The organism is Micromonospora sp. NBRC 110038 (assembly GCF_020884815.1).
Classification (GTDB): domain Bacteria; phylum Actinomycetota; class Actinomycetes; order Mycobacteriales; family Micromonosporaceae; genus Micromonospora; species Micromonospora haikouensis.
Genome location: NZ_BBOL01000004.1, coordinates 135,288 through 596,660, shown reverse-complemented (window position 1 = coordinate 596,660; position 461,373 = coordinate 135,288). Strand labels below are relative to the sequence as shown.

Genomic DNA, 461,373 nt, shown 5'->3' with positions numbered 1-461,373 from the left:
CGCCCGGGGTGGTTCCCTGGGCCTGCCCCGTGTCGGCGGCGGCGCGGGCCGGGTGCCCGGCGGCGGCGCGGGCCTCGCGTTCGGCGATGCCGACCAGGTCGTCCGGCGGCGCGTCGGGCACCTCGTCGTCGAACCGGGCCAGCACCGGCGTGGCCAGCGCGACGAGGGCGGTCAGCGCGATGCACACCCCGAAGACGACGTACAGCAGGCCGTGGCCCCGGCCGGGGCCGACGCCGATGACCGCGCCGACCGTGCCGGCGAGCGCGCCGCCGGGCAGCAGCAGCGGCTCGGCGACCCGCGCCGCGAACGGGGCGATGAGCCCCCATCCCAGCGGCATCGTCGACCAGGCGATCATCTGGTTGAGCGCGAACACCCGGCCGTGGAAGCGCGGCGGCACCTTCGTCTGGATGATCGTGTTGTAGACGCCGTTGACGACGCCGAGCGCCAGGTACATGCCGAACGCGCCCGCGCCGACCACCAGCGGGTCCGGCCGCAGCCCGGTCAGCACGGCGGCCGCCGCGATGCCGAGGGTGCCCAGCAGCACGGCCCGCATCCGGCGGTGGCTCGGGCCGCCCCAGAGGAGCATCACCAGGCCGCCGACGGCCGCGCCGACGCCGCCGGTCAGCGCGATCCGCGCCACCTGGTCCAGGTCGGCGAAGCCGAGCACCAGCGGGGAGAGCAGGTACAGCGCCGGGAACAGGAACAGGTTCAGGGCGGCGAAGAACGTCAGCATGGCCCGGAACTCGCGGCGGCGCAGCGCGTACCGCAGGCCGGCGACCATCTCCTCGCCGATGCTCTCGCGGCGTTGCAGGGCCAGGGTGCGGGGGAACCTGACGAGCCCCAGCACCCCGACCGCGAACACGTACGACGCCACGTCGATGAGCAGGATGCCGCGCAGCCCGACGGCGTCGAGCAGGGCCACCGCGACCAGCGGGACGGTGAACTGGGTCAGCCCCATCGCCGTCTGGGTGACGCCGTTGGCGTGACCGAGGAAGCGCTTGGGCACCAGCTGCGGCACCGCCGAGACGAACGCGAGGCGTTGGAACGCCAGCGCCACCGACAGCCAGGCGACCAGCGGGTAGAAGTGCCACACCTGCGCCCGGTCGGCCAGCACCAGGGCGGCCAGCACCGCGTTCGCGCCCCCGGCGGCGAGGCCGGCGGCCAGCAGCACCCGCCGCCGGCTGGTCCGGTCGATCACGGCCCCGGCCAGCGGCGCGACCAGCAGCCCCGGCAGCAGGCCGAGCACGGCGAACAGGGCGAACCGGGCCAGCGACCCGGTCTCCAGGTAGATCCACAGGGGGATCGCGAAGTTGGTCAGCGCGGTGCCCATGCCGGAGACCACCTGGCCGGCGGCGACCAGGCCGAACCGGCGCATGCTCGGCTCCGGGGCGCGGTCCGCGCCGGCCGCCGGCCCCGACGGCTGCGGTGCCCCGGGCGGGCCGGCGGGCTGGCGGGAGATCCCGGCCAACTGCCACGCGGGCCCGCTCTCGACCTCGACCACGGGGGTGGCCGGGGGCGCTGGCGGGGCCGGCGCGTCGAGCCGCCGGTGCACGGTCGTGACGATCTCCGCCAGCTCGGCGGCCCGGTACTTCAGGAAGTAGTGCCCGGCCTCGTCGACCACGGCGAGGGCGGTGCGGTCGCTGAGGAAGTGCCACTCCCGGAACCGCTCGGCGTGGTAGTCGGTGCTGCGGTCCCGCTCGCCGACCACCGAGATCAGCGGGGCGCGCAGCGGGGTGACCCGCCGATGCATCAGCTCGGTGAAGTACTCCTCGGAGACCCGGGCGTCGTGGCGCATCGCCCGGATCAGGAACGCCACCTCGTCGGGGGCGAGCGAGCCGACCGAGGTGCCCTGCGCCTGCAACCAGGTGCGGTAGATCCGGTCGCTGCGGATCCGCTCGGCCAGCCGCAGCCGCAGCAGCGGACCGAGCAGCCCCCCGGCGGGACGGCCGAACGGGAACACCGCGCCGAGGTACACGGCGTCGAGGTCGCGCCCCCGCGCCTCCAGCAGCCGGGCCACCTCCACGGCGAGGGCGCCGCCGGGGCCGCAGTGCCCGTACAGGATCACCGGACCCGACACCCGGGCCAGGATCTCCTCGGCGACCCCGGCGGCGACCTGGTCGATCGGCGCGGGGTCGTCGGCGAGGCCGATGTCGTGGCCCGGCATGGCCACCGACAGCAGCCGGTACCCGGCGGGCAGCGCGTCGGCCAGCGGCTGGTAGACCACGGCGCTGCCGCCGCCGTACGGGACGCAGACGAGCGTGGCCACGCGGTCGGCAACGGCCATCGGCGGGGTCAGCTCGTGCAGCAGCCCCGCCGGCCCGGTGTCGCCCCCGGCGGCCAGGGCGGCCAGCTCGCGGACGGTCCGGTGCCGGAACAGGTCCATCACGCTGACCGTGCCCGTCGCGCCGCCGGCCACGGCGGGCAGCTCCCGGCGCAGCCGGGCCACCACCTGCGTGGCCAGCAGCGAGTGCCCGCCGAGGTCGAAGAAGTCGTCGGTCGCGCCGACCTCGGCCACCCCCAGCACGGCCTGCCAGATCGCGGCGACCAGCGTCTCCACCGGCCCGGCCGGCGGCACCCGCTCACCGGCGGGGACCTCGTCGGTCGGCGCGGGCAGCGCCCGCCGGTCAGCCTTGCCGTGCTCCTGCAACGGCAGCCGGTCCAGCACCACCCACCGGGAGGGCACCATGTGCTCGGGCAGCCGGTCGGCCAGGGCGCGGCGCAGCCGCGCCGGCTCCAGGGCCTGCGCGTCGGGCGTCGGCTCCAGGTAGGCGACGAGGCGGTCGTCGCGCAGCAGCACCGCCGCCTGGTGCACGCCGGGGCAGTCGCGCAGCGCGGCCTCGACCTCGCCGAGTTCCACCCGGTAGCCGCGGATCTTCACCTGGTGGTCGCGGCGGCCCAGGAACATCAGCTGCCCGTCGGCGCGCCACCGGCCCAGGTCACCGGTGCGGTACAGGCGGGCCCCCGGCGGCCCGTACGGGTCGGGCACGAACCGCTCGGCGGTCAGGCCGGGCCGGTGGAGGTAGCCGCGCGCCAGCCGGTCCCCGCCCAGGTACAGCTCGCCGGGCACCCCCACCGGCACCGGCCGCATCCGCTCGTCGAGCAGGTACACCCGGGCGTGGGGCAGCGGCCGGCCGGTCGGCACCGGGCCGGTGGCGGGCCCGTCGGCGGTCACCTCGTAGGTGGCGACGCCGACCGTGGCCTCGGTGGGGCCGTAGTGGTTGAACACCCGGGCCGCCCCGGCGGCGGCGAGCGGCGCGATCCGCTCCAGGTCGGACGCCTCGCCGCCGAGGATCAGCGCGCGGGCGGGCAGCAGGTCGCCCGGCCCGGCGTCGGCGGCCAGCGCCGCCAGGTGCGACGGGGTGATCTTCAGGTAGTCGATGCGGTGCGTGCGCAGCTGCTCGGCCAGCTCGGCGCCGGTGCAGCGGCGCGGCACCAGGTGCACCGTCCCGCCGGTGGCCAGCGCCAGGTAGAAGACGGTGACGGCGAAGTCGAACGACATCGACTGCAGCAGCGCGTACCGGGCGGCCGGGGCGACGGCGAACCGGTCGGCCACCCCGTCGAGGTAGCGCAGCACCTGCCGGTGTGCGACGGCCACCCCCTTCGGGACGCCGGTGGACCCGGAGGTGTAGATGACGTACGCCAGGTCGTCGCCGCTCCCGTTCTCGGGCGGCGTGTCGGGCCGGGCGGTGACCTCGGCGGCGATCTCGGCCAGGCAGGCCACCGCGACGCCCGGGGCGTCCGGGTGGGCCCCGGGCGGCGCGGTCGGCTCCACCGGCAGCCGGTCGCGCAGGTCGGCGCTGGTCAGCACCACGGCGGGCCGGGCGTCGGCGAGCATCAGGCCCAGCCGGGCCGGCGGCTGCTCCGGGTCCAGCGGCAGGTACGCCCCGCCGGCCCGCAGCACCCCCAGCAGCGTCACGGCCAGCTCCACCGACTGCTCCAGCAGCACCCCGACCAGGACGTCGGGGCCGACCCCGCGCCCGCGCAGCCAGTGCGCCAGCCGGTTGGCGCGCCGGTCCAGCTCCCGGTAGGTGATCGCGTCGGCGCCGCACACCACGGCCGGCGCGTCGGGGGTCGCGGCGGCGTGCGGGGCGACCAGGTCGGCCAGGGTGGCCGCCGCGCCGGTGACCCCGGGCCCGCCGCCGGCCGTCGGGTCGCCGCCGGCCGTCGGGTCGCCGCCCCCGGGCCGGGCCAGCGCCAGCACCCGGTCGCGCCCGGCGTCGCCGAGCAGGTCAAGGTCGACCACCGGCAGGTCCGGCCGGGCGACCGCCGCGCGCAGCAGGGCGTCGAGGCTCGCGGCAAGCCGGGCGACCGTCTCGGCGTCGAACAGGTCGCTGTTGTAGACGAACATGCCGCGCAGCCCGTCGGCGGTCTCGCTGACGTACAGCGACAGGTCGAACCGGGCCGTGGCGGCGTCCGCGCCGAGGCTCTCGCTGCTCAGCCCCTGCGGCCACCGGCCGCCGCTGCGGGCGTAGTTCTGCAGCGTGAACAGCACCTGGAACACCGGGGAGCGGCTGACGTCGCGGGGCACGTTCAGCTCCCGGACCAGCCGCTCGAAGGGGATCTCCTGGTGGGCCAGGGCGCGCACGACGGTGCCCCGGGTGCGCCGCAGCAGGGCGGCGAAGCTCGGCTCGGCGGGAGCGTCGCCGGCCGGGGAGCCCGCGCCCGCGTCGGCGGCGCGCGGGCCCGCCGCCGGGGAGAGGTCGGCGCGCAGCGCCAGGGTGTTGACGAACAGGCCGATCAGGTTCTCCAGCTCCGGCACCACCCGCCCGGCCACCGGGGACCCGATGGCGAAGTCCCGCTGGCCGCTGTAGCGGAACAGCACCGCCTGCAGGCCGGCGAGCAGCGTCATGTAGAGGGTGGCCCGGTGCGCGCGGCTGAGCCGGCGCAGCGCGTCGGTCAGGTCGGCGTCGACGGTGAACCGGTGCGTGCCGCCCGCGTACGACTGGACGGCCGGGCGGGGCCGGTCGGTGGGCAGCTCCAGCGGGGGCACCCCGGCCAGCGCGCCGGTCCAGTACGCGAACCCGTCCCCGCTCGCCGGCCCGTCGAGGCGGTCGCGCTGCCAGGCGGCGTAGTCGACGTACCCCGTGGTGGGGGCCGCCGGCGGCGGAGCGCCGTCGCGCAGCGCGGCGTAGCCGGCCGCCACCTCGCCCAGCAGCAGGTCCAGCGACCAGCCGTCGCTGACGATGTGGTGCATGGCCAGGTGCAGGACGTGGTCGTCGTCGGCGAGGCGGATCACCAGCGCCCGCAGCAGGGGAGCGGCGCCGAGGTCGAACGGGGTCCGCAGGGAGGCGGTCACCTGCTCGCGGGCGTCGGCCAGCGACGGCGCGTCGGTGACGGTGACCGGCACCCGCACCTCGGGCAGCACCTCCACGACGGGTTCGCCGTCGGCGTTCTCGGTGAACCGCATGCGCAGGCTGTCGTGCCGGGCGGCGGCGCCGTCGAGGGCCGCGCGCAGCAGCTCGACCGCCAGGGGGCCGCGCAGCCGGGTCGTCGACCACACGAGGTACGCGGCGGTGCCGGGGGTCAGCTGTTCGGTGAACCAGATCCGCTCCTGGCCGAATGACAGCGACGGTTTCTCCGCAGAACGGTGGAACGTCGTTTTCGGCGGGGTGTATGTGGCCCGCGTCGGTACGTCAACATTGGTCACGCGGAAGCCTTCTCACACGCCAGGGTCGGTCAGGAGCACGTAGTCTGCATGCTGCAAACAGAGCATCGCGTCGTCTGATCGGTCCACTGTGGAAAATCCGATCGACCGACCCGGCGCGCCCTACCGCCCGTCGTACGGTCGGGAATGCGATTCGCCGATGTCGTCGTGCCCGCCGAGTGGGCGTCCGAGACCCTGCTGCACGCGCCGTTCCGTGGCGTCGGCTCCCCGCCCGCCCCGCTGACCTGGGCGCAGCAGGTGACGTGGCGGGCGGACGCCCGGTACGGCTCCAACCACCGGTTCCTCAGCCTACGCCGCGTCGTGCCGGTCTCGGCGCGGGCCGGTGCGGATCCCGACCGCGCCGTCCGGGCGCTCGGCGCGCTGGTGGGCCGGCACGCCTCGCTGCGCACCCGGGTCCGCGTGGTCGACGGCGAGCCGCGCCAGCAGGAGGCCGCGACCGGCCACCTGCCGGTGCTGGTCGTCCCCGGCGTGGACGACGGCGCGGCCGCCGCCCGCGCCGCTGCCGACCGGCTCGCCGACGTCGCGTTCGACCACGCCGCCGAGTGGCCGGTGCGGGCCGCCGTGGTCACCGTGGACGACCGGGTACGCCAGGTCGTGCTGGTGTTCAGCCACTCGACGGTGGACGCCCACGCCGCCGAGGTGGTGCTGCGGGACCTGCGGCTGCTCCTGCTGCGCGGTCGCCTCGACACCCCGCCCGGCCCCCAGTCGGCGGACGTGGCCCGGCTCCAGCACACCGCCGACGTGCGGCGCTCCGCGCGGACGGTGGCGTACTGGCTGCGGGAGTTCGACCGGCTGCCGGCCGCACCGCTGCCCGACGGCGGCCCCGGCCTGACCCCCCGGCTGCGCCGGGGCGTGCTGGTCTCCTCGGCCGTCGACGTGGCGTCCCGGATGATCGCCGCCCGGCACCGGGTCAGCACCTCGGCGGTGCTGCTGGCCGGGGTGGGCGCCCTGGCCGCGGCCCGGTCCGGCCGGGAGGTCTGCGGCGCTTTCCCGATGGCGCACAATCGGTTCCCGGCCGGTTACGCGAATGCCGTGGCCAACCTCGGCCAGATCGGATTCTGCGTGCTCGACCTGACCGGCCGGCCGGCATTCCCGGAGGTGCTCTCCCGCGTGTGGCAGGCGTCGCTGAACGGCCTGCGGCACGCCTATTACGATCCGGCCGCGCTGCGCGCGGCTTTCGCCGCGAGCGGCCGCGACTACGACTCGGCATTCCTGCCCCACTACTATTTCAACGACGTCCGGCTGCCCGTCGGCGGCCCGGCCGCCGCGCCGGAGGCGACCCGGGGCGAGCTGCGGGCCGCCGCGGCGCGCAGCGCCTTCTCCTGGACGGCCGGGCTGAGCCGGTCCTCCTGGCACCTGTTGACCCACGTGGTCGACACCCCGGGCGGGGTGGGGCTCACCCTGAGCGCCGACACCCGGCACGTCGCCCTCGACGCGGTCGAGGTGTTCCTGCGCGAGTTGGAGGAGTTGCTGGTGGAGGCCGCGTTCGCCGAGGTGCCCTGGCCGTCGCCCGCCCCGGCGGCACCCCCGCCGGTGCCGCCGCCTGCCGTGCTCCCGGCCGCCGCCGACGAGGAGCTGGCGTACGCGGAGTTCACCGGCGGCCGGGACGCGACCGGCCCGCTCACCTGGGGCCAACGGGCGATGTGGCGGGCCGTCGAGGTGTTCGAGTCACCGCGCCACAGCGTGCTCAACCTGCGCCGCATCCTGGCCGTGTCCCGGCGCGCCGACGTCGACGTGGCGCGGGCCGTGCGGGCCGTCGCGGCGCTGGTGCGGCGGCACGAGTCGCTGCGCACCCGGGTCCGTTCGGTCGACGGCGAGCTGTACCAGTCGGCCACCGGCGCGGGCCGGCTGCCCGTGCTGGTGCACCCGGTGGCGTCGGCCGCGGCGGATCCGGACGGCCGGGCCGCCGCCTCGGCGCTGGCCGCGCGGCTGGGCGACCCCCGCTTCGACCACGCCGCCGAGTGGCCGATGCGGGCCGCGGTGGTCACCGTCGACGACCGGGTACGCCAGGTCGTGCTGGTCTTCAGCCACTCCACGGTGGACTTCCATGCCGCCGAGACGGTGCTGCGCGACCTGCGGATGCTCGTGTTGCGGGGATCCGTGCCCACCCCGGCGGGCCCCCAGTCGCTCGACATCGCCGAACGGGAGGGCGACGGCGAACGCCGCCGGGGCGACCGGGCGGTGGCGTACTGGACGCGGCACTTCCCCGACCTCACCGTGGGCCTGTTCGACCCGGTCGGCCCCGGCCTGACCCCCCGCTACCGCCGGGGATCGCTGGTCTCGCCGGCCGTGCACCACGCGGCCCGGCTCGTCGCCGCCCGGCACGGGGTCAGCAACGCCACGGTCCTGCTCGCGGCCACGGCCGCCGTGCTCGCCGCCGACGGCGGCGGCGACGTCTGCGGCGTGTTCACGATGGTCAACAACCGCTTCCAGCCCGAGTACGACGGGGCGATCAGCAAGCTCAACCAGATCGGGCTCTGCCGGATCGACCTGGCCGACCGGCCCGCCTTCGCCGAGCTGCTCACCCGGGCCCGCACGGCGTCGCTGGACGCCTACCGGCACGCCTACTACGACCCGAGGGAGCTGGAACGCGCATTCGCCGCGCGGGGCCTCGACTACCACACCGCCCTGGCCCCGTTCTGCTACCTCAACGACATCCGGCTGCCGCACGACGCCGGTGCCGACCCCGCCGGCTGGGACGAGGCGACGCTGCGGGCGGCGGCGGAGCGCAGCGCGTTCCGCTGGGTGGAGGAGCTGGAGGCGTTCAGCTGGCGCTGCCGCCTCCAGGTGCTCGACGCCCCCGGCGCGGTCGAGCTGTCCGTGACCGTGGACACCCGCTACCTGCCGCCGCAGCGGGCCGAGGCGTTCCTGCGCGCCGTGGAGGCCCTGCTCGTCGAGGCGGCCTTCCGGGACGTCCCGTGGCCGTGGTCGCCGCCGGCGGGACCGCCCGGCGAGTGCCCTGGTTAGGCGTGTGCGGCCAACGGTCTTTGGTGGTTTCCTACAACGTCGGCCGCGCAGCCTGCGCTGTCTGCGACATGGCGCAGCCGCCCCGTAGACGGAAGGGTGAACACTGCCGGGGTCGCAGTGTCGCGTGCGCCCGTCGTCGGTCTACAGGAGGGCTGGGTCGGTGTTCAGTCGTGTCGCCATCGTCAACCGTGGAGAGGCCGCGATGCGGCTCATCCACGCCGTCCGGGACCTGGCCGCCGAGACCGGGACACGGATCGAGACCGTCGCCCTGCACACCGACGTCGACCGCGCGGCCACCTTCGTCCGCGAGGCCGACCTGTCGTACGACCTGGGCCCCGCCTCGGCGCGGCCGTACCTCGACCTGAAGACCCTGGAGCGGGCCCTGGTGGAGACCGGGGCCGACGCCGCGTGGGTCGGCTGGGGCTTCGTCGCGGAGGACCCGGCGTTCGCCGAGCTGTGCGAGCGGGTCGGCGTCACCTTCGTCGGGCCGAGCGCGGACGCCATGCGCAAGCTCGGCGACAAGATCGGCGCGAAGCTGATCGCCGAGGAGGTCGGCGTGCCGGTCGCGCCGTGGAGCCGGGGCGCGGTCGAGACCCTCGACGACGCCCTGGCCGCCGCGGAGCGGATCGGCTACCCGCTGATGCTCAAGGCCACGGCGGGCGGCGGCGGGCGCGGCATCCGGGTGGTCACCAGCTCCGCCGAGCTGGCCGACGCCTACGAGCGCACCAGCCAGGAGGCGGCGCGCGCGTTCGGCAGCGGCGTCGTGTTCCTGGAGCGCCTCGTCACCGGCGCCCGGCACGTCGAGGTGCAGGTGATCGCCGACGGCGCCACCGCGTGGGCGCTGGGTGTGCGCGACTGTTCCGTGCAGCGGCGCAACCAGAAGGTCATCGAGGAGTCGGCCTCGCCGGTGCTCAGCCCCGAGCAGGCCGCCGAGCTCAAGGCGTCGGCCGAGCGCCTCGCCGTCGCGGTCGGCTACCGGGGCGCCGCCACCGTCGAGTTCCTCTACCACCCCGGCGACCGGCTCTTCGCGTTCCTGGAGGTCAACACCCGGCTGCAGGTCGAGCACCCGATCACCGAGGTGACCTGCGGGTTCGACCTGGTCAAGGCGCAGCTGCACGTGGCCTCCGGCGGCCGGCTCGACGGCGCGCCGCCGGTCGAGCGCGGGCACGCCATCGAGGCCCGGCTCAACGCCGAGGACCCGGACCGCGACTTCGCCCCCTCCCCGGGCCGCATCGCCCGGCTCGACCTGCCCGCCGGGCCCGGCATCCGGGTCGACACCGGCGTCAGCGCGGGCGACACCATCCCCGCCGACTTCGACTCCATGATCGCCAAGATCATCGCGTACGGCCGCGACCGCCACGAGGCGCTCGGCCGGCTGCGCCGCGCCATGGCGGAGACCACCGTGATCATCGAGGGCGGCGCGACGAACAAGAGCTTCGTGCTCGACCTGCTCGACCAGCCCGAGGTGATCGACGCCAGCGCCGACACCGGCTGGATCGACCGTGTCCGGGGCGAGGGCCGGCTCGTGACGCACCGGCACTCCGCCGTCGCGCTGGCCGCCGCCGCCATCGAGGCGTACGAGGAGGAGGAGCGCGCCGAGCGGCAGCGGCTCCTGTCGACGGCGTTCGGCGGGCGCCCGCAGGTGCAGCACGCCAGCGGCCGGCCGCTGGACCTGAAGCTGCGCGGCGTCGGCTACCGGGTCCGGGTGGCGCGCGTCGGCGCGCACCGGTTCCGCGTCGGCATCGAGGCCGGCGACGGCGTGCGCACCGCCGACGTCGAGCTCGACCGCTTCGACCGGCACACCGGGCAGATCGCCGTCAACGGCACGCGCTACCGCCTGCTCACCGGCACCCACGGGCCGGTGCACCTGGTCGAGGTCGACGGGGTGACCCACCGGGTCAGCCGCGACGAGGGCGGCGTCGTCCGCTCGCCCGCCCCCGCGCTGGTCGTCGCCACGCCGCTGGAGGTCGGCGCGGAGGTCGAGGCGGGCGCGCCGGTGCTCGTGCTGGAGAGCATGAAGATGGAGACGGTGCTGCGCGCGCCGTTCCGGGCGCGGCTCAAGGAGTGCGCCGTCTCCGTCGGCAGCCAGGTGGAGACCGGCGCGCCGCTGCTGCGGCTGGAACCCCTCGCCGACGACGACGCCGCCGAGGACACCTCGTCCGGTCCGGCCGTCGAGCTGGACCTGCCCGCCGCCGCCGCGACGATCCCGGCGCGCGAGCGCGCCACGCGCGGCCAGGAGGACCTGCGCAGCCTGCTGCTGGGCTTCGACGTCGACCCGCACGACGACCGCCGGGTGCTCGACGACTACCTGGTCGCGCGCCGGGCCGCCGCCGAGGAGGGCTACCGGCCGCTGGCCGAGGAGTTCGGGCTCGTCGACGTGTTCGCCGACCTCGCCGAGCTCAGCCGCAACCGGCCGGCCGGCGAGGACGGCGACGGCCACGTCTTCAGCGCCCGCGAATACTTCCACACCTACCTGCAGTGCCTCGACGTCGAGCGCGCCGGCCTGCCGGAGACGTTCCAGGCCAAGCTCGCCAAGGCCCTCGGGCACTACGGCGTCACCGAGCTGGAGCGCACGCCCGCGCTCGAGGCCGCCGTGTTCCGGATCTTCCTCGCCCAGCAGCGCGCCGCCGCCGACGCCACGGTCGTCGCGACGCTGCTGCGCGAGTGGCTGCGCGAGCCCCCGCCGGACGACGTGCTGCGCGAGCCCGCCGGCCTCGCGCTGGAACGGCTGGTGGCCGCCACGCAGGTCCGCTTCCCCGTCGTCGCCGACCTCGCGCGCGGCGTGGTGTTCGCCTGGCTGGGCCAGCCGCTGCTGCGCCGCAACCGCGCCCGCGTCTACGCCGCCGTGCGCCGGCACCTGCGCCACCTCGACGCCCACCCCGACGCGCCGGACCGCGCCGAGCGCGTCGCCGAGATGGTCCGCAGCACCGAGCCGCTGGTGCGGCTGCTCGGCCAGCGGCTGGTCCGCGACCACCTCGACAACGCGGTGATGCTGGAGGTGCTGACCCGCCGCTACTACGGCAACAAGGGCCTCACCGGCGTACGCACCAGCTCCGTCGCCGGCTGCACGTTCGTCGTCGCCGACCGGGCCGACTCGCGGGTGGTCTCCGCGGCGGTGCGGTTCGAGGCGCTGGGGGACGCGCTGCGCGGGCTGGCGGAGCTGGCCGGCGGCGAGGAGGCCGTCGACGCCGACGTCTACCTCGCCTGGGAGCGGCAGCCGGAGGACTCCGACGCGATGGCGGCGGCGCTGCACGAGGTCATCGGGGCCTACCCGCTGCCCGCCCAGGTCCGCCGGATCACCGCCACCGTCGCCGGCCGCAGCGGCGCGGTGATGCACCACCACTTCACGTTCCGCCCGTCGACCACCGGGATGGCCGAGGAGCGGCTGGTCCGCTTCCTGCACCCGTACATCGCCCAGCGGATGCAGCTGGAGCGGCTGCGCAAGTTCGATCTCACCCGGCTGCCGTCCTCCGACGAGGAGGTCTACCTCTTCCGGTGCGTGGCGCGGGAGAACCCGTCCGACGAGCGTCTCGTCGCGTTCGCGCAGGTGCGTGACCTGACCGAGCTGCGCGAGCACGACGGTCGGCTGGTGTCGCTGCCGACGGCCGAGGACACCGTCGCCACCTGCCTGGACTCGATCCGGCGCGCGCAGTCGCGGCGGCCGTCGAACAAGCGGGTCAACACCAACCGGATCGTGGTCTACGTCTGGCCGCCGAGCGACATCACCCGCGCCGAGCTGGAGATGATCGCCGGGCGGGTGCTGCCGACGACCGCCGGCGCCGGGCTGGAGGAGATCCTGTTCATCGCGCGGCAGCGCGACCGGGACACCGGCGAGCTGACCAAGATCGCCGTGCGGGTCTCCTTCGACGCCACCGGCGCCGCCGAGCTGACCGTCGGCGAGCCGTCGGACGAGCCGGTCGAGCCGCTCGACGACTACCGGCAGAAGGTGCTGCGGGCGGCCAGCCGCAACACGGTCTACCCGTACGAGCTGACCGGTCTGCTCGGCGAGTTCGTCGAGCACGACCTCGACGAGCGGCACGCGCTGGTGCCGGTGGACCGGCCCCGGGGCCGCAACCGCGCGGCGCTCGTCGCGGGCGTGGTCACCACCCGCACGACGCGCTACCCGGAGGGCGTCACCCGGGTCGTGCTGCTCGGCGACCCGACGAAGTCGCTCGGCGCGCTGTCGGAGCCGGAGTGCCGGCGGGTGATCGCCGCGCTGGACCTGGCCGAGTCGATGCGGGTCCCGCTGGAGTGGTACGCGCTGTCCTCCGGCGCGCGGATCTCCATGGAGTCCGGCACGGAGAACATGGACTGGGTGGCCGCGGCGCTCAAGCGGATCGTCGAGTTCACCCAGGACGGCGGCGAGATCAACATCGTGGTCGCGGGCATCAACGTCGGCGCGCAGCCGTACTGGAACGCCGAGGCGACGATGCTCATGCACACCAAGGGCGTCCTGGTGATGACGCCGGACTCGGCGATGGTGCTCACCGGCAAGCAGTCGCTCGACTTCTCCGGCGGCGTCTCGGCGGAGGATAACTTCGGCATCGGCGGCTACGACCGGGTGATGGGCCCGAACGGGCAGGCGCAGTACTGGGCGCCGAACCTGACCGCCGCGCGGGACGTGCTGATGGCGCACTACGACCACACGTACGTCGCCCCCGGCGAGTCCGGGCCGCGCCGGGCGACCACGACCGACCCGGTCGACCGTGACGTCTCGGGCTTCCCGCACGTCATGGCGGGCAGCGACTTCACCACGGTCGGCGAGATCTTCTCCGCCGAGGCCAACCCCGACCGCAAGAAGCCGTTCGACATCCGCAGCGTCATGCGGGCCCTGTCCGACCAGGACCACCCGGTGCTGGAGCGCTGGGCGGGGATGGCCGACGCGGAGACCGCGGTGGTGCAGGACGTGCACCTGGGCGGCATGCCGGTGTGCCTGCTCGGCATCGAGTCGCGGTCGGTGCCCCGGCGCGGCTTCCCGCCCACCGACGGCCCGGACACCTACACGGCGGGCACGCTGTTCCCGCGCTCGTCGAAGAAGGCCGCGCGGGCGATCAACGCGGCCAGCGGCAACCGGCCCCTCGTGGTGCTGGCGAACCTGTCCGGCTTCGACGGCTCGCCGGAGTCGATGCGCAAGCTCCAGCTGGAGTACGGCGCGGAGATCGGCCGGGCGATCGTCAACTTCCGCGGGCCGATCGTGTTCTGCGTGATCTCCCGCTACCACGGCGGCGCGTTCGTCGTCTTCTCCAAGGCGCTGAACCCGAACATGACCGTGCTGGCGCTGGAGGGCTCGTTCGCGTCGGTGCTCGGCGGCGCGCCCGCCGCGGCCGTGGTCTTCTCCGGCGACGTCAACGCCCGCACCGCCGCCGACCCGCGGGTGCGGGACCTGGAGGCCCGCGTCGCGGCGGCCTCCGGCACCGAGCGGGCCGCCCTGACCGCCGAGCTGGACGAGCTGCGCTCGTCGGTGCGGGCGGAGAAGCTGGGCGAGGTCGCCGCCGAGTTCGACCGGGTGCACAACATCCAGCGCGCGGTCGAGGTCGGCTCCGTCGACGCCGTCATCCGCGCGGCCGAGCTGCGGCCCCGGATCATCGAGGCCATCGAGTCCGGCCTGCGCTGAGCCGAGCTCCGGCCGGCCGGTGCCCTCGGGCGTCGGCCGGCCGGAGCCCACCAGCCGGTGGCTCCCCTTCTCGACGCATAGGGAGCTGAGTCGGTCACGACATCAAGCGGGCCGCCGTGATTCCGGCCGGGTTGATGTCGTGACCGACTCAGCTCCCCATGCGCTGATTCGCGGCCTCGGTGGGCCGTGCTCCCCGCTGCGTCACGGGCGTCAGCCCAGGCTGACCCAGTCGGTGGCGACGGCGTAGCCGTCGGCGCGGGCCGACAGCCGGACCGGGCCCGTCGGGGGAGCGCCCAGCGAGAAGAAGCCCACCTCGTCGACCGGCGACTCGTCGTAGGGGCCGGTGGCCGTGCGGGCGGTGACCCGGCCGCCCCGGGGCGGGGAGAGCTGGCCGACGATGCCGGCCTCGGTCACCTCGATCTCCAGCACCACCTGCCCGCTGCGGAACGACAACGTGCGCGCGGAGCCGCCCGAGCGGGTCAGCCCGGCCGGTTCGGCGTCGCACGCCGAGTCGAACATCAGCTCGGCGACCGCCAGCTCGGCGTCGACCGTCCGCCAGGCGAACGCCGCCCGCGCCGCGGTCAGGAACTCCTCCGGGACCGGCCCGGTGTCCCACAGCGCGGCGCCCAGCTCCACGGTCAGGGCGTCGTCATCGGCCGGCGGCCACGGCGCCATCGCGTTCACCCCCGCTCGTCTCCAGGCCACGGCGCACCCCGACGAACGGGGCGAGCGCCGGGCAGGCGCGCAGCTTGCGCAGGCAGCGCGCCTGGGTCGGGCCGATGCTACCCACCGGCATGCCCAGCCGTTCGCCGATCTCCCGGTAGCTGACCGGCGGGTCGGCCGTCAGCAGCGCCAGCAGGTGCTGGCAGCGGGGCGGGAGCTGCGCGAAGCCCTCCCGCAGCGCCTGCCGCCGTTCGGCCCGCAGCAGCTCCTCGTCGGGCGTCACCGCGTCCACCAGCGACCCGTGCCGGGCGTCGAGCGCGTCGTCGTACGGGTCGACGGGCCGCATGCGGCGGTCGAGGCGGGACAGCCGGTAGCACTCGCGCCGGGTCGTGGTCGCCAACCAGGCCGCCAGCGCCTCCGGGTCGCGCAGCTGGTCGAGCCGCTCCACCAGGCGCAGCCACACGGTCTGGTTGACGTCGGCGGCGTCGGCGCGGCTCATCCCGTGGGCCCGGATCACCGCCACCACCAGCGGCGTGTAGCGGCGCACCAGTTCCGCCCAGGCCGCCTCGTCCCCACCGGAGGCCGCCGCCACCAGGCGCGTCGCCGTCACGTCGGTCACCGCGCCTCCCCGTGGCCCGTCGCGCGGCTCATGCGACGAGCACCCCGTAGTCGGGATGCCAGCGGGGGTTGGCCAGCAGCGCGAGGCGCGCCGCGTCGGCGCTCAGGCCACCGGCGGTCATCATCGCGGCGAGCCTACCGGACACGTGGCCAGTGGCGAAGGAGCTGCCGGCCCACGTCGCGAAGCCGTGGAACACCTGGGTCGGCCGCCCCGGCAGCGGCAGCTGGCCCTCGACGTACGTGCTGTCGCGCTCGCCGAGGGCGCAGGCGTCGACCCACGGGCCGAAGCCGCTGTAGGACGCCGGCACGAGGACCCCGCCGTCGCGGGACACCGCGGCCACGGCGAGCACCCGTTCCAGGGCGGCCGGCCAGGCGGGGCGGCTGCTGCCGGCGTTGCCGGCGGCGGCCACCACGGCGGTCTGCGCCGGCAGCGCGGCCACGGCGTTGACCAGCGGTAGCGGGGGCACGTCGTCCTGGGTGAAGCCGCCGAGGGACAGGTTGACCACGGACACCTGCGACCCGAGGCGGGACATGGCGGCCACCAGCATCGCCTCGTCGCCGACGCCGGTGGGGTTCAACGCCTGCTCGGGGTCCACCCGCACCCCTGGCGCGGCCTGCCGGACGACCCCGGCGACGAAGGTGCCGTGCCCGCCCTGCGGGGCGAGCGTGGTGCCGGAGACGTACAGCGCGTCCAGGTCGTCGGCCTCCGGCAGGTAGCTGCCGCCGAGCCACTGGGGATGCCAGGCGCCGGCCTGCTGCCAGATCCCGGTGTCGCAGACCCCGACGGTGACGCCGGCGCCCTCGCCGAGGCGGGCCGGGTCCGGCGGCGGCAGCGCCGCCGCGGCCCGGGGCGGGCTGCCGGGGTTGCCCATGATGTTGCCCAGGCCAAGCAGCACGTGGTGCGGCTGCACCCTGGGGACCTGCTGGCCGGGCCACTGCTTCGGGTCGCGCAGCGCCGTCACCACCGCCGGCACGTCGGTCTCCTTGGCGAACAGCAGGCGGGTGACGCCGGCGAAGCCGGCCCCGACGCTCACCTGGTGCCCGCGCGAGCGCAGCCAGGACAGGACCCGTTGGACGTCGCTGTTGGCGGCGAGCAGCTGCCGGGGACGGTAGAGGAACTCCCGGCCCTGCGTGGTGAAGCGCCGCACGTCGGGGTCGGCGGCCAGCGCGGCGGAGAACGCCTTCTGGTACGCGTCGTCGTCGGTGCCCTCGGCCGTGGCGGCGGCCGGTCGCAGCACGTCGCCGAGCGGCACCGCCGCGGCGCACGCGGCCAGGGTGAGCAGCCCGCGCCGGGACAGTCGACCGGCGGGCGGTGGCGTGCGGGGGCGGTCAGGAAGCACCGGTCCTCCAGGCGGTCGCGACGTGCGCGGTCGGCGGTGTCCCGGTGCGACAGCACGTCGGGGCGCTGTCGATTCTTCCAAAGCATAGTTGAAAGTCAATTGGAGGAATGGGCGGTCCAATGCCGGCAATTTCCACTGTCGGACCCCGGATTGACGGTGGCCGGGTCCATCGGGAACGCTGTCTGTCATGGCCGACAGCGCCGGTTCCGCCGGCGCGGCCCAGTCCGCGCTCGACGCCGTGCAGCGCTATCCCCGCGAGGCGATCGCGATCGCGCAGCGGGTGCTCGCCGCCGGTCGCGCCGTCGCCGGTGACGAGCGGTCCACCGCCGAACGGGCGATCGGCCTGGCCCTGCGGGAGCTCAACGACCTGCCCGGGGCGCTGCGGCACCTGCGCCGGGCGGAACGGGCCGCCACGACGCCCCGGGTGCGGGCCCTGGCCCGGATGAGCCTCGGCTACGTGCTGGCCAACGCCGGCCGCACCGCCGCGGCGCTGCGGGCGGTGACCGCCGCCCTGCCGCAGCTCACCGGCGCCGACGCCGGGCGGGCCCGGATGCAGCGGGGCGTGGTGCTGCACTACCGGGGCCGCTACGACGAGGCGGTGCGCGACTACTCGCTCGCCGTCGACATCGCCCAGCGCGAGGGCGACCGGCTGCTGGAGGCCCGGGCCCGCAACAACCGGGGCCTGCTCAACGCCCACCGGGGCGCGCGGGGCCGCGACGACGACCTCGCCCGGTCGGCGGCCATCTTCGAGGGGCTGGGGCTGGACCTCGCGGCCGCCGACGCCCGCTGGAACCTGGGCATCGCGGCCGGCCAGCGCGGCGACACGGTGGGGGCGCTGCGCTGCTTCGCCGAGGTCGAACGGGAATACCGGCGTCTCGCCGTGCCCCGGCCGGCGCTGCTGCTGGACCGCTTCGAGCTGCTGCTGTCGGTGCCCCTGCTCGACGAGGCGGTCGAGGTCGCCGCCGTGGCCGTGCGGGAGCTGAACCGCCGGGGCATGGCCTCCGACCTCGCCGAGGCGCTGCTGGCCCGGGCCAGGGCGGCGCTGCTCGCCGGCGACCTGGACACCGCCACCGGCACGGCAGCCCAGGCGCGGGCCCGGTTCCGCCGCCAGGGCCGCCGCACCTGGGCCGCCTTCGCCCGGCACGTGGAGTTGCGCGCCGAGTTCCGCCGGGGCACCCGCTCGGCGGCCCTGTTGACGGCGTTGGTGCGTACCGCCGGTCAGCTCGACGCGACCGGGTGGCCCGGCCCCGCGCTGACCACGCGGATCGACGCCGGCCGGCTGGCCGCCGCGCTGGGCCGCACCGACCGTGCGGCGGACCTGCTGGACGCGGCGGCCCGCGCCCGCCGGTGGGGCACCGCGCCCGGCCGCGCCCAGGGGTGGTACGCCCTGGCGCTGTCGCACCGGCTCGCCGGGGACGACCGGGCTGCGGCGCGGGCGCTGCGCCGTGGGCTGGCCGTGCTGGACAGCCACCGGGCCTCGCTCGGCGCCACCGAGCTGCGGGCGCACAGCGGGGCGTACGGGCAGGAGTTGGCCGCCGAGGGCCTCGACATCGCGGTCCGCTCGGGCGCCCCGGCTCGGGTGCTGGCCTGGGCGGAGCGGTGGCGGGCCAGCGCGGTGCGCACCCGGGCGGCGCTGCCGCCGGCCGACCCGGACCTGTTCGCCGCGCTCACCGAGCTGCGGCTGGTCAGCAGCCTGCTGGAGGACACCCTGCTCGCCGGCCGGCCGGCGCACGCGCTGCGGGGCCGGCAGGCCCGGCTGGAGCAGCACATCCGCGACCTGTCCCGGCGGGTGCCGGGCGGCGGGGCCGTGGCGTCCCCGCCCGGCGTGTCGACGCTGGCCGGGCGGCTCGGCCCGCGCGTGCTGGTCGAGCTGGTGGCGCACGGGGAGCGGCTGCGGGCGGTGCTGGTCCGCGACGGTCGGGCGACCCTGCACGACCTCGGCCCGCTCGCCGAGGCGGCGAACCGGGCCCGGCTGCTCCGGTTCGGCCTGCGTCGGCTGGTCACCACCGGCGACTCGGCCGGCGTGCGGGCCGGCGTGGCGCACGCGGCGGCGGCGCTGGACCGGCAGCTGTTCGACCCGTTGCGCCGGCACCTGGGCGACCGCCCCCTGGTCGTCGTCCCGATCGGGGCCCTGCACGCCGTGCCGTGGTCGGGCCTGCCCAGCTGCGCCGGCCGGCCGGTCACCGTCGCCCCCTCGGCCACGGCCTGGCTGGTCGCGGACCGCCGGGACGCGCCGGACGGGCCGCCGGTGCTGGCGGCGGGCCCGCGCCTGCCGGCGGCGCAGACCGAGGTACGCCAGCTCGCCGGCGTGCTGCCGGGCGCGCGGGTGTTCACCGGGGCGGACGCCACCGCCGGCGCGCTGACCGCCGCGTTGGACGGTGCGGCGCTGGCCCACATCGCCGCGCACGGCACGTTCCGGGCCGACAACCCGCTCTTCTCCCGCCTGGAGCTGGCCGACGGGCCGCTGCTGGCGTACGAGCTGGAGCGGCTGCCCCGGCCACCCGGCTGCGTCGTGCTGTCCGCGTGCGACTCGGGGCTGTCCGGGGTACGCCCCGGCGACGAGGTCATGGGCTTCACGGCGGTGCTGCTGGCCCGGGGCGCCCGCTGCCTGGTGGCCACCGTGCTGCCGGTGCCGGCCGAGCCCACCACCGCGCTGATGCTCGACCTGCACCGCAGGATGCGCCAGGGTGCGCGGCCGGCGCGCGCCCTGGCCGACGCCCAGGCCGCGTTCGTGGCGACGGGCGACGGCGCCGGCCTGGCCACGGCGGCGGCCTTCGTCTGCTTCGGTGCCGGCTGAGCGCCGCGATAGCACCGTCGTATGACCAGGTGAGGATGATTAGTAATCGACGTTGCTAAATATGATTCGCGTCATCCGAAGGCGGCGCGTCACCCCCGGGGCGCCGCAGATGATGCGGAGGAACACATGGTTCGCTGGCGCACCCTCACCGGCCTGTTGGCCACCGCGCTCGCCGCGGTGACCGCGGGCAGCCTCACCCTCGCCGCACCCGCCGCCGCCGCGGGCGACGCCACGGTCACCCCGAACGTCGTCGGCGGCACGCCCGCCGCACAGGGCGAGTTCCCCTTCATGGTGCGGCTCTCCATGGGCTGCGGCGGCTCGCTCTACAGCCCCACCCTGGTCCTCACCGCCGCGCACTGCGTCGGCCGCACCGGCGCCAACACCAGCATCACCGCCACGCTCGGCGTGGTCGACCTCCAGTCGGCCAGCCGGATCACCGTCCGGTCCAACTACGTCTACCGCGCGCCCGGCTACACCGGCAACGGCAAGGACTGGGCGCTGATCCGCCTGGCCACCCCGGTCACCGGCCTGGCCACCCTGCCCATCGCCACCACCGGCGCGTACGACAGCGGCACCTTCACCGTCGCCGGCTGGGGCGCGGCGCGCGAGGGCGGCGCGCAGCAGCGCTACCTGCTCAAGGCCACCGTGCCGTTCGTCAGCGACTCCGTCTGCAGCACCAACTACGGCGGCGACATCATCCCGGCCGAGGAGATCTGCGCCGGCTACGCCTCCGGCGGCACGGACACCTGCCAGGGCGACTCGGGCGGCCCGATGTTCCGCCGCGACGCCACCAACGCCTGGATCCAGGTCGGCATCGTCAGCTGGGGTGAGGGCTGCGCCCGCCCCAACTACCCGGGCGTCTACACGCAGGTGAGCTACTTCGCCTCCGCGATCGCCTCGGCCGCCACCAGCCTCGGCGGCTGACCACGGGCAGACGGCTGCGGCCCGGCCGGATCACCGGCCGGGCCGCAGCCGCGCGGGGGACTACCGGGCGGCCGGCGGGGTCCAGCCGGCGGGGAGGTGCCCGATCCGCACCCGCTGCGGGTGGTCGCCGACGGGCACGCTGACCACCTTCTGGCCCGTGGCGAAGCTGATCGCGGTGACCTGGTCGGCGCCCGACTCCGAGATGACGCAGTCGCGGCCGTCGCCGCTCACCGTCGCCCAGTACGGCTTGCTGGCCGTGACCAGCGGACCCGGGGTGAGGGTGGACCGGTCGACGATCGTGGTGTAGTCGTCCATCGTCCCGGCGACGCAGAGCTTCGCCCCGTCCGGGCTGATCGACATGCCGTGGTGCCGCGAGTCGTTGACCCACTTCGTGCGGTCCTCGGTGGTGTTCGGGTTCTTCGGCAGCGTGGCGACCCGGGTGACCCGGTCGCCGGCCACGTCGTACTCGACGAAGCCGTTGAAGAACGACACCTGGAAGTAGAGCTTGCTCTCGTCGGGGGTGAAGACCGCCGGCCGGACGGCGTCGGAGAGGTCGCTGCGGCCGTACGCGTCGAGCCGGGGCCGCATGTCGATCTCCTTGACCTTCGCGAAGGTGGTCGCGTCGGCGATGGTGATCTTCCGGTCGCCCTTGGTCCAGTCCTGCGACGGGGCGTCGAGCGAGCTGTTGACGTCCCCGATGGACATGTTCCAGATGTGCCGGCCGCCGTCGGTGAAGATGTTCTCGTGCGGGGTGTCGCCGGTGCCGAACGAGCCCACCTGCTTGCCCGTGTTGATGTCGAGCACGTGCACGGTGTCCGAGGTGGACGCCGAGACCGCGACGCGGGTGCCGTCGGGGGAGACGGCCATGTGGTCGGAGCGGAACCCGGAGACGGGGAACCGCCAGCGCACCGCGCCGGTGCGCAGGTCGATCGAGACGACGTCGGCGAAGCTGGGCCGGGACGCCACCAGCGCCGTCCCGTCCGGCGTGGTGTACATGTCATCGACGAGCTGGTCGTGCCCCTCGCCGGGGCCCTGCTGGATGCCCAGGTAGAAGGCGAGCTTGATCGGGTTGAGGTAGATCTCCCAGAGCCGCTGCTGCTTGTCGGGCACGACGTTGACCCGGCCGAGGCGGGCGTAGTCGCCCCGGGAGCGGATGACGTCGACGGTGCCCTCCCAGTTGTTGCCGACGAACATCACCTCCTCCAGGGCGGCGGCGCCCACCGGCGCGGCGGGGGCGGCGACGGCCGGGGCCGGCGCGGTGGTGGCCACGACGGCGAGGGCGGCGGCGAGGGCGCCGTACCTGCGGGCGCGGCGGACGGGCGGGGAGGACGGTGCTGCTGCGGGCATGGGCTGCTCCTGCCGGTGGGGGCGACCGATGGTGGCGTTCCGCGGTGCGCTGGTGCGGTGTTACTTTGCGGTAACAGAAGGAAACCAACCGAAGCCGGACTCCCGGTAGGGCACGGGGGCCAAAACCCGGCCGGGTCGTTGTGGACGGCCCACAGTGGCCGGGGCGGAGGGAAGCGGGCCGATGAGGATGCCGGAGCGGGCCGGGGCCCTCGGCGCGCTGCTGCGCGAGCTGGCGACCGACCGGCGGGTCGTGGACGAGATGGTCGAGGCGGCCCGGGAACACTCGCCCGAGGTGGCCCGGCTGCCGACGGCCGAGAACCGTCGGCACGTGGCGGCCCTGCTGACCGCCGGGCTGGCGTCGTTCGAACGGCTGGTGGAGCCGAGCGAGCGGGACTTCGCCGAGGCCCGACGCCTCGGGGCCGACCGGGCCGCGCAGGGCGTCTCCGTCGCCGGCCTGCTGCGCGGGGTGCAGGCCGGCCGGCAGCGCGTGGTCGAGATCGCGCTCGACCGGGGCCGGGCCGCCGGGATACCCGACACCGCGCTGCTGGACGCCCTGCTGGAGCTCGGCCGGTACGCAAGCGCGCTGGAGCGCGCCCTGGTCGACGGCCATCACACGGCGGAGCTGGAGCTGGCCCGCACCCGCCGCGACGCCCGCAACCGGCTGCTGCGTCGGCTGCTGCTCGACGAGGCGGGCGACGGGCACCCCGGGGACGATCTCGGGCTGCGCCCCGACGACCTGGCCGCCTTCGGGCTGCGCCCCGACGGCCGCTACCACTGCGTGGTCACCGAGCTGACCGACCCGGCCCGGATCGCGGCGGTGGAGCGGCAGCTCTGCGGCGGCGGCGCGCTGTTCGGCACCGTCGACGACCGGCTCGCCGGCCTGTGCGTACGGCTGCCGCCCGCCGACCTCGCCGACGCGGCCGGGCTCGTGGTGGCCGCCCCGGCGCGGCCCCTGGCACAGGCCCCGGCCCTGCACCGGCTCTGCGTGGCCGCCCTGCGCGCCGCGTCCCGGGCCGGGCTGCGTGGCCTGCACCGGGTGGTCGACCTCGCCGGGGAGACCGCGTTGGCCGCCCAGCCGGCCCTGGCCGACCTGGTCAGCGGGGAGCTGCTGGCGGCCCTCGACCCGGCCGACGAGTTCCACCGGCAGCTCGCCTCGACCGTGCTGACCTACCTCGACCACGGCCAGCGGCTGGACCGCACGGCCGAGGCCCTGCACCTGCACCCGAACACCGTGCGCTACCGGCTGCGCCGGGTGCAGGAGCTGACCGCGATGCCGCCGACCCTCGCCGAGCCGGGCGGCCGGTGGCCGGTGCCGCAGACGGTGCGCTGGTGGTGGGCGCTGCGCACCTGGCTCGACGGCGACCCGCTGCGCGATCCGGCCGCCGGCCGTCCCGGGCTCGCCCAGCCGCACCGCCCGGCGAGGTGACTCCACCCCGGCGCATAGGGAGCTGAGTCGAAGACGACATCACCGCGCCCCGCCCCGGCTGGCCCGCCCCGGCTGCCCCGCCCCGGCTTGGCCCGCGTCGGCACCGGGCCGGCCCGGACGGGGAGCGGCGGGTGATGTCGTGGATGACTCAGCTCCCTATGCGCCGGCTCTGCGGCATCGCCCGCCGCCCGCCGCCCGCCGCCCGCCGCCGCCCGCCGCCCGCCGCCCGCCGCCGCCCGGCCCGCAGGTCGTCAGCCGGGCAGCGGGGCGGGGAAGAGCGCCTCGAAGCGGTCCCGGGTCAGGAACGCCAGCCGGGCCCGCTTGTCCGGCATGTCGATCTCGTCGTCGAACGTGAAGCCGGAGCGCTCCAGCCGGCGCAGCGCCAGCTCGTTGCGCACGTCCGGCTCGACCACGACCCGCTGCCGGGCCGGGTCGCGGAACAGGAACCGCACCAGCGCCGGACCTACCGCGCCGGTGAAGTCGCGCCCCGCGCGCCGACCGGGGGCCAACAGCAGGTGCATGCCGACGTCGCCGGGCCGCACCGGGTAGCGCTCGCCGACCGGGTCGGCCTCGGGCTGGTAGGTCTGGAACAGACCGACCGGCGCGCCGTCGAGCAGGATCAGGTACGCGTGGTGCGTCGCCAGCCCGTCGACGAAGGCGTAGACCTCGCGGACCTCGTCGACGGTGTAGCCGCCCATGCCCCAGTAGACGGCCCGGGGCTGGGTGACCCAGCCGTGCAGCAGCTCGGCGTGGGCCTGCGGGTCGACCGTGGCGAGGGACAGCTCGCCGAGGCCGGGCAGGTTCTCCAGGGGTGTCACGTGTTCCTCTTCTCGGGCTCGGGGCGCGGCTCGTCGGGCTCGGGGGTGAGCAGTCGCCAGTCGGTGACGACCGGGATCAGCTCGCCGCTGGCCCACCGCGGCAACTGGTCGGCGAAGTGCGGGTCGCCGGGGCGGCCGGACGCGCCGAACGGCACCACCCACCGGCTCTCCGCCCGGTCGGTCAGGTCCCACACGTACCGGGCGACCGGGCCGCGCCAGCAGGCGTCGGACAGGCCGGGGACGCTGCTGGTGGCGAGCACGCAGTCGCTGTCGCCGCCCAGCGCGACGCGGGCGCGCATCGCGTCCACCGCCGCGTCGACCTCGGGGCTGACCGGCAGGTGCACGGGGTGCAGGGTGTGCCGTTGCCCCCAGGTGCCGGGCGGGTCGCCGTGGGCCACCTCCTCCAGCGCGGCGGCGGCCACGGGGTCGACGTCGACGCCGAGGCGGGGCAGCCCGGCCACGACGGCGTCGAGGGCGTACCCGATCCGGCCGAGGGGGTTCGTCCACGGCCCGAACAACTCGTCGTACGCGCCGGGGGAGCGCAGCGGGCGCAGCGCCCGGTGCTCGTGTAGCCCCCGGGCCAGGGCCGCCCGCCAGGCGGCGTACGCGGCGGCGTCGACGCTGTCGGCGGCCATCCGCCCGTCCCAGGTGGCCAGCCGGTCCCGCAGGTCGCGGGCCGGACCGGTGAGCGCGGCGGGGCCGAGCCGGCCGAGGACGCCGCGCAGCACGCCCGCGTCGAGCCGGGTGTCCATGTGCACGGCCGCCGGTTCGGCGCCCTCGGCGAGCAGGGCGCGGATGCGGCGGGCCCGGTGCGGCGGGGCGAAGTCGCGGCCCAGCGCCGCCACGTCGGGCCGGCGGTCGTTGGCGCAGGCCGTGGGCCCGGTGACCGCCGTGCGGGGCAGCGGCGCGTACTCGCCGCTCCAGCGGTAGCGCGGCTCCCAGGCGGGCACCGGTTCCTGGCGGCACCGGTCGTCGCGCACCGGCACCAGGCCGGCGACGAGCTGGGTGACCGCGCCCGACCGGTCGGCGACGAGCACGCTGTTGACCGGCTCTACCCAGGCCTGCAGCGCGGTGGCGACGTCGTCGACGGTCCGCGACCGCAGCAGTGGCAGCAGCGCGTCGAAGCCGAGCCGCTGCGCGACGCGGCTGGGCGTGCGCAGGCTGAGCGCCTCGCCGGTGTGCCGGTCGTGGTCGACCACCGGCCCCCGGGCCGTCTCGATCACCTCGACGGGCTCCGGCTCGCCGCCGCGTACCCCGATGGTCTCGACCCGGCGGCGGGCCGGCGCCCAGCCGTCGGCCTCGCGGACCCAGACCAGGTCGCCCTCGCGGCGCAGCCGCTCGCGGTAGAGGTCCTGGTAGTCGGCCATCGCGTTGGTCACGGCCCAGGCCACGTCGCCGGCGTGGCCGAAGTGGGGCAGGCCCGGCACGCCGGGGAACGCGAAGCCGAGCACGTCGAACTCGGGGCAGGCGAGGCGCACCTGGTGGTAGATGCCGGGCAGTTCGAGGATGCGGTGCGGGTCTCCGGCGACGACCGGGGCGCGGCCGGTGACCGGGTCGGCGGGCGTCACCCAGGCGTTGCTGCCCGAACCGGCGGGGGGCTCGGCGTCGAACAGGGTGGCGGCGGTCGGGCCGAGGGTGGCGGTGACGTGGGCGCGCCACAGCTTGTTGGGGAAGGTCGAGAACAGCACGTGCTGCACCAGGAAGACCCCCAGCGGTGACCAGGGCCGCCACCGGCCGGGGGCGCAGCCGGCCGCCGCGAACTCCGGTGCCGCGGCGGCCCCCTCGGCCAGCCCGTCGTTGACCCCCTGGGCGTACGCGGCGACCCAGCGCCGGGTGGCCGGGTCGAGCCGCGCGTAGCAACTGCGGGCGGTGTCGTCGAGGCGGGCGCGGCGGGCGAAGCGGTCCCAGCCGACCTCGGCCGGTCCGAGGTGCTCGGCGAGCCGCCCCTCGGAGCGCCACCGCTCCACCTCGACCTGCCAGGCCCGGTCCAGCGCGGCGGCCCGCCCCTGCAGGCGGGCGAGGTCGTCCACGGTCTCGGCCCACAGGTGCGGCACGCCCCAGGCGTCGCGGTGGATGCCGGCGGCCCGCGTCGGCGGTGCGGCCGACTCCCGTAACAGCGTCATTTAGGTTACCCTCCCCTAACTTAGGCTGACCTTACTGGAGGGGTGCGTGAAACGGAACTGGGAAGCCCTGGTGCTCCGCGCGATGGGCGGCCGGACCTTCCGGCTCACGGTGCGGGGGACCGAGTCGGTGGGCGGGCGGTACCAGCGCCTGCACCTCGACGACGGCGGCCTGCTCGCCGAGTGCGGCGTCCACCCCACCATGTGGATCCGGCTGTGGTTCGACGACGACGGCCGACCCCACCAGCGCGCCTACACCCTCGTCGACCCCGACCCGGCGGCCGGGCGGTTCAGCCTGGAGTTCGCCCTGCACGACGGGTGCGCGGCCCGCTGGGCGAGCGCCGCCCGCGTCGGGGACACCATCGACGCCACCGTGCAGGGCAGCGCGTTCCGGCTGCCCGACCCCGCCCCGCGCCACCTCTACCTGGTCGGCGACGCCGCGTCGCTGCCGGCGGTCAACAGCCTGCTCGACGCCGCCCCCGACCTGCCCGCGACGGTCTGGGTCGAGTACGCCCACGACGACGAGAAGGCGCTGCCGTCCCGGGCCCGCCCCTGCCACGAGGTGGTCTGGGTGCCGCGCCGCGACGGGGGGCGGCACCTGGTCGACACCGTCCGGACGGCCCTGCCCGGCGCCGCCGACGCCCACTACTGGGTGGCCTGCGAGGCCGCCAGCACCCGCGACATCACCCGGCACCTGCGCCGCACCCTGGGAGTCGGCCGGCACCAGCTCACCGCGCTGGCCTACTGGAGCGCCCGGTGACGGCGACGCTGGGCACCCTCGCCCGCCCGCTGCGCACCCGGTGGCTGATCCTCGCGGTGCTCTGCCTCGCCCAGGTCACCGTGGTGCTCGACAACACCGTGCTCACCGTGGCGGTGCCCGTGCTCACCGCCGAACTGGGGGCCAGCACCGCCGATGTGCAGTGGACCATCAACGCGTACGCGTTGGTGCAGTCCGGGCTGCTGATCACCGCCGGTGGGGCCGTCGACCGGTACGGCCGCCGCCGCATGCTGCTCGCCGGCCTCGTCCTGTTCGGACTGGGTTCGCTGCTGGCCGCGCTCGCCGGGTCCACCGGCCAGCTCGTCGCCGCCCGGGCCGGGATGGGCGTCGGCGGGGCCCTGCTGGTCACCTCCACCCTGGCGGTGGCGATGCAGGTCTTCGACGCCACCGAGCGCCCCCGGGCCATCGGCGTGTGGGCCGCGGCGAGCGCGCTGGGCTTCGCGGCCGGGCCGCCCGTCGGCGGCGCCATCCTCGCGCACTTCCCGTGGGAGGCGATCTTCCTGGTCAACATCCCGATCGTGCTGCTCTGCCTGGCGGCGGGCGCGGCCCTGGTGCCGGAGTCCCGGGACCCGGCCGGCGGGCGGTTCGACCTGGGCGGGGTGGCGCTGTCCACCGCCGGCCTCACCGCGGTGGTGTACGCGATCATCGCCGGCCCGGAGCAGGGCTGGCTCTCCGTGCCGGTGTTCGGCGCGGCCGTGGGTGGCGCGCTGCTGCTCGTCGGCTTCGTCCGGTGGGAGCTGCGGGTCGCCCACCCCATGCTGGACATGGTCCTGTTCCGCAACCGGCGCTTCGTCGGCGCGATCTCCGGCGTCGTCCTGATCACCTTCGGCGCGACCGGGGCGCTGTTCCTGCTCACCCAGCACCTCCAGTTCGTCCGGGGCTACCCCGCCTGGGAGGCCGGGCTGCGGATGGTGCCGTTCGCGCTGTCCATCGTCGTGCTCAACCTCGCCGGGGTGGCCGCGCGGCTGATCCACCGGCTGGGCACGGCCGCCGCCATCGCCGTCGGCATGGCGCTGCTCGCCGGGGGCCTGCTGCTGGTCACCCACGCCCCGTCCGACGGCTACGCCGTGCTGCTGGCCGGGCTGCTCACGATGGGCACCGGCTGCGCCCTGGCCAACCCGGCGATCGTGGAGGCGGTGATGAGCGCGATCCCGCCGGAGAAGGCCGGGGCGGGCGCCGGGGTGGACGGCACGATGACGGAGGTCGGCAGCAGCCTCGGTGTCGCCGTGCTGGGGGCGGTGCTCAACGCCCGGTTCGCCGCGTTGCTGCCCGCCGCGCTGGCCGGCGCCGGCTCGTTCCCCGCCGCGCTCGCCGCCGCCGCGACGGACGCCGAGCGCGGTCAGGTCACCGACGCCTTCCGGGCCGCGTCGGAGGCCGGGCAGACCGTCGGGGCCGTTGCCGTCCTCGCCGGTGGGCTGCTCGCCGCGTGGCTGCTGCGCCGGGCGCAGCGGGCCGGCTGAGGGGGACGTCGCGGCAACGGCGAACTGAAAGCAGCTGGAAACTCTTGCGGAGAAAGCTACGTCGGGCCGGGCGGCGCGTCAATGGCGTCCCGGTTTTCGAAGCGCGCTGGGTGCTCACGCGGTGACCCGCCGCAGTGGAGTGTCCGGGGCTGGCCTGCGACTTTCCGGGGGAGTGTGACCGTTCACGTGGCGGCGGTGTTGCCGGTGGGTTTCAAGAATCTTGCCGCAAGGTCTTGCAATCCCTTTCAGGTATGCCGCATCGTTTCGCTACCCGGACGGCCGTCCACACGCGTCAGTGCCTCTTCGACCCCGGAAGAAGGTTCCCCCTGTCATGGAATCCGTAGGGCCACACCCCCGTGGCCGCGCCAGTCGCCTGCTGCTCGCCGCCGCGATCGTCGCGGCCGGCGCGACACCGGCGATCGTCGCTGCCGCCACCACCACCGCCACCTCCGCCCGTGCCGCCGTCGCCCTCAACGACAGCGAGGTGACGGCGAACCTGTGGGAGTGGAACTGGAACTCCGTCTCCGCCGCCTGCACCAACCACCTCGGCCCCGCCGGCTACGGCGCGGTCCAGGTCGCGCCGCCCCAGGAGTCGGTCAGCCTGCCCAACAGCGCCGACGGCGTGCACCCCTGGTACGAGGTGTACCAGCCGGTGTCGTACAAGCTGGAGAGCCGCTTCGGCAACCGCGCGCAGTTCGCGGCCATGGTCACCGCCTGCCACAACGCCGGCGTACGCGTGTACGTCGACGCGGTCGTCAACCACATGGCTGGCGCGAACAACCCGGAGTCCGTCGTCGGCTACGCCGGCACCGACTTCTCCGGCCCCGGCTACAGCTTCCCCGCGGTGCCCTACGGCACCGGCGACTTCCACCGGCCGGGCGACAACTGCCCGACCAACGGCACCATCAACGACTGGAACAACGAGGCCCAGGTCACCAGCTGCGAGCTGCTGTCCCTGACGGACCTGTACACCGAGAAGGACAGCGTCCGCACCAAGATCGCCGCCTTCCTCAACGACATGATCGGCCTCGGCGTCGACGGGTTCCGGGTGGACGCCGTCAAGCACGTCAAGAAGGAGGACTTCGCGGCGATCCTCGGCAAGCTGAACAACACCGTCGCCGAGAACAAGCGCCCGTACGTCGCCCAGGAGATCTTCGACGGCGCGAGCAACGACGCCCTCAAGGCGCGGGCCTTCATCGGCAACGGCGACGTGCTCGACTTCGCGTACGCCAAGGGTCTGAAGTCCGCCTTCCAGGGCTCGATCTCCACGCTCGCCAACGTCGGCAGCTGGAACCTCGACGCGCCCAGCGCCAACGTCTTCGCCATGGTCACCAACCACGACCTGGAGCGCGACGGGGTCGTGCTGTCCTACAAGAACGGCAGCGACTACACCCTGGCCAACTACTTCGCCCTGGCCTACCCGCACGGCAAGCCGTCGGTCTACGACAGCTTCTCCTGGTCCAACCGCAACCAGTCCCCGCCGGCCGACGGCAACGGCTACGTCACCGACACCGTCTGCGGCGGCTCCTGGAACTGCCTGACCCAGTCCATCGGCATCAAGGGCATGGTCGGCTGGGCCAACGCCGCGCGGTCGGTCAAGACCGTCTCGGACTTCACGGCGGTGAACAGCAACGTCATCGGCTTCCACCGCGGCGACCGCGCCTGGATCGGCATCAACGACTCCGGCAGCGCCGCCACCGCCACGTTCACCACCGGCCTCGCCGACGGCCAGTACTGCGACGTCGTCTCCGGCCCCGCCACCGCGTCCGGCTGCGCCGGCGCCACGGTGACCGTCTCCGGCGGCCGGGCGTCGGTGACGATCCCGGCCAACAACGCGGTCGCGATCCACGTGGGCGCCCGCCCCGGCGCGACCCCGTCGCCGACGGCCAGCCCCACGGTGTCCCCGACCGCGTCGCCGACGGCCACCCCGACCACCAACCCGACCGACAAGGTCGCTACGACCTTCACCGTCGGCGCGACCCCGGCCGCCGGCCAGGACGTCTACGTGGTCGGCAGCGTCGCCGAGCTGGGCTCGTGGGCCCCGGCCAGTGCCGTCAAGCTGACCGCGCAGGGCGGCGGCACCTACCGGGCCGTGGTCGACCTGCCCCGGTCCACGGCAGTGGAGTACAAGTTCATCAAGAAGACCGCCGCCGGCGCGGTCACCTGGGAGTCCGGGGCGAACCGGACGTTCACCACCCCCGCCAGCGGCACCTACGCGGTCACCGAGACGTTCCGCGGCGACACCGTCACGAGCGGGCAGATCGCCACCTCGTTCAACGCCACCGTCACGACCAGCTACGGCCAGAACGTCTACGTCGTCGGCAACGTCGCGGCCCTCGGCGGGTGGAACCCGGCCAACGCCGTGGCGCTCTCCTCGGCCACCTACCCGGTCTGGCGGGCGACGGTCGACCTGCCCCCGAACACCGCCGTCGAGTACAAGTACGTGAAGAAGAACCCCGACGGCACCGTGACCTGGGAGTCCGGCGGCAACCGCACCTTCACCACCCCGGCCAGCGGCACCCGGACCAACACCGACACTTGGAGGTAGCCGCCGCGCACGCGGCGACGCGGGTGGCCGGCCCCGACACCGACGGGGGCCGGCCACCCGTCCGCGTACGTGTCGCGGGTGGACGGGCGACGTGCGCGGCCGTCGATGGTGTGGCTAAGCTGCCCTGACCTGACTGTCCGTCACGGTGTCGTCCACCGAGGAGTCACATGACGACCGCATCGACCACCTGCCGGCGACACGTCGAGGGGTTCGGCGAGGTGCTCATCCGCCCCGTCGAGCCGGCCCGCGACGTCGACGTGCTCCACGACTGGGTCACCCGGGAGCGGTCGCGGTTCTGGGGCATGCGCGAGGCCAGCCGCGAGCGGGTGCGCGAGATCTACGAGTACCTCGACTCGCTCGCCACCCACCACGCCTACCTCGTGCACCGCGACGGCCGGCCGGCGGCGCTGTTCCAGACGTACGAGCCGGCGGCCGACCCGGTCGGCGAGTGCTACGACGTGCGCCCGGGCGACTTCGGCGTCCACCTGCTGATCGGCCCGCCGGACGGCGGCGTCGAGCCCGGCTTCACCGGAGCCGTCCTCGACGCGTTTCTCGCCTTCGTGCTGGCCGACCCGGGCCGGCTGCGCATCGTCGCCGAGCCGGACGCGCGCAACGACAAGGCGGTCGCCCGGCTGGTCCGCGCCGGGTTCGTGCCCGGGCCGCAGATCGACCTGCCGGAGAAGCGGGCCCAGCTGCTCTTCCTGGACCGGTCTGTCTTCCTCGACCGGGTGGCCGCCCGGGGCTGAGCCGGCGGTCGGTCGCCCGGTGGAGGGACGGCCGCCCACCCCCGTGCGCGCGCGTGTAAGGGTAGGCTAACCTGACCGGTGTCCGATGATCGACGCCGGGTGCCGTGGGACGGGACCCCGCCGGAGTCCGAGAGGCGCCATGACCCAGACCCTGCCCATCGCGCCGTGGCGGCTGTTCGACGTCGAGGTCCGCGCCGTGCGGCGGCTCAGCCCGTCGTTCGTCCGCGTCACCTTCACCGGCGCCGACCTCGACCGGTTCGCCGACAACGGCTACGACCAGCGGATCAAGCTGGCGCTGCCGCTGCCCGGGCAGGCCGGGGTGAACCTCCCCGAGGGCCCCGACTGGTACGCCCGCTACCGGGCCCTGCCCGAGCACCTGCGTAACCCGGTCCGCACGTACACCGTCCGGGCCGCCCGCCCGCACCTGGCCGAGGTGGACGTCGACCTCGTCCTGCACGGCGACGGCGGCCCCGCCACCCGGTGGGCCCGCCGGGTGTGCCCCGGCGACCGGGCGGCCCTGCTCGGCCCCGACGCCGGCTTCGACGGCGAGCACGGCGGCATCGAGTTCCGGCCGCCACCGGCGGGCCGGCTGCTGCTGGCCGGCGACGAGACCGCCGTGCCGGCGATCACCGCCATCCTGGAGCGGCTCCCGGCCGACGCCCGGGGACAGGCGCTGCTGGAGGTGCCCGAGCCCGCCGACGCGCTCCGCGTCGCCGCGCCGCCCGGCATGCGGGTCACCTGGCTGCCCCGCGCCGGCGGGCGGCACGGCAGCCGCCTCGTGCCCGCCGTCGCGGCGGCCGACCTGCTCTGCGGCCCCCCGCCGGGCGCCGGCCCGGTCGCCGACGTCGACGTCGACCGGGAACTGCTCTGGGAGGTGCCGACCCCGGCGACGCCGGTGCCGCTGTACGCGTGGCTGGCGGGGGAGGCCGGCGTCATCCGTACGCTGCGCCGGCACCTGGTGGCGGAGCGGGGGCTGGACCGGCGGGCGGTGGCCTTCATGGGGTACTGGCGGCTGGGCCGGGCCGACCCCGCCTGAGCCGCCGCCGGTGCGTCTGCACCCGGCGGCGGCCCGGTGCGGCCACCGGTCAGCAGCGGCTGATCGACGAGTTGTTCAACGTGACGTTGCTGATGGTCAGGTTGTCCACGCAGGGGCTCTCCACGATCCGGCTGTTGACCAGCGTGAAGTTGCGCAGCGTGACGTCGCGGGTGCCGGGGAACTCGGTGCGCTCGGCGAGCCGCACCTCACCGCCGCCGCTGATCGTGCCGCCGCCGGAGGCGATGTTCACGCCGTAGCAGTTCTCGATCAGGATGGCGTTGTTGCCGGTGTTGGCGATGTCGACCCGGTCGATCGTCGCCCCGCCGGACTCGGAGACGCAGAAGATCCCCCGGCCGCCGCCGCGGGCGCGCACCGTCCCCACCCGGACGTTGGTCGGGTAGCTGTCGCCGACGCGGCCGTTGCGGTTGGCCATCCGGAACGCCGCGTACCCGGTGCCGGTGCCGGCGTTCTCCGCGTCGACGGTGGTGACGGTGGCGTTGATGGTCTGGTTGAGCAGCAGCCCCGACTCGCCGACGTTGCGGGCGGTGACGGTGCCGACGGTCAGGCCGTCGACGCCGTAGGTCTCGACGGCGTGCGAGCTGGCCCCGGAGACGTAGACGTTGTCGATGCGCACGTTGCGCGTCCACTGGCTGGTGTCGCCGCGGTTGTCGATGCGCACGCCCAGGCCGGCGGTCAGCCGCATGTCGATCTGCCCGAGGACCACGTTGGTGACGTTTCGCAGGAAGATCCCGTACAGCGGGCTGCCCGTGACGGTGAGGTGCTGCACCTCCACCTGTGTGGTCCCCCGGGAGTAGATGGGCGCCTGGTCGCCGGAGCCGGTGCCGGTCACGTTGATCGTGCCGCACACGTCGATGGTGGTGTAGCTGGGCAGCGAGATCCGGGAGCCGGCGCTGATCGAGCCGGATCCGCGCACCACCACCCGCTGCTTGCTGGTGCGCCCGGCGGTCAGGCTGTTCACGGCGGCCTGCACGGCGGCGCGCATGTCGGTGCCGGTGTGGACCGTGCTGCCGCCGTTGCGGACCGTCCAAGTGCTGCCGCCGAGCACCGCCTCGGCCTGGAACGAGCCCGACCCGCAGTCGGCGGCGGCACCGGCCCGGACGAGCTGCCACTGCTGGTTGGCCCCGCCCAGGTCCTGGTACTGCGAGATCATGCCCCCGTCGGCGGTGGACCAGCCCCACACGTCGAGGGCCTTGCCGGAGTGCCGGTTGACGAACACGTACGGGGTGCCGGTGTCGACGGTGGCGGCGGAGGCTGCCTGCGGGCCGACCGCCACGGCCGCGCCGACCAGGGCGAGCGCGGTGGCGACCGGCAGGCCGAACCGCCGGGCGCGGGGGCGTCGGCGGGGGACGGGGAGTCTCATCGGTGCTCCTTTGGGTGCGGTGGCGTCGGACCGGCCGCGCCCGGAAGCCGGTGGGCCGGCGGGACGGATCGGCAAGCGCTTTCCGGACAGCGACCAGCATCGATGCTTTCGTTCGCCTTCCGCCGTGTCAAGGCGTCGCCCCGTCGCGTCGCGTCGCCCACCGGCTCCCGCCGCCGTGGTCAGTCGTCCGCGACGGCCACCGGCTCGCCGCCCACGCACCGCACCTTCAGCTCGTGCTCCCCGCCCGGCCCGACGAAGGTGACCTCGACGTCGTCGTCCGGCCCCCGGTCGACGTCGGCGACCCGGTGGTCCTGCGCGGGGGCCCAGGAGACCAGGCGTACCCCGCCCGGTCCGCACTCGGCCACGGCCGTGCCGCCGGCGGTCGCGAAGGCCCGCCGGGCACCGGGGCCGGCCGGCCCCGCGGGCTCGCCGGTGCCGGGGGAGGAGGCGCCGGAAGCCGTGGGCGCCGGCGTGGCCAGCGCCCGCTCGACCTCCTCCTGGCTGCGCACCCCGCCCGGGGTGCCGGTGATGCTCTCCCCGACCAGCCGGATGGCGGCCATCCCGACCAGCGTGGCGAGCACGGCGGTGGCCAGCCACCCCGCGACCGCGAGTAACGAACGACGACGCATTCCCCGACTATCCCCGATCGAGGGTTGACCGTGGCACGGGACGACGCTAAGGGAGGGTTAAGAGCCGGGCCGGCGCCGGCCGGTGCGGCTAGCCTCGTCGTGTGCCCCGCCTGCTGCTGATCGAGGACGACCTGACCATCCGCACGCCGCTGGTGCGGGCGTTGCGGGACCGGGGCCACGCCGTGGCCGCCGCGTCGACCGCGATGGACGGGCTGCGCGACGCCCTGGACAACCGGCCGGACCTGGTCGTGCTCGACCTGGGCCTGCCCGACCTGGACGGGCGGGAGCTGCTGCGGATGCTGCGGGCGGTCAGCGCGGTGCCCGTCATCGTGGCCACCGCCCGTGACGACGAGACCGAGATCGTCCGGGTCCTCGACGCGGGCGCCGACGACTACGTCGTGAAGCCGTTCACCGCCGCCCAGCTCGACGCGCGGGTCCGCGCGGTGCTGCGGCGCGGCGCGGGCACCGGGGCGGACGATCCCACGCTCGTGGTGGGCGGCCTGCGCGTCGACCCGCGCGCCCGCCAGGTGACCCTCGACGGCGTCGCGGTCGAGCTGACCCCGCGCGAGTTCGACCTGCTGCACCACCTCGCCGCCCGCCCCGGCGAGGTGGTCACCAAGCGGGAGCTGCTCACCGAGGTCTGGCAGATCCCCTACGGCGGCGCGGACAAGACCGTCGACGTGCACCTGTCGTGGCTGCGCCGCAAGCTGGGCGAGAACGCCCAGCAGCCCCGCTACCTGCACACCGTGCGGGGCGTGGGCGTGCGGCTGGAGCCGCCGGGCGGCGCGGCGTGAGGGCCCGCCTGGCGCTGCTGGCCGCCGCCGTCAGCGTGCTCACCCTCGTGGCGTTCCTCGTGCCGCTGGCGCTGCTGGTGCGCGCCGTCGCCGAGGACCGGGCCACCGTCCGGGCCACCGCCGACGCGCAGAGCCTGGTGCCCGTGGTGGGCACCGCCGACGCCGAGACCATCCGGCTGACCGTCGAGCAGCTCGCCGCCGAGTCCGGCCGCCCGGTCAGCGTCTACCTGCCCGGCGACACCGTGCTCGGCACGCCCGTCCCGCGTACCCCCGCGGTGGCCCTGGCCGAACGCGGGCAGAGCCTCACCGCGGAGTCCGACGCGGGACGCGAGGTGGTGATCGCCGTGCAGGGCCGGCCGGACGGCACCGGGGTGATCCGCACGGTCGTGCCCCGCGCCGAGCTGACGGCCGGGGTGACCCGGGCCTGGCTCGTGCTGGCCCTGCTCGGCGTGCTGCTGGTGCTGGTGGGGCTGGCCGTGGCCGACCGGCTGGCCCGCACCCTGGTCCGGCCGATCACCGAGCTGTCGGCGGTGTCGCACCGGCTCGCCAACGCCGAGCTGGACGCGCGGGTCACCCCCGCCGGCCCGGCCGAGCTGCGCGAGGTGGCCGGCGCGCTCAACCACCTGGCCGGCCGCATCCAGGTGCTCCTGGCACAGGAACGCGAGCAGGTGGCTGACCTGTCCCACCGGCTGCGTACCCCGCTCACCGCCCTGCGGTTGGAGGCCGAGTCGCTGCCCGACCCGCAGGACGCGGCCCGGATCGCCGCCGCGGCGGACGCGCTGGAGCGGGCCGTGACCGGCCTGATCCGCCAGGCCCGCCGCGACCGGTCACCGGCCACCGCCCCGAGCGCCTGCGACGCGGCCGCCGTGGTCGCCGACCGGGTGGCGTTCTGGTCGGTGCTGGCCGAGGACACCGGACGGGAGGTCCACCGTGACCTGGCCGGCGGGCCGCTGCCGGTCGGGGTGCCCGCCGACGAGCTGGCCGCCGCGGTCGACGCGCTGCTCGGCAACGTCTTCGCGCACACCCCCGACGGCACCGCGTTCACCGTCCGGCTCGCCCGGCGGGACGGGCGGGTGCTGCTCGCCGTGGCCGACTCCGGCCCCGGCATGCCCGCCGCCACCGTGGCCCGGGGCGCGAGCCCGGCCGGGTCCACCGGCCTCGGCCTGGACATCGCCCGCCGGGCGGCGGAGGCCGCCGGGGGCCGGCTGGAGCTGCGCACCGCCCACGGCGGCGGGGCGGAGGTGCGGCTCTGGCTCGGCCCGCCGACGTCCCGGTCGGCCTTAACCGGGCCTTAGCGTCGGTGCAGCGCGCCGCTATCCCGCCGGGACCGATCCTTCTAGGCAGGAACACGAGGAAAGGTGCCCGAGATGAAGCGTAACTCCCTGATCATGGCGTCCCTGGGCGGCGCGGCGATGCTGGCGGCGGCCGGGGTGGCCGTCGGCGTCACCGCCGCCGACGACCGGGTGGCTCGCACCACCCTGACCGCCGCCACCGCCGCCCCGGCGGCCACCACCCCGGACGACGGCGCGAGCGGCACCCCGACCGGCGCTCCCACGGCCACCGGCGTGCCGTCGGCCACCGGTGCCCCGGCGGACACCGGTGCCCCGGCCGGCAAGGTCGACCAGCAGCGGGCCGGCGAGATCGCCCTCGCGCGGGCCGGCGGCGGGCGGATCGTCGAGATCGAGGCCGACGACGAGAACGGCCGGGCGGTGTGGAGCATCGAGATCGTCGATGGGCAGACCGAGCACGAGATCGACGTCGACCGCAACGACGGCACCGTGGTCGAGGCCGAGAAGGAGCCGGTCGACGGCGACGATCACCACGACGCGGACGACCGCGACGACGATGACGACCGCGACGACGACTGAGTCGGGCGGCGGGCCGAGCGCCCGTACGTCACCGTGAGACACGAGCGGGCCGCCCCCGATGGGTGCGGCCCGCTCGTCCGCGTCGACGACCCCGGAACTGGCGTGGGGCGAAGCCCTCCGGCCGCCCGGGCATCCCTGGCCCCAGCTCCGTGATCAAGAGGTTTGCGTCATCGTCGAGATCAACCCTGACGCTTTTCTCTTGATCACCGGGGCGGGCGGGCGGGTGGGGTGGGGTGGGTGGGTGGGGGTGGGAACTTTTTGGGGGTGGGGGCCGACAAACCGGGGTGCGGCGCTTCCGGGCGGCGTATCGAGATCGGCCCTTCGCCCCGGCGGAGGGTGCCAACCGCCGGAGCTGGGCCGGGAGACAGACCACGTGAACCGAGCAGCGTCGCGGACCGTACCGGTCCAGGTGAGCGCCCGACGGCACCGCCCGTCGCGGCCGACGATCGGCACCGGCGCGGACGGCCGCCGGTGAGCGGCCCCGGTGGCGGAGCGGGGTGGGCAGTCGGCGCGGGGGCCGACGACGAGCAGGTGACCCGCTGGGCCCGACTGGCCGGCGCGGGCGACCAGCCGGCGGCCGCCGCGTTCGTGCGGGCCCTGCAGGGTCCGGTGTGGCGGTTCCTGGCCCACCTCGCCGGGCCCGGGGAGGCCGACGACCTCACCCAGGAGACGTTCCTGCGCGCGCTGCGCAGCCTGCCCGGCTTCGCCGGCCGGTCCTCGGCCCGCACCTGGGTGTTCAGCATCGCCCGCCGCGTCGCCGTCGACCACGTCCGCACGGCGGTCACCCGCCCGCGCACGGCGGCGTTGCCGGACTGGCAGGCGGCGGCGGAGGGCGCGGGCATGGCCGAGCCGGGCACGGACGACGGGGTCGTCCTGCGCCAGCTGATCGCCGGTCTGGCCCCGGAGCGCCGGGAGGCGTTCGTCGCCACCCAGGTCGCCGGCCTGTCGTACGCCGAGGCAGCGCAGGTGTGCGGCTGCCCCGTCGGCACGATCCGCTCCCGGGTGGCGCGGGCGCGGGAGGACCTCGTGGCGGCCTGGCACGCCGACAGCCGGCCGACCCGGTCGACGCGGGCCGGCTGAGCCCACCCGCCGCCCGCCCCGCGGGTCGGTGGGCCGCCCCCGCGTCCGATCCAGGGTGCCCTCGGGCCGCGGGGATCTGCGCCCGGTCAGGCGGCCTGCCGGTCGTCCCGCCCGCCGGCCGCCGCGGCGGGGCGGGCGTGGGCCCGCGCCGAGTACGGGTGCGGGGGCAGCAGCCGCAGCGTCGGCGCCGACGGTTCGGGCGCGTCCAGCTCGACGCGCCAGCGGGATCCCGACGACCGGCCCTGTCGGGGCGCGGGTCCACCCGGCCGCAGGCCGGGGCGCGACAGCAGCGCGGTGAGCACCCAGCCGAACACCAGGATCGCGTGGCTGACCAGCCGCGACACGGCGACCTGGCCGGTCACCAGGTCGTTCACCGACAGCAGCACCAGGGTCGCGACGAAGGCGCTGAGCATCGGCAGCACGCCGGCCGGCGGGAACCGCCGTACCGCCACGAACAGGAATCCGGCGCCGACGGCGACGTTCCAGGCCGCCGACTCGTGCCACAGGTGCTGCCCGGTGGCGTGCGCGTGGGCGACGGTGGTGCCCCGGCCCACCTGCACCAGCCCCAACACCACCTGCACCGCCCCCACCAGCCCCAGCGTGGCCCGCAGCCCGGCGACCAGGCGCTCCCGCCACCGTCGCGCCGACCACCGCCGCCGCGCCGGCGGCGCGGCGGCGACGGCGGCGAGCACCGTGTCGGCCAGGTCGGGCGTCGCCGTCACCACCCGGGTACGCGCCCGGCGGGTCACCGCCGCAGCCGTCTCGAACCACGCCCGGCAGTCACCGCACGTGACCAGGTGCCCCTCGGCCGCGACCCGCTCGGTCGGGGTCTCCTCCCCGTCCAACTGGGCCGACAGCATCTCCCGCCACCGCTCGCACCGCATGTACCGATAGTCGCTCGGCGGCGCGGCGTGGTTCCCGCGCGATCCGGCGGGCGTCGGGACGAGCTCCGACGGCGAGGCGTCCTGCAATGGATCCCGGCGACCCGGCCGAGCGCTCGGTGACCGGGCGGCGTCATCGGCTACGGTGAGCGCATGGGTTGCTTCGCCGCGATGGACGTCCGCGCCGCCGCATAGCGGCGGTATCGCGGTTGCCCGTGACCGCGGCCTCGTCGCCCGCCCCGTCGGGGTCAGGGCCGGGCGTACCGCCGGATCGGTGTCCCGCCGGCAGCCCGCGCGTCTCGGCGGGCTGCCGGATCGTCCCGCGTGATCCGGGGAGCAGACCCATGTCGCAGCAGTCTCGTCCACCGCACCCGGCCACCTTCGCCGGCCCGCCCGGGGCATCCCTCACCGGAACCGACAGGCTCGCCGCACCCGCACCCGCACCCGCACCCGCAGCGACGCCGAAGCGTGACGTGCCGCCCGAACCCGCCACGATGTTCCTGATGGTCGGGCTCCCCGGGGCCGGGAAGACCACCCGGGCCGAGGAACTCGCCGCGGCGCACCGCGCGCTGCGGCTGACCCCGGACGAGTGGATGATCCCCCTGTTCGACGGGTCGCAGCCCGACGGCAAGCGCGACCTGCTGGAGGGACGGCTCATCGCACTGGCCCTGCAGGCGCTGCGCCTGGGCGTGGACGTCGTACTCGACTTCGGGCTCTGGAGCCGCGACGAACGGTCGGCCCTGCGCTGGCTGGCCGCCTCGGCCGGGGCGGCCAGCCACGTCGTCTACCTGCCGGTCGACCGGGACGCCCAGCTCGCCCGGATCACCCACCGCTGGGCGACGGCGTCGCACACGACCTTCCCGATGAGCGTGGCGGACATCGACACCTGGCGGGGGCAGTTCCAGGCACCGGATGCCGCCGAACTCGGCGGCGGCGACGTTCCCGGCCCGCCGCCGGGGTGGCGTGGCTGGTGGGAGTGGGCCGTGGACCGGTGGCCCTCGCTCGCGCATGGCCGTGCCGTCAGGGGGCGGGGGCGAGACCGGCCGACGGCCGGGTAGCCGGATCCCCCCGGGGTGTCTACTGTGGATTGACCGAGGGCTGTGATCTCATGCTTTCATGATCAATCCCTCTCCTCTCATGCGCCTCGTGGCCGGCGTCTGGGGGTTCAAGACCCTCGCCGTCGGCGTCGAGTTCGGGCTGTTCACCCGCCTCGCGGGCGGCCGGACGATCACCGTCGCCGAGGCCGCCGCCGAGTTCGGGCTCGACGAGCGCCCCGCCGACCTCCTGCTGGCCGCGAGCGCGTCCCTCGGCCTGCTGGAGCGGGCCGGCGACGGCTACCGCAACACCGAGCTCGCCGAGCAGTTCCTGGTGGAGGGGCGGCCCTACTACTTCGGCGCGCAGGTGCGCTACTCCGACCTGCGCACCTACCTGCCGTGGCACCGCATCGCCGACGCGCTGCGCACCAACCGGCCGCTGACCTGGGACCCGCAGTCCCAGCAGTCGCTGTTCGACACCGTCGACCCGGAGATGGTGGCGCAGTTCTGGGACGCCATGTTCTCCACCTCCAGCTTCACCGCCCGGGCGCTGGCCGACACGTACGACTTCGGGGCGCACACCCGGCTGCTCGACGTCGGCGGCGGGGCCGGGGCGTTCCCGATCGAGCTCTGCCGCCGGCTGCCGCAGCTGCGGGCGACGATCCTCGACCTGCCCCACGTGTGCGCGAAGGCGCAGGAGCGGATCGCGGCGGAGGGCCTGGCCGACCGGATCGGCACGGTCGCGGGCGACTTCCTCGCCGACCCGGCGCTGCCGGGCGGGCACGACGTCGTCCTGCTCAGCATGATCCTGCACGACTGGGACGAGCCGACCAACCGGGCGCTGCTGGCCAAGTGCCACGCCGCGCTGCCGCCCGGCGGTGCGGTCGTCATCTGCGAGCTGCTGCTCGACGACGACCGCACCGGCCCGCCGGAGGCGGCCCTGATGGGCATGAACATGCTGGTCGAGACCGAGGGCGGCAAGAACTACTCCGGCGCCGAGTACGCGGCGTGGCTCGCCGACGCCGGCTTCGTCGACATCGAGCGGCTGACGTTCGACGCGCCGGGCGCCAACGGCGCCGTGGTGGCCCGCCGGGCCTGACGCGCGCCCCGGGTCGGGCGGGCACAGGCCCGCCCGACCCGGTCAGCCCGCCGGCTTGTACGCGGTGACCAGCTCCCAGCCACCGGGCAGCACCGCCACCCGCTCGAAGCCGACCTCCTTGAGCAGCCCCGTGTAGAACTCGACCTCCCGCAGCCGGCTGACGCAGGTGTCGACGCCGATCAGGAAGTAGCTCCAGAAGAACTGCATCGCCAGCCGGTCCGGGGTGCGGAACTCCTCGCCGATGAGCAGCAGCCCGCCCGGTTCAAGGGCCCGGTACGCCGCCTCGACCAGCCGGCGGGCGACGTCGTTGGGCCAGTCGTGCAGCACCCGGACGAACGCCAGCGCGTCGTAGCCGGTCGGCAGCGGCTCGGCGAAGAAGTCCCCGCCGACGAAGCCCAGCCGCTCGGGGTGGCCGCAGCGCTGCCGGGTGTCGGCCACCAGGGGCGCCACCGCCGGCAGGTTGAACACGTCGGCCCGCAGGTGCGGGGCGTCGTCGAGCACGCGGGCGGCGAGGGTGCCGTCGCCGCCGCCGACGTCGAGCAGGCGGCGCCGGTCCGCCCAGAGCCGGTCGGCGTGCCGGTGCAGCGTCTCCAGCACCGGGCCGAGCCCGACGGCCATGCTCCGCTCGAACGCGGCGGTCTGCTCGTCGGTGCGCGGCGGCCACGCGAAGTCCTCGTCGGTCATGCCGACCTCGCCGCGCAGGCTCTCGGCCAGCCGGCCGTGCAGCACCCGCCACGGGTAGCGGTTCCGGTCGCGCTCGACGGCGTCCGGCCCGACGACCGCGGCCACGGCGTCGCGCAGCCCCGGCTCGGCCCGGTAGCGGGCGGCGGCGATGTCGTCGTCGGGTTCCTCGCGGGTGACGACGCCGAGGCTCTCCAGGCAGTCCAGGAACTTGTACAGCCGCAGCGGCCGGAACCCGAACCGTTCGGCGAGGTCACCCAGCCGGGCGGGGCCGGGCTCCAGCGCGTCGAGCAGGCCCAGGGTGAGGGCGGTCTCCAGCACGTCCATCGCCTTCGGGCCGTTGGCGAGCAGGCTCATCAGTGCCCTCGGCGACAGGGTGACGTTCACCGGCGAATCTCCTCTTCCAGCGCGTCCATGAACACGTCGACCTCCTCCAGGGTGTTGTAGACGTGCGGGCCGACCCGCAGCCAGCCGCGCCAGCTGCAGATCACGTCGCGCGCGGCGAGCCGCCGCTTGACCGCCTCCCCGTCGGGCACGTCGAGGCAGACGACGCCGCCGCGGCGGTGCGGCTCGGTCGGGCTGACCACCGCGATCCCGGCGGCGGCGGCCCGCTCGATGATCCGCCCGGTGCAGGCCAGGGAGTGCCGCCGGATCGCGGGCACGCCGACGCCGGCCAGCAGGTCCAGGCCCACCTGGGAGACCAGGGAGGTGAGCGGGAACGGCGTGCCGCCGGCGAACCGTTGCGCGCCGGCCGCCCAGCCGGTCGACGGCCGGAAGGTCAGCGCGACGTCCCCGGCCTGCCAGCCGGTCGCCGCCGGCTCCAGCCGGGGCGTCAGGTCCGGCCGGACGTAGCAGAAGGCGGTGCCGACGCCGCACAGCCACTTGTGCGCGCCGCCGAGGACGACGTCCACGCCCAGCGCGGTCACGTCCAGCGGCAGCACCCCGACCGTCTGGAAGGCGTCGACGACCACCAGGGCGCCGGCGTCGTGGGCGTGGGCGACGAGCCGGGGCAGGTCGATGGTGTCGCCGGAGGCGAAGCTGGCGTGCGGCACGCACACCAGCAGCGTCCGCTCGTCGATGCGCGCCTCGAGGGCGTCCTGGTCGAACCGGACGCCGCCGGTGGCGACGACGTCGGCGCGCGCCCCGTAGCGGCCGAACGCGTTCCAGACGAACGGCACGGTCGGGAACTCCAGGTCGGTGGTGACGACCCGGTCGCGGGGCGGGCGGTAGTCGAAGCAGGAGGCGATCCGGGCCAGCAGGGTGCTCAGGTTCGCGTCGGTGACCAGGCTGCCCGCCGGCGCGCCGATGAGCGCGGCCACCGAGTCGGCGTACCGGTCGAGGCCGACGTGCCAGTCCTGCCACACGTCGTCGCGCCAGCCGCGCAGGGTCTCCCAGTAGTCGGCCAGGACCCGCTGCGCGCCCTGCGGGACCGCGCCGGTGGAGTTGTTGTTCAGGTAGACGCAGGTGCCCAGCAGCGGGAACTCGGCGCGCAGGGCGGCGTGCGCGTCCGCGTCGAGGCAGCGCGCCTCGTCGGCGGCCGGGGCCGGGTCGGGTGTGCTCACTCGGGACAGCCTCCGGTGTTCGTCGGCGGGGCCGCCGGGCACGGGTCGTGGCCGACGGCGGTGAAGACGGGGGTGGAGCGGACGGCGGCCAGGTAGGGGGTGCCCTCCGTGTAGCCGGTGCCGGGGCGCGCGCCGAGCATCCGGACCGCCAGCCGGTGGTGGGTGCGCCGCCACCCGAGCACCGCGTCGGCGAAGGCCCGCATCTCCCGCTCGACCCGGTCGCGGTCGGCCCCGGCGAGCCGGCCGGCGCGCACCGCCGCCCGGTGGGCCGCGTCGACCGACGGGTGCCCGGCGAGCACCCACTCGCGCACCTCGGGCACCGAGCGGTAGGCCGCCGAGTCCAACCGCGACCCCTCGGGGGTACGGCAGAGCGACTCCACCAGCTTGTAGGAGCGGGACTGGATGGCGCTGGCCCCCTCGGTGTACTCCCGGAAGGTCCGGAAGGACTCCGGCTGCATGGTGGCCAGCAGCGAGAACAGCGGCCCGGCGGCGGCGAGCCGGTCGCGGGCGTACGCCAGCCGGTCGGCCGCCGCCGCCGGGTCCCCGGTGGTCAGGGCGGCGACGGTGCCGCGCAGCTCGTCGGCGAGCCCGGCGAAGACGCACTCGTACGCCTGGAGCACCCGGACGAACAGGTACTCGTCGTGCGACCGGTACACCGGCAGCATGCTCAGCCGCAGCCGGCGCTCCTCGTCGTCGGTGACGTCGGCGGCGGCGAGGGCGTGCAGGGCCGCCGCCGCGTCGGCCGGCTCCTGGTCGTCGACCGTCCGCGTCGGGTCCAGCCGGGACACCGCGGGCAGCGCGGCCCGGACGCCGAGCCGCAGGCGCTTCGCGACCGTCTCCGGGCCGGGGCGCTGCTCGGGCAGCAGGCTGGTGGCCCCGGCCGCGGCGGTCAGCTCGAAGGCGAGGGCGTCGGCGACCAGCCGCAGCAGGAGCCGGTCGGAGTCGCGGCGGGCGCCCGCCGGGTCGGTCTGCGGGGTGTTCCCCGGGCCGGCGACGGGGTCGTCCGCCGTGCAGGGCAGCCGCAGCAGGGGCAGCGCCAGGTAGCTGCGGTAGTCGTACCGGCCGTCCCACTTGTCGAGCGCGGCGTCGAGGAAGTCGCACAGCAGGCGGGTCGGCCCCGTGGCCCCGGGCACGGCGCGTCCCGCCGCCGCGACGACGCGCGTCCGAATCTCGTCGAGAAGTGCGAGCAGTTCTTTTTCGACAAAGTGTTTACCGACGCGCTGGAACTCGCCGAGCACCGCAGAGTAGGGAAAGTCACCGGGATCGGATAGGCCGGACCGCCAGGACGTCAGCTCACGCACGAACGGCACCTCAACATTACGATCGTGTTAAATACGGACGGTGAGGAACCGACGATTTCGGCGGCGGCCGGGTCAGGCCCGTGGGGCGGCCGGCGTGGGGCCGGCGGCACCCACCCGCAGCTGCCACAGCTCGGGGAAGAACCGGTGGTCGATCAGCCGGGCGAGCATGGTCGCCGGGCTGCCCGGAGTGCCGGCCGGGCCGTGGCCGCCGATGCGCAGGGCCACCTGGTAGTGCCGCACCCGCCAGGACGCCACCCGCTCGTCCCACTCGACCATGGCCTCGGCCAGCCGGTGCAGCGGATCGGCGGCGTCGGTGCCCGGCAGCGCGGACACGTCGACGCCGAGGGCGGCGAGATGGTCGGCGAAGGCCCGCCCGAGCCGCCGGCTGGCGGCCTGCACCTGCCGCCAACCTGGCGATTCGGCGCCGGAGCCGTTGCCGAGCGCCGGCTGCATCGCCTGGAAGTCGGCGGGGGACAGGTGGCGGAACATCTCCAGCTGGTCGGTGACCAGCCGCACGCCGAGCGTCGCCCGGGTCAGCAGCAGCTCGGCCGCGCCGGGCTCGCCGGCGTCGAGCCGCGCGGCGGCCTCGCGCAGCTCCGACGCCGCGAGCTTGAGCCACAGCTCGGTCGACTGGTGGACCACCTGGAAGAGCAGCTCGTCGCGACAGATCACCTGATCCGGGCCGCGCTGCAGGTCGAGCAGTTCATCGACGCGCATGTAACGCGCGTAGTCGGTGTCGCCGTCGCCCGGCAGCACGGGTGAGTGGTCCCGCTTCACGGAATTGTCCCCTTCGGTTGGCGTCGGGGCACCTGGACGCGACCCGCGACGACTCATCGCGGCGGACATTATCCAACGACGTCGAGCAATATGTCACGCCCCCCGCCCACGACCGCCCGCCGACGGGGGTAAATGCATCCTTCTCGGCCGTTTCTATCGAGAAGAATGCGACTCGTCGGCGTGCCGCCGAATGGGAGACGAGTCCCGCCGGACGAAACCGGAATGTGGGATCAGCCGGGCAGGGCCAGGTCGAGCACGGAGCCCAGCCCGTTGGGTCGGCCCGGCTCCGCCTCGGGCAGGACCAGCACCGCGCAGCCGGCCCGCACCGCCCCGGCGTCCGCCGCCGTGTCGCCCACCATCAGCGCCCGCTCCGCGTCCACCCCGAGCATCCCGCAGGCTCGCCAGAAGATCGCCGGATCCGGCTTGCAGCGCCCCACCTCGTACGACAGGACAAACGCGTCCACCAGGGCGTCGAGGCCCCACGCGGCGAAGAACGGCCGGATGTCGAAGCCGATGTTGCTCACCACCGCCACCTTCACCCCCGCCGACCGCAGCGCCGCGAGGGTCGGTGCGGTGTCCGGGTAGGGCACCCAGCCCTCGGCCACCAGCACGCGCTCGTAGAGCGCGTCGGCGAGGCCGTCGATCCCGGCGTCCACGGTCTCCGCCAGCCCCGTGTACGCGCCCCGGTGGGCGTGCGGGTAGAGGTCCCGCTCGGACCACAGCTCGGCAAGCGCCGGCGGCACCCGCGCCGGCAGCGGGCCACCGGGGCGGCCCGCGGTGAGCAGCCGGTCGGCCAGCGCCGTGGCCCGCATGCGCTCCAGGCTCACCCCGCACGCCCGCGCGGCGGCGAGCACCCAGTCGTGGGGGTCCTCCACCTGGGCGAGGGTGCCGTGGAAGTCGAACAGGACCGCCTCGACGGGCCGACGGGACGCCCGGGCGCCTGCGGCGGCGTCGGCGCTGGGTGGGGTCGACTGGGTCGGTTCGGCATGATCCGGCACGCCGTGCACCCTACCGACCGCCCCCGACCCCCCTGTCGGACGGCCTTGAGGCGGTGGTCGTCGGAGGCACGCACTAATCTTGGGGACATGTCGAGCCCCGCCGAGCGGTACGCCGCGGCGCGCCGCCGGGCCGCGCAGGCCTCACAGTTCCCGGCGCTGGACGAGTTCACCCTTGACCTGGGGTTCGATCTCGACGACTTCCAGCGGGAGGCGTGCCAGGCCCTGGAACGGGGCAGCGGCGTGCTGGTCTGCGCCCCCACCGGCGCCGGAAAGACCGTGGTCGGCGAGTTCGCCGTACACCTGGCCCTGCGCGGCGCCCCCGCGCGGCCGGCGGCGGCCGACGGCGACGGCCCCCCGCCCACCCGGCGCAAGTGCTTCTACACCACGCCGATCAAGGCGCTGTCCAACCAGAAGTACCACGACCTGGTGGACCGCTACGGCGTCGAGCACGTCGGCCTGCTCACCGGCGACAACGCGATCAACGGCGACGCCCCGGTGGTCGTGATGACCACCGAGGTGCTGCGCAACATGCTCTACGCCGGCTCGGCCACCCTGGAGGGCCTGGCCTACGTGGTCATGGACGAGGTGCACTACCTCGCCGACCGGTTCCGCGGCGGGGTCTGGGAAGAGGTGATCATCCACCTGCCCGCCTCGGTGACCCTGGTCTCGCTGTCGGCGACCGTCTCCAACGCCGAGGAGTTCGCCGACTGGCTGGTCACCGTGCGCGGCGAGACCGCCGTGGTGGTCAGCGAGCACCGCCCGGTGCCGCTGTGGCAGCACATGCTCGTCGGCAAGCGGATGTTCGACCTGTTCCACGACGCCGACGCCGCCCGCAAGCACGACGTGCACCCGGAGCTGCTGCGCTACACCCGGGAGACGATGCGCCGCCTGGAGCTGGGGGAGGGGCGCAGCGCCGGGCCGGGCGGCGGCCGGCGCGGGCCGCGCTGGCGGGGCCCGCTGCGCCCGGACATCGTGGACCGGCTCGACCGGGAGGGGCTGCTGCCGGCGATCCTGTTCATCTTCAGCCGCGCCGGCTGCGCCGCCGCCGTGCAGCAGTGCCTCGCCGCCGGCCTGCGGCTGACCAACCCGGAGGAACGCGCCGAGATCCGCCGGGTCGTCGAGTCCCGGGTCACCGCCATCCCCGGCGAGGACCTGACGGTGCTCGGCTACTGGGAGTGGCTCGACGGCCTGGAGCGCGGCCTGGCCGCCCACCACGCCGGCATGCTGCCGGTGTTCAAGGAGGTCGTCGAGGAGCTGTTCGTCCGGGGCCTGGTCAAGGCGGTCTTCGCCACCGAGACCCTGGCGCTGGGCATCAACATGCCGGCCCGCTGCGTCGTCCTCGAACGTCTCGTGAAGTTCAACGGCGAGGCCCACGTCGACCTCACCCCGGGCGAATACACCCAGCTCACCGGGCGCGCCGGCCGCCGGGGCATCGACGTCGAGGGGCACGCCGTCGTGGTCTGGTCGCCCGAGACCGACCCCCGGCACGTGGCGGGCCTGGCCTCCACCCGCACCTACCCGCTGCGGTCCAGCTTCCGCCCGTCCTACAACATGGCCGTCAACCTGGTCGGCACGGTCGGCGCGGAGCCGGCCCGCGCGCTGCTGGAGAGCTCGTTCGCGCAGTTCCAGGCCGACCGGTCGGTGGTCGGCCTGGCCCGGCAGGTGCAGCGCAACACCGAGACCATCGACGCGTACGGCGCGGAGGCCGCCTGCCACCACGGCGACTTCGACGAGTACTTCGCCCTGCGGGTGGCCATCGCCGACCGGGAGCGCGCCATCGCCCGGCAGGGCCAGCACCAGCGCAAGGCCGCCGCGGTGGCGTCGCTGGAGCGGCTGCGCGTCGGTGACGTGATCCGGGTGCCGTCCGGGCGGCGCGCCGGCCTCGCGGTGGTGCTCGACCCGGCCACCGGCGGGTTCGGCGAGCCCCGTCCACTCGTGCTCACGCAGGACCGGTGGGCCGGGCGGGTCAGCCCCGGCGACTTCACCACCCCGGCGGAGGTGCTCGCCCGCATCCGGGTGCCCAAGCACTTCAACCACCGTTCCCCGGCGGCCCGTCGTGACCTCGCCGCCGAGGTCAGCGGCACTGGCCTGGACCGGCACGGCGGTCGGCGCGGCGGCCGGTCCCGGCAGGGCGCGGGCGAGGACCACGCGCTCAGCCAGCTCCGCACCGAGCTGCGCCGGCACCCCTGCCACGCCTGCCCCGACCGGGAGGAACACGCCCGCTGGGCCGAGCGCCGCCGCCGCCTCGAACGCGACACCGAGGAGCTGCGCCAGCGGGTCGCCGGCCGCACCGGTTCCCTGGCCCGCACGTTCGACCGGATCGTCGCGCTGCTCACCGCGCGCGGCTACCTGTCGGCCGACGGTGCCGTCACCGACGCCGGCCGGATGCTCGGCCGGATCTGGACCGAGGCCGACCTGCTGGTCGCCGAGTGCCTGCGCCGGGGCGTCTGGGACGGGCTCTCCCCGGCGGAGCTGGCCGCCGCCGTGTCGGTGGTGGTGTTCGAGGCCCGCCGGGACGCCGACGAGCGGGCGTCGCTGCCGCGCGGCCCCGTCGCGGACGCGGTGGACGAGACGCTGCACCTGTGGAGCGGCATCGAGGCCGACGAGGCCGCCCGGGGTCTCGCCGTCACCCGCGAGCCCGACCTCGGCTTCGCCTGGCCGATCTACCGTTGGGCGCGCGGCGAGGCCCTGGCCAAGGTGCTCGCCAGCGGGCACCAGCTCGACGGCGAGATGCCGGCCGGCGACTTCGTCCGCTGGGCCCGGCAGGTCGTCGACCTGCTCGGTCAGGTCGCCGACTCCGGCGGCGCCTCCACCGAGCTGCGCGCCACCGCCCGGCAGGCCATCGCCGCCGTCAACCGGGGCGTCCTCGCCTACCACGCCACCGCCTGACGGTCACCCTGCGTCATCTCGGCGCGGGTCCCATGCATCGGACTGTCACTGCAACAGCACCCCCCGAAGTGGCCGGGGGGTGCTGTTGCGGCAGCTCAACGCGTCCCCGATCATGTCTCCGGCACGTCGTTGACGCGTCGGTAACCGGGTGGGGGGACAACCGCCGTGGCGGAGATCAATCACTTTGAGTACGGCTGGATCACACCGGCGCTCAGCTACGCGTTGTCGGTGCTGGGTTCGTTCCTCGGTCTGGTCTGCGCGGCCCGCATCCGGGTCGCCGCCACCACCGGCCAGCGCGTGTGGTGGGGCATCCTCGCCGCCTGGGCGATCGGCGGCACCGCGATCTGGAGCATGCACTTCATGGCGATGCTCGGCTTCGCCGTCGAGGGCACCCGGATCCGCTACGACGTGCCGATCACCGTGGTCAGCGCCCTCATCGCCGTGGTCGCGGTCGGCATCGGCCTGGCGATCGTCGGCACCGGCCGGGTCTCCGCGTTGCGCATCGGCGTCGGTGGCGTGTTCACCGGGGCCGGGGTCGCCGCCATGCACTACACCGGGATGGCGGCGATGCGGCTCGGCGGCTCCCTCGGCTACGACGGCGTCCGGGTCGCCCTGTCGGTGGCGATCGCCGTGGTCGCGGCGACCGTGGCGCTGTGGCTCGCCGTCACCGTGCGCCGGGCCCTGGCCGTCGCCGCGTCCGCGCTGGTGATGGGCGTCGCCGTCAACGGCATGCACTTCACCGGCATGAGCGCCCTGTCGGTGCACCTGCACGAGCAGCAGGGCGAGATCACCGGTGCCGGTTTCAGCACCCTGCTGGTGCCCATCGTCCTCGCGGTGATCTTCGTGGTCGTGGGGCTGGTCTACGCCCTGCTCGCGGCGCCCACCGAGGAGGACCGGGCCGGCGCCGCCTACCTCGACGCGCGCCGGGTCGACCCGGCCGGGGCGAGCGTGCCGGATCCGCAGCCGGCCCCGGACCCGGTCGGGCTGCGCGCCCGCGGCACCCTGGCCCGGCCCGGCAGCACGTTCCCGACCCGCCGCGTCGACCCGCCGCGCTGACCCCGCGTGCCGGGCCGAATGCCGTCCTCGCCGGACCCGGCCGGCACGTTCACCGGGCCCGGGGCTCGGCCCGGTCCGCGGTCGCTGGCGGCGAGGCCGGGCGCGGCGGGTCAGTCGCGGGTGGCGAGGGCGTCGACGAGGCGGCGGCAGGAACCGGCCAGGTTCCAGCGCTCGGCCAGCTCCAGCAGCCGGTCCGGGTCGGCCGGGGCCTGCGGCAGCGCCGTGGGCAGCTCCGACAGCGGCACGTCCAGCGCCACCCGCACCACCGTCGGCGCGACGGCCAGGTAGTCGCGCGCGGCGTCCAGCCGGGCCCGCAGGCCGGGGGCGAACCCGGAGCCCGGGTCGTCGAGCGCGGCGAGGATGCCGGCGACGCCGCCGTACCGGTCGACCAGCCGGGCCGCCGTCTTCTCGCCGACGCCCGGCACCCCGGGCAGCCCGTCGCTCGGGTCGCCGCGCAGGGCCGCGAAGTCGGCGTACCGGTCGGCGGGCACCCCGTAGCGGGCGCGCACCGCCGCGTCGTCGCAGTCCTCCAGCTTCGCCACGCCCCGCCCGACGTAGAGCAGCCGCACCCCGCGCGCGTCGTCGACGAGCTGGAACAGGTCCCGGTCGCCGGAGACCACCTCCGCCGGCGCGGGCTGGGTCACCGACAGCGTGCCCAGCACGTCGTCGGCCTCGTAACCGGTGGCGCCGACCGCCGTGATGCCGATCGCGGCCAGCACGTCCAGGATCACCGGCACCTGCGGGCCGAGGGTGTCGGGCACCTCCTCGCCCCCCTCCGGGGCCACCCGGTGCGCCTTGTACGACGGCAGGAGCGCCACCCGCCAGTCGGGACGCCAGTCGTGGTCCAGGGCGCAGACCATCCGGTCGGGGCGGCGGGTGCGCACGAGCGTGGTGAGCATGTCGAGGAAGCCGCGCACCGCGTTGACGGGGCTGCCGTCGGTGGCCCGCGCGGCGGACTCGGGGACGCCGAAGTAGGCCCGGAAGTAGAGGCTGGGAGCGTCGATCAGCAGGATCGGGGGTCGGTGTGCCACGCCGGACAGCCTGGCACAGCCGTCCGACGATCCGGGCGCGGCGCGGCGGTCAGCGCGGCCCGGCGTGCCGGTAGAGCGTCTCCCGGCGGGCGAGGCGCTGCACGGCGTAGCTCGCCACCAGCAGGACGAGGGCGACGGCCGCCTCCAGCCACGCGAGGGCCCCGTTGGCGACGGTGAGGCCCACCGCCAGCAGTACCAGCCCGGCGACGGCGAGGATGCCGGCCCACAGCAGCCCGCGCCGGCGCCGGGCCCCGCGTTCCCGCTCGCCGCCCATCGCGCCGCCTTCCCCTCCGTCGGCCGGCGGACCGGTGCCGGCGTGGGTCCAGGCTATCGACGTCGCCGCCCGGGTCGGGCGGGTTCGACGCGACACGGCCGCCGCGAGCGCCTCCCGCAGGTGACCAAACGACCGTTAAGCTCACAGGATGGGAACCGACGGCAGAACCGGCCACCGGAACCCGACGCCGTCCGCACGACGGGCGGCGAGACCGGCTCAACACCACCCCCACGGAGCTCAGCGCGCTATGACCGTCGACCGGATCCTGCCCACCGACGAGGCCCACGACCTGCTCGACCTCGCCACCGAACTCGCCGACCGGGAACTCGCCCCCCGCGCCGCCGGGTTCGAGTCCCGCGCCGAGTTCCCCCGGGAGGTGCTGCGCACCCTCGGCCGCGCCGGCCTGCTCGGCCTGCCCTACGCCGAGGAGCACGGCGGGGCCGCCCAGCCGTACGAGGTGTACCTGCAGGTGCTGGAGGTCCTCGCCAGCCGCTGGCTCGCCGTCGCCGAGGCGGTCAGCGTGCACACCCTGTCCTGCTACCCCCTGGCGCAGTTCGGCACGGACGCCCAGCGCAAGCTGCTGCCCGACATGATCGGCGGCGAGCTGCTCGGCGCGTACTGCCTGTCGGAGCCGCAGGGTGGCTCGGACGCGGCGGCGCTGACCACGAGGGCCGTGCGCGACGGCGAGGCGTACGTGGTCACCGGCACCAAGGCGTGGATCACCCACGCGCAGGTGGCCGACTTCTACAACATCTTCTGCCGCACCGGCGGGCCCGGCCCGAAGGGCATCTCCTGCCTGCTCGCCGACCGCGACACCCCCGGCATCGTGCCGCAGGCCGCCGAGCGGACCATGGGCCTGCACGCCTCCCCGGTGGCGCAGGTCGCCTTCGACGACGCCCGCGTGCCCGCCGACCGCCTCATCGGCGGGGAGGGCGCCGGCTTCACCATCGCCATGTCCGCCCTGGACTCCGGCCGCCTCGGCATCGCCGCCTGCGCCGTCGGCCTGGCCCAGGCCGCCCTCGACTACGCAGTCGGCTACGCCCGTGAGCGTCGGCAGTTCGGGCGGACGATCGTCGACTTCCAGGGCCTCGGGTTCATCCTGGCCGACCACGCCACCCAGATCTCCGCCGCCCGCGCGCTCATGCTGGCCGCCGCGCGGCTGCGCGACGCCGGCCGGCCGTACTCGATCGAGGCGGCGAAGGCGAAGCTGTTCGCCACGGACGTGGCGATGCGGGTGACCATCGACGCGGTGCAGGTGCTCGGCGGGGCCGGCTACGTCGCCGACCATCCCGTCGAGCGCTACCTGCGGGAGGCGAAGGTGCTCCAGATCGTCGAGGGCACCAACCAGATCCAGCGCCTGGTGATCTCCCGCGCCCTGGCCAGGGGCTGAGCGCGCGCCCGCGGTGCGGGCCCGGCCCCCGCACCGCCGGCCCCCGGTGTCAACGATTGATGTCCGGCTATCTGGTGGCTAGCCTCTGCTTGCCATGGTCAGTCGACGACCGCACGGAGGCCCGCGCATGGATCACGAGAACCCGTCCGGCTGCTGCGGCGGCCCGTCCGCGCCGCCGCAGGCCGGGCTCAGCCGCCGTACGCTGCTGCGGGGCGCGGCGCTGACCACCGGCGCCCTCACTGTCGGCGGCGTCGTCGGCCTGCCGGGGATGGCCCACGCGGCGCCCGCCATCTACAACCCGTTCGCCGGCTACCCGATCACCGGCACCTGGGAGGAGCACATCAGAAGCGGCTCGCTGGGCGGCATCGACTTCGGGATGGGCGTCGGCACGAACCTGCCGGCCTGCGGTGCCGGGACGATCCAGAACATCCCGAACAACGGCACGGGCGGGCACACCGTGACCATCCACCACGCCGACGGCTACCGCAGCCAGTACATGCACCTGTCGCAGTTTTTGCTGTCCGACGGCACCGCCGTCGCCGCCGGGACGGTCGTGGGGCGCTCCGGGGGCGCCGTCGGTGCCCCCGGCTCCGGCAGCTCCACCGGCCCGCACCTGCACTGGCACATGATCAACCCGAGCGGGGTGCGGATCGACCCGCTGGTCTACGTCGGCCAGAACCCGGGTGGCGGCGGCCTGCCCAAGACGACCACCGAGCAGGACGGCATCCCGGGCCCCATCTGCTACAAGCGGATGCAGAACTGGCTGCGGATCACGTCGGGCTACACGGGCCCGATCGACGGCGTGCCCGGGGTGAACACCTACGCCGCCCTGCAGCGGGCCATGCGCGGCTACGGCTACACCGGCCCGATCGACGGCGTGCCCGGGGTCAACACCTGGAAGGCCGTCCAGCGGCTCGCCTCCGGCTGGGGCTACACCGGCCCGGTCGACGGGGTGATGGGCCCGAACTCCTGGCGCGGCTTCGCCCGCTTCCTCAACCAGGACCAGTGGAACTGAGGCCCGCTGCGGAGGGTCACCTGAGGTGCGCCGAGCGTCACGTGGGGCGGGGGCGTCGTCGCGTGGGAGCGCTTTTACCGGTAGGTTGCACGCCGTGGAGGAGATCGACCGGGCCATCGTCGCGGCGCTGACCGCCGACGGGCGGCTGTCGTACACGGATCTGGCGGAGAAGGTGGGCCTGTCGGTGTCCGCCGTGCACCAGCGGGTCCGCCGGCTGGAGCAGCGCGGGGTGATCCGGGGGTACGCCGCCCGGGTCTCCTTCGAGGCGGTGGACCTGCCGCTGAGCGCGTTCGTGGCGATCCGGCCGTTCGATCCGTCGCAGCCCGACGACGCCCCGGAGCGGCTGGCCCACCTGCCCGAGATCGACTCCTGCTACTCGGTGGCGGGGGAGGACTTCTACCTGCTGCTGGTGCGGGTGGCCTCCCCTGCCGACCTGGAGCGGCTGCTCCAGGAGATCCGCACGGCCGCGAACGTCACGACCCGCACCACCGTGGTCCTGTCCACCCCGTACGAGAACCGGCCGCCGAAGATCAGCGGGGAGGCGTCGGCCCGGGCGCGGTCCCGGGCGGCGGGGGAGGCGGCTGGTTCCACCGCAGGATGACCGGCCGGCCGTGCTCGTGGCCGAGGGCGCTGACCGTGGCGGTGTCCAGCCGCAGCAGCCCGCCGCCCGACGGCGGCAGGCCGATCCACCGGGCGCCCAGCACCCGCAGGCTGTGCGCGTGGCCGACCAGGGCGACGTCGCCGTCGGCGAGCGCGGCGGAGGCGCGGGCCAGCACCCGGTCGAGCCGCGCGCCCACCTCGGCGGGTGACTCCCCGGCGGGGCAGCCGTCGGTCCAGATGTTCCACCCCGGGCGCTCGGTGTGGATGTCGGCGGTGGTGACGCCCTCGTACCGGCCGTAGTTCCACTCGGCCAGGTCCTCGTCGACCGCCGCGACGGCCAGCCCGGCCAGTTCGGCGGTGCGCAGCGCCCGGCGGCGCGGGCTGGCCAGCACCAGGGCGAACCGCCGGCCGGCCAGGAGCGCGGCGAGGCCGCGGGCCTCCCGCTCGCCGTCGTCAGTGAGCTCCAGGTCGGTGTACGAGGTGTGCCGGCGGCTGGCGCTCCACTCGGTCTCGCCGTGGCGGACGAGGACGATCTCTCCCATCCGCCCAGTCAACCAGGCCCTCGCCGTCCGATCACACCTAGCCTCCTAGGATGCTCTACGCCACGTGACCCGCGTCCCGCCGCCCGAGGTTTCCGCTGCCCGCGCCCCGGGCATGCCTACGGTCAGGGGCAGTGAGGCCCCGGAACGCCGGAGCAGAGGGAGTCGAGATGAGCTTCACCGACAAGGCGAAGAACAAGGCCCAGGAGCTGGCCGGCGCTGCCAAGGAGCGCGTCGGCGACATGACCGACAACGAGCGTCTGCGGGCCGAGGGTGCCACCGAGCAGAGCGACGCGCGGGCCCGGCAGGCGGGCGAGCACGTCAAGGACGCCGGCCGGGACGTGCGCGACGCGTTCACCAAGTGACCCGACCGCGCGGCGGCCCCGGAGGATCCTCCTCCGGGGCCGCCGTCGTCGGTGCCGTCCCCGCCGCCGGGGGAGGAGCGTGGGCTAGGAAACCCGGGTGACGCGGATCGCGTCGGCGATGACGAGGCCGGTGCCGGTGGTCCACCGGCTCACGCCGACCCGGTTGGCGTCGCCGGCGGGGAGGGCGAACGTGCCGAGGGCGCGCCACTGCCCGCCGGTGGCGCGCTGGTCGGCGTACACGGTCTTGTTGCCGGTGGTGGTGGCGACGAGGTAAGGGGTGGCGTTGTTGTATCCGGCGTTGGCCGGCCACCAGGCGTCGACCCGGTAGGTGCCGGTGGCGGGGACGTTGACCCGGTACCAGGCGACGTCGCTGGAGGCGACGGGGTCGGCGTAGCGGTAGTCGGCACCGTAGCGCTGGCCGGAGTAGGTGGAGACGCGCCAGTTGGCGCTGGCGGTGAAGCGGCCCGAGGTGGCGTTGTCGACGATCGTGCTCCAGGCGGTGCCGCCGCTCATCCGGGCGGCGACGTCGGCGCGCATCACGTCCAGGTCGATGAAGGACGGGTCGATCTTGCCGGTGGTGCTGGTCTCGCGGTGACCGCGGGCGTGGCTCGCGTCGCGGCCGAGGCGGGTGAGCACGGCGGCGGTGGCGCGCAGCGACGCCTCGTACTGGGCGGGGGTCATCTCCTGGCTGACGCCGTTGTAGTCGATCTCCCAGCCGATCATGAGGGTGTTGCCGTCGCCGGCGGGGATGGGTCCGCTGCCGCCGCTGGTGCCGGCGTGGTTGGCGCGGCCGGCGGAGATGAGGTGGAACACGCCGTGATAGTCGACGAGAGCCTGGCAGAGGGGCCCGGGCAGGTCGGAGCGGCCGTTGATGCAGATGCCCAGGGCGGGGTGGGGGTTGGTGGTGCTGGAGGTGGAGGCGGTGTGGTGCCACAGCACGCCGATGGGGTCGAAGTCGCCGGGGCGCATCCGGTTGCGCCAGTCACCCTCCTCGACGACCTGTACGCCGGCGGCGCGCAGGACGTCGGCGAGCCAGCCGACGGTGGCCATCAGGACTGCTCGGTCAGGTCGGCGAGGCACTCGGCGCGTGCCTCGGCCCGGGCGGGCGCGGGGCGCAGGGCGACGGTGAGCGCGGCGGCGACGAGGGCGGGGAAGCCGAGGAGCCCTCGGCGGCGCAGGCGGGCGACGGGTGACGTGGCCACGGCACTCCTCACGGCGGCGGACGGTGGTCCGCCCGGTCGGTGGGCAGGGATGACGGCACGCTATCCGGTTGCACCCGTCGATGTCGATACCCTTCAATCGGACTTCCGGGGTTGAAGGTTTCCCGCAACGAGGGCCTGGCCGGAGGCGTTCGTGTCCAGGTTGGACACGGGCTGTCGGCCAATCTGTCGCGGTCTTCCGGCCCTGTCCGGGGGCGGCCGGCCGCTGCTGTACTCGGGGCATGGTCGTCAAGCTGCGTGAGTTGGTGCGGCGGTGGCCGGTGGCGTCGTTCTTCGCCCTGGCGTACCTGCTGTCGTGGGGTTGGTGGGTGCCGATCGCGGTCGCCGGGGGCGTGGTGCGGGGCGGCGATCCGTGGCCCACGCACATGCCCGGCCTGCTCGGGCCGCTGCTGGCGGCGGTGACCGTCACCGCGCTGACCGGTGGTCGCGCGGCGGTGGCAGGGTACGTCGGCCGGCTGTGGCGCTGGCGCGGCGGCTGGCGCACGGCGGCGTTGGCGGCCAGCCCGCTGGCGATGCTGGCCATCGGGCTGATCGTCGCCGCCCTGGCCGGTCAGCCGGTCCCACCCTGGCGGGACCTGTTCGTGATCAGCGGGTTGCCGTCGGCGGCGCTGCCGATGCTCCTGGGCCTGGTCGTGCTCAACGGTCTGGGGGAGGAGGGCGGGTGGCGTGGCTTCGCCCAGGAGCGGCTCCAGGACCGCCACGGGCCGGTCCGGGCGGCGCTGCTCACCGCCGTCGGGTGGGCGGTCTGGCACGCGCCGCTGTTCGTCATCCTGGCCACCTTCCGCGGCTTCCGCCCCGCCGTGCTGCCCGGCTTCTTTCTCGGCATGCTCGCCGGCGCGGTGGTGCTGGCGTACGTGTACAACGCCGCGGGCGGCGGCATCGCCGCCGCTGCCTGCTGGCACGTGGTCTACAACCTGTCCTCGGCGTCGGCCGCCGCGTCGGGAACCGTCGCCGCCGTCTCCACCACCGTCGTCATGCTCTGGGCGGCGCTGCTGTTGATCGCGGCCTGGCGCGCGGCCCACCGTGGCGCACCCTCGCCGCTGCTCGCCGGCCGGCGTCACGTCGAAGCCGAGGCACCAACCCTAGCGTCCTAGGACGCCTTAGGGGGCGTGGCACGCCACGCCGAACCCAAAAAGCATGGGCCCCGGCGTACGCCGGGGCCCATGGGTCGAGCGGATGTCGATCAGTCGTCGCGGTGCTCGTGCCACCACTGCTGGCCGGCGGCGGGCAGGGTGTCGATCGGGTCGTAGTAGGCGTAGCGCTTGTTGAGCGCCTCCAGGTCGGCCGACTCGATCGAGGTGCGGTAGTTCTTCGTCCAGTAGGAGATGCCGCGCTCGCGGTCGTAGTCGGTGAGCATGTGCACCCACCGCTTGCCGACGAACGGCACGTCGCAGACGATCCGCGGGGTGGCGTAGCCGGGCAGGTAGCCCATGATGTCGTGCTGGAGCTGCTGGGCGTGCCAGACGGGGACCCGCCAGTGCTCGGCGTTGGGGATCATGTCGCACATGTAGAAGTAGTAGGGCAGGATGCCCGCCTCGCCCTGGAGTGCGAAGCAGAGGTCGAGCAGGTCGGGGGCGGTGGCGTTGACGCCGCGCATGAGCACGCCCTGGTTGCGCACGTCGCGTACGCCGACGTCGAGGGCGGTCTGGGCGGCCTTCGCGACCAGCGGGGTGAGCGACTGGGCGTGGTTGACGTGGGTGTGGATGGCCAGGTTGACGCCCCGGCGGGCGGCGGTGCGGGCGACCCGCTCCAGGCCCTCGACGACGTCGGGCTGCAGCCAGTGCTGGGGCAGGCCCATGAGGGCCTTGGTGGCGAGCCGGACGTCGCGGATGGTTTCGATCTCCAGCAGCCGCATCAGGTACGACTCGAGGTTGCGCCACGGGACGTTGGCCACGTCGCCGCCGGAGACGACCACGTCGCGTACGCCGGGGTGGGCCTTGAGGTAGGTGATGTGGGCGTCGTACCGGTCGACGGGCTTGAGGGTGAGCTTGAGCTTGTCGACGGCGGGGGTGGAGTTGCCGACGAGGTCCATCCGGGTGCAGTGCCCGCAGTACTGGGGGCAGGTGGAGAGCAGTTCGGCGAGGACCTTCGTCGGGTAGCGGTGGGTGAGGCCCTCGGCGACCCACATGTCGTGCTCGTGGAGGGAGTCGCGGCTGGCGTACGGGTGGGAGGGCCAGTCGGTGCGCCGGTCGGAGGCGACGGGGATCATGTAGCGCCGGATGGGGTCGGCGAGGAGCGCGGTGGTGGTCAGGGGCGCGTGCGGCACCATGGTGTTGATCATTTGGGGTGGCACGAGCATGGACATGGTGGCCAGGGCCTGCTGGTCGGCCTCCAGGTCGGCGTAGAAGGACTCGTCGACGGTGTCGCCGAGGACGGCGTGCAGCTGCTTGATGTTCTTGACGCAGTTGACGCGCTGCCACTGGGCGCTTTCCCACTGGTCTCGGGTGACGTGGCGCCAGCCGGGGAAGCGGGTCCAGTCGGGTTCGACCAGGGGGCTGCGGCGGTATTCGTAGGGCTGCCCGGCGGTCGGTGCGGCGACCGGGGCGTGACGGGGCTGAGGGATGGTCTCAGCCGGTTGGGTCTGGGTCACGGCCCCTCCTCGGTGCGTGGTGCGGATGATCGGCGGCCCGTAGGCTACTGGAAAATATCCGGCGAAGAAATTAGTCTGCCGTAAGTTTTCCCGCGATGCGAGTCCCGGGCGGGGCTTCGGGCGGTTGGACAGGGGAGGTCGGCGTGACGTCACCGGTGGGTCTGCACCGCGTTGTCGAACCGGCGGGGGTGCTGCCGCAGGCGGCGTGGCGGTTGGACGCCAGCGCGCGGATCGCGCCGAACGAGGTGCGGATCCGGGTGGAGCGGTTGAACCTGGACGCGGCGAGTTTCCGGCAGTTGTGGCAGAAGCACGGCGGGGACGGGGAGAAGGTCCGCGCCGAGGTGCTGGAGATCGTCGCGACGCGGGGGAAGATGCAGAACCCGGTGACGGGGTCGGGCGGGATGCTGATCGGCACCGTGGAGGAGGCGGGTCGGCGGTCGCCGCTGGGGCTGCGGGTGGGTGATCGGGTGGCGACGTTGGTGTCGCTGACGCTGACCCCGTTGGCGATCACCGACGGGTTGGCGCGCTGGGACGGGCGCAGCGAGCAGGTGCCGTGTGACGGGTACGCGATCCTGTTCGCGCGGTCGATCGCGGCGGTGTTGCCGGCGGATCTGCATCCGGAGTTGTCGCTCGCGGTGCTGGACGTGTGCGGGGCGCCGGCGTTGACGGCGCGGGTGGTGGCCGATCAGGTGGCGCGGCGGGAGCGGGCGGGTGATTCCCGGCCGGTGTGTGTGGCGGTGATCGGTGGGGCGGGCAAGAGCGGGTCGTTGTCGTTGGCTGCGGCGCGGCGGGCGGGTGCGGCTCGTACGGTCGGGGTGGTGCCGGTGGTGGCGGAGCGGGACGCGTTGGTGGCGGCGGGTCTGGCGTCGGAGGTGGTGTTGGCCGATGCGCGGGATCCGGTGGGGTTGTCGACTGCGGTGACGTCGGCGTTGGGGGTGCCGGCGGACGTGACGGTGGTGTGTGTGGATGTGCCGGGTTGTGAGCATGGGGCGGTGTTGGCGACGGCGGACGGCGGGACGGTGATCTTTTTCTCGATGGCGACGAGTTTCGCGGCGGCGGCGTTGGGGGCGGAGGGGTTGGCGGCGGACGTGACGATGCTGGTGGGCAACGGGTACGTGCCGGGGCATGCGGAGTTGGCGTTGGGGCTGTTGCGGTCGGAGCCTGGGGTGCGTGGCCTGTTCGAGGCCCGGTTGGCGGCAGACTGACGTCATGACTAGTCCCTCGATCTTGTACCGCGGTGGAGTGCTGCATTGTCCGGCGGATCCGCGTGCGACGGCGTTGTTGGTGCGTGACGGGCGGATCGCCTGGTTGGGGGTGGACGCGGAGGCGCCGTCGGCGGACCGGGTGGTGGATCTGGCGGGGGCGTTGGTGACGCCGGCGTTCGTGGATGCGCATGTGCATGCGACGGATACGGGGTTGGCGTTGTCGGGGCTGGACCTGTCGGGGGTGCGGTCGGCGGGGCAGTTGTTGGACGCGGTGTCGGTGTTCGCGGCGGGGTTGCCGGGTGACGCGGTGGTGTTGGGGCACGGGTGGGACGAGTCGGGTTGGGACGACGTGGTGTTGCCGGATGCGGCGGCGGTGGGTCGGGCGGCGGGTGGGCGGCGGGTGTATCTGTCGCAGGCGTCGATTCATTCGGCGTTGGTGTCGGAGGCGTTGCTGGCGGCGTGTCCGGAGGTGGTGTCGGCGGCCGGGTTCGACGCGTCGGGGTGGTTGCGGCGGGACGCGCACCATGTGGTGCGGGCGGCGGCGTTCGGGTCGGTGACGCGGGCGCAGCGGGTCGCGGCGCAGCGGCGGGCTCTGGAGCATGCGGCGTCGTTGGGTATCGCCGCGGTGCACGAGTGCGGTGGTCCGGAGATCTCCGACGAGGAGGACTTCACGGGGTTGCTGGGGATTTCCGGGCGGGGTGTGCCGGAGGTGTACGGGTACTGGGGTGAGCTGTTGGGTGCGGCGCGGGCGCGGGAGTTGGGTGCGGTCGGTGCGGGTGGGGATCTGTTCGCCGATGGTGCGTTGGGGTCGCGGACGGCGCACGTGTCGGCGGCGTACCTGGATGGGGAGCCGGGGGCGTGCGGGCACGGGTACGTGTCGGCGGAGCAGGTGCGTGATCACGTGTTGGATTGTGTGGCGCACGGGGTGCAGGGCGGGTTCCACGCGATCGGTGATGCGGCGATCGGGACGGTGTTGGCGGGGTTCGCGGGGGCGGCGGAGCGGGTGGGGGTGGAGCGGTTGCGGGTGGGGCGGCATCGGGTGGAGCACGCGGAGTTGATGAGCCGGCGGTTGATCGCGGGTTTTGTGGAGTTCGGGATCGTGGCGTCGATGCAGCCGGCGTTCGACCGGTTGTGGGGTGGTGCGGGTCGGATGTATGAGGCGCGGTTGGGGTTGTCGCGGTCGTTGGAGTCGAATCCGATGGGTGCGATGCATTCGGTGGGGGTGGCGTTGGCTTTCGGGTCTGATTCGCCGGTGACGCCGTTGGATCCGTGGGGTTCGGTGCGGGCGGCGGCGGCGCATCACAATCCGGTGCAGCGGATGAGTGTGCGGGCGGCGTTCGCGGCGCACACCCGGGGTGGGTGGCGGGCGGTGCATCTGGACAACGAGGGTGTGTTGGCGTTGGGGGCGCCGGCGACGTTCGCGGTGTGGGACTCCCCGGCGGGGGTGGAGCGGGGGTTGCCGGTGTTGCAGGCCGAGGATCCGGAGTTGCGGGGTGCGGGTGATCCGACGCCGTTGCCGGTGTGTCGGGCGACGGTGTTGCGGGGTGACGTGATCTACGAGGAAGGCGTGTCGTGACGGGCAAGCTTGGGTTGGATCCGGCGCTGGTGGGGCGGGCGCGGGAGTTGGCGCGTCGGGCCGGGCAGCCGGTGGTGGATCTGGCGCGTAGCCACACGACGGTGTCGGTGGAGCGGGCGGTGTTGCGGCTTGCGGGGGTGTCCGGCGCTGATCCGGACGGGATTCCGTGGGTGAACCGGCTGGTCGACGCGGTGGTCGCCGATGTGGGGTTGGGGCATGGGGTGGCGGTGCCGGTGTTCGACGCGCTGGCGCGGGAGGGCCTTTCGGATGTGACGTTGCTGGCGCAGAAGGCGGCGGCCGGGTCGGTGCGGTTCGCTGTGCCGTCGGGGCGGGCGGCGACGGCGGCGCGTCGGGCGTCGCGTCGGGCGGTGGCGGCGGGGATCCGGCGGATCGATCGGCGGCGGGCGGAGCGGGATCGCCTGGTGAGGCGGTTCGGGGATCCGGCGCAGCGGCCGTGGATCTATCTGATCGTGGCGACGGGTGACATCTACGAGGACATTCCGCAGGCGCAGGCGGCGGCGCGGGCGGGTGCGGACGTGATCGCGGTGATCCGGTCGACGGGGCAGTCGCTGTTGGACTATGTGCCGGAGGGGGCGACGCGGGAGGGGTTCGCGGGGACGTATGCGACGCAGGAGAACTTCCGGTTGATGCGGGCGGCGTTGGATTCCTCGTCGCGGGAGTTGGGCCGGTATGTGCGGTTGACGAACTACGCGTCGGGTCTGTGCATGCCGGAGATGGCGACGCTCGCGGGCCTGGAGCGGCTGGACATGATGCTCAACGATTCGATGTACGGGATTCTGTTCCGGGACATCAATCCGATCCGGACGTTCGTGGATCAGCGGTTCTCGCGGCAGGTGCACGCGCGGGCGGGGATCATCATCAACACGGGTGAGGACAACTATCTGACCACTGCGGATGCGGTGGACGAGGCGCATACGGTGACGGTGTCGCAGTTGTTGAACGAGTTCTTCGCGCACGAGGCGGGGCTGGCGGACTGGCAGTTGGGGTTGGGGCACGCGTTCGAGATCAACCCGGATGTGCCGGAGTCGTTGCGCCTGGAGTTGGCGCACGCGTTGTTGGCGCGGGAGTTGTTTCCGGATGCGCCGTTGAAGTGGATGCCGCCGACGAAGCACATGACGGGGGACGTGTTCCGGGGGAATCTGCTCGACGGGTTCTTCAACCTGGTGGGTGCGATGACGGGGCAGGGGATTCTGCTGGTCGGGATGATGACGGAGGCGGTGGTGACGCCGTGGTTGTCGGACCGGGACATCGCGTTGCAGAACGTGCGGTACGTGCTGGGTGCGGCGGGCGGGTTGCACGAGGATTTCGTGCCGGCGTCGGGTGGGTTCATCCAGCAGCGTGCGCGCCGGGTGTTGGGTGAGGCGGTGGACCTGTTGGAGCGGATCGGGGACCAGTCGTTGTTGACGGCGATCGCGGAGGGCACGTTCGGGATCATGAAGCGGCCGGCGGATCGGGGGAAGGGTCTCGACGGGGTGGCGCGGCATGAGGGCGACTACTACAACCCGGCCACGGAGATCCTGGAGCAGCCGGCATGAGCGAGCCCACCGAGCGGAGCGAGGGCCGCGGGAGCATGCCCGGTCAGCGCGGCATGAGCGGGAAGACGGTGGTGCGTCCGTACGGGGACACGACGGGTGACGGCATGGTGCAGGTGTCGTTCACGTTGCCGGTGCCGCACGACAAGCGGGCCGAGGGCGCGGCGGTGCAGCTGGCGAACAAGATGGGCCTGGATCCGGCGATGCTGGTGCATGCCCGGCAGATGGGTGACGGGTTCACGTTCTTCGTGGTGTACGGGCGGGTGAACCACCTGGTGGACCTGGCGAAGGTGCAGGTGGTGGAGCGTGACTATCCGCTGTTGTCGGCCAAGGAGGTCAACGCGGTGGTGAAGCGGCGGCTGCGCCGCAAGCTGTCGGTGGTGGGGGCGTGCATCGGCACGGACGCGCACACGGTGGGCATCGACGCGATCCTCAACGTGAAGGGCATCGCCGGGGAGAAGGGTCTGGAGTACTACCGGGAGTTGAAGGTGACGAACCTGGGTGCGCAGGTGAGTGTGCCGGAGCTGGTGGAGGCGGCGCGGCGGGAACGCGCCGACGCGGTGCTGGTGTCGCAGGTGGTGACGCAGCGGGATGCGCACCTGCACAACACGCGGGAGATGTCGGCGGCGTTCCGGGAGGCGATGCCGGCCGGGAAGCGGCCGTTGTTGATCGTCGGTGGGCCGCGGTTCGACGAGTCGATGACCGGCGAGTTGGGTGTGGATCGGATCTTCGGCCGGGGCACGACTCCGGGTGAGGTGGCCAGTTATCTCGTTCATGCTCTGATCACGTCGAGGAAGGCGAGTGTCGCATGAGTGATCCCCGGGTCGGTTTGACTGTGGTGCACCGTCGGTATGTGCCGTATTCGCATGCGCATTATGCGGGGAACCTGGTCGACGGGGCGTACGCGTTGGGGTTGTTCGGGGATGTGGCGACGGAGGTGTGTATCCGTACCGACGGGGATGAGGGGTTGTTCGCGTCGTATTCGGAGGTGCAGTTCCGGGCGCCGTTGCGGGCGGGCGACGTGGTGGAGGTGGTGGCGACGGTGACGCGGGTGGGCACGCGGAGCCGCACGATCGACTTCGAGGCGCGGGTGGTGTGTCGGGGCCGCCCGGATCGGGGTGAGTCGGCGGCGGAGGTGTTGGCGGAGCCGATCGTGGCGGTGACGGCGACGGGCACGGTGGTCGTGCCGTCGGTGGCGTGAGCACTGCGGTCTGCGTCGACGTGGGTTCGACGTACACGAAGGCGGTGGTGGTCGACCTGGATGCTGGTCGGCTGGTGGGTGCGGGGGCGTCGCCGACGACGGTGGGTTCGGACGTGTTGCGGGGGTTGGACGCGGCGGTGGGTGCGGCGACGGCGGCGGCCGGTGTGAGTGACGTGCCGTGGTATGTGTGTTCGTCGGCCGGGGGTGGGTTGCGCCTTGCGGTGGTGGGCTACGAGGCGTTGGTGACGGCGCAGGCGGGTCGGCGGGTGGGCCTGTCGGCGGGGGCGGACGTGGTGCATGTGGCCGCCGGCCGGTTGGGTGCGGCGCAGGTGTCGGCGTTGCGGGCGGCGCGTCCGGACGTGGTGTTGCTGGTGGGTGGCACCGACGGTGGTGACGCGGAGGTGTTGACGCTCAACGCGACGCGGTTGGCGCGGGCGCGGTGGCGGGTGCCGGTGGTGTTGGCGGGCAACGTCGACGTGCGCGAGGAGTTGCGGGCGGTGTTGGCCGGGGCGGGGGTGCCGGTGACGGTGGCCGACAACGTGCTGCCGCGCATCGGGGTGTTGGAGCCGGGGTCGGCGCGGGCGGCGATCCGGGAGGTGTTCCTGCGGCATGTGATCGGTGGGAAGCGCCTGTCGCGGGGGCCCCGGTTCGGGCGGTTGGTGCGGGCGGCGACGCCGGACGCGGTGTTGACGGGGGTGGAGGTCCTCGCGGACGCCGTGGGTGGTGATCTGGTGGTGGTGGACGTGGGTGGGGCGACGACGGATGTGTATTCGGTGTTGACGCCGGACGAGCGGGCGGCGGGGCCGGGGCGGGAGGTCGCCGGGTCGTTGTGGCGGGCCCGCACGGTGGAGGGGGATCTGGGGGTGCGGTGGAGCGCGCCGGGGGTGGTGCGGGCGGCGGTGCAGGAGCGGCTGGTCGACGCGGTGGAGGCGGGGGCGTTGGCGGTGGCGGCGGGGGTGCGGGCGGCGGATCCGGGGTTCGTGGCGGCGGACGAGGCGGGGTGGGTGGTGGACGCGCGGATCGCGGCGTTGGCGGCGACGGTGGCGGTGCGTCGGCATGCGCGGGGCGGGGCGACGGGGGAGCGTGGGGGGCGGGATCTGCGGGACGTGCGGTTGCTGGTCGGGTCGGGGGGTGTGTTGCGTCACGTGCCGGCGGGGGCGGGTGCGGGGGTGTTGGGGGCGGTGTTGTCGGATCACGCGGGTGGGTGGGCGGTGCCGCGGGCGGCGCGGGCGGTGGTGGACGTCGAGTACGTGCTGGCGGCGGCGGGGTTGTTGGCGGCGGATCATCCGCAGGCGGCGGGGGCGTTGGTGCGTCGGCATCTCGCCGTGGATTGAGACTCGCCGACGCGACACGCCGTGGTGGGTGGGGCGACTGGCCGGGGCGGGTTGACAGGGGCCGGGGGGCAGCACGTACCGTCTTTGAGTCCTACTACGGGAAGCGGCTGTTGTTCGCTTCGTCCCTTCGTCCGCTGGCCGAGTGACCTTCGGGTTACGGCGGCCAGGTCCAGCGGGCGGGGGTCGGCGGGGCGGCGCGAACCGGCCGCGGTTACCGGTGTACGGGCAGGGTGAGGTGCGCGGCCAGTAGACAACGGCCAGGCGGGGGCAGCCAGTTTCCCGTCGGGTCGGTCCGAAGGTCGTTGTGCCTGATCCTCGCCCCACCGGCCGGGAAGGGCCTGGGAGCATCGGGGTGCGGCGTATGCCGCGCCCCGATTTCCGTTTCGCAGGTGGCGTCTGTCGCCGGCTTGTCGGGGTGGGGCGGGTAGCCTTCGGCGGTGTGATCGCAGGTGAGATGCCGGTGACGGCTGTCGCGCAGGACCCGTCGTCTGCGCCCGTAATGTGCCCGGGGGCGGGGTCGCTGCCGTTGCGGGTGGCCGTGCCGGTGGCGGTGGCCGCCGGGTTGGTGCTGTTGGTGGCGTTCCCCCCGTACGACTGGTGGGTGGGTGCCCCGGTGGGGGTGGCGTTGCTGGCGGCGGCGACGCACCGGCGTCGGGTGCGGGCCGGGGCGGGGTTGGGTTTCCTGGCGGGGTTGGCGTTGTTCGCGCCGCTGCTGGAGTGGACGAACCTGCACACGGGGATGCTGCCGTGGGTGTTGTTGTCGCTGTCGCAGGCGGCGGTGGTGGCGCTGCTGGGTGCCGCGTCGGCGTGGGTGTCGCCGGTGGTGGACCGGTGGCGGTGGGCGTGGCCGCTGGTGTGCGGGGTGTTGTGGGTGGGGCAGGAGGCGCTGCGGTCGCGGGCCCCGTTCGGGGGGTTCCCGTGGGGCCGGTTGGCGTTCAGCCAGGGGGATGCGCCGACGTTGCGGTTGGCGGCGTGGGGTGGGGCGCCGCTGGTGACGTTCGCGGTGGCCGCGGCGGGTGGTCTGCTGGTGGCGGCGCTGTGGCGGCCGTGGCGGTCCGGGGGTGCGCGGGGGCGGTGGTCGGCGGTGGGGCCGGCGGTCGCGGCGGTGGCGGTGCTGTCGGTGGGGTGGCTGGTGCCGGTGGGTGTGGCCGGCGGTGGGGCCGCGGTGTCGGTGGCGGTGGTGCAGGGCAACGTGCCGCGGCTGGGGTTGGACTTCAACGCCCAGCGGCAGGCGGTGCTGAACAATCATGTGCAGGCGACGTTGGACCTGGCGGCGCAGGTGGCGGCCGGGCAGCGCCGGCAGCCGGACCTGGTGGTGTGGCCGGAGAACGCCAGCGACATCGACCCGTTGCGCAGCGCGGCGGCCGGTGAGCGTATCGGCGTCGCGGCGGCGGCGGTGCGGGCGCCGATCCTGGTGGGTGCGGTGCTGGTGGGGCCGGGGCCGGGGCAGAGCCAGAACGCGGGGATCCTGTGGCGGCCGGGGGCCGGGCCTGATCTGGAGCAGATGTACACGAAGCGGCATCCGGTGCCGTTCGCCGAGTACGTGCCGTTGCGGGACGTGGCGCGGATGATCAGCAAGGAGGTCGACCGGGTCCGCAGCGACATGGTGGCCGGTGACCGGCCGGGGGTCGTGGACGCGGGTGCGGTGACGGTGGGTGACGTGATCTGTTTCGAGGTGGCCTACGACGGGCTGGTGCGGGACACGGTCACCGGCGGGGCGCAGGTGCTGGTGGTGCAGACGAACAACGCGACGTTCGACGTGGCGGAGGCGCGCCAGCAGTTGGCGATGGTGCGGTTGCGGGCGGTGGAGCACGGCCGTGCGTCGTTGATGGCGTCGACGGTGGGGGTGTCCGGGTTCGTCGGCGCCGACGGGCGGGTATCCGACGCCACCGGGTTCAACACCCGGGCCGTGGTGTCGCGGCAGTTGCGCCTCGGTGACGGGCGCACCCTGGCCACCCGGGTCGGGGTGTGGCCGGAGGCGGCGTTGGTCGCGGTGGCGGTGGCCGTGATGGCCGGTGCGGCGGTGCTGCGCCGGCGGCGTTCGGGCGCCGGACGGTCCCGGGTGACGGCGGGGTGACGGACGCGCGCCGGCGGTGCCGGCGCGCGGGGCGGGGGGAACGGTGGGTGCAGCGGTGGGCGTGCGAGCACGGGCGGGCCGGGCGCCGCTGCGGCGGGTGCTGGTGGTCATCCCCACCTACAACGAGGCCGACAACGTGACGTCGATCGTGGCGCGGGTGCGGGCCGCCGCGCCCGAGGTGGACGTGTTGGTCGCCGACGACGCCAGCCCCGACGGCACGGGGGTCCTCGCGGATGCCCTGGCGGCCTGCGACGGGCGGGTGCACGTGCTGCACCGGGCCGGTAAGGAGGGGCTCGGCGCGGCGTATCTGGCGGGGTTCGCGTGGGCGCGGGAACGCGGCTACGACGCGGTGGTGGAGATGGACGCCGACGGTTCCCACGCGCCGGAGGACCTGCCGAGGTTGTTGGCCGCGGCCGCCGACGCGGACGTGGTGATCGGGTCGCGGTGGTGCCGGGGGGCGCGGGTGGTGGGGTGGCCGCTGCGGCGGTTGCTGCTGTCGCGGTGCGGGAACCTGTACGCGCGGATGGCGTTGGGGATGCCGGTGACGGACGCGACGGGCGGGTACCGGGTGTACCGGTTGGCGGTGTTGGACGCGGTGGACCTGGGGTCGGTGTGTTCGCAGGGGTATTCGTTCCAGGTGGAGTTGTCGCGGCTGGCGCATCGGGCGGGGGCGCGGATCGTGGAGGTGCCGATCACGTTCGCGGAGCGTCAGCGGGGGGCGAGCAAGATGAGCGGGTTGATCGTGGCGGAGGCGTTGTGGCGGGTCAGTGTGTGGGCGGTGCAGGATCGGCGGACGGCGTGGCGGCGGGGTCTGCACGGCACCGGTGACGGTCAGGTGCGGTGGCCGTGAGCGGCGGCGTGTCATGCTTGCTGCAGCAGGTGGTGGGACGCGACGGGGCGATGGGGTGAGATGCGCCGAGGACTGAGGTTCGTGCCGGTGGCCGCGCTGGCGGCCGTGGTGGCGGAGCTGGCGGTGTTCGTGGGTGTCGGCCGGGCTGTCGGGTTCGGTTCGGCGGTGCTGCTGGTGTTCGCGGCGTCGCTGCTGGGGTTGGTGTTGTTGCGCCGGGAGGGCATGCGGGCGTGGCGGGGGTTCCGGGCTGCCGCGCAGGCGGGCGCGCCGCCGGGCCCGCAGGTCACCGACGGGCTGGTGGGGTTGCTGGGGGCGTTGCTGCTGGCGGTGCCGGGCCTGGTTTCCGGTGTGGTGGGGCTGCTGCTGCTGGTGCCGCCGGTGCGGCGGCTGGCAGGCGCGGGGGTGCGGCGGGCCACGGAGCGGCGGGTGTCGTCGATGGTGGCCGGTGACCTGTTCGGGCCGCGGCGGGTGCGGGTGCGCCGCGGCGACGCGGCGCCGTCCGCGCAGCCGGAGCCGCAGGAGCCGGCGCCGACGGTTGTCGACGGTGGCCGGGCCATCGAGGGCGAGATCGTCGAACGGTAGAGCGGCCACGCGAAACGCCCCCGCAAGGGTGATCCCTGCGGGGGCGTCGTCGTGGGTGTGGGGTCAGGCGCGGCCCCGGCGGGTGCGGACCTCCTGGAGCCGTTCGGCGAGGATGTCCTCCAGCTCGGCGATGGAGCGGCGCTCCAGCAGCATGTCCCAGTGGGTGCGCGGCGGCTTGGCCTTCTTCTGCTCCGGCTCGGTGCCGTCGACCAGGCGGGCGACGCTGCCGTCGAACTTGCATTCCCAGGTCGTGGGGACCTCGGCGTCGACGGCGAACGGCACCTCGAACTGGTGGCCCTTGGCGCAGAGGTACTCGCGGGTCTGACGCGGCGCGAGCTCCGTGTTGCGGTCGGATTCGTAGCTGACCGCGCCCAGACGGCTTCCGCGCAGCATACGCTCGCCCATGATCGACTTCCCCTCGTTCGTGGTGCTGGTCTTCAGGTCCAACGGTGTGTGTCGGCCGGGTCATTCCCGCCCCGCCGGGCCGCACCCCGCCGGCCGGGCGGGACGCGGCGAGCCCCGCCGCCCCTGCAAGGGTAGCCGGCCACGCCAGGTGCCCGGCGGGGTCGTCCCGGCCGGGCGAATCGGTGGAGGTGTTCGGCGGCTCACCGGGCATGCTACCCACTCCCGCGCCGGCGCGGGCGGCGACGCCCGGTGACGCGCCGGCCACGCCGCCGGGATGCCGCTGACCGCCGCCGCCACCGCGCTGCGCTGACCCGCCACCGGCGGCCCGCCGCAGGGCGCCGTCAGCGCGGCGGGGCGCCCAGCCGGGCCAGCGCGGTGGCGAGGTCGCTGACCTGGTCGACCAGTTGCGCCGAACGGCGCTGCGCGGCGTCGCGTTCGGCCTCGGCCGCGCGTAGCCGTACCTCCAGCTCACCGAGGCGGCCCTCGACGGCGGCGGCGGCCTCCCGCGCGGCCGCCGCCTGGGCGGCGGCCGTGTCGTGGGCGGCGGTGGCCTCGGCCAGCCGCGCCGCCAGCGCCGCCGCCTCCTGGCGGGCGGCCTGCGCCTGCGCCTGGGCGGCTTCGGCGTCGCGGCGGGCGTCGGCGGTGTCGGCGCGCAGCCGGTCGGCCTGCTCGCGGGCCCGCTGCGCGTCGGCGCGGGCGGCGTCGGCGCCCGCCACTGCGGTGCGGGCGTCGGCGAGGGCCTGCTGCGCCTGCGCGTCGGCCTGCTCGGCCCGCTGGCGGGCCTGCGCCGCGGCCTCGGCGTCGCGGCGCGCGGCCTGCAGGGCGGCGTCGCGTTCGGTGGTCAGGTCGGCGGCGCGTTGCCGCTGCGCGTCGCGTTCGCCGCGCATCGTGCGCAGCTCGTGGCGGGCCGCGTCGCGGTCCCGCTCGGCCTGCACCCGCAGCGCCTGCGCCGCGCCCGCGTCGCGGCGGGCGTCGTCGCGGGCCGCCTCGGCCGCTTCGGCCCGCTGCCTGTCGGCGGCCGCGTCGGCCTGCGCCGCGTCGGCGCGGGCGACGGCGGCGTCGCGTTCGGCGGCGGCCGTGCGGGCCTGCTGGCCGGCGCGGGCCGCGACCGCCGCCGCGTCCTGGGCGTCGCGGCGGGCGTCGTCGCGTTCGGTGTGGGCCTGGGCGAGTTCCGCGGCGGTCTCCGCGCGCAGCTGCGCCAGCTGCCGCTGCACCCCCGCCGGGGACAGTTCGGCGTGCAGCGCCTCGGTGAGGGTCTGCACGATCTGGTCGAGGCGGTCCACCGCCTCCCACGTGCGGGCCACCTGACCGGGCAGGCCGGGGGCGTTGCGGTGCCGCATCCGGCTGTTGCGCGAGGCCCGCTGGCAGGCGCCGTCGTTGTCGCGGCAGTAGCGGAACGGCCGGCCCGCGCCGGCCCGTTGCGGCACGTCGCGCCCACAGTGGGCGCAGGGGCGGGTGTCGGCGGTGGGGGAGGGCTGGTCGTCCATCGAGGCGGAAGTCTAGCGACGGGCGTCGGCCACGTCCGGTGACCGCCTGCGGTGGGGCGTCGACAAGGGGCCCCTGCTCCACCGGACGCGTCAAGAGGGGTGTCCCGTCAGCCGGCGGCGCGGGCGGCGCCGTCGAGGGTGTAGCGGCGTTGCAGCAGCACCGCGGCGAGCATCAGCGCCGCCGGCAGCAACCCGAAGCCGTAGCGGATCGCCGCCCCCGCCGCGTCCGGCTGGTCGATCACCTGACCGCCAGTCGAGGCGACGAACCCGCCCGCGGTCAGGCACACCGCGTACGCGTAGGGGCCCAGCGCCGCGCCGGTGGCCTCGGTGGCCGTCCACACCCCGGTGTAGGTGCCCGCGCCGGTGGTGCCGGCGGCGCGGACGACGTCGGGCATCATCGCGAACGGCAGCAGCTGCATGCCGGCGAACGCGACCCCGAGCACCGTCACCGCCGCGACCAGGACGGGCAGGCCGGCGGGGGCGCCCACGGCGAGGACCAGCGACCCGGCCGCGAACGCGCCCTGCGCGACGAGCAGGGCCCGCTGCTTGCCGGCGCGGCGGGCCACGGCCAGCCAGCCCGGGGTGACCAGCAGCGCCGGCGCCACGAACGCGGCGACCAGCACCGTGGTCAGCGCGGGCCGGCCCAGCTCGTACTCGGCGTAGTACGGCACCCCGGCCAGCACCAGGTGCGTCGTGGTCGACATGGCCAGGTAGGCCGCGACCAGCCAGCGGAACTGCCCGTCGCGCAGCGCCGCCGCGAGCGCCCGCCAGCCGCCCGGCGCGTGGCGCTGCGCGGTGGTGCCGGCGGCCCGGCGCAGCCGGCCGATGCCGGCGACCCCGACCAGCATGGCGGCCAGGGCGCCGCCGCCCAGCAGCAGGCCCATCCGCTGGTAGCCGCCGCGAGTCGCGGCGTCGCCGCCGGTCAGCAGCGGCGCGAGCAGCCCGGAGGCCAGGATCCCGGCGGTGAGCACCACCATCCGGAACGCCATCAGCCGGGTCCGCTCGTGGTAGCCGATCCGCAGGTCCGCCGGGGTCGCCAGGTAGGGCACCTGGTATGCGGCGAACAGCAGGTTCCCGGCGACGAACCAGGCCGCGACCCACGCCGCCGCGCCCACGCCGGTGAGGCCGCCGGGCACCGCGAACAGCGCGGCGAACGCCGCGGGCAGCGCGCAGCCGGCCAGCAGCAGCCGCCGCCGGTCGCCGCGGCGGGCCGACTCGGCGTCGCTGCGGTGGCCGACCCACGGGTGGACCAGCACGTCGACCACCTTCGGGGCGAGCAGCGCCAGACCGGCCAGCCACGGCGCCACGGCGAGTACGTCGGTGAGGAAGTACAGCAGCAGCAGCCCGGGTACGGTGACCCACACGCCCATGCCGAGGGAGCCGGCGGCGAAGCCGAGCAGGGGGCCGCGCGGCAGGTCCGCCCGGGGCGCGGGGGCCGGTTGGGTCATCGTGGGCGTCCTTTCGGCGGCACGCCGCCGTCAAATCCAACGGTTGCTGGATTGTAGGGGGACAATGGCGCCCATGACCATGCCCCGACGACGTCCCGGCCGACCCCGGCGTTCCGAGAGCCGGGACACCCGCGAGGTGGTGCTGACCGCCGCCACCGCGCTGTTCGCCGCCCGGGGCTTCGACGCCGTCGGGCTGCGGCAGGTCGCCGCCGCCGCCGGCGTCGACGTCGCCACGGTCTCCCACCACACGGGTACGAAGGCGCAGCTCTACGACGCCTGCTTCGCCCGGGTGTTCGTCGCCGAACGCGACGCCCTGCAGGCCGCGACGCGGGCGGCCCACGACGCCCTCGACACCGGGCCCGCCGCCGCCCGGGGGGCGCTGCACGACCTGGTCGACGTGTTCGTCGACTTCCTGCAGGAGCACCCGCAGACCACCGCCCTGTGGCTGCGCCGCTGGCTGGAGCCGCACCGGCACGCCGACCTCGACGAGCGGTACTCCGCGCCGCTGTATGAACTGGTGGAGCAACTGCTGCGGGCGGCGGCCGCCGCCGGGGCGCTGGTCGAACCCACCCCGCACATCACGGTGCGCAGCCTGGTCTGGGCCGTGCACGCGCACGTGGTGGCGCTGGCCGCCGACGCGGCCGCGGCGCAGCGGGAACGCCAGGAGTTCCGCGCCTTCGTGCACCGGTTCCTCGACGGCCTCTACTGGGCCGGCGGGCAGCCGGGCACCCCGTAGCGGGCGCCGCCTGACGCGCACCGGCCGGCGGGCGTCAGCGCCGCATCAGCGCGAACACCCCCCACCCCAGGTGGGGGCGCTGGTAGCGGACGTAGCGCAGCGGCGCGGTGTCGAGTTCGGCGCGTAGCTCGCCGGCCAGTTCGTCGTCGGGGTGGGCGTCGAGCCAGCGGCGCACCGACAACCACTGTGCGGCGACGTAACGGTCCCAGCTGTCCTCGTCGGCCAGGACCATCTCCACCAGGTCGAAGCCGAGCCGGCCGAACAGGGCGACCAGGCCCGGCAGGTCGTGGAAGTCTTCCCGGGCCGTGGCGTGGCAGGCCGTCACCGTCGCCTCATCGGGCGGGTCGACCCGCCAGAACGGCTCGCCGATCAGCAGCAGGCCGCCGGGGCGCAGGGCGCGTTCGAGCAGCCCGATGGTGCCCGCGACGCCGCCGCCGATCCAGGTCGCCCCGACGCACGCGGCGACGTCGACCTCGACCTCGGCGGTGTACGTGGCGGCGTCGCCGTGCACGAACGCCACCCGCCCGGCTACGCCCAGCTCGACCGCGCGGGCCCGGGCGGCGTCGACGAAGACGGTGCTGATGTCGACCCCGGTGCCGGTCACGCCGTGCGCGTGGCTCCACTGGCAGAGCATCTCGCCGCTGCCGCAGGCCAGGTCGAGCAGGGTCGTGCCCGGCCGCAGGCGCAGGGCCCGGCCGAGGGTGGCGAGTTTCGCGGCGGTGAAGGGGTTGTGGATGCGGTGGTCGCGTTCGCGGATGACAAAGCTGCGTGGCAGGTCCACCGAAACACCTTCCCGGGACGTGAGGTCCGTAAGGTAACCGCGGCGCGCGGCGCCGTCGACCGCATTACGGGCCCGGACGCCTTGACGCAGGGCCACCACCCCCCGCATTATCCATCGAGTGTTGGATTAACGCGGGGGAGGACGACGACATGGGGCAACCCCCACGGGTCGCGGTGATCGGTGCCGGCGCCGCCGGCCTGGCCACCCTCAAGGCCCTCGCCGACGCCGGCGTGCCAGCCGTGGCCTTCGAGGCCACCGACACCATCGGCGGCCTGTGGGTGTACGGGGCACCCGACTCGCCCGCCTACCGCACCCTGCACCTGAACACCAGCCGGACCCGCACCCAGTTCGCCGACCACCCCATGCCCGCCCACTGGCCCGACTACCCCGACCACACCCGCGTCGCCGGCTACCTGCGCGACTACGCCCACCGCTTCGGCCTCCTCGACACCGTCCGGCTGCGGCATACCGTCGTCGGGGTCACCCGCGGCCCCGACGACCGGTGGACCGTGCGGACCACCGGCCCTCACGGCACCAGCGACGTCACCGTCGCCGCCGTCGTCGTCGCCAACGGCCACAACCGGGTGCCCCGCCCACCCGCGCCCCTGCCCGCCGGTGACTGCACCGCCGAACAGCTCCACAGCCACGCCTACCGCGGCCCCGAGCAGCTCGCCGGCCGGCGGGTCCTCGTCGTCGGCGGCGGCAACTCCGCCATGGACATCGCCGTGGACGCCTCCCACAGCGCCCGGCGTACGCTGCTGTCGCTGCGCCGCGGCGTGTGGGTGGTGCCCAAGCACCTGCTCGGCCGCCCCTCGGACACCCTCAACGGGGCGCTCGCGCGGCGGCTGCCCTGGCGGCTGCGGCAGCGCATCAGCCAGACCCTGCTCACCGCCACCGTCGGGCCGCCCACCCGCTACGGGCTGCCCGCACCCACCCACGGCTTCCTCCAGGACCATCCCACCCTCTCCGACGGGCTGCTGTCGCGGCTCACCCACGGCGAGATCGAGGCCCGCCCCGGCGTCGCGGCGTTCCACGGCGACCAGGTCGAGTTCACCGACGGCCGCGTCGACACCGTCGACCTGGTCGTCTGGTGCACCGGCTACCGCGTCGAGGTGCCGTTCCTCGACCCCGGGCTGCTCGGCACCGGCCCCGACACCCTGCCGCTGTACCGGCACGTGTTCCACCTCGACGCCCCCGGGCTGGCCTTCGTCGGGCTGATGCAGTCCACCGGAGCGGCGTTCCCCCTGCTGGAGGCGCAGGCCCGCCTCGTCGCCGCCCGCCTCGCCGGCCGGTACGCCCCGCCGGCCCCGGCGGCCCAACGCGCCGCCTGCCGTGCCGAACTGCGCGCCGCCACCGCCCGCTGGGGAGACCGCCGCCCGGCGATGCGCGTCGACTTCGACACGTACCTGGCGCAGCTGGGCCGTGAACTCGCCGCCGGCACCCGCCGCGCCGCCCGGGACGCGACGTGAGCGCCCTGACCGGCCGCCGGGCCCTCGTCACCGGCGCGCGCGGCACCTTCGGCCGGCACCTGTGCGCGGCCCTGCACGCCGCCGGCGCCCGCGTCGTCGGCCTCGACCTGCACGCCCACGACGACCCCGCCGCCCCCGTGCTCGGCGTCGACCTGACCGACCCGGCCGCCACCGCCACCGCCGTGACCGCCGCCGTCGACCGGCTCGGCGGCCTCGACCTGCTGGTCAACAACGCCGGAGTCGGCGGCCCCGCCCCCGCCGAGCTGCCCCCCGACGACACCGTGCGCCAGCAGATCGAGGTGAACCTGCTCGCCGCGTGGCGCACCACCGCCGCCGCCCTGCCCGCCCTCGTCGCCGACCACGGCCGGGTGATCTTCGTGGCCAGCCGGATGGCGGTGCTGCCGCTGCCCCTGGCCGCCGCGTACGGAGTCAGCAAACGCGCCCTCGTCGCGTACGCCGACGCGTTGCGACTGGAGGTCGGCACCCACGTCGGCGTCACCGTCGTCTACCCCAGCATGGTCGCCTCACCCATCCACGACAGCACCGCCCGCGCCGGGCTGTCCCTGAACGGGGTGTCCCGACCCGAACCCGTCGAGGGCGTCGTCGCGGCGATCCTGCGCGCCGCCGCCGCCCGCCGCGCCCCACGCGACGTGGCCACCACCACCCGGGGCCGCCTCGAACTGGCCGTCGCCCGGCACGCGCCCGCCCTGGCCGACCGCCTCGTACGGCGTGCCGTCGCCGGGCGGATCGCCGCCGGTGACCTCGACGCCGCGCCCCTGGCCGCCGGCCTCGTGCGCCGCCACCGCCACCCCGGGACCCCCTGAACGCGGGCCCCGCGCCGCTGCGGGGCGGCACCGACGGCGGCGATGGGCAACACTACGGGGATGTCGGTGCTCCTGCGGGCCCCCGCGACCCCCCACCATCCCGAGCTGGAGCTGCGCCCCTGGCACGACGGCGACATCCCCGAGCTGATCGAGGTCTACCGCGACCCGGTGCTGCGCCACTGGACCCGGCATCCGGTCGACGACGCCCGCGACGCCCACCGGTGGATGGTCCGCAGCCGGCAGGGCTGGGCCGCCGGCCGCCGCTTCGCCTTCGCCGTACGCGAGCCCCGCCGCGACGGCGGCGACCGCCTCGTCGCCACGGTCGTGCTCAAGGACGTCCTGCCCAGCCGCCCGCACGCCGAGATCGGCTACTGGACGGCCGCCTGGGCCCGCGGGCGCGGCGTCGCACCGCGCGCCGTGCAGGCGGTCACCGACTGGGCGTTCACCCGGTTCGCCGCGACCGGCCTGACCCGCCTGGACCTGCTGCACCAGGTCGACAACACCGCCTCCTGCCGGGTCGCCGAGAAGGCCGGCTACCCGTTCCAGGAGACACTTCCCGCCCGGGCGCCGTTCCCCCGCGACGGGCACCGCCACGCCCGCCACGCCGCCCCGCACCCCGGCGGCGACCTAGGGTGAGCCGCAGCGGGCGGCGTCAGGTCGCGCAGCCCCGCAACGCCCGCCGGTAGGCACCCGGAGTCGTGCCCACCCGAACGCGGAAGCGACGGCGCAGATTCGCCGCCGAGGTGAGGCCGACGCGGACCGCGACGGCCTCCACCGGCAGATCCGTCTCCTCCAGCAGGGTGCGTGCCCGCGCCACCCGGCGAGACAGCAGCCACGCGCCCGGGCTCGTGCCGAGCTGCTCGGCGAACCGTCGGGCCAGCGTCCGGGGCGAGACGTGCAGATGCGCCGCCAGGTCACCCACCGACAACGCCGTTCCCAGGCGCGCCTCGGCCCACTCCAGGAGCCCGTCCAGGCTGTCCGTGGCCGGCGCGGCCAGCACGGGCTGTGTCTGGCCGCCGTCACGGTGCGGTGGCATCACCATGTACCGCGCGACGAGCGCCGCGTGCCCGACACCGTGATCCTTCCCGACGAGGTGCAGGCACAGGTCGATGCCGGCGCCGGCGCCGGCGCTCGTGGCCACGTCCCCGTGATCGACGTAGAGCACGTCCGCCTCCACGCGCACCCGGGGGAACTCCTGCCGCAGCTGCTCGGCGCGCGCCCAGTGCGTCGTGGCCGAGCGGCCGTCCAGCAGGCCGGTGCGGGCCAGCGCGAACACGCCGCCGCAGATCGTGACGAGTCGCGCCCCCCGGGCGTGGGCCCGCAGCAGCGCACCGCGCACCCGCGCCGACAGCGGCGCCTCCACCGGCGCCCAGCCCGGGATCACCACGGTGTCCGCGGAATCGAGAGCCGAGAGGTCCCGCGACACCGACAGCGCGTACCCGGCTGACGTGGGCACCTGCCCGGGCCGCTCCGTGCACACCCCGAACTCGTAGTGGCGGGGCGTGCCAGGGGGCACCGTGCCGAAGACCTCAGCGGCGCAGCCCAGCTCGAACGTCGACTGCACCGGTCGTACCAGGGCGACCACGCGGTGCATGGCGAGAAAGTACCCCACGGTGTCCTCGTCGCCGCTGTCGTGCGGGGCGCGCCGGCGGCACCGTGGAGGGCATGCATCCAGAGATCCTGACCCAGGAGGGCTACACCGCCGTACGCGTCGAGGCGGCCCCTGTCCGCGAACTCTTCCCCGGCATCCGGCTGCGTCCGCTGTGGCGGGGACCACACGGCGCGCAGGCCGCCGTGCTCGAGATGGACCCCGGCTCGTCGTGGCCGCGCCGTGACGTCCACACGCCCGGCCCCGAAGAGGTGTACGTGCTCGACGGCACGTTCCACGACGGCGCGCGCGACTACCCGGCGGGGACGTTCCTGCACGCCCCGGCCGGATCGTGGCACGTGCCCGCGACCGTCACCGGCTGCAGACTGTTCCTCTTCTACCCGGCGGGCTAGGGACCGGGTGGTGGGGTCACCACGCCCGGTCGCCGACACGACCGGGCGGGTACCGTGGATCCGGGGAGGTGCCGGGGTGAGCGACAGGTGGGAGGCCGCGGCCGAGGCGCAGATCCGCACCGCCCAGGAACGCGGCGAGTTCGACAACCTGCCCGGGGCGGGCAAACCACTGCCGGGCCGGGGCACGCCCTACGACGAGTCGTGGTGGATCAAGAGTTTCCTGGAGCGCGAGAAGCTGCCCAGCGACCTGCTGCTGCCGACGCCGCTGCTGCTGCGCCGCAGGATCGAACGAGTGCCCGACGAGGTGCGGGACCTGCCCACCGAGGCGGCCGTGCGGGCGTACGTCGCCGATCTCAACCGGGAGGTCGTCGCCTGGCTGCGCAACCCGACCGGCCCGCAGGTCGTCGTGCGTCCCGCCAACGCCGACGAGGTGGTGGCCGGGTGGCGTGCCGCCCGGGAACGGGCCCGCGCGGAGGCGGTGGCGGCGGCGCGGCCGGCACCGCCGCAGCACGGTCCCCGCCGCCGGTGGCAGTGGCCGTGGCGGGGACCGCGGCGGCCCTGACGCCTACAGCTAGCCGGGGGCACCCAGATCGACGGCCTCTCTGACGAAGACGATGCCGTCGATCGTGTCGAGCTGGGTCGGGTCCAGCGGGAAGTAGGCGAAGTCCCGGGAGACCCGCGGGGCGGCTGCGGCGGCCGCCCGGGCCAGGCGGCGGCCGTCGACCACGCAAGCGTGCCACGGGAGGGTGGCCAGGATGCCCTCGGTGGTGTCCGCAGCCGGGGCGTCGCCACCGATCGCGCCGAGGGCCGAGGCGAGGAAGGCGTACCGGTCGCCGAGGCGGGCCGCGGTGATGGCTCCCGCGCTCCACATCCGCACGTCCTGGTCGCCCAGCGACATGCGGCTGGGGTGGCGCTGCAGGTGCAGGTTGTGGGCGAAGACCAGCGCCGGGCCGTGCGCGGCGACGGCACGCAGGTTCGCGGCCATCATCGCGTCCCGCAGCCCCGACAGCCGGGAGATCCGGTCCGCGGTGCCGTCGGCCATCGCGTGGTGGTAGCGGAGCAGGCCGACGGCGGTACGCCCGTACAGTTCCGCCCGCTCCCGGTCGCGCGCACTCAGCTGCGGCAACTGCGTGTCGAGCAGCGCCAGCAGGTCGTCGGCGATCACCCGCAGCCGCTGGGCGTCGGCGGACCGGCCGATCGACTGGGACGGGTCCATGACGGTGGCCTCGTTCGACCACCGCCCGTCGGGGCCGAGCAGCGCATCGAGGGTCTCCCGGGTGCAGGGCAGCGGGCCGTCGAGGAGGCCGTGCAGGGCGGTGAGCGCCTGACGCGGGCTGGCCGCCCAGTATTCCAGGGGGCCGTCGATCCCGAAGAACCGCAGCTTCTCATCGTGGGCCTCGTTGTAGGTGCGCATCCAGCGCACGAGGTCCCGGTTGGCCGCCGACGCGCCGAAGCCGTGGCTGAAGCCGCGCGCCATGACGTCGTCGAGGTCACCGGCACCGGTCGCGATGTGGTCGTCCACCACCAGGCCCATCAGGCAGTCGCTCTCGATGGCGAACGACCGGTAGCCCTCGTGTTCGACGAGGTGCCGGAAGACCTCGTTGCGCAACGCGCCCAACTCCCCCACGAAGTGCCGGGCTTCGCCCAGGCCGAGCAGCGCAGGCCGGGCGGGAAGGGAACGCAGGAAGGCCGAGATGGCGGCCCCGTCGAGTTTCCGTGCGATGTTCCGGACAGTCATTCCCTCAACGGTATCGTTGAACGAACGGTGTGAACTTTTCCCGGCATCGTCGGCTCCTCGTCGGGGCCAACCCTCAATCAGCGGGACGCGGGCAGGGGCGACCCGGCCGACCGCTGCCGGCACCGGCAGCGGTCACCGGTGATCTCCCGCGGTCGGACTGGTCGTCGCCGTCGCCCGGCCAGCGAACGCCTGGAGGTAGTCGTCGATCTCGGCCAGCACGGCGGTCTTGCCCGCAGCGTCGAGGAACGAGTACCGCACGGCCTGGCGGGCCAGCTCCGCGACGCCGTGCTCGTCGAGGTCGAGCAGGTCTGCGGCCACCTGGTATTCCCTGTTCAGGGTGGTGGAGAACATGGGCGGGTCGTCGGAGTTGACGGTGACCGGCACGCCGGCGGCCACCAACTGCGGCAGCGGATGCTCGGCCAGCGACGGCACCGAGCGGGTGCAGGCGTTGGAGGTCGGGCACACCTCCAGGGCGATGTCGTGCTCGCGCAGGTGCGCCATCAACTCGGGGTCGCGGGCGGCGGCGATGCCGTGGCCGATGCGTTCCGCGCCGAGATGGCGTACCGCGTCCCACACGGTCTGCGGGCCGGTCGACTCACCGGCGTGCGGGACGCTGCGCAGCCCGGCTGCCCGCGCGGCGGCGAAGTGCCCGGCGTAGCGGGCGCGGGGGATTCCGGACTCCGGCCCGCCCAGCCCGAAACTGACGAGCCCGTCCGGGCGCTGCTTGAGCGCCACCTCCAGGGTGACGTCGGCGCCGGTCATCGTGGGCTCGCCCGGGATGTCGAAGCACCAGCGCAGCTGGATGCCGTGGTCACGGGCGGCCCGCAGCCGGGCGTCCTCCACCGCCTCGCAGTACGCCTCGGCCGGGACACCACGCACGATCGACGAGTACGGGGTCAGCGTCAGCTCGGCGTACCGCACCGACTGGGCGGCCAGGCCGGCGCCGATGTCGTAGGTGAGCGTGGCCAGGTCCTCGGCGTCGCGGATCAGGTCCACCACCGACAGGTACACCTCGACGAAGTGCGCGAAGTCGGTGAACGTGAAGTACTCGGCCAGCAGCGCCGGGTCGGCCGGCACCCCGGTGGTCCCGGCGTGCCGTTCGGCCAGCCGCGCCACGGTGTGCGGTGTCGCCGACCCGACGTGGTGGACGTGCAGTTCCACCTTGGGCAAGCCGGCGATGAAGTCAGTCAGGTCCGTTGCCATTGCACAACCCTCACCGTGCGAGTGATCCGCCGGAGGGACGGCAGCCTCCCAGCGGGAGGCGCCCTTGGACCAAGGAACAGGCCGAGCGTGGCGGATGGTCATCCGTCGCAGCGCCTCTCGACCCGCAACGGCACGCTAACAAGAGCGCTCGGTGACGACAACCCTCCGCGACGGGCCGGGGCTGACCGAGGTGCAGGCGGGCGGTTGATAACCTGCGGCAATGCCGATCATGCGCCTCGTCGCCGCTTCCGACACGGCATGACGCCGCACCTGCGTCCCTCCGTCCGCGCGATCGTCCTCGACGAGAACGACCGCATCCTGCTCTGCCGGTTCGTCTTTCCCCACCCGGTCGTGCCGGAGCAGTCGAAGGCCGTCTGGGCGGCCCCGGGCGGCGGCGTCGAACCCGGCGAGGACCGGCTGACGGCTCTGCGCCGTGAACTGCGGGAGGAGACCGGTCTGGCGATCGTCGCCGAACCGCCGCACGTCTGGCACCAGGAAGTCGTGGCCGCCGACGTCGCGCCGGGTTTCGACGGCGTCATCAACGACTACTTCCTCGTCCGCACGAACCATTTCCAGCCCCGCGGTGAGCTGACAGACGACCAACTCGCTGCGGAGAACCTGGCCGCGTTCCGGTGGTGGCAGCTCTCGGAGGTCGCCGCCCACCGGGGACCTGAGCTGTTCTCGCCCCGCGACCTCACCACACCCCTGACAGCGCTTCTCACCGCGGGAACGCCGGACCAGCCGGTCCAGCTCGGCCTCTAGTCCGGACCGTGTTCGCCGGTTCTGAGCAGGTGGTCCGCTGGCTCCGGGGCCGTCACGGTGGGCAGGTGCCGACCCTGGCGAATGCAGGAACCGGCGTCGGTTCCTGCGCGAGGATCGTGCTCGTCAGGCCCGATGCCTGATCGGCCGATGCGGTCAGGGCAGCGCGGCCTGCCACGTCCACGAGGTGCGGCGGGGCCGACCGTCGAACTCGGCCCGCCCCGTCATCCACAGCAGCACCTCGGCCGGCGGGCCGGGCGGAGCGTCCGGGAACAGCCGGGTCAGCACGGCGGCGGCGGGCGCGGCGGGCGGCTGCCAGTCGACGTGTAGGCCCCGGGTGATGTCGTGGGTGTGCAGCAGGGTCTCCGCCACGCCCATGGCGGCGAACCCGGCCGGGTCGCAGGGGCCGAAGTGCCAGGCCCGCACGCCCGGGTCGGCCGCGTCGACGGCGGTGGCGAGCAGGTCACCGCAGGCCGCGACGACGGTCAGCACCTGGGCGGGCGTCGCGGTGGGGGAGACGCGCAGGTCGAACGGCAGGTAGCCGTCGGCGGGCCGGCCGGCCAGCTGCCCCGCGTACGCGAGCAGGTCGTGCGCCACGTGCGCCGCGGTTGTCCAGCAGCTCCACTCCAGCGTCCCTGCCGGCACCGTCCAGTCGGCGTCGGTGTGTGGCCCGAGGACCCGGCCCATCTCGCCGATCGCGGCGCGCACGCCCGCCCCACCCGTGTCCGTCATGCCCCGACCGTGCCATCCGTCGTCCCCGCCGACAACTTCGCTTTATTAGCGCATTACCGGTAACACTAATCCGATAATTTGATGCGGCAAAAGGGGCGAATCACCTGCGCACCATAATGACAGTTATGTGCGCGTCGGCGTCATGCATCCCGCGGGCCGACGGATGCGGTGGTCAACGAGCCGCCGGGTGTGCCGGCGCTGCCGGATGAGCGCGAACTCGGCACTAGCGCCAATAGGTTTGCTGTGGAAACCTATTGGCATGACTACTGAGCCGGTTGCTGCCGGTGGCGATCCCCGCCGACTGCTGTCTGACATTCGCTCTCTGGCGCACCAGGTGCGCCTCGACCAACGGATGACCTGGGTCGCGCTGCTGGTGCTGGGCGCGGTGACGCTCGCCGGAATCCCGTTCGACTGGCTCGCCATGACGGTGCGCTGCCTCCCCGACACTAGCTGCGAGTTCGCGCGGCGGGGCGTGCTGTTCTACTGGCCCTCGGCGCTCCTGCTGGCCTACACGGCGATCGCCGTCTGCTATTCGCGGGCCGCCCGGTCCCGGGGCCTGGGTGCCCGGACGTTGCCGTACGCGATCGTCGGCGCCGCGACGACTGTCGTGTTCACCGCCGCGTGGGTAGCCGCAGCCCTGTACTTTCCGCATCACCCGCTGCCGTACCAGCCGCTGCCGTACTGGTGGTTGGTCCTGGACCGGTTGGTCTCGCCCTGGGGCATGATCGGGATCGCGCTGGTGGTGCTGGCCCGGATCGAGCGCAACATCGGGCTGCTGCTGTTCACCCTCGCCTACCTGGCCCTGGTGCTGCTGGTGCTGCCGACGAACGAGGGCTGGGGACTGGCCGGCTGGGGAATTCAGGCCCGATTCGCGGCACCGCAAGTCGTCATCGGCGCGCTGTTGCTGCTCGGCGCGGCCGGGTTCTTCAGCGCAGCCCGCAGGCGGCAGCGGTGACGGCGACGATCGGCACCCCGGGCCCAGGGCACCCGGTCACCGGGCTGGACGAGGTGGTGCACCAGCGGGCACGGCTGGGCATCCTGACCATCGCGCACGAGGCCCACCGGGTCGAGTTCGGCTACCTGCGCACCCACCTCGAGCTGACCGCCGGCAACCTCTCCAAGCACCTCAGCGTGCTGGAAACGGCCGGCCTGATCGAGATCCAGAAAGGCTACGAGGGGCGGCGCGGCCGGACCTGGATCACCCTCACCGCCGCCGGAGCCACCGCGCTCGCCGACGAGATCGCGCGACTCAAGCAGCTCATCGCGCGCGTCGAGACGACCAACTGACCGTAGCGTCAGCTGACAGACCCGAACAGGACCGGGTCTGCCAGCTGACGCGATCGGGCGGTTGCGCACCTCTGCTGTGGCCACCGCTATGCAGGAGGGCCGGCGGCCCGTACGGCCTTCTACTGTTCTGGCGGCGGCTAGCGCAGGTGCCGGGCGAAGAACCCGGCCGCGTCCTCCCCGGCGAACTGCGGGACACCGGTGTGCCCGCCCATGTTGGCGTGCAGCGTCTTCTCCGTGGAGCCGAAGGCGTCGAACAGGTCCAGGGCCGCTTGGCGGTCGTTGCCCTCGTCGTCCCACTGCAGCAGGACATGCAGCGGAATGGTGACCTGTCGGGCCTCCTCGAACATGGCGCGAGGCACGAAACTCCCGGCGAAGAGGCCGGCGGCCACGATGCGGGGCTCGACCACCGCAAGCCGGATGCCGACGGAGATCACGCCACCCGAGTACCCGACCGGGCCGCCGATCTCGGGCAGCGACAGGAGGGCATCCAGGGCGGCCTGCGTTTCCGGGACCGCCCTGTCGACGAGCGGGAGGACGAGGGCATCGACGATCTCGTCGCTGACCGGCTCGCCGGCCTCCAGCGCCCGGCGCAGGTCGGCGCGGGCCTGCTCGACGGCGGCCCACCGGGGTCGGTCACCGCTGCCGGGAAGCTCGATGGCCGCCGCGGCGAAGCCGTCCGCCGCGGCGCGCCGGGCCCGGGCCACCAGACGGGGGTACATCTTGCGCAGTCCGAGCGGAGGGTGGCCGAGCAGGGTCAGCGGGACCGGCGCGGATGCGGATGCGGGTGTCCACAGGATGCCGGGGATCTCGCCGAGGGCGATCTCGCGTTCGAGGACGCCGTCGTCGAGGCGCTGTTCAGTAGTGAATCGCATGGTCGTGCCTTTCGGGATCGCTCGTAACGGCGCTCCCGGACGACCTACCGCCCGACCGTGGCCCCGGAGGGGAGCACCCATGTCGAAACGTTCACGGGTACCACCTCCTCGGTCTCTCGCACGGCCTCCCGAAAGCTAGCAGCGGTCGCTGTGACCCGCCAACGTGTTTCTGCCGTGCTCCCGAAGGACGAAATAAGGATCCCGGCGGGGGATGAGCTCCCACCCCGACCGAAACCGCCCCGTGGCCCCCGACGCCGGGAGCCACGTCAATCCCCCAGGGTGAAGGTGTGGGTGAACGTGATCGGCGGGACCGTGATGGTGAGGTCCCGCAGTTCGCTGCGGCCGAATGCCATCGTCCATCGCTGCCATCGGCGGGCTGCGGCTGCCCCGTACGAGGGGTGGACCAACTCGCCGGCGTCGCTGGAGGCAGTGACGCTGACGGTGTCGATTCCCGACAGTTTCCAGGCCCCTTGCTGGAGTACGCCAGGTCCGTCCACGTCGACGATTTCGACCACCGTCGACAGCCCGTGCAGGCCGTCGACCAACCCCCAGTGCGTCACGGCGATGGTGCCGACACGACCGAGGATGGCCGGTGGACGGATGAGACGAGGCGCGGAAATCGTCATGGATCACACGATAACGACCCGCCGAACCGGGTCAGGGGCGCCACGGCGCGCACGCCCGGTATCGGAACGATCCCACTACGCTCACGTCCATGACCGAAGCCCTGATCGAGGCGGATGACGGCACGCGGCTACGGACCTGGACCGCAGGCCCGACGAACCCGCAGACGCTGCCTCTGGTGATGCTGCACGGCGGCCCCGGGATCCGCGACTATCTGGCCCCGGTCGCCGGCATCGTCGACGACCGGTATCTGGTGCACCGCTACGACCAGCGTGGCACCGGTGGGTCCTCCTGGGCCGGGCAACACACGATCGCCCGCCATGTGCGCGACCTGGCGTCGTTGCTCGACGCGTGGGGGCACGACCGGGTGGTGCTGGTCGGGCACTCGTTCGGCGCCCACCTGGCCAGCTACTTCCTGCTGGCGCAGCCCGATCGGGTGGCCGGGCTGGTGCAGCTCGCCGGGCCCTTCCTGGAGCCGTGGCGGGAGGCCGACCGGGCAGCCCAGCGGGCCCGACGCACCGACGCGCAGCAGACCAGGCTCGACGCGCTCGAGGCGGTGGAGTCCCGCACCGACGCCGAGGAGATCGAGTACCTGACGCTGTCGTGGTGCACCGACCACGCCGACCGGGACCGGGCATGGGAGTGGGCGTCGGCGGCGGCGCGGACGCTGCGGCCCGTCAACTACGCGATGAACCACCAGCTCAACGCGGCGGCGAAGACCGACCCGCTCGAATCGCGCGTGGACGAACTCCGTGAGCGGCTACCGCCCGACGCGATGATCATCGGCGGTGCCGGGGACAGCCGCCCCGCCGATGCGCTGCGCCGTCTGGGGGCACGCCTCGGCTGCGAGGTGACCGTCGTGCCGGACGCGGGTCACCATCCCTGGCTGGAGGCACCGGAGCGGTTCGCCGCGGTGTTCCGCGCCGCAGTGGGCAGGCAGGCCCGTCGGGGCGGTTGATCAGGCCGCCCGCCCCGGACCGGCGGCCGGTCCGGGGCGGGCGGCGACCGTCGGTCAGTGCGGCGGGGGCGTGAGGTGCCGGGTGAAGAACCGGACCGCGCTGTCCAGTTCGTGTTCGGGCAGCCGGTCGCCGTGCCGGCCCGGGTTGGCGTGCAGGGTCTTCTCGGTGGAGCCGAACGCGTCGAACAGGGCGAGGCTCTGCGCGCGGGGGACCCGCTCGTCGTCCCACTGGACCAGGAACTCGACGGGCACGGTGATCCGCGCGGCGGCCTCGGCGGCGGCGCGGGCCGAGGCTCCGCCCAGGCCGAGGACCGCCGCGCGGACCCGGGGTTCGGCGGCCACGAACGGCACGCCGAGCCCGCAGCCCAGCGAGACGCCCCAATAGCCGACCGGCCCGGGATCGAGGTGGTCCAGGACGGCCCGCCATTCCGGTACGGTCTGTGCGGCGACGAGCGCCTGGAAGTCGGCGAGCAGGGGTGCCGGGTCGTCGCCGATGTCGGCGCGGGCCCGGATCTCGGTGGCGATGCGCTGGTAGCGGTCGTCGCTCGGGCGGTCGCCGTGGTTCGGTGCGTCCACCGCGACGGCCGCGAAACCGCTGGCCGCGAACCGGTGGGCGCGGTGCACGACGGCGGGGGCGGTCTTGTGTTGGCCGCCGCCGTGGCCGATGAGGATCAGCGGGCGAGGGCCGGTAGTGGTGCTGTCGGGCGGGGTCCACCGGACAGCGGGCACACCGTCGACAGTGAAGTGTTCTTCGTGGATGCGCATGCCGAATACGCGCCTTTCAGGGATGCCTTGTGCGGGCGCTCCCTAGGCCATGCGGGGGAGGGAGCCCCGACCGGTCGCAGCGTTGATCGGACTCACCTCCTCGGACAGTGCTCGTGCACGGCGGGGTGACCGTATCACCCGCCCGTGCGCGAGGATGGGACCGTGGGTGAGGAACAGCGATTGGCCGGCGGCAACACCGGCGGCGCGGTCCGCATCGGCGACACGGTGCGGCGTACGCCGGGGGCGTGGACGTCGTCGGTGCACGCGCTGCTGCGGCACCTGGAGACGGTCGGCTTCGACGGGGCGCCCCGGGCGCGGGGCTTCGACGAGCACGGGCGGGAGGTCCTGTCGTTCCTGCCCGGGGAGACGGTCGGCTTTCACCCGGCCGTGGCCGGCCTGGGCGCACAGCGACGACGCGCTGCGCCAGGTCGCGCGGTGGCTGCGGGACCTGCACGCCGCGGTGGCGGGCTTCGTGCCGCCCGCAGGGGCGCGGTGGCGCGAGGGCGGCGTCTGGCGGCCGGGCCTGATCGTCGGGCACAACGACGCGGCCCCGTACAACGCGGCCTGGGCCGACGGGCGGCTCGTCGGGTTCTTCGACTGGGACCTCGCGGCCCCGGTCACCCGTGAGTGGGACCTGGCGTTCACCGCGTTCGCGTGGGTGCCGTTGCACGCCCGGCACGTGGTGGCCGCCGAGGGGTTCACGGCGTTCGCGGACCGGCCCCGGCGGCTGCGGCTGTTCCTCGACGCCTACGGTCACGCCGGGCCGGTGGGGTCGTTCGTCGAGGTGGTCCGCCAGCGGGTGGCCGCCTCGGCCGAGGGCATCCGCCGCACGGCGGCGGCGGGCGACCCCGCGTACCGGACGATGGTCGACCACGGCGTCGACGCCGCGCTGGAGACGGCGGTGCGGGAGCTGGCCGACTTCCCGACCGGGTGAGGCGGCACCGGGGTTGACACGGTCGGCTCGCCGAGCAGTTGCTCGGCACCAACTCCGTCCCGCGGTGATCCACATGGACGCCCCACCTCGACGGCGACGACTTCTACGCCGCGTTCGACGTGCCCGGGGTGGACCCGGACAGCATCGACTGCACCGTCGAGCGCAACGTGCTGACCGTCCGACCACCTCGAGGCGGGTGACCGGGGTGAGGGCCCGCGCTGGGAGGGCCGTCAGGCCCGAGCAGTGCCTTGACCTGGCTGGTTCTGCTGCTCGATGTACTGCTTCACGATGCTCAGCGGTGCGCTGCTGACGGACCCTGCGTAGTACGAGCCGGACCAGAGTTTGTTGGCCTGGTAGTAGTGGGGCACGAGGTCGGCGAACTCCTGCCGCAGCCGCCGTGAGGACACGCCCTTGGGTGGGTTGACCAGCCGGGCCACGGCTACCTTGGGCGGGTAGTTCACCAGCAGATGCACGTGGTTGCTCTCGCCGTTGAACTCGACCAGTTCCGCCTCGCAGGCGTCCCGCATGATCTGCCTTATCCGGGTCAGGTGCCGGTCGTTGAACACCTTGTGCCGGAACTTCGTCACGAGGACCAAGTGAACGTGCATCATGAAAGTGCAGTGTTTACCCGTGCGAATGTCTGCGGGATCGACCATTAACCAGAATGGTAAATTAGCGATCGTGCAGCTCCGTTACCAGTTTCGCGTCTACCCGACGCCTGACCAGCAGATCGAGTTGGCGAAGGCGTTCGGGTGCGCGCGGGTGGTGTTCAACGATGGGTTGCGGTTGCGTCAGCAGGCGCGCGAGCAAGGGCTTGCGTACGTCTCCGACGGGGAGTTGTCGCGTCGTGTGATCACCGAGGCGAAGCTGACGCTGCAGCGGTCCTGGCTTGCCGAGGTGTCGGCGGTGGTGTTGCAGCAGGCCCTCGCGGACCTGAACACCGCGTACCGCAACTTCTTCCACTCGCTGTCCGGCAAGCGCAAGGGCCGCAAGGTCGCTCCGCCGAGGTTCCGGTCGCGCAAGGACAACCGGCAGGCGATCCGCTTTACCAAGAATGCCCGGTTCAAAATCCTCGACAACGGCCGCCTGCGGTTGCCGAAGATCGGCGACCTGGAGGTGCGCTGGTCGCGGACCCTGCCGTCCGACCCTTCGTCCGTCACGATCATCAAGGACGCCGCGGGGCGGTACTTCGCCTCGTTCGTTCTCCAGGCGACCGACGAGGCGTTGCCGCCGGTCGAGTCCGAGGTCGGTATCGATCTGGGGCTGACCCACTTCGCCGTGCTCTGCGACGGCACGAAGGTCGCCGCCCCGAAGTTCCTGCGTCGCGCCGCCCGCAAGCTCAAACGACTGCAACAGGCCCTCTCGCGCAAGCAGCGCGGCAGCCAGAACCGCAGGAAGGCCGTGATCAAGGTTGCCAGGGCCCACGCCCGGGTGGCCGACACCCGGCGGGACTGGCAGCACAAGCTGTCCACGGCGATCATCCGCGACAACCAAGCGGTGTACGTCGAGGACCTTGCCGTTGCTGGACTCGGCCGGACCAGGCTCGCCAGATCCGTGCACGACGCTGGTTGGGCCGGCTTCACCAGCATGCTGGAGTACAAGGCCGCGAGGTACGGGCGCACCTTCGCCCGGGTCGACCGGTTCTTCCCGTCCACCCGGATGTGCTCCGACTGCGGACGGATCAACGAGAAGATGGCGCTCGACGTGCGAGCGTGGGACTGCTCGTGCGGCAGCCACCACGACCGGGACGTCAACGCCGCCAAGAACATCAGGGCCGCTGGACAGGCGGACCTCAACGACCGTGGAGCGCACGTAAGACCGGGACCCGTCCCGGCGGTGCGCAGAGAAGCGGTAACCCACCCGAACGCCGCGTGTTCCACACGCAGCGTGGAGGGAATCTCCGTCCTTCAGGACGGAGAGGATGTCAAGACAACGGGGTGCTGACCCTGCGCATCCCCGTGGCCGAGCGGGCCAAGCCCCGCCGGGTGGCCATCGCCACCGGCAGCAACGGCCACCGGCAGATCGACGCCTGACGGCACCCGTCGCGATCAGGGCACCCCGCGTCGGGTGCCCTGATCGCGACGACACGTAAACCGGTCGCGGACGGCGGCGGGGGATGCCAGACTCGACGACGTCCCCGCAGCCGAGACACCGGAGCCGACCAGCACATGTGATCCCGCAGGCCGCGGCCGGGCCGACCGCCCCGCCGCCACGCGCACCGACCGGCCGCCCGTCGTGGGCGTCCCGGCCCGCCTGCCGTCCCGCGGAGGATCACCGTGTTGAAGGTCGTGTCCGTCAGCTTGCAGTACGACGCCGAGCCGCTGTTCACCGGCGTCGACCTCGTCGTCAACGCCGGTGACCGGGTCGGCCTGGTCGGCCCCAACGGGGTCGGCAAGTCCAGCCTCCTGCGGGTGCTCACCGGGGCCGAGCCGCCGTCGACCGGGCACGTCAGCCTCGCCCCCGGTACCCGGATCGGCTACTTCGCCCAGCAGCCGCCCGACCCGACGGTCACCGTCGGGCAGTTCCTCGCCGCCGGCCTCGGGGAGCTGGGCCGGCTCGACCGGCGGCTGCGGACCCTGGAGCGGCGGCTGGCCGGCGGGGACACCACCGCCCTGGACGCCTACGGCGAGGCCCAGGACCGCTTCGCCGCCCTGGACGGGTGGCGGGCGCAGGCACGGCTGGCCGAGGTCCGCCAGCGACTCGACGTGGCCGGCCTGCCCGACGACGCGCCGCTGCACCGCGTCAGCGGCGGCGAGCAGGCCCGGCTGACCCTGGCCCGGGTGCTGCTGGACACCCCGGACCTGCTGATCCTCGACGAGCCGACCAACCACCTCGACGCCGACGGCATCGCCTGGCTCGGCGGCTGGCTGGCCGCGTTCGGCGGCGGCGTGCTGGTGGTCAGCCACGACCGGGCGTTCCTGGACCGCACCGTCACCCGCGTCGTGGAACTCGACGGCATCCACGACACACCGCAGACGTACACCGGCGGGTACACCGACTACCGGGCGGAGAAGACCCGCCGCTGGCAGCGGCTGCTGCTGGACTACGAGGCGCAGGAGAAGACCCACCAGCGGCTGCTGGCCGACATCGCGCGCACCAAGGAACACGCGCGCGGGGTGGAGTCGACGGTGCGCCGCGGCCTCGGCGCCGACCAGGCGCGCCGCTACGCGAAGAAGGTCGCGCGTAAGGCCACGGCGCGGCAGCGGCGGCTACGCCGGCAGATGGACTCGCTGCGGTGGCTGGCGCAGCCGCAGACCCGCCCGGCGCTGACCCTGGCGTTTCCCGACCCGGCCGGCGACGACGGCCGGGACGTGCTCGCCGCGCGGGGCCTGGCCGCCCGCGCCGGCGACCGGCCCCTGTTCGCGGGCGTGGACCTGCGGGTGCGCGACGGCGACCGGGTGCTACTCACCGGCGACAACGGCGCCGGCAAGACCACGCTGCTGCGTATCCTCGCCGGCCTGCGCGAACCCGACGCGGGGGAGGTCACCTGCGGTGCGCCGGTGGCGCTGCTGCCGCAGACCCACGACGCGCTGCGCACCGACGTCCCGGTGCTGACGTGGTTCCGCTCCCAGGTGCCCGTGTACGTCGACGAGGCCGAGCGGCTGCTCGACGCGCACCTGTTCGGCCCGGAGCAGTGGGACCAGCCGCTGCGGCTGCTGTCGGCCGGGGAGCTGCGCCGGCTGCTGCTGGCGGTCATGGTGAACGGTCCGGCGCGGGTGCTGCTGCTCGACGAGCCGACGAACTTCCTCGACTTCGACTCCCTGGACGTGGTGGAGGAGGCGCTGCGCGCGTACCGGGGCACGGTGGTGCTGGTGACCCACGACGTGTGGTTCGCCGACGCCGTCGGCTACGACCGGTGCTGGCGGGTCACCGGCGGCGGGGTTCACGAGGAGCCGGCCGGCGGCGGGCGGCCGGGACGGGAAAGCCCTCGGGCGCGCCTCACCGCCGACGCGCGCGGAGACTGAGAACCTTTCACCCATGCTTCGTCCCGAGTTTCCGGTGCTGCCGCGTGGCGCGGCCCGGCCGGCCCTGCGCGGGGCCGGTCCGGGCGACTTCACCGAGGCGTGGCTGCGTAACCGCCGGTTGTCCGAGCACACCCGCGACGCCTACCGGCGGGACGTGGCCGGCTGGTTGGCGTGGTGCCGGGCCCGGGAGCTGGACCCGCTGCGGGCGAACTTCCTCGACGTCAACGCCTACGGCCGGGAGTTGGAGGCCACCCCGGCGGCGCGCAGCGGCCGGCCGTTGACCCCGGCGACGGTGGCCCGCAAGCTGTCGGCGCTGTCGAGCTGGTACGACTTCCTGGTCAAGCTGCGGGCGGTGGAGGCGAACCCGGTGGCCGCGGCGGACCGGCCCCGCGTCGACCGGGACCACTCCTCGACGATCGGGTTGACGCCGCAGGAGGTGGATGCGCTGCTGGCCGCGGCGCAGGCCGAGACCGGGCCGACGGCGGCCCGGAACCGGGCGGCGGTGGCGTTGCTGGCCGACCTCGGGTTGCGGGTGGGGGAGCTGGTGTCGTTGGACGTGGCGGACCTGGGCGCGGAGCGGGGGCACCGCAGTGTCCGGTTCGTCGGCAAGGGCGGCAAGCCGCGGCGGCGGGCGCTGACCCCGTCCACGGCGTACGAGGTGGACGCCTACCTCGCGCAGCGGGCGGCGGCGCAGGGGGTGGGCGCGCACGAGGTGACCGGGCCGCTGCTGGTCACCGCGACCGGCGCGCGGCTGGACCGGCACTCGGTGTTCCGGCTGGTGCGTCGGCTGGCCCGCGTGGCGGGCATCCCGGCGTGGGAGAAGTTGTCGCCGCACTCGCTGCGGCACGCGTTCGCCACGACGGCCCGCGCGGAGGGGGTGCCGCTGGAGGACGTGCAGGACGCGATGGGGCACGCGGACCCGCGGACGACCCGCCGCTACGACCGCGACCGGCACAACCTGGACCGCGACCCGGCGTACGCGATCTGGGCGGCGCGGGCCCGCCGGCGCGCCTGACCCGTCAGCAGAGCAGGTCGAGGTGGCGGTGGGCGTCGGCGGAGATGTCGTCGTGGCGCAGCCGCCGCCGCGCCCACAGCTCGGCGGCGACGCGGGCCTGCTCGTCGCCCCACGCGGCGTGCTCGACGAGCAGGGCGCAGGTCAGCGCCGCCGCCAGGCGTAACGCCAGCGCGCGGGCGCCGGCGACGACGTCGGTGGCGCGCGGGTCGGCGGTGACGTCGGCGAGGGCGGCGGTCAACTGGCCGGTGACGTCGGCGAGGGTGTCGGCCAGGGCCGGCGACAGCGGCCGGGCCAGGTCGACGGCGGCGGCGAGGCGGCGCAGCAGGGGCGCGTCGGCGTTCTCGCGGGCGACGGCGCGCAGCACGTCCAGGGCGAGCACGTTGGTGGTGCCCTCCCAGATCGGCAGGACCTGCGCGTCGCGCAGCAGCCGGGGCACGCCGGTGTCCTCGACGTACCCGGCGCCGCCGAACGCCTCCACGTATTCGCTGGCGCAGGCCACGGCGAGGCGGCCGGTGGCGAGTTTCGCCAGGGGCGCGACGACCCGCAGCTCGGCGGCGGCGTCCGCGTCGGCGTCGGTCTCGACGCGGCCGAGCAGCGCGAACGCGTGCCCGGCCAGGGCGAACGCGGCGGCGGCGTCGACGGCGAGCGCGCCGAGGGTGGCCCGGTGCAGCGGGCTGTCGGCCAGGCGTCCCCCGGCGACGGCGCGGGCGGTGGCGTAGGCGCGGGCGTAGTCGAGGCCGCGGCGGATCCCGCCGGCCGCGGCGGCGGCGTTGTGCACCCGGGTCACCACCACCAGGGTCATAGCCCGGGCCAGGCCGGGCACCGCCGGGTCGCCCAGCGGCAGCGCGTACGCGTCGGTGAGGCCGATCTCGGCGGTCGGCAGCGCCCACGTGCCCAGCTTGTCCTTGAGCCGGTGCACGGTGACGCCGGGGGCGGGCGCGTCGGCGGCGGCGGTGACCCCGGCCAGGGGCGAGTCGGCGGCGTAGCGGGGCACCAGGAACGGGGCGAGCACGCGGCTGCCCCGCCCGGCGCCCTCGGGGCGGGCCAGGGCCACCGCCATCGGCGCGTCGGCGGCGGAGCAGAACCACTTCTGGCCGGTGAGCCGCCACGACCCGTCGGCGGCGGGCCGGCCGACGGTGGCGGACCCGGACAGGTCGGAGCCGCCCTGCGACTCGGTCATCCACTGCCCGGACACGATCGCCGTGTCGGGGTCGGTGGAGGTCAGCCGGGGCAGCCACGCGTCGCGCACGGTCGCGTCGACGTCGGGCAGGCTCAGCAGCGCCGCCGCGCCGTCGGCCATGGCCACCGGGCAGGAGAACGTGGCCGACTCCGGCCCGTACAGGTGCAGCAGGGCGTGTTGGACGACCCGCGCGCCGGCTCCCCACCGCTGCCGCGCGGACGCCTGGTAGGGCAGGGCGACCACGGCGTGGCGGGCGGCGGCGGCGCGTTGGGCCTGCCAGCCGGCGGACGTGTCGATGCGGTCGACACGCGCGCCCCACCCGTCGTAGCGGACCAGGACCGGCGGGTGGGCCTCGGCGTCGGCGTGCGCGGCGCGCAGCGACCCGGCCACGTCGGCGGCCAGGTCGACCAGCCGGGGCTGCGCGGCGTCGTGCCCGGCGGGGCCGAGCAGGCGGCGCAGCCAGGACCGCAGCAGCCGGTCACCGGTGTACGGGTCGTCGGGGGTGGGCACCGGCTGCACGTAACGGGTCATCGTCGCCTCGCCTCCGCGGGTTGCCATCCGTGTGCCGCCGACCGTAGACGATGCGGCCGGGCGGGGCGACCCGGGGCGAGTGCCTGCGCGGCGGCGGCGGGTGGGCCTACGGTCGACGTGATGGGCAGTGAGCAGCCGTGGACGCGGCCGGCGCGGCGGGGCCGGCCGGCACGCACCGGTCTGCTGGCCGCCGGCGCGGGGTTGGGGCTGTGCCTGGTGGGGGTGGCCGGGCTGGGCGCGTGGAACGTGCAGATGCTGGCCGGTGCCGGCGACCAGGTCCGCGACGGCGCCGACGGGTTCCTGCGGGAGGTCGCCGCGGGCGACGTGGAGCGGGCCTACGAGCGGCTGTGCGCGCAGTCGCGCAGCCGGTGGAGCGCGGTCGGTTTCGCCGGCTGGGTGCGCACGCCGCCGGTGGTCACCGGCTACGAGATCGTCGACGTGTCGGTGCGCACCAAGGGGGGCCGGCCGACCGGGACGGTGCGGGCACGGCTGACCCGCGACGGCGGCGCGGGCGAGGACCGCACGGTGACGATGGTGAAGGAGGACGGCCGGTGGCGGGTCTGCGGTGACCCGTTCTGAGGCGCTGCCGCCGGCGGGTCAGTCGCGGGGGCCCAGCTCACCGGCGCGGTAGTGCCGCCGGCACAGCACCTGGTAGCGCACGTCGGCGGTGTCCACGGTGTCGCCGATGACGACCTGTTCGCCTTCGCGGACGACCCGGCCGCCGATGACGCGGGCGTTGAGCAGCCCTTCGCGGCCGCACCAGCACAGCACCTCGACCTGGATGCGGGCGACGGAGTCGGCGAGTTCGAACAGCCGCCGGGCGGCGGGGAACAGGCTGGACCGGAAGTCGGTGGCCAGGCCGAACGCGTACACGTCGACGTCGTCGTTGTCGACGAGGTCGGCCATTTGCTCGATGTGTTCCAGGTTGTAGAAGGACGCCTCGTCGCAGATGAGGTAGTCCACGCGTACCCCGTCGGCCCAGGCGTCGCGGACCAGGTCGCGCAGGTCGAGGCCGTCGGTGACCTCGATCGCGGCGTGGGCCAGGCCGATGCGGGTGGTGACCTGCGGGCCCAGGGACCGGTCGATGCGGGTGGTGACCAGGCCGCGGCGGCCCTGCCGGGCGTGGTTGTGGTTCATCTGCAGGGCCATCGTGGACTTGCCGCAGTCCATCGGCCCCCAGAAGAACCGCAGGGCGGCGGCGTGCAGCGGCCGGCCGTCGGCGCCCCGGGTCGCGGCGCAGCCGCGGCGGGGGTCGTCGTCCGGGCCCGGTAGGGGCCGGGCCAGGCAGATCGGGGTGGCAGCGGCGTCGTCGGTCACGTCGGGGCAGCCTAGCCGATCGAGCACCGCCGATCAGTCGGGTGCGTGTCGGCCTACAGCACCCTCGGCGGGGTGTTGCCGGCGGCGACGATCGCGCGGCGGATCGGCACGGCGGCCAGCAACGCGAACCCGACCACGAAGAAGATCAGCAGGGAGACCAGGCCCACCCGGTAGGAGGCGGTGAGCTGGAACACCAGCCCGAAGGCGAGGGGCCCGAGCCAGCTGGTGCCCTTGTCGCTGATCTCGTAGAAGCCGTAGTACTCGCCCTCCTTGCCGGCGGGGATGAGCTGGCTGAACAGCGACCGGCTCAGCGCCTGGCTGCCGCCGAGGACCAGCCCGATGCAGCCACCGAGGATCATGAACGGCAGCGGCGCCTCGGCGGGCAGCCGGAACGCGGCGATGATCACGCCGGTCCACAGCACGAGGCTGAGCAGCACCGTCTTCCACGCCCCGATGCGCCGGGCCAGCGCGCCCAGGGCCAGGGCGCCGCCGAAGGCGAGGAACTGCACCAGCAGGATGGTGGTGATCAGGGTGCTCTGCCCCAGCTTCAGCTCCTCGGTGCCGTACTGGCTGGCGAGGGTGATCACGGTCTGGATGCCGTCGTTGTAGACCAGGAACGCCAGCAGGAAGAACAACGTCAACGGGTACGCCTTGACCTCGCGCAGGGTGCGGCCGAGCTGCCGGAACCCGTCGGTGAGCACGTTGCCGCCGCCGGCCGGCGCGGCGACCGGCGGGCGCTCACGCAGCCAGCGCAGCGGCACCAGGGTGAACGCCGCCCACCACACGCCGGCCGACACGATCGACCAGCGGGCCAGGTCCAGGGTGCGCTGCGGGTTGCCCTCCTCGGCGAGCATGGTCACCGCGACGAGGTTCGCGGCCAGCAGCAGCCCGCCGCCGAGGTAGCCGATGGCCCAGCCGCGGCTGGAGATGCCGTCGCGTTCGTCGGGGCCGCCCAGCTGCGGCAGGAACGAGTTGTAGACCACCACGGCCGCGCCGAAGGCGATGTTGGCCACCAGGAACAGCGCCCCGCCGAGCAGGTACCGCTCGCCGGTGACGAACGCGAACGCGATCGTCGCGCCCGCGCCGGTGAACGCCGCCGCGCCCAGCAGCCGCTTCTTGTGCGCCGACCGGTCGGCCACCGCGCCGACCACCGGCAGCACGAACACGGTCAGGAACACCGACAGGGAGATCAGGTACGGGTAGTAGGAGCCGGCGGCGACCCGGATGCCCAGCGGGTGCACGTACCCGTCGCAGCGCTCGGCGCCCAGCGCGCAGCCGGCGGCCAGCTCGGTGACGGTGGTCAGGAACGGGCCGAGGAACACCGTGATGACGGTCGTCTGGAACGCCGAGTTCGCCCAGTCGTAGAGGTACCAGCCGCGCCGCTCGCGGGCGGTGCTGGCAGGCGGCGGGGTCGCCACGTCGGGGGTGACCGTCTCGGCCATCGGTTTCCTCCGCCGATCTCAGGCGGCCCAGTGGCCGCGGCTGCGGTAGACGTCGCGCAGCACGCCGACGTGATCGGTCATGATGCCATCCACACCAAGATCAAGTAACTCGTGCATCTCGGCAGGTTCGTCGATCGTCCAGACGTGCACGTGCAACCCCAGCCCGTGCGCGTACGCCAGGAACCGGCGGTCGACCACGGGCAGCCGGCCGTAGCGCGGCGGCACCTGCACCGCCACCACCGACGGGTGCAGCCGCACCGGCCGCCCGTGCAGCGACGCCACCCGCAGCCGGGCCACCCCGCGCGCCCCCAGACCCGTGGCGACCCGCCCGCGCGTGGCCGCCCGCAGCCGGGCCAGCCGGGCGTCGCTGAACGAGGCCAGCAGCACCCGGTCGCCGGCGGCGACCCGCTCGAGCGCGGCGACGGTCGGCGCGACCGCCCCGTCGGCCTTCACGTCGACGTTGAACCGCACCTGCGGCCACGCGCCGAGGACGTCGTCGAGGCGCGGCACCACGGCGGCCCCGCCGACGCGCACCGACGCCAGGTCCGCCCAGCGCAGATCCGCGATGCGCCCCGGCTGCCCGGTGACCCGCCGCAGGGTCGCATCGTGGAACACCACGGCGACCCCGTCGACGGTGCCGTGCACGTCGGTCTCGACGTACCGGTAGCCCAGGCCGACCGCGCGGGCGAACGCCTCGACGGTGTTCTCGTCGCCGTGGGCCGCGCCGCCGCGGTGGGCGAACGCCAGCGGCGCGGGCGCGTCGAGGTAGGCGGAGGGGGAGGGCACGCCCGGCAGTATGCCCCGCCGGGGCCGACGCCGGATGGCCGGCAGGTGAGCGGCCCGCCACGCCGACGCATCAGGCGCGTCAGGGCAGCCGGCGGCGGTGCGCCCGGGAGGTGTCGACGGGACGGCCCGGGTCCACGTGGCGCGGCACGTCGGGCTCGTCGGGGCGCAGCGGCACCAGGGCGTCGGTGATCGCGTCGATGATCCGGTCGGTGACCCGCCGGGCCGCGCCCGGCGCGTCGGCGGCGACGTCGCCCAGCGCGACCGGGTCGCCGAAGTGCACCCGCACCACCGGCCGCCGCCACACCGCCCGGGCCACCGCGCGCAGCATGCCCTTCGGCGCCCGGTACGGCAGCACCTCGTGCGAGCCCCACTGGGCCACCGGCACCACGGTCGCGCCGCTGGCCAGGGCGAGCCGGGCGGTGCCCGTCTTGCCGCGCTCGGGCCACAGGCCCGGGTCCAGCCCGATGCGGCCCTCCGGATACACCAGGATCACCGACCCGGCGGCCACGGCGCACGCCGCGTCGTCCAGGGCCCGGTGCACGGCGGCGGTGCCCCGGTCGACGCGCAGGTGCCCGGCGCGGCGCATCGCCGCCCCCAGCAGCGGGGCGCGGAACAGCCCGCCGGTGGCCATGAACCGGGGGGAGACGCCGCGGGCGCGGCAGGCGGCGGCCAGCACGAGCGGGTCGAAGGGGCTCAGGTGGTTGGCCGCCAGGATCAGCGGCCCCCGGCGTCTCCCGTCGGGCACGTCGCCGGTGACCTCGAGGCGGGCCAGGGCGCCGACGACGGCGCGGGCGAGCAGCTGGGCGCCGCGCCAGATCAGGGGCGGGCGCCAGCGGGCGGTGGGCGTGTCCATCAGCGGTCGATGGTCGCACGCCCACGCCAGGCCCGGGGGACAGGGGAGTGCGCCGGCGGGGGCCGCCCGGCCGAGGTGATCAAGGTCATTGGTCCCGGGCCCGGTCGGGACCTCCGCCCCTGCCGAACCGTCTACGACGACGAGTAGTATCTACTACGTCTCGTAGTATGAAAGGCTGGGGGTTCCAGGTGGACGCGTTGGACGTCGCCCGCTGGCAGTTCGGTGTCACCACCGTCTACCACTTCCTGTTCGTGCCGCTGACCATCGGCCTGTCCGTACTCGTCGCCATCCTCCAGACCATGTGGCACCGCACCGGCAACGAGCGCTACCTCAAACTCACCAAATTCTACGGAAAACTCTTCCTCATCAACTTCGCCATGGGCGTCGTCACCGGCATCGTCCAGGAATTCCAGTTCGGCATGAACTGGAGCGACTACTCCCGCTTCGTCGGCGACATCTTCGGCGCACCCCTGGCCATCGAAGCCCTCGTCGCCTTCTTCCTCGAATCCACCTTCATCGGCCTGTGGATCTTCGGCTGGGACCGACTGCCCAAACGACTGCACCTCGCCGCGATCTGGGCCGCCGCCATCGGCACCAACCTGTCGGCCTACTTCATCCTCGCCGCCAACTCGTTCATGCAGAACCCCGTCGGCTTCCGGATCAACCCCGACAGCGGCCGCGCCGAACTCACCGACTTCGTCGCCGTCCTCACCAACAAGGTCGCCCTCGTCACCTTCCCGCACACCCTCGCCGGATCGTTCCTGGTCGCCGGCTCCCTCGTGACCACCGTCGGCCTCTGGCACGTCATGCGCAACCGCGGCAGCGCCGACACCGACGCCTACCGCTTCGCCACCAGGTTCGGCTCCTGGGCCGTCCTGATCTCCTCGACCCTCGTCCTGCTCACCGGCGACATCCAAGGCAAGATCATGACCGAGGTGCAGCCCATGAAGATGGCCGCCGCCGAAGGCCTCTACACCACCGAGAGCCCCGCCTCCTTCTCCGTGCTCACCGTCGGCAGCCTCGACGGCAGCCGCGAGGTCTTCGCCCTCAAGATCCCCTACCTGCTGTCGTTCCTCGGCACCGGCGACCCCAACGGCACCGTCCAGGGCATCAACGACCTCCAAGCCCAATACGCCACCCAGTACGGCCCCGGCAACTACGCCCCGATCATCCCCGTCACCTACTGGAGCTTCCGCTTCATGATCGGCTTCGGGCTCGCCGCCGCCGCGATCGCCCTCCTGGTCCTCTGGAGCCAACGCAAGGGCCGCACCCCCACCAGCCGCTGGCTGCTCCGCGCCGGCCTGGCCATGCCCGTACTGCCACTGCTGGCCAACTCCTTCGGCTGGATCTTCACCGAAATGGGCCGCCAACCCTGGATCGTCTTCGGCGAGATGCTCACCCGCAACGGCGTCTCCCGCACCGTCTCCCTCACCGAAGTCCTCACCTCCTTCACCGCCTTCACCCTCATCTACGCCACCCTCGCCGTCATCGAATTCAAACTCCTCCTCCGCTACGCCAAAGCCGGCGTACCCGACCTCACCCCCGAACCCGAACCCACCGACGACGACACCGAGCGCCCGCTCGCCTTCGCCTACTGACCCGGAGCCCCACCGTGGAACTCACCACCATCTGGTTTCTCCTCGTCGCCGTGCTCTTCACCGGCTACTTCATCCTCGAAGGCTTCGACTTCGGCGTCGGCATGCTCCTGCCCGTCCTCGGCCGCGACGACCGCGAACGCCGCGTCCTCATCAACACCATCGGCCCCGTCTGGGACGGCAACGAGGTCTGGCTCATCACCGCCGGCGGCGCCATGTTCGCCGCCTTCCCCGAGTGGTACGCCACCCTCTTCTCCGGCTTCTACCTGCCCCTGCTGCTCATCCTGCTCGCCCTCATCGCCCGCGGCGTCGCCTTCGAATACCGCCACAAGCGCCCCGAAGCCACCTGGAAACGCCGCTGGGACCAGGCCATCTTCTGGGGCTCCGCCATCCCCGCCGTCCTGTGGGGCGTCGCCTTCGCCAACATCTTCCGCGGCGTACCCCTGGACGCCGACCACGAATACGTCGGCGGCCTCACCGACCTGCTCCACCCCTACGCCCTCCTCGGCGGCCTCACCACCCTCGGCCTCTTCCTCACCCACGGCGCCGTCTTCCTCGCCCTCAAGACCACCGGCGACATCCGCCACCGCGCCCGCGCCCTCGCCCTCAAACTCGGCACCGGCACCGCCGTCGCCGCCGTCGCCTTCCTCGGCTGGACGCTCACCATCCGCTCCAGCACCGCCGCCATCGCCCTCGCCGCCGGCGCCGCCATCGCCCTCCTCGCCGGCCTCGCCGCCGCCCGCGCCCGCCGCGAAGGCTGGGCCTTCACCGGCACCGCCCTCGCCATCGCCCTCGCCGTCGCCACCCTCTTCGCCGCACTCTTCCCCAACGTCATGCCCTCCACACTGGACCCCGCCGGCACCCTCACCGCCACCAACGCCGCCTCCACCCCCTACACCCTCAAGATCATGACCTGGGTGGCGGTCATCTTCACCCCCATCGTCCTGGCCTACCAAGGCTGGACCTACTGGGTCTTCCGCAAGCGCATCGGCATCGCCCACATCCCCACCCACTGACCACCCACCCCGGGGCCGGCGCGACTCCCCACGCGCCGGCCCTCGCACACAAAACCGCCCCCGCCGCACACAGCGACGGGGGCGGGGGAGACACACCAATCAACCCGCCTCGCGCAACTCCGCCAACCGCGCCTCGATCTCCGCCAACTCCGCCCGCAACTTCTCCGCCTGCTGCTCCGCCTCCGCCCGCTCCGCCGCCAGAATCTGCTCCACCGCCTCCTGCACCCCCGGAACATCCACCAACGCCACCATCCGCAACGCCTCCGCCGGCTTCACCACATACGGCTTCGCCAACGCCTTCGCACCCTGCTGCGCCGCCACCGTCCACTCACCATCCGCATACGCCAACGTCACCGTCAACCCCGCCGGCCCCTTCGGCTTCACCACCTTCGCCGCCTTCACCGGCCTACGCGCCGGCTTCGCCTCCGCCAGCTCCTGCTCCTGCTCCACCCTCGGCTCCTCCCGCCGCTGCGCCGGCACCCGCGGCGTGTCCAACACGAACTCCGGCTCCACCACCGGCTCAGGCTCCGGCTGCGCCTCCACCGACACCGCAGCCGCCTTCCGACCCGCCCCCCGCGGCGCCACCGCCACATCAGCGGGGGAGAACGGCAACTCGTCACGCCCGAACCGCACCACCACGAACTCGTCCGACACCGCCGGATCCGTCAACTCCACCACCTGACCCACCTGACCAGCGATCTGACCAGCCGACGAGGTGAACACCACCCTCGGCTTCCGGCCCGCCGCCAACGCCTCCCGGATGCTCTGCACCTCGTCAGTGGACAAACCCTGGCCCGCGGCAACCATCACAACCCTCTTCCGTACACCTGTTTGATCCTGCCTTGATACCAGCCCACACCGACACCCCGAAGATCAACCCCCCAACGCCCGCAACGCCCGATCCGCATGCTCGTTCATCCCCAACTCGCTGTGCACCACCTCCACCACCCGCCGATCCACACCGATCACGAACGTCATCCGCCGCGTACTCAACGGCCCCAACGGCAACCGCCGCAACACCCCGAACCGCCGCGCCACCACACCGTCGACATCCGACAACAACGGATAGTCGAACCCGTGCAACCGCGAAAACTCCGCCTGCCGCTCCACCGCATCCCGACTGATCCCCACCCGCTGGGCACCCACCGCCGCGAACTCCGCCGCCAGATCCCGGAAATGACAACTCTCCGCCGTACACCCCCGCGTCATCGCCGCCGGATAGAAGAACAACACCACCGGCCCCGACGCCAGGAACTCCGACAACCGCCGCGGCGCACCCGTCTCGTCCGGCAACTCGAAATCCTCGACCAGGTCACCGACCCGCACACCCGCCACCACAACCCCCTCGCCACGAACCGACGCCGGCAGCGTAAGCGATCACACCCGCCAACGCCCCCCACCCCACCGGTAACGTCACCACCACACCCGGGGGAGGAGCACCCGATGCAACCCGTCACCATCGTCACCGGCGGCAGCCGCGGCATCGGCGCCGCCACCGCCCGCCGCCTCGCCCACGCAGGCCACCACATCGCCATCGCCTACCGCCGCGACCACACCGCCGCCACCGATGTCGTCGCCGACATCCAGGCCGCCGGCCGAAACGCCATCGCCGTCCAGGCCGACACCACCGACCCCGACGCCGTCGGCCACCTCTTCGACACCGCCGCCACCCTCGGCCCCCTCACCGGCCTGGTCAACAACGCCGGCGTCACCAGCCCCATCGGCCCCATCACCGACCTGCGCGCCGAAGACCTACGCCACGTCGTCGACGTCAACCTCATCGGGTACGTCCTCTGCGCCCAACAAGCCGCCCGCCGCCTCACCCGAGGCGGCGCCATCGTCAACGTCTCCTCCGCCGCCGCCACCCTCGGCAGCCCGGGGGAGTACGTCCACTACGCCGCCGCCAAAGCCGCCACCGACACCCTCACCGTCGGCCTCGCCAAGGAACTCGCCCCCCACGGCATCCGCGTCAACGGCGTCGCCCCCGGCATCATCCGCACCGACCTGCACGCCCTCTCCGGCGCACCCGACCGCGCCGACACCGCCGCCGGCCGCATCCCACTCGGCCGCGCCGGCGAACCCGACGAGATCGCCACCGCCATCGCCTGGCTGCTCAGCCCCGAAGCCAGCTACGCCACCGGCACCGTCCTACGCGTCTCCGGCGGCCTCTGACCAGCACACCCCGCCCACCGACACGGCGTGGGCCGCCACCCCAGACCGAGGTGGCGGCCCACGACACCCACGTCAGCCGGCCGACTTCTCCTGGCACGGCACGCAGAAGCGGGCGTACGGCACCACCTCCAGCCGCTGCACCGGAATCGCCCGCTCGCACCTCTCACACACGCCGTACCCGCCCTCGTCGATGCGCCGCAACGCGTCGGCGACCTGCTCGACGCCGCGCCGGGCGGCCACGACCAGCGCCGCCCGGGTGTGCGCCTCGCCCGGGTCGCCCGTGTCGGCGTTGAGCTCGGTCAGTTCCCTGAGCCGAGCCGTCTGCGTGGCGAACTCGTCCGCCAGCGACACGCGTAGCTCGGCCAGCCACTGCTGGTCGACGGTGCGATGATCCAGACTCATGGTCGATCCTTCCGATCAGAAACCCGGGAACGCTGAGAAGCCCGGGAAAAGAAAAAGGGCCGAAGCTCTACGGCTTCGCCCTGGCGGTCGTTTCGGGGAGGGGACCGCCGCCGGAGGGCCACGGCCGGTCGGGCTCGGCAGCCCGTACGTCACCACCGCGCTCGCCTGGCAGACGACGACCGACGCGGCCGGGACGACCGCACCGCGCGCGACGCGCGCCCGCGTCACCGACGTGACGGCGGGCGGACAGGTCGACAGCGGGTACATCGGACCAGCATAGGGTGATCATGAAGGGGAAGCCAACGGTAAACGAGACGGCCCCGTGGTGATTCGATAATGCACATTATGTCAAGTTGACCGGTCGGGGGCTCCTCCGAGAGGGGTCGAGCCCTGCGCCGGGCGGGCCGCCGGCAGCCGCCGGCCGGCACCCCGCCGGTCGCCCCGTCCCGCGCCCGGTCGCCGTCGGCTCACCCGTTCGGGCCCGGTGATCATCCTCGCCGGGTCCCATGCAGGACCGGCCGCTGCGTCCCGGCCCGCCGTCCAGGCCCGGCGGAGACGTCTTCGTGGCTCTCGCGCGCCGGGACCGACCGACGCCTCCGATAGCGCCAATGCCGGTTCCCGTGTCGACCAGGCCGGGCAGGTCGTCCCGTCTCCCCTCTCGCAGCGGGTCGCCGCGAACCCGAGAATCATGCATAATATCCCTTATGCATGACAAACAGGACGAATCAGTCACGAGCCTCGTCGAGGAGTTCCTGACCGCCCTGGCGACGCGCAAGCCGTCCCCGCACACCCTCGCGGCGTACCGGCGGGACCTGCGGGCGGTGGCGGCGCTGGCGGCGGAGGTCGTCACCCCGGTCCTGCCACCCGAGGCGCTGCCCGTCGCCGCCCTCTCCCCCAGGGTCATGCGGGCCGCGTTCGCCCGGTTCGCCGCGCCCCGCGCCGTGGCGTCGGTGCACCGTGCCTGGTCGACGTGGAACAGCTTCTTCTCGTTCCTGGTGGCGGAGGGCGTGGTGGCGGGCAACCCGATGCCGGCGGTGGGCCGTCCCCGCGCCCCGCTCCCCCAGCCCAAGCCGCTGCGTGGTGAGGACACCCCGGAGCAGCTGCTCGCGGCGGTGTCCCGGGAGGACGGTCGGCAGCGTGATCCGTGGCCGGAGCGGGACGTGGCGGTGTTGGCGTTGGCGCTGTGTGCGGGGCTGCGCCTGTCGGAGTTGTTGGCGCTGCGGGTGGCGTCGCTGGCGGGGCGGCCGGGTGAGCGTCGGGTGGAGGTGGCGGGCAAGGGGGGTCGGCCGCGGGTGGTGCCGGTCGAGCCGGAGCTGGACGGGGTGCTGGTGGCGTATCTGGAGAGTCGGGCGCGGCGGTTCGGGTCGCGGTCGGTGCGGCCGGAGTCGCCGTTGCTGGTGGATCGGCAGGGTGAGCCGTTGCGGCGGGGTGGGTTGCAGTATCTGGTGGAGTCCTGTTATCGGCGGGCGGGGGTGGCCGATCGGGTGCCGCGGGGGGCGCGGTTGCACGCGTTGCGGCACACGTTCGCGACGCGGTTGGCGGAGGACGGGGCGAGCGCGGCGGAGATCATGCGGTTGTTGGGGCATGCGTCGTTGGCGTCGTCGCAGACGTATATCGAGGTGACGGCGGGTCAGCAGCGGGCGGCGGTGCGGTCGAATCGCACGAATCGGGTGTTGGGGGGGTTGGTGGCGGTGCGGGGGGACGTGGGGTGAGGGGTGGGTGGGGCAGGATGGGGTGGTACGCGACTGGCGGCACCGGGGATGGGTTTGACCATCGGGGAGCTCGTCGTGGGGGTCGTCCGCCTGGGCCCCTGCGGGCGGGGTGGTGTCATGTCCTCTTCGATGGATTCCGTGGGTGTGGCTCGGTTGTTGCCGGGTGGGCCGGTGGCGGATCGGGTGTTGGGTGAGGTGGCGGCGGAGGTCGTCGCGTTGCGGGCGGCGGGGGTGACGCCGTCGTTGGCGACGGTGCTGGTCGGTGACGACGACGCGAGTGCCGGGTACATCCGGATCAAGCAGTGGCAGGCGGCGGAGCTGGGGTTCGTGTCGCCGCATGTGCGGTTGCCGGCGTCGGCGTCGCAGGTGGATCTGCATCGGGTGATCGAGGATTTCAATGCCGACCGTGGGGTGCACGGGGTGTTGGTGCAGCATCCGGTTCCGGGCGGGCTGGATTACGGGCGGGCGTTGCAGGTGCTGGATCCGGACAAGGATGTGGATGGGATGCATCCGGTGAATCTGGGTCGGTTGGCGTTGGGGTTGCCGGGGCCGGTGCCGTGTACACCGGCGGGGATCGAGGCGTTGTTGGCGTTTCACGGGGTGTCGGTGGCGGGTCGGGAGGTGGTGGTGCTGGGTCGGGGTGCGACGTTGGGGCGGCCGTTGGCGATGTTGTTGGCGCAGAAGCGGGCGACGGCGAATGCGGCGGTGACGGTGGTGCACACGGGGGTGGCGGATTGGCCGCGGTTTGCGCGTCGGGCGGAGGTGTTGGTGGCGGCTGCGGGGGTGCCGGGGATCGTGCGGCCGGAGCATGTGCGGCCGGGTGCGGTGGTGGTGGGTGGTGGGGTGCGGTATGCGGGGCGGCGGTTGTTGCCGGATGTGGATCCGTCGTGTGCGCGGGTGGCGGGGGCGATCACGCCGCGGGTGGGTGGGGTGGGTCCGACGACGGTGGCGATGTTGTTCCGTAATGCGGTGGGTGCGGTGCGGCGGGCGGTGGGTGGTTAGCCGAGGTCGACGAGGAGGGGGCGGTGGTCGGAGATGGTGGAGAGGGGGGTGGCGGTGGCGGTGACGGGTGGTAGTCGGTGGCGGAGGTGGCGGTCGGCGAGGATGTGGTCGAGTTGGATGCGGGGGTGGGTGGCGGGGTAGGTGGGGCGGCGGGCGAGGGGGGTCCAGCCGGAGATGAGGCGGGCGGGGGTGGCGGGGAGGTTGAGGTCGCCGAGGAGGATGCGGGGGGCGGGTAGGGCGCGGAGTGCGCGGACGGTTTGGCGGAGTTGGTGGGCGTTCCAGCCGGGGACGAAGGAGAGGTGGGTGGCGGCGACGGTGATGTCGCCGTGGGGGGTGTCGAGGACGGCGGCGAGGACGACGCGGGGTTCGTCTTGTAGGAGGAGGAGGCCGCCGTCGGGTCCGGGGATGTAGACGGGTGAGCGGACGGGGGCGGGTTTGAGGCGGGTGACCTGCCAGGTGCGTACGGGGTGGCGGGTGATGAGGCCGATGCCGTAGCGGGGTTCGCCGTGTCCGTCGTCGTCGTGGCGGAGGGGGCGGAAGTGTTCGCCGGGGGTGCCGACGAGGGCGGCGGCGAAGCGGTGTTGGGGTGCGTGGAGGGCGTGGGCGGCGATGGCGGTGAGGTCGTGGTTGCCGCTGCGGCTTTGGTCGCGGTCGACTTCTTGGAGGGCGAGGACGTCGGCGTCGAGGGCGGCGACGGCGGTGGTGAGTCGGTGGGGGTCGACGAGTCCGTCGGTGAGGGATCGGCCGTGGAGCAGGTTGAAGGTGGCCAGGCGCACTCTGTGCAGCTTACGTGGGTGAGGGGAGGGTGGTGGGGTGGTGAGGGTGTTGGTGTGTTCGATGGTGGTGTTCGTGGCGGTGGGTTGGGTGGGTGTGTGGTTGCGGCGGCGTCGGGGTCTGTGAGGGGTGGGGCCGGGTCGGCGCGCGGGGTGCGCGCCGACCCGGGGTGGGTCAGGCGTGGCGGACGACGTCGTCGTAGTCGAGGCGGGGCAGGCGGGGGAACCAGGCGTCGGGGCCGGGCTTGCCGATGTTGACGACGAGCAGGGAGCGCCAGCTGCTGTCGGCGAAGAATTCGCGGTCGACGCCGGCGGCGTCGAAGCCGGCCATGGGTCCGGCGGCGAGGCCGGCGGCGCGGACGGCGAGGAGCCAGTAGGCGATCTGGAGGGTGGCGTTGAAGCGGGCCATGGTGTCGCGGGCGGCGGGGTCGGCGGCGAGGCCGTCGCGGAGTTCGGGGCGGATGGGGAAGATGCGGGGGATGTGGTCGTGGAAGTCGGTGTCGGCGGCGAGGACGGCGACGACGGGGGCGGTGGCGGTCTTGGTGCGGTTGCCTTCGGCCATGTGGGTGAGGAGGCGGTTGCGGGCGTCGCCGGGGCGGATGTAGAGGACGCGTAGGGGTTGGGTGTTGGCGGCGGTGGGTGGGTACTTGGCGAGGTCGAAGATGGCGTGCAGGTGTTCGTCGGTGACGGGTTCGTCGGTGAAGGTGTTGGCGGTGCGGGCGTCGGTGAAGAGTTGGGCTTGGGCGTCGGGGTGGAGGGTGATCAGGGGTGTGGTGGTGTCGGTCATGGTGTCCTCCAGCAGGGGTGTGGGGTTGTTGCTGCGCCTACGGTAGCAGCTAGCTTTTTCGAAGCTGCTGTGGTCGTGGTGGGTGCCACGTATCCTGGGGTCATGACGCTGCGCTCCCCCGCCGACGAGGCTCCCCGTGTGTGTGACCGGGGTCTGACGCGGGCGTTCGCGTTTCTGGGCAAGCGGTGGAACGGGGTGTTGCTGGGGACGCTGGGGCTGGGGCCGGCGGGGTTCGCGGAGTTGGCGCGGGCGTTGCCGGGGATCAGCGAGTCGGTGTTGTCGGACCGGTTGGGTGAGTTGGTGCGGGTGGGGCTGGTCAGTCGCACGGTGCGGGAGGGTCCGCCGGTGGGGGTCAGTTACGGGCTGACGGAGCGGGGTGCGGCGGTGTTGCCGGCGTTGGACGCGTTGGCGCGGTGGGCGCACGAGAATCTGCCGGCCGAGGGGTGCCGCTGAACGGGTTGGTGCGTGCCGAGCGCGACCGGGGGTTGTTGGGTCGGCTGCTGGGTCGGGATCCGGCGTTGCACGCGTACGAGTTGGGTGATCTCGACGACTTCTTCTGGCCGTACACGTCGTGGTTTCGTCGTGGTGGGCAGGTGGCGTTGCTGTATCACGGTGCGGTGCCGCCGACGCTGTTGGCGTTGGCCGGGCCGGGTGGGCGGGCGGAGTTGGCGGGGTTGCTGACGGATCTGACGCCGGTGTTGCCGGCGCGGCTGCACGCGCATCTGTCGCCGGGCCTGGTGGCGGCGTTGGGTGGCGGGTTCGACGTCGGTGGTGGGGTGGGGCACGTGAAGATGGCGTTGACGGATCGGGCCCGGTTGGCGGGGGTGGTGGCCGAGGGGCGGCCGTTGACGGTGGCGGACCTGCCGGAGTTGCGGGGTCTGTACGCGGCGGCGTATCCGGGGAACTGGTTCGACGCGCGGATGCTCGACACGGGCCGGTACGTGGGGGTGCGTCGGGGTGGTGCGCTGGTCGCGGTGGCGGGGGTGCACGTGTATTCGCCGACGTGGCAGGTGGCGGCGTTGGGGAACGTGACGACGCATCCGGGGTTTCGGAGGCGGGGGTTGGGTGCGGCGGTGGTGGCGGCGTTGTGTGGGCGGTTGGTCGGTGAGGTGGAGCATGTGACGTTGAACGTGCGGGGTGACAACGTGGCGGCGTTGCGCCTGTACCGGGGGTTGGGGTTCACGGCGGTGGCGGAGTACGGGGAGTACACGTTGACGGCCCGGTTGGGCTGAGGGCGCTGCGGTCGGCCAGCGACAACACCGCGATGACGCCCCGCCCGGTCGCCGCCCGCGGGTGGCGCCGGTGTGTCGACCGGGCGGTGGCCGTCAGCGGCGGGGTGCGTCGAAGCGGCCGGCGCGGATTTCGCGCAGGGCCTTGCGTCGGGTGTCGCCGCGCAGGGTGTCGACGTAGAGGCGGCCGTGGAGGTGGTCGGTCTCGTGTTGCAGGGCGCGGGCGAGGAATCCGCTGCCGGAGATGGTGAGTGGTTCGCCGTGCTGGTCGAAGCCGTGTGCGGTGGCGTGCAGGGCGCGGGGGGTCGGGAAGTAGAGGCCGGGGATGGACAGGCAGCCCTCGTCGTCGTCCTGGGTTTCGTCGGACAGTTCCAGGGTGGGGTTGATCATGTGGCCGCGGTGGCCGTCGGCGTCGTAGACGAAGACCTGGGCGGGTACGCCGATCTGGTTGGCGGCGACGCCGGCGCGGCCGGGGGCGCCGAGGAGGGTGTCCATGAGGTCGGTGACCAGGGCGCGGAGGTCGGCGTCGAAGGTGGTGACCGGCTCGCAGGCGGCGCGTAGCACCGGGTCGCCGATGATCCGGATGGGCCGCATCGTCATGTGATCAGGTTATCGGTTGGTGAGGGCGGCGCGGACGGGGTGGGCCTTGGCGGCGGCTTCGGCGACTTCGGCGTCGGGGTCGCTGTCCCAGGTGATGCCGCCGCCGGCCCAGGTGTGCAGGTGGTGGGCGTCGGCGGCGGCGGTGCGGATGGTGAGGCCGAGGTCGAGGTGGCCGGGGGCGATCCAGCCGAGGGCGCCCATGGCGGCGCCGCGGCCGACGGGTTCGCAGGCGGCGATGACGTCGCAGGCGGCGAGTTTGGGTGCGCCGGTGACGGAGCCGCCGGGGCAGATGGCGTGGAGCAGGTCGGCGAGGCCGAGGCCGTCGGCGGGGGCGGCGGAGACGGTGGATTCGGCCTGCCACAGGTCGCACCAGCGGCGTACGGCGAACAGTTCGTCGACGGTGACGGTGCCGGTGGCGGCGACGCGGGCGAGGTCGTTGCGTTCCAGGTCGACGATCATGATGTGTTCGGCGCGTTCCTTGGCGGAGGTGAGCAGTTCGGTGCGGCCGGCGGGGGTGGCGGGGCGGGTGCCTTTGATGGGGCGGGTGACGAGGCGGCCGGCTTCGACGGCGATGAGGGTTTCCGGGGAGGCGCAGCCGATGGCCCAGCCGGGGCCGTGCAGGGTGCCGCCGTAGCGGGCTCCGGGTAGGCGGGCGAGTCGGGCGAGGGCGGGGTGGGGGTTGCCGGTGTAGGGGGCGGCGGCGTGGCCGACGAGGTTGGTCTGGTAGACGTCGCCGCGGCCGATGGCGGCGCGGACGGCGGTGACGGCGGCGGCGTGTTGGTGGGGGGTCCAGCTGGGGGTCCAGTCGCCGACCCACCAGGTGCTCTCGGGTGGTGGTGGTCCGGTGGGGCCGGTGGCGGTGTGGTCGTAGACGACGACAGCGAGGTCGGGCAGGGCGGGGGCGGGGGTGGGTGCGCCGGGTGCGGCGGCGGTCATGGTGGCGGCTGCGGCGGCGGAGAGGTAGAGGGCGGCGCCGCAGGGGCCGTCGGGGCGGTGGTGGGTGGCGGGGCGGGTGAGGTCGTCGGCGCCGAGGCCGTGGGCGGTGAGGAAGTCCTGGGCGAGGGCGGCGGGGTCACCGCCGTCGGTGAGGCGCCATTCGAGGCGGTCGCGTTCGGCGAGGCGGTCGCGGCAGTGCGCGGGGGCGGCGGGGGCGTCAACCCGCCTCAGTGGGAGCGCTTCCACGCCGTCCGGCCCATTCCGCCTCGTCCGTTCAGTGGATTTCCCGGCAACATGGCGTGAACCTGCTCGATGCGGCTCACTGTCGCTTGGTACTGTGCGTCACTGGTCATGTGAACCATGACACAGTGCCCCCACAGTCCGGAGAACCCGATGTGCCAGCACCAACCCACCTGCCCCTCCGCCGAAGCGACCGACCGGGAAGCCGCCCGGATCATCGCCTGCTTCCCTGAGCAGGGCTGGAGCCTGCTCTGCAACGGTGTCATCGTCTTCGAGGACACCGGCGAGCTCCTTCCCGACGGCAGCACCATCGCCCCCCACCGCGGCCCCGCCCGACACGCCCTCGTGGCCTGACCGTTCACCCAGCGTCAACCTGACGCACACGTCGACCTCAGGCTAGTCCCCGCTGCCGGGGCCGCCCTCCCCAGGTCGACGCACCGGCCGGGGCGGCCACGTGCACCGCCCCGGCGTCGCGCGCAGGCATTCGAACCGCGCCACATCCCCCGCGCGCCCGCGGCGCTCAGTCCTCGAACGCCTCCGGCGCGGGACACGAGCAGACCAGGTTCCGGTCGCCGTACGCGCCGTCGACGCGCCGCACCGGCGGCCAGTACTTCCCGGCCCGGTCCACGCCCACTGGGTAGCCACCCACCGACCGCGGATACGGGTGCGGCCACTCGTCGGCCGACACCATCGCCGCCGTGTGCGGCGCGTTGGCCAGGGGGTTGTCGCCGGCCGGCCACCGCCCCGACGCCACCGCGTCGATCTCCGCGCGGATGGCGATCATGGCGTCGCAGAACCGGTCCAGCTCGGCCAGGTCCTCGCTCTCGGTCGGCTCCACCATCAGCGTCCCCGCCACCGGGAACGACATCGTCGGCGCGTGGAACCCGTAGTCGATGAGCCGCTTGGCCACGTCGTCGACGCTGATCCCCGCGGCCTTCGTCACCGGCCGCAGGTCCAGGATGCACTCGTGCGCCACCAGGCCCTTGTTGCCCGCGTACAGCACCGGGAAGTGCTCCCGCAGCCGCGCCGCCACGTAGTTCGCGGCGAGCACCGCCACCCCCGTGGCCCGGGTCAGGCCCGCCGCGCCCATCATCCGCAGGTACGCCCACGGGATCGGCAGGATCCCCGCCGACCCGTACCGGGCGGCCGAGATCACCGGCCGGCCGTCGCCGCCGTCGCCGCACGGGTCGCCGGGAAGGAACGGGGCCAGGTGCTGCCGCACCGCCACCGGACCCACCCCCGGCCCGCCGCCGCCGTGCGGAATGCAGAACGTCTTGTGCAGGTTGAGGTGCGACACGTCCGCGCCGAACCGGCCCGGCTTGGCGAACCCGACGAGGGCGTTGAGGTTCGCCCCGTCGACATACACCTGGCCGCCGGCGTCGTGGACCTTCGCGCACAACTGCGCGATGCCCGTCTCGTACACCCCGTGCGTCGACGGGTACGTCACCATGATCGCCGCGAGCGCGTCCCGGTGCTTGTCGATCTTCGCGTCGAGGTCGACCAGGTCGACGTTGCCGTCGTCGTCGCAGCCCACCACGACCACCCGCATCCCCGCCATCACCGCCGACGCGGCGTTCGTGCCGTGCGCCGACGACGGGATCAGGCACACGTCGCGGTGCCCCTGCCCCCGGTCGGCGTGGTAGGCGCGGATCGCCAGCAGCCCCGCCAGCTCCCCCTGCGACCCGGCGTTGGGCTGCACGCTGACCGCGTCGTAGCCGGTCACCTCCGCCAGCCACCCCTCCAACTGGGCGATCAGCTCGCGGTAGCCGGCCGTCTGCGACGGCGGCGCGAACGGGTGCACGTGGGCGAACTCCGCCCAGCTCACCGGCTCCATCTCCGTGGTCGCGTTCAGCTTCATCGTGCACGAGCCCAGCGGGATCATGCCCCGGTCCAGGGCGTAGTCGAAGTCCGCCAGCCGCCGCAGGTAGCGCAGCATCGCCGTCTCGGAACGGTGCGCGCCGAACACCGGGTGGGTCAGGAACGCCGACGTGCGCGCCAACCCCGCCGGCCACGCCGCGTCGACGGCGCCGTCGAACGCGGGCACCCCGAACGCCGCCCACACCGCCGCCAGGTGCGCCGCGGTGGTCGTCTCGTCGCACGAGACCCCCACCCGGTCGGCGTCGACCAGCCGCAGGTTCACCCCCCGCCGCTGCGCGTCGGCGACCACCTGCGCGGCGCGGCCCGGCACGGTCGCCACGACCGTGTCGAAGAACGCGACGTCCGCGACGCCCACCCCGCCCGCGCGCAACCCGGCCGCGAGCCGCGCCGCCATGGCGTGGGTACGCCGCGCGATCGCCCGCAGCCCGTCGGGGCCGTGGTAGACGGCGTACATGCCGGCCATCACCGCCAGGAGCACCTGCGCGGTGCAGATGTTGCTGGTCGCCCTCTCCCGCCGGATGTGCTGCTCGCGGGTCTGCAACGCCAGCCGGTACGCCGGGTTGCCGGCGGCGTCGCGGGACACCCCGACGAGCCGGCCGGGCAGCATCCGCTCCAGGCCGGCGCGCACCGCCAGGTAGCCGGCGTGCGGGCCACCGAAGCCCATCGGCACCCCGAACCGTTGGGTGGTGCCGGCGGCGATGTCCGCGCCGATCTCCCCCGGCGCGCGCAGCAGCGTCAACGCCAGCAGGTCCGCCGCCACCGTCACCAGCGCCCCGGCCGCGTGGGCCGCCTCGACCAGCGGCGTGTGGTCGCGTACGGCCCCCGACGCCCCCGGGTACTGCAGGTGCAGGCCGAAGAACTCCCCCGGCAGCTCGTCGGCGTCCAGGTCCACCACCCGCACCTCGATGCCCAACGGCTGCGCCCGGCTGGTGATCACGGCGACGGTCTGCGGCAACGCGTCGGCGTCGACCACGTACACACTGCTGCGGGACTTCGACGCCCGCCGGGCCAGGGTCATCGCCTCCGCCGCGGCCGTGGCCTCGTCGAGCATCGACGCGTTCGCCGTGGCCAGCCCCGTCAGGTCCGTCACCATCGTCTGGAAGTTCAGCAGCGCCTCCAGCCGGCCCTGGCTGATCTCCGGCTGGTACGGCGTGTACGCCGTGTACCAGGCCGGGTTCTCCAGCACGTTGCGGCGGATCACCGCCGGGGTGTGCGTGCCGTGGTAGCCCAAGCCGATCATGGACACGGCGACGGTGTTGCGGCCGGCGATCTCGCGCAGCTGCGCGAGGGCGTCGTGTTCGCTGGCCGGCTCCGGCAGGTCCAGGGTGCCGTGCCAGCGGATCACCTCGGGGATGGCCGCATCCATCAGCTCGTCGATCGAGTCGTAGCCGACGACGTCGAGCATGCGGCGCTCGTCGTCGCCGTCGGGGCCGATGTGGCGGGCGGCGAACTGCTCTGCGGTCATGGGCGGCGCTCCCCGGGGGTGAGGTCGACAGGTCGGCCTCCCCCTGAGTCGCACCCCGGGCAGGGCGCTCCACAGTGCCTGCCCACGTGGTCCTTCTGCCTGAGAGGTTCCGGGGAGGAAGCTGCCCCTTCGGCGCCGCCCCGAACAACTCGGGCGGTCTCTCCCACGCGGGGTACCGGCACCGACCACGCTACCAGCGCCACCGTTTCCGGCGGATGTCGTCCCCGGCGGGGATCACCCGCGCGTAACCCCGGCGTCGGCGCCCGACGCGGCCAGGGGCGCGCGGGGGGTGAGGCGGTCGGCGAGTTCCGGCAGCACCACGCCCAGCGGGGCGTCCACACGCACGGTGGCGTACCCGTCGCCCCGGGTGGGCCCCTGGTTGACGATCGCCACCGGAATGCCCCGTTTCGCCGCCCGGATCACGAACCGGCGCCCCGACATCACCGTCAACGACGAGCCGAGCACCAGCACCGCCCGGGCCCGCTGCACCAGGTCGAAACACGCGGCGACCCGCGCCGGCGGCACCGTCTCCCCGAAGAACACCACGTCCGGTTTCAGCATGCCGGTGCGACACCACTCACAGTCCACCGGCCGGAACCGGGCCACCTGCGCGTCGGGCAGGTCCACGTCACCGTCCGGGTTGACCGCCGCCACCGCCGCCGAGAACCCCGGGTTCGCCTCCCGCAGCCGCCGGTCCAGCTCCTCGCGGGCGGTGCGGTCGCCGCAGTCGAGGCACACCACCGCGTCGAGACTCCCGTGCAGCTCCACCACCGGCGTCGACCCGGCGGCCGTGTGCAGACCGTCGACGTTCTGCGTGATCACCGCGTCGACGAGGCCGGCGTGCTGCAACCGGGCCACCGCGGCGTGCCCGTCGTTGGGCGCCGCCCGGGCGATCGTGCGCCACCCCAGGTGACTGCGCGCCCAGTAGCGGCGCCGCGCCGCCGGGTCCTGCGTGAACGCCTGGAACGTCATCGGGGTGTGCCGGCGGGCCACGCCGCTGGGCCCCCGGTAGTCGGGGATGCCCGAGTCCGTCGACAGGCCGGCGCCACTGAGCACCACGACACCACCGCCGGTGAGCAGGCCCGCCACCGCGTCGATCGTCTGCGTCACGTCGTCCATGCTGCCTCGGCGTGCGTCGCGTCGGCGACCGCCGGCCGCGTGACGCTGCTCGCCCGCGGCCCCGGCGGGCTACCCGCCGAGGACCTGACGCAACTGCCGGTCGGCTTCGGCGGTCTGCTCCGCCTGCGCCCGCACCTGCTCCGCCTGCCCCGCCAGGTAGGCCTGCCACCGGCCCAGTTGCTGCTGCGCCGCCGCCGCCAGAGCCGCCTGCCGGCTCTCCAACTCGCGCACCCGCCCCAGCAGCCGCAGCTCCTCGGCGCGGGCATCCGCCGCGTCCGGGCGCGTACCGAGCAGCGCGCCGGCCCGCCGGTGCGCCTCGGCGACGATCTCCTCGGCCTGCCGCCGCGCGTCCGCGATGATCTCCGCGCCTTCCGCGCCGGCGTCCTCGATCGTCCGGTTCGCCTCCTCCTGCGCCCGCACCGCCAACTCGATCACCATCGAGTCCGGGCCCTGCGGGGCCGCGCTCGGCAGAGCCCCGTGCCGCAGCATCTCCACCTGCCGCACCAGCGTCTCGTTCTCCCGCCGCAGCCGCTCCAGCTCACCGTGCAGCAACCCGATCCGCTCGTCGGCCGACCGGGCCACGTCGGCGACCTGGTCGACCGGCAGCCAGTCACCCCCACGGAACCGGCGGGCCGTCAACGTGCCCACCACCCTGGCCGTACCGCCATGGTCACCCGCGTCGATGCTCATCGCACCCCCGTCGCGCTGAAGTCCCGCACCGCCACCGCGGCGGCTGAACCGGCCAGCGGCGGATACTGGCAGTGGTCGTAGGCCTCGGCCAGGATCCGGTGCGGGGCCACCCCCGACCCGAGCAGCGCCCCGATCGTCTCGCGCGTCATCTCCGGGCTGCCGCACACCAGCACGTCGGCCTCCTCCCACGGCCCCAGCCGCACCGCCGTGTCGCCTGCCGTGCCCACGGCCCCCGACCATCCCCAGCCGGTCTGCACCGTCGGCACGTACCGCAGCCAACCCGTCGCGTCCGCCAACTTTCGCACGGTCGCGTCGTCGTAGAGGTCCTCCGGGGCCCGGCCGCCCACCACCAACGTCGTGGGCCGCCCCGGGCCTGCCCGCAACGCCTCCACCACCGCCCGCAACGGCGCCAGCCCCGTCCCCCCGGCCACCAGCAGCAACGGCAGTTGCGGCGAACGGTCGTACGCCGCCAGCGCGGTGCCCGTCGGCGAGCCGAGCAGCACCAGATCCCCCACCCGCAGGCGGCGCACCAGATGCGTCGAGAAGCGACCCACCGCGCGCACGTGGAACTCGATCGTGCCGTCGGGGCGCGGCGCGTTGGCCGGTGACAGGTATCGCCAGAGCCGCAACTGCGGCACCTGCACCGGCAGCGACTGCCCCGGGAGGTACTCGCACAGATAGTTGGGGCGCACCGTGAACACGCACAGGTCCGCGCGGCGTCGCTGCACCGCGAGGACCTGCGCCTCCCACAGCGGCGGCGACGACCGTTCCGCGTCCGCCGCGCCGGCCAGCATCAGGCCCGACACCACCTCGTACGCCGTCGCCCAGTCCGCCCGCAGCCCCGGCGTCCACCGCGGCCCGAGGAACCGTTCCAACGTCGCCAGCAACGCCTGGCCCACCCAGCGGTAGTGCCCCTGGCCCAGCGGCACCACCCGGCCCTGCCGGTCCTCGCCCCGGAACCGACGGTGATCGGCGCCCAGCCGCCGCGTGAAGCCCGCCAGCTCCCGCTCGTCGTCGACGTGGCTCACGATGTGCCCCAACGCCGCCAGCAGCTTGTCCTCCTGGTAACGCATGTTCGTCGGGAACATCGACCGCACCTCCGGTGCGATCGTGAACAGCGTCGCGTAGAAGTACTTCGCCGCCTCCGGACCCGCCACCCGCAACTGCGCCCAACTCTGCCGCAACGCCGCGACGTCCATCCTCAGTCCTCCCGCCGGCGGGCCGCGTCGTGACGCCCCCGCAGGGTCGCCTCCGGCACGCCGGCCGATCCGTACGCCCGCGGTGCCGGCCACAGGTTCGGGTTCGGCACCCCCGGGTCGTAGTAGCGGTGGTGCACCGCGTGTAGAGCCGCCCATCCGACGCTGCCGTTGAGCCACGACCAGTCGCCGTGCACCGGCCGTCCCGCCCGCTCCTCCTGCGCGCAGAACCGCATGAACAACTCCGATTCGGTGTGCGGATCAGACACCCGCACCCCCGCCAGGCGGAACGAGTGCAACACCGCCTGGTTGATCACCAACGCGGCGTGTTCCCGCCACAGCGTGTCCTCCCGCGACGTGTCCAGTCCCAGCCCCCGGGCCACCGTCAGCAGCTGGTCGTACCGGTCCCGGTCGCCCATGTTGCGGGTGCCGATCTCGTCGCTGAGGTAGTGGCCGTTGAACGGCGCGCAGCTGTAGTCGACCCCGCCGACGCGCAACCGCATGTTGCTGATCACCGGCAACGCGTGCCACCGCAGCCGCAACCCCGCGAACCACGGATACGCCGGATGCGTCAGCGCAACCTCCCGCACCAGTTCCCGGGGCACCCGCACCAGCGTCGGATCCTCGTACGCCGTCTCGATCACCCACGGCAACAGGTCGAACCGGCCCGGCGCCGGCGGAGGCCGCCACCCCAGGGCCAGCGCCGCCTCCGTCATGGGCACCTGGGCGGGATCGCCCAGCACCGACCCGTCGGCGCCCCGGTGACCGCAGTAGCGGATCAACTGGTCGTTCCAGATCCGCGCCCGCGGCCCCACCCCTGGCCGGTCCGGTGCGAACACCGTCATCACCGACTGGATCCGGCCACCGTTGTCCGCCGCCGCCAGGTGCCGCGCCAGCTCCTCCGCGATCCCCGCCACCGTCGTCACGTCCCGGCGGTCACGCACCCGCAGACCGGCCCACCGCACCCGGCCCACACACCGCACCGACTGCCGCCACGCCACCTTCGCGCCGTGCGCCAGCTCCTCCCGGGTGTGCCGGTACGTGCCCGTCACGGCGATTTCCTCCCGCACCTGCGCGATCCGCGCGGCCACCCCCGGCAGCCGCCGCTCCGCGTGGAACAGATGCAGGAACTCGGTTGCTTCCGCCAGCACGTCACCTGCCGGCGCGGGCGGCGGCAACGGCGCGTGTGCCACCGGGCAGCCGGACCCACCCACGGCACGCCCGCCGACGTCCACCAGGGTCACGCCAGCCTGACTGTCAGTCTGCACTTCGGTTCAAATCCGATCGTCGGGCGGCGCCGTCGCCACACCGTGGGTCGTCCCGTCCACCGGCCGGCGGCTCGCCACCGCACTCACCGACGGTGACGCGAACGCAGCGAGCCGCGAATGCCGCCCCATAGGATTCCTGGCAACGCAAAAGCTGTCAACCGGCCCGACACGTCCCGTGAACGCACACACACGATCGTCCTACATCAAAGCGGACCACCCGGGACAGTTCCCGACCGCCCGACCAGCGCCGCCGGCCGCCGTCGGCCCGGGGTCAGCCCGCGCGGCGGCGCGCCCGGCGGGCCGCCAGCTCGTCCTGCACGGCGTCGTCGCCCGCCGCCCCCGGCGCCGGCTCGGCCGGCTCCGCCGGCAGGTGCGACAACGACCCCTCGATCTCCTTGAACGCGCCGCCGATGGCGATGCCGAACACGCCCTGGCCGCCCTGCAACAGGTCGACCACCTCCTCCGGCGAGCGGCACTCGTACACCGTCGTGCCGTCCGAGATCAGCGTGATCCCCGCCAGGTCGGCCACCCCGCGCGAGCGCAGCGCCTCGATCGCCTTACGGATGTTCTGCAACGACACCCCGGCGTCCAGCAGGCGCTTCACGACCTTCAACACCACCAGGTCGCGGAACGAGTACAACCGGGACGTCCCCGACCCCGAGGCGTCCCGCACGCTCGGCACCACCAGCGTCGTGCGCGCCCAGTAGTCCAGCTGCCGGTAGGTGATGCCCACCGCGTGGCATGCGGTCACACCCCGGTAGCCCACCGCACCGTCACCCTCAGTCGCCGGCCCCGCCGGCACCACACCCGTCTCCTGCGCTTGCGTGCCAGGCTCGGGATCTCGCGGCTCGTGCATCCGGACCAACCTCCCCGCCAGTGCGGTGACACGTCGCATCCGGGACGTGCACCCCTCGACACGGCAACCCTATAGCGCCCTTGAAGAGTTACCGCGCAGGAACGGTCGCGACACGCCGCGCAGCCACGGCAAAGATCACCGACACGCCGGCAGGTCACCCACAGTGACCACCATCCGGTGGGTCGGGAAACGCGGTCAGCCCGCGAAGTCCTCCGGACGCACCTGCTCCAGGAACTCGCGGAACTTCTCCACCTCGTCCTCCTGCTCGTCCGGGATCACGATCCCCGCCTCGGAGAGGACCTGCTCGGCACAACGAATCGGCGCACCGACCCGCAACGCCAACGCGATCGAATCACTCGGCCGCGCCGACACCCGCACCCCGTCGTCACCGATCAACAGGTCGGCGTAGAAGACGTTCTCCTTCAGCTCGGTGATCTCCACCGCCCGCAGCGGCGCCTGCAGCGCCGCCAGCACGTCCCGCAACAGATCGTGCGTCAACGGCCGGGCCGGCTTGACCCCCTGCTGCTCGTACGCGATCGCCGTCGCCTCCACCGCACCGATCCAGATCGGCAGGTAGCGATCCCCCTCGACCTCCCGCAGCAGGACGATCGGCTGGTTGCTGGGCAGCTCCACCCGAACCCCGACCACGCTCAGCTCGCGCACCGCCGCCTCCGTGTCGTTGTCACCTACGCCCGTACCGCGACCTTCCCTGCACGGTACACGGACCGCGACACGCACATCCCATGCGCTACCCGCACGCCCCACGCCAGAGAAGGGTTACCCCGGCAAGCCTACGACACGCCCCCGGAAGCCGACCCCGCCCACCGCGCCCGCCAAACGCCGCGCGGCCCGGGCCAACGCCCGGGCCGCGCGCACCACCCTAGGGTCACCGACCCAACGTCGAGCGCAGCCCCACGCGCACCAACGCCGCGTGCAACTGCTGGGACAACGCCACCAACTCCCGCGCCGTCTCCGCCGCCCGCGCCCGCGCCGCCGGGTCGCTCTGCCGCACCAACGGCGCCACCAACTGCGCGAACAAACCCACCTCCCGGTCCGCCGCCGTCCGGTAACCCCGCAGGTGCCGAGGCTCCAGCCCGTACGCCGCCAGACCCGCCACCGCCCGCGCGATGATCAACGCGTCCCCGTCGTACCAACCCGGCGGATCGGACACCAACACCCCGAGCCGCTCCAACTCGCCCAACGTCGACTCGTCGATCCCGCTGCGCGCGACCAGGTCGGACCGGCCCAACCGCACCTGGGCCGAATCCACCGGCTGATCCGCCGGCGCGGAACGACCGGGCACCTCACCGCCCGGGCCCACCGCCACCAGCGTCGGCCGCGACGGCGCTGGCCCGTCCTCCGCGTCCCACTGCGCCAACTGCTCACGGATCACCCGCAACGGCAGGTACTGGTCACGCTGCGCGGTCAGCACGAACCGCAACCGCGCCACGTCGTCCCAGCTGTACTTCCGGTAGCCCGCAGCGGTGCGCTGCGGCTCGACGAGGCCCTCGGCCTCCAGGAACCGCAACTTCGAAATCGTGACGTCGGGAAACTCCACCCGCAACTGCCCCAGCACCTCGCCGATGCTCATCAGCGGTTGCGCGCGGGCCGCACCGGGCGGCGTCGAAGCCGCAGGCTCGTTCACCCCCGGCCGGCCTCCTCCTCCGGGCGCGGACCGGCGATGAACACCACTCGGAACTTGCCGATCTGCACCTCGTCACCGTTGCTCAACGTGGCCGCCTCGACCCGCTCCCGGTTGACGTAGGTGCCGTTCAGACTGCCCACGTCCCGCACCGTGAACGTCCCGCCGTCCCGGTGGAACTCCGCGTGCCGACGCGACACGGTCACATCGTCCAGGAAGATGTCACTGTCCGGATGCCGGCCACTCGTCGTCACGTCGTGATCCAGCAGGAACCGGGCGCCCGCGTTCGGGCCCCGACGAACCACCAGCAGCGCCATACCCGGCGGCAACGAACCGGACATCCGGCTCGGCACCACATCGGTGTCCGGCCCCTCCAGCACTTCGTCGAGCGAACCGAGATTGAGCGTCGAAGTGACGTCGAGCGGGGGGAACTCGTCGTCTGGCCGCGTCATGGGACCACCTCACGGATCTGTTTCGCGTCGGCGTCGGGTGATTCGGGTCTGGCCGCCGGGCAGCACACCCGGCGGCTGGCTCCCCGTGCCCGGAAAGGCAATTCCGCAACGCTCAACTTATGGGTTCTCGGTCGACTGGGCGAGCCTAGCCAGCGCCGAAATGCAGGGCAACCGGACGCGCGGCACGAACACCACACGCCCAACGGGCACTCAGCTCTCGGTGAGCTCGCGGTAAGCCCCGGCGGTCAGCAGCCCGTCCACCGCCGCCGGATCACCCGGCGTGATCTCCACCAGCCAACCCGCACCGTACGGATCAGAGTTGATCACCTCCGGAGTGTCCACCAACGCCTCGTTCCGCGCCGCCACGACCCCGCTCACCGGGGCGTAGATCTCGGACACGCTCTTGGTCGACTCGATCTCACCCAACGAGTCGCCCGCGGCCACCTCCGCGCCCTCCTCGGGCAACTGGACGAAGACGATGTCACCCAGCGCGTCCTGTGCGAAGTGCGTGATGCCGACCCGGACCGCGCCCGAACCGTCACCCGCCACCCACTCGTGCTCAGCGGTATACCGCAGATCCTCGGGAATCACCAGACGCGTCCTTCATCGTCGTGCCGACCAGTGGTGCGCCGGCGGACCGGCGCGGGCCGCACCGGTCAGGAGACCGGACGGGCGTGCTCCAACTTCACGGGCGCGTGCAGCGCCGACACGTCGGCCACCTCACGATCCTCGACGATCACGTTACCGCCGTCACCGGCGACCGACGCGGCCACCCCGCCCGGAATCTTCAACGCCGTCGCCATCGTCGTCGGATCACCGATCACCGTGATCGTGAACGGCCCCGACAACCGGCGTCCGTCGACCACCAGATCCCCGCCCGAGCCGTCCAGGAAGTACGTCGAGGCGATGATCCGCACCGCCGCGCCGTCGCCGCCCGAGATCTGCATCGCCTCCGCGCCCGCACCCCGCAGCTCCTGCACCGCATCCAGCACCCGGTACGCCGAGATCGGCTTCGACCCGGCCTCGAAGCGCACGCTCAACCCCGGCCCCCGCGCCGGCAGCGTCCCCGCCAGGATGCCCAGCTCGTCGGCCCGCCGCGTCGCCTCCTGCAGCGCCGCCTGCCGCCCCTGCTCACCCGAGCGCAACTGCCGCTGGCTCTCCTCCAACGCCTCGATGTCCTGGCGCAGCCGCTTCTCCCGCGAATCCAGATCCGAGAAGATCCGCACCAGGTCCTCCTGGCGGGTCGCCGCCGACGTCGGATCCGTCGACGTCGTGCGCAACTGCACCACCAGGGTGAACCCCAACAGGCCCAGCAACAACGCGATCATCGCCCCGGCCGACGTGAAGCGCCGCGCCACCGCGGCCGGCCCCGTCGGCGGGGTCTGCTCCGCGCCCGCCGGCGCGGTCACCGACGACAGGTCCACCGTCACCGCGTCGCCGGCGTCCGGCTCGTCCGGCGGCGACTGGCGGCCCGGCGGCTCACCCTGCGGCGAAAGCGGCGACATCTCGTCGGAATCCGGTGCCCCCGGCCGCGGGTCCGGCCCGGTGGGCCGGCCCGGAACCGCCGGCTGCGGCCACCCCGTGCCCGTCTCGGACTGCTCCTCGCTCATCGCCTCGAGCCTACGCCCGGAACAGGTGGCGACGGATCGCCGCCACGTTGCCGAAGATCCGCACCCCGAGCACCACCACCACGCCGGTGGACAACTGCCCACCCACGCCCAACTGGTCACCCAGATACACGATCAGACCCGCCACCAGCACGTTCGAGATGAACGACACCACGAACTGCTTGTCGTCGAAGATCCGGTCCAGCTTCGCCCGCACCCCGCCGAACACGGCGTCCAACGCCGCCACCACCGCGATCGGCAGATACGGCTGCAACGCCGCGGGAACCGTGGGATCGAGGTACACCCCGAGCACCACCCCGGCGAGCAACGCCAGCACCGCGATCATCGGCCACCTCCGGAAGGACTGGGAGACGAACCAGAGCCGGACGGCTCAGGACCGGACGAACCCTCGACGCCCGAACCCGACACGGACGGGCTCGGACTGACCGAAGGCTCGGCGTAGCGTAGCCGTGGCTCCGGCGCCGCCGGCAGGGTGAGGTCCTCCACCTCCCGGACCTGGAACGACAGCCCCACCGAGTTCACCAGCTCCCGCATCAGGAACGCGGCCCGGCTGTCGTCGAACCGGTCCCGCAGCGAGCCCGGCCCGATCGCCGACACCTCGTACGGCCCCGTCACCGGCCGGAAGTCCACCAGGATCGCCGCGCCCGCCGACCGGATCGTCGACGTCGCCGTCAACCGTTGGCCGTTGATCGCCACCGCCTCCGCGCCCGCCGCCCACAGGTCGTTGGCCACCTTCTGCAGATCCGTGTACAGCACCCGCGGCGGCCCGCCCTCGGAGCCGGTCACCGCCCCGTCGTCCTTCGGCGGCGCGTCCGCCAACCGCACCACCACGCCGTCGCCGCGCACCCGCCCCAGGCCGGTGCCCGCCTCCAGCCGCCGCAACCGCGACGCCTGCGAGCCGCTGAGCGCCGCGTCCCGCTGCCGGCCGACCTCCTCCCGCAGCCGGTCGGCCCGGGCCGCCATCTCGTCGGTCTCCGCCTCGCGCTCCTTGATCTGCGCCACCAGGTCCGCCCGCGCCTTGCTGCGCCCCGGCTCCTCCGCCATCGTCTGCCGGTACGCCACGGCGAACAGGAACCCCAACGCCACGAGCACCACCAGGCTGACCGACCGCGCCGACCGGCCGCGCCACCCCGACGGCGGCGCGTCCCGGCGCCGGGCCGCCGCGTCGGCGTACCCCGGGTCCAGCGGGTTGCGGAACAGCTCGGTCAGGAAGTCCGGCGCGTACACCCGGGCCGCCGGGCCGTCGCCCTGCGGGGCGTCGGGCCGCCGCTGCGGGGCGCTCACGCCGCCGCCCCCGCCGCCGGGGACCGCACCGCCCGCACCAGCCGCGCCGCCTGCAGCACGTAGAGCGCGCCGGCCGCCCAGTACAGCACCAGACCCCACCAGGCCAGCCCCCAGCCGACCGCCCCGGCCACCGTCGCCGTAACCGCCGACGTGGCGTGCGCCAGCAACAGGATCGGGAAGGCGGCCAGCAGCAGGAACGTGGCGGTCTTGCCGACGTAGTGCACCGGCGGCGGGCCGTACCCGTGCCGGCGCAGCACCCCCAGCGAGCCCAGCAGCAGCAACTCCCGGGCCAGCAGCGCCACGGTGAACTGCCAGGGCACCACCTCGCGGGCGGTGAACGCCAGCAGGGTCGCCAGGATGTAGAGCCGGTCGGCCAGCGGGTCCAGCAGCTCGCCCAGCCGGCTGACCTGCCGCAGGCGGCGGGCGATCCAGCCGTCGACCCAGTCCGTGGTGCCCCCGAGCGCCAGGACCACCACCGCGGCGACGTCGGCGTGGGCGACCAGCAGCAGATAGAGGAAGAGCGGCACGCCGAGCAGCCGGACGAAGCTGATCAGATTGGGCAGGGTGAGGACGCGGTCCCCGGTCGGCGCGGCGTGCGGGCCGTGGGTCTCATCCGGGGGTGGGCCCCCCGCCGGCCGACGCGACACCGAACCTCCCTCCGCAGCACGGTCCGGCGCCCGGGACGGGCGCTGCGGAGGGACGTGCGCGTTGCCGGGCCGGCCGCCGCCGGCGCCCTCGGATCCCGGGCTGGGACCTCCCCTGGTGCGGCCCCCGATCGCAGGATCAGGGGCCGGTGAGTTGCGCTGCCACTATATCGGGCCTGGTTCCGGCTCCCGGCGGCCCGCGTTCGCCTCGCCGGGGCGGTCGCGTCAATGTGGCTCAGCTCACGTCGCGCCGGTCGTCGCGGCGCAACCACCCCGCGGTCGATCACGCCGGCGAGGGCCGGGGGCGCGGTCAGGCCGTCCGGGCGCCCGGCTCGGGTTGGGCCACCGCCGGCGCCGGGGCCGCCGCCTGGCCGAACGCCAGCAGCGCCAACAGCAGCTCGTGCTGCGTACGCGACGGCATCCGCTCCAGCACCGCGCGGACCGCCCGGTGCCGGCGCTCGGTGAGCTCCCGCAGCAGCGCCTCGGCCGCCGCCGTCGGCACCAGCCGCACCTCCCGCCGGTCCCGTGGGTCGGCGACCCGGCGCAGCAGCCCGATCGCCTCCAACCGGTCACACAGCCGGCTCGCCGACGACGGCACCACGTCGAGCAGCTCGGCGAGGCGGTTCACGTTGGTGCGGGGGCGGGCGCTGATCAGCGACAGCACCCGCAGCTGCGTGGGTGAGACCGTCATCTGGTGGCGGGAGCCCGTGGGGTCGAGCACGCGCACGAGCGCCTCGGCTGCGGCGTCGATCGCCGCGGCGAGATCCGGTTGCTCCACCCGACGTCCCCTGCGATGTCCGTGTCCCGCTACCGCCCCGTCACCGCGCCCCGCCGCCCGGACCGCCGGCCCGGCCGCGCCAGTCGAGGCAGACGACCACCGCGTCGTCGCGCAGATCGGCGTCGGCGTGGTAGGACTGCAGCCCGCGCATCACCGTACCAACTGCCTCGGTCGCCGGCTGCAAGCGCGTCGCGCGCATCGAGCGCGCCATGGCCCGCTCGCCGTACGGTTCGCCGCCGTCCGGCGCCGCCGCGTACACGCCGTCGCTGACCACGAAGAGCCGGTCGCCCGGTTCGACGGTGAACTCCTGCACCTCGTAGCGGGTCTCGGCGAACATGCCCAGCGGCAGCTGCTGCTCCAGCGGCACCCGCTGCACCGAGCCGCCCCGCAGCCGCAGCACGTGGGGCGAGCCCGCGTCCACCGCGCGGACCCGGCCGTCGGTGGCGTCCAACTCCAGCAGCAGCGTCGCCACGTGCCGCTCGCCGCGGTGCTGGAAGAAGACGGTGTCCGAGGCCAGTTCGGCCTGCTCGACCAGCCCGCCGCCGGAGCGGCGGGCGTTGCGCATCGCGTTGACCGCCACCGCCGTCAGCAGCGACGCCGACAGGCCGGTGCCCGCGCCGTTGAGCACGGTCAGCGCGAGCCGGTCGCCGTCGACGGACCAGTCGAAGTGGTCGCCGCCCACGGTGTAGGCCGGCTCCAGCTGCCCGGCCAGCAGGAACGCGCCGTGCGTGACGCTACGGCCTGGCAGCAGGTCCCACTGCATCTCGGCGGCCATGCTCAGCCGCTCGCGGCGGCGGGCCCGGCGGTACCGGTCGGTCCCCCGGTCGGCGGCGCGCAGCGCCAGCGCCAGCTCACCGGCGATGTCCCGGGCCGCCTCCACGGTCGACGCGGCCGGGGTGGCCGGCAGCTCGACCAGGAGCACGCCGAGGCGCTCGCCCCACACGGTCAGCGGCAGGTAGACCCGGCAGCGGCCGTCGTCCCCGCCGTCGAGGACCGGCTGCTGGCTGCTGAAGCAGCGCTGCGCCACGCCGTGGCAGGCGAGGAAGCCGGCGTCGGGCAGGTCCGGGTCCAGCACCGGCCACAGGCCGCTGATGCGGTAGTCGGCGACGAACACGTCGGTCCGGGACGCGCCGAGAGCAGCGCGGATGGCCCGGTCGGCGGCCTCCGCCAACCGGTCGGGCGGCGCCTCGCGCAGCGCGCGGGACACCGTTCCGGACGCCTCCGGCATGATCACCCTCCGACAACTCTTGCTGTAGGGCAAGCATCATACGGAGGGCTCCGGCCAGCCGGCGGGCACGGTCACCCCGAACCCCGTCGGGCGCGTCACCGGGCGCTGTGGGAGCCGCCGTCTCAGTCGGCGTGCCGGACGGCGAGCCCGCCGTGGAAGGCGTCGGGCAGGTCCGCCGGCGGGCCGTCGGGACGCCACCGGGTCACCGGGACGATGCCCTCCGGCGTCGGGGTCCACCGGCCGAGAAGCGGACCGAACGCCTTGGGCGGCCGCATCCGGAACGTCGGGCCCATCATCGCCAGGGCCTGCGGATACGCCGCCAACTCCTCGCTGTCGAAGTCCACGGCGAGGAGGCTGCCGGGGGCGGTGGCCGCGTACAGATCGTCGAGGGTGCGCCGCAGCGTCGCGTCGTCGAGGAACGCCGCGAGGCCGAGGAAGACCACGCCGACCGGGCGGCTGCCCCACCCCGGCACGAACCGGTGCAGCAGCGCCGGGTCGATCGTGGTGAGGTCGGTGGCGTCGCCGAAGCCGTAGCCGGCCCGGTCGCTGCCGGCCAGGATCCGCTGCCCGATGCCGACGGTGACCGGGTCCACGTCGGTGTAGAGCACCGTGGCCTCCGGCGCCGCCTCGTGCACGTTGCCGCGGGTGGGCACGCCCGCACCGAAGACCAGGAAGGCGTCCACCCCGGCGGCGGAGATCGCCCGCACGGCCCGGCCGAGGAACGCCCGCAGGTCGCGAAACAGCGGGGCGCACGGCCCGTACGCCCCCTCGAAGGCCCGGGCCGCCGCCACGTCGACCGGGAGGTGGTGCTTCCCGCCGAGCCAGAAGTCGATCATGCGGGCGGTGCTCGGCTGCGCGGCGTCGTCCATCGGCGTCCTTTCCCTGCGGAGAGTCCGGTCACCGTATCGGCCCCCGGGGCGTGGGCGGTATCGCCTCGGCGACGGCCGGCGGGCCGCGATACTGACCGCGGGCGCACGGCGAAGGAGGTACGACGGTGAACGCGGCCAACGGCGCGGCGGTGGTGGTCGGCGTGGACGGCTCGCCGTCGTCCCTGCGGGCCGTGGGGCTCGCCGCCGCGGAGGCGGCCCGCAGGGACCGGCCGCTGCGGGTGGTGCACGGTTTCATCTGGCCGCTGCTGCGGGTGCCCCTCGGCCCGGCGGCCGGCGCCCCGCCCGGCGCCGGGCTGCGCCAGCAGGCCGAACAGCTCGTGGCCGACGCCGTCGCCGAGGCCGAGAAGGCCGCGCCGGACGTCCGGGTCACCGGGGAGATCATCGACGGGGAGGCGGCCGCCGTGCTGGTCGGCGAGTCCCCCACCGCCGCGCTGGTCGTCGTCGGTGACCGAGGGCTGGGCGGGTTCGCGACGCTGGTGCTCGGCTCGGTGGCGGTGCAGGTCGCCGCGTACGCCGACTGTCCCGTGCTCGTGGCGCGCGGCGCGACGCGCCCCGGCGGGCCGGTCGCGGTCGGGGTGGACGGCTCCGCGCTGTCGCGGGCGGCCGTGGAGTTCGCCGCCGAGGCCGCGGCGGCGCGCGGCGTCGCGCTGCGCGCCGTGCACGCCTACCGGCACCCCGCCTCCGCCGGGCCCGGCGACATGCAGCCCCTCGTGTACGACGAGGACCGCCTGCGCGGCGAGGAACAGCGGGTGCTGGCCGACTCCCTGGCCGGTCTCGGCGAACGCTGGCCGCAGGTGCCCGTCGAGGCGCAGGTGGTGCGCAGGCGGCCCGTCGCGGCGCTCACCGACGCCTCTCGCGACGCCCAACTGCTGGTGGTCGGCGGGCGCGGCCACGGCGAGTTCACCGGCCTGCTCCTCGGCTCGGTCAGCCACGCCGTGCTGCACCGCGCCGACTGCCCCGTCGCCGTGGTGCGCGCACCGGCCTGAGCGGCGGCCGGGGGACGGTTGGCCGCGGCACAGGCGGGTAGACGACCTGCGCCAACGGCCCCACCACCGCGAGGAGGCGGCGATGCCAGGACCACGACCGGGCAGCAACGCGTACGACAAGGAGCGGGCGCGGCTGCGCGACCTGATCGAGAACTCCGGACGGGCGGCCGACTCCGAGGCCAACCAGGTCGCCAACCGGATCCTGCAGGACGACCGGGGACAACGCGGCATCGTGCGGGGCGAACGGACGTACGGCCCGAAGGGCGAACGCGAACCGGGCGACCCGAAGTGAACCGGACGCCACTGGTCGACGGGGCCGTCGCCGGCGCGGTCGGCAGCGTCGCGCTCAACGCGGTCAGCTACGTCGACATGGTGCTGCGCGCCCGACCGGCGAGCAGCACCCCCGAGGAGAGCGCCCGGCGCGTGGCCGGGCTGGCGCACGTGGACCTGGGACCCGAGGACCGGGCGGCCAACCGCCGCGCGGGCCTCGGGCCCCTGCTCGGGTACGGGCTGGGCATCGCCGCCGGCGCGGCGTTCGCCGTGCTGGTCGCGCGGCGGCGCACCCCGCCCCTGCCGGTGGCGGTCCTGCTGCTCGGCGGGGGCGTGATGGCCGCCTCCGACGCGTCGATGACGGCGCTGGGGGTGACCGACCCGCGTCGGTGGAGCCGCACCGACTGGCTGTCGGACGTCGTGCCGCACCTGGCGTACGGGATGGCGGCCGCAGCCACCTGGAACCGGCTGCGGCCGCCCTCGTCGCGGCGGGGCTAGTCGTCGCTGTCGTCGTCGGCGACCTGTGCCCCGGCCGGCCCGTACGGCGACACCTGACCGCGCGGCACGGTGCGGCCCCGGTCGCCCTGCGACGCGCCGCCGTGGCGGGGACCTCCGGACACGCCGGGGCCCTTGGAGTCCTGCACCGCGTCGTTGCGCGCGTTGCGGCGCAGCTCCGGCTGCTGCGGGTTCGTCACGGGATTCTCCCTTCCGGGTGGACGGCGCGGCGTGGGCCGCGCCACGTCGCGTCTACCCGCCACGGCACCCGGCATGCGGCGCAAGGAAGGGCCCCTTGTTAACGCATGCTGTTGTATAAGGGGCCCTTCCTAACCACGTGCACACCCCACGTGTCCGCACGGGTGGGCGGCTGCGGCGTGGGTATCCCGCAGGCGTGGCAGACGATCGCAGGACCGCCCAGGCACTGCTGGAGCAGCAGGGCCGCACGTACGCGCAGGAGGCCGGCATCCGGCTCGCCGACCGGCCCGGCCCGCTCTACCAGCTGCTGGTGCTGGCCACGCTGTTGAGCACCCGGATCCGGGCGGGCGTGGCGGTGGCGGCGGCCCGGGAGCTGTTCGCCTGCGGCTACCGCACGCCGCAGGCGATGGAGGCGGCGAGCTGGCAGGCCCGCGTCGACGCGCTGGGCCGCGGGCACTACCGCCGCTACGACGAGCGGACCGCCACCATGCTCGGCACCGGCGCGCGGCTGTGCCTGGACCGCTGGCACGGCGACCTGCGCCGCCTGCACCGGGAGGCCGGCGGGTCACCGGCGGCACTGCGGCGGCTGCTCACCGAGTTCCCCGGGATCGGGCCGACCGGTGCGGACATCTTCCTGCGCGAGGCGCAGTCGGTCTGGCCGGACGTGCGCCCGTACGCCGACCGGCGGGCCCTGGCCGGTGCCGGGCTGCTGGGGTTGCCGGCCGACCCGCGTGGGCTCGGCGGGCTGGTCGACGGGGCGGACTTCGGGCGGCTCGCCTCGGCGCTGGTCCGGGTGGCCCTCGACGAGGACTCCGCGCGGGAGGTCAAGCGGGCAGCCGCCCGCTGAGGCCGCAGCGGGGCGCGGGGTCACTTGGCCGCGGTGTCGCTCGGCTTGGTCAGGTGCCAGGCCAGGGCGGCGGCCAGCACGGCGAGGATCACCACCCCGCCGGACACGCCGCCGCCGTCGTCGGCACTGCGGCCTTTGCTGCCGAAGTAGATGACCGCGAGGCCGGCGAGCACCGCCACGACCGTCCGCATTCCCCGGTCCTTCATCCCCCGCACGGTACGGAGCACCATTCGCGCATAAGTGGGCGAAAGCCTCTTTTCACCCGACCGGGGCGGTGCCGGTCAGTCGGTCTCCAGGTCGTCGAGGGAGATCGCGTGGGTCATCAGCCAGCGGGCCAGGGCGGCCATCCCGAACAGCCACAGCGGGGCCGACTCGGTGGGGCCGTTCGTGGCGAAGATGGCGAAGCGCAGGTCCGGTGCCCGGTACGCCTCGATCCGCCACCGGTGGCTCTTGTCCCGCCAGACCGCCGAAGGGTCCATGACCGCCACGCTAGGCCACCCGTTGCCCGCCGGGGCCGCGCCTGCGAAACCCGCCCGGTCAGCCGGGGACGAGCGCGCCGCCGAGCAGCCCGCGCAGGGCGACCACCGCGAGGGACAGCCCCACCGTGGCCAGCAGGCTCCACCCCAGGCCGGCCCACCCGGACCGGCGGGCCGCAGCCGGCGGAGTGGACCCCTGCCGGCGCGACGGGCGCCAGCGTTCCCGGTGCAGCCAGGCGAGCACGCCCAGCCCGAACGGCAGCGAGCCCAGCCAGAACCAGAACCAGCGGGTGCCGACGACCGGGTCGGGGCCGACGACGAGCATCGCCAGCCAGCCCAGCGCCACGGCGGCGGCGAGCACCTCCGCGGCGGCGGTGATCCGGTGCGCGGGCGCGGAGGTGCTCGGCCAGGGCTCCGCGACGCGGGTCAGGCGGCCGTCCGTCCCGTCCGGCGTGGGTTCCGGGTCGCCCAGCGGCACCCCCACGTCGGCGTAGCGGATCCGGCCGTCGGGCAGGCTCCAGGCGAGCGTCGGGCCCCGCGGGCCGGGCCGCAGGTTCGGCGTCGTGCCCCAGAAGGCACCCGGGCGCTGCCAGCCGTCGCCGCGCTGGACGGTGACGACCCGGCCGGCGGCCACGTCCCGCCCCAGTTGCCCGACGTCGGACTCGCGGGGCGCAGCCCACCAGGCCAGCACCGCCCAGGCCGACCAGCCCAGCACCATCGTCAGGAGGAACACCCGGCCCCACCGGCCCCCGGCGGCGGAGGCGGGAGCCGAATCGGTCACCACGCCACGATCGCAGCACCGCGCAACAAAGCACACCGCCGGCCGGGCGGGCCGGCCGGTCAGGGCGGCGGGGACACGACGCTGCGGGCGTCGTCGGGCAGGCGACGGGTGACGCCCCGGCGGTCCAGCAGCTCCAGCAGCGGCACCGCCACCCGGCGGGTGGTGTCCAGGGCCTGCCGGGCGGCGCTGAGCGTGAACGGCTGCGGCAGCCCGGCGAGAACCCGGGCGGCGGCGTCCACGGCGCCGGGCAGCAGCACCACCGTGTCGGCCAGCCGCAGCAGCGCCCCGGCCCGCACCGCCGCCCCGAGCTCCCGGGGCCCGAGTCCCCACTCGGCGAGGCGGTGCGCCTCCGGGGCCTGGAACGGCCGGTCGGCGTACTCGGCGCGGACGCGGGCCACCGCGCGGGCCACCGGCTCGGGCAGCGCGTCGCCGGTCGACGCGGTGACCCGCCCGCCGGCCACCCGCAGCGGCGGGCGCACGAGGGCCTCGACCAGGGCCCGGTCGGGCAGGCCGAGGCGGTGGCGCAGCACGTCGACGGGGACACCCGCCTCCAGGGGGTGCGCGGCGGCGTACCGGGTGGTCTCGGCGGCCAGCCGGGCGGCCAGGGCCGCCCAGTGCTCGGGGTCGGCCAGCCAGTCCCCGGCGACGGGGGCGGTGGTGACGGGCACCCCCATCCGGGTCAGCTCCCCGACCCGGGCCAGGGCGCGGCGGCGCAGCTCCCCCGCCAGGTCGGGGCGGCCGTCGAGGTCGGCGAGGACCCGGGCGCGGGCGGCGGCGGCCCCGCGCCGGGTCAGTGGCGGCGGGGCCACGTCCAGCACGGTGACCCCGCCGGCGATCAGGTGCCGGCCGGGGTCGCGCAGCAGCGCCCGGTCGCCGACGAGCAGCGGCAGCGGCCGGGCCAGCCGCAGCCGGACGGTGTCGACGCCGAGCGGGCGCACCCGGGCGGCCACGGCGGCGGAGCCGACGTGCAGGGTGAGGGTGGCCGGCAGGTCGGCCGCCGGTTCCCCGGTGACGCGCACGTCGAGCAGGTCGGTGCGGCCGAACCGGCCGGGGGTGAGCAGCGCCTCGCCGCGGCCCAGCCGGTCGCGGGGCACGTTGCGCAGGTTCACCGCGACCCGGGCCACCGCGTCGACCCGGTCGCGGGCGACGCCGAGGCGGTGCAGGCCCCGCACCCGCACCTGCTCGCCGGTGCCCGCCAGCTCCAGGTGGTCGCCGACGGCCAGCCGGCCGCCGCCGAGGGTGCCGGTGACCACGGTGCCGGAGCCGGTGATCGTGAACGACCGGTCCACCCACAGCCGCACCGGCGCGTCGGCCGGCGGGTCGGGCAGCCGGGCCGCCAGGCGGTCCAGGGCCGCCCGCAGATCGGGCAGGCCAGCCCCGGTGACGGCGCTGACCGCGACGGCCTCCACGTGGCCCAGCGACGTGGCGGCGATCTCCGCGCGGGCCCGGGCCAGCGTCGGCCCCGGGTCGGCCAGGTCCGCGCGGGTCACCACCAGCAGCCCGTACGCCACGCCGAGCGCGTGCAGCGCGGCCAGGTGCTCGGCGGATTGGGGCATCCAGCCCTCGTCGGCGGCGACGACGAACAGCGCGGCGGGCGCGGGGCCGACCCCGGCGAGCATGTTCGGCACGAACCGCTCGTGGCCGGGCACGTCGACGAACGCGACCGTGCCGCCGGAGGGCAGCGTGGTCCAGGCGAAGCCGAGGTCGATGGTCATGCCCCGGCGGCGCTCCTCGGCCCACCGGTCCGGTTCCATCCCGGTCAGCGCCCGCACGAGGGTGGACTTGCCGTGGTCGACGTGCCCGGCGGTGGCCACCACCCGCACGTCAGCCCACCGCCCGCAGGTCGGCGTCCGCCGGCACGTCAGTCCTCCGCCGGCACGGCCAGCACGGCGGCGCGCAGCGCGTCGTCGGCGGCGGCGGGCACGCAGCGCAGGTCCAGCAGCAGCCGGCCCCGGGCGACCCGGCCGAGCACCGGCGGGTCGCCGACGCGCAGCAGCCCGGCGTACCGCTCGGGCAGGGCCAGGGCCCACGAGTCCAGCTCGACGCCGGGCGCGCCGCCGCCGCCGACCACGGCGGCCGTGGGCACCACCTCGGCCTTGCAGCCGTCGGCGGCCAACCGGTCGCGCAGGTGCTCGGTGCGCCGCCGCAGGGCGGCCGGGTCGGCGTGCAGGGCCGCCCGGGTGGGGGTGTCGGGGCCGTGCAGGGTGGCCGCCAGCGCGGCGAGGGTCAGCTTGTCGACCCGCAGGGCGCGGGCCAGGGGGTGGCGGCGCAGCCGGTCGACCAGGTCGGCGTCGCCGAGCAGCAGCCCGGCCTGCGGGCCGCCGAGGAGCTTGTCGCCGCTGGCGGTGACCAGGTGCGCGCCCGCACGCAGCGTGCTCGCCGCGTCGGGCTCGGCGGGCAGCAGCGGGTCGGGCGCGAGCAGCCCGGAGCCGATGTCGGCGACGACCGGCACGCCCAGGGTCGCCAGCCGGTCGACGCCGACGGCGCTGGTGAAGCCGGTGACCACGAAGTTCGACGGGTGCACCTTCAACACGAACCCGGTGTCGGGGCCGACCGCGTCGGCGTAGTCGGCGAGGCTGGTGCGGTTGGTGGTGCCGACCTCCCGCAGCCGCGCGCCGGTGCTGGCCAGCAGGTCGGGCAGGCGGAACCCGTCGCCGATCTCCACCAGCTCGCCCCGGCTGACCACGATCTCCCGACCCGCCGCGAGGGCGGTGGCGGCCAGGACGAGGGCCGCCGCGCCGTTGTTGACCACGTGCACGCCGCCCGCGTCGGGCACGGCGGCGGCGAGCGCGGCGAGGGCGTCGCGGCCCCGCCGGGCCCGCCGGCCGGTGGCCAGGTCCAGCTCCACGTCGGTGTGCCCGGCGGCGGCGGCCACGGCGGCCACGGCGGCGGCCGACAGCGGGGCCCGACCCAGGTTGGTGTGCAGGACGACGCCGGTGGCGTTGAGCACCGCCGCCGGCGTCGCGGCGGGCAGCGCGGCGACCGCGGCGTCGCGTACCCGATCGGGGGTGATCTCACCGGCGCGGGCGCGGGCCTGCGCGGCGACGATCGCGGCCTTGACCCGGTCGCGGCCCAGCCGGTCGGCGGCGGCGGCCAGCCGGGGGTCGGCCAGCAGGACGTCGGTGCGCGGGACCCGCCGTCGGGGATCGGCGTCGCGCATCGCGTCCTTCCCACGGGTTGCCTGGCGGAGACGGACGGGAATCGAACCCGCCTGGCCCGGGTCCCGGACCACACCGGTTTTGAAGACCGGGAGGGGCACCAGCCGCCTGAACGCCTCCACCGGCCATTTGACCACAGCGCCCTGCCCGGCGTGCGGGGAGGGCGTCAGCCCTGCGCGGCGCGACGGTCGACGCGTGCGCGCTGCGGCACCACCGTGTACTTCGGGTCGCGGGCGGAGGCGACGCCGCCGTGGAAGATGCCGAACCGGGTGGCGACCGACGCGGCGAGCAGCGCCGCGCCGGACAGGCCGGACAGCAGCCGGCTGCGGCGGCCGACCAGCGCGCCGAGGACCCCGGCGGCGGTCAGCGCCCGGCCGGCACGCAACAGCCGGCCGGGCACGCCGGTGCGGTAGGGCTCGCTGAGCAGGCCGAGGCGGGTCTCCACCCGGTGCGCGCCCCACAGCTCCAGGGCCGCGCCGGCCACGGCCAACCGCCGGGCCGGGCCGGCCTGGGCGCAGGGCGCGGCGAGCAGGCCCACGCCGGCGCCGCTGGCCAGGGCGCTGCCCGCGAAGATCGTCGGCAGTTCCGGGTACGCCTCGTGCCACGACGGCACGGCCGTGTCGGCGAGCAGCACCCCCGTGTACGTGGCCAGGGCCGGCGCGGTGGCGGCGGCGACCAGTCCGGCGGCCCGCCCGGCAGCGGGCAGCAGCCGCCGCCCCACGCCGAGCACGCCCCGCTCGGGCAGCCACGGCGCGGCCTCGGCGACGGCGGCGACCCCGGCGGCCGGGCCGAAGACGGTGAGGATCCAGGTGCCCACCGACATCGGGGAGGTCGGCTTCGCCACCCGCAGCATGTGGTGGAAGCGGGCCGGCCGGCCCAGGTCGTTGACGAGGAAGTACGCGCTGGCGGTGACCGCCGCCAGCGAGGTGACCCGGCCGGCGCGACGCAACGCCGGCCGGCCGGTGAGCTGCCCACCGGCGGCCAGCAGCGACGACCCGGCGGCCAACCCGCCGGTGAACAGGTACGCCGCGATGTCCCACTTCCACACCGGCGGCTTCAGGATCGGGCGGCCGTAGTAGGAGGTGAACTCGGCCGGCGGGACGGTCACCTGTTCCCCGCCGCCGCGTCCGCTGCGGTAGCGGCGGAACCGGTCACCGACCGGCCGGTGCGGTGCGCTCACGAGGAACCTCCGACGAACGCGGCGACGGCCGCCGCCGCCATGGCCAGGGCGGCCAGCCCGGCACGCTTCCACATCCGGGGCAGGTCCCGGGTGGTGACCACCGGGTCGGGCGGCAGCCCGTACACCTCGGGGTCGTCGAGCAGCAGGAAGAACGCGCCGTCGCCGCCGACGCCGTCGGTCGGGTCGTGGCCGTAGAGCCGGGCCTGCGGCACGCCGCGCTCGTGCAGGGTGGCGACCCGCTGCGCGGCCCGCTCCCGCAGCTCGTCGAGGGGGCCGTACTGGATGGACTCGGTGGGGCACGCCTGCGCGCAGGCGGGGGTCAGGCCCGCGCCGAGCCGGTCGTAGCACAGGGTGCACTTCCAGGCCCGGCCGTCGTCCTTACGCTGGTCGATCACCCCGTACGGGCAAGCGGGGATGCAGTAGCCGCAGCCGTTGCAGATGTCCTCCTGCACCACGACCGTGCCGAACTCGGTGCGGAACAGCGACCCGGTGGGGCACACGTCGAGGCAGGCGGCGTGCGTGCAGTGCTTGCACACGTCCGACATCATCAGCCAGCGGAAGTCGGAGCGGGTCTGGGCGCCGGTGCCGCGGCCGGGCGGCTGCGCGCCGGGCATGCCGAGGAACTGCGGGCCGGCGGCGCTGCTGCCCGGCTCGTCGGCGGCCGGGGCGGCGGGGCGGGGCTGCTCCACGAACGCCACGTGCCGCCACGAGTTCGCCGTCAGCGCGCCGGTGTTGTCGTAGGACATGCCGAGCAGGTCCAGCCCGGAGCCCGGCACGTCGTTCCACTCCTTGCAGGCGACCTCGCATGCCTTGCAGCCGATGCAGACGCTGGTGTCGGTGAAGAAGCCCATCCGGGGCTGGGCGTCGGTCCAGCCGGCGTCCGGGGCCGGGTCCAGCGGCCCGTAGAGGCTGTTGGCGTCAGGCATCCCCGCCCCTGTTCTGCTCGTCGGCCGACGCCTCCGGCGAGCGTTCGTCGGTGCTGCCGGCCGCGTCGCCGCCGCCGGCCGCGTCGGTGGTGACGATCGGGACGCGGCGCTGCGGGGTCATCCCGGCCCGCCGCCGGTAGTCGGCGACCAGGTCGAGCAGGGCCGGCCCGGTGGGCCGCCGGCCGGGCCGCACGTCGCAGGTGCCGACCTTGCTCTCCTGGATCAGCACGTTCGGGTCCAGGGTGATGCCGAACAGGTCGTTGGCCGAGTCGCCGGTGACCAGCCCCTCCGTGCCGAAATGGTACGGCAGCCACAACTGGTGGATGATCCGGCCGTCGACCCGCAGCGGGGTGAGCCGGTCGGTGACCAGCACCTTCGCCTCGATCACCGCCCGGCCGCTGACCAGGTGCGCCCAGCCCAGGTGCGCCAGGCCCGCCTCCGCGGCCAGCTCCGGGGACACCTCCACGAACATCTCCGGCTGCAACTCGGCCAGCGGACGCACGGTGCGGCTCATCCCGCCGGCCGTGTGGTGCTCGGTGAGCCGGCTGACCGTGAACACGTACGGGAAGACGGCGCTGTGCGCCTCCGGCGGGCTCGGGTTGACCGAGTTGACCGGATGCTCGTAGACCTTGCGGGTCGGGTTGGCCTGCTGCCCGTACAGGGGGTTGCGCATCGGGGACTCGGCCGGCTCGTAGTGCGCCGGCAGCGGGCCGTCGAGCACGCCGCTGGGCGCGTACAGCCACGCTTTCCCGTCACCCTGCATGATGAACGGATCGTCGCCGGCGATGGCCGCCACCCCGGAGGCGCCCTCCGGCGGCCGGTACGTCGGCGGCTTCGTCTTCTCGAAGTCCGGCACGTCGTAGCCGGTCCACTCCCCCGCGTCCGGGTCCCACCACACGTACTTCTTGCGTTCGCTCCACGGGCGGCCCTGCGGGTCGGCGGAGGCCCGGTTGTAGAGGGTGCGCCGGTTCGCCGGCCACGCCCAGCCCCACTGCGCGGCCACCCAGTCCTGCTCGTGGCGGGAGCGGCGGCGGGCGGCCTGGTTGACGCCGTCGGCGTAGACGCCGGTGTAGATCCAGCAGCCGATCGCGGTGGACCCGTCGTCGCGGGCCTGCGTGAACGCCGACAGCGGGCGGCCGGTGGCCACCTCGTAGCCGTTGATCTCCCGCAGCACCGCCTCGGCGCTCGGCTCCGCGTGCGGGCCGTGCGTCGGGTAGTCCCAGGTCAGGTCGAGCAGCGCCCGGTCGCGCGGGTGCGGCGACCCGGCCAGCCTCTCCCGCAGCCGCCGGCCGAGGTGGTAGAAGAACCACAGCTCCGAGCGGGCGTCGCCCGGCGGGTCGACGGCCTTCTCCCGCCACTGCAACAGCCGCTGGGTCTGGGTGAACGTGCCCTCCTTCTCCACGTGGGAGGCCGCCGGCAGGAAGAACACCTCGGTGCGGCACTGCTCCGGCACGATCTCCCCGGTGGCCACCTCGGGGCTGTTCTTCCAGAACGTGGCGCTCTCGATGAGGAACAGGTCGCGCACGACCAGCCAGTCGAGGTTGGCCATGCCGAGGCGCTGGGCGCGGCCGTGCGCGGAGCCGACCGCCGGGTTCTGGCCGAGCAGGAAGTAGCCCCGGATCTTCCCGTCGATCATGTTGAGGACCTGCTGGTAGGTGCCGTGGTCGCCGGTCATCCGGGGCAGGTGGTCGTAGCAGAAGTCGTTCTCCGGCGTCGCCGCGTCCCCCCAGTACGCCTTGAGCAGGCTCGCCGCGTACGCCCGGGAGTTGCTCCAGAAGCCCTTCTGGCCGGGGTGGCGGATGCTGTCGACCCAGTCGTCGAACGTCTCGTGGTCGGCGTGGTGCGGCATCGGCAGGTAGCCGGGCAGCAGGTTGTAGAGCGTGGGGATGTCGGTGGAGCCCTGGATGCTGGCGTGCCCGCGCAGCGCCAGGATGCCCCCGCCGGGGCGGCCCATGTTGCCCAGCAGGGTCTGGATGATCGCGCCGGTGCGGATGTACTGCACGCCGACGCTGTGCTGCGTCCAGCCCACCGAGTAGACCAGCGCGCCGGTGCGTTCCCGGCCCGAGTTGGCCGCCCACGCGTCGGCCAGCTCCAGGAACTTCTCCTGCGGGATGCCGCAGACCCGCTCCACCATCTCCGGGGTGTAGCGGGCGAAGTGCCGCCGCAGGATCTGGTAGACGCAGCGCGGGTGCTGCAGCGTCTCGTCCCGCTGCGCCGGCGTGGGCACCGGCATGCCGTGCGACTCGTGGCGCAGCCCGGCCGCGCTGTCGCGTTCCTTGCCGGTGCCGGTGATCTCGGCGTGGCCCTCGTGGCCGGCGTACTGCCAGCTCGACGTGTCGTACGAGCCGGTGTCGGGGCGGTAGCCGGAGAACAGCCCGTCGAGGTCCTCGGTGTCGGCGAACTGGTCGCTGACGATCGTCGCCGCGTTGGTGTACGCCAGCACGTACTCCCGGAAGTCCAGCTCGTTCTCCAGGATGTGGCGCACCACGCCGCCGAGCAGCGCGATGTCGGTGCCCGCCCGGATCGGCAGGTACGTGTCGGCGACCGCGCTGGTGCGGGTGAACCGGGGGTCGACGTGGAAGACCTTCGCGCCGCGCCGCTTGGCCTCCATCACCCACTGGAAACCCACCGGGTGGGCCTCGGCCATGTTGGAGCCCTGGATGACGATGACGTCAGCGTTGACCAGGTCCTGTTGGAAGTCCGTCGCGCCGCCGCGACCGAAGCTGGTCCCCAGACCGGGGACGGTGGCGGAGTGTCAAATGCGGGCCTGGTTCTCGATCTGGAGCGCCCCCATCGCCGTGAACAGCTTCTTGATGAGGTAGTTCTCCTCGTTGTCCAGCGTCGCCCCGCCGAGGCTGGAGATGCCCAGCGTGCGGTGCAACGGCCGGCCCGCGTCGTCGACGTCCTCCCAGGTGTCCTCGCGGGCGGCGAGGATCCGGTCGGCGATCATGTCGAGCGCGGTGTCGAGGTCCAGGTCCTCCCACTCGGTCGCGTACGGCCGGCGGTAGCGCACCGTCGTCTGCCGCAGCGGACTGGTGACCAGGCTCTTGCTGGCCGAGCCCTTCGGGCACAGCCGCCCACGGGAGATCGGGCTGTCCGGGTCGCCCTCGATCTGGGTGACCCGGCCGTCGGTGACGAAGACCCGCTGCCCGCAGCCGACGGCGCAGTAGGGGCAGACCGAGCGGGCCACGCTGTCGGCGGTCTCGGTGCGGGCCGTCAGCGCCGCCGAGCGGGCCGACTGGGCCGCCGCGCCCCGGCCGAGCGGGTCGGTGCCGGTGAGCTGCCGGTAGGCGGGCCAGCCCGCGAGGAACGTCCGCAGACCCATCGGCGCGCACCCCCTCCCCGGCGACAGAAGCTGACGTTCTGAACATAGGCCAGCGCCCGCCGCGCCGCGACCCTCAGCGGATCTTTTTCCGCCGCCGGGGGCGGTGCTCACCGCTGCCGGGCGCGGACCTTCTCGGCGCACGCCAGCAGCGCGGCCCGCGCGTCGCCGCCGAGGCTCTCGATCGCCACCAGCGCCGTGAACGCCACGTCGGCCAGCTCGGCGGCCACGTCGTCGCGGGTGTGGGTGACCCCCTTGCGGGGGTTCTGCCCGAGCACGCCGATCCACGCCCCGGCGGCCTCACCCGCCTCCTCGGTCAGCTTGAGGATCCGGCAGGTCAACTCCGCGTCCCCGGCGCCGTTGGCGGCGTCGAGCCACCCGCGCGCCGCCCGCACCGCATCCCAGATCGACTCGTCCATGGGGGAAGTGAACCCCGACGGCGGTGCGGGGCCGCACCCGGGGAGGCGAACGCCCCGTGCCGGCGGCACGGGGCGTTCGGATGTCGTCACCTCACCACAGCTGCGCGACGATGTCGGCGGCCTGCTCCTCCCACTGGGCGTACGCGTACGGGTACGCCGACACCTGCACCGTCTGCGCCGCGGCGGTCAGCGGCAGCTCCCGCCAGCCGCCGACGTTCTTCAGCGCCCCGAAGAACGCCTTCGACGCGTACTCGGGGTCGGTGATCTGGTCGGGCGAGCCCCAACCGGACGACGGGCGCTGTTGGAACAGGCCCTGCGAGTCGTGGTCGTTGTACGCGCCGAGGTGGCCGAGGTTGTACAGCTTCGACTCCTGCAGCGAGGTGGCCACGCCGATCACGGCGCCGCGTTCGCCGACGCCGCTCTCCTTGGCGGCCTCGACGATGGCCCTGGCGTTGGCCACCTGCGCGTCGTCGAGCGGGATGCGCGACTGCGCGCCCTCGACGCCGTGCGGGATCAGCTCGTCGCGGCTCGGCTTGCCCGTCGACGGGGTGGACGTGCCGGCACCCGCGCCGGTGGTCAGCGCGGACTCGGCGGTGGCACCCTCCCGGGTCTTGCCGGTGGCCAGGTCAATGGCGGCGACGGCGCCCGCGTGCGGGCCGGTGGTGACGGGGGCGGCGACGGCCGTGGGGCCGAACGCCAGGCCGCCGAGGACGGCGACGCCGCTGATGGTCAGGACGGTCCTGCGGTTCGTGGTCTTCGCGATGGCCGGGAGCCATCGAGTGAAGTTGGCCTTCACGATGGTTGCCCTTTCGGTCGACACGACGCGCTCCGGAGTGAGCGCCCCTCGGGACCCGCCCCGGCCGGTGGGGTTTACCGGCGGGCGGTACGGGGGACACAACCAGCTTCACGTGTCCGTCATTCCGGATACGGGTGGCAGCGGCCGGGGTGCGGTCCCGGTCACGCCCGCAACCGGACACGACGGTCGACACCGGTCAGCGGGCGCGGGGCGCCCCGAACCGGACGAGAACGTGCCAGAGCATCTTGAGGTCCTGCAGCGTGGCCGCCAGCGGGCCGCGGTCGGCCCACCGGTCGGGCTCGGTGACCGCCGAGGCGGCGGCCCGGCCGATCAGCGCGGCGTCGACCGGTTCGCCGGGGCGGGCGAAATCGGCGTGGATCCGGGCGGCCAGCGGCGGGATGCCGGACCCCCGGAACTCGGCGTCGACCCCGTCGACCGGCAGCTCGAAGCCCGCGTGCCAGTGCAGCGCCGCCCCGTGGCGCGCCGCCAGGTCGGCCAGCACCCGGCCCACCCGGGTGCCCGCGAACGACGGGTCGAGCACGAACGCCTCGACGTCGCGGCCGAGGACGACCGCACCGTGGATCTGCGCCTCGACGTAGTCGTCCAGCGCGCGGACGGCCGGGCCGGCGCGCCAGGCGTCCCGGTCGCGGCGGCGCAACAGGGCCCCGAGCAGGGTGGCCGGGTCCGTCCCGGCGACGCCGAGGCTGACGCCCGTGCCGGCGGTGGCGTCGAGCAGCTCCGCCAGCACCGGCTCGGGCACGTCGACGGTGCCGAGGTGGGGCGGCTCCAGGTGGCTGTCGCCGAAGCAGAACGTGGCGCGGGCCAGCACCTGCGGCCGCAGCCGCAGGTGGCAGGAGCCGAACCGGGGACACGCGCCGTCGGGGTGGTCGAGCAGGTTGAGCCCGCCGTACGTCGGGCGGTCGGCCGGAAGTACGCCTGTCGCCTGGTAGGCGCCGCCGAACATCGCCTCCTCCCAGCGGTCCCGGTCGCCGCCGGGGAACGCGGTCAGGCCGCCGTTGGAGATGCCCGTGGCGAACTGGCTGCGGTAGACGCCCTGCGCGGCCAGCGCGTCGGCCACCGTCCGCCCGTCGGCGAGCAGCCGGTCGGGGTGGAAGTTCACGGTCAGCCGGCCGTGCGCGGCGACCGCCGCGACCAGCTCCTGCGGCCGGCGGCCGACGCCGGAGGCGGCCAGGTGCCGCGCGATCACGGCGCGGGTCGCCGGGCGTCGGCGTAGCGCCGACCGGCGCACGTGCGCCAGGGCGGCGGCCTGCGCCGGGGTCAGCGGTGGGTGGCCGGCGGCAGGGCCGGGGCGCGCCGTTCGGGGTGGGCGGGGCACAAGGGCCGATTGTGCCGGGCCGCTGCCCGAGGCTCGTAGCGCATTTCGCGCCGCCGGCCGGTTGACAGGGGCCGGACCCGATTCGAATAATTCATCTGCTGAACAAATTCCCGCCCGTGTCCCCGAGCCGCGCAGGAGGGCCCGTGCCGCTCGTGGCCGGAGTCGACTCGTCGACCCAGTCGTGCAAGGTCGTCGTCCGCGACGCCGAGACAGGCAGGCTGGTGCGCGAGGGGCGCGCACCGCACCCGGCCGGCACGGCGGTGCCGCCGGCCGCGTGGGAGGCCGCGCTGGCCGACGCCGTCGCGCGGGCCGGCGGGCTGGACGACGTGGCGGCCGCCTCGATCGCCGGGCAGCAGCAGGGCATGGTGTGCCTCGACGCCGACGGCGCGGTGGTCCGGGACGCCGTGCTGTGGAACGACACCCGCTCGGCCGACGCCGCCGCCGACCTGATCTCCGACCTGGGCGGCGGTGAGGCGGGCCGGCGGGCCTGGGCCGAGGCGGTCGGCCTGGTGCCGGTGGCCAGCTTCACTGTCACGAAGCTGCGCTGGCTGGCCTCGGCGGAGCCGCGCAACGCCGCCCGTACCGCTGCGGTGTGTCTACCGCACGACTGGCTGACCTGGCGGCTGTCCGGTGCGCCGGGGCTCGACGCGCTGCGCACCGACCGCAGCGAGGCCAGCGGGACCGGATACTGGTCGGCCGCCACCGGCGGCTACCGCCAGGACCTGTTCGGGTTGGCGTTCGGCCGCGACGACGTGCTGCTGCCGCAGGTGCTCGCGCCGACCGGCCGGGCCGGTCGGCTGCGCACCGGCGCGCCGCTGGGCGCCGGTGCCGGCGACTGCGCCGCCGCGGCGCTGGGTGTCGGTGCCGGGCCGGGCGACGTGATCGTGTCGATCGGCACCTCCGGCATCGTGTCCACCGTCTCCGACGTGCCGACCGCCGACCCGAGCGGGATCGTCGCCGGGTTCGCCGACGCGACCGGCCGGTTCCTGCCGCTGGTGTGCACGCTCAACGCCGCCCGGGTGCTGGACGCGGCCGCGGCCATGCTGCGGGTGGACCACGCGGGGTTGTCGGCGCTGGCCCTGTCCGCCCCGGCGGGCGCCGACGGGCTGGTCCTGGTGCCCTACCTGGAGGGCGAGCGCACCCCGAACCGCCCGCACGCCACCGGGGCCGTGCACGGCCTGACCCTGCGGACCTCCACCCCCGCCCACCTGGCCCGCGCGGCGGTGGAGGGCATGCTGTGCGCGCTCGCCGACGGGCTGGACACGATGCTCGCGCAGGGCACGACGGTCGACCGGGTCATCCTGGTCGGCGGCGGCGCCCACTCGGAGGCGGTACGCCGGATCGCGCCCGCCGTCTTCGGCCGCCCCGTGCTCGTCCCCCCACCCGGGGAGTACGTCGCCGACGGCGCCGCCCGCCAGGCGGCCTGGACGCTCTCCGGTGGGCCGCAGCCGCCACCGTGGACGATCGGGCAGGTGGAGACGCACGAGGCGGACGCCGTGCCGGCGATCCGCGAACGGTACGCGGCGGCCAGGGCGAACGTTCTCGACCGCGCCGGCTGAGGGCGGCACGCCGCGACACCGGTCGCCGCACCGCTGCGGGGTTACAGTGGGAGGCGCGTCGACCGGAAGGCGATGAGGTGACCACGTCCGCGGTGGTGGACCAGGTGGAGCTGGGCGACCACGTCTGCTGGTTCCACGACGACGAGACCGACGGTCTCGACGCCGTGGGCCGGTTCGCCGCCGCCGGCCTGCGGCTCGGCCACCGGGTCGTCTGCTTCCTCGACGTGCTGTCCGCCGAAGACGTGCGGGCGTCCGCCGCCCGCCACGGCGCGGCCCCCGGGCCCGCGCCGCACGCCGGTGAGCTGCGCATCGTGCCCTGCGGCTACAGCTACCTCGCCGGGGGCCGGTTCCGGCCCGAACGGGTCGTCGACGCCCTCGCCGCCGAGATCGCCTCGGCGCACCGCGAGGGCCACCCCGGCGTACGGCTGGTCGGGGACATGGCCTGGGCGGCGCGCCGGCAGGTCGGCATCGACACGCTGCGCCGTTACGAGGCCGCCGCCAGCGCGCTCTTCCTCGACGGCCGGGCGGCCGGCCTGTGCCTCTACGACCGGCGGATCTTCTCCACCGAGTGGTGTCAGGCGATGATGTCCGCGCACCCGGCCGCCGCCGCCCCGGCGTGCGGGCCGCGCTGGACACCGCTGCTGCGCGCCCACCGCACGGCCGACCCGGCGGGGCTGCGGCTGGTGGGGCAGGTCGACCGCAGCAACCGGGACGCCTTCGCGGCGCTGCTCGCCGCGGTCACCGAGGAGACGCCGGCGCGGCAGCCCGTCGTGCTGGACCTGTCCGGGCTGAGCGTCGTCGACGTGCGCTCGGCCGCGACGCTCGTGCGGGCCGGCCCGCGCGGCGTACGGCTGGTCGGCTGCCGGCCGGGGCTGGCGCGGCTGCTGGAGCTGGTGCGCGGCGGCCTGGCCGACGAGGACTGACGCCGGCCGGCCGGGCACCCCCGGCCGGCCGGCGTCAGGTGACCGTTGACCGTCAGTGGCCCCGGGCCAGCCACTGCGCGAGGTGCGGCTCCTCCGCGCCGATGGTGGTGCTGTCGCCGTGGCCGGTGTGCACGACCGTCTCCGGGGGCAGGGTGAACAGCCGGGTCCGGATCGACTCGATGATGGTGCCGAAGTCGCTGTACGAGCGGCCCGTCGCCCCCGGCCCGCCGGCGAAGAGGGTGTCGCCGGTGAAGACGACGCCGAGATGCGGGGCGTGCAGGCTGCACGCCCCGGGGCTGTGGCCGGGGGTGTGCAGCACCCGCAGTTCGGTGCCCGCCACCTCGACCGTCGCGCCGTCGCGCAGCTCGCCGTCGGGGGCCGCGTCGGGGTGCACCATGTCCCACAGCACCCGGTCGTCGGGGTGCAGCAGCACCGGCGCGCCGGTGGCCCGGGCGAGCTGCGGGGCGACCCGCACGTGGTCGTCGTGGGCGTGGGTGGCCAGGATCGCCACCACCCGCCGGCCGCCGACGGTACGCAGGATCGCGTCGACGTCGTGCGGGGCGTCGACGACGACGCACTCGCTGTCGTCGCCGATCACCCACACGTTGTTGTCGACGTCGAAGGTCTGCCCGTCGAGGGAGAACGTGCCGGAGGTGACGGTGTGGTCGACGCGGGCGGTCACGGGAAGACCACCACCGACCGCAGCACGTCACCGTGGTGCATCCGGGTGAACGCCTCCTCGACCTGGTCCAGGGCGATCTCCTCGGTGACGAACGCGTCCAGGTCGAGCCGGCCCTGCAGATACAGCTCGGTGAGCAGCGGGAAGTCGCGGCTGGGCAGGCAGTCGCCGTACCAGCTGGACTTGAGGGCGCCGCCGCGGCCGAACACGTCCAGCAGCGGCAGCTCCACGCTCATCTGCGGGGTGGGCACGCCGACCAGCACGACCGTGCCGGCGAGGTCGCGGGCGTAGAACGCCTGCTTCCACGTCTCGGGCCGACCGACGGCGTCGATGACGACGTCCGCGCCGAATCCGCCGGTGGCGGCCCGGATCGCCTCCACCGGGTCGTCCTCGGAGGCGTTGACGGTGTGGGTGGCGCCGAACCTGCGGGCCCAGTCGAGCTTGCGGGAGTCGGTGTCCACCGCGACGATCGTCGTCGCGCCGGCCAGGACCGCGCCGGCCACGGCGGCGTCACCGACCCCACCGCAGCCGATGACGGCCACGGAGTCGCCGCGGGTGACGCCGCCGGTGTTCATGGCCGCGCCGAGACCCGCCATCACCCCACAGCCGAGCAGGCCCACGGCGGCGGGCCGGGCCGCCGGGTTGACCTTCGTGCACTGCCCGGCGTGCACGAGGGTCTTCTCGGCGAACGCGCCGATGCCCAGCGCCGGCGACAGGACGGTGCCGTCGGTGAGCGTCATCTTCTGGGCGGCGTTGTGGGTGGCGAAGCAGTACCACGGCCGGCCCCGGCGGCAGGCGCGGCAGACCCCGCACACGGCCCGCCAGTTGAGCACCACGAAGTCGCCGGGGGCGACGTCGGTGACGCCGTCGCCGACCTGCTCGACGATCCCGGCGGCCTCGTGGCCGAGCAGGAACGGGAACTCGTCGTTGATGCCGCCCTCGCGGTAGTGCAGGTCGGTGTGGCAGACCCCGCACGCCTGGACGCGGACCACCGCCTCGCCGGGCCCCGGGTCGGGCACCACGATGGTGGTGACCTCGACCGGCGCGCCCTTGCGCCGTGAAATGACTCCCCGGACTTCCTGGCTCACGATTCCTCCTGGTCCACGCGCTTGTCGGTGTCGCCGCCACCGGGCCCCGGCCGACGACGCGGTACGCGCCGGCGGGCTGCCCGCGCCGATCACGTTCCCCGGCGAAACTACCGCCGATCACCTCGCCGGACCCACCGACGTGCGGGGGTTACCACCGGCGGGGCGGCCTGGACCGATTCGGCCGGTCGGCCGATGCTCTGCGCGGCGGCGAGGACCCGGCGGGCGGCGGTGCGGTAGCGCAGCACCTGGACCGCGCCGAGCGCCCAGAGGACGTACTGCACGGCGAAGGCCCACCGGAACGCGTCCAGGTCGGGGGCGGCCCGGCCGGCGGGGGTCGCCAGGTCCAGCACGATCCCGACGGCCAGCACGAGCGCGATCGAGGCGACGAAGCCGCCCACGTTGACGATGCCGATGGCGCTGCCGATCCGGCTGGCCGGGTTGAACGTGCGGGCGTAGTCGAAGCCGATGACGGAGCCGGGGCCGTTCGCGGCGAGCACCAGCACCAGCACGACCAGCAGCCAGCCCGGGGCACGGCCCGGCCAGGCGAGCACCACCGCCCACACCGCGGCGGTGGCCGCGGTGACGGCGAGCACGAGCACCGAGCGGCGCAGCGGGTAGCGGGCACACAGGTGGGCGACGACCGGGCCCGCCGCCAGGCTGGCCAGGGTCATCAGGGTGAGCAGGGACGCGGCGGCGGTGGGTGCCATCCCCTGCCCCTGCACCAGGAACGGGTACCCCCACAGCAGGGCGAAAACCGAGCCGGAGAACTGGGCGACGAAGTGCGTCCACAGTCCCAGCCGGGTGCCGGGCTGCGCCCAGGCCGCAGCGAGCTGCCGGCGTACCGTCGTCAGGTCGGGGGCCGGCACGGCGGCCGGCCCGCGGTGCGGGGTGTCCCGGACGACCGCGACGACCATGGTGAGCACGGTCGCGCCGAGCGCGGCGGCGCCGAGGAACGCCGGGGTCCAGCCCGCGTGGTGCAGCAGCGCGACCAGCGGCACGGCGCCCAGCACCGCACCGAGCTGACCGAGGGTGCCGGTGAGCTGCACCATCATCGGGTTGCGCCGGCCGGGGAACCAGAACGCGACGATGCGCAGCACGCTGATGAACGTCATCGCGTCGCCCAGGCCGACCAGCACCCGGGCGGCGACGGCGAGGCCGACGTCCGTGGCGACCGCGAAGCAGAGCTGACCGGCGACCATCAACGCGCCGCCGGCGACGAGCAGCCGGCGCGAGCCGTACCGGTCGAGCAGCACGCCCACCGGCACCTGCATCGCCGCGTACACGGCGAGCTGGGCGACGGTGAAGGTGGCCAACGTGGCCGCGCTGATGTCGAAGCGGTGCGCCGCGTCGACCCCGGTGACGCCCAGCGAGCCGCGGTGGAACACCGCCGCCACGTACGCGCTGAGGGCGACGGCCCAGACCCCGACGGCCCGGCGGCCGGGCGCGGCGGTCGCCTCGACCGCGGCGGCGGCGTGGAACGCCCGGTCGGCGGCCATCAGCGCGGCGACGTCGCCGGCCGCCGCGCGGCGGCGCCCGCCACCGGGCTGGGATGCGTCATCCATCCATGATGGGCGTCGGTCGCGCCGGTGTCCGCCACGGGCGGGCGGAACGTGGCGCGGCCCACCCGGGCGGCGCTGTGGCGTGCGCCACCTGATGGACACGCCGGTGCCGGGCGGCGGCGGCGGAACGGACTGGGCAGAATCGACACATGTCTTCCCGCCGGTGGCTGCTCGCCGATCAACTCGGGCCCCACTTCCTCGACGACGCGGCGCAGCCGGTGCTGCTCGTGGAGGCCCGGGAGCTGTTCCGGCGCCGCCCGATGCACCGACAGAAGGCGCACCTGCTGCTCTCCGCGCTGCGGCACCGCGCCGCCGAGCTGGGCGACCGGGCCCTGCTGGTGCGCGCCGACACGTTCCGGCAGGCCCTGGAGCGCGTCGACGGGCCGGTCGAGGTCTGCCACCCGCCGTCGCGGGCCGGGCTGGCCTTCGCCCGCTCGGTGCCGGGGCTGACCGTCCTGCCACCGCGTGGTTTCCTCGTCCGCCGGGAGGACTTCGCGGCGTGGGCCGACGCCGACCGCCGGGGGCCGCTGCGGGTGTCCGACTTCTACCGCTGGGCGCGGCGCGAGCACGGCGTGTTCGACGGCCCGCCGGGGCGGGTTCCCCGCCGTCCCCGCCGCGCCGACACCGCCGGGCTGGTGGCGCCGGCTCCCCCGCCGATCGTGGAGGACGACATCGACGCGGAGGTCCGCGCCGAACTGGACGGCTGGGAGCGCGACGGCGTGCGGTTCCTCGGCCGCGACGGCCCCCGCCGCTACCCGGCCACCCACGCCGAGGCCGACGCGAGGCTGCGGCACTTCGTGGCGCACCGGCTGCCCGACTACGGCCGCTACCAGGAGGTGATGAGCGCAGGCGACCCGCTGCTGACCCACAGCGTGCTGTCGTCGTCGTTCAACCTGGGGCTGCTCGACCCGGCGGAGGCGGTCCGGGCCGCCGAGGGCGCCTGGCGGGAGGGCGCCGCGTCGCTGTCGGCGGTGGAGCCGTTCATCCGGGGCCTGCTGGGCTGGCGGGAGTTCCTCTGGCAGCTCTACTGGTATCACGAGCCGGGCTACCGGGGCGGCAACTGGCTGGCCGCGACCGAGCCGCTGCCCGACTGGTTCGCCGGGCTCGACGCCGACGCCGTGGAGGCGCGCTGCCTGGCCGACGTGCTCGCCGGGGTCCGCGACCGCGCCTGGGCGCACCACGCGCAGCGCCTGCTGGTGCTCGGCAACTACGCGCTGCAGCGCGGCTGGCGGCCGGCGGAGCTGGCGGACTGGTTCCGGGACTGCTTCGTCGACGGCACCGACTGGGTGATGAACGCGACCGTCATCGGCATGAGCCAGTACGCCGACCTGGGCCGCATCGACACCCGCCCGTACGCCGTCGACGGCCGCTACATCGACGAGCTCAGTGACTACTGCACCGGGTGCCGCTACCAGCCGGAGACGACGCTGGGCGACCTGGCCTGCCCGTACACCGGGGGGTTCGACGCGTTCCTGCACCGCAACCACGACCGGCTCGTCGGCGACGCCCGGCTGGCCGCGGAGCTGGCCGAACGCGACGACCCGCAGCTGCGCGACGCGGTGCTGGCGCAGGAGGACAAGCGCGGCAGCAGCCCGCCCTGACCCAGGCGGCGGCGCCCGGCGCGTCGGTTCACCCGCGACGCCGGTCGGCGACGCCCCGGGCCGCCGGGGGTCGCCCTCCAGAGGGGTCGGCGTGCGTCAGTGGTCGGCAGGGCGGCCCGCCCAGAAGCCGGTGACGAGGCGGTGGAACTCCTCGGCCCGCTCGATCTGCGGCAGGTGCCCCGTGTCGGCGAACAGGTGGGTGCGGGCCCGGGGCAGCCGGGCCCGGGCGGCGTCGAGGTGGACGGCGGGCAGGATCAGGTCCCGGTCGCCCCAGACGACCAGGACGGGCAGGTCCAGCCGGGCCACCGCGTCGAGGAGTTCCTGACGCCACGGCGCGGCGACGCCCCGCACCGTGCCGAGGCTGGCGACGAGTTCGCGCATCACCCGGGCGGCGTGCGGGCGGCGGGCCACCGCCAGCGCCTCGGCGAGGCGGGCGGCGGTGACGTGCCGCCGGTCGTGGAACAGGGCCCGCTCGGTGCGGCGGGCCACGGCCCGGCTCGGCCGCAGCAGCAGCCGGGCCAGCGGTCGCACCGCCAGCAGCCGCAACCCGATGGTCACCTCGCGGCCGAAGCCGGCGCTGGCGACCAGCACCAGGCTGGCCACGCGGGCCGGGTCGTCGACGGCCAGCCGCATGGCCACCGCCCCGCCGAGGGAGTTGCCGACCAGGTGGGCGGGGCCGGGCACGCCGAGCGCGTCGAGGCAGTCGGCGGCGGCCCGGGCCAACGCCGGCAGGGTGTGCGGCTCGTCCAGCGGCGCGGACCCGCCGTGCCCGGCCAGGTCGAGGCTGATCACCCGGTGGTCGCGGGCGAGCCGCCCGTGCAGCTCGGCGAAATCGGCGAGGGTGCGGCCGATGCCGTGCAGCAGCACCACGGGCGGGCCGTCGCCGGCGACCCGGCACCGGGCGACGCGCCCCCGCACGGTGACGATGGTGTCGGCCGGTCCGCTCACCCCAGCTCCCCCGCCGGGCCGTCGGCCGCCCCGGCGCCCCGGTTGCCGGCCGGCGCGGCGGGGCCGGACACCGCGGGCCGGTTCACGGCGAGGGCGAGCACCCGGCCGTACCCTGCGGGGGCGAGCCGGGCCAGCAGGTCGGGCAGCCGCGCCGACCAACCGATCAGCACCCGCCCCCGACGCCGCTGCACACCACGCAGGATGGCCTCGGCGGCGGTCGCCGGGTCGATGGACAGCAGCCGCTCGAAGCGGCGGCGGGCGGCCTCGTACTCCTCGACGGGCACCCCGCTGCCGACGCGGGCGTCGGCGGCGATGCGGGTGCGGATGCCGCCGGGGTGCACGCACGTCACCCCGACCCCGTCGCCGGCCAGCTCCTGGCGCAGCGCCTCGGTGAAGCCCCGCACGGCGAACTTGCTGGCCGCGTAGGCGGCCTGCCCGGCGGGGGCGATGAGCCCGAAGAGGCTGGACACGTTGACCAGATGCGCGCCCGGCTCGGCCTTCAGGGCGGGCAGCAGGGCGTGGGTGAGCTGCACCACGGCCCGGAAGTTGACGTCGACCACCCAGCCGAACTCGTCCAGGGTGACCTGGTCGAAGCGGCCGCCCAACGCGACACCGGCGTTGTTGACCAGCAGCCGCAGCCGCGGGTGCCGCCGCCGCAGCTCCCCGGCCACCCGGGCGGTGGCGGCGACGTCGGCCAGGTCGACCACGACGGTGTCGACCTGCCGGCCGGGGTGGGCGGCACGCAGCGCGGCGGCCACGGCGGCGAGCCGGTCGGCGTCGCGGTCGAGCAGCACCAGGTCGGTGCCGCGCCGGGCCAGGCCGTGGGCGAGGGCCTCGCCGATGCCGCCGGCCGCCCCGGTGACCACGGCCGTGCCGGCCGTGAAGTCGAACCTGCGCACGTCGATCTCCCTTCGCCCCGACCGGTCAGCCGACGCCGCTGCCGGCCGGGTGGGCCGGGTCGCGTCGCTGCGTCGGGGATGCCTGCGGGGCGCGCGAGAACCGCACGCCGGCGTCGGTGAGCCGGCCGTGCCGCATGAGCAGCACGTCACGGACGTAGTTCTGGTGCAGCCGCCACGGCGCGGACGCGCCCTGCTTGGGCAGCGCGTCGACGCTGCGCAGCACGTAACCGGCCTTGAGGTCGATGATCGGCTCCAGCGGGCCGCCGGTGGGGGCCAGCGGGGTGACGACCTGCTGGCCGGTGGCGTCCAGGTGCCGCAGCAGCCGGCACACGTACGTGGCGACGAGGTCGGCCTTGAGCGTCCAGGAGGCGTTGGTGTAGCCGATGGTCATCGCAAAGTTCGGCACCTGCGACAGCATCATGCCCTTGTAGGCGACCGTCGCGCCGAGGTCGACGTCCCGCCCGTCGACGGTGAGCGTCATGCCGCCGAGGGCGAGCAGGTCGAGGCCGGTGGCGGTGACGACGACGTCGGCGGTCAGTTCGACGCCGGAGGCGAGCCGGATGCCGGTGGGGGTGAACGTGTCGATCCGGTCGGTCACCACGTCGGCGCGGCCGGTGCCGACGGCGGCGAACAGGTCCCCGTCGGGGGCCACGCACAGCCGCTGGTCCCACGGGTCGTAGCGGGGGGAGAAGTGCCGGTCGACGTCGTAGCCGGCCGGGAGGCGGCCGGCCGCCGCGCGCCGCAGGAACCGCTTGACCAGCGTCGGGGCGCGGCGGCTGAGCTGGAAGTTGGCGGTGCCGAGCAGCACGTTCTTCCACCGCACCGCCGGGTACGCGGCCTTCGCCGGCAGCCAGCGCCGCAGCGCGTCGGCGAGCACGTCGCGCGACGGCAACGCGATGACGTACGTAGGCGAACGCTGCAGCATCGTGACGTGGGCGGCCCGCCGCGCCAGAGCCGGGACGAGAGTGACGGCGGTGGCGCCGCTGCCGACCACGACGACCCGCGCGCCGGTGTGGTCGAGGTCGGCCGGCCAGTGCTGCGGGTGGACCAGCCGCCCGGTGTACGAGTCGACGCCCGGCAGGTCGGGGGTGTAGCCGGCGTCGTAGCGGTAGTAGCCGGAGCAGACGAACAGGAATCCGCAGGTGACGGTGACGTCCTCGCCGGTGTCGTCGCGGTGGGCGCGCACCGTCCAGCGGGCCGTGGCGCTGTCCCACCGCGCGGCGAGGACCCGGTGGTGGAACCGGATGTGCCGGTCCACCCCGTACTCGTGGGCGGTGTCGCGCACGTACGCGCGGATCGACTCGCCGTCGGCGATGGCGCGCGGGTTCGTCCACGGCTTGAACGAGTAGCCGAGGGTGAACATGTCCGAGTCCGACCGCACGCCCGGGTAGCGGAACAGGTCCCAGGTGCCGCCGATCGCGTCGCGGGCCTCCAGCACCGCGTACGTCTTGTCGGGGCAGGTGCGGCGCAGGTGGCAGGCCGCGCCGACGCCGGAGAGGCCGGCGCCGACGATCAGCACGTCGACGTGCTCGCAGGCCATGACGTGTCTCCCGTCGCAGGCGGTGAAACGGACACTATCCACCGCCGTCGACGGCGGTCAACGCCCGGCCTCGGGTGGCGCGATCGGGGCCGGGGCGGGCCCGGCGGCCGGCATGATCGGGGCATGCGGCCAGGATCGGGGCGGGGCAGGCGCAGTGTCGCGCACACCGCCGACGTGCGGATCGAGGCGTGGGCGCCGGACCGGGAGGGCTGCGTGGCCGAGGCCGTGGCGGCGATGGTGGAGACGTTCGCCGACACCACCGGCGCGGGCTCGGGCGTCGAGGCGGAGTTCGACGTGCCGGCCGGCGACGACGCCGACCTGCTGGTGGGCGTCCTCGACGAGGTGATCTTCCGGTTGGAGACCGGGGGGACGCTGCCGGTCACGACACGGGTGAGCGCCACCGGCTCCGGCGGCCTGCGGGTGCGCTGGCGGCTGGTGGACACCGGCGCGGTGGAACTGGTCGGCGCGGTGCCGAAGGCGGTGGCCCTGCAGGAGCTGCGCTTCGGCCCCGGCCCGCGCGGCTGGTCCTGCGCGGTGACCCTCGATGTGTGAGCGCCCGGCTCAGCCCTTGACCACGCCGAGCGGCACCAGCCGGGCCACCCGGCGGCACAACCCGGCCGCCTCGGCGACGTCGACCACCGCCGACACGTCCTTGTACGCCTGCGGTGTCTCCTCGGCCAGCCCCCGCCACGACGCCCCCCGCACCGCGATGCCCCGCGCCTGGAGTTCCCGGCGCAGCTCCTGCCCGCGCACCGACCTCCCCGCCTGCGCGCGGCTGCGCACCCGGCCCGCCCCGTGGCAGGTCGAGGCGAACGCGGGCGCACCGGCCACGCCGGTGAGCACGTACGAGGCGGTGCCCATCGAGCCGGGGACGAACACGGGCTGCCCGGCGGCGCGCAGGTCGGCGGGCAGCTGCGGGTGCCCGGGCGGCAGGGCCCGGGTGGCGCCCTTGCGGTGCACGCACAGCCGCCGGTCCGCCCCGTCCACCCCGTGCGTCTCGATCTTGGCGAGGTTGTGCGACACGTCGTACACCAGGTGCAGGCCGCTGCCGGCGGTGCGGGCAAAGACCCGGCGGGCGGCGGCGGTGAGCAACTGCCGGTTGGCGCGGGCGTAGTTCGCGGCGGCGGCCATCGCCCCCAGGTACGCCCGGCCCTGCGGCGACCGCACGGGCGCGCAGGCCAGCTGCCGGTCGGGCACCTCGATGCCGTGGCCGGGCATCGCCCGTTCCATCGCCCGGACGTGGTCGGTGCAGATCTGATGGCCCAGCCCCCGCGACCCGCAGTGGATCATCACGACGACCTGGCCGACGCGCAGCCCGAACGCCGCCGCCACCGCCTCGTCGTACACCTCGTCGACCGCCTGCACCTCCAGGAAGTGGTTGCCGGAGCCGAGGCTGCCCACCTGCTGCTGACCGCGCTGCACGGCACGGTCGCTGACCTGCCCGGGGTCGGCGTCGTCGACCACGCCGGCGTCCTCGCAGCGCGCCAGGTCGCGGGGCACGCCGTGGCCGCGTTCGACGGCGTAGCGGGAGCCGCCGCGAAGCACCGCGTCCAGCTCGGCCCGGTCGGCCAGCTGCCACACCGCGCCCCGGCCCATGCCGCGCGGGATGGCCGCGTCGAGGCCGTCCATCAGCGCGTCGCGCACCCTCGGCAGGTCGGTCCGGTCGAGGTCGGCGGCGAGCAGCCGCACCCCGCAGGAGATGTCGAAGCCGACGCCGCCCGGGGAGACCACGCCACCGGCGGCCACGTCGGTGGCGGCGACGCCGCCGATCGGGAACCCGTACCCCCAGTGCACGTCGGGCATCGCGTACGAGGCGCCGACGATCCCGGGCAGGGTCGCCACGTTCGCCACCTGCTGCGGCCACCGGTCCTCGTCGACGTGCGGGATCAGCGCCCGGGAGGCGAACACGACCCCCGGCACCCGCATCGGGTCGCGCCGGTCGATCCGGAACCGGTACGGCGACTCCTCGACCAGCTCCATGCCGCTGCGGCTACCCGCCCGGCGGCCGGCTACACGTCGCGGACGCACCCAGGCGGTTCGACGCCGCCAACGGGGGTAGTGCCCCCGCATGCCTCAGCGCTACGACGACTATCCCCGCATCGCGATCATCACCGGCGCCGACTCCGGCATCGGCAAGGCGTGCGCGGTGGCGCTCGCCGACGCCGGCTTCGACATCGGCATCACCTGGTACGGCGACGCCGACGGCGCCCGGCGCACCGCCGACGAGGTACGCGCCGCCGGCCGCCGCTGCGCCACCGCCGAGCTGGACCTGACCCGGCTGCCGGACGCGGCGGCCGTCGTCGACGAGCTGGCCGACCGGCTCGGCGGGCTCGGGGTGCTGGTGAACAACGCGGGCACGGGCGCGTCCGCGCCGTTCGTCGAGACGAGCTGGCAGCAGTGGCGGGACGTGCTGGCGGTGGACCTGGACGGGCCGTTCCTGTGCGGTCAGCGGGCCGCCCGGCGGATGCGGGCGGCGGGCACCGGGGGCCGGATCGTCAACATCACCAGCGTCCACGAGCACGCCCCCCGGGTGGGTTCGTCGGCGTACTGCGCCGCGAAGGGCGGGCTGGGCCTGCTGACCCGGGTGATGGCGCAGGAACTGGCCGCCGACGGGATCACCGTCAACGCGGTCGCCCCCGGTGAGATCGCCACCCCGATGACCGGGCAGGAGGACGTCGACCCGCTGACGCAGGCGCGCCCCGGGGTGCCGGTGGGTCGGCCCGGCGACGCCCGGGAGGTCGCGGCGGTGGTGGCGCTGCTGGCCTCCCCCGCCGCCGCGTACGTGACCGGGGCGTCGTGGCCGGTCGACGGCGGGATGCTGCTGATGGGCCCGCAGGCGGGCTCGCACCTGAGCGCCGACGACTGGCGGCAGGGCTGACGGCCACGACGCGGACCGCCGGCGGCCCCCCACCCTCCGTGCGGGTGGGGGGCCGCCGGCGCGACAATGGTCGGGGCCCGGGGTGTCGCCGGTGCCGTCCCGGCGTCTTCGAGGAGGGCCCGAGGTGTCCGAGACCGCCCCGCCCGACCCCGGCGACGAGCTGCGGGCCGACTGCGCCCGCTGCGTCGGGCTGTGCTGTGTCGCGCCCGCGTTCGCCGCCTCGTCGGACTTTGCCGTGGACAAGCCGGCCGGGCGGCCGTGCCCGAACCTCGGCGACGACTTCCGCTGCGGCATCCACCGGGACCTGCGGGCCCGGGGCTTCCCCGGGTGCACCGTCTTCGACTGCTTCGGGGCGGGCCAGCGGGTCGCCCAGGTCACCTTCGCCGGCCGAGACTGGCGGGCGGCCCCCGGCGAGGCGACCCGCATGTTCGACGTGTTCGCCGTGATGCGGCCGCTGCACGAGCTGCTGTGGTATCTGACGCAGGCGGTGACGCTGACCGGGCCGGGGCCGCTGCGCGTCGAGCTGGACGCGGCGCTGGCGCAGACCCGGCGGCTGGCCGGCGGCACCGCCGCGCAGCTGCTGGCCGTGGACGTCGACGCGCACCGGGGGCGGGTGAACCCGCTGCTGGTGCGGGTGAGCGAACGGGTCCGGGGTGAGCGGGCCGGCGCGGACCGGCGGGGGGCGGTGCTGGTCGCCGCCGACCTGCGCCGGGCCGACCTGGTGGGGGCGAACCTGCGCGGCGCGGTGCTGCTCGGGGCGGACCTGCGGGGCGTGGACCTCACACTGGCCGACCTCACCGGCGCCGACCTGCGCGGCGCGGATCTGCGGGGCGCGGACCTACGCGGCACGCTGTTCGTGCACCAGTCGCAGGTCGACGCGGCCCGGGGCGACCACCGCACCGGCCTCCCGGCGACGGTGACCCGCCCCGCGCACTGGTCGCTGCCGGTCGTCCCGGCCCGCCGCCGCGGCGCGAACCCGGCGGGCCGGGTCCGCCGCCGCTGACCGGCCGACGCTCGCCGCCGGCCCGGGGGACGTTTGCCGGCCGGCCAGCCGGGCACGAGGCCCCCATGACCAGTGAGCGACGCTACGACCGTGCCAGCACCGACGAGCCGGACGGTGTGCCGGCCATGGAGGCCTCCCTGCGCCCGCCGGGCGATTCGGTGCGCACGAGCACCGACAGCGGGGACGACTTCGCCGACCTGCCGGCCGAACAGGCCCGCCCGGCCCGGGACACCAGCCGGGCCGGCTATGACGTCGACGCCGTCTCCGGCGCCGCCGACCCTTCCCGCGAACCCTGACCTCTCACCCGGCGGGCGGTGCCGGCGACGTCAACCGTCGGCGTCGGTCGTCGAGGAGTACGGCGCGCCGCCGTGGACGCCGGGTTTCGGGATGCTGACCGACCGTTTCGGCGTCACCGGGATCCTCGACGTCGCCGCCCACACCGGCTGACCACAACCCGCCGGTGCGCGGCGGCCTGGGCCGCCGCCCCGCACCGGCGGGCCCGGCCGGTCAGGGTTGCGTCGTCGACGTGAAGCGGATGGCGCCGGCCGGGCAGACCTCGACGGCGCGGCGGACCCGCTCGGCCGCCTCCGGCGGCGGCTCGGGCCGCCGCAGCAGCACCAGCCCGTCGGTGTCGTCCTGGTCGAAGACCTCCGGCGCGACGACCACACAGTTGCCGGACCCGCAGCACCTGCCCCGGTCCACCGCCACCCGCACCACGCCCACCTGGCTCACCAGGTCACCTGCAGGCTGTTGAGGCCGAACACGACCGACGTGTCGCGGGTCGACACCTGCTGCGGCACGACCGCGGCCCGCAGGGTCGGGAAACGGTCGGCCAACCCCACCAGGGCGATACGCAGCTCCGCGCGGGCCAGCGGCTGACCGATGCACTGGTGCACCCCGAAGCCGAACGCGAGGTGCTGGTGGGCCTGCCGGTACGGGTCGAACTCCTCCGGGTCGTCGAAGACCTCCGGGTCGCGGTTGGCCAGCGACAACACCGCGATGACGCCCTCTCCCGCCCGGATGACCTGGCCGCCGATCTCGGCGTCGACCAGGGCCAGCCGGGGCAGCCCCGTGCGCACCACGCTGAGGTAGCGCAGCAGCTCCTCGACCAGCTCGGCCGCCCGGTGCGGCGATTCGCGCAGCGCCGCGAAGCGGCCCGGCTCGCGCAGCAGCAGCAGGGTGCTCAGGCCGATCATGTTGGCCGTGGTCTCGTGGCCGGCGACGAGCAGCAGCAGGGCCATGCCGACCAGCTCGTCGACGGTGAGCTGCCCGGTGGCGACCCGGTCGCGCACCAGCCGGCTGATCAGGTCGTCGCCGCCGGCGTCGCGGTGCCGGGCGACGACCAGCTCGCGCAGGTAGTCGCGCAGCTCCTGCGCGTGGGCCCGGACCAGCTCCATCGACGTCGTGCGGTCCAGCAGGGTGCGGCTGCGGACCTGGAAGAAGTCGTGGTCGGCGTAGGGGACACCGAGCAGGTGACAGATCACGATGGACGGCACCGGCAGGGCGAACGTCTCGACCAGGTCCGCGGGTGGACCCGCCGCGGCCAGGTCGGCCAACGCCGCGTCGACGGTCTGCTGGATCAACGGCTCGATCCGCCGCACATTCTTGATCATGAATTCGGCGGTGAGCATCCGACGCAGCCGGAAGTGTTCCTCACCGTCCATCCGGATGAAGCCGCCCTGCCGGTCCGACTCCGACTGCGGGGGCAGCGGACGCAGCAGCGGAAACCCGGGACGCTCCAGGTCGGCGCTGAACCCGGGGTGGCGCAGCACCTGACGCACGTCGGCGTGCCGGGTGACCAGCCAGGCGGGCGCGCCGGTCGGCAGCCGGACCCGGGTCACCGGCCCCGCGAGCCGATGCCGCTGCTCCTCGTCGAGCAGCGCGAACGGGCCGTGATCGAGAGTGGACGCCGGCCAGAGCGGCAGGTCGGTAGCGGCGGTCGCGGTCACGCGGACACCTCCCGTGACAACCGAAGGTAACGCCATCGATCCGCAACGTTACCCACCGGTGTGTCCCGGCACAACCCCACACCGTGACGCAACGTCACCCCCGGCGGGCCGTCGCCACCTCCGCCCGCGCCTGCGCCATGCCCCGGCCGGCCAGGGCGTCGGCCCGCTCGTTCTCCGGATGCCCGTTGTGCCCCTTCACCCACAACCAGGTCACCTCGTGCCGGGCGCAGGCCGCCTCCAGCCGCTGCCACAGGTCCGCGTTCTTGACCGGCTGCCGCGCCGCCGTCACCCACCCGTTGCGTTTCCACCCGGCCAACCAACCGGTGATGCCGTTACGCACATACGTGCTGTCGGTGTGCAACCGCACCGACACCGGCCGGGTCAGGCTCTCCAACGCCCGGATCGCCGCCATCAACTCCATCCGGTTGTTGGTCGTCGGCGTCGCCTCTCCCCCGCACAGGTCCCGCTCGTGGGTGCCGTACCGCAGCACCGCACCCCACCCACCCGGACCCGGATTGCCGCTGCACGCCCCGTCGGTCCAGATCTCCACGACCCCACCGGCCGCCGCATCCACCATGCCCGCAACCTACCGGCCGCCCCGACCGGCACCGACCACCCCCGCCGGCAGAAAACCGGCGGCGCCACCACCCGCGGCATGGCAGGGTGGCTCACCGTGACCGACCGCCTCGACAACCTCCGGGCCGAGATCCACGCCACCATCGACGACCTCGTCTGCACCGGCCGCGAGGCAGGCGTACAGGTCGCCGCCTACCTGCACGGCGAACCGATCGTCGACGCCCACGCCGGCGTCGCCGACACCACCACCGGCCGGCCCATGACCGCCGCGACCGGCGTCTACGGCGTCTCCACCGGCAAGGGACTCACCGCCACCGTCGTGCACGTGCTGGCCGAACGCGGGCACCTCGACTACGACCTGCGCATCGCCGACGTGTGGCCCGAGTTCGGCCGCCACGGCAAGGACCACATCACCCTGCGCCACGCCCTCACCCACACCGCCGGGATACCGGCGCTACCCGCCGACGTCACCCTCGACGACTTCGCCGACTGGGACCGCATGTGCGGCATCGTCGCCGACGCCCGACCCCTGTGGACACCCGGCCACCAACTCGCCTACCACGCGTGGACGTTCGGCTGGATCGTCGGCGAGGTGATCCGCCGCGTCACCGGCCGCCGCGTCGGCGACATCCTCACCGAGGATGTCGCCGCGCCCCTCGGCGTCGCCGGGGAACTGCTCTGCGGCGTCCACCCCACCGCCCAACCCGGCCTGGCCCGCATGGAAGACGGCAACCTCTCGGCCATGCTGGAGGCGTTCGCCGGCCAACTACCCCACCTCGACCAGGTCGCCCCGCCCGGTGTCCGCCCCGACACCACCCTCGCCACCCGACCCGACGTGCTCGCCGTCGACGTACCCGCCGTCGGCACCCTCACCGCCCGCGCCGCCGCCCGCATGTACGCCGCGCTCCTCGGCCCCGTCGACGGCGTACGACTGATCTCACCGCACCGGCTGCGCGCCGTGTCCCGCCCCGCCGTCCACGGCACCGAATGGGTCTTCGGCCGGGAAACGACCTGGGGCCTCGGCTACGCCATCGACGACGACGGGTCCTTCGGCGCCGCCGGCAGCGGCGGCAGCCTCGCCTTCGCCTACCCCCGGTGGGGCCTCACCGTCGCCGCGACCCGCAACCGCCTCGCCGTCGGCGACGGCGACCCCCTGCAGCACCTGCGGGCCTGCATCCGCGACACCGTCGCCGCCAACGCCCGCTGACCGGCGACCCCGCGCTCAACCGGGCCGGCGCAGCCGACCCCACAACCGGCCCACCGCGTCACCCAGCACCGCGGACGTCATCGGCGCCAACGGGCTCGACCGCATCACCGCCAGATCCTCCACCACCCCGGTGTCACCGTCGAGGAACCGCAGCACCCGCGACGCCGGATTACGGTCGAACAACCGGTCGAAGAACTCCGGACCACCGACCCGACCCGTGTCCAGGGCCCGCAACGCCACCGCGTCCATCCACAGGTGCCGACGCGGATACGCCGGCGCCGGCACCGGCGCCCGCCCACCCGCCAACGCCGCCGCCACCTGCTCGGCCTGCCGCAGCATCGCCGAGAACGTGAACCCCGTCGACGGGCGGGTCGCCCCACCCGCCGTGCCCAACCGCACCACCCGCGGCGAGGGACGACGCGGAAACGGCGCATCGGTCATCGGAATCACCCCGTCTTCCACCTCCCGCACCACCAACGCCGCCGGATCCCACCCCAACCGGCCCAGATAGCCGCGCAACGCCCGGTCGTACCCGTCGCCCGTCAACCGGGCCGGGGAGAACTCGGTGTACTCCACCAGCGCGAACCGGTCGCTGACCGGCAACACGTAACCGAACGACACCCCCCGCCCCGGCTGCGGGGTGCGGAAATCCATCAACACCGCCCGCCGCGGATCGAACAACGCCACCTCCGAGGCGACCCACCAACCCCGGAAATGCTGCAACCAGCTCGTCCGGCCCGGCCGCGCCGGCGGCCGGGGACGCGAGTCGAGCACCCACGACGCCCGCACCAGCGGCGCACCGTCCCCGCCGCGCACCACCACCCGCGTGCCGTCGTCGTCGAGCCCCGCCACCGCCGCGTCGAACCGCACCGCCCCCAGCCGCCGCTCCGCCTCCGCCGCCCGCGCATACACCGGCGCGGACCGCACCATCGCATACCGCAGCGGCGCCAGGTCCAGCACCCGACGGCGAGCCGGCGTGACCACCTCCACGTGCCCCCAACTGGCGCTGAGCACCCCGTCGAGCTCACCACCGGGACGACCCCAGAACGCCCACGTGCGATCCTGGCCGCGCCTGCGCACCGGATCGACCACGGCGACCCGCAACCCCGCCAACCCGTGCCGGTCCAGCGCCGCCAGGACCAGCGACGCGGCACCCCCACCGCCGACCAGGGCGACGTCGACCGGCACGCCATCGTTCACCCCGACACGCTGTCACACCACCCGCCGCCGGCCGACACCGGCCGGCGGCGACAACGCCACCGTCACTCGCCGCGCCGGTGCACGGCCTCCAACCGGGCCAGGTCCCCGTCGGTCAACCGCAACGCCCCCGCCGCCACGTTCGCCACCAGATGATCCGGATCGCCCGTGCCCGGAATCGCCAACACGTTCGGGCCCCGCCCCAACGTCCACGCCAGCCGGACCTGCACCGGCGACACCCCACGCTCCGCGGCGACCGCCCGCACCTCCGCGTCCTCCACACCGCTCGCGCCCGCCTCCCGGCCCGTGGTCGCCAGGGAGAAGAACGGCACATACGCCACACCCTGCGCGGCGCAGTCCCGCAGGAACTGGTCGTGGCGCGGCCGGTACCCCAGCCCGTACGCATTCTGCACACTCACCACCGGCGCGACGGCCTGCGCCTGCGGCAGATGATGCGGACGGACGTTGGAGATGCCCAGCTGCCGGATCAGACCCGCCTCACGCAGCTCCGCCAACGCACCGAAATGCTCCGCCACCGACTCCAGACCAGCCTGCCGCAGATACACCAGGTCCAGATGGTCACGACCCAACTGACGCAGGTTCTCCTCCACCTGCCCCCGCAACTCGTCCGGCCGCGCCAACGGCAACCACCGCCCCGACGCGTCCTTGCCCGGCCCGACCTTCGTCGCGATCACCAGATCCTCCGGGTACGGGGCGAGAGCCGTATTGATCAACTCGTTCGCCGAACGCAACGCCGAGAAATAGAACGAGGCCGTGTCGATGTGGTTCACACCCAACTCCACGGCCCGGCGCAACACCCCGACCGCCCGCCCCCGATCGCTGGGCCCACCATCCGCCGTCATCGTCAACCGCATCGCGCCCAGACCCATCCGGTTGACCGTGAGATCGCCCAGCGTCCACGTGCCCGCGGCGTCCGCGGTAACAGTCCCCGTATCCATGATCACGATCATGGCACAGGCGGGCCCACCACACCGCCCCACCAGCCCCGCCACAGGACGGCAACGAAGAATTCTCAATCCCACCGGATCGAGGACCCAACCCTCCTAGTGTGGGACACACCGGTGCTACACACGGAGCTGGCCACCCGAACGACGTCCCACGCGACAGCGGACGAAAAGTGAGGGAAGACGCGTATGAAGGCACAGACAATCCTCGGATCGGCAGCGCTCGGCGCGGGCCTCGGCACACTCCTGCTCCCCGCCGCCGCCCTCGCCGACACCACCGTCTCACCGGCCACCACCCCGGTCGGCGGCACCGTCGTTCTCACCTCCACCTGCAACCCGAAATCCGGCGACGCGCTCTTCCGCGTCACCGGCCCCGACCGGGACCAGAACGTCCGATCCACCACCGCCGCAGCCGGCGGCGGACTCAGCGCGGAACTGTTCACCGCCGGATTCACCCTCGGCACCTACACGGTCACCGCCACCTGCGGCGACGGCACCACCTCAGGCAGCGCCACCTTCACCGTCACCCCGATCGGCGCCGCACCCGCCGGCACCGGCACCGACAGCGACACCACCGGCCTCCTCGCCACCGGCAGCACCCTCGTCGTCGCCGCCACCACCAGCGCACTCATCCTCACCCGCCGCCGACGCCGCCGCACCACCGCACCAGCCTGAACCACACCACCCATCCCTGCCACGGGTGCCCGCGCCGGCCACCACCGACGCGGGCACCCCCACCTGCCCGAAAGGAGACACCGTGGCAGCCCCCCACCACACCCACCGGGCCGCCATCACACTGACCACCCTCACCGCCGCCGCCGGACTCGGCCTCCTCGCCACCGCCGCAACCCACACCCCACCCCCACCACCCCAACCCGACACCAGGCCCACCACCACCAGCACCACCAGCCCCGCACCACCCCTGCCCCACGCCACCCCCCTGCACATCACCATCCCCACCATCGACGTACACGCCGACATCGTCCCCGTCGCCACCACCACCGACGGCCAACTGGAAGTCCCCCCGGCGGGCCCACCCCCCGCCGCCGGCTGGTACCGCCCCGGCGTCAGCCCCGGCGAAGCCGGCAACGCCGTCATCGTCGGACACGTCGACTCCCGCGACACCGGCCCCGCCGTCTTCTTCAACCTCGGCCGACTCAGACCCGGCGACCGCATCCACATCACCCGCGCCGACAACCGCACCGCCACCTTCACCGTCGACGACATCCGCGCCTACCCCAAGACCCGCTTCCCCACCGCCCTCGTCTACGGCACCAGCCCCACACCCCAACTCCGCCTCATCACCTGCGGCGGCCGCTTCGACCAACGCCACCACACCTACCCCGACAACCTCATCGTCTTCGCCACCGCCGTGCCCTGACCCACCACCCCACCCGAAGATCCCCTACGGTTGCCGTCAGTCCCCGCAAGGCGGAGGTGACCGGTGGACCAACGACCCGCACCGACCCGACGGCGCACCACCCTGCCCGACCTGCTCCGACGCGCACTGCGCCGCCCCACCCGCACCACACCACCCGCCACCGGACCGACCAACCCGGACGCCGTCGTCGACTGCGCCGTCTACGTCGACGGCCAACGCCAACCCGGCCGCCCCCACTACACCGACGCCCACACCCACAGCCGCCGCAACCGACGCTCCTTCGTCTGGCTCGGCCTGCACGACCCCACCCCCGCCGTCATGACCGCAGTCGGACACACCTTCGGCCTCGACGAATTCCACATCACCCAGGCCCTCACCGACGGACACCGACCCACCCTGCAACGCCACGACGACGTCACCCTGCTCGTCCTCCGCACCGCCGCATACGTCGAACACACCGAACTCACCGACACCTCCGAAGTCGTCGACACCGGCGACGTCATGATCTTCATCGGCGACCGCTTCGTCGTCACCGTCCGCCACGGCGCACCCGGCGCACTCACCACCGTCCGCCAGGACCTCCAACAACGCCGCACCATCCTCGCCGAAGGCCCCTGGGCCGTCGCATACGCCATCTGCGCCCGCATGGTCACCCAGTACCTCGACGTCGCCACCCACGTCGAAACCGACCTCGAACAACTCGAGGAAACCGTCTTCGCCCGCGAACGCACCGCCGACATCCCGCACATCTACCAACTCAAACGAGAAATCGTCGAACTCAAACGCGCCGTCCTACCCGCACAGGCACCACTGCGCACCCTGGCCACACCACCCACCGACGGCCCACCCCCAGCGCTACGCCGCTGGTTCACCGACGTCGACGGCGACCTCGCCCGAGCAGTCGACCGCGTCAACGCCTACGACGACCTGCTCAACTCCATCCTGCAGACCCGACTGGCACAACTGGCCGTCGAACAGAACAACGACATGCGCAAGATCGCCGCCTGGGCCGCCATCGCCGCCACCCAAACCGCCGTCGCCGGCATCTACGGGATGAACTTCACCCACATGCCCGAACTGCACTGGCGCTACGGCTACGGCGCCGCACTCCTGCTCATGGCCACCGCCGCACTGACCCTGCACCGACTGTTCCGCCGCTCCGGCTGGCTCTGACCACCCACCACGACAACCCGGCACGCCACCCACCACCCACCTGTCCGGTCCATCCCACGCCGTCCCGTGGCCCGGGTCACCGCGGCGGCGGAATCGGCGTGGGGGTGGGGGCGTTGTATCTGGCATGCGACCGGGGCTCTGCCGCCTGGTCGGTTCCCTGGTCGGCCCCGCCCCGTGAGCCCGGATGCCGGGTCGGGGAATGGCGGACGGGCCGGGGTCGTTACATCCTCCCGACACCCCGAGCAGGCCCCCCGGCCGCCGGGAGTTCGTCCCCCTCAGTTCTTCCCGCGGCGCCGCGTCCCCTGGACGGCGTCGCGACCTTCCCCCGAGCAGAGGAGCACGCTGTTATGCGTACCGATCTGATTCGTCGTACCGCTCTGACCGTTGCTGGTATCGCTGCGACCGCTGGTGGGATCGCGGGTCCGGCGCTGGCCGCGCAGGCCGCTCCCGCGGAGCGGGCCGCCGCGTCGGTGCAGGCGGAGCGTCGGCCGGCGGGTGAGCGTCAGCTGGACGTGCGCTACGAGGCGCAGCCCAACTTCTTCTACTGTGGCCCGGCGGCGGCGCGCAACGCGCTGAGCGTGCAGGGCAAGAACATCGACGTGGACACCATGGCCAAGGAGATGGGCACCACCGAGGCCGGCACCAACTCCATCAACGACATCACCCCCGTCCTCAACAAGGAGACCGGCAAGCCCGACGCCTACCGCAGCGTCGAGATCCGCACCCACAAGGCCGACGACAAGCAGACCGACACCCTGCGGGCCGACATCGTCCGCACCGTCGACAACGGCCGCGCAGTCGTCGCCAACATCGCCGGCACCACCACCGACACCGACGGCGTCACCCACTCCTTCGAGGGCGGCCACTACATCAGCGTCGTCGGCTACCGCGACAACGGCCACACCGTCAAGATCGCCGACTCGGCCAACCCCGACCAGGCCAGCTACTGGATCACCGTCGACCACCTCGCCGACTGGATCGCCACCCGCGGCTACGCCACCTCCTGACCCGCAACCACCAGAAAGGGCCGGCCCCACCGGGGCCGGCCCTTTCTGCACCACTACGGCAGGATGACCACGTGGCGAAACGACACCGCAACCCGGCAACCCACCCCTGCCCGTGCGGCACCGGCCAGCCCTACCCCGACTGCTGCGGCAAACTCCACCGAGGCCAAGCCGACGCCGCCACCGCCGAAGCACTCATGCGCTCCCGATACAGCGCCTACGCCATCGGCGACACCGCCTACCTGCTGCGCAGCTGGCACACCTCCACCCGCCCCACCCACCTGCACCCCGAACCCGGCCAACGATGGACCCGACTCGACATCCTCCACACCGAACGCGGCGGCCTGCTCGACACCACCGGCACCGTCACCTTCCAAGCCCACTACCGACAGGCCGGCCGACCCGCGACCCTCACCGAACACAGCCGCTTCACCCGCGAGAACGGCCGCTGGGTCTACCTCGACGCCCAACCCGACTGAACCGCACCACCCCGGCCGACACCAACAGCCCCCACCTCACCGGCCGACACCACCCCCGTCCGGCCGAGGAATCACCACCGTCGCCTCGTCGTCACCCACCACAGCCTCGTGCCCGCCACCACGCTGCGCGAACGGCGGAATCGGCCGCGTCACCTCCGACTCCGCGTACGGACCCACCGGCTGGGTACGCTCCGACTCCTCACCCACCCGAGGCACCACCTGCGTCCGATCCACATCCTCCCCCGCCACCGGCGCAGCCGCCGCAGCCAACCGCTCCTCCACATCCCGCCGCCCCGCCCGATACGCCCGCGCGTGCGTCGCCACCACCCGCGACTCCCGCTCCGCCCGGCTCAACCACGACTCCCACCGACTCTGCATCGGACGCACCAACCCACCACCGACACCGACCACCAGAATCCCGCCCACCGTCGCCAGCACCGCCACCAACACCGGCGTCGTCACCGCCGTCGCCACGCCCACCTGATTCAGCGCCGCGATCACCCCCAACCCCACGATGAACACCGACGCCACGCCCGCCAACACCCGCCCGTACGACAACCCACCCAACGCACTGCTGATGATGTCCTTCACCGCCCGAGCGATCGCGGCAGCCACCACCACGATCACGATCGCCACGAACGCCCTCGGCAACCAGGCCACCACCGCAGCGATCAGATCCGAGATCGGATTCGGCCCCCACAAACCGAACGCCACATGCAACGTCACCAACAGCACCCCGTAGTACGCCAGCTTCGCCACGATCTCACTCGCGTCGTACCGCGACCGCGCCAACGCCGTCTTGATCCCCCCACGCTCCACCGCCCGGTCGAACCCGACCCGCGCCAACACCCTGCCCACCACCCGCACCACAGCCTTGGCGACCAACCACCCGACCACCAGGACCACCACGAAACCCACGGCCTTGGGCAGGAAAAGCAACACCGCACGCAGCACGTCACCCACCGCGTCGCCGAAATCGTCTCTCATCGCACAGATCCTTCACACCAGGGACAGCGAACAACCCGTCCGCTCTACCCTGACCCACCCGCGCGAAAACGGCACCCCCGGCGCGACCGTCAACGACGACGACAGGCGTACCGAACCTCCGTACCCGCCTGCGTCACCGACGGCTCCACGATGTTGACCGTCGCCGTCTCCCGAGCCGTGCCCACACCCGTGAACGACCACTTCAACGGCAGACTCACCGACCGCTGTCCCCGGCCGACCCGCTCGCTGACCAGCGCACCAGGCGGCGAACCCGAACGCAGCCACTGGTAACGAATCGTCCCGGCGTTGCCGTTCGTCCGCACCGTCGCCGCCACCTCCACCGTCACGTCACACCGGGTCCCGGCCGGCTCGACCACCGCCACCGTGACACCCTCGATCTCCAACGGGCTAAGCCGCTGCCACAGGAACAACCCGACCGCCACCAGCAACACCACCGTCAGCAGGGTGGACAGCACGGAAACCACCCGACGCCACACCGACCGCGACCGCACCCCCGCACCCGCACCCGGCTGCGGCCAGGCCGGGGCCGCCGGCGGCCCCACCGGCACCCCCGGACCAAACCGCGTCTCACCCCCGGCCGCGGCCACCGGCTCGGTGGAAACCCCGACGGTACGAGACGACACCGCCCCCGCCACCGTCGCCTCCGAACCGGCCCCGGACACCTGCGTACGCCCCACACCCACCGTCCGACCCAGAACCACGGTGCTACCCAGGTCCACGGTCGGCTCCCCCACCGACGCGCCCGCAACCGGAAACGCCTCCGTCGGCGCACCGTCGGCGGGCAACGCCGCCGTCGGCTCGTTCGGACTACTCAACGCCGCCCCCCATCAACCTCGACCCCACCCGCTCGACCGCCACCCGCGATCAACCCGGCGCGCAGAACGGCTGCAGACTTACATACACCGGCCCCACCGGCCCGGCCGAGTTCCCCGCGGCGTCGACCGCCGTGACGGACACCGGGATACGAACCGTCGTCTCCGGCGCCGCGAACGGACCCAACGTGCCCTGGAAGACGCCCTTCCCCACCGACTCCATGCCCACCGACGTGGACAACCGACCCACGGTGTACCGGAACGTCACCCGCAACTCCCCCGCCTCCGAACGATCGTCGGTCACACTCACCGTCACCGACGTCGACCTCGGCCCGTACTTGCAGTTCTCCGGCTCCAACGTCGTCGACCCGGTGCTCGGCGACCCCACCGAGGGCGCGGTGACATCCGACGGCGGGGACGACGTGCTCGCACTCGGGCTGGGAGTCGCCGACGCCGTCCGGGTGGGCCGGCTCGTCGGCGACGGCGGACGCGTCGTGGCCGGCGCACCCGTGGTCGGGGCCGCCACCGTCGGACTCGCCGACGTCGGCGCAGGCGTCGGGGTACCGCCCGACGGACTCACCGTGACCTCCGGCGCGACCGACGCGGAACCACCGCCCGAAACCGGCGTCACCGCCCCGGTCGGGTCCTTCGCCTCCACCGGCGCCGCGACGTCGGGCTCCGCACCCGAGGCGTACCGGTAACCGGCACCGCCGACCAGCACCGCCGCCACCAACGCCCCCCCGACCAGGGCCGTACGCGCCCGCCCCGTCCGCATCCGCCGACCGGTGCGGATCTCCCGACCCCTGCCCAACCCGGCGTCCGACCCGAGGACCGTGCTGGCCACGCTCGTGCTGCCGCCCGAGGAATCCGGAAACGGGAAGAACGCTGCCAGCAGGGCGGCCCGCCGGGCCAGCTCCCGCACCCCGCGCTCCTCCCAGTCCGGCCCGTACGCCCCGCCCGCGATCTGCTCCAGGAAGCCGAGGAAGACCTGCGCGGGCTGCGGCCGGTCGTCGGGCCGCTTGGCCATCCCCCGGCGCAGCAGCTCGTGCACCGGCGGCGGGGCCGGATCGGTGGGCACCGGCGCGCTGGCATGCTGGTCACGCAGGGCCAGCAGGCTCCGCCCGTCGTACGGGGGACGGCCCGTCAGGCACTCGAAGAAGGTCGCCGTCGCGGCGTAGATGTCGCAGGCCGGGGCCGCCGCCGCGCCGGTCCACTGCTCCGGCGCCATGTAGCGGGGCGTGCCGCTGACGATGGTGGTCGACTCCCCGCCGATCGGCATGGCGATGCCGAAGTCGGCGAGCTTGCTCTCCCCCTGAGCGGTGACCAGCACGTTCTCCGGCTTGTAGTCGCGGTGCACCACGCCCCGGTCGTGCGCGGCCGCCAGGCCGGCGAGCGAACCCTTGAGGACGCAGAGCGCCGCCTCCGGCCCGGTGGGCCCGTTGGCCCGCAGCATCTGCCGCAGCGAGACGCCGTTGACCAGCTCCATGACGATCGCCGCCCCGGTGGGCGACTCGACGTACTCGTAGAGGCGGGAAACGTGCGGGTCGTCGATGTCGGCCAGCAGGCGGGCCTCGGCGCGGAAGGACTCACGGAACGACGGGTCACCGCCGAGGCCACCGACGAGGTACTTCACGGCGACCGGGGTGCCGGTCGCGTCGTGGGTGGCCAGCACCACCCGACCCGACGCACCCGAGCCCAGCTCACGGACCTCGGTGTAGCCGGACACCAGCCAGCTGTTGGCGCTCATTCGACGGTCTCCACCGCTCCCCCGGGCCGCTGGCCCGCACACACCCGAATCCGACGCCGCTCATTGTGACCGGCGCCGTCCAGTCGGCCATCGGCGCAACGGCTGCATCCCCTTCCCCGGGTGTGCTTTCGTTCGTCGGTGTCGGTTGGTGGTGGCGACGTGGCGCACGTCACGTAAGGCATCCTAGGAGGCTAGGTGAAGTGGGCCGGACCGTCGGGGCGGCGACTGACCCCTGGCGCGCGACCCGCGTTGGCAATATCCTCCACATCACGCATTGCTCCTGGAGCTCCTTTTCACTCATGCGCCGCCGTCGGCCACAGAGGAGATGCCATGCACTTCGACCATCCGGAGCTCGACCGCCGCACCCTGCTGCGGGCCGGGCTCGGCGCGGCCACGGTCGCCGTCGTCGGCACGCAGCTCGCGACCCCCGCCTCCGCGCGGGCGGCGTCCGGTGCGGACCTCGACTGGATCATCGGCTGCGACGAGTGGGACGCCCGGCCACCGGCCGATCCGCTTTCGGTCAGCGAGATCGCCACCAACAAGATCATCGTGCATCACATGGCGTTCCCGAACGTCACCGACTACTCCCGCGAGCAGGCCGTGAAGCTGGCCCGGGACTGCCAGGACCTGCACATGGACGGCAACGGCTGGTCGGACACCGGCCAGCACTTCACCGTCAGCCGCGGCGGCTACGTGCTGGAGGGCCGGCACGGCAGCCTCGAACGGCTGGCCGCCGGCGACCGGCAGATGGTCTCCGCGCACTGCCCGGGCGAGAACGGGCGCGCCATCGGCATCGAGAACGAGGGCACGTACGTCGACGAGACCCCGCCGGAGGCGCTGCTGGACTCGCTGGTCAGGCTCTGCGCCACGATCGGCCGGCAGTACGGCCTGCACGCCCACGACATCTTCGGCCACTGGGACTTCCGCACCACCGCGTGCCCCGGGACGGCGTTCTACCGGCAGTTCCCGGAGCTGCGCAGGCGGGTGGCCCGCGAGCTGGGCACCAGCCTCGGCGACGTGCCGGCCCGGCGCTGGCCGGACCTGTGGCGGTTCGTCAGCTCCCCCTCGGTGCGGGTGGTGCAGTACCTGCTCACCCACCGGGGCTACGCGGTGCCCGTCAACAGCACGTTCGACACCGCCACCGTCGCCGCCGTGCAGGACTGGCAGGCCCGCAACGGCATCCCGGTCGACGTGGACGCCACCCTCACCACGCCCACCTGGGAGACCCTCGCCCCCGAGCTGGACCGGGACGCCAGCGGCGCGCCGGTCAGCGCCGTGCAGTTCATCCTCAACTGGAAGGGCTACGCCGACGTGGCGGTGACCGGCGAGTTCGACCACGCCACCCGCCGGGCCGTGCAGGACGTGCAGCGGCTGCACGGCCTGCCGCCCAACGGCAAGGTCGGCACGAGCACGTGGTGCGCGATCGTCGGCGGAGTCGTCCGACAGTCACTGCGGCGGCCCTGACGAGCCCGGCGGGCGGACCGGTGACGGCCGGTCCGCCCGGCGTCGTCGCGCCCGCGCAGGGCGGGTGCGCATACCGGCCTGTCGCTACGCAAAACGGATTTATTGCTGCCATGATGGACTCCCGCCGCCCGCACCGCAGCCGGAGGTCCACCATGGCCGATCCACCGCCGGGCATCGAGGACGAGGCGGTGGCGGCGCTCCTGGCCGCCAGCGGGGCCCTCGTCGGGCTGACCACCCGGTCGCTGGCCGGGATCGGCCCGGAGGTCACCCTGTCCCAGTTCCGCACGCTGGTCGTCCTGGCCGCGCGAGGGCCCCAACGCGCGGCGGAGATCGCCGCCGAGCTCGGCGTCGCCCCCTCCGCGGGCACCCGGATGTGCGACCGGCTGGCCGCCAAGGGGCTGGTCCAGCGGACCCGCTCGGCCAGCGACCGCCGGGTGGTGCGGCTGCGGCTGAGCGCCACGGGGGCCGGCCTGGTCGACGAGGTGTTCCGCCGGCGGCGGGAGGCGCTGTCCCGCATCGTCGCGCAGACGGCCGCGCACTGGTGCCCGGAGGCGGTCGCGGCCCTGACCGCGTTCGCGGTGGCCGCGGACGAGACGCCGGAGCGGCAGTGGTGCCACGGCTGGTCGCTGGCGCGGGAGCACGCCCCGCGTCCACGCGCCGGCCGCGTGCCGACCGGGCCGGAGGCGTCGACCACCTGAGCCGGTGCGGATCAGCCGCCCGCCGGGTACGCGCGGGTCTCGGCGGCCTTCACCGCCGCCCACACCTGCTGGCCGGGGCGCAGCCGCAGCGCGGCGACGGCCGCCGGGGTGACGTCGGCGGAGACCGGCAGCGGGCCGTCCAACTCGACCCGCAGGTGGTCCCCGTGCCGCTGCACCCCGGCCACCGTGGCGGGCCAGGTGTTGCGGGGGCTGCCGTGGGGCCGGGCCGGGTGCAGGGCCACGGCGGCGGGCGGGAACGCGACGAACGCCTCCCCGACGACGCGGTCGACGGCGGTCAGGGTCAGCGCCCCGACGCGCACCTGGTGGCCGTCGGCGTGGCCCCGGTGCAGGTTCAGCCCGACCAGTCGGGCGACGTAGTCGGTGCGGGGGCGGGCGGTGACGGCGGCCGCGTCCCCCTCCTGGACCACCCGGCCGTCCTCCACGATGACCAGCCGGTCGGCCAGCACCAGCGCGTCGAGGGGATCGTGGGTGACCAGCACGGTCGCGCCGGGGTGCGCGCCGAGGTGGCGGTGCAGCTCGGCGCGGGTGTCCACGCGGGTGCGGGCGTCGAGGGCGGCGAGCGGCTCGTCGAGCAGCAGCAGGGTCGGCTCCACGGCGAGGGCCCGGGCCAGCGCCACCCGCTGGGCCTGGCCGCCGGAGAGCTGCCGGGGACGGCGGCGGGCGTAGCCGGCGAGGCCGACCCGGTCCAGCCAGGCGTCGGCGCGGGCGCGGGCGGCGCGCCGGTCCGCGCCGCGCCGGCGGGGACCGAAGGCGACGTTGTCGCGGGCGCTCAGGTGCGGGAAGAGCAGGTAGTCCTGGAAGACGACGCCGACCGGGCGGCGCTCCGGCGGGACCCACACCCGCCCGTCGGGGCGGTCGAGGTCGACCCCGTCGAGGGTGAGGTGCCCGGCCGCCAGCGGGTGCAGGCCGGCCAGGGCGCGCAGCGCGGTGGTCTTGCCCGCGCCGTTGGGCCCGAGCAGCGCGACCACCTCCCCCGCCCGCACCCGCAGCGCCACGTCGAGGTGGAATCCGCCCCGGTCGGCGACGAGGTGGGCGTCGAGCAGCGGGGTCCCGGCCGCCCGGCGGCACGGCCCGGCGGCGGTCACGGGCCGGTGACCCAGCGGTCACGCAGGCCGGCGAGGATCGCCACCGAGACGGTGAGCAGCACCAGGCTCAGCACGATCGCGGCCTCCAGGTCGGTCTCCAGGGCCAGGTAGACGGCCAGCGGCATGGTCTGGGTGCGGCCGGGGAAGTTGCCGGCGAAGGTGATCGTCGCGCCGAACTCGCCGAGGGCGCGGGCCCAGCACAGCACCGCGCCGGCCGCCACCCCGGGGGCGACCAGCGGCAGCGTGACGTGGGTGAACGTCGTCCACCGGCCCGCGCCCAGGGTGGCGGCCGCTTCCTCGTACCGGCTGTCGGCGGCGCGCAGGGCACCCTCGACGGCGATGACCAGGAACGGCATGGCCACGAACGCCTCGGCGAGGACCACCCCGGCGGTGGTGAACGGCAGGGTGACGCCGAAGGTGGCGTCGAGCCAGCCGCCGAGCAGCCCCCGGCGGCCGAAGACCAGCAGCAGGGCCACGCCGCCGACCACCGGCGGCAGCACCAACGGCACCGTGACCAGCGCCCGCACCAGCCGCCGGCCGGGGAACCGCACCCGCGCCAACACCCAGGCCAGGGGTACGCCGAGGGCGAGGCAGAGCAGCGTCGCTCCGGTGGCGGTCAGCAGGGACAGCCGCAGCGCGGTGAGCACCCCCGGCGCGGCGAGCCGCTGCGGCAGGGTGGCCCACGGGGCGCGGGCGAGCAGCCCGGTCAGGGGCAGCACGAGGAAGGCCAGCCCGAGGCCGGCGGGAACGAACAGGGCGACGGGCACCCGCCGGCCGGGGACGCGGCGGCGCGGGGCCGGGGCGGGTGGGCGTACCACCGGCGGTCAGGCCCGGGGCGGCTGGAACCCGGCGGCGGTCAGCGCGGCCCGGCCCCGGTCGGACAGCACGTACGCGACGAAGGCCCGCGCGGCCGTCGGGTTGCCGGCCTGCCGCAGCACGACGATCGGGTAGTCGTTGACGGCCCGGGCCGACTCGGGAAACTCCACGGCGTCCACCTGGGACGCGGCGGCGGTGGCGTCGGTGCGGTAGACCAGCGCGGCGTCGACCTCGCCGAGGCGCACCTTGGCCAGCGCGCCCTTGACGTCGGATTCGAGGGTGACCGGGGTGAGCGCCACGCCGGCAGCGTCCAGGGCGGTGCGGGCCGCCGCGCCGCAGGGCACCTGCTCGGCGCAGAGCGCCACCTTCACCCCGGGCCGGGTCAGGTCGGCCAGTGTGCCGACGCCCCCCGGGTTGCCCTTCGGCACGGCGACGACCAGCTGGTTGCGGGCGAAGGTGGTCGGCTCGCCGGCGGCGTTGCCGGCGTCGGTGACCGGGCGCATGGTGGCCGGGGACGCGGCGGCGAACACGTCGGCGGGGGCGCCCTGGTTGACCTGGGTGGCGAGGGCCGAGCTGCCGGCGAAGCTGAAGGTGACGGTGGTGCCCGGGTGGGCGGCCTCGAACTCGTCGCCGAGCCGGTGGAACGACTCCGTCAGCGACGCCGCGGCGAGGACGGTGACCGGGCCACGCACCTCGGCGCCGCTCTCCCCCGGCGCCGGCCGGTCGGCCCCGCCGGCGCAACCGGCAAGGGCGAGGGCCAGGGTGAGCGCCCCGGCCAGGGCGGTGCGGGTCGTCGCTCCGGTCACGTGCCGGTCCTGCCTTTCGCAGCGGACGGCCGCTCCACCACGACCGTCGTTGACTTGATCACCGCGACGGCGATCGCACCGACCTCGAGGCCCAGGTCGTCGACCGCCTCGCGGCTCATCAGCGACACGACCCGGAACGGCCCGGCCTGGATGTCGACCTGGGCCATGACGGTGTCCTTGACCACGGCGGTGACGATGCCGCGCAGCCGGTTGCGCGCCGAGGACAGCTCGGCGTGCTCCTCGGGCGCGGCGGCCGCGGCCCGGACGAAGGCGGCCAGGTCCACGCCGTCGAGCACCCGGTGGCCCTGCGCGTCGCGGGTGGCGGCGAGGCGGCCGGCGTCGACCCAGCGTCGCACCGTGTCGGTGCTGACGCCGAGCAGTTCGGCGGCCTCGCCGATCCGGAACATCGCCACGCCGACACCCTACCGTGCCGCTTCTGCGGGGCAAACTGCGGGTTCTACCTGGTATCAGCAAGCTGACAAGGGCCAGGCCCATGGCAGGTGCGGCAGGCGGCGGAGCGCGGACGAACCGTGCGGCGGCCGGCGGGTGCGGGGAGACTGGCGGCATGAGATGGGCCCGCCGAGCCGTACCCGCCGTCACCGCCGCCGTCGCGGCCCTCGCCGCCCGCGACGTCCTGCAACGCGACCACGCCCTGCTGCGCAACTTCCCCGTGCTCGGGCGGGCCCGGTACCTGCTGGAGTCGCTCGGCCCCGAGCTGCGGCAGTACATCGTGGCCGGCAACAACGAGGAGCGGCCGTTCACCCGCGACCAGCGGCGCTGGGTGTACGCGTCGGCGAAGCAGGAGAACAACTACTTCGGGTTCGGCACGGACAACGACATCGAGTACACGGCCGGCTATCCGATCATCAAGCACCGCACGTTCGGCCGGGCCGTGCCGCCGTCGGCGCCGGCCGCCGGGCAGGACGTGCGGCTGCCGTGCGCGAAGGTGCTCGGGGCGGCCCGGGGGCGGGCGCGGGCGTTCCGGCCGGAGTCGGTGGTCAACATCTCCGGGATGAGCTTCGGCTCGCTGTCGGGCAACGCCGTGGCGGCGCTCAACCGGGGCGCGGCCCTGGCCGGCTGCCTGCACAACACCGGCGAGGGCGGCCTGTCGCCGTACCACCGGCGCGGCGGGGAGCTGGTGTTCCAGCTCGGCACCGCATACTTCGGCTGCCGCGACGAGCGCGGCCGGTTCGACCTGGCCCGGCTGAAGGACCTGGTCGCCAGTGCGCCGGTGCGGGCGCTGGAGGTGAAGCTGAGCCAGGGCGCGAAGCCGAGCCTGGGCGGGCTGCTGCCGGGGGCGAAGGTGTCGGCGGAGATCGCCGCGACCCGGGGCGTCCCGCAGGGGCGCGACTGCGTCAGCCCGTCCCGGCACGCCGAGTTCGCCGACTGCGACAGCCTGCTGGACTGGGTGGAGCTGCTGGCCGCCGAGACCGGCCTGCCGGTGGGGATCAAGTCCGCCGTCGGCGACCTCGGCTTCTGGGCGGAGCTGGCCACCCTGATGCGCGACACCGGCCGGGGGATCGACTTCGTCACCGTCGACGGCGGCGAGGGCGGCACCGGCGCGGCACCGCTGATCTTCACGGACTCGGTGTCGCTGCCGTTCCAGCAAGGCTTCTCCCGGGTCTACAGGGTCTTCGCCGAGCGGGGGCTGCACGAGCAGGTGGTGTTCGTCGGCGCCGGCAAGCTGGGCCTGCCGGACAACGCCGTGGTGGCGTTCGCCCTCGGCTGCGACATGGTCAACGTGGGCCGGGAGGCGATGCTGGCGATCGGCTGCATCCAGGCCCAGAAGTGCCACACCGACACCTGCCCGACCGGGGTGGCGACGCAGCACCCGTGGCTGGCCCGGGGCCTGGACCCGGCGCGCAAGTCGGTGCGGGCGGCGAACTACCTGCGGACCCTGCGCCGGGACCTGGTGAAGGTCGCCGAGGCGTGCGGGGTGGAGCACCCGGGCCTGATCGACGCGGACTCGGTGGAGATCCTCGACGGGCGCACCTCCGCCACGCCGCTACGCGAGGTGTACGGCTACCGTCCCGACTGGGGCCTGCCCTCGGCGGCCGACCGGGCGGAGATCGTCCGGCTGATGACCCCGCAGGCGCCCCGGGGCGGCACCGCGACGCCCTCCCCCACCGCCGTGCGCTGACGCCGCGCCGCGCCGGCGCTCCCAGCGACGATGGTGGGAGCGCCGGCGCGGTGGTCGGGCGTCACATGTAGAGGGTGTTGGGCTCCAGCCCGCACAGCACCCGGCCGTACAGCTCGGTGTTGACGTCGGGGACGACGAGGCCGTGCAGCGCGGCCGAGGTGATGTCCCGCACGATGCGCTGGATCGGGACGTCGGTGTAGATGGAGGTGCCGCCGCTGGCCATCTGGAAGGTGTCGGCGACCTCCTTGGCCAGGCGGGCCGCCTCGCCCTGGTCGGCGCGCACCCGGACCCGCTCCTCGACCGTCCACGCCTCGCCGCTGAACGCCTTGTGGTCGACGACCTCGGCGATCCGCCGGGCGTGGAACATGGCCTGGTCGATCTTGTGGGCGGCGGCCCCGACCCGCAGGTGGGTCAGCGGGGCCTCGGCCTGGCTCGGGTAGTCGGTGTAGATGATCTTCCGGTCGGGGAGCCGGTCGAAGAAGGTGTCCCACGCCGCCTTGGCGATCCCGACCAGCATGCCGACCCCGGAGACCGCGGCGACCAGCGTGGCCGGGGTGGAATAGATCGGGATGTTCCGGTTGGTCTCCGACAGCGTGTTCGGGGCCAGCGCCGCGCCCAGCGGGATGACCCGCTCGGCGGGCAGGAAGACGTTCGTGGCCACCGTCGTGATGCTGCCCGAGCCGCGCAGCCCGGTGGTGTGCCAGTCGTCGACGAGCTCCATGTCGGACATCGGCACCATGGTCATGACCGGCTCCGGCTCGGCGCCGTCGCGCAGGATCACGGCCGCCGCCTCCATCCAGTGCGCGTGGTGCGCCCCGCTGACGAAGGGCCAACGGCCGTTGAGGAGGTAGCCGCCCTCGACCGGCACCATCGTGCCCTTGGGGGCGTTGGTCCCGCAGACCCGCACGTCGGGGGTCGAGAAGACCTCGTCCTGCACCTGGTCGGGGAACATGCAGACCAGGTAGGTGGGGATCCAGTTCACCATCGCGACCCAGGCCACGGAGGCGTCGATGCGGCCCAGGGCCGCGCCGACCTCGACCAGCGTCGCGCCGTCGCACTCGTAGCCGCCGTAGCGCTTGGGCACCCGCATCCGGAAGATGCCCGCCTCGGCCATCGCCTCGACTGTCGCCTCGTGCAGACGGCGGTTCTCCTCCGACCAGGCCACGTGCTCCCGCAGCACCGGCTCGGCCTTGGCGACGCGGCTGAGGATCTCCTCACGCGTGGGGGTTTCGGTTACAGTCACCAGTCCTCCTTGGGAAGGCTCTCCGGTCTTGTGGACCTTGTCCGTCCCACGGTCGCACCCGTCGCCGTGCGGGCACTTCTTCCGTGTTGCGCCCCGCGCCTCCCGCCGCCGGCCGGCCGTCGTCCGCCGGCACCGCCCCCGTCCGGGGGCCCGGCGAGGGCGGCGCCCCAGGTCAGGACGGCAGGCGCATGGTGCGCAGGAAGACCGGCAGCAGCCAGGGCCGGCGGCCGCCCACCCACAGCTTGCGGGCGAGGACCGCGCGCGGCCGGGACACCCGGCCGAACAGCATCAGGGTGAACACCGCCGGGTCGAAGGAGAGCCGGACGTCCGGACGGGACTCGGTCGGCGCCACCGTCACCCGGCCATCGGCCAGGGCCATCGTCACCTCGGGGCCGAAGCGGTGCCGGAAGTTCACCGAGATCGTCCCCGGATGGGCCGGGCCGTCCCGGTCCAGCAGCCGGCCATAGCCGCGCCTGGTCATGCCCACCATGAACAGGTCCACGAAGAGCGCCGCGTCGGCGGGATCGACGACCCAGCGCCGGCCGACCGCCCGGGCGATGTCCCAGGCGTGCAGGTTCAGCTCGTTGAGCAGGTGGGCCAGCAGGCCCGTGACCGGCAGCCGGGCCCCGCCGAGCCAGGACACCTCGTGCTCCGGCCCGGCCTCGTCGACCGCCCGCAGCACCTCCTCGACGTCGGCGCGCAGCCGGTCGGCCAGCACCGGCAGCCGCCGCTCGGTGAAGTGCCGCAGTACCTCGGCGTTCATCACCGAGATCGTGTCGACCGTGGTGCGCCGGCGCAGTTCGAGCAGGTCGGGCACCGGCAGGTCGGGCGGGCCGCCCCGGACCAGGGCCAGGCCCATCGCGGCGACGCCGCACAGGTGCGCCATGGTGTCCGCCACCGTCCAGTGCGCGGTGGCGGGCCGGTCGGGCGGGGCGTCGTCGACGAGGTCGAGCAGCCGCCCGAGGACGACGGGCACAGAGGTGCGGACGCGACGCCACTGGTGCGGGTTGACCGACATGTGTCCACGATGGAGGATGCGGGTGCGCGAACACTTGTTCGAGGTTGCCGTCCTGCCCGCCGCCCCGCCTCGCCGCCCTGCCCGGCGGAGAGGGCAACACGGAAGAAGTCAACCGGGGGAACCGTCCCCACAATCCATCCATGGCTGTCACCGAAAGAGGACGCGCGGTCCACCTCTCCGCGCACACCCACCCGCGCTCGCGCGGGATCGTCCTGGGCGGCGTCGCGGCGGGAGTCCTGCTGGCGGTGCTGTGGTCGTACGAGTTCGTCGACCACGTGATCGGCGACAACGTCGCCAACACCCTGCTGGGCCACGACGCGAAGAGCACCGCCATCGGTGGCACCGTCGCGGGCCTGGTCTTCGCCTTCGTCTCCGGCCTGGCCGGCACGTTCACGGCGTGCAACATCGCGATGGCCGCCGCCGTCGGCCCGATGAGCCAGGCCGGCGGGGCGGGGGCGACCCGGGCCGGGCTGCGCGTCCTGCTGCGGCCGGTCGGCTGGCTCACCGTCGGGATGGTGGCGGTCGCCGCGACGTACGGCTTCGTCGGCGTGCTGCTCGGCGACCGGCTGCCGCAGCTGTCCACCGGCACCGTCGGCGGGCTGCCCGTGCGCCTGGTCCAGTCGATGGTCGTCTTCGGCGTGATCGGCCTCGCCTTCGTCTACCTCGGCCTGGCCGCCCTCGGCACGCTGCCGGACCCGTTCGCGCACCGCCCGGTCGCCCGGGTCGTGGTGCTCGGCGCGCTCGTCGGCGGGTTCCTCATCGGCCGGCCGTACCCGCTGTTCAACAAGCTGTTCCACTGGGCGGTGGACACCGGCAACCCGCTCTACGGCGCGGGAGCGTTCGTGCTCCAGTCGCTGGGCAACATCGCCATCGTCGCCGCCCTGTTCGCGCTGGTCATCGTGGTCACCCGGGGCCGGTTCGTGCAGTGGCTCGCCGCCAGCCCCTCCCGCACCGCCGCGGTCACCGGGGCGCTGCTGATCGCGCTGGGCGTGTTCATGGTCGTCTACTGGGACGTGCGGTTGCCCGCCATGTTCGGCTACGGCTGGTTCCCCACCATGCCGTACAACGGTTAGGACGGCGGTCGTGCCGGCGGGCGCGGGGCCGCGCCCGCCGGGCCGGGGCCGCTCGGGCCTAGCCGACGTACCCGCCGACCTTGATCCGCTGCGCGGTCTCGGTGTAGGCCGACGGGTCCTCCGGCAGCCGGGTGCCGAGCCCGTCGACGTAGCGGTTGAACATGCAGAACGCGGCCGCGATCAGCACCGTGTCGTGGATCTCCAGGTCGGTCGCGCCCTCGGCGCGGGCCGAGTCGACCAGCGCGGCGCTCACGGTGCGGCCGCCCGCCTGGACGGCGGCGGCGATCCGCAGCAGGCCGCGCAGCTTCGCGGAGACCTCCGCCGTGTCCAGGTCCGCCCGGACCTGGGTCACCAGCGGCATGCCGCCGTCGAGCTGGGCGGCGGCGAACGCCGAGTGCGACGAGCAGCAGAACGTGCACTCGTTGAGCCCGGAGACGTACGCGGCGATCAGCTCCCGCTCGCCGGCGCTGAGGGTGGGGTGCGGGGCGTGCAGCAACGCCTCGGCCAGGGCATTGAGCGCCACGGCGGTCTCCGGCCGGTAACGCATCAGCCCGCTGATGCCCGGGTACTGCGTCTCGTCCAGACCCAGATCGATGTGTGCCACGTGTCTCTCCTCGGCGTGACAGGCCGCGGCCGGCGGCGACGCGGTCCTGCTGCGCATGGTGCCGGCCCCGCCGCCGGTCCGCTTCTTCGACCGTGCTCACTGCGACCGGCGTCCGCGGCCCGCGATCTCTTCGAGAATGCCGTCCGCGGGGCCGGCACCTGCGCCGACACGGAGGGCGACGAGCAGGGCACGGATGCGTATTGCCGCTGCACAGCAGCCGCTGCCACGATCGGCACCATGGTCGACACGACGCACATACGGCAGGGGGCCCGGGCGCAGTCCGGGACCATGGTGGACCGACTTCGCCAACTCGTACACGCCGAATCCCCGCCCGGGGCCGTGCGGCGCCTGCACGCCTGCGCCGACCTGCTGGAGAGCTGGATCAGCCCGCTGCTGGGCCGGCCCGCCGTGCGGGTCACCCGCGACGGGCTGCCGCACCTGCTCTGGCAGGCCGAGGACCAGCGGGTGCTGCTGCTGGGGCACTACGACACGGTGTGGCCGGAGGGCACCACGCGGGACTGGCCCTTCGCGCTCGCCGAGCACATCGCCACCGGGCCCGGGGTGTGCGACATGAAGTCCGGCATCGTGCAGCTGGTCACCGCCCTGTCCCTGCTGCCCGACCCCTCCCGGGTGGGGGTGCTGCTGACCTGCGACGAGGAGAGCGGGTCGCCGACGTCCCGGCCGCTGATCGAGCAGCAGGCCCGCCGGTCGCGGGCCGTGCTGGTGGGCGAGCCGTCCACCGAGACGGGCGCGCTCAAGGTCGCCCGCAAGGGCGGTTCGCGGTACGAGATCACCGTGCGCGGCCGCGCCGCGCACGCGGGCGTGGAGCCGCACCGGGGGGTGAACGCGGCCGTCGAGCTGGCCCACCAGGTCCTCGCCGTGCGGGCGTTCGCCGCCGAGGGCACCAGCGTCACGCCGACGGTGCTCAGCGCCGGCAGCATCAGCAACCAGGTGCCCGAGTCGGCGACGTTCTGCGTCGACGTGCGCGCCTGGACCCGGGAGGAGCTCGACCGGGTGGACCGGCAGATCCACGCGCTGACCCCGCAGCTGGCCGAGGCCGCGCTCGTGGTGGGCGGCGGGATCAACCGCTACCCGCTGCAGGAGGCGGTGGCGATGCCGCTGCTGGAGGTCGCCCGCCGGGCGGGTCGCGAGCTGGGCCTGCCGCCGCTGGAGGCCGCGCACGCCGCCGGCGCCTCCGACGCGAACTTCACCGGGTCGCTGGGCGTGGCCACCCTCGACGGCCTGGGCGGGGTGGGCGGCGGGTCGCACGCCCGCAGCGAGTGGGTGGACGTCAGCCAGATGCCCGACCGGGCCGCCCTGCTCGCCGCGACCGTCGCCGGGGTGCTCACCCGGCAGCGGCGGGGCCCGGCACCCGCGGCCCGGGGTGTGCCCGCGCGCCTGTGAGGCGCGTCGCTGCTGTCCACGGGCCCACACACCGTCCATAATGGTGTGTCATGAGCCGCACCACGCGCCGGTACCCGGCCCCGCCCCGCTTCGGGGTGGAGGAGGAGTTCCTCGTCGTCGACGCCGCCACCCGGGCCCCGGTGCCCCGGGCCGCCGAGGTCGTCGCGGCGGCGTCGGCGTCGCTCGGGGAGCGGGTGTCCGGGGAGATCACCACCCTGCAACTGGAGACCAGGACCCACGCCTGCGGCACCCTCGGCGAGCTGACCGACCAGCTCGGCGAGGCCCGCAAGGTCGTCGCGGACTGCGCCCGGGCGGCGGGCCTGCGGGTGGTGGCCGCCGGCACGGCCCCCGTCGCCGGGGCGGTGCCGCCGCCGATGACCGTCGGCCCGCGCCAGAGCCGGGGCACCGAGACCTTCCGGGGGTTGCACGACGAGCTGGCGCTGTGCGCGCTGCACGTGCACGTGGAGATGCCGGACCGGCAGCGGGCCGTGCTGGTCGGCAACCACCTGCGGCCCTACCTTCCGCTGCTGCTGACCCTCACGGCGAACTCGCCGTACTGGGACGACCGCGACTCCGGCTACGCGAGCTGGCGCACCACGGTCTGGGGCCGGTGGCCGGTGGCCGGTCCGCCGCCGGTGTTCGACTCGGCGGAGCACTACGACGAGGTGGTGGGGCGACTGTTGGACGCCGGCGCCCTCGTCGACCGGGCCACCATCTTCTGGGACGTGCGCCCCTCGGAACGGCACCCGACGCTGGAGGTCCGGGTGGCCGACTCGGCCCTCACCGCCGAGGACGCGGCGCGCTACGCGGCGCTGGTGCGGGCGCTCGTGGCGCACCTGTCGGCGGCGGTGGACGCCGGCGAGCCCGCCCCGCACGTCGCCGGGGAGCTGCTGCGGGTGGCCTACTGGCGGGCCGCCCGCGACGGCCTGGACGGCGCGGGCCTGGACCCGCGCACGGGCCGGCTCCGGCCGGCGGCCGAGCTGGCCCGCGAGTTGCTGGCCACGGTGGAGCCGGCGCTGCGTGCCCACGGCGACCACGACCCCGTCGCGCGGTGGCTGGAGCAGCTCGCCGCCGACGGCACCGGGGCGCGGCGGCAACGGGCGGTCGTGCACGCCGGCGGGACGCTCGCCGACGTCGTCGACCGGCTTTCGGAGTGGACGGCGGGCTGACCTGCCGAGGGCCGGCGGGCGGTCGGTCCCCCCGGCCGGACCCCGCGAATCTGGGCAATCGCGCACAACCGGCGGCGGGTGGCGTGGGTGATGCTGGAAGGGCCCGACCTGCTGATGGAGGCCGTTCATGGACCAGATCGCGACCGTCCCGTTCCACCTGCACCGGCTGGAACCCACGCTGATGAACCGCACCGCCCGGGCGTTCGCCGACCGGATGGCGGCCCGCCGGTCGGTGCGGCACTTCTCCGACGAGCCGGTGCCGCTGGAGGTCGTCGAGGAGGCCGTCCGGGCCGCCGCGACCGCCCCCAGCGGCGCCAACCTGCAACCCTGGCGGTTCGTGGTGGTGACCGACGCCGACCGCAGGCGGCGGCTGCGCGAGGCCGCCGAGGCCGAGGAGATCGAGTTCTACACCCGCCGTGCCTCCCAGGAGTGGCTCGACGCGGTGGCCCCGATGGGCACCGACTGGCAGAAGCCGTTCCTGGAGACCGCCCCGGTGGTCATCGTGGTGTTCGAGGTCCACCAGGGGCCGCAGACCCCGAAGCCCTACTACGTCAAGGAGTCGGTCGGCATCGCCGTCGGCGTGCTGATCACCGCCCTGCACCTGTCCGGGCTGGCCACGCTCACCCACACGCCGAGCCCGATGCGGTTCCTCAACGAGATCTGCGACCGCCCGGCCGAGGAGCGCGCCTGCCTGGTGATGCCGGTCGGCTACCCGGCCGAGGGGGTCACGGTGCCGGAGCTGACCCGCAAGTCGCTGTCGGAGGTCATGGTCCTGCGGTAGGCCTCAGCGCCCCAGGTCCGCGGTGAAGAACTCGCGCAGGGGCTGCACGTGCCGGTCCTGCCGGCGCCACTCGGCCAGCAGGTCCTCCAGCAGGTGCAGCTCCTCGACCAGCTCCCCGCCCCGGTAGCGGCGCACCACCGGGTGGATGAAGGCGCTCTCGGCGGCCCGGTCCGGCTGCGGGTGCCGCTCGATGGCGAACACGTCGCCGTACTCGTCGCGGCCCCAGCGCAGCGAGAACGTGTAGTAGTGGCTCTCGCCGCCGAACCGGGCGACCGCATGGTCCTCGGGCAGGTCGTGGTAGTGGCGCACCACCCCGGCGGCCGCGTCGACGACGAGGACGTCGCAGAGGAACTCGAACTGCGTCCACAGCGCCGAGCTCCAGTTGACCCGGTCCAGCACCACCTCGGTGAGCGCCTCGGCGTCCGCCGCCACCTTCTCGTACGCCAGCGGCGCGCCCTCGTACCGCTCGCGCAGCAGGGCGGTGAGCGTCCGCAGGTTGTAACGGAAGCCGTCGATGAACGCGGACGACGCCTTCTTGAAGTCGCGATCCTGGGCGAGCGTGCCGGCGAAGTAGAGCCCGTCGACGTCGACCGACTGCCAGTCGGGCCGGGTGGCGGGCAGCCGCCCGCTGGGCACCATGCCGGGGCGGCAGTTGTCGGCGAAGGCCGAGGTGTCCATGGCGAAGCCGGTGCAGCGCAGCACCGTCTCGTACTCCATCACGGCCGTCTCGCCGTCGGCGTGCGTGTAGGTCAGGTGCACCTCGTACTTGTCCCCCACCGGGCGGATCTCGTCGATGACGCAGTCGAGCACGGAGTGCAGGGTCTTGAACTGGTAGCTGTCCAGGACCGCGCCGTGGTGGCCGCGTACGTCGCCGGGGTGCTTGGTGTTCCAGGCCAGGCGCAGGGGACGCGGGCTGGCCAGGTGGATCATGGCGGCGTGCCCGAGGATCGCCGAGGCGGTCTCGAACGCCGAGTTGCCCTTGCCGAGGATGAGCACCCGCTGGTCGGCGTAGTCGGCCGGGTCGGTGGACATGTCCTCGTAGCCGATCGCGTGCTCGATGCCGCGTACGTCGGGGATGTTGGGCCGGCCCCAGCCGGCGGCCCACACCACGCAGTCGGCGTGCAGCAGCCGACCGCCGGCGCGCACGAGGAAACCGTCGTCGGTCTTGGTGACCAGCTCGACGGTCGTGTCGTAGCGGACGGCGAGCCCGTGGTGGCGGGCGAAGTCGCCGAGGTAGCGGACCATGTCGTCGGCGGAAGGGAAGTATTCGCGGCTGTAGTCGGCGAACGGCAGGTCGGCCGGGGTGTGCAGCAGCGAGTTCCAGTCCCAGCGCAGCCGGATCTCGGGGTCGGTGCTGGTGGTGTGCACCTTGTTCAGGGAGATCAGCTTGCGGTGGCGGGGGAACCGGCGGAAGAACTCGCCGGGTTCGGCCGCGCGTTCCAGCGTCAGGTAGTCGCTGCCGGCCTGCTGGAGGTAGTAGCTCAGCTGAAGGCCGGCCGGGCCGGCGCCGATGATCAGGTAACGGTGGTGCTCGGTGCCCTCTGGCAAGTCGGTCATGGCTGCTCCCGCGTCGAGTACCCATGACCATTGTGGATAAATGCACTTAAGTCAATACATATCCGGGTTGGATGGTGCGGCCGAAGGACGGAGATCGACGGTCGGCCGCCCCCGCCGCTGCGGCGGGGGCGGCCGGCGCGCGGGCGGTGCGCTCAGGCGGGCTGGGCGGCCGGCTCACGGTGGCCGCTGACCTTCGCCGCCGGCATCGGTCCACCCTTGGCGGTGCCGGTCATCTCGTCGCCGTCGATCGTCACGTCGAAGGCCAGGTCCATCCGCATCGGCTTCTTGATCGACTGGTACCAGGACAGCCGGTTGCCCTCCAGCGTGAGATCGTTCAGGGTGAGCGTCTCCTTCTCGCCGCGGGAGATGCCCTGCAGGACACCATCCTTGCTGAACAGCTCCAACTCGGTGCGGCGGACGCCGAACGGGGTGGCCACGGCCACCTTCCAGAATCCCTCGACAGACACGGCGGCTTCCTCTCTTCCCGGGGTCCCGGGCGGGGGCGGTCCCGCAGGACGACGCCCGGGCGGCGCCTCGGGCAGCGCCGCCACCCACGCTAGCCACCCTGCCGACGACAGTTAGTCGCCATATTGCCGTCTTGGGCCGACGGGTGGACACAGCGGGTCAACGCGGTGAGATCGACCAATAGGGATCCGACGCGTCAAATCGTCCGCTATACGCGAACTAAACCGGCCGCATGCTGCGAAAACGTCGGGAGCAATGTGAAAGAAGCGCGCCCCGGCGCCACCGTCGCACGATGAACCTGGCCTGATCCGGTCGCCGAGCATCCACTTTTCCCGACCGCCGCAGGAGGAAACCAGGCACTCAGAAAGCAGATTCGACGCGCCGACGGAAAATTGCCGGGGAAACTATCTTCCTCCGGCCGGACCGTCGCGCCGCGAAGCCCCCGACGTCAGGCGACACTCCCCCATCCCTTGCCGCGCAGCACCCCGGGACCGCCCGTGGAACACCGTCGCGGTGATGCCGTCTGCCCTGTTCACGCCATCGGCTTTGGCAGAAGCCGATGGCTCTGTTGTAAGGAGACCGTACCGTGCTGGGTCAACGCGCACGCTCGCTCAGTCCCGGAATAGTCGCGATTCTACTCGTGGCCTCGCTCTTTTTCATCATCGACAGCCGCGTGTCGGTCGCCGGCGCCGACGAAGCCGCCACAAAGTACCGCTTCACCGAGCAGTCGATCGCCTACCCGGACGGCTACGACCAGCTACCGAAGAAAACGATTCGCGACGTCAACCGCTCGTACCACAAGATCCGGGCCTGGATCTCGTCGGTCGGGGCGAGCATCGCGATCAACGACCTGACCGGCCACGGCCGCGCCAACAGCCTCTGCTTCGTGGACGTGCGCACCAACAAGGTCGTCGTGACGTACGCGCCCACCGCGCCGAAGGAGGACCAGTTCGCGCCGTTCCTGCTCGACCCGGCGCCGCTGCCCTTCGACGACACGATGGCCCCGATGGGCTGCGTGCCGGGCGACTACAACCTCGACGGCCGGATGGACCTCATGGTCACCTACTGGGGCCGGGTGCCGATCCTGTTCCTGCACAAGGCCAGCGCGACCACGGTGTCCAACGCCACCTACCAGCGCCAGGAGCTGCTGCCGCAGAGCTCGCCCGACGGGATCTACCACGGCCCGAAGTGGCACACCAACGCCTCGCTGGTCAGCGACCTCGACGGCGACGGCCGCCCGGACGTGGTGATCGGCAACTACTTCCCCGAGTCCGACGTGCTCAACACGCGGGGCCAGGACAACGTCGAGATGAACGAGACGCTGTCCAGCGCCACCAACGGCGGCGGCAGCCACGTCCTGCGCTGGGTGTCGGCGACCTCGGGCGACAACCCGTCGGTGACGTTCGTGCCGGAGCGCGCCGCGATCCCGTTCGTCGCGTCGACCGGCTGGACGCTGGGCCTCAACGCCGCCGACCTCACCGGCCGGGGCCTGCCCGACGTCTACGTGGCCAACGACTTCGGCCACGACCACCTGCTGCACAACGTCTCCCGGCCCGGCCGCATCGAGTTCAAGGTCGCCGTCGGCGAGCGCACCCCCACCACGCCCAAGTCGTTCGTGCTCGGCAACGGCTCGTTCAAGGGCATGGGCATCGACTTCGGTGACCTCGACCGCAACGGCAGCTTCGACATGATGGTCTCCAACATCACCACGGCCTGGGGCCTGGAGGAGAGCAACTTCGTCTGGATCAACCGGGCCCGCGACGAGCGCGACATGCTCGCCAAGCTCGACAAGGGCGTCGCCCCGTTCACCCAGGAGGCCCGCCCGCTCGGCCTGGCCTGGAGCGGCTGGGGCTGGGACGTGAAGTTCGGCGACTTCCTCAACAGCGGCGACCTGGAGGTCGTGCAGACCCTCGGCTTCGTCAAGGGCAAGATCGACCGCTGGCCGTGGCTGCAGGAGATGGCCATGATGAACGACGACCTGATGTCCAACCCGGCGATGTGGCCGAACATGCAGCCCGGTGACGACATCGCCGGCAGCCAGCCGCTGGCGTTCTTCGCCCGCACCGAAAGCGGCGAGTTCGCCAACATCACCAAGCAGGTCGGCCTGGACGTGCCGATCCCCACCCGGGGCATCGCCACCGCCGACACCCGCGGCATCGGGGCGCTGGACCTCGCCGTGGCCCGCCAGTGGGGCCCGCCGGCGTTCTACGCCAACGAGGCGCCCGCCAAGGGCAACTACCTGAACCTGCGGCTGTACCGGCCCGCGGTCGGTGCCGCGGAGGGCCAGATGCTCTGCACCCCGGCGTACGGCGCCACCGTCACGGTCACCACGCCGGACGGGCGCAAGCAGATCTCCCAGCTCGACGGCGGCAGCGGCCACGGCGGCAAGCGCAGCTTCGAGGTCCACTTCGGGCTGGGGGCCAGCAGCGGCCCGGTCACCGTCGACATGCGTTGGCGCGACCTCAGCGGCCAGCAGCACAGCACCAGCCAGCAGCTCACCGCCGGCACGCACACCCTCGTGCTGACCGACCGCGTCGAGGAGGTTCCGAACCGATGACCACGATCGCCCCGCCCCCCAGCATCGACACCGCGCCCGCGGCCCCCGTCCGCCCCGCGCCGGCCAAGCCCGAGCCCGACCGCCGCTACCTGGCGCTGCGCAACTTCGCCATCTCGATCAGCGTCTTCAACATCTTCGGCTACACGCTGCTCGGCTTCGAGCAGCCGTGGCTGTGGCCCATCTTCGCGGTGCTCACCGGCTATGCCACCGAGCTGACCTTCGAGCTGATCCGGGCCCGGGCCAAGAAGGAGACCCCCCGGTTCCTCGGCGGCGGCGGCCGCCGGGTGTACGAGTTCCTGCTGCCCTCGCACATCACCGCGCTGGCCTGCAACATGCTCCTGTACGCCAACGACATGTTCCTGCCGATCGCGTTCGCCGTGATCGTCGGCGTGACCGGCAAGTACGTCTTCCAGGCCCCGGTCTACGGCCGGATGCGGCACTACATGAACCCGTCGAACTTCGGCATCACGATGGCGCTGGTCTGCTTCGGCTCCTGGATCTCCATCGCCCCGCCGTACCAGTTCACGGAGAACGCCAACACGTACTTCCGGATCATGATCCCGATCATCATCGTGACCGCCGGCACCGTCATCAACGCGCTGCTGACCCGCAAGGTCCCGCTGATCGTGGGCTGGCTCGGCGGCTTCGCCATCCAGGCGTTCCTGCGGGCCTGGATCTGGGACGTGGCCCTGTTCTCGGCGCTGGCCGTGATGACCGGTGTGGCGTTCGTGCTCTTCACCAACTACATGATCACCGACCCGGGCACCACCCCGGTCAAGCCGATGAACCAGTTCATGTTCGGCTCCGGCGTGGCCATGGCCTACGGCGTGCTGATGCTGTTCAACGTCGTCTACACGCTCTTCTTCGCGGTGGTCGTCGTCTGCGGCATCCGCGGCATCGGCTGGTGGATCGCGGACATGCGCAAGAAGTCCCGGGCCGCCGCCAAGCTGACCCTCGACACCCCCAGGAGCCTCGCGTGAGCGACCGGATAGCCGTCGTCGGGATCGCCTGCCGGTATCCCGACGCGGAGGACCCCAACCAGCTGTGGGAGAACGTGCTCACCGGCCGCCGGGCGTTCCGCCGGCTGCCCGACGAGCGGATGAACGCCGAGGACTACTACTCCCCCGACCCCGCCGCGCCCGACCGGTTCTACTCGGCCAAGGCCGCCGTGATCGAGGGCTTCGAGTTCGACCGGGTCAAGTACAAGATCGCCGGGAGCACCTTCCGGTCCACCGACATGACGCACTGGCTGGCCCTGGACACCGTCGCCCGGGCCCTGGCCGACGCCGGCTTCGCCGACGGCGAGGGGCTGCCGCTGGCCACCACCGGCGTGGTCATCGGCAACACCCTCACCGGCGAGTTCAGCCGGGCCAACCTGCTGCGGCTGCGCTGGCCGTACGTGCGGCGCACGGTCGGAGCGGCGCTGCGCGAGCAGGGCTGGGACGACGCCGCGGTCGGCGCGTTCCTCGACGAGCTGGAGCCGCGCTACAAGGCGCCGTTCCCGCCGATCGACGAGGACACCCTGGCCGGCGGGCTGGCCAACACCATCGCCGGGCGGGTCTGCAACCACTTCGACTTCAAGGGCGGCGGCTACACCGTCGACGGGGCCTGCTCGTCGTCGCTGCTGTCGGTCGCCACCGCCTGCAACGCCCTGGCCCGGGGCGACCTCGACGCCGCCGTCGCCGGCGGCGTGGACCTGAGCATCGACCCGTTCGAGGTGATCGGCTTCGCCAAGACCGGCGCGCTGGCCACCGGCGAGATGCGGGTCTACGACCGCAACTCCAACGGGTTCTGGCCCGGCGAGGGCTGCGGCATGCTGGTGCTGATGCGCGACGAGGACGCCGTCGCGCGCGGCCTGCGCCGGCACGCCGTCATCGCCGGCTGGGGCTACTCCTCCGACGGCAAGGGCGGCATCACCCGGCCGGAGGCCAGCGGCCACCGGCTGGCCATCCGCCGGGCGTACGAGCGGGCCGGCTTCGGCATCGACTCGGTGTCCTACCTGGAGGGCCACGGCACCGGCACCGCCGTCGGCGACGCCACGGAGCTGCGCGCGTTCACCGAGGCCCGGCAGGAGGCCGACGCGGCGGCGGCACCCGCCGCGATCAGCACCGTGAAGGGCAACTTCGGGCACACCAAGGCCGCCGCCGGGGTCGCCGGGCTGCTCAAGGCGATCCTCGCCGTACGCCAGCAGGTCATCCCCCCGGCCACCGGGCACGTGGACCCGCACCCGGTGCTCGACGTGGAGGAGCCCGCCCTGCGGGTGCCCGCCACGGCGGAGCTGTGGCCGGCCGACAAGCCGATCCGCGCGGCCGTGTCGTCGATGGGCTTCGGCGGCATCAACGCGCACGTGGTCGTCGAGAGCGCGGAGAGCGGCCGGCGCACCCGCATCGGGGCGTCGACGACCGCGCTGGTGCGCTCCCGGCAGGACACCGAGCTGCTGATGTTCGACGCGCGTACCCCGGAGGAGCTGGGCTCGCGGCTGTCGGACCTGGCGCCGTGGGTGGGCCGCCTGTCGTACGCGGAGCTGGGCGACCTGGCGGTGGCCCTGGCCGGGAAGCTGGCCGGGCGACCGGTGCGGGCGGCGGTGGTCGTCGCCTCGCCCGAGCAGGCGCGGCAGCGCCTGGAGCGGCTGGTCGAGCTGGTCGACGCGGGCGAGCAGCGGGTGATCGACGCGGCCGGCGGCGTCTTCCTCGGCGCGGCGGGCCCCGCCCCGCGGATCGGGTTCCTCTTCCCCGGTCAGGGCGCGGGACGGCGTGCCGACGGCGGCGCGCTGCGCCGCCGGTTCGAGGAGATCGACGCCCTCTACCAGGCCCACCAGCCGCCGCCCGGCGCGGACCTGGTGGCCACGGCCGTGGCGCAGCCGCGGATCGTGACCGGGTCGGTCGCGGGCCTGCGGGCGCTGTCGATGCTCGGCATCCGGGCCACCGGCGCGACCGGGCACAGCCTCGGCGAGCTGACCGCCCTGCACTGGGCCGGCGCCATGGACGAGCAGACGCTCATCGCGACCGCCGGCGCACGCGGGCGGATCATGGCCGACGCCAGCGCCGGGGACGGCACGATGGCCAGCATCTCCGCCGCCCCCGAGGTGGTGGAGCCGCTGCTGGCCGGCACGCCGGTCGTCATCGCCGGCTACAACAGCCCGCAGCAGACCGTGGTCTCCGGCCCGGTCGACGCGGTGCTGCAGGTCGGCGCGGCGGCCGAGCGGGCCGGGCTGTTCTGGACCCGGATCGCGGTGTCGCACGCCTTCCACTCCGAGGCCGTCGCCCCGGCTGCCGTCGCGTTCGCCGAGCACCTGAGCGGCGAGACCTTCGCGCCGCTGGCGCGGCCGATGGTCTCCACGGTCACCGGGGACGTGCTGCCGGCCGACACCGACGTGCCGGAGCTGCTGCGCCGGCAGGTGCTGGACCCGGTGCGGTTCACCCAGGCGGTGCGCCGCCTCGCCGACGACGCCGACCTGCTGCTGGAGGTCGGCCCGGGTCGGGTGTTGCGTGGGCTGGCCGCCGACATCGCCCCGCAGGTGCCGACGGTCTCGCTGGAGACCGACAGCCTCTCCCTCGCGGGCCTGCTCAACGCCGTCGGCGCGGCGTACGCGGCGGGCGCGGCGGTGAACCACGAGGCGTTGTTCCAGGACCGGTTCGCCCGGCCGCTGGAGCCGGGCCGGCCGCTGCGGTTCTTCGCCAGCCCCGCCGAGTCGGCCCCCGCCGGGGACTTCGCAGTGGCCCGTACCGCCGAGGAACTGGCCGCCGTCGCGGCCACGCCGAACGGCACGTCGGTGGCGGCGTCCGGACCCGGCGCCACCCTCGACAGCCTGGAGCTGCTGCGCCGGCTCGCCGCCGAGCGGGCCGAGCTGCCGCTGGAGGCGGTGCGGCCGGACAGCCGGCCGCTGGACGAGCTGCACCTCAGCTCGATCACCGTCGGGCAGATCGTCAACCAGGCCGCCCGGGAGCTCAACGTGGCCGCGCCGACGCTGACCTCCAGCTACGCCACCGCCACCGTGGCGGAGATCGCGCAGATCCTCGACGACGCCGCCGGCGGTGCGGCCGGCGGCGACGAGCAGGAGGCGTCGATCGCCGGGGTGGCCCCGTGGGTGCGGGCGTTCGCCGTCGACCTGGTGCCCACGGAGGTGGGTCCGCGCGTCGGCGCCCCGGTCGACGGGGGGTGGCAGGTGTTCACCGCCGGGCACAACCCGCTCGCCGAGCCGCTGCGCACGGCGCTGCAACACGCCCGGGTGGGCGACGGGGTGCTGCTGTGCCTGCCGCGCGACGGCCAGCCCGAGCACATCCCGGTGATGCTGCGCGCGGCCCGGTCCGCGCTGGCGCAGGGCGGCGCCGTGCGGTTCGTGGCGGTCGGTGACCGGCGCACCGCCGCCGGCCTGGCCAAGACGCTGCACCAGGAACACCCGGAGATCGTCACCACGGTGGTCGTCCTGCCGCTGGTCGACGAGCCGGCCGAGGAGGCGCTGGCGGCCACGGTGGCCCGGGTGGTCGCCGACGTGGCGGCCACCGCAGGGTTCAGCGAGGTCCACTACGACCGCGACGGCAACCGGCACGTGCCCGTGCTGCGGCCGGCGGCCCTGCCGCCCAACGGCGGGCCGGGGCTGGGCGTGGAGGACGTGCTGCTGGTCACCGGCGGCGGCAAGGGCATCACCGCCGAGTGCGCCCTCGCGCTGGGCCGGGACACCCTCGCGGCGGTCGGCCTGATCGGCCGCTCCGACCCGGCGACCGACGCGGAGCTGGCGGCCAACCTCGACCGGCTCACCGCCGCCGGGGTGCGCTTCCACTACGCCCGCGCGGACATCACCGCGCTGGACGAGGTGAAGGCGGCCGTCAACGACATCGAGCGGGTCCTCGGCCCGGTCACCGGCGTGCTGCACGGCGCCGGCCGCAACGAGCCGACGGCGGTGGCCAACCTCGACGAGGCGACGTTCCGGCGGACCCTCGCCCCGAAGATCGACGGGCTGGAGGCCGTGCTCGCCGCGACCGACCCGCACACGCTGCGGCTGCTGGTCACCTTCGGCAGCATCATCGGCCGGGCCGGGCTGCGCGGCGAGGGGCACTACGCCACGGCCAACGACTGGATGACCGACCTGACCCGCAAGGTCGGCGAGGACTACCCGCACATCCGGTGCCTGGCGCTGGAGTGGTCGGTGTGGTCCGGGGCCGGCATGGGCGAGCGGCTCGGGGTGCTGGAGGCCCTCACCCGCGACGGCATCGCGCCGATCCCCGTGGAGGCCGGCATCGCCACGCTGAAGGAGGTGCTGGCCAGCCCCGTCGCGCCGCAGGCGCTGGTGGTGATGGGCCGCGCCGACGGCCTGGCGACGGTCACGCTGGAGCGGCGCGAGCTGCCGCTGCTGCGCTTCATCGACCGGCCGCAGGTGCACTACCCGGGCGTGGAGCTGGTCGTGGACGCGGACCTCACCGCCGACGACGACCTCTACCTGGCCGACCACCTGCTCGACGGGGACCTGCTCTTCCCCGCCGTGCTGGGCATGGAGGCCATGGCGCAGGCGGCGTCGGCGCTCACCGGGCGCACCGAGGCCCCGGTGCTGGAGGACGTCGAGCTGCTGCGTCCGATCGTGGTGCCGCCCACCGGCAGCAACACGATCCGGATCGCGGTGCTCGCCGCCGCCGACGGCACGGTCGAGGCGGTGGTGCGCAGCAGCGACACCAACTTCGCCGCCGACCACTTCCGGGCCCGGCTGCGCTGGGACCGGCCGCTGCGGGTCGAGGCCCGGGCGGGCACCGCCGCGGCGGGGCTGCTGCCGATCGACCCGGCCCGTGACCTGTACGGCCCGGTGCTGTTCCAGGGACGGCGGTTCCAGCGCCTGCTGGGCTACCTGGACCTGGCGGCGACGAGCTGCACGGCGCGGGTGTCCAACCGGCCGGTCGACGCGTGGTTCGCCCGGTACCGCCCCGGCGACCTGGTCCTCGGCGACCCGGGCACCCGGGACACGGTGATGCACGCGTTGCAGTGCTGCGTGCCGGACGCGACCCTGCTGCCGGGCGCGATCGAGCGGCTGCACCTGGCCGACCCGAAGGTCGCCGCGACCCTGGACACGGTCACCATCCACGCGGTGGAGCGGCTGCGCCAGGGCGACACCTACCACTACGACGTGGACGTCTGCGACGCCGACGGCAACCTCGTCGAGCGGTGGCAGGGGCTGCGCCTGCACGCCGTGCGCAAGCAGGACGGCACGGGGCCGTGGCTGCCGGCGCTGGTCGGCCCGTACCTGGAGCGGCGGGTCGGCGCGTTCCTGCCCGACGAGCTGCGCGTCGTGGTGCGGCCCGACGACTCCGACGCCACCGGCACGCAGGCCCGCCGCCGGCAGACCGCCCGCGCGGTGAGCTGGGCGCTGGGCACGGAGACGACGGTGCGCTACCGGCCGGACGGCAAGCCGGAGGTCGACGCCGACGTCCGGATCTCCGCCTCGCACGGCGCCGGGGTCACCGTCGCCGTCGCCGGCGCCTCCGCGGCGGTGGGCTGCGACGTGGAGCTGGCCGCGGCCCGCTCGGCCGACGAGTGGGCCGGCCTGATCGGCGCCGACGGCCTCGCCCTGGCCACGCTGCTGGCCCGGGAGCAGGGCGAGGACCTGTCGGTCGCCGCCACCCGGGTCTGGGGGGCGGTGGAGTGCCTGCGCAAGAACGGCCACGCCCGGGTCGACCTGGTGGCCGAGCCGAACGGCACGGCCGGCTGGGTGGCCCTGCGGTCGGGGGCGGCGCGCGTCGCCACCTTCGTCACCGCGCTCAACGACGTCGCCGACCCGGTGGTGTTCACGATGCTGGCGGAAGGAAGCAGGTGAAGTCATGGAGTCCTACTACGAGTACCGGCACCTGGTCGGTTTCGAGGAGACCAACCTCGTCGGGAACGTCTACTACGTCAACTACATGCGCTGGCAGGGCCGGTGCCGGGAGATGTTCCTGCGGGACCAGGCGCCGGAGGTCCTGGCGGACATCCGCGACGACCTGAAGCTGTTCACCCTCAAGTGCGAGTGCGAGTTCTTCACCGAGATCACCGCGTTCGACGAGCTGTCGATCCGGATGCGGCTGGAGGACCTCACGCAGACCCAGATCGGCTTCGCCTTCGACTACGTGCGGCTGCGCGACGGGTTCGAGGAGCTGGTGGCCCGGGGGCGGCAGCGGATCGCGTGCATGCGCGGCCCGAACACCGACACCCGGCCGACCCGGGTGCCGGACACGCTGCGGGCGGCGCTGTCGCGGTACGCGGTGGCCCCCGCCGCGGGCGGCCAACGCAAGGTCCTCGAAGGCGTCGGGGAGGGCTGAGCGGTGACCAGAGCGGACCAGCGACCGGTCGCCGGCGCGGTGACGGTGCCCCCGCCGGCGACGGCGGCCAACCACGCCGAGCTGCGGGCGGTGATGGGGATGTTCGCCACCGGCGTGACGGTGGTGACGTCGGGCCGGGACCTGCCGCACGGCATGACCGCGAACGCGTTCACCTCGGTGTCGCTGGACCCGGCGATGGTGCTGGTGTGCGTGAAGCGCAGCTCGGTCATGCACGACACCGTCCTGGCGCAGGGCTCCTTCGCGGTGTCGATCCTGGCCGCCGGCCAGGAGGGGCTGGCGCGCTACTTCGCCAGCTCCAGCCGGCCCCGCGACGAGCGGGAGTTCGAGACGGTGCCGTGCGAGGCGGGACCGCACACCGGGGCGCCGATCGTGTCCGGGAACGTGGCCTGGGTGGAGTGCAAGCTGGCGGCCGTGTACGACGGCGGCGACCACTCCATCTTCCTCGGCTCCGTGCTCGGCACCGGCCGGGGTGACAGCAGCGACGCGCTGCTGTTCCACGGCGGCCGGTTCTGCGAGGTCGGCAAGGGTTGACCGGGTCGGCCCGGCGCCAGCCGGGCCGACCACCCGACGGCCGGGCGGCCACGCACCCCGCGTGGTCGCCCGGCCGTTCGCCGTGTCGCCGTCCACCGCTGCCGCCATCGCCGTTGGTCGTTGGCCGTCACCGACTGCCGTCGCCGGGCGCGCTGCCGGGGCAGCTCCACCGAGGGCGGTGGGGCTGACGGGTGCGCGGTAGAGCCCCTACGAGTGCTGGAGTCCGGCGGGGTCCTGGAGTCCGGCGGGGGCTGGGTCCGGCGGGGTCCTGGGCACACGGCGAGGCGCAACCGGCCGGGGAGCACCGGTTGCGCCAGGTTCGCCGGGCAGGCGGGTCAGGCCTCGTGGACGTGCATCGGCAGGCCGCCGCGGACCCGCAGGGTCAGCATCGGCTCCGGCACCACCGGGTAGCCGGGCTGCAGCGACAGCCGCAGCTGCCGGGTCACGCAGGCGAGGACGAACACCGCCTCCATCAGCCCGAGGTTGTTGCCGACGCAGAAGCGCGGGCCGGCGCCGAACGGGATGTAGGCGTACCGCGGCCGGTCGGCGCGCCGGTCGGGGTCGAAGCGGTCCGGGTCGAAGCGGTCCGGGTCGGGCCAGAACTCCGGGTGCCGGTGCAGGGTGTACGGGCAGAGCACCACGTCCGCGCCGGCGGGCACGTGCCAGCCGCCCACGACGTCGTCGCCCTGGGCGATGCGGGGCAGCAGCCACACCGGCGGGTACAGCCGCATCACCTCGTCGACCACCATCGCGGTGTACCGCAGCCGGTGCAGGTCCTCGTACGTCGGGTTGCGGTCGCCGAGCACCTCGACGGCCTCGGCGTGCATCCGCTCCCACACCTCGTGGTGCCGGTCGAGCAGGTAGAACGTCCAGGTCAGGGTGCTGGCGGTGGTCTCGTGCCCGGCCAGCAGCAGGGTGACCAGCTCGTCGCGCATCCGCTGCCGGGCCACCCGGGGGTCGGTCTCGCGGCTGGTCGACTCGATCAGCCGGGACACCACGTCGTCGCGGCCGGCGATCCCGCCGGGCTGCGCCCGCCGGTGCGCCACCAGCCGGTCGACGATCTCCTGCAGCTCGGCGCGCGCCCGGCGGAAGCGCCGCTGCCGGGGCAACGGCACCCACGGCGGCACGGCGCCCAGCGACATCATCTCGAAGATCGCCTGGTCCTGCACCGCCTCGAACGCCGCGCCGATGCCGCCGAACTCGCCGAGGTCGGCGTCGAGCAGCGTACGGCCCAGCACGCCGAGGGTCAGCTCGGTCATCTCGTGGCGGATGTCGACGGGGCCGGCGCCGACGGCGCGTTGCAGCCGGGCGGCCATCCGCACCGACTCCTCGGCGACCGCGTCGGCCTGGCGGGCGATGCGGCGGGCCTGGAACACCGGCTGGATCACCTTGCGCTGCTTGGTCCACAGCTCGCCCTCGCTGGTGAGCAGGCCGTCGCCGAGGGTGCGGCGGGCGTGCACCAGCCCGATGCCCTTGTGGTAGTTGCCCGGGTTCTCGGCCAGCACGTGCTTGGCGTGGTCGGGGTGGTTGAAGAACCAGAGCGTCTTCGGCCCCAGGGGCAGCCGCACCGCGTCGCCGTGCCGGGCGGCGACCGCCCGCATGACGTCGAGGCGGTTGCGGGCCATCCGCCCGAGCAGCACCGGGGCGGTCCACGGCGAGGGGCCCGGCGGGCGCACCCGGGTGGGGTCGGCGACCGCGGTCACGGCTGCACCCGGGCGTCGGCCCGGAACCGCGCGGCCACGGCGCGCCGCCACACCTCGTACGCGGGCAGGCCGGAGGCGTCCGGGCCGGCGGGGATCAGCTCGTCGGTGACCCGACCCGCGTCGGCGGCCGACGCCCGGCAGAACACCTGCGTGGCGAGTTCCGTGTGCGGCACCAGCAGCCCCGCCCGGATCCGGGCCTGCGCGGCGAACGCGCTGGCCTGGGCGACGAACGGGGCGTGTTCGCCGGAGCGGGCCAGGAACAGCCGCAGCTCGTCGGCCGTGCACCCGCCCGCGTACGTCGCGGCGAGCCCGGCCCCGCTGTAGAGGTCCTCGTGCCGTGCTGCCGGGAACCGGTCGATCAGGTCGGCGGCGACGGTCGGGTCGCAGCCGGCGACGAACCAGGTGGCCCGGCCGATGCCCTGGTCGATGGCGCGGGCGGCGTACGCGGTGGGGCCCTCGGGCGGCCACGGGAAGTCGGTCACCGCGCGCTGGCCGTGCACGTACTCGGCGGTGTGGAAGTACGCCTGGTGGAAGCCGTAGCCGTCGTGCACGAGCCAGCGCAGCAGCGGATCGGTGGCCCCCGCCAGGGCCCGCCGCCACAGGAACTTCGGCAGCCGCGCCAGGGCCCAGCCGATCCCGACGTACGCCATGTAGACGTGCCGGTCGCCGGTGCCGGCGAGGAACTCGGCGCTGCGCCGGGGCGCGCCCGGGGTGAGCGCGTCGACCAGCGCGAAGCCCATGGCCGCGCCCTCGTAGGCGAACCCCTGGAAGCGGGTCGGCAGCGGGGCGAGGTCGGTGTCGACGTCGGTCAACCGGCGGGCGCCGGCGGCCGAGGAGAGCCCGGTCAGGAACGACGAGCCGACCGTCTCCAGGATGGTGCGTGACTCCGGGTTCTTGACGTGGAACCCCCGGGTGGAGACGAGGGTCTCCTTGACGTCGGGGGTGAGGACGCGGCGCCTGAGCGCCCTGATGGTGCCGGCCACCTGCTGCTCCCATTCATCCAGATTCGACGATTCAACTGCCCTATCCTCCCGGCCGCCCGACGCCCGCAGCCACTTCCCGATTGCCCTCTGACCTGCGGCGAAGCGGCCGGGACAACGGCACGCTGGGAGTAGTGCGCCGACGCCACGCGGGACACGATCGAGCCGCCCGCCACCTCGGCGGCGGCGTCGCGCCGCGCGGCACGCGCCGGTCGCGGGCGGAGAGGAGCTCGCGATGTTGGTGCTCGTGACGGGCGGTACGGGCTTCGTCGGCGCGCACACGGTGGCGGCGCTCGTCGCGGCCGGGCACCGGGTGCGGGTGCTGGCCCGCGACCCGCGCCGGGTCGCCCCGGCCCTGTCCCCACTGTCCGTGCCCGACGGCGCGGTGCAGGTCGTCGACGGCGACGTCGTCGACGAGACGGCGGTCGCCCGGGCGGTTCGTGGCGTGGACGCGCTGGTGCACGCCGCGTCGGTCTACTCGTTCGACAGCCGGTCACACGAGGCGACCCGGCGGACCAACGCCCGCGGCACCGAGGTGGTGCTGGCGGCGGCCCGCCGGCTCGGGGTGGGGCGCTCGGTGCACGTGTCGACGTTCGGCGCGCTGGAGCCGTCCCCGGCCGGGACGGTGGGCCCGCAGTCACCGCCGACCACGGCCCGGGAGACGTACCTGGCGAGCAAGGCCGCCGCGGAGCGGGTCGCCCGGGGCCACCAGGCGCACGGCGACCCGGTGGTGATCGCCTATCCGCCCGCCCTGCTCGGGCCGCACGATGCGAAGCTCGGCGACCAGAACGCCCGGCTGCGCAACGTGCTGCGCGGCCTGATGCCGATGTGGCCCACCGGCGGCTTCCCGGTCGGCGACGTCCGGGACACCGCCGCGCTGCTCGCGGAGCTGGCCACCGCGCCCGGCGAGGACGGCGGGCGGCACCTCGGCCCCGGCCGCTACCTGAGCACCCGCGACTACGTGCGGGCCGTCCGCGAGGCGACCGGCCGCCGGCTGCCCACGTTGTTCCTGCCGGCCCGGGCGATGCTGCCCTTCGCCTACGCCACCGACCTGGTGCAGCGGGTCTGGCCGTGGCACATCCCCGCCGAGTACGGGGCCTGCTACGTCTGCGCCACCGACGCCCGCCCACAGGACGTGGCCCGGTCGGCGGGGCCGGCGCCCCGGCCGATCGGCGAGACGCTCGTCGACACCGTGCGTTGGCTGCACCGCACGGGGCGGCTCACCGCCGGCCAGGCCGGCAGGGCCGGCACACCTGTCGTTCCCGCCGCGTCCGCGGCGGGTCCCGTCGAAGCCGCGGCGCCGCCGCGCAGGGAGGCACGATCATGACCATCGTCGAACCGCACCCGTCCCGGCCGTCCGGGACCACCGCCGTGGCGGCCTACCGTCAGGTCCGGGTGGCCACGGCGCAGCTGCTGGCCGAGGCGCCGCCCGGCGCAGCCGCGCTGCCGGTGGCCCACTGTCCGGGATGGACTGTACGGGAGCTCGTCGCGCACCTCGTGGAGGTCTGCGCCCGGGTGCACGGCCGGGTCACCGGCGACGTCCCCGGCCCGGCGCCCGACGGCGGGGTGCCGGAGCTGCTCGCCGAGTGGGAGCGGCTGAGCGGGCCGGTGGAGGGGTTCCTCGCCGGCCCGGGCTCGATGGACGGGCACATCCTGGTGATGGACGCGTTCACCCACGAGCTGGACCTGCGCCAGGCGCTGGGCGTCGCGCCGCCGGTCGCGCACCCGGCGCTGCCGGTGGCCTCCGGCGTCCTGCTGAAGGGGTTGTCCGCCTCGCTCGACGGCCACGGCCTGCCGCCGCTGGCGGTGCGGACCGAGCACGGCGACGCGGTGGCGGGGACGGGCGAGCCGACGGTGACCGTGGCCGGCCCCTGGCACGAGGTCTATCTGTCGCTGGCCGGTCGGCGCAGCGCGGCGCAGATCCGGTCGCTGCGGTGGAGCGCCGATCCGGGGCGCTGGCTGCCGGCGTTCACCTGGGGGCCGTTCCGGGTGCCGGAGTCGCCCGTCGCCGGCTCCGTGGGCTGAGCCTGCCGTACCACTGTCGGCTGCCGGCCGGTGCCCCGGGGCACCGGCCCGCCGCCTTCTTGCAAGGGGGATCGATCTGGGCGCATCGCCGGGTCCCGTTCGGCGCGCGCCCTCATCCCCCGGTGGCGGCCGCGCCGCCCGGTCCGCGGCCCCGTCGCGCCGGGCCGGGGCCCGGGGTCGGGGGTCGCCACCGCCCGGGGGCGGCGGTCACGACTTGGCCCGGTGCAGCACCCGTGACGGCCGGGCGGTACGCCGGTCGTTGCGGGCGAAGCCGCGGCGGTTGCGGGCGGCCGGGTCGGTGCTGTCCAGCTCGGGCAGCGCGATCAGGATGGGCAGGTCGAACACGCCGGTGTGGTGCAGCTCCAGGTCCACCGTGAGGTTGACGCCGGAGCCCACGGTGAGCGCGTCGTACGCGCCGACGGCGAGGGGGCGGCGCATGGACGGCCGGGCCGCGATGTCACCGAGCGCGATCGCCGCGGCGCGCAGGTACCACTCGCCCTCCGGCACGTCGCGCAGCACGTACTCGCCGGAGGCCTCCAGGATGTCGCAGGAGGCGGGCAGGCCCTGCACGATGGGGCTGTCGAAGACACCGACGTACACCTTGACCGGCACGTCGACCGGGGGCAGGACGAGGCGTCCGGAGATGGTGGCCCGGCGGCGCGGGCCGGTCGTGCGGGTGCGGGAGAGCTGCGGGATGCCGTTCTCGGCGAGCCAGCGGTAGCGGGCCGGCGAGATGCCCACGCTGCGGGTGAACCGGCTGATGAAGGTGCCCAGGCTGTTGTAGCCGACGGCGTAGGCGATGTCGGTGACGCTCATGTCGGTCTCGAGCAGCAGGTTCTTGGCCTTGTAGAGCCGGATCGCGGTCAGGAAACGGCCCGGCGAAGTGCCCGTCTTGGACCGGAACAGCCGAGAGAAGTAAAAGCGGCTGAGAAAGGCTGAATCGGCCATTGCATCGAGTGACAGAGGTTCGTGGTAACGATCCCACATGATCGAGATGGCTCTTTCGACGGCGTTGTGCACGGCCAATCACTCCATTCGGTGAACACGTTGGGGACACTCCGGCCACATCCGGGCAAGACCTGCCCGGGTATGGTGCCGCCGGTCGCGGGGGTCCCCCGCGACCGGCGACGTTGCCCTGCCCTGGGTCGCCACGACTTCGTTGTCGCACCGTGACGGAACAGGTGTTCGATCACCCGGCTTGAATTGTGGAGAAATGCCAGTCCACCGGCCTTGCCGGGTGGCGCCAGTGCGGACCGAAACACATCGGGCCGCGCTTACTGTGAGTGTCCTAAGTGGTCCGGATGGAGTAGGACGATACCATGCATGGAGATCAATCAATACGGAACTTTCGAATGTTCCCAGAGGCGGCGAGGCGATTTAATCTGACAGACGCAGCGATTATCCGAATTGGTCGGCGATGCCAGCCCTGTCCGCAGTTGATCACCGCGGGGCCGTGAGCTGGCCGCCCAGCCAACGGGCCGCGGCCATGGCCGACCAGGCGGAAACCTCGACCAGCGCCCGGTCGTCCAGGCCGGCCAGCCGGCAGCCGCGCACGACCGTCGCGTCCACCTGGTAGGACGCGAAGGCGACCAGCAGGGCCAGCCGGGCGACGGGCCGCTGGGGTTCGGGCAGCCCCTCGACCAGCCCCTCCACCCAGGCCCGGCTGATCCCCCGCGGACCGCCGTGCCAGCCGACCAGGTTGACCAGCACCAGGTCGCGGACCGCCTCGGGCACCGAGCGCCGGCCCGCCTCCTCGATCGCGGCGCAGGACCGGCCGAACGCCTCCGCGATCGTCGGGCTGCCGGCCGCCCAGGACAGGTCCGCCGGCAGCGGCGCGGCGGGCAGCAGGTCCAGCGAGAGACCCGGACCGTGCGGGCGTCGCGACGCGCTCATCATGGCCCAGCCGAGCACCCGCAGCACCATGGGCAGCGCCATCTCCGGCACCCCGGGCGGCAGCGGCACGTCGCGCAGGAACACGTTCACCACCCGGTTGAGGTAGTGCAGCAGCACCGCCACCCCGACCAGCTCCGGCGTCTGGGCGGCGGGGAACGGCGGCGGCTGCGGCGGGTTCCCGCCGGCCGGCATCGCCCAGCCGACGATCCCCTCCAGCTCCGCCGCGCCCGCGCCGGACCCCGGGTCGGGCCGGGTACGGCCGTCCACGCCGACGCCCACACCGACGCCGGTGAGCAGACCCAACGCGTTGTTGTGGATGGTCGCGCAGTAGGGGCAGGTGTTGCCCAGGGAGACCGCGGTCGCCACCGCCTCCTTGGCCGCGCGCGAGGCGGCCCCGGGGACGACCATCGTCTCCCGCAGCAGCAGCCACGCGGCGGCCAGCACCTCCGGCGCCGGGGCGTGCAGGGCCATCGGTGGGGCCAGCACACCGAAGTCCCTTTCCACCTGCCTGTACACCTCGGCCACCAGACCGCTGGCCCGCCCCCGCCGCACCGGGTCGACGTAACGGATCTGCGTCAACCCGAGCGCGCCCAGCACCGGTCGTAGAACACTTGCCGGCATCACGTACCTCATCCGTCTCTGTGAATTGAAAACAGGTTATCGGCGAAAAGTGCCTTCAGCCAGTAGGCAGTACGGTCCAACCGCGCCGTCGGTTCAACCGCAGGACAGTTCCCGCAGTAGGCAATCTGGGAGAGCACTCCAGCAGCGACGACGTGCCATCATGGGCCAGCGGAATCGCTGCCCGACCGCCGTCGCCAGCGTTTCCGTGTCGCCCCGCAGCCCCGTCGGAGATTGCTGCGGCCAGCACCGACAGCGGCCCTACTTCGTCGTGGAACGCACCGTCGTCCGCCTGGCCTCAGATCGCCCGAGCAACGAGGAGATGGCTCATGGAAACGACGACGAGACAGCCGGGAATCAGAGTCCCGATGATTGACGAGGATCAGGCGCAGGGCCGCACCGCCGAACTCTACGAAGAAATCAAGGCGGTCACCGGGTTGCCATTCGTGCCCGACATGTTCCGGCTCACCTCCACCAATCCGCGGCTGCTCGCGGTGGTGCTCGCCGGCTACGGCGGCATCTTCGGCGGGGACACCCTGCCCCGGCAGCTCAAGGAGCTGATCTCGGCCTGGACGTCCAAGCTGAACGGCTGCCCGTACTGCGTCGGGACGCACAGCTGGTTCCTGAGCCAGTTCGGCGGCAGCGACGAGCTGCTGGAGGCGGTGTCGGACGCCGACAGCGTCGAGGACCTGCCCGTCGACGAGCGCACCATGCCGCTCATGCGGCTGGTGACGAAGGTGAGCACCGGCGCGTACAAGATCACCGACGCGGACTGGGAGCAGGCCGCCGCCGCCGGCTGGAGCGACGCCGAGATGCTCGAGGCGGTCTTCTGCGCCTGCCTGTTCGCGTTCATCAACCGGCTGGTCGACGCCACCGGACTGGGCTCCTCGGTCGACCGCAGCCGCATCGCGCGGCTGGGCGACGAGTGACCCGCGGCCGGGAAGGGACGCCATCATGACCCAGTCACGCGCCATCCTGCTGACCGGCGCCTCGTCGGGCACCGGCATGTCCTCGGGCAGCGGCAAGGCCACCGCGCTGCGGCTGCACCGGGCCGGCTGGCCGGTCTACGCCACCGGACGCAACGTGGAGGCCCTGGCCGACCTGGCCGACGAGGGCATCACGGTGCTCTACCTCGACGTCAACGACGAGGAGTCGATGACCGCCGCGGTCAAGCGGATCACCGACGAGCACGGCGCGGTCGGCACGCTGATCAACAACGCCGCGTACAGCCTCAACGGCACCATCGGCGAGACCCCGATGGACGAGGTCCGCGCCCAGTTCGAGACGAACGTCTTCGGGCTGTGCCGGCTCACCCAGCTGGTCCTGCCCGGCATGCGGGAGCAGGGCGGCGGCCGGATCATCATGATGTCGTCGATCTTCGGCATGTTCGCCACCCCGGGCCGGGGCTACTACCAGGCCACCAAGCACGCGTTGGAGGCCATCAGCGACTCGCTGCGCCTGGAGGTCGCCCCGTTCGGCATCAAGGTGGTGGTGCTCCAGCCGGCGCCCATCCTGGGCGGCTTCGTCCCCGACAGCGTCGCCGACCTGGGCATGGACACCCACGACAACCCCGCCCTGTACCGGGACTTCTGGGAGCACTTCGTCGACTGGCACCAGGCGTACCGGCTCAGCGACAACCCGCCGCTGCGCGGCAAGATCGCCGTCCGCGCCGAGAACGTCGCCAAGGTCCTGGAGACGGCGGTGTCCACCCCGAACCCGCGCATCCGCTACCGGCTCGGCATGCCGCCGCGCCTGCTGCCGAAGATGCGGGCGATGATCGGTGAGCGCGGGTGGGAGAAGTTCGTCCGCGCGTTCTTCCCCATCCCCTGACCGCCCGCACGAGCGGCGCCGACGGATCTCGTCGGCGCCGCTGCGCGTCGCCCGGGGTGCCGTCACGTGCCTCGCCCGTCAGGCCCGGGACTCGTCGATACGCAGGGACCGCGCCCGCCCGCCGCGCGGGCGCAGCCACAGCAGGGCGACGACCACGACCAGCACCACGCCGTCGACGAACAGCAGGAAGGCGCTGAAGCCGTCGATGCCGTGCCCGTGCGCGTCGACCACCACATTCGTGCTGGCCTGGCGCGCCGCGTCGTCCAGGGGGGCCGGCGCGACGCCGGTGCCCGCGCTGAACCGGTACGCCCCGGTGCTGGTCGTGCCGTCGGCGAAGGTGACGTGGTAGGCCACGGTGTAGTCGCCGGCACCGTCGATGCGCAGCGGCAGCCGCAGCCGGGTGGAGCCGACGCGGGTCGGCTCGGCGTCGGTGAGCCGCCCGCCGGTGGCGTCGAGCACCGCGACGTGCGACTGTCCCTCGTCGACCTCGGCGTCGAAGCCCAGGGTCACCTCGGCCGGCGCGGTGGTGAGCACCGCGCCGGCCGACGGTTCGGCGGAGATTGGGCCATCGGCGGCCCGGGCCGCACCGGGGGTGAGCGCGAGCAGCCCGGCGACCGCCGCCGCCACGGCGGTGGCCGCCGCCCGGCGACGGCCACCGGACGGGCGGCTCAGCTCACGCGGCATGGGGGGCGAGGGACCGGCCGGCGACGCGGTGCCCGACGCAGCTGCACGTCATCAGCTCCTGCTCCTGCCGGTTCGGCCGCAGGTGCAGGTACATCGCGATCACCATGGGGATGAAGACCACGGAGTTGTAGAACAGGTGCAGCTCCACCCGCGGCAGCACGAGCTGCAGGATGCTGGTCGGCACCTTCTGGCCGAAGAACATGGTGCCGGACTGCACCTGCCACAGCAGCAGGAAGTGCTCGATGTGGTGCCAGAACTGGATGGCCAGCGCCACGGTCCACCAGGTGCGGGCGCGGCCGACGAAGCCCCGGCGCAGCGCGAAGAGAAAGACCAGCATCACGATGGCGTAGCCGTAGTGCAGCCACTCGGAGGAGACCAGCCACGGGTAGAACTGCCCGAGCACCCCCCGCGCCTTCGGCCGGGGCATCCCCAGGACCCAGATCTGGTACGCCTGGACCAGGTGCTCGGCCCAGTGCGCCAGCACGACGAAGAGGAAGACGTTGAGGGCGGCCCGGTGGTGGGCTCCGTTGAGCCGGCCGAGCAGCCCCGAGGACGGAGCAGCGGTGGAGAGGGGTTGGGACATCTTTTTGCACCTTCCGTAATGACGCGGGAGAGTGGAAACGCGGGAGAATCGCCATACGGCCCGTGTGAAGCGAGACAGCGGCTGCCGCGAAGCTAACCGCCCGACCCGCGCCGCAGTTCCTCCAGATTGCCCAGGTGCTGTCGGAAACCCGTCCGTTCTCCGGGCGTCGGCTCAGGAGCCGATCCAGTTGGCGTGGAAACCGCTGGGCACCCGACCGGGCAGGTGCACGACGGCCACCGGCTCCCCGGTGAAGTCGCCGGCGTCGAGCACCACCAGGTCGCTCCGGCCGGTGCGCCCGTCGTGGACGTACGTCAACAGCCAGCCGTCGTCCTCGGCCGAGAGCGGCCCGCGCGGGACGAACACCGCCTCCCCCGCCTCCCGGTGCGGCCCGAAATCGTGCACCGCCACTTCCCGGCGCAGCAGGTCGTGACGCAGCAGCGCCGAGCCGCCCAGCACCCCCGCGCCGGACTGCATGGCCACCGTGTAGGCGTACCGGTGCCGCATCGTCTTGCGGCGCTCGTCGATGCGGGGGAACTCCTGGGGGATGTCGTCGAGCTGCTCGGCGGCGACGGTGCCCCGGGTCAGGTCCAGCGTCCAGCGCCACAGCGTCGGCGCGGACTCCCCCGGGGCGTGCAGGTCGCGGTCGAAGACCCGGTCGTGGCGCACCACGTCGACCACGCAGGTGTCGTCGACCTCGTAGGCGTTGACGGGGTGGAAGACGTAGCAGGGGTCGACGTCGAACCAGCGCACGTCGGCGCCGCGCCCCTCGCGGGGCAGCAGCCCGAGCCGCGCCGCACGCCCGCGCTGCCACGCGTACGGGAAGCGGGAGCCCGCCTGGGCCAGCGTCGGCGAGAAGGTGACCGGGAGGTCGAACAGCACCGAGTGCCGGTCGGTCAGCGCCAGCGAGTGCATCAGCGGCGGCCCGGCGACCTCGATGCGCTCGCTGCGGCGCACCCGCCCCTCGGGGGTCAGCACGAGGTGCTCGACGTAGGGCAGCTCGTGGTAGTAGGCCACGGCGAACAGCTCGCCGGTGACCGGGTCGCACTCGGCGTGGGCGGCGAAGCCGTGCGGCAGGGTGGCGTCGAAGTCGATGCGGGCCACGGAGCCCAGCTCGTCGTCCAGCTCGACCGGCAGCACGCCGGCCTCGCCGAGGGCGAGGGTGCGCCCGCCGTGCCGGATGACGTTGGCGTTGGCATTGTCGGACAGCCCGTGCCGCGGGCCGGGAAGGGCGAGCTCGCCCAGGGCTCGGGTGGTGCGGTCGGTGCGGATCCACCGGTTGCGATACCACAGCGCGCGGCCGGAGCGCAGGCGCACGCCGTGCACCATGCCGTCGCCGACGAGGGCGTGGCCGGGCCGGTCGCCGCCCACCGGGTTGGGCCCGATGCGCACGAAGCAGCCGTCCAGCTCGGCGGGCAGCCGCCCGGTGACCGTCAGGTCGAGCTCCGTCGCCTCGGTGGCGACGGGGCGCCGGTTGTCGTTGCGGTAGGGGGTTCTGGGGGCGAGGGCGACGACGCTCATTGCGGCCTCCACGAGCTGGGGCGATCTTTTTGCGTATCGCGGTTACGTAACAGCGTTACTTCATCGAAGGTACGCCGGGCGTGAGATCATGTCAACGTGAGTCCGCGCCGAATCGACCCGACCCTGGCGACCGCCCTGCTGGAGGCCGCGGCCAGACTGCTGGCCGAGGAGGGCGCCGCCGGCCTCACCACGCGTCGCCTCGCCGCCGCCGTGGGCGCCTCGACCACGGCCGTCTACACGCACTTCGGCGGCATGGACAACCTGGTCCGGGCGATGGTGCACGAGGGCTTCGCCCGGCTGCACCGGCGGATGTCGACCGTGCGGGCCACCTCCGACGCGGTCGCCGACGTGATGGCGCTCGGCTACGCGTACCGGGCCAACTCCCTCGACCACCCGCAGCTCTACCAGGTCATGTTCGGCAGCGCCGCGCTCGGCGGGTTCGCTCTGTCCGAAGGCGACCGGCAGCACGGCAAGTACACGCTCCAGCCGCTGGTCGACGCGGTGGCCCGGGCCACCGAGCAGGACCGGTTCCGGGCCGGGGACCCGCTGCTGGTCGCGCAGAACATGTGGATCGCCCTGCACGGACTGGTGAGCCTCGAACTCGGCGGCTACCTGATCGACCCGTACGACGCCGACGTCTGCTTCGAGGCGCAACTGCGCTCGCTGATGGTCGGCGCGGGCGACGACTACGAGGCGACCGCCGCCTCGCTGGCCCGGGCCCGCCGGCGGCGCTCCCCCCGCGCCTGACAGCACGCCGACGGCGACACGGCGCGGCGGAGACCGCGCGGCGACGGCGCACGGCGGTCCTGCGCCCCGCGACGGCGCACGGCAACGGCGGAGAAGCGACGCGCATCCCCCGGTGTGATGCTCAGGACGGGTCCCGAGCACGTCCGCAATGGAAGCGCATCCACTCCTGTCCGCCCACGCCGGCAGGATCGCCCATCCCCCACGCACCGAAGGACGCCGATGATGCACGGAATCGATTATCTGGTGGTCGGATCCGGCTCCGCCGGAGCCGCGCTGGCCGCCCGGCTCAGTGAGGACCCCGCCCGCCGGGTGCTGCTGCTGGAGGCGGGCCCCGACTTCGCGACGGTGGCCGAGACGCCGACCGACCTGCTCGATGGCAGCGCCATGTCGATGGACCGCCACGACTGGCACTTCAAGGCCGAGATCACCGACCGGCGGCGGATCATCTTCCCGCGCGGGAAGGTCACCGGCGGTTCCTCCGCCGTCGGCGCGACCATCGCGCTGCGCGGCACCCCGAACAACTTCGACGAGTGGGCCGAGCTGGGCAACCCGGCCTGGGCCTGGGACGAGGTGCTGCCGTTCTACAAGCGGCTCGAGGACGACCAGGACTTCGACAACGAGTACCACGGCAAGGGCGGCCCCATCCCGATCCACCGGTTCACGCCCGACGAGATGACCCCGGTGCAGCACGTGTTCCGCGACGCCTGCGTCAAGGCCGGCTTCCCCGAGGTCGAGGACCACAACCACCCGGAGGCCACCGGCGTCGGCCCCATCCCGTCCAACCGCCAGGGCAGCCACCGGTTCTCCACCGCGATGGGGTACCTGGCCGAGGCGCGCGGCCGGGAGAACCTGGAGATCCGCTCCGGGGTCCAGGTCAACCGGGTGCTGTTCACCGGCAACCGGGCGCGCGGCGTCGAGGTCGCCAAGGCCGGCGGCGGCACGGAGGTGATCGAGGCCGGCACCGTCGTGCTGGCCGCCGGGGCGGTCAACTCGCCCGCCATCCTCATGCGCTCGGGCATCGGCCCGGCCGGTGACCTGCGGCGGCTGGGCATCGACGTGGTGCTGGACCGGCCCGGGGTGGGCGCGGACCTGATCGACCACCCACGTACCGGCGCGTTCATGGTGCCGCAGGAGGGGAGCTTCAGCCCCGAGGACCCGTTCCTGCAGACGATCCTGCGGACCACCGCGCCGGGGTCGACGGAGTTCAACGACCTCCAGTACTACATGATCAACCACTTCGACCTGACGCTCTTCCCCGAGCTGCAGATGCTGGCCGCCGCGAAGACGATCTTCGGGGTGATGGTCGTGCACCAGCGGCCCGAGTCCCGGGGACGGCTCACCCTCACGTCGGCCGACCCCACCGCCCCGCCGGACGTCGTGCTCAACTTCCTCGACACCGAGCGCGACATCCAGACCCTCGTCGACGCCGTACGCCAGTGCTGGCAGTTCATGCAGACGGCGGGCATCAACGACCAGGGGCAGCGGTTCGTGGTGCTCGGCGAGGACATGGTCGCCGACGACGAGCTGATGCGCCACTACGTCAGGCTCAGCCTCGACAGCGGCTACCACCCCGTGGGCACCGCCCGGATGGGCGCGGCCGGCGACGAGGGCGCGGTCGTCGACGAGCGGCTGCGGGTGCACGGCACCGAGGGCCTCTACGTCTGCGACGCCTCCGTCATGCCGTCGATCGTCAACTGCAACACCAACCTCACCTCCATCATGATCGGTGAGCGGCTCGCCGACTGGCTCCGGCAGTCCTGACCGGTCCCCACCGACACGGGCGTCCCGCGGTGCGAAACCCCGCGGGGCGCCCGTCTCACTGTGGGTCCTGGGGGGCCGGGCCTGGGGTTTCGGGGCCTGCCTGGGGTCTCGTGGCCTGGGGTCTCGCGACCTGGGGCGGTCCGGGAGCGGGCACGGTGGCCGGCGGCGCGGCGCGGCGCGTGCCGCTTCCCGGCACACTCGCGTGCCGACTAGGGAGCTGAGTCAGCTACGACATCACGTCGGATCACGCCGGCCAGCGCGGCGCCCCGGGGGCCGGGCCGGTGCCGCTCGGCTCGCCGACAGGCACTGCGCTGGCCGGTGATGTCGTAGCTGACTCAGCTGCGTAGGCGCCGGCGGGACCAACCTCTACCGACCGCTGCAGGCGGGACCGACCGCCGCGCGCGGGTTCCCCGCGCGCCCTCGCGCCGGCACCGCCGGCAGGCCGGCACCCCAGCCGTCTGAGACAGGCAGCGCCCCGACAGCCGCCGCCCGACGCGACGCGGGCCGCCCGCCGGATGGCGGACGGCCCGCGTCGCGACCACGCGGTGTACGGAGCGCCCAGGGGGGTGTGGGACCGACGCTCCGTACACCGCGGTCGACAGGCGCGCTGGGGGCGCCTAGACCGTGTTCTCGCTGACCTTTCGCGGCACCGGCACCGGCGCGGGCTGCTGCGCCTCGGCCGTGGGCACCGGCTCCTGCCGCTCGGCGGCGGACGACGAGGGCCCGGCCGGGACGCCCCGGTCCCGCAGGCCGATCCAGATCAGCGCCACGGACACCAGGATCACCACGATCTGCACCTGCATGGCGAAGTGGACGCCGTCCAGCACGTCCGTGCGGGCGGCCACGAGCGCCCCGAAGATCGGGATGCCGATGGTGACCGCGATCTGCTGGGCCAGGGTGGCCAGGCCGGTCGCCAGGCCCTGCTGCGAGTCGTCCAGGCCGGAGGTGGCGGTCACCGTGTAGGCGACGACGGCCGTGACGTGCCCGAAGTACATCAGGAACAGCGACGGCACGATCAGGGCCAGGCTCGGCGTGGTCGACGTGCCGGTCAGCAGCAGCGGCACGGTGGTCAGGCCCTGCGCCAGCAGGCCGACGGCGAGGACGTTGCGGTAGCCGTACCTGCCGATCATGCGGCCGGCGATGACGCCGGCGACGACGGCCACCAGGCCCGGCCCGCCGAACACCAGACCGGTGGTGAACGGGGCCATCTTGAGCACGTCCTGCATGTAGAGGGTGAGGCCGAAGTTGACGCCGCTGGCCATCACGAAGGCGACGATGCCGCCGTAGTTGCCCCACTTGATGTTCGGCCGGTTGAGCAGGGTGAGCGACACCAGGGGCGCCTTGGCCTTCAGCTCGACGAACCAGAAGGCCGCGATGAGCACCGCGCCGACGACGAGGGCGATCCAGCTCTGCATGCTCACGCCGTAGACCAGGGCGAGCAGGCCGGCGGTGACCGTGACGGCGCCCGGCACGTCGAGCTTGACGCCGGCGGGACGGACGCTCTCCTTGATCACCAGCGGGGTCAGCACCATGATGGCGACCGCCACCGGCACGTTGATCCAGAACGCCCAACGCCAGTCCAGGGCGCTGACCAGGCTGCCGCCGACCAGGGCGCCGACGGTGAAGCCACCGGAGAGCAGCGCGCCGTTGAGGCCGAGCACCCGGGCCCGGGCCCGCTCGTCGGAGACGGTCGTGATCAGCAGCGCCATCGCGGCCGGGATGGCGATCGCGTTGGCGAAGCCCTGCAGCACGCGGGCGCTGAGCAGCATCGCCGCGTTGGTCGCGAAGCCGCCGAGCAGCGAGGCCACGGTGAGCAGCGCGATGCCGGTCAGGAACAGCCGCCGCCGGCCGAACAGGTCGGCGATCCGGCCGAACAGGAGCGTGAAGCCGGCGGCGGGCAGCGCGTACGCGCTGGCCACCCACGGCAGGTCGGCCAGCGAGAGGCCGACGCCCTCCCCCATGCGGGGCAGCGCCACGTTGAGGATCGAGAAGTCGACCGACAGCATGAACTGCGCGCCGAGCAGGACGAATAGGGCAAGTTTCTGCGCGGAGCTGAGCTGCTCCGACGTGCTCTGGTTCTCCGCCATGACCACGAACCCTAGGTAGCCGCGGCCCTGCTACCCATCTCCCTGCCATGCGTACCACTGGCAGTGGCACCCTCGGCACCCGCCGTGCCGGTCCCGTTCCACGCTACCCGCACGGCGCTCTCTTCGAGCTTGCTCTATTTCCCGCCCGCCGTCGAGAGGCACCGGCTGCCCGGGGACCGCGGCCCCGGGCAGCCGGCGGGCGATCAGTCGACGAGCACTCCGCATCCGACGGTGGTGATCGAGCCGGTGAGGCCGCTGGACAGGTCCGAGGCGAGGTACACGGCGGTGCCGGCCACGTCGGCCAGGGTCACCGCCCGGCCCAGCAGCGGGTTCGGCATGCCCGGCTTGGCGGCGAGCATGTCCTCCAGCGTCGCCCCGTTGGCCTCGGCCGCGCGCCGCCACGTCTCGCGGACGTACGAGCCGTGCTGCACGCTCTCCGGGATCGCATCGGGACGCAGGCAGACCACCCGCACCCCGAACGGGCCCACCTCGCCGGCCAGTTCCCGGGCCAGCGACTCGATGCCGGCGCAGGCCACGCCGAAGCCGCCCGAGGGCATGGGCGCCCGCGCGGCGGACGTCGACAGCACCACGATGACGCCGCTGCGCCGCTCCACCATCCGCCGCGCCGCCGCCGCCGTGGTGAGGAACTGGGTGCGCACGAAGGTGTTCATCGGCAGCAGGAAGTCGTCCAGGGACAGCTCGCGCAGCGGGACGCCCTGCACGTGGTCCAGGCCGACGGCGTTGAACGACACGTCGATGCCCCCGGCCCGCTCGGCGACCAGCTCCGCGTGGGCGTCGACCGCCTCCGCGTCGAGCGCGTCGACCTGGTGGGCGTACGCCCGGCCGCCGTCGGCGGCGATCTCCTTGGCGAGCATCTCGACCCGGTCCAGGTGGTGGCCGGCCAGGTACACGGTGGCGCCCTCCCGGGCGTAGGCGCGCGACACCGCGCTGCCCAGCGCGCCCGCGGCGCCGTAGACGATCGCCGTCCTGTTCTCCAGCAGCATGTCTGATCCCCTCGTCGTGGGCGGGTCCGGCGGCGCCGGACCAGGTTCGTCAGACCGACGGGCGACCCTCGGGGAAATATACATTTGCTGCCGATTTATTTGGCTTGATCCGCAGAGGTGCCGGTCACCTCCGCCAGGCGGTCCCGCAGGTAGCGGCGCTCGACGTCGTTGCCGGCGAGCCCGAGTGCCCGCCGGTACGCCCCGGCCGCGTCGGCCCGCCGGTCCAGCCGGCGCAGCAGGTCGGCGCGGACGGCCGGGACGAGGTGGTGACCGGCCAGCTCGCCGGAGCGCTCCACCTGCTCCAGCAGCTCCAGCCCGCGCAGCGGGCCGTGCGCCATCGCGACCGCCACCGCCCGGTTGAGCAGCACCACGGCCGAGGGCGTCAGCTCGGCCAGCTCGGCGTAGAGCCCGGCGATCTGGGCCCAGTCGGTGCGCGCGGCGTCGGGGGCGCTCGCGTGGCAGGCCGCGATCGCCGCCTGCACCTGGTAGGGGCCCGGCCGCCCGTGGCGCAGCGCCCGCTCCAGCAGGTCCACCCCCTCGGCGATGCGGCCCCGGTCCCACCGCCGGCGGTCCTGCCGCTCCAGCGGCACCAGGTCGCCGTGCGCGTCCGTGCGGGCGTCGCGCCGGGCGTCGTGCAACAGCATCAGCGCGAGCAGCCCGAGGGTCTCCGGATCGTCGGGCAGCAGCCGGGCCAGCAGGCGGGCCAGTCGCACGGCCTCCGCGCACAGCCCGCGCCGCAGCAGGTCCGCGCCGGCCGTGGCGGCGTACCCCTCGGTGAACAGCAGGTACAGCACCGCGCGCACCGCGGCGGCCCGGCCGGGCAGCTCGGCGGCCGGCGGCAACTCGCCGCGCAGGCCGGCCTCGCGGACGCCGCGCCGGGCCCGCACCAGCCGCTGCGCGAGGGTCCCCGGCGTGACCAGGAGGGCGCGGGCGATCTCGGCCGGGCCGAACCCCACGACGGTACGCAGGGTCAGCGCGACCTGCGACGTCAGCGACAGCGCGGGATGGCAGCAGGTGAAGATCAGCCGGAGCTGGGCGTCGCGGATCACCGGCGGCACCGGCGGGGCGTCGTCGTACGCCGACAGGGTGACCGCGGCCTCGCGCAGCCGGGCGGCGGCCATGCTCTCGTGCCGCAGCCGGTCGACGGCCCGGTTGCGCGCCACGGTCGTCAGCCAGGCCCCGGGCCGGCGTGGCACGCCCTCGCCGCGCCAGCGCTGCACCGCGGCGGCGAACGCGTCCTGCACGCAGTCCTCGGCCAGGGCCCGGTCCCCGGTGAGGGCGACCAGTGTGCCGACGAGCTGGCGGTATTCCCGGCGGAACGCCGCGGCCACCGCGGCGTCGACCGTGAAGGTCACCGGCTCCAGACCGGCCTCACCTCGATGGCGCCCAGCTCGGCGAACGGGTGCAGGGCGGCCAGCTCCGTCGCCTCGTCGAGGTCGGCGCAGCGCAGCAGGACGAACCCGCCCACCTGCTCCCGGGCCTCGACGAACGGCCCGTCGGAGACCAGCGTGGCACCGGCCCGGGAGCGCACCGTGCGGCCGGCGCGGCCGGGGCGGAGCCGCTGCCCGCCCGCGAACGCCCCGCGCCGGCGCACCTCGTCGAGCCAGGCCCGGTGCCGGGGGTGGTCGTCGATCTCCGCGGGGCTCAGCTCGCCGGCCTCGTCGTGATAGATCACCAGTGCGTACTCCACCCTCGCCCTCCCAGGTCCGCGCATTACAACGAGGCAGCACGCAGGAAGAAGCGGGGGGTGTTCGGCTCGGCCAGTCTTGGTGCAATCCATGCCCGCCGAGGAGGCATCCCATGCGTCAATCACAGGTCACCGTCAACGGTGTCGACATCGCATACCGTGAGTTCGGCGAGGGCCCCCTGGCCCTGCTGGTGCACGGTTTCCCGTTCACCCCCAACTCGTTCCGGTACCTGGTGCCGGTGCTGGTCGACGCCGGCTACCGGGTGGTGACGCCGTGGACCCGCGGCTTCGCCCCCAGCTCCGTCCCGCCGCCGGGCCGCGAGCACATCCGCGACATGGTGGCCGACGTCAACGCCCTGCACGAGGTGCTCGGCGGCGACGAGCGGGCGGTGCTGATCGGGCACGACTTCGGGGCCGCCGTCTCGTGGGCCGCGGCCGTGCAGGCGCCGGAGCGCTGGTCGCGGCTGGTCGCCTGTGACGTGCCGCCGTTCCAGTTCTTCGGCGAGTACCTGCTCGACCCCCGGGGCATCAACGTCCAGGCCCACTTCTGGTTCTTCCAGATGGCCGCCGCCGACGAGCTGGTCGCCGCCAACGACCTGGCCTTCCTGGAGTTCATGCTGCACAAGTACTCCCGCGACGGCTACGACGTCACGCAGGACCTGGCCGACATCCGGGCCGCCCTGGGTAAGCCGGAGAACCTGCACGCCGCCCTGGGCATGTACCGGACCAACTTCCCGCCGGCGACGTTCGGCACCCCCGAGTGGGGGGCCGAGCAGGGGGCGCTGTGGGGCGCCCTGCCGACGCAGCCGACGCTGAACATCTTCGGCGTGCAGGACGTCGCCTTCGCGATGAACGAGGAGAAGCTCGCCCGGATCGTCGAGGCCCTGCCGAAGGGGTCGGCCGGCGCGCTGGTCCCCGACTCGCGGCACGTCCCGCTCACCGAGCAGCCGGAGATCACCAACGCCCACATCCTGCGCTTCCTGACCGAGACGGCCTGACCGTCCGATCAGGACACTAGTCCGGCTCCGGCCGGGTCCGGCGGACTCCGCCCGCCCGGCCGGAAACCGTTGGTACTCCTACGGTGGGTACCACTGACAGTGTCATGCTCGTCGGTCATACTGAGTCGCATGAATCCGCTGGGCGAGTTCCTCCGATCTCGACGCGGCGTCATCCGCCCGCAGGACGCCGGCCTGACCCGCTACGGCGAGCGCCGGCGGGTCTCCGGGCTGCGCCGCGAGGAGCTGGCCCAGCTCGCCGGGGTCAGCGTCTCCTACTACACCCGGCTGGAGCAGGGCCAAGCGCACAACGTGTCCGACGAGGTGCTCGACGCGGTCGCCCGGGCGCTGCAGCTCGACGGCGACGAGCGGGCCCACCTGTTCGTGCTGGCCCGCCCCGGCCGGGCGACGACCGGCCGGGCCGCCCGGTCCCACACCACGCCGCCGGCCCTGCACCAGATGCTCGCGATGATGCCCGACGTGCCGGCGATGGTGCTCGGCGCCGCGACCGACGTGCACGCCTGGAACCCGCTGGGCCACGCGCTGCTCGCCTGGCACCTCGACGAGGCGCCCAACATGAGCAGGTCGGTCTTCCTCGACCCGCGCATGCGCGAGCTGTACGCCGACTGGCCGGGCAAGGCCCGCTCGGTGGTGGCCTACCTGCGGATGGCCGTGGGGCGCTACCGGGGCGACCGCCGGGTCGTCGGGCTGGTCGAGGAGCTGCTGTCGCGCAGCCCCGAGTTCGCCGGCATGTGGGCCGAGCACCCGGTGAGCACCTGCGAGACGATGACCTACGACATGGCCCACCCGGTCGTCGGGGCGCTGACGGTCAACCAGCACACGCTGCGGCTGGAGGACACCCCCGACCTGATGCTGGTCACCTTCACGGTCGAGGCCGGCTCGCCGTCGGCGGCGGCGCTGCGGATGCTCGGCGGCATCCCCCGCCGCGCCCCCGCCCCGGCGCCCCCGCCCCGGCACAGCGTCACCGTCCCCTGAGTCGTCCGCGCACCCGGGGCCGCCCCCACCCGCGGGAAGTCACCTCCGCGGGGCCGCCCCGCGCACACGGCGGCGGCCGGCTCCCCGGGGACGGCCTGCGCCGCCCGGCCGGGAACCGGCCGCCCCGACGGGTGGAGCGCCGCCGCGCCCCACCACACCGGCGTCACTGCGTCCCGGCCTCCGCCGGCTGCGCGGGCGCGCCGTCCTGGCGCACCCGGAACTTGTTGACCCCGGTCCACCAGTTCTCGCCCGGGTTGACGGCCTCGTCGGAGTCGTAGCGGTCGTGGTGACGCCACCAGTCCCACGGGTGGGCCAGCCCCTCCTCCTGCCGCCCCAGCGGGGTGACGTCGAGGTAGTTGTAGGTGTTGATGAACACCTCGCCGCCCCGGTCGAACACCGAGCTGGCGTGGTAGATCTTCTCGCCGTCGCGGATGAACGAGCTGACCGCCGGCAGCTCGCCCTTCTCCATCGAGACGTTGAAGTCGTAGTTGAAGTCGCTGCCGAACGACGAGACCCACGGGATGTGGCTCCAGCCCATCCGGGCCTTGAACTGCTCGATCTTCTCGATCGGCGCGCGGGCGATCATGACGAACGAGGTGTCCCGCGCGTGCATGTGCGACAGGTTCCCGACGTTGTCAGCCTGCATCGAGCAGCCGACGCAGCCCTCCTTCGCCTCCGGGGCGAACATGAAGTGCCGCACGATGAGCTGGCGGCGGCCCTGGAACAGGTCGAGCAGCGTCACCCGGCCCGAGGGCGAGTCGAACACGTACTCCTTCTCCACCGGCACCACGGGCATGGCCCGACGGGCGGCGCTGAGCTGGTCGCGGGCGCGGGTCAGCGCCTTCTCCTCCTCCAGGAGCTGCTCCCTGGCGGTGGTCCATTCCTCACGCGAGACGATCTGCGGAAAAGCCATCGTTCCTCCCTCAACGGTCGCCGCCGGGCCGGGGGGAGGCCGGGCGACACCTGCGAGCCTGGCACGGGCCCCGCATGCCGACTTCTCCCCTCGTGCCCTTCCCCGCCCGTCCTGTGTGGACGCCGGGCAATGACGCCGGGCAATCCGGAAGAGGTTGCGGCACGCGGAGTGTGACAGCGTCGAGGGCGCCTGGCCGACACGACCCCGGTCGATCCGGTCGCCCCGTTGAGGAGGACACGTGTCCACGACCACCGAAGCACCCACCCGCGAGGAGCTGGTCCAGCGGGCGGCGGGTCTCGTCCCGCTGATCCGCAAGCACGCGGCGTGGCAGGAGGAGAATCGTCGGCTGCACGACGAGACGGTAGCCGCGATCGAGGAGGCGGGGCTGTTCAAGCTCCGCACGCCCCGCCGCTACGGCGGGTACGAGGTGGACACCCGCACGCTCGTGGCGGTCGCCACCGAGCTGGGCCGGGGCGACGCCAGCACCGCCTGGGTCACCTCGGTGCTGTGGATCCCGACCTGGCTCGCCGGCCTGTTCCCCGACGAGGCACAGGACGAGGTGTTCGCCGTCCCCCACGCCCGGGTGTGCGGCACCAACAGCGTCGGCGGCACGGCCGTGCCCACCGACGGGGGCTTCGTCGTCAACGGCAGCTGGCACTTCATCAGCGGGGCCCACCACGCGCAGTGGCAGGAGATCGCGGTGGTCGTGGTGCGCCCGGACGCGGAGCCGGAGCCGATCATGGCGCTGGTGCCGATCGGCAGCCTGGAGATCGTGGACGACTGGTACACCACCGGCCTGACCGCCACCGGCAGCGTCACCACCGTGGCCCGGGACCTGTTCATCCCGAGCAGCCACATCATCCCGATGAGCGCGGCGATGATCCCGCAGGGCCTGTCGCAGGGCAACGCCGACTCCCCCGTCTGGCGTACCCCGGCCGCGCTGAACGCGGCGGCGTCGGGCGTGGGCGCGGCCGTCGGCGTGGCCAAGTCCGCCCGCGACGAGTTCTTCGACCGGCTGCCCGGCCGGAAGATCACCTACACGGAGTACGAGAACCAGAGCGAGGCCCCGGTCACCCACCTGAAGGTCGGCACCGCGCTCATGAAGATCGAGCAGGCCGAGTTCCACGCGTACCACGCCGCCGACCTGGTCGACACCAAGGCGGCCACCGGCGCCGAGTGGACCCTCGAGGAGCGGGCCCGGGTGCGCGCCGACCACGGCTGGGCGACCCGGCTGGCCAAGGAGGCGGTGGACATCTTCGCCTCCGCCAGCGGCGGCACCTCCATCTACCGGGACGTGCCGATCCAGCGGATCGTCCGGGACGTCAACGCGATGAGCCTGCACGGGTTGATCAACCCCGACACCAACACCGAGCTGTACGGGCGGGTCGTCTGCGGCCTCGGCCCGAACACCCTGTTCGTCTGAGCCGTCCCGCGCGGCTCCCCCAGCCCCGCCGCGCTCTGTCCTGAGCGTTCCCCACACGTGGCGGGCCGCCCGGCGCACCCCCTCGCCGGGCGGCCCGTCGCACCATCGGCGCACCACCGTGACGCGGCCCACGACGGCGTCAGCCCAGCGCGGCGACCCGGGGCCGCAGCCCGTCGATCAGCTCCGGCGGGGCGGCAAGCACCCGGCTGCCGCTCACCTCGACGGCCGCGCCGGCCTCGACGGCGATCACCAGCCCGGCCGCCCAGTCCCACCGGAAGGCTCGGTCCTCGACGTACGCGTCGCAGCGGCCCGCCGCGATCCAGGCCAGGGCCAGCGCGGTGGAGCCGAGCATCCGCACCCCGCGCACGTCGCCGGCCAGGTCGGCGACCACGGCCGCCTGCACCCTGCGGTGGGCCACGTCGTAGGCGTACCCGGTGGCGAGGATGACCTCGTCGAGCGCGGCGCCGGCGGGCCGGGCCAGCGGGACGTCGTCGCGGAACGCGCCCCGGCCCCGGACGGCGTGGAACAGCTCGTCGTGCACCGGGTCGAGGACCACCCCGACGACCGGCCGCCAGCCGTCCGGCGTCTCCTCCTCGCAGGCCACGCTCACGCACCAGAACGGCATTCCGGAGACGTAGTTGACGGTGCCGTCGAGGGGGTCCAGCACCCAGCGCAGCCCGGAGCTGCCGGTGTGGCCGCTGCCCTCCTCGGCGAGGATGCCGTCGTCGGGCCGACGGGCGCGCAGCAGCTCGACGATGTGCGCCTCGCTGGCCCGGTCCGCCTCGCTCACCAGGTCGGTGGAGGCCGTCTTGTGGTCGACCCGCCCGTGGTCGCCGAAGCGCCGCAGCAGCTCCCGGCCGCCGAGCCGCGCCGCCTCCTCGGCGACCCGCCGGCAGTCGTCCAACTCGGCACCGCTGACCATCGTGTTCTCCTCGTGTCGGCCGCAGGGACGGTCGCGATCGTCGCACCGGAGGCGGTCCCGGCACCAGCTCACGCGGACGGCCGGCCGCCGCGCCGTCCCTTGGCCGGATGGGGCACACTGGGGTCGGCGCTCGGGACATCGACGCCCGCCGACCTGCCCCGACACCGCCACGGGGAGGCAGTTCGCCATGGGCACGTTGGGCACGTTGGGCGCGTCAAGCACGGCAGACCGGCTGTTGGCCCGGATCCGGGACGGGATCGTCGGCGAGGGCGAGGTGCTGGACGGCCCCTACGGGCCGCGCCGGATCACGTACGCCGACTACACCGCCTCGGGTCGGGCCCTGGACTTCGTGGAGGACGCCGTCCGGGACTGGGTGCTGCCCCGCTACGCCAACACCCACACCGAGAGCTCCGCCACCGGCCTGGCCACGGGGCGGCTGCGCGAGGACGCCCGGCGGATCGTCCACGACGCCGTCGGCGGCACCGACGAGCACGTCGTCGTCTTCTGCGGTTCGGGGGCCACGGCGGCGGTCGACAAGCTGATCGGGATGCTCGAACTGCGGCTGCCGCACGGGCCGACACACCGCCACGGTCTGCTCGACCGCGTCCCGCCGGGGCAGCGTCCGGTGGTGTTCGTAGGCCCCTACGAGCACCATTCCAACGAGCTGCCGTGGCGCGAGACGTACGCCGAGGTGGTCGTCATCGGCGCGGACGCCGAAGGGCACATCGACCGGGCGGAGCTCGCCGCGCAACTGGCCCGGTACGCGGACCGGCCGCTGCGCATCGGCAGCTTCTCCGCCGCCTCCAACGTCACCGGCATCCTCTCCGACACCGACGCGATCGCCGCGCTGCTGCACGCCCACGGCGCCCTGTCGTGCTGGGACTACGCCGCCGCCGGCCCGTACGTGCCGATCCGGATGGGCGAGTCGGCGCCGGGGGCCGCCGACGGCAAGGACGCGGTCTTCCTGTCGCCGCACAAGTTCGTCGGCGGCCCACAGACGCCCGGCGTCCTGGTGGTGCGCCGGGACCTGGCCCGCAACCGGGTGCCGACGACCCCGGGCGGCGGCACGGTGGCGTTCGTCGACCCGGTCGGGCACCGGTACCTCGACGACCCGGTCGCCCGGGAGGAGGGCGGCACGCCGGCGATCGTCGAGTCGATCCGGGCGGGGCTGGTGTTCGCCCTCAAGCAGGCCGTCGGCACCGAGGTCATCCGGGCCCGCGAGGAGCGGCTGTGGGCGCGGGCGCTGCGCCGCTGGTCGGCGAACCCGGGGATCGAGGTCCTGGGCGGCACCCGGGCCCGGCGGCTGCCCATCGTGTCGGTGCAGATCCGCCACGGCGACCGTCACCTGCACCACAACTTCGTCGTCGCGCTGCTCAACGACCTGTTCGGCATCCAGGCGCGCGGGGGCTGCTCCTGCGCGGGGCCCTACGGGCACCGCCTGCTGGCGATCGACGAGGAGCGCTCCCGCGCGTTCCGGGAGGAGATCGCCCTCGGCTGCGAGGGGATCAAGCCCGGCTGGGCGCGGATCACCTTCACCTACTTCATCTCCGACGTGGTCGCCGACTATCTCGTCGACGCGGTCGACCTGATCGCCCGGCACGGGCACCGGCTGCTGACCGACTACCGGTTCGACGTCGGCAGCGGCCTGTGGCGGCACCACCGCGGCCCGGGGCGGCCGCTGCGCCTGACCGACCTGGGACCCCTGCTGACCGGCGGCCCTATGGCCGTCGGCCGGCGGGAACGGGTCGGCGAGGAGGCCCTGGCCGGACACCTGCGCGAGGCGCGGCGGATCCTCGCCGGCCGCGACGACCGCCTCGACGAGGGCTCGACCGGCCTGCCGTCGGGCGTCGAGGCACTGCGCTGGTTCCACCTTCCGCCGGCCTGCACGGCACCCCCGGACGCGCCGTCGTCGCCCTGACCGGGGCGGTTCCGGTGGCGCAGGCCCGGGTGGCCGGGCGCGGCCGGCCGGGCAGTCACGCCCGACCGGCCGCCCGCGTCAGTTGATGGTCACCGAGTAGGTGCTGGTGGTGACCTGGCCGTTGCCGGTGAAGATCTCCGGCCCCGCCTGGACGCTGGTCAGGTACTTGGAGCTGCTCATCCAGCCCCGGGCGACCAGGTCGTTGGTGAAGTCGCGGATGTTGAGGTTCACGTTGGTGGTGTTGCTGGTCCGCACGTACGAGTAGACGTTCCACGTGCCGACGTAGCCGCGCCAGATCTCCCAGGTCGTGCCGGCGATGGTGACCGTGCCCTGGCGGCTGCCGGCGGGGGACGCGTTGGAGCGGTAGAGCCAGATCATCAGCTCGTCCGAGGGCTGGTCGGCGGAGCCCGGGTTGGCGATCGGGTGCAGCCAGCAGTCGTAGGCGACGTTCTGGTTGACGGTGCCGTTCTGCGTGACGGTGAACTGCCAGCTGGTGTTGACGTTGCGGTTGGCGGACAGCTGCACGGGCAGCCCGGTGTTCTGCCGCCGCCAGCCCCAGTGCCAGCCCAGGATCGCCGCCGCGAACGACTTGACGGTGCCGGCCTGGCCGCTCCAGTTGTAGCTGGTGCCCCACGAGATGCGGTCACCGGAGCCGCCGCTGGTCCAGATGCACTGGCTGCCCGAGCCGGTGCCGGCGCCCCACTGGTTGTTGGGGATCCAGTACTTGCCGATGTCGATCGCGTCGGTGCTGTTGCACAGCCGGCCCGACGGCGGGTAGTCGCCGATCGGCGGCGGCGTGGTGGGCGGCGGCGTCGTGGGCGGCGCAGTGGTGGTGGGCGGCGGGGTCGTCGGGGTCGTCGGGCCGTTGCAGGTCACCCCGTTGACCGCGAAGTTGGTGGGCACCGGGTTCGCGCCGCTCCACGAACCGGTGAAGCCGAAACCGACGGTGCCGTTGGTGGCGACCGCGCCGTTGTACGCGACGTTGGTCGCGGTCACCTGGGCGCCGCTCTGGGTCACGGTGGCGTTCCACGCCTGGGTCGCCTGCTGCCCCGCGGCGTAGGTCCAGGTGAGCCGCCAGGAGGTCAGCGGGTCACCGAGATTGGTGACGGTGACGTCGGCGTTGAAGCCGCCCGACCACTGCGACGACACCGCGTAGCGTACGGCGCACCCGGCCGCCGCCGCCTGCGCCACGGCCACCCCGGCGGCCGCGACGGTGACGGTCGCGGCCGTGCTGACGGCCAGCAGGGCCAGCCGCTTTCGATTCCCCATGACTTCTCTCCTTCGGTCCGGCCACCCCCGTGTCCCTCTCCGCTTCCGCCTCACCTCCGCCACGCCCGTCCGCCGATCTTGCACCTGCGGCCCCGACACATGGCGCCGACCGCCCATGCGAGGGGCCCGAACTGCAAGATCGGCGAGCGTGGAGATGGGCGGAGCGGGGTGGCGGCGGGGCAGGGTGGGGCGTGGTGGAGAGGGGCGAGGGGCGGGTGGTGGTGTTAGCGTTAACAGTCCCCGGCGGGCCGGCGGCTTCCCATGGCCCGGTTGCTGACGGACGCGGCGACCCGCATGGCGAACTGCCCGGAATCGCCAGGTGGATGCGGCCTCAGACCCGGACGACCCGACCATCCATCGACATGCGTCGCTATGACGTTACGGCAGCCGTCAGCCACCGTCAACGCCGCCGCCCCGCGTCCCGGCGCACGCCCGCACCAGCACCGGCCAGGGCGACGGGCGCGACCACGGCCGCGCCGGACCCGACCGGGATCGGATCCGGCGCGGCAGCGGCGTCACACCCGGCTCGGGGCCGCCGAGAAGTCGCCGGTGGCGGTGCCCGCGCGCACCCGCCGGGAGACGACGACACCGAAGACGGCGGCGGTGAAGAACATGACGAAGCCGTACGTCACCGACGGCATCGCCATCGTCGAGTTGTCGAGCAGCGTCGGGCTCATCCCGATGGTGATGGCCAGGCTGGCGTTGTGCAGGCCGATCTCGAAGGCCGAGGCGATCGACTCCCGCTCGCCGACGCGCAGCAGCCGGGGGCCGAAGTAGCCGAGGCCCATGCTGATCAGGTTGAACGCCACCACCGCGAGGATGATCTCGCCGAGGATGTCGAACACCTCCGAGCCGAGGCCGGCGATCACACTGGAGATCATCAGGATCAGCACCACCACCGACAGGACCTTGACGGCGCGCTCCAGCCGCAGGGCGGCGTCGGTGAATCTCGCCCGGATGGCCATGCCGATCGCGATCGGGATCAGCACCAGGGCGAACACCTGGATCACCTTGTCGAACTGGAGGCCGATCGAGCTGTCCGAACCGACGAAGCCCGCGACCGACAGGTTCACGATGACCGGCAGGGTGAACAGCGCGAGCACGGAGTTGACGGCGGTCAGCGAGATGTTGAGCGCGAGGTCACCCTTGAACAGGTGACTGTAGAGGCTGGCGGTGCTGCCGCCCGGCGAGGCGGCGAGCAGCATCATGCCGACCGCCAGCTCGGGCCGCAGGTCGAACGCGACGACCAGGCCCAGGCAGATCGCCGGCAGGATCAGCATCTGGGAGACCAGACAGACGACCATCGCCTTGGGGTAGCGCACCACGCGGCGGAAGTCGTCGAGGGTCAGCGTGAGGCCGAGCCCGAGCATGACGATGCCGACAGCGATGGGAAAAAGTATGAGCACGGTGTCGTTACTCATGATGACTCCGCCTTCCGGGAGTAAGAGATCCATGAGTTTCACACCGCCGGCCACCACCCCGGTTCTCGAAGATTGCCCTATGCGCAGCCCTTGTCGGCGTCAGCTGCACAGTGACGCAAGACGTCCTCGGTCAGGCCGAAGGTGGCCGCCGGGCACGGGTGCGGGGCCAGGGGCCAGGAGCCCGGATCAGGCCCGGTCAGCCCCCGACAGGTAATGCTGGAGCCGTGCGTGGCGGAACTGGTAGACAGCTCCGACCTGACGCAGCACACCCCGGTCTCGCGCGTCCGACAGGAAGGCGAACGTGCGCCACGGCAGGCGGCCCCGCAGGGGCAGCCAGAGTCGTATCAGGACCAGCCATTGCCCCCACGCGCTCGTGAGTGCCCACATGAGCCCGGTCGCGAGCCCGACCACGACGCCATACACCGGCCCGGAGATGAACGACGCGAACACGGACACCGCGCAGCCCAGTTGGAGCAGGGTCAGGATCGTGTGCCTCCGATCACCGGACAGGGCGCTCGCGGGGCTGACCTCCGTGTCGATGTCGATCCAGCTGTGCGATGCGGCCGTGACCGCCATCGACAACCCGAGGGCCAATCCGAATGCGATCACGAACGAGGACCCGATCGGGGGCCCGATGAGCCAGGCGAGAATGCTGCCGGCCGTCAGCCCAGCCATGAGCCCGAGCCAGAGCATGCTCACCAGGTGCGGGAGGCGACGGCGGAAGTCGAAACGCGTGCGGGCGGGATCGGGCCCCTCCGCGGGCACGCAGGTGACGTTGGCCAGCACCTGCGCCACGAAGCCCCCCATCAGTGGCCCCACGAAGGAAACCGGCTCGAGATGAAGCGCCCGCGACAACCCGAATCCGCCGAACGTCGCTGCGGGATAGAACGCGACGAGAAACGCCCAGAAGCGGTGCACCTTGGGTATGCCGTTCCGTAGGCGCCACCAGGCGATGTCGCGGCTGTCGGACTGGTCGAGGTGCGAGGCGAGGTGGGCCAACCAACGGTGGGCGCGCTCGGGCGGCCAGTGGCGCCCGTTCCTGCCAGCGTGTTCGTACACGGCGGGCAGGTAGGCGGCGACGAGGTGTCGTTCGATGGCCTCGCAGTCGGGAAACCGGGCCGCGTCGAGCAGCTCAAGCGGATCGTGCTCGGGCGTGTCCCCATAGACGGTGCGGGCCAGGGAGAGCATGAGCGGCGTGGACAACGCCCGCCGTACCGCGCTGTTGGCCGGGTGCGCCGGCTGCTCACGGAGCCTGTCCAGGACCGGATCCCACACTCCGCAGTGGTCACCGTCGCGGAGGACCTCCCGACGGGTGGTGCGGGAGAGGTAGTCCTCGATGTCGTGCAGATCGAGTGCGGCCAACTCGATGCCGGCAGCCCCACTGAGAACACGTCCCCTGCCGATGGCAGCGGTGTACTCGGTGGGCCTGCTGGTGAGGACGAGAGGCATTCTCGGGACGTCGTTGAGCCGCTTCAGCGCCCGGTTGCGCAGACCCCTGGGGATCTCGTCGAATCCGTCGAGGATCGGCAGGATCATGTGGGCCTTGAGCAGTTCGGCGGCCAGGTTCGGGAGCCCGGACCGCGCTGGGGCCAACCCTGGATAGTCGCGTGCCAGCTTCGCGGTCAACCAACCGGCCAGGTCCGTGGTGGTCGGGTCCCAGGCGGCGACGCTGACGATGACCGGCACCCGGTCCCCGGGCTGGCGCACCTGCAGCAGATCCAGCGCCAACCGCGCCGCCAGGACCGTCTTCCCCGACCCGTCGGAACCCAGGACGACCAGCCGCCTGGACGGAATGCTCAGGTACACCTGCGCGATCTCGCTGAGCCGCCCGTCCAACTGGATCGGTCGGCTCTGTGCGCGTGCCGGAGACCGGCCGATGTTCTTCTTGTGGTCGAAGAACGTGTCGACGGCCTTCCAGCGCAGGGACAGGGCGACCGGATCATGGATGCGGCGGCGCTCTTCCTCCCCTTCCCACTGATGCTGCACCGCCTGGCCGAGTTGTTCGGCCACATCGGCCACCGAAGGCACGCTCACGGGCGCCGAACGGGACGCCTGCCGGTGCTGCGACCAGACCGCGATCGTGGACACCAACAGGCTCACCATGGCGACCCAGAGAGAGGCCACGCTGCTCATCTGGTCACGGGTGGGCAGGTCCGCGTCGAGGTAGTCCCCGACGACCGGCCCCGCCAGGTACCACACCAACGCCACCATGCCGACACCGGCGAGCACCCAGGGCCAGCGTCGTGTCGCCGTCCGGCGTGGACCTTCCGTCAGATTCATCGACGCCTCCTCCCCGACCGCGATGGAGATCACGACGAACCATTCGGGGGACGGCAGCCTGAGCAGGCCTACGAACAGGTCGGTCCAGACATCCCGTCCTCCGATGGGGCCCGGGCCGCCGGGCTCCGGTGAGACAACAGTTTATCCCTTGTGGACGAGCCGGTGTGGCCGCGGTTTTCGGAACGGTCGAAAGCCTGCTCGACCAGGGATCATGACCAAGTTCTTGACCGCTCAACTTTCCGCCGTTAATTTGACGTACGTCAATGATTTTTGGGAGGAACGCCGTGCTGCTGAGGTCCCTTGCCCTTGCCGTATCCGCCGCGAGCCTGCTGGCCACCGCGCCCGCCGCGTCGGCGGCGCCTTCCGGGGCGGCAGAAGCATGGCCGCCTGGGAACTGCGCGCAGGGCACGTTCTGCGTCTGGCCCAACTGGGCGTACCCGAACCCCGCCCCCGTGGAGACTCCGTCCCTGGTGAGCGCCGGCGAGTGGTCCGGCAGCGCCCCGGCGAAGACCTACTACAACTACACGCCCCGCAACGTCGACATGAGCTACTCCTACACCTGGCCGGACGGGTCGACGAGCTACTACACGCTCTGCACGCCCCCCGGTGGCAACATCTTCTATCTTCCGGTGACGGTGACGCAGCTCAGCTGGCACGAGGGCTCCTGCTGACACCCGCACCTCCTGCCCACGTCCCCGGGGGTCGCGACTACGTTGACCAGTCGTGCACCCCGTACTCGATCACGACCTGGCCTTGCGCGACTGGGCCGTTGCCCTGGCCGGCGCGGTCGCGCTGCTGGGCGCCTCCTGGGCGCTGCTGATCCTGCTGGCCCGCCGGCTCCCGCCCGGCCTGCTGCGGGACCTCGCCGCCTTCGTCCCGGACTGCGTCACCATGGTCCGGCGGCTGCGCCGGGATCCCCGGGTGCCCCGCCGGGCGAAGCTCGCCATCCTGCTCGCCGGCCTGTGGGTGGCCAGCCCCGTCGACCTGATCCCCGAGTTCCTGCCCGTCATCGGCCCCCTCGACGACATCGTCGTGGTGGCGCTCGCCCTGCGCTACGCCGGCCGGCAGGTGCCCCGGGACGTCCTGTTGGCCGCCTGGCCGGGCGAGACCCGGCTCATCGAGCGGCTCCTCGGCACGCCCTCGGCCAGTCAGGGCACCGCCTGACACCCCCGGGCGGCACCGCTGCGCTGGCGTGCCGACTCGTAGAGCACGACGGTCGCGGCGGCCGCCGCGTTCAGGGAACTGGCGGCCCCGGTCATCGGGATCCGGACGAGCTGGTCGCAGGCCGCCCGCCAGCCGGCGCTGAGACCGGTGGTCTCGTTGCCGATCAGGAGCAGCGTGGGCTGCGTGAAGTCGTACTCGGCGGCCTCCAGTGGGCCGTGCTCGTCGGTGCCCACCACGCCGACGCCGATTCCGTCGGCGCGAAGTCCGGCGACCCAGGACAGGACGGCCTGGGGTGCGGGCGCCCGGACCACGGGCAGCGCGAAGAGCGAGCCGGTGCTCGCCCGCACCGCCTTCGGGTCGTACACGTCGGCGGCGTGGCCGGTGACGATGACGCCGGACGCGCCGAAGGCGTCCGCGGACCGGATGAGGGTGCCGATGTTGCCGGGGCTGGTGGGCCGGTCGAACACGACGGTGAGCGTGGTCGGCCCGGCCGGGATGCGGGACAGGTCGTCCTCCGGCAGCGCGACCACGGCCAGCAGCTCGGGAACCGCGTCCGCCTTGCCGCCCAGTTCGTGCATCAGCTCACCGGAAACGGCGAACCTCTCGGCCCGGACCGCGTCCAGGGTCTCGCGTGCCCAGCCGGACAGCTGGACGTCGGCGTCGTAGAGCAGCTCCCGGATCTGCCAGCCGTGCTCGATGGCCACGGCGATCGGGCGTACGCCCTGCACGAGGAACTCGCCGCGGCGCTGCCGCTTGGTCCGGTTACGCAGCAGCGCCTCCCACTGCTGGAATCGCGCGTTGCGGCCAGTCACCCGCAGACCCACCGTTGTCCCGCCTCCCTCGTCTTCGTCAGCCGCCTATGCCCACCCGAGGCCCTGGCGGATCGCGATCTCCACGGGAGAGTACGCGCCGTCGGCCCGCTCCAGCTCGTACGGCGCGGCCGGCATCAGGGGCGGCTGGGCCAGGAAGCGGGGCCGCGTCCCGTGGTGGGGTTGCGCCGCGTGCACCAGGAACGGGTGGCACAGGAACACGTCGCCCGGGGAGCCGGTGGCCAGGGCGAGGGGCCGGTGGTCGGAGGCGGCCACCAGGTCGGGCGCGATGTCCAGCCCGCTCGCCCCGTCCTCGCCGTACTTCTCGAGCACCCTCGGCACGTCGAGGTGCGAGCCGACCCGGATCCGGGTCGGTGCGTCCTCCTGGCCTACCTCGCTGAACAGGAACAGCATCAGCAGCGCCCGCCCCTGGGAGCGCAGGTTCGTGAAGTACCAGTTCGCCCCCTCCGGCAGGTAGCTGCCCTCGATGTGCCAGCCGGCGTCGTTCGGCTCGTCGGGGTGCGGGAAACGCAGCGGGAACGTGCCCAGCGAGTAACGCGGCTCCCAGCGTCCCGGCCCGACGAGCAGGTCGTACGCGTGGTGGAGGAACGGCGAGTTGGGCGCGGCGGCGAACGGGCCCTGGGCCAGGCCGGGCACCCAGTGCACGGGCTTCGTCCACGTGGCCGGGTCGTCCGGGTCACAGCCCGTCTCCCGCCACAGCAGCCGCGCGCAGTCCGCGGCCACGCGCGGTGCGACGGCGCCCGGCAGCTTCACGAAGCCGTCGCGAAGGAACCGGGATACCAGGGTCGTGTCGTCCATGCCCCCATCGTGCGGCGACACCGGTGCCGGGCACCCGACACTTCGCGCGCCGCTTCTGTCGGGTCTGGCCGCGACAGCGCCGGTCAGTCGGCCTCGACCGGCGCTTCACCGAAGACGGCGAAGCTGACGACCCAGTAGGCGACGTAGGCGGCGAGCAGCACGTACCCGTGCCAGCGCCGCAGCCGGCCGGTGGAGAGGAAGCCGGCGGCGAGGACGGTCATGCCGACGAGCACCGGGAGGTGCCAGGCGAGCACCTCGTCGCCGACGACGACGCTGCCCCCGGCGAGCAGGATGATGCCGAGCTTCCCGGTCACACCGAACACGACGCTGCCGACGACGTTCGCGATGCCGATGTCGGCGGCGCCCCTGCGGGTGGGTTCGACGGTCAGGAGCACGTCCTCGAGGGTGAGGACGAGGGTGGCGATGGTGGCACCGAACAGGGCCCCCTGGATCCGGAACTCCTCCAGCAGGCCCTCGGTGCCGATGCTGGTCATGGCCGCACCGACGACGAGGCCGACGAGCGCGACGACGGCCAGCCCGATCGCCGCCCAGCCGGGAAGCGGCCGGGCCCGGTCGAACGGCATCGGCACGACGAAGGGTGCCCTGCCGGCGGCCGGTGTGCCCCGCCGAAGCTCCCGCCTGGCCACGTAGCCGAGGAAGAGCGCGAACAGCAGCAGGAGCAGCACGCCGTAGAGCGGGGTGAGGGGCCCGAACACGAGGAAGGGGATCAGCACCAGCGGCGCGACGGCGAACAGGGCGAGGTAGCGGCCCGGGACGGCGACCCGGGTGGGCGAGATGATCGCGGCGAGGGCGAGCACCACCCCGATCATCGAGATCGCCGTGCCGAAGACGGTGCCGAGCGCGACGCCGCTGAGATCCTCCATGTTGAGCGCCACCCCGAAGGCGACGTCGTCGAACTCTATTCCGGTGAAGATGATCGCGAGCAGAAAGACCGAGACGCGCAGGCCCGACGCGGCACCGACGAGATAGGAGATCAGCTTTTCCGCACTGTAGACCAGCAGTGCGGCACCGACGACGAAGAGAAGTATCGACGACAAGAGCCGGGCGCCCCCTTTCCACGACGATCGGCCGGGTCGGCGCATTGCGCCACCGGTCGACAACAGCCATTCGGCACTTCGAGGCGTCATCGTTGCACATCGATGCCGCGCAGGCCAGGGGTAAGATCCCGGCCCGATCGGCTCTACCCGGCACCGCGTGGGAATTGCACGGTGACAGCTCTCGTCGGAGGCGTCTTGTAGGGTCGGAAGCGCAGACCGATCGATTGGTCGCCCACCTCCCGAATCACTCCCAGGGCACCATTCCGATGTTTCACCGAAGCCAAGATGCAGGTAACAAAATGCAACACCGAGAGAAGCCGGGAATCGAGAGCGGCCTGGGCGCCGTCCGGCCCATCGACGTCCAGGGCATGTGCCAGGTGTACGGAGCGACGCGCGAGCTGACCAAGGCCCTGACCGCCCTGGCGGCCGAGACCAGGGCCAAGGGCTGGTGGCACTCGTACGGCGACGCCATCCCCGACTGGTTCGAGATGTACGTGGGGCTGGAGTCCGCCGCATCCCGGCTACGCGGCCATGACGACTCGCTGATCCCGGGCCTGCTCCAAACCGAGGCATACGCCCGAGGCGTCTTCCAGCATCGCACCGACATGAGCGAAGAGGAGTTGGATCAGTTCATCAGCGTTCGGCTTCAGCGGCAAGGGATCCTGCGGCGACGGCTACCGAAGGCCCCTGTGGTCAGTTCGGTGCCCGCCTAGGCGCTGCTGCTCAAGCAGATCGGCAGTTCAGCTACGGCGCACTCGCCGGAACCTTCATGATGCTCGACTTTCCCCTCCGCAACAGGGCCGAGCCCGATCCCTCCGACATCTACAGCGAGTCACTGACCGGCGCTCTCTACCTGGACAGGCCAGACGAGATCGCCGCATACGAGAAGGTGTGGGCGAGCTTGGGTCGACTGGCTCTCGATGAGCAAATCGAGAGAGCTGATCAACAAGATCATTGGAGAGGTCCACCATGGCTGAACTGGCCCGCGCCCAATGGCGTAAGAGCACCCGCAGCGGCGACAACGGCGGAGCGTGCGTGGAAGTCGCCGACAATCTGCCCGGCCACGTATGCCGGGTGCGCGGCCGGCGGAGCAGACGATTCTATTGATCGGCCGGTCACCACGGTCTTCGATCCGACGGCGGGATACCCTGCCTGCGGTGTTTCACACCGCATGACCGGAGGAGCGATGCTGGGATGACGGCAGGGCGAGCGATACCGACACAGGACGACGTGCTCGGGTATTTCAACCTGCTGTCGAACTGGGGACGGTGGGGCGACGAAGACCAGCTCGGCACCCTGAACCACATCACCGACGACGTCCGGCTGGCGGCGGCGCGGGCCGTCCGCCACGGTAGGAGCGTGTCGTGCGCGTGGGAGGTTGCCGCACCGGAAGAGATGGAACGGGCGACGACGTCGTGCCCGTGCGCCGCCGACATGCCGGGTGCCGAGAACATGCCCGTGCCCGGCTTCCACGCCGACCGGCGCTGGGGCTTCTCGTCCGAGCGGATCGGCATCACGTTCCACGGCAACACGCTCACCCACGTCGACTCGCCGTGCCACGTCTTCTGGGACGGCACGATGTACAACGGACGGTCGCACTCGTTGGTCGACCCCGCGACGGGATCGGCGTGGGCGGCCGTCACGGCGGCGGCGAACGGCATCATCACGCGTGGCGTCCTGCTGGACGTCGCGAGGGCCCGGGGTGTGCCGTGGTTGGCACCGGGGCAGGGTGTGTTTCCCGACGATCTCGAGGAGGCCGAGCGCCGCCAGGGTGTGCGGGTGCGCTCCGGCGATGCGGTGCTCCTACGGACCGGCTATGGCCGCGCCCGACACGAGGCCGGCGAGTCCATCGGTTTCACGCAGGCCGGCTGGCACGCGTCCTGCCTGCCGTGGCTGCACGAACGCGGCGTCGCGCTGATCGCCGCCGACACCCCGCAGGACGTTCAGCCGTCGGGGTACGACGACGTGTTGATGCCGGTTCACGCTGTTGGCCTTGTCGCGATGGGTCTGTGGCTGCTCGACAACTGCGACCTGGAGGCGTGCGCGGCGACGGCCGCCGAGCTCGGCCAGTGGGACTTCCACCTCGCAGTCGCACCGGTCCGCTTCGCCGGCACCTCCGGCAGCCCGGTCAACCCGATCGCCACGTTCTGACCGCAGTTCACGCCTGTCGTCGTCGGTGACTCACTCACCTCGCCGGTCGTCCTCCAGCCGGTCCAGGTGGAGCAAAGGCGCCTCGATCTCCTCGGCGGCCGGGGATCCGCTGCCGTGCGCGCGTGCCACGTCGCCCAGCGGGGCCCGGAGCTGCCGCCTGGCGTCGGCCACCTCGCCCAACCCGGCGGCGAGCATGGCGATGTGTTGCCGCAGGGCGAACAGTTCGCCGGCCCCAGCCGGCAGCGCCCGCAGCTCGGCCAGGGCCGCCGCGCCCTCGCCAGCTCAACCTGACACACGGCTGCCTGCTGGCGGCAGTTCCAGATGAGTTCCCGGTCGGGTCTCGGCCGCCCGGCGAGGTCGGCGGCGAGCCGCAGGAACTCGGGCAGCGCCCGGCGGGACGCGCTCCTGGAGCTGCGCCAACTCGTCGAGCGAAGGCGGCTCGACGACCTCCGGCACGGCGCGCGGCCGGACGACCCCCGCGCCGCCCGGGGCAGCGGGTTCCCTCGGCGGCAGCGGGCCGAACGGGTGACGGCAGGGCATCGTCGGGTCGACCTGCCGGCCGTCGGCCATCGTCATCGGGACGTCGGAGGCGATGCCGGCCTCGACCGCCCTGAAGGGGGCCAGCACCTCGTACACCTCGATGGCCGACGCCGGTCGGTCCTGCGGGTCCTTCGCGAGCAGCCGCGCGACGAGCCGGACCCGGTCGTCGGGCACGCCGGCCCGGTGGTCGGCGACCGACGGTACGGATCGCTCAGGTGCCGGTGCAGGACGCCGAGCACGCTCTCCGCCCGGTACAGCGGTCGGCCGGTCAACAGTTCGAACAGGACGCAGCCGAGCGCGTACAGGTCGGCGCGCGGACCACGCGTTCCTGCGCCCGCATCAAGCCCCCAGTGTGCGTCGCGGTCGATTCGGTTGTCGGTGCTGCTAGGACTTTCCGCCGTACAGGTCGTTCAGCTCGCGGTAGGCCGTCAACACGGCCGTCGTCTCGTCGGCGAGCTGCTCGCCCGCGTAGGCCCCGGCGTGGGAGCCGTCGAGCGACAGCTTGTCGAGGGCCGCCCCCGTGCGCTGCAACGTGTCATCAAGATCCTGGTCGCGGACGAACATCTCCCCCGCCGCTGCGGTCGCCATCAGATGGGACGTCAGCCTCGCGAGGTCCGCATTGACCTCTTCCCACAGGTCGCCGGCCCGCTGCTGCTGACTCTGAAGGTCGAGGCGGGCGCGGTTCGTCTCGACGGTGCCGTCCGACGCGTGCCGGCCCAGTTCGTCGCGCACCTCGCGGATCTCCTGCCTGCGCGCCAGAACCGCCGCGCCCTCCCAGAGGCTCTCCGCCACCAACTCGGCGGCGTCGCTCGGGTCGACCAGACTGTCCAGAGCGGGGAGGGTTCTGCCGATCCGCTCCGCCAGGGCCTGGAGATCCCGGAACGACAGCCGTTCCTCGTGCGTGGTGAGCAGGCGGTGGATGCCTGGGTAGAGGTCGATGTCGGGGGCGACCACGGTGCTCCGCCTGGCCGCCTTGAACCCGGCGGCAACCGCCAGCAGAACGAGGGCCAGGTCCACGATCAGGAGCAACCACCAGTAGGCGGCGGACGCCAGGCCGCAGACGTACAGGGAGACGATGGCCACCGCGATGAGCTGGATGGTGGCGCGCTTGCTAGCCGCGCTCCCGGTGATCTGTTTGCCGGGGGTCACCTCCGTGATGCTGCCCCACTCATGCACGTTCGCCCTGCCGCTCATCCGCATCTCGGTCAGGGCGACAGCGGTCACCTGCGCATCGCGGGCGATCCAGAGGTGGAAGGGGTGGTCGGACGGGGACAACCGTCCTCCTCTCCAAGCTTGAAGTTAGGCGATGCCCTTGCGGCGGCGGATCATCTGGTACGCCGCTTGCGGGCGAACTGGTTGCCTGCGGACAAAGGATTATGTCCGCCGCTCCGCGCCGGGCGAGCTCGTCGACCAGCGGGATGCTGGTCCGTTTCGTCGGCGGCGATGGACTTTCGGGCCGTTGCCGGCCAATTCGTACGGTGCTGCCCCGGCTGGTCAGAGCAAACAACGCCGCTGGCCACGCCGCCGACGGCCAATTTCACCAGCTCTGCTCCAGCTCGGCGGCCTGTCGGATTGCCGACTCGAAAGCGCCGAGCCGCCGGAACGCCTTCCCCAGCGCTCGCCGCTCCGCCACCGGCAGCCGCCGCACGTACGCCCGCCGCATGTCGAAGCGCAGCATTCCCGACAGGCTGGAGGCCCGCCGCTCATTGGCGGAGGTGCGCGGTGGGTGGGGACGCAGCAGGTGGTGGTAGCGCGAGCAGTTCCCTGTGACGGTGACGGACCGGGACGTGAGCTGCCGAGCGACCATCGGCACCACCACGTCGCCGAGGGCGAGCGGCATCCCCTGCACGCAGGTGGCCCGGAACGGCCCGATGAGTTCGAGTACGCCGGTGCGGGCCAGTTCCCCGGCGGTGATCTCTTCGTCCAGGTAACGCTCTACCAGGCCATGGGTCGCTGCACAACGACGGCGTGGCATCCCGACCGACTGACGGCCCCTGGGTACCCACCGATCGGAGACAAGGAGGAATGCTGTGAACGATCGCCCGCTCGACCCAACCGCGTCCCTTACAGGCTCGACCGCCCCCGACCGCTTCGCCTGCGGTGACAGCGGATCCGGCCCCAGCGCCGTCAGTGGGATGACCTGAGCAACCGCCGCGCCTCACCTCGCCTCTTTCCGCGAGGCAGGGCGAGGCCAGCAGCCGATGACGTTCCGTGACTAGCTCCGGCGGGCGCTTCCCCGTGCCGGTCGGCGTGACTCTGCGTCATGTCCCGTCGACCTGGCAGGGCATCCCGCATCCCCTTTGCTCTGCACCTATATCCGCAACACTGCCGCCTACCTGTGCACATGCGAGATCGCGGATGGCCGAGGGCCACGTCGGACCGTCGCGCTGCGTGGAGCGTTGCGTCCGTGGGTGCAGAGCAAAGGGACCATGGCGGGGGGTGCCGCCGGGGCGGACCATCGCGTTGTGTCACGTACAACGGGCGGGTTCACGCGCGGGACGCGGCGGCCCGGCCTGGCGGCGGACCCGGCGGGGGCAGCCGGCCCCGGCCAGGGCCGTCGCGGCCGGCCGCGACACCGGGTCCGGGCGGGGTGGGGTGTGCGGCGAGCGGCGACGCCGGTAACGTTGCGCCCCATCACGCCCGGCGGCCGCACCGCCGGCTCTCGGATAGGTCCGACTCTACGGAGGATGCCGGATGTCCCACGGCGGGGAAACCTTCGCGGTACGCAACGAGCCGAACGGGCGGCCGAGCTTCGAGCAGGCGTTGCGTGGCTACGACAAGCGCCAGGTCGACCGGTACGTCGAGCAGGTCGAGGCCGCGGCCTCGGCACTGACCGCCGACCGGGACCGGGCGCAGCACCAGTTGCGCAACCTGACCCTCCAGTTCCAGGCGCTGCAGGCGGAGGTGTCCGAGCTGCGCCAGCGGCCGGCGCAGGTGGACAAGGCGTCGTTCCGGGACCTGGGGCCGATGGTCGACCAGATCCTCGCGCTCGCCGAGAAGCAGGCCGCAGCGATCACGGACACCGCCGCGCAGCGGGCCGGCGACCTGCAGGCCGAGGCGGAGCGGATCCTGGTGGAGGCGCGGGAGCACGCCGCCCAGGCGCTGCACGACCTGGAGGCGGAGCTGTCGGCGCGGCGCGCCGAGCAGGAGAAGGCGTACGAGGAGCGGCGTTCGGCGGCAGAGGCGCAGCTCGCGGACGTGCAGGAGCTGGTGGAGCAGCTCCGGACCGACGGTGAGGCCGCGCACGAGCAGGCCCAGCAGGAGGCGAAGCGGATCAACGAGCTGACCGCCCAGCAGGTGGAGCAGGCGCGGGCGGCGGCTGAGGCGCTGACCAAGGCGGCCCGCACCCAGATCCAGCAGGAGGTGCAGGCGGCGCGGGCGCAGAGCCAGCAGGAGCTGGCCCAGTGGCGGGTCAACGTGGAGCGGGAGATCAACGAGCGGCGGGCGGCGGCCGAGCAGGAGCTGGCCGAGCACCGGGCGGCGGCCGAGCGGGACGTGGCCGGGCAGCTCACCGCCGCCGAGGAGAAGATCGCCACGCTGATCGCCGAGGCGCAGCAGTACTCGACGGAGGTGCGCAAGCGCGCCGACGAGCAGGCGACCGCGCACCAGGAGCAGCTCACCGCCGTGCAGCAGGAGGTGGGCAGCCAGCGGCAGGCGTTGACGCAGCTGCACGCCGAGCTGGACACCGCCCAGCAGCAGCTCGCGCAGATCCGCCAGGAGGGCGCGGCGCTGGAGAACGAGGTCAACCAGTTGCAGCAGCACCTCGCCCAGGTCCGCCAGGAACTCACGGCGGAGGCGAACCGGCTGGAGGAGGCGCGCAACGCCGCCGACTCGGCCGAGCGGCACGCCAAGGACGTGCGGGCCCGGGTGCAGCGGGAGGCGAAGCGGGTGGCCGACCTGGCCGCCGCCGCCGTGATGGCCGCCGCGGCCGGTGGCGGGGAGACCGCCGAGTTTCCGACGGTGAAGCCGCGGCAGCAGGTCGGCGTGGACCGCCTCGCCGCCGAGATCGGCGAGCTGAACGAGCTGGCCGGGGCAGCCGAGCAGCCCGCCGAGGACGTCGCGGCGGCGGCCCCGGAGACGGCCGTCAGGTGAGGTGCCCGGCGGCGCGGGCGTCGTAGCCGGACAGCCGCCGCCCGGCGGGACGTCGTGCCGGGCGGCGGCTGTCGGCCTACGAGGTCAGCAGCCGCAGGTGTAGTACAGGATGTCCCAGTGGTTGCCTTCCTTGGTGTACAGGTTCCCGGAGGCGGACCGGTACTGGTAGCCGAAGCCGGCGATGTAGCCGACGTAGGCGAAGTGCGCCGAGATGTAGTTCTGCACGCAGGTGGTCAGGCCGATGTCGAGCTTGTAGCCGGTCCAGTGGCTGTAGGCGCCGTCGGCGTGGCCGACCTCGGTGCCGGCGGTGATGGTGATCGCGCAGCCGCTGACCCGCTTGAACGTGATGATCCCGTCGATGGTGGCCTGCCGGATGCCGTCGAACGACGTGCAGGTGGCGGTGTAGCGGTCGCTGCAGTTGCCGCTGGAGGTCCAGGAGATGCCGGCGGCCGACAGCTGGGACGCGGCGCTGGAGTGGGTGATCGCCAGGGCGGGGCTGGCGAAGCCGAGCGTGACGCCGAGGGCCGCGAGCGCGGCGACGAGCAGGGTCACCGCTCGGCGGCGCAGCGTGGGGCGGGTCGTGGACATGGTTCTCCCGTATCGCCGTTGGGGGTTGGATTTTTGCGATTCAGGGGGCCGGCCTTGCAGGATTTCTACCAGACATTGACGCTCATGACTAGATGCGGGCCTCGGCGGGCCGGTCGGTGATCAGCTTGTCGGTACGGCCTGTTACGGTCGCGCCGCCGCTGCACCAGTCGAGCCGGAGGTTGGCGTGTTCCGCTCCCACTTGTCGTCGTTCGCCGGGCTGCCCGTGCTGCCCTTCACCCCGGGGATGAAACTGCCCGACGATCCGTCGGCCGTCGCCTGGCGGCTGGAGGTCGAGGACTTCGAGGCCGACCCCGAGGAGTTCGCGGCCCTGGTCACGGCCCTGCGCGACGAGGTGCCCGCCGACTCGGTCCGGGCCCTGGTGATCGGCGAGTGGGGCTCGGCGTACGAGCGGGCACTGCCCGTGGAGCTGCTGGTCGACGCGGCGCAGCGGTGGACGTCCCTGCGGGCGGTCTTCCTCGCCGACCTGACCGTCGAACAGTGCGAGGTCTCCTGGCTCACGCACGGTGACGTCACCGGGCTGCTGACGGCGTACCCGTCGCTGGAGGTGCTGTGGGTGCGCGGGGCCAACGAGCTGCACCTGACCCCGGTGCGCCACACCGGCCTGCGGGAGCTGGCCTTCCAGACCGGCGGGCTGCCCGGTGCGGTGGTCCGCGCGGTCGGCGGCTGCGACCTGCCCGCGCTGGAGCGCCTGGAGCTGTGGCTCGGCCGGTCCGACTACGGCGGCGACACGACCACCGACGACCTCGCCGACGTGCTCGCCGGCACCCGGCTGCCGGCGCTGCGCCACCTCGCGGTCTGCAACGCCGAGGGCGCCGACCGGGTCGCCGCGGCCGTCGCCGCCGCGCCGGTGGTCGACCGGCTGGAGGTGCTCGACCTGTCCAAGGGGGTGCTCACCGACGCCGGGGCCGAGGCGCTGCTGGCCGGTCGGCCGCTGGCCCACCTGCGCCGCCTCGACCTGCACCACCACTTCCTGTCCGAGGCCGCCGCCGAGCGGGTCGTCGCCGCCCTGCCCGGCGTCGAGGTCGACCTGTCGGAGCCGCAGAAGGCCGACGTCTACAACGGCCGCGAATACCGCTTCACCGCGGTCGGGGAGTGAGCCTGCGATGAGCGTCCTGTCGCACGCCGAGTCCTTCGCCGGACTCCGGGTCGTCCAGGTCCCCGCCGACGGCCCGCTGCCCGCCATCGACGGGCCCGTCGCCTGGCGCATCGACCACCCCGACTGGGACAGCAGCACCGAACACCAGCCCTGCCTCGGCTTCCGCGACGCGTTCGACCGGTTCGTCGACGCCGCCGGCGAGTCGGTGCAGGCCCTCGTCGTCGGCGCCTGGGGGTACGCGGCGTTCAACGTCGCCCCGATCGACCAGCTCTGCGCCGCCGCGCCGCGCCTGCCGAACCTGACGGCGCTGTTCCTCGGCGACATCGTCAGCGAGGAGTGCGAGATCTCCTGGATGCGGGTCGGCGACGTCAGCCGGCTGCTGACCGCGTACCCGAAGCTGGAGGTGCTGCGGGTGCGCGGCGGCGAGGACTTCCGGTTCTCGCCGGTGCGCCACGAGCGGCTGCGCCGCCTTGAGGTGGAGAGCGGCGGCCTGAGCGGGGACTTCGTCCGCGCGGTGCTCGACTCCGAGCTGCCCGCGCTGACCGACCTGGAGCTGTGGCTCGGAGTCGAGGAATACTGCGGCGACACGACCGTCGACGATCTGGCCCCGCTGCTGGCCGGGCAGCGGTTTCCCGCGCTGCGCCGGCTCGGGCTGTGCAACGCCGAGCACGCCGACGAGATCGCCGAGGCCCTGGCCGCCGCGCCGGTGGTGCGGCGGCTGGAGCTGCTGGACCTGTCGCTGGGCACGCTGTCCGACCGGGGCGCGCTCGCCCTGGCCGGCGGGCAGCCGCTGACCCACCTCACGAAGCTGGACCTGAGCCACCACTACGTCTCCGACGAGGTCGTCGCGGCGGTCCGGGCCGCCCTGCCCGGCGTGACGGTGGACCTGTCCGACCCGCAGGAGCCCGACATCGACGACGACGAGGAGTACCGGTACACGGCGGTGTCGGAGTGACATGCGCCTGACCGTCGTCGGCAACCCCTACAACCGTCGCGTCGGCCTGTTCACCGCCGCCGTGCTCGCCGCCGGGCTGCCCCGCCCGGCGGTGCTGCCCTGGGCCGACGTGCTCACCGGGGCGGCCCCGCCGCCGGCCGGCGCGCTGGTGCGCGTCGACTCCCCCGGCGAGGACCCGCAGGTGGACCGGCTGCTGCGGCGGGCGGCCGCCCCGGCGCGGCACGGCGAGCTGATCGGCCTCGCCGACACGTACACCGGATTGGTCGACGGCCTGGCCCGGGTCGCCGCCGGCGGCGCGGAGCTGCTCAACGACCCCGGCGACGTGGCGGCGCTGTGCGACAAGCGCCGCTGCCACGCGCGGCTGTCCGCCGCCGGGGTCGCGGTCCCGGCGGCGCTGCCCGCAGTCGACGGGTACGCGTCCCTGCGGGCCGCGATGGCCGCCGCCGGGTGGGCGCGGGTGTTCGTCAAGCCGGCGCACGGCTCGTCGGCGGCCGGGGTGCTGGCCCTGGCCGTCGGCCCGCGCGGCGTGCGGGCGGTCACCCCGATCGAGGTCGCCCCGGACGGGCTGTTCAACTCGCTGCGGGTGCGCACCTACGACGACGAGGCGACCGTGGCCGCGCTCGTCGACCGGCTCGCCGTCGAGGGGCTGCACGTGGAGCGGTGGCTGCCCAAGGCGGGTCTCGGCGACCGGGTCGTCGACGTGCGGGTGGTGGTCGTCGCCGGGCGGCCCACCCACGCGGTGGTGCGGGCCGCCGCCGGGCCGCTGACCAACCTGCACCTGGGCAACGCGCGCGGCGACCTGGCCGAGCTGCGGGCCGCCGCCGGCCCGGCGGCGTGGTCGGCGGCGATGGAGACCTGCGTACGGGCCGCCGCGTGCTTCCCGCGCAGCCTGCACGTCGGGGTGGACCTGATGTTCCTGCTCGGCTGGCGGCGGCACGCGGTGGCGGAGGTCAACGCGTTCGGGGACCTGCTGCCCGGGGTGCTGGCCGACGGCCGGGACACCTACGCCGAGCAGGTGCACGCGCTGACCAGCGGCCGGTGGGAACGCTGGCGGGCCACCGCCACGGCAGCGACGGCCACCGGCACGCGGGCGGCGGAGGTGGTGGCGTGCGGGAGCTGATCGGAAGTCACGACGTCTGCCTGGTCACCCTGGACACGCTGCGCTTCGACGTGGCCGACGACCTGGCCGCCGCCGGGCGTACCCCCGCCCTCGCCCGGGTGCTGCCTGGCGGCCGGTGGGAGCGGCGGCACTCCCCCGCCAGCTTCACCTACGCCGCGCACCACGCCTTCTTCGCCGGTTTCCTGCCCACCCCGGCCGCGCCGGGGCGGCACGAGCGGCTGTACGCGGCGGCGTTCCCCGGCAGCGAGACCTCCGGCGAGCGGACGTGGGTGTTCGACGCGGCGGACCTGCCGACCGCCCTCGCGCAGGAGGGCTACCACACGCTCTGCGTGGGCGGGGTCGGCTTCTTCAACCGGCGCGGCGCGCTCGGGTCGGTGCTGCCCGGCCTGTTCGCCGAGGCGCACTGGGAGCCGGAGTTCGGCGTCACCGCCCCCGGCTGCCTGGACGCGCAGCTCGACCGGCTCGCCGAGACGCTGCCCCGGGTCCCGGCGCGGCAGCCGCTGTTCACGTTCCTCAACGTCGCGGCGCTGCACCAGCCCAACCGGCACTACCTGCCCGGCGCCGACGCCGACGACCTGGCCAGCCACGCCGCCGCTTTGGAGTACGTCGACAGCCGCGTCGGACGACTGTTCGCCCTGCTCACCGGGCGGGGGCGACCGGTGTTCACGATCGTGTGCTCCGACCACGGCACCGCGTACGGGGAGGACGGCCACACCGGCCACCGGATCGGCCACGACGTGGTGTGGACCGTCCCGTACGCCCACTTCACGCTGCGACCGGGAGAATGGTGACCAGCAACCTCGCGGGCCTCGACGGCTCGCCGTACCAGCAGTACCTGTACGCGTACCCGCACAAGACGTCGTACCGGGCGCTGCGGCCCCGGCCGCTGCTCGCCGACGTGTGGCGGGCCGAGCCCCGCGACGCGCTGTTCCTCTACGCGCACGTGCCGTTCTGCGAGATGCGCTGCGGCTTCTGCAACCTGTTCACCCGCACCGGCGCGCCCGCCGAGCAGGTCACCGCTTACCTGCGGCAGCTGCGCCGGCAGGCCGAGCGGGTCGCCGACGCCCTCGGCGGCGACGCCGGGTACGCCCGCGTGGCGTTCGGCGGCGGCACGCCGACGTACCTGACGGCCGGCGAGCTGACCGAGCTGTTCGACATCGCCACGTCGACGCTGGGCGCGCGGCTGCCCGGCGTACCGCTGTCGGTGGAGACGTCGCCGGCCACCGCGACGCCGGAGCGGCTCGCGGTGCTCGCCGCGCACGGCACGACGCGGGTGAGCATCGGCGTGCAGAGCTTCCTCGACGCCGAGGCCCGCGCCGCCGGCCGCCCGCAGCGGCGGGCGGAGGTGGAGGCGGCGCTCGGCGCGATCCGCGACGCGGCGATCCCGCTGCTCAACGTCGACCTGATCTACGGCATCGACGGGCAGACCGCCGACACGTGGCGGCAGAGCCTGGAGGCGGCCCTGGTCTGGCGGCCGGAGGAGCTGTACCTCTACCCGCTGTACGTGCGCCCGCTGACCGGGCTGGGCCGGCGGGCGCACGCCCGCGCCGACTGGGACGCCCAGCGTCTCGCCCTGTACGCGCAGGCGGTGGAGGTGCTCGGCGCGGCCGGGTACCGGCAGGAGTCGATGCGGCAGTTCCGCCGCGCCGACGTGCCCGCGCCGGACGGGCCGGACTACTGCTGCCAGGACGACGGGATGGTGGGGCTGGGCTGCGGCGCGCGGTCGTACACGACGGGCCTGCACTACTCGTTCGACTACGCGGTCAGCGTGTCCGAGGTGCGGGCGGTGCTGGACGACTACCTGGCGCGTCCGGCCGGCGACTTCGCGTACGCCGAGTTCGGCTTCGCCCTCGACGGCACGGAGCAGCGCCGCCGGTGGCTGCTGAAGTCGCTGCTGCGCGCCGAGGGCGTCGACGCCGCCGCCTACGCGGCCCGGTTCGGCGCCGCGCCGGGCGACGACTTCCCCGAGCTGGGGCGGCTGGTCGAGCGGGGCTGGGCCACCGACGGCGGGCTGCGGCTCACCCCGGCCGGGCTGGCCCGCTCCGACGCCGTCGGCCCGTGGCTGACCTCCGCCCGGGTGCGCCGCGCGATGACCGGGTACGTGCCCCGGTGAGCACGGCCGACCGGTGTGGCGGAGGCGGCGGCAGCAGCGGCCTGGCGATCCTCTACCGGGGTCCCCTCGCCAGCTGCAACTACGACTGCCCGTACTGCCCGTTCGCGAAGCGGCGCGACCCGCCGGACGTGCTGGCCGCCGACCGGGCGGCCCTGGAGCGGTTCACCGGCTGGGTGGCCGCGACCACCGACCTGCGGCTGTCGGTGCTGTTCACCCCGTGGGGCGAGGGGCTGACCCGGCGCTGGTACCGGGAGGCGATGGTGGGGCTGTCGCACCTGCCGCACGTCGACCGGGTGGTCATCCAGACCAACCTGGCCGCCCGGGTGGACTGGCTGGCCGAGGCCGACCCGGCACGGGCGGCGCTGTGGACGACGTACCACCCGGCGCAGGTCACCCGGGAGCGGTTCCTGGCCCGCTGCGCCCGCCTGACGGAGCTGGGCGTGCGGTTCTCCGTCGGCGTGGTGGGGCTGCCGGAGCACCTCGACGAGGCGCGGGCGCTGCGCGCGGCGCTGCCGCCGCACGTCTACCTGTGGGTCAACGCCGCCGAGGGCCACCGCTACGACGCCGCGCAGGAGGCGACCTGGACGGCGCTGGACCCGCTGTTCGGCTACAGCGTGCGCCCGCACCTGTCGCTGGACCGGCCCTGCCACGCCGGGGAGACGGCGATCTCGGTGCGGGGCGACGGCACGGTGCGCCGCTGCCACTTCGTCGACGAGCCCATCGGCAACCTGTACGACGGTTCGTGGCGGGCCGCGCTGCGGCCCCGCACCTGCGTGAACGGAGCCTGCGACTGCCACATCGGGTATGTCCACCTCAAGCCGCTCGGGCTGCGCGACGTGTTCGCCGGTGGGCTGCTGGAACGCATCCCCGCCGGCTGGCCGCCCGGCTGACCGGGCCGGGCCGGGGCGACCGCCCAGCGCAGCCGGCCCGGCCGGCGGTCAGGCCCGCAGGGTGTGGCTGGGTGGCCGGCCGTAGGCCCGCCGGTACGCCTCGGCGAAGCGGCCCGGGTTGCCCCAGCCCCACCGGCGGGCGATCGCCGCGACCGACGCGCCCCCGGTCGGGTCGGCGTCGACGAGGTCCCGGTGCGCGCGGTCCAGCCGGACCCGGCGCAGGTGGGTCGTGGGGCTGACGCCGAGGTGCCGCGCGAACGCGGCCTGGAGCCCGCGCGGGCCGACCCCGCAGACCTGCGCGATCTGCGCCACGGTGATCGGCTCGGCAGCGTGGGCCTCGATGTAGGCCACGGCCCGCCGGACCACGGCCGGCTCCACCCGGCGCGGCCCCGGCACGTAGCCGGCCGTCATGATGGTGTTGGGGAACACGGCCAGCGCGGTCGTCGCCACATGCTCGGCGAGGCTGGCCCGGATCAGCGGGTGCGCCAGCGTATCGCCCGCCGCCGCGGCCTGCGCGTCGAGGAACGCCGACAGCCCCGCCCAGGCGCGCGCCATGGCGGCGGAGACGGGGGCCATCCCCTCGAACCGGAAGTCGGCCGCGGCGACGTCGGTGCGGGTGGCGGCGACGCGGGCGACGTGCGCGGTCGACAGCCGCACCACGCTGGCGGTGACGTCGCTCCACTGCACGATCATGGGCGAGTTGTGGAACCGGCCCACCGCGCCCGGCGGCAGGGCCAGCTCGTCGCGGCCGACCCGCCAGTGGTACCACCCGCGCCGCACGTGCACCGCCAGGAAGCCCGAGTAGGGCTCCGTCCAGGACCGGGCGTCCATCGAGTGCACGATCTGGTCGACACCGAGCTCTCCCGCCTGGGTGGTGGCGAGCCGGAACCGGAAGCCGAGGGCGCTGCCGGCGAACCGGGGGCGGTGGGCGGAGTACTGCGCGGCGATGGTGTGGTGGGCGAGGTCGGGATCCCGGGTCGCGACCTCGTCGCGGATCACCGGCGCCCGCCCCGTGGTCGCGGCGCCCGCGCCGTCACCTGTGCGCACGTAGCCTCCCCCGTCGCCGCAGTCGGAGGGTCAACGCCCCGGGCCCTGGTGGCGTTACGGGCGGCCGGGCGCTGGCCCCGGCAGGGGCGGGATCCGTCCACCGGCCGGGACGGCGACCCGCCGCCGGCCGGTGCCGCAGGCAGGCCGGCTAGCTTGGGCGGCCGGTGCGGACGCCGGCCGGCGTCGCCGGGGGCCGGCAGGTCGGGAAGGGGTAACACGTGCGAGACGACTTCCCGCGCCACCTGGCCAAGGAGCTGGACGCCGCGGACCCGCTCGCGGACCTGCGCGACCGGTTCGTGATCGCCGACGACGACCTGATCTACCTCGACGGCAACTCCCTGGGTCGGCTGCCGGCGGCCACCCCGGCGCACCTGGACCGGCTGGTCCGCCAGGGCTGGGGCGACGGGCTCGTCCGGTCCTGGCCCACCTGGATCGAGTGGGGCCGGCGCATCGGCGACCGGCTCGCCGCGCACGCCCTCGGCGCGCGTCCCGGCGAGGTGGTCGTCTCCGACTCCACGTCGGTGAACCTCTACAAGCTCGCCGCCGCCGCGCTGGACGCCGCCGGCGACCGCCGCACGGTGCTGGTGGACGCCGAGGACTTCCCCACCGACCGGTACGTCCTGGAGGGGCTGGCCGCCGCGCGCGGGCTGACGCTGCGGCTGCTCCCCTCCGACCTCGACGAGGGGCTGCGGCTCGACGAGCTGCGCGCCGCGCTCGACGGGGACGTCGCGCTGGTGGTGCTGTCGGCGGTGGCCTACCGGTCGGGGGCGCTGCTGGACATGGCGGCCGTCAACGCCGCCGCCCGCCAGGTCGGCGCGACGGTGCTGTGGGACCTGTCGCACGCCGTCGGGGCGGTGCCGATCGAGCTGGCCGCCACCGGCGCGGACCTCGCGGTCGGCTGCACGTACAAGTACCTCAACGGCGGCCCGGGCGCGCCGGCCTTCCTGTACGTCCGCCGCGAGCTGCAGTCCCGGCTGCGCCAGCCGATCCAGGGCTGGTTCGGCCGGCGCGACCAGTTCGGCATGGGTCCCGGCTACGACCCGGCCACCGACCTGGACCGGTTCCTGGTCGGCACCCCGTCGATCCTCGCCCTCGCGCCGCTCGACCCTGCGCTGGACGTGCTCGCCGAGGCCGGCATCGAGCGGGTACGCGCCAAGGGCCGCCGCCTCGGCGAGCTGATCGTGACGCTGGCCGACGCGTGGCTGACCCCGTACGGCTTCCGGGTGGCCTCCCCGCGCGGGGCCGACCGGCGCGGCAGCCACGTCTGCCTGCACCACCCGGAGGCGCTGCGGATCTCCCGCGCCCTGGCCGAGGCGGGCGTGGTGGGCGACTACCGGGCCCCCGACCGGCTGCGGCTGGGGCCCGCGCCGCTCTACACCCGCTATGTCGACGTGTGGGATGCCCTGGACCGGCTGCGGGACCTGGCCGAGCGGCGCGGCTGGGAACGGGTGCCGGGCGGGCCGTCGCGGGTCACCTGAGCGCGTCGGTGGCACGGGGCAGGGCGAACCAGACCTCGGTCCCGCCGCCCGGCGGGGACTCGATGCCGACCCTGCCGCCGTGGGCGGCGACGATGCCGGCGACGATGGCCAGGCCCAGCCCGCTGCCGCCGCCGCGCCCCGGCTCGGCCTGGGTGAACCGGTCGAACGCCCGCTCGGCGAGCGCGGCGTCGACGCCCGGCCCGCCGTCGGTGACCCGGACCGTGACGCCGTCGGCGTCGGGCTCGACGGCGACGGTGACGGGGGCGTCGGCCGGGGTGTGGGCGCGCACGTTGGCCAGCAGGTTGGCCAGCACCTGCCGCAGGGCGTGCTCGTCGCCGGTGACCGGCACGGGCGTGGGCGCCAGCAGCCGGGCGGGCCGGCCGGGCTGGGCGGCGAGCAGGTCGGCGACGGAGTCGCGGGCCAGCACCGCCAGGTCCACCCGGTCGTGCCGCAGCTGCGGCTCGGCGTCGAGGCGGGCCAGGTAGAACAGGTCGTCGAGGATGCGGCCCATCCGGACGGCCTCGTCCTCGCTGCGGGCCAGCACCTCCGCCCGGCGGCCGGGCTCGACCATGTCGTGCCGCAGGATCTGCAGGTAGCCGCGGATCGAGGTCAGCGGGGTGCGCAGCTCGTGGGAGGCGTCGGCGGCGAAGTCCCGCAGCCGCTGCTCCGAGCGGGTGCGGGCGGCGATCGCCGCCTGGAGCCGGGTGAGCATGCCGTTGACCGCGAGGGTGAGCCGGTCCACCTCCGTGCGCGGATCGGCGACCCGCACGCCGTCCAGGGGGACCCGGCGGTCGAGGTCGCCGTCGGAGATGGCGGTCGCGGTGGCGGTGATCCGGTCCAGCGGGCGCAGCCCCCGCACCAGCAGCAGCCGCGCGGAGCCGGCCAGCAGGAGCAGCACGGCCGCGCCGCCGGCCAGCTCCACCAGCACCAGCCGGCGCACGGTCTGCGTCACCGGGGCCAGCGGCAGCGCGATGAGCACGACGGCCTCGCCGGCGCGTACGGTGACCACCCGCCACCGGCCGGCCAGGGTGACCGGCGCCGACGGGCCGTCGGCGGGCGGTGCCGGCGACAGGTCGAGCAGCGGGGTGGCCGGCGGGGTGGCCGCCGAGAACCGGGTGAGCGTGCCGCGGTGGCGGATCTCCACCAGGTAGTCCGACGGCGCGACGGCGGCCCGGACCGTGCCGGGGGGCTGGCCGGCGAGCTGCTTCACCCGGGTGGCGACGACGGCGGCGGCGGAGCGCAGCTGGTCGTCGGTGCGCTGCATCAGGTACGCCTGCAGCGCCAGCGCGCTGACCAGCCCGGCGGACACCAACGCGGTCGCGGTGAGCCCGACCAGGCCGAGCAGCAGGCTGCGGCGCAGTGGCAGCCGGTTCACCCCGGCGCACGCAGGGCGTAGCCGAAGCCGCGCCGGGTCTCGATCAGGGGCGGCCCGAGCGGGTCCAGCTTGCGCCGCAGGTAGCCGATGTAGGTGTCGACGACGTTCGACGCGCCGTCGAAGTCGTAGCGCCACACGGCGTCGAGGATCTGGGCGCGGGAGAGCACCCGGCCGGGGTTGAGCATGAGGTGGCGCAGCAGTTTGAACTCCGTCGGCGACAGCGACAGCAGCCGGCCACCCCGGCGGACCTCGCAGGTCTCCTCGTCGAGTTCGAGGTCGGCGTAGCGGAGCACGCCGGTGGCGGGCACGGGGGCGGAGCCGATGCGGCGCAGCACCGCCCGCACCCGCGCGACCAGTTCCTCGACCGAGAACGGCTTGGTGACGTAGTCGTCGCCGCCGTAGGTGAGGCCGGCGATCCGGTCGCGCGGGGCGTCGCGGGCGGTGAGGAAGACGATGCCGATCTCGTGGCCGGCGGCCCGCAGCGACCGGCACACCTCGAACCCGTCGCCGTCGGGCAGCAGCACGTCGAGGACGACGAGCCGGGGGCGGCTCTCCCCGGCGCGGCGCAGCGCCTCGGCCGCGGTGGTCGCGGTCACCACGTCGAAGCCGTGGAACCGCAGCACGGTGGCGAGCATGTCGACGATGTTGGGCTGGTCGTCGACGACCAGGACCCGGACGGCGGCGGCGTTCATCTCGACGGATCAGACCACGGGCGGCTGGGAATTCGATGAGAGTCCGGCGAGAGCCTCCGCCTTCCCCGACTCGGGGGCGGGCCGGCGCCGGCGGCCCGGGTGCCACCAGTTGGCCCGGCCGAGCAGCGCCATCGTCGCCGGCACCAGCAGCCCCCGGACCACGGTGGCGTCCACCGCCACGGCGACCGCCATGCCGAGGCCGAACATCTTGATCACCGGGTCGGTGTGCAGGACGAAGCCGGCGAAGACGGTCACCATGATCAGCGCGGCGGAGGTGATCACGCGGCCCGTGCCGGCGAGCCCGTCGCGGACGGCGACCCGGTTGTCGCCGGTCGCCCGCCACGCCTCCTGCACGGCGCTGAGCAGGAACACCTCGTAGTCCATGGAGAGGCCGAACAGCAGGGCGAACAGCATCATCGGCACGTAGCTCTCCACGGGCACCGGCCCGGACAGGCCGGTCAGCTCCACCCCCCAGCCCCAGGAGAAGACGGCCGTCAGCACCCCGTACGCGGCGCCGATCGAGACCAGGTTCATCACGGCGGCCTTGACCGCCACCACGGGGGCGCGGAACGCCACGTACAGCAGGACGGTGGACAGCCCGACGACCACGGCGATCACCCACGGCATCCGGTCCCGGACGCGGTCGGCCAGGTCGGCGCGGGTGGCGGTGGCCCCGCCGACGTGCACCTGCACGCCGTCGACCCGCACGTCGCGCAGGTCGGCGACCAGGGCGGCGGTGGCGGGGTCGCTGGGTCCGCTGTCCGGTTGCACGCTGGCCGTGGCGACCCGGCCGCCGTCGGCGAGACGCACTGGGGCCACCGACGCGACGCCGGGCGTGGCGGCCAGCTCGCGGGTCAGCTCGACGAGCCGGGGGTCGGCGGTGCCGGCGGCCGGCGGGTCGACGGCGGCGACCACGTTGAGCGGGCCGTTGACGCCGGGGCCGAACCCCTCGGCGAGCAGGTCGAAGCTGGTGCGGGTGGCGCTGCCCGGCGGGTCGTCGCCGGCGTCGAGCTGGCCGAGGGTGAGCGTGGCGGCGGGTGCGGCGAGCACGGCGAGCAGCGCGGCGGCGAGCAGGGCCCACCGCCAGGGGCGGCGGGTCACCCGCTCGGCCTGCCGGGCCCAGCCGGAGCCGCCGTCGGCGGCGCGGCGGCGCAGGCGCAGCGGCAGCGCGTCGAGGCGGGGGCCGAGGACGGCCAGCAGGGCCGGCAGGAGGGTCACCGCGCCGAGCACGGCCACCACGACCACCAGGCCGGCGGTCCAGCCCAGCGTGCCGAGGATGGGCACGCCGGCCACGGCGAGGCCGCCGAGGGCGATGACCACCGTGCCGCCGGCGAACACGACCGCCGCGCCGGCGGTGCCCATGGCGGCCACCAGCGCCTCGTCGGCCGGCGTGCCGGCGGCCCGCAGCGCCCGGTAGCGGGTGATCAGGAACAGGGCGTAGTCGATGCCGACGCCCAGCCCGATCATCGTGGCCAGGTTGCCGGCCACCGACGGCACGGACACCAGGTGGCCGGCGAGCCCGACCGTGGCGAGCGCGCAACCCAGGGTGAACAGCGCGGTGACCAACGGGACGGCCGCGGCGACCAGGCCGCCGAAGGCGAACAGCAGCACCACGGCGGCGACGAGCAGCCCGACGGCCTCGGCGGTGTGCGAGCCGCCCCGCTCGGCCGCCGTGGCGAGCACCCCGCCCGGCACCGTCTCGACGCCCGCGTCGCGGGCCGGCTGCGCCGCGTCCAGCACCGCCCGGCTGAGCTCCTTGTCCACCTCGCGTGCGGGCACGTCGAGGCGGACGGTGAGGTAGCCGGTGCGGCCGTCGGGGCTGAGGGTGCCGGCGCGGGCGTCGACGCCGTCGACCCGGGTCACGTGCTCCACGGCGGCGAGCGCGGCGGCGCTGCGCTCCAGCGCCGCCCGGCGGTCCGGCTCGTCGAGGCGGCCGGTGTCGACGTGCACCACGACCTGGCCGCTGCTGGCGGGACCGCCGCCGCGTTCACTCAGCTCGCGGGCGAGCTGGGCGTCGCTGCCGGGCAGGGCCACGTCGTTGTCGACCGGCCGGCCGAAGGCGGCGACGCCGCCGACCAGGGCGACCGCGAGCAGCAGCCAGGCGGCGAGGACCCGCCACGGCCGGCGTACGCACCAGCCGCCCAGCCGCTCCAGCGTCCGGTGGGTCCAACCGTCGGTACGGGCGTGCATCAGTTTCCTCCGCAGGTGCCGGCGCGGCGGCCGTCGCCGCCCCCGGGCAGGGTCAGGTCGTGTCCGGTCAGGCGCAGCCGCAGGCCGTCGTCGGCGACGTCGACGCCCTGCCAGCTCAGGCCGGCGGGCAGCGCGGGCAGCGGCCGGGACAGGTCGCGGCCACCGGTGAGCCGCTCCACCAGCTTGGCACCCGCGGGCCGCCGCATGCCCAACACCTCGATCTCGGTGGGGGTGACGGTCAGTCGGCCGGCGTCGATCGCGGGCCGGGCGAGCACGGTGACCGGGAGCTGCTGCCCGGCCATCGGCGCGGTGGTCTCGACGGCGAGCAGCCCGCCGACGCCCCGGTAGTGCACCGGGCGCTCGCCGACCGTGCCGGGCAGCGCGTCGAAGCCGACGCGGATCCGCAGGTCCAGCGCGCCGACGCGGGCCGGCTGCTCGCCGGGCAGCCGCACCTGGGACAGCTCGGCGTCCACCTCGGCGGCCCGCACGTCGCCGCGCGTGACGTCGGCGGCCCGCACGCTCACCCGGCCGAGCTCACCGGTGAGCACGCCGGGCAGCACGGGGAACCCGCCGAGGTCGACCGTGGGCGACCGGTCGAGGCCGGCGGCGCAGGCCAGCCGGTCGGACAGCCGCTGCGCCGCCGTCCGCGCGACCCACCGGTCGGCCACCACCGCGACCGTCGCAAGGACCGCCACGCAGGCGGCGGCCAGCAGGGCGGCTCGTCGCCGCCGGATGATTCGCAATCGCACCGGTAGAGCAGAACAGGCCGGTCTGGACCCACCACCCGAGGACGATGAGAGAAACGTGGGAGTTCGGGGTGGCCCACCTGCGGGGGCGCCCCGGTGGGGGCTGACCGCCGGGGGTGGGGAGGCTACCAGTCGATGCCGAGGGTGGCGACGTAGTCGCCGAGCCGGTCGGCGATGAGCCGGTCGTCGGCGACCGAGTAGTGCCAGTGGCAGCCCAGGAGGTCCAGGCCGGCGTCGTCGAGGTGCCAGTAGCGGACCTTGGCGTCGCCGGCGGCGTTGCGGTCACTGACGACCTGCCGGGCCTTGTCCCCGAAGAGGCTCGTGCCGACGACCACGATCGTCGTGCCCGCGCCGTAGCGGGCCCGCAGCTTCTCCAGGAACGCCACGTACGTGGCGCGGTAGGCGGCGGCCAGGCTCGTGTCCGTCCACGGCTCGCCGCTGTTGATCGGGGTGGAGAAGTCGTTGGTGCCGAGGTCGACCACGACAAGCTGCGGACGCCACGTGGCGGGCCGGTCCCAGACGTCGCCGTCGACGTGCAGCAGCGCCCGGTCGTAGTAGGTGCCGTAGCTGACGCCCGGCGAACCGCCGTTGTAGTTACGCACCATGCCGATGCCGGAGTAGGCGTTGACCTGGTAGTCGGCGTCGAGCTCGCGGGCGGTGAGCGCGCCGAAGCTGAGGTCGGTGTTGGTGGTGCGGGTGACCTGGTCGCCGGTGCAGTCGCGGGTGCCGGCGGTGTTGCCGTAGCCGACGGTCAGCGAGTCGCCGATGAACTCGACCTGCCGGGTGCGGGCGGCGGGCCGGTCGAGGATCGCCCCGCCTCCGGCGGCGACGAGGCCGCCGAACGCGCTGGCGCTCCACGGGCTCTCGGTGCGCTTGACGAGCCGTACGCTGTGCTCGCCGGCGGCGAGCCCGTCGATCCAGCGGGTGGTCGTGCCGGGCTTGACCAGGGTGGCGACGACCTGCCCGTCGACCGCCACGTCGTAGTCGTTGGCGGCGTCGTCGAAGACGAGCCCGACGCCGGTGCCCCGGAAGCGGCCCTCGAAGTAGATGCCGGGCCAGCTGTACTGCACGGTCTGCCCGGCGGTCACGACCCGGCCGGCGGTGTGGGTCTGCGCCAGCACGCCGGACGGCCCACCCGGGTCGCCCGGGTCGTCGCCGCCGCAGGTGGTGCCGTTGAGGGCGAAGCCGGTCGGGGCGGGGTTACCGGCGGTGAACGAGCCCATCACCCCGAAGGTGGTGCTGCCGCCGGTGGCCAGGCCGCCGTTCCACGCCGCGTTGCGGGCCGTCACCTGCGCGCCGGCCTGGGTGACGGTGGCGTTCCACGCCTGCGTCACCCGCTGGCCCGAGGGGTAGGACCAGGTCAGCGTCCAGGCGGTGACCGGGGCGCCCAGGTTGGTGACGGTGACGTCGGCGGTGAAACCCCCGGACCACTGCCCGCCGACGCGGTAGGTGACGGCGCAGCCGGCCGCCGCGGCCTGCGCGGGCACGGCGGCGGTGACGGCGGCGGTCGCGCCGAGCATCAACGCGGTCAGCACCGCGGTCGCTCCCCTGGTTCCCACGCGTTTCCCCTCGCTGGTCCGACGGCGGTCGAGTCGACCGTTAGTCTGATATCCAAACAAACTAATCGACGGTCGTGAGTACGCGCAAGGATGCCGACGGTCAGCGGGCGGCGGGGGCCTCCCGGACCACGGCGACGCCCCCGGCGGGCAGCTCCACGGCGGTGTCGACGAGCGCGCCGGTGAGCAGCTCCACGCCGGCGGCCGGCACCCGGTGCGCCCGGTCGGTGTGGTTGAGCAGGAACAGCCAGCTCGCCGCCGCACCCCGGCGGCGCACCGCCTCCACCCCGGCCGGCGCGGCGGGGCAGGTCGGCGCCGCGCCGGCCGCGAGGGCCGCGTCGGTCAGCAGCCGCCGGTACGTCTCGTCGTCGGGTCGCGTGGAGACGTACCAGGCGGTGCCCGCGCCGTGGCGGTGGCGGGTCACCGCCGGCTGCCCGGCGAGCACCCCGGCGGCGTACGCGCGGACGACCTCCGCCCCGGCGAGCCCGACGCTCTCGGCCCAGATCCGCCCGGTGCCGCCCCCGGCGAGGGGGACCTCGTCGCCGTCGGCGAGCGGGTGGAACTCCTCCACCCGGACGCCGAGCACGTCGCGGAACGCGCCGGGGTAGCCGCCGGCGCGCACCCGGGCGTGCTCGTCGGCGACGCCGCTGAGCCAGGTCACCACGAGGTGGCCGCCGCCGGCGACGTAGGCGCGGGCCCACGCGGCGGCGGCGTCGGAGGCGAGGTAGAGGGCCGGGAGCACCAGCAGCGCGTACCGGTCGACGGGGTCGCCGGGCAGCACCACGTCGCAGCCGAAGCCGGCCCGCCACAGCGCGCGGTGCGCCGCCGCGACCTCCCCGTGGTGGTGCAGCCGCTGCGAGGGCAGGCCGGGGTGCTGCAGGGCCCACCCGCTGGCGGCGTCCCAGCCGATCGCCACGGACGCCTCGACCCTCGCGCCGTCGGTCTCGGCGATCCGGTCCAGGATCGCGCCCAGCTCCACCGTCTCGCGGAAGACCCGGCTGTCGGGGCCGGCGTGCGGCACGAGCGCGGAGTGGAAGCGTTCCGCCCCGCCGACGGGGGCGCGCCACTGGAAGTACATCGCCCCGCGCGAGCCCCGGGCGACGTGGGCCAGGCTGTGCCGGGCCATCCGGCCGGGCTCCTTGGTGTGCATCCGTCCGGCCGTGTAGATCAGGTTCGGGGCGCTCTCCATGAGCAGCCACGCGCCGCCGTCGGCGGCGTCGCCGGGCACCGGCCGCCGTCCGTCGCCGTCGGCGCGAGCGCGGTGGGCGGAGGCGTCCGCCGTCGGGTCGGCGGCGGCCCGGGCGCGCGCGCCGTGGCGGGCCCAGCCCCGGGCCAGGTCCGCGGCCAGCGCCGTCTGCTCCTCGGCTGCCCCGTCGACAGCCGACGGGTAGTGGTCGATGGCCACCAGGTCGACCTCGGCGGCCCAGCGGGCGTGGTCGACGGGCACCCAGTCGCCGAGGACGTAGTTGGTGGTGACGGGCACCGCCGGGTTCGCCGCCCGCAGCAGGTCCCGCTGCTCGGCGTACGCGGCGAGCAGGGTGTCGGACCAGAACCGGCGGAAGTCGAGCAGCTGGCCGGGGTTGGCCAGGTACTGCGTCGCCCGGGGGGTGCTGATCTGCGCCCAGTCGGAGTAGTGCTGGCTCCAGAAGCTGGTGGTCCAGGCGTCGTTGAGGGCGTCCAGGCTGCCGTGCCGCCCGGCCAGCCACGCCCGGAACGCCACCGCCGCGTGCTCGCAGTGGCAGACGGTGCCGTACTCGTTGTGCACGTGCCACAGCGCCACCGCCGGGTGGTGCGCGTAGCGGTCGGCGAGGACCCCGGCGATCCGCCGGGCGGCGGCCCGGTACGCCGGCGCGGCGGCGCAGTAGGTGTCCCGGCTGCCGTGGTGCAGCCGTACCCCGTCGGCGGTCACCGGCAGCGCGCCCGGGTGGGCCAGGGAGAACCAGGGCGGCGGCGACGCGGTCGGGGTGGCCAGCGCCGCGCCGACGCCGTTGTCGGCGAGCAGGTCCAGCACCCGGTCGAGCCAGCCGAAGTCGTACCGGCCGGGCGCGGGTTCGAGGCGGGACCAGGCGAACACGCCGACGGTGACGAGGTTGACCCGCGCCCGGCGCATCAGGGCCACGTCCTCGGCCCAGACCCGCTCGGGCCACTGCTCGGGGTTCCAGTCGCCGCCGAAGCGGAGCCGGGCCTCGTCCCACATGCCGCACCGTCCGTTCGTCGAGGTGGTGATGTTCCCGTACGCGCCGGTGGGCGCCCCGCGCGGGACGCCCACCGGTCGACGTCAGCCCTTCACCGCGCCGGTGATGACACCCTTGGTGAAGTGCCGCTGCACGAACGGGTAGACGATGATCGCCGGGACGACGGTCACCACCACCACGGCCATCTTCACCGCCAGCGTCGGCGGGTACGCGGTGATCCCGGGCAGGCTGACCGCGGCGCCGGAGACGTTCGGCGACTGGCCGGCCAGGATGTAGCTCTGCAGCACCCGCTGGATGGGGAACTTGTCGTTGTCGTCGATGTAGAGCACCGAGTTGAAGTAGGCGTTCCAGTAGCCGACGGCGTAGAACAGGCCGACCACCGCGATCACCGCCTTCGACAGCGGCAGCATGATCCGGGTGAGGATGCGGAACTCGCCCGCCCCGTCGATGCGGGCGCTGTCGAGCAGCTCACCGGGCACGCCCATGAAGAACGCCCGGATGACCACGAGGTTGAACACGCTGATCGCGCTGGGCAGGATCAGCGACCAGATGCTGTCCTTGAGCCCCAGCCCGGTGACCACGAGATAGCTGGGCACCAGCCCCGGGAAGATCAGGAAGGTCAGCAGGAAGAAGAACAGCAGGCCCCGGTGCCCCACCGAGCCCGGCCGGGACAGCCCGTACGCGGCCAGCACGGTGAGCACCAGGCTCACCGTCGTGCCGAGGACGGTGACCAGGGTGCTGATCCAGACGGCCCGGGTGATCTGCCCGCCGTTGAAGATCGTGATGTACGCCGACGGGTCGAACTCCCGGGGCACCATCACCATGCCGCCGGCCGCGTCGATCGTCTCCCGGGAGGCGAGGCTGGTCACCAGCACCGCCCACAGGGGCACGAGCACCGCCGCGACGAGCAGGACGAGCACGACGCCCTTGCCGAACAGGCCGACCGGCGAGGGCGGCTCCTCCCACGGGGGTCGCGGGCTGCCGCGCCGCCGCCTCGGCTTGCCGGCCGTCGCGGGGGCGGCCGGCACCGGTGAAATGCCACTGAGCTGTGCGGTCATGACTTGGAGTACACCCCCTGCTCGCCGAGCCGGTGCGCGAGCTTGTTGGCCGCGAGGATGAGGATCAGGCCCACCACCGCCTTGAACAGCCCGGCCGCCGCGCCCAGGCCCCACTGCTGGGTGGCGATGGCCTGGTAGTAGACGAAGGTGTCGAGGACCTCGGCGGCGTCGCGGCCGACCGCCTCCCGTTGCAGGATGAACTGCTCGAAACCGACCGACAGCGCGTCGCCCAGCCGCATGATGAGCAGCAGCACGATCACGGGCCGCAGCCCGGGCAGCGTGATGTGCCACATGCGCCGCCACCGCCCGGCGCCGTCGGCCGCCGCCGCCTCGTACAGGTTGGGGTCGATCGCGGCCAGCGCGGCCAGGAAGACGATCGCGCCCCAGCCGATGTCCTTCCACACCGCCTCGGCGGTGACCAGCACGATGAACGTGTCCGGGTTGGTCATGATGTTCCACGGCTGCATCCCGGCCTCGCGCATTTCCTGGGCGAGCAGTCCGGCCCCGCCGAGCATCTGCACGAAGAACGTGACCACCAGCACCCAGCTGAAGAAGTGCGGCAGGTAGACCACGCTCTGCACGAAGCCGCGCACCCGCCCGGAGACCAGGCTGTTGAGCAGGATCGCCAGCAGGATCGGCAGCGGGAAGAAGAACACCAGTTGGAACGCGGTGATGGTGAGGGTGTTGCGCACCGCGTCCCAGAACAGGGGGTCGGCGAAGAGCGCCTCGAAGTTGCCGAAGCCGATCCACTCGCTGTAGAGGAACGCCTCCACCGGGTCGTCGCCGACGAAGGGGTTGTAGTCCTGGAAGGCGATGACGTTGCCGAGGGTCGGCAGGTAGTGGAAGACCAGCAGCAGCGCGGCGGCCGGCGCGGTCATCGCCAGCAGCGGCCAGTCCCGGCGCAGCCGCGCCGCCAGGCTGGCCCGGGGCCGGCGCCGGCCGGCGCCCCGGGGCTTTCGGGTCGGCGGCGGGGCCTGCCCGGCCGCCGCCGGCGCGTCCACCGCGCCGGCGGTGCCCGGGCCGCTCATCGGCCGTTGTCGGCGAGCGCCTTCTCGTGGAAGGCGCGCCCCTCTTCGCCGCCGGAGGCGAGGAATTCCTTCGTCACCTGGTCGAGGTCGCTGATCGGGCGGCGGCCGCGCAGGATGTCGCGGATCTTGTCGTCGGTCGGCTGGATGATCTTCGACCAGTTGGCGGGCAGCTCCAGCTTGATCCCGGCGAACAGGTCCTTCTCCAGCAGGGCGACGTTCTTCTTCAGGTAGTCCAGGTACTGCTGGACGTAGTCCGGGGTGTCGCCGCTCTTGACCTTCACCGCGACCCGGCAGAAGTTGTACTGGCCGCCCAGCTCCTTGCGGCCCAGCTCGGTCGGGATCGGGCTGCCGTCGGCCGCGCGGGTGAAGTGCTTGCCCTCCACGCCGTACTCGCGCAGCTCGAACTCGCGGCTGCCGAATGGCGCGGCGCACCAGTTGAGCACCCGCAGGATCTCGTCGACCCGGTCGGCGCCGAGGCCCTTCTTGACGAACGTGAAGAAGATCGGCTTCTCGCTGCCCCAGATGACCGGCTGGGCGCCGGCCGCGCCGAACACCGGCAGCGGCTGCATGTTGAAGCTCGCCAGCACCTTGGACTGCTCGCCCTGCAGGCCCTGCCACGCGCCGAGCCCGTCCTGGAACATCAGGATCTTGCCGGCCTTGAACAGCTGCTTCTCGTCGGCGCCCTTGCTGGACACCGTGTCCGGGTGGACCAGCCCCTCCTTGAACAGCTTCGCCGTGAACTCCAGGGCGGCCTTGAAGGCGGGGTTCTCGAACTTGTGCTCCAGGCCGCCGCCGGGCTTCTTGCGCCAGGTCTGCTGGCAGCCGTAGAACTGCTGCACCATGTCGAAGATGGTGCCGAAGGCCCAGACGCCCTTGGCCGGGTCGGTCGCCTTCTTGCCCAGCTCGTAGAGCTCCTCGGGCGAGGTCGGCGCGGCCAGGCCGGCCTTGTCGAACAGGTCCTTGCGGTGGAACAGGGCCCACGCGAAGGGGCCGTCGGTGGGGTACGGCACGGCGGCCAGCCGCCCGCCCCAGACCGAGTACTCCCAGGACCCGGTGGGCAGCGCGGCCAGGTACGGGTACTTCGCGGCGGCGTCGCCCTTGAGGTGGTCGGTGAGGTCCTCGAAGAGTGCCTTGACCGCGTCGGAGAACCGGGCGACCTTGTCGACCTCCCAGTTGGGCGCCATGAGCAGGTCGGGCACGTCGCGGGCGCCGAGCATGGCGTTGAGCTTGTCGGCGAACGTGGTGCCGTCCTGGAGGCTGGGGTTGATCTCGACGCCCAGCTTGGTGTTGATCGCGGCGAGGTAGGAGTTGCTGCCCAGCGTCGGCGGGGTCGGCCCCCACCAGGGGCTCATGGTGCGGATCGCCGCGCCGCCCTTGCCTGGCTGTTCGGTGACCGCGTCGACGAGGTCCTTGGGGTAGCTGAGGTAGCCGTCCGGGATCGGCCCCTCCCCCGGGATGTCCGGCTTGCCGACCGCGGCCGGCTTGTAGTTGGGCAGGACGGCCCGGACCGCGTCGGCCTGGGTGGCGCTGCCCTTGCTTCCGGCCTCCTTGCTGCAGCCGGCGAGGGTGGCGCCACCCATCGTCGCGGCGGCGCCGAGACCGGCGAGACGCAGCAGGGTTCGGCGATCGGTGGATACGCCTGGCAGGGACGGCTTCACGGCGTTCCCTTCATCTGACACGCGGGGCTTGCGGAGCACGCGCGCCCGGCTAGGATTAGTTGGGTTACTAGCCGAATAAACTAATCGACGGTGATCCGACCCACAAGGGAGCGGCGACCGCGAGGCGACGTGCCGCGCGCGGTGGTCCGCTGGGGTGCCGCGGTGCGCGATGATGGACGCGCGGACCGACCGGGGATCGCGCACCGGCAGCGCAGGGAGCGGGCACATCTTGATCAGCATGCAGAACGACCCGCAGCCGACGGACCTCGGCGACGTGCGGGTCGCCAACCGGGCCGTGGTGCTGCGGCACGTCCGGGTGCACGCCCCCTGCTCCCGGGCCGACATCGCGGCCCGCACCGGGCTCAACAAGGCCACCGTCTCCAGCCTCGTCGGCGAGCTGATCGAGCGCCGGCTGGTACGCGAGACCGGGCTGACCGAGAACCGGATCGGCCGCCCCGCCACCATGCTCGTCCTCGACGGCGAGCCGTACGCCGCCCTCGGCCTCCAGGTCGGCGCCGACGAGCTCGCGGCGGTCGCGGTCGACCTCGGCGGCAACCGGCTGCTCACCTGGCGGCGCGCCTTCGCCGCGCCGGCCGCGACCCCGGCCGAGACGGTCCGCGCCCTCGCCGCGTTGGCCCGTCGGGCCACCGCCCGCGTCGCCGGCGAGGGGCGGGCCGTGCTCGGCCTGACCGTCGGGGTGCCGGGCCTGGTCGACGCGGCCGGCTGCGTGCCCCTGTCCCCCGCGCTCGGCTGGCGCGACGTGCCCCTCGCCGACCAGTTGCGCGCCGCGCTGCGTGACCCGGACTTCACCGTCGCCGTGGACAACGAGGCCAACCTCGCCGCCCTGGCCGAGCAGCGGCACGGCGCCCAGGCCGGGGCCACCGACCTGGTCCACCTCACCGGCGGCGCGGGGATCGGCGCCGGGGCGATCGTCGACGGCCGGCTGCTGCGCGGCAGCCGGGGCTTCGCCGGCGAGATCGGGCACCTGTGCCTCGACCCGACCGGCCCCGCCTGCGCCTGCGGGCGCTCCGGCTGCCTGGAGGCGCTGGTCGGCCTGCCGGCCGTGGTGCGCCGGCTGCTGCCCGACACCGCCGAGGACGGCCCCGTCACCGACTTCCTGCCCGAGCTCGACCGGCTGAAGGCCCTGGCCGGGCAGGACGACCCGACCGTACGCGCCGGGCTGGCCGAGACCGGCCGCCACCTCGGCCACGCCGTCGCCGTGCTGGCCGACCTGCTCAACCCCGAGGCGGTGCTGGTCGGAGGCCATCTCGCGACGCTGGGGCCGTGGCTGCTGCCGGCGGCCCGGGCCGAGCTGGCCGCCCGCACGCTCGCCCCGGAGGCCGGCGGGTGCCGGCTGGAGGCGTCCACGCTGGGGGGCACCGCCGCCGCGCTCGGCGGCGCCACCGCCGCCCTGGCCACCGTCGAGAGTGGCCGCCTGCCCGCCCGCTGACGCCGGAACCCGTCACCGTCAGGCCTTGACCGCATCGGCCCGGTGGTGCCAACCTCGGAGCAGCCGTCCCGTCCGGGCAGACGAGGCGGCCTGGTTCCTCGTCGGTTGTCGAAGCGCTTCACCGCGTCCGGGTCGACACCCGCACACCACCACCCCGCGATGCCACCCGTCACGACGGTCGTCGAAGCGCTTCGACCTGCCGCCCGGGCATCGCTAGCCCATGGAAGGTAACCGATCCACCATGACCGACAGCACCGGCCGGACGCCCGGCCCGTCCCCCGCCGCCCGCGTCGACGACCTGCTGGCCCGCCTCACCCTGACCGAGAAGATCGGGCTGCTGCACCAGTGGCAGGCCCCGGTCGACCGGCTCGGGCTGCCGCCGTTCCGCACCGGCACCGAGGCGCTGCACGGGGTGGCCTGGCTCGGCACGGCCACGGTCTTCCCGCAGGTGATCGGGCTGGCCAGCAGCTGGAACGCCGAGCTGGTGCGGTCGGTGGGCGCCGCCGTCGGCGCCGAGGTGCGCGCCAAGCACCACGCCGACCCCGAACGGGTCGGGCTGAACGTCTGGGCGCCCGTGGTCAACCCGCTGCGCGACCCCCGCTGGGGGCGCAATGAGGAGGGCTGGTCCGAGGACCCGTGGCTCACCGGGCACCTCGCCACCGCGTACGCCCGGGGTCTGCGCGGCGACCACCCCGACCGGCTGCGGACCGCGCCGACGCTCAAGCACTTCCTGGGCTACAACAACGAGACCGACCGCGCCACCACCTCCAGCGACCTGCCCCCACGGGTGCTGCACGAATACGAGCTGCCGGCGTTCCGGGCGCCCCTGGCCGCCGGGGCGGCGGTGGCCGTGATGGCCTCGTACAACCTGGTCAACGGCACTCCGGCGCACCTGAGCCCGCTGATCGAGGGCGAGCTGCGCCCGATGGCCGCCGACGAGATCATGGTCGTCGGCGACGCCGGGGCGGCCACCAACATCGCCGGGGTGCAGGGCCGCGAGCCCGACCACGTCCACGGCTTCGCCGCCGCGCTACGCGCCGGCATCGACAACTTCACCGAGGACGACACGAACAGCGCCCTGACCACCGGCCGGATCGCCGAGGCGCTGGAGCGGGGCCTGATCACCACCGCCCACGTGGACCGGGCGGTCCGGCGGATCCTCGGCGTCCGGCTGCGCCTCGGCGACCTCGACCCGGCGCACGAGGACCCGTGGGCCGGGGTGACGCCCGACGTCGTCGACTGCCCCGCGCACCGGGAACTGGCCCGCGAGGCCGCCCGGCAGTGCGTCGTGCTGCTGCGCAACGACGGCCTGCTGCCCCTGACCCCGCGGCCGGGGCTGCGGGTCGCCGTGCTCGGCCCGCTCGCCGACGCGGTGCACACCGACTGGTACAGCGGCACGTTGCCGTACGCGGTCAGCACCCTCGACGCCCTGACCGCGCGGGTCGACACCGTCACCACCCACAGCGGCGCCGACCGGATCGCCCTGCGCGCCGGGGACCGGTACGTGCGCTGCGCGACCGACCCCGACGGCGGCCCGCTCGCCCTCGACGCCACCGCCGCCACCGAGGCGACCTGGTTCGACGTGTTCGACTGGGGCGGGGACGCGGTGGCGCTGCGCGCCGTCGCCAACGGCCGGCACGTCGGGGGCGACGACGACGCCGGTCTGGTCAACGACCGCACCGGCCCCGGCGGCTGGATCGTCCGGGAGACCTTCCGGTTCCGGCCCGGCCCCGACGGCACGGTGCTCCTGCACCACCTCGCCACCGGCCGGTACGTCGCCGTCGGCCCCGACGGGCGGCTGCGCGCCGACGCCGCCGAGCCGGGCGCGGCCACCCCGTTCGCCGTGGAGCTGATCGCCGACGGCGCCGCCGAGGCGGCCGCCCTGGCCGCCGACGCCGACGTCGTGGTGGTGACCCTCGGCAACCACCCGATGGTCAACGGGCGGGAGACCGAGGACCGGGTGGACCTGGCGCTGCCGGCCGGGCAGGAGGCGCTGCTGCGCGCCGCCTACGCCGCCAACCCCCGCACCGTCCTCGCGCTGATTAGCAGCTACCCGTACGCGATCGGGTGGGCCGACGCCCACCTGCCGGCGGTGCTGTGGTCGGCGCACGGCGGCCAGGAGCACGGCGCGGCGCTGGCCGCCGTGCTCCTCGGCGACGCCGAGCCGGGCGGCCGGCTCACCCAGACCTGGTACGCCGACGCCACCGAGCTGCCCGACCTGCTCGACTACGACATCATCGACGCCGACGCCACCTACCTCTACCACCGGGGCGACCCCCTGTACCCGCTCGGCCACGGGCTCGGCTACACCCGCTTCGACTACGCTGACCTGCGACTCAGCGCGGCGTCGGTGGCCGCCGACGGGGAGGTCGAGGTGCGCGTCGAGGTCACCAACAGCGGCGACCGGCCGGGGGAGGACGTCGTGCAGCTCTACACCCGGCAGCGGCGCTCCCGGGTCAAGCAGCCCCTGCGCCAGCTGCGGGGCTTCGCGCGGGTCGCCCTCGCCCCCGGCGAGCGCCGGGTGGTCCGGCTGCGGCTGCGCGCCGCCGACCTGGGCTGGTGGGACGAGACCCGGGGCGCCCGGGTCGTGGAGGACGCCGCGCACACCGTGCTGGTCGGCCGGTCCGCCACCGACATCCGGCTCGTCGGCACGCTCCGCGTCCGGGCGGCGTCCGCCGCCGACGCCCCGGCGCGGGAGGCCACGGGTGCCGGCCGGTCCCGGTGACCACGGCCCGCGCCTGCCCACGGCGGCGCGGCCGGCGAAGTCACCCGACCTGGTCACCATCTCCGACGTCGCCCGGCACGCCGGGGTCGCCGTCAGCACCGTGTCGTACGTGCTCAGCGGCAAGCGGGCGATCTCCGAGGTGACCCGCAACCGGGTGCTGGCCAGCATCCGGATGCTCGGCTACCACCCGAACGCCGGCGCACGCGCCCTGGCCAGCCGGCGGGCCAACGTCGTCGCGCTGGTGCTGCCGCTGCGCTCCGGGATGCAGGTGCCGGTGGTGATGCAGTTCGCGATGGCGGTGGTGACCACCGCCCGCACCGTCGAGCACGACGTGCTGCTGGTCACCTCCGACGAGGGGCCGGCGGGGCTGCGCCGCATCGCGGCCAGCGCCATGGTGGACGGTCTCCTGCTGATGGACGTGGAGATGCACGACTCGCGGGTGCCGCTGCTGCGGGAGCTGGGCCGGCCCAGCGTGCTGATCGGCTTCCCGGCCGACCCCACCGGCCTGACCTGCGTCGACCTGGACTTCCACCGGGCCGGCGTGGTCTGCGTCGAGCACCTGGCCGGGTTGGGCCACCGGCGGATCGCCCTGCTCGGCGCCCCGGCCGCCGTCTACGACCGGGGCACCGGATTCGCGCACCGCACCCGCAACGGCATCCTCGACGCCGCCGCGCGGCTCGGCGTCGACACCGTGGTCCGGCCCTGCGAGGAGGGCACGGCGGCCGTACGTCGGGAGCTGGTGGAGCTGTTCGAGCGGTGGCCGGACCTGTCGGGGCTGATCGTGCAGAACGAGTCGGCCGTCGGTCCCGTGCTGGCGACGCTGCCCACCCTCGGCCGGCGCGTGCCGGAAGACGTGTCGGTGGTCGGCATCTGCCCCGACCAGTTCGCCGAGCAGGCCAGTCCCCGGCTCACGTCGGTGCCCCTGCCGGCCGAGGAGGTCGGCCAGCAGGCGGTGTCGCTGCTCATGCGCAAGGTGCACGGCGAGCCGGTGCCCGACGCGACGCTACTCGAACCCCGGTTGACGATCCGGGACAGCACGGCCGCCGCGCCCCGCTGACCGCTGCCCACCCCACCCCTCCCCAGAGAGGACCGTCGATGACGGCTGCCCTGCCCGCGTCCGCCCACGGGATCTGGGACGACGCCCCCGCCGCCGGCTGGGAGGACGCCTTCCTGTCCGGCAACGGCGAGTACGGGATCATGGTGCTCGGCGATCCGCACGCCGAGCGGGTCGTCGTCAACCACCACCGGTTCGTGCTGCCCAACGGCACCCACGACGCCCGGCCGCCCCGGCTGGCCCACCTGCTGCCCCGGGTCCGCGAGCTGGCGCTCGCCGGCCGGCGGGCGGAGGCGAGCCGGCTGCTCGGCGGCGGCCGGGAGCTGCGCTGGACCCAGTCGTTCCACCCGGGCTTCGCGGTGACGATCGACGCGGCGGGGCCGGGCGGAGCAGCGGGGGCGGGCGGAGCAGCGGGGGCGGGCGCGGCGGCGCTGCCGGCCGGGTACCGGCGGAGCACCGACTTCCGCACCGGGGAGGTCGTCGTCGAGTGGGCCGGCGGCGAGCGGCGCGGCTTCGTCTCCCGCGCCGACGGCCTGGTGGTGCTGCGGCTGGAGGCGGGCGACTGCGTGGTGGGGCTCACCGGCGACCTGCCCGGCCGCCCGGCGGACGTCCGCTACGAGACCGCGGCGTACCAGCGCGGCCAGGACGCCTTCCTGCGCATCCGCGGCCACTACCCGCCGGTGGGCGGTGCGTACGGCTTCGAGGGCCTGGCCCTGCTCACCGGCGACGTGCGGGTGCTCGGCGACCGGGTGGCGGTGCGCGGGCCGGCGCTGCTCACCATGGTGCTCGACCGGCCCGGCACGCCGCCGTGGCGCACCGCCGAGCTGGAGGAGACGCTGCGCGTCCGCTCCCCCGCCGGGTACGCCGACCTCCTCGCCCGGCACGCCGCCCGGCACTCCCCCGCCTACGACCGGGCCAGCCTGGACCTGGCCGTGCCGGCCGCCGAGCGGGAGCTGCCCGTCGGCGAGCTGCTCGCCCGGCAGGCCGCCGACCCGCAGCGGCCCTACCCGGCGCTGGTGGAGCGGCTGTTCCACGCGGGGCGGTACCTGCTGCTGAGTGCCAGCGGCGTCCTGCCGCCCCGGCTGACCGGGCTGTGGCTCGGCTCGTGGGACGCGGCCTGGGCGGGCGACTTCACCACCGACGCCAACCTCAACCTGCAACTGGCGGGGGCCAACATCGGGGGCCTGCCCGAGGTGAGCGAGGCGTACGCGCGGCTGATCGGGTCGCAGGTCGACGACTGGCGGCGCAACGCCGAGGCGATCTACGGCGCGCGGGGCCTGCTCGCGCCGAGCCGCACCGACGGGGAGCACGGGCACCTGTTCCACATGCACGACGACTGGCCGTTCGCCGCGTGGCTGCCCGGCGCGGACTGGCTGCTCTTCCCGCTGTACGAGCACCACCTGGTGACCGGGGAGCCGCTCGGCGAGCTGGCCGGCTGGCTGACGGAGGCCGCCGCGTTCTTCGCCGACGTGCTCACCGTATCCGCCGCCGACGGCACGGTGGTCGTGGTGCCGTCGTACTCGGCCGAGACCGGCCCGCTGGACGACGACGGCCGGCCGGTGCACCTGGCGGTCAACGCCACGATGGACATCGCCGCCGCCCGGCACGCCCTGGCCACCGCCGACGCCGTCACCGGCACCGACCGGTGGGCGGCGCTGCGGGGGCGGCTGCCCGCGTACCGGGTCGACGAGCGCGGCGCGCTGGCGGAGTGGGCCTGGCCGGGCTACCGCAGCGACGAGGACCACCGGCACGTCAGCCACCTCTACCCTGTGTGGCCGTTGGACGAGATCAACCCGGACGACACCCCCGAGCTGGCCGCCGCCGCGCGCCGCGCGCTGGTCCTGCGCGGCGACGAGAACCTCTCCGCCCACGGCAGCCTGCACCGGGCGCTCGTCGCGGCACGCCTGCGCGACGGCGCGCTGGCCGGGGAGAACGTGGCCAAGATCCTCGGCAACGACATGTTCTTCCGGTCGCTGATGAGCTCGCACAACCCGGGCCGGGAGACCTACAACGCCGACGCCGCGCACGCCCTGCCCGGCGTGTTGATCGAGTCGCTGGTGCACTCCCGGCCCGGCCGCGTACGGCTGCTCCCGGCCCCGCTGCCCGGCCTGGACCGGGGGGTGCTGCGCGGGGCGACCTGCCGGGGCCGGGTCACCGTCGAGGAGCTGGCCTGGGACGCCTCGTCGGTGCGGGCCCGGCTGCTCTCCCCCGTCGACCAGCGGCTCACGGTGTCCAGCCCGTACGGGGACGTGGCGGTCGAGCTGCCCGCCGGCCGACCGGTGGAACTGGTCTTCGGTCCCCGCACCGACGGCACGTGACGCAACGCGGTTGCGCCGGGCCTGCCCCCACCACTCCCACCGCCTCCTTTGCTCTGCACCCACGGACGCAACGCTTCACGCAGCGTAACCCAATGCCGCGCCCCGGACCCCGCGCCGTCCCCGGTAGGAGCAGATCGGGCGCGGTGTTGCGCGGGTGGGTGCAGAGCAAAGGGCCGACAAGCGGTGCGCTGGGGTCGGCAGTTCGTCACCCAGAGCAACATCGAGCGTTCCTCCCGACCGACCCCGCACCGTCACGGAATGCGATCGACCGCACGGGCACAGACCTGAGCACCACCCCCTGAGGCACCACGCGCGGCTCGCCGCGGGAGCCATCGGACGCGACAGCGGCGGCCCGCTCCCGGCGTGCGAGCATGGGGCGGTGACCGCAGTTCCTCGGGAAGACCCGCCGGTGGAGGGCCTTGCCTTCGGGCCGCTGCTGCGCACGCTGCGACTCGCCGCGGATTTGACCCTGGAGCAGCTCGCCGAGCGGTCCGGCGTCAGCGACCGGGCGATCAGCGACATGGAGCGCGGCGTCAGCCAGGGCCCGCAGGCCCGCACCGTCACGGCGATCGCCGACGCCCTGGCCCTCAGCCCCGAACAGCACGCGGCGCTGACCGGCGCGGCCCGGGCCGGGCGACGCCGCGGGCAGCCGGCCGCCCAGGGGCGGTGTCCGCTGCCCCGGCGGGTCGCGGACTTCACCGGCCGCCGCGCGGAACTCGACAGCGTCCGGGCCCTGGTCGAGGCGGCCCGCGCCGGGCTGCCGGCCCCGGTGGTGCTGGTCAGCGGGGCGCCCGGGCTCGGCAAGACGTCCCTGGCCGTGCAGGCCGCCGCCCAGACCGCCGACGCCTTCCCCGACGGCCAGTTCTTCCTCGACCTGCGGGGCCTCGACGCCCGGCCACTGACCCCCACGGCCGTGCTCGACCGGCTCGTGCACGCCGTCGAGCCGGGCGCCGGCCCGACCCCCCGGGACGTCGACGACGCCGCCGCGCTGTGGCGTACCGTCGTCGGGGGGCGGCGGATCCTGGTGCTGCTGGACAACGCCGCGCACGAGGGGCAGGTGCGCCCGGCCCTGCCGGCGGAGGGACCGGCGGCGGTCGTGGTGACCAGCCGTCGCACCCTCGGCGGACTGGAGGGCGTGCACCGGCTGCCGCTGGAGCCGCTGCCGGAGGCCGCCTCCGTCGCGCTGCTCGCCGGGATCGTCACCCACCGGACCGCCGACGCCGACGGGCTGCGGCAGCTCGCCCGCCTGTGCGCCCACGTGCCGCTGGCGTTGCGGATCGCCGGCAACCGGCTGGCCAGCCGCCCCGCCTGGACGGCCGGTGACCTGGTCACCCGGCTGTCCGCGCACGAGCACCGGCTCGACGCGCTCGCCGTCGGCGACCTCCAGGTGAAGGCGGCGTTCGCGCTGTCGTACCAGCAGCTTTCGGGCATCGGCCGACGGCTGTTCCGGCGGCTCGCGGCCGTGCCCGGCCCCAGCACGGCGGTGGAGCTGGCCGCCGTGCTGGTGGAGGAGACGCCGACGCGCACCGAGGACGCGCTCGACGAGCTGATCGACCTGGGCCTGCTCCAGCAGAGCGGCGACGGGCGGTTCTTCCTGCACGACCTGCTGCGCCTCTACGCCCAGGGGGAACTGGAGCGGGAGGAGTCCGCCCAGGACCGGGCGAACGCGGACCGGCGCGCGGCGGACTGGCTGCTCGACACGACGATCGTCGCCGGCCGGTGGTTCGAGCCCGCGTACGGCGCTCCCGCGCCCGGCGCGACCCGGTACGTCGAGCTGGACTCGGCCGACACCGCCCGCGAGTGGCTCCAGGCCGAGGGCGACAACTGGCTGCCCGCCCTGCGCCGGGCCGCCGCCGAGGGCGCCCACCAGCGGGTCGTCGACGTCGCCGAGTCCCTGCACTGGTTCTCCGACCTGTGGGCGCACTGGGAGCACTGGGCGGAGGTGTTCGCGCTGTCCAGCGCCGCCGCCGACGGGCTCGACGACGACCACCTGCGGGCGGTGCACCGGGGCTACCTGGCCTGGGCGTACATCTACCCGCGCAGCGAGCCGGAGGAGGGGCTGCGCCAGGCCGAACTGGCGTACGAGCACGCCCGCCGGGCTGGCGATGAGGACCAGCAGGGCTGGGCGCGGTTCTACTGCTCGTACGCGAGCGCCCGGCTGGGCCGGTTCGACGTCGCGATGCGGCACGCGCAGGAGTCGGTCGCCCTGTTCCGGTCGGTGCGGGACTGGCAGGGCCTGCCGCAGTCGCTGGTGATACTCGGCCGGACGCTACGCGACGCCGGCCGGTACGAGGAGGCCCTCGCCGCGTACGCCGAGGTGATCGAGATCGTCACCACGCCGGAGACCGCCCTGCCCCGGCACATCGTGCTGATCAGCCAGCTGTCGGCGATGCAGGCGATGATCGAGCTGCACGGCGGGCTGGACCAGTGGCAACGCATGGTCGAGCTGGCCGACGAGGCGCTGCGCCTCAACGAGGAGCTGCGGCACCAGAAGTTCACCGTCGCCGTCCTGCGGTTGCGGGCCACCGCCCACGAGGGGCTGGGCGACCGGCCGGCCGCGGCGGCCGACCTGCGCGCGACGATGCGGTTGCAGCGGGAGCTCGGCGACGAGGCGGGCCAGCGGGAGACGGCGCAGCAGCTCGACGCGCTGGGCGCTTCGGCACGTTAGCGACACCCCGCGACCCGCCGTCGGCGGGTCGCAGGGCCCGGACCAGGGTCAGACGATGTACCCGTTGATCTCCACCCACTTGAGCCAGCTGATCAGCCCGGCGAGGGTGGTGATGACGATCCGTCCGTAGAGCACGATCATCTGCCCGGACGGGTTCATCAGCACCCGGTGGACGAACGCGGACACCGTCCCCCAGTGCGTCGTCAGCCAGACGTTGTCGTCGTTGAGCGGCAGGGACTGCAGCCGGTTGGCGTAACGGATGTTGTACCGGATGGTGTCCAGGATCGGGGAGTACCGCGCCGCCTCGGAGGTCATCGTGATCGCCTGGACCAGCGCCGCGCTGACGTCGTTGTTGAGCGTGGTGGTCCGCCCGAGGGTGCGCAGGCTGTCGTACATCCGCTGCGGGTTCGTCACCAGCGTGCTGCGGGAGTTGCCACCCACCAGCTCGTTGTAGTTGCCGTCCATGTTGTACACCGTGATCCGGCTGACGTCGAGGCCGAGGACGCTGACGACGTTTCGCCACCGGTCGCCCTGGCTGAACAGGTAGTGCCGGTTGTTCGTCGGGGAGTACCACGCCGCCAGGTACAGGTTGTCGACCCAGAAGTAGAGCGAGACCAGGTGGGCGTTGTTGGTGTCGAGCACCCGCACCTGGATCATGCCGCGGTAGTTGCCGTTGGTCTGCATCACCTCGTTGGCGATGTAGTTGCCGCTGTAGGTGTGGATGGCGGCGATCATGTTGAAGTAGCGGCTCTCGTGGACGTCGCCGCCGTCGGTGATCCTGGAGATGTTCCAGTCGATGATCGACAGACTGTCGCCGGGTTGGGCGTGGGCGGGCGACTGCGGCACCGTGGCGATGCCGAGCATCATGACGAGGGCGACGAACAGGGCGCTGATCCGCCGTCCGCTTCCTCTGCACGCATGGAGCAGTGACACGATCGTGGTCCTTTCGCAGGTGCGGTCGGCGGCCGACGCCGCGACGCTGTCTGGCGGGCAACGTCGATCCAACCGGCGCGCCGGGCGGGGCACCACGCAGAAGACACGCAGAACTCGGCGACAGTGACCGTCCACACTCCGCCGTCCACATGCGACGGCCATCGGGGCCGACGGTCAGCGGGTCGCGGTCAGCGCGGCGTAGTCGGCGGGGGTCAGCGGCTGGGCCGACAGCGAGCCGTCCGCGCGCGGCACCCCGAGGGGGCGGCCGTCACGCAGGAACGCCACGGCGTCGACGTCGTCGCGGGCGGCCAGCGTGCAGACGATCTGACCGAACGCGAGCACCTCGTCGCTGCGGCCGGTGTCGTCGCCGGTCCCGTCGACCCGTACGCGTGCCTGGCCGTCGGCGACGCCCACCACGCCGGCACCGATCGCCCCCGGCAACGCGCTGGTCAGACCGCTGTCCCGCTCGACGGCGCTGGGTCCGGCGAGCAGGTCCCGCAGCTGGGCCTCGGCGTCGAGGGGGCGGCCCACCCGCCGGTCCACCGGGACCAGCCGGTCGTCCCGCACGAAGCACAGCGTCACGGTGACCGGGCCGACCGTCGCGGGGCCGTCGACGGTCGCGGGGGACGGGAACGGCCCGGGTGGGGCCTCGACGGCCCGGGGCGTGTCCTCGGCCGGCACCCCGCAGGCCGCCACCGTGCAGGCCACCACGAGGGCCGACAGCAGCGCCCGCGCCGCACGGCGACTCACGCGAGGCTCCCCGGCAGGGCCACCCGGAACCGCGCTCCCCCGCCGGGGCGGTCGTCGACGCCGGCCGTGCCGCCGTGGGCGGCGGCGTGCTGGGCGACCAGCGCCAGGCCGAGGCCGGTCCCGTCGCCGGCGCCCCGGGCGTGGGCGGCCCGGCCCCGGACGAACCGGTCGAAGATGGCGGCCCGGTCCTCGACCGGCACGCCGGGGCCGTCGTCGTCCACCTCGATGACGCCGGTGTCGCCGTCGCGTGACAGCCGCACCGCCACCGGGCCCGCCCCGTAGCGCACCGCGTTGTCGAGCAGGTTGGCCAGCACCTGCGCGACGCGACGCCGCTCCACCCGCCAGGTGGCCGGGGTGCCGGCCGCGAGGCGGACCAGCGTGGGCGGCAGGTCGTGGCCGGCGCAGGCGCGCCGGGCAAGGTCGGCCACGTCGACCGGGGCGCGGTGGGCGGGCTGGTCGCTGCGGGCCAGGTCGATGAGGTCGTTGACCAGCCGCTGGAAGCGGTCGATCTCGTCGGCGACGAGGCCGGCGGCCACGGCGGTGCGCTCGTCGTGGTGTTCCCGCCGCCGCTGCAGGACGCTGGCCGCCGCGGCGAGGGTCTGCAGCGGCGAGCGCAGCTCGTGGCTGACGTCGGCGGCGAAGCGGCGGTCCCGCTCGATCCGGCGGGCCAGTTGGTCGACCATGTGGTTGAACGAGGTGGACAGCCGGGTCAGGTCCGGGTCGGTGGCCGGGTCGAGGCGGGCGGTGACGTCACCGGCGGCGATCTTCTCCGCGGCGTCCGCGACCGCCGTGAGGGGGCGCAGCCCGTGCCGCGTCGCATACCAGCCCAGGGCCGCCCCGGAGCCGGCCACGAGGATGGCCACCGCCGTCAGAGCCAGGGCCAGCGCCTGGAAGGTCCGTTCCAGCTCCCACAGCGAGTTGACCTCGTAGTACGTCGCCGAGCCGGACAGCGGCACCCCGACCAGCAGGGCGGTCTGGCCGTCGACGCGGACCCGCTGCACGGCCGGCTGCCCCGAGCCGACGAGCTGTTGCAGCTCCGGCGGGACGGCGGCGGTGAGGCCCGAGTCGGCGATGCGGGCGTGCCACCTGCCGTCCAGGTGCAGCAGGGCCCGCCTGCTGCTGCCGGTGTCCAGCGACCGCAGCACCTCCACCACGTCGGGGGCGTCGGTGTCCAGGCCGCTGCGCACCACGGCGGCGTCGAAGTACGCGGCCCGCACGGCGGTGCGTTCCCGCTCGTCGATCAGCGACTGGCGGGTCAGCTCGTAGGAGATCAGGGCCATCGACGCGGCCAGCAGCAGCGCGCCCAGGGCGAACGCGGCCATGACCCGGGCGCGCAGGCCGAGGCGGAGCCGGGGCGGGCGGCGCAGCGGGCTCATCGGCGCAGCTTGTAGCCGAGCCCGCGCAGGGTCACCAGGTGTTCGGGATTGGCCGGATCCGACTCGATCTTCTGCCGCAGCCGGCCGACGTGCACGTCGACCAGCCGCTCGTCGCCGGTGTCGTAGCCCCAGACCCGTTGCAGCAGTTGCTGGCGCGACAGCACCCGGCCGGCGTGCTCGGCCAGCTCGCACAGCAGCCGGAACTCGGTGCGGGTCACCGGCACCCGCTGCCCGGCGCGGCGTACCTCGCCCGCCTCGGGGCTGACCTCCAGGTCGCCGAACGCCAGGACCGGCACCGGCTCGGCGGGGACCGGGGCGGCGGCGCGGGCGCGGCGGCGCAGGGCCCGCAGCCGGGCGGTGAGTTCCTTGATCGCCACCGGTTTGACCAGGTAGTCGTCCGCGCCGGCCTCCAGGGCGGCGACGATGTCGTGGGTGTCGTCGCGGGCGCTCACCACCACGATCGGCACGTCGTCGTCGCGGCGCAGTTGGCGGATGCACTCGAAACCGTCGAGGCCGGGCAGCATCAGGTCGACCAGGACGTAGTCGGCCGGGTCACGGCGCTGGGCGCGCAGCCCCTCCTCGGCGGTCGCCGCGCCCCGGGCGTCGTAACCCTCGTCCTCCAGGGCGAGCAGCAGCGCCAGCCGGATGCGGTCGTCGTCCTCGATCACCAGTACGGCCGTCATGACGGCATCATCCCCAAGGCCGTCGCCCGGCGGCCAATCGTGTCCCGCGTACGACGGATTTGTCACGCAACTGTCACACGTCCGCGCGGTGCCCGCCAACCCCGACCGGCACGGTGGCGGGGACCGGTCGGGCGAGAGGAAGGGGTACGGCCGTGACGACGCCGCTGGCACGCCGGGAGTGCACGATCCCCCTGGTCGAGGTGGCCGTGACCGAGTTCGATCTGGCCTGCCTGCCGGAGACCGGCGCCGTGTTCGACCGGCTGCTCGCGCTGCGTCCCGCCCAGATCGTGGTGGACCTGTCCGCCTGCCGGCACATCGACGCCGCCGCCATCGGGTTCCTGCTGGACGTGCACCGGCGGCTGACCCGCGCCGACGGGGTGCTCACCGTCCGCGAACCGAACCCCCGGATCCGGCGCATCCTGCAGTCGGCCCGGCTGGACCAGGTGCTGCCGGTCGTCGTCGGCGACGCGGCGACCGGGTCCCCCGAACGGCCCGGTCCGGTGGCACCGCCGGTCGGCCGGGCGGTCGTGCCGGGCGGCGGGGGTGGCAGCCGTCGCCCGGCACCGGCCGGCCAGGGGCGCGCCCGCCGGTCGGCGGAGTGGGCGTGACCGTCGCCGCGCTGGTCAGCGCCGTCGTGGTCGGGCTCGTCGTGGGGGCGCTCGGCCGGCTCGCCGTGCCGGGCCGACCGACCGCGCCGCTGTGGCTCACCCTCGTCGTCGGTGTGGTCGCCGCCCTGGCCGGCAGCGTCGTCGCTCGTCTCGCCGGCGCGAACGGGCAGGGGTTCCGCCTGGTCGACGTGGTCGTGCAGGCGGGGATGGCCGGGGTCGGTGTCGTCCTCGTCGCGGCCACCGCCGGCCGTTCCGACTCCGCCTGACGGGTCGGTCCGCGTCGGCCCGGGCCGGACCGGGAAACGCGGCCGCCTCCCGTACTCGACACGCCGACGCGATTCCACCGCAACCGGCCACGAACCGCCCGCCACCGTTCGACGCGCGTCGATCACGGCCGCGGGCCGGTCCCGGTCTCCGACGGGTGCAGCAGCGCCCGGGTCAGCGGGTGCCGGGCGGCGGTGAGCAGGGCGGACGCGGGCCCGGCCTCGACGACCTGCCCCGAGTCCAGGACGACGACGTGGTCGGCGAGGCGGGCGACGACGTCGCGGTCGTGGCTGATCACCACGAGGGCCAGCCCGTGGGCGCGGCGCAGCCGGTCGACGAGGGCCACGATCCGGTCCCGGCTGACCGTGTCCAGTCCTGAGGTGATCTCGTCGCAGATCACCACGCGGGGTTCGGCCAGCAGCGCCCGGGCCAGGGCGGCGCGTTGCAGCTCGCCGCCGGAGAGCCGGTCGGGACGACGCGCGACGACGTCCGCCGCGAGGCCGACCTCCCCGAGGACGCGGCGCGCGGCGTCGCGGGCCCGGGTCGGCGGCAGGGCGCGCAGCCGCACGGCGGCCCTCGACACCTGCTCCAGGACCGACCGGTGGGGGTGGAAGCTGGCCCGGGCGTCCTGGAAGACGTACTGGACGGCGGCGAGGTCCGCGCGGGTTCGCCGGTCCAGGGTCCCGGCCAGCGGCCGGCCGCCGAGGCCGACGGTTCCGCCGCGCGGCGGGTGCAGCCCGGCGACGCAGCGGGCGAGCGTCGTCTTGCCGCTGCCGGAGCGGCCGACCACGGCGAGGCATCCGCCGGGGGCGACGGTGGCGGTGACGCCGCGCAGCACGGTACGGCGGCGGGCGCCGGCGCGGTGGATGGCGGCCAGGTCGCCCACGCGCAGCGCCGGTGCGGCGGCGGGGGCGGCGGCGCGCGGCGCGGCCGGGGCGCCAGCGAGCAGGCGGCGCGTGCGTTCGTCCCGAGGCTCGGCGAGCACGTCGGCCGCCGGGCCTGCCTCGACGACCGCGCCGGCGTCGAGGACGACCAGCCGGTCGGCCACGGCGCGCACCAGGTGCAGGTCGTGGCTGAGCAGCACCACCGCCATCCCGGCGTCGGCGAGGGTCCGCAGCTCGTGGGCGACGTCGCGGCGGGTGAGGCTGTCCTGCCCGGTGGTCGGCTCGTCGGCGACCAGGACGCGTGCCCTGGCCAGCAGCGCGTGGGCGACGACGAGGCGCTGCTGCTGGCCGCCGGAGAGCTGGTGCGGGAAGCGCCGCAGGAACTCCCGGTCGGCGGGCAGGTCGACGCGGGCCAGCACGTCGGCCACCGCCCGGCGCACCGCCGACCGCCGATTCACCGTCGCGCGGGCCGTCGCGTCGCCCGGGGGGCCGCCGGGCGTCCGCTGCTCCGGCCGGGTGTGGCGCAGCGCGACCTCGCGCAGCACCGCGCCGATCCGGCGGACGGGGTTGAGTGCCGCCGACGGCTGCTGCGGGACGTAGCCGACGACGCCCGGGGGCGGTGGGGTCGCCGGGGACACGGGACGGCCGGCCACCTCCACCCGGCCGGCGAGCCGTACGCCGGGGCCGGCCTCCCCCAGCAGCGCCCGGCCGGCGGTGGTCTTGCCGCTGCCGGAGCGGCCGACGAGGGCCAGCACCTCGCCCGCCGCCACCGTGAACGAGACCCCGGCGAGCAGGCGACGCCCGGCGACCTCGGCGTCGAGGCCGACCACCCGGACCGCGCAGGCGTCCACCGGCGGCGTCGGCGTGCCGGCGGCGACGGCCGGCCCGGCGGCGGCGTCGTCGAGCGGCGCCCGGGCGGCGGGGACGCGTGCCCCGGGCGCGACCCGGTGGGCGGCCCCGCACCGGGATGCCGCGTCCCGGGCGGCCCCGGAACGGGATCCCGCGTCCCCGGCCGCCCCCGCGCCGGCCGCCGCGTCGCGGTCGGCGAGCAGCCGGTCGGCGACGAGGTTGACGCCGACGGCGAGGGCGACGAGGAGCGCGGCGGGCACCAGCACCGACCAGGGTTGCAGCAGCAGCCCGGCGCGGTTGCGGTCCACCATGACCGCCCAGTCGGCGGCGTCGGGGGCGACGCCGACGCCGAGGAAGCTGGCCGTGGCGACGAGGTACAGCGCGCCGATGAACCGCACGCCCGCGTCGGCGAGCAGCACCCGGCGGCTGCCGGTCACGACGTGGCCGACGGCGCGCCGCCACCACGTCTCCCGGTACAGCCGCATCGCCTCCATGGCGGGGCCGTGCGCCAGCGGAAGCGCCGCGGCGCGGCTGATCCGGGCGACCTCGGGCAGGCCGATCACCGCGACGATGCCGACGAGGGTGGCCGGCCCGCGCGGCGCGGCGGCCGCCAGCAGGATCAGCAGGATCAGCGACGGCACGGCGAGCAGCAGGTCCAGCGGGCGCATGACCAGCTCGTCGACCCACCGGCGGCGGGTCAGCGCGGCGAGCAGCCCCAGCGGCACCCCCACCAGGTACGCCAGGGCGGTCGCGGCGAGCGCGACGCCGACCACGGAGCGCCCGCCGAGCAGCACCTGGCGCAGCACGTCGCGCCCGACGAAGTCGGTGCCGAACGCGCCGCCCGGGTCGAACGGCCGTCCGCGCGGTGCCGCGTCGCCGACCAGGGCCGGCCCCACCACGGCGACCAGCAGGGGTACGGCGAGCAGCGCGACGCCGACGGCGAGGCGCAGCCGCGACCGCGCCGGGCGGCGGGCACCCGCGAGCCGCCCGGGGCCCACGGCGCGGCCCCGGCGCAGGGGGCTCACGCGGCGGCCCCGGCGCGCGGGGCGAGCCGGAACGCCACCAGGTCGGCGGCGAGGTTCACCGTCACCGTGGTCACGGCGACCAGCACGCACAGCCCCTGCACGGTGGGCACGTCGCGGGCGGTCACCGCGTCGACCAGGGCGGTGCCCAGGCCGGGGACGACGAACACCGCCTCGACGACGATCACCCCGCCGAGCAGCCAGTCGGTGGTGCGGGCGAGCTGCTGGGCGACGGGCGCGAGGGCGTTGGGCAGCGCGTGGACCAGCCGCAGCCGGCGCTCGGGCACGCCGAGCCGCCGGGCGTGCGCGACGTGTTCCGCCCGCATCGCCTCGATCATGCCGGCGCGGGTCAGCCGGCTCAGCGAGCAGAACGGCCGGGCCAGCAGCACCACCAGGGGCAGCACCAGCACGGCGGGCCGGGACAGCAGGTCGCCGCCGGTGCCCACGGCGGTGGGCGGGAGCCAGGCCAGCCGTACGCCGAACACGGCGACGAGCAGCAGGGCCAGGGCGAACTCGGGCACCGCGTACAGGCCGACGGCGGTGGCGGACAGCGCCCGGTCGAGGCGGCCGCCCTCCCGCCGGGCCGCGAGCATCCCCAGCCCGACGGAGAGCGGGACGAGCAGCAGCAGGGTCGCGGCGGCGAGCAGCACGGTGGGCGCGGTCCCGGCGGCGAGGACCCCGGCGACCGGCCGCTGGGAGACCAGCGAGACGCCGAGGTCGCCGACGGCGAGGTCGGCGAGCCAGTCGAGGTAGCGCTGCCAGGCGGGCCGGTCCAGGTCGAGCTGGTCGCGCAGGAGTGCGATGCGCGCGGGGTCGGGCTGGTCGCCGGCGATCACCACGGCGGCGTCCCCGGGCAGCGCCTCGGTCAGGACGAACACGACGGTGGCGACGCCGACGACCTGCCCGGCCCCGACCAGGGCCCGCCGGACGGCGTAGCGGGGCAGGCTCAACCCAGCCAGACCTTGTCGAAGCGCGCCCAGTCGAGGGTGTTGGCCGGCGCGGCGGCGGACACCCCGCCGACGCGGGGGCTGGTCGCGACGAGGAAGTCGGCGAAGCCCCAGACCAGGAAGCCGCCCTCGGCGTGCAGGACGCGCTGCATGTCGCCGTACGCCTGCCGGCGGGTCTGCTCGTCGGGGCTGGACACGGCGCGGGCGTAGAGCGCGTCGAAGTCGGGCCGCCGCCACCGGGTGGCGTTGGTGGTGGACGTGCTCAGCAGCCGCTGAGATATATGAGTCTCGATGGGCATGGCTCCCGAACGGTAGCAGGCGAGCACCCCGCCCGTCAGGATGTCCTTCCAGTAGGTGTCCTTGTTGCCGCTGCGCGCCTCGACGGTCAACCCGACCTGCCGGGCCTGCTCGGCGAAGACGCTCGCGGTCTCCACGAAGCCGCTGGCCACGGGGGCGGTGTCCAGCGGGATGCGCAGCCCCCGGGCGCCGGCCCGATCGACGAGGAAGCGGGCCCGGTCGAGGTCGGGCACGCGCTGGGCGATGTCGTCGGCGTAGTGCTCGTAGCCCTTGCCGAACAGGTCGTTGCCGACCTGGCCGGCGCCGGACAGCACGGTGTCGACGAGCTGCTGGCGGTCGGTGAGCAGGAACATCGCCTCGCGCAGGTCCCGGTTGTCGAACGGCGGCCGGTCGACCTTCATGGCGAGGGCCTGCATGGTGCTGTTGGCCATCCGGGTGATCCGCACCCGCGCGTCGCCCGCGTAGGTGCGGGCGGTGGTGGGCGTGACGTCGTGGGCGTAGTCGGCCTGCCCGCCGAGCAGCGCGTTGATCCGGGCGGACTCCTCGTTGGCCACGAGATATTCCAGCTCGTCCAGGTGCGGCGCGCCGTCCCAGTGGTCGGCGTACCGCTTGAGCAGCAGGGACCGGCCCGGCTGGAACGCGCCGAAGGCGAACGGGCCGGAGCCGACGGGCCGGTCGAAGGCGTCGGCGCCCTCGGGCACCACGTACGCGCCGAAGGCCGCCAGGACGTTGGGGAACTCGGCGAACGGCCGGCGCAGCGCGAGTTCGACGGTCCGGTCGTCGACCGCCCGGCTGGCGCGCAGGTCGATCAGCTCCAGGCTGGCCCTGGCCCGGAAGGCGCGCTTGGGGTCGGTGATCCGGGCGTAGCTGTACAGCACGTCGGCGGCGCGCACGGGGCGGCCGTCGTGGAAGGTGGCCTCGCGCAGGGTGATCCGCCACCGGGTGAGGCCGGCGTCGGGCTCCCACCCGCTGGCCAGGCGGGGCCGGATCGACACGTCGGGGCCGTAGTCGGCGAGCTTGTCGAACATCGCCTTGGCCCGGGACGCCTCGTTGAACAGGTTCGCCAGGTGCGGGTCGAGGGTCTCCTGCGCGCCGCCGCCAGCGAACACGGCCCGCAGCCGGCCGCCCCGGCGCGGCTGGTCGGAGGCGGTGTCGGCGGGGCTGTCGCCGCACCCGGCCAGCAGGGTGGCCGACACGGCGGCGGCTGCGCCGCCGAGCAGGCCGCGCCGGGTCAGCCGGGCGGCGGGCATGGGGATGACGGATGTCACGGGGTCCCTCCAGGGAAGCGGGTCGGTCGGGGTGCGGCCGGTCCGGCGGCGACGCCGGACAACGGGTGGGGTCGGGCCGGGCCCGAGCTGCGCAGGGCGGGCCGGGTCGGATCGGTGCAGGTCAGGCCGGATCGGGGCGGCGGCGGGCCAGCAGGTGCAGCCGGTCGCCGCGCAGGGCGGTGGACAGCGCCGCGCCGGGCCGCCACGGCGGCGCGGTACGCGGACCCGATCCATCGAACAACGTCAACACGTCGAAGCCGGCGGTGTCGAGCAGGTGCCGCAGTTCCTGGGGGAACAGCAGCCGCCAGGCCGAGGTCTGCACCAGCGGCTCGGGCGCGCCCGGCCAGCTCCAGGCGCGTTCCCGGCGCAGCAGCTGCTCCGCGTGGTCGATCCACAGCCGGGTCCGCGACGTGTACGCGACGCCCCGCCACGGCACGGTGCGCACCGACGTGCCGTCGAGCAGCTCGGTGTTGCCGAGGAAGAACGCGCCGTTGCGCATCTCGGCCAGCAGCAGCCCGCTCGGGGCCAGGTGCGCGTGGCACCGGGCCAGGAACGCGGTGAGGTCGGCGTTGGTGTGGCAGTAGAGCATGGCGCTGTCCAGGCAGGTCACCGCGTCGAACCGGTCCCCGAGGTCGAAGCCGCGCATGTCGGCGGCCACGAACCGGACGTGCGGGTGCCGACGGCGGGCATGGGCGAGCATCGCCGCCGACGTGTCGATGCCCGTGGCGGCCCAGCCGAGCTGCGCGAGCCGCCCGGCGTCGCGGCCCGTGCCGCAGCCGACGTCGAGCAGCCGGCGGCCGGGGGGCCCGTGGCGGCGCAGCAGGTCGTCGACGAAGCCGGCGGCGGCGTGCTGCGGGTCGGGGAACTGCGCCTCGTACAGCTCGGGGTTGTCGGTGAGCAGGTTGGCTCCGGCGGCGGCCGGTCCGGTGCCGCCGGCTCCCCCGCTCATGCGGGCACCGCCGACGGGGCGGGCGCGGGCGTCGGGTCGAGCGCGCCCCGGCGGTGCAGCACCCACACGGCCGCCGCGGAGGCCAGCCCGAGCGCGGCGCAGAGCAGCCACGCCACCGCCGGCACCCCGGAGCCGGACCCGTCGTCCATGGCGCGGCCGACGGCGGTCGTGCCGGCCGCCGCGACCACCCCGGAGACCAGGTAGAACAGCCCGAAGTAGGTGCCGGTGAGCCCGTCGCGGGCGAACGCCGGGATCAGCTCCAGCACGAACGGCTGGGCGACCAGCACCCCGACGGCGAGCAGCACGGCCGCGCCGAGCACCGGCGCGAGCCGGACGGGGCCGGCGGGGCCGCCGACCGGCGCGAGCGGCAGCACGAAGCCCCCGCCCATCACCGCCAGCCCGAGCGCGATGGCCGGGCCCCGGGCGAGGCGGCGGTGCAGCCAGCGGGTCACCGGCACCTGCCACGCGAGGGTCACCACCGTGGACACGACGAACAGCGACGCCACGGCCAGCGGATGCCCGCCGGCCTCCTCCGCCCGCACGGGCAACACCAGGTAGAGCTGGTTCTGCAGGGCGAACATCGCGCTGAGCGCGAGCGTGAAGGCGAGGAAGCGGCGGTCGGTGACGGCCTCGCGCCAGTCCCCCAGCACGCCCTGCCCGCTGCTGCGGGCCGGCTGCGGCGGCAGCACCAGGGCCTGGGCCACGGTCAGCGCCGCGAACACGCCGGCCGCGGCGAGGGCGGCGGCCCGGAAGTCGACCAGCAGCAGCGCGCTGCCGATCAGCGGCCCGAGCAGGGACCCGGCGCTGGCGAACACGTTGAACAGCGCGAACGCCTCGGCCCGCCGGTCCGGGGCGGCCTGGGCGAGGTAGGCCCGCACCGCCGGGTTGAACAGCGCACCGGCCAGGCCGGAGAGCACGGAGGCGGCCAGCAACGCCGGCAGCGACACCCCGACCGCGAAGACGCCGAAGCCGACGGCGCGCAGCGCGCACCCGACGATGATCACCCCGCGCGCGCCGAGCCGGTCGGAGGCGGAGCCGCCGAGCAGGAACATTCCCTGCTGGCTGAGGTTGCGCACGCCCAGGACCAGGCCGATCACGGCGGCGGACAGCCCGAGGTCGTCGGCGAGGTAGCCGGCGAGGTAGGGCAGCAGCATGTAGAAGCCGACGTTCACGCCGAGCTGGTTGACCACCAGCAACCGGATCGCCGGGGGGAAGCCGCGCAGCGTCGTCCAGGTCGCGATCATCGGGCCACCGCCTGCCGGTCGGCCCACGCCGGGCGCACGCCGAGACCGGGCCCGCCGGGCGTACGCAGGGTGCCGTCGGCGCCGCCGATGCCGGTCCAGGGGTCGTCGGCGAGCAGCAGGTGCCCGTCGAGGTCCACCCAGCGGGCGTGCCCGGCCAGGTGCAGCGCCGGGGCGATGCCGAGCGTGCTGGCGACCAGGCAGCCGAGCATGACGTCCATGCCGTACCCGGTCGCGGTGTCGATCAGCCGGCGCGCGGCGTCGATCCCGCCGCAGCGGGCGAGCTTGACGTTGATGCCGGCGACGGCCCCGGCGAGGCGGTGCACGTCGGCGACGGTGGCGACGTCCTCGTCGGCGACGACGGGCACCACGACCCGCGCGCCGATCCAGGCCAGCGCGTCCGGGTCGCCGGGCGGGACGGGCTGCTCGACGGCGTCCACGGCGCAGGCGGCGACTGCGTCGAGGACCCGGACGGTCCGCTCGGGCGTCCACGCCCCGTTGGGGTCGAGCAGCAGCCGGGCCGCCGGGGCGGCGGTCCGCACGGCGGCGACCCGGGCGACGTCGTCGTCCGCCCCGGCCTTGACCTTCAGCACCGTGAAGCCGGCCGCCACGAGCCGCCGCGCGGTGGCGGCGGCGTCGGCGGGCGGCACCAGCCCGATCGTGTACGCGGTCGAGGCCGCCTCCCGCGCGGGGGCGTCGACGAGCCGCCACACGGGCACCCCGGCGCGCCGCCCGACGAGGTCGTGCACGGCCGCGTCGAGCGCGCCCAGCACCCCCGGCGCGTCGGCCAGGTCGGCGGCGAGGGCCGGTAGGTCGGCGCGCAGCGCCTCCGGGTCGGCGTACCCGGTGACCCGGGGACGCAGGGCGGTCAGCAGCGCGTCGATGCGGCCCAGGTCGAGACGCTGGTACGCGCTGGTGACGACCTCGCCGTGGCCGGTGCCGCCGTCGTGGGTCAGCCGCACGGCCACCGCGTCGCGACGGGCCATGACCGACCGGGAGATGCGCAGCGGCTCGGCGAGCGGCAGCGGGTAGGCCCGCCAGTCGAGGTTCACGCCGGCACCCGCTGCCCTCGGGCCGGCTCGGCGGGCCGGCGGCGGGGGTCGACGACGGTGCGGCACCGGCTCCACCGGGTGACCTCCACCGCCCGGGGGTGGGGGATCTCGACGGGGTGGCCCCGGGTGGGGCCGAGCAGCCCCCGCAGGGCGCAGTAGTCGTCGTCGAAGATGGAGTCGAGGTAGCGGTGCGGCCCGTCGGGGAACACGGCGAGGACCCGGTCCCCGGGCCGGGTCCGCGCCGCCCAGGCGGCGACCCGGGCGGTCGCGCCGGTGCTCCACCCGCCGGTGACGAATGCGTGCCGGGCCAGCCGCCGGCAGGTCTGGACGGCCTCGGCCGGGCCGACCCAGTGCACCTCGTCGAAGGCGGCGTAGTCGACGTTGCGGGGGTGGATGCTGCTGCCGAGGCCGCGCATCAGCCGGGCGCGGGCGGGCTGGCCGAAGATGGTGGAGCCGACGGTGTCCACCCCGATCAGGCGCAGCCGGGGCCAGTGCCGGCGCAGCGCGCGGGCCAGGCCGGCGCTGTGCCCGCCGGTGCCGACGCTGCACACCAGCGTGTCCACGGCGTCGACCTGGGCGACGATCTCGTCGGCGAGCCCGGCGTAGCCGGCCGCGTTGTCGGGGTTGCGGTACTGGTCGGGCCAGTACGCCCCGGGCAGCGCGGCCCGCACGCGGAGCAGCCGGTCGAGGCGGGCCTGCTGCCAGCCGCCGGCGGGGTGCGGGGCGTCCACCACCTCCAGCCGGGCCCCGTGGGCGCGCAGCAGCGCCCGCATGGACGGCTCCAGCTCCCGGTCGACGACCAGCACCACCGGGTGGCCGAGGGCCTGCCCGGCGAAGGCGAGGCCGACGCCCATGGTGCCGCTGGTCGACTCCACCACCGGGGCCCCCGGGACCAGCTCGCCGCGCGAGCGCGCGCCGGCCAGCATGGACACCGCCGCGCGGGCCTTCATTCCGCCGGGGCTCAGGCACTCCACCTTGGCCAGGAAGCCGGGGTGCGGGTGCGGCAGCGGGGCGTCCACGAGCACCACCGGCGTGCCGCCGACGAGGTCGAGCAGCTGCGGCGCGGTCATCGGCCCTCCCGGTCGGCGCGGTAGCGGTAGAGCGGCGTGGGGCCGCCGTCGAGCCAGAAGAACGGGTACGGCTCCGCCGACACGGCGGTCAGCCCGGCCCCGAGGAAGCACGGCAGGACCGCGCTGCCGGACTGGGCGAACGCCACCAGCGGGACCCCGGTGGCCCGGGCGTGGCGCAGCAGCGGCGCGAAGGTGCCGTTGCCGAGGGTCATGCCAGAGGCGAGGATCGCGTCGCAGCGCTCCAGCAGCGCCGCCGCGTCGGGCAGGCACGGCTCGTCCCACTCGGTGCGCCCGCCGGCCAGGTCGCACGGCAGGTAGCGCAGGCCGCGCCGGCGCAGCTGGTCGAGCAGGGAGTTGACCACGCCGACGACGAGCACGGTCCGCCCGGGTTCGGCGGGGAGCAGGTCGACCACGGCGGCGGCGCGGGCGGCCGACTTGGCCAGCGACGTGCCGGCGGGAACGGTCACCACGTCCGTCGCCGCGCCCGCGTGCGGGCGCACCCCCATCAGGTACGCGTCGAGCGCGGCGACGCGCACCGGCAGGCTCGGGTGGGCCAGCAACTCCGCCACGCTGGCGCCCACGCAGTCGTACGCGACGTCGTCGGGCAGCTCGTCGGGCTCGACTGCGCAGGAGCCGACGGCGGCGTCGACCCGCAGGCCGAGCACGTGGTTGCGGTAGCCCCGGGCGCGACCGGGGTGGCGGGCGCCCTGCCGGGTGACGAACCCGACGCTGACCCGCTCCCCCGCCGGGTCGGGGCCGAGGCGACCGGCGAGCACCGCCGCCACCAGGTCGTCGAGGCTGTCGTGGGCCGGGACGGCGACGGTGGGGCCGGCGGCCGGGGCGGTCACGCGGCGGCCCCGGCGAGCTGGTCGGCGTACCGGACGTCGAGGGCGGCGACGTGCGCCTCGGCGCGGGCCCGCGCGCCCGGCCCGTCGGTGTCGACGGTCATGACGTGGCCGAGGTAGCTGTTGTTGCTGCTGGCGTCGCCGGTGCGGTGCCCGGCGGGCCTGACCGCCCAGTCCACGACGCCACCGTCGTCGGCGAGCCGGTCGGTGCCGGTGATCGTGTCGACGGTGCCGGCCCGGGGCGGCAGCAGGAACGCGATGGCGGCGCTGCGTACCCCGGTGTCGACCGGCGTGGTGTCGGGGCGCTCGCCGAGGGCGAGGCGCGCGTACGCCATCGGCAGGTCGATGCCGGTGACCCGGCGGACGAGTTCGGTGATCTGGTTGCCGGCGGGCCGGGGGTTGACCTCGACCACCCGGGGCCCGGCCGGGGTCAGGCGCAGCTCGGTGTGGGCGACGCCGTGGGTGAGGCCGACGGCGGCGAGCGCGGCGACGGCCGCGTCGGCGGCGGCGCGGGCGTCGCCGGCGGGCAGGTCGGCGGGGAACATGTGCCCGCTCTCGACGAACGCGGGCGCGCCGGCGAGGCTCTTGTCGGTGACCCCGACGACCGTGGTGACGCCGTCGCAGGTGACCGTCTCGACGCTCACCTCCGGGCCGGTGAGCAGCTCCTCCAGCAGCACCAGCGGCACCCGGGGCTGCCGGCGGGCGTTGACGCCGAAGCCGGCCAGCGCGTCGTACGCCGAGCGCAGCTGCGTCGGGTCGGCGACGGCGCGCACGTACATGCCGGCGCACAGGTCGACGGGCTTGGCCACCAGCGGGAAGCCGAGCCGCTCGGCGGCGGCGAGGGTGTCCGCCCAGCCGTCGGTGACCGCGAACGCCGGCCCGGGCAGGCCCGCCCGGCGCATCGCCTCTCGGGCCAGGTCCTTGCGGTACGCGCGGCGCACCGCCGCCGGGTCGGGGCCGGGCAGCCCGAGGTGGGCGGCGACCTCGGCGGCGGTGTGCAGGTAGTAGTCGCAGGAGGTGAGCACCCCGTCGAAGCGCAGGGCGGTGTGCAGCCGGGCGACGTGTGCGGCGAGCGCCGCCGGGTCGTTGGTCTCGGCGGTGACCACGTTGTCGGCGGCAAGCAGCGGGTGGACCTCGCCGGGCGGCGTCGCCCGCAGATAGTGGTGCAGGTCGCGGGTGAGGAACGTGAACCGGTGACCGTCCTCCCGGATCGCCCTCGGCAGCAGGGCGCTCATCGCGCCCACCCAGCTCTCGATGACCAGCAGGTGACCCATCAACGACTCCCGTCCTGTTGCGGTGGCGTCCCGCGTACATCTTGTTGGAAACGGTTTTCGTTGTAAAGTCCGCCGCGCCGCCGCCCGCCCGTCCGTCGCCGCGCATCCGTCGCCGCGCGGACAGCCGGGAGCCCGCGAGAATGAGAAACTCCGGAGCAGGCTTCCCCCGTCACGCGCCGTCGCCGACGGCGGGGAACGTGCCCGATCGGCCCGCGCACCAGGACAGGAGTCGCCCCTCACCATGTCGGAGAACGACAACGGCACCCCGGACACCGGCCGACGGAGCCGGCCGCCGTGGGAGTGGATCGCCGCGGCGGTCAGCGTCACCGCCCTGCTCGTCTCGGTCGGGGCCTGGCTGATGCCGGACTCGGGCGACTGGATCTGCGACAAGACGGACCGGCGGTTCGTCCGCTGCAACGACGTCCCCGCCGACTTCCTCGGCACCTGGACCGGCGAGGAGACCTGCTCAGGCACGATCCTCGCCGCGTGCGTGCACCCGAAGCACACGCTCACCCTGACGATCAGGCGCGCGAAGCAGGGCCAACAGGCCGTCGAGACGTCATCGGAGCTGGACGGCCGGCTCCTGTGCCGATCCTCGTGGACCCTCACCGAGGTCGGCGACGGCGACGGCGAGCTCTACCTCCACAAGCACCACACCATCGACGAGGGGCAGGGGGCCAACGGCGAGCCGATCACCTGCTCGGAAGGATTGACCGCCACGGTGACGGCGACGGGCCCGAACGCCCTGCGCGTCGCCACCAAGGGCACCGCGATCACGGACACCGGCGTCCACTTCGACGCCGACCTCACCAGGAGATAGCGACCGGCGGCGCTGGCTGCCTCCGGTGCACGACACGCCGACGCGATTCCACCACAACCGGCCACCGAACCCTGCGCTCCACAGGCGTCAGCCCGCGTACGCGCGGACCTCGCCGCGCACCGTCACCGCGACCTGCGCGCCGGGGGCGAGCGTGACCCCCTCGTCGAGGGTCCGCGCGGTGAGCACCGTGCCGTCGTCGAGCCGCAGGGTGGTCAGCGCGTCGTGGCCGTGGAAGTCCTGCCGGACCACGGTGGCCAGCGGCCCGCCGCTGGCGGCGAGCCGGATCTGCTCCGGCCGGATGAGCACCGTCACCGCGCGACCGCCCCCCGCCCCGCTCGCCGAGGCGCTGCGGGCCGCCGCGCCGGCCGTGGCTCCGCCCGGCACCGGGCCGCGCAGCGGCAGCCGGCCCAGCGGGGTGAGCGCGACCGCGTCGTCCACGGTGGCCGGCAGCAGCACGGCGTCGCCCACGAACCGGGCCACCCAGGGCGTCGCCGGGTCGCGGTAGACCTCGGCGGGCGGCGCGCACTGCACGATGCGCCCCGCGTCCATCACGGCGACCGCGTCGGCCATGGACAGCGCCTCGCCCTGGTCGTGGGTGACCAGGACGGCCGTGGCCCCGTCGGCGCGCAGCGCCTGCCGCACGTCGGCGCGCAGCTCGGTGCGCAGCTGCGCGTCGAGGGCGCTGAACGGCTCGTCGAGCAGCACCAGCGGCGGCCGGGGCGCGAGCGCCCGGGCCACCGCGACCCGCTGCTGCTGGCCGCCGGAGAGCTGGTGCGGCATCCGGGGGCCGTAGCCGGCGAGCCCGACCAGCGCGAGGACCTCCTCGACCCGGCCGCTGCGGCGGGCCGCCCGGTCCAGCCCGTAGCCGACGTTGTCGGCCACCGACAGGTGCGGGAACAGCGCCCCCTCCTGGGGCACGACGGCGACCCGGCGGCGGTGCGGCGGCACGTGCACCCGGTCGGCGGCGACCGGTCGGCCGGCGACGGCGACGGCGCCCGAGTCGGCCCGCTCGAACCCGGCGACGCAGCGCAGCAGCGTGGTCTTGCCGCAGCCGGACGGGCCGAGCACGGCCAGCAGGGTGCCCGAGGGCACGGCGAGGTCGACGCCGGCCAGCGCGGGCACCGTCCCGTACGACTTGGTCAGCCCGGCCACGGCCAGCATCGTCTCGGTCATCGGGTGCCTCCGGGGGCGGTCGGGCCGGCGTCGGTCAGTCCGGTGCGCGCCGCGAGCAGCCAGGTCGGCACGGCCGCGAGCGCGACGAGCAGCGCCGCGTACGGTGCGGCGGCGGCGTACGCGGCGGTCGAGGTGTGCGTCCACAGCTCGGTGGCCAGGGTGTCCATCCCGGTCGGCCGCAGCAGCAGCGTGGCGGGCAGTTCCTTCATGCAGGTGAGGAACGTCAGGGCCGCCCCGGCGCCGATGCCGGGCAGGGTCAGTGGCAGCGTGACCGTGCGGAACACGGCGAACGGGCCCCGGCCCAGCGACCGGGCGGCCTCCTCCACGGCGGGCGGGCTCTGCGCGGCGGCGGACGCCACCGCCCCGACGGCCAGCGGCAGGAACAACGTCGCGTACGCCAGCGCGAGCAGCCAGACGCTCTGGTAGAGCGGGTACGCCACGTTCACGGCGAAGAACACCAGGGACAGCCCGATCACCACGCCGGGCAGGGCGTGCGCGACGTAGGTGAGCCGCTCCAGCACGGTGGTCACCGGGCCGGGCGCCCGGGCGGCGAGCAGCCCCAGCGGCAGGGCGAGCAGCATGGTGAACGCCGCGCCGGCCAGTGACACCGACAGCGACCCGCCGGCGGCGGCCGCGACCTCGGCGAGGGAGCCGGGGCGGGACACGCCCGCGCCGAGCCAGCGGGCCAGCCCGTACGCCGGCACGCCGAGGGCCAGCGCGTCGACGGCGAGCAGGGCGGCCAGGGCCGGCCACCGCCAGCGGCGCAGCGCCAGCCGCGCGGGCGGGCGTACGGCGGTGCTGGCGTAGCGGGCGTCGCGGGTGCGGGTGCCCAGCTCCGCGCCGATCAGCAGCACAGTGAGCACCACCAGCACGGTGGAGAGCACCAGCGCGCCGGTGCGGTCGAAGCCCAGGTTGAACGCGGTGAAGATGGCCCGGGTGAAGGTGTCCACCCGCACGATCGACACCGCGCCGAAGTCGGACAGGACGTAGAGGGCGACGAGCAGCGCGCCGGCGGCCACGGCGGGCCGGATCTGGCGCAGCGTCACCCCGGCCAGGGTCGCCCAGGGGCCCCGGCCCAGCGAGCGGGACACCTCCTCCTGCCCGGGGTCGGCCCGGCGCAGCGCCGCGACGGCCGGCAGGTAGACGTACGGGTAGGAGCAGACGGTCAGCAGCAGCGCCGCAGCCCAGAAGCCCTCGAACCCGTCCACGGTGGCCGTCCAGGCGAACCCGGCGACGTACGTGGGCACGGCCAGCGGCAGCGCCGCCACGACGCCGAGGGCGCGACGGCCCGGCAGGTCGGTGCGGGCGACCAGGAACGCGGCGGCGACGCCGACGACGACGCAGGCGGCGGTGACCACGGCCGCCAGGGCCAGGCTGCGCCCGGCGAGCACGGCGACCCGGTGGGTGAACAGCTCGGCGGCGATCCGGTCGCCGCCCGCCTCGCCGGCCCGCACGGCGAGGTAGACCAGGGGCAGCAGGGCGACCGCGACGGCGGCGGCCGACGCGGCGGTCAGCCCCGGCCGGGGCAGGACACGACGCGCCGACCGCCCGGACCCGGCGGGGGCCCGGCGGTCGGCGGTGGCCACGCCGTTCAGGCCAGCCCCGTTTCCTTGATCATGGTGACGGTGGCGTCGAGCGTGTCGAGGTCGTTGAGGTCGATCTTCGGGGCGGCGAGGTCGGCGAGCTGCGGCAGGCCCGGCGCGGCCGGCACCCCGGCGGTCAGCGGATACTCGAACGTCTGGGTGGCGAAGTGGGTCTGCGCCTCGGTGCCGAGCAGGTAGTCGACCAGCGCCCGGGCGTCGGGGTCGGTGCCGGCGCGGGTGAGCAGGCCGACGCCGGCGGCGTTGACCAGCCCGCCGGTGTCACCGTCGGGGAAGAAGTGCAGCTGCGCCTTGAGGGTGGCCGGGTCGCCGCCGCGCTCCTTGGCCAGCTCGTAGACGTAGTAGTGGTTGACCAGGCCGGCCGCCAGCTTTCCGGCGTCGATGTCGGCGACGATCTGCACGTTGCCCTCGCGGATCTGCGGCTCGTTGGCCTTCAGCCCGGTCAGGAACTCCTTGGCCTTCGCGTCGCCGTGCTGCACCCGCAGGGCGGTGACGAACGCCTGGAAGGAGCCGTTGGTCGGGGCGACGCCGACCTTGCCCTTCCACGTCGGGTCGGTCAGTTCGAACACCGACTTCGGGAGCTGGCCCTTCGTCACCTGGTCGGCGTTGTAGGCCAGCACCCGGGACCGGCCGCTGACGCCGACCCACTGGCCGCCGGCGGCCCGGTAGGCGGCCGGCACCCGGTCGAGCAGGTCCTGCGGCAGGGCCGCGAACAGGCCGGCCTTGGTGACCGCGCCGAGCGCGCCCGCGTCCTGGGCGAAGAAGACGTCAGCGGGGCTGCGCCCGCCCTCCTCGAGGAGCTGGGCCGCCATCTGGGCGGTGCTGCCGTAGCGGACGTCCACGGTGATGCCGGAGGACTTCTCGAACTTCTCCAGCACCGGCTTGACGAGGGTCTCGCTGCGGCCGCTGTAGATGGTCAGCCGCTTGTCGCCCGGTTTGCCCGGGTCGCCCTCGTCGCCGCCGCAGGCGGCAAGGGAGAGCAGACCCGCCAGGGCGGTGGCCAGTACGACGCTCAGACGCTTTTGCACAGGCAAGGATTACCTTACTTGGCAGTCGTGAGGCAAATCCATCTTCGCCGTGACCAGGAGTGATGTCCACCTCCCCCGATTTTCACTGAGGTTTGGCTGCCCTAACCTGGCCGCCATGCGTGCCTCCCCCGCCGTCGAGCCGGTGCCCTTCGCCGCCGCCCTGGCCGACCACGGCGACCGCCCCGCGGTGCTCACCGCCGACGGTCGGCTCAGCTACCGGGAGCTGGCCGACCGGGTCGCCGCGCTCGCCGCCCGCCTCGGCACCGCCCGGCGGCTGGTGCTGCTCGCCGGGGCCAACCGGGTCGACGAGCTGGTCGCGTACCTCGCCGCGCTCACCGCCGGGCACCCGCTGCTGCTGACGCCCGGCGACAACGACGCGGCGACGGCCGCGCTGGAGCGGGCGTACGACCCGGACGTGGTGCTGCGCCGCGTCGGCGGGACGCTCACGGTCGACGAGCGGCGGCCCGTCAGCCGGCACGAGCTGCACCCGGACCTGGCACTGCTGCTGAGCACCTCCGGCTCGACCGGGTCACCGAAGCTGGTCCGGCTGTCCCGGGCCAACCTCCAGGCCAACGCGGAGGCCATCGCCGGCTACCTGGGCATCCGGGACACCGACCGGGCGGCCACCACCCTGCCGCTGCACTACTGCTACGGCCTGTCCGTGGTCAACAGCCACCTGCTGCGCGGCGCGGCGCTGATCCTCACCGACCGGTCGGTGGCCGACGCGTCCTTCTGGGAGCTGTTCCGCGCCGCCCGGGGCACCGCCCTGGCCGGCGTGCCGTACACGTTCGAGCTGCTGGACCGGGTCGGCTTCGCGCAGATGCGCCTGCCCCACCTGCGCTACGTCACCCAGGCCGGCGGGCGGCTCGATCCCGAGCGGGTGACCCGGTACGCGGAACTCGGCCGGCGCCGGGGCTTCGACCTGTTCGTCATGTACGGGCAGACCGAGGCGACGGCGCGGATGGCGTACCTGCCGCCGCGCCTGGCCGCGACCCGGCCCGAGGCGATCGGCGTGCCGGTGCCCGGCGGCGCGTTCCGGTTGCGCCCGCTGCCCGACCGGCCGGAGCCCGACACCGGCGAGCTGGTCTACACGGGCCCCAACGTGATGCTCGGCTACGCGCGGACCCCGGCCGACCTGGCGCTGGGTCGCACCGTCGAGGAGCTGCGCACCGGCGACGTGGCCCGCCGGGCCCCCGACGGACTCTACGAGATCGTGGGCCGGGTCGGCGGGTACGCGAAGGTCTTCGGGCTGCGCATCGACCTGGCGCGGGTGGAGGAGCGGCTGGCCGCGCGGGGCGTCGCCGCGTACTGCGTGGGCACGGACCGCGAGCTGGTCGTGGCGACCACCGACGGCGCCGACCCGCAGCGGGTACGCCGGCTCGCCGCCGCGGCGGCCGGGCTGCCGGCGCGGGCCGTACGGGTGCACCCGGTCGCCGAGCTGCCCCGGCTGGGCAACGGCAAGCCGGACCGCGGCGCGCTGCGCGCCCTGGCCGCCGCCCCCGCGCCCGCCGCGCCGTCCGGCGACGACGGCACCGACCTGTGCCGGCTGTACGCGCGGGTGCTGGGCACCGACGACGTCACCCCGGACGACAGCTTCGTCTCCCTCGGCGGCGACTCGCTGTCATACGTGGAGATGTCGGTGCGGCTGGAGGAGGCCCTCGGCGACCTGCCCGCCGGCTGGCACACCACCGCGATCCGGGACCTGCCCCGGCCGACCGCCGCGCCCCGGCCCGGCCGGCGGGCCGTGCTGGAGACCAGCGTGGCACTGCGCGCGGCGGCGATCGTCGTGATCGTCGGGTCGCACATCCCGCTGTTCACCGTCAAGGGCGGCGCGCACCTGCTGCTGGCGGTCGCCGGGTTCAACTTCGCCCGGTTCCAGCTCACCGACGTCCCGCGGGCCCGGCGGCTGCGCGCCGTCGGGCGCGGCATCGGCCGGGTCGTGCTGCCGTCGGCGCTGTGGATCGCCGCGGCGGGCGCGGTCACCGGCGACTACACGCTGACCAACGTGCTGCTGCTCAACAGCGTCCTCGGGCCGCACGACGGGGCCACGCAGTGGCACTTCTGGTTCGTCGAGGCGCTGGTGTTCATCCTGCTCGGCGCGGTCGTGCTGCTGGCCGTGCCGGCCGTCGACCGCGTCGAGCGGCGGTACCCGTTCGGGCTGCCGCTCGCCGTCGCCGCGCTCGGCCTGGCCTTCCGGTACGACCTGCCCGGCCTGGCGACGCACGGCCACGTCCCGTCCGCCGTCGTGGTGTTCTGGCTGTTCGCGCTCGGCTGGGCGGCGGCGCGGGCCCGCGGGACGGGTCAGCGGCTCGTGTTGACCGGGGCCGCCCTGCTCGCGCTGCCCGGCTTCTTCGGCGAGCCGTGGCGGGAGGCGTTGATCGCGGCCGGCTTCGGACTGCTGGTCTGGGTGCCCCGGCTGCCCAGCCGGGGCACGCTCAACCGGGTCGCCGGAGTGCTGGCCACCAGCTCGCTCGCCATCTACCTGATCCACTGGCAGGTGCTGGCGGTGGTCGGGCCGGTCTCGCGCGGTGCCGCCCTGGTGGTGTCGCTCGTCGCCGGCGTCGGCGTCGCGGCGCTGGCCCGGGTGGCGGCCCGGCGGTTGCCGCACGTCGCGCGGTCGTGGGGCCGGGCGGCAACACGCGACGCGCCCGTCGGCCGGGTGCCGCCGCTCGACGGGGCCGTTCAGGCCACGGCGGCCCGGTCTGCCGGGTCGACGCCGGCGTAGCCGCCCCGGTGGTAGAGCAGCGGCGAGCCGACCTCGGCGTGCCGCAGCAGTTCGGGCTCGGCGAGCACGATCGCGTGGTCGCCGACGACCACCCGGTCCACCACGCGGCAGAGCAGCCACGCCGGGGCGTCGTCGAGGATCGGCACCGCCTCGGGGCCGACCCGCCACCGGGTCGGGTGGGCGAAGCGGTCGATCCCGGTGGCGGCGAACGTGCGCGCCAAATCCCGTTGGTGCTGGGCGAGCAGGTGCACCGCGACGTGCCGGGCGCGCGCCACCGTGGGCCACGCCGACGAGGCGAGACCGAGGCAGAAGGACACCACGGGCGGCTCCAGCGACACCGACGTGAACGACGTCGCGGTGAAGCCGACCGGCGTGGCCCCGGGGGCCGTCACCACGGTGACGGTGCTGGCCTGCTGGCGCAGGACGCTCCGCAGCGAGGTCGTGTCGGCATCGACGATGGGTCCCTGCTGCGGGTCGGCGGTCATCGGAGGCTCCCAGGATCGCACGGTGCAGCCCGGGGTGGGCCGCCCCGGATCGGCCGGGACGCACATCGATGCGGCGTCCGGTGCCTCCGACGCTAACCGACCACCCCCACCACCCGCAAACCCTACTTGAAAAGTAGGGATTTCGGCACCGCCGCGTCGACGCCGGCCAGGACGCCCCCGAGCCGGCCGGGTCGCCCGGCCACGGGCCGCCGCGCGCCGGCTCCGGAGCGGACCCCACGCGGGCAGTCGATCAGGCCGGGCCGGTCGGCACCCGGGCGGGCACGGGCCGCCCGGTGAGCCGACGCAGCGCGAGGTACGCCTCGCAGCCGAGGCAGAAGTCGAACGCCGCGTTGAGGAAGGCCGCGGCCAGGGCCGCCGCCGTGGCGGTCAGGGCGAGCGCCGGCAGGCCGGCGAGGTGCCCGACGGCCGCCAGCAGCATGAACGCCAACCCGACGAGCTGGGCGAACCGCACCGGGGCGGCCGGCTCCCGCTCGGCGGGCGGGTCGAGCCGGGGCGCGACCAGCGCCCGGTAGGCCAGGGCGTACGGCCCGAGGCGCGGGCTCGCCGCCGTGACGGCGAAGACCACCGCCTGGGTGAGCACCAGGGCGAGTGAGCCGGTGATCAGCGCGGCGGCGAGGACGACGGTGGTGACGGCGGCGGCGAACCGAGGGCCGCGAGGGTCGAGCAGCATGGCGTAAGGGTCCGTTCGGCGAGGGGGCGCGCCGTGGCGCGCGGGCGACTGTCAGGCGGCGTGGCACGCCGGACAGAGGCTCGCCGCGAGCCGCCCGTGGTCCACCGCCCGCCGTCGGGTCAGTCGCGCCCCGCGCGCGGAACCGGCCCCCGACGGCGGCACGGACCCCGACGGCGGCCCGGACGACCGGCGCGCGGAAGACCGCGTGATCGTCACCGGTCGGCCCCGGCCAGCAGCGGCGCGACGGCCGCCACCAGGTCGTCCCGGACGGGCACCCCGGACGCCCGGAGCACCACGTGCCCGGCCGGGTCGACCACCAGCACCGTCGGCGTCCGCCAGACGTCCAGCTCACGGACGGCGTCGAGGTGCTGCTCGGCGTCGACCTCGACCAGCACGACGCCCGGGACGGCCGCCTCGACCTGCTCGAGGACCCGGCGGGTCGCGCGGCACGGGGCGCACACGGCCGAGGAGAACTGGACCATCGTCACCGCGCCGGGGCGCGCGCCCAGCCGCGCGAGCAGGGCCCGGTGCGCGTCCTGTGGCGCGCCGGGGCCGGTGCCGGCCCCGGGGGCGGGGGCGACCGACCGGAGGCGGCCGTCGCGGCGGCGTCGCCACCAGCCGAAGCAGGTGGCGAGGCCGAGCACGCCGACGACCAGCAGCACGCCGGTCAGAGTCTGGTCCCGCACCGGTCCAGAGTGCCACAGGCCCAGGTCAGCGCCCATCGGCGGTCCGGATGGCGGAACGCCGGCACCGCCGCCCGGCCCGTTCCGCCGCCGCGTCGGCCACGGCGGGCTTAGCAGGGGCAGCCATGATCACTCTGTGTGACATCCACCCGACCCCGCCTGACGCCTCGCATCCCCTTTGCTCTGCACCCATCCGCGCAGCAGGCAGCCTGAGCTGTGCGTACGCGAGAAGCGAGGGGTGGCGGGGGTCGACGCGCGGCTGCGCTGCGTGAAGCGTTGCGCCCTTGGGTGCAGAGCAAAGGGGTGGGCGGATGCCGGCCCCACCCGGCCAGAGCCAACCCCGCCCGGCCAGAGCCGGCCGGATGGCGCATCGCCCTCGCCGGGCGCCGGACCGCCGCCGGCCGTCCTCTGATTCTTGGACAGTTCCTGTCCGTCCCGGACGGGACTGTCCAAGATTCGCACGCCGTCCGGGGCGACGGTGCCGCCGAAGGCGAGTTCCGGGTGGCGTCAAGCGCCCGCAGCTCAGAATTCCGTCAGCGTTTGCTGTCAGCCACCTGTCATTCGGGGCGACGGCCCGCTTTTCCGCCGCGAGACCTATTGCCCCACCGAACACCTATTTATGATTCTCGATGCCATGGCGCATTCACCGGCCGTTCACCTACCGAACAGCCGGCGTTCAGGACCGCATCCACCTGCCCTCGAAGAACGGGATCACCATGACCTCGACCACCCGCAGAACCGCCGTCCTCGCCGGGCTCACGGCCACCCTGCTGGCCGGCCCGCTCGCCGGTGCCGCCATCGCCGCCCCGACCGCCACGATCACCCTCAACGGATCCAGCGCGAGCGTATCGGGCAGCAACGTCACCGTCTCCGGCAGCGCCATCACCATCACGGCACCCGGCTCGTACCAGATCAGCGGCACGCTGAACAACGGCTACGTCAAGGTGGACACCGCCGCCGCCGGAACGGTCGAGCTCATTCTCAGCGGCGCCTCGATCACGAACTCGACGTCCTCGCCGCTGTACGTGACCAACGCCGACGCCGTCACCGTCACGTTGGCCGCCGGGACCACCAACAGGCTCACCGACGCGACCGCCTACACCAACACCGGCGAGCCGGACGCCGCGCTGTTCAGCGCCGCCGACCTGACCATCGGCGGCACCGGGGCGCTGACCGTGCAGGCCCGCTACCAGGACGGCATCGTCAGCAAGGACGACCTGGTCATCCAGTCCGGCACGATCACCGTGAACGCGGTGGACGACGCCATCCGGGGCAAGGACTCGCTCACCGTCAACGGCGGCGCCATCACCGTCACCTCGACCGCCGGCGACGGGCTCAAGTCCAACGACACGGAGGCCGGGAAGGGCGTCGTCAACATCACCAACGGCACGATCTCGGTCTCCGTCGCCGACGACGGCATCAAGGGCGAGAACGCGCTGAACATCTCCGGCGGCACCATCAACGTGACCCGGTCGTACGAGGCGCTGGAGGCGCTGAAGCTGACGATCAGCGGCGGTAACTCCACCGTCGTGGCCAGCGACGACGCCGTCAACGCCGCCGAGGAGGGCCTCGGCCACATGGAGCCCTCCCCGAACGCGTTCATCCGGGTCACCGGGGGCACGGTCGTGGCCACCGGCGGCACCGACGGATTCGACTCCAACGGCGAACTCACCTTCGCCGGCGGCACGGTGGTCGCCAACGGCTCCAGCACCCGGGGCGGCGGCGAGGGCGCGCTCGACACCGACGCGACGCTCACCTTCACCGGCGGCACGGTGGTGGGTGCCGGCCTGACCTCGATGGCCGTGTTCAAGGCGGTGCCGAACACCGGCCAGGGCTGGGTCGCCCCCCGGTTCAGCACCACCTACGCCGCCAACACGATCGTGCACGTCGTCTCCGGCAGCACCGTGCTGGCCTCGTTCCGGGCGTCGAAGAGCTTCCGGGAGGTCGTCATCTCGTCGAACCGCATCGCCAACGGCCAGCGGTACGACGTCTACACCGGCGGCAGCGTCAGCGGCACGAACGTCGGCGGCCTGTACACCAGCGGCAGCATCTCGGGCGCGACCCGGGTGTTGACCGGGGTGACCGCCGGCCAGTACAGCGGCGGCATGATCCGCTCCTGATCTCCGGTGCGCCCGGCCAGGACCGCGCGGTCCTGGCCGGGCGGCCCTGGCCCGCCCCCTCGCCGGCAGCCCTCCCCACCTCGCCCCGCACCGATCCGCAGCCCGCGCGTCGACCCCGTACCCCGCGACGCCGGGTAAACCTCAGAGGAGCATCAATGTCACGGTTGGTCCTGACCGGGATGAACCTGGTCGCCGTGGGCCTGCTCGTCTTCGCCCTGTACTTCCCCCGTCATCGGCGGCGGGACCTGGTGGTCGCCTACCTCGGCGTCAACGTCGGCGTCTTCGCCGTGGCCAGCTCGCTCAGCAGCGGCACCGTCGGGGCCGGCCTCGGGCTGGGCCTGTTCGGCGTACTCTCGATCATCCGGCTCCGCTCGACCGAGCTCGACCAGCACGAGGTGGCGTACTATTTCTCCGCCCTCGCGCTCGGCATCCTCGGCCCGCTCTCCGGCACCTCGATCTGGACGGTCGCCGGCCTGACGGGGCTGATCCTCGCGGTGATGTACGTCGGCGACCACCCCCGGCTGCTGCGCCGCTACCGGCGACACGTCATGGTGCTCGACACCGTGCTGACCGACCCGGTCGCCCTCACCGCCCACCTCGAACAACAGCTCGGCGCGCGGGTGCACGCCGCCAACGTGGAACGGATCGACCTGGTCAACGACACCACCGTCGTCGACGTCCGCTACTCCCGGCCGAAGGCCACCACGGGCGCCGCCCGGCGACCCGTCGAGACGGGCGCGACGCGATGATCCCCCTCGCCACGCCCACCACGGCGCTGGCCGACCTCGCGCCGATCGACCTCACGGAGCTGACCGGACGCGCCGCCCTGCAGACCCGGTTCGACCGCAAGTACCTGCTCCCGGCCGCCGAGGTGCCGGGCCTGCTCGCCGGGCTCGACCCCGGCACGCAGGTGCTGGAGATCGACGGCCGGCGGTCGTTCCGGTACGAGTCGGTGTACTTCGACACCCCCGACCTCGTCAGCTACCGGCTCACCGCCCACCGACGCCGCCGCCGTTTCAAGATCAGAACCCGGACGTACGTCGACTCGGACCTGTGCTGGCTGGAGGTGAAGACCGAGGGCACGCGCGGCGGCACGGTCAAGCACCGGCTGCCCTACCACCCCGGCGACAGCGGCACCCTGTCGCCCGGTCGGACGTTCGTCGACGGGATCCTCGCGACGCTCGGCACCGGCGGCGGGACCGACCTGGCGTTCGCCTCGACGCTCACCACCAGATACCTGCGCAGCACGCTGTTCCTGCCGACGACCGCGAGCCGGGCGACCATCGACCTCGGACTGTGCTGGGAAGGCGGCCACGGCGCGCGGCTGGAGCTGCCCGGGCTGGCCATCGTCGAAACGAAGACCGGGTCGACCGCCTCGCACGTCGACCGCCTGCTGTGGAGCCACGGCCACCGCCCGGTGGCCGTCTCCAAGTACGCGACCGGACTGGCCGCCCTGCGCCCCGAGCTGCCCTGCGCCCGCTGGCGACGCACCCTGCGGCGACACTTCGCGCCGGACGCGGGCACGGAGGCACCGCCGTCGGTCTGAGCCCCCGCGACGTCCGGCGGCGCGGCTGCCGTGCCGCCGGACGGGTCACTCGTCGGGCTCCCAGGGCAGCCGCAGCGTCGCCGACAGCACCGCTCGGCCCGCACCGCACGTGCCGACGCCGGGGGCTATCGTCGCCCCATGGCCGAGCTGATCGCGCCCACCGTCCGCCTGCACGACGCCTGGCTCGACGCCCATCGCGAGTGGGGCCCCGGCCTCCACGAGGACGGCTTCGGGCTGCGGCCGAACGACGACGTGGACTCCCCCGCCGGGTTCGCGGCCTGGGTGGCCCGGTTGGTCGAGGCCCCGGCCCCCGACAAGCCGCCGGCCGCCGAACGGGTGCGGTGCACGTACCGGTGGATCGTCGAGGACGACCGGGTGCTCGGTGGGATCGCGCTGCAGCACGAGCTCACCGGCTTCCTGCTGCGTGTCGCCGGCCAGATCGGCTACGGCATCCGGCCGTCGGCGCGCCGTCGCGGCCTGGCAACGTGGGCGTTGGGCCGGATGCTCGACGAGGCACGGACGCTCGGCCTGGACCGGGTGCTGATCACGTGCCAGCCGGACAACGTGGCCTCGGCGAGGACCATCGAACGCCACGGCGGCGTCCTCGACGACGTGCGGGACACCGAGCTGGGCCCCGTGCGACGGTACTGGGTGACGCTGTAGCACCGCCGCACGGGGCCTCGCGCCGTCAGAGGGTACGGGCCAGCCGGTCGGCGAGGACGCGGGTGAACCGGGACGGGTCGGCCAGTTCCCCGCCCTCGGCCAGCAGCGCCATGCCGTACAGCAGCTCGGCGGTGTCGGCGAGCCCGTCGGCGGTGGCGTCCTGCTCGTGGGCCTTGCGCAGCCCCTCCACCAGCGGGTGCCCCGGGTTGAGCTCCAGGATCCGCTTGACCTGCGGCACCTCGTGCCCCATCGCCCGGTACATCTTCTCCAGCGTCGGGGTGATGTCGTGGGCGTCGCCGACGACGCACGCCGGGGAGGTGGTCAGGCGGGTGGAGAGCCGGACCTCCTTGACGCTGTCGGCGAGCTTCTCCGACATCCAGGTCAGCAGGTCGGCGTACTCCTGGCGCTGCTGCTCGCGGGCGGACTCGGCCTCCTTCTTCTCCTCCTCGGTGTCCAGGTCGACCTGGCCCTTGGCGATGGAACGCAGCGGCTTGCCGTCGAACTGGCCGACCCGCTCGACCCAGACCTCGTCGACCGGGTCGGTGAGGATCAGCACCTCGTAGCCCTTGGCGCGGAACGCCTCCATGTGCGGCGAGTTCTCGATCATCGACCGGGACTCGCCGGTCATGTAGTAGATGTCGGACTGGCCGTCCTTCATCCGCTCCACGTAGTCGCGCAGGCCGGTCAGCTCGGCCGGGTCGTGGGTGGAGGCGACCGAGACGACGTCGAGGATCGCGTCGGTGTTGTCCGGGTCGTCGAGCAGGCCCTCCTTCAGCGCCGGGCCGAACTCCGACCAGAAGGTGCGGTACTTCTCGGCCTCGTTGGCCTTCAGCTCCTTGACGGTGGCGAGGATCTTCTTCACCAGCCGCCGGCGCACCGCCTGGATCTGGCGGTCCTGCTGGAGGATCTCCCGGGAGATGTTGAGCGACAGGTCGTGCGCGTCGACGACGCCCTTGACGAAGCGCAGGTAGTTGGGCATCAGCGCTTCGCAGTCGTCCATGATGAACACGCGCTTGACGTAGAGCTGCACGCCCCGGCGGGCCTGCGGGGCGAACAGGTCCACGGGCGCGTGCGACGGCAGGAACAGCAGCGCCTCGTACTCGAAGGTGCCCTCGCCCCGCATGTGGATGGTCTCCAGCGGGTCGGCCCAGTCGTGGCTGACGTGCTTGTAGAACTCCTTGTACTCGGCCTCGTCGACCTCGCTGCGCGGCCGGGCCCACAGCGCCTTCATCGAGTTGAGGGTCTGCGCCTCGCGGGTGGTCTCGTCGCCCTCGCCCTTGCGCTCGACCGTCATCCGGATCGGCCAGGCGATGAAGTCGGAGTATCGCTTGACGATCTCGCGGATCTTCCACTCGGCGGTGTAGTCGTAGAGGTGGTCGTCGCTGTCCTCGGGCTTGAGGTGCACGGTGACGGCGGTGCCCTGCGGCGCGTCGTCGACGGTCTCCACGCTGTAGGTGCCCTCGCCGGTCGACTCCCAGCGGGTGCCCTCGCTCTCCCCGGCGCGGCGGGTGAGCAGGGTGACCCGGTCGGCGACCATGAACGTGGCGTAGAACCCGACGCCGAACTGCCCGATCAGGTCCGCCGACGCCGCCGAGTCCTTCGACTCGCGCAGCTTCGCCAGCAGCTCGGCGGTGCCCGACTTGGCGATCGTGCCGATCAGGCGGACGACGTCCTCGCGGGACATGCCGATGCCGTTGTCCCGGACGGTGAGGGTGCGCGCGTCGCGGTCGACCTCGATCTCGATGTGCAGGTCGGAGACGTCGGCTGCGAGATCCTTGTCGACCAGGGACTCCAGGCGGAGCTTGTCCAACGCGTCGGAGGCGTTGGAGATCAGCTCCCGCAGGAAGACGTCCTTGTTCGAGTAGATCGAATGGACCATCAGCTGGAGCAGTTGGCGCGCCTCCGCCTGGAACTCCAGCGTCTCGATCCGGTTGCTCACACCGACCCCCTTCAGTGACTTCACATGCCTTGTGGTGCCTTCGCGCACAGGATACGAGCCGTCGCTGCCCGTCGCGACACCCGCCCGCTCACGTGACGCCGAGGGCGAGCGCGAGCTGCACGATCGTGGCCGGGGCGTGCGGGTCGCGTACCACCTGGGCCAGCACCGACCGGGCGGCCGGGCGGTGGCGCACCTCGGCCGGTGCCGTGCGTTCGGCGTCGACCAGGGCCCGGCCGGCACTGGCCGGGTCGTCGGCCTGGAGGTACGCGCGGGCGGCGTCGAGCAGGTGCGCCGCCCGGTGCTCGGCGGGCAGCCACCGCCAGGCGTCCCGCCGGGTCGTCCGCTCGTGCCAGGTCACGGCCGCGCGGGCCGCGCCCAGCTCCACGGCCACCGCGACCCGCGCCGAGCCGACCGTCGTCGGCCCGAATCCCGTCCGGTGGTGGTCGTGCCCCTCCCCCACCCGGTCCGCCATCGCGGCGGCCTCGCCGAGCAGTTCGGTGGCGGAAGCCTCGTCACCGTGGCGGGCGGCGGCCAGGGCCGCCTGGACCAGCAGCGCCCCGCACAGCGACAGCTCCTGCGGCGTACCGTCGTCGGGGTCGGCCGGGGCGATCCGGTACGCGGCGGCCAGCGCCGCCGACCTCGCCGCCCGCGCCCGGCCGGACGCGCGCAGCGCCTGGCCGAGTTGCACCACGGCGGCGGCCACCAGCGCCCGGTCGCCGGTCGCGACGGCCACCGCCCCGGTCGGTGGCCAGCCAGGCCAGGTCGGCCTCGCCGACCTTGACCAGCAGCGCGGCGGTGATCCGGTACGCCTCGACCAGCGGCCCGCGCCCCGTCGCGGGATCGCGGGCGTGGGTGCGCTGCGCGTCGGCCAGCAGCGGCGGGAGCAGGTCGACGAGCTGCGGGTACCGGGCATGCTGGTAGGTGACCCACCCGTGCCCCACCTGCCGCGCCAGCCAATCGGCGAGCACGGCGGGCCGCTGGGTGGCGCGGCCGAGCGTGATCTCGTACGCCGACAGGGCCGCGCGGATCCGCTCGACGCCCTCGGTGCGTTCGGTCGCCTCGGCGGGCCGGGCGTCGCGGCCGAGCAGCACCGCCGCGTCGATGCGCAGCACGGCGGCGATGTCGTGCAGGGTGGAGACCCGGTCGAGGGCGCGAACGCCCCGCTCGACCTTGTCGACCCAGCTCTTGGACTTGCCCAGCCGGTCGGCCAGCATCTGCTGCGACAGTCTCCGCCGCCCCCGCCAGTACGCGACCCGCCGGCCGACGGGCAGGAGATCACCGCTGTCCACGCCGCCACCGCCGGTCCGGCACCGCCCGCGTCGTCTCCTCGGCCGGTATCCGCTCCGCCTCGGCCTGCGCGAGCAGCCGTTGCCGGGCCACCTCCCGCTCCGCCTGTTGGATCTGCTCGCCCCGGCCCTCGACCGGCCTGTCGTCGCTCATCGTCCCGCCTCCGTTGCCAGGGGCGCGGCGCAGGGGTCCAGGGAAGGACCGCCACCGCCACACCCGGTTGATCAGGGCGCAACGGCAGTGCCAGTGGGAGATCTTGGAATGAAACGGCCCCTGGAGGGGCCACCATCTTCCAAGATCTCCAGCGCGTCCCTGTCCGAACGGTAGAGCAGGCGGAGTGACGGCAAGATAACCGAAAGTTAGATTGCGTGGGGTTCCGGGTCGAGCGGGTCGACGCCGATCCGGGTTGCGAGATCCCGCAGCTCGGGTGTGCCCCGCCTGCGGGCGTCCCGGACCATCTGTCCGACGATCTCCCGCACGCTCGGCCGTGACCGCAGTTCCGCGGGCGACGCGTTGTCCGCCTCCAGGAACGCCAGGATCGCCCGATCCTGGTCGCCAGCCGCATACCACCCGCGCCCCGCGTCCAGGTGCAAGCGGCATCGACGGTTCGCACTGCGGATCTGAGACCGGTCGACGCGCCGAGCCCGCTCCGGCGCACGCTCAGGGGTGCCGTTCTCGACGGCCACGCCCACCCGCCAGATGCCGCAGTTCGCCGGAGTGAACTCCATTCGCCAGGGGTCGGACCCGGCCCGACGCGCGGCGTTCTCGGCCTCCGCCAGGTGCCCGTCCGGGTCACCGGTGCCCAACGATGCCGCCGACATCGCAGAGTGCAGGTGGAGCATCCCGTACCAGGTCAACGCCGCGTCGTCGCCCGTGTCGCCCAGCCGTTCCGCCGCGCGCGTCGCCACCGCCAGCGACCGCCGCCGGCCGCCGTGGGTGCCCGACGACAGGGCACTCTGCGCGGCGGCGAACGCGGCGGCTGCGACCTCCGCCGGCCCGGCCAGCGCGGCGACCAGCTCCGCGCGCTCGGCGTACCGCGCCGCCAGGTCGATGTAGCCGAACGGCTTGATGGCGAGCACAGTGGTCACCGCCGCCCGGACGAACAGTCGCGGTCCCTCCGGGTGCCCGGAGTCGGCGAGCTGCCGCGTGGCGGCGACCAGATCGGGCAGCAGTCGAGCCAATGCCTTGTAGTCGCAGGCCATCCGGGCCGCCATCGCCTGATCCACGGACGCCCGCAGGCCGGCTGGGTCCAGCGGCCGTCCCGGTCCCTCGGGGTCGTCGTCGAGAGCGCCGCGCAGCGCCGGAACGGTGGTGTAGATGGCGAGGTCGTCCTCGCTGCGCGGCGCGTGCGGCTGCCCGGTGAGGTCGGTGACGCTGACGCCGAGAGCACTCGCCAGGGCGATGAGCCGTGACCGCTTCGTCACCGGCCGCCGACCTGACTCGATCATCGAGATGTAGGAGGCGGTCACACCGACCCGATCGGCCAGTTGCTGCTGCGTCATCCCGGCGACGTCCCGCCACCTGGCGACGCGCAGCCCGATGTAGTCGGCCATGACTCCTCCTGCACGAGATCGACGACGTTCGGCGTTGAGTTGCACACCGGACGGTACGTGCAGTCACGCTTCGCGGCCAGTCCAACACAGGGCGCAGGCGAACGTGTTGGTGCAGGGCCGTGTGGTCAGCTTTCGAACGCCTTCAACAAGGCGCGGACGTCGCCGGCCGGCTGGCTCGCACCGGGCCGCTGGGGATTCGTCGGCATTCCCAGCGCCTCCCAGTTCGTGCGCGCGTCGCCCAGTTCGGGCGCGAGGGCGTGCAGCTCGACGACGAACTCGACCAGCCGGCCCTGGTCGTCGACGGTCGCGGTGAACGGGACCGCCCGGACCTTGTCGCCGAACTTCCGGCACAGTTCCTCGTTCGCATACCAGGTGGCCGTCAGGTCGACGGCACCGGCGAGCCGGCGCTTGCCCGTGGCCGCCTGCTCGCCTCCGCTCTGCACACTCACCGCCGCGTCGACCAACCGGCGCGCGCCGCCCAGGTCGGTGGGGTCGACGTCCAGGTAGCTGCCTGCGGGCACCTCGGTCCTGGACAGCGAGTACATCGTCCCGAAGCTGATCCCCGGCACGTTGAGCATGGCGAAGTACACGTCGTCCTCTTCTAGCGTCACGATGATCATCCGGTCGTTCTTCTTGAGGGTGTAGGACATCGTTGCGGTCCGCGCGTCCATCACCCCCTGACCGGTGGCCTCCGCCGAGTCGGTGGTGACCCGGACCGGCTCCCGCGAGATCCAACCGACGGCGGCAGCCAGTTCCTCGCTCTCGCCCTGCCACCCGACCGGGGAGGCATCGGATCGGCCGCACGACGCCTCCGTCGTCGAGGCCGAATCCTGTTCGGAGTCGCCCGGACCACAACCGGTGGCAGCGAGAACGGCGGTCAGGGTCGCCACGACGGCGACCAGACGTCGAGCATGCATGAAGGGGGTCACCTCACGGTGGAAGGACGAAGCCGCCACCACGGGTCACGGCACTGTGGATCATAGGCGGTGGCCGACGCCGCTCACCCGGCCCGTGGCACCGGGGCGAACCGGTCGAGCGCGGCGCGCAGGTGCCCACGCAGGGTCTCGCTGCCGGTGTGCCCGGAGTCGTCGACCACGATCAGCTCCGCGTCGGGCCAGGCGCGGGCCAGCGACCACGGCGTCTCCAGCGGCGCGCCGAGGTCGAAACGCCCGTGCACGAGCACCCCGGGGATGCCGGCGAGCCGGTGGGCGTCGCGCAGCAGGGCGTCGTCGGCGAGCCACATGCCGTGGGAGAAGTAGTGCGCGCAGAGCCGGACGAACGCGACCTGGTCGTCCGGCGGCTGGTCGCGGTAGACGTCGGGCGTGCCGTTCGGTTCGAGGGAGACGACGGTGTCCTCCCAGGTGAGCCAGGCGATCGCCGCCCGCTGGCGGACCTGGGCGTCCGGGTGTTCCAACAACCGGGCGTACGCGGCGAGCAGCTCGGCGGCCGAGCCCCGGCCCGGTGCGATCGCCGGGCGGTCGGCGGCGGGCACGGCGTCGACGAACCGCCGCCACTGCTCGGGGAAGAACCGGCCGACGCCCCGGTACAGCCAGTCGATCTCCGACCGGCGGCTCATGGTGACCCCGACGAGGACGATCGCGCTGACCCGCTGCGGGTGACGCTGGGCGTACGCGAGGCCCAGGGTGGAGCCCCACGAGTTGCCGAACAGCAGCCACCGGTCGACGCCGAGGTGCTCGCGCAGCCGTTCCATGTCGGCCAGCAGGTGGTCGGTGGTGTTGTGCCGCAGGTCGGCGGCCGGGTCGCTGGCGTGCGGGGTGCTGCGCCCGCAGCCGCGCTGGTCGAACTGGACGATGCGGTAGCGGGACGGGTCGAACAGGCGGCGCGTGCCGGGCGACGAGCTGCCGCCGGGGCCGCCGTGCACGGTCACGGCCGGCATGCCGTCCGGGTTGCCGGACACCTCCCAGTAGACGCGGTGGCCGTCGCCCACGTCGAGCATCCCCTGGTCGTACGGCTCCACCAGCGGGTGCGCCATCAGGCCGCCCGCCCGGTCACGGCGTCGAGGGCGCGGGTGAAGTCGGCGAGCAGGTCGGCGGTGTCCTCGATGCCGGTGGAGACCCGCACGAGGCCCTCCCCGATGCCGGTGGCGGCGAGCTGCGCGGTGTCGACGATCCCCGCCCACATGGAACGCGGGTGCACCACGAGGGTGCTCACGCTGCCGAGGCTGGCGGCCCGCTTGGCCAGCCGCAGCTCGGCGAGGAGGGTGGCCGCCGCCGGCTGGCCGCCGGCCAGGTCGAGGCTGAAGACGCCGCCGTACCCGCTCATCTGCTTGGTGGCCAGGTCGTGCTGGGGGTGGCTGGGCAGCCCCGGGTAGCGGACCCGGGCGACCGCCGGGTGCGCCTCCAGCTCCCGGGCCAGGGCGAGGGCGTTGTCGTTGTGCCGGGCCATCCGCAGCGGCAGCGTGCGGATGCCGCGCAGCAGCAGCCAGGAGTCGATCGGGCCCAGCGTCGCGCCGGTGACGATGGCGGTCTGCCAGACCCGGTCGACCAGCTCGGCGGAGCCGACGACCACCCCGGCGGTGACGTCGGAGTGGCCGCCGAGGAACTTCGTGGCGCTGTGCCAGACCAGGTCCGCGCCGAGGGCCGCCGGCCGCTGGTTGACCGGGGTGGCGAACGTGTTGTCCACGACGGCGTACGCGCCGTGGGCGTGGGCCAGCTCGATCACGGCGGTCAGGTCGGTCAGCTCCAGCAGCGGGTTGCTGGGGGTCTCCACGAGCAGCAGCCGGGTGCGCGGGGTCAGGGCGCGGGCGAACGCGTCGACGTCGGTCTGGTCGACCTGGGTGCAGGTCACCCCGAACCGGGTGAGCAGCCCGGTGGCCAGCGAGGTGGTGCCGCCGTACGTGCTGCGCTGCACGATCACGTGGTCCCCGGCGCTGAGCAGGGCCAGCGCGATCGTGGTGACCGCGCCCATGCCGGAGGCGGTGACCAGGCCCGTCTCGACGCCCTCCAGCTCGGCGACCACGGCGGCCACCTGGGCGTGGTTGGGGTTGCCGTAGCGGGTGTAGAAGGCGTCGGGGCGCACCTGCGTGGCGACCTCGGTGAACCGCTCGTCGCTCTCGGCGCCGAACGTGGCGCTCTGCACGATCGGGGGCGACACCGCGCCCGGCGGGTGCAGGTCGTCGTCGCCGTGGATCGCGGTCGTGCCGATGCCGGTCACCGGTGCTCCTCACGCTGGTCGGATCGTTGCCCGGGGTCGGGCGGGGGGATGACGGCGGGGCTCGGCGCGGGCGCGGGGGCGGCCCGGTCGCGCAGCATCCGCTGGCTGTCGCGCTGGCGGCGCAGCACCGCGTCGTCGAGGTCGGCGACGGCGAGTCCGGCGGCGGTGCCGGCGGCGGCCAGGGCCCGGCCGTCGGGGCCGTACACGGCGCTGTGGCCGGCGAAGCGCCAGCCGCCGTGCGCGCCCGCGTAGTTGGCGAACAGCACGTAGCTGGTGTTCTCCAGGGCGCGGGCCGGGAAGTAGACGCCGCGCCGGTGGTCGGAGTCGCCGACGGTGAACGCGCCGGGCACCAGGTAGGCGTCCGCGCCGGCCAGGGCCAGGCCCCGGGCGTGCTCGGGGAAGCTCGCGTCGTAGCAGACGCCGAGGCCGAGCCGCCAGCCGCCGATCTGCACCATGGTGTCGGTGTGGCCGGCGACGAACACCGCGCGCTCGTCGGCGTCGAGGTGCCGCTTGTGGTAGGTGGCGGCCACCGCGCCGTCGGGGCCGACGACGAACGCGGCGATGGCCCAGCCGTCGGCGCGTCGGGCGCAGCCGCCGACCACGGCGGTCACCCGGTGCGCCCGGCAGGCCCCGCCCACCGTCCGCAGGACCGCGTCGCCCACCTCGACCTCGCAGCGGGCGACGTCGGCGGCGAGCAGCGGGTAGTCGTACCCGCACAGCGACAGCTCGGGGAAGACGACCACGCGGGCGCCGAGGGCGGCGGCCTCGGCGACGGCCGCGACGTGGGCCGCCGCGTTGCCGGCCAGGTCGCCGCCGACCGCCTCGATCTGCGCGGCGGCGACCCGCAGCGGCTCCCGCACCGGGTCGTCGTCGCCCGTCACATCGCCCCCAACCACCAGCGCAGCCCGAAGAAGACCGCCAGCCCGACCGTCCACACGATCATGAACCGTTCGACGAACAGACCGGTCACCAGGGTGACCAAACCGGCCACCAGGTAGGGGATCGTGACCACGGTGATCTCGACCCGGTTGTCGACCGGGGCGAGCACGGACGGCACGGCGATGGCGGCGAGCAGGGCCGCCGGCAGGTAGCCGAGGAACGTCTTGACGTCGGCGGGCAGCTCCCGGTCGCGGAAGACCAGCAGCGGGACGTAGCGGGGGGCGAAGGTCGCCAGCCCCATGCCGAGGATGAGCAGCAGCATGGACATCGTGGTCACCTTCCGTCGCCGTCGGTGGCGGGCGCGACCGCCGGGTCGTCGTCGCGCGCCGGCTCCTCGGCGGGCGTCGGCTCCTGCGGCTTCGGCGGGAACCAGCGGCGTTCGATCCGCTCGCAGGCCATCCCCACGCACGCGCCGCCGAGGGCGGCCACGATCAACCCCAGGTTGTACGGCAGCCCGAGGAACAACATCGCCAGCGCGCCGGCCGACACGGCGGCGCTCCAGATCTTCCAGCCGGCCAGCGCCCCGGCGAGCACGACGAGGAAGACGGCGGTCATCGGGAAGTCGAGGCCGGCGCGCCACCGTTCGGGCAGCAGGTGCCCGGCGACCATGCCGACGACGGTGGCGACGGCCCAGTTGACGTACATGACGGCGGACGCGCCGAAGTAGAACATGCTCTTGCGGCGGGCCGGCTCGCCGCCCTTCATCCGGTCGAACGCGACGAAGAAGACCGCGTCGATCAGCCCGAAGCCGAGCAGCAGCCGCCACCGTTGCGGCAGCTCCCGCACGTGCGGGGCGAGCAGCGTGGAGTAGATCAGCATGCGCAGGCTGAGGATCAGTGTGGTCAGGACGATCACCGGCCATGCCGCGCCCTCGGCGATCAGCTTGAAGCCGATGAACTGGGCGGTGCCGGAGTTGACCACCATGGCCAGCCCGAACGTCTCCAGGTAGGACAGCCCGCTGGCCAGGCCGAGTGTCCCGCCGATCACGCCGAGGGGGAACGCGGACAGCAGGAACGGCACCATCGAGCGGGCCCCGGCGACGAACTCGCCGCGCGGCGTGGCGGGGCGCTCGGGGGCGCTGGTGGGCGTGCGGTCAGACATGGTCCTCCCCGGGGCGGCTGTCGCGCGGCATGGCCGGACCGGCGCCGGCGACGAGGTCGGCCACCTCCCCGGCGCGGGTGCGGCAGAAGTAGTGTCCCCCACCGTCGATCTCCGCGAGGGTCACGTCGGTGGCGATGCGCCGCCACGCGGCGGGCGCGTCGCCCGGCTCGGCGGTGAGCGGGTCGTCGGCGGCGAGCACCACCGTCACCGGCACGGTCAGCGGGCGGTCGGCCAGGGGGTCGAGCCGGTCCCGCAGGTAGGTGTGCGAGCCGAGGGCGTCGTGCCGGAACGCGGCGACCAGCGCCGAGGTGTGCCCGGCGTCGAGGCCGTCGAGGTCGGTGAAGCCGGTCTGCCCGACGAGCCAGTCCACGACCCCGGCCTCGTCGAGGGCGCGTACCTCGGCGATGCTGGCGTCGATGTCGGCGGCGTCGCGCAGCAGCTTGCCGCCGAGAAACAGCCGCGCGGGCGGGGACCCGGCGGCGGCGAGCAGCCGGGTGACCTCCACGGCGAGGGCCGCGCCGACGCAGTGCCCCCACAGCAGCACCTCGCCCCCGGCGGCGGCGCGCAGCTCGGCGACGACCCGGCGGGCCACCTCGTCGAGGTCGGCCAGCGGCTCGGGGCGGCCGGGGTCGTGCCCCGGCAGGGCCACCGCGAGCACGGCCACGCCGCGTGCGGCGAGCGCCTCGGCCAGGGGCCGGAAGGCGAGCGGGTTGCCGGCGGCGTACGGGAAGCAGACCAGGACCCGGTCGGCGGCGACGCCGGGCGGCGACAGCGGCTGCAGCAGCGGCGGCGGCGGCGCGGCGGTGTCGGTGACGGCGGCGGCCGGGGTGGCGGCGGCGTCGACGGCGCGGGCCAGGGGGCCCAGGTCGGAGTGGGTCATGAGCTGCCGGAGGGTGACCAGCGGGCGCAGCGCGGCGACGACCCGCATCGCGGCCAGGGAGTTCCCGCCGAGGTCGAAGAAGTTGTCCTCCTCGGCGATGTCGGCCACCGGCACGTCGAGGGTGTCGGCCCACGCGCGGGCGATGCGGCGGGCCGTGTCGGTGCCGGGCGGGGTGCGCCCGGCCGGGGCGGCGGGCGCGGCCGGCGCGGGGCGGGCGAACGCCCGGCGGGCGGGGACGAGGCGGGGCGGCGGCAGGCCCGGATCGTAGCCGCCGTGCGGGGCGTCCGGGTCGTCGGCCAGGGCCACCAGGGCCCGCCGGTACGCCGCGCCGAGGCCGGCGGCCTGCCCGGCGGTGAACTCGGCGCTGTGGTAGTGCAGGCTGAGCCGGACCTGGTCGGTGAAGAAGTCCCGCATGAACTCGGCGCGCAGTGCGAACTCGGTCTCCGTGCTGACCCGCACGTCGAGCAGGTCGAAGCCGGGCAGCTCGCGCAGCTGCTTGAGCAGGTAGAAGTGGGTGTAGTTGAAGACCGTCTCGAACAGCGTGTCGGTGGTGGCGGCGTCGGCCTTCATCTGCGCCATCGGGTAGCGGCGGTGCGGCAGCAGGTCCGCCTCGGCCCGGTAGACCCGGCCCACCAGGTCGGCCCAGCTCCCGTCGCCGGTGTCGACGCGCAGCGGCACGGTGTTGAGGAACAGGCCCAGCGCGGCGGTGGCGCCCTCGGCCTCGGGCCGGCCGCTCTGCTCGTACCCGGTGATCACGGCCGGGTCGGCGGCGAGCGCGCCGACCACCTTGACGTGCGCGGCGAGCAGCAGGGTCTTCAGCGGCACGGCGAGCCGGTCGGCCAGCCGCAGCAGCCGCTCGGACAGCGCGGCGGGGATGTCCACCTCGTGGAACACCACCGGGTGGGCGGCGGGCTCGGCGGGCGGCTCCCAGCGGGGCAGCTCGGTGACCCCGCCGGCGGCCAGGACGCCGCGCCAGAACTCCCGGTCCCCGGCCGAGGCGACGGCCCGCCGTTCCAGGCCGATGTAGTCGCGGAAGTGGTTGCCGGCCGGCGGCTCGGGCAGCGGGCGGCCGGCGCGCAGCCGGTGGTACGTGTCGAACAGCCGGGTGTGCAGCAGGGTGATGCTCCACCCGTCGAGGGCCGAGTTGTGCTGGCTGAGGCTGTAGCGGTACAGGTCGTCGGCGAGCACGTGCACGTGGATGCGGACCAGCCCCGGCTCCTGCCAGACGAACCGGTACGACTGCTCCCGGTCGTGCCATTCGGCGTACCGGCGCTCCTGCTCGGCGGGGGTGAGCCCGCGCAGGTCGGTCACCCACAGCGGGGTGGGCGCGTCGGCGTGCACGAGCTGGAGCTGCTCCGAGTAGCCGGTGAGGTGGTAGCTGGTGCGGAAGATCGGGTGGTCGGCGACCAGCCGGCGCACGGCCGCCGCGAACGCGGCCTCGTCGAACGGGGCGCTGATCAGGAAGCTGATGATGTCGTGGTACTGGGCCGCGCCCCGGGCCAGCTCGTTCTGGAAGATCAGCCCGGCCTGGAGCTGACCCAGCGGGTACGCGTCGACCACCGTGTCGGGCAGCAGCGCCCGGTCGGCCGGCGACACCAGGTCGAACGGCGCGTACGCCGGGGGTCGCTGCCCGTCGGCGGGGGCGGCGGCGAGCGCGGCGATCGTGGGGTGCCGGAACATCTGCTGGAAGCTGAGGTCCAGGCCGGCGGCGTGCGCCCGGGCCAGGACGGTGACGAAGTGGATGGAGTTGCCGCCGAGGGCGAACAGGTTGTCCTCCACCCCCACCCGGTCGACGCCGAGCACGTCGGCCCACACCTGGGCGAGGATCCGCTCGGCGTCGGTGCGCGGCGGCACGTACGGCCGGTCGTCGGCGGGCGGGTCGGGCAGCGCCCGCCGGTCCAGCTTGCCGTTGGCCGACAGCGGGAACTCGGCCAGCTCCACCACCCGGGCGGGCACCAGATAGCCGGGCAGCACCCCGGCCAGGTGGTCGGTGAGCGCCCGTTCGGCCACCGGGGAGGCGGTGCGCACGTAGCCGAGCAGGTTGCCGTCGCGGGCGACGACCACGGCGTCCTTGACGGCCGGGTGGCCGCGCAGCGCCTCCTCCACCTCGCCCAGCTCGACCCGGTAGCCGCGCACCTTCACCTGGTGGTCGAGGCGGCCCAGGTAGTCGATGGTGCCGTCGGGCAGCACCCGGGCGAGGTCGCCGGTGCGGTAGACGCGGTCCTCCCCGACGGCGGGGGCGGCGACGAACCGGTCCCGGGTCAGCTCGGGCCGGTTGAGGTAGCCCCGGGCCAGTTGCACCCCGGCGATGCACAGCTCGCCGGGCACGCCGACGGGCTGCGCCCGCAGCCGCCCGTCGAGCACGTGCAGCCGGGTGTTGTCCACCGGGCGGCCGATCGGCACCCGCGCCGCGCCGGGCGCGCACGGGTGGTGGGTGACGTCGACGGTCGCCTCGGTCGGCCCGTACAGGTTGACCAGCTCGACGTGGGGCAGCAGCGCGGCGAGCCGGTCGACGTGGTGGGTGCCGAGGGCCTCGCCGCTGGCGAAGATCCGCCGCAGCCCGGCCAGGCCGGCGGTGTCGGCGGTGGCCAGCCAGTCGAGGAACGCGCCCAGCATCGACGGCACGAAGTGCAGGACGGTCACGCCGTGGGCGGCGACGGCGGCGACGATGGCGCGCGGGTCGCGTTCCGCGCCCGGCGGCAGCAGGCACACCGACGCGCCCTCGCGGGCCCACCAGAACAGCTCCCACACCGACACGTCGAACGTGGTGGGGGTCTTGTGCAGCACGACGTCGTCCGGGCCGATCGGGTAGTGCCGCTGCATCCAGGCCAGCCGGTTGGCCAGGGCCCGGTGCGCGATCATCGCCCCCTTCGGCTCGCCGGTGGAGCCGGAGGTGTAGATGACGTAGGCGAGGTCGTCGCCGTCGCCGGGCGGGGCGGGTTCGCCGGCCGGGGTCGCCGCCGGCGCGGGCGCGGCGTCGGCGTCGGCCGGGGGCAGCGCGACCACCGGCACGCCGTCGGGCACCGCCGTGGCGTCGGCGGCCACCACCAGGGCCGCGCCGCTGTCGCGCAGCAGGTAGCCGACGCGGGCCGGCGGGTAGCCGGGGTCCACCGGCAGGTAGGCCGCGCCGGCCCGGTGCACGGCCAGGATCGCCGCGAGCTGCGCGGGCGACCGCGCGGCCAGGACCGCGACGACCGTCTCCGGGCCCGCGCCGGCCGCGCGCAGGTCCGCCGCCAGCGCCGCGACCCGCCGCTCCAGCTCCGCCCAGGTCCAGGTGCCGCCGTCGGTACGCACGGCGACGCCGTCGGGCGTGTCGGCGGCCCGCCGCGCCACCCACGCGTCGGGGCGCGGGCCGGCGGCGACGTCCACGGCCGTGTCGTTCATGGCGGCGAGCACCGCCCGGTCGGCCGGGGTCACCAGGTCGACGTCGTCGACGGGGCCGTCCGGGGCGGCGAGCGCAGCGGCGAGCAGGAGCAGCAGGTGGGCGGCGATCCGCTCGGCGGTGCCCCGGTCGTGGCGGGCGGCGTCGTGGTGCACGGTCAGGTCGCCGTCGGCGACGGCCACGGTGATCCCGACGCGGGGGTCGACGGCCGCGTCGGCGGTGTGCACGGCGACGTCGAGGAACGGGTGCCGGCCCTGTTCGGCGTGCGGGGCGAGGTCCTCGGCGAGCAGCTCGACGGGGTAGTCGGCGTACCGTTCGGCCTCGGGCAGCGCGGCGCGCACCTGCCCGACGAGGTCCCGGTAGCTGCGGTCCGGGCCGGCGGCCACCCGCAGCGGCAGCAGCCCGGCCAGCGCGTCTGCGCCGGCGGGGCGGCCGACCAGCACCTCGGTCGCGCCGGTCCAGCGGCGCAGCAGGGCCGCCACGGCGGCGGCGACCAGCACGAACCGGGCCGCCTCGGCGCCCCGGCTGGCGGCGGCGAGCCGGTCGGCCAGCGCGTCGCCCAGCGGGACGGTGACCGCCTCCGGGCGCGGCGGGGTGCCCGGTGCGGCGGCGTGGTCGTCGGGAAAGCCCACCCGCTCCGCCCCGGCGGCGAGCACGCCGTGCCAGTGCCGGGCGTGGTCGGGCCGCCGCGCGGCGGCGATCCTGAGCTGGCCCCGGGTCATCAGCGACTGCATGAGCTCTCCCGGCTACAGGTCGATGTCGATGGTGGTCGGGGCGGCGGCCACGGGGGCCGGCGCGCCGGTCAGCTCGCCGACCGGGCGGCCCGGGTCGGCGAGCACGGCGTCGAGCAGGTCGAGGTACAGGTCGGCGAACGCGCGCACGGTCTGCGGCAGGAACAACCCGGCGTGGTACGCCCAGTGCACGGTGAGCCCGTCGGGCCGCTCGTAGACCTGCATGTCCAGGTCGAACATGGCCTGCCCGGTCGGGGCGACGGCCAGCTCCACCGGCCGGCCGAGGAACTCGACCCGGGCCACCTCGGCGTGCTGCATCGCGAACAGGGTGTCGAACAGCGGGTGCCGGTGCGGGTCGCGCACCGGCAGCACCGCCTCGACCAGGCTGTCGAACGGGAAGTCCTGGTGGGCGAAGGCGTCCACCGCGTCCCGGGCCACCTCGGCCAGCAGCGCCCGGAACGGCACGTCGGGGCGGACCCGGTGGCGCAGGCAGACGGTGTTGACGAACATGCCCATGGTGGCATCCAGCCCGGGTGCGCCCCGCCCGGCCACCGGCGTGCCGACGGTCACGTCGACGCCGTCGGCCCCGCCGGGGCCGCCCGTGGCGGCGGCGAGGAACGTCGTGTAGCCGGCGAGCAGGAGGTGGAACAGGGTGACGCCCTCGCGGCGGGCCAGCGCGCGCAGCGCGGCGGTGCGGGCGGCGTCCACGGCGAACTCCACGACACCGGCGGCGGCGGTCGACGGGTCGCCCGCGTCGGGCCCCGTGACGCGGTCGGCGTCGGTGGGCAGGCGCGGCGGCGCGGGCGGGTCGGCGAACCGGGCCAGCCACCAGTCGCGCCCCGGCGGCTCCTGCGCGTGCGTCCACACCGCGTAGTCGGCGTACTGGGCGGGCACGGGCGGCAGGTCGCGGCCGGCGTAGCGGGCGTCGACCTCGCGCAGCAGCAGGGCCAGGGAGAGCCCGTCGGTGACGATGTGGTGCAGCTCCAGGGCCAGCGCCGCCCCGGTCGGGGTGCGCCGCAGCTCGGCGCGCAGCAGCGGCGGGGCGGCCAGGTCGAACGGGGTCACCGCGACCGGCTCGTCGGCGGCGCGGGCCACCTCGGGCAGCTCGCACACCACGCCGGGCAGCACCCGCTGCACCGGCCGGCCCGCCTCGGTGCCGAACGCGGTGCGCAGGATGTCGTGCCGGGCCACCACGTGCCGCAGCGCCTGGCCCAGCCGGGCGGCGTCGGTGTCGGCGGGCAGCGGCAGCAGCAGCGGCAGGTGGTAGGCCACCGAGGCGGGGTCGCGGGACTGGGCCAGGAACACCCGCCGCTGCTGCGGCGACAGCGGGTACGCCCGCGCGGCGGCGGCCCGGGGCAGCGGCGTGGCGGCGCGGGCCTGGCGTACCTCGGCGGCGAGGGCGGCCACGGTCGGGTGGCGCAGCACGGCGGCCGGCGACAGGGCCGTGCCGAAGACCCGCTGGGCCTCCACGGCCAGCGCGACGGCGGCCAGGGAGTCCCCGCCGGCGGCGTAGAAGTCGTCGAGCACGCCGAGCTTGGGCACCCCCAGCACCCCCTCCCACACCCGCACGAGCTGCCGTTCGGTGTCGTCGCGCGGCGGCTGGTACGCCCCGTACCGGTCGTCGGGGGCGATCAGGTCGGCCGGGTCGAGCGAGTCGACCTGGACGATGTGCCGGGGCAGCTCCCCGTCGGGCAGTTCCCGGGCGAGCTGCCCGCGCAGCGCCAGCGGGTCGAGGTGGTCGTCGGCGACGACGTACACGCAGCCGTCCTTGACGGCGACCCGGTCGACCTGCGGCCAGAGCCGGGCGAGGGTGTCCACGTCGGGGGTCATCGGGCGGCTCCGATCGCCTCGGCCAGCCCGCGCACGGTCTGGTGCACGTACAGGTGGCGGGGGGTGAGGTCGGCGAGGCCCTGGTCGCGCAGCTCGTTGAGCAGCCGCAGGGCCAGCAGCGAGTTGCCGCCCAGGTCGAAGAAGTTGTCCTCCGGCCCGACCTCCGCGCCGAGGACCCGCTGCCACACCGCCCGGATCCGCTCGTCCAACGCCGCGTCGGCGGCGGGCGCGGGGGCCGGCGCGGGCGGCTCGGCCGGGGCGGGCAGCCGGGCGGTGTCGAGCTTGCCGTTGCCGGTCAGCGGCAGGGCGGGCAGCGCGGTGACCGTCGCCGGGACCATGTAGTCGGGCAGCATCCGGGCCGCGCGGCGGCGCACCTCGGCGAGCGCGCCGGTGGCGGCACGGGCCCCGACGGCGGTGGCGGTCCCGGCGGCCGTTTCGGCGTCGGCGGCCGTTTCGGCGTCGGCGGCGGGGTCGGCGAGCACGACGTAGGCGTGCAGCCGGGTGTCGGCCGACTCCACGCCGGTCTGCACCACCACGGCCACGGCCAGCACCCCCGGGTCGTCCAGCAGCACCTGGCGGATCTCGTCCAGCTCGATGCGGTAGCCGCGCACCTTCACCTGGTCGTCGAGGCGGCCCAGGTGCTCCAGCCGCCCGTCGGGCAGCAGCCGGCCCCGGTCGCCGCTGCGGTACATCCGCCCGCCCGCCCACGGGTCGGGCCGGAACCGCTGCGCGGTCAGCTCGGGGCGGTGCAGGTAGCCGTCGGCCACCCCCGCGCCGCCGACGTGGATCTCCCCCGCCGCGCCGGGCGGCAGCAGCCGGCCGTCCGGGTCGAGCACGTACACCCGCCAGCCGGGCAGGGCACGCCCCACCGACCGGCTGCCGGCCAGCGCCAGCCCCCGGTCGAGGGTCTGCGCGGTGACGTGCACCGTGGTCTCGGTGATGCCGAACATGTTCACCACCCGGCACTCCCGCTCCGGGTGCCGGTCGAACCAGCCGGTGAGCATCCGGGCGTCCAGCGGCTCGCCGCCGAAGACGACCAGCCGCACGGCGAGCCGGTCGGCGGCCCGCCGGTCGACGTCGAGGAGCTGCGCGAACGCCGACGGGGTCTGGTTGAGCACGGTCACCCGCTCGGCGGCCAGCAGGGCGTGGAACTCCTGCGGGGACCGGGTGACCAGGTGCGGGACGACCACCAGGTGCCCGCCGGTGAGCAGGCAGCCCCAGATCTCCCACACGGAGAAGTCGAAGGCGCTGGAGTGGAACATCGTCCACACGTCGGCCGGGCCGAGCCCGAAGTCCCCGGCGGTGGCGTCCACGAGGGCGAGCACGTTGCGGTGCGGGACGCACACCCCCTTGGGCCGGCCCGTGGAGCCGGAGGTGTAGATGACGTACGCGGTGTCGTCGGGCCCGCCCGCCGCCGGCTCCTCCCCCGCCGCGTCGTCCGGCCCGGCGGTCAGCCCGGCCGGGTCGATCCCGCCACCGCCGACGAGCAGGGCGACGCCGGAGTCCTCGACGGTGTAGCGGATCCGCTCGGCCGGGTACGCCGGGTCGACCGGCACGTACGCGGCCCCCGCCCGCAGCACGCCGAGCAGCACCGCGATCAGGTCGACCGACCGGTCCAGGCAGACGCCCACCCGGTCGCCGGGGGCCACCCCGTGCGCGGCGAGGGCGCGGGCCACCCGGGTGGCGCGGGCGTCCAGTTGCGCGTACGTCAGCCGTTGGCCGGCGCAGGACACGGCCGGCGCGTCAGGTCGCCGCCTGGCGTGCCGGGCGACGCGGTGGGCGATCGTGTCGACCGCCGGGGGCGGCCCGCCGGGGCCCCGGCCGAGGGCGACGATCGCGGCCCGCTCGGCGTCGTCGAACAGGTCGTGACCGGCCAGCGGTCGGTCCGGGTCGGCGAGGACCTGCCCGAGCACCCGGACGACCTGGCGGGCGAACGCCGCGACCAGGTCGCCGGACCACCCGGCGGTGCGGTGGTGGCAGGTCAGCGTGGTGCCGGCCAGCGCCAGGGTCAGCGGCCACAGGGGGGCCAGGCAGGGCCGGTACGCGTCGGCGGGGCTGGTCGCGTCGAGCACGCCGGCCTCGACGTCGAGGAGCCCGGCGGGCGGCGCGCCGCCGGGGGCCGGCCAGGGCGACCCGGTCGCGGCGGCGGTGGCGAGCAGGTCGCGGGCCCCGCCGTCGACCGGCACCCCGACGACGGCCAGCCGCTCGTCGACGACCGCGCCGACCCGGGCCCGGCGCACGCCCCGGTACCGGGCCAGCACCGCGCCGACCGCCGCGACGAGGGCGGCCAGGTCGGTCCCGGCCGGCACGGCGACGGTGTGCGCGGCGGGGCGGTCCGGCCCGGGGTCGCCGCGCAGCCAGCCGGTGTCCCCGGCGTCCACGTCGGCGTCGGCAACGTCGGCGTCGGCAACGTCGGCGTCGGCAACGTCGTCGGAGGCGGCGGAGCCGGAGGCGGCGTCTGCGGCGGCAGCGTTCGGTGCGGCGTCGGCCTCCGACCCGTCGCTCCCGGCGGCGGCCGGGTGCGCGGCGGTCGTGGTGGCGGGCACGGGTCGACCCGGCGCGACGAGCCGACCCGGGACGACGACCGGGACCGCCGGGGCGGCCGGGTCGGTCAGCTCGGCCAGCAGGGTGCCGAGGCGGTGCCGGCCCACGGCGTGCCGGCGGGCGACCAGCACCAGGTCGGCCCCGTCCTCGTGGCGCAGCAGCACCGCCCGCAGGTCCGGGCCGCCGACCGGCAGCGGCCGGGCCAGTTCGGCGTCGCGGCGGCGCACGGCCAGCCCGGCCGGCATCCGCTCCACCCACAGCCGCCCGCCGGCCAGGCCGTGCCGGCGGGTGAGCACGGCGTACGCCTCGGCGAGGCCGTCGGCGTCGGCGTCGGGGGCGACGCGGGCGCTCGCGGCGTGACAGAACCGGGCCGCCTCGGTCAGGTGGGGGGTGTGCGGGGCGCTCATCGGGTGGTGAACCCTCCGTCGACGGTGATGACCGAGCCGGTGACCTGCGCGGACTCGTCCGAGGCGAGCCAGAGCGCCGCCTGGGCCACCGCGCCGGGCTCGATCAGCGCGTTCATCGGCTGGGCCTGCACGAACGTCTCCTCGTGCTCGGCGACCGGCACCTCCAGCGACCGGGCGATCTCGGCGAGCATCCGGCCCTCGACGTGCGGGTCGTCGCGCACCGAGCCGGGGCACAGCGCGTTGACCCGCACCCGCAGCGGGGCGTAGTCGAGCGCGGCGGCCCGGGTCAGCCCGACCAGGCCGTGCTTGGCGGCGACATACCCGGCGAAGTGCCGGTAGCCGACCAGCCCGGCGGTGGACGCGACGTTGACGATGCTGCCGGCGCGCTGGCGGCACATCACCTCGCCGACCGCGCTGATCATCCGCCACGGCCCGGACAGGTCGACGTCCAGCATGAGCTGCCACTCGGCCTCGGTGATCTCGTGCGTCGGCTTGCCCGACGGCGCGGCGATGCCGGCGTTGTTGACCAGCACGTCGACCCGGCCGAAGCGCGCCACCGCCAGCGCGACGGCGGCCCGGACGGCGGCCAGGTCCCGCACGTCGGCCTCGACCGGGTACGCGGCCACCCCGTACCCGGCGCACAGGTCGGCGGTGTGCGCGAGCTGGCTCGCCGAGCCCAGCGGGTACGGCACGCCGGGCAGGTCCCCGGCCAGGTCGACGAGGACCACGTCGGCCCCCTGGGCGGCGAACGTCACCGCGCAGGACCGGCCCAGCCCCCGGGCGGCACCGGTGACGATGGCGGTCTTGCCGGCCAGCCGGTCGCCGGTGACCACCGGTGCGGGGCGGGTCGGCGCGTCGGTCATCGCGCCAGCTCCGCGCCGACCAGGTCGAGCACGGCCGCCGGGGAGTCGGTCAGGTACATGTGGCCGCCGGGCAGCCGCCGCACGGCGAAGGTGGCCGAGGTGACCCGCCCCCAGCCGGCGAGCGCCTCGTCGGCGACGAGCGTGTCGTCCGCCCCGCGCAGGGCGGTGACCGGCACGTCGACGCGCTTCTCCCCCGCCGGCCGGTACGCCTCGTGCAGCTCCACGTCGGCGCGCAGCACCGGCAGCAGCAGCTCCCGCATGTCGGGGTCGGCCAGCGCCGGGTGGGTGTACCCGGCGAACTCCTCCACCCGGGCGACGAACTCGTCGTCGGGCAGCCCGGCGGCGGTGCGCTCGCGCCCGGACCACGGGTCCGGGGAGCCGCTGACGAACAGGTGGGACACGGCCACCCCGGCGGCCCCGGTGAGCCGGCGGGTCATCTCGTAGGCGAGCACCGCGCCCATGCTGTGCCCGAACAGGGCGACCCGGTCGCGGCCCGCGACCAGTTCGAGGACCTCGTCGAGCAGCCCGTCGACCGCCTGCTCCAGGCGGCGGTACGGCTCCTCGACGAACCGCTTCTCCCGCCCCGGCAGCGACACCGGGACGACGTCCAGCTCGGGCGGGGCGACGCGCCGCCACGGTTGGTACACCGACGGGCCCGCGCCGGCGTACGGGAAGCAGAGCAGTGTCGTGCGGGTCAAGACGGCTCCTTGCCGGTCAGGGCGGTCCGGACGGCGCGCAGCAGCCCGGCGTCGGCCCGGGCGAGCAGGTCGTGCCCGCCGGGAACGGTCAACGTGGTGCAGCCGGCGGTGGTCAGGTCGGCCCAGGCCGCCGCGTCCACCGCCGACACGTGCGGGTCGGCGTCGCCGACGACGACGGTGACCGGGGTGGCCACCGGGTCGGCGTCGCGCAGCCGGTAGCTGCGGCCCAGCTCGAAGTCGGCGCGGGCCGCCGGCAGGGCCGCCGCCGCCAGGTCCGGGTGCCCGGCCACCGCCGGGGGCAGGGTGCCCAGCGCGACCAGCTCGGCGAGGAACGCGGCATCGTCCAGGGTGGAGTAGTCCGGCTCGACAGTGGACCGGTGCGGCGGCACCGCCGAGGAGACCACCAGCGCGTCGGCGGGCCGGTGGCCGCGCCGGGCCAACCGCCGGACCAGCTCGAACGCCACGTACGCGCCGAGGCAGTCGCCGTAGACGGCGTACGGGCGGTCGAGGTGGGGCGCGAGCGCCGCCTCCAGGGCCTGCACCAGCGGGGTCATCCGGCGCGGGGCGGCCTCGGCGGCGCGTTCCCGCCGGCCCGGGTACTGCACGGCGTTGACCTCGACCGACCGGGGCAGCCCGGTGCGCCAGCTCTCGAACGCGCCCGCGTTGCCGCCGGCGTAGGGCAGGCAGAACAGCCGCAGCGCGGGGCGGGGCACCGGCGCGCGGACCACCAGCCACGGGTCGCGGTCAGCCATCGCGGGCCACCCGCTCCACCAGCGCCCCGAAGTCGGCCAGGTCGGCGAACTCGGCCAGGGTCAGCCCGGTGCCGTACCGCTGGCGCAGCGTGCGGACCAGACGCAGCGCCCGCAGCGAGTCCCCGCCGGCGGCGGCGAACGTGGTGGCGGCCGAACGCGGCGTCACCCCGAGGACGTCCCGCCACGCCCCGGCGACCCGCGCCGACCAGCGGGAGCGGGCGTCGGTGGGCGGGTCCGCCGGCGGCCCGGCCGGCGACAGCGCGGCGGTCGGCTCGGTGGCCAGCAGCCGGGTGAAGGTCGCGGCGAGCCGGTCGGCCCAGTCCGCGTCGAAGCGGCGGCCGTCGTACTGCAGGGCGAGGGCGAGCCGACCGGTGTCGGGAGCCACCGCCACGTCGACGGCGAGGCTGAACCCGACGTCGACCGTGGTCACCCGGCTGGTCACGACGCGGGGGCCGGCGCGGTCGTCGGCGTGGAAGTGGGTGTAGTTGAAGAAGCTGTCGAAGCGGGGGCCCGCCCCGCCGGCCCGGACGATCTCGGCCAGCGGGAACCGGTGGTGGCCCATCAGGGACCGCTCGGCGTGCCAGGCGTCCCCGGCCAGCTCGGCCAGCGGCCGGCCGCGCAGGGTCGCCGTGACCGGCAGGGTGTTGAGGAACAGCCCGAGGGTGGCGTCGCTGCCCGCGCCCTCGGGCCGACCGCCGACGACCAGACCGGAGACCACGTCGTCGCGGCCGGCGGTCTCGCCGAGCGCCCGCAGGTGCACCGCCAGCAGGTACGACTTCACCGGCACCCCGGCCGCGCGCGCCGCCTCGGCGACCCGGTCGGTGACGTCGTCGTCCAGCGGCACCGGCCGGGTGACGGTGATCCGGGGGCCGGGCCCGCCGAGCAGCAGCGGCGGCGCGGCGCCGGGGCCGTCGAGCCAGAACCGGCGGGTGGCCGGGTCGGCGAGGGCGGCCCGCTCGGCGGCGACGTGGTGGTGCGGCGGCAGGGCCGCCGGGGCGGGCGGGGCGGGCCGGCCCGCGCGCCGCCGCTCGTGGTCGGCCAGCAGGGCGCGCAGGAACAGGTCCAGGCTCCAGCCGTCGAGGACGGCGTGGTGCTCGGCGACGACGAGGGTGAACCCGTCGGCGCCCTCGTCGACGGCGTGCAGCCGGACCAGCGGCGGGCGTTCCCAGTCGAACGGGCGGGCCCGTTCGGCGGCGATCAGCGCGTCGACGTGGGCCGCGCGGGCGGCCGGGTCGGCGGCGGCCAGCGCGTCGACCGGCACGTCGGCGGGCGCGTCGGCGTGCACCAGCTGCAGCGGCTCGGCGTACCCGTCGAGGGCGAAGCCGGTGCGCAGCACCGGGTGCGCGGCCACCAGCGCGGCGAACGCGGCCCGCAGCGCGGCCGGGTCCAGCGGCGCGTCGACGCGGTGCGCGGTGACGTTGTGGTACATCGCCGGGTCGCCGGTCAGCTCGCAGTGGTAGACCATGCCCTGTTGCAGGGCGGTCATCGGGTACGCGTCGACCACCGACGCGGGCAGCCGGTCCCGGTCGGCGGCGGCCAGGAGCGTGTCCGCGCCCCGCTCGGGCCGAGCGGCGGCGGGCCCGGTGGACCGGTCGCCGTCGACCGGCCGCGCCCCGTCGACCGGCGACGCGGCGGCCGGCGCCGCCCCGGCCGTCGGCTCGCCGGCGTCCGGGTCGGCGAGGGTGATCTCGCCGTGGTCGACCAGCTCCCGGATCGACTGGTGGGCGAAGATGTCGCGCAGCCGGAACGACAGGCCCCGCCGGGCGGCGGCGACCTGCATCTGGATGCTGCGGATCGAGTCGCCGCCGAGGGCGAAGAAGCTGTCGGTCACGCCGACGGTCTCCAGGCCGAGCACCTCCCGCCACGCCTCGGCGAGGATCTCCTCGGCCCGGTTGGCGGGGGCGACGCCAGGGCCGGCGGCGCGGCGGCCCCGCTCGGGGGCGGGCAGGGCGGCGCGGTCCAGCTTGCCGTTGCCGGTCAGCGGCAGCGCGTCGAGCACCACCACGGCTGCGGGGACCAGGTGCGCCGGCAGCCGCTCGGGCAGCCAGGCGGCGAGGCGGGCGTCCAGCGGCTCGCCGTCGGCCGGGGCGGCGGTCACCGCGGGGCGGGGGTCGTCGGCGTACTCGGGGCGCACCGCGTGCAGGGTGTACCGGTCGGTGCCCTCGAGCAGGTCGTCCTGGCGGGTGAGGACGGTGAAGCCGCGTTCCTCGAAGAACGCGATCAGCTCGTCGAGGCGGCCCTCGGTGGCGGTGCCGACGCCGTCGTGCACCTCCATCGCCACCTGCGCGACCAGCGGCCAGTGCGCCTCCCGGATTCCGGCGAGGACGTCGGCCTCGGCCCGCTGCACGTCGATCTTGAGCAGGTCGATGCGCTCGGGGGCCACCTCGTCGATGACGTCGGACAGCGGCCGGACGGCCACGCTGAGCCGGTCCGGCGCGAAGCGCTCCGTCAGCAGCTCGTCGACCCGGTCGAGCAGGGCGTCCCGGTCGGCCTCGCCCCGGTCCCGCTCGTTGGCCAGGAAGCGGCGGATGACGGCCTGTTCGGCGGCCGGGTCGGCGTACTCGGCGTGGCCGGACATCATGGCGTAGCCGGGATAGTAGGTGAAGTCCACCTCGCCGGGGGTCGCCGCGAGCCCGTGCGGGTGCACGGTGGCGGGCACCCCGAAGGTGGCCACGTTGCGGCGCAACGCCTCGACCACCGACGGCACCGGCTCGAACGCGTGGATCGTGGCGTCCGGGCACACGGCGTGCACGAACAGCGAGAACATGCCGATGTTCGCGCCGACGTCGAACACCGTCGCCCCGGCCCGCAGCACCACCCCGTCGCGCAGGTAGACCTGCTGGCGGAAGATCTCGTCGTACAGGTAGCGGGTCTCGTGGGGGTTGATGCCCACGACCCGGTCCACGTCGACCGCCGGCGGACCCCCGGCGGGCGTCACGTACGCGACGAGCCGCGCGCCGTGCCCGTCGTCGTCGCGGGCCACCACCGCCGCGTCGGCCACCCCGGGGTGCTCGCGCAGGACGGCGGCGACCTCCCCCGGCTCGATCCGGAAGCCGTTGACCTTGACCTGGTCGTCGAGGCGGCCCAGGTAGGTCAGCCGGCCCCGCGCGTCGAAGCGCACCCGGTCGCCGGTGCGGTACACCCGCTCGACGCGGCCCGACGGCAGCGCCGCCGGCACGAACCGGCGGGCGGTGGCCTCCGGGTCGCCGAGGTAGCCGTCGGCGAGCTGGGGGCCGGTCAGGCACAGCTCCCCGGCCGCCCCGGGCGGCACCGGGCGGAGCTGGCCGTCGAGCACCCACGCCCCCGTCCCCGGCAGCGGCCGGCCGATCGTCGGCGGGTCACCGGCGGTGATCTCGGCGCTGGTGGCGTCCACGGTGGCCTCGGTCGGGCCGTACAGGTTGACCGCGCGCACCCCGGGCAGGGCCGCCACGGCGTCCCACAGGTCCGCCGGCACCGGCTCGCCGCCGAGCAGCAGCACCCCCGGCAGCGCGGCCCGGCCGGCGGCCACCCCGTCGGCGGCGAGCAGGATGCGCAGCTGCGACGGGGTCAGGTCCAGCACGTCGACGCGGTGCGCGGCGAGCAGGGCGGCCAGCTCGACGCCGTCGCGGCGGGCCTCCTCCGGCACCAGGTAGAGGCTGCGGCCGTGCCCGAGCTGGACGAGCTGCTTGACGGAGGCGTCGAAGGTCAGCGGGGCGTTGACCGCCACCCGCGCCCCGGCCGGGGCGTTGGGGTAGACGACGCGCTCCAGGGCGTGCGCCAGGTGCGCGGCGCTGCCGTGCGAGACCAGCACCGGGCGCGGCGTGCCGGTCGACCCCGAGGTGAAGATCACGTACGCCGGGTCGGTCGGCCGCGTCTCGGGCAGCGCGGCGGTGGCGGCGGTGGCGGCCAGCTCGGCGACGCCCGCGTGCGGCACGCCCGCCACGGGCCGGTCGCCGAGGACCAGGCCGGCGTCGACCGCGCGGGCCAGCTCGGCGAGGCGACGCGGGGGCGCGGCCGGGTCCAGCGGAACGAACACCGCGCCGGCGCGCAGCACGCCGAGGAACGCCACCACCGTGTCCCGGGAGCGGGTGGCCAGCACCCCGACCCGCCGGCCGCCGTGCAGGCCGCGCTCGACCAGGCCGGCGGCCACCCCGTCGGCGAGCCGGCGCAGCTCGCCGAAGGTGTACGCCCCGTCGGCGGCGACCACCGCCTCGGCGTCCGGGTCGGCGGCGGCCAGCCCGCCGTGGAGCAGGTCGGCGAGGGTACGCGTCGGCGCGTCGGACGCCGGCCCGGCGGCCTCGACCAGCCAGCGCGTCTCCGCCGCGCCGAGCAGGGCCAGCGGGGCCCCGTCGGTCAGCGCGGCGGGCAGGGTGCCGAGCACGGCGAGCAGCCCCTCGCGCAGCTGCCGCCCGCCGGTGACCCGCAGGGTCGCCGTGCCGGCGTCGAGCACGGCGGTCAGGTGCGGCCCGCCCACCGGCGGTGGGGCGCTCACCCGCACGTCGGTGGCCCCGAGGGCGGCCAGGGTCGCCGGGTCGACGGCCGGCACGGCGGCGAAGCCGGCCACCGCCGCGGAGTCGACGCCCACCGGCTCCAGCAGGTGGAACGTCTCCTCGGCGGGGCGCTCCGCGCCGCGTACCTCGTCGAGGAGCTGTTTCGGCGCGGCCGGCAGCGGCAGGCGCAGCCGCAGCGGCGCGTAGCCGCCCAGCGGTCCGACCACGGCGACGGTGCCGTCGGCGTGCCGGCCGTCGCTCCAGCGGGCCAGCACCAGCTCGGCGTCGTCGGCACCGGCGGGCGGCTCGGCCCGGCGGGACAGGGTCAGCGCCCAGGCGGCCAGCAGCAGGCTGGGCACCGTCACCCCGGCCGCGTCGGCGGCGGCGGTCAGCGGGCCCAGCGGCACCTCGGCCACCGACTCCTCGGCCGCGTCGTCGCCGTGCGGGGTGACCAGCCGGGCGGCCGGGACGTCGGGGGTCGCCGGCAGGCCCGCCTGCTGCCGCTCGTCGAACTGCCACTCCGAGACGTCGAGGAACTGCAGGGCGTCCGGGTCGTCGGCGAGGGACCCGCCGGCGTACGCGGTCGCCAGGTCGGCCAGCACCAGCCGCAGGCTCGCCGGGTCGGCGACCAGCGGGGCGGCGGCCAGCTCCAGGGCGTCGTCGGTGAGGGTCACGGACAGCTCGCCGGCCGCGCCGACGGTCACCGAGCGGGCGTCGTCGACGTCCTGCAGCGGCACCCGCAGGCCGGGATGGTGCACCAGGGTCAGCCGCAGCGCCTCGTGCCGGGCGACCACCGCATCGACGGCGGCCTGGAGGCGGGCGGCGTCCAGCGGGCGGTCGAGCCGGACCCGGGCCCGCACGAGTTCCCGCGCCCCGGTGTAGGCGAGCCGCTGGACCGGGGAGAGTCGGTAGCCGTTCACACCACGCTCCGGTTGACGTAGAGGTCGGACATGGCGACGAGGATCTGCCGGTCGCCGGAGAAGGGCTCCCGCCCGTGGGTGGCGAGGAAGTTGTCCACCACCAGCACGTCGCCGCGCTGCCACGGCACCGACACGGCGTGCTCCCGGTAGAGGTCCCGGATGCCGGCGACCACCTCGTCGTCGATCGGGCTGCCGTCGCCGTGGTACGCGTTGCGTGGCAGCCCCTCGGGGCCGTACTCGCGCAGCAGCGCGGCGGACACCTCGGCCGGCAGGTTGGAGCTGTGGAACAGGTGGGCGTGGTTGAACCAGAACGTCTCGCCGGTGCGCGGGTGGGTGGCCACGGCCTGCCGCCGGGCCCGGGTGCGCAGCCCGTCGCCGCCGAGCCAGGTGAACTCGGTCGCCGACGCCGCGCAGTAGGCCTCCACCTCCGCCCGGTCGGTCGTCTGGAACGCCTCCTGCCACGGCAGGTCCAGGTGCGGGCCGTAGTTGCGCACGTAGCACACCCCGTCGCGGGTGAACCGCTCGCGCACCTGCGCCGGGATCCGGGGGGTCACCACCCGCTCGCTGGCCAGCGGGGTGGCCCCGCCGCTGCCGGTAGCCGGCTGGGCGCACCAGAAGTAGAGGTGGGTCGGCCAGTTGTGCGAGTACGACATCTCGTGGTGCAGCGGGATCCACTGCTCGGCGTTGAACTCGGTGGAGGTGAACACCCGGTCGGCGACCTCGGTGCGCGGCGCGGCCCGCTCCAGGTAACCGAGCAGGTCCGGGGTGACCGCGCGGGCCGCCCGGCTGAAGTCGTCGGCGGTGGCCACCTCGAAGCCGCGGAACAGCACCGCGCCGTGGGCGTCCAGGTCGCGCAGCAGCTCGTCGCGGCGGCCGGCGAGCCAACCGGCGAGGTCGAGGTCGGCCACCGCGGCCTCGACCAGCAGCACGAAGGAGTCGTCGACCAGCACCCTGCGGGTGACCGGCGCGGCGGCCGGCGCGGCCCCGCGCCGACGCGGCCCCGGCCCGCTCACGACCGGCCCCCGGCGGTCGCCGCCCCCGCCGTCGCGCCGTCGCCCGCCCGCGCCCCGTCGGGCGGTGCCGCCGCCAGCTCGGGCGCGGTGACCGGGTCGGACATGGCGGTGAGGATGCGCCGGGGCGGGGTGAACGGCTCCCGGGCGTGCGCGGCCAGCATGTTCTCCACCAGCAGCACGTCGCCGCGCCGCCACGGGAACGACCGGGTCTCCGCCGCGTACGCGGCCCGCAGCTCGGCGAGCACGTCCGCGCCGATCGGCGTGCCGTCGCCGTACGCGGTCTGGTAGGGCAGGTCCTCCTCGGCCAGCGCCCGGCGCAGTCCCGCGCTGACCTCGTCGGGCAGGGAGGTGACGTGGAAGAACAGGGCGTGGTTGAACCAGGTGCGCTCCCCCGTCACCGGGTGCTCGCGCACGGCGGGCCGGACCTGCCGGGTGCGCAGCTGCTCCTCGCCCACCCACTGCGCCTCGATGCGGGCGCGGGCGCAGTATGCCTCGACCTCGGCGCGGCTGTCGGTCTGGAACGCCGTCTGCCAGGACAGGCTGATCCCGGGCAGGTAGTTGCGCTGGTAGCACACGCCGCCACGGCGTTCGAACCCGGCGACGGTCTCGGGGCGCAGCCGGGCCAGCACCCGCCGGCTGTCGGCCAGCGGCGTCCGCCCGCCCGCGGCGGGCTCGGTCTCGCAGAAGAACACGATCCGCAGCGGCCAGTTCAGCGTGTACGACTGCTCGTTGTGCAGCACGATCGGCTGGTCGGCGGGGTGTTCGGTGGAGGTGTAGACGCCCTCGGTGACCTCGCTGCGCGGCGAGGACCGCTCGCCGTAGCTGAGCACGTCGTCGGAGAGGGCGGCCATCGCGGCCCGGAAGTCGGCGGGACCGGCCACGGCGAAGCCCCGCAGCAGCACGGCGGCGTGCCGGCGGGCCAGCTCGTCGACGGTGTCCCGGTTGCCGGCCAGCCAAGCCGCCAGGTCCAGGTCGGGCACGGTGGCCTCGACCAGGGCGGGCAGCGGACCGCCCGGCCAGTCGGGGCGTACGTCGACCAGGGAGCGGTCCCGTCGGCGGCGTCCGATGGCCGGCGCCACCCGGCTCTGCTCAGTCATCTCTCGTCCCCCAGGAGTCGTCGACACACTCGGCGAGGCTGCGCGCGGGGTCGGCCGCCGCCCGGCGGAGGACCCCGACGAAGTCGTGGTGCCACGCCTGCGCGCGTGGACCGTCGAACAGGTCGGTGCGGTAGGTCCAGAGCGCCTCCAGGCCACCCCGGCGCTCGTCGAGCCAGCAGGTGAGGTCGAGCCGGGCGGCGTCCGGCGCGAGTTCCACCCCCGCGAGGTCCAGCCCCTGGGCCCCCCGCCAGGTGGCCGCCGGGGCGTTCTGCACGCCGAAGGCGACCTGCACCAGCGGGTTGCGGTGCGGGTGGCGGGCCGGACGCAGCCGCTCCACCACCGCGTCGAACGGCACGCCCTGCCGTTCGCCGGCGAACAGCGCGGCGGCGCGGGCCTCGGCGAGCAGGTCGGCGAAGCCGCGCCGCGGCGCGGGGCGCAGCCGCAGCGGCATCGTGTTGACGAAGCAGCCGACGCTCTCCTCGGCCGCGACGCTGGTGCGCCCGGCGAACGCGGTGCCGACGAGCAGGTCGGTGCGCCCCGTACGGGCGCCGAGCAGGGCGGCGAACGCGGCCAGCCCGACCATGTAGAGGCTGGCCCGGTGGGCGCGGGCGAGCCGCCGCACGGCCTCGGCGTCAGCGGCGTCCACGGTCACCCGCAGGCTGGCCCCCTGCGGGCGGTCGGCGGCGCGCGGGGCACGCGTGGGCGAGCCGGCGGGGCCGGGCGGAGGCGACGCGAGGGCCGGGGCGGCCAGGTCGAGCAGGGTGGGCGCGTCACGCAACCCGGCGACCACCTCGTCCAGGGCGCGGCGGCCGGCGGGGCCGGCCAGCCACTCCCGCTGGGCCAGCGCGAACGCCGCCGGCCCCGGCACGGGCCGCGCCGGCCACGGCGGGCGGGGCCGGGTGACCCGCACGGCGGCCTCCCGTTCGCTGTCGTAGCAGCGGCCGAGGTCGCGCACGAGCACGCTGAACGACCAGTCGTCGCAGACGATGTGGTGGGCCACCAGCAGCAGCGCGTGGCGCCGGCGGTCGTCGGCGACGAGGTGCGCGCGCAGCAGCGGCCCGGCGGCCAGGTCCATCGGGGTACGGGCACTCGCGGCGGCCACCCGGGCGACCCGCTCCGCCAGCGGCTCCCCCGGCACGGGCCGCTCCAGGACCAGCTCGACCTGCGGGTCGTCGTGCACCCGCTGGACCGGGCCGGCGTCGGAGCTGGGAAACACGGTGCGCAGCGCGGGGTGCCGGGCGACGACCCGGCGCAGCGCCCGGGCCAGCGCCGCCCGGTCCACGGCGCCGTCCAGCTCGACCACGTAGGACACCAGGTAGGAGGTGTCGGTCGGGTCGAGCTGGTGCAGGAACCACAGCCGGCGCTGCGCCGCCGACAGCGGCGCGGCTCCGTCGGCGACGGCGGGCGGGGCGGCGTCGGCGCGGGAAGGGCCGGTGGCGGGCGGGGTGGCGGCGGGCGGGGCCGGTGGGGCGGCGACCGCGGCGGCCCGCAGGTGGGCGGCGAGGGCGGCCAGGGTGGGATGGTCGAAGAGCGCGGCCGGCGGCACGGGCACGCCGGTGGCCGCCGCGAGCCGGGCCGCGCAGCGCAGGGCGAGCAGGGAGTCGCCGCCGAGGTCGAAGAAGTCGGCCTGCGGCCCGGCGACCGGCACGCCGAGCACGTCCCGCCAGACGGCGGCGACCTCCCGGGCGAGCCCGGCGTCGGCGGGGTCGAACGCGTCGGCGGCAGGTGCGGCACCGGCAGCGGGAGTGGCGTCGGCGGCGTGGGTCGCGTCGAGGGCGGCGGTCGGGTACGGCGCGTCGGCCGCCTCCCACTCGGGGTCCGGCAGGGCCGCCCGGTCCACCTTGCCGCTCGGGGTGGTCGGCATCCGGTCCAGCCACACCACCGTCGCCGGCACCAGCGGGGCGGGCAGCCGCTCGCGCAGCCGGGCCGGCACGTCGTCGCGGCGCGCGCCGACCAGGTAGCCGACCAGGAGCGGGTCGCCGCTGGGCCCGGTACGCACGGCGGCGGCGGCCTCCCGCACGCCGGGCAGGTCGGCCAGGGCCGCCGCGACCTCGCCCAGTTCGATGCGGTAGCCGCGCAGCTTCACCTGGTCGTCGAGGCGGCCCAGGAACTCCAGTTGACCGTCGGGGCGCAGCCGGACCCGGTCCCCGGTGCGGTACATCCGCTCGCCGGGGCGGAACGGGTCGCGCAGGAACCGGGCGGCGGTCTCCTCCGGCCGGTCGAGGTAGCCCCGGGCCAGGCCCGCGCCCGCCAGGTACAGCTCCCCCGGGGTGCCGGGCGGCACCGGCATGCCGTCGGTGGCCAGCACGTACGCCCGGGTGTGCGGCAGCGGCCGGCCGATCGGCGGTACGCCCCCGTCGGCGGTGATCTCCGCCCAGGTCGAGTAGGTGGTGTCCTCGGACGGGCCGTAGAGGTTGAGCAGCCGGCGCACCCCGGGGCGGGCCAGGACGCGGGCGGCGAGGGCCGCGGTCAGCGGTTCGCCGGCCAGGCACACGGTGCGTACGCCGGCCGGCAGGGCGTCGGCGGCGAGCAGCTCGCTCATCGCCGAGGGGACGGTGTTGACCAGCGTGACCGGCAGCGCGGCGGCGTCGGGGCCGGCGAGGGCGAGGACGTTGTCGACCAGCAGCACCCGCCCGCCCCAGCACAGCGGGCCGAAGATCTCGAACACCGACAGGTCGAAGCAGACGCTGGTGGCGGCCAGCACGCCGCCCAGCTCCTGCGCGCAGAAGGCGGACCGGGTCCAGCCCATCAGCACCGAGGCGGAGCGGTGCTCGATGGCCACGCCCTTCGGCCGGCCGGTGGAGCCGGAGGTGTAGATGACGTAGGCGAGGCCGGCGGGATCGGCGTCGGTGTCGGGGCGGTCGGCGGGTGCCGCGGCCACGTCGAGGGTGTCCAGGGGCAACGCGGCGCGGCCGAAGCGGTCGGCCAGGCCGGTGCGGGTGAGCACCAGCCGGGCGCCGGAGTCCTCGGTCATGAACGCCACCCGCGCCGGTGGGTACGCCGGGTCGAGGGGCACGTACGCCGCGCCGGCCTTGAGCACCGCCAGCAGGGCGACCACCAGGTCGACGTCGCGGGGCAGGCAGACGCCGACCCGGTCCTGGCCGGTGACGCCGTGCGCCAGCAGGACCCGGGCGAGCCGGTTGGCCGCCTCGTCGAGTTGCCGGTATGTCAGCGCCCGGTCGCCGGCGCGCACCGCCTCGGCGTCGGGCGTCCGCTCCACCTGGGCTTCGACCAGGCGGTGCAGGCAGACGCCGGTGAGCGGGACGTCGGGGACGCGGGGTGCGCCGGCCCGGCGCACCGGTCCGGCGGGCCGGGCGGAGATGGTCACTTCCGCCCGCGATTCGTCGTGCGCGTGCAGCCAGACACCGAACGGCCCCCAAGATCGTAACGGTACGTGTGCCCTAAATGACCCTTCGGCAGGTCAGCGCCCCGAGCCCCTCACGCTGTGCTACTTACAGCGATCGATTGCTTGCTCTCCGCTGAGAGATTCCACGAGCGCCGATGGGAATGCCAAGGGCCCTCCCAAGATGCGGGACACCAGTGGCGAAACTCGGACCGGCCACTCCCGCCCGTTATGTGACCTGCGCATCGGGCGGCGCGGCACTGAACAGGGCCGATGCCCCGGGCGCGACCGCCAGCCGCCGGCCCCGCCGGCCCGTGGCTGTCGGGAAGCCGCCACGCCCTCCGAAGGAGCCCGGCCGCGCCGCCCGTTGACGGGCGCTGCAGGCCGTCGACGGGCGTGGCCGGGCCTCTGAACGGGCGTGGCCGGGCCGTCGACCGGCGCCTCGGGCTCCGGGCCGTCGGCGGTCACGCGGCCGGTCCGCCGGGCAGCGCCGGCGGGCATCCGTCAGGCCGTCAGGCCGGCCGCCGCCACTCGTCGGCGAGGACCGACCAGATGTCGATGTCGACGCGCCCGCCCGGCCCGGGGACCGCCTGGCGCAGCGTGCCGTCGCGGCGCATGCCCAGGCGGCGGGCGACGGCGATGCTGCGGGCGTTGCGCGGGTTCGTGCGCCACTCGACCCGGTGGATGCCCCGCTCCCGCACCGCCCAGTCGACGATCAGGCCGGCGGCACGGGTGATCAGGCCCCGCCCCTGCGCGGCCGGCTCCAGCCAGCAGCCCGCCTCGCACACACCGAGCGCGGTGTCGAACGAGACGAACATGACCCCGCCGACCAGCGTCGGCTGCTGCGGGGCCGGCCCCGTGAGCCAGATCCCCCAGATCCCGCCGGCGTCGCGGGCCCGCGCGTCGGCGTAACGCTGCAGGACGGCCCGCGCGGACGCGAGGTCGGTGGCCACGAACGACGGTCCCACCCAGGGCGCGATGTGCTCCCGGGCCCGGTCGAGGTGGCCGAGGAACTCCTCGGCGCGCCACGGCTCCAGCGGACGCAGCTCGGCGTCGGCGGTCAGGGGGCGAGCGAACACCGAACCTCCGGGGGGCGCGGGGCGGACCGGTCCAGCAGACCATACCCGGGCGCGCGGCCACACCCGGCCCACCCGGAACGGCCGGAACAGCAGGAACGGCCGGAGCAGCCGGCAGCGGGGGGCAACGCCGCCCCGGCGCTCGCGCCTCGGAGACGACCACCGGCCCGACGCCTCGGCCGCGGGAACGACCGCCGGTGCCGGCCCCCGGGCCGCCGAGGGCCGGGCACACCACGCAGCGTCAGTCGTGCAGCGGGTCAGTCGCGCAGCAGGTCGGCGTGGGCGGCGCGGAGCCGGGCCAGCGCCGGGTCGCTGCCGGGGGCGACCCGGCGGTCGAGCTCGGCCCAGACCTCGGCGAGCGCCTCGGTGACGGCCCGCAGCTCGGCGGCGTGCCGCCGGCTGCTCTGCCGGTGCGACTCCTCCAGGCGGCGGGCCCAGCCCGCCGTCACCGTGGCGAGCCGGTCGGCGTCGGCCCGCGCCTGGGCCGCGCTGCGGGCGGCGGAGGCGGGCACGATCGCGGCGATCGGGCGGGGGTCGCCGTCGCGGGTGACCAGGGTGACCGTGTCGGTCAGCTCGGCCATCGCGACGAGCTGGGTCAGCCGGGTGCGGGTCTCGCGCAGCGACAGGGCACGCGGCGGGGTGGGCTCGTGAGCCAGTGCGGGAGCAGCCATGACTCCATACTGCGACCGGGGTATGACAAGAACCGTCCACGGTGGCCGGTGAAGGGCTACCCGGCCGCCCGGACGAGGATGTCGACGTACCGGCGGCACCGCTCGGCGACGGTCGACTCGTCGTACAGGTCCGTCGAGTACTCGACGACGCCGAGCAGGCCGCCGCCGGCGGGGGTGAGCATGATCGACCAGTCCCGCCGGGCGCAGTCCAGCCCCTGGTCGGTGACCTCCGCCGCCAGCCCCGGCAGGCGCAGCGACGGCATCCCCGGGTTCCAGGTGAACAGCGCACCGGCGAACGGCGGCGGGTCACCCATCCGCCAGCCGGCGTCCACGGCGGCGTAGAGGGCCGGCAACGGGGCCGGTTGGTGCCGCACGGCGGCCAGGAACACCGCGTCGAACCGGGCCGCCAGCTCGGTCAGGGGCTCGCCGTCGCGCAGCACCAACCGCACCGGCAGGGTGCCGGTGAACAGGCCGACCACCGCCTCCAACTCCCGGCGGTCCCGGTGCGCGTACGGGCAGGTCAGCAGGACGTCACTGGTGCCGGTCAGCGCGCCGACGAACCGCGCGTAGGCGGCGGCGAGCAGCGGGAACAGCGTCAGGCCCGCGTCGGCGGCGAGCCGGGTGAGCCGGCCGGTCAGCGCAGCCGGCAGCGTGAAGGCGTGCTCCGCGCCGACGCCCGAGGGCACGGCCGGGCGGGGCCTGTCGGTGGGCAGCGCGGCGGCCGGGGGCAGGTCGGCTAGCGTCTCCCGCCAGTGCCGCAGCACCTCCGGCGGCACCTCGGCCCGGCGCTGCCGGCGCGCGTGCTCGACGTAGCGCAGGGCAGGGACACGCCCGGGCGGCGCACCCGCGCAGGCCCGCGCCAGCTCGTCGAGGAGCTGGAGCATGGACCAGCCGTCCCCGCACAGGTGGTGCACGACCATCGCCAGCACCCACCGGTCGTCGGCCAGCCGGGCGAGCCGGGCCCGCAGCCACGGCCCGTCGGGCGGGAACGACTCCCGGCCGACCGCCACGCACCAGGCCCGCACCGCGTCGGCGTCGGTGGCCGCGAGGTCGACCACGGGCACCGCGACCGGGCGGTGCGCCAGCACCTCCTGCACCGCCCCGCCGTCGCCGGCCACGACCCGGGTACGCAGCGCCTCGTGCCGGGCCACCAGGGCGTCGACCGCCGCCGTGAGGGCGGGGACGTCGAGCGGGCCGGTGAGGTCGACGCGTACGGCCATGTGCACGGCCGCCGGGTTCGGGGCCTGGCGCTGGCGGTGCCACATCAGCTCCTGCTGGTACGTCGCCGGCGCCCGGCCGGCCGGGTCGAGGGCCGCGGCCATCGCCCGCACCCCCGGGCTGCGCAGCACCCGGTCCACGCCGACGTCGACGCCGAGCGTCTCGCGCAGCCGGTTGGCCAGCCGCACCGCGCCCAGGGAGTCGCCTCCGGCGGCGAAGTACGAGACGTCCAGCGGCACCCGGGACACGCCCAGCTCCGCGCACCACGCGTCGTGGACGAGCCGTTCCACGCCCGGCTGCGGCTCCTGGCCGGCGGGCGGCGCGGCGGGCGGGGGCAGCCGGGACACGTCGACCTTGCCGGTGTCGCCGACGGGCAGCGCGTCCAGTACCACCCAGGCGCGGGGCACCAGGTGCTCCGGCAGCCGCTCCCCCAGCTCGGCGGCCAGCCGAGCGGTGCGGGCGGCCGGCGGTCCGGTGCCGTCAGCGGTGCCGGTGCCAGCGGTGTCGGGGACGACGTACCCGACGAGGTACGGCTCGGCCCGGTCGTGCCGGGCGACGACGGCGGCCTGCCGTACCCCCGGCAGCAGGGCCAGCGCGGCGGCCGCCTCGCCCGGCTCCACCCGGTGCCCGGCGATCTTCACCTGGTCGTCGACCCGGCCGCGGAACTCGACCGTGCCGTCGCCGCGCAGCCGCACCAGGTCGCCGGTCCGGTACATCCGGGCCCCCGGCTCGGCGGCGTTCGGGTCCGGCAGGAACGCCGCCGCCGTCGCGCCGGGCCGCCCCAGGTAGCCCCGGGCGAGGCCGGTGCCGCCGACGTGCAGCTCGCCGACCGCGCCGGCCGGCACCGGCGTCCCGTCACGGCCCAGCACGTAGAGGCGGCGGTGGTCCACGGGACGGCCGATGTCGATGGGGCCGGTCCCGGCGGACGGCACCGGGCCGGCGGTGGTGACGATCGCGGCCTCGGTCGGGCCGTAGGCGTTGAGGACCTCCGCCGGGTACCCGGCGGGCGGCCGGCGGCGCAGCTGGCTGCCCCCGACCACCAGGGCCCGGACGGCCGGGGCCGGCGGCACCGCGAGCACCAGCTCCGCCAGGGGCGCCGGCAGGTAGGCGACGGTCACCCCGGCCCGCCGCCACCAGTCGACGAACCGCGCCGGGTCCGCGCGCATTCGCGACGGTACGAGGTGCAGGGTCGCCCCGGCGGCCAGCGTCGGATGGATCTCGGCGAGGTTCGCGTCGAACCCGAGGCCGAGCGCGTGCGCCACGGTGTCGGCGCCGGTGAGGGCCAGGGCGCGGACGTGCCAGTCCACGACGTCCACGGCGGCGCGGTGCGGCACGCCGACCAGCCGGGGGCGGCCGGTGGAGCCGGAGGTGTACACGCACCAGGCGAGGTGGCCGGGACCGGCGGCGTCAGCGGGGTCGGGCAGGCCGGGATCGGGGTCGGGCGGGCCGGGGTCGCCGGGCCGGTCCACCAGCAGCCGCGCCACCAGGGCGGCCCCGGCGTCGGCGGCCCCCGGGGCGGGTTCGCCGGCGCCGGTCTCCGCGAACGGGTCGGCGACGTCGGCGGCGGTCAGCAGCAGGCGGGCACCGCTGTCGGCGAGCAGGTCGCGCAGCCGGGCCGCCGGCAGGTCCGGGTCCAGCGGCAGGAACGCCGCTCCGGCCAGCAGCGCGCCGAGCTGCGCCGCGACCAGCTCCGCCCGGCGCGGCAGCAGCACCGCCACCAGGTCGTCCGGGCCGACGCCGTGCGCCGCGACCCGGCGGGCCAGCTCCCGCGCACGCTCCCGCAGTTCCCGGTACGTCCACCGCCGCGGCCCGTCGACCACGGCCACCGCGTCGGGGGTCCGGTCGGCCTGCCGGAGGAACAGGTCGTGCAGCCGGTCGGCGGCGGGGGCGGGACACGGGCCGACCGGCCGGGCGGCGGGGTCGTCGAGCCGGGCGGCCAGCCGGGACAGGGGCTCGCCCGGCGCGCGGGTCGACACGTCGAGCAGCCGGTGCAGGTGGTCGAGCAGCCGGTCCACGGTCGCCCGGTCGAGCACGTCGGTGCGGTACTCCACGTGGCAGCGCAGCGTCTCGCCGTGCGACACGTAGACCATCAGGTCGACGGGGGCCTTGGCCAGGCCCAGCGGCAGCGGCTCGGCGGTGACGCCCGGCAGGTCGAAGGCGAACGCCCCGGGGCCGCTCTCGTACTCGACCACCACGTCGAACAGGGGGTGCCGGCCGGCCTCCCGGTGCGGGGCCACCGCCTCGACCAGCGCGTCGAACGGGACGCCGTCGTGCTCGTACCCCTCGGCGGCGGTGACCCGCACCCGGGCCAGCAGCTCGCGGAAGCTCGGGTCGCCGGTGAGGTCCAGCCGCAGCGGGAGGGTCCGCACGAAGAACCCGACCAGGCCGGCGGTCCGCTCGTCCCGGCCGCTCGTGCCGGTGCCGATCACCAGGTCGTGCTGGCCGGTGAACCGGGACAGCAGCACCCCGAACGCGCCCAGCAGGGTGGTGAACGGGGTGACCCCCTCGGCGCGGCCGAACCGCCGGACCCGCTGCGCCAGCTCGGCGGGCAGCTCGCGGAAGACGCTCTCGCCGGCCGCCGACGGCAGCGCCGGGCGGGTCAGGTCGGAGGGCAGGACGAGGGTGGGCGGGGCCGGGTCGAGCTGGGCCCGCCAGTAGGCCAGGTCCCTGTCGTCGGGTCCGCCGTCGCCGGCCGCCGCCAGCTCCGGGTAGGTCACCGGCAGCGGGGGCAGCTCCGCCGCGACGCCGGTCAGCCGGGCCCGGTAGCGGGCCGAGACCTCGTCCGTCAGCACGGCGTACGAGCCGCCGTCGGTGGCCAGGTGGTGGAAGGCCAGCACCAACACGTGCCGGGTGGCGGAGAAGCGCAGCAGGGTGAAGGCGAACACCGGCCCGGCCGCCAGGTCGAACACCCGGCGGCTCTCGGCGGCCAGCGCGGCGCGGACCGCCTCGTCCTCGGCCCCGCCGGTGTGCTCGCGCACCGGCAGTTCGACCGGCACCCGGTCGCGGACGACCTGCCGGGGCTCCCCGTCGACCTGCGCGTAGTGGGTGCGCAGCGGGGCGTGCCGGTCGACCACGTCGCGCAGCGCGCCCCGCAGCGCGGCGTGGTCGAGCGGGCCGACGAGCCGCACGGCCGCCGCCTCGTTGTAGGCGGGGGTGCCCGGGTGCAGCCGCTCCATCAGCCACAGCCGGCGCTGCGCCGACGACAGCGGCGCGGTCCGCTCGCCGCCCCGGTGCGGTGGGTCGGCGGGCCGCCACGCCCGTGCGGCGGCGGGCTCCCGCGCCGGGTCGGCGGCGGTCGGCCCGGCGGCGGGCCGGCGCGGGGTGGCCCGGCGCAGCGCGTCGAGCACGGGCAGGCCGGCGCGGACGGCGTCGGCGGGCAGTCCGAAGTCGACGAAGCAGGCGATCTCGTCGGCCCCCGCGTCGAGCACCGCCTCCACCACGGACCGGCAGCTCTCCGGTGAGCCGATGAGGGCCCGCTGCGCGCAGTAGCGCTCGTACGCCCGCGACAGCACGAACCGCACGTCCTCGTCGGGGGTGCCGGCCAGGTCGATGTTCATGCCGAGGCTGTTGACCACCTGCCCGAGCAGGCTGAACGAGGAGCGCAGGTACGCGCAGAACGGTTCGAACGCCTCGTCGCGGGCCCGCTCGGCGTCCTCCCCGAGGTAGGTGTGCAGCAGCACCACCACGCGCCCGCCGGCCGGGTCGAGGCCGTGCTCGGCGCGGGTACGCCGGTAGAGCGCCACGTTCTCGGCCAGGCTCGCCACGTCCTGCGTCATCAGGTTCGTCACCACGCCGACGTCGCGGCGGGCGGCCTCCCGGTAGCTGTCGGGGTTGCCGACGATCGCGGTGAACACCGGCGGCTCGGGCTGCACCGGGCGGGGGAACAGGCGCACGTCGAGCGCCTCGCCGCTGCCGGAGCGCGCCGGCACCGCCTCCCCCCGCCACAACCGCCGGACGGTCTCCAGGTGCTCGTACATCACCTGCTTGTGCCGGCCGAAGTGCTCGGGGTGGAAGACGAAGTCGTTGGCGTGCCAGCCCGGCGCGCAGCCGAGCCCGATCCGGCCGCCGGAGAGGTTGTCCACCATGGACCACTCCTCGGCGACCCGGACGGGGTGGTGCAGCGGCAGCACGACCGAGCCGGCGTTGAGCCGTACCCGCCGGGTACGGGTCGCGAGGGCGGCGGCGAGGACGGACGGGTTGGGGAAGAGGCCGCCGAAGGAGTGGAAGTGCCGCTCGGGCAGCCACACGGCGTGGAAGCCGTGCGCGTCGGCGAACTCCGCCGCGTCGACGATGACGGCGTACTTGTCGTCGCGGTCCTGGTCGGGGTAGTCGCCGAAGAAGTAGAGGCTGAAGTCGACGGTGTCGGGCACCGTCGCCGCCGCGACGGCGGCGGGACGCGGGCGCGCGGCGACCGGCGCGGGCGCGGGGGGCGGCGGTGCAGGGGCCGGAGCCGGGGGCGCGGGTGCCGGAGCCGGTGGCTCGGGGGCCGGTGGCGGCGTGGCGGCGGGCGGGTTCGCCGGCAGGCCGGCGGCGACGCCGAGCAGGGCGAGCTGCTGCCGCATCAGGTCGAGCTGCTGCCGGACGACGCCGACCAGCTCGCCCGGCGCCGGCCGGTCGCCGTCCCCGGCCGGTCCGCCCTCGGCGGCGGGTGGGGACGCCGCCGGCCCCGTGGCGTCCGGGCGGGTCGGCGGCGCGGCGGCGGCGGTGATCGCCGTGGCCAGCCGGCGTGGCGTGTCGACGGTGGTGAACAGGTCCCGCACCGGCACCCGGACGGCGAAGTCGCGCTCGATCTCCCGGGACATGGTGATCAGCAGGAGCGAGTCGGCGCCCAGGGCGAAGAAGCCGGTGTCCGGATCGACCTCGGCGGCAGCCAGGCCGAGCCGCTCGGCCGTCAGCGCCCGGACCCGCTCCAGCACCGCGCCGTCCGCCGACCCCGCCGGGGACGCCGGAGATACCGGAGATGCCGCCACCGCCGCGTCCGCGCTCGGGTCACCGACGAATGCCGGGGCGGCGGCAGGAACCGGGGCGGTGGCGGGGGCCGGGGCGGCGGTGACCTCCGGGGTGGCCCAGAAGCGGCGGCGCTGGAAGGGGTAGCTGGGCAGCGTCACCCGGCGTCCGCCGTGGCCGTCCGCGAGCGCCGACCAGTCCAGCGGCACGCCCGCGACGTGCAGCTCCGCCACGGCCCGCCACAGCCCGGCCGCCGGGTCGAGCCCCCGCCGTTGCGACGGCACCCAGCGCGGCCCCGCGCCGCTCGTGCCGGCGACGGCTCCGGTCGTGCCGGCGAGGGCGGTGAGCACGCCGTCCGCGCCCGCCTCGACCACCGTCGCGACACCCTCGACAGCCAGGGTGGACACCGCGTCGTGCCAGCGCACCGGCTCGCGGGCGTGCCGGCACAGGTGCTCGGCGTCGGGTCGCCAGCCGGGCGGGCGGACCCGGCCGTCCAGGGCGCTGACCAGCGGCAGCCGGGTCGGCCGGAACTCGACCGCGGCGGCCAGCTGGCGCAGCGGGCCCAGCACCGGCGCGACCGCCGCCGAGTGGAACGCCCGGTCGACGGATAGCCGCCGGGTCGCCACCCCGAGCCGGGCGGCCCGGTCGGCGGCGGCGGCGACGGCGTCGGGCGGGCCGGCGAGGACGTGCTGCGTCGGCCCGTTGACCGCCGCCAGCTCCAGCGGCGACCCGGTGGCCAGCGCGTCCACGGTCGGCCGGTCGGCCAGCACCGCCAGCATCGCGCCGGGCGGCAGGTGGTCGGCCATCAGGCGGCCCCGGTGGGCGGCGAGCCGCACGGCGTCGGCGAGGGAGAGCGCGCCCGCGACGACCAGGGCGGCGTACTCGCCGACGCTGTGGCCGAGGACGTGGTCCACGGGCAGCCCCCACGAGCGCCACAGCTCGGCCAGCGCCACCCCGGCGACGACCAGCGCCGGCTGGGCGACGTCGGTGGGCCGGCCGGTCGCCGGGCGGTCCGCGCGCAGCAGGGCGACGAGGTCGCCGCCGACCGCCTCCCGGTACGCGTCGGCGGCCTCGTCGAGCACCGCCCGGACGACCGGGAAGCGGGCGGCCAGCGGGAGCAGCGCGTCGCGGACGTCGCCCTGGCCAGGGAAGGCGAGGGCGACCGGTCCGGCGGCGTCCCCGCCGACCTCGCCCGTCACCACGTCGGCGGGCAGGCCGGCGGCGTGCCGGTCCAGGGCGTCGGCGAGCGCGGCGGTCGAGCCGCCGAGGGCGACGAGCCGGTGGCGCAGGTGCCGGCGGCCGGTGCCGGCGGTGCGCACCACGTCGGCCAGGGCCGGCTCGGGGTCGGCGCGCAGCCGGTCCCGGTGGCGCAGGGCGAGCGCGGCCAGCGCGGCGGGGTCGGCGGCGGAGATCGGGAGCAGCCCGGGGACCCGGTCCGACCGGTCGGCGGCGCGCGGCGACGGGGGCGGCGGCTGCTCGACGATGACGTGGGCGTTGGTGCCGCCGACGCCGAGGGCGCTGACGGCGGCGCGCCGGGGCACCCCGCTCGCTGGCCAGTCGACGGCGGCGGTGGTCACCGTGAACGGCCCGTCGGCCAGGCCCAGCGCGGGGTTCGGCCGGGCGAAGTTGATCTGCGGCGGCACCCGGCCGGAGCGGACGGCGAGCACGGCCTTGATCAGCCCGGCCATGCCGGCGCAGCTGTCCAGGTGACCGATGTTGGCCTTCACCGAGCCGAGGAACGCCCGCGCGGACGCGTACGCCTCGGCCAGCGCGTGGTGCTCGACGGGGTCGCCGAGGGTGGTGCCGGTGCCGTGCGCCTCGACGTACCCGATGGAGGCGGCCGGCACCCCGGCGTCGCGCAACGCCCGCCGGACGACGTCGACCTGCCCCGGCACCCCGGGTGCGGTCCAGCCGACCTTGCCCGCCCCGTCGTTGTTGACGGCCGAGCCGAGCAGCACCGCGTGGATGCGGTCGCCGTCGGCGAGCGCCCGGTCCAGCGGCTTGAGCACCACCGCGGCGACCCCGTTGCCGCCGACCGTGCCGTCGGCGTCGGCGTCGAAGGGCCGGCACCGGCCGGACGCCGACAGGATCGACCCGGGGGTGTGCCGGTAGCCGGTGACCTGCGGGACGTGCACCGCCACCGCGCCCGCGACGGCGACGTCGGCGTCACCGGCGAGCAGGGCGCGGGCGGCCAGGTGCACCGCGACCAGCGAGGTGGAGCAGGCGGTCTGCACGGTCACGGCGGGTCCGGTCAGCCCCAGCCGGTACGCGACCCGGGTGGCCAGGAAGTCGGGCTGGTTGCCCAGGGCCGCGCCGATGGCGGTGGCCGGGTCGGCGGAGGCGACGGCCTGCGGGAGCTGGTGGCGCAGGTAGGTGTGGTGCGGGTACAGGTTCATCCCGCCCCCGGCGAAGACACCGATCCGCCGGCCGGCGGCCTCGCCGGGGCAGCCGGCGTCCTCCAGGGCGTGCTGGCAGGTCTCCAGGAACAGCCGGTGCTGCGGGTCCAGCAGCTCGGCCTCGCGGGGGCTGACGCCGAAGAAGCCGGCGTCGAAGCCGGCGACGTCGTCCAGCACGCCGCTGGCCGCGACGTATCCCGGGTCCCGCGCGAGGTGTTCGGGCACCCCGGCGGCGGCCAGCTCCGCCGGGGTGAACGTGCGGACGCTCTCCACCCCGGCCAGCAGCGCCGCCCAGAACTCGTCGACGTCCGCCGCGCCGGGGAAGCGGGCGGCCATCCCGACGACGGCGACCCGCCGGTCCGCCGGTCGCCGCGCCGCCTCGGGGGCGGGGGCGGGGGCCGGGCCGGCGGCGGAGAGGTGCGCGGCGAGGGCGTCGACGGTCGGGTGGGCGAACAGCACGGGCTGCGGCACCGGGCGGCCCAGCGCCTCCTCCAGCCTGGCCCGCAGCGCGACGATCTCGACCGAGCCGACGCCCAGCTCGTAGAAGGGCCGGTCGGCCTCGACCGGTCGGCCGAGGACGTCGGCGAGCGCGGCGTGCACGACGGCGCGGACCGCCGCCCGGCCGGGGGCCGCCGGGTCCGCCTCCCCCGCCGGGGCCGCCGCCGGCCCGTCGGCGGCGGCGTCGCCCGGCCGGCCCGGCGCGGGGAAGGCGTCGGCGAGGAACCGGCGGCGCAGCTCCGCGCGCCGGATCTTGCCCCCGGTGGTACGGGGAAGGTCGGCCTCGCCGACGATCACCACCCGTCGCGGGGTGAGCTGCCAGCGCCGGGCCACCGCCGCCGCCACTGCCCCGGCCACCCGCCCCGCCGCCGGCCCGGTCGCCGCGTGCGGATCAGCGGGAGCGACGGCGTCGTCCCCCTCGGGGTCGGTGACGGCGAAGACCACGAGGGCCTCGGTGCCGGTACGGGCGTCGGGCACCCCGACGGCGGCGACGAGCCCGGCGCGCACCCCCGCGACGGTGGCGGCGACGCGCTCGATCTCGTGGCAGGGGATGTTCTGCCCGTTGAGGATGAGCAGGTCCTTGGCGCGGCCGGTGACGGTCAGCGCGCCGTCGCGCAGGTAGCCCAGGTCCCCGGTGTCCAGCCAGTCCCCGTCGGGGAACGCGGCGCGGTCGGCCTCGGGGTCGCCGAGGTAGCCGGGGGTGACCCGGGCCGAGCGCACCTGCACCCGGCCGACGCGGCCCTCGGGCTGCACCACACCGTCCGTGTCGACGATCCGCAGGGTCGCCCCGGGCGCGGGCCGGCCGACGGAGAGCAGTTCGGTGACGTCCTCCCCCTCGCCGGCCCCGTCCTCGACCCATTCGACGTCGCCGTCCAGGCTGGCGGTGCGGACCACCTGCCGGCAGCCCGGCTCGGTGAACGACGCGAAGGTGATCCCCGTGGACGTCTCCGACATCCCCCAGGCCGGGGTCATCGCCGCCGCCGGCACCCCGGTCGCGGCGACGAACGCGCGGAAGGTCTCCGGCAGGCACTGCTCGCCGCCGCTGACCATGCGCCGGATCCCGCCCAGCTCCCAGCGCCGGCCGCCCGGGGCGCGGGCCACCGCGTCGGCCACCAGCCGCAGGCCGAAGTTGGGCGACCAGCCGTGGGTTACCTCGTGGCGGGCCATGAGGTCGAGCCAGCGCGTCGGGTCCGCCAGGACCAGCCCGGTGGCGACGTGCACGGAGGACGCGCCGAGGAACACCCCGCCGAGGTGATAGAGGAGCAGGCCGGCGACGTGGTCCAGGGGCAGCCAGTTGAGCAGCACGTCGCCGGGGCGCACGTCGAGCAGCGCGCGGGCGCCGACGGCGTACTCGGACAGGCCCCGGTGGGTCAGCGGGATGATCTTCGGGGTGCCGGTGCTGCCCGACGACAGTTGCAGCAGCGCCACCGCGTCGGGCCCGGGCTCGGCGTCGGCGGCGGGCGGCTCCCCCGCCGGATCCGCCGCCGGGTGACCCGCCGCAGGACCCACCGGGGTGGCCGCCGCCAGCTCCGCGACGTCGATCACCCGGCCGGCCAGCGGCAGCCCGGCCAGCCCCGCCGCGTCCGTCGCCCCGGCGAGCACCACCGGGGCGTCGAGGGCCCGCCAGGCGTGCAGCAGCGCGGCGACGGCCGGGCCGTCCGCGTCGTACCCGGTCGGCGCGCCGACGGTCAGCGGCACGACGCCGCCGAGCACGCAGCCCCAGAACGCCGGCCAGTAGTCCACGCCCGCGTCGACCCGCAGGATCGCCGGCGAGCCGGGGGCCACCCCCCGCGCCCGCAGGCCGGCCCGCACGGCGCGGGCCCGGGCGAGCAGCGTCGCGTGGTCGAGCAGGGTGTCGGTGCTGTCCTCGGCCACCACGCGGATGCCGGCGTCGGGGAAGTCCCGCGCCGCGCGCCGCAGGGCCGCGCCCAGCGTCCGGGGGTGCTCCGGGTCGACGGGCAGCTCGCCGCCGTGACTGACGGCGGGGCGGCGGGGCGGGCTGGCGGTCGTCACGGCGTCACCTCGGCGGTTCGGGGGGTCGACGGGCCGTCGTGCCGGTCGGCGCGGTCGGCCGGCGGGTCGCGCCGGTCGGAGGGGCGCACCGTCTGGGCGAGCAGGAAGGCGAGGGCCACAGCGCAGGCCACCCCGTGGGCGACGGCGACGACCGTGAACGGGGCCGCCCGGTCGAGCGCGGCCGAGCAGCCGATCATGCCGAGGCCGAAGCCGGCGTTCTGCGCCGCGCTGGCGAACCCGAACAGCCGGGCCCGCCGGGACTCGTCGACGCCCTGCAGCCGCGTGGTGTAGCTGATCTCGGCGTAGCCGTCGGCCGCCCCCGCCGCGAGTGTCAGGGGGATCAGCAGCCACAGCGGCGGATCGGTGAAGGCGAGCACGAAGAACAGCGACATGAGGCAGGTGGCCACGCCGAAGGCGCGCGGCGAGCCCACCTGACCGGTGCGGGCGGCCAGCCGGGCGCACCACCGGCCGGCGGCGAGGCTGCCCACCGCCCACGAGGTCAGGAACACGGCGGCGTACGCGGCCGGCGAGTCGGGGCGGACCAGGCTGGCCTGCACCGGGATGCCGACGTTGTGGGCCGCCGAGCCGAACGCGTCGGCGGCGCGTACCCCGATCATCGCCACCACGACCGGCGCGACCGACCGCAGCACCCCGACGCTCGCCCAGGCCCGGGGCCCGGTGGGCGCGGCGGGCCCGGCGGCCTCCGGCGCGGCGGCGACCGGCCGGCGGGCCGGCACCCGGGCCAGCAGCCCGGCGGAGAGGGCGTAGGTGCCCGCGTCGAGCAGGAACGCCACCTCGTAGCCGAGCCCTGCGACCAGGACGCCGGCCGAGGCGAAGCCGAGCAGCATCGCCACCGACCGGGCCGCGACGAGCCGGGCGTTCGCGCGGGCCCGCCGCCGTGGCCCGGCCAGGTCGGGCAGCTCGCTGCGCAGCGCGACCCCCCACAGGGTCTGCCCGCAGCCGAGCACGACCGCGAGCGCGTAGAGCGCCGCCAGGCGGGCCCCGGCGGGGGCGGCCACCAGCAGCGCCAGGGTCGCCGCCGAGAGCACGTCCGCGCCGATCATCAGGCGGGTGCGGCGGTAGCGGCCGGCGAGCAGCCCGCTGACCGGCCCCATGAGGAACCCGGCGGCCAGCCGGACGGCCATGAACAGGCCGGTCTGCGCGGCGGAGCCGGTGAGCTCCAGGGTGAACAGGCCCAGCGCCACCAGGTTCAGGTAGCTGCCGTAGGTGGAGACCGCGTGGGCGGCCACCACCAGCCGCAGGTCACGCGCCGCGCGCCCCGCGTCGGCCGCCTTCGCCACTGAGTGTCCCCGTCACTGTCGTCTCCCCCGGTGCCGACGATCTTGCCGGGCGGAGCAACGAGTTTCAATGGCGCGCCGGGGTTTGCGGGGTGCCCCTACCCGCCCGGGCTCAGGTACCGGGCCGGGACCGCGTCGGTCAGCCACACGCCGTTGGTGCTGCGGTGGAACGCGTGCCCGTCGCGGGCCATCGCCGCCGCGTCCACGGTGAGCACCACGACCGGGCCGCCGCGTCGGGCACCGACCCGGCGGGCCGTCTCGACGTCGGCCGACAGGTGTACGTGGTGCCGGCCGCCCCGGTGCAGCCCGGTGGCCCGGATCGAGTCGAGGACAGCGGCGGCGGTGCCGTGGTAGAGCAGCGGGGGCGGCTCGACCGTCGGCAGCCCCAGCTCGACGGGGATCGAGTGGCCCTGGTTGGCGCGGATCCGCTCGACCCCGTCGGGGCCGCGTTCCACCGCGAAGCGCTGCTTGTCGTTGCCGGCCACGACCGCGTCGAGGTCGGGCCGCCCCACCCGCAGGGCGGCGAGGAGGTCGTCGACCGGCACCCAGCCGGCCCCGTCCGGGGTGAGGCCGAGGCGGTACGGCTCGTGCCGCAGCGCCTTCGACATCCGCTTGCTCAACTTGACCATGGTGCGGTGGTCCATGGCGGCATTGTGGTCGTCGCCGCCGCGCGGCTCCACCCGATTACCGGGCGGGCGGCTGCTAGCCTCTCGCCGTCGGGGCGCAACCAGCAGCGGGAGGCCGACCGTGCCCAGGGAGACCGGACGCACCCTCGTCGCGTCGAACAAGAAGGCCCGCCACGACTACGACATCCTCAAGACGTACGAGGCGGGGCTGGTGCTCGCCGGCACGGAGGTGAAGTCGCTGCGCGCCGGGTACGTGTCCCTGGTCGACGCCTTCGCCCAGGAGCACGACGGCGAGCTGATGCTGCACGGCCTGCACATCGCCGAGTACGGCTTCGGCAGCTGGACCAACCACCAGCCCCGGCGCACCCGCAAGCTGCTGCTGCGCCGCATCGAGATCGACCGGATCCTCGACCGGGTACGCGAGGGCGGGCTGACGCTCGTGCCGCTGTCGCTGTACTTCTCCAACGGCTGGGCGAAGGTGGAGCTGGGGCTGGCCCGGGGCCGGCGGTCGTACGACAAGCGGCAGGCCCTCGCCGAGCGCGACGCCAAGCGGGAGATCGCCCGGGAGCTGGGCCGCCGCCTCAAGGGCGCCCAGGCTCGCCGCCGGTAGGCACGGACAGCCCCCGGCGGCGAGCCCGGTCAGCCCTTCACGCAGACCACCTGCCTGAGGTGGGCGACGACCTCGACCAGGTCCTCCTGCTGCGCCATCACCTGCGTGATGTCCTTGTACGCGGCCGGGATCTCGTCGACCACCCCGGCGTCCTTGCGGCACTCCACCCCGGCGGTCTGCGCCGCCAGGTCGGCGGTGCTGTACGTCCGCTTCGCCTGCCCGCGCGACATCCGCCGCCCCGCCCCGTGCGAGGCGGAGCAGTATGCGTCGGGGTTGCCCTTGCCGCGCACGATGTACGACCCGGTGCCCATCGACCCGGGGATGATGCCCAGGTCCCCCGCGCCGGCCCGGATCGCGCCCTTGCGGGTGACCAGCACGTCCACCCCGCCGTAGGTCTCCTCGGCGACGTAGTTGTGGTGGCAGCTGATCGGCTCGTCGAAGCCGACGTGGCCGACCGCGTCGCGGACCACCCCGCAGAGCAGGGCCAGCATCAGCGCACGGTTGCGCCGGGCGTACTCCTGCGCCCACCACAGGTCCCGCCGGTACGCCGCCATCTCGGGGGTGCCGGCGAGGAAGACCGCGAGGTCCCGGTCGGGCAGCCCGGCGTTGTGCGGCAGCCGCCGCGCGATGCCCATGTGCCGCTCCGCCAGCTCCTTGCCGATGTTGCGGGAGCCGGAGTGCAGCATCAGCCAGACCCGGCCGGCGTCGGGCCCGCCGGACTCGAGGCAGACCTCGATGAAGTGGTTGCCGCCGCCGAGGGTGCCCAGCTGCTGCCGGGCGCGGCCCTCCAGCGGGGCCACCCGCTCGTCGAGGGTGGCGAAGCGCGCCCAGAAGTCGGCCCAGCCGCGCTGCTCCAGCCCCCGCACCCGGCGCGGGTCGACCGGGTCGTCGTGCCGGGCGAAGCCGACCGGGATCGCGGCCTCGATCGCCGAGCGCAGGCCGGCGAGGTCGTCGGGCAGGTCGGCGGCGGTCAGTGAGGTGCGCACGGCCGACATGCCGCAGCCGATGTCCACGCCGACGGCGGCCGGGGAGACCGCCTGCCGCATCGCGATCACCGAGCCGACCGTCGCGCCCTTGCCGAAGTGGACGTCGGGCATGACGGCGACGCCCTCGACCCACGGCAGCGCGCCGATGTTGCGCAGCTGCTGGGCGGCCTGCGGCTCGATCGCGTACGGGTCGGTCCAGACCCGGACGGGTGCGCGGGTGCCGTGCAGCGGGGTGAAGGCCATCGTGTCTCTCCTCGTCGGACGAGGAGTCCCTCCCCGTCGGATGAGGAAAGGTAGGCCGGGGGCGGGACGACCGGCAACGGATAATCGGCGACCGACGCCCGGCGTCAGGCGTGGGTCGGGTGCTCGCCGACCGGCTCGGAGACGTGGTCGAGGAACGGGAAGCGGGCCCGCAGCTCGCCGAGGCTCGCCCCGCCGCGCCAGGCGTCGGCGATCCGCACGACCTGGTCCAGGTCGGTGGTGTCGCCGTCGGCCCGGCAGCCGTCCGCGCCCGCGATGTCGACCATGAAGTAGCGGGCCTGCGAGCCCAGGCCCACGCAGATGGTGCCCCGCTCGGAGCGCAGCTCGGCGCACGTGAACCGGCCCCGCCCCTGCTCGGGGGCGCTGATGCGGCCCACGTCGGCCTGGCACCGGGTCGCGGCCAGGGCCAGCGCGGACGCGAGTCCGCCCAGCTCGACCAGGTCGGGGTAGAGGCGCACACCCAGCGCCGTCGACACGTCGGTCACCACTGACTCCCACTTCTCTGTGACGGATCCAGCAGCGCGGACGTTACAGCCTGGTAAACCCGGCAGCTACCCTCGCGGACGACTCGGGACGAAATTCCTGCGCCGACCGGACCAAGGTCCCGCCCCCGGCCGGCGGGCTCCGCCCGCGTCGCCGCGGCCTTCCGGCGCGTAGCATCCACGCCCATGGCATTGATCCGGTGCAACTTCCACTCCGAGGCGCTGGGCATGGGCACCTCGATGACGGTGCTCCTGCCGGACCCGGCCGGTGCCGGGATCGGGCTGGCCGGCGGCGCGCCGGCCGGCGACCCGCCCGTGCTGTACCTGCTGCACGGCCTCAGCGACGACGACACGATCTGGACCCGGCGCACCTCCGTCGAGCGGTACGTCGCGCCGCTCGGCCTGGCCGTGGTGATGCCGCAGGTGGGGCGGAGCTTCTACACCGACGAGGAGAACGGCAACCGGTACTGGACGTTCCTCAGCGAGGAGCTGCCCGAGGTCTGCCGCTCGTTCTTCCGGCTGTCCGACCGGCGGGAGGACACCTTCGTCGCCGGCCTGTCGATGGGCGGCTACGGCGCGGTGAAGTGGGCGCTGCGCGAGCCGGGGCGGTTCGCGGCGGCGGCGAGCCTGTCGGGGGCGCTGAACGTCGCCCATCGGCAGCACCACCCGGCCCACCCGATGGACCCGACGGTGTGGCACACCGTCTTCGGCGACCGGGCGGTGCCCAGCAGCGACGACGACACGGTGGCGCTGCTGGAACGCGCCGGCGACGACCTGCCGGCCCTCTACGTCGCCTGCGGCACCGAGGACTTCCTGTTCGACGACAACACCCGGTTCGTCGAGACGGCCCGGCGGCGGGGCGTGCCGCTGACCGTGGACTTCTCCCCCGGCGACCACGACTGGGCGTACTGGGACGCGAAGATTCAGGACGTCCTGGCCTGGCTGCCGCTGCGCGCCCCCGCCACCCGGTCACAGTGACGAGCGGGCCACCGGGAAGTCGAAGTACGTGTCGGGGTACGGCTCGTCGGCGTACCGGTAGTGCCACCATTCGCGCGGATAGTTGGTGAAGCCGGCGTCGGCCATCAGCCGCACCAGCAGCCCTCGGTTGTCCCGGGCGACGCCGGTAATCCGGCGGTCGGCGGTGTGGGCGCGCGGGTCGAAGCAGTCGAAGCCGGTGCCCATGTCGACGCTGTTGTCCGCGAAGCGCTCCCCCGCCGGGGCGGTGCACGCGACCAGCGGCGCGTCGGGCGCGTACGGGGGCTGCTCGGGCGGCGGGTCGGGCACGAGCGTCACGTCGACCGTGCTGCCCCGGCTGTGTGCGGTGGGCGCGCCGAGGTAGCCGTCGGCGAACAGCCGCGACTTGGCCACGTCGGGATAGAACTCGGCCTTCATCTTCTGCTCGCCGGGCCGCCCCGCCCAGTCGACGAAGTCGTCGACGGCGCGTTGGGGCCGGTAGCAGTCGTACACCTTCAGCCGGTGACCGGTGGCGCGGGCGGCCTGCTGCACCCGGCGCAGCGCCTCGGCGGCGGGCCGGGTGAGCAGGCACAGCGGCTCCCGGTAGCCGGCGATCGGCCGGCCGACGAAGTTGTGGGCGGTCGCGTACCGGATGTCGGTGACGACGGTCGGGTCCACGTCGGACAGGTCGACGAACCCGGCCGGGGCGCGTGGCTCGGTGGCCGTCGGGGTGACCGGGGCGGACGGGGTCGGCTCCGGGCGCTGCGGCGCGGGGCAGCCGGGCAGCAGCGCGGCGACGGCCACGACGACCGCGGCCGGGGCGGCGGCGCGGAGGGACCGGATGGACCGATCCGCCCCGCGCCGCCGCCCCATACCCACCGTTCTAGCAGCAGCTACGCCCGGTTCGCGGCAACCTGCCGGATCCGCGCCCGGCGCGGGGGTCAGCGCCCGCGCACCGCCCGACGGATCTCCACCGGCAGCGCGGGCGCGCCGTCGACCGGGGCCGGGTCCTCGGGCGTGGGGGCGATCCCGCCGGCGGCGATCCGGTCCAGGGTGGCCAGGCCGGCGGCGTCCACCTCGCCGAAGACGGTGTAGTTCGGGCGCAGCGCCGAGTCCGCGTACACCAGGAAGAACTGGCTGCCGTTGGTGTCGGGGCCGGCGTTGGCCATGGCGAGCAGGCCCCGGGCGTAGACGCGGCGCGCGCCCGTCGGGTCCGTCGGCGCGGGCGGCAGGTCGGTGGGCAGCTCGTCGGCGTACCGGTAGCCCGGCCCGCCCTCGCCGGTGCCCGACGGGTCGCCGCACTGCAGCACGCTCAGCGTCGGGTACGCGGTGAGCCGGTGGCACGGCGTGCGGTCGTAGAACCGGTGCCGGGCCAGGTGCAGGAAGCTCTGCACGGTGCAGGGGGCCTGCCCGCGGTCGAGGGTCAGCCCGATCGGGCCGTGGTTGGTGCGCAGCGTGACCCGCACGGTGCCGTGGTCGGGCGTCCGGCGGGGGTCGGGCGGCAGCGGGACGGGCCGGGCCGGCGGCTCGTCGGGGGTCTCGGTGTACGCGCACGGCCCGGGGGTCGTCTGCGGCGGCACCTCGGCGACGGTGCTCCCGGTGGCCGACCGCGGCGCGGCGACGGCGACGGCGGCGCTGCCGCCGACCAGGCCCGTGGCGAGCAGCGCGACCCCGGCGAGCCGGGGCAACGCCCGTGGCCTGCGGGGACGGGCCGGGGGCGGCGGGACCGGCTGCCGGCGGGATGACCTCGACACGTGGCGTCCTCCTGGGCTCGTGACTCCAGAAAGATCGCAGTCTATGGATCGGGTCGCCCTCCTGTCGACGGCGACACGCGCCCGGTGCCCGACGACGACGGCGAGGCGGTGCCGGCGAGCCAGACCCCGACCACGATGGCCACCACCGCCAGGGCCAGCACGGCGACCCGGGGCCCGCCCAGGGTGATCGTCTCCCGGAACGCGGTCACCCCGAGCACCACGCTCACCACCGGGTCGGCGAGGGTGAGCGCGGTGAGCGGGGCGGCGATCCGGCCGCTCTGGAAGGCGCTCTGGTTGATCACCAGGCCCGTCACGGCGACCACGGCCGAGGCGGGCAGCAGCGGGTCGACCACGAGGGCGCGCAGATCGCCGTGGAAGCCGCCGGTCAGCGCCTTGACCAGGGCCGCGGCGACGCCGTAGAGGGTGCCGGCGGCGAAGCCGAGCAGCGCACCCCGGGCCGCCCCGGTGACCAGCGCCGACAGCGCCAGCGCGACCGCGACGACCCCGCCCACGCCCAGCGCCACCCGCCACCAGGCGCCCGCCGTCGGCGCCGGGATGCCGGCCTGCGGCTCGGCGGCCGTCAGGAAGGCCGCCAGGCCGACCAGGCCCACCGTCGCGCCGAGCAGGTCCCGCGCCCCCGCCCGGCGCCGGTTCCAGCCGGCCTCGATCAGGATCGCCATGAACAGGCCGCTGGCCATCAGCGGCTGGACGAGCGCCAGCGGCCCGAACCGCAGCGCCACCGTCTGCAGGCCGACGCCGGCGACGTCGGGTGCCCAGCCGAGCCGCCACAGGCGCGTGCGCAGCAGCCGCAGCAGCAGCCGGGGGTCGAGCGGGTGGTGCCGCCGCTGGCGCTTCGCGGCCCGCTGGTGCATGGTCGTGGACACCGCGAAGCAGAACGCGGCGCCCAGGGCGCACGCCACCGCCAGGGTCACGGCCCCGGCACCCGGTGCTCGCCGAGCGGGCCCACGGTCCAGCCCCGGCGGCGGCACTCCGCCAGCAGCCGGGGCAGGGCGGCGAGGGTGGCCCGCCACGCGCCGGGGGCCGCGGCGCAGTCCGCGTCGTGCAGCAGGACGGTGTCGCCGCCGGCCAGCCGGGCGGTGACGGTGTCGAAGACCGAGTCGGGGGTCGCCGACGCCGTCCAGTCGCGGCCCCAGCGGGCCCACAGCACGGGCGTCAGCCCGAGCCGCGCGCTCGCCAGCAGCGCCGGGCCGGTCAGCACCCCGTACGGTGGGCGGAAGAAGCGGGGGGCCCGGCCGGTGGTGGCCTCGACCAGCGCCCGGGCCCGGGCCAGGTCCCGGTAGGTGGCCAGCGGGCCCCGGCCCAGCAGGTTGCGGTGGTCCCAGCCGTGCACGGCGACCTCGTGCCCGGCGGCGACGAGGTCCGCCGCCAGCCAGGGCGACCGCACGAGCATCGTGCCCAGCACGAAGAACGTGGCCCGCGTCCGATGCTCGGCGAGCACGTCGAGGAACCGGGGGGTGGACTCGGGGTCGGGCCCGTCGTCGAAGGTCAGGGCGATCCGTCCGGGCCGGCCCGCGCCGCCGAGCCGGGGGAAGAGCCGGCGGCGCACCGGCCCCACGGCGGTGGTCGTGGGGCCGAGGTGGGCGGCGAGCGCGACCGCCGCGGCACCGGCGAGCGCGAGGGCGGGCCGGCGAGGCCCGCGCGGCGCGGTCACCGTCCGCCCGTCCACCGGATCGAGGGCAGCACCGTGGCCAGCACGCCGACCGCCTCGTCCACCGCGTCGAGCACGGCCCTCCTCCTGCGGTACGCGGCGCAGCCGGTGCCGGCCTGCCGCCCCACCTCGTCGGCGACCAGGCCGGCGGGGTCCGCCCAGCCGCCCGTCCACCCGTCGGGGGCCGGCGGCTGCGACGCGGCCAGCGCGGCCACCGCCCGCCGCAGCTGCTCGGCGGACGGGGCCCAGTGGGTCAGCCCGGCGGCGGCGAGGACCGTGGCGTTGGCCCGGCCGTGTCCCGGCAGGGGGCGGTAGGTGATCACCGGCACCCCGCAGCTCAGCGCCTCCTGGCAAGTCAGCCCGCCCGCGTTCTCCACCACCACGTCCACGGCCCGCATCAGCGTGGGCATGTCGTCGACCCAGCCGAGGACGTGCGGGGTGAGCCCCCGCAGCCGCTGGCGCAGGGTGGCGTTGCGGCCGCAGACGACCACGGTGCGCACTCCGTCGGCCGCGGCCACGTCGGCGACGGTCGCCTCGATGTCGCCCGTCCCCCACGCCCCGGCCACGATCAGCACGAGCCGTTCCCGCTCCGGCAGCCCGAAGCGCCGCCGCGCCGCGCGGCGACTCGTCCCCGTCGCCGCCGGGAAGTCGACCGAGACCAGTGGGGCGACCGTGCGCACGTCGAGCGGCCCGCCGGCTCCCGACGCGTGGTGGCGGGCGTGCCGCAGGGTGCAGTAGATGTCGACGCCGGGCGCGACCCAGGTGGGGTGCACGACGAAGTCGGTGACGTAGGTGACCAGTGGGACGGGGAGCAGCCCGCTGCGGCGCAGCGGCCCCAGCAGCTGGTTCGCGAACGGGTACGTGGTGACGACCGCGCGGGTGCCGGGTGGGACGGCGCGCCGCGCGCGCCCGCGCAGCGGCGCGAGCGCGCCCCGCAGGACGGCCACCACGAGCCGGGACCGGCCGGTGATGGTGAACAGCGCGTCGTATCCCCACGGCGCCCAGCGCAGCACGCCCCGGTACGCCTCGCGGAACATCCACCGCGCCGGGCGCGGCAGGAGGTCGAGGAAGTTCACCCGGTGCACCGCGAAGCCCCGGTCGGCGAGCCGACGGGTCAGCTCGGCGGCGGCCGAGTCGTGCCCGGCCCCCACGTCCGCCGACACGACGACGATCGTCCCCCGGTGCTGCGCGTTCACCGCGCGCGCTTACCCGTTCGGCGCGGCTTGACTCCCGTCCGGCGTCCCGAGTCGGCGCGGGAGCGTCAGGCCCGGCGTCGGCGGCGATGCAGGAGAACGGCGGCGAGCAGACCGGCCAGCACGGCAGCCGCAGCGACGAACGGCCAGGACGCCGCCCAGCCCGGCGGGGCGACCCGGTGGGCGGCCACCGCGCGGGGCTCGGGGGTGATCGCCGCGCCGACCGTCGGGGACGCCACGGGCGCACCGTTGGCGGCCGTCTCCCCCGGCGCGACGAGGCGACCCACCGAGGCGTCGCGGGGCAGCGAGAAACCCCAGTCCAGCAGCGTGGCGCCCTGTTCCCAGCCGCGCATCGGCCGGGGCTCGGCGCCGAGCAGGGTGACCACGAGCCGCCGGCCGCCACGCTGCGCCGCGCCCACGTAGGTGTGCCGGGCGTAGTCGGTGAAGCCGGTCTTGCCGCCCAGCGCCCCGGGGTAGCGGTAGATGAGCTGGTTCTCGTTCTGGATCTGGAAGCCCTTCTGGCGCAGCGCGGGCTGGTCGGGGATCCGGGCCTGCTCGGTCAGCGCGTACCGGCGGAAGGTGGGGTCGGCGAAGCAGGCCCGGGCGATCAGCGCCAGGTCGTACGCGCTGGTGAACTGGCCGGGCCCGTCCAGGCCGGACGGGGTCACCGCGTGGGTCTGCAGGGCGCCGAGGTGGCGGGCCTCCGCGTTCATCGCCCGCACCCCGCCGGCCGCGCCGTCGGGGCCACCGATCAACCGGGCCAGCACGTTCGCCGCTTCGTTCCCCGACTGCAGCAGCAGCCCCAGGAAGACGGTCTCGACGGTGTAGCGGCCACCCTCCAGCAGGCCCACCGCCGAGCTGCCGGGGGCGATGTCCAGGTCCTCGTGGGTCACCGTGACGACCCGCTTCGGGTCGAGCTTCGGCAGCGCGGTGGCGGTCAGCAGGAGCTTCTGCACGCTGGCCGGCGTGGCGTACTCGTGTGGGCCACAACCGCCGAGCACCGCCCCGGTGTCCAGGTCGGCGACCAGCCAGGAGGTGGCGGTGACCGCCGGCGGCTTGGGCGCGTCGGCCGGCACGACGAGGGCCGGCGTCGCCAGCGCCTGCCCGCCCACCGCCTGGTGCAGCGGCACCGACGGCGGGGGCGTGGGCCGTGGGGAGCGCTCCACCTGCGGCGCCTGCGCCCTGGGGCACGGCACCGGGGCGGCGAGTGCGGCGGCCTGCGGCGGCGGGTCGGCGCGGGCCGGCGCGGGTGCCCCGGCCGTGCCGAGGACGACGGCGGCGGCGAGGGCCAGCACCGGAGCTCTCATGCCCTGCACCCTAACGGTGCGGCCAGTCGCTGTCCGGCGGACGCGCGCCAGAGTCGGGGCGCTCTCGCGTTCGGCGCGGGCGGGCCGACGGTCGTCGAAAAAATCGCCGGGGAAAGGGTTGAACGATCGCCGCCGAAGATCCGTACTCACCGGCGAAGGAAAACGGGTCGTCCACGATCGCCATGCCGGGGCGGTCACGACGTGTCCGCTTGTCCGTGGAACCGTCCGGAACCATTCCGGGAACGGGCGTGACGCCGTTCCCACCGGCCGGTCTCCGGTTTCTTTCAATCGTCACGGCACACCGCCGACGACGCGTTCGGTAATTGACGCCGGACGCTGCGGCGGTCAGGACAAGGAGAGGTGCATGGTCAGGCGCACGCGAAAGAATGCCGTCCTGAAGCTCGGCGGGGTCGGTGCCTTCGCGGCACTGGTGCTCGGTGCCGGGCTGTCGCTGGCCTCCGCCGGCGAGAACACGGCGACGGCGGTGTCGGTCACCTGTCCGACCGTGGCCGACAAGCTGGGCGCGGTGCCGGCGGCCGCGAAGGCGGGGGTGGACCAGGAGCTGCGCAACCTGGAGACCCAGATCGCCAACGTCAACGCCCGGCTGGCCCGGGAGCCGGGGGCCGCGGCCGGCCAGCTCAACGACATCGCCGGCAAGCGCCGGGCCGTGCTCGACCGGATCCGGCTGAACATCACCCGGGTCGGCGGCACCGCCCCCGCCGGCCTCGACCAGCTCGCCACCTGCACGCTGCGCAACGGCGCGGCCCCGGCCAACGCGGGCGCCAACAACGGCAACTCCGGCAACAACGGCGCGGTCGCGGCCGCTGGCGCGCAGACCGTGAACTGCCCGGACGTGCGCGGCCAGCTGCCCGCCGTGCCGGCCGGCGCGGCGGCGGGAGTCCAGCAGGAGCTGGCCAACCTGGACCGGGAGATCGCCGCCGCGAACGCCCGCCTCGCCCAGCTCGCCGTGAAGCCCGAGGGCGGCCCGAACTTCGTCAACAACGCCATCCTCGGCCCGCTGAAGAGCAAGCGGATCGCCGTGCTCGACCGGATCGCGCTCAACATCGCGCGGGCCGGCGGGCAGCGCCCCGACCTGTCCAGCCTCGCCACCTGCGGCCTCAACGCCGCCGGAGCGGGCAACGCGGCCGGCGGCAACAACGCGGGCAACGGCAACGCGGGCAACAACGGCGGCAACGCGGGGGCCGGCAACAACGCGGGCAACAACGGTGGCAACGCGGGCAACGGCAACAACGGCGGCAACGCCGGCGTGGCGCAGACGGTGAACTGCCCGAACGTGCGCAACCAGCTCGGCGCCGTGCCCGCTGCCGCCGCCGGCCAGGTGCAGAACGAGCTGAACCAGCTCGACCAGCAGATCGCCGAGGCCAACGCCCGCCTCGCCCAGCTCGCGGTCCGGCCGGAGGGCGGCCCGAACTTCGTCAACAACGCCATCCTCGGCCCGCTGAAGGACAAGCGGGTGGCGGTGCTCAACCGGATCGCCACCGACATCGGCCGCGTCACCGGCCAGCGCCCCGACCCGCGCCTGGACCTGGCCACCTGCGGCCTGAACTGACCGACGGGCAGGCGCACTTCCGCGGGCCCCGCCCGGTGGACCCCCACCGGGCGGGGCCCGCCGCGTCCGCCGGGTGCCGGGCCTCCCGGCCGGATGTCTGCGCTTTGAGACCTTTCCACCCTCGAAAGCCGCCGAACGGGAACAGCGTCGAGAAAAGTCTTCACGGACGGTCGAATGAGACAATTGAAGCGACCAGGCCACGGGGCGACCGCCGGTCGGATTCGCCCCGCCCGTCGCTCGCGTGAAGGGTTCGCATGACGCAGCCAGCACGGTCCATCGCCGACAGCCACGACATGATCGAGGTACGCGGCGCCCGGGAGAACAACCTCGCCGCCGTCTCGGTGGACATCCCCAAGCGCCGCCTGACCGTCTTCACGGGCGTCTCCGGCTCGGGGAAGTCCTCGCTCGTGTTCGGCACCATCGCCGCCGAGTCGCAGCGGATGATCAACGAGACGTACAGCGCCTTCCTCCAGTCGTTCATGCCCAGCCTGTCCCGGCCCGACGTCGACTCGCTGCGCAACCTCAGCGCCGCGATCGTCGTCGACCAGGAGCGGATGGGGGCGAACTCGCGGTCCACCGTCGGCACCGCGACCGACGCGTACGCGATGCTGCGCATCGTCTTCAGCCGGCTGGGGCAGCCGCACGTCGGCCCGGCCGGCGCGTTCAGCTTCAACCTGGCCGAGGGAATGTGCCCCACCTGCGAGGGGCTCGGCCGGGTCTCCGACCTCGCCGTCGACCAGCTCGTCGACGTGGAGCGCTCGCTCAACGACGGGGCGATCACCGTGCCGAACTTCGCGGTCGACTCCTGGTACTGGCAGAGCATCGTCGGCTCCGGCCTGTTCGACCCCGACGTCAAGCTCCAGGACTTCACCGCCCAGCAGTGGCAGGACTTCCTGCACAAGCCGGCCACCAAGATGAAGGTCGGCAACCACACCATCACCTACGAGGGCCTGGCGGTGAAGGTCCGCCGGCTCTACCTGAGCAAGGACAAGGAGCCGACGCAGCCGCACATCAAGGCGTTCGTCGAGCGGGCGGTGACGTTCGCGACCTGCGGCGACTGCGCCGGCACCCGGCTCAACCGGGCCGCCCTGTCCGCGCGGATCGCCGGCCGCAACATCGCCGAGTGCAGCGCGATGCAGATCAGCGACCTCGCCGCGTTCGTGCGCGGCATCGACGACCCGTCGGTGGCGCCGCTGGTGGGCAACCTGCGGGAACTGCTCGACTCGCTGGTCGAGATCGGCCTGGGATACCTCAGCCTCGACCGCGAGTCGGGCAGTCTCTCCGGTGGTGAGGCCCAGCGGGTCAAGATGGTCCGGCACCTCGGCTCCAGCCTCACCGACGTCACGTACGTCTTCGACGAGCCGACGGTCGGGCTGCACCCGCACGACATCGCCCGGATGAACGACCTGCTGCTGCGCCTGCGGGACAAGGGCAACACGGTGCTGGTGGTCGAGCACAAGCCGGAGACGATCGCGATCGCCGACCACGTGGTCGACCTCGGCCCGGGGGCCGGCCCGGACGGCGGCCGGATCTGCTACGCCGGAGACGTCGCCGGCCTACGCCGCGCCGACTGCCTGACCGGCCGGCACCTCGACCACCGGGCGCGCCTGCGGGAGCGCGTCCGCACGCCCACCGGGCACCTGCCGATCCGCGGCGCCGACCTGCACAACCTGCGCGACGTCGACGTCGACGTGCCGCTCGGCGTGCTGACCGTCGTCACCGGCGTGGCCGGCTCCGGCAAGAGTTCGCTGATCCACGGCTCGCTGCCCCGCCGGGAGGGGGTGGTCGTCGTCGACCAGTCCCCCATCCGCGGCTCCCGGCGCAGCAACCCGGCCACCTACACCGGCCTGCTCGACCCGGTCCGGGCCGCCTTCGCCAAGGCCAACAAGGTCAGGCCGGCCCTGTTCAGCGCCAACTCCGAGGGCGCCTGCCCGAAGTGCCGGGGCATCGGCGTCGTCTACACCGACCTCGCGATGATGGCCGGGGTCGCCTCGGTGTGCGAGGAGTGCGAGGGCCGCCGGTTCACCCCGCAGGTGCTCGCGTACACGCTGCGCGGCAAGAACATCAGCGAGGTGCTCGGCATGTCGGTGACCGAGGCGCGCGACTTCTTCCCGAGCGGGCCGGCCCGGTCGGTGCTGGACCGCCTGACCGACGTGGGCCTGGGCTACCTGAGTCTCGGCCAGCCGCTGACCACCCTCTCCGGCGGCGAACGGCAGCGACTCAAGCTGGCCATCCACATGGGCGAGAAGGCGCACACCTACGTGCTGGACGAGCCCACCACCGGCCTGCACCTGGCCGACGTCGACAAGCTGCTGGCCCTGCTGGACCGGCTGGTCGACGCCGGCAACACCGTGGTCGTCATCGAGCACCACCAGGCGGTGATGGCGCACGCGGACTGGATCGTCGACCTCGGCCCGGGTGCCGGGCACGACGGCGGCCGGATCGTGTTCACCGGCACCCCGGCCGACCTGGTCGCCCACGGGGACACGCTCACCGCCACCCACCTGCGCGAGTACGTCGGCCGGTGAGGCCGGGTCGGGTCCACCGCCGCCGTCGACCCCGGTGGACCCGACCCGCCCCTGGGCCGGCGTGCGGGGCTACCGGTAGACCGTCGCCGTCCCGGCGTCGCGGATGGCGCCGGACAGGTTACCGGTGAGGTTGTTGCCCGGCCCCACGACCGTCGCCACGCAGCCCGGGGAGGCGATGTTCAGGCCGTACCGCTGGGTCCTGACGTCCTGGGAGTCGGTCGCCACGTTGCCGGTGACCACGTTGCCGGCGCAGGGCACCGACGTCGCCGTGGTGATCCGGATGCCGTCGCGGCCGGCGGTGTCGTCGGCGCTGTTGGTGACCTGGTTGTCGACGAGGTGGTTGTCGTTGCCGCCGTCGACGTTGATGCCGTCCTGGCCGGCCTGGTCGATCCGGTTGCCGCTGACGACGTTGTGGTCGGCGGTCTTGTTGGGCTGGTCGGCGGTCGGCGAGGACCGGTTGATCTGCACCCCGTGCCCGCCCACGTCGGTGATCACGCAGCCGGTGACGGTGTCCCCGCTGGTGGCCAGCAACTCGATGCCGTCGCTGGCGGTGCCGCTGACCCGGCAGTCGCGCACCGTGTTGCCCATCGAGGTCCAGGTCTGGTTCTTGCCGTCGAAGACGATGCCCCGCCCCCGCGACGCGGTCACCCGCACCCGCTCCACCAGCATGTTGTTGCCGTCGTCGAAGTCGAGGGCGTCGCTGGTGGTGCGCGGCGGGCCGCCGGCCGACACGGTGAGGTCGCGGACCACGCCGCCGTCCATCCCCTTGGTGTTGAACGGCTCCGTGTCGGCGGCGGCGGAGCTGACGTTGCGGATCAGCGTCAGGTCCATTCCCGCCCCGGCGAAGGTGACGTTGCGCAGGCCCTCCAGCTTGAAGTACTCCGTGCCCAGGTCGAACGTGCCGGCGGTGAACACGATCGTGCCGCCGCCGAGCCGGTTCAGGTCCGCCGCCGCGCTCTCCACCACGCTCTTGAGGCTGCCCGTCCAGGTCTGCCCCGTCACCTCGGACGCGGCGCTGTAGGTGGTGGCCCCGACGCGGCTGATCGTGTAGGGCGACGGATTCGGCGGCGCGGGGACGATCAGTTGCGGCCGGCGGGTCCCGACGCCCTCACGGCTGGTGAGCCGGAAGCCGGTGTCGTTGCTCGTGCTGAGCGCCAGGGTCACCGGCCCGTCCCCGGTGACCAGCGACGACACGTCGACGGAGAGCCAGGTGTCGGCGGCGGTCGGGCCGCTGCTGGCGACCACCGGGCCGACCGGCGGGGCGTTCTGGTAGGTCAGCGTGTCCTCCCGCCAGTCGTCGGCGGAGACGCCGTGCACGCTCAGCCCGGTGCTGCTCGCGGTCTCGGCGTACAGGCGCAGCACCGCCGACGGCTCCGCCCCGGCGCCGGTGACCTCGAAGCGCAGGTACGCGACCTGTCGCGGCGTGCCGTCGACCCGCAGCGAGACGGCCGTGCCGTAGTTTCGGGTGGGGTGGTCGGCGTCCACGGTGGCGTCGGCCACCGGGGTCAGGGTCGCCGCCGCGGCCGGCGCGGCGGGCCCCGCCAGAGCCGCGCCGGCCAGCAGCAGGACCGCCACCACGCGGCCCCCGGCCCTGCGGTGTTCACTTGTCATGTCTCCTCCAGCCCCATACACGAGGTCGGGGCGACGCCCGGGCGGGACGCCGCCCCGTCAGCTGTCCACGGGCGCCTCCACGTCGTGGTCGGCGCCGCGCTGCGCCGGTGGCACCGCGCCGTCCGGCGAGCGCCGGCGGCGGAGGAACACCCACAGCGGCAGCAGCGCGAGTACGCCGCCGCTGGCCACCACGGCGCCCCAGGCGGGCAGGCCCCAGTGGTCGTCGTGCTCCTGCTGGCTGTCCATCGCCACGTCGTGGTCGATGTCGACGCCCAGCAGATCCGCCAGCACCTCCAGGTATCTCGCGCCGAACCGCTCGCTCGGTTCGACATGGGTGTTCTCGCTGAACTCGTTCCAACTGATCACGCCGAGCGCGTCGGGTTGGGACAGCCGTGCCGCGGCGAACGACGCCCGCAACGTCTCGCCGTCGCGGCGGTCCACCTCCCGCTGCCCGCCGAGTTGGCGGCCGTCGTACCCTGGGGCGACCGGGGCGATCCACAGCCCGCCGTGCAGGTGCACCGCCCGGGACATCGCCGCCAGCCGGTCCCGGGTGCGGCCGCCGACCGGGTCCGCCGACGACCAGTAGTACGCGTGGCCGTCGAGCGCGGTGCCGTACGTCGCCACCTCCTCGGTGGACTTGGCGGCGCCGAGGACCAGCAGCCGCTGCCGTGCGGCGCGGACGGTGTCGGCGACCTCGGTGGCGGTGAACCGGTCGCTGCCGTTCCAGACGACCACCGGCTTGTCGAAGACGTCGAAGACCGGGTCGGCGGCGTACCGGTCGGCGAAGAGGTCGAGGTCGGCGCGGACGGTGGCCAGGGGCAGGGGCTTGCGGCTGAAGTCGAGCCCCTGGTAGACGATGCCGAGCCGGAAGTCCTCCGCCCGGGCCACCTCGACGAGCTTGGCCAGCCGGTCGTCGAGCTGCGGGGTGTGCTTCCAGGAGACCAGAAAGCCGGTCACCCCGGCCGCCTTGGCCATCCGCACGTGCCGCCGCATGATCTCGGTGTCGTCGCTGGAGTACCGCCCGAGCTGCGGATAGTCGATCTTCGCCCGGTTCCAGGAGGTCGGGTTGAACCAGAGGTAGTAATGGGCGAGCACGGGCACCGGGGCGGCGGCGGACGGGGCCGGCGCGGGGCCGCCCGCCGCCCGGGCGGGCCGCGACGCGACCACGCCGACGACGGCGGCCACCAGCAGCACCGCCAGGGCGGACCCGAGCCCGAGCCGCAGGGGCCGCCGCCACCGGCCGGTCCGCTGGTGCGCCGGGCGGGCCCGGCGGGGCAGCCGGATCCGCAGTCGCCGCCGCAGCGCCGGCCGGCCCACCAGCACCAGGCCGACGGCCACCCCGAGCACGCCGAGCACCACCAGTGCCAGGTCGACGGGGCTGATCACGCTGAGCGTCACCTGCTGGTCGCGGCTGATGCTCACCGGCCGCCCGAAGGAGACCCCGCCGCCCAGCACGGTCACCGTGTAGGTGCCCCGGGGCAGGTCGGGCACCAGGACGGTGCCGTCGGCGGCGAACGGCAGCCGCTGCACGCGCCCGTCGGCGCGGGTGAGCCGGATGCCGTCGCCGGCCCGTTGGGCGAAGAACATGTCGTCGGCGGTGAAGGACACCTTGAAGAAGAGCAGCTCGATCAGCCAGTCCTGGCGTTCCCACGGGACGAACTTGTGGCCGGCCCGGTTCACCACCGAGGTGCCGTCGACCATGACGGTGTCGACCACGTAGTAGAGCTGCTTGGAGGCCAGCCCCCGGGGGCCCTGCTGGGTGCGGCTCTCGGCCACCCAGAGCGGCCGGGCCAGGTCCGCCCCGGTCAGCTCGATCACCTCTCCGGTGTTGCTGCGCAGCCGCATCTCGGTCACCCGCCCGACCGGAACCGGCGCGCCGTCGCGGTCGGCGTAGCGCCACGTGACGCGGCGCTGCGTGCGCAGCCCCACCTCCACGGTGCGGCTGTGCACCCCGTGGTCGAGGCTGCCCCGGAACCGGTCGAGCAGCACGCGGCGGTCGGGGCTCACCTCGGTGGGCACCACCGTGAACCGCTGGTCCAGGCCGGTGAAGTTGCGCACCCGCACGCGCAGCCGCCCCTGGGGGTCGGAGCGGGCCGTGTTGCCGTCGACGGTGACGACCACCCCCTTGATCGGCGGCACCATCTGGATCTTCAACGTGCCGGGCAGCGCGGACGCGGGCGCGGCCACGGCGGGGGCCGGCAGGAGCAGCACCGCCAGCACGCCGAGCAGCAGCGGCAGCAGCCGCCGGGCGGTCACCGGTGCCTCCGCCGGCCGCGCAGCGCCGCCGCCGCGACCAGCGCCGCGACCAGGCCGACCGCGACGGCGTACGAGGCGTAGACCGGCCGGGGGTCGGGACGGTGCACCGCCACCGGCACCCGCTCGGCGCTGAGCAGCACGCCGGGGCGCGGCGGCGCGGCGAAGTCGAACGCGCCCAGGAACGTCTGCGCCTTCGCGTCCCGGCTGGCCAGCGGCTTCACCCCCCAGTTGACCTCGATGAACTTGAGGGCGGAGGTGAAGTCGAGGGTGGTCGAGTCGACGTACCCCCGGCGGGCGTACGGGCTGACCAGCAGGGCCGGCACGCGGAAGCCGTAGCCGTAGCGGTCGACCTGCGGCGGGGTGACGTGGTCGTACCAGCCGCCCCAGTCGTCGTAGGACCACAGGAACGCCGAGGACGACCAGTCCGGGGAGCGCATGAGCTGGGTGAGCAGCGCACGGACGAGGTTCTGGCCGGAGCCGATGTTGCCGGGCGGGTGTTCGCTGTTGCCGGCCGGGGCGATGAAGGAGACGGCGGGCAGGTCGCCCCGGGCGGCGTCGGCGTAGTACTCGTCCAGGTCGACGATCCTGCTGGACAGCCGGGGGTCGTCGACGTAGCGGGCGTACGCGAGCAGGGGCACCCAGATCACCTGCGCGCCCCGGTCGATGTTCTCCTCCTCCACCCGGGACCGGAAGGTGATCGTCGGGTCGTAGTTCTGCACGTAGAACTTCCAGCTGATCCCGGCCGCCTCCAACCGGTCGAAGATGGTGGGGATGTCCCCCCAGCCCTGCGCCGGGATGGTCTCGGCCTTGCCGGCGGCGCCCGGCCCGCCGGTCACCCGGTACATGTGGTTGCGGATGCTGCCGGAGTTGGAGGAGCTGAAGAAGCGGTCGAACAGGACGTACTCGTCGGCGATGTTCCAGTAGTAGGGCAGGTCCCGCTCGTCGTAGTAGGCCATCGCCATCCGGCCGTCCTTGCCCTGCTTGCTCACCCCCTCGACGAAGCCGTCCATCCGGCCGCCGTTGTACTGGGTGCGGAACGCCTCGGCGGAGTGGTCCAGGTCGATCGCGCCGAGCTTGCCGATGTGGAACGGCGTGACGCAGGGCTCCGGCACGCCCCGCTTGACCGGCATGCAGACGTCCTTCGGGTATCCGTCGACGCCGGGCCGGGTGCCGAAGTAGTTGTCGAAGGTGTGGTTCTCCTGCATGAGGAAGACGAAGTGCTCGACGGGCGTGGTCGTGCGGGGGGACGGGGCCGGCGCGCCGGGACTCGGGGCGCTCCGGGTCGGCGCGGGTCGGGCCAGCGCCGCCGCCGGGCAGGCCGACAGGACCAGGCCCGCCAGCGCCACGACGAGCGACGTCCGGCGGGCCCACCGCGGCACGGCGGCGGACGACGGGACAGGGCTCGGACGGATCATGGACGCACCTCGTAGACGACCACCACGGGCACCGGCGTCACGCGACCCGAGGCGCCGGTGGTCCCGACGTACTCGGTGTGCACGACCCGGCCGTGGTACCGGCGGACGAGCGTCATCAGCCGGTCGGCGAAGAAGGGGGACCGCCGCGCGGAGAACGAGTCCCACACGACGTAGTGCAGATTGTTGTTGCGAAGCCACCCGTCCGGATTGTTCAGCGGCACGTAGGACGGGTTGCGGTGCAGCGGGTTCGGGCTCACCGACAGGCCGTAGCTCTGCCGCTGGCTGTAGAACCGCACGATGTTCGACATCGAGGGGCCCAGGGTGAGGATCACCGAGCCCTCCGGGGTGTGCTCGGTGATCCAGCGCCCCGCCTCCCGGCCGCCCGGCACGCCGCCGGAGCCGGCGAGGAACGTCGAGCTGCCCTGGTGGCTCACCGCGTCCCAGGACGAGGCCGCCAGGGTCGAGGCGACCAGGCCGACGGCGGCCAGCCGGACCAGCCGGCCGGCCCGGGCCGGCACCGGGCGGGCGGGACCGCCCCGGCCGGGCCAGCGCAGCCGCGTCGGCACCGGCAGCAGGACCAGGGCCCGCGCGCCGAGCAGCACCACCGGCACCGCCACGGGCAACAGGTACTGGAAGCCCTTGACCGGCCAGAGCTGGAAGAACACCACCGGCACGGCGATCCACGACAGCAACAGCGTCTCCCGCCAGCCGTTGCGCCTGCGGGCCCACCAGAGGCCGCCCGCCGCGGCGACGAGCAGCAGCACGCCCATCGCCGTCGGCACGTTCTCCAGGTAGAACGACATGGGATGGTTGGGCCGGCGGAACAGCTGCCACACCAGGTAGTTGCGGCCGCTGTTCGACCCACCGGCGAGGGCCTGGGAGACGGGGTGCGCCGCGAAGACGACGGCGAGCGCCGGCAGGGCCAGCAGGGTGGCCCGCACCGGCCGCCGCACGCGCGGGGTGAGCGCCAGGAACGCGTAGACGCTGCCGGCCAGCACGACGCTGGTCTCCTTCGCCAGCATGGTGAGCCCGAGCATCCCGGCGGTGGCCAGATACCAGGTCAGCTCCTGCCGCTGGACGTAGCGGACCATGCAGTAGAGCGTCAGCGTGCTGAGCAGCACCATCGGCCCGTCCAGCAGGATCTGCCGGGTCACGATCACGTGGTACGGCATGACCGCGAGCAGCAGCGCGGCGAGCAGCCCGACCCGGCGGCCGTAGAGGCGCGCCCCGAGCGGGTACACCGCCAGGACGGTGAGCACCCCGATCGCCGCAACGACACACCGGCCGCCCATGCCCACCTCGCCGGCGCGCAGCAGCGGGGACAGCAGCGCCTGGAACAGCATCGGGTGCGCCCGGAACACCGGGAACAGGTCGGCGTAGCCGGGGTTGCCGGCCAGGGAGGCGGCCTGCCCCGCGTACACCACCTCGTCGCTGTTGAAGCCGAAGAGGTCGATCCGCCAGGACCGGACGAGCAGGGCCAGCGCGCCGATCGCGGTCAGCGCGGCGGCCACCGCCCACCGGCGGCGGGTCAGCGCCGGCAGCCACGCCGCCGGCGGCGGGATCCGGCGGCGGGCCGGGCCGTCCGGGTGGTCCCGGCGCTGGCCCGGCACGACGGCTGTGACCGCGTCCGGCTGGCTCACGCGGGCTCCCCGGCGACCGTCAGGTCCCCGCTCCAGCGCGGCCACGCCTGGGCGGGCACGACGCGGGTCGACGCCGGCCCGCGCTCGCCGCGCAGCAGCCGGGGGATGTCGTCGGCCCAGCCGAACCGGTCGGAGACGAGCACCCGGCTGCGGACGTGGGACAGGAACCCGGCCAGGATCTCCCGCTCCCGCAGGCGTAGCTCCGGGTAGTGCAGACCGTCGATGGCCAGCGACGGCGCGAGATACCGGAAGGGCGGGAAGCCGTACGCGTCGTCGGTGTTGCGGATCATCCGGGTGACCGTCTCGTCGTGGTCGAGTTCGCTCATCGCGGGCCGGCCGCGCTCGATGACGAAGAGCTCCTCGACCCGGGTCGTGGTGCCGATGCGGCACGGCACCAACCGGTCGACGCTGTACTTCGGCGGCGGCACCAGCAGCTGGGTGACGGCGTTGATGCCCATGATCGGCAGGTTGAACCTGGCCAGGGTCAGCGCCAGCGACCGGCCGCCCTTGGAGTGCAGCCGGCTCTGCCACTGCAACCGCCGCCACTCCCGGGGCGTCAGGTCCTGCGCCTGCACGGCCCGCAGCGTGTGCGCGCTGATGGTCAGCGGCTTCGGGAAGCAGGTCGCGGTGCCGTCGGGCCGCACGATCGTCATGTCGTCGGAGAGGAACAGCCCGCCGTGGTCGCGCAGCAGCCGCAGCACCGTGGCGGTCTTGCCGGTGTCGGTGAGCGCGGAGAGCATCACCCCGACCCCGTCGAGGGTCACACAGGCCGAGTGCAGCAGCATGTGGCCCCGGGCGACCATCACGAACCGCAGCAACGCCTCGACGATGTTCGTGTAGACCACGTGCGGGGACCGAGCCAGCAGCGGGCCCACCTGGATCTCGATGGGCGAGCCGAGCTGGATACGGAAGTTCGCGCCCAGGCGCCCGAGCTGCTCCTCGTAGCGCAGCACCGACCGGTCGGCGTACTGGGTCATCGCGGCGCGGCGTTGCGGGCCGCGCCCGCCGACGTCGCTGACCCGCACCGCGATGTCCACGTCGGCGTCGGCGACCCACTGGGCGCGGAAGAACTCCAGCTCGGGCAGCATGATCTGGGATCCGATCGTCACCACCCCGGCCACGTCGTAGCGGTACTTGAGGTACTGGTAACGCCGGCGCGAGGGCGGGGTGACCGCCTCGGCGGCGCCGGAGGCGATCAGCAGCCGGACCGGATCGCGCCGACCCCGGTCCAGCGCCGCGTAGATGACCTGGTCGTTGACGAGGAAGCGGACCAGGAACAGCGCCGCCAGGGTGGCCGCGTTCGCCACCAGCACCCCGACGCCCGCGAACACCAGGGCCTGCAACACGGGCAGCCGCAGCAGCAGCAGGACGTTGTTGAGCAGGAAGAACCGCACCGCCCGGGCGGGCAGGGAACCGACCCGGGTGCGCCGGTAGATGAGGTTGTCCACCAGCAGGAAGTTCCACGAGGTCGACAGCTGGGTGGCCAGCGCCGCGCCCAGGAGGTGGTGCAGCCTGGCGGGTTCGTAGAAGAACCAGAGCGCCGCCGTGTTCACCACCATCCCGGAGAGCCCGACCAGCCCGAAGCAGACCATCCGGACGAGCTGGCGCACCCGGTCGGCCGGGGTACGCGGGCGACGCCGGATCTGCCCGACCAGCCGCCGGCCGCGCAGCCGCGACAGGTGCCGCAGGAACGTCACCCCCTCCCGCAGGGACGCCTTGGACCGGCCCTCGTGCCGGGGCGCCATCTCGTACGCGACCTCGGCCACCCGGGCGCCGGGGTGCCGCACCAGCAGCTCCAGCAGCACCTTGAAGCCGAGCGGGTTCATCCGGTCCAGCCGCACGGCCGCGCGCCGGAACGCGAAGAGGCCGCTCATCGGGTCGCTCACCGTCGCCAGCCGGCGCGGGAACATGGCCTTCACCAGCCGGGTGGCCGCCGACGAGGTGGCCTCCCGCAGCGGGCCGTCCAGGCCGGCGCTGGAGCCCCGGCCGGCGTACCGGGTGCCGATCACGACGTCGACGTCGTGCCGCATGGCGACCGCCGCGAGCGTCGCGGCCGACTCCGGCGGGTGCTGCAGGTCCGCGTCCATGACCAGGACCCACTCGCCGAGGGCGTGCCGGGCACCCAGCAGGACGGCCCCGCCGAGCCCGCCGGTCCGCGCCTCCGGCGGCCTGTGCAGCAGCCGTACGGGCACCGGGGCCTCGGCGGACGCCGCGGCGATCACCCCGTCGGTGCCGTCGTCGCTGTCGTCGACGAACAACAGCTCCGCCCGCAGGGGCGCCAGCAGCGGGGCGAGGCGCCCCATCAGCACGGGGATGTTCTCCGCCTCGTTGCGGGTCGGCACGATGACGGTCAGCCGGGGCGGTGGCGCGCCGTCCGGGGCGCGCAGCTCGCGTGGCCGCGGCACGGCGTCTTCTCCGACGGCCTGCCGTGCGCGGGCGTCCGGCCCGTGTCCGATCATGGGTAACCTCTCCAGCCTCCGGTTCCCGAGCAGCCCGGAGCCATTCACAGTCATTGGGAGAAACGGCAGAAGAGCGCAGGAATGCGATTCACGTACGCGGTGCGACGCCGACAGAATTCGTCGACCCATAAGTTCGCTCGGGTACGGCAGAGGCTATGGGAAATGGCCGGGAAAGGTCCAACGTCTGAACAGTCGGCAAATTGACATAGCCATTATGCGCAGAGAGATATCCGGTATACGAAAGTCGGGCGAACGATAAAGGCCGAACAATGAGGCCCCCTATTCGTGCGACCACTTCCGACCCACCCGAACTGCCGCAACTTCCACAGAAATGCCGCGACGCCGAATGGGAAAAGGATTCCCTTTCGGCGTCGCGGCTCACGGCGGGATGCGGGGACCGGATCGCGGGGCGGTCCGGGCACGGAGACGGTCAGCGGGGCGCCGCCACCCCCGGGCCCGGCCCGCCGACACCGATCCCCGCCCTCGACGGCAGCTGATCGTGCAGCTCGCTGATGAAGTCGGACCGGCCGGCACCGCTCCAGTCGCACCACGTACCCGCCGGTGCGGGGCTTCGGCATCCCCGGGAACTCTCGATCGCGGTCCCCTCGCCCCACTCGTTGTAACTCGTCACCAACTGCCAGGGCGCGCCCGACGCGTTCATCCGGGCCAGCCCCGCCCGCCAGCGCGCCCGGTCCCGGGACAGGAACGGCGCCTGCCCGTACGGCGATCCGGCCTTCCAGAACCCGGGCGAAACGGTGTACGAGCCCTCACCGGGGGCACCGCTGAAGTCGTGTTCCGCCCGGGCCGGACCGTACTGGTGCCACCCCGCCACCCGCGCCGTCGCGGGGCAGCCCGCGTAGCCGGGAAAGACCTTCAGGTTGACGAGGACCGTCTCCCCGAACCGCCGCTGGAGCAACGACTGGGCCTGCGCCCAGCGGTCCACCGTGGCGCAGCCCTGCGCGGTCGTCAGGTCACCGGCGTTGTACACGAAGACGGGCATGCCCCGGTCGGGCAGCACGGCCAGCGCCGAGCCCTGCCCGCCGTAGGTGACCCGAAGGTAGTGCAGGTCATCGGCGATCCGCTCGGGCGTCGGGTCGGACGTGCCCTCCGGCTCGTAGTAGGGCGCCCAGCCGAAGCCGGTGCCCTGCGCGGCCCGGACCATCGCCGGCCAGTGCCGGTCCGTCACCGTGCCCCGGCCGAACCACGACGCGATACCCATCGTGATCCCGCCGTACCGCATGTCCGCGACCTGGGCCCGCACCACCGACTCCTCGACGGTGTACCGGCCCCGCGCCGGCACGTAGTTGGTGAACGGGTCCAGGCCCTGCTGCCGCCAGGCCTCCGGGAACCACGGATAGTAGAAAGCCGCCCTGATCACCGTCGGCGCCCGCACCACCAGGCGGAAGACGACGGTGTGCCGGGCCGCCACCGCGCCCGCACCGGCGACCACCACGTCGTACGTGCCGGCGCGGGTGGACACCGAGGTCCGCACGGTCAGCACGGCCGACCCGCCGGCGCGGAGCACCGCCGGCTCCACGGTCGCGGCCGTCCCCTCGGGCAGGCCGCCCACCGTGAGGGAGACCGTCTGCGCCGCCCCGGTCGTGACCGCCGTCCGCACCGTGGCCTGGACCAGGTTCCCGGCCACCGCCGAGGCCGATCCGGGCACCACGGCCAGGGAGAAGTCGTCGCCGGCGGCCGGGCGGGACACCGTGCTGCCCGCATCCGACCGGACCGGCTCAGCCGGTCGCGCCGGACCGGCGGCGAACTGGCCGCACGCGACGAGACCTACGACCAGCACCGCGGCACATGACATCAGCCCGCTCCCGCCGACGTGGGGTCGACCAGGCTGCGACCCGTCATCAGACAGAACGCAGCAGACCGCCGAACGCAACTGCCCCCGGCCGAAGGAAGGGCCCCTTGTTAACGCTTTCGGTATAGGAGGGGCCCCTTCCTAACGCTCGGCTGCGCGGGGGTGCGGACGCTGCCGGCCGGGCCCCGTGTCAGGGGCCCGGCCGGCGGGTGGTGGCGTGTGTGCGTGTGTGGTGTCAGCTGTTCCAGTGTTGGGTGACGAGGTCGGCGGCCTGCTGTTCCCACTGGGCGTAGGCGTCGGGGTAGGCGGAGACCTGGACGGTCTGGGCGGCGTCGGTCAGGGGCATGTCGTGCCAGCCGTCGACCTGTCGGAGGCCCTTGAGGAACGCGGTGGTGGCGTACTGCGGGTCGGTGATCTGCTCGGGGGTGCCCCAGCCGCTGGAGGGGCGTTGCTGGAACAGGCCGAGGGAGTCGTGGTCGTTGCGGTCGCCGAGGTGGCCGAGGTTCTGCAGCTTCGATTCCTGCAGGGCGGTGCCGATGGAGATGACCGCGGCGCGTTCGTCGAGGCCGGTCTTCTTGGTGGCGGCGATGATGGCCTTGGCGTTGGCGGTCTGCTCGGCGTCGAGGTCGATGCGCGACTGCGTGCCCTGCACACCGTGCGGGATCAGCTTGGCCGTGTCCACGGCGGCGGGCTTGTCGGCCTGCACGGCGGCGACGGGCCGCGCGTCGACAGTGCCGGTGTCGGTGGTGGTGGCGTGGTGGAGGGGGCCGGCGGCGAGGCCACCGGCGAACGCGAGTCCGGCGATGCCGAGGACGCTCTTACGCAGGATGGTCGTGTTCATGGGGGTGTCTCCTATCGGGGGGTCGGCACACCCCGTGCCCGCCCGAGGGGGATGGCGGGGGGTGTGCGAGCACCACGTCGAGGCGCCCGAACAACGAACAAAGGGGAAAGAAGAAGATGAGGGAGGGCCGGGGCGGCTGCCGTGAGGTACCGCGCCGGGTCCAGGTGTAACGACCGGCGACCGGCCCCCATTCCCCGGGGGGTGACAACCGGGGGCGGGGGCGGGTCCTGCTGGATCCGGGGGGATCCGGGATGCTGCTGCGGTCGTCCGTCAGGTGTAACGCCCCCGCCCCGGCCAGGATTCCGGCCGCGGGGTGCCGCCGGTCACCACCCCGGCCCGGCCCGGCCCACCTCGCCCCCATCCCGCCCCACACGCGCCCCGCCGGGTCGGACAATCCGCCCATTCCGGCGGAGGGGTGACGGGATGTCGGGCAGGTGGGGGTATCCCGGCGCGTTGATGCCGCCATGTCGCCGACATGAAGTCGATCACCAGGCCAACCAGCCGCGCAGGCGCAGGCGGCGCCGAGGCGGTCGGGCCGACCGCGCAGCGCCTGTCGTGCCGCGTCGGCCCGGCCAGGCGCTACCCTGACACCATGCAGGGCGTCGTCTCCCCCACCATGACCGGCGGGGCCTTCCTGGCCCGTCCGGGCCGCCCCGCTGTCGTCACCGCCACCCTGACCGAGTTGACGGGTCCGACCCGGGGCGTCGTCGAGTTGCCCGTACGCCTGATGTGGAGCGCGGACCGCACCTTCGACCTCGACGACCCGGACGACCTGCTCTGGATGTACGAGAACGTCCTGCGCGAGACCACCCGCGCGGCCGACCTGCGCCAGTTGGTCAACGGTCACCTGCTGCGCCAGGTCTGGTGCCTGCTCAACCTGCCCCGTGGCGTACGCGAGGCGTGGGAGCGACGCCACCGGGTCCTGCGCCACGAAGGCGGCGGGCCGGCGGTCCGGGCCGGCGACCGGGCCCTGCCGGCGGCGTGACCGGGGCCGCGCCGCCGGACGACTTCTATCGTGAGGTCGCCCGGGTGGCCCTGTCGGTCGCCGGGCGGCACCGGTTCGTGCTCGGCGGCGGCGTCGCCTGGGCCGCGCACGGGCTGTTCTCCCGCCCGACGGAGGACGTGGACCTCTTCGCCGACGTCGAGGGGGCCGCCGCCTCGGCGGCGGCCGGGGTGCGTACGGCGTTGGAGCGCGCCGGGTTCGAGGTGGACGACGCAGACCCGGACAGCGACCTCGCGGAGTTGTTCGCCGGGTTCGACCGGGACATGAAGGACTTCGTGGTGAGCCGGGGGCCGCGCCGGATCCGGTTGAGTCTGGGCCGGCTCGACCGCAACCGCAGCCCGGTGGTGATGGACCTCGGGCCGGTGATGGACGTCCGGGACCTGGTCGCCAACAAGACGGCGGCGCTGGTCAACCGGCGGGAGGTCCGGGACTTCATCGACGTGGCGGCGGTGCTCGAACACTATTCGGTCGCGGAGGTGCTCGACCTGGCCCGGCAGCTCGACCCCGCGCTGGAGCCGGAGGACGTGCGGGCCGCCGGCCACTACCTGGACCGCCTGCCGGATCGTCGCTTCGTCCGCTACGGGCTGGACGGGGCGCAGGTCGCCCGGCTGCGGGCCCGGCTGGCGGACTGGCCCCGCTGACGCCCGCCGCGCGCGGAGCCCGGCGAACCGGGAGCCCGGCGGACCGGCGGCGCGTCGGGCCGCTGTGGCAGGAGTGACGGGGGCTCGTTATGGTGCGCAACGGCGCCCACGAGGCGCGTCCCTTCCCCTGGAAAGGCACCTCATGACCTTCTCCTCCGGCGCTTCGCGCCGCCAGGTGCTGGCCGTCGCGGCCGCCGCCGCGACCGCGCCCCTGATCGCCGCCGCCCCGGCCCGGGCGGCCGGGTCGACGGACCCGAAGCCGTCGAGGGGACCGAAGACCTGGGACCTGACCGTCCTGGGCACCTCGGACACCCACGGAAACGTCTACAACTGGGACTACTACCGGGACGCGGAGTACGACGACAGCAAGCACAACGACGTCGGCGTCGCGAAGCTGGCCACCCTGGTCAACCAGATCCGCGCCGAGCGCACGGGCAGGGCGACCCTGGTCCTCGACGCGGGTGACACGATCCAGGGCACCCCCCTGGCGACGTACTACGCCAAGCAGGAGCCGATCACCACCACCGGTGAGACGCACCCGATGGCGAACGCGATGAACATCCTGAAGTACGACGCGGTGACGCTGGGCAACCACGAGTTCAACTACGGCCTGCCGCTGCTGGCGAAGTGGATCGGCCAGCTCGGCTTCCCGGCCCTCGCCGCGAACGCGGTCAACGAGGCGACGGGCAAGCCGGCGTACCTGCCGTACGTGATCAAGGAGGTCCGGCTCGGCGGGCACGGCGCGCCGAAGCTGAAGGTCGGGATCCTCGGCCTCACCAACCCGGGCGTGGCGATCTGGGACAAGGGCAACGTCGAGGGCAGGCTGGTCTTCGCCGACATGGTGGAGACCGCCGCGAAGTGGGTGCCGGTGATGCGGGCGCGCGGCGCGGACCTCGTCATCGTCTCCGCGCACGGCGGCGACAGCGGCACCTCCAGCTACGGCCCGGAGCTGCCGAACGAGAACCCGTGCACGATGATCGCCGAGCAGGTCCCGGGCATCGACGCGATCCTCTTCGGCCACGCGCACAACGAGGTCGTCGAGAAGTTCGTGACGAACGCGCGCACGGGCGCGCAGGTGCTGCTCTCCGAGCCGTCCAAGTGGGGACAGCGGCTGACCCGGATGGACTTCACGCTCACCCGCGAGCGGGGCTGCTGGAAGGTCGTGTCAAAGCACGCGACCATGCTGAACACCAACACGGTGGTCGAGGATCCGGCGGTGCTCGCGGCCGTGCGCGGCCAGCACACCAAGACCGTCTCGTACGTCAACACGGTGGTCGCCCGGTCGACGGTGGAGCTGTCAGCCGCCGAGTCGCGGTACAAGGACACCCCGATCCTCGACTTCATCAACCACGTGCAGACCGAGGTCGTCACGGCGGCGCTGGCCGGCACGGAGCACGCGGCCCTGCCGGTGCTGTCGATCGCGGCGCCGTTCAGCCGCACGGCGGTATTCCCGGCCGGTGACGTGCGCATCCGCGACGTGGCCGGGCTGTACGTCTACGACAACACCCTGGAGGCCGTGGTCCTCACCGGCGCGGAGGTCCGCGCCTACCTGGAGTACTCGGCGAAGTACTTCACGACCCTCGCGGCGGGTGCGCCGGTGGACCCGGCGACGATCAGCGATCCGGCCGTGCCGGACTACAACTACGACGTCTTCTCCGGCCTCGACTACGACATCGACGTCAGCCGGCCGGTCGGCCAGCGGATCACCCGCCTGGTCCTGCCCGGCACCGGCGCCCCGGTCGCCGACGACGCCCGGTTCGTGGTCGCGGTGAACAACTACCGGCGCAGCGGCGGCGGCAACTTCCCGGGCATCGTGAAGCCGCAGGTCTACAACGCGCAGCAGGAGATCCGGCAGTTGCTCATCGACTGGGCGCAGGAGCGGGGCACCATCGACCCGGCCGACTTCTTCGTGCCGAACTGGCGGCTGGTGCGGGCGGGCGTCCCGGTGGAGTTCCCGAACGCCTGAGGCCGGCCCGGGTCGGGGGCCCCGTCCCGAGGGGACGGGGCCGCCCGCTCAGCCCCCGGGGCCGAGGCGCAGGACCCACTGGTCGGCGTTGGTCGCCGGGTCGGGCCGGTCCCGGCGGGGGTCGGTCTCGGTCGCCGCGGTGCGCTCCTCGGGGCGTACCGCGGGCGGCAGCTCGCCGAAGCGGACGTGCCGCAGGAACGCCAACTCCTCGTCGGTGAACGGGGGTTCGGACTCGCTCATGGCTCGGCCCTCCTCCGAACCAGGATGCCTCGTCGCGGCCCCACCGGGCGAGCCTGCGGGAGCCGGTCCAGCAGCGCCAGCGCCGCCCGCACCGGGGCGCGGGTCAGCGTCTCGTCGAAGCTCGCCCGGCCCAGGCAGAACCGGACGAACATCCGCCACCCGGCGGGGGTTGCCAGCAGGGCGTGGAAGACGTCCGGCCGACGGGAGAACACCTCCAGCAGCCGGTGCCCGGCGCGCATCGACGGCGTCAGGTCGCGGTCCACGGCCCGCTGGTAGCCGTCCAGGTCGCCGCCGACGACGGCGGCTCCGGCGAGCGCGCCGGAGCGCAGCGCGTAGCTGATGCCCTCCCGGCTCCACGGCTCCAGCAGGCCGGCCGCGTCGCCGGCCACCAGCACCCGCCCGTGGCGCAGCGGCGAGTCGTCGGCCCGGCACCGGGTCAGGTGCCCGGAGTCGTGCTGCGGGTGCACCCCGGACAGGCCGAGGCGGTCGACGAAGTCGCGCAGGTAGGCCCGGGTCCGCTCCCCCGCGCCCCGGGCGGCGATGACCCCGACGGTCAACGTGTCGCCCTTGGGGAACACCCACGCGTAGGAGCCGGGGATCGCCCCCCAGTCCAGCAGCAGCCGGCCGCGCCAGCGACGCCGTTCCGGCTCGGGCACCGGCAGTTCCAGTTCGAGGCCGAGGTCGACCTGCCGGTACCGCACGCCGACGTGCCGGGCGGTCACCCCGGAGGAGCCGTCGGCGCCGATCACCGTGCGGGCGTGCACGACGTCGCCGTCGGCGAGCCGCAGGCGTACCCCGTCGGGGTCCTGCTCCACGGCGCGGACCGCGACCCGCTCGCGCAGCTGCGCCCCGGCGGAGACGGCGGCGGCCCGCAGCCGGTCGTCGAACTCGTCGCGGCGCACCATCGCGATCAGCGGCCCGGCGGCGTGCCGGCGGGTGAACTCGCGTCGCCCGTCGCGGGTGAACGTCACCCGGTCCACCCGGTCGTGCGCCGGCACGTCGATCCGGCCGGCGACGGCCGCGAGGGAGGTGCCGATCAGCCCTCCGCCGCAGGTCTTGTATCGAGGGTGCGCGGCGCGCTCGACGACCAGGGTGCGCAGCCCGGCGGTGGCCGCGGCGTGGGCGGCGGAGAGCCCGGCGGGGCCGCCGCCGACGACGACAAGGTCCCAGTTGATCACCGTTGCAGCCTAGGGCACGGTCGGTCGGAAGGCCGGGTGGCGCATCCGGTACGCCGCGCGCCGAATCCGGTGTGCGGGCGGGCATCAACGGCGGGCCGGCGGGTAACCGCGCAGCGCAGCCCCGCCCGCGCGCGGGCGGTGACCGAGGAGGAAGCCATGCAGCAGGTGCGTCTGTCGGACGTCGAGGAACGGGTGTACGAGGCGGTGGCGGCGCTGGAGATCCGCGGGCAGGTGCCCTACCCGGACCTGATCGCGCAGGAGTCCGGGCTGACCGAGGAGGAGGTGCACGCTCCCCTGCGGCTGCTGACGGAGAAAAACCTGCTGCACCGGGAGGACTCCCCCATGGCCGGGTTGGACTTCGGCCCGCGCTGGTGCGCCCGTCAGATGGCGTGAGCCCGCCGGGGGGCCGGGCCGACGAGCGACGTCGGTGGCAGGCGCTGGGGGTCGGCCTGGTCGCCGCCTTCATGACGCTGCTCGACGTGAGCATCGTCAACGTGGCGGTCCCGTCGATCGACCGGGCGCTCGGCGCGACGCCGAGCGACCTGCAGTGGGTGCTGTCCGGCTACGCCCTCACGTTCGGGCTGGTGCTGGTGCCCGCCGGGCGGTTCGGCGACGCCCGGGGCCGGCGCACCGCGTTCGTCGTCGGGATCGCCCTGTTCACGCTGACCAGCGCCCTGGCCGGGCTGGCCCAGTCCCCCGGCTGGCTGGTCGCCGCCCGGCTGCTGCAGGGGGTGGCCGCCGGGATCGTCAACCCGCAGGTCACCGGCCTGATCCAGCAGCTGTTCCAGGGCCCCGAGCGCGGCCGGCCGTTCGGGCTGCTCGGCGCGACCATCGGCATCTCCACCGCGATCGGACCGCTGCTCGGCGGGCTGCTGATCCAGGCCGGCGGCGAGCAGGACGGCTGGCGGTGGGTCTTCTTCGTCAACGTCCCGGTGGGGATCGTCGCGATCGTGCTCGGCTGGCGGCTGCTGCCGGCGCAGCCGGCGGGGGCGGCGCAGGGGCGGCGGCTCGACCCGGTCGGGGTGCTGCTGCTCGGCGTCGGTGTCGTGCTCGTGCTGCTGCCGCTGGTGCAGCGCGAGCAGTGGCACAGCCCGTGGAAGTGGCTCCTGGTCCCCGCCGGGCTCGCGGTGCTGGCCGCCTTCGGGCTCTGGGAACGCCGGTACGCCCGACGCGGCGCGCCGCTGTTCGACCTGCGGCTGTTCGGGTTCCGCTCGTACGCCCTGGGCTCGCTGATCGCGCTGCTCTACTTCGGCGGGTTCACCGCGATCTTCTTCGTGCTCACGCTCTACCTGCAGAACGGCCTCGGCTACCGCCCCCTCGTCGCGGGCCTGGCGATCACGCCGTTCGCCCTCGGCTCGGCCGCCGCGTCGGCGGTCGGCGGCCGGATCGTCGACCGGTACGGCCGCCCGCTCGTCGCCACCGGCCTGCTGGTCGTGCTGCTCGGCCTGGGCGCGGTGGTGTTCGTGCTGCGCGGTGACCCGCGCGGGTCGGTGCCGCTGCTGATGGCCGTGCCGCTGCTGGTCGCGGGGCTGGGCAGCGGCCTGGTCATCACTCCCAACCAGACCCTCACCCTGGCCCAGGTGCCGGTGCCGCAGGCGGGCAGCGCCGCCGGCATGCTCCAGACGGGCCAGCGGATCGGCTCGGCGGCCGGCATCGCCGCCGTCGGCTCGGTGCTGTTCTCGGCGCTGGCCGGCAGCGGCGGGGACTGGTCGCCAGCGGTGCGGCACGCGCTGCTGCTGGCCATCGGGATCATCTCGCTCGGCCTGTTCGCCGCCCTGTTCGACCGCAGGCACGCCCGGGACGACGGCAGGCGAGGGTGACGGCAGCGGCGGTGCCCGCCCGGGGTTCTCCCCGGACGGGCACCGTCGTCCTCACTGCTCGGGCACTGCCCGGCTCAGCGTGGTCAGCGCGTCGACCCGCCGAAGCGTCCCCGGCGACGCCAGGCCAGGCCGGCGATCATCAGCACCACACCGACCCCGACGAGGCCGCCACCGACCGCGAGCGGGGTGCCCAGCTTGTCGCCCGTGACGGGCAGCTTGCCGCCGTGCGGCGGCCAGGGCTTGTGCGTCGGGTAGTGCGTCTTGGTCGGCGACGGCGACGGCTGGGGCCGCGCGAGCACGGTCAGCGTGGCGCTCGCCGTCCGGCCCGTGGTCTGGCCGACCGCGGTGAACAGGTACTGCCCGGGCGTGTCCGGCGTGTAGGTGGTGGTGAAGTTCCCCGCCGCGTCGGTCACGACCGTGAAGTGCGTCGGGGCCGCAGCCCGGAACGCCACCGGCGCCATCGCGACGGTGCTGCCGTCGCTGCGCCGCACCGTGGACTGGCCGGGCAGGCCGGCGGCCAACGGCGTGATCGTGACGGTGATGTCGACGACCTCGTTCGGCCCGAACCCGAAACCGCTGAGGGTGGTCGTGTCGCCGACGTAGATCGTCGACGGGTTGACCGTCAGCACGGGGGGCTGCGGCGGATACGGCGTCGGCTGTGGTGAGCCGGTCGGCGACGGTGTCGGCTGCGGCTGCGCCGCCCCCGCCGCGGTCGGCGCGGCCACGACGGCAAGGCCGATCGTGAGCGCCATGATGATGCGGGATAGCCGCATGATGGGTTCCCTCCTACTAATCGCAGTGTGGTGCGGGATCAATGTGGGTGGTCCATGGGGTGGCGGTCGGTGTGAGCCAGAGGTCGGCGTCGCCGGTGGCGCTGCCGGTCCTGCCGGTCAGCACGTCGACCTCGAGGGTCCGGGTGGCGCCGGGGCGCACCTCGACGTTGGCGACGGCGACCTGCCGGCGGCGCTCGGTGCCGCTGCCCACGGGCACTTCCGTTCCGTCGAGCCGGGTGCGCAGCACCGCGCCGCCGGCCGGGCTGTGGACGGAGACCAGGGTGCGGGCGGTGTACGGGTCGCCGGCCAGGCCGAGGCCGAGCACGGACGTCGACAGCCCTCGCTCCGGCGCGGTCGAGTGCAGCGTGAACCGCAGCCGCAGCTCGCGGCGGCCGTCGGGGCGGCACCCCCCGACGGTCAGCGTCGCGGCCGGGCGCAGGTAGTAGCCGAGCTTCGCGCCGCTGCCGTCGTTGAGGAAGACGCCGACGGTGGGCACGTCCTCCTTCTCCGGCAGCGAGCCGGCGAGCCGGTTGCCCTCGATGACCCGCTGTTCCTCGGGGTGGGCGCTCCAGAACAGCACGCGCCGTTCGGTGATGGCCCGGTCCAGCACCGACAGGTACGCCCGGGGGTCCACCTCGCGGGTGAAGAAGGTGTCGAAGGCGGCCGTCGCCGAGGCGGCGAAGAACTCGTCCTGCTCCACCGCGTCCATCCGTTGGTAGGCGTCGGAGAGCAGCGTCCGCACCGCCTTGTCGCCGACCAGGGTGGTGTGGCCCGGCACCGGGACGGGGCCGGTGACCTTGAGCAGGTAGGACAGCACCACCGGGTCGACCGCGAGGACGCCGTCGACGGTGTGGCCGGTGCGTTCGCGGTACATCTGGCGGAACAGGGCGGCGGCGGTCGGGAAGTGCGGGGTCAGGTTGACGTCCGCCGGGTACATGCCCGGCAGGTCGGTGTAGAGGTTGCGGATCTCCGGCTTCAGCTTCAGGGGCGGGTCGAACAGGCCCAGCTGGGCGCTGGTGCCCTGGGTGCCCGTCCGGAGCTGGCCGTCCTTGGCCTCGATCACGACGTACGCGCCGAACATCCCGCCGGTGGCGCGCAGCTCCGCCGGGTTCTGGGACACCATCAGGTAGCTGCGGGGGCCGGCCGCGCCGAGCAGGGGCGGCAGCAGCCGGGCGGCGCCGTCGGCCGCCCGGGTGAGGGTGGCCAGCTGGTCGAGCTGTTTACGCAGCTCGGCCACGGCGTCGCGCACCGGCGCGACCAGGGCGTCGGTGGGTACGGCGGCGAGGCGGGCGTGGGTGCGCTGGACCACCTGGTCGGTGGCGGTGAGTTCCGCCGCGACCGCCTTGAGCCGGGGCACGTCCAGCCGCCCCTTGCCGGGCAGCAGGGTCGACAGGTCGGTGCGCAGCAGGGTGGGGAAGGCCTCCCGGGCGAGGTCGTCGATGGCCACCGCGATCTGGCGTACCGCCGTCAGGTCGTTGCCGGCGAACGGGGTGTGCTGCCCCGCCCGCCAGCCCAGGTCGTCGGTGGCGTCACGCGCCGCGCCGGCCTGCACCTGCAGGGCCGACAGGGTGCGTTGGGCCCGCTCGGTGTCGGCGCTCACCACCTCGGAGCTGAGCTGCTGGGCCAGGGCGGCGGCGTTGAGCAGGTGGGTGCGGGCCTGCCAGCCCCGGAAGCCCACCCAGCCGGCGCTCAGCAGCGCCAGCGAACCGACGACCAGGCCGGCGAGCAGGGCACGACGGGCGCGGGCCCTGGCTCGCCGCCGGGACCGTCGCCCTCGGCGGCGAGGCTGTTCGGTTTCACTCAACGCCCACTCCACTCAGAAAACGGACAGAAATGACGATTCATCATTTTCTAGCACGCGTTTCGCCCACTTCGCGCCGTTATGGTGGATTTAGGCCGGGGGTTCCGGCCGGCGCGTCCGCGCGGCGGCCCCGCGGCTGCGCCGCGCGGCGACCGCGTCGTGGAGCAGCCGCTCGACGGTGTCCACCCCGCCGTGCAGCGACATGTCCCGCAGGTACGCCTCCCGGCCGCGACGGCCCATCTCCAGCCGGGCCGCCGACGGGATGGTGGCGGCCAGCCAGAAGCGGTCGGCCAGCGTGGCCCAGTCCTCCGGCGGGCAGGACAGCCCGGCCCGGGCGCGCTCCACGATCTCGACGGTGTCGCCGCCCGCCGACGCCACCACCGGCGCCGCGCAGCCGAACGCGGCCTGCAGCTTGCCGGGAATCGTCCCGCGCAGCTCCGGCAGGTCGCGCAGCATCACCAGCTGATAGTCGGCGGCGGCGTACAGGTCGGCCATCTCCAGCGGCGAGCGCCGCGCGACGAACCGGACGTTGTCGGTGCCCAGCTCCGCGGCGAGCCGGCGGACCCGCTCCTCGCCCGGGCCCGAGCCGACCAGGACCAGGTCCATCGTGCCGCGCAGCGGCGCGGCGGCGCGCACGGCCGTCTCCAGCCCGTGCCGGGCGCCGATGGTGCCGGCGTGCATCACCACGCAACGGCCGTCGCCCCGGACGAGGCGGCGGGCCTCCCGGGTCGGCTCGGCCGGATGGAACAGCCGCTCGTCGGTCCAGTTGAGCAGCAGCCGCACCCGCCCCGGATCGGCGCCGCCGGCGACCACCAGGTCGCGCATGCCGGGCGCGGCGACCGCGACCAGGTCCGCCGAGCGGTAGAGCCACCGGGTGGCGGCGGCCACCCGGGCGGCCCACGGCGTCGGCGTCGTGCCCTGTGCCTCCAACTCCGGGTGTACGTCCTGCACGTGCAACACCGTCGGCACCGCGCCCAGCAGCCGCAGCAGGCCGGCCGCCGCGAAGGTCGCGGCAGGAAGCTGGTGGACGTAGAGCACGTCGACGCCGGCCAGGTGGCCCCGCCCGATCGTGCCGGCGCTCGCGGCGAAGGAGAGCCATCCCGCCACGCGGGCGCGCACGGAGGCGTCCCCGGCCGACCAGCGCGGCACCCGCCGCACCGTGAGCCGCTCGCTGCGGGTCTCGTAGCGCCACCGCTGCCGCCAGCCCGGATAGACCTGACCGCCGGGATAGTCCGGGAAGCCGGTCAGCACGCGGACCTCGTGGCCGCGCGCGGCCAACTGCTCGGCGAGGCTGCCGGGGACGAACGCCGGCTCCGGCGGGAAGTGGTAGGACAGGATGCCGATCCTCACCGGACCCTCCCGGCCCGACGATGACCCACCGGCGCGGCGTGGACACGGAACGTGCCGGCGAGCGCATACGATTCCACGGGTCCCACCGCGACCAGAACGCCGGGAGAACCACCGATGGCCGACCGCATCCTGTTCGTCTGCCACGCCAACCTGTGCCGCTCGCCCATGGCCGAATACCTGGCCGGGCAGCTCATGGCAAAGCTGCCGGTCGAGGTGGCCAGCGCCGGCACCGACGCCGTGGACGGGCGGCCCATGCACCCGTACGCGGCCGAGGTGGCCGCCGAGACGGGGCGCGACCCGGCCGAGTTCCGCAGTCGGGCGCTGACCACCGCCCACCTGGTCGACGCCGCGCTGGTGCTGACCTCCACCCGACGCCAACGGTCGGCCTGCGTCTCCCGGCTTCCCGCCGCCCTGCACCGCACCTTCACCCTGCGCCAGTTCGGCCGGCTCGCCGGGGCAGCCGGGGCAGCCGGGACGCCGGACGGCGCGGACGTCGGTGCGCTGCGGGCGGCGGTGCGGGCCGCGGCCCTGGCCCGAGGGCTGCTGCAACCGGCGGCCCCGGCCGAGGACGACCTGGTCGACCCGATCGGCGGCAGGCCAGCCGACTTCCGGCGCTGCGCGCAGGAGATCGAGCGGTCGCTGGCACCGGTTGCGGCACTCATCGAGGCAGCCGGGTGAGTTCCTGCGTCGGGTCGGGGATCGTCTGCTCGGGGCCGGGGAACCCGCCGCCGTGGGCGGCCGGTGCGGCGTCCATGCGGCTCGGCGGGGCGGCCGCCGGTCCGGCCGGCACCTCCACCCGGTAGCTCTCGTACTGGTAGGTCTCGGCGCGACCGAGCTTGGCCATGTTCAACACGCAGCCGAGCAGCCGCACGGAGACCGCCTGGAGCGCCTGCGCGGCAGCGCCGACCTGACCGCGGTCGGTGCGGCCGTAACGGCTGACCATCAGGGCCCCGTCGGCCTGGACGGCGACGACCACCCCGTCGGTGACGGTACGCAGCGGAGCGGTGTCGATGACCACGATGTCCGCCGACTCCCGCAGCACCAGCAGCAGGTCCGCCATCGCCTTGGAGCCGAGCAGCTCGCTGGGGTTGGGCGGAACCGAGCCGGCGGGCAGCACGAGCAGGGACTTGTCGCCCCACCGCTGCACCACGTCGCCCACGTTGACGTCGCCGAGCAGGACGTCGGTCAGCCCGACGCCGGCCTCCATGCCCAGGTACTCGGCCACCTTCGGCCGGCGCAGGTCCGCGTCGACCAGGGCGACCCGCCAGCCGGCCTCGGCGAGGGCGATGGCGAGGTTGCAGGAGAGGGTGGTCTTCCCCTCCCCCTGCAACGCGCTGGTCACCGCGATCACCCGGGCGGGCTCGTGGACGTCGACGAAGCGCAGGTTCGTCCGCAGCTTGCGCACCGCCTCGGCCCGGGGGGTGGTGGCGGCGTCGCCGACGATCAGCGGGGCGGTGCGGGCGGCGGCGTCGAACGGGATCTCACCGAGCAGCGGGCTGCCGGTGGCGCGCTGGAGGGTGACCGAGTCCCGCAGCCGGGTGTCCAGCCTGGTCCGCAACAGCGCCAGGCCAATGCCGCCGAGCAGGCCGGCGAGCGCGCCGAGGGCCAGGTTGCGGGCCGGATTGGGCGACACCGGGCTGGAGCCGACCCGGGGGCCGCTGATCACCTCGACCTTGACCGGGGCCGGCCGCCCCTCGCCGGACGTCTCGATTTCCTTGACCAGTTCGACGAACTGGGCGGTGAGCGCCTCGGTCAGCCGCAGCGCGCGGGTGGCGTCGGTGTCGGTGACGGTGCCCCGCAGCAGGACGGTGTCGGGGAGGGTGGCGGCGGTGACCCGCGCCTGGACGTCCTCGGCGGTCAGCCCCAGCGGGGTCTTGCCCACGACCTTCTGCGCCAGCCGGTCGCTCTGCAGCAGGTCGGCGTACGACTTGACGCGCTGCTGCATGAAGACGTTGCCCTGGTAGGCGTCGGAGACGCCCTGGTTGGGGGTGGTGACGAAGAAGGTCACCGAGGCCGCGTAGCGGGGCTCGGTCCGGACCGTGACAAGCGCGGCCACCGCGAGGCCCACCATGACGGAGAGCAGGACCACCCACCAGCTGCGCCGGACGGTCCGGAGGAAATCACGAACGTCCATCAGCCGCTGAGCCCCCGTCCGGTCCGTGCGGTCGACATGTCAAGCACCCAAAGCTCCCTCAGCAGTCACGGGGCGATCCTGTGCAGTCGGTCGACCCCACCAGCGCATCCGGTCGAACCGACTGTAGAGGATTCAAACCCCCAAAGACGGCAATAATGATGAAATCGGCACTCGCCCAGTTATCGCGGACTTCTCCGTACGGCGGACCAACTCGATTCGGACAGCCGGGGTGACGCGGGGACGGCCGGGCGGACGAGGGCGCGCTAACGGCCTCCGGACGGACGGCCGGGGGCCGCCGGGCACACCCGGCGGCCCCCGGCTGACGTCTCAGCGGCGACGCTCGGCCGGCTCGTCCTCCTCGGCCTGCTCCGTCTCCTCGGTCACCGCGTCGCTGAACGGCTCGGTGAGGTCGTCGCCGGGCACCGCGACCTCCTCGGCCAGGTCCTGCTCGTCGGATCGGCCGCCGGCCGGCGGCTCGGGGGCGGTGGCGCCGCCGGCGAAACCGTACTCGTTGGGCTCGTCGTGCCGACTCATGCCTTTTACCTCCAGATATCGCCAGAATCGCCTCTTGTCGCTCACCGTAAGGCGTGATCGTCCGCTCCGTAGCGCGCTCGGTGTTGTCCGACGGCGGGCCGCCGCGCCCCGGCCGCCGGCGCGGTGAGCACCACCACCCGCCACAACGCGGTGCGCAGCGCCACGACCGCGGCGGCCCCCGCCAGCTGCGTCCAGCCCTGGTCGCCGGCGAGCCGGAGCAGCCCGGCCGCCGTCAACAGGTCCAGCAGCACGCGCAGCGCGCGCCGCCACGACCGGGTGGTCGCCAGGGTCACCAGGCCGGTGAGCAGCGCCGCGGCGGTCACGACCGACGGCAGCGGGGCGGTCACGACCGGTCCCCGGGGGCGACGGCGGACGGATCGGGAGTCGCCGGCTGCGCCGTGCCGGACGGGCCGGGTGCCGGCGACGACGGTCGCTCGGGATCGATCTGGCGCTGCTCCTGGGCGATCTCGCGGCGCAGGAAGAAGTTCAGCGCGGTCCGGATGGTGGCGATGGCCGCGAGCTTGCCGATCTGGTCGAAGGTCGGCGACACGGCGGTACGCAGGATGTCCGCGGCGAGCTGGAACTCCAGCCCGAGGGTGAGGAACCGGCCGAGGGTCAACCGGATGGGGGTGAAGACGGCGGCGCTGCGGTGCCGCAGCCCTTCGGCCACGAACCGCAGCGCCGCCCAGACCGCGCCGACGAAGATGACCGCCGCGCCGGCGACCTCCACGACGGCGACCGCCAGGTGGTCGCCGGTACGCAGGATGTCGTCCCAGCTCACCCGGGGCCGTTACCCGGCCCGCCGGCGGGTAGTCGCCGTCAGCCGAGCTCGGCTGACGGCCTCGAAGGTCAGAGCTCGGCGACGGCCTCCAAGATCAGCCACAGACCGCAGATGGCGAAGAGGATCGCCGCGCCGTAGCGGATGGTGCGCTCGGGCAGGTGCCGGCCGAGCAGCCGCCCGACCAGGATCGCCAGCGCGTCGGCGGCCACCATGCCGAGGGTCGAGCCGAGCCAGGTGCCGAACCAGCCGTACTTGGTGGCGAGGGTGATGGTGGCGAGCATCGTCTTGTCGCCCAGCTCGGCGAGGAAGAAGGCCACGCCGACCGCGACGACGGCGGACTTGCCACCGCGTTCGGCCTTGCGCTTCTCCTCCTCGGTGAGTTTGTCCCCGCGCAGCGTCCAGGCGCCGAACCCGAGGAACGCGAGGCCGGCGATCAGCGAGATCCAGCCGGTGGGCAGGGCGGCGCCCAGCCCGTAACCGATGGCGACCGACGCCAGGTGGACGACGGCGGTGGCGACCGTGATGCCGACGAGCACCGGGATCGGCTTGAACCGCGTGGCGAACGTCAGCGCCATCAGCTGGGACTTGTCGCCCAGTTCGGCGACGAAGATGACGCCGAAGCTGACCGCCAGCGCGACGAGGAAACCTTCCATGACACCCTTCCCGAGAACGCCGGGCCGGGGGGTGTGGGGCGCCCTCGACCCGGCTGTTGTAGACAGCCTGGGTCGAAGGTCTCGCCCGCCCCACCCGAAGGTGGGGCCGCGTGGCCGGATGCGGAACGCACCAGTGTGTCGACCACGACATTGGGGGCTACTCCCCTTCGCGCCACCACCCTACCCCACCAGGGGCGCCGCCTGAGCACCGGGCCGGCGCGGGCCCGCTGCTCAGTCGGCGCGGGCCAGGGTCACGCCGAACAGCCCGTCGGCGTCGGTCCAGAACTCCCGGGCGGTGAAGCCGGCCGCGGCGAGCTCCGCGGCGATGCCCTCGGCGCGGAACTTCGCCGACACCTCGGTGCGCAGTTCCTCCCCGGCGGCGAACTCCACGTCGAGGTCGAGCACCCGGGCCAGGACCGGACGCTCGGCGCGCAGCCGCATCTCGATCCACTCCCGCTCCGGATCCCAGAGGGCGACGTGCGCGAACGCCTCCGGGTCGAAGTCGGCGCCCAGCTCCCGGTTGACCACCCGCAGCACGTTGCGGTTGAACTCGGCGGTCACCCCGGCGGCGTCGTCGTAGGCGGGGACGACGATCGACGGGTCCTTGACCAGGTCGGTGCCGATCAGCAGCCAGTCACCGGGCTCCAGGGACGCGCGCATGGCGGCGAGGAAGCCGGCCCGTTCGGCGGGCAGCAGGTTGCCGATCGTGCCGCCGAGGAAGATCACCAACCGTCGGCCTCCGGTGGGCAGCCGGTCGAGGTGGCGGGTGAAGTCACCGACGATGCCGCGCACCCGCAGGCCGGGATAGTCGGTGGCGATCTGCGCGGTGGACTGCCGCAGGGCGCTGACCGAGACGTCCAGCGGCACGAAGGTGCCCAGCCCGCCGCGCCGGGTGAACGCGTCCAGCAGCAGCCGGGTCTTCTCCGACGAGCCGGAGCCCAGCTCGATCAGGGTCTTCGCCCCGGTCAGCTCGGCGATCTCGCCGGCCCGCCGCTGCAGCACGGACCGCTCGGCCCGGGTCGGGTAGTACTCCGGCAGGCGGGTGATCTCCTCGAACAGCTCGCTGCCCCGCGCGTCGTAGAACCACTTCGGCGGCAGCCACTTCGGCCGCGCGGTCAGCCCCGTGCGGACGTCGTCGCGCAGGCTGCGACCCAGGTCCTGCTCCTCCAGGTAGATTTCCAGCGGTTCCGCGCTCATCGGGTGTCCCCTCCGTCGGTCGTGTCGTTTCCCACCTGTGCGGGCCGGTCGCCGCTCAGCCGGCGGGCAGGGCGGCCACGCGCGCCCCGGCCGTCGTGGCCACCACCAGCCGCCCGTCCGGCACCGCCTGCCAGCCGGGGTCGTCGTCGTGCGGTTCCGAGGCCAGCAGCACCGCCCCCGGGGCCTGCCGCAGCGACAGGGCGTGGCCGGCGGCGGTGGCCACGACGGTGCGCCCGTCGGTGAGCAGCAGGTTGAGCCTCGACCCGGGGGCCGCCGCCGCGACCTCGGCCACCGTCGCGGCGACCGCCGCCGCCGGGTCCTCCCCCGCCCGCAGCCGGTGCCGCACCAGGGCCCACAGCAGCGCGGAGTCGGTCGGCGCGTCGAGGGTGAGCAGGTCGCGTACGGGCAGCCGGCCGGCGAGCGCGGCCACCGCGTCGGGCCAGCCGCGCACCACCCCGTTGTGGCTGAACAGCCACGGCCCCTCGGCGAACGGGGCGGCGGCGGTGTCGAGCACCGGCATGCCGACCGTGGCGGAGCGGACGGCCGCCAGCACCGCGCCGCTGGTGGTCGCCGCCGCCAGCCCCGGCAGGGTCACGTCGCCCCAGATCGGCGTGCCCCGCCGGTAGCGCACCGGCTCGCCGCCTCCGGGCGGGTACCAGCCGACGCCGAAGCCGTCGGCGTTGATGGTCCCGCCGCCGCGCATGTCCCGGGGCGCCCAGGACTGCCGCACCAGGGAGTGCGTCGGGTCGTACAGCAGGGCGCGCAGGCTCACCGGCGGCCCGACGTACGCCAGGTGCCGGCACATCAGGCGGCCCCGGCGGCGACGTGGCCGGCCCTCACCGGCCCGACTCGTCCGGGCGGGCGTCGCGGGCGCAGCGGAAGCCGCTGAAGATCTGCCGCCGGATCGGGTAGTCCCAGTTGCGGAACGTCCCCCGGCAGGCGGCCCGGTCGGTGCCGAAGGAGCCACCGCGCAGCACCCGGTGGTCGTCGCCGAAGAACACCTCCGAGTACTCGCGGTACGGGAACGCGGCGAACCCCGGATAGCCCCGGAACGGGCTGGACGTCCACTCCCACACGTCGCCGATCAGCTGGTGCACGTCCAGCGGCGACGCCCCGGCCGGATACGCGCCCACCGGCGCGGGCCACAGGTGCCGCTGCCCGAGGTTCGCGTGCTCGGCGGTCGGCTCCCCGTCGCCCCACGGGTAGCGGCGGGACCGGCCGGTGGCCGGGTCCCAGCGGGCCGCCTTCTCCCACTCCGCCTCGGTGGGCAGCCGCTTGCCGGCCCACGCCGCGTACGCCTGCGCCTCGTACCAGCACACGTGCACCACCGGCTCGTCGTCGCGCACCGGCGACCACCGGCCGAACCGCTGGTACGCCCAGCCGTCGCCGTCGCGCCGCCAGTGCATCGGGGCGGTCAGCCCGGCCTCGGTGCGGTGCGCCCAGCCGGCCTCGCTCCACCAGCGCGGGTCGTCGTACCCGCCGTCGGCGATGAACTCGCGGTAGCGGCCGTTGGTGACGGGGGCGGCGTCGATGACGTACGCGGGCAGGCGCACCGGGTGCGCGGGGCGCTCGTTGTCCAACGCCCACGGGTCGGTGGAGGTGCCCATGGTGAACTCGCCGGCCGGGACCAGGACCTCGTCGGCCACCCGCACGCGCGGCTGCGGCGGGTCCGGGGCGTGCAGCACCGGCGGGCCGACGCGCAGCTGGTGGGTGGCGAGCATGGTCTCGTCGTGCTGCTGCTCGTGCTGGACGATCATGCCGAAGGCGAACCCATCGGCGACGAGCGGCCGGTCGGTGAACGGCACCCGGTCGAGCAGGTCGTGCACCTTGTCGCGCACGGTGGCCAGGTAGGCGCGGGCCTCGGCGGGCGGCAGCAGCGGCAGCGCCGGGCGGTCGCGGCGGGGCTGCTTGAACGCGTCGTACAGGTCGTCGATGTCCCGGCGGACGGGCTCGCGCCCGCCGACGTCCCGGACCAGCCAGAGCTCCTCCTGGTTGCCGACGTGGGCGAGGTCCCAGACCAGCGGCGACATGATCGGCGAGTGCTGGCGCATCAGGTCGGCGTCGTCGACTGCCGCGGTGAGCCCGGCGGTCCTGGCCCGGGTGCGCTCCAGCTCGGCGGCGATGCGGGTGCGCAGCTGTTCCGCGCCGAGCTCGTGGATGGTCGTCACCGCGATCCCCTCTCCGTGGCGGCCAGCCGCCGCCGTAGTCCTCGGGTCATCTCGTCGTGCAGGTCGTCCGGCAGGTCCAGCCGGGGCAGGGCGGCCAGCGCCAGGTCGAGCAGGTCGGCGGCGGCCCGCGCCAACGGCGGGTCGCCGAGGCCGTGGCGGGCCGCCTCGTGCCACCGGTCGGCGACCGGCGTGGCCGTCGCCACCGCCTGGCGCACCGTGGCCGGGTCGGCGAGCAGGGCGGCGAGCACCGCCAGCGGCAGCCGCCAGTCCGGCCCCGGCTGGGCGTCCAGGTAGCGGATCTCCAGATAGCCGCGGGGGCGTACCACCGGGAACAGCGTGCTCAGGTGGTAGTCCAGGTCGTCGGTGGTGGGCGGCCGGGGCAGCGCGCCGGTGATCCAGTCGCCGAAGGTCACCCCGGGCGGCGGCGTCCAGTCGGCGGCGTCGTCGCGCAGGCACAGCAGCGGGGCCGCCAGCGCGTACGCCGTCCACGCCGCGACCGGGTCGGCGTCGGGCTGCTGCGGCGACCAGACGGGGCGGGTGCGGGCCGGGTCGATGGCCAGCCACGCGGCCATCCGGGCGGACGCCCACCCGGTGCGCCGCCCGGCGTGCCGGTCGGCGGTGGCGAACGCCGCGAGCAGCGGCGGGCCGACCGCGTGGGCCGCCGCCCAGCGGGCGGCGACCTGGTCCGGTTCGCCGGCGTCCAGGCAGACCTGGAGCCCGGCGGTGCTGTACATCATGGTCCGGCCGGCGGGGCCGCGGCGGTCGAAGACGCACCGCATGGCGTGGTAGCGCGGGGTGTCGACGACCGGCCGGGGCGGCCGCCACGGGTCGATGCCGGTGCGCCCGAGCGCCAGGCCGGCGGCGCGGAGCAGGTCGGTGACCTGGACGATGTCGGCGTTCGTGGCGTCGACCAACGCGGCGACCGAGGTTCGCGGCGCGGTCGAGATCTCGAGCTGGCCGCCGGGCTCGACGGTCACGGTGCTGCCGTGCCGGAGCGGTGCGGCGGGGCTGGAGTCGTGGATGGTGGTGGGGCTGTGCGGCCCGAGGGCCGCCCGGAGCCGCTCCCGGTCCACCGGGCGGGCGGGGTCGGCGGCGTCGTGCACGGTCCATTCCAGTTCGACACCCGTGCGGGTCGGTGGGCCGGTCTTGAAGCAGATCCGGGCGATGTGCCGGACCGCGTCGTCCACCCCCCGCAGCGGGGTGGTCCGGTCCAGCTCCGGTGACGTCACCACGAGACGATCCCTCCCTCGGTCGGGGCGGAACAGCGTGACCCTTACCGGCCCCGGCGTCCGCGCTGCGACCATCTTCTGTCTAGCAGACGAATTCCGCTCGCCTTGCCGTAACAGATGTTTCGGGATCAGTCCTCGACGGCGGTGTCCGTGCCCGAGGTGGGGGTGGCCTTCGACGCCGGTCGGCCGGTGTGCGTGGGGCGGGCCGCGGGCGTGGCTGCGGGGTCGGCGTCGGGGACCAGGCGTCGGCAGAAGTCGTCCACCTCGGTGGCCCCGCCGGCGGCGGCGACCAGGGGCGCGTACCCCGGGGTGGTCAGCGCCTTCGCCCGCTGCGGGGCCGGCTTGGCCAGGTACGCCCGGCACAGTCCGGGCAGGTTCGCGGCGGCCCCGGAGCGGCCCGGGCCGGGGGTGACGCCGGGCGTCGGCGGCGGCGCGGCCCCGGCGGACGCGCTCGGCCCGGCGGTGCCCGGCGTCGCGGTCCCGCCGCCGGGGGCGGACGGTGCGCCGGCCGGGCCCGAGGCGGTGGGGCCGGCGGCGGTGGGGCCCGAGGCGCTGGGGTCGGCCGGCGCGATGCTCGGGGCGGGCGCGGGCGCGGGCTCGTCGGCGCGGTCCAGGCCGACCGCCGCGACGGCGACACCGGCGGTCGCGGTGGCGGCGACCGCCCCGATCCAGGCGACCGCCCCGATCGTGCGGCGGCGCCGCCGGGGCGCGCGCGCCGGGGGCGTCGCCGGCGCGGCACGGGCGGCCCGGAACGCGGCGAGCGCCGCCTCCTCGCCGGCGAGTTCACCGGGGCGGGCCGGTGCCGCCGCCGCGGCGAGCAGGTCGGCCAGGGGGTCGGCGGGACGGCCGTCGTCACCCGCGCGGCCGTGGCGCGCGGAGTCGAGGAGCCGGTCGGACTCCGCCCGGTCGGCGGGCAGGTCCGGCCGGTCGGGCTGCCGGAAGCTCATCGGTTTCCCCTCACGTCAGCCGTCCGCCTGCTCGACGTACGGCGCGCCGGGCGTCGGCCGGCCGGGGCGGGGGCGGGGCGGCGTCGCGGACGGAGCGGCCTCCGAGGTCGGGTCCTGGCGCTGCAGGAGCGTGGCGAGGCGGCGCAGGCCCCGGTGAGCGGCGGTGCGCACCGCGCCGGCCCGCCGGCCGAGCACCCGTCCGGCGCTCTCGGCGTCCAGGCCGATCACCGCGCGCAGCAGCACCGCCTCGGCCTCCCGGGGCGGGAGAGTGGCGATCAGCGCCAGCGCGGCCTCGGTGCCGAGGGTCTCGCCGGCCCGCTCGGCCGTGTCGGCGTCGCCGGCCAGGTCGGCGAGCGCCTGCACCGGCACGGGCAGCGAGGGCCGGCGGCGCTGCCGGCGCAGGTGGTCCATGGCCCGGTTCCGGGCGATGGTGACGGTCCAGGCCCGGAACTCCCCGCCCGTGAAGGTGGGCAGGTCCCGGGAGATCTGCAGCCAGGTCTCCGAGGCCACGTCCTCGGCGTCGGCGCCGACCAACGCGGTCAGGTAGCGCAGCAGGCCGGGCTGGAGAGTGCGGTAGAGGAACCGGAAGGCGTCCTCGTCGCCGGCCTGCGCCGCGACGACCGCCTCGTTCAGTTCACTCGTCATGGGTACGCCGTTCCCCCTGCCCGGCGTCGGTGGGCGGCACGTCGGCAGCGACGCGCACGGCACCGACCTGGCCCGGCAGCCGGACCTCCTCCCGCACCACCAGCCCCCCGCTGACCCTGATCACGCCCGACACCGTACGCGCCCGGACGGCGCGTGCGACCACCACCCGGCGCGGCCGTCGGCGGGGGTTCCCGCCCGGGGAGCCGGGCTGGCCGGAGCCGCGCTAACGCTAGGAGCGGGGTGCCGGGCGGACAAGTCAATGTTTCCCTGAGAAAGAGTGAGAATTATCAAACGGTGAACACGGCGAGTCGATGTGACACGGCGCGGGCCACGGACGCCACTGTCTGCGCAGGCCGAGTGCGGCATTCGGACCCCTCCGCCGTTCGGCCAGGCCACGGCACCGGGTCGGGCAACGTGTGACACGTGGTCGCGAGTCGATCACGGGCGAGCCGGCCCGACGGCCGCCCGACCGCCCCGGCCGCCCCGTCGCTCCGGTCGGTCCGGCCGGAGCACGAGAGGTGCGCCGGGCGCGCTCTGGGTACGGTATTGCTGTGTTGTCTTCGGGAGTCGTACTCAGCGGTCGGTACCGCCTGGACGACCGTGTCGCCACCGGCGGCATGGGTGACGTCTGGCGGGCCACGGACCAGGTCCTCGGCCGGCGGGTCGCGGTCAAGGTCCTGCTGCCGGCGCTGGTCTCCGACCCGGACTTCATCGCCCGGTTCCGCGCCGAGGCCCGCATCATGGCCGCCCTGCGGCACCCGGGCATCGTGCAGGTCTACGACTGCGGCGAGGACGACCTGCCCACCGGCGGGCGGGCCGACTACCTGGTGATGGAGTTCGTCGAGGGCGAGCCGCTGTCCAAGCGGATCGAGGCGGCGGGGCACCTCGGCGTGGCCGAGACCATGTCGATCGTCGCCCAGGCCGCCCAGGCGCTGCACGCGGCGCACGCCGGCGGCATCGTCCACCGCGACGTCAAGCCGAGCAACCTGCTGGTGCAGGAGGACGGCACCGTCGTCCTGGTCGACTTCGGGGTCGCCCGGTCCACCAACGTCACGAGCATCACCAGCACCAACGCGGTGCCGGGCACCGCCCTCTACATGGCTCCCGAGCAGGCGGCGGGCCGACCGGTCTCCGGGGCCACCGACATCTACGCCCTCGGCGCGGTGGCCTACTGCTGCCTGACCGGCGGGCCGCCGTTCACCGGCGACAACCCCCTGCAGGTCGCCGTGCGGCACCTGGACGACGAGCCTCCGGAGCTGCCGACCGACATCCCCGGGCCGGTGCGGGACCTGGTGTCCCGCGCCCTGGCCAAGGACCCGGCGGCGCGGTACGCCACCGGCGCGGCGATGGCGGAGGCCGCGCGGGCCACCATCGCCGACAGTTCCGCACCCACCAGCACCGTGCCGGTGTCGCCGCGCATTCCGGTCGGCACCCGGGACGGGCTGGACAGCACCCGCGACGACCTGCCGCCGGTGCGGCCGACGGCCACGCCGGCGCGCGCCTTCGTCGGCCGCACGGGCCGGCGCGGCACCCTGGTCGGCGCGCTCGCGGCGGTGGCGGTCGCGGGGATCGCGCTGGCCGCGGCGCTCGGCGCCGCGACGAACGCGGACGCCCCCGCCACGAAGTACGGGCCGACCGCCCCGGCGGCCGACCCGACGCCGGGCTCCGACGACTCGGCCGCCAGCGAGGAGGCCGTGGTCGACCCGGACCGCACGTTCCGGCCCGGCGGGGGCCGCCCCTCGGCGTCGGTCACCCCGACGCCGACCCCGCAGCCGAGCGAGTCGGCCGCGCCGGAACCGACGGGCGCACCGCCCACCAAGCCCGCCGACCCGCCGCCCACCACCGCCAGCACCCCGGCCGACCCGCCGCCCACCACGGCCAGCACGCCGGCCGACCCGCCGCCCACCACGGCCAGCACCCCCGCCGACCCGCCGGCCCAGGGCGACTGACCCGGCCCCCGGTCGGGACGACCCCGGCCGGGTCCGAGGGCCGGCCGGGTGGCCGCCCCACCGGTCCCACCTTCACCAAATCGGACTTAAAACCCAGAACCTCACTTACGCTAACGATGAGGCACGTTCCGTCGTCTGCTGCGGGAGCCATGGGTGAGCGCTGAGAAGTTGGTCGTCATCGGCCAGGGATACGTGGGTCTGCCGCTGGCCATGCGCGCCGTCGAGGCGGGCATGGACGTCGTCGGCCTCGACGTCAACGCCGACCGGGTCAAGCGCCTCGCCTCGGGCGAGTCCTTCGTCGAGGACATCCCCGCCGACCGGCTCGGCCGGGCGCTGGGCAGCGGGCGGTACCGCCCGAGCACCGAGTACGCCGACGCCGAGGGCTTCGACATCTGCGTGATCACCGTGCCCACCCCGCTGCGCGACGGCGTGCCCGACCTGAGCTACGTCGAGCAGGCCGGCGGCGGCATCGGGCCGTACCTGCGGCCGGGCTGCGCGGTGATCCTCGAGTCGACCACGTACCCCGGCACCACCGAGGAGCTGCTCCGGCCGCTGCTGGAGTCGGCCAGCGGGCTGACCGCCCCCGGCGACTTCCACCTCGGCTACAGCCCGGAACGGATCGACCCCGGCAACCCGGTGTGGAAGCTGGAGAACACCCCGAAGGTGGTCTCCGGCGTCGACGCGGCCTCCCGGGAGCGCGTCGATGCGTTCTACCGGCAGCTGGTCGAGCGGACCGTGCCGGTGGACTCCACCCGGGTCGCGGAGCTGACCAAGCTGATCGAGAACACCTTCCGCCAGGTCAACATCGCGCTGATCAACGAGCTGACGATGCTCAGCCACCACCTCGACATCGACGTGTGGCAGGCGATCGAGGCCGCCGAGACCAAGCCGTTCGGGTTCATGCCGTTCCGCCCGGGCCCCGGCGTCGGCGGGCACTGCCTGCCGATCGACCCGTGCTACCTGTCCTGGCAGGTCAAGCGCCGGCTGGGCCGCCAGTTCCGGTTCATCGAGCTGGCCAACGACGTCAACCACGAGATGCCCGAGCACGTCGTCCGACGGATCATGAACGGGCTCAACCGGGCCGGCCGGGCGGTCAGCGGGGCCCGACTGCTGCTGCTCGGGTTGGCGTACAAGCCGAACACCGGCGACATGCGGGACTCCCCCGCCGTCGACGTGGCCCGCCGCCTGCAGGACCTCGGCGCCGAGGTCCGGGCGGTCGAGCCGTACGCCGAGCCGCACCACCTGCCCGGCGGCGTGGTCGTGGTCGGCCTGACCGAACGCGAGCTCCGCGAGGCCGACGCCGTGGTGGTGGTGACCGACCACGACTGCCTCGACTACGACCTGGTGGTGCGGCACGCCCGGTACGTCTTCGACACCCGCAACCGCTGCCACGGCCCGACGGTCGAGCGCCTCTGACGCTCAGTCGCCGAGGCTGGCGACGATCGGGCGGGCGAGGGCGCGGCGGGCCGGCAGCACCGACGCGGCCAGCGCGGCCAGCACCGCCACCGCGATGATCAGCCCGAGCCGTCCCCACGGCAGCACCAGCGTGAACTCGCCGCTGAGCCGGGTGACCACCGCCATCGCGCCCGCGCCGACACCGATGCCGAGGCCGACCCCGAGCACCGCGCCGACCAGCGCCATCAGCGCCGCCTCCACGGCGAGCATCGCCCGCATCCGGCCCCGGGTCAGCCCGACGGCGCGCAGCACCGCGTTCTCCCGGGTGCGCTCCACCACCGACAGGCTGAGCGTGTTGGCGACGCCGACGAGGGCGATGACCACGGCCAGGCCGAGCAGGGCCACGACGAACGCCAGCACCATGTCGATCGTGCCGGTGAGCGACTCCTTGTACGTCGCCTGGTCCACCAGGTTCGCCGTCGGGTAGCGGGCCACCACCGATTCGACGGCCGCCCGGGCCCGCTCGGCGCTCACCCCGGCGGCCGGGTCGACCTCGGCGAGGAAGCCGCGCTCGGCCGGGAAAAGGCGGTCGAAGTCGGCGTCGGCCACGTCGACCACGTGCCCGGCCGGCACGGGGCCGCCGGCCAGCGCCGGCCCGTCGGCGGCGACGACGGCAGCGACGGTGAACGGCCGCCCGGCCAGGGTGACGGAGTCGCCGACCGACCAGCCCCGCGCCCGGGCCAGCTCCCGGTGCACCAGCACCCGGCCCGGCCCGAGCCGACCCGCGTCACCGGCGTCCACGGCCGTCAGGGTGCGCCCGACCAGCGCCGGGTGGGCGGCCCGCAGCTCGACGGCGTCGCTGACCCGGCCGCGCTGCTCGTGCACGACGCCCAGCTCGTCGCGGGCGGCCAACTCGTCGACCAGCGGCCCGGGCAGTTTCCCGCCCACGCCGACGACCACGAAGTCGACCCCGATCTGCCGGTCCACGGCCCGCTCGATGCTGGCCTTGGCGCTGCCCGCGCCCACCACGAACGCCGACACCAGGCCGATGCCGATGACCAGGGCGGTGGCGGTCGCGGCGATCCGGCGCGGGTTGCGCACGGCGTTCGCCACGGCAAGGCCGGCGGTCGCCCCGAACAGCCGACGCGCGGGGACGCCCAGCAGGCGCACCAGCGCCGGCACCAGCACCGGCCCGAACAGCACGATGCCGAAGAACGCCAACATCCCGCCGGCCGCGACCAGCGGCAGCTGGCCGACGGCCCCAGCCGACCCCAGGGCCGCCACCCCGGCGGCGAGGACCAGCGCGCCCGCGGCCAGCCGGACCCGGCCGGCCCCGCGGGTGGGCTGCACCGCCGCGTCGGTGAGCGCGGCCACCGGCGCGACGCGGGTGCCCCGCCAGGCCGGCACGGCGGCCGAGGCCACGGTGAGGACGGTGCCCAGCAGCAGGCAGACCAGCACGGTGCGCGCCGTGACGGCGATCCCGCCGCCGGCCATCGGCACGTCGAACGCGGCCAGCAGGGCGTCCAGGCCGACCGCGACGCCCGCGCCGACCGCCACCCCGAGCGCCGAGGCGGCCAGCCCGGTCGCCGCCGCCTCCAGCAGCGTCGCCCGCAGCACCTGCGCCCGGGTCGCCCCGACCAGCCGCAGCAGCGCGGTGCGCCGGGTGCGCTGGGCGAGCACGATGGCGAAGGTGTTGGCGATGACGAACCCGGCCACCACCACGGCCACCGCCGCGAAGGTGAGCAGGAGCAGGTTGAACTGCCTCAGGTCGCGGACCGCGTCGTCGACGGCGGCGTCGAGGACCGCCTGGCGGTCCTTCACCGTCACGTCGCCGCCGGCCACGGCCGCCACCCGCCCGGCCAGCTCCGCCGCCGACACGCCCGGCGCGGCGGCCACCATGATCCGCCCGTAGCCCTCCTGTTGGGTCACGGCCAGGGCGTCGGGCCCGGCCAGGCCGATGAACGGCCCGCCGACGTCCCGGGCGGTGCCGGCCACGTCGACCGTGCCGACCAGGGTGTACGCGCGGGCCGCGCCCCCGCCGCCGCCCACGCGCACCGGTCCGCCGAGGGTGAACCCCTCCTCGGCGACGGTCGGCGCGTCGAGGACCACCTCGCCGGGGCGCTGCGGCAGCCGCCCGGCCACCACGTCGTACGACTGCAGGGCCGCCTCGGTGGGGATCGCGGCAGCGACGGCGTAGCCGAGGACGGGCCGGCCGTCGGAGCCGACGATCCCGGCGGAGCCGGTCAGCTCCCCGGCGGCGGCCCGCACCCCGTCGACCGCGCGCACCCGCTCCACGAGGGCGGGCGGGATCGGGTCCCGCCCGGCGTACACGGCGACGTCGGTGTGCCGGTCGAAGACGCCGGCGCTCTCGTAGGCGCGGCGCTTCATCCCGTCGGTGAGGATCAGGGTGCCGGCGACGAACGCGACGCCGAGCACCACGGCCAGCGCCGACAGCAGCAGCCGCAGCGCGTCGGCGCGCATGGTGCGCAGGGTCAGCCCGGTCACCGCCGGAGCCCAGTCGCCGCGCCGGCCGGGGCCTGGTCGAGGTGGGCGAGGGCGTCGAGGACGGCCTCCGCGGTGGGCGCGGTCAGTTCGCGGACCAGCCGGCCGTCGGCGAGGAAGACCACCCGGTCGGCGTGGCTCGCGGCGGTCGGGTCGTGGGTCACCATCACGACGGTCTGGCCGAGGGTGTCGACGGCCTCGCGCAGCAGCCGCAGCACCTCCGCGCCGGAGCGGGAGTCGAGGTTGCCGGTGGGCTCGTCGGCGAAGATCACCCACGGCTTGGTGATCAGGGCGCGGGCGACGGCGACGCGTTGCTGCTGGCCACCGGAAAGCTCGGCGGGCCGGTGCCGCAGCCGGTCGGCCAGCCCGACGGCGGCGACGACCTGGCGCAGCCAGGCCGGGTCGGGGCGACGGCCGGCGATGGCCAGCGGCAGCACGACGTTCTCCTCGGCGGTCAGCGCCGGCAGCAGGTTGAACTTCTGGAAGACGAAGCCGATCCGGTCGCGACGCAGCAGGGTGAGCCGCCGGTCGTCGAGCCCGCCGGTGTCGGCGTCGCCGATGCGTACGGTGCCGGCGGTGGGCCTATCGAGGCCGGCGAGGCAGTGCATGAGCGTGGACTTGCCGGACCCGGACGGGCCCATGATGGCGGTGAACCGGCCGGCGGCGAAGTCGACGTCGACGCCGTCGAGGGCGACGACCCGCGCCTGGCCGGCGCCGTACTCCTTGCGCAGGCCGCGGGCGGTGACCGCGACGCCGGCGGTGGCGAACGCGGGAGGTGGAACGGACACGTTGGTGCTCCCCGTGCAGGCGGTGGTTCCGGACACCTGTCGACGCTATGGGCGGCACCGGCCCCGCCGCGTCCGCCCGCACGCTCGACCCGCCTGCGCCCGGAGGCGTCCCCGCGGCACGGCCCCGTACGACCTGAGGCGTACCCGCTCTTCAGCCGCCGGGGGTGACCAGACCGCTCTCGTACGCCAGCACCACCGCCTGCACCCGGTCGCGCAGCCCCAGCTTGGCCAGGATCCGCCCCACGTGGGTCTTCACGGTCGCCTCGGCGACGTGCACCCGGGCGGCGATCTCCGCGTTGGACAGGCCCTGGGCCACCAGCAGCAGGATCTCGCGTTCCCGTTCGGTGAGCTGGGCGAGCCGGGGGTCGGCGGCGGGGCCGGGGCCGAGCTGGCCGGCGAACCGGTCGAGCAGCCGGCGGGTGATCGACGGGGCCACCACGGAGTCGCCCTCGGCGACCACCCGGATCGCGGCCAGCAGCTCTTCCGGCGGCACGTTCTTCAGCAGGAAGCCGCTCGCCCCGGCCTGGAGGGCGGCGAACGCGTCGGCCTCGGTGTCGAAGGTGGTGAGCACCAGCACCCGGGGCCGGTCACCGGGCCGGTCGGCGCAGATCCGCCGGGTGGCCTCCACCCCGTCCATCGTCGGCATCCGGATGTCCATGACCACCACGTCGGCCTCGACGCGGTCGAGCACCCGCAGCGCGTCCGCCCCGTCGATGGCCTCGCCGACCACGGTCAGGTCGGGCTGGGAGCCCAGCACCATCCGGAACCCCGCGCGCACCAGCGCCTGGTCGTCCACGATCACCACGCGGACCGTCATGCCGCCACCTCCGTCCCGGTGCTCGACCGTAGCGGCAGCCGCGCCTCGACCTGCCAGCCCCCGGCCGGCGTCGGGCCGGCGGTGAGGCTGCCGTCGTACACGGTCACCCGCTCGCGCATGCCGACCAGGCCGTGACCGCCGGACGGCGCGGGGCGGACCACGGGGCGGCCCCGCCCGTCGTCGACGACCCGGACCACGACGGCGTCGGGGGTGTGGGTCAGGCCCAGCGTGACGGTCGCGCCGACCCCGGCGTGCTTGAGGGCGTTGGTGAGCGCCTCCTGCACCACCCGGTAGACGGTCAGCTCCAGGCCGGGCGGCAGGGCCGGCGGCTCGCCGGTGACCGTCGCGTCGACCCGCAGCCCGGCGGCCCGGAACCGGTCCAGCAGCTCGGGCAGCTCCACCAGGGCCGGCCGGCGGTGCGTCGGCTCCGCTGCCAGCGCCGGGGCCGCCGCGCCGTCCGGCCCGTCCGCCGGCCCGGGGCTGCTCGTCTCCCGCAGCACCCCGACCAGGCGGCGCATCTCCTCCAGCGCCTGCCGGCCGGTGTCGGCGACCACGCGCACCGCCTCCCGGGCGGTCTGCGGGTCCCGGTCGAACAGGTAGCGGGCCCCGTCGGCCTGCACGATCATCACGGCCATGCTGTGCGCCACCACGTCGTGCAGCTCGCGGGCGATGCGGGTGCGTTCCTCGGCCACCGCCGCGCGGGCCTCGGCCTCCCGCTCCCGCTCCAGGGTCGCGGCGCGCTCCTCCAGGCTCAGCACGTAGAGCCTGCGGGTACGCACGTTCAGTCCCATCAGCCAGACCGCGCCGGTCATCAGCGCGAACCAGATCGCCGAGGCCCACCAGGCGACGGCCGCCTCGATCTGGAGCGCGGCGAGCACCACGCCGACGGCGGCGACGGCACCGGCGACGATGCCGTCACGCAGCCGCTCGGCATACTTCACCACGCTGTACAGGGCGATCAGCACGGCCACGTCGAAGGCCAACGGGCCCCACCCGGCGACCACCTGGACCCCGGCGAGCACGGCGACCGCCGCCCCCACCGCCGAGGGATGGGCGCGCCGGAACAGCAGGGCGACGGCCATCGCCGCCCCGACGCCCGTGGCCCGCCACCCGCCGGGCTGGTTGACGCCCCCGGCGAGGCCGACCAGCACGACGAAGCCGGAGACCGCCACGTCGAAGGCCACGCTGCGCAACGGCCGGCCGAACAGGATCCGCCTCACGGTCACCGAGCGTACGGGGCGAGGGTCCGGCGAAGGGCCAGGGTGTACAGGAGTCGCCTGCGCCGCCGTTGATACCTCGCGGTGCAGACTTCTCAGATTCACGTTCCGCCGTATCCGGGAATTGCCACCTCCCCGGCAAATGCGGACGCCCTTTGAGCAATCGTCAATCTCGACCATTCCATTTACGGCAGCCACTGCAATACAGTTGTCGCGCCGGGTCGCCGGAGCAATTCTCCGCCACTCGACCCACCACCACCATCGAAGGGGAATCAGCACATGAGAATCGCGCTGGCACGTCCACGCCCGCGGCGTACGGCCCGACTGCTGTTCGGTGCCCTGCTGACCGCCGCGCTCGCGTTCTCCGTGAGCGGCACCGCCACGGCCGCGATCGACAAGGGCGACTTCACCGCGAACGCCCGCACCGACGTCTACATGCGGGACATCGCGTCGGACACCGGGTTCGAGCCGCACGGGGCCATCTACTCGTCGTTCTTCAACAGCCCGGATATCAAGATCTGCCCCACCGCGGTCGAGTGCGCGTCGCACACGAACCCGATCATCGGATCGACGAGCTACATTTTCGTGAACCTGCGGAACAATGGCCCGTACGGTTCCGGAATCGGCAACGGGACGCTGAAGGCGTACTACACCACCTCCGGTGGCGCGGCGAACTGGCCGACGCACTGGACGCCGATCGGCTCCAAGACCCTGCCCGTCGCCCCCGGGGTCACCACGACGTCGATCGCGTGGCCGAACGTGCCCTCCATCGGGCACTTCTGCCTGCTGCTGCGCTGGGAGTCGGCGACCGACCCGATGCTGTTCGAGGGCACCGCGACCTCCATCAACACGCAGTACAACAACAACATCGCCTGGAAGAACGCCAACACCGTCCCGGCGGGCGGCGGCGTGGTCACCGACCGCCCGTACGCCATGGCGAACGCCCTGGCCGAGCCGGCCCCGTTCGACCTCGCGTTCCGGCCGCTCGGCGAGCCGGCCCCGGGTGTCAAGGTCGTCGCCGACCTCGGGCCGGAGCTGTTCGAGCGCTGGCGGGCCGCCGGCGGTAAGGGTGAGGGCATCGAGGTCGTCGGCCGCAGCGCCGTGCAGATCGTCGACCCGTACAAGGCGCAGATCAAGGGCCTGCTGATCAAGCCGGAGGAGCGGCCGGTGGTCAAGCTCAGCTTCACCACCAGCCAGACGCTCCAGAAGGCGTACACCCTCCAGGTCGTCCAGGTCGGCCCGGCGAGCAAGCTCGGGGAGAGCTTCGACGTCGGCGGGGTCGACTACACCTTCGAGCCCCGCAAGGGCTGACCGGGCAGGCCGGCGGACCGGGGGCCGGGGGGCCGGGATCCCCTCCGGCCCGCCGGCCACACCGGTACGACACGGCTGACCGCCGCCACGATCGCTCGTGACGGCGGTCGAACCTTCGAAGGGGCAGAGATGGGGCCGACTTTGGCGACCTGAGATCGCTGGATCTTCGATGGGACGACGAACTCACGCCATCGTGATCGCCGGCCCGGACGCGCTGGCGACCGGGACCGCGACGCAACCGGGTCAGCGGTTGTCAATCTTGGTCAGCGTGGTGACCTCGCCGTTGGTGGTGGTGACCGCGACCAGGCCACCCTGCTTCCCAGCCAGCCACTTGGTGAACGTGGCCGCAGAGATGGAGTGACCGGCGCCGGCGTACACCGAGACGATGCCGTCCCCGCCGCCAACGTTCTCCCACGACGTCAGCTTCGGCGCGGACCGGACCGGGATCGTCACCTTCGTGCGGCTCTCGACGATCTGGTACGGGTCGCTGCACTTGATGTCACTCGCGTCGATCTTGAACTGCTTGCAGTAGTCCGCACTGGCCATCACGAGCACCGGCTGAGCCACCGCGGAGTGCGCGATCGGATCGTACGAGTAGAGCTGCACCATCGACTGGCTGGAGCCGGTCGTCGGATCGGTGAAGTGCGCCGGCTGCCCCACCACCGGCGACCGGAGATCGACGTTCGCGAAGGCCACCGTGGCGTCCCCTTCGGAGGCGTCGTTGAGTGCCCCCAGCACGACCCGGCCCGCGACCAGTTGCGGGTCGGTGACCGGCATACTCAGAGCGGGCGTGCCGTCGACCGTCACCTGGGCCGTGCCGTTGTGCACGGTGATGCCGGTCCGGTGCGTCTGCCCGACCTGGAACGCGCTCGACGCGACCCGCTGCTCCGAGTTGAACCCGTTCCCCGAGCTCTCGTCGATCCCCAGCCGGATCTCGTTCTCGCAGAACGAGGCTACGTAACCGTGCTGGTCGACCAACCGGAACCAGATCACCGCGCAGGCGCCCTTGGTGACGATGCCGACGTCGACCGCGATCGTCTGGTCGCCGGCGAACGAGTCCTGCGGCCCCTTGCACTGATAGAGGGTGGACATGTGTGTTGTCGCCAGCATCCGCTGGTCGAAGGTGCACCACCCGGCGGCGCTGTCGGCAGCCCGGTCGGCCTTCCACAGGCCCCGCCGGTCGAGATGGTCGGACACCCTCGGCCCCTGGATCCGTGGCGTGTCCGAACCAGCCACCGTCGACCTGGGCGCGGCCGACGCCACGCGCGGCACCGCCGACGGCGACGTGTCGGGCACGAACGACGCCAGCGTCTCACCCGGCTCGTAGCGCCACAACGCGAACCCGACACCGGCACACACGAGGGTCGCGGCCACGGCCATGGCCACCAGGCGGCCCACCCGCCAACGAACGGGTGTGGCCGGCTCGCGTACGGCGGAAGGCCGAACCCGACCCGTGTGCTGGGCCGCCTCGGCGGCCTTGAGCAGCTCCGGCCGCTGGGCGAGCGCTCCCCCGGTTTCCGCCTCCAGCAGCAGATCGAGCAGTTGGTGTGCGGTCGGCCGCTCGGTCGGATCCTTGGCCAGCGTGCGGCCCACCAGGTCACGCAACGACCCGCCGAGCCCGGTCAGGTCGGGCGCCTGGGTCAGAATGCGAGCCGCCGTGGCGGCCGGGGAATCCGCCCAGAACGGGGTGCGGCCCGTCGCCGCGTAAGCCACCACCACACCCCACGCGAACACGTCGGCCGCCGGCCCCACCGTACGATCCGAGTCGTTGTCGAACCGCTCCGGCGCCATGTACGCCACCGTGCCGACCATCTGGTCGGTCTTGGTATGCCGGCTGGTCACCTCAAGCGCCCGCGCAATCCCGAAGTCGATCACCTTGGGCGTGCCCAGCGAGAACAGCACGTTCTGCGGCTTAAGGTCCCGGTGGATGACCCCCACGCCGTGGATCGCCGCCAGCGCCGTGGCCACCCCGACCGCCACGCTGTGCAGCGTGCCGCCGTCCAGCGGCCCCCGCTCCCGGATCACCTCGGAGAGACTCGGCCCGTCGACGTACTCGACCACCAGATACGGCGTCTCGTGATCCGGGTCGGCGTCGAGCACCGCCGCCGTGCAGAAGCCCGGCACTTCGCGGGCCCGGTTGACCTCGCTGCGGAAGCGCCCCCGGAACTCGGTGTCCCAGGCGTGCTCGGCCCGCAACATCTTGACCGCCACCAGCCGGCCATCCGGCGATCGTCCAAGGAAGACCGTGCCCATGCCGCCCTCACCAAGACGACTGAGCAGCTCATAGTTACCAAGCCACCGCGGATCGTTCGGCATCATTGGATAGCTCACCCGCGGCATGATAGTGGCTTCCCGCTCGCCCCTGATGCCATCTCAAGCTCACCGCTCGCTGCAAAGCTTCTCAGAATCCAGGACGACTCGATGCAGCCGGGCTGCCCGCCCTCTGGACTGGGGCACAAGCCAGCTTTCGTCACCCCCTATCGTTCTCACCCGCACCCATACAGCCCCGAGACTCCCCCATGCGGGCGGGACACCCAGAAAAGCGGGATGCCATCAGGCGCTACTTGATGGAAGACAAATAGTCGGGCAGCGGGCTTGCCCTCGTTTCCGCCAGGCAGACCTGCCAATTCAAACGGAGCCGTCGAGGTAAATCGACTGGCCGTCGCGGACGTCGCGGGACCAGATGCCGTACTTGAGGGCGACGAGGAGCAGGTCGCTGTCGCACCGGTCGGAGGTCTTCGGCAACGCCCTCGACGCTCCGCAACCCGCCGCCGCCCAAGAATCCGCAACGACCGCCCCACCGGCCGTACGCTCCCTGGTCGCCGCTCGCAGCAGCCTCGCCCACGCCGTCGCCGGCGACCTCACCAGCTTCCACCGCACCCGCGAGGACACCCTGCCCCTCCTCGACACCACACCCGACATGCCACTTCCCCGATGGGCCTCCTACATCGACCGGATCGAACTCGACGCCATCACCGGCCGCGGACTGGTCGTCCTCGCCGAGCAACTGCCCCAACAACGACACAGGCTCCTACGCCACGCCGAGCGGCTCCTGCACGCCCGTGCCAACACCAGCCCCGACGCCCCACCACAACGCTCCGCCCTACGCCACGGAGCCTGGCTCAGCCTCGCCCACCACGCCACCGGCGACCTCGACCTCGCTGTCGACGCCGCCCGACTCGCCCTGCGCCGCCTACCCGCCGTCAGCTCCGCACGCAGCGTCGCGCTCCTACGCCGCCCCCACGACGAACTCACTCCCGCCGGCCCCCGCTCCCCAGCCGTGCGGGACCTCCTCAACGATCTGCGGCGCCTCCCCACGCCGAGCTAGGGCAGGGTCACCGGGAGGTGGTATTCACGCTCGGTGCCCGTGGCCGTGCGCAGGTGGATCTCGCCGGTGCGCAGCCCGTAGGTCACCGACCAGCGGGTGTGGCCCTGCCGCACGTCGTTGAGCAGTTCCAGCGCCGCCCGGTCGTCGACCACCCCGCCGGCCTTCGTCAGGGCGGCGGCGAGCACGCCGTAGCGGTGGTCGGTGCGCCGGCGTTCTTCGGGTACGCCGACCACGGGCACGTTGGTCAGCGCCTGCCAGCCGCCCTGCCCCTTCTCCACCCGCATCGCGCCGTCGACGAACTCGACCACGGCCGAGGCCCCGGTGGCGTCGGCGAGCAGGTAGTGCAGCGCGGGCCCGCCGTCGAAGTCGAGGTTGTGCCGGCCGAAGACGGCGACGGCCTCGTCGACCGTGGCGGCCTGGTCGAGCACCAGCCGCAGGATGCGTACCGAACCGACCGTGGGCTTGCCCGCCTCGGCGCGGACGGTGGCCCCGTCGTCGGCGGCCAGCCCGACGGCCAGCCCACGCTCGTTCATCCCGTCGAACGGCAGCAGCGGCGCGTTGAGCAGCCGGCGGTCGCCGGTGGGGTCGGCACCGACGCCCAGGTAGGACATGTCCACCAGCGAGACCGCGGCGTACCCGTCCGGCGGGTCGGTGCGCAGCACCAGGGCCGGGTTGGCGTCCCAGTCGAAGTTGCGGGCGAACAGCGGGCGGCTGCGGTCACCGGAGGCGGCGAAGAGCGAGCAGCCGAAGGGGCTGGGCGGCGCGGCGTCGGTGCCGACGGTCGGGTCGTAGTCGCCGACGTAGGTCATCTCCCACATCGGCAGGTCGTCGACCCGGCGCAGGCTGGCCAGGGTCCGGTCGGCCTGCGCCGGGTCCTGCCGGGACGCGGTGGGCGTGCCGGCCGGCGTCGGGGGCGGGGCGGCGGCGGTCTCGGGGGCGGAGCAGGCGGTGGCGGCGAGCAGCAGGGCCAGGCCGGCCCCCAGGAAGGTCCTACGCATGATGGCTGAACGCTAGGTCAGCCATCGACCGTTGTCCACCACGGTTCGACGGCCGGCGGGGCGGTCTGCGGGGCGGTTCGCCGGACGGCGGCGGGAGGGCCCGGTCACAGCGGCGTGGCGGACCGCCGGGGCCGCCCGGCGGGCGTGCGAGGATCAGCCGCCGTGGACCCTGACGGCGAACCGACCGCACGCACCGGCGGCGAGCCGACCGCACCGACCGGCCGCGCCCCACGCCGGCCGCTGGAGCGGCTGCGCCGGCTGCACCCGCTCGACCGGGTCGCGCTGGCGCTGGCCCTGGTCGGGGCGGCCTGCGCGCTGACCGGCCTGCTGCCGCGCGCCGAGACCGTGGCCACCCTGGGGCGCATCCTGCCGCTGCTGCTGTTCCTCGGCACGGTGGTGGTGCTGGCCGAGCTGACGGCGGTGGCCGGCGTGTTCGACGTGCTGGCCGGGCGGCTGGCCCGCGCCGCCCGGGGCAGCTATCCGGCGCTGTTCGTGCTCTGCGTCGGCTTCGCCTCCGCCACCACGATCGCGCTGAACCTCGATACCACGGCGGTGCTGCTCACGCCGGTGATGCTGGCGCTGGCGCGTCGGCTGGGCATGCCGCCGCTGCCGCTGGCGCTGACCACGGTGTGGCTGGCCAACACGGCGAGCCTGCTGCTGCCGGTGTCGAACCTGACCAACCTGCTGGCCGCCGACCGGGTCGACCTCGACCCGCTGCCGTACGCGGCGCGGATGGCGCTGCCGCAGGCCGCCACGATCGCGGCCACCATGGCGCTGCTCTGGGTCGGCTACTGGCGCCGGGGGCGGCGCGGGGTCGACCGGTTCGTCGCGCCCGGGCCGCACGTCCCCGCCGACCGGGTGCTGTACCGGATCGCGCTCGCCGGATGCCTGCTCCTCGTGGCCGGGATCCTCGCCGGGGTGGAGGTGGGGATCGCCTCCGCGGCGGCCGCCGGGCTGGTGCTGGTCGGCTTCGCCGCGCGCAACCGGGCCGCGCTGCGCCCGGCGCTGGTGCCGTGGCGGCTGCTGGTCTTCGTCACCGGGCTGTTCCTGGTGGTGCAGACCCTCGGCCGGTACGGGCTGGACGACGTCGTCGGCGTGCTGCTCGGCCCGGACGGCGGGGCGCTCGGCGCGCTGCGGGCCGGCGGCACGGGCGCGCTGCTGTCCAACGTCGTCAACAACCTGCCCGCGTACGTGGCGGGCGAGGCGGTGCTCCCGCCCGGCGACGCGACCCGGCTGCTGGCCCTGTTGATCGGCACGAACGCCGGCCCGCTGGTCACACCGTGGGCGTCGCTGGCCACCCTGCTGTGGTACGAGCGCTGCCGGGCCGCCGGGGTGGCCGTGCCGCTGGGCCGGTTCCTGGCCGCCGGTGCCCTGCTCGCCGTGGCCGCGACGGCCGCCGGCGTGGGCGCGCTGCTGCTCACCGGCTGACCCGGGGGCACCCCCACGCCGGTGGTTCGGCGCGCAGCAGTTGTGAACATCTGGTGTCCACAGGTTGATGGTGGTAACTTTCTCGCCACTTGCAAGAACTTGCAGAAGGATTCGCCGATCCATGACGGATGACGTCATCCACTTGCTCGGATCGGACAGGCCCTCCCCCGGGCCGACGGCTTTCCGCACCCCATCACCCCCGTCGGTCACGCCGACGCCCACCCCCGAGGAGGTCCGATGCCCCGCCGCACCGGACGACGACGGATGACCGGGGCCGCGCTGGCCGCCGGGCTCATCGTCGGGCTTGCGCCGTTCAGCACGGCCGCCGCCGCGAACACCGTGACCGTCTACTACCGACCCCCCACCGCCTGGACCGGGACCGTCAACATCCACTACGCCCCGGACGGCGGCGCCTGGACCGCCGTGCCCGGCGTGGCGATGGAGGCCGCCTGCACCGGCTGGCGCAAGCGCACCATCGACGCCGGTTCGGCCACCGGCCTGCAGGTGGTGTTCAACAACAACGCCGGCACCTGGGACAACAACAACGGCGCGAACTACCGCACCGGCACCGGGACGGTGACCGTCTCCGGCGGCGTGGTCGGCACGTCCGACCCGTGCGCCGGCACGCCCTCGCCGACGGCGACCCCCGCGCCGACCGGCACGCCGTCCACCCGCACCGCCGAGGTCTGGTACCACCTCGCCACCCGGGGCTGGACGGGTGGCAACATCCACTACCAGCCGGCCGGCGGGGCCTGGACCGCCGTCCCCGGGGTCCCGATGGAGGCCGGCTGCACCGGATGGGCCCGCCGCGTGGTCGACCTCGGCAGCGCCGCGACCCTGAAGGCGGCGTTCAACAACGGCGCCGGGGCCTGGGACAACAACAACGGCGCGGACTACACCATCGGCGCCGGGGTGAGCACCGTCAAGGCCGGCGTCGTGACGGCCGGGGCGAGCGCGCCGTGCGCCCCGCAGACCCCCGACACCACCGCCCCGTCCACCCCCACCGGGCTGGGCGCGACCGCCAACGGCCTGCGGGTGGCGGTGTCCTGGGCGGCGGCCACCGACGACCGGGCCGTCACCGGCTACCGGCTCACCCGCACCGGCGGGCCGGAAGGCACGGTCACGGTGACCACCACCGGCACCAGCCACGTCGACGGCACGCTGACCGCCAACACCCGGTACGAGTACACGGTGCGGGCGTACGACGCGGCGGGCAACACCTCCGCCGCCAGCGCACCGGCGGCGGCGACCACCGGCGACACCCCGCCCCCGGCTGCGGCCGGCACCCCCCTGGGCGGCGACCCCCGCGAGGACACCATCTACTTCGTGATGACCGCCCGGTTCGCCGACGGCGACAGCACCAACAACCGGGGCGGCAGCCAGCACGTGAAGTCCGGCAACGCGGCGAACGACGACCCGATGTTCCGGGGCGACTTCAAGGGCCTGATCGACAAGCTGGACTACATCAAGGGGCTCGGCTTCTCCGCCCTGTGGATCACTCCGGTCGTGCTGAACCGGTCCGACTACGACTTCCACGGCTACCACGGCTGGGACTTCCACCGGGTCGACCCGCGCCTGGAGAGCCCCGGCGCGAGCTACCAGGACCTGATCAACGCCGCGCACGGCAAGGGCATCAAGATCTTCCAGGACGTCGTCTACAACCACAGCTCCCGCTGGGGCGCCAAGGGCCTGTTCACCCCCACGGTGTACGGGGTGCGCGACGAGCAGTGGAAGTGGATGTACAGCGCGCCCGAGGCGGGCCGCGAGTACGACCCCATGATCGAGCACCCCGGCACCGACCCGGAGCTGACCCCCGCGCAGAACGCCCTGGCCAAGGGCCGCCCGTACAACGGGGACGTCTGGTCCACCGCCGCCCCGGCCGGCAACCAGTGCCCCCGCTGGGGCACGCCCAACGGCACCAGCCCGGAGGGCTTCACGCTGTACGAGTGCCAGTGGCCCACCCCGACCAGCAAGCTCTTCCCGGCCGACCTGTACCACCAGTGCTGGATCGGCAACTGGGAGGGCGAGGACGCGCGCAGCTGCTGGCTGCACGAGGACCTGGCCGACTTCAACACCGAGAACCCGACCGTGCAGCAGTACCTGATCGACGCGTACAACCGGTACATCGACATGGGGGTGGACGGCTTCCGCATCGACACGGCCGTGCACATCCCCCGGGTCACCTGGAACCGCCGCTTCCTGCCGGCGATCCAGCAGCACGCCCTGGCCAGGCACGGCGAGAAGGGCAAGGACTTCTACGTCTTCGGTGAGGTCGCCGCGTTCGTCAACGACAAGTGGAACCGGGGCTCGGTCAACCACTCGGCGCAGTTCTTCACCTGGAAGGAGCGCAAGGAATACAGCCCCGACGACGTCAAGGCCGCGATCGAGCAGTACGACTACGAGCAGCTCGCCGGCCCCGCCGGGCAGCCCACCAGCGACAACGCGTTCCTGCGCGGCAACACCTACCACGCCCCGGACCACTCGAAGTTCTCCGGCATGAACGTGATCGACATGCGGATGCACATGAACTTCGGCGACGCCCACAACGCGTACGGCAACGGCAGGGACTCCGACGACAGCTACAACGACGCCACCTACAACGTCGTCTACGTCGACAGCCACGACTACGGCCCGAACAAGTCGAACACCCGCTACACCGGGGGCACCGACGCCTGGGCGGAGAACATGAGCCTGATGTGGACGTTCCGGGGCATCCCGACGCTCTACTACGGCTCCGAGATCGAGTTCCAGAAGGGCGCGAAGATCGACTGCGGGCCGACCTGCCCCCTGGCGACCACCGGCCGGGCCTACTACGGCGGCCACCTCCAGGGCACGGTCACCGCGACGGACTTCGGCCGGGTCGGCTCCGCCACCGGGGCCGTCGCCGCGACCCTCGACAAGCCGCTGGTCAAGCACGTGCAGCGGCTCAACCGGATCCGCCGGGCGGTGCCGGCCCTGCAGAAGGGGCAGTACTCGACGGAGGGGATCAGCGGCTCCATGGCGTACAAGCGCCGGTTCACCTCCGGCGCGGTCGACAGCTTCGCGCTGGTCACGGTCTCCGGCAGCGCGACGTTCACCGGCGTGCCCAACGGCCGGTACGTCGACGCGGTCACCGGCGACGTGCAGACCGTCGGCAATCAGACGCTGACCGCGACCGTCAGCGGCCAGGGCAACCTGCGGGTGTACGTGCTCGACCTGCCGGGCAACCCGGCCCCGGGCAAGATCGGCGAGGCCGGCCCCTACCTGCGGTGACACCGCGTGGTGGGGCGGCCGCCGGGCCGCCCCACCCACTGGTCAGCGGCGGGTCACCGCGAGCTGGAGCTCAGTCACCCCCTGCGCCGGGTCGTCGGCGCAGTAGTCCAGGTACAGCTCGCGGGCGAAGCCCTCGGCCCGCCAGCCGTGCTCCTCGATCCAGGCGGCGAGCGCCTGCATGCTGCGTTCCACCTCGTCCATCGGCCCGTGATGGATGATCGTCGCCGCAGCGGGCACCGCGGGCAGGTCCACGACCGCGAACTCCCGGGCCGCCGCGGGGTCGGCCGCGACGGTGACCCCGGCGTGCACCACGACCGCCTCGCCGTCGGGTTCCCCCGCCGGCTCGTACCACGCCAGGGTCGGTCCCGAGGGGGCGACGTGGGCGTCGCCGAGCCGCCGGAACAGCTCGGGATACAACGGCCGGATCACCGGGGAGATGTCCGTGGTCTGGTAGCTGCGGGCCACCGCCGTCAGCTCCGCGACGCGCAGCGCCGGCAGTTCCTTGAGTACGACGTCCTGAGCAGTCATCCGACCCTCCGTCTCGATCATGCGGAGCCTCGCCTCGATCCCGGCCAGCCGCGCGGTGTCGGCCGCGAGCCGGGCCGCCAACTCGGACCGGCGCAGCCGCAGCATGCCGCGCAGCTCGGCCACGTCGACGGCGTCGTCGACGATCACCCGCACCTGCCCGAGAGTGAGCCCCAGCTCCTTCAGGGCGATCACCCGGTTGAGCCGGCGCAGCTGCTCGGCCCGGTAGAACCGGTACCCGGTGTGCGGGTCGACGGCGGCCGGGCGGAGCAGCCCGATGCTGTCGTAGTGGCGCAGCATACGGACCGACACCCGCCCGACCCTGGCGAAGTCTCCGATGGTGAACATGGCCCCTCACACGTTCGGCCCTGACACGGTGTCAGAGTCAACCAGCGGGGGCCGCCCCGGTCAGCAGGGGCTCTCGACGAAGGTCGGGTAGCCGGAGCGGACGCCCCAGGTGTAGACCGTGCCGGAGCAGCTCTCGTACTTCTCCCCCAGCACGGTGGTGTGGCTGGAGTCGGCGTAGTAGGTGGTCACGCACTCGTGGTCGATGCGGCAGGCGCGGGCCTGCGCGGGCGAGCCCGGCACGACGAGCACGGAGGCGCCCACCAGGGCGGCGGTCAGCAGCACGCGGCGGATCACGGGAGTCCCCTTCCGGCGACGGGTGGGGCGTCACGCCCGGGGTGACTCGTCGTCCCACCGGCCGCCTGTGTATCGATCAACGTAGTGGTCCACAGTGGGCGGGGCAACGACGGTAGGGGTGGGCCCTCAGCCGACCGGGGTCCGGCGGGTGGCCCGCGGGCCGACCAGCCGGCGGACCACCGGCGCGGCGTTCCACTTCGCCGCGCCCACCAGGTCCCGGGCGTGTTCCAGCACCGTGTAGTCCGGCCGGGCCAGCCCGTCGGCGATGGCCCGGTCCAGGTCGTTGCCGCAGCGGGTGAGCACGCTGTCGAAGTCCCGGCGCACCGGGTCGAGCAGGGGGTAGCCGAAGGAGCGGTGCAGCCGGGCGAAGAGCGGCTTGTAGAGCCGGGCCCGCTCATGCAGCCCCGACGAGTACGACATCGGGTTCTTCGGCCGCCGCCGCACGTAGTCGGGCAGCACGTCGGCGAACGCCCGGCGGACGATCCACTTCTCCTGGCCCTCCCGCAGCTTCAGCTCCAGCGGCAGCCGCATCGCCAGCTCCACCACGCTCAGGTCGAGGAACGGCACCCGCGCCTCCACTCCGTGGGCCATGCTCGCGCGGTCCACCCGCTGCAACTCCGTACGGCACAGGTTGCGGATCTTGTGCAGGAACAGCCGGCGGGCCCGCTCGGGGCCGACCTGGTGGTACATGGGGTAGCCGCCGAACAGCTCGTCGGAGCCGTCTCCGGTGAGCACCACCTTGACGCCCAGGTCACGCAGCCGCCGGAAGATCGGCACCGAGACCACGGCGTTGATGATGTCGCCGTACTCGGTCAGCTCGGAGATCCGGATGGCCTCCCGCACGTCGGCGAGCCGGATGTCGCGCGGACGCAGCTCGATCACCTCGTGCGGCACCCCGAGGTCGGCGGCGAGCCGCCGGGCGTACGCCACGTCGGGGCTGCCCGGCGCCCCGACGGTCACCGCCACGCAGTCGGGGTGCAGCTGGTGGGTGTGCAGCAGGGCGAGCGAGCTGTCCAGCCCGCCCGAGAGCACCACGCCGACGGTGAGGTCGGTGTCCAGCCGCATCCGGATGCTGTCGGTGAGGGCGGCCCGGACGAGCAGGGCGGCCTCGTCCGGGTCGTCCACCACGGGCAGCCCGTCGCCGAGCGTGAGCAGGTCGACGTACGGGCGCAGCCGGACGTGGCCGCCCGGCTCGGCCCAGCCGTGGTGCCCCGGGGGCACCTCGGCGACGGGGGCGCCGTGCCCCACCAGGGCCTTGACCTCGCTGGCCAGGTGCAGGCAGCCCGGCACCCGGGACCAGTACAGCGGCTTCACCCCGAGCGGGTCGCGGGCCAGGTAGGCCCGGCCGGTGGCCCGCTCGACCACGACGAAGGCGTACTCGCCGCGCAGCCGCCGCACCGCGTCCTCGCCCCAGCGTTCGAAGGCGGCGAGCACCACCTCGGTGTCGCTCTCGCTGCGGAACGCGTGCCCCAGGCGGGTCAGCTCCGCGCGCAGCTCCCGGTGGTTGAAGACCTCGCCGTTGTAGCAGAGCAGGAGGCGCTCGTCGGCGGAGACCCAGGGCTGCACCGCCCGTTCCCGGTCGACGATCCGCAGCCGGCGGGTGCCGGCGAGCAGGCCCGCCTCCCGACGGGTCTCGGTCACCTCGCCGCGCGGGGCGAGGACGGCCAGCATCCGCCGGAAGGTGGCCGGGTCGGCCTCGGGGCCGAGGCTCAGGGCGATGCCGCACACGGCTCAGACCCCCATCTCGGCCTCGTACGCGCGGCGGAACCGCGCCCGGGCGGCGGGCGCGAGGCACACGTGCCAGGCCTGCCCCTCGTCGACCACGTTGATCTCCCCGGCCTGCTGGCGGGCCAGCAGCAGGCCGGCCAGCACGTCCCGGGCGCCGAACCGCTGGAACCAGGACATCTCCACGTCGACGGCGTAGCCGAGGCAGTGGCCGCTGGGCACCATCGCGGCGTAGCCGAGGCGGCGCAGCCGGTGCTGGTGCTCGGCGCTGCGCACCAGACTGGTCACCCACAGCGGCGGGGTGCCGGGCGGGGCGCTGCGGGCGAACTCGCGGCCGATGTCGTTGAGCAGGCCGATCACCTCGCGCCGGGCCCGGCGGAACTTCAGGCCGGCGGTGCGCGGCCGGGCGTCCGGCAGCAGCCGGCGGCGTACCGCCCGCACGCCCCGCCCGACGACGGTGGCGGGCTGTTCCTGGTAGCGGAAGCGGAGCAGGTCGCGGCGGCGCAGCCACTCCAGGTCGACCAGCTCGTTGCTGGCGTGGACCTGCGCGTCGGTCATGAAGGTGGTGGCGTCGCGCCACCACATGACGTCGATGCGGGAGAGCAGGTAGATCCGGACGAGGGCGGCCAGGTCACCGGCGGAGCTGCGCGGACTGGGCTGGTAGCGGGCCATCTCCAGCAGCAGCGTCTCCCGGGCGCCGACGAGGCCCTGGGCGGTGGCGTCGAGCACCGCGGCGATCGCCGGCTCGCGCAACCGCTCGTCGAGCAGCACCTGGCGGGCCCCCGCCGAGTCCGGGTCGGCCAACGCGCCGACCTCGACGAGCAGGTCCGTCACGGCGGCCCGGTAGGCGTCGAGGTCGGGCGTCGGCGGGGCCGGGCGGGGGGCGACGCCCCGCGGCACGCTCCGCGCCGGGGCGGTGGACGCCACGGAGGTGCCGGGCTGCTGGCCGGAGCTTCGGCTGGGCACTCGCATGGTCGGGTCCTCTCCCGGTACGACACGGCGCGGTTGCTGCCAAAAGCACCGTAACCACGAGTAGCCGGGACAGGCCGAACATTCTTCCCATCTCCCCCGAATGCGCGCCGTACTACGGCGGCGCGGAGCCACGGGGACCGCCGGATCCGGTTACCTGCGCGCGTCCGCCGCTGAGCCGCCGCTGCCGCCACGCCGCTTCGGTGATGGTGCGGCGCCGGGTGGAGCAGGACGGCCGGGGTGGGTGCGGCACCCCGGCCGTCCGCCCGGGCCTCGATTCCGGTGGGAAGAGGCCCCTGACCAGTTTCGCCGAACGTCGTCGATCCCGCAGCCCCCTTCACCGACTGCACACGCGAAGGGCGGGATCGGCGACGGACCCGGATCAGGCCGGCGGGGCCGGCATCCTCGTCACCGGGTCACCGGGTCACCCGGTCACCGCAGCGTGCAGGTGGTGCCGTTGACGGCGAAGCCCACCGGGGTCGGGTTGGCGCCGGTGTGGGAGGCGTTGAAGCCGAGGCTCACCGAGCCGCCCGGGGCGACGACGGCGTTCCAGCTCTCGTTGGTCACCGTGACCTCGGCGCCGCTCTGGCTGAACTTTCCGGACCAGCCCTGGCTGATCTGCTGGCCGGCGGTGAACCTGAAGGTCAGCCTCCACGACGGCCACGTCGCGGCCGAGCTGTTGGTGACGGTCAGGTTGCCGCTGAAGCCGTTGCTCCAGTTGTTCGACGTGTACGTCACCGCGCAGCCGCCCGCCGGCGGCGTGGTCGTAGGCGTGGGCGAGACGGTCGGGGTGGGCGAGGCCGTCGGCGAGGGCGAGACGGTCGGCGACGGGGTGGGCTCCGGCGTCGTGCCGCCGGTGCCCGCCCGCTCCGCCGCCCAGTTCGCCAGCCAGGCCAGCGCCGAGTTCCAGTTGATCGCCACCTCGTTGACCGAGTACGCCTCGATGTCGTCGACGAAGCACTTCTGCGGCTTGCAACCGGAGAGCTGGGCCACGGCCACCGGGTCCTGCAACTGGCTGTTCGGCCCGCCGGAGAGCGAGCCGGGCGGCGCGGTGGGCAGCGAGGAGTCGTTCTGGTTGGCCCAGAACCGGTGGTGCACGTTGCGCACCGGCTTCTCGCCGTAACCGGCCACGTAGGACTGGTTCAGCGGGTTGCGGCCGAGCAGGTAGTCGTAGGCTGCGTAGGCCCCGGCGCGGTACTTCTGCTGGCCGGTGAAGTCGAAGGCGAGGGCCAGGACGTTGCCGTTGTTGGCGACGGCGCCGTTGGAGCCCCAGTAGTACGTCCCGTCGCCGCTGCCCGGGGCGGGGTAGCCCTGCGTGGCGGTCTGGGTCAGCAGCCGATCGGCGAAGGCCACGATCGCGGCCCGGGTGGCGGCCAGGTCGGCGGCCGGCAGGCCGTTGGGCACCAGGGCCAGGGTGGTGTCGCCGAGCCCGGCGGTCCAGCTCCAGTCGTAGCCGCGGTTGGTGAAGCTGGTGCCCTTGTAGTAGGACGAACCCGTCACGTCGGCCCGGTAGCCGGCCGCCCCCGTGGTGGCGTACAGCTCGGCCGCCGCCCAGTAGAACTCGTCACCCACGCTGTTGTCCTCGTACGCGCCGCCGCCGGTGTTGTCCGTGGCCGGCGCCAGCCGGTTCGGGTTGGCCTTCGCCGCGGCGTACGCCTTCTCGGCGGCGGCGAGCGCCCGGGCGGCGAAGGTCGCGTCGTAGGACTTCCACAGCCGGGACGCCTGCGCGGCGGTCGCCGCCAGGTTCAGGGTCGCGGCGGTGCTGACCGGCGCGAGGAGCCGGGGCTGGCTGTCCAGCTCCGGCCGGGTCGGCAGCGCGGTCCAGTTCTGGTCGTGGATCTTGTGGTGCACCATGCCGGCGTTCGTGCGGCCGTCGGGCACCTGCATCTTCAGCATGAACTCCAGCTCCCAGCGCGCCTCGTCCAGCACGTCGGGCACCCCGTTGGCCTGCTCGGGGATCGCCAGCGTGCCGTCGGCGAGCCCGGCCCGGTCGGCCCCGGTCACGTGCAGGGCGCGCTCGTGGATGTTCTGCAGCTGCCAGGTGGCCAGGCCGCCGTTGACGACGTACTTGCCGTGGTCGCCGGCGTCGTACCAGCCGCCCCGCACGTCGAGGGTGTAGCCGCAGGAGGTGCGGCAGGGCACCGCGTTGTCGCCCTGGTTCGGGGCGACGTTGACGTGCCCGGCGGGGCGGGAGTAGCGGGAGCCGACGTACCGCGACTCGATCGGCGTGCCGCTGCGCTGGTGGTAGAAGAACGCCAGCGCGTCGGTGCGCAGCCGGCGCACCGCGTCGGCGGAGATGTCGAAGGGGTGGCTGCTGTTCCCACCGACCGTGAGCACGTAGCCGCTGCCCACGGTGTCGTAGGCGGAGAAGTCGGCGACGTGGACGCTGTCGCCGGAGAGGGCGTCCGCGCCGCGTACGGTGGTCTGGCCGGAGGCGACGGTCGCGCCGGCGGCGTTGCGCAGGGACCAGGCCAGCGGGCTGGTCGACGTGCTGACCACGGTGGCCTGCTTGGGGGTGCCGGGCACGTACGCGACCTGGTTCACCTTCACGGGGCCGCCCGGGTCGGGAGCGGCGGCCGCGATGGACGGCACGACGGCCAGGGCGCTCAGGGTGAGCAGGGTGGCGGCCGCCATGGCGGCCGGGCGCTTGCGGAGGGGCATCGTTCCTCTTCCGGGGTGCGTCGGGTTGACCACCTGCCGGACCGGCCCAGCACGAAGCCGCCGGGCGGTCGGGCAGACCGTCGACGGGAGCGCTGGGCCAACCCTAGGCCATCGCCGCACGGGAAGGCGATCGGCCGGCGGCCACCGTCGCACTTGCCTGCCGCGAGATGCGCCGGGATCAGCTCCCGGCGGAACCGAGCAGGCCGACCGTCCTCGTGGCGCCGTCGTAGCTGCGGGCGGCCACGAACTCCCCGGCCGGCCGGCCCACGCCGACCACTGCCCGGGCCAGCCGGCGGTCGGCGGCGCGGAAGCGCAGCGCCAGGCTCAGGTGCGGGACCCACCGCCCCGGGGCGTGCCAGGGGCGCTGCCCCTCGGCCCCGGCGAGGACGTCCCAGACCGCCGCGTGCAGGGCGGTCAGGGCCGGCTCCGGGCGCAGCAGCCAGACCAGCGGGGCGCTGCCGTCGAGGACGGCGATCCGGTCGAGGCGTACCGGCAGGGGCAGGGCCCGCCCGACGAGCGCGGCGAGCCGGCGGCGGGCACCCGGCGGGAACTCGTCGACCGCCGCGAGCGTCAGGTGCGGACGGTTGGTGGGATGGGTGTTGCGGGCCAGGCTGGGCAGGCCGGCGGCGGCGAGCCGGTCCCATCCGGCACGCACCGCGGCCTCCAGCTGTGGGCAGCAGACCAGTTCGACGGTACGCACGACGGCCAGGCTAACCGCCGGGCGTGTGCCCGGAGGACCTCCCGGCCGACGTCGGACGTGACGCGCGGCGCGGTTTGCGCCGGTCGGCGGAACCCGCGCGGGGCGGGAATGAAAAGCTTGTCGCATGAGCTCCGCACCCGCACGGCAGGATCCACCGACCGACCCGCACTCCCCCGGCGTCGACGACGAGGCAAGCGCCTTCACCGACCTCGGGCTACGCGCCGAACTGCTCGGCGCGCTGTCCGCCCTCGGCTACGAGGAGCCGACCCCGATCCAGCGGGAGGCGATCCCGCCCCTGCTGGCCGGCAGGGACCTGCTCGGTCAGGCGGCCACCGGCACCGGCAAGACGGCCGCGTTCGCGTTGCCGCTGCTGCAGCGGATGCCGGACGGGCGGACCGGCGGGGAGCCGGTGGCCCTGGTGCTGGTGCCCACCCGGGAACTGGCGGTGCAGGTGTCGGAGGCGTTCCACCGCTACGGCAAGGACCTGGGCGCCCGGGTGCTGCCGATCTACGGCGGCCAGCCGATCGGCCGGCAGCTGCGCGCCCTCGACCTGGGGGTGGACGTGGTCGTGGCGACCCCGGGCCGGGCGCTGGACCACATCGCCCGGGGCACCCTGCGGCTGGGCGGCCTGGCCACGGTGGTGCTCGACGAGGCCGACGAGATGCTCGACATGGGCTTCGCCGAGGACATCGAGGCGATCCTGGAGCACGCCCCGCAGCAGCGGCAGACGGTGCTGTTCTCGGCCACCATGCCGTCGCGCATCGACGGGATGGCCCGGCAGCACCTGACCGACCCGGTGCGGATCCAGATCGGCCGGGAGCAGCCGGTGGCCGGCGAGACGCCCCGGGTGCGGCAGAGCGCGTACATCGTGGCGCGGGCGCACAAGCCGGCGGCGCTGGGCCGGGTGCTGGACGTGGAGTCGCCGACCGCGGCGATCGTCTTCTGCCGCAGCCGGGAGGAGGTGGACCGGCTCACCGAGACGATGAACGGCCGGGGCTACCGCGCCGAGGCGCTGCACGGCGGGATGAGCCAGGAGCAGCGGGACCGGGTGATGGGCCGGCTGCGCGCCGGCACGGCCGACCTGCTGGTGGCCACCGACGTGGCGGCCCGGGGGCTGGACGTCGAGCAGCTCACCCACGTGGTCAACTACGACGTGCCGTCGGCCCCGGAGTCGTACGTGCACCGCATCGGCCGGGTGGGGCGGGCGGGCCGGGAAGGCGTGGCGATCACTCTCGCCGAGCCGCGCGAGCACCGGATGCTCAAGACCATCGAGCGGGTGACCGGCCAGCGCATCGCCATCGACAAGATCCCCACGGTGGCCGACCTGCGCACCCGGCGGCTGGAGCTGACCCAGGCGGCGCTGCGGGAGAGCCTGCTGGAGGACGACCTGGAGCCTTTCCGGGTCATCGTGGAGTCACTGTCGGACGAGTTCGACATGATGGAGGTGGCGCTCGCGGCGGTGAAGCTGGCCCACGAGGCCGCCTCCCCGGGCTCGGACGACGACGAGGAGGAGATCCCGCAGGTCGCCGTCCGCCCGCAGCGCGAGGGGCGCCCCGGGCAGGAGGGGCGCGGCGGCGAGCGGCGGCCCGGGCGGCCCCGTTCCGGGGGCACCACGCAGGTGTTCATCGGGCTGGGCCGGCGCGCCGGGGTGCGCCCACAGGACCTGGTCGGTGCGATCACCGGGGAGACCCGGGTCAGCGGGCGCGACATCGGCTCGATCGAGATCGCCGACCGGTTCTCGCTGGTCGAGGTGCCGGCGGCCGTGGTGGACGAGGTGATCGCCGGGCTGCGCAACAGCACCATCAAGGGCCGCAAGACGACGGTACGCCGCGACCGCGACCGCCCCTGACGAGCAGGCGGCCGGCCCGCGCCGTGGGCGCGGGCCGGCCAGGGCCGGTCAGAACGCGTACGGGCCGAACCGGCCCCAGGCGACGACGAGCGCGGCGACCAGCAGCAGCGCGGTGAACGCGGCCGGCGGGTACTCCTTGGCCCGGACGTGCACGACGACGGCGCCGGCCATCACGATCGCCGCGCCCACGGCGGCCAGCGGCGTCAGCACGGTGGCGATGCCGGTGAGGGCGGGCAGGACCAGGCCGATCGCGGCGAGGACCTCCAGCGCGCCGAGGGCCTTGACCGCGCCTTCCGGCACACCCTCGACGAAGCTCATCTTCTCGCGCAGCTTCTCCTTGGGCTGGGTGACCTTGGTGAGCCCGGCCCCGGCGAAGACCAGGGCGAGCAGGATCTGCAGGGCCCAGAGGGCGATGTTCATGGGGGTGCCTCCATGGCGGACCGCCGCGTGGGCGGGTGAGATACTTGACGCTTCAAGGACCACCGTACGAGCAGATACTTGAAGCGTCAAGCATTCGGTAGGCTGGCGGCATGGAACCCACCCGCTGGCTGACCGACGGCGAGCAGGAGATCTGGCAGCGCATCCTGGCCGTGCTCACCCTGCTGCCGGCCGAACTCGACGGGCAGTTGCAGCGCGACGCGGACCTCACCCACTTCGGCTACGGGGTGCTGGCGATGCTGTCGGAGGCCCCGGCCCGGTCGCGCCGGATGAGCGAACTGGCCGCCCTCGTCAACGGCTCGCAGTCCCGCCTGTCCCACCTCGTCGGCCGGCTGGAGCGCCGGGGCTGGGTACGCCGCGAGCGTGCCGACGACGACGGCCGGGGGTGGGTGGCCGTGCTCACCGACGCCGGGTACGCGCACCTCGCCGCAGCCGCCCCGGGGCACGTGACCCTCGTCCGCTCGCTCGTCTTCGACGCGCTGACCCCGGCGCAGGTCACGCAGCTCGGCGAGATCACCGCCGCGCTGCTGACCCGCCTCGCCGCGCCCGGCTGCCCGGCGTCGTCCGGCCACAGCGGGAGCACCGCCGACGGCCGCTGACCCCGGCCACCCCACGTCCGGTGGTCGGCTGCTCCGGCGAGGACGCAAGCAGGGGCCCCTTGTCATCCGAAAAGCGATGACAAGGGGCCCCTGCTTACCCCTCAGGCGGCCGTGAGGGCCGGGTCGGTGCGGGTGTCGGCGTCGGCCGGGCGCAGCGCCAGGGCGAGCACGTCGGCCACGTCGGCGAGGGTGTGCACGGTCAGCGCCCCGCGCACCTCGGCCGGCAGGTCGTCCAGGTCCGGCTCGTTACGCGCCGGGATGATCACCTCGGTCAGGCCGGCCCGGTGCGCGGCGAGCAGCTTCTGCTTCACCCCGCCGATGGGCAGCACCCGCCCGGAAAGGGTCACCTCGCCGGTCATCCCGAACTCCGGGCGCACCGGCCGGCCGGTCACCAGCGACGCCAGCGCGGTGACCATGGTGATGCCGGCGCTCGGCCCGTCCTTCGGCACCGCGCCCGCCGGGACGTGCAGGTGGATCCGCCGCCCGGCGAGGGCGTTGGGGTCGATGCCGAGCCGACGCCCGTTGGAGCGCAGGTACGACAGCGCGATCTGGGCGGACTCCTTCATCACGTCGCCGAGCTGGCCCGTGAGCGTCAGTCCCGGCTCGCCCTCCATGCTGGTGGCCTCGATGAAGAGCACGTCGCCGCCCGCGCCGGTCACGGCGAGGCCGGTCGCCACACCGGGCACCGCCGTCCGCTCCGCCGACTCCGGGGTGAACCGGGGCCGCCCCAGGTAGCGGGCCAGGTTGTCCGCGTCCACCCGCACCGGGGTCGGGTCGTCGGCCAGCGCGACGGCGACCTTGCGCAGGATCTTCGCCAGGGCCCGTTCGAGCTGCCGGACACCGGCCTCCCGGGTGTGCTCCCCCGCGATCAGGGTGAGGGCGTCGTCGGCGACGGTGACCTCCTCGGCGGTCAGCCCGGCCCGCTGGAGCTGCCGGGGCAGCAGGTGGTCGCGGGCGATGGCGACCTTCTCGTCCTCGGTGTAGCCGTCGAGGGTGACCAGCTCCATCCGGTCCAGCAGCGGGCCGGGGATGGTCTCCACCACGTTGGCGGTGGCCAGGAAGAGCACGTCGGACAGGTCGAGGTCGACCTCCAGGTAGTGGTCGCGGAACGTGTGGTTCTGCGCCGGGTCGAGCACCTCCAGCAGGGCGGCGGCGGGGTCGCCGGAATACCCGACGGCCAGCTTGTCGACCTCGTCGAGGAGCACGACCGGGTTCATCGAGCCGGCCTCGCGCAGGGCGCGGACGATCCGGCCGGGCAGCGCGCCGACGTACGTGCGCCGGTGGCCGCGGATCTCCGCCTCGTCGCGGACGCCGCCGAGGGAGACCCGGACGAAGTTGCGCCCGAGCGCCCGGGCCACGGACTCGCCGAGGCTGGTCTTGCCGACGCCGGGCGGGCCGGCGAGGGCGAGCACCGCCCCGGACCCGCGCCCGCCGACCACGCCGAGGTTGCGCTCGGCGCGGCGGTTGCGCACCGCGAGGTACTCCAGGATGCGGTCCTTGACGTCGGCCAGGCCGGCGTGGTCGGCGTCTAGTACGGCGCGGGCTGCGGCCAGGTCGGTGTTGTCCTCGGTACGCGTGGTCCACGGCATCTCGAGGACCGTGTCGAGCCAGGTGCGGATCCAGCCCGCCTCCGGGGAGGCGTCGCTGGCGCGCTCCAGCTTGCCGACCTCGCGCAGCGCCGCCTCGCGGACCTTCTCCGGCAGCGTGGCGGCCTCCACCCGGGCCCGGTAGTCGGCGGAGCCGTCCGGGGAGTCCTCGCCGAGCTCCTTGCGGATCGCGGCGAGTTGCTGGCGGAGCAGGAACTCGCGCTGGGTCTTCTCCAGGCCCTCGCGCACGTCGCTGTTGATCTGCTCGGTGACCTCCTGCTCGGCCAGGTGCTCACGCACCCAACCGACCAGCAGCTCCAGCCGGGCGGTCACGTCGGCGGCGGCGAGCAGCTCGGTCTTCTGCGCCAGGGTGAGCCAGGGCGCGTAGCCGGCCGCGTCGGCCAGCTCGGAGAGGTCGGTCATGCGCTCCATGGCGTCGATGACCTGCCAGGCGCCGCGCTGCTGCAGGACCGAGGTCATCAGGGCGCGGTACTCGCGGGCCAGCTCCCGGGCCCTGCCGGCCGGGGCGGGCTCGTCGAGCTCGGTCGCCTCGACCCAGAGGGCGGCGCCGGGCCCGGGGACGCCGGAGCCGATCCGGGCCCGGGACAGGCCGCGGACCACGGCTGCCGGCTCGCCGTCGGGCAGCCGGCCGACCTTCTCGATGGTGGCGATCACGCCGACGGAGCCGTACTCGCCGTCGATGCGGGGCACGGCGAGGACCTTCTTGTCGCCGGTGGCGCGCGCGGCGTCGACCGCGGCCTGGGTGGTGGGGTCGAGGGTCACCGGGACGACCATGCCGGGCAGCAGGACGGCGTCGGTGAGGGGTAGTACCGGAAGAGTTGCCATCGAACACCTGCCATCGCGTTGACTTGAGCGTGTCAGGCTCAAGTCCGGGCCGACTCCCGTTGTTCCGGAATGTGACCCGGGACACGCCGAACCCCGCCGCGCGGGCCGCCCGGGGTGAACCCGTACTGGCAAATTCCACCGTCGGGAGCGGGATTGCATCACCGACAAGTCGACGCGCCGAATGCAAACGGGGCATATTCTTGCGGATTTACCCAGGGATACGTCAAACTCGTAACACACCCCGCCCCACACAAGGAGTAATTGGCGATGGCCCGGAAAGTAATCACCGTCTTGACTGACGACCTCGATGGCGGGAAGGCGGATCGGACCGTCGAGTTCAGCCTGGACGGCGTGGCGTACACCATCGATGTGTCCGACGAGAACGCCGGCACCCTCCGGAAGGCGCTCGACCCCTACATCAACGCTGGCCGGCGAATCGGCCGAGGGCCGGTCGAGGCCGGCCGGACCGTCCGCCGCCCCGGCCGGGCTCCGGTCTCGGGAATGGACCGCGAGCAGAACCGGGCGATCCGGGAATGGGCCACCAAGAACGGCTACGAGATTTCCGACCGGGGCCGGATCCCCGTGTCCGTCGTCGAGGCCTTCAAGAACCGCTGAGCCGACACCGCGCCCACCACGCGGAACACCGGGGCCACGCCGAGATTCGGCGGTGGCCCCGGAGCTTTTCCGGTAGCAATTCCCACGGTCCCGCTCCGGCGGCGTACCGCCTGCCGGTCACGCCGCCCACGACCCGGCGCACGACGCGGGGCCGCCCGGGGCGGTTGCTGCCCCGGGCGGCCCGGATGTACGTACGGCGCGCGGCCGGCGGGTCAGTTGACCTGGATCCGCACCACGTCGATCGCCGGGGTCTGGTTGGCCCGCTCCATCATCGGGATACGGTGCGAACCGTCACCGGCCCAGACGGAGCACTGCGCCGTGCCGGCCTGCGGCAGGCCCGGCACCTGGATGATGACGTCGTCCGGCTGCGAGCCGCCCCGGCCGTCCTCGGTGGCCACGAAGAACGCCGGCACGTCCTGCGGGTTCGGGGGCTGCCGGGTGCTGTTCAGCATCCGGCAGGCGGTGTGGAAGTGCCCCCGCACCAGGCCCTGCCCGTTGAGCAGGGAGCTCTCCAGGTAGTAGCCGCCCTGACCCGCGGCGAGGAACCGGTCCCGGACCAGGTTGCGGGTGGTGACCCGCAGCTGGAACGCCTGGTTGCGCTGGACCTGGTTGGGGAACTGCGTGATCAGCAGCGACGGGTTGTTCGCCGCCGCGCCGACCTCGCCGAACGCGGTGCTGACGCACCGGTTGCCGTTCTGGAAGCCGTCGTGCGGCTGCAGCCGGCTGTTGCCGCAGTCCTTGGCGAGGACGCCGAGGCCGTTGCCGTTGTTGTTGCCGCCGTTGTTGCCGTTCTGGCCGCCGTTGTTGTTCCCGCCGTTCTGGCCGCCGTTGTTGTTGCCACCGTTGTTGTTGCCGGCGTTGGGGTTGGCGCCGACCGCGAGCTGGCAGGTGGCGAGCTGTTCGAGGCCCTGCGGCCGCTGCGCCACCCGGCCGATGGCGGTCGCGATGCGGCTCAGGGTCGCCCGGCGTTTGTCCGCCAGCGGCCCGAGGATCGCGTTCTGGATGAACTGCCCGCCGTTGCGGCCCTCGGCGGCCAGCCGCTTGTTCGCCTCGTCGATCTGCGTCTTGAGCAGCTCGAGGTTGCGGTCCACCTCGGCCTTGGCGGCGGCCGGGACCTGGGGCAGCTTGCTGGCGACGTCGGGGCAGGCGATCGTCGAGCCGGCCGGGGCGGCGTTGGTGTTGGCGTTCGTGGCGGTGCCGCCGGCCTTGACCGACTGGCACTCCGCGACCGACATCTGCCCGTCACCCCAGTGGTTGCGCACCCACCGGCCGTTCTGCCACGTCTGGGTCGTGCTGCTGCCGATGTTCGAGGTCGCGCCGGGGCTGGGCGCCACGCACGACGCCGCCGCGGCGCGGGTGGTCGTCCGCCGGTCCCCGGCGGACGAGATCTGGGTCACGGCGACGATTCCACCGAAGACCGCAAGCGTGCCGACAACGGCCAGCAGCCGCTTGCTCCGTGCGTTACCGGATGACCGGCGCGCCCGTGGGGACCTGCGCATCGAATTGCTCTCCTTCTCGATCCGGTAGTTGACTCGTGACCCCGTCGGACCGATGAATTCGGGTGGGACGCCTCGGCGAGGATCACTGCGACGTTCCGGTCGCGTGTCGATGACCGACGATGCCCTTTCCTCATCGTCGTCGCGCCGGCCGGCGCGGCGGGGAGATCCGTGTCCATTCGGGCTGGAGTACGGACCCGCGACGGCCACGGTTCAACCCGGATACGGGAAATTTATGGAGAGCCGGGAAGAGCTGGTCACCCGGTGGACCGGGCCGGTCAGCCGGCGCAGAGGTGGTCGAAGGCGAAGCCGTCGCGCATCTCGTCGCGACGCTCCCGCAGCCGGCGGATGTCCCGGTCCAACTCGTCGCGCGCCACCAGATCCGGTCCGGCCGCCTCGACGTCGCGCAGCCGCTCGCCGACCGCCACGGCCGCCAGGTCCTCGGCGAGACGGCCGGCGTCCACGCCGCAGGAGAAGCGCTGCTGGACGACCTGCACCCGTTCCACCAGGCAGCGGCCGGGACGCACCTCCACCCAGCTCCAACCCTCCACCGGGCCGTCGGTCCAGCGCACGTGCAGACCCCGCACGATCGGGTCGACCAGCCGGCGCGACACGTACGCCTCCACGGCCGCCGCCCGGGCGAGGGCGCCGAGGTCGTTGACGTGGCCGCTGCGCCCGTCCGGCAGCCGGCCGACGATCTCCCGGAACTGCACGGGCATCGCCTCCGCCGGGTCGTCCTGCCCCGGCGGAGGCGAGACGGCGTCGGCGTAGGCGCGCGCGTCGATGACGTACTCCACGATCCGGCGGCCGTGGTCGGCGGCCCGCAACGTGGGCGAGACGATCCGCAGCACCGGCAGGCCGACGGCCGCGCAGACCGCGTTCTTCATCCGCTCGGCGCGCTGCGCGGCGGAGCCGGCCGGGGCCGGCGGACCGATCTCGACGACGAACAGCGGACGGCCGCTGTCGCCGGCACACACCACGTGGTCGAAGCCCTCCCGGCCGGCCGAGTTCCACTGGTGGCCCGTGACGCCCGGCGGACGGCCGTGCACCAGCTCCCCCAGCCGGCGGGGGCCGAACACGACCTGACCGGCGCGGGTGAGGACCGGGGCCCGCCCGGTCGACGCCGCGACCGGGCGCAGCAGGGAGCCGTGATCACTACCGGTGCGCGTCATCCGCCTGTTCCGTCCGTCGGGCCGTCGACGGCCGAGTCTAGGCCGCCGAGCGCGACGCCCACCTCGCCGGTGCGGCCCGCGCGGGGTCACCGGTCCGGGCCACCGCGGGCCCGGCGGAGACGCTTCCGCCCCGCCGGTCCGCCCGGGGCCCGACGGATGCGACCGGAGATCCGATTCTCTAGGCTCAGCGCGTGCTGCACAGTGGACGGGCTCCGGAACTTCTGACCAAGCGCAGCCTCGTCGCTGTCTCCCACGCCATCGAGAGCGCCGCCCTGGCCACCGCCGAGGACGGCCCGCTCGTGGTGATCGCGCTCTTTCAGCGGATGCCCTACTTCGACCGCGAGCGGGCGGTCTACGAGCGGATCGCGGCCACGGCGGCGGCGACCGTGGTGGGCGTGGTCGGGCAGCGCCCGGAGGCGCTGCCGGCCGGCGCGTGCGGCGTGGCCCTGGACGAGACCGAGGACCTCGCCCGGGAGTGGAGCGTGGTCGCACTGACCCCCCGGTTCGGCGCGGCCCTGGTCGCCCACGACCGGGCGGAGGTCGAGCAGGCGACCACGCTGGAGTCGGGTCGGCTCTTCGACGGGCGGTGGGGGTTCCGCCGCGACGAGGCGCTGCACGAGGTCGTCCGGCTGCGCGACCGGCTCGCCGACCGGCTCCCCGGCGCGGTCCGGCTCGCCGTGGAGGAGACGCTGGCCCGGGTCCGGGACCTGCCCGCCACGCCCGGCGAGGCACGGGGCGAGGCGGCGTTGCGGCTGATGTTCTCCCGCGCCGAACGAGCCGCCCGGGCCCACCGGCCGGGCGGGCGGGACCGCGGCACCGGCACGCCCCTGGAACCGGCCCCGCTGCTGGACGAGCCGGGGATGCGCCGGTGGGCAGGCGCGGACGGCGTCACCGCCTCGGGCACGCTGCCGGTGGCGCTGGTCGGCGTACGGGTGGACGAGCCGGCGGGCGCGCCGGAGCGCTTCGGCCGCCGCAGCGCCGCCCGGGAGGCGCAGGCGGTGATCGGGGCGGTGACCGCGCCGCTGCGCCCCGTGGACCGGGCGGTGCGCCTGTCCGACCAGGAGTACCTGCTGATCCTGCCGGCGTTGACCGAGGAGCAGGCGGTGGCGGTCGCCGGTCAGGTGCACGAGGCGGTCGCCGGCCTGGCCCGGTCGTACCCGTTCGTGGCCTTCGCGGTGCACGCCGCGGTCACCGTGACCAGCCGCCGGCCGTTGCCCGTGGGCGACGTCCGACACGCCGTCGGGTGGGCCGCCCGGGAGGGGGTGCCCGTCGCCCGGTTGGCCCCCGAGTCGGCCGAGGTGCCCGTCGGGCAGCCGTAGGCGCGGCGGGACGGGGCCGACGGTCAGGCCACCGGGGTGACCTGGCCGTCGGCGAGCTCGACGAGCGCGTCGTCGTCGACGTCGTACGCGATGGTGTTGACGACGCGGACGACGCCGCCGACCTGCGCGGCGAGCCGGCCGGCGAGGTCGACCGCGCTGCGCCGGTCCAGCCGCCCGTCCAGGGTGACCTCGCCGTCGCGCACCCGCACGGTCACCAGTCCGTCCCGCACGGCGAGGACCCGCCGCAGGACCTCCCGCACCACCTCCTCACGGATCTCGGCGTCGGTGCGCAGGTGCACCCGCAGCAGGTCGCCACGGGTGACGATGCCGACCAGCCGGCCGAGGTCGTCCAGGACGGGCAGCCGCCGGACCGCGTCCCGGTCCAGCTGCCGCGCCGCGGCCGGCAGGGACGCCTGCGGGTACGTCGTCACCGCCGGCGCGGTCATCAGGTCCCCGGCGACCAGGGCGGCGGCCTTCTCCCGGGCCACCCGGCGACGCCGGCCCTCGAAGACCCGCCGCTCGTCGGGGTGCCCGACCCGTTCGATCCGGTGCAGCAGGTCCGTCTCGGAGACCACGCCCAGCACCCGGCGGAACCCGTCGACCACCGGCACGCCGCTGATGCCCCGACGGACGAGCACGTCCACGATCTGCCGGTACGGGGTCTCCTCCCCCACCGTCGCGACGTCCTTGGTCATCACGTCGCCCACCTGCCAGGTCCTCATCGCGACCTCCCTGCCGCCGTCGTCACGCCCGACGCTATGGGCACGCGGGGGCGGCCGGCAGAGGCCGTGGGCCGGTGCCGGGACGGCCGACGGACCGGGTGGACCGGGGTCGAAGGTCCCGGCCCGAAGCGGACCCATCGGCCCTGACGGTCCCACGGGTGCCGGATGTCCAATGGAACTGCCACCGGGAAGCGCGGTGCGAGGACAGGAAGGGACGTGGACACCATGACCGCGACGATCGAGCGGACCACCGCCAGGACCACCGCGCCGGCGGCCGAGACCACCAGGACGACCGAGACCACCCGGGAGCGGGCCACCCGGTACGTCCTCGGCGGCATCCGCCTCGCGCTGGGTTGGACCTTCCTCTGGGCCTTCCTCGACAAGATGTTCGGCCTCGGTCACGAGACCGCCGCGAAGAACGCCTGGATCAACGGCGGCAGCCCCACCAAGGGCTTCCTGAGCTTCGGCGCGGCCGGCCCGTTCAAGGGGTTCTACAACGGGATCGCCGGCGCCGCCTGGGCGGACTGGCTGTTCATGGTCGGCCTGGCCGCGATCGGCGTGGCCCTGCTGCTGGGCGTCGGCACGCGGATCGCCGCCACCGCCGGCGGCCTGCTCCTGGTGATGATGTGGACGGCCGTCCTGCCCCCCGAGAACAACCCGTTCATGGACGACCACCTCATCTACGCCGCGGTGCTGGCGGTCCTCGCCCTGGTCGGCGCGGGCGACACCCTCGGCCTCGGGCGGACCTGGAAGCGACTGGCCATCGTCCAGCGGTTCCCCTGGCTGAGGTGAACGGCAGACAGCACGTGCCGGCGGGCGTCACCTTCCGAAGGTGACGCCCGCCGGCACGTGTGCCCGGCCGGGTCACCGCCCGCCCGCTTCGTCGCGGCGGGCGGGCCCGCTTCGTTTCGTCGCGGCGGGCGGGCCTGCCGGGCGCCGGCCGAGGGACCGATGGAGATCGGCGGATCACGATCCGGCAGGATCGACGACGACCGCAGTGGACGCACCACCGAGCAGGAGGCGTACGGCATGGACAAGCCTGAAATCGGCCCGATCGAGGGCGCGCCGCCCGCCGATCTCGTCGTCGAGGACATCGTCGTCGGCGACGGCCCGGAGGCCCAGCGGGGCCAGCGGGCCACCGTGCACTACGTGGGCGTGGCCCACTCGACGGGTCGTGAGTTCGACGCGTCGTGGAACCGGGGCGACGCGTTCGAGTTCCCGCTCGGCGGCGGGCGGGTCATCGCCGGCTGGGACCAGGGCGTCGTCGGCATGCGGGTCGGCGGCCGGCGCAAGCTGACCATCCCGCCGCACCTCGGGTACGGCAACCAGGGCGCCGGTGGCGTGATCGCGCCGGGCGAGACGCTCGTCTTCGTCGTGGACCTGCTCGGCGTGCGCTGACCCGTCAGCTCCCCCGGCCGGGGGCGTCGGCACCCGCCGACGGCCCCGGCCGGGCAACGGCGGGGCCCCGTCGGCGGGCCCCGCCGCGCACCGGCGCGAATCAGAACGGCGTACCCGCAGGCCCGGCCGGCGCGGATCAGTCGGCGGGGATCAGACCCGCATCGGCGGGTGGGTCACGCGGCCGGAACCAGCGGGGCGGACGCGCCGCCCCGCTCGGCGACGAGCGGCACCAGCAGCCCCGGCGGCAACGCCAGCGGCGCGGGCGTCGCGGCGGCGACGGGTGCTGCCGCGGCACGGGGCGTCGCCGCGCCGACGGGCACCGCCGCGGCGGACCCGGACGGCGCGGGGGCGAGCGGACCGGTAGCGGCGGCGGTGGCGCCCGCCCGGACCGGGATGACCCGGTCCAGGCCGGTCACGTGCAGCACCCGGGCCACCATCGGGGCCGGGTCGACGAGCACCAACTCGCCGCCCCGCGCGCGGGCCCGGCGGTGCGCGGCGACCAGCGCCCGCACGCCGGCGGCGGAGAGCAACCGGACGCCGGAGAGGTCGAGCCGCAGCAGCGGCCGGGCGGGGGCGGCCCAGAGCGCGGAGCGCAGCACGCCGACCGTGGCGATGTCGACCTCGCCGGTCGCCCTCATCTCCACCACGTCGTCACCCACGTCGACCTGCACGTGGAACCGATCGCTGCGCTGCTCCATGACCACGAATCTAGCCCCACCCACCGACATTTCCGCCCTGCCCGGGAGTGACTCCGGGTACACCCAGGGTCTGACCCTGAGCCGCCCCGGATCCTCCCCTGGCAGGAGGCCGGGGGGCGCTGCGCGGGACCGCTCGACACGCCGCCGGACGACGCGCCCCGGCCGGCGGTGGCGGGGTGAGAATGGGCCGATGGTGGTACCCCGCCCCCGCGCGCCCCGGCCCATCCGTCCCGTCCGCGAGCCGGCCACCGTGCCGCCCCCGCTGACCGGGCCGTGGGCGCCCCACGACCGTCGGCTCGACGAGGTGGAGCTGCTGCCGCTGCCCGACGGCGCGCACGGGCCCGAGGACGTCGTGGTCGACCCGGCCGGCCGGGTGGTCAGCGGGGACGAGGACGGTCGGCTCTGGTGGTGGGCGGCCGACGCGCCGGCGGGCACCCCGGCAAGGCTGCTGGCGGAGACCGGGGGCCGGCCGCTCGGCATCGAACTCGACCCGCGCGACGGCAGCCTGGTCGTCTGCGACGCGTACCGGGGGTTGCTGCGGGTCACCCCCGACGGGGCGGTACGCGAGCTGACCGGCACGGCCCCGCCGGTGCACCTGGCCAACAACGCCGCCGTGGCCCGCGACGGCACGATCTACTTCACCGACAGCTCGGACCGCTTCCCCCTGTCGCACTGGAAGCACGACCTGCTGGAGCACCGGCCCAACGGGCGGGTGCTCGCCTACCATCCGGGCACCGGGCGGACGGACGTGGTGACCGCGGGGCTCTACTTCCCCAACGGGATCGCGCTCACCCCCGACGAGTCCGCGCTGATCCTGGTGGAGACGACCACCCACCGGCTGCTCCGGGTCGACCTGCCCGGCGGGGCGGCCACCGTGCTGGCGGACCTGCCGGCGTATCCGGACAACCTCTGCGGGGTCGGCGACGGGACGTACTGGATCGCCCTGCCCAGCCCCCGGCTGCCGGTGGTGGAGCGGCTGCTGCCGCACCCGCGGCTGCGGCAGCTGGTCGCGCTGCTGCCCGACGCGGTCCGGCCGCAGCCGCGCCGCTACGGGCTGGTCGCGCTGGTCGACGGCGCGGGCGCGGTGCTGCGGACCCTGCACGGCCCGCGCGGCGCCTACTGGATGATCACCGGGGTACGCCAGCACGGCGACCGGCTCTGGCTGGGCTCCCTGGTCGGCACCGGCGTGGCCCGGGTGCCGCTCGGCTGAAGCCGGGGCCGGCCCCTGCCCGGCGCGTGCTCCGGGCCGGCGCGGCGCGTGCCCCGCACGGCCGACACGCCACGTGTCGGGCGACGTACCCCGTCCCCGCTCGCGACAGGGGTCGGCCCGCCACCGTGCGGTGACGGGCCGACCCGCGGCCGTTCCTCCCGATGGTCAGCCGCCGCTGGCCGACGGCGTCGGCGCGGGCGAACCCCCGCCGGCCACCGCCCCCGGGTGCGGCGACGCGGTGTGCGGGCTGGGCCGCAGCCCGGCCGGGACGGGCAGGGCGCTGCCCTTGGCGAACTCGTCCCAGCTGACGTTCCAGGCCGTCCAGCCGTTGCCGGCCCGCAGCGGCACCTCGGTGCCCGTGACGGTGACGAGGTCGCCGACCTGGGTGATGCCCATCAGCCAGTCCGCGGCGGCGGCGGAGACGTTGGCGCAGCCGTGCGAGACGTTCGTGAATCCCTGGTCGCCCTCCGACCACGGCGCGGAGTGGATGAACTCCCCGCCCCAGGTGAGCCGCTGGGCGTCGTCGACGTCGACGACGTAGCCGCCGTCGGGCTCGCCGCGGGTGTCGAACGTCGTCCGCTCGTGCTTCTCCATGATCACCATCTTGCCGCTGGAGCTGGGCGTGCTCGGCTTGCCGAGGCTGACCGGGATCCGGCGGACCAGCTTGCCGTCGCGGAAGACCGACATCTGCTTGGTGGCGTTGTCGATGTCGACCGAGACCTGCCGGCCGATCTTCGAGGTGGCCCGGTGCTCGGCGTCGCCCACCAGGTCCTTGCCGATCGGCAGCCCCTCCAGCGCCGCGCGGACGCTGATCTTCGTGCCCGGCCGCCAGAAGTCGGGCGCCCGGTAGTAGGCCTGGCTGCCGTCCTCCAGCCAGGACCAGGTGCCCGGCTGCGGCGGGTCGGTCTTGACGAACAGCCGCTTCTGCACCGCCGCGCGGGCCTCCTTCGGCACCCCCGGGTCGAACGCCACCGTCACGGGCATCGCGGTGCCGTACGTCTGGTTGCCCGTGAAGTAGAGCGTGCTGGTGATCGCCGGCTTCGTCGGCTTCGGCGCGGTGGTGAACGTCGTCGTGCGGGTGGCGGTCCTCCCGCCGTCCCCCGTCACCGTCACCTCGGCGGTGTACTTCCGCCCGCCGGCCAGCGGCGCGCCGGGCACCCAGCTCGTCCCGTCCTCCCGGGGCTCCCCCGCGACCTGCCGGCCCTTGTCGTCGGTGAGCCGGACGCCGGTGACCCTGCCGTGGGCCACGCTCGTGCCGATCTCGGCACTGACCGGGACGTCCCGGGCCCGGTCGGCGGGCGTCAGCTCGACCGCCGGCGGCGGCGCGACCCTTGCGGCCCGCTCGGCGGCCTTCCTCTCCCCGGCGGTGCAGCCGCCGAGGACCAGTGGTGTGGCTGCGATGGTTACCGCCAATAGCGTCAATCGCCGCCTCACGTCCATGTTCCGCACCCCTTTTCCGCTCCCCTTTGGCCACATTCTGTACGGCGTTACGGGAGGCCCGGTGCAGTTTCCGGAAAAGGCGCGGAGCTATTGTCGGCAGTTTCGGCGACGGCGGGTCGAAAATGGTGGACCGCGCCCGGAGGGCCCGGTGTCACCGATCGGCCCTTCCGCCGACGGACGACCGGTTCGCCCCGCCGTCAGTCCCAGTCCTGGTCGCCGTGGTTGCGGTCCCACCGGCCGCCCACGGGAGGGGTGTCCAGGCGGGTGGCGGCCACGGCGTTGCCGGCCAGGTCGTTGTCCTCGACCCGGCAGCCCACGCAGCTGCCCCGCTCGGTGATCCAGAGTCCGTGCGTCTGGGTGCGCTCGTCGTGGTTGTCCCAGATCCGGTTGCCCCGGATGGTGGCCGAGTCGACGTGCGCGTTGACCGTGATCCCGGCCCGGCACTGCGGCGCGGGCGGCAGCTCGTACGCCGTCCCCGGCAGCGGGATGTCCCCGCTCCAGGCGGTGTACGCGTCGGGGCGTACGGGGGCGAGGGTGAGCCCGGTGTCGTCGTTGGCGGCGACCAGGGCGACCCGCTTGCCGACCCGCAGCACCTTGCCCCGGTGACCGTCGTGCTGCCAGCCGGCGGTCCGGTCGACCAGCGACCGCTCGTTGTAGCGGACGGACTCGCCGCCCCCGCCGTACGCGCCGGCGCACTGGCGGCCGTTGTTGCGGATGCGGTTGTGCAGCAGCACGGCGTCGACCATCGGCCGGTCGATCCGGATGGCGTCGAGGCCGTTGCCCCAGAAGTCGTTGCTGTCGATCACCACGTCCGTCGCCGCGCCGTGGTAGCCGCGCCCGAGGTCGTGCTCGTGGTAGCCGTACGCCCCGTTGCCGCTGATCCGGTTGCCGCGCACCGTGTACGGGCCCGGGGTGTTGCCCATGCTGACGCCGTCGCGGACGTTGCCGTCGATGACGCAGTCGGCCAGCAGGCCGCCCCGGCCGGCGACCCCGGAGGTGCCCTCGGCGGAGACGTCGAAGCCGGCCTCCAGGTTGCCCGTCATCGTGCACGCGGAGACGATCAGCCCGTCGGCGCCCCAGTCGGAGATGCCGAACCGGTTGCCCTGGCTGTGGCAGCCGACGATCCGGTAGCCGCGCGGCGGCGGCCAGTTGGCCTTCTGGAGTTCCAGGAAGATGCCGTTGGTGCCGTTGCCCAGCGCGGTGCAGTTGGCGATGGTGAGCCGCTCCACGGTGCCCCAACCGCCGATGCCGACGCCGATCCCGGCGCCGCCCATCTCCTGGCCGTTGTCGAGGCGGCCGCAGCCGACGACCACCACCCCCTCGATCAGGCTGTCCTGGAGGAAGTCGCAGCCCAGGCCGGTGGCCGCCGTGTGGTGGATGTAGAGGTTGCGGAAGACGCCGCGCACCACGTACTGCAGGCCGAGGCCCTTGGCGAGGTAGTTGTACTCGGCCATGGCCACGCCGGAGCCGTCGATCTCGAAGTCGGCGAAGGTGCAGTCGGCGATGTGCCGGTCGCGGTCCGCGCCGTGCTGGAGGGTGGTCCAGAACGCCAGCGGCGTCGGGTCGGCCCGGTTGCCCTCGTTGCTGAGCAGGAACCGGGTCGCGCCGGGGCCGGCCCCGATCAGGGACACCCCGCTGCGCCAGACCGTGCCCGCGTCGCGGATGGAGTAGATGCCGGGCGGGCAGTAGATGACCCGGGCCCGCCCGTCGGCGGCGTAGCCGTCGCCGAGGCGGTCCACGAGGGCGGCGAGCGCCGGCTGGTCGTTGGTCACCCCGTCGCCGCGCAGCCCGTACTGGGTGGCGTCGCAGTGCAGCGGCGCCCCGGCGACGGCCGGGCGACGGTCTCGGACGGCGGCGGGCAGGCCCTGGTACGGCACTGCGCTCTCCCCTCGCGCGGGCGGGCGACCGGGCGGTCGCGGGCGGTCGACCGGCGGTCGTCGCCCGCACGGATTTCCCGGCAAGGGCGGGGAGAAACGGGAGGGGAAAAGGATCGGATCGAGCTGACCGGATGCTCGGTCGAATGAGCGGCGATCCGGATCGGGAACGTATTTCCGGCCCATTCGGCGGGGCGCGAGCAAAAGGGGACGGCAGGAGCGCGGGGGCGGACGGAAAGGGACGTTTCCGGTCCCGGCGGCGCGCTGCCGCCGGGACCGGCTCACACGTTGGCGACCAGCAGGGCGGGCTGCTCCACGCAGTCCGCGACGTGCCGCAGGAAGCCGCCGGCCACCCCGCCGTCGCAGACCCGGTGGTCGAAGGTGAGGCTGAGCTGCGTCACCTTGCGCACGGCGAGCTGCCCGTCGACGACCCACGGCTTGTCCACGATCCGTCCCACGCCGAGCAGCGCCGCCTCCGGGTGGTTGATGATCGGGGTGGAGCCGTCGACGCCGAACACGCCGTAGTTGTTGAGGGTGAACGTGCCGCCGGTGAGGCGGGCCGGCGGCAGGGTGCCGGCCCGGGCGGCGGCGGTGGTCCCGGCCAGCGCCGCGGCCAGCTCCCGGGTGGTCAGCAGGTGCGCGTCGCGCAGCACCGGGACGACCAGGCCCCGGTCGGTCTGCGCGGCGATGCCCAGGTGCACCCCGCGGGACTGGACGATCCGCTGCCCCTCGGTGTCGACGCGCGCGTTGAGCTGCGGGAAGCGGCGCAGGCCGCTGAGGCAGATCCGGGCCAGCAGGGCCAGCAGGCTCACCGGCTCGTCCGGGGTCGCGGCGTTGATCGCCCGGCGGGTCTCCACCAGGGCGGTGGCGTCCGCGTCGACCCAGATGGTCACCTCGGGGATCTCCCGCCGGCTGCGGGAGAGCTTGTCGGCGATCACCCTGCGGACACCGGTGAGCGGGACGACCAGGTCCTCCTCGCCCACCGGCACGGCGACCCGGCCCACCGCGGTCGGGCCGTCGGCCCCGCCGGTCGGGGCCGCGTCGAGGCGGTCGGGCACCGGGGTTGGCCGGGGCGCCGGGGCCGGGCCGGCGAGGGCCGCCTCGACGTCGGCGCGGCGCACCACCCCGCCCGGGCCGGTGCCGCGCAGGGTGGCCGGGTCGATGCCGTGCTCCCGGGCCAGCCGCCGCACGATCGGGGAGATCACCAGGGCGACCGCGCCCCCGGGCACCGCCGCCGGCCCGGAAGCCGCCGCGACGGGCGCGGGGGCCGGGGCGGGCGCGGAGTCGGGGACCGGTGCGGGTTCGGGGGCGACCGTGAGCCGGGGCCGGCGGCGGCGCCGGCCCGCCGCGCCGTGCCCAGTGCCGTACCCGATGAGGACGTTGCCGCTGCCGGCGCGCTCCTCCTCCCGGTAGGTGGCGTGGCCGGCGGGCTCGCCGCCGTCGGCGGGCGCGATGGTGATCAGCGGCTGGCCGACCGGGCGCGTCTCGCCCGCCGCCCCGTGCAGGGCCACGACCCGCCCGGCGTACGGGCAGGGCACGTCCACGACGGCCTTCGCGGTCTCCACCTCGACCACGCTCTGGTCCACCGTCACGGTGTCGCCGACGGCGACCCGCCATTCGACGATCTCCGCCTCGGTCAGCCCCTCGCCGAGGTCGGGCAGGAGGAACACCTGCTCGCTCATGCCGCGCTCCCCTGCGGCAGCCAGCGCGCGTCGGGCCGGTCGTCCCACTGGAGCCGCGCCACCGTGTCGAGCACCCGGTCCACGCCGGGCAGGTGGGTGTGCTCCAGCATCGGCGCGGGGTACGGGATGTCCAGGCCGGACACCCGCAGCACCGGGGCGTGCAGGGCGTGGAAGCAGCGCTCCTGCACCCGGGCGGCGATCTCCGCGCCGACCCCGGCGAAGCCCTGCGCCTCGCTGACCACCACGCACCGGCCGGTGCGGCGCACCGACGCGGCGATGGTCGCGTCGTCGAGGGGGACGATCGTGCGCACGTCCACCACCTCCAGGTCCCAGCCCTCCTCGCGGGCGGCCTCGGCGGCCTCCAGGGCGACCGGCACCGCCGGCCCGTACGCGATCAGGGTGGCGTCGGTGCCCGGCCGGCGCACGACGGCGCGGCCGAACGGCTCGGTGGCCGCCGGCAGCTCGGCCTCGGCGCTGGAGAAGTAGAGCTTCTTCGGCTCCAGGAACACGACCGGGTCCGGGTCCGCGATGGCCTCGCGCAGCAGCGAGTACGCGTCGGCGACCGTCGCCGGGGTGACGACCTTCAGGCCCGGGGTGTGCGCGTAGTACGCCTCGGACGAGTCGCAGTGGTGCTCGACGCCGCCGATGCCGCCCGCGTACGGCACCCGGATGACCATGGGCACGCCGAGCGCGCCCCGGGTGCGGTTGCGCAGCTTCGCCACGTGCGAGGCGATCTGCTCGAACGCCGGGTACGCGAACGCGTCGAACTGCATCTCCACCACCGGCCGCAGGCCGGACATGGCCAGGCCGACGGCGAAGCCGACGATGCCGGCCTCGGCGAGCGGGGTGTCGAAGCAGCGCTTGTCGCCGAACCGGGCCTGCAGGCCGTCGGTGATCCGGAAGACGCCGCCGAGCTTGCCGACGTCCTCGCCGAAGACGAGCACCCGCTCGTCGTCGGCCAGCGCGTCGGCGAGCGCGGCGTTGAGCGCCTTCGCCATGGTGGTGGTCGCCATCAGCGCGCGTCCTCGCGGTCGGCGGCCAGCTCGGCGCGCACCAGTTCCCGCTGCTCGACCAGTTGCGGGGTGGGCGTGGCGTAGACGTGGTCGAAGAGGCTCAGCGGGTCGACCTCGGGCTGGGTGTGCATCCGCTCGCGCAGGTCGGCCGCGTACGCCTCGGCCTGTTCGGCGATCGCGGCGACGGCCGCGTCGTCGAGCGCGCCGCGCGTGCGCAGGTACGTCTCCAGCCGGGCGACCGGGTCGCGGTCGCGCCAGGTGTCGACCTCGGCGCCGTCGCGGTAGCGGGTGGCGTCGTCGGCGTTGGTGTGCGGCTCCATCCGGTAGGTGTGCGCCTCGACCAGGTAGGGGCCGTTGCCGGCGCGGGCGTGCGCCACCGCGCGGGTGAGCACGGCGAGCACGGCGACGGGGTCGTTGCCGTCGACCTGCTCGCTGGGCACGCCGTAGCCGACGCCCTTGTACGCCAGCGACGGGGCGGCGGTCTGCCGCGACAGCGGGACGCTGATGGCGTACTTGTTGTTCTGCACGAAGAACACGACGGGGGCCTTGAACACGGCGGCGAAGTTGACGCCCTCGTGGAAGTCGCCCTCGCTGGTGGCGCCGTCGCCGATGAAGGCCAGGGCCACGGTGTCGCGGCCCTGGTGTGCCTCCCCGTAGGCGAGGCCGGCGGCGTGCACGCACTGGGTGGCCAGGGGGGTGCACTGCGGGGCGGTGTGCACCCGGGTGGGGTCGTACCCGCAGTGCCAGTCGCCGCGCAGCAGGGTGAGCACCTCGACGGGGTCGATGCCCCGGGAGACCAGCGCCATCGACTCGCGGTAGGTCGGGAAGACCCAGTCGGTGTCGCGGACGGCGAGCACCGCGCCGACCTGGCAGGCCTCCTGGCCGCGCGAGGACGGGTAGACGGCGAGCCGGCCCTGCTTGGTCAGGGCGGTGGCCTGGGTGTCGAAGCGCCGGCCGACCACCATGCGGCGGTACATCTCGCGCAGGGCCTCGACGGGCGGCTCGGGGTAGTCGGCGCGGGCCGGCCGGGGCGTGCCGTCGGGGTCGAGCAGCCGCACCGGTTCGGTCTGCGGCAGCAGGGCGGCGGCCGGGTCGGTCGCCGCCTGCTCGCGGGCGGGTGCCTTGGTGGGCTTCTTGGCCGGCGGGCGGGTGCGCGGGGATGCCCTGCGGACCGCCTGGGGTGTGGTCGTCACGGCGGGGACCTCCTGGACTTGTGGTGGACCTATGCTCCTGCCGATGGATGATTGACTCAACACGCGCGATGAACGCGGGACGAATGGCAGGGGAAGGGGGCGGATGTGAGCCAGCAGGCCACCGGGGAGCCGGGCACGGAGGGCGGTACGGGACGTTCGGCCGGGCCGCTCGACGAGGTGGACCGGCGCATCCTCGACGAGCTGGCCCGCGACGGGCGGATCTCCATCCGTACCCTCGCCGAGCGGGTGCACGTCTCCCGGACCAACGCGTACGCGCGGGTGGAGCGGCTGCTGCGCGACGGCGTGATCACGGGCTTCCGGGCCCGGGTCGCGCCCGAGCCGGCCGGGCTGGGCACGTCGGCGTACATCGCGCTGACCATCCAGCAGAACACCTGGCGGGAGGTGTCGGCCGAGCTGGCCCGGGTGCGCTACGTCGAGCACGTCGCGCTGCTCAGCGGCGAGCACGACGTCCTCGCCCTGGTCCGGGCGCCGGACAACGCCACCCTGCGGGACGTGGTGCTGGACCGCGTGCAGGGCATCGCCGGGGTGTTGTCCACCCGCAGCTGGCTCGTCTTCGACGAGTTCGAGGGCACCCGCAGCCCGTGGGCGTGAGCCGGACTCAGTGTGGCGGCGGGGCCGCGAGGCCGGCGCGGTCGGCCAGCTCCAGCAGCGGCTCCAGCGAGAAGCGCGGGCCGTCCAGGCCGGCGTGCGGGTCGCCGCGCTCGGCGAAGCGCGCGGGCAGGGTGAGCACGTCGAAGTCCTCCGGCCGGGCGTCGTCCAGCTCCGCCCAGTCCAGCGGCGCGGAGACCAGCGCCGCCGGGGTGGGCCGGATCGAGTACGCCGAGGCCATCGTGTGGTCCCGCGACATCTGGTTGTAGTCGACGAAGACCGGCCGGTCCCGCTGCTCGCGCCACCAGGTGGTGGTGACCAGGTGCGGCAGGCGGCGCTGCAGCTCGCGGCCCAGCGCCAGCACCGCCCGGCGGCAGTCGCCGAAGCCCCACCTCGGCTCGATCGACAGGTAGACGTGCAGACCCCGCCCGCCGGTGGTCTTCGGGTAGCCGACCAGCCCCAGCTCGGCCAGCACCGCCCGCAGCTCGCGGGCGACCGGGACCACCTGCGCGAAGTCGACCCCGGGCATGGGGTCGAGGTCGACGCGGAGCTGGTCGGGGCGTTCGGTGTCGGCGGCGGTGACCGGCCACGGGTGGAAGCGCAGCGTGCCGAGGTTGGCCGCCCAGATCACCACCGCCAGCTCGCCGGGCGCGACCTCGTCGGCCGTGCGTCCGCTGGGGAACGTCAGGTGGGCGGTGCGCACCCAGTCGGGCGCGCCGGCCGGCAGCCGCTTCTGGTAGAACGCGTCGCCCCGGTTGCTCTGCCGGGTGGCGATCCGCGCGCCCTCGAACACGCCCCGGGGCCACCGCTCCAGCATGGTCGGGCGGTCCCGCAGGGCGCGCAGGATCCCGTCGCCGACGGCGAGGAAGTAGCGCACCACGTCGAGCTTGGTCAGGCCGCGCTCCGGAAAGTACGGCTTGTCGGGGCTGGAGACGCGGACCACCCGCTCCCCGACCCTGATCTCCTGCGCCGCCGTGGCCACGACTGCCACCGTACGACGCCGCGCCGACGGGCGCAGGCAGGTCGGGGGCGGTGCGGCGGGCGTGCGGCGCGGCCCGGCGCGGTCAGGGCCTGCGGGCCACGCAGCCGTACTGCGGGACGATGGCCGGATCCTCGCCGTCGTCCGGCCGCCACCGCGCGCACGACACCAGGCCCGGCTCCACCAGCTCCAGGCCGTCGAGGAACCGGGCGATCTCCGCCCCGGTGCGCGCGCGGATCGGGGGCGCGGCGTTGGCGTTCCAGAACTCCATGGCGGGCACGTTCGCCTCGCCGCCCAGCTCGACGGTGGGATGGGTGAGCGCCAGGTAGCTGCCCGGGGGCATCGCATCCATCAGCCGGCGCACTATCGCCACCGCCTCGTCGGTGTCGAGGACGAAGTTGAGGATGCCCAGCATCATCACGGCCACCGGCCGGTCGAAGTCCAGCGTCCGGGCGGCGGCGGTCAGGATGGACGCCGGGTCGTGGACGTCCGCCTCGACGTAGTCCGTAGCGCCCTCGGCGGAGCTGGTCAGCAGGGCGCGGGCGTGCACGAGGACCATCGGGTCGTTGTCGACGTAGACGATCCGCGCGTCGGGGGCGACGGCCTGCGCGACCTGGTGGGTGTTGTCGGCGGTCGGCAGGCCGGTGCCGATGTCGAGGAACTGCCGCACGCCCGCCTCGCCGGCCAGGTGCCGCACGGCGCGGGCGAGGAAGCGCCGGTCGGCCCGGGCGACCTCCCCGATGACCGGGAACATCGCGCGGACGTGGTCGCCGACCCGACGGTCCGGCTCGAAGTTGTCCTTGCCGCCGAGCCAGTAGTTCCACACCCGGGCGTTGTGCGCCACCGAGGTGTCGATGGGCTCGACCCGTTCGCCGTCGCGAACCCCGACGTCGCCGGACTCTGACACGAAAACTCCTCGGCTGTCGCGGATGTCCGGTCAGCCTAGCTCCGCGCCGGGCGGACGATCGGGCCGGGTCAGGACAGCAGCGCCACCCCGACGGCCATCAGCGGCAGCGAGACGAACAGGAAGATGCCGACCCCGGTGAGCACCCGCCCGCCGCCCGCGTCCTCCCGCTCGGGGGCCAACCCGAAGGTCGACCGGGCGGGCAGCATGCCGATCCGGCTCAGGGTCAGGTCGCCGGTGAGCCCGAGCAGGGTGCCGACGACGATGAGCGCGACGCCGAGCCGGAAGACGAACTCGCCGCCGCTGACCGCCGTCCACACGCCCGCGGCGGCGGCGACCGCCACCAGCGCGACGACGAACAGCACGAGCGCCTCGCGCAGACCCCGGACCACCGTCATCGCCGCGCACCCCTCTCGGCCGGCCCGCGGCCGGCGCCCGTCGACACCCGCGCCGCCGGGGCCACCGGCGGCGCGGGTGACATTCTGCCGGGCGTACGGCCACGGCGCTGCCCCGTGCCGCAGGTGCGCGCCGGCCGGGTGGACGCGGTCCACCCGGCCGGCGCGGCCGACTCAGCTCTTCTCGCGCTGGAGCCGATCCATCAGCATCTGCTTGCCCTGCTCGCCCGCCTTGCGGTTGTTCTCCTGGATCTTGCGGAACCAGGTGGCGAGTTCCTTGTCGCCGCGCTCCTCGGCGTCGGAGATGTAGATCTCCATCCGGTAGACGTGCTCAAGCGACATCTGCAGCGCGTGGATCAGGTCGTAGTTCTTGTCCCGCACCGGACTGCTGATCTCCCTGACCATCGTGGCCACGGCCAACCTCCCCGTGTCTCGGCTACCGTTCGGTCCCGCTTACCCGCCGGGCCCGGTCGTACGCGCCCACCCCCGCGCGGCGGGCGGGGATAACCTCCGCCGTCCCGCCCCGTTGTACACGTCGCCAACTGGTCGATATCAGGGGAAACGGGGCATCGGATGCGCTTACCAGTCACGCCGGAAGGGTCCGCGCGGTCGACCTTCCGGGGAGACATCGAGGGGCTGCGCGCCCTAGCCGTGGTCATGGTCCTCGTCGGCCATGCCGGGCGCGACCTCGTACCGGGCGGCTTCGCCGGCGTCGACGTCTTCTTCGTCATCTCCGGATTCCTCATCACCGGCCTGCTCGTCGCCGAACTCGAACGCACCGGCCGGATCTCCCTGCCCGGCTTCTACGCCCGCCGGGCCAAGCGCCTGCTGCCCGCCGCGGCTGTCGTGCTGGTGGCCAGCCTCCTGCTCACCTGGCTCCTGCTGCCCCGCACCCGCTGGGCCGACACCGCCTGGGACGTGGTGGCCAGCGCCGCCTACGGGCTGAACTGGCGGCTCGCCGTCCAGGCCACCGACTACTGGGCCGCCGACGCGGCGCCCAGCATCGTCCAGCACTTCTGGTCCCTCGGCGTCGAGGAGCAGTTCTACCTCGGCTGGCCGCTGCTCCTGCTCGGCCTCGCCGTGCTCGGCGGCCGTCGCCGGCTGCGCCGGGGGGCCCTGATGGCCGGCTTCGCCCTCGTCGCGCTGCCCTCGTTCGCCTGGTCGGTCCACACGAGCCAGACCGACCCCGGCCCGGCCTACTTCGTCACCACCACCCGGCTGTGGGAACTCGCCCTCGGCGGGGCCGTCGCCATCGCCGGCACCCGCCTGCAGCGGCTGCCCCGGCCGCTGGCCGCCGTGATCGCCTGGGCCGGACTGGCAACGGTGGCCGCGTCCGCCTTCCTCGTCGACCCCGACCGGGCCTTCCCCGGCTACCAGGCGCTGCTGCCGACGGTCGGCACCGCCGCCGTGATCGCGGGCGCGCAGGCCGCCGGTCGGTTCGGCCCTGCCGGGGCGCTCGGGTGGCGGCCGATCCGCGCCGTCGGCGCGTTGTCCTACTCGCTCTACCTGTGGCACTGGCCGCTGCTGATCGCCGCCGAGGCGCGGTTCGACGAACTCAGCACGCAGGCGGCCCTCGGCGTGGTGGCGTTGTCCGCCGTGCCGGCCGTGCTCACCTACCGGTTCGTGGAGAACCCGATCCGGATGTCCGCGGCCCTGCGGTGGGAACCGGCCGCCGCCCTGCGCGTCGGCGCCCTCTGCACGGGCGCCGCCGTCGCCGCCGGCCTGCTGTTCCAGCTCACGGTGTGGCCGCCCCGGCAGCGACCCGCGCTGGCGACGACCCTGCCGCCGCTCACCTCCTCCAGCGACCCCGCAGCGCCGGCCGGTCCGCCCGGAGCAGCCGTGCTGCGGGCACAGCCGGCCGGCGACCCGGCGGGTCGGGCGGTCAACCAGGTGGCCTCGATCGTCCCCGACCCGCAGGTGGCCGCGTATGACGGGCCGGGCGGGACCCCTGGTGAATGCCGGGCCGCCCAGCACGATGACGTGGTGGAGCCATGCAGCTACGGCGACCCGAACTCACCCGTGACCGTCGCCCTGGCCGGGGACTCGCACGCCGAGCAGTGGCTGACGGCACTGCGCCGCATCGCCCCCGCCGACGGGTGGCGCGTGGTGTCTTACACCAGGTACAACTGCCCGTTGATCAACATCGAGGTGTCGCGCAATCCTGGCCCCGACACCGAGTGCACCCGATGGAACCGGGCTGTGCGAAGCGCACTCACAGGTCCCGGGAAACCAGCTCTGCTGCTGACCAGCAACACCGCCGACTATCATCCTGCCGGAGCCGACGAGGTCCCGGCCGACGAGATCGACGAACGGATCACCTCGGCCCTGCGCTCAACGTGGCATGAGCTGACCGACGCGGGGGTGCCCGTCGTCGTGCTCCGCGACACCCCCTACCAGGACAAGGCGACGCCCGACTGTGTCGCGGCGAACCCGCGCAAACTGACCCGGTGCGCCACACCCCGCAAGGAGGCTCTAGCGGCGGGGAGCGGGGACATCCAGGAGGCGGCCGCAGCTCGCCAGCGCGACGTGCACCTGGTCGACCTGAACGATGCGATCTGCCCCACCGACCCCTGCGCACCGGTCATCGGCGGAGTCCTCATCTACCGGGACCAGCACCACCTCACCGCCACCTACATTGCCACCCTCGCCGACCGCCTCCGTCCCCACCTGACCAGGCTGTTGAAGTAGGCCACGGGGCCGCTTCGGCTGACGCGGGCCAGGGTTACCGGTCTGGGCGGCCGGGTACGGTGCGGCGCATGGCGGAACTGGCAGCGCTGTGGATCGTGCGCCACGGCGAGAGCACGGCGAACGTCGCGGCGACCGAGGCGGAGAGCACCGGGGCGGAGCTGATCGGGCTGACCCACCGCGACGCGGACGTGCCGCTGTCCCCCACCGGCGAGCAGCAGGCCCGGGCGACCGGGCGCTGGCTGGCCGAGCTGCCGCAGCGACGGCGGCCGGACGTGGCGGTCGTGTCGCCGTACCTGCGGGCCGTGCGCACCGCCGAGCTGGCCCTCGACGGGACCGGCATCCCGGTCAGCCGCGACGAGCGGCTGCGCGACCGGGAGCTGGGCGTCCTCGACGGACTGACCGGGCACGGCGTCGCCCGCCGGTTCCCCGACGAGGCGCGGCGCCGGGCCCGGCTGGGCAAGTTCTACTACCGGCCGCCCGGCGGCGAGTCGTGGACGGACGTGGCGCTGCGGCTGCGCGGCCTGCTGGGCGACCTGCGCCGGGACCACGCCGGCCAGCGGGTGCTGCTCTTCGGCCACGACGCGCTGGTGTTCCTGCTGCGCTACCTCGTGGAGGGGCTGACCGAGCCGGAGCTGATGGCGCTGACCGGTCGGCACGTGATCGCCAACTGCTCGGTCACCGGCTGGACCGCCGACGCCGGGGGCCGGCTCGTCCCCGACACGTTCAACGACGTCACCCACCTGCACCGGCAGGGTGCCCGCCCGACCAGGGAGGACGAGGTCCATGCCGAACCGGTCTGAGGTGATCACCCCGGCGCTGCTGCGCCGGTGGGCGCTGCCCGTGCCGACCGGGGGCAAGGAGGCCAGGGGCACGGTGCTGGTCGTCGGCGGCTCCCGGTTCACCCCCGGCGCGGTGCTGCTGGCCGGGGTGGCCGCGCTGCGGGCCGGCGCGGGGGTGCTGCAACTGGCCGCCGCCGAGTCCACCGCCGCCGCGCTGAGCATCCAGGTGCCGGAGGCGCTGGTCGTGGGCCTGCCCGAGACCGGCGACGGGGCCGTGGCGGGCCGCCCCGGCGACCCGCTGGACGGGCTGGTGGCCGACGCCGACGTGGTGGCCGTCGGCCCCGGGCTCACGGACATCGACGCGACCGGGGAACTGCTGCGCGGGGTCCTCGACGCCGCGCCGAAGCAGACCGCGCTGGTCCTCGACGCGTACGCCCTCGGCGCGCTCAGCCACGCACCGGACCTGCTGGTCGGCTCGGGCCGCCCGGTGGTGCTGACCCCCAACCTGACCGAGGCGACGCACCTGCTGGGCCGCGACCCCGGCGACGACCTGGACGCCGAGGCGGCCGAGCTGGCCCGCCGGTACGACGCCGTGGTCTCTCTCTACGGCCACATCGCCGCACCGGACGGGCGGTGCTGGCGGGAGGAGAGCGGCGACGCGGGGCTGGGCACCTCCGGCAGCGGGGACGTGCGCGCCGGGCTGCTGGCGGGCCTGCTGTCCCGGGGCGCCGAGCCGGCGCAGGCGGCCTGCTGGGCGGCGTTCGCGCACGCGGTCAGCGGGCAGCGTCTGGTGCCCCGGTTCGGCCGGATCGGCTTCCTCGCCCGCGAGCTGCTCGACGAGATCCCGCACACCCTCGCCACGGTCTGACCACACCCCTGGGCGGTGTAACGCCGCCCGGGCTCCCGACGCTCATCCAGCGGAGGCGGGCGTCCGTCCGCCTCCCGCCGGCCGCGTCCCCACCAGGGGCGCGGAGCCGGCTGGAACAGCCCCTGGGAGTCTGTGTGAAGAACCTGCGTCGCAAGACCCTGGCCGCCGCGTCCGCCGTGACGCTCGGCGTCGGTCTCGCCCTCACCGGCGGACTGGCCCCGGCGGCGGCCGTCGGCCCCGACACCACCTTCCTGGTCCTCGCCCCGCAGGGTGCGACGACCGACGCCGCGGCGGCCCGGGTCGCCGCCGCGAACGGCACGGTGGTGGCCAGCTACCACCAGATCGGCGTGCTCGTCGCCCGGTCGGCCAACCCCGACTTCGCCTCGGCGGTGAAGGGTGCCGGCGTCGAGTCGGTGGCCGCCACCACCGGCCTCGGCAGCGCCCTCGACGAGGGCGAGACCGTGGAGGTCTCGGCGGCCGACGCCGCCGCGGCCAGCGGCGACCCGACCACCGAGCCGCTGTACGGGCAGCAGTGGGACATGCCGATGATCGGCGTCCCGCAGGCCCACGCGATCACGACCGGCAGCCCGGACGTGGTCGTCGGCGTGCTCGACAGCGGCATCTCCTCCAGCCACCCGGACCTGGCCAGCCAGATCGCCAGGGACAAGAGCACGTCCTGCGTCGGCGGTGTCACCGACACCACCGAGGCCGCCTGGAACCCGACCACCTCCGACCACGGCACCCACGTGGCCGGCACCATCGCCGCCGCGATCAACGGCGTCGGGGTGACCGGCGTCGCCCCGGGCGTCAAGGTGGCCGCCGTCAAGGTGGTCAACGACGACGGCTACATCTTCCCGGAGGCCGCGGTCTGCGGGTTCGTGTGGGCCGCCGAGCACGGCATGCAGCTGACCAACAACAGCTACTACATCGACCCGTGGGAGCTGAACTGCCGCAACGACGCGCGCCAGCGTCCGGTGTGGCAGGCCGTGCAGCGGGCCATCCGGTACTCGCAGAGCAAGGGCGTGCTCAACGTGGCGTCCGCGGGCAACTCCAACTACGACCTCGCGCACAAGATCACCGACGAGGGCAGCCCGAACAACGGGACGCCCGAGACCCGCGAGAACCTCACCAACGCCTGCCTCGACCTGCCGGCCGAGGCGCCGGGCGTGGTGACCGTGTCGGCGGTCGGCCCGACCGGGGACAAGAGCTACTACTCCTCGTACGGGCAGGGCGTCGTCGACGTGACGGCCCCGGGCGGCGACACCCGGTTCCGCACCCAGGGCACCCGCTCGACCAGCACCGACGCGATCCTGTCCACCACCTTCAACACCGCCACCCGCACCAACGGGTGGGGCTACAAGCAGGGCACCTCGATGTCCGGTCCGCACGCGACCGGCGTCGCCGCCCTGGCCCTGTCGGCCCACCCGGGGATGACGCCGGGGCAGCTCGCGTCGTTCCTGGAGCGCACCGCCGTCGCCCGCTCCTGCCCGGCGGGCGTGTACAACCCGGTCCCGCTGATCCCGACGGGCCCGCACGCGTACGACGCGACCTGCTCCGGCGGGGCCCGCAACGGGTTCTACGGCGCGGGCACCGTCAACGCGTACAACGCGGTCAAGTGACCGCCTGACGGTGAAGCGGTGGGGCCCGGCGTTCGCCGGGCCCCACCAGCGTGTTTCGGGCACCGGCGCGCGCCGCTGGCCGGGCCGCACCGGCCGGGGCGGGCGACGGGACCGTCCACCGATCGGGTGACGCCTGTTTCCGCTGGTGACCTCGGGGTACCGGTCGATCATCAGCCGAACTTAGGAGGTCACCGGTGTCGACCGATGCCATCGTCGTGCTCAAGGAGGACCACAAGGAGATGCGCCGCCTGTTCAGGGCCTTCCAGGATGCCCAGGACGGGCCGGCGAGTCAGCGGCAGAAGCTGGTGGGGCAGATCCTGGAGGCCCTCACGGTGCACACCTACCTGGAGAACGAGGTGATGTACCCGGAGGTCCGCAAGCTGCTGCCGGACCTGGAGGACGACATCCTCGAGTCGTACGAGGAGCACCACGTGGCCGATCTGCTCTGCGCCGAGCTGGCCACCATGGACGCCGACGACGACCACTTCAACGCCAAGACCACGGTGCTGATCGAGAACGTGGAGCACCACGTCGAGGAGGAGGAGCAGGAGTGGTTCCCGAAGGTGCGGGAGGCGCTCGGCCGCAGGCAGTTGCAGGAGATCGGCGAGCGGATGCTCGCGCTGCGCGCCGACGCCCCGCGCAGCCCCACCGCCCCGAAGGCGATCAAGAAGGCGCTGGACGCGGTCACCGCCTGACCGCGCCCGGCGCGCGATTCTTGGACGGTTGTCGTCCGCTCGTGACGACAACTGTCCAAGATCCGAAGGGGGGCGGTCAGGCCGGGGGCGGGAGGACCTGGCGGAGTTGCCCCGGTGGGACGGAACGGCGTCGCCACTCGCGGGGGTAGCCGACCGACACCTCCTCGAAGCGCACCCCGTCGTGCCAGGTCGTGCGGGGGATGTGCAGGTGGCCGTAGACAGCCGCGGCGGCCCCGTAGCGCACGTGCCAGTCGGCGGTGGCGTCGGTGCCGCACCACTGGGCGAAGATCGGATAGCGCAGGATCCGGGTCGGCTCACGCACCAGCGGCCAGTGGCTGACCAGCACCGTCGGCAGCGCCGGATCGCGGGCGTCGAGCCGCGCGGCCGTCTCGGCGAGCCGGGCCGCGCACCAGTCCTGCCGGCTCGGGTACGGGTCCGGGTGCAGCAGGTATTCGTCGGTGCAGACGATGCCGGTGGCGTACGCCTCGGCCAGGGCCGCCTCGCGGGTGTCGAGGCCCTCGGGTCGCCAGGTGTAGTCGTAGAGCAGGAACAGCGGCACGACCAGCGCCGGCCCGCCGGGGCCCCGCCACACCGGGTACGGATCCTCCGGGGTGACCACCCCCAGGGCGCGGCAGACGTCCACCAGGTGCCGGTAGCGGGCCACCCCGCGCAAGGTGACCGGGTCGCTCGACGGCGTCCACAGGTCGTGGTTGCCCGGGGCCCACACCACCTTCGCGAAGCGCCGGCTGAGCAGGCCCAGCGCCCATTCGATGTCGGCCACGGTGTCGGCGACGTCGCCCGCGACCAGCAGCCAGTCGCCCGGTGAACGGGGGCGCAGGCCCTCGACGATCGCCCGGTTCTCCGCGTATGTCACATGCAGGTCGCTGATCGCGAGCAGCGCCCCGTCGTCCTCCCCCACCACCAGTCGATCCTACGGGAGCCGCCGGAGGCGCGGAGACCGCCGAAGGTGGTCCGGCCCGGCCCGCCCCCGGGCGGACCGGGTAGGATCGGGCCGGGCCGTGACTGGCGCGTGGGGATGGACAACCATCGGGAAGCGGTCCCGTCATCAGGACGTCTGCCGAGCGCCTGGGCCTTCCGCACGTCACCAGGAGGTCGCATGTCGTCGCCGAACGCCGAGTCCACCGCCTTCCGCAGCGCCCTCGAGGTGATCCGCGCCGTCGAGCCCCGGGTCGCCGACGCGATCGGGGCGGAGCTGGCCGACCAGCGCGAGTCGCTGAAGTTGATCGCGAGCGAGAACTACGCCTCCCCCGCCACGCTGCTGGCGATGGGCAACTGGTTCAGCGACAAGTACGCCGAGGGCACGGTCGGCCGCCGCTTCTACGCGGGCTGCCAGAACGTGGACACCGTCGAGGCGCTCGCCGCCGAGCACGCGCGGGAGCTGTTCGGCGCGTCGCACGCGTACGTGCAGCCGCACTCGGGCATCGACGCGAACCTGGTGGCGTTCTGGGCGATCCTGGCCGACCGGGTGGAGTCCCCGGCCCTGAAGAGGGCGCAGGTGCGTCAGGTCAACGACCTGACCGAGGAGGACTGGTTCGCGCTGCGCCGCGAGCTGGGCGACCAGCGGATGCTCGGCATGTCGCTGGACGCGGGCGGCCACCTCACCCACGGTTTCCGGCCGAACATCTCCGGCAAGATGTTCGACCAGCGCAGCTACGGCACCGACCCGGCCACCGGCCTGATCGACTACGACCGGGTCGCCGAGGCGGCCCGCGAGTTCCGGCCGTTGATCCTGGTCGCCGGCTACTCGGCGTACCCGAGGAAGGTCAACTTCCGGATCATGCGGGAGATCGCCGACTCGGTGGGCGCGACGTTCATGGTCGACATGGCGCACTTCGCCGGCCTGGTGGCCGGCAAGGTCTTCACCGGCGACTTCGACCCGGTGCCGCACGCGCACATCGTCACCACCACCACCCACAAGTCGCTGCGCGGCCCGCGCGGCGGCATGGTGCTGTGCGGCCCGGAGCTGGCCGACCAGGTCGACCGGGGCTGCCCGATGGTGCTCGGCGGCCCGCTGCCGCACGTGATGGCCGCCAAGGCGGTCGCCCTGGCCGAGGCGCGTCGCCCCGACTTCGCCGACTACGCGCAGCGCATCGTCGACAACGCCCAGGCCCTCGCCGAGGGGCTGCTGCGCCGGGGCGCGACGCTGGTCACCGGCGGCACCGACAACCACCTGGTGCTCATCGACGTCTCCGGGTACGGGCTGACCGGCCGGCAGGCCGAGCAGGCGCTGCTGGACTCGGGCATCGTCACCAACCGCAACGCGGTCCCGCAGGACCCGAACGGCGCGTGGTACACCTCGGGCATCCGGATCGGCACCCCCGCCCTGACCACCCGGGGCCTGGGCACCGCCGAGATGGACGCGACGGCCGAGCTGATCCACACCGTGCTCAGCCAGACCACGCCGGGGTCGAACGCCGACGGCACGCCGTCGAAGGCCAAGTACGTCTTGGACCCGGCCCTGGCCGACAAGGTCAGCCGTCAGGCCACCGACCTCCTGTCGACCCACCCCCTCTACCCCTCGGTCACCCTGGCCTGACCACCCCCACCTGCTCGGTGATCAAGAGAAAAGCGTCAAAGTCGAGATCGACTTTGACGCTTTTCTCTTGATCACCGGGGCGGGGCGGCACGGCGGGGCGGGACGCCGGGCCGGCCCCGGAGGGCGGGCGGTCGGTGTCAGGCCATGGGGCGCTTGAGGTGGTAGCGGTGGACCTCGGTGCTGCCCTGGACGTTGTTCACGTCCTCGGCGGCGGAGACCAGCTCCCAGCCTTCCCGGCCGGCGCGGTTGAGGTGCGCGATCGCGGTGTCGCCGTACGCGGTGATGTCGGTGCGGGACCCGTCCGGGCCGTACCACACGAACGAGACGTGGAAATTGCGCCCCTGCCCCTGGTAGCGGCGGACCAACAGTGCGTACTCCCATGCGACCATGCGGTCCATTATGGCCGGTCCGCCCGGGCGCGTGGCGCACGGGGGGTGGCGGAACGACGACAGTGCGGGGTCAGCGGCGCGCCGCCGGGACGGGCGACCGGGCCAGCTCGTCGGTGATCAACGCGGCGAGCCGGTCGAGGCCGGCGTCGATCTGCGCGGGCGTCACGGCGCTGATCGACAGCCGCAGCGCGGCCACCGGCGCGGTGTCGTCGTAGAAGTGGGCCATCGGGGTCCACAGCACGCCGTAGTCCTCGGCGGAGCGGCGCAGCAGCGCGTCGTCGACGGGGAACGGGACGCTCACCACGGCGAAGAAGCCGCCCGCGGGGACGTTCCACCGCACCGGCGACGGGGCCGGGAACCGCCGGGCGAGGCCGTCGACGAGGTGGCGCAGGTTGCGGGCGTACGCGGCGCGCTCGCGGGTGTTGGCGGCGACGAGGCTGCACCCGTGGGCGAGCAGCGCCCCGCCGACGACGGCCTGGGCGATGGCCGAGGTGTTCACCGTGACCATGCTCTTGATCTTGGCGAGCTGGTCGGCGAGCGGCCCGACGGTCCCGTCGGCGTCGCGCACCCGCTGGTCGGCGACCACGTAGCCGACCCGCGCCCCGGGCAGCACGGTCTTGGCGAACGAGCCGAGGTAGACCACCCGCCGCCCGGTGTCGAGGGCCTTGAGCGTCGGCACCCGCGCCGCCCCGTCGGCGTGGAACAGCCCGTACGGGTTGTCCTCGATCAGCAGCAGGTCCTCGGCGGCGGCGAGGTCCAGCAGCCGCCGCCGGTCGGCCAGGCCGATGCTCGCCCCGGACGGGTTGGCGAAGTCGGGCATCACGTAGCAGGCGCGCGGGCGCAGCCCTTCGGCGCGGGCCCGGCGCGCCTGCTCGCGCAGGTCCGCCAGGTCGATCCCGGCCGGGCCGCCGGCCACCGGGCGCACCGGCAGGTCCACGAGCCGGGCCGCGCCGGTCAGCCCGACGTACGTGGGGGCGACGGCGAGCAGCACGTCGGCGGGGCCGGCGCGCAGCGCCCGCAGCACCAGCAGCATCGCCTCCTGGCAGCCGACCGTCACCACGATCGACTCCGGGTCGACGGTGATCTCCTCGTCGACGGCGAGGTTGCGGGCGACGAGGTCGTGGATGATGCCCTTGGTGCGGCCGTACTGGAACAGGGCGCGGTGCACCTGCGCCGGCCCGTAGCCGAGGTCGTCGGCCAGGTGGGCGCGGAACGTCTCCAGGTGCCGGTGCAGGTCGGCGACGTCGAAGAACTCCTCGTACGGGCGGCCGGCGGCCAGCGACACCGCGTCGGGATAGCGCTGGGCGACCTCGTTGAGGAAGTTCATCGAGTTCAGCGCGGGGTCGCCGACCGCCGGGTGCAGGTCGGCCACGTCGAGGTCGCAGTCGACGCGCACGTCGTCCGGGGCCACGCCCGCGCTCAGGTCCACCGGTCGTCCACCGTCCACGTTCAGCCTTCCGTGATCGTACGCAGGTCGCGGGCCTCCGCCGGGTCGGCGCACCCGGCGAGGGTGAGGGCGTCGCGCAGCTCGGCCGCGAGCAGCGCGAACGCGGCGTCGGCGCCGGCCCGCCCGCCGACGGCCAGCGCCCACAGCAGGGGCCGGCCCACCAGCACCCCCGACGCGCCGAGCGCCAGGGCGCGCAGCACGTCGACGCCGCCGCTGATGCCGCCGTCGACCAGCACCTCGCACCGGTCGCCGACGGCGGTGCGCACCTGCGGCAGCATGGTCAGCCCGGCGGGGGCGGCGTCGAGCTGCCGCCCGCCGTGGTTGGACACCACCACCGCGTCCGCGCCCGCGTCGGCGGCCAGCACCGCGTCGCGGGGGTCGAGGACGCCCTTGACCACCAGCGGCAGGTCCGTGCGCCCCCGCAGCCAGGCGACGTCGGACCAGGTGAGGGCCGAGGCGAACGCGGCGCTGGTGTGCCGGGCCACGGCCGAGGTGCCGGGCGTGCCGGCGTGCGCCAGGTCGTCGCGGCTGCCGGGCAGGTTCGCGGCGGCCACGTGCGGGGGCAGGGCGAACCCGTTGCGGACGTCGCGCAGCCGGGGGCCGAGGATCGGCACGTCGACGGTGAGCATGAGCGCGGTGCACCCGGCCCGCTGTGCCCGGTCCACCAGCTCGCGGACCATCCCCCGGTCCCGCAGCCAGTAGAGCTGGAACCACACCGGCCCGCCGGCCGCCGCCGCGATCTCTTCGACGGTGGCGCTGCTCAGGGTGCTCGCCACGTAGGGCACCCCGGCCGCGCCAGCCGCCGCCGCGAGCGCCGGCTCGCCGTCGGGGTGCACGAGCCGCTGGTACGCCATCGGCGCGACCGCCACCGGCAGGGCCTGCGCCCGGCCGAGCAGCGGGGCGTCGGTGCGGGGCCGGTCGATCCCGCGCAGCATCCGGGGCAGCACGGCCACCCGGTCCAGGGCGGCCCGGTTCGCGGCGAGGGCTGTCTCGGCGCCGCTGCCGCCGGCCACGAAGTCGTACACCTCGGGCGGCAGCACCTCGCGGGCCAGCGCGGCGAAGTCGGCGAGGCTCGCCGCGAACGGCACCGCACCGGCGGGCGCGGTCACGGTGCCGGGCGGGGCGGGCGCGGGCGGGGCGAGCGGTTCAGCCATCGACCGCGCCCGCGTCGGCCGGCACCGCCGGGGCGACGCCGAGCCGGGCGCGCAGGAACGCGGCGGCCCGGTCCTGGGCGTGCCGACCGGCGTCGAACGCCCCCGGCATGGCGAAGAACCCGTGGATCATCCCGGGGTAGCGGGCCAGCTCCACCGGCACGCCCGCCGCGCGCAGCCGGTCGGCGTAGCGCTCCCCCTCCTCGCGCAGCGGGTCGTACTCGGCGGTGATCACCAGGGCCGGCGGCAGGCCGGTCAGGTCCTCGGCGAGCAGCGGCGACGCGAGCGGGTTCGCCGCGTCGGCCTCCTCGGGCAGGTAGTGCCCCCGGTACCAGGCCACCGAGTGCCGGTTGAACAGCAGCGGGTCCTGCTCCCCGGCGGACTCGGCGGGATCGGCGGACCCCGCCGGCTCGGCGCGCTCGCGCTGGTCGGTGTTGGGGTAGACCAGCAGCTGGGCGGCCAACGCCGGCCCGCCGCCGTCGCGGGACAGCAGGGTCACGGCGGCGGCGAGGTTGCCGCCGGCGCTGTCCCCGCCGACGGCCAGCCGGTCCGGGTCGGCCCCGAACTCGTCGGCGTGCGCGGCGAGCCAGGCCACGGCGGCGTGACAGTCGTGCACCGCCGCCGGGAACGGGTGCTCGGGGGCGAGCCGGTAGCCGACCGTGACGACCTGGCAGCCCGTGGCGTTGGCCAGCCGGCGGCAGATCCCGTCGGCGGTGTCGACGCTGCCGAGGGTCCAACCACCGCCGAAGAAGTAGACCAGGGTCGGCAGCGGGCCGTCCCCGGCCGGCCGGTGCACGCGTACCGGAAGGTCACCGGCGGGGCCAGGGACGACCGTGTCGCGTACCTCGTGCACCGGCTCGACGTCGCCGCCCCCGGCCCGGATGGCCGCCAGGTCGGCCGCGCGCGCCTCGGCGAGGGTCTGGGTGTACAGCGGCGCGACGCCGGCCGCCGCGCGCGCGGCCCGGTACGCGACCACCTGCGGGTCCAGGGGCATGGGTGGGTCTCCTTTATTCGCCGGTGGTGACGAACAGCTTGTCGATGCCGCGCAGGAACAGGCTGCCGCTGTAGACGGGCTGCTGGGTGATGCGCAGCCCGGGGAAGCGGGCGAACAGCCGG

General features: G+C 74.6%; 390 protein-coding genes, 1 tRNA gene, 3 pseudogenes and 3 riboswitches (2 of these 397 running past the window's edge). Of the genes and pseudogenes, 151 read left to right on the top strand and 243 right to left on the bottom strand.

What is annotated here, in order from left to right; translation table 11 throughout:
• A protein-coding gene (locus LPU61_RS18215) for a non-ribosomal peptide synthetase/MFS transporter (protein ID WP_229405577.1) crosses the window boundary here: on the bottom strand, positions 1 to 5,647 show its 5' portion. The gene continues 11 nt to the left of window position 1, outside the view; only the first 5,647 of its 5,658 coding nucleotides appear in the window; it begins with the start codon at positions 5,645 to 5,647; its stop codon lies beyond the left edge, outside the window.
• Positions 5,648 to 5,791: 144 nt separating this feature from the next.
• On the opposite strand from LPU61_RS18215, the gene LPU61_RS18210 reads away from it, so the two are divergent.
• Both LPU61_RS18210 and LPU61_RS18205 read left to right on the top strand, forming a co-directional pair.
• On the top strand, positions 5,792 to 8,632 hold the full coding sequence (locus tag LPU61_RS18210) for a condensation domain-containing protein (protein WP_229405576.1): 2,841 nt from the start codon (positions 5,792 to 5,794) through the stop codon (positions 8,630 to 8,632).
• 160 nt (positions 8,633 to 8,792) lie between these two features.
• Positions 8,793 to 14,246 carry a carboxyl transferase domain-containing protein gene (locus LPU61_RS18205; RefSeq protein WP_229405575.1) on the top strand — a complete coding sequence of 1,818 codons (5,454 nt, stop codon included), beginning with the start codon at positions 8,793 to 8,795 and terminating at the stop codon, positions 14,244 to 14,246.
• Between the two features lie 210 nt (positions 14,247 to 14,456).
• Here LPU61_RS18205 and LPU61_RS18200 read toward each other — a convergent pair whose 3' ends face one another.
• Genes LPU61_RS18200 through LPU61_RS18190 form a run of 3 tightly spaced genes read right to left on the bottom strand, consistent with a single transcriptional unit; the run spans position 14,457 to position 16,867 of the window.
• Positions 14,457 to 14,921 (bottom strand): hypothetical protein, encoded by a 465-nt coding sequence (locus tag LPU61_RS18200; RefSeq protein ID WP_052504067.1) that lies wholly within the window; start codon positions 14,919 to 14,921, stop codon positions 14,457 to 14,459.
• Positions 14,896 to 15,528: an RNA polymerase sigma factor gene (locus LPU61_RS18195; protein WP_229405574.1), complete on the bottom strand. Its 633-nt coding sequence runs from the start codon at positions 15,526 to 15,528 to the stop codon at positions 14,896 to 14,898. Before LPU61_RS18195 ends, LPU61_RS18200 begins: the two co-directional genes overlap by 26 nt.
• Positions 15,529 to 15,556: 28 nt before the next feature.
• Positions 15,557 to 16,867: a S8/S53 family peptidase gene (locus tag LPU61_RS18190; RefSeq protein ID WP_229405573.1), complete on the bottom strand. Its 1,311-nt coding sequence runs from the start codon at positions 16,865 to 16,867 to the stop codon at positions 15,557 to 15,559.
• Between the two features lie 187 nt (positions 16,868 to 17,054).
• Between LPU61_RS18190 and LPU61_RS18185 the strand changes: the two genes are divergently transcribed.
• Positions 17,055 to 19,664, top strand: coding sequence for a CHAT domain-containing tetratricopeptide repeat protein (locus LPU61_RS18185; RefSeq protein WP_052504039.1), 2,610 nt, complete (start codon positions 17,055 to 17,057; stop codon positions 19,662 to 19,664).
• 126 nt (positions 19,665 to 19,790) lie between these two features.
• Positions 19,791 to 20,588 carry a trypsin-like serine protease gene (locus tag LPU61_RS18180; protein WP_043969203.1) on the top strand — a complete coding sequence of 266 codons (798 nt, stop codon included), beginning with the start codon at positions 19,791 to 19,793 and terminating at the stop codon, positions 20,586 to 20,588.
• A gap of 60 nt (positions 20,589 to 20,648) precedes the next feature.
• Here the strand turns inward: LPU61_RS18180 and LPU61_RS18175 are convergent, their stop codons facing one another.
• Positions 20,649 to 21,935 (bottom strand): YncE family protein, encoded by a 1,287-nt coding sequence (locus LPU61_RS18175; RefSeq protein WP_229405572.1) that lies wholly within the window; start codon positions 21,933 to 21,935, stop codon positions 20,649 to 20,651.
• A gap of 181 nt (positions 21,936 to 22,116) precedes the next feature.
• On the opposite strand from LPU61_RS18175, the gene LPU61_RS18170 reads away from it, so the two are divergent.
• On the top strand, positions 22,117 to 23,361 hold the full coding sequence (locus LPU61_RS18170; protein ID WP_229405571.1) for a CdaR family transcriptional regulator: 1,245 nt from the start codon (positions 22,117 to 22,119) through the stop codon (positions 23,359 to 23,361).
• Between the two features lie 251 nt (positions 23,362 to 23,612).
• On the opposite strand, the gene LPU61_RS18165 is transcribed toward LPU61_RS18170, so the two are convergent.
• Together LPU61_RS18165 and LPU61_RS18160 are read right to left on the bottom strand one after the other, a co-directional pair.
• Positions 23,613 to 24,179: a GNAT family N-acetyltransferase gene (locus LPU61_RS18165; protein ID WP_229405570.1), complete on the bottom strand. Its 567-nt coding sequence runs from the start codon at positions 24,177 to 24,179 to the stop codon at positions 23,613 to 23,615.
• Positions 24,176 to 26,302: a penicillin acylase family protein gene (locus LPU61_RS18160; protein WP_229405569.1), complete on the bottom strand. Its 2,127-nt coding sequence runs from the start codon at positions 26,300 to 26,302 to the stop codon at positions 24,176 to 24,178. The genes LPU61_RS18165 and LPU61_RS18160 overlap by 4 nt, the downstream gene beginning before the upstream one ends.
• 46 nt (positions 26,303 to 26,348) lie before the next feature.
• Between LPU61_RS18160 and LPU61_RS18155 the strand changes: the two genes are divergently transcribed.
• From LPU61_RS18155 to LPU61_RS18135, 5 genes are all read left to right on the top strand, one after another.
• Positions 26,349 to 27,059, top strand: coding sequence for a siderophore-interacting protein (locus LPU61_RS18155; RefSeq protein WP_229405568.1), 711 nt, complete (start codon positions 26,349 to 26,351; stop codon positions 27,057 to 27,059).
• Complete coding sequence (locus LPU61_RS18150; RefSeq protein WP_229405567.1) at positions 27,056 to 28,537, top strand: MFS transporter; 1,482 nt, start codon at positions 27,056 to 27,058, stop codon at positions 28,535 to 28,537. The genes LPU61_RS18155 and LPU61_RS18150 overlap by 4 nt, the downstream gene beginning before the upstream one ends.
• Positions 28,538 to 28,868: 331 nt before the next feature.
• The gene (locus LPU61_RS18145) at positions 28,869 to 31,085 is read left to right on the top strand and encodes a carbohydrate-binding module family 20 domain-containing protein (protein WP_229405566.1); all 2,217 of its coding nucleotides are present in this window, start codon (positions 28,869 to 28,871) and stop codon (positions 31,083 to 31,085) included.
• Between the two features lie 167 nt (positions 31,086 to 31,252).
• A complete protein-coding gene (locus tag LPU61_RS18140; protein ID WP_043969196.1) occupies positions 31,253 to 31,831 on the top strand; it encodes a GNAT family N-acetyltransferase in 579 nt (192 codons plus the stop codon).
• A 139-nt stretch (positions 31,832 to 31,970) separates the two neighbouring features.
• Positions 31,971 to 32,867, top strand: a complete 897-nt coding sequence (locus LPU61_RS18135; RefSeq protein ID WP_229405565.1) for a siderophore-interacting protein — start codon at positions 31,971 to 31,973, stop codon at positions 32,865 to 32,867.
• Positions 32,868 to 32,916: 49 nt separating this feature from the next.
• Here LPU61_RS18135 and LPU61_RS18130 read toward each other — a convergent pair whose 3' ends face one another.
• Positions 32,917 to 34,248, bottom strand: coding sequence for an RICIN domain-containing protein (locus LPU61_RS18130; RefSeq protein ID WP_229405564.1), 1,332 nt, complete (start codon positions 34,246 to 34,248; stop codon positions 32,917 to 32,919).
• A gap of 179 nt (positions 34,249 to 34,427) precedes the next feature.
• Positions 34,428 to 34,877: a hypothetical protein gene (locus LPU61_RS18125; protein WP_043969194.1), complete on the bottom strand. Its 450-nt coding sequence runs from the start codon at positions 34,875 to 34,877 to the stop codon at positions 34,428 to 34,430.
• Between the two features lie 101 nt (positions 34,878 to 34,978).
• Here LPU61_RS18125 and LPU61_RS18120 point away from each other — a divergent pair, with 101 nt between their 5' ends.
• The 4 genes from LPU61_RS18120 to LPU61_RS18105 all read left to right on the top strand — a co-directional run bounded on the left by LPU61_RS18120 (position 34,979) and on the right by LPU61_RS18105 (position 38,619).
• Positions 34,979 to 35,671 carry a response regulator transcription factor gene (locus LPU61_RS18120; RefSeq protein WP_043969193.1) on the top strand — a complete coding sequence of 231 codons (693 nt, stop codon included), beginning with the start codon at positions 34,979 to 34,981 and terminating at the stop codon, positions 35,669 to 35,671.
• Complete coding sequence (locus LPU61_RS18115; RefSeq protein ID WP_043969192.1) at positions 35,668 to 36,966, top strand: HAMP domain-containing sensor histidine kinase; 1,299 nt, start codon at positions 35,668 to 35,670, stop codon at positions 36,964 to 36,966. Before LPU61_RS18120 ends, LPU61_RS18115 begins: the two co-directional genes overlap by 4 nt.
• Before the next feature lie 72 nt (positions 36,967 to 37,038).
• Entirely contained in the window at positions 37,039 to 37,539 is a 501-nt protein-coding gene (locus LPU61_RS18110) for a PepSY domain-containing protein (protein WP_043969191.1), read from the top strand.
• Positions 37,540 to 38,010: 471 nt separating this feature from the next.
• Entirely contained in the window at positions 38,011 to 38,619 is a 609-nt protein-coding gene (locus LPU61_RS18105) for a sigma-70 family RNA polymerase sigma factor (protein ID WP_043969190.1), read from the top strand.
• 86 nt (positions 38,620 to 38,705) lie between these two features.
• Here LPU61_RS18105 and LPU61_RS18100 read toward each other — a convergent pair whose 3' ends face one another.
• Positions 38,706 to 39,503, bottom strand: coding sequence for a zf-HC2 domain-containing protein (locus LPU61_RS18100; protein ID WP_229405563.1), 798 nt, complete (start codon positions 39,501 to 39,503; stop codon positions 38,706 to 38,708).
• Positions 39,504 to 40,003: 500 nt separating this feature from the next.
• On the opposite strand from LPU61_RS18100, the gene LPU61_RS18095 reads away from it, so the two are divergent.
• Together LPU61_RS18095 and LPU61_RS18090 are read left to right on the top strand one after the other, a co-directional pair.
• A complete protein-coding gene (locus LPU61_RS18095; RefSeq protein ID WP_199486184.1) occupies positions 40,004 to 40,558 on the top strand; it encodes an ATP-binding protein in 555 nt (184 codons plus the stop codon).
• Positions 40,559 to 40,616: 58 nt separating this feature from the next.
• The gene (locus LPU61_RS18090; RefSeq protein ID WP_043969189.1) at positions 40,617 to 41,633 is read left to right on the top strand and encodes a methyltransferase; all 1,017 of its coding nucleotides are present in this window, start codon (positions 40,617 to 40,619) and stop codon (positions 41,631 to 41,633) included.
• A 42-nt stretch (positions 41,634 to 41,675) separates the two neighbouring features.
• Here the strand turns inward: LPU61_RS18090 and LPU61_RS18085 are convergent, their stop codons facing one another.
• The 5 genes from LPU61_RS18085 to LPU61_RS18065 all read right to left on the bottom strand — a co-directional run bounded on the left by LPU61_RS18085 (position 41,676) and on the right by LPU61_RS18065 (position 46,859).
• On the bottom strand, positions 41,676 to 42,701 hold the full coding sequence (locus LPU61_RS18085) for a methyltransferase (protein WP_229405562.1): 1,026 nt from the start codon (positions 42,699 to 42,701) through the stop codon (positions 41,676 to 41,678).
• On the bottom strand, positions 42,698 to 43,876 hold the full coding sequence (locus LPU61_RS18080; protein WP_229405561.1) for an aminotransferase class V-fold PLP-dependent enzyme: 1,179 nt from the start codon (positions 43,874 to 43,876) through the stop codon (positions 42,698 to 42,700). Before LPU61_RS18080 ends, LPU61_RS18085 begins: the two co-directional genes overlap by 4 nt.
• Positions 43,873 to 45,186 (bottom strand): hypothetical protein, encoded by a 1,314-nt coding sequence (locus LPU61_RS18075; protein WP_043969188.1) that lies wholly within the window; start codon positions 45,184 to 45,186, stop codon positions 43,873 to 43,875. The genes LPU61_RS18080 and LPU61_RS18075 overlap by 4 nt, the downstream gene beginning before the upstream one ends.
• 63 nt (positions 45,187 to 45,249) lie before the next feature.
• Positions 45,250 to 45,954, bottom strand: coding sequence for a tryptophan 2,3-dioxygenase family protein (locus LPU61_RS18070; protein ID WP_229405560.1), 705 nt, complete (start codon positions 45,952 to 45,954; stop codon positions 45,250 to 45,252).
• A gap of 230 nt (positions 45,955 to 46,184) precedes the next feature.
• Positions 46,185 to 46,859, bottom strand: coding sequence for an HAD family hydrolase (locus LPU61_RS18065; RefSeq protein WP_374199690.1), 675 nt, complete (start codon positions 46,857 to 46,859; stop codon positions 46,185 to 46,187).
• Between the two features lie 180 nt (positions 46,860 to 47,039).
• On the opposite strand from LPU61_RS18065, the gene LPU61_RS18060 reads away from it, so the two are divergent.
• Both LPU61_RS18060 and LPU61_RS18055 read left to right on the top strand, forming a co-directional pair.
• On the top strand, positions 47,040 to 49,841 hold the full coding sequence (locus LPU61_RS18060; RefSeq protein WP_043969186.1) for an RNA helicase: 2,802 nt from the start codon (positions 47,040 to 47,042) through the stop codon (positions 49,839 to 49,841).
• A gap of 165 nt (positions 49,842 to 50,006) precedes the next feature.
• Positions 50,007 to 50,897: an MHYT domain-containing protein gene (locus LPU61_RS18055; RefSeq protein WP_043969185.1), complete on the top strand. Its 891-nt coding sequence runs from the start codon at positions 50,007 to 50,009 to the stop codon at positions 50,895 to 50,897.
• A 110-nt stretch (positions 50,898 to 51,007) separates the two neighbouring features.
• Here LPU61_RS18055 and LPU61_RS18050 read toward each other — a convergent pair whose 3' ends face one another.
• Positions 51,008 to 51,928 (bottom strand): 5'-3' exonuclease, encoded by a 921-nt coding sequence (locus LPU61_RS18050; protein WP_229405559.1) that lies wholly within the window; start codon positions 51,926 to 51,928, stop codon positions 51,008 to 51,010.
• Between the two features lie 49 nt (positions 51,929 to 51,977).
• A complete protein-coding gene (locus tag LPU61_RS18045; RefSeq protein ID WP_043969183.1) occupies positions 51,978 to 52,202 on the bottom strand; it encodes a hypothetical protein in 225 nt (74 codons plus the stop codon).
• A 247-nt stretch (positions 52,203 to 52,449) separates the two neighbouring features.
• Between LPU61_RS18045 and LPU61_RS18040 the strand changes: the two genes are divergently transcribed.
• The 3 genes from LPU61_RS18040 (at position 52,450) to LPU61_RS18030 (ending at position 55,208) form a co-directional block, all read left to right on the top strand.
• Positions 52,450 to 53,592, top strand: a complete 1,143-nt coding sequence (locus LPU61_RS18040; protein WP_229405558.1) for an acyl-CoA dehydrogenase family protein — start codon at positions 52,450 to 52,452, stop codon at positions 53,590 to 53,592.
• 127 nt (positions 53,593 to 53,719) lie between these two features.
• Positions 53,720 to 54,607 (top strand): peptidoglycan DD-metalloendopeptidase family protein, encoded by an 888-nt coding sequence (locus LPU61_RS18035; RefSeq protein ID WP_229405557.1) that lies wholly within the window; start codon positions 53,720 to 53,722, stop codon positions 54,605 to 54,607.
• Positions 54,608 to 54,701: 94 nt separating this feature from the next.
• Positions 54,702 to 55,208, top strand: a complete 507-nt coding sequence (locus LPU61_RS18030; protein WP_043969180.1) for an Lrp/AsnC family transcriptional regulator — start codon at positions 54,702 to 54,704, stop codon at positions 55,206 to 55,208.
• Here the strand turns inward: LPU61_RS18030 and LPU61_RS18025 are convergent.
• Positions 55,138 to 55,749 carry a histidine phosphatase family protein gene (locus tag LPU61_RS18025; protein ID WP_229405556.1) on the bottom strand — a complete coding sequence of 204 codons (612 nt, stop codon included), beginning with the start codon at positions 55,747 to 55,749 and terminating at the stop codon, positions 55,138 to 55,140. The genes LPU61_RS18030 and LPU61_RS18025 overlap by 71 nt on opposite strands.
• A 167-nt stretch (positions 55,750 to 55,916) precedes the next feature.
• Here LPU61_RS18025 and LPU61_RS18020 point away from each other — a divergent pair, with 167 nt between their 5' ends.
• Positions 55,917 to 56,111 (top strand): CsbD family protein, encoded by a 195-nt coding sequence (locus LPU61_RS18020; protein ID WP_043969178.1) that lies wholly within the window; start codon positions 55,917 to 55,919, stop codon positions 56,109 to 56,111.
• A gap of 84 nt (positions 56,112 to 56,195) precedes the next feature.
• Here LPU61_RS18020 and LPU61_RS18015 read toward each other — a convergent pair whose 3' ends face one another.
• Entirely contained in the window at positions 56,196 to 57,161 is a 966-nt protein-coding gene (locus tag LPU61_RS18015) for an N-acetylmuramoyl-L-alanine amidase (RefSeq protein ID WP_229405555.1), read from the bottom strand.
• Complete coding sequence (locus tag LPU61_RS18010) at positions 57,161 to 57,313, bottom strand: hypothetical protein (protein WP_198956787.1); 153 nt, start codon at positions 57,311 to 57,313, stop codon at positions 57,161 to 57,163. Before LPU61_RS18010 ends, LPU61_RS18015 begins: the two co-directional genes overlap by 1 nt.
• A gap of 239 nt (positions 57,314 to 57,552) precedes the next feature.
• On the opposite strand from LPU61_RS18010, the gene LPU61_RS18005 reads away from it, so the two are divergent.
• Entirely contained in the window at positions 57,553 to 58,425 is an 873-nt protein-coding gene (locus tag LPU61_RS18005; protein WP_229405554.1) for a CPBP family intramembrane glutamic endopeptidase, read from the top strand.
• An 89-nt stretch (positions 58,426 to 58,514) separates the two neighbouring features.
• On the opposite strand, the gene LPU61_RS18000 is transcribed toward LPU61_RS18005, so the two are convergent.
• The gene (locus LPU61_RS18000; RefSeq protein ID WP_043969176.1) at positions 58,515 to 59,921 is read right to left on the bottom strand and encodes a KamA family radical SAM protein; all 1,407 of its coding nucleotides are present in this window, start codon (positions 59,919 to 59,921) and stop codon (positions 58,515 to 58,517) included.
• A gap of 155 nt (positions 59,922 to 60,076) precedes the next feature.
• Here LPU61_RS18000 and LPU61_RS17995 point away from each other — a divergent pair, with 155 nt between their 5' ends.
• The 9 genes from LPU61_RS17995 (at position 60,077) to LPU61_RS17955 (ending at position 70,299) form a co-directional block, all read left to right on the top strand.
• The gene (locus LPU61_RS17995) at positions 60,077 to 61,126 is read left to right on the top strand and encodes a zinc-binding alcohol dehydrogenase (protein WP_229405601.1); all 1,050 of its coding nucleotides are present in this window, start codon (positions 60,077 to 60,079) and stop codon (positions 61,124 to 61,126) included.
• 4 nt (positions 61,127 to 61,130) lie between these two features.
• Complete coding sequence (locus LPU61_RS17990) at positions 61,131 to 62,702, top strand: amidohydrolase (protein ID WP_229405553.1); 1,572 nt, start codon at positions 61,131 to 61,133, stop codon at positions 62,700 to 62,702.
• A complete protein-coding gene (locus LPU61_RS17985) occupies positions 62,699 to 64,258 on the top strand; it encodes a lysine 5,6-aminomutase subunit alpha (RefSeq protein WP_229405552.1) in 1,560 nt (519 codons plus the stop codon). The genes LPU61_RS17990 and LPU61_RS17985 overlap by 4 nt, the downstream gene beginning before the upstream one ends.
• Before the next feature lie 53 nt (positions 64,259 to 64,311).
• The gene (locus LPU61_RS17980; RefSeq protein WP_043969652.1) at positions 64,312 to 65,067 is read left to right on the top strand and encodes an OAM dimerization domain-containing protein; all 756 of its coding nucleotides are present in this window, start codon (positions 64,312 to 64,314) and stop codon (positions 65,065 to 65,067) included.
• A complete protein-coding gene (locus LPU61_RS17975; protein ID WP_229405551.1) occupies positions 65,064 to 65,456 on the top strand; it encodes a hotdog domain-containing protein in 393 nt (130 codons plus the stop codon). The genes LPU61_RS17980 and LPU61_RS17975 overlap by 4 nt, the downstream gene beginning before the upstream one ends.
• Entirely contained in the window at positions 65,453 to 66,790 is a 1,338-nt protein-coding gene (locus LPU61_RS17970) for a glutamate mutase L (protein WP_229405550.1), read from the top strand. The genes LPU61_RS17975 and LPU61_RS17970 overlap by 4 nt, the downstream gene beginning before the upstream one ends.
• A 499-nt stretch (positions 66,791 to 67,289) precedes the next feature.
• Positions 67,290 to 68,867 (top strand): apolipoprotein N-acyltransferase, encoded by a 1,578-nt coding sequence (gene lnt / locus LPU61_RS17965; protein WP_229405600.1) that lies wholly within the window; start codon positions 67,290 to 67,292, stop codon positions 68,865 to 68,867.
• Positions 68,868 to 68,922: 55 nt separating this feature from the next.
• Entirely contained in the window at positions 68,923 to 69,717 is a 795-nt protein-coding gene (locus LPU61_RS17960; protein ID WP_374199689.1) for a polyprenol monophosphomannose synthase, read from the top strand.
• A gap of 60 nt (positions 69,718 to 69,777) precedes the next feature.
• On the top strand, positions 69,778 to 70,299 hold the full coding sequence (locus LPU61_RS17955) for an FxsA family protein (protein WP_229405549.1): 522 nt from the start codon (positions 69,778 to 69,780) through the stop codon (positions 70,297 to 70,299).
• A 63-nt stretch (positions 70,300 to 70,362) separates the two neighbouring features.
• Here LPU61_RS17955 and LPU61_RS17950 read toward each other — a convergent pair whose 3' ends face one another.
• The 3 genes from LPU61_RS17950 to LPU61_RS17940 form a co-directional block, all read right to left on the bottom strand.
• A complete protein-coding gene (locus tag LPU61_RS17950; protein ID WP_007070998.1) occupies positions 70,363 to 70,704 on the bottom strand; it encodes an RNA polymerase-binding protein RbpA in 342 nt (113 codons plus the stop codon).
• 341 nt (positions 70,705 to 71,045) lie between these two features.
• On the bottom strand, positions 71,046 to 72,191 hold the full coding sequence (locus LPU61_RS17945; RefSeq protein WP_229405548.1) for a hypothetical protein: 1,146 nt from the start codon (positions 72,189 to 72,191) through the stop codon (positions 71,046 to 71,048).
• A 107-nt stretch (positions 72,192 to 72,298) separates the two neighbouring features.
• Positions 72,299 to 73,639, bottom strand: coding sequence for an MFS transporter (locus LPU61_RS17940; protein WP_043969167.1), 1,341 nt, complete (start codon positions 73,637 to 73,639; stop codon positions 72,299 to 72,301).
• A gap of 73 nt (positions 73,640 to 73,712) precedes the next feature.
• On the opposite strand from LPU61_RS17940, the gene LPU61_RS17935 reads away from it, so the two are divergent.
• The gene (locus LPU61_RS17935; RefSeq protein ID WP_374199688.1) at positions 73,713 to 74,375 is read left to right on the top strand and encodes a TetR family transcriptional regulator; all 663 of its coding nucleotides are present in this window, start codon (positions 73,713 to 73,715) and stop codon (positions 74,373 to 74,375) included.
• A 34-nt stretch (positions 74,376 to 74,409) separates the two neighbouring features.
• On the opposite strand, the gene LPU61_RS17930 is transcribed toward LPU61_RS17935, so the two are convergent.
• A complete protein-coding gene (locus tag LPU61_RS17930; protein ID WP_043969166.1) occupies positions 74,410 to 75,156 on the bottom strand; it encodes a cyclopropane-fatty-acyl-phospholipid synthase family protein in 747 nt (248 codons plus the stop codon).
• Between the two features lie 149 nt (positions 75,157 to 75,305).
• Between LPU61_RS17930 and LPU61_RS17925 the strand changes: the two genes are divergently transcribed.
• Genes LPU61_RS17925 through LPU61_RS17915 form a run of 3 tightly spaced genes read left to right on the top strand, consistent with a single transcriptional unit; the run spans position 75,306 to position 78,085 of the window.
• Positions 75,306 to 76,625: an NAD(P)/FAD-dependent oxidoreductase gene (locus LPU61_RS17925; RefSeq protein ID WP_229405547.1), complete on the top strand. Its 1,320-nt coding sequence runs from the start codon at positions 75,306 to 75,308 to the stop codon at positions 76,623 to 76,625.
• Positions 76,622 to 77,449, top strand: coding sequence for an SDR family oxidoreductase (locus LPU61_RS17920; RefSeq protein WP_229405546.1), 828 nt, complete (start codon positions 76,622 to 76,624; stop codon positions 77,447 to 77,449). Before LPU61_RS17925 ends, LPU61_RS17920 begins: the two co-directional genes overlap by 4 nt.
• Positions 77,450 to 77,509: 60 nt before the next feature.
• Entirely contained in the window at positions 77,510 to 78,085 is a 576-nt protein-coding gene (locus LPU61_RS17915; RefSeq protein ID WP_229405545.1) for a GNAT family N-acetyltransferase, read from the top strand.
• Positions 78,086 to 78,101: 16 nt separating this feature from the next.
• Here LPU61_RS17915 and LPU61_RS17910 read toward each other — a convergent pair whose 3' ends face one another.
• Positions 78,102 to 79,061 (bottom strand): GlxA family transcriptional regulator, encoded by a 960-nt coding sequence (locus tag LPU61_RS17910; RefSeq protein WP_229405544.1) that lies wholly within the window; start codon positions 79,059 to 79,061, stop codon positions 78,102 to 78,104.
• 53 nt (positions 79,062 to 79,114) lie between these two features.
• Here LPU61_RS17910 and LPU61_RS17905 point away from each other — a divergent pair, with 53 nt between their 5' ends.
• Together LPU61_RS17905 and LPU61_RS17900 are read left to right on the top strand one after the other, a co-directional pair.
• Positions 79,115 to 79,450: a cupin domain-containing protein gene (locus LPU61_RS17905; protein ID WP_043969159.1), complete on the top strand. Its 336-nt coding sequence runs from the start codon at positions 79,115 to 79,117 to the stop codon at positions 79,448 to 79,450.
• Positions 79,451 to 79,526: 76 nt separating this feature from the next.
• Positions 79,527 to 80,012 (top strand): DUF1992 domain-containing protein, encoded by a 486-nt coding sequence (locus LPU61_RS17900; RefSeq protein WP_229405543.1) that lies wholly within the window; start codon positions 79,527 to 79,529, stop codon positions 80,010 to 80,012.
• 9 nt (positions 80,013 to 80,021) lie between these two features.
• Here LPU61_RS17900 and LPU61_RS17895 read toward each other — a convergent pair whose 3' ends face one another.
• Complete coding sequence (locus LPU61_RS17895; RefSeq protein ID WP_229405542.1) at positions 80,022 to 81,188, bottom strand: erythromycin esterase family protein; 1,167 nt, start codon at positions 81,186 to 81,188, stop codon at positions 80,022 to 80,024.
• 132 nt (positions 81,189 to 81,320) lie between these two features.
• Entirely contained in the window at positions 81,321 to 82,391 is a 1,071-nt protein-coding gene (locus tag LPU61_RS17890; protein ID WP_043969155.1) for an adenosine deaminase, read from the bottom strand.
• Between the two features lie 50 nt (positions 82,392 to 82,441).
• Positions 82,442 to 82,516: riboswitch (S-adenosyl-L-homocysteine riboswitch) on the bottom strand.
• Between the two features lie 133 nt (positions 82,517 to 82,649).
• Between LPU61_RS17890 and LPU61_RS17885 the strand changes: the two genes are divergently transcribed.
• Positions 82,650 to 83,153 carry an NUDIX domain-containing protein gene (locus LPU61_RS17885; RefSeq protein ID WP_229405541.1) on the top strand — a complete coding sequence of 168 codons (504 nt, stop codon included), beginning with the start codon at positions 82,650 to 82,652 and terminating at the stop codon, positions 83,151 to 83,153.
• Positions 83,154 to 83,306: 153 nt separating this feature from the next.
• On the opposite strand, the gene LPU61_RS17880 is transcribed toward LPU61_RS17885, so the two are convergent.
• The gene (locus tag LPU61_RS17880) at positions 83,307 to 83,882 is read right to left on the bottom strand and encodes a maleylpyruvate isomerase N-terminal domain-containing protein (RefSeq protein ID WP_043969153.1); all 576 of its coding nucleotides are present in this window, start codon (positions 83,880 to 83,882) and stop codon (positions 83,307 to 83,309) included.
• Between the two features lie 334 nt (positions 83,883 to 84,216).
• Between LPU61_RS17880 and LPU61_RS17875 the strand changes: the two genes are divergently transcribed.
• Together LPU61_RS17875 and LPU61_RS17870 are read left to right on the top strand one after the other, a co-directional pair.
• Positions 84,217 to 84,837: a hypothetical protein gene (locus tag LPU61_RS17875; RefSeq protein ID WP_229405540.1), complete on the top strand. Its 621-nt coding sequence runs from the start codon at positions 84,217 to 84,219 to the stop codon at positions 84,835 to 84,837.
• The gene (locus LPU61_RS17870) at positions 84,834 to 85,169 is read left to right on the top strand and encodes a transcriptional regulator (RefSeq protein ID WP_043969151.1); all 336 of its coding nucleotides are present in this window, start codon (positions 84,834 to 84,836) and stop codon (positions 85,167 to 85,169) included. The genes LPU61_RS17875 and LPU61_RS17870 overlap by 4 nt, the downstream gene beginning before the upstream one ends.
• A 137-nt stretch (positions 85,170 to 85,306) precedes the next feature.
• Here the strand turns inward: LPU61_RS17870 and LPU61_RS17865 are convergent, their stop codons facing one another.
• Both LPU61_RS17865 and LPU61_RS17860 read right to left on the bottom strand, forming a co-directional pair.
• Complete coding sequence (locus LPU61_RS17865; protein ID WP_229405539.1) at positions 85,307 to 86,041, bottom strand: alpha/beta hydrolase; 735 nt, start codon at positions 86,039 to 86,041, stop codon at positions 85,307 to 85,309.
• 266 nt (positions 86,042 to 86,307) lie between these two features.
• Positions 86,308 to 86,667, bottom strand: coding sequence for a hypothetical protein (locus LPU61_RS17860; RefSeq protein ID WP_229405538.1), 360 nt, complete (start codon positions 86,665 to 86,667; stop codon positions 86,308 to 86,310).
• A gap of 89 nt (positions 86,668 to 86,756) precedes the next feature.
• Here LPU61_RS17860 and LPU61_RS17855 point away from each other — a divergent pair, with 89 nt between their 5' ends.
• On the top strand, positions 86,757 to 87,623 hold the full coding sequence (locus tag LPU61_RS17855; RefSeq protein WP_229405537.1) for an alpha/beta fold hydrolase: 867 nt from the start codon (positions 86,757 to 86,759) through the stop codon (positions 87,621 to 87,623).
• 54 nt (positions 87,624 to 87,677) lie between these two features.
• Here LPU61_RS17855 and LPU61_RS17850 read toward each other — a convergent pair whose 3' ends face one another.
• Complete coding sequence (locus LPU61_RS17850; RefSeq protein ID WP_229405536.1) at positions 87,678 to 88,388, bottom strand: dienelactone hydrolase family protein; 711 nt, start codon at positions 88,386 to 88,388, stop codon at positions 87,678 to 87,680.
• A 472-nt stretch (positions 88,389 to 88,860) separates the two neighbouring features.
• Between LPU61_RS17850 and LPU61_RS17845 the strand changes: the two genes are divergently transcribed.
• Entirely contained in the window at positions 88,861 to 89,322 is a 462-nt protein-coding gene (locus LPU61_RS17845; RefSeq protein ID WP_229405535.1) for a phosphotransferase, read from the top strand.
• A gap of 230 nt (positions 89,323 to 89,552) precedes the next feature.
• On the opposite strand, the gene tnpA is transcribed toward LPU61_RS17845, so the two are convergent.
• On the bottom strand, positions 89,553 to 89,978 hold the full coding sequence (gene tnpA, locus LPU61_RS17835) for an IS200/IS605 family transposase (RefSeq protein WP_229405534.1): 426 nt from the start codon (positions 89,976 to 89,978) through the stop codon (positions 89,553 to 89,555).
• Positions 89,979 to 90,003: 25 nt separating this feature from the next.
• On the opposite strand from tnpA, the gene LPU61_RS17830 reads away from it, so the two are divergent.
• From LPU61_RS17830 to LPU61_RS17820, 3 genes are all read left to right on the top strand, one after another.
• Positions 90,004 to 91,266: an RNA-guided endonuclease InsQ/TnpB family protein gene (locus LPU61_RS17830; RefSeq protein ID WP_374199687.1), complete on the top strand. Its 1,263-nt coding sequence runs from the start codon at positions 90,004 to 90,006 to the stop codon at positions 91,264 to 91,266.
• Positions 91,267 to 91,610: 344 nt separating this feature from the next.
• Positions 91,611 to 93,287 (top strand): ABC-F family ATP-binding cassette domain-containing protein, encoded by a 1,677-nt coding sequence (locus LPU61_RS17825; RefSeq protein ID WP_229405533.1) that lies wholly within the window; start codon positions 91,611 to 91,613, stop codon positions 93,285 to 93,287.
• 13 nt (positions 93,288 to 93,300) lie between these two features.
• Entirely contained in the window at positions 93,301 to 94,302 is a 1,002-nt protein-coding gene (locus LPU61_RS17820; protein WP_229405532.1) for a tyrosine-type recombinase/integrase, read from the top strand.
• Positions 94,303 to 94,306: 4 nt separating this feature from the next.
• Here the strand turns inward: LPU61_RS17820 and LPU61_RS17815 are convergent, their stop codons facing one another.
• A complete protein-coding gene (locus tag LPU61_RS17815) occupies positions 94,307 to 96,040 on the bottom strand; it encodes an acyl-CoA dehydrogenase family protein (RefSeq protein ID WP_229405531.1) in 1,734 nt (577 codons plus the stop codon).
• Between the two features lie 93 nt (positions 96,041 to 96,133).
• On the opposite strand from LPU61_RS17815, the gene LPU61_RS17810 reads away from it, so the two are divergent.
• Positions 96,134 to 96,592, top strand: coding sequence for a hypothetical protein (locus tag LPU61_RS17810; RefSeq protein ID WP_043969142.1), 459 nt, complete (start codon positions 96,134 to 96,136; stop codon positions 96,590 to 96,592).
• 18 nt (positions 96,593 to 96,610) lie between these two features.
• On the opposite strand, the gene LPU61_RS17805 is transcribed toward LPU61_RS17810, so the two are convergent.
• From LPU61_RS17805 to LPU61_RS17790, 4 genes are all read right to left on the bottom strand, one after another.
• Positions 96,611 to 97,330: a thymidine kinase gene (locus LPU61_RS17805; protein ID WP_043969141.1), complete on the bottom strand. Its 720-nt coding sequence runs from the start codon at positions 97,328 to 97,330 to the stop codon at positions 96,611 to 96,613.
• Between the two features lie 53 nt (positions 97,331 to 97,383).
• Complete coding sequence (locus LPU61_RS17800; protein ID WP_229405530.1) at positions 97,384 to 98,772, bottom strand: MFS transporter; 1,389 nt, start codon at positions 98,770 to 98,772, stop codon at positions 97,384 to 97,386.
• 18 nt (positions 98,773 to 98,790) lie between these two features.
• Positions 98,791 to 99,558 (bottom strand): glycerophosphodiester phosphodiesterase, encoded by a 768-nt coding sequence (locus tag LPU61_RS17795; RefSeq protein ID WP_229405529.1) that lies wholly within the window; start codon positions 99,556 to 99,558, stop codon positions 98,791 to 98,793.
• A 79-nt stretch (positions 99,559 to 99,637) separates the two neighbouring features.
• Positions 99,638 to 100,411, bottom strand: a complete 774-nt coding sequence (locus LPU61_RS17790) for a 1-acyl-sn-glycerol-3-phosphate acyltransferase (protein WP_043969139.1) — start codon at positions 100,409 to 100,411, stop codon at positions 99,638 to 99,640.
• 188 nt (positions 100,412 to 100,599) lie between these two features.
• Here LPU61_RS17790 and LPU61_RS17785 point away from each other — a divergent pair, with 188 nt between their 5' ends.
• On the top strand, positions 100,600 to 102,009 hold the full coding sequence (locus LPU61_RS17785) for a cytochrome ubiquinol oxidase subunit I (protein ID WP_229405598.1): 1,410 nt from the start codon (positions 100,600 to 100,602) through the stop codon (positions 102,007 to 102,009).
• Positions 102,010 to 102,023: 14 nt separating this feature from the next.
• Complete coding sequence (cydB, locus tag LPU61_RS17780) at positions 102,024 to 103,022, top strand: cytochrome d ubiquinol oxidase subunit II (protein ID WP_229405528.1); 999 nt, start codon at positions 102,024 to 102,026, stop codon at positions 103,020 to 103,022.
• Positions 103,023 to 103,121: 99 nt separating this feature from the next.
• Here cydB and LPU61_RS17775 read toward each other — a convergent pair whose 3' ends face one another.
• Both LPU61_RS17775 and LPU61_RS17770 read right to left on the bottom strand, forming a co-directional pair.
• Entirely contained in the window at positions 103,122 to 103,829 is a 708-nt protein-coding gene (locus tag LPU61_RS17775) for a hypothetical protein (protein WP_229405527.1), read from the bottom strand.
• A gap of 66 nt (positions 103,830 to 103,895) precedes the next feature.
• The gene (locus LPU61_RS17770) at positions 103,896 to 104,348 is read right to left on the bottom strand and encodes a peroxiredoxin (RefSeq protein ID WP_199486181.1); all 453 of its coding nucleotides are present in this window, start codon (positions 104,346 to 104,348) and stop codon (positions 103,896 to 103,898) included.
• A gap of 117 nt (positions 104,349 to 104,465) precedes the next feature.
• Here LPU61_RS17770 and LPU61_RS17765 point away from each other — a divergent pair, with 117 nt between their 5' ends.
• Positions 104,466 to 105,194, top strand: coding sequence for an SDR family NAD(P)-dependent oxidoreductase (locus LPU61_RS17765; RefSeq protein ID WP_229405526.1), 729 nt, complete (start codon positions 104,466 to 104,468; stop codon positions 105,192 to 105,194).
• Positions 105,195 to 105,266: 72 nt separating this feature from the next.
• On the opposite strand, the gene LPU61_RS17760 is transcribed toward LPU61_RS17765, so the two are convergent.
• On the bottom strand, positions 105,267 to 105,596 hold the full coding sequence (locus tag LPU61_RS17760; RefSeq protein ID WP_043969132.1) for a TraR/DksA C4-type zinc finger protein: 330 nt from the start codon (positions 105,594 to 105,596) through the stop codon (positions 105,267 to 105,269).
• A gap of 704 nt (positions 105,597 to 106,300) precedes the next feature.
• On the opposite strand from LPU61_RS17760, the gene LPU61_RS17755 reads away from it, so the two are divergent.
• Positions 106,301 to 107,308: a tyrosine-type recombinase/integrase gene (locus tag LPU61_RS17755; protein ID WP_229405525.1), complete on the top strand. Its 1,008-nt coding sequence runs from the start codon at positions 106,301 to 106,303 to the stop codon at positions 107,306 to 107,308.
• Positions 107,309 to 107,425: 117 nt separating this feature from the next.
• Positions 107,426 to 108,310 (top strand): bifunctional 5,10-methylenetetrahydrofolate dehydrogenase/5,10-methenyltetrahydrofolate cyclohydrolase, encoded by an 885-nt coding sequence (locus tag LPU61_RS17750; protein WP_229405524.1) that lies wholly within the window; start codon positions 107,426 to 107,428, stop codon positions 108,308 to 108,310.
• Here the strand turns inward: LPU61_RS17750 and LPU61_RS17745 are convergent.
• A complete protein-coding gene (locus tag LPU61_RS17745) occupies positions 108,307 to 109,086 on the bottom strand; it encodes an endonuclease/exonuclease/phosphatase family protein (RefSeq protein ID WP_043969130.1) in 780 nt (259 codons plus the stop codon). The genes LPU61_RS17750 and LPU61_RS17745 overlap by 4 nt on opposite strands.
• 172 nt (positions 109,087 to 109,258) lie before the next feature.
• Positions 109,259 to 109,870 carry a malonic semialdehyde reductase gene (locus LPU61_RS17740; protein WP_043969129.1) on the bottom strand — a complete coding sequence of 204 codons (612 nt, stop codon included), beginning with the start codon at positions 109,868 to 109,870 and terminating at the stop codon, positions 109,259 to 109,261.
• A gap of 102 nt (positions 109,871 to 109,972) precedes the next feature.
• Between LPU61_RS17740 and LPU61_RS17735 the strand changes: the two genes are divergently transcribed.
• On the top strand, positions 109,973 to 110,323 hold the full coding sequence (locus LPU61_RS17735; protein WP_229405523.1) for a helix-turn-helix domain-containing protein: 351 nt from the start codon (positions 109,973 to 109,975) through the stop codon (positions 110,321 to 110,323).
• An 8-nt stretch (positions 110,324 to 110,331) separates the two neighbouring features.
• On the top strand, positions 110,332 to 111,102 hold the full coding sequence (locus tag LPU61_RS17730) for a GNAT family N-acetyltransferase (protein ID WP_229405522.1): 771 nt from the start codon (positions 110,332 to 110,334) through the stop codon (positions 111,100 to 111,102).
• A 93-nt stretch (positions 111,103 to 111,195) separates the two neighbouring features.
• On the opposite strand, the gene def is transcribed toward LPU61_RS17730, so the two are convergent.
• Both def and LPU61_RS17720 read right to left on the bottom strand, forming a co-directional pair.
• Complete coding sequence (def, locus tag LPU61_RS17725; RefSeq protein ID WP_043969128.1) at positions 111,196 to 111,699, bottom strand: peptide deformylase; 504 nt, start codon at positions 111,697 to 111,699, stop codon at positions 111,196 to 111,198.
• A 9-nt stretch (positions 111,700 to 111,708) separates the two neighbouring features.
• On the bottom strand, positions 111,709 to 112,881 hold the full coding sequence (locus LPU61_RS17720) for a chorismate-binding protein (protein WP_229405521.1): 1,173 nt from the start codon (positions 112,879 to 112,881) through the stop codon (positions 111,709 to 111,711).
• A gap of 147 nt (positions 112,882 to 113,028) precedes the next feature.
• On the opposite strand from LPU61_RS17720, the gene LPU61_RS17715 reads away from it, so the two are divergent.
• Positions 113,029 to 113,229, top strand: coding sequence for a DUF5999 family protein (locus tag LPU61_RS17715; RefSeq protein WP_043969126.1), 201 nt, complete (start codon positions 113,029 to 113,031; stop codon positions 113,227 to 113,229).
• 166 nt (positions 113,230 to 113,395) lie between these two features.
• Here LPU61_RS17715 and gcvP read toward each other — a convergent pair whose 3' ends face one another.
• From gcvP to LPU61_RS17630, 17 genes are all read right to left on the bottom strand, one after another.
• A complete protein-coding gene (gene gcvP, locus LPU61_RS17710; RefSeq protein ID WP_229405520.1) occupies positions 113,396 to 116,218 on the bottom strand; it encodes an aminomethyl-transferring glycine dehydrogenase in 2,823 nt (940 codons plus the stop codon).
• Between the two features lie 77 nt (positions 116,219 to 116,295).
• Positions 116,296 to 116,394, bottom strand: a riboswitch (glycine riboswitch).
• 58 nt (positions 116,395 to 116,452) lie between these two features.
• A complete protein-coding gene (locus LPU61_RS17705; RefSeq protein ID WP_229405519.1) occupies positions 116,453 to 117,337 on the bottom strand; it encodes an NAD-dependent protein deacetylase in 885 nt (294 codons plus the stop codon).
• A 69-nt stretch (positions 117,338 to 117,406) separates the two neighbouring features.
• Positions 117,407 to 118,027 (bottom strand): DivIVA domain-containing protein, encoded by a 621-nt coding sequence (locus LPU61_RS17700; protein ID WP_043969122.1) that lies wholly within the window; start codon positions 118,025 to 118,027, stop codon positions 117,407 to 117,409.
• Complete coding sequence (locus LPU61_RS17695) at positions 118,024 to 119,226, bottom strand: globin domain-containing protein (protein WP_229405518.1); 1,203 nt, start codon at positions 119,224 to 119,226, stop codon at positions 118,024 to 118,026. The genes LPU61_RS17700 and LPU61_RS17695 overlap by 4 nt, the downstream gene beginning before the upstream one ends.
• Positions 119,227 to 119,228: 2 nt before the next feature.
• Complete coding sequence (locus LPU61_RS17690; protein ID WP_043969643.1) at positions 119,229 to 120,416, bottom strand: nitric oxide synthase oxygenase; 1,188 nt, start codon at positions 120,414 to 120,416, stop codon at positions 119,229 to 119,231.
• Positions 120,417 to 120,762: 346 nt separating this feature from the next.
• Positions 120,763 to 121,347 (bottom strand): MerR family transcriptional regulator, encoded by a 585-nt coding sequence (locus LPU61_RS17685; protein WP_043969120.1) that lies wholly within the window; start codon positions 121,345 to 121,347, stop codon positions 120,763 to 120,765.
• 195 nt (positions 121,348 to 121,542) lie between these two features.
• Positions 121,543 to 122,010 (bottom strand): bifunctional nuclease family protein, encoded by a 468-nt coding sequence (locus tag LPU61_RS17680; protein ID WP_043969119.1) that lies wholly within the window; start codon positions 122,008 to 122,010, stop codon positions 121,543 to 121,545.
• Positions 122,011 to 122,233: 223 nt separating this feature from the next.
• Positions 122,234 to 122,938, bottom strand: coding sequence for a MerR family transcriptional regulator (locus LPU61_RS17675; RefSeq protein WP_176734447.1), 705 nt, complete (start codon positions 122,936 to 122,938; stop codon positions 122,234 to 122,236).
• 50 nt (positions 122,939 to 122,988) lie between these two features.
• Positions 122,989 to 123,441, bottom strand: a complete 453-nt coding sequence (locus tag LPU61_RS17670; protein ID WP_007071101.1) for an FHA domain-containing protein — start codon at positions 123,439 to 123,441, stop codon at positions 122,989 to 122,991.
• Positions 123,442 to 123,651: 210 nt separating this feature from the next.
• Positions 123,652 to 124,032, bottom strand: a complete 381-nt coding sequence (gene gcvH / locus LPU61_RS17665) for a glycine cleavage system protein GcvH (RefSeq protein WP_043969117.1) — start codon at positions 124,030 to 124,032, stop codon at positions 123,652 to 123,654.
• Positions 124,033 to 124,097: 65 nt separating this feature from the next.
• Complete coding sequence (locus LPU61_RS17660; RefSeq protein WP_043969116.1) at positions 124,098 to 125,051, bottom strand: DUF881 domain-containing protein; 954 nt, start codon at positions 125,049 to 125,051, stop codon at positions 124,098 to 124,100.
• A gap of 10 nt (positions 125,052 to 125,061) precedes the next feature.
• Positions 125,062 to 125,394: a small basic family protein gene (locus LPU61_RS17655; RefSeq protein ID WP_007071104.1), complete on the bottom strand. Its 333-nt coding sequence runs from the start codon at positions 125,392 to 125,394 to the stop codon at positions 125,062 to 125,064.
• Positions 125,391 to 126,353, bottom strand: coding sequence for a DUF881 domain-containing protein (locus tag LPU61_RS17650; RefSeq protein WP_043969115.1), 963 nt, complete (start codon positions 126,351 to 126,353; stop codon positions 125,391 to 125,393). The genes LPU61_RS17655 and LPU61_RS17650 overlap by 4 nt, the downstream gene beginning before the upstream one ends.
• The gene (locus LPU61_RS17645) at positions 126,350 to 127,000 is read right to left on the bottom strand and encodes a CDP-alcohol phosphatidyltransferase family protein (RefSeq protein WP_043969114.1); all 651 of its coding nucleotides are present in this window, start codon (positions 126,998 to 127,000) and stop codon (positions 126,350 to 126,352) included. The genes LPU61_RS17650 and LPU61_RS17645 overlap by 4 nt, the downstream gene beginning before the upstream one ends.
• A gap of 307 nt (positions 127,001 to 127,307) precedes the next feature.
• On the bottom strand, positions 127,308 to 127,775 hold the full coding sequence (locus LPU61_RS17640) for a MarR family transcriptional regulator (RefSeq protein ID WP_043969113.1): 468 nt from the start codon (positions 127,773 to 127,775) through the stop codon (positions 127,308 to 127,310).
• Positions 127,776 to 127,815: 40 nt separating this feature from the next.
• On the bottom strand, positions 127,816 to 129,003 hold the full coding sequence (locus tag LPU61_RS17635; protein ID WP_043969642.1) for a PP2C family protein-serine/threonine phosphatase: 1,188 nt from the start codon (positions 129,001 to 129,003) through the stop codon (positions 127,816 to 127,818).
• Positions 129,004 to 129,125: 122 nt separating this feature from the next.
• Positions 129,126 to 129,872 carry an SAM-dependent methyltransferase gene (locus tag LPU61_RS17630; RefSeq protein ID WP_229405517.1) on the bottom strand — a complete coding sequence of 249 codons (747 nt, stop codon included), beginning with the start codon at positions 129,870 to 129,872 and terminating at the stop codon, positions 129,126 to 129,128.
• A gap of 125 nt (positions 129,873 to 129,997) precedes the next feature.
• On the opposite strand from LPU61_RS17630, the gene LPU61_RS17625 reads away from it, so the two are divergent.
• The 3 genes from LPU61_RS17625 to LPU61_RS17615 all read left to right on the top strand — a co-directional run bounded on the left by LPU61_RS17625 (position 129,998) and on the right by LPU61_RS17615 (position 131,647).
• On the top strand, positions 129,998 to 130,879 hold the full coding sequence (locus LPU61_RS17625; RefSeq protein ID WP_043969111.1) for a universal stress protein: 882 nt from the start codon (positions 129,998 to 130,000) through the stop codon (positions 130,877 to 130,879).
• A gap of 82 nt (positions 130,880 to 130,961) precedes the next feature.
• Positions 130,962 to 131,171: a hypothetical protein gene (locus LPU61_RS17620; RefSeq protein WP_043969110.1), complete on the top strand. Its 210-nt coding sequence runs from the start codon at positions 130,962 to 130,964 to the stop codon at positions 131,169 to 131,171.
• Positions 131,168 to 131,647 carry a hypothetical protein gene (locus LPU61_RS17615; protein WP_043969109.1) on the top strand — a complete coding sequence of 160 codons (480 nt, stop codon included), beginning with the start codon at positions 131,168 to 131,170 and terminating at the stop codon, positions 131,645 to 131,647. The genes LPU61_RS17620 and LPU61_RS17615 overlap by 4 nt, the downstream gene beginning before the upstream one ends.
• On the opposite strand, the gene LPU61_RS17610 is transcribed toward LPU61_RS17615, so the two are convergent.
• A complete protein-coding gene (locus LPU61_RS17610) occupies positions 131,644 to 131,844 on the bottom strand; it encodes a hypothetical protein (RefSeq protein WP_043969108.1) in 201 nt (66 codons plus the stop codon). The two genes, LPU61_RS17615 and LPU61_RS17610, sit on opposite strands and share 4 nt — an antisense overlap.
• Positions 131,845 to 132,038: 194 nt before the next feature.
• Here LPU61_RS17610 and LPU61_RS17605 point away from each other — a divergent pair, with 194 nt between their 5' ends.
• Positions 132,039 to 132,689 (top strand): hypothetical protein, encoded by a 651-nt coding sequence (locus LPU61_RS17605; protein ID WP_043969107.1) that lies wholly within the window; start codon positions 132,039 to 132,041, stop codon positions 132,687 to 132,689.
• 20 nt (positions 132,690 to 132,709) lie between these two features.
• Here LPU61_RS17605 and LPU61_RS17600 read toward each other — a convergent pair whose 3' ends face one another.
• The 12 genes from LPU61_RS17600 to LPU61_RS17545 all read right to left on the bottom strand — a co-directional run bounded on the left by LPU61_RS17600 (position 132,710) and on the right by LPU61_RS17545 (position 145,083).
• The gene (locus tag LPU61_RS17600; protein WP_043969641.1) at positions 132,710 to 132,895 is read right to left on the bottom strand and encodes a hypothetical protein; all 186 of its coding nucleotides are present in this window, start codon (positions 132,893 to 132,895) and stop codon (positions 132,710 to 132,712) included.
• Positions 132,896 to 132,970: 75 nt separating this feature from the next.
• Positions 132,971 to 133,168: a hypothetical protein gene (locus tag LPU61_RS17595; RefSeq protein ID WP_043969105.1), complete on the bottom strand. Its 198-nt coding sequence runs from the start codon at positions 133,166 to 133,168 to the stop codon at positions 132,971 to 132,973.
• A gap of 58 nt (positions 133,169 to 133,226) precedes the next feature.
• Positions 133,227 to 133,946, bottom strand: a complete 720-nt coding sequence (locus LPU61_RS17590; protein ID WP_229405516.1) for a hypothetical protein — start codon at positions 133,944 to 133,946, stop codon at positions 133,227 to 133,229.
• A 59-nt stretch (positions 133,947 to 134,005) separates the two neighbouring features.
• A complete protein-coding gene (gene selB, locus LPU61_RS17585; RefSeq protein WP_229405515.1) occupies positions 134,006 to 135,769 on the bottom strand; it encodes a selenocysteine-specific translation elongation factor in 1,764 nt (587 codons plus the stop codon).
• Between the two features lie 38 nt (positions 135,770 to 135,807).
• Complete coding sequence (gene selA / locus LPU61_RS17580) at positions 135,808 to 137,106, bottom strand: L-seryl-tRNA(Sec) selenium transferase (RefSeq protein ID WP_043969102.1); 1,299 nt, start codon at positions 137,104 to 137,106, stop codon at positions 135,808 to 135,810.
• 22 nt (positions 137,107 to 137,128) lie between these two features.
• Positions 137,129 to 137,224: transfer RNA gene (locus LPU61_RS17575), tRNA-Sec, on the bottom strand.
• A gap of 46 nt (positions 137,225 to 137,270) precedes the next feature.
• Positions 137,271 to 138,284, bottom strand: a complete 1,014-nt coding sequence (gene nrfD / locus LPU61_RS17570) for an NrfD/PsrC family molybdoenzyme membrane anchor subunit (RefSeq protein ID WP_043969101.1) — start codon at positions 138,282 to 138,284, stop codon at positions 137,271 to 137,273.
• Complete coding sequence (locus LPU61_RS17565; RefSeq protein ID WP_229405514.1) at positions 138,281 to 139,210, bottom strand: 4Fe-4S dicluster domain-containing protein; 930 nt, start codon at positions 139,208 to 139,210, stop codon at positions 138,281 to 138,283. The genes nrfD and LPU61_RS17565 overlap by 4 nt, the downstream gene beginning before the upstream one ends.
• Positions 139,203 to 142,535, bottom strand: a complete 3,333-nt coding sequence (fdh, locus tag LPU61_RS17560) for a formate dehydrogenase (RefSeq protein WP_229405513.1) — start codon at positions 142,533 to 142,535, stop codon at positions 139,203 to 139,205. Before fdh ends, LPU61_RS17565 begins: the two co-directional genes overlap by 8 nt.
• Positions 142,536 to 142,642: 107 nt before the next feature.
• On the bottom strand, positions 142,643 to 142,951 hold the full coding sequence (locus LPU61_RS17555; RefSeq protein WP_043969096.1) for a MazG-like family protein: 309 nt from the start codon (positions 142,949 to 142,951) through the stop codon (positions 142,643 to 142,645).
• Between the two features lie 91 nt (positions 142,952 to 143,042).
• Positions 143,043 to 143,747, bottom strand: a complete 705-nt coding sequence (locus LPU61_RS17550) for a hypothetical protein (RefSeq protein WP_229405597.1) — start codon at positions 143,745 to 143,747, stop codon at positions 143,043 to 143,045.
• Positions 143,748 to 143,943: 196 nt separating this feature from the next.
• Positions 143,944 to 145,083 (bottom strand): DUF3626 domain-containing protein, encoded by a 1,140-nt coding sequence (locus tag LPU61_RS17545; RefSeq protein WP_308102569.1) that lies wholly within the window; start codon positions 145,081 to 145,083, stop codon positions 143,944 to 143,946.
• 143 nt (positions 145,084 to 145,226) lie between these two features.
• Between LPU61_RS17545 and LPU61_RS17540 the strand changes: the two genes are divergently transcribed.
• Positions 145,227 to 146,642, top strand: a complete 1,416-nt coding sequence (locus LPU61_RS17540; RefSeq protein WP_043969094.1) for an FGGY-family carbohydrate kinase — start codon at positions 145,227 to 145,229, stop codon at positions 146,640 to 146,642.
• 77 nt (positions 146,643 to 146,719) lie between these two features.
• Entirely contained in the window at positions 146,720 to 147,565 is an 846-nt protein-coding gene (locus LPU61_RS17535) for an MEDS domain-containing protein (protein ID WP_229405512.1), read from the top strand.
• Between the two features lie 52 nt (positions 147,566 to 147,617).
• Here the strand turns inward: LPU61_RS17535 and LPU61_RS17530 are convergent, their stop codons facing one another.
• From LPU61_RS17530 to LPU61_RS17520, 3 genes are all read right to left on the bottom strand, one after another.
• Positions 147,618 to 148,247, bottom strand: coding sequence for an MBL fold metallo-hydrolase (locus tag LPU61_RS17530; protein WP_229405511.1), 630 nt, complete (start codon positions 148,245 to 148,247; stop codon positions 147,618 to 147,620).
• Positions 148,244 to 149,332: an S-(hydroxymethyl)mycothiol dehydrogenase gene (locus tag LPU61_RS17525; protein ID WP_043969091.1), complete on the bottom strand. Its 1,089-nt coding sequence runs from the start codon at positions 149,330 to 149,332 to the stop codon at positions 148,244 to 148,246. The genes LPU61_RS17530 and LPU61_RS17525 overlap by 4 nt, the downstream gene beginning before the upstream one ends.
• A 107-nt stretch (positions 149,333 to 149,439) precedes the next feature.
• The gene (locus LPU61_RS17520) at positions 149,440 to 150,894 is read right to left on the bottom strand and encodes a nitrate/nitrite transporter (protein ID WP_229405510.1); all 1,455 of its coding nucleotides are present in this window, start codon (positions 150,892 to 150,894) and stop codon (positions 149,440 to 149,442) included.
• A 146-nt stretch (positions 150,895 to 151,040) separates the two neighbouring features.
• Between LPU61_RS17520 and LPU61_RS17515 the strand changes: the two genes are divergently transcribed.
• The gene (locus LPU61_RS17515) at positions 151,041 to 152,492 is read left to right on the top strand and encodes a cryptochrome/photolyase family protein (RefSeq protein ID WP_229405509.1); all 1,452 of its coding nucleotides are present in this window, start codon (positions 151,041 to 151,043) and stop codon (positions 152,490 to 152,492) included.
• Between the two features lie 96 nt (positions 152,493 to 152,588).
• Here the strand turns inward: LPU61_RS17515 and LPU61_RS17510 are convergent, their stop codons facing one another.
• From LPU61_RS17510 to LPU61_RS17500, 3 genes are read right to left on the bottom strand one after another with little or no spacing between them, the layout of a single operon-like run.
• Positions 152,589 to 153,440 (bottom strand): alpha/beta fold hydrolase, encoded by an 852-nt coding sequence (locus tag LPU61_RS17510; RefSeq protein WP_043969088.1) that lies wholly within the window; start codon positions 153,438 to 153,440, stop codon positions 152,589 to 152,591.
• Positions 153,437 to 154,339, bottom strand: a complete 903-nt coding sequence (locus LPU61_RS17505) for an SDR family oxidoreductase (RefSeq protein WP_229405508.1) — start codon at positions 154,337 to 154,339, stop codon at positions 153,437 to 153,439. The genes LPU61_RS17510 and LPU61_RS17505 overlap by 4 nt, the downstream gene beginning before the upstream one ends.
• A 25-nt stretch (positions 154,340 to 154,364) precedes the next feature.
• The gene (locus tag LPU61_RS17500) at positions 154,365 to 155,879 is read right to left on the bottom strand and encodes an NAD(P)/FAD-dependent oxidoreductase (RefSeq protein ID WP_229405507.1); all 1,515 of its coding nucleotides are present in this window, start codon (positions 155,877 to 155,879) and stop codon (positions 154,365 to 154,367) included.
• A 123-nt stretch (positions 155,880 to 156,002) separates the two neighbouring features.
• On the opposite strand from LPU61_RS17500, the gene LPU61_RS17495 reads away from it, so the two are divergent.
• Positions 156,003 to 156,431, top strand: coding sequence for an archease (locus LPU61_RS17495; protein WP_229405506.1), 429 nt, complete (start codon positions 156,003 to 156,005; stop codon positions 156,429 to 156,431).
• A 9-nt stretch (positions 156,432 to 156,440) separates the two neighbouring features.
• Here LPU61_RS17495 and LPU61_RS17490 read toward each other — a convergent pair whose 3' ends face one another.
• Complete coding sequence (locus tag LPU61_RS17490) at positions 156,441 to 157,859, bottom strand: RtcB family protein (RefSeq protein WP_043969082.1); 1,419 nt, start codon at positions 157,857 to 157,859, stop codon at positions 156,441 to 156,443.
• 88 nt (positions 157,860 to 157,947) lie between these two features.
• On the opposite strand from LPU61_RS17490, the gene LPU61_RS17485 reads away from it, so the two are divergent.
• The 3 genes from LPU61_RS17485 to LPU61_RS17475 all read left to right on the top strand — a co-directional run bounded on the left by LPU61_RS17485 (position 157,948) and on the right by LPU61_RS17475 (position 160,056).
• The gene (locus LPU61_RS17485) at positions 157,948 to 158,757 is read left to right on the top strand and encodes an SDR family oxidoreductase (RefSeq protein ID WP_077940280.1); all 810 of its coding nucleotides are present in this window, start codon (positions 157,948 to 157,950) and stop codon (positions 158,755 to 158,757) included.
• Between the two features lie 124 nt (positions 158,758 to 158,881).
• Complete coding sequence (locus LPU61_RS17480) at positions 158,882 to 159,760, top strand: pentapeptide repeat-containing protein (RefSeq protein ID WP_229405505.1); 879 nt, start codon at positions 158,882 to 158,884, stop codon at positions 159,758 to 159,760.
• Between the two features lie 65 nt (positions 159,761 to 159,825).
• On the top strand, positions 159,826 to 160,056 hold the full coding sequence (locus tag LPU61_RS17475) for a hypothetical protein (protein WP_077940278.1): 231 nt from the start codon (positions 159,826 to 159,828) through the stop codon (positions 160,054 to 160,056).
• Between the two features lie 211 nt (positions 160,057 to 160,267).
• Here LPU61_RS17475 and LPU61_RS17470 read toward each other — a convergent pair whose 3' ends face one another.
• The 3 genes from LPU61_RS17470 to rnhA all read right to left on the bottom strand — a co-directional run bounded on the left by LPU61_RS17470 (position 160,268) and on the right by rnhA (position 162,286).
• Complete coding sequence (locus tag LPU61_RS17470) at positions 160,268 to 160,492, bottom strand: ferredoxin (RefSeq protein ID WP_229405504.1); 225 nt, start codon at positions 160,490 to 160,492, stop codon at positions 160,268 to 160,270.
• A complete protein-coding gene (locus tag LPU61_RS17465; protein ID WP_229405503.1) occupies positions 160,489 to 161,709 on the bottom strand; it encodes a cytochrome P450 in 1,221 nt (406 codons plus the stop codon). Before LPU61_RS17465 ends, LPU61_RS17470 begins: the two co-directional genes overlap by 4 nt.
• 94 nt (positions 161,710 to 161,803) lie before the next feature.
• Positions 161,804 to 162,286 carry a ribonuclease HI gene (rnhA, locus tag LPU61_RS17460; RefSeq protein WP_043969078.1) on the bottom strand — a complete coding sequence of 161 codons (483 nt, stop codon included), beginning with the start codon at positions 162,284 to 162,286 and terminating at the stop codon, positions 161,804 to 161,806.
• A gap of 96 nt (positions 162,287 to 162,382) precedes the next feature.
• Between rnhA and LPU61_RS17455 the strand changes: the two genes are divergently transcribed.
• Positions 162,383 to 163,492 (top strand): serine hydrolase domain-containing protein, encoded by a 1,110-nt coding sequence (locus LPU61_RS17455; protein ID WP_229405502.1) that lies wholly within the window; start codon positions 162,383 to 162,385, stop codon positions 163,490 to 163,492.
• A 15-nt stretch (positions 163,493 to 163,507) separates the two neighbouring features.
• Here the strand turns inward: LPU61_RS17455 and LPU61_RS17450 are convergent, their stop codons facing one another.
• Together LPU61_RS17450 and LPU61_RS17445 are read right to left on the bottom strand one after the other, a co-directional pair.
• Positions 163,508 to 164,692 carry a lycopene cyclase family protein gene (locus LPU61_RS17450; protein ID WP_229405501.1) on the bottom strand — a complete coding sequence of 395 codons (1,185 nt, stop codon included), beginning with the start codon at positions 164,690 to 164,692 and terminating at the stop codon, positions 163,508 to 163,510.
• A 62-nt stretch (positions 164,693 to 164,754) separates the two neighbouring features.
• Positions 164,755 to 165,660 carry an aldo/keto reductase gene (locus LPU61_RS17445; protein ID WP_229405500.1) on the bottom strand — a complete coding sequence of 302 codons (906 nt, stop codon included), beginning with the start codon at positions 165,658 to 165,660 and terminating at the stop codon, positions 164,755 to 164,757.
• A gap of 183 nt (positions 165,661 to 165,843) precedes the next feature.
• Here LPU61_RS17445 and LPU61_RS17440 point away from each other — a divergent pair, with 183 nt between their 5' ends.
• The 5 genes from LPU61_RS17440 (at position 165,844) to LPU61_RS17420 (ending at position 169,691) form a co-directional block, all read left to right on the top strand.
• Positions 165,844 to 166,329, top strand: coding sequence for a hypothetical protein (locus LPU61_RS17440; protein ID WP_229405499.1), 486 nt, complete (start codon positions 165,844 to 165,846; stop codon positions 166,327 to 166,329).
• A gap of 82 nt (positions 166,330 to 166,411) precedes the next feature.
• Positions 166,412 to 167,035: a class F sortase gene (locus LPU61_RS17435; RefSeq protein ID WP_229405498.1), complete on the top strand. Its 624-nt coding sequence runs from the start codon at positions 166,412 to 166,414 to the stop codon at positions 167,033 to 167,035.
• A 63-nt stretch (positions 167,036 to 167,098) separates the two neighbouring features.
• Positions 167,099 to 168,208 carry a magnesium and cobalt transport protein CorA gene (locus LPU61_RS17430; protein ID WP_052504033.1) on the top strand — a complete coding sequence of 370 codons (1,110 nt, stop codon included), beginning with the start codon at positions 167,099 to 167,101 and terminating at the stop codon, positions 168,206 to 168,208.
• A gap of 347 nt (positions 168,209 to 168,555) precedes the next feature.
• Positions 168,556 to 169,215, top strand: coding sequence for a C39 family peptidase (locus LPU61_RS17425; protein WP_043969073.1), 660 nt, complete (start codon positions 168,556 to 168,558; stop codon positions 169,213 to 169,215).
• A 71-nt stretch (positions 169,216 to 169,286) separates the two neighbouring features.
• On the top strand, positions 169,287 to 169,691 hold the full coding sequence (locus LPU61_RS17420) for a YchJ family protein (RefSeq protein ID WP_091285206.1): 405 nt from the start codon (positions 169,287 to 169,289) through the stop codon (positions 169,689 to 169,691).
• Between the two features lie 36 nt (positions 169,692 to 169,727).
• Here LPU61_RS17420 and LPU61_RS17415 read toward each other — a convergent pair whose 3' ends face one another.
• The 3 genes from LPU61_RS17415 to LPU61_RS17405 all read right to left on the bottom strand — a co-directional run bounded on the left by LPU61_RS17415 (position 169,728) and on the right by LPU61_RS17405 (position 173,258).
• Positions 169,728 to 170,678 carry a hypothetical protein gene (locus tag LPU61_RS17415; RefSeq protein WP_043969071.1) on the bottom strand — a complete coding sequence of 317 codons (951 nt, stop codon included), beginning with the start codon at positions 170,676 to 170,678 and terminating at the stop codon, positions 169,728 to 169,730.
• Between the two features lie 89 nt (positions 170,679 to 170,767).
• Complete coding sequence (locus LPU61_RS17410) at positions 170,768 to 171,154, bottom strand: hypothetical protein (protein WP_228986239.1); 387 nt, start codon at positions 171,152 to 171,154, stop codon at positions 170,768 to 170,770.
• Positions 171,155 to 171,563: 409 nt separating this feature from the next.
• Positions 171,564 to 173,258 (bottom strand): serine/threonine protein kinase, encoded by a 1,695-nt coding sequence (locus tag LPU61_RS17405; RefSeq protein ID WP_229405497.1) that lies wholly within the window; start codon positions 173,256 to 173,258, stop codon positions 171,564 to 171,566.
• A gap of 330 nt (positions 173,259 to 173,588) precedes the next feature.
• On the opposite strand from LPU61_RS17405, the gene LPU61_RS17400 reads away from it, so the two are divergent.
• Both LPU61_RS17400 and LPU61_RS17395 read left to right on the top strand, forming a co-directional pair.
• Positions 173,589 to 174,722: a peptidoglycan-binding protein gene (locus LPU61_RS17400; protein WP_043969068.1), complete on the top strand. Its 1,134-nt coding sequence runs from the start codon at positions 173,589 to 173,591 to the stop codon at positions 174,720 to 174,722.
• 152 nt (positions 174,723 to 174,874) lie between these two features.
• Positions 174,875 to 175,420, top strand: coding sequence for a MarR family winged helix-turn-helix transcriptional regulator (locus LPU61_RS17395; protein ID WP_043969067.1), 546 nt, complete (start codon positions 174,875 to 174,877; stop codon positions 175,418 to 175,420).
• An 11-nt stretch (positions 175,421 to 175,431) separates the two neighbouring features.
• Here the strand turns inward: LPU61_RS17395 and LPU61_RS17390 are convergent, their stop codons facing one another.
• Genes LPU61_RS17390 through LPU61_RS17375 form a run of 4 tightly spaced genes read right to left on the bottom strand, consistent with a single transcriptional unit; the run spans position 175,432 to position 178,561 of the window.
• Positions 175,432 to 176,526 carry an ABC transporter ATP-binding protein gene (locus LPU61_RS17390; RefSeq protein ID WP_229405496.1) on the bottom strand — a complete coding sequence of 365 codons (1,095 nt, stop codon included), beginning with the start codon at positions 176,524 to 176,526 and terminating at the stop codon, positions 175,432 to 175,434.
• On the bottom strand, positions 176,523 to 177,344 hold the full coding sequence (locus tag LPU61_RS17385; protein WP_043969066.1) for an ABC transporter permease: 822 nt from the start codon (positions 177,342 to 177,344) through the stop codon (positions 176,523 to 176,525). Before LPU61_RS17385 ends, LPU61_RS17390 begins: the two co-directional genes overlap by 4 nt.
• A gap of 6 nt (positions 177,345 to 177,350) precedes the next feature.
• Positions 177,351 to 178,148: a molybdate ABC transporter substrate-binding protein gene (gene modA, locus LPU61_RS17380; RefSeq protein ID WP_043969065.1), complete on the bottom strand. Its 798-nt coding sequence runs from the start codon at positions 178,146 to 178,148 to the stop codon at positions 177,351 to 177,353.
• The gene (locus LPU61_RS17375; protein WP_144420444.1) at positions 178,145 to 178,561 is read right to left on the bottom strand and encodes a molybdopterin-binding protein; all 417 of its coding nucleotides are present in this window, start codon (positions 178,559 to 178,561) and stop codon (positions 178,145 to 178,147) included. Before LPU61_RS17375 ends, modA begins: the two co-directional genes overlap by 4 nt.
• Before the next feature lie 152 nt (positions 178,562 to 178,713).
• On the opposite strand from LPU61_RS17375, the gene LPU61_RS17370 reads away from it, so the two are divergent.
• Positions 178,714 to 180,288, top strand: a complete 1,575-nt coding sequence (locus tag LPU61_RS17370) for an FMN-binding glutamate synthase family protein (RefSeq protein WP_043969064.1) — start codon at positions 178,714 to 178,716, stop codon at positions 180,286 to 180,288.
• Between the two features lie 61 nt (positions 180,289 to 180,349).
• On the opposite strand, the gene LPU61_RS17365 is transcribed toward LPU61_RS17370, so the two are convergent.
• Positions 180,350 to 181,531, bottom strand: a complete 1,182-nt coding sequence (locus LPU61_RS17365; RefSeq protein WP_082106795.1) for an acyl-CoA dehydrogenase family protein — start codon at positions 181,529 to 181,531, stop codon at positions 180,350 to 180,352.
• 172 nt (positions 181,532 to 181,703) lie between these two features.
• Positions 181,704 to 182,549 carry a maleylpyruvate isomerase family mycothiol-dependent enzyme gene (locus tag LPU61_RS17360; RefSeq protein WP_043969061.1) on the bottom strand — a complete coding sequence of 282 codons (846 nt, stop codon included), beginning with the start codon at positions 182,547 to 182,549 and terminating at the stop codon, positions 181,704 to 181,706.
• A gap of 140 nt (positions 182,550 to 182,689) precedes the next feature.
• Between LPU61_RS17360 and LPU61_RS17355 the strand changes: the two genes are divergently transcribed.
• The gene (locus LPU61_RS17355) at positions 182,690 to 183,622 is read left to right on the top strand and encodes a hypothetical protein (RefSeq protein ID WP_043969060.1); all 933 of its coding nucleotides are present in this window, start codon (positions 182,690 to 182,692) and stop codon (positions 183,620 to 183,622) included.
• A 58-nt stretch (positions 183,623 to 183,680) separates the two neighbouring features.
• Here LPU61_RS17355 and LPU61_RS17350 read toward each other — a convergent pair whose 3' ends face one another.
• The gene (locus LPU61_RS17350; RefSeq protein ID WP_229405495.1) at positions 183,681 to 184,226 is read right to left on the bottom strand and encodes a carboxymuconolactone decarboxylase family protein; all 546 of its coding nucleotides are present in this window, start codon (positions 184,224 to 184,226) and stop codon (positions 183,681 to 183,683) included.
• 288 nt (positions 184,227 to 184,514) lie between these two features.
• Here LPU61_RS17350 and LPU61_RS17345 point away from each other — a divergent pair, with 288 nt between their 5' ends.
• The 3 genes from LPU61_RS17345 to LPU61_RS17335 all read left to right on the top strand — a co-directional run bounded on the left by LPU61_RS17345 (position 184,515) and on the right by LPU61_RS17335 (position 187,580).
• Complete coding sequence (locus tag LPU61_RS17345; RefSeq protein WP_229405494.1) at positions 184,515 to 185,630, top strand: M20/M25/M40 family metallo-hydrolase; 1,116 nt, start codon at positions 184,515 to 184,517, stop codon at positions 185,628 to 185,630.
• Between the two features lie 50 nt (positions 185,631 to 185,680).
• Entirely contained in the window at positions 185,681 to 186,799 is a 1,119-nt protein-coding gene (locus LPU61_RS17340) for a glutamate--cysteine ligase (protein WP_043969057.1), read from the top strand.
• Between the two features lie 181 nt (positions 186,800 to 186,980).
• Positions 186,981 to 187,580, top strand: a complete 600-nt coding sequence (locus LPU61_RS17335; protein WP_199486227.1) for a nitroreductase family protein — start codon at positions 186,981 to 186,983, stop codon at positions 187,578 to 187,580.
• 3 nt (positions 187,581 to 187,583) lie between these two features.
• Here LPU61_RS17335 and LPU61_RS17330 read toward each other — a convergent pair whose 3' ends face one another.
• On the bottom strand, positions 187,584 to 189,137 hold the full coding sequence (locus LPU61_RS17330; protein WP_043969056.1) for an NAD(P)-binding domain-containing protein: 1,554 nt from the start codon (positions 189,135 to 189,137) through the stop codon (positions 187,584 to 187,586).
• 152 nt (positions 189,138 to 189,289) lie between these two features.
• Complete coding sequence (locus LPU61_RS17325; protein WP_043969055.1) at positions 189,290 to 189,604, bottom strand: hypothetical protein; 315 nt, start codon at positions 189,602 to 189,604, stop codon at positions 189,290 to 189,292.
• Positions 189,605 to 190,242: 638 nt separating this feature from the next.
• Here LPU61_RS17325 and LPU61_RS17320 point away from each other — a divergent pair.
• From LPU61_RS17320 to LPU61_RS17300, 5 genes are read left to right on the top strand one after another with little or no spacing between them, the layout of a single operon-like run.
• The gene (locus LPU61_RS17320) at positions 190,243 to 192,159 is read left to right on the top strand and encodes a CRTAC1 family protein (RefSeq protein WP_229405493.1); all 1,917 of its coding nucleotides are present in this window, start codon (positions 190,243 to 190,245) and stop codon (positions 192,157 to 192,159) included.
• Entirely contained in the window at positions 192,156 to 193,139 is a 984-nt protein-coding gene (locus tag LPU61_RS17315; RefSeq protein WP_043969053.1) for a hypothetical protein, read from the top strand. The genes LPU61_RS17320 and LPU61_RS17315 overlap by 4 nt, the downstream gene beginning before the upstream one ends.
• Positions 193,136 to 198,958, top strand: a complete 5,823-nt coding sequence (locus LPU61_RS17310; protein WP_229405492.1) for a type I polyketide synthase — start codon at positions 193,136 to 193,138, stop codon at positions 198,956 to 198,958. Before LPU61_RS17315 ends, LPU61_RS17310 begins: the two co-directional genes overlap by 4 nt.
• Positions 198,959 to 198,962: 4 nt before the next feature.
• Positions 198,963 to 199,439 carry a thioesterase family protein gene (locus LPU61_RS17305; RefSeq protein ID WP_043969052.1) on the top strand — a complete coding sequence of 159 codons (477 nt, stop codon included), beginning with the start codon at positions 198,963 to 198,965 and terminating at the stop codon, positions 199,437 to 199,439.
• 39 nt (positions 199,440 to 199,478) lie between these two features.
• Positions 199,479 to 199,991, top strand: coding sequence for a flavin reductase family protein (locus LPU61_RS17300; RefSeq protein ID WP_043969628.1), 513 nt, complete (start codon positions 199,479 to 199,481; stop codon positions 199,989 to 199,991).
• A 335-nt stretch (positions 199,992 to 200,326) separates the two neighbouring features.
• Here the strand turns inward: LPU61_RS17300 and LPU61_RS17295 are convergent, their stop codons facing one another.
• Together LPU61_RS17295 and LPU61_RS17290 are read right to left on the bottom strand one after the other, a co-directional pair.
• Positions 200,327 to 201,694, bottom strand: a complete 1,368-nt coding sequence (locus LPU61_RS17295; RefSeq protein ID WP_374199686.1) for a cytochrome P450 — start codon at positions 201,692 to 201,694, stop codon at positions 200,327 to 200,329.
• Complete coding sequence (locus LPU61_RS17290) at positions 201,691 to 202,677, bottom strand: DUF1702 family protein (RefSeq protein WP_229405490.1); 987 nt, start codon at positions 202,675 to 202,677, stop codon at positions 201,691 to 201,693. Before LPU61_RS17290 ends, LPU61_RS17295 begins: the two co-directional genes overlap by 4 nt.
• 232 nt (positions 202,678 to 202,909) lie before the next feature.
• On the opposite strand from LPU61_RS17290, the gene LPU61_RS17285 reads away from it, so the two are divergent.
• Complete coding sequence (locus LPU61_RS17285; protein ID WP_229405489.1) at positions 202,910 to 204,001, top strand: SDR family NAD(P)-dependent oxidoreductase; 1,092 nt, start codon at positions 202,910 to 202,912, stop codon at positions 203,999 to 204,001.
• On the top strand, positions 203,998 to 204,699 hold the full coding sequence (locus tag LPU61_RS17280) for a maleylpyruvate isomerase family mycothiol-dependent enzyme (protein WP_052504032.1): 702 nt from the start codon (positions 203,998 to 204,000) through the stop codon (positions 204,697 to 204,699). Before LPU61_RS17285 ends, LPU61_RS17280 begins: the two co-directional genes overlap by 4 nt.
• 207 nt (positions 204,700 to 204,906) lie before the next feature.
• Here LPU61_RS17280 and LPU61_RS17275 read toward each other — a convergent pair whose 3' ends face one another.
• Complete coding sequence (locus LPU61_RS17275; RefSeq protein WP_255700159.1) at positions 204,907 to 205,686, bottom strand: helix-turn-helix transcriptional regulator; 780 nt, start codon at positions 205,684 to 205,686, stop codon at positions 204,907 to 204,909.
• A gap of 453 nt (positions 205,687 to 206,139) precedes the next feature.
• Positions 206,140 to 207,213, bottom strand: coding sequence for an alkylhydroperoxidase (locus tag LPU61_RS17270; RefSeq protein ID WP_043969047.1), 1,074 nt, complete (start codon positions 207,211 to 207,213; stop codon positions 206,140 to 206,142).
• 365 nt (positions 207,214 to 207,578) lie between these two features.
• On the opposite strand from LPU61_RS17270, the gene LPU61_RS17265 reads away from it, so the two are divergent.
• Positions 207,579 to 208,139, top strand: coding sequence for a carboxymuconolactone decarboxylase family protein (locus LPU61_RS17265; RefSeq protein WP_228986231.1), 561 nt, complete (start codon positions 207,579 to 207,581; stop codon positions 208,137 to 208,139).
• 25 nt (positions 208,140 to 208,164) lie between these two features.
• Positions 208,165 to 209,040 (top strand): SDR family NAD(P)-dependent oxidoreductase, encoded by an 876-nt coding sequence (locus LPU61_RS17260; protein WP_043969044.1) that lies wholly within the window; start codon positions 208,165 to 208,167, stop codon positions 209,038 to 209,040.
• Between the two features lie 78 nt (positions 209,041 to 209,118).
• Here the strand turns inward: LPU61_RS17260 and LPU61_RS17255 are convergent, their stop codons facing one another.
• From LPU61_RS17255 to LPU61_RS17245, 3 genes are all read right to left on the bottom strand, one after another.
• Positions 209,119 to 209,724 carry a copper resistance CopC family protein gene (locus tag LPU61_RS17255; RefSeq protein WP_229405487.1) on the bottom strand — a complete coding sequence of 202 codons (606 nt, stop codon included), beginning with the start codon at positions 209,722 to 209,724 and terminating at the stop codon, positions 209,119 to 209,121.
• Positions 209,714 to 210,307, bottom strand: a complete 594-nt coding sequence (locus LPU61_RS17250) for a hypothetical protein (RefSeq protein ID WP_043969043.1) — start codon at positions 210,305 to 210,307, stop codon at positions 209,714 to 209,716. The genes LPU61_RS17255 and LPU61_RS17250 overlap by 11 nt, the downstream gene beginning before the upstream one ends.
• A 171-nt stretch (positions 210,308 to 210,478) precedes the next feature.
• A complete protein-coding gene (locus tag LPU61_RS17245; protein ID WP_229405486.1) occupies positions 210,479 to 211,825 on the bottom strand; it encodes a carotenoid oxygenase family protein in 1,347 nt (448 codons plus the stop codon).
• Between the two features lie 96 nt (positions 211,826 to 211,921).
• On the opposite strand from LPU61_RS17245, the gene LPU61_RS17240 reads away from it, so the two are divergent.
• Positions 211,922 to 212,572, top strand: a complete 651-nt coding sequence (locus tag LPU61_RS17240; protein WP_043969040.1) for a TetR-like C-terminal domain-containing protein — start codon at positions 211,922 to 211,924, stop codon at positions 212,570 to 212,572.
• 219 nt (positions 212,573 to 212,791) lie between these two features.
• A complete protein-coding gene (locus LPU61_RS17235) occupies positions 212,792 to 214,333 on the top strand; it encodes a GMC family oxidoreductase (RefSeq protein WP_043969039.1) in 1,542 nt (513 codons plus the stop codon).
• A 617-nt stretch (positions 214,334 to 214,950) separates the two neighbouring features.
• Here the strand turns inward: LPU61_RS17235 and LPU61_RS17230 are convergent.
• From LPU61_RS17230 to LPU61_RS17215, 4 genes are all read right to left on the bottom strand, one after another.
• Positions 214,951 to 216,420, bottom strand: a complete 1,470-nt coding sequence (locus tag LPU61_RS17230) for an MFS transporter (protein ID WP_043969038.1) — start codon at positions 216,418 to 216,420, stop codon at positions 214,951 to 214,953.
• A gap of 203 nt (positions 216,421 to 216,623) precedes the next feature.
• On the bottom strand, positions 216,624 to 217,424 hold the full coding sequence (locus LPU61_RS17225) for an SDR family NAD(P)-dependent oxidoreductase (protein WP_229405485.1): 801 nt from the start codon (positions 217,422 to 217,424) through the stop codon (positions 216,624 to 216,626).
• A gap of 95 nt (positions 217,425 to 217,519) precedes the next feature.
• Complete coding sequence (locus LPU61_RS17220) at positions 217,520 to 218,779, bottom strand: RNA polymerase sigma factor (RefSeq protein WP_043969036.1); 1,260 nt, start codon at positions 218,777 to 218,779, stop codon at positions 217,520 to 217,522.
• Positions 218,776 to 219,114: a YciI family protein gene (locus LPU61_RS17215; protein ID WP_043969035.1), complete on the bottom strand. Its 339-nt coding sequence runs from the start codon at positions 219,112 to 219,114 to the stop codon at positions 218,776 to 218,778. The genes LPU61_RS17220 and LPU61_RS17215 overlap by 4 nt, the downstream gene beginning before the upstream one ends.
• A gap of 110 nt (positions 219,115 to 219,224) precedes the next feature.
• Here LPU61_RS17215 and LPU61_RS17210 point away from each other — a divergent pair, with 110 nt between their 5' ends.
• A complete protein-coding gene (locus tag LPU61_RS17210; protein ID WP_043969034.1) occupies positions 219,225 to 220,109 on the top strand; it encodes an alpha/beta fold hydrolase in 885 nt (294 codons plus the stop codon).
• 129 nt (positions 220,110 to 220,238) lie between these two features.
• The gene (locus LPU61_RS17205) at positions 220,239 to 221,102 is read left to right on the top strand and encodes a helix-turn-helix transcriptional regulator (protein ID WP_043969033.1); all 864 of its coding nucleotides are present in this window, start codon (positions 220,239 to 220,241) and stop codon (positions 221,100 to 221,102) included.
• A gap of 163 nt (positions 221,103 to 221,265) precedes the next feature.
• Here the strand turns inward: LPU61_RS17205 and LPU61_RS17200 are convergent, their stop codons facing one another.
• Positions 221,266 to 222,015, bottom strand: a complete 750-nt coding sequence (locus LPU61_RS17200) for a DUF899 domain-containing protein (RefSeq protein ID WP_043969032.1) — start codon at positions 222,013 to 222,015, stop codon at positions 221,266 to 221,268.
• Positions 222,016 to 222,253: 238 nt separating this feature from the next.
• Here LPU61_RS17200 and LPU61_RS17195 point away from each other — a divergent pair, with 238 nt between their 5' ends.
• Positions 222,254 to 223,438 carry an acyl-CoA dehydrogenase family protein gene (locus tag LPU61_RS17195; RefSeq protein WP_043969031.1) on the top strand — a complete coding sequence of 395 codons (1,185 nt, stop codon included), beginning with the start codon at positions 222,254 to 222,256 and terminating at the stop codon, positions 223,436 to 223,438.
• A 139-nt stretch (positions 223,439 to 223,577) separates the two neighbouring features.
• On the opposite strand, the gene LPU61_RS17190 is transcribed toward LPU61_RS17195, so the two are convergent.
• The gene (locus LPU61_RS17190) at positions 223,578 to 224,360 is read right to left on the bottom strand and encodes an inositol monophosphatase family protein (RefSeq protein ID WP_043969030.1); all 783 of its coding nucleotides are present in this window, start codon (positions 224,358 to 224,360) and stop codon (positions 223,578 to 223,580) included.
• Between the two features lie 205 nt (positions 224,361 to 224,565).
• Here LPU61_RS17190 and LPU61_RS17185 point away from each other — a divergent pair, with 205 nt between their 5' ends.
• Positions 224,566 to 226,278: an aminotransferase class V-fold PLP-dependent enzyme gene (locus LPU61_RS17185; RefSeq protein WP_229405484.1), complete on the top strand. Its 1,713-nt coding sequence runs from the start codon at positions 224,566 to 224,568 to the stop codon at positions 226,276 to 226,278.
• Positions 226,279 to 226,356: 78 nt separating this feature from the next.
• Here the strand turns inward: LPU61_RS17185 and LPU61_RS17180 are convergent, their stop codons facing one another.
• The 3 genes from LPU61_RS17180 to LPU61_RS17170 form a co-directional block, all read right to left on the bottom strand.
• Positions 226,357 to 227,547, bottom strand: a complete 1,191-nt coding sequence (locus tag LPU61_RS17180; RefSeq protein ID WP_229405483.1) for a cellulose binding domain-containing protein — start codon at positions 227,545 to 227,547, stop codon at positions 226,357 to 226,359.
• Between the two features lie 515 nt (positions 227,548 to 228,062).
• The gene (locus LPU61_RS17175; RefSeq protein ID WP_043969027.1) at positions 228,063 to 228,968 is read right to left on the bottom strand and encodes a bile acid:sodium symporter family protein; all 906 of its coding nucleotides are present in this window, start codon (positions 228,966 to 228,968) and stop codon (positions 228,063 to 228,065) included.
• A gap of 186 nt (positions 228,969 to 229,154) precedes the next feature.
• Positions 229,155 to 231,281 carry an NACHT domain-containing protein gene (locus LPU61_RS17170; RefSeq protein ID WP_229405482.1) on the bottom strand — a complete coding sequence of 709 codons (2,127 nt, stop codon included), beginning with the start codon at positions 231,279 to 231,281 and terminating at the stop codon, positions 229,155 to 229,157.
• A gap of 419 nt (positions 231,282 to 231,700) precedes the next feature.
• Here LPU61_RS17170 and LPU61_RS17165 point away from each other — a divergent pair, with 419 nt between their 5' ends.
• On the top strand, positions 231,701 to 231,919 hold the full coding sequence (locus LPU61_RS17165) for a hypothetical protein (protein ID WP_229405481.1): 219 nt from the start codon (positions 231,701 to 231,703) through the stop codon (positions 231,917 to 231,919).
• Positions 231,920 to 232,001: 82 nt separating this feature from the next.
• A complete protein-coding gene (locus tag LPU61_RS17160) occupies positions 232,002 to 232,412 on the top strand; it encodes a DUF1232 domain-containing protein (RefSeq protein WP_308102571.1) in 411 nt (136 codons plus the stop codon).
• Here the strand turns inward: LPU61_RS17160 and LPU61_RS17155 are convergent.
• The 3 genes from LPU61_RS17155 to LPU61_RS17145 all read right to left on the bottom strand — a co-directional run bounded on the left by LPU61_RS17155 (position 232,397) and on the right by LPU61_RS17145 (position 235,098).
• Complete coding sequence (locus LPU61_RS17155) at positions 232,397 to 233,230, bottom strand: TrmH family RNA methyltransferase (protein WP_229405594.1); 834 nt, start codon at positions 233,228 to 233,230, stop codon at positions 232,397 to 232,399. The genes LPU61_RS17160 and LPU61_RS17155 overlap by 16 nt on opposite strands.
• 39 nt (positions 233,231 to 233,269) lie before the next feature.
• Positions 233,270 to 234,040, bottom strand: a complete 771-nt coding sequence (locus LPU61_RS17150; protein ID WP_229405479.1) for a phytanoyl-CoA dioxygenase family protein — start codon at positions 234,038 to 234,040, stop codon at positions 233,270 to 233,272.
• Between the two features lie 83 nt (positions 234,041 to 234,123).
• Positions 234,124 to 235,098 carry a sodium:calcium antiporter gene (locus tag LPU61_RS17145; RefSeq protein ID WP_229405478.1) on the bottom strand — a complete coding sequence of 325 codons (975 nt, stop codon included), beginning with the start codon at positions 235,096 to 235,098 and terminating at the stop codon, positions 234,124 to 234,126.
• Positions 235,099 to 235,397: 299 nt separating this feature from the next.
• Between LPU61_RS17145 and LPU61_RS31515 the strand changes: the two genes are divergently transcribed.
• The 4 genes and pseudogenes from LPU61_RS31515 to LPU61_RS17130 all read left to right on the top strand — a co-directional run bounded on the left by LPU61_RS31515 (position 235,398) and on the right by LPU61_RS17130 (position 237,249).
• Positions 235,398 to 235,811, top strand: coding sequence for a Scr1 family TA system antitoxin-like transcriptional regulator (locus LPU61_RS31515; RefSeq protein ID WP_255700152.1), 414 nt, complete (start codon positions 235,398 to 235,400; stop codon positions 235,809 to 235,811).
• Between the two features lie 56 nt (positions 235,812 to 235,867).
• A pseudogene (locus LPU61_RS31510) lies at positions 235,868 to 235,966 on the top strand (XRE family transcriptional regulator); the annotation flags it as partial.
• A 101-nt stretch (positions 235,967 to 236,067) separates the two neighbouring features.
• Positions 236,068 to 236,166 (top strand): annotated as a pseudogene (locus LPU61_RS17135) (DUF397 domain-containing protein); the annotation flags it as partial.
• A gap of 126 nt (positions 236,167 to 236,292) precedes the next feature.
• Positions 236,293 to 237,249, top strand: a complete 957-nt coding sequence (locus tag LPU61_RS17130; protein WP_229405477.1) for a cyclase family protein — start codon at positions 236,293 to 236,295, stop codon at positions 237,247 to 237,249.
• 30 nt (positions 237,250 to 237,279) lie between these two features.
• Here LPU61_RS17130 and LPU61_RS17125 read toward each other — a convergent pair whose 3' ends face one another.
• From LPU61_RS17125 to LPU61_RS17110, 4 genes are all read right to left on the bottom strand, one after another.
• Entirely contained in the window at positions 237,280 to 237,420 is a 141-nt protein-coding gene (locus LPU61_RS17125; RefSeq protein ID WP_229405476.1) for a hypothetical protein, read from the bottom strand.
• Between the two features lie 111 nt (positions 237,421 to 237,531).
• Entirely contained in the window at positions 237,532 to 237,963 is a 432-nt protein-coding gene (locus LPU61_RS17120; protein WP_229405475.1) for a hypothetical protein, read from the bottom strand.
• 210 nt (positions 237,964 to 238,173) lie between these two features.
• Positions 238,174 to 239,064, bottom strand: a complete 891-nt coding sequence (locus LPU61_RS17115; RefSeq protein WP_229405474.1) for a hypothetical protein — start codon at positions 239,062 to 239,064, stop codon at positions 238,174 to 238,176.
• Positions 239,065 to 239,326: 262 nt separating this feature from the next.
• Positions 239,327 to 239,764 carry a hypothetical protein gene (locus LPU61_RS17110; RefSeq protein ID WP_229405473.1) on the bottom strand — a complete coding sequence of 146 codons (438 nt, stop codon included), beginning with the start codon at positions 239,762 to 239,764 and terminating at the stop codon, positions 239,327 to 239,329.
• A gap of 719 nt (positions 239,765 to 240,483) precedes the next feature.
• On the opposite strand from LPU61_RS17110, the gene LPU61_RS17105 reads away from it, so the two are divergent.
• A complete protein-coding gene (locus LPU61_RS17105; RefSeq protein ID WP_229405472.1) occupies positions 240,484 to 241,881 on the top strand; it encodes a hypothetical protein in 1,398 nt (465 codons plus the stop codon).
• Positions 241,882 to 241,965: 84 nt separating this feature from the next.
• Here the strand turns inward: LPU61_RS17105 and LPU61_RS17100 are convergent, their stop codons facing one another.
• Positions 241,966 to 242,469 carry a hypothetical protein gene (locus LPU61_RS17100; RefSeq protein WP_229405471.1) on the bottom strand — a complete coding sequence of 168 codons (504 nt, stop codon included), beginning with the start codon at positions 242,467 to 242,469 and terminating at the stop codon, positions 241,966 to 241,968.
• A 184-nt stretch (positions 242,470 to 242,653) separates the two neighbouring features.
• Between LPU61_RS17100 and LPU61_RS17095 the strand changes: the two genes are divergently transcribed.
• Genes LPU61_RS17095 through LPU61_RS17070 form a run of 6 tightly spaced genes read left to right on the top strand, consistent with a single transcriptional unit; the run spans position 242,654 to position 248,664 of the window.
• Positions 242,654 to 243,586 carry an STM4015 family protein gene (locus LPU61_RS17095; RefSeq protein WP_043969021.1) on the top strand — a complete coding sequence of 311 codons (933 nt, stop codon included), beginning with the start codon at positions 242,654 to 242,656 and terminating at the stop codon, positions 243,584 to 243,586.
• A 7-nt stretch (positions 243,587 to 243,593) separates the two neighbouring features.
• Positions 243,594 to 244,541: an STM4015 family protein gene (locus tag LPU61_RS17090; RefSeq protein ID WP_043969020.1), complete on the top strand. Its 948-nt coding sequence runs from the start codon at positions 243,594 to 243,596 to the stop codon at positions 244,539 to 244,541.
• A 1-nt stretch (position 244,542) separates the two neighbouring features.
• The gene (locus LPU61_RS17085) at positions 244,543 to 245,661 is read left to right on the top strand and encodes an STM4014 family protein (protein ID WP_229405470.1); all 1,119 of its coding nucleotides are present in this window, start codon (positions 244,543 to 244,545) and stop codon (positions 245,659 to 245,661) included.
• Positions 245,649 to 246,452 (top strand): STM4013/SEN3800 family hydrolase, encoded by an 804-nt coding sequence (locus tag LPU61_RS17080; RefSeq protein WP_043969621.1) that lies wholly within the window; start codon positions 245,649 to 245,651, stop codon positions 246,450 to 246,452. The genes LPU61_RS17085 and LPU61_RS17080 overlap by 13 nt, the downstream gene beginning before the upstream one ends.
• Complete coding sequence (locus LPU61_RS17075) at positions 246,449 to 247,774, top strand: STM4012 family radical SAM protein (RefSeq protein ID WP_229405469.1); 1,326 nt, start codon at positions 246,449 to 246,451, stop codon at positions 247,772 to 247,774. Before LPU61_RS17080 ends, LPU61_RS17075 begins: the two co-directional genes overlap by 4 nt.
• On the top strand, positions 247,771 to 248,664 hold the full coding sequence (locus tag LPU61_RS17070) for an STM4011 family radical SAM protein (RefSeq protein WP_229405468.1): 894 nt from the start codon (positions 247,771 to 247,773) through the stop codon (positions 248,662 to 248,664). The genes LPU61_RS17075 and LPU61_RS17070 overlap by 4 nt, the downstream gene beginning before the upstream one ends.
• 48 nt (positions 248,665 to 248,712) lie before the next feature.
• Here LPU61_RS17070 and LPU61_RS17065 read toward each other — a convergent pair whose 3' ends face one another.
• Entirely contained in the window at positions 248,713 to 249,711 is a 999-nt protein-coding gene (locus LPU61_RS17065) for a helix-turn-helix transcriptional regulator (protein WP_229405467.1), read from the bottom strand.
• A 218-nt stretch (positions 249,712 to 249,929) separates the two neighbouring features.
• Between LPU61_RS17065 and kynU the strand changes: the two genes are divergently transcribed.
• Positions 249,930 to 251,189: a kynureninase gene (gene kynU / locus LPU61_RS17060; RefSeq protein ID WP_229405466.1), complete on the top strand. Its 1,260-nt coding sequence runs from the start codon at positions 249,930 to 249,932 to the stop codon at positions 251,187 to 251,189.
• Here kynU and LPU61_RS17055 read toward each other — a convergent pair.
• From LPU61_RS17055 to LPU61_RS17015, 9 genes are all read right to left on the bottom strand, one after another.
• Positions 251,182 to 252,564 (bottom strand): cell wall metabolism sensor histidine kinase WalK, encoded by a 1,383-nt coding sequence (locus tag LPU61_RS17055; RefSeq protein WP_052504026.1) that lies wholly within the window; start codon positions 252,562 to 252,564, stop codon positions 251,182 to 251,184. The genes kynU and LPU61_RS17055 overlap by 8 nt on opposite strands.
• Positions 252,561 to 253,256: a response regulator transcription factor gene (locus LPU61_RS17050; RefSeq protein WP_043969013.1), complete on the bottom strand. Its 696-nt coding sequence runs from the start codon at positions 253,254 to 253,256 to the stop codon at positions 252,561 to 252,563. The genes LPU61_RS17055 and LPU61_RS17050 overlap by 4 nt, the downstream gene beginning before the upstream one ends.
• Positions 253,257 to 253,265: 9 nt before the next feature.
• Entirely contained in the window at positions 253,266 to 255,446 is a 2,181-nt protein-coding gene (locus LPU61_RS17045; protein ID WP_229405465.1) for an MMPL family transporter, read from the bottom strand.
• Positions 255,446 to 256,195: a DUF2993 domain-containing protein gene (locus LPU61_RS17040; protein ID WP_158499210.1), complete on the bottom strand. Its 750-nt coding sequence runs from the start codon at positions 256,193 to 256,195 to the stop codon at positions 255,446 to 255,448. Before LPU61_RS17040 ends, LPU61_RS17045 begins: the two co-directional genes overlap by 1 nt.
• 122 nt (positions 256,196 to 256,317) lie before the next feature.
• Positions 256,318 to 257,751 carry a cellulose binding domain-containing protein gene (locus LPU61_RS17035; RefSeq protein WP_308102568.1) on the bottom strand — a complete coding sequence of 478 codons (1,434 nt, stop codon included), beginning with the start codon at positions 257,749 to 257,751 and terminating at the stop codon, positions 256,318 to 256,320.
• Between the two features lie 100 nt (positions 257,752 to 257,851).
• On the bottom strand, positions 257,852 to 260,017 hold the full coding sequence (locus LPU61_RS17030; RefSeq protein ID WP_229405464.1) for a beta-galactosidase: 2,166 nt from the start codon (positions 260,015 to 260,017) through the stop codon (positions 257,852 to 257,854).
• A gap of 9 nt (positions 260,018 to 260,026) precedes the next feature.
• Complete coding sequence (locus LPU61_RS17025) at positions 260,027 to 261,001, bottom strand: carbohydrate ABC transporter permease (RefSeq protein WP_229405463.1); 975 nt, start codon at positions 260,999 to 261,001, stop codon at positions 260,027 to 260,029.
• A complete protein-coding gene (locus LPU61_RS17020; RefSeq protein WP_043969010.1) occupies positions 260,998 to 262,029 on the bottom strand; it encodes a sugar ABC transporter permease in 1,032 nt (343 codons plus the stop codon). Before LPU61_RS17020 ends, LPU61_RS17025 begins: the two co-directional genes overlap by 4 nt.
• On the bottom strand, positions 262,026 to 263,687 hold the full coding sequence (locus LPU61_RS17015; RefSeq protein WP_043969009.1) for an extracellular solute-binding protein: 1,662 nt from the start codon (positions 263,685 to 263,687) through the stop codon (positions 262,026 to 262,028). Before LPU61_RS17015 ends, LPU61_RS17020 begins: the two co-directional genes overlap by 4 nt.
• Before the next feature lie 238 nt (positions 263,688 to 263,925).
• Here LPU61_RS17015 and LPU61_RS17010 point away from each other — a divergent pair, with 238 nt between their 5' ends.
• From LPU61_RS17010 to LPU61_RS16985, 5 genes are all read left to right on the top strand, one after another.
• Positions 263,926 to 265,137 (top strand): ROK family transcriptional regulator, encoded by a 1,212-nt coding sequence (locus LPU61_RS17010; protein ID WP_229405462.1) that lies wholly within the window; start codon positions 263,926 to 263,928, stop codon positions 265,135 to 265,137.
• A 241-nt stretch (positions 265,138 to 265,378) separates the two neighbouring features.
• Complete coding sequence (locus tag LPU61_RS17005) at positions 265,379 to 267,862, top strand: glycoside hydrolase family 3 C-terminal domain-containing protein (protein ID WP_229405461.1); 2,484 nt, start codon at positions 265,379 to 265,381, stop codon at positions 267,860 to 267,862.
• A gap of 49 nt (positions 267,863 to 267,911) precedes the next feature.
• Complete coding sequence (locus tag LPU61_RS17000; RefSeq protein ID WP_082106879.1) at positions 267,912 to 268,919, top strand: LacI family DNA-binding transcriptional regulator; 1,008 nt, start codon at positions 267,912 to 267,914, stop codon at positions 268,917 to 268,919.
• A gap of 38 nt (positions 268,920 to 268,957) precedes the next feature.
• Positions 268,958 to 271,234 (top strand): glycoside hydrolase N-terminal domain-containing protein, encoded by a 2,277-nt coding sequence (locus tag LPU61_RS16995; protein WP_229405459.1) that lies wholly within the window; start codon positions 268,958 to 268,960, stop codon positions 271,232 to 271,234.
• Positions 271,235 to 271,613: 379 nt separating this feature from the next.
• Positions 271,614 to 273,902: a helix-turn-helix domain-containing protein gene (locus tag LPU61_RS16985; RefSeq protein ID WP_305071948.1), complete on the top strand. Its 2,289-nt coding sequence runs from the start codon at positions 271,614 to 271,616 to the stop codon at positions 273,900 to 273,902.
• Between the two features lie 48 nt (positions 273,903 to 273,950).
• Here LPU61_RS16985 and LPU61_RS16980 read toward each other — a convergent pair whose 3' ends face one another.
• The 4 genes from LPU61_RS16980 to LPU61_RS16965 all read right to left on the bottom strand — a co-directional run bounded on the left by LPU61_RS16980 (position 273,951) and on the right by LPU61_RS16965 (position 277,644).
• A complete protein-coding gene (locus LPU61_RS16980) occupies positions 273,951 to 274,835 on the bottom strand; it encodes a ribosome-inactivating family protein (RefSeq protein ID WP_144420438.1) in 885 nt (294 codons plus the stop codon).
• A 174-nt stretch (positions 274,836 to 275,009) separates the two neighbouring features.
• Positions 275,010 to 275,585 carry a GerMN domain-containing protein gene (locus LPU61_RS16975; RefSeq protein ID WP_043969005.1) on the bottom strand — a complete coding sequence of 192 codons (576 nt, stop codon included), beginning with the start codon at positions 275,583 to 275,585 and terminating at the stop codon, positions 275,010 to 275,012.
• Positions 275,582 to 276,961 carry a cell wall metabolism sensor histidine kinase WalK gene (locus LPU61_RS16970; RefSeq protein WP_043969004.1) on the bottom strand — a complete coding sequence of 460 codons (1,380 nt, stop codon included), beginning with the start codon at positions 276,959 to 276,961 and terminating at the stop codon, positions 275,582 to 275,584. Before LPU61_RS16970 ends, LPU61_RS16975 begins: the two co-directional genes overlap by 4 nt.
• Positions 276,958 to 277,644, bottom strand: coding sequence for a response regulator transcription factor (locus LPU61_RS16965; protein ID WP_043969003.1), 687 nt, complete (start codon positions 277,642 to 277,644; stop codon positions 276,958 to 276,960). Before LPU61_RS16965 ends, LPU61_RS16970 begins: the two co-directional genes overlap by 4 nt.
• 152 nt (positions 277,645 to 277,796) lie before the next feature.
• Here LPU61_RS16965 and LPU61_RS16960 point away from each other — a divergent pair, with 152 nt between their 5' ends.
• Positions 277,797 to 278,252, top strand: a complete 456-nt coding sequence (locus LPU61_RS16960; protein WP_082106783.1) for an STAS domain-containing protein — start codon at positions 277,797 to 277,799, stop codon at positions 278,250 to 278,252.
• Positions 278,249 to 278,518 (top strand): transglycosylase, encoded by a 270-nt coding sequence (locus LPU61_RS16955; protein ID WP_043969611.1) that lies wholly within the window; start codon positions 278,249 to 278,251, stop codon positions 278,516 to 278,518. Before LPU61_RS16960 ends, LPU61_RS16955 begins: the two co-directional genes overlap by 4 nt.
• A 122-nt stretch (positions 278,519 to 278,640) precedes the next feature.
• Here LPU61_RS16955 and LPU61_RS16950 read toward each other — a convergent pair whose 3' ends face one another.
• From LPU61_RS16950 to LPU61_RS16910, 9 genes are all read right to left on the bottom strand, one after another.
• Complete coding sequence (locus tag LPU61_RS16950; protein WP_229405458.1) at positions 278,641 to 281,274, bottom strand: ATP-binding cassette domain-containing protein; 2,634 nt, start codon at positions 281,272 to 281,274, stop codon at positions 278,641 to 278,643.
• Positions 281,271 to 282,221, bottom strand: coding sequence for an ABC transporter permease (locus LPU61_RS16945; protein ID WP_229405457.1), 951 nt, complete (start codon positions 282,219 to 282,221; stop codon positions 281,271 to 281,273). Before LPU61_RS16945 ends, LPU61_RS16950 begins: the two co-directional genes overlap by 4 nt.
• Entirely contained in the window at positions 282,218 to 283,783 is a 1,566-nt protein-coding gene (locus LPU61_RS16940) for an ABC transporter substrate-binding protein (RefSeq protein ID WP_229405456.1), read from the bottom strand. Before LPU61_RS16940 ends, LPU61_RS16945 begins: the two co-directional genes overlap by 4 nt.
• Before the next feature lie 121 nt (positions 283,784 to 283,904).
• Complete coding sequence (locus LPU61_RS16935) at positions 283,905 to 284,732, bottom strand: methyltransferase domain-containing protein (RefSeq protein WP_229405455.1); 828 nt, start codon at positions 284,730 to 284,732, stop codon at positions 283,905 to 283,907.
• On the bottom strand, positions 284,729 to 285,976 hold the full coding sequence (locus LPU61_RS16930; RefSeq protein ID WP_229405454.1) for an MFS transporter: 1,248 nt from the start codon (positions 285,974 to 285,976) through the stop codon (positions 284,729 to 284,731). Before LPU61_RS16930 ends, LPU61_RS16935 begins: the two co-directional genes overlap by 4 nt.
• Entirely contained in the window at positions 285,973 to 287,025 is a 1,053-nt protein-coding gene (locus tag LPU61_RS16925; RefSeq protein WP_229405453.1) for an enolase C-terminal domain-like protein, read from the bottom strand. Before LPU61_RS16925 ends, LPU61_RS16930 begins: the two co-directional genes overlap by 4 nt.
• On the bottom strand, positions 287,022 to 288,095 hold the full coding sequence (locus LPU61_RS16920) for a PLP-dependent cysteine synthase family protein (protein ID WP_043968999.1): 1,074 nt from the start codon (positions 288,093 to 288,095) through the stop codon (positions 287,022 to 287,024). The genes LPU61_RS16925 and LPU61_RS16920 overlap by 4 nt, the downstream gene beginning before the upstream one ends.
• Positions 288,092 to 288,943 carry a Rossmann-like domain-containing protein gene (locus LPU61_RS16915; RefSeq protein ID WP_229405452.1) on the bottom strand — a complete coding sequence of 284 codons (852 nt, stop codon included), beginning with the start codon at positions 288,941 to 288,943 and terminating at the stop codon, positions 288,092 to 288,094. The genes LPU61_RS16920 and LPU61_RS16915 overlap by 4 nt, the downstream gene beginning before the upstream one ends.
• Complete coding sequence (locus LPU61_RS16910; protein WP_043968997.1) at positions 288,940 to 290,214, bottom strand: ATP-grasp domain-containing protein; 1,275 nt, start codon at positions 290,212 to 290,214, stop codon at positions 288,940 to 288,942. The genes LPU61_RS16915 and LPU61_RS16910 overlap by 4 nt, the downstream gene beginning before the upstream one ends.
• Before the next feature lie 241 nt (positions 290,215 to 290,455).
• Between LPU61_RS16910 and LPU61_RS16905 the strand changes: the two genes are divergently transcribed.
• Positions 290,456 to 291,034: a hypothetical protein gene (locus tag LPU61_RS16905; RefSeq protein ID WP_043968996.1), complete on the top strand. Its 579-nt coding sequence runs from the start codon at positions 290,456 to 290,458 to the stop codon at positions 291,032 to 291,034.
• A gap of 87 nt (positions 291,035 to 291,121) precedes the next feature.
• Here LPU61_RS16905 and LPU61_RS16900 read toward each other — a convergent pair whose 3' ends face one another.
• From LPU61_RS16900 to LPU61_RS16890, 3 genes are all read right to left on the bottom strand, one after another.
• Entirely contained in the window at positions 291,122 to 292,207 is a 1,086-nt protein-coding gene (locus LPU61_RS16900; RefSeq protein ID WP_229405451.1) for an ABC transporter ATP-binding protein, read from the bottom strand.
• Positions 292,204 to 293,736 (bottom strand): iron ABC transporter permease, encoded by a 1,533-nt coding sequence (locus LPU61_RS16895; protein WP_229405591.1) that lies wholly within the window; start codon positions 293,734 to 293,736, stop codon positions 292,204 to 292,206. Before LPU61_RS16895 ends, LPU61_RS16900 begins: the two co-directional genes overlap by 4 nt.
• A gap of 62 nt (positions 293,737 to 293,798) precedes the next feature.
• Positions 293,799 to 294,842, bottom strand: coding sequence for an iron ABC transporter substrate-binding protein (locus tag LPU61_RS16890; protein WP_043968994.1), 1,044 nt, complete (start codon positions 294,840 to 294,842; stop codon positions 293,799 to 293,801).
• 109 nt (positions 294,843 to 294,951) lie between these two features.
• Between LPU61_RS16890 and LPU61_RS16885 the strand changes: the two genes are divergently transcribed.
• A complete protein-coding gene (locus LPU61_RS16885) occupies positions 294,952 to 297,561 on the top strand; it encodes an AMP-binding protein (RefSeq protein WP_229405450.1) in 2,610 nt (869 codons plus the stop codon).
• Here the strand turns inward: LPU61_RS16885 and LPU61_RS16880 are convergent.
• The 3 genes from LPU61_RS16880 to LPU61_RS16870 form a co-directional block, all read right to left on the bottom strand.
• Positions 297,519 to 298,046, bottom strand: a complete 528-nt coding sequence (locus LPU61_RS16880) for a flavin reductase family protein (protein WP_043968993.1) — start codon at positions 298,044 to 298,046, stop codon at positions 297,519 to 297,521. The genes LPU61_RS16885 and LPU61_RS16880 overlap by 43 nt on opposite strands.
• Before the next feature lie 250 nt (positions 298,047 to 298,296).
• Positions 298,297 to 298,737 (bottom strand): DUF4395 domain-containing protein, encoded by a 441-nt coding sequence (locus LPU61_RS16875; RefSeq protein ID WP_077940181.1) that lies wholly within the window; start codon positions 298,735 to 298,737, stop codon positions 298,297 to 298,299.
• A 212-nt stretch (positions 298,738 to 298,949) separates the two neighbouring features.
• The gene (locus LPU61_RS16870; RefSeq protein WP_229405449.1) at positions 298,950 to 299,423 is read right to left on the bottom strand and encodes a thioredoxin family protein; all 474 of its coding nucleotides are present in this window, start codon (positions 299,421 to 299,423) and stop codon (positions 298,950 to 298,952) included.
• Between the two features lie 626 nt (positions 299,424 to 300,049).
• Here LPU61_RS16870 and LPU61_RS16865 point away from each other — a divergent pair.
• From LPU61_RS16865 to LPU61_RS16850, 4 genes are all read left to right on the top strand, one after another.
• On the top strand, positions 300,050 to 301,540 hold the full coding sequence (locus LPU61_RS16865) for a carbohydrate-binding domain-containing protein (RefSeq protein ID WP_229405448.1): 1,491 nt from the start codon (positions 300,050 to 300,052) through the stop codon (positions 301,538 to 301,540).
• A gap of 155 nt (positions 301,541 to 301,695) precedes the next feature.
• Entirely contained in the window at positions 301,696 to 302,289 is a 594-nt protein-coding gene (locus LPU61_RS16860; RefSeq protein ID WP_229405447.1) for a DUF4956 domain-containing protein, read from the top strand.
• Complete coding sequence (locus LPU61_RS16855; protein WP_229405446.1) at positions 302,286 to 303,086, top strand: polyphosphate polymerase domain-containing protein; 801 nt, start codon at positions 302,286 to 302,288, stop codon at positions 303,084 to 303,086. The genes LPU61_RS16860 and LPU61_RS16855 overlap by 4 nt, the downstream gene beginning before the upstream one ends.
• Positions 303,087 to 303,224: 138 nt before the next feature.
• Complete coding sequence (locus LPU61_RS16850) at positions 303,225 to 303,749, top strand: GNAT family N-acetyltransferase (RefSeq protein ID WP_229405445.1); 525 nt, start codon at positions 303,225 to 303,227, stop codon at positions 303,747 to 303,749.
• A 25-nt stretch (positions 303,750 to 303,774) separates the two neighbouring features.
• Here the strand turns inward: LPU61_RS16850 and htpG are convergent, their stop codons facing one another.
• The 26 genes from htpG to LPU61_RS16720 form a co-directional block, all read right to left on the bottom strand.
• On the bottom strand, positions 303,775 to 305,688 hold the full coding sequence (gene htpG, locus LPU61_RS16845; protein ID WP_043968988.1) for a molecular chaperone HtpG: 1,914 nt from the start codon (positions 305,686 to 305,688) through the stop codon (positions 303,775 to 303,777).
• A gap of 88 nt (positions 305,689 to 305,776) precedes the next feature.
• Positions 305,777 to 306,160, bottom strand: a complete 384-nt coding sequence (locus LPU61_RS16840; protein ID WP_229405444.1) for a hypothetical protein — start codon at positions 306,158 to 306,160, stop codon at positions 305,777 to 305,779.
• Positions 306,161 to 306,200: 40 nt separating this feature from the next.
• Positions 306,201 to 306,977 (bottom strand): helix-turn-helix domain-containing protein, encoded by a 777-nt coding sequence (locus LPU61_RS16835; protein ID WP_229405443.1) that lies wholly within the window; start codon positions 306,975 to 306,977, stop codon positions 306,201 to 306,203.
• Positions 306,964 to 307,128, bottom strand: coding sequence for a hypothetical protein (locus LPU61_RS16830; RefSeq protein ID WP_199486174.1), 165 nt, complete (start codon positions 307,126 to 307,128; stop codon positions 306,964 to 306,966). The genes LPU61_RS16835 and LPU61_RS16830 overlap by 14 nt, the downstream gene beginning before the upstream one ends.
• Before the next feature lie 206 nt (positions 307,129 to 307,334).
• Positions 307,335 to 308,528, bottom strand: a complete 1,194-nt coding sequence (locus LPU61_RS16825; protein WP_043968986.1) for a helix-turn-helix domain-containing protein — start codon at positions 308,526 to 308,528, stop codon at positions 307,335 to 307,337.
• Between the two features lie 125 nt (positions 308,529 to 308,653).
• The gene (locus LPU61_RS16820) at positions 308,654 to 309,445 is read right to left on the bottom strand and encodes a hypothetical protein (RefSeq protein ID WP_229405442.1); all 792 of its coding nucleotides are present in this window, start codon (positions 309,443 to 309,445) and stop codon (positions 308,654 to 308,656) included.
• A gap of 83 nt (positions 309,446 to 309,528) precedes the next feature.
• Positions 309,529 to 310,521: a prolyl aminopeptidase gene (pip, locus tag LPU61_RS16815; protein ID WP_229405441.1), complete on the bottom strand. Its 993-nt coding sequence runs from the start codon at positions 310,519 to 310,521 to the stop codon at positions 309,529 to 309,531.
• Complete coding sequence (locus LPU61_RS16810) at positions 310,521 to 311,702, bottom strand: PLP-dependent aspartate aminotransferase family protein (RefSeq protein WP_229405440.1); 1,182 nt, start codon at positions 311,700 to 311,702, stop codon at positions 310,521 to 310,523. Before LPU61_RS16810 ends, pip begins: the two co-directional genes overlap by 1 nt.
• Positions 311,699 to 312,598 (bottom strand): carbon-nitrogen hydrolase family protein, encoded by a 900-nt coding sequence (locus tag LPU61_RS16805; RefSeq protein WP_229405439.1) that lies wholly within the window; start codon positions 312,596 to 312,598, stop codon positions 311,699 to 311,701. Before LPU61_RS16805 ends, LPU61_RS16810 begins: the two co-directional genes overlap by 4 nt.
• Positions 312,580 to 312,909, bottom strand: a complete 330-nt coding sequence (locus tag LPU61_RS16800; RefSeq protein WP_141722304.1) for an AzlD domain-containing protein — start codon at positions 312,907 to 312,909, stop codon at positions 312,580 to 312,582. Before LPU61_RS16800 ends, LPU61_RS16805 begins: the two co-directional genes overlap by 19 nt.
• A gap of 5 nt (positions 312,910 to 312,914) precedes the next feature.
• A complete protein-coding gene (locus LPU61_RS16795; protein ID WP_052504019.1) occupies positions 312,915 to 313,742 on the bottom strand; it encodes an AzlC family ABC transporter permease in 828 nt (275 codons plus the stop codon).
• Positions 313,735 to 318,738 (bottom strand): non-ribosomal peptide synthetase, encoded by a 5,004-nt coding sequence (locus LPU61_RS16790; RefSeq protein ID WP_229405438.1) that lies wholly within the window; start codon positions 318,736 to 318,738, stop codon positions 313,735 to 313,737. Before LPU61_RS16790 ends, LPU61_RS16795 begins: the two co-directional genes overlap by 8 nt.
• Before the next feature lie 12 nt (positions 318,739 to 318,750).
• Complete coding sequence (locus LPU61_RS16785) at positions 318,751 to 320,565, bottom strand: condensation domain-containing protein (RefSeq protein ID WP_229405437.1); 1,815 nt, start codon at positions 320,563 to 320,565, stop codon at positions 318,751 to 318,753.
• The gene (locus LPU61_RS16780) at positions 320,562 to 323,516 is read right to left on the bottom strand and encodes an amino acid adenylation domain-containing protein (RefSeq protein WP_229405436.1); all 2,955 of its coding nucleotides are present in this window, start codon (positions 323,514 to 323,516) and stop codon (positions 320,562 to 320,564) included. The genes LPU61_RS16785 and LPU61_RS16780 overlap by 4 nt, the downstream gene beginning before the upstream one ends.
• The gene (locus tag LPU61_RS16775; protein ID WP_091283873.1) at positions 323,513 to 324,379 is read right to left on the bottom strand and encodes an SDR family oxidoreductase; all 867 of its coding nucleotides are present in this window, start codon (positions 324,377 to 324,379) and stop codon (positions 323,513 to 323,515) included. The genes LPU61_RS16780 and LPU61_RS16775 overlap by 4 nt, the downstream gene beginning before the upstream one ends.
• Entirely contained in the window at positions 324,376 to 325,077 is a 702-nt protein-coding gene (locus LPU61_RS16770; RefSeq protein ID WP_043968979.1) for a thioesterase II family protein, read from the bottom strand. Before LPU61_RS16770 ends, LPU61_RS16775 begins: the two co-directional genes overlap by 4 nt.
• A complete protein-coding gene (locus tag LPU61_RS16765) occupies positions 325,074 to 325,829 on the bottom strand; it encodes a thioesterase II family protein (protein ID WP_043968978.1) in 756 nt (251 codons plus the stop codon). The genes LPU61_RS16770 and LPU61_RS16765 overlap by 4 nt, the downstream gene beginning before the upstream one ends.
• Positions 325,822 to 331,218, bottom strand: coding sequence for a non-ribosomal peptide synthetase (locus LPU61_RS16760; RefSeq protein ID WP_229405435.1), 5,397 nt, complete (start codon positions 331,216 to 331,218; stop codon positions 325,822 to 325,824). The genes LPU61_RS16765 and LPU61_RS16760 overlap by 8 nt, the downstream gene beginning before the upstream one ends.
• On the bottom strand, positions 331,215 to 332,231 hold the full coding sequence (locus LPU61_RS16755; RefSeq protein WP_043969599.1) for a TauD/TfdA family dioxygenase: 1,017 nt from the start codon (positions 332,229 to 332,231) through the stop codon (positions 331,215 to 331,217). Before LPU61_RS16755 ends, LPU61_RS16760 begins: the two co-directional genes overlap by 4 nt.
• A complete protein-coding gene (locus LPU61_RS16750; protein WP_229405434.1) occupies positions 332,228 to 333,328 on the bottom strand; it encodes a TauD/TfdA family dioxygenase in 1,101 nt (366 codons plus the stop codon). The genes LPU61_RS16755 and LPU61_RS16750 overlap by 4 nt, the downstream gene beginning before the upstream one ends.
• A complete protein-coding gene (locus LPU61_RS16745) occupies positions 333,321 to 336,656 on the bottom strand; it encodes a non-ribosomal peptide synthetase (RefSeq protein WP_229405433.1) in 3,336 nt (1,111 codons plus the stop codon). The genes LPU61_RS16750 and LPU61_RS16745 overlap by 8 nt, the downstream gene beginning before the upstream one ends.
• A gap of 527 nt (positions 336,657 to 337,183) precedes the next feature.
• Entirely contained in the window at positions 337,184 to 337,750 is a 567-nt protein-coding gene (locus LPU61_RS16740) for a GNAT family N-acetyltransferase (RefSeq protein ID WP_229405432.1), read from the bottom strand.
• 254 nt (positions 337,751 to 338,004) lie between these two features.
• Positions 338,005 to 338,418, bottom strand: a complete 414-nt coding sequence (locus tag LPU61_RS16735) for a hypothetical protein (protein WP_043968975.1) — start codon at positions 338,416 to 338,418, stop codon at positions 338,005 to 338,007.
• 56 nt (positions 338,419 to 338,474) lie between these two features.
• Positions 338,475 to 349,490: a non-ribosomal peptide synthetase/type I polyketide synthase gene (locus LPU61_RS16730; RefSeq protein WP_229405431.1), complete on the bottom strand. Its 11,016-nt coding sequence runs from the start codon at positions 349,488 to 349,490 to the stop codon at positions 338,475 to 338,477.
• Positions 349,487 to 350,791, bottom strand: a complete 1,305-nt coding sequence (locus LPU61_RS16725; protein WP_229405430.1) for an MFS transporter — start codon at positions 350,789 to 350,791, stop codon at positions 349,487 to 349,489. The genes LPU61_RS16730 and LPU61_RS16725 overlap by 4 nt, the downstream gene beginning before the upstream one ends.
• 95 nt (positions 350,792 to 350,886) lie before the next feature.
• Positions 350,887 to 351,432 (bottom strand): RNA 2'-phosphotransferase, encoded by a 546-nt coding sequence (locus LPU61_RS16720; RefSeq protein ID WP_229405429.1) that lies wholly within the window; start codon positions 351,430 to 351,432, stop codon positions 350,887 to 350,889.
• 103 nt (positions 351,433 to 351,535) lie between these two features.
• Between LPU61_RS16720 and smpB the strand changes: the two genes are divergently transcribed.
• The gene (gene smpB, locus LPU61_RS16715) at positions 351,536 to 352,024 is read left to right on the top strand and encodes an SsrA-binding protein SmpB (RefSeq protein ID WP_043968973.1); all 489 of its coding nucleotides are present in this window, start codon (positions 351,536 to 351,538) and stop codon (positions 352,022 to 352,024) included.
• Between the two features lie 29 nt (positions 352,025 to 352,053).
• Here the strand turns inward: smpB and LPU61_RS16710 are convergent, their stop codons facing one another.
• A complete protein-coding gene (locus LPU61_RS16710; RefSeq protein WP_043968972.1) occupies positions 352,054 to 353,253 on the bottom strand; it encodes an RtcB family protein in 1,200 nt (399 codons plus the stop codon).
• A gap of 104 nt (positions 353,254 to 353,357) precedes the next feature.
• Positions 353,358 to 353,756, bottom strand: coding sequence for a hypothetical protein (locus tag LPU61_RS16705; protein ID WP_043968971.1), 399 nt, complete (start codon positions 353,754 to 353,756; stop codon positions 353,358 to 353,360).
• Positions 353,757 to 353,939: 183 nt separating this feature from the next.
• Between LPU61_RS16705 and LPU61_RS16700 the strand changes: the two genes are divergently transcribed.
• A complete protein-coding gene (locus LPU61_RS16700) occupies positions 353,940 to 354,731 on the top strand; it encodes an alpha/beta hydrolase family protein (RefSeq protein WP_229405428.1) in 792 nt (263 codons plus the stop codon).
• Here LPU61_RS16700 and LPU61_RS16695 read toward each other — a convergent pair.
• The 6 genes from LPU61_RS16695 to LPU61_RS16670 form a co-directional block, all read right to left on the bottom strand.
• Entirely contained in the window at positions 354,723 to 355,580 is an 858-nt protein-coding gene (locus LPU61_RS16695; protein ID WP_043968969.1) for a M15 family metallopeptidase, read from the bottom strand. The two genes, LPU61_RS16700 and LPU61_RS16695, sit on opposite strands and share 9 nt — an antisense overlap.
• A 68-nt stretch (positions 355,581 to 355,648) precedes the next feature.
• Entirely contained in the window at positions 355,649 to 356,461 is an 813-nt protein-coding gene (locus LPU61_RS16690) for a peptidylprolyl isomerase (protein WP_229405427.1), read from the bottom strand.
• A 41-nt stretch (positions 356,462 to 356,502) separates the two neighbouring features.
• Entirely contained in the window at positions 356,503 to 357,393 is an 891-nt protein-coding gene (locus tag LPU61_RS16685) for a DMT family transporter (RefSeq protein WP_229405426.1), read from the bottom strand.
• Complete coding sequence (locus LPU61_RS16680; RefSeq protein ID WP_229405425.1) at positions 357,390 to 358,148, bottom strand: polysaccharide deacetylase family protein; 759 nt, start codon at positions 358,146 to 358,148, stop codon at positions 357,390 to 357,392. Before LPU61_RS16680 ends, LPU61_RS16685 begins: the two co-directional genes overlap by 4 nt.
• The gene (locus LPU61_RS16675; RefSeq protein ID WP_043968966.1) at positions 358,130 to 359,326 is read right to left on the bottom strand and encodes a glycosyltransferase; all 1,197 of its coding nucleotides are present in this window, start codon (positions 359,324 to 359,326) and stop codon (positions 358,130 to 358,132) included. The genes LPU61_RS16680 and LPU61_RS16675 overlap by 19 nt, the downstream gene beginning before the upstream one ends.
• Before the next feature lie 65 nt (positions 359,327 to 359,391).
• Positions 359,392 to 360,630 carry a D-alanyl-D-alanine carboxypeptidase family protein gene (locus LPU61_RS16670; protein WP_229405424.1) on the bottom strand — a complete coding sequence of 413 codons (1,239 nt, stop codon included), beginning with the start codon at positions 360,628 to 360,630 and terminating at the stop codon, positions 359,392 to 359,394.
• Between the two features lie 364 nt (positions 360,631 to 360,994).
• On the opposite strand from LPU61_RS16670, the gene LPU61_RS16665 reads away from it, so the two are divergent.
• Positions 360,995 to 362,200 (top strand): hypothetical protein, encoded by a 1,206-nt coding sequence (locus LPU61_RS16665; RefSeq protein WP_229405423.1) that lies wholly within the window; start codon positions 360,995 to 360,997, stop codon positions 362,198 to 362,200.
• Positions 362,201 to 362,454: 254 nt separating this feature from the next.
• Positions 362,455 to 364,728, top strand: coding sequence for an excinuclease ABC subunit UvrA (locus tag LPU61_RS16660; RefSeq protein ID WP_229405422.1), 2,274 nt, complete (start codon positions 362,455 to 362,457; stop codon positions 364,726 to 364,728).
• Positions 364,729 to 364,797: 69 nt separating this feature from the next.
• On the opposite strand, the gene LPU61_RS16655 is transcribed toward LPU61_RS16660, so the two are convergent.
• From LPU61_RS16655 to LPU61_RS16625, 7 genes are all read right to left on the bottom strand, one after another.
• Complete coding sequence (locus LPU61_RS16655; protein WP_229405421.1) at positions 364,798 to 366,339, bottom strand: right-handed parallel beta-helix repeat-containing protein; 1,542 nt, start codon at positions 366,337 to 366,339, stop codon at positions 364,798 to 364,800.
• 57 nt (positions 366,340 to 366,396) lie between these two features.
• Positions 366,397 to 368,595, bottom strand: a complete 2,199-nt coding sequence (locus LPU61_RS16650) for a hypothetical protein (protein WP_229405420.1) — start codon at positions 368,593 to 368,595, stop codon at positions 366,397 to 366,399.
• The gene (locus LPU61_RS16645) at positions 368,592 to 370,010 is read right to left on the bottom strand and encodes a phospholipase C (RefSeq protein WP_229405419.1); all 1,419 of its coding nucleotides are present in this window, start codon (positions 370,008 to 370,010) and stop codon (positions 368,592 to 368,594) included. Before LPU61_RS16645 ends, LPU61_RS16650 begins: the two co-directional genes overlap by 4 nt.
• On the bottom strand, positions 370,007 to 371,650 hold the full coding sequence (locus LPU61_RS16640; RefSeq protein WP_229405418.1) for a glycosyltransferase family 39 protein: 1,644 nt from the start codon (positions 371,648 to 371,650) through the stop codon (positions 370,007 to 370,009). Before LPU61_RS16640 ends, LPU61_RS16645 begins: the two co-directional genes overlap by 4 nt.
• Positions 371,647 to 374,055, bottom strand: a complete 2,409-nt coding sequence (locus LPU61_RS16635; RefSeq protein WP_229405417.1) for a glycosyltransferase — start codon at positions 374,053 to 374,055, stop codon at positions 371,647 to 371,649. Before LPU61_RS16635 ends, LPU61_RS16640 begins: the two co-directional genes overlap by 4 nt.
• Before the next feature lie 484 nt (positions 374,056 to 374,539).
• Positions 374,540 to 375,907, bottom strand: a complete 1,368-nt coding sequence (locus tag LPU61_RS16630; RefSeq protein ID WP_229405416.1) for a hypothetical protein — start codon at positions 375,905 to 375,907, stop codon at positions 374,540 to 374,542.
• Between the two features lie 247 nt (positions 375,908 to 376,154).
• Positions 376,155 to 376,760, bottom strand: a complete 606-nt coding sequence (locus LPU61_RS16625) for a hypothetical protein (RefSeq protein WP_229405415.1) — start codon at positions 376,758 to 376,760, stop codon at positions 376,155 to 376,157.
• Positions 376,761 to 377,352: 592 nt separating this feature from the next.
• On the opposite strand from LPU61_RS16625, the gene LPU61_RS16620 reads away from it, so the two are divergent.
• From LPU61_RS16620 to LPU61_RS16610, 3 genes are all read left to right on the top strand, one after another.
• Entirely contained in the window at positions 377,353 to 377,745 is a 393-nt protein-coding gene (locus tag LPU61_RS16620; RefSeq protein WP_229405414.1) for a hypothetical protein, read from the top strand.
• Complete coding sequence (locus LPU61_RS16615; protein WP_229405413.1) at positions 377,742 to 378,404, top strand: nucleotidyl transferase AbiEii/AbiGii toxin family protein; 663 nt, start codon at positions 377,742 to 377,744, stop codon at positions 378,402 to 378,404. Before LPU61_RS16620 ends, LPU61_RS16615 begins: the two co-directional genes overlap by 4 nt.
• A 142-nt stretch (positions 378,405 to 378,546) precedes the next feature.
• Positions 378,547 to 380,370, top strand: coding sequence for a bifunctional UDP-sugar hydrolase/5'-nucleotidase (locus LPU61_RS16610; protein ID WP_229405412.1), 1,824 nt, complete (start codon positions 378,547 to 378,549; stop codon positions 380,368 to 380,370).
• Between the two features lie 48 nt (positions 380,371 to 380,418).
• Here the strand turns inward: LPU61_RS16610 and LPU61_RS16605 are convergent, their stop codons facing one another.
• Together LPU61_RS16605 and LPU61_RS16600 are read right to left on the bottom strand one after the other, a co-directional pair.
• A complete protein-coding gene (locus LPU61_RS16605) occupies positions 380,419 to 380,610 on the bottom strand; it encodes a hypothetical protein (protein WP_043968958.1) in 192 nt (63 codons plus the stop codon).
• Complete coding sequence (locus LPU61_RS16600) at positions 380,607 to 381,788, bottom strand: geranylgeranyl reductase family protein (RefSeq protein WP_229405411.1); 1,182 nt, start codon at positions 381,786 to 381,788, stop codon at positions 380,607 to 380,609. The genes LPU61_RS16605 and LPU61_RS16600 overlap by 4 nt, the downstream gene beginning before the upstream one ends.
• A gap of 156 nt (positions 381,789 to 381,944) precedes the next feature.
• On the opposite strand from LPU61_RS16600, the gene LPU61_RS16595 reads away from it, so the two are divergent.
• A complete protein-coding gene (locus LPU61_RS16595) occupies positions 381,945 to 382,181 on the top strand; it encodes a hypothetical protein (protein ID WP_043969592.1) in 237 nt (78 codons plus the stop codon).
• Positions 382,178 to 383,608 (top strand): MFS transporter, encoded by a 1,431-nt coding sequence (locus LPU61_RS16590; protein WP_255700149.1) that lies wholly within the window; start codon positions 382,178 to 382,180, stop codon positions 383,606 to 383,608. The genes LPU61_RS16595 and LPU61_RS16590 overlap by 4 nt, the downstream gene beginning before the upstream one ends.
• Before the next feature lie 83 nt (positions 383,609 to 383,691).
• Here LPU61_RS16590 and LPU61_RS16585 read toward each other — a convergent pair whose 3' ends face one another.
• The 3 genes from LPU61_RS16585 to LPU61_RS16575 all read right to left on the bottom strand — a co-directional run bounded on the left by LPU61_RS16585 (position 383,692) and on the right by LPU61_RS16575 (position 387,532).
• Positions 383,692 to 384,423, bottom strand: coding sequence for a hypothetical protein (locus LPU61_RS16585; RefSeq protein WP_229405410.1), 732 nt, complete (start codon positions 384,421 to 384,423; stop codon positions 383,692 to 383,694).
• On the bottom strand, positions 384,398 to 386,185 hold the full coding sequence (locus tag LPU61_RS16580; RefSeq protein WP_229405409.1) for a DUF4012 domain-containing protein: 1,788 nt from the start codon (positions 386,183 to 386,185) through the stop codon (positions 384,398 to 384,400). Before LPU61_RS16580 ends, LPU61_RS16585 begins: the two co-directional genes overlap by 26 nt.
• A gap of 87 nt (positions 386,186 to 386,272) precedes the next feature.
• Entirely contained in the window at positions 386,273 to 387,532 is a 1,260-nt protein-coding gene (locus LPU61_RS16575) for a glycosyltransferase family 4 protein (protein WP_043968955.1), read from the bottom strand.
• Positions 387,533 to 387,646: 114 nt separating this feature from the next.
• Here LPU61_RS16575 and LPU61_RS16570 point away from each other — a divergent pair, with 114 nt between their 5' ends.
• Positions 387,647 to 388,210: a low molecular weight phosphatase family protein gene (locus LPU61_RS16570; protein WP_229405408.1), complete on the top strand. Its 564-nt coding sequence runs from the start codon at positions 387,647 to 387,649 to the stop codon at positions 388,208 to 388,210.
• On the opposite strand, the gene LPU61_RS16565 is transcribed toward LPU61_RS16570, so the two are convergent.
• The 12 genes from LPU61_RS16565 to LPU61_RS31505 form a co-directional block, all read right to left on the bottom strand.
• Positions 388,191 to 389,666, bottom strand: a complete 1,476-nt coding sequence (locus LPU61_RS16565; protein WP_229405407.1) for a polysaccharide biosynthesis tyrosine autokinase — start codon at positions 389,664 to 389,666, stop codon at positions 388,191 to 388,193. The genes LPU61_RS16570 and LPU61_RS16565 overlap by 20 nt on opposite strands.
• Before the next feature lie 327 nt (positions 389,667 to 389,993).
• Positions 389,994 to 390,200, bottom strand: a complete 207-nt coding sequence (locus LPU61_RS16560; protein WP_043968950.1) for a hypothetical protein — start codon at positions 390,198 to 390,200, stop codon at positions 389,994 to 389,996.
• 41 nt (positions 390,201 to 390,241) lie between these two features.
• Positions 390,242 to 390,547: a hypothetical protein gene (locus LPU61_RS16555; RefSeq protein ID WP_052504014.1), complete on the bottom strand. Its 306-nt coding sequence runs from the start codon at positions 390,545 to 390,547 to the stop codon at positions 390,242 to 390,244.
• Entirely contained in the window at positions 390,544 to 390,981 is a 438-nt protein-coding gene (locus LPU61_RS16550) for a DUF1622 domain-containing protein (protein ID WP_043968949.1), read from the bottom strand. The genes LPU61_RS16555 and LPU61_RS16550 overlap by 4 nt, the downstream gene beginning before the upstream one ends.
• 68 nt (positions 390,982 to 391,049) lie before the next feature.
• Complete coding sequence (locus LPU61_RS16545; RefSeq protein WP_043968948.1) at positions 391,050 to 391,634, bottom strand: TMEM165/GDT1 family protein; 585 nt, start codon at positions 391,632 to 391,634, stop codon at positions 391,050 to 391,052.
• Positions 391,635 to 391,865: 231 nt separating this feature from the next.
• Positions 391,866 to 392,831 carry an L-histidine N(alpha)-methyltransferase gene (gene egtD, locus LPU61_RS16540; RefSeq protein WP_229405406.1) on the bottom strand — a complete coding sequence of 322 codons (966 nt, stop codon included), beginning with the start codon at positions 392,829 to 392,831 and terminating at the stop codon, positions 391,866 to 391,868.
• A 55-nt stretch (positions 392,832 to 392,886) separates the two neighbouring features.
• On the bottom strand, positions 392,887 to 393,636 hold the full coding sequence (egtC, locus tag LPU61_RS16535; protein ID WP_229405405.1) for an ergothioneine biosynthesis protein EgtC: 750 nt from the start codon (positions 393,634 to 393,636) through the stop codon (positions 392,887 to 392,889).
• Between the two features lie 31 nt (positions 393,637 to 393,667).
• Positions 393,668 to 394,999 (bottom strand): ergothioneine biosynthesis protein EgtB, encoded by a 1,332-nt coding sequence (gene egtB / locus LPU61_RS16530; RefSeq protein ID WP_229405404.1) that lies wholly within the window; start codon positions 394,997 to 394,999, stop codon positions 393,668 to 393,670.
• Positions 394,996 to 396,231, bottom strand: a complete 1,236-nt coding sequence (gene egtA / locus LPU61_RS16525) for an ergothioneine biosynthesis glutamate--cysteine ligase EgtA (protein WP_229405403.1) — start codon at positions 396,229 to 396,231, stop codon at positions 394,996 to 394,998. Before egtA ends, egtB begins: the two co-directional genes overlap by 4 nt.
• Before the next feature lie 125 nt (positions 396,232 to 396,356).
• Positions 396,357 to 397,175, bottom strand: coding sequence for a hypothetical protein (locus LPU61_RS16520; protein ID WP_229405402.1), 819 nt, complete (start codon positions 397,173 to 397,175; stop codon positions 396,357 to 396,359).
• Positions 397,176 to 397,190: 15 nt separating this feature from the next.
• On the bottom strand, positions 397,191 to 397,820 hold the full coding sequence (locus LPU61_RS16515) for an RNA polymerase sigma factor (RefSeq protein ID WP_043968943.1): 630 nt from the start codon (positions 397,818 to 397,820) through the stop codon (positions 397,191 to 397,193).
• Complete coding sequence (locus tag LPU61_RS31505; RefSeq protein ID WP_255378751.1) at positions 397,810 to 397,944, bottom strand: hypothetical protein; 135 nt, start codon at positions 397,942 to 397,944, stop codon at positions 397,810 to 397,812. Before LPU61_RS31505 ends, LPU61_RS16515 begins: the two co-directional genes overlap by 11 nt.
• Before the next feature lie 427 nt (positions 397,945 to 398,371).
• On the opposite strand from LPU61_RS31505, the gene LPU61_RS16510 reads away from it, so the two are divergent.
• Positions 398,372 to 399,769 (top strand): serine/threonine-protein kinase, encoded by a 1,398-nt coding sequence (locus tag LPU61_RS16510; RefSeq protein WP_199486173.1) that lies wholly within the window; start codon positions 398,372 to 398,374, stop codon positions 399,767 to 399,769.
• Positions 399,770 to 399,922: 153 nt separating this feature from the next.
• Complete coding sequence (locus tag LPU61_RS16505) at positions 399,923 to 401,185, top strand: nucleotide sugar dehydrogenase (protein WP_229405401.1); 1,263 nt, start codon at positions 399,923 to 399,925, stop codon at positions 401,183 to 401,185.
• 3 nt (positions 401,186 to 401,188) lie between these two features.
• Here the strand turns inward: LPU61_RS16505 and LPU61_RS16500 are convergent, their stop codons facing one another.
• The 4 genes from LPU61_RS16500 to LPU61_RS16485 form a co-directional block, all read right to left on the bottom strand.
• Complete coding sequence (locus tag LPU61_RS16500; RefSeq protein ID WP_229405400.1) at positions 401,189 to 403,669, bottom strand: FtsX-like permease family protein; 2,481 nt, start codon at positions 403,667 to 403,669, stop codon at positions 401,189 to 401,191.
• Positions 403,666 to 404,454, bottom strand: a complete 789-nt coding sequence (locus LPU61_RS16495) for an ABC transporter ATP-binding protein (RefSeq protein ID WP_043969586.1) — start codon at positions 404,452 to 404,454, stop codon at positions 403,666 to 403,668. The genes LPU61_RS16500 and LPU61_RS16495 overlap by 4 nt, the downstream gene beginning before the upstream one ends.
• Positions 404,455 to 404,605: 151 nt before the next feature.
• The gene (locus LPU61_RS16490) at positions 404,606 to 405,271 is read right to left on the bottom strand and encodes a response regulator transcription factor (protein ID WP_043968940.1); all 666 of its coding nucleotides are present in this window, start codon (positions 405,269 to 405,271) and stop codon (positions 404,606 to 404,608) included.
• On the bottom strand, positions 405,268 to 406,497 hold the full coding sequence (locus LPU61_RS16485) for a sensor histidine kinase (RefSeq protein WP_229405399.1): 1,230 nt from the start codon (positions 406,495 to 406,497) through the stop codon (positions 405,268 to 405,270). Before LPU61_RS16485 ends, LPU61_RS16490 begins: the two co-directional genes overlap by 4 nt.
• 270 nt (positions 406,498 to 406,767) lie before the next feature.
• Between LPU61_RS16485 and LPU61_RS16480 the strand changes: the two genes are divergently transcribed.
• Positions 406,768 to 407,799 (top strand): hypothetical protein, encoded by a 1,032-nt coding sequence (locus LPU61_RS16480; protein ID WP_052504013.1) that lies wholly within the window; start codon positions 406,768 to 406,770, stop codon positions 407,797 to 407,799.
• Positions 407,800 to 408,042: 243 nt separating this feature from the next.
• Here the strand turns inward: LPU61_RS16480 and LPU61_RS16475 are convergent, their stop codons facing one another.
• Entirely contained in the window at positions 408,043 to 410,130 is a 2,088-nt protein-coding gene (locus tag LPU61_RS16475; protein WP_229405398.1) for a serine/threonine-protein kinase, read from the bottom strand.
• A gap of 361 nt (positions 410,131 to 410,491) precedes the next feature.
• Here LPU61_RS16475 and LPU61_RS16470 point away from each other — a divergent pair, with 361 nt between their 5' ends.
• Positions 410,492 to 411,127, top strand: coding sequence for a hypothetical protein (locus LPU61_RS16470; protein WP_229405397.1), 636 nt, complete (start codon positions 410,492 to 410,494; stop codon positions 411,125 to 411,127).
• Here the strand turns inward: LPU61_RS16470 and LPU61_RS16465 are convergent.
• Positions 411,124 to 412,125 carry a carcinine hydrolase/isopenicillin-N N-acyltransferase family protein gene (locus LPU61_RS16465; RefSeq protein ID WP_229405396.1) on the bottom strand — a complete coding sequence of 334 codons (1,002 nt, stop codon included), beginning with the start codon at positions 412,123 to 412,125 and terminating at the stop codon, positions 411,124 to 411,126. The two genes, LPU61_RS16470 and LPU61_RS16465, sit on opposite strands and share 4 nt — an antisense overlap.
• A 162-nt stretch (positions 412,126 to 412,287) precedes the next feature.
• Here LPU61_RS16465 and LPU61_RS16460 point away from each other — a divergent pair, with 162 nt between their 5' ends.
• Positions 412,288 to 413,553, top strand: coding sequence for an SLC13 family permease (locus tag LPU61_RS16460; protein ID WP_229405395.1), 1,266 nt, complete (start codon positions 412,288 to 412,290; stop codon positions 413,551 to 413,553).
• A 237-nt stretch (positions 413,554 to 413,790) separates the two neighbouring features.
• Complete coding sequence (locus LPU61_RS16455; protein ID WP_229405394.1) at positions 413,791 to 416,805, top strand: carbohydrate binding domain-containing protein; 3,015 nt, start codon at positions 413,791 to 413,793, stop codon at positions 416,803 to 416,805.
• A gap of 42 nt (positions 416,806 to 416,847) precedes the next feature.
• Here LPU61_RS16455 and LPU61_RS16450 read toward each other — a convergent pair whose 3' ends face one another.
• From LPU61_RS16450 to LPU61_RS16425, 6 genes are all read right to left on the bottom strand, one after another.
• A complete protein-coding gene (locus LPU61_RS16450) occupies positions 416,848 to 417,678 on the bottom strand; it encodes a MerR family transcriptional regulator (protein ID WP_229405393.1) in 831 nt (276 codons plus the stop codon).
• A gap of 60 nt (positions 417,679 to 417,738) precedes the next feature.
• Entirely contained in the window at positions 417,739 to 417,972 is a 234-nt protein-coding gene (locus LPU61_RS16445) for a DUF6289 family protein (protein ID WP_043968931.1), read from the bottom strand.
• A gap of 126 nt (positions 417,973 to 418,098) precedes the next feature.
• Positions 418,099 to 419,700, bottom strand: a complete 1,602-nt coding sequence (locus tag LPU61_RS16440) for an asparagine synthetase B (protein ID WP_043968930.1) — start codon at positions 419,698 to 419,700, stop codon at positions 418,099 to 418,101.
• A gap of 3 nt (positions 419,701 to 419,703) precedes the next feature.
• Positions 419,704 to 420,669 carry a DUF5715 family protein gene (locus LPU61_RS16435; protein ID WP_229405392.1) on the bottom strand — a complete coding sequence of 322 codons (966 nt, stop codon included), beginning with the start codon at positions 420,667 to 420,669 and terminating at the stop codon, positions 419,704 to 419,706.
• Between the two features lie 429 nt (positions 420,670 to 421,098).
• Positions 421,099 to 423,327, bottom strand: a complete 2,229-nt coding sequence (locus LPU61_RS16430) for a glycoside hydrolase family 9 protein (protein WP_229405391.1) — start codon at positions 423,325 to 423,327, stop codon at positions 421,099 to 421,101.
• A gap of 178 nt (positions 423,328 to 423,505) precedes the next feature.
• Positions 423,506 to 424,027: a 2'-5' RNA ligase family protein gene (locus tag LPU61_RS16425; protein WP_229405390.1), complete on the bottom strand. Its 522-nt coding sequence runs from the start codon at positions 424,025 to 424,027 to the stop codon at positions 423,506 to 423,508.
• Between the two features lie 124 nt (positions 424,028 to 424,151).
• Between LPU61_RS16425 and LPU61_RS16420 the strand changes: the two genes are divergently transcribed.
• The gene (locus LPU61_RS16420; protein WP_043968926.1) at positions 424,152 to 425,876 is read left to right on the top strand and encodes a DEAD/DEAH box helicase; all 1,725 of its coding nucleotides are present in this window, start codon (positions 424,152 to 424,154) and stop codon (positions 425,874 to 425,876) included.
• Positions 425,877 to 425,924: 48 nt separating this feature from the next.
• Here LPU61_RS16420 and LPU61_RS16415 read toward each other — a convergent pair whose 3' ends face one another.
• Positions 425,925 to 426,296: a DoxX family protein gene (locus LPU61_RS16415; protein WP_043968925.1), complete on the bottom strand. Its 372-nt coding sequence runs from the start codon at positions 426,294 to 426,296 to the stop codon at positions 425,925 to 425,927.
• A 110-nt stretch (positions 426,297 to 426,406) separates the two neighbouring features.
• On the opposite strand from LPU61_RS16415, the gene LPU61_RS16410 reads away from it, so the two are divergent.
• Entirely contained in the window at positions 426,407 to 426,913 is a 507-nt protein-coding gene (locus tag LPU61_RS16410; RefSeq protein WP_229405389.1) for a MarR family winged helix-turn-helix transcriptional regulator, read from the top strand.
• A 101-nt stretch (positions 426,914 to 427,014) separates the two neighbouring features.
• Here LPU61_RS16410 and lon read toward each other — a convergent pair whose 3' ends face one another.
• A complete protein-coding gene (gene lon, locus LPU61_RS16405) occupies positions 427,015 to 429,345 on the bottom strand; it encodes an endopeptidase La (protein WP_229405388.1) in 2,331 nt (776 codons plus the stop codon).
• A 267-nt stretch (positions 429,346 to 429,612) separates the two neighbouring features.
• Between lon and LPU61_RS16400 the strand changes: the two genes are divergently transcribed.
• Entirely contained in the window at positions 429,613 to 429,960 is a 348-nt protein-coding gene (locus tag LPU61_RS16400; RefSeq protein WP_043968921.1) for an Lsr2 family protein, read from the top strand.
• Positions 429,961 to 430,172: 212 nt separating this feature from the next.
• On the opposite strand, the gene LPU61_RS16395 is transcribed toward LPU61_RS16400, so the two are convergent.
• The gene (locus tag LPU61_RS16395; protein WP_229405387.1) at positions 430,173 to 431,459 is read right to left on the bottom strand and encodes a hypothetical protein; all 1,287 of its coding nucleotides are present in this window, start codon (positions 431,457 to 431,459) and stop codon (positions 430,173 to 430,175) included.
• 275 nt (positions 431,460 to 431,734) lie between these two features.
• Positions 431,735 to 432,628: a DUF2726 domain-containing protein gene (locus tag LPU61_RS16390; protein WP_043968918.1), complete on the bottom strand. Its 894-nt coding sequence runs from the start codon at positions 432,626 to 432,628 to the stop codon at positions 431,735 to 431,737.
• 191 nt (positions 432,629 to 432,819) lie between these two features.
• Here LPU61_RS16390 and LPU61_RS16385 point away from each other — a divergent pair, with 191 nt between their 5' ends.
• Complete coding sequence (locus LPU61_RS16385) at positions 432,820 to 433,947, top strand: DICT sensory domain-containing protein (protein ID WP_229405386.1); 1,128 nt, start codon at positions 432,820 to 432,822, stop codon at positions 433,945 to 433,947.
• Between the two features lie 23 nt (positions 433,948 to 433,970).
• Here LPU61_RS16385 and LPU61_RS16380 read toward each other — a convergent pair whose 3' ends face one another.
• Positions 433,971 to 434,669, bottom strand: a complete 699-nt coding sequence (locus tag LPU61_RS16380) for a CBS domain-containing protein (protein WP_229405385.1) — start codon at positions 434,667 to 434,669, stop codon at positions 433,971 to 433,973.
• Between the two features lie 216 nt (positions 434,670 to 434,885).
• Here LPU61_RS16380 and LPU61_RS16375 point away from each other — a divergent pair, with 216 nt between their 5' ends.
• Together LPU61_RS16375 and LPU61_RS16370 are read left to right on the top strand one after the other, a co-directional pair.
• On the top strand, positions 434,886 to 435,461 hold the full coding sequence (locus tag LPU61_RS16375) for a DoxX family membrane protein (RefSeq protein ID WP_199486172.1): 576 nt from the start codon (positions 434,886 to 434,888) through the stop codon (positions 435,459 to 435,461).
• A 237-nt stretch (positions 435,462 to 435,698) separates the two neighbouring features.
• Complete coding sequence (locus LPU61_RS16370; protein WP_043969579.1) at positions 435,699 to 436,067, top strand: FKBP-type peptidyl-prolyl cis-trans isomerase; 369 nt, start codon at positions 435,699 to 435,701, stop codon at positions 436,065 to 436,067.
• 386 nt (positions 436,068 to 436,453) lie between these two features.
• On the opposite strand, the pseudogene LPU61_RS31750 reads toward LPU61_RS16370, so the two are convergent.
• Positions 436,454 to 436,765, bottom strand: a pseudogene (locus LPU61_RS31750) (STAS domain-containing protein); the annotation flags it as partial.
• Between the two features lie 190 nt (positions 436,766 to 436,955).
• Here LPU61_RS31750 and LPU61_RS16360 point away from each other — a divergent pair.
• Entirely contained in the window at positions 436,956 to 437,975 is a 1,020-nt protein-coding gene (locus tag LPU61_RS16360) for an SMP-30/gluconolactonase/LRE family protein (protein ID WP_052504009.1), read from the top strand.
• A gap of 165 nt (positions 437,976 to 438,140) precedes the next feature.
• Here LPU61_RS16360 and LPU61_RS16355 read toward each other — a convergent pair whose 3' ends face one another.
• The 5 genes from LPU61_RS16355 to pdhA all read right to left on the bottom strand — a co-directional run bounded on the left by LPU61_RS16355 (position 438,141) and on the right by pdhA (position 445,210).
• Positions 438,141 to 439,415: an Ig-like domain-containing protein gene (locus tag LPU61_RS16355; protein WP_229405384.1), complete on the bottom strand. Its 1,275-nt coding sequence runs from the start codon at positions 439,413 to 439,415 to the stop codon at positions 438,141 to 438,143.
• A 197-nt stretch (positions 439,416 to 439,612) separates the two neighbouring features.
• Positions 439,613 to 441,292 carry a right-handed parallel beta-helix repeat-containing protein gene (locus tag LPU61_RS16350; RefSeq protein ID WP_043968916.1) on the bottom strand — a complete coding sequence of 560 codons (1,680 nt, stop codon included), beginning with the start codon at positions 441,290 to 441,292 and terminating at the stop codon, positions 439,613 to 439,615.
• A gap of 278 nt (positions 441,293 to 441,570) precedes the next feature.
• On the bottom strand, positions 441,571 to 442,971 hold the full coding sequence (locus LPU61_RS16345; protein WP_229405383.1) for a dihydrolipoamide acetyltransferase family protein: 1,401 nt from the start codon (positions 442,969 to 442,971) through the stop codon (positions 441,571 to 441,573).
• Entirely contained in the window at positions 442,968 to 443,984 is a 1,017-nt protein-coding gene (locus tag LPU61_RS16340; protein WP_043968913.1) for an alpha-ketoacid dehydrogenase subunit beta, read from the bottom strand. Before LPU61_RS16340 ends, LPU61_RS16345 begins: the two co-directional genes overlap by 4 nt.
• Complete coding sequence (gene pdhA, locus LPU61_RS16335; protein ID WP_229405589.1) at positions 443,984 to 445,210, bottom strand: pyruvate dehydrogenase (acetyl-transferring) E1 component subunit alpha; 1,227 nt, start codon at positions 445,208 to 445,210, stop codon at positions 443,984 to 443,986. The genes LPU61_RS16340 and pdhA overlap by 1 nt, the downstream gene beginning before the upstream one ends.
• Positions 445,211 to 445,354: 144 nt before the next feature.
• Between pdhA and LPU61_RS16330 the strand changes: the two genes are divergently transcribed.
• Entirely contained in the window at positions 445,355 to 445,789 is a 435-nt protein-coding gene (locus tag LPU61_RS16330) for an Lrp/AsnC family transcriptional regulator (RefSeq protein ID WP_228986267.1), read from the top strand.
• A gap of 7 nt (positions 445,790 to 445,796) precedes the next feature.
• On the opposite strand, the gene LPU61_RS16325 is transcribed toward LPU61_RS16330, so the two are convergent.
• The 4 genes from LPU61_RS16325 to LPU61_RS16310 all read right to left on the bottom strand — a co-directional run bounded on the left by LPU61_RS16325 (position 445,797) and on the right by LPU61_RS16310 (position 448,469).
• Positions 445,797 to 446,768 carry a DNA polymerase domain-containing protein gene (locus tag LPU61_RS16325; protein WP_043968911.1) on the bottom strand — a complete coding sequence of 324 codons (972 nt, stop codon included), beginning with the start codon at positions 446,766 to 446,768 and terminating at the stop codon, positions 445,797 to 445,799.
• 82 nt (positions 446,769 to 446,850) lie between these two features.
• Positions 446,851 to 447,672: an SAM-dependent methyltransferase gene (locus tag LPU61_RS16320; RefSeq protein ID WP_199486171.1), complete on the bottom strand. Its 822-nt coding sequence runs from the start codon at positions 447,670 to 447,672 to the stop codon at positions 446,851 to 446,853.
• Between the two features lie 68 nt (positions 447,673 to 447,740).
• Positions 447,741 to 448,067 carry a hypothetical protein gene (locus tag LPU61_RS16315; RefSeq protein ID WP_229405382.1) on the bottom strand — a complete coding sequence of 109 codons (327 nt, stop codon included), beginning with the start codon at positions 448,065 to 448,067 and terminating at the stop codon, positions 447,741 to 447,743.
• Positions 448,068 to 448,238: 171 nt separating this feature from the next.
• On the bottom strand, positions 448,239 to 448,469 hold the full coding sequence (locus tag LPU61_RS16310; RefSeq protein ID WP_043969572.1) for a hypothetical protein: 231 nt from the start codon (positions 448,467 to 448,469) through the stop codon (positions 448,239 to 448,241).
• A 168-nt stretch (positions 448,470 to 448,637) separates the two neighbouring features.
• Here LPU61_RS16310 and LPU61_RS16305 point away from each other — a divergent pair, with 168 nt between their 5' ends.
• From LPU61_RS16305 to LPU61_RS16285, 5 genes are all read left to right on the top strand, one after another.
• Complete coding sequence (locus LPU61_RS16305) at positions 448,638 to 450,752, top strand: acyltransferase family protein (RefSeq protein WP_229405381.1); 2,115 nt, start codon at positions 448,638 to 448,640, stop codon at positions 450,750 to 450,752.
• A gap of 68 nt (positions 450,753 to 450,820) precedes the next feature.
• Positions 450,821 to 451,552 (top strand): histidine phosphatase family protein, encoded by a 732-nt coding sequence (locus LPU61_RS16300; protein WP_229405380.1) that lies wholly within the window; start codon positions 450,821 to 450,823, stop codon positions 451,550 to 451,552.
• On the top strand, positions 451,536 to 452,399 hold the full coding sequence (locus LPU61_RS16295; protein ID WP_043968910.1) for an NAD(P)H-hydrate dehydratase: 864 nt from the start codon (positions 451,536 to 451,538) through the stop codon (positions 452,397 to 452,399). Before LPU61_RS16300 ends, LPU61_RS16295 begins: the two co-directional genes overlap by 17 nt.
• A gap of 134 nt (positions 452,400 to 452,533) precedes the next feature.
• Positions 452,534 to 454,018: a S8 family serine peptidase gene (locus LPU61_RS16290; protein WP_229405379.1), complete on the top strand. Its 1,485-nt coding sequence runs from the start codon at positions 452,534 to 452,536 to the stop codon at positions 454,016 to 454,018.
• A gap of 194 nt (positions 454,019 to 454,212) precedes the next feature.
• Complete coding sequence (locus LPU61_RS16285; RefSeq protein ID WP_229405378.1) at positions 454,213 to 454,713, top strand: hemerythrin domain-containing protein; 501 nt, start codon at positions 454,213 to 454,215, stop codon at positions 454,711 to 454,713.
• Positions 454,714 to 454,789: 76 nt separating this feature from the next.
• Here the strand turns inward: LPU61_RS16285 and LPU61_RS16280 are convergent, their stop codons facing one another.
• Positions 454,790 to 455,638 carry a metallophosphoesterase gene (locus LPU61_RS16280; RefSeq protein WP_229405588.1) on the bottom strand — a complete coding sequence of 283 codons (849 nt, stop codon included), beginning with the start codon at positions 455,636 to 455,638 and terminating at the stop codon, positions 454,790 to 454,792.
• Positions 455,639 to 455,722: 84 nt separating this feature from the next.
• A riboswitch (ZMP/ZTP riboswitch) is annotated at positions 455,723 to 455,812 on the top strand.
• 18 nt (positions 455,813 to 455,830) lie between these two features.
• Between LPU61_RS16280 and LPU61_RS16275 the strand changes: the two genes are divergently transcribed.
• Positions 455,831 to 457,270 carry a glycine hydroxymethyltransferase gene (locus tag LPU61_RS16275; RefSeq protein WP_043968906.1) on the top strand — a complete coding sequence of 480 codons (1,440 nt, stop codon included), beginning with the start codon at positions 455,831 to 455,833 and terminating at the stop codon, positions 457,268 to 457,270.
• Between the two features lie 137 nt (positions 457,271 to 457,407).
• Here the strand turns inward: LPU61_RS16275 and LPU61_RS16270 are convergent, their stop codons facing one another.
• From LPU61_RS16270 to LPU61_RS16250, 5 genes are all read right to left on the bottom strand, one after another.
• A complete protein-coding gene (locus LPU61_RS16270) occupies positions 457,408 to 457,668 on the bottom strand; it encodes a hypothetical protein (protein ID WP_043968905.1) in 261 nt (86 codons plus the stop codon).
• Positions 457,669 to 457,729: 61 nt separating this feature from the next.
• Positions 457,730 to 459,088, bottom strand: a complete 1,359-nt coding sequence (locus LPU61_RS16265) for a PLP-dependent aminotransferase family protein (RefSeq protein ID WP_229405377.1) — start codon at positions 459,086 to 459,088, stop codon at positions 457,730 to 457,732.
• Between the two features lie 20 nt (positions 459,089 to 459,108).
• Positions 459,109 to 460,260: an alpha-hydroxy acid oxidase gene (locus LPU61_RS16260; protein ID WP_374199685.1), complete on the bottom strand. Its 1,152-nt coding sequence runs from the start codon at positions 460,258 to 460,260 to the stop codon at positions 459,109 to 459,111.
• A complete protein-coding gene (locus LPU61_RS16255; RefSeq protein ID WP_229405376.1) occupies positions 460,253 to 461,251 on the bottom strand; it encodes an alpha/beta hydrolase in 999 nt (332 codons plus the stop codon). Before LPU61_RS16255 ends, LPU61_RS16260 begins: the two co-directional genes overlap by 8 nt.
• A 13-nt stretch (positions 461,252 to 461,264) precedes the next feature.
• Positions 461,265 to 461,373: the final stretch of a cytochrome P450 gene (locus LPU61_RS16250; RefSeq protein ID WP_229405375.1), read on the bottom strand. It continues 1,109 nt past the right edge of the window; 109 of the gene's 1,218 nt are visible here — the last part of the coding sequence; the start codon falls outside the window, past its right edge; the stop codon is at positions 461,265 to 461,267.

Bases quoted from the DNA above. Each gene is read 5' to 3' on its own strand.
- LPU61_RS18210 (WP_229405576.1), top strand. From the start codon at position 5,792: ATGCGATTCGCCGATGTCGTCGTGCCCGCCGAGTGGGCGTCCGAGACC.
- LPU61_RS18200 (WP_052504067.1), bottom strand. From the start codon at position 14,921: ATGGCGCCGTGGCCGCCGGCCGATGACGACGCCCTGACCGTGGAGCTG.
- LPU61_RS18185 (WP_052504039.1), top strand. From the start codon at position 17,055: ATGGCCGACAGCGCCGGTTCCGCCGGCGCGGCCCAGTCCGCGCTCGAC.
- LPU61_RS18180 (WP_043969203.1), top strand. From the start codon at position 19,791: ATGGTTCGCTGGCGCACCCTCACCGGCCTGTTGGCCACCGCGCTCGCC.
- LPU61_RS18175 (WP_229405572.1), bottom strand. From the start codon at position 21,935: ATGCCCGCAGCAGCACCGTCCTCCCCGCCCGTCCGCCGCGCCCGCAGG.
- LPU61_RS18170 (WP_229405571.1), top strand. From the start codon at position 22,117: ATGAGGATGCCGGAGCGGGCCGGGGCCCTCGGCGCGCTGCTGCGCGAG.
- LPU61_RS18160 (WP_229405569.1), bottom strand. From the start codon at position 26,302: ATGACGCTGTTACGGGAGTCGGCCGCACCGCCGACGCGGGCCGCCGGC.
- LPU61_RS18145 (WP_229405566.1), top strand. From the start codon at position 28,869: ATGGAATCCGTAGGGCCACACCCCCGTGGCCGCGCCAGTCGCCTGCTG.
- LPU61_RS18140 (WP_043969196.1), top strand. From the start codon at position 31,253: ATGACGACCGCATCGACCACCTGCCGGCGACACGTCGAGGGGTTCGGC.
- LPU61_RS18135 (WP_229405565.1), top strand. From the start codon at position 31,971: ATGACCCAGACCCTGCCCATCGCGCCGTGGCGGCTGTTCGACGTCGAG.
- LPU61_RS18130 (WP_229405564.1), bottom strand. From the start codon at position 34,248: ATGAGACTCCCCGTCCCCCGCCGACGCCCCCGCGCCCGGCGGTTCGGC.
- LPU61_RS18125 (WP_043969194.1), bottom strand. From the start codon at position 34,877: ATGCGTCGTCGTTCGTTACTCGCGGTCGCGGGGTGGCTGGCCACCGCC.
- LPU61_RS18110 (WP_043969191.1), top strand. From the start codon at position 37,039: ATGAAGCGTAACTCCCTGATCATGGCGTCCCTGGGCGGCGCGGCGATG.
- LPU61_RS18100 (WP_229405563.1), bottom strand. From the start codon at position 39,503: ATGCGGTGCGAGCGGTGGCGGGAGATGCTGTCGGCCCAGTTGGACGGG.
- LPU61_RS18095 (WP_199486184.1), top strand. From the start codon at position 40,004: ATGGTCGGGCTCCCCGGGGCCGGGAAGACCACCCGGGCCGAGGAACTC.
- LPU61_RS18090 (WP_043969189.1), top strand. From the start codon at position 40,617: ATGATCAATCCCTCTCCTCTCATGCGCCTCGTGGCCGGCGTCTGGGGG.
- LPU61_RS18060 (WP_043969186.1), top strand. From the start codon at position 47,040: ATGTCGAGCCCCGCCGAGCGGTACGCCGCGGCGCGCCGCCGGGCCGCG.
- LPU61_RS18045 (WP_043969183.1), bottom strand. From the start codon at position 52,202: ATGGGCGGCGAGCGGGAACGCGGGGCCCGGCGCCGGCGCGGGCTGCTG.
- LPU61_RS18040 (WP_229405558.1), top strand. From the start codon at position 52,450: ATGACCGTCGACCGGATCCTGCCCACCGACGAGGCCCACGACCTGCTC.
- LPU61_RS18035 (WP_229405557.1), top strand. From the start codon at position 53,720: ATGGATCACGAGAACCCGTCCGGCTGCTGCGGCGGCCCGTCCGCGCCG.
- LPU61_RS18025 (WP_229405556.1), bottom strand. From the start codon at position 55,749: ATGGGAGAGATCGTCCTCGTCCGCCACGGCGAGACCGAGTGGAGCGCC.
- LPU61_RS18020 (WP_043969178.1), top strand. From the start codon at position 55,917: ATGAGCTTCACCGACAAGGCGAAGAACAAGGCCCAGGAGCTGGCCGGC.
- LPU61_RS18015 (WP_229405555.1), bottom strand. From the start codon at position 57,161: ATGGCCACCGTCGGCTGGCTCGCCGACGTCCTGCGCGCCGCCGGCGTA.
- LPU61_RS18005 (WP_229405554.1), top strand. From the start codon at position 57,553: ATGGTCGTCAAGCTGCGTGAGTTGGTGCGGCGGTGGCCGGTGGCGTCG.
- LPU61_RS17990 (WP_229405553.1), top strand. From the start codon at position 61,131: ATGACTAGTCCCTCGATCTTGTACCGCGGTGGAGTGCTGCATTGTCCG.
- LPU61_RS17980 (WP_043969652.1), top strand. From the start codon at position 64,312: ATGAGCGGGAAGACGGTGGTGCGTCCGTACGGGGACACGACGGGTGAC.
- LPU61_RS17975 (WP_229405551.1), top strand. From the start codon at position 65,064: ATGAGTGATCCCCGGGTCGGTTTGACTGTGGTGCACCGTCGGTATGTG.
- lnt (WP_229405600.1), top strand. From the start codon at position 67,290: ATGTGCCCGGGGGCGGGGTCGCTGCCGTTGCGGGTGGCCGTGCCGGTG.
- LPU61_RS17955 (WP_229405549.1), top strand. From the start codon at position 69,778: ATGCGCCGAGGACTGAGGTTCGTGCCGGTGGCCGCGCTGGCGGCCGTG.
- LPU61_RS17950 (WP_007070998.1), bottom strand. From the start codon at position 70,704: ATGGGCGAGCGTATGCTGCGCGGAAGCCGTCTGGGCGCGGTCAGCTAC.
- LPU61_RS17945 (WP_229405548.1), bottom strand. From the start codon at position 72,191: ATGGACGACCAGCCCTCCCCCACCGCCGACACCCGCCCCTGCGCCCAC.
- LPU61_RS17940 (WP_043969167.1), bottom strand. From the start codon at position 73,639: ATGACCCAACCGGCCCCCGCGCCCCGGGCGGACCTGCCGCGCGGCCCC.
- LPU61_RS17935 (WP_374199688.1), top strand. From the start codon at position 73,713: ATGACCATGCCCCGACGACGTCCCGGCCGACCCCGGCGTTCCGAGAGC.
- LPU61_RS17925 (WP_229405547.1), top strand. From the start codon at position 75,306: ATGGGGCAACCCCCACGGGTCGCGGTGATCGGTGCCGGCGCCGCCGGC.
- LPU61_RS17915 (WP_229405545.1), top strand. From the start codon at position 77,510: ATGTCGGTGCTCCTGCGGGCCCCCGCGACCCCCCACCATCCCGAGCTG.
- LPU61_RS17905 (WP_043969159.1), top strand. From the start codon at position 79,115: ATGCATCCAGAGATCCTGACCCAGGAGGGCTACACCGCCGTACGCGTC.
- LPU61_RS17895 (WP_229405542.1), bottom strand. From the start codon at position 81,188: ATGACTGTCCGGAACATCGCACGGAAACTCGACGGGGCCGCCATCTCG.
- LPU61_RS17890 (WP_043969155.1), bottom strand. From the start codon at position 82,391: ATGGCAACGGACCTGACTGACTTCATCGCCGGCTTGCCCAAGGTGGAA.
- LPU61_RS17885 (WP_229405541.1), top strand. From the start codon at position 82,650: ATGACGCCGCACCTGCGTCCCTCCGTCCGCGCGATCGTCCTCGACGAG.
- LPU61_RS17880 (WP_043969153.1), bottom strand. From the start codon at position 83,882: ATGACGGACACGGGTGGGGCGGGCGTGCGCGCCGCGATCGGCGAGATG.
- LPU61_RS17865 (WP_229405539.1), bottom strand. From the start codon at position 86,041: ATGCGATTCACTACTGAACAGCGCCTCGACGACGGCGTCCTCGAACGC.
- LPU61_RS17860 (WP_229405538.1), bottom strand. From the start codon at position 86,667: ATGACGATTTCCGCGCCTCGTCTCATCCGTCCACCGGCCATCCTCGGT.
- LPU61_RS17855 (WP_229405537.1), top strand. From the start codon at position 86,757: ATGACCGAAGCCCTGATCGAGGCGGATGACGGCACGCGGCTACGGACC.
- LPU61_RS17850 (WP_229405536.1), bottom strand. From the start codon at position 88,388: ATGCGCATCCACGAAGAACACTTCACTGTCGACGGTGTGCCCGCTGTC.
- tnpA (WP_229405534.1), bottom strand. From the start codon at position 89,978: ATGGTCGATCCCGCAGACATTCGCACGGGTAAACACTGCACTTTCATG.
- LPU61_RS17820 (WP_229405532.1), top strand. From the start codon at position 93,301: ATGCTTCGTCCCGAGTTTCCGGTGCTGCCGCGTGGCGCGGCCCGGCCG.
- LPU61_RS17815 (WP_229405531.1), bottom strand. From the start codon at position 96,040: ATGGCAACCCGCGGAGGCGAGGCGACGATGACCCGTTACGTGCAGCCG.
- LPU61_RS17810 (WP_043969142.1), top strand. From the start codon at position 96,134: ATGGGCAGTGAGCAGCCGTGGACGCGGCCGGCGCGGCGGGGCCGGCCG.
- LPU61_RS17800 (WP_229405530.1), bottom strand. From the start codon at position 98,772: ATGGCCGAGACGGTCACCCCCGACGTGGCGACCCCGCCGCCTGCCAGC.
- LPU61_RS17790 (WP_043969139.1), bottom strand. From the start codon at position 100,411: ATGGACACGCCCACCGCCCGCTGGCGCCCGCCCCTGATCTGGCGCGGC.
- LPU61_RS17775 (WP_229405527.1), bottom strand. From the start codon at position 103,829: ATGGTTGCCGCGGGCCAGGGTTTGTCCACTGACGAGGTGCAGAGCATC.
- LPU61_RS17765 (WP_229405526.1), top strand. From the start codon at position 104,466: ATGCAACCCGTCACCATCGTCACCGGCGGCAGCCGCGGCATCGGCGCC.
- LPU61_RS17760 (WP_043969132.1), bottom strand. From the start codon at position 105,596: ATGAGTCTGGATCATCGCACCGTCGACCAGCAGTGGCTGGCCGAGCTA.
- LPU61_RS17755 (WP_229405525.1), top strand. From the start codon at position 106,301: ATGCATGACAAACAGGACGAATCAGTCACGAGCCTCGTCGAGGAGTTC.
- LPU61_RS17750 (WP_229405524.1), top strand. From the start codon at position 107,426: ATGTCCTCTTCGATGGATTCCGTGGGTGTGGCTCGGTTGTTGCCGGGT.
- LPU61_RS17740 (WP_043969129.1), bottom strand. From the start codon at position 109,870: ATGACCGACACCACCACACCCCTGATCACCCTCCACCCCGACGCCCAA.
- LPU61_RS17735 (WP_229405523.1), top strand. From the start codon at position 109,973: ATGACGCTGCGCTCCCCCGCCGACGAGGCTCCCCGTGTGTGTGACCGG.
- def (WP_043969128.1), bottom strand. From the start codon at position 111,699: ATGACGATGCGGCCCATCCGGATCATCGGCGACCCGGTGCTACGCGCC.
- LPU61_RS17715 (WP_043969126.1), top strand. From the start codon at position 113,029: ATGTGCCAGCACCAACCCACCTGCCCCTCCGCCGAAGCGACCGACCGG.
- gcvP (WP_229405520.1), bottom strand. From the start codon at position 116,218: ATGACCGCAGAGCAGTTCGCCGCCCGCCACATCGGCCCCGACGGCGAC.
- LPU61_RS17705 (WP_229405519.1), bottom strand. From the start codon at position 117,337: ATGGACGACGTGACGCAGACGATCGACGCGGTGGCGGGCCTGCTCACC.
- LPU61_RS17700 (WP_043969122.1), bottom strand. From the start codon at position 118,027: ATGAGCATCGACGCGGGTGACCATGGCGGTACGGCCAGGGTGGTGGGC.
- LPU61_RS17695 (WP_229405518.1), bottom strand. From the start codon at position 119,226: ATGGACGTCGCGGCGTTGCGGCAGAGTTGGGCGCAGTTGCGGGTGGCG.
- LPU61_RS17685 (WP_043969120.1), bottom strand. From the start codon at position 121,347: ATGCACGAGCCGCGAGATCCCGAGCCTGGCACGCAAGCGCAGGAGACG.
- LPU61_RS17675 (WP_176734447.1), bottom strand. From the start codon at position 122,938: ATGAGCATCGGCGAGGTGCTGGGGCAGTTGCGGGTGGAGTTTCCCGAC.
- LPU61_RS17670 (WP_007071101.1), bottom strand. From the start codon at position 123,441: ATGACGCGGCCAGACGACGAGTTCCCCCCGCTCGACGTCACTTCGACG.
- LPU61_RS17660 (WP_043969116.1), bottom strand. From the start codon at position 125,051: ATGAGCGAGGAGCAGTCCGAGACGGGCACGGGGTGGCCGCAGCCGGCG.
- LPU61_RS17655 (WP_007071104.1), bottom strand. From the start codon at position 125,394: ATGATCGCGGTGCTGGCGTTGCTCGCCGGGGTGGTGCTCGGGGTGTAC.
- LPU61_RS17635 (WP_043969642.1), bottom strand. From the start codon at position 129,003: ATGCCGGAGGCGTCCGGAACGGTGTCCCGCGCGCTGCGCGAGGCGCCG.
- LPU61_RS17630 (WP_229405517.1), bottom strand. From the start codon at position 129,872: ATGGACGACGCCGCGCAGCCGAGCACCGCCCGCATGATCGACTTCTGG.
- LPU61_RS17620 (WP_043969110.1), top strand. From the start codon at position 130,962: ATGCCAGGACCACGACCGGGCAGCAACGCGTACGACAAGGAGCGGGCG.
- LPU61_RS17600 (WP_043969641.1), bottom strand. From the start codon at position 132,895: ATGAAGGACCGGGGAATGCGGACGGTCGTGGCGGTGCTCGCCGGCCTC.
- LPU61_RS17595 (WP_043969105.1), bottom strand. From the start codon at position 133,168: ATGGACCCTTCGGCGGTCTGGCGGGACAAGAGCCACCGGTGGCGGATC.
- selA (WP_043969102.1), bottom strand. From the start codon at position 137,106: ATGCGCGACGCCGATCCCCGACGGCGGGTCCCGCGCACCGACGTCCTG.
- LPU61_RS17565 (WP_229405514.1), bottom strand. From the start codon at position 139,210: ATGCCTGACGCCAACAGCCTCTACGGGCCGCTGGACCCGGCCCCGGAC.
- LPU61_RS17555 (WP_043969096.1), bottom strand. From the start codon at position 142,951: ATGGACGAGTCGATCTGGGATGCGGTGCGGGCGGCGCGCGGGTGGCTC.
- LPU61_RS17520 (WP_229405510.1), bottom strand. From the start codon at position 150,894: ATGGATGACGCATCCCAGCCCGGTGGCGGGCGCCGCCGCGCGGCGGCC.
- LPU61_RS17515 (WP_229405509.1), top strand. From the start codon at position 151,041: ATGTCTTCCCGCCGGTGGCTGCTCGCCGATCAACTCGGGCCCCACTTC.
- LPU61_RS17500 (WP_229405507.1), bottom strand. From the start codon at position 155,879: ATGGCCTGCGAGCACGTCGACGTGCTGATCGTCGGCGCCGGCCTCTCC.
- LPU61_RS17495 (WP_229405506.1), top strand. From the start codon at position 156,003: ATGCGGCCAGGATCGGGGCGGGGCAGGCGCAGTGTCGCGCACACCGCC.
- LPU61_RS17490 (WP_043969082.1), bottom strand. From the start codon at position 157,859: ATGGAGCTGGTCGAGGAGTCGCCGTACCGGTTCCGGATCGACCGGCGC.
- LPU61_RS17485 (WP_077940280.1), top strand. From the start codon at position 157,948: ATGCCTCAGCGCTACGACGACTATCCCCGCATCGCGATCATCACCGGC.
- LPU61_RS17475 (WP_077940278.1), top strand. From the start codon at position 159,826: ATGACCAGTGAGCGACGCTACGACCGTGCCAGCACCGACGAGCCGGAC.
- rnhA (WP_043969078.1), bottom strand. From the start codon at position 162,286: ATGGTGGATGCGGCGGCCGGTGGGGTCGTGGAGATCTGGACCGACGGG.
- LPU61_RS17445 (WP_229405500.1), bottom strand. From the start codon at position 165,660: ATGATCGTGATCATGGATACGGGGACTGTTACCGCGGACGCCGCGGGC.
- LPU61_RS17440 (WP_229405499.1), top strand. From the start codon at position 165,844: ATGAAGGCACAGACAATCCTCGGATCGGCAGCGCTCGGCGCGGGCCTC.
- LPU61_RS17425 (WP_043969073.1), top strand. From the start codon at position 168,556: ATGCGTACCGATCTGATTCGTCGTACCGCTCTGACCGTTGCTGGTATC.
- LPU61_RS17415 (WP_043969071.1), bottom strand. From the start codon at position 170,678: ATGAGAGACGATTTCGGCGACGCGGTGGGTGACGTGCTGCGTGCGGTG.
- LPU61_RS17405 (WP_229405497.1), bottom strand. From the start codon at position 173,258: ATGAGCGCCAACAGCTGGCTGGTGTCCGGCTACACCGAGGTCCGTGAG.
- LPU61_RS17400 (WP_043969068.1), top strand. From the start codon at position 173,589: ATGCACTTCGACCATCCGGAGCTCGACCGCCGCACCCTGCTGCGGGCC.
- LPU61_RS17395 (WP_043969067.1), top strand. From the start codon at position 174,875: ATGGCCGATCCACCGCCGGGCATCGAGGACGAGGCGGTGGCGGCGCTC.
- LPU61_RS17370 (WP_043969064.1), top strand. From the start codon at position 178,714: ATGAGATGGGCCCGCCGAGCCGTACCCGCCGTCACCGCCGCCGTCGCG.
- LPU61_RS17360 (WP_043969061.1), bottom strand. From the start codon at position 182,549: ATGTCGGTCAACCCGCACCAGTGGCGTCGCGTCCGCACCTCTGTGCCC.
- LPU61_RS17355 (WP_043969060.1), top strand. From the start codon at position 182,690: ATGGCTGTCACCGAAAGAGGACGCGCGGTCCACCTCTCCGCGCACACC.
- LPU61_RS17345 (WP_229405494.1), top strand. From the start codon at position 184,515: ATGGTGGACCGACTTCGCCAACTCGTACACGCCGAATCCCCGCCCGGG.
- LPU61_RS17340 (WP_043969057.1), top strand. From the start codon at position 185,681: ATGAGCCGCACCACGCGCCGGTACCCGGCCCCGCCCCGCTTCGGGGTG.
- LPU61_RS17335 (WP_199486227.1), top strand. From the start codon at position 186,981: ATGAACCGCACCGCCCGGGCGTTCGCCGACCGGATGGCGGCCCGCCGG.
- LPU61_RS17330 (WP_043969056.1), bottom strand. From the start codon at position 189,137: ATGACCGACTTGCCAGAGGGCACCGAGCACCACCGTTACCTGATCATC.
- LPU61_RS17315 (WP_043969053.1), top strand. From the start codon at position 192,156: ATGACCACGATCGCCCCGCCCCCCAGCATCGACACCGCGCCCGCGGCC.
- LPU61_RS17305 (WP_043969052.1), top strand. From the start codon at position 198,963: ATGGAGTCCTACTACGAGTACCGGCACCTGGTCGGTTTCGAGGAGACC.
- LPU61_RS17285 (WP_229405489.1), top strand. From the start codon at position 202,910: ATGTTGGTGCTCGTGACGGGCGGTACGGGCTTCGTCGGCGCGCACACG.
- LPU61_RS17280 (WP_052504032.1), top strand. From the start codon at position 203,998: ATGACCATCGTCGAACCGCACCCGTCCCGGCCGTCCGGGACCACCGCC.
- LPU61_RS17275 (WP_255700159.1), bottom strand. From the start codon at position 205,686: ATGTGGGATCGTTACCACGAACCTCTGTCACTCGATGCAATGGCCGAT.
- LPU61_RS17270 (WP_043969047.1), bottom strand. From the start codon at position 207,213: ATGCCGGCAAGTGTTCTACGACCGGTGCTGGGCGCGCTCGGGTTGACG.
- LPU61_RS17265 (WP_228986231.1), top strand. From the start codon at position 207,579: ATGATTGACGAGGATCAGGCGCAGGGCCGCACCGCCGAACTCTACGAA.
- LPU61_RS17260 (WP_043969044.1), top strand. From the start codon at position 208,165: ATGACCCAGTCACGCGCCATCCTGCTGACCGGCGCCTCGTCGGGCACC.
- LPU61_RS17255 (WP_229405487.1), bottom strand. From the start codon at position 209,724: ATGCCGCGTGAGCTGAGCCGCCCGTCCGGTGGCCGTCGCCGGGCGGCG.
- LPU61_RS17250 (WP_043969043.1), bottom strand. From the start codon at position 210,307: ATGTCCCAACCCCTCTCCACCGCTGCTCCGTCCTCGGGGCTGCTCGGC.
- LPU61_RS17245 (WP_229405486.1), bottom strand. From the start codon at position 211,825: ATGAGCGTCGTCGCCCTCGCCCCCAGAACCCCCTACCGCAACGACAAC.
- LPU61_RS17235 (WP_043969039.1), top strand. From the start codon at position 212,792: ATGATGCACGGAATCGATTATCTGGTGGTCGGATCCGGCTCCGCCGGA.
- LPU61_RS17230 (WP_043969038.1), bottom strand. From the start codon at position 216,420: ATGGCGGAGAACCAGAGCACGTCGGAGCAGCTCAGCTCCGCGCAGAAA.
- LPU61_RS17225 (WP_229405485.1), bottom strand. From the start codon at position 217,424: ATGCTGCTGGAGAACAGGACGGCGATCGTCTACGGCGCCGCGGGCGCG.
- LPU61_RS17210 (WP_043969034.1), top strand. From the start codon at position 219,225: ATGCGTCAATCACAGGTCACCGTCAACGGTGTCGACATCGCATACCGT.
- LPU61_RS17205 (WP_043969033.1), top strand. From the start codon at position 220,239: ATGAATCCGCTGGGCGAGTTCCTCCGATCTCGACGCGGCGTCATCCGC.
- LPU61_RS17200 (WP_043969032.1), bottom strand. From the start codon at position 222,015: ATGGCTTTTCCGCAGATCGTCTCGCGTGAGGAATGGACCACCGCCAGG.
- LPU61_RS17190 (WP_043969030.1), bottom strand. From the start codon at position 224,360: ATGGTCAGCGGTGCCGAGTTGGACGACTGCCGGCGGGTCGCCGAGGAG.
- LPU61_RS17180 (WP_229405483.1), bottom strand. From the start codon at position 227,547: ATGGGGAATCGAAAGCGGCTGGCCCTGCTGGCCGTCAGCACGGCCGCG.
- LPU61_RS17175 (WP_043969027.1), bottom strand. From the start codon at position 228,968: ATGAGTAACGACACCGTGCTCATACTTTTTCCCATCGCTGTCGGCATC.
- LPU61_RS17150 (WP_229405479.1), bottom strand. From the start codon at position 234,040: ATGGACGACACGACCCTGGTATCCCGGTTCCTTCGCGACGGCTTCGTG.
- LPU61_RS31515 (WP_255700152.1), top strand. From the start codon at position 235,398: ATGCAACACCGAGAGAAGCCGGGAATCGAGAGCGGCCTGGGCGCCGTC.
- LPU61_RS17130 (WP_229405477.1), top strand. From the start codon at position 236,293: ATGACGGCAGGGCGAGCGATACCGACACAGGACGACGTGCTCGGGTAT.
- LPU61_RS17110 (WP_229405473.1), bottom strand. From the start codon at position 239,764: ATGCCACGCCGTCGTTGTGCAGCGACCCATGGCCTGGTAGAGCGTTAC.
- LPU61_RS17105 (WP_229405472.1), top strand. From the start codon at position 240,484: ATGTCCCACGGCGGGGAAACCTTCGCGGTACGCAACGAGCCGAACGGG.
- LPU61_RS17100 (WP_229405471.1), bottom strand. From the start codon at position 242,469: ATGTCCACGACCCGCCCCACGCTGCGCCGCCGAGCGGTGACCCTGCTC.
- LPU61_RS17090 (WP_043969020.1), top strand. From the start codon at position 243,594: ATGAGCGTCCTGTCGCACGCCGAGTCCTTCGCCGGACTCCGGGTCGTC.
- LPU61_RS17085 (WP_229405470.1), top strand. From the start codon at position 244,543: ATGCGCCTGACCGTCGTCGGCAACCCCTACAACCGTCGCGTCGGCCTG.
- LPU61_RS17050 (WP_043969013.1), bottom strand. From the start codon at position 253,256: ATGAACGCCGCCGCCGTCCGGGTCCTGGTCGTCGACGACCAGCCCAAC.
- LPU61_RS17045 (WP_229405465.1), bottom strand. From the start codon at position 255,446: ATGCACGCCCGTACCGACGGTTGGACCCACCGGACGCTGGAGCGGCTG.
- LPU61_RS17025 (WP_229405463.1), bottom strand. From the start codon at position 261,001: ATGACCGCACAGCTCAGTGGCATTTCACCGGTGCCGGCCGCCCCCGCG.
- LPU61_RS17020 (WP_043969010.1), bottom strand. From the start codon at position 262,029: ATGAGCGGCCCGGGCACCGCCGGCGCGGTGGACGCGCCGGCGGCGGCC.
- LPU61_RS17010 (WP_229405462.1), top strand. From the start codon at position 263,926: ATGCAGAACGACCCGCAGCCGACGGACCTCGGCGACGTGCGGGTCGCC.
- LPU61_RS17005 (WP_229405461.1), top strand. From the start codon at position 265,379: ATGACCGACAGCACCGGCCGGACGCCCGGCCCGTCCCCCGCCGCCCGC.
- LPU61_RS16995 (WP_229405459.1), top strand. From the start codon at position 268,958: ATGACGGCTGCCCTGCCCGCGTCCGCCCACGGGATCTGGGACGACGCC.
- LPU61_RS16970 (WP_043969004.1), bottom strand. From the start codon at position 276,961: ATGAGCCCGCTGCGCCGCCCGCCCCGGCTCCGCCTCGGCCTGCGCGCC.
- LPU61_RS16965 (WP_043969003.1), bottom strand. From the start codon at position 277,644: ATGACGGCCGTACTGGTGATCGAGGACGACGACCGCATCCGGCTGGCG.
- LPU61_RS16935 (WP_229405455.1), bottom strand. From the start codon at position 284,732: ATGAGCGGGGGAGCCGGCGGCACCGGACCGGCCGCCGCCGGAGCCAAC.
- LPU61_RS16930 (WP_229405454.1), bottom strand. From the start codon at position 285,976: ATGATCGCGACCTGGACGACGCTGCGCGGCTTCCCCCCGGCGATCCGG.
- LPU61_RS16920 (WP_043968999.1), bottom strand. From the start codon at position 288,095: ATGACCGCGCCGCAGCTGCTCGACCTCGTCGGCGGCACGCCGGTGGTG.
- LPU61_RS16910 (WP_043968997.1), bottom strand. From the start codon at position 290,214: ATGGGTCACCTGCTGGTCATCGAGAGCTGGGTGGGCGCGATGAGCGCC.
- LPU61_RS16905 (WP_043968996.1), top strand. From the start codon at position 290,456: ATGTCGGAGAACGACAACGGCACCCCGGACACCGGCCGACGGAGCCGG.
- LPU61_RS16900 (WP_229405451.1), bottom strand. From the start codon at position 292,207: ATGACCGAGACGATGCTGGCCGTGGCCGGGCTGACCAAGTCGTACGGG.
- LPU61_RS16885 (WP_229405450.1), top strand. From the start codon at position 294,952: ATGCGTGCCTCCCCCGCCGTCGAGCCGGTGCCCTTCGCCGCCGCCCTG.
- LPU61_RS16880 (WP_043968993.1), bottom strand. From the start codon at position 298,046: ATGACCGCCGACCCGCAGCAGGGACCCATCGTCGATGCCGACACGACC.
- LPU61_RS16875 (WP_077940181.1), bottom strand. From the start codon at position 298,737: ATGCTGCTCGACCCTCGCGGCCCTCGGTTCGCCGCCGCCGTCACCACC.
- LPU61_RS16865 (WP_229405448.1), top strand. From the start codon at position 300,050: ATGCCATGGCGCATTCACCGGCCGTTCACCTACCGAACAGCCGGCGTT.
- LPU61_RS16860 (WP_229405447.1), top strand. From the start codon at position 301,696: ATGTCACGGTTGGTCCTGACCGGGATGAACCTGGTCGCCGTGGGCCTG.
- LPU61_RS16855 (WP_229405446.1), top strand. From the start codon at position 302,286: ATGATCCCCCTCGCCACGCCCACCACGGCGCTGGCCGACCTCGCGCCG.
- LPU61_RS16850 (WP_229405445.1), top strand. From the start codon at position 303,225: ATGGCCGAGCTGATCGCGCCCACCGTCCGCCTGCACGACGCCTGGCTC.
- LPU61_RS16840 (WP_229405444.1), bottom strand. From the start codon at position 306,160: ATGGCGGACCGGGTGGGGGAGGGGCACGACCACCACCGGACGGGATTC.
- LPU61_RS16830 (WP_199486174.1), bottom strand. From the start codon at position 307,128: ATGAGCGACGACAGGCCGGTCGAGGGCCGGGGCGAGCAGATCCAACAG.
- LPU61_RS16825 (WP_043968986.1), bottom strand. From the start codon at position 308,528: ATGGCCGACTACATCGGGCTGCGCGTCGCCAGGTGGCGGGACGTCGCC.
- LPU61_RS16820 (WP_229405442.1), bottom strand. From the start codon at position 309,445: ATGCATGCTCGACGTCTGGTCGCCGTCGTGGCGACCCTGACCGCCGTT.
- pip (WP_229405441.1), bottom strand. From the start codon at position 310,521: ATGGCGCACCCGCTGGTGGAGCCGTACGACCAGGGGATGCTCGACGTG.
- LPU61_RS16800 (WP_141722304.1), bottom strand. From the start codon at position 312,909: ATGTCCATGCTGCTGCTCATCCTCGGCATGGGGCTGGCGACCTTCGCC.
- LPU61_RS16795 (WP_052504019.1), bottom strand. From the start codon at position 313,742: ATGTCTGACCGCACGCCCACCAGCGCCCCCGAGCGCCCCGCCACGCCG.
- LPU61_RS16790 (WP_229405438.1), bottom strand. From the start codon at position 318,738: ATGCAGTCGCTGATGACCCGGGGCCAGCTCAGGATCGCCGCCGCGCGG.
- LPU61_RS16785 (WP_229405437.1), bottom strand. From the start codon at position 320,565: ATGACCCCCGACGTGGACACCCTCGCCCGGCTCTGGCCGCAGGTCGAC.
- LPU61_RS16780 (WP_229405436.1), bottom strand. From the start codon at position 323,516: ATGAGCGCCCCGCACACCCCCCACCTGACCGAGGCGGCCCGGTTCTGT.
- LPU61_RS16775 (WP_091283873.1), bottom strand. From the start codon at position 324,379: ATGACCGACGCGCCGACCCGCCCCGCACCGGTGGTCACCGGCGACCGG.
- LPU61_RS16765 (WP_043968978.1), bottom strand. From the start codon at position 325,829: ATGGCTGACCGCGACCCGTGGCTGGTGGTCCGCGCGCCGGTGCCCCGC.
- LPU61_RS16750 (WP_229405434.1), bottom strand. From the start codon at position 333,328: ATGACTGAGCAGAGCCGGGTGGCGCCGGCCATCGGACGCCGCCGACGG.
- LPU61_RS16735 (WP_043968975.1), bottom strand. From the start codon at position 338,418: ATGGCTGCTCCCGCACTGGCTCACGAGCCCACCCCGCCGCGTGCCCTG.
- LPU61_RS16720 (WP_229405429.1), bottom strand. From the start codon at position 351,432: ATGGACCACCGCACCATGGTCAAGTTGAGCAAGCGGATGTCGAAGGCG.
- LPU61_RS16710 (WP_043968972.1), bottom strand. From the start codon at position 353,253: ATGGCCTTCACCCCGCTGCACGGCACCCGCGCACCCGTCCGGGTCTGG.
- LPU61_RS16700 (WP_229405428.1), top strand. From the start codon at position 353,940: ATGGCATTGATCCGGTGCAACTTCCACTCCGAGGCGCTGGGCATGGGC.
- LPU61_RS16695 (WP_043968969.1), bottom strand. From the start codon at position 355,580: ATGGGGCGGCGGCGCGGGGCGGATCGGTCCATCCGGTCCCTCCGCGCC.
- LPU61_RS16670 (WP_229405424.1), bottom strand. From the start codon at position 360,630: ATGAGAGCTCCGGTGCTGGCCCTCGCCGCCGCCGTCGTCCTCGGCACG.
- LPU61_RS16665 (WP_229405423.1), top strand. From the start codon at position 360,995: ATGGTCAGGCGCACGCGAAAGAATGCCGTCCTGAAGCTCGGCGGGGTC.
- LPU61_RS16660 (WP_229405422.1), top strand. From the start codon at position 362,455: ATGACGCAGCCAGCACGGTCCATCGCCGACAGCCACGACATGATCGAG.
- LPU61_RS16655 (WP_229405421.1), bottom strand. From the start codon at position 366,339: ATGACAAGTGAACACCGCAGGGCCGGGGGCCGCGTGGTGGCGGTCCTG.
- LPU61_RS16645 (WP_229405419.1), bottom strand. From the start codon at position 370,010: ATGATCCGTCCGAGCCCTGTCCCGTCGTCCGCCGCCGTGCCGCGGTGG.
- LPU61_RS16625 (WP_229405415.1), bottom strand. From the start codon at position 376,760: ATGAACACGACCATCCTGCGTAAGAGCGTCCTCGGCATCGCCGGACTC.
- LPU61_RS16620 (WP_229405414.1), top strand. From the start codon at position 377,353: ATGCAGGGCGTCGTCTCCCCCACCATGACCGGCGGGGCCTTCCTGGCC.
- LPU61_RS16610 (WP_229405412.1), top strand. From the start codon at position 378,547: ATGACCTTCTCCTCCGGCGCTTCGCGCCGCCAGGTGCTGGCCGTCGCG.
- LPU61_RS16605 (WP_043968958.1), bottom strand. From the start codon at position 380,610: ATGAGCGAGTCCGAACCCCCGTTCACCGACGAGGAGTTGGCGTTCCTG.
- LPU61_RS16595 (WP_043969592.1), top strand. From the start codon at position 381,945: ATGCAGCAGGTGCGTCTGTCGGACGTCGAGGAACGGGTGTACGAGGCG.
- LPU61_RS16570 (WP_229405408.1), top strand. From the start codon at position 387,647: ATGGCCGACCGCATCCTGTTCGTCTGCCACGCCAACCTGTGCCGCTCG.
- LPU61_RS16565 (WP_229405407.1), bottom strand. From the start codon at position 389,666: ATGGACGTTCGTGATTTCCTCCGGACCGTCCGGCGCAGCTGGTGGGTG.
- LPU61_RS16560 (WP_043968950.1), bottom strand. From the start codon at position 390,200: ATGAGTCGGCACGACGAGCCCAACGAGTACGGTTTCGCCGGCGGCGCC.
- LPU61_RS16545 (WP_043968948.1), bottom strand. From the start codon at position 391,634: ATGGAAGGTTTCCTCGTCGCGCTGGCGGTCAGCTTCGGCGTCATCTTC.
- egtD (WP_229405406.1), bottom strand. From the start codon at position 392,831: ATGAGCGCGGAACCGCTGGAAATCTACCTGGAGGAGCAGGACCTGGGT.
- egtC (WP_229405405.1), bottom strand. From the start codon at position 393,636: ATGTGCCGGCACCTGGCGTACGTCGGGCCGCCGGTGAGCCTGCGCGCC.
- LPU61_RS16520 (WP_229405402.1), bottom strand. From the start codon at position 397,175: ATGAGCTTCCGGCAGCCCGACCGGCCGGACCTGCCCGCCGACCGGGCG.
- LPU61_RS16515 (WP_043968943.1), bottom strand. From the start codon at position 397,820: ATGACGAGTGAACTGAACGAGGCGGTCGTCGCGGCGCAGGCCGGCGAC.
- LPU61_RS16490 (WP_043968940.1), bottom strand. From the start codon at position 405,271: ATGACGGTCCGCGTGGTGATCGTGGACGACCAGGCGCTGGTGCGCGCG.
- LPU61_RS16480 (WP_052504013.1), top strand. From the start codon at position 406,768: ATGAGAATCGCGCTGGCACGTCCACGCCCGCGGCGTACGGCCCGACTG.
- LPU61_RS16465 (WP_229405396.1), bottom strand. From the start codon at position 412,125: ATGCGTAGGACCTTCCTGGGGGCCGGCCTGGCCCTGCTGCTCGCCGCC.
- LPU61_RS16455 (WP_229405394.1), top strand. From the start codon at position 413,791: ATGCCCCGCCGCACCGGACGACGACGGATGACCGGGGCCGCGCTGGCC.
- LPU61_RS16450 (WP_229405393.1), bottom strand. From the start codon at position 417,678: ATGTTCACCATCGGAGACTTCGCCAGGGTCGGGCGGGTGTCGGTCCGT.
- LPU61_RS16435 (WP_229405392.1), bottom strand. From the start codon at position 420,669: ATGCGAGTGCCCAGCCGAAGCTCCGGCCAGCAGCCCGGCACCTCCGTG.
- LPU61_RS16430 (WP_229405391.1), bottom strand. From the start codon at position 423,327: ATGCCCCTCCGCAAGCGCCCGGCCGCCATGGCGGCCGCCACCCTGCTC.
- LPU61_RS16420 (WP_043968926.1), top strand. From the start codon at position 424,152: ATGAGCTCCGCACCCGCACGGCAGGATCCACCGACCGACCCGCACTCC.
- LPU61_RS16415 (WP_043968925.1), bottom strand. From the start codon at position 426,296: ATGAACATCGCCCTCTGGGCCCTGCAGATCCTGCTCGCCCTGGTCTTC.
- LPU61_RS16410 (WP_229405389.1), top strand. From the start codon at position 426,407: ATGGAACCCACCCGCTGGCTGACCGACGGCGAGCAGGAGATCTGGCAG.
- lon (WP_229405388.1), bottom strand. From the start codon at position 429,345: ATGGCAACTCTTCCGGTACTACCCCTCACCGACGCCGTCCTGCTGCCC.
- LPU61_RS16400 (WP_043968921.1), top strand. From the start codon at position 429,613: ATGGCCCGGAAAGTAATCACCGTCTTGACTGACGACCTCGATGGCGGG.
- LPU61_RS16395 (WP_229405387.1), bottom strand. From the start codon at position 431,459: ATGCGCAGGTCCCCACGGGCGCGCCGGTCATCCGGTAACGCACGGAGC.
- LPU61_RS16390 (WP_043968918.1), bottom strand. From the start codon at position 432,628: ATGACGCGCACCGGTAGTGATCACGGCTCCCTGCTGCGCCCGGTCGCG.
- LPU61_RS16380 (WP_229405385.1), bottom strand. From the start codon at position 434,669: ATGAGGACCTGGCAGGTGGGCGACGTGATGACCAAGGACGTCGCGACG.
- LPU61_RS16370 (WP_043969579.1), top strand. From the start codon at position 435,699: ATGGACAAGCCTGAAATCGGCCCGATCGAGGGCGCGCCGCCCGCCGAT.
- LPU61_RS16360 (WP_052504009.1), top strand. From the start codon at position 436,956: ATGGTGGTACCCCGCCCCCGCGCGCCCCGGCCCATCCGTCCCGTCCGC.
- LPU61_RS16355 (WP_229405384.1), bottom strand. From the start codon at position 439,415: ATGGACGTGAGGCGGCGATTGACGCTATTGGCGGTAACCATCGCAGCC.
- LPU61_RS16345 (WP_229405383.1), bottom strand. From the start codon at position 442,971: ATGAGCGAGCAGGTGTTCCTCCTGCCCGACCTCGGCGAGGGGCTGACC.
- LPU61_RS16340 (WP_043968913.1), bottom strand. From the start codon at position 443,984: ATGGCGACCACCACCATGGCGAAGGCGCTCAACGCCGCGCTCGCCGAC.
- LPU61_RS16315 (WP_229405382.1), bottom strand. From the start codon at position 448,067: ATGACGGTGGTCCGGGGTCTGCGCGAGGCGCTCGTGCTGTTCGTCGTC.
- LPU61_RS16310 (WP_043969572.1), bottom strand. From the start codon at position 448,469: ATGGTCAGGGAGATCAGCAGTCCGGTGCGGGACAAGAACTACGACCTG.
- LPU61_RS16305 (WP_229405381.1), top strand. From the start codon at position 448,638: ATGCGCTTACCAGTCACGCCGGAAGGGTCCGCGCGGTCGACCTTCCGG.
- LPU61_RS16300 (WP_229405380.1), top strand. From the start codon at position 450,821: ATGGCGGAACTGGCAGCGCTGTGGATCGTGCGCCACGGCGAGAGCACG.
- LPU61_RS16295 (WP_043968910.1), top strand. From the start codon at position 451,536: ATGCCGAACCGGTCTGAGGTGATCACCCCGGCGCTGCTGCGCCGGTGG.
- LPU61_RS16275 (WP_043968906.1), top strand. From the start codon at position 455,831: ATGTCGTCGCCGAACGCCGAGTCCACCGCCTTCCGCAGCGCCCTCGAG.
- LPU61_RS16270 (WP_043968905.1), bottom strand. From the start codon at position 457,668: ATGGACCGCATGGTCGCATGGGAGTACGCACTGTTGGTCCGCCGCTAC.
- LPU61_RS16260 (WP_374199685.1), bottom strand. From the start codon at position 460,260: ATGGCTGAACCGCTCGCCCCGCCCGCGCCCGCCCCGCCCGGCACCGTG.
- LPU61_RS16255 (WP_229405376.1), bottom strand. From the start codon at position 461,251: ATGCCCCTGGACCCGCAGGTGGTCGCGTACCGGGCCGCGCGCGCGGCG.